General features: G+C 46.8%; 443 protein-coding genes and 4 pseudogenes (2 of these 447 running past the window's edge). 368 read left to right on the forward strand and 79 right to left on the reverse strand.

Features of this window, described 5'->3' with window-relative positions; genetic code table 11:
* The 6 genes from BN6539_RS11205 to BN6539_RS11230 form a co-directional block, all read left to right on the forward strand.
* Positions 1–429: the 3' portion of a glycyl radical protein gene (locus BN6539_RS11205; RefSeq protein ID WP_067538385.1), read on the forward strand. It extends 1,995 nt beyond the left edge of the window; the window shows 429 of its 2,424 coding nt (coding positions 1,996–2,424); its start codon lies beyond the left edge, outside the window; its stop codon occupies positions 427–429.
* Entirely contained in the window at positions 416–1,207 is a 792-nt protein-coding gene (locus BN6539_RS11210; RefSeq protein WP_067538386.1) for a glycyl-radical enzyme activating protein, read from the forward strand. The genes BN6539_RS11205 and BN6539_RS11210 overlap by 14 nt, the downstream gene beginning before the upstream one ends.
* A 15-nt stretch (positions 1,208–1,222) precedes the next feature.
* On the forward strand, positions 1,223–2,554 hold the full coding sequence (locus BN6539_RS11215) for an aminotransferase class III-fold pyridoxal phosphate-dependent enzyme (protein ID WP_067538388.1): 1,332 nt from the start codon (positions 1,223–1,225) through the stop codon (positions 2,552–2,554).
* Between the two features lie 82 nt (positions 2,555–2,636).
* Positions 2,637–2,936, forward strand: coding sequence for a 2-amino-4-oxopentanoate thiolase subunit OrtA (ortA, locus tag BN6539_RS11220; protein ID WP_276326622.1), 300 nt, complete (start codon positions 2,637–2,639; stop codon positions 2,934–2,936).
* Complete coding sequence (gene ortB / locus BN6539_RS11225) at positions 2,936–4,339, forward strand: 2-amino-4-oxopentanoate thiolase subunit OrtB (protein WP_067538392.1); 1,404 nt, start codon at positions 2,936–2,938, stop codon at positions 4,337–4,339. The genes ortA and ortB overlap by 1 nt, the downstream gene beginning before the upstream one ends.
* 19 nt (positions 4,340–4,358) lie before the next feature.
* Positions 4,359–5,828, forward strand: a complete 1,470-nt coding sequence (locus BN6539_RS11230) for an alanine/glycine:cation symporter family protein (protein WP_067538393.1) — start codon at positions 4,359–4,361, stop codon at positions 5,826–5,828.
* A 75-nt stretch (positions 5,829–5,903) separates the two neighbouring features.
* Here the strand turns inward: BN6539_RS11230 and BN6539_RS11235 are convergent, their stop codons facing one another.
* On the reverse strand, positions 5,904–6,455 hold the full coding sequence (locus BN6539_RS11235; RefSeq protein WP_067538394.1) for a metallophosphoesterase family protein: 552 nt from the start codon (positions 6,453–6,455) through the stop codon (positions 5,904–5,906).
* Between the two features lie 93 nt (positions 6,456–6,548).
* Between BN6539_RS11235 and BN6539_RS11240 the strand changes: the two genes are divergently transcribed.
* Complete coding sequence (locus BN6539_RS11240; protein ID WP_187375491.1) at positions 6,549–7,169, forward strand: Fic family protein; 621 nt, start codon at positions 6,549–6,551, stop codon at positions 7,167–7,169.
* 81 nt (positions 7,170–7,250) lie between these two features.
* On the opposite strand, the gene BN6539_RS11245 is transcribed toward BN6539_RS11240, so the two are convergent.
* Positions 7,251–7,490 carry a hypothetical protein gene (locus BN6539_RS11245; RefSeq protein ID WP_067538398.1) on the reverse strand — a complete coding sequence of 80 codons (240 nt, stop codon included), beginning with the start codon at positions 7,488–7,490 and terminating at the stop codon, positions 7,251–7,253.
* Positions 7,491–7,690: 200 nt separating this feature from the next.
* On the opposite strand from BN6539_RS11245, the gene BN6539_RS22355 reads away from it, so the two are divergent.
* From BN6539_RS22355 to BN6539_RS11285, 8 genes are all read left to right on the forward strand, one after another.
* Positions 7,691–8,926, forward strand: a complete 1,236-nt coding sequence (locus BN6539_RS22355; protein WP_067538399.1) for an AI-2E family transporter — start codon at positions 7,691–7,693, stop codon at positions 8,924–8,926.
* Positions 8,927–9,799: a UDP-N-acetylmuramate dehydrogenase gene (gene murB, locus BN6539_RS22360; RefSeq protein ID WP_067538400.1), complete on the forward strand. Its 873-nt coding sequence runs from the start codon at positions 8,927–8,929 to the stop codon at positions 9,797–9,799.
* Positions 9,783–10,523, forward strand: coding sequence for a PHP domain-containing protein (locus BN6539_RS11260; protein ID WP_082907480.1), 741 nt, complete (start codon positions 9,783–9,785; stop codon positions 10,521–10,523). The genes murB and BN6539_RS11260 overlap by 17 nt, the downstream gene beginning before the upstream one ends.
* Positions 10,524–10,528: 5 nt before the next feature.
* A complete protein-coding gene (rapZ, locus tag BN6539_RS11265; protein WP_227142518.1) occupies positions 10,529–11,389 on the forward strand; it encodes an RNase adapter RapZ in 861 nt (286 codons plus the stop codon).
* A gap of 268 nt (positions 11,390–11,657) precedes the next feature.
* The gene (kce, locus tag BN6539_RS11270) at positions 11,658–12,488 is read left to right on the forward strand and encodes a 3-keto-5-aminohexanoate cleavage enzyme (RefSeq protein ID WP_067538401.1); all 831 of its coding nucleotides are present in this window, start codon (positions 11,658–11,660) and stop codon (positions 12,486–12,488) included.
* 663 nt (positions 12,489–13,151) lie between these two features.
* On the forward strand, positions 13,152–14,333 hold the full coding sequence (locus tag BN6539_RS11275) for a M20 metallopeptidase family protein (protein WP_067538402.1): 1,182 nt from the start codon (positions 13,152–13,154) through the stop codon (positions 14,331–14,333).
* 234 nt (positions 14,334–14,567) lie between these two features.
* Positions 14,568–15,509, forward strand: a complete 942-nt coding sequence (whiA, locus tag BN6539_RS11280; protein WP_067538405.1) for a DNA-binding protein WhiA — start codon at positions 14,568–14,570, stop codon at positions 15,507–15,509.
* 41 nt (positions 15,510–15,550) lie between these two features.
* Entirely contained in the window at positions 15,551–16,921 is a 1,371-nt protein-coding gene (locus BN6539_RS11285; protein ID WP_082907482.1) for a Na+/H+ antiporter NhaC family protein, read from the forward strand.
* A gap of 70 nt (positions 16,922–16,991) precedes the next feature.
* On the opposite strand, the gene BN6539_RS11290 is transcribed toward BN6539_RS11285, so the two are convergent.
* A complete protein-coding gene (locus BN6539_RS11290; RefSeq protein ID WP_067538406.1) occupies positions 16,992–17,933 on the reverse strand; it encodes a LysR family transcriptional regulator in 942 nt (313 codons plus the stop codon).
* Between the two features lie 238 nt (positions 17,934–18,171).
* Between BN6539_RS11290 and BN6539_RS11295 the strand changes: the two genes are divergently transcribed.
* The 9 genes from BN6539_RS11295 (at position 18,172) to BN6539_RS11335 (ending at position 25,866) form a co-directional block, all read left to right on the forward strand.
* On the forward strand, positions 18,172–19,275 hold the full coding sequence (locus BN6539_RS11295; protein WP_067538407.1) for a VOC family protein: 1,104 nt from the start codon (positions 18,172–18,174) through the stop codon (positions 19,273–19,275).
* A 126-nt stretch (positions 19,276–19,401) separates the two neighbouring features.
* Positions 19,402–19,917: a VOC family protein gene (locus BN6539_RS11300; protein WP_067538409.1), complete on the forward strand. Its 516-nt coding sequence runs from the start codon at positions 19,402–19,404 to the stop codon at positions 19,915–19,917.
* Positions 19,918–19,919: 2 nt separating this feature from the next.
* On the forward strand, positions 19,920–20,711 hold the full coding sequence (locus BN6539_RS11305) for an SDR family NAD(P)-dependent oxidoreductase (RefSeq protein ID WP_067538411.1): 792 nt from the start codon (positions 19,920–19,922) through the stop codon (positions 20,709–20,711).
* A gap of 17 nt (positions 20,712–20,728) precedes the next feature.
* Entirely contained in the window at positions 20,729–21,580 is an 852-nt protein-coding gene (locus tag BN6539_RS11310) for a sugar phosphate isomerase/epimerase family protein (protein ID WP_067538412.1), read from the forward strand.
* A 72-nt stretch (positions 21,581–21,652) separates the two neighbouring features.
* Positions 21,653–22,741, forward strand: coding sequence for a zinc-binding dehydrogenase (locus BN6539_RS11315; RefSeq protein WP_082907484.1), 1,089 nt, complete (start codon positions 21,653–21,655; stop codon positions 22,739–22,741).
* A gap of 140 nt (positions 22,742–22,881) precedes the next feature.
* Positions 22,882–23,850, forward strand: coding sequence for a thiamine pyrophosphate-dependent dehydrogenase E1 component subunit alpha (locus BN6539_RS11320; RefSeq protein ID WP_067538413.1), 969 nt, complete (start codon positions 22,882–22,884; stop codon positions 23,848–23,850).
* 19 nt (positions 23,851–23,869) lie between these two features.
* Positions 23,870–24,859 (forward strand): alpha-ketoacid dehydrogenase subunit beta, encoded by a 990-nt coding sequence (locus tag BN6539_RS11325; protein ID WP_067538414.1) that lies wholly within the window; start codon positions 23,870–23,872, stop codon positions 24,857–24,859.
* 23 nt (positions 24,860–24,882) lie between these two features.
* Complete coding sequence (locus BN6539_RS11330; protein WP_067538417.1) at positions 24,883–25,146, forward strand: biotin/lipoyl-containing protein; 264 nt, start codon at positions 24,883–24,885, stop codon at positions 25,144–25,146.
* A gap of 24 nt (positions 25,147–25,170) precedes the next feature.
* A complete protein-coding gene (locus BN6539_RS11335; protein WP_067538418.1) occupies positions 25,171–25,866 on the forward strand; it encodes a 2-oxo acid dehydrogenase subunit E2 in 696 nt (231 codons plus the stop codon).
* Between the two features lie 46 nt (positions 25,867–25,912).
* Here the strand turns inward: BN6539_RS11335 and BN6539_RS11340 are convergent, their stop codons facing one another.
* Positions 25,913–26,785, reverse strand: a complete 873-nt coding sequence (locus tag BN6539_RS11340) for a LysR family transcriptional regulator (protein ID WP_067538419.1) — start codon at positions 26,783–26,785, stop codon at positions 25,913–25,915.
* Between the two features lie 165 nt (positions 26,786–26,950).
* Between BN6539_RS11340 and nifJ the strand changes: the two genes are divergently transcribed.
* Positions 26,951–30,481: a pyruvate:ferredoxin (flavodoxin) oxidoreductase gene (nifJ, locus tag BN6539_RS11345; RefSeq protein WP_067538420.1), complete on the forward strand. Its 3,531-nt coding sequence runs from the start codon at positions 26,951–26,953 to the stop codon at positions 30,479–30,481.
* A 14-nt stretch (positions 30,482–30,495) separates the two neighbouring features.
* On the forward strand, positions 30,496–31,164 hold the full coding sequence (locus BN6539_RS11350) for a hypothetical protein (protein WP_067538423.1): 669 nt from the start codon (positions 30,496–30,498) through the stop codon (positions 31,162–31,164).
* Between the two features lie 25 nt (positions 31,165–31,189).
* Here BN6539_RS11350 and BN6539_RS11355 read toward each other — a convergent pair whose 3' ends face one another.
* The gene (locus BN6539_RS11355) at positions 31,190–32,098 is read right to left on the reverse strand and encodes a LysR family transcriptional regulator (RefSeq protein ID WP_067538424.1); all 909 of its coding nucleotides are present in this window, start codon (positions 32,096–32,098) and stop codon (positions 31,190–31,192) included.
* Positions 32,099–32,298: 200 nt separating this feature from the next.
* Here BN6539_RS11355 and BN6539_RS11360 point away from each other — a divergent pair, with 200 nt between their 5' ends.
* From BN6539_RS11360 to BN6539_RS11635, 57 genes are all read left to right on the forward strand, one after another.
* A complete protein-coding gene (locus BN6539_RS11360; RefSeq protein WP_067538425.1) occupies positions 32,299–33,027 on the forward strand; it encodes an aspartate/glutamate racemase family protein in 729 nt (242 codons plus the stop codon).
* Between the two features lie 17 nt (positions 33,028–33,044).
* Entirely contained in the window at positions 33,045–34,253 is a 1,209-nt protein-coding gene (locus tag BN6539_RS11365) for a M20 family metallo-hydrolase (protein ID WP_067538428.1), read from the forward strand.
* Positions 34,250–35,653 (forward strand): dihydropyrimidinase, encoded by a 1,404-nt coding sequence (gene hydA, locus BN6539_RS11370; protein ID WP_067538429.1) that lies wholly within the window; start codon positions 34,250–34,252, stop codon positions 35,651–35,653. The genes BN6539_RS11365 and hydA overlap by 4 nt, the downstream gene beginning before the upstream one ends.
* Positions 35,654–35,673: 20 nt before the next feature.
* A complete protein-coding gene (locus BN6539_RS11375) occupies positions 35,674–36,132 on the forward strand; it encodes a RidA family protein (protein WP_067538434.1) in 459 nt (152 codons plus the stop codon).
* Between the two features lie 9 nt (positions 36,133–36,141).
* Positions 36,142–37,119 carry a threonine ammonia-lyase gene (locus BN6539_RS11380; protein WP_067538437.1) on the forward strand — a complete coding sequence of 326 codons (978 nt, stop codon included), beginning with the start codon at positions 36,142–36,144 and terminating at the stop codon, positions 37,117–37,119.
* A gap of 61 nt (positions 37,120–37,180) precedes the next feature.
* Positions 37,181–38,734 (forward strand): Na+/H+ antiporter NhaC family protein, encoded by a 1,554-nt coding sequence (locus BN6539_RS11385; RefSeq protein ID WP_067538440.1) that lies wholly within the window; start codon positions 37,181–37,183, stop codon positions 38,732–38,734.
* Between the two features lie 72 nt (positions 38,735–38,806).
* Positions 38,807–40,228, forward strand: a complete 1,422-nt coding sequence (locus BN6539_RS11390; protein ID WP_067538442.1) for an amidohydrolase family protein — start codon at positions 38,807–38,809, stop codon at positions 40,226–40,228.
* A 75-nt stretch (positions 40,229–40,303) separates the two neighbouring features.
* Entirely contained in the window at positions 40,304–41,149 is an 846-nt protein-coding gene (locus BN6539_RS11395; RefSeq protein WP_067538443.1) for a hypothetical protein, read from the forward strand.
* Between the two features lie 117 nt (positions 41,150–41,266).
* The gene (gene lpdA / locus BN6539_RS11400) at positions 41,267–42,661 is read left to right on the forward strand and encodes a dihydrolipoyl dehydrogenase (protein WP_067538444.1); all 1,395 of its coding nucleotides are present in this window, start codon (positions 41,267–41,269) and stop codon (positions 42,659–42,661) included.
* A 37-nt stretch (positions 42,662–42,698) separates the two neighbouring features.
* Entirely contained in the window at positions 42,699–44,174 is a 1,476-nt protein-coding gene (locus tag BN6539_RS11405; RefSeq protein WP_067538447.1) for a 4-hydroxyphenylacetate 3-hydroxylase family protein, read from the forward strand.
* Positions 44,175–44,187: 13 nt separating this feature from the next.
* A complete protein-coding gene (locus tag BN6539_RS11410) occupies positions 44,188–45,327 on the forward strand; it encodes an acyl-CoA dehydrogenase (protein WP_067538448.1) in 1,140 nt (379 codons plus the stop codon).
* A gap of 19 nt (positions 45,328–45,346) precedes the next feature.
* A complete protein-coding gene (gene etfB, locus BN6539_RS11415; RefSeq protein ID WP_067538449.1) occupies positions 45,347–46,135 on the forward strand; it encodes an electron transfer flavoprotein subunit beta in 789 nt (262 codons plus the stop codon).
* 13 nt (positions 46,136–46,148) lie between these two features.
* Positions 46,149–47,228, forward strand: coding sequence for an electron transfer flavoprotein subunit alpha/FixB family protein (locus tag BN6539_RS11420; protein ID WP_067538452.1), 1,080 nt, complete (start codon positions 46,149–46,151; stop codon positions 47,226–47,228).
* Positions 47,229–47,996 (forward strand): MBL fold metallo-hydrolase, encoded by a 768-nt coding sequence (locus BN6539_RS11425; protein WP_067538453.1) that lies wholly within the window; start codon positions 47,229–47,231, stop codon positions 47,994–47,996.
* Positions 47,983–48,966 (forward strand): lipoate--protein ligase, encoded by a 984-nt coding sequence (locus tag BN6539_RS11430; RefSeq protein ID WP_067538454.1) that lies wholly within the window; start codon positions 47,983–47,985, stop codon positions 48,964–48,966. The genes BN6539_RS11425 and BN6539_RS11430 overlap by 14 nt, the downstream gene beginning before the upstream one ends.
* Before the next feature lie 18 nt (positions 48,967–48,984).
* Positions 48,985–49,812: a sugar phosphate isomerase/epimerase family protein gene (locus BN6539_RS11435; protein ID WP_067538456.1), complete on the forward strand. Its 828-nt coding sequence runs from the start codon at positions 48,985–48,987 to the stop codon at positions 49,810–49,812.
* 376 nt (positions 49,813–50,188) lie between these two features.
* Complete coding sequence (locus tag BN6539_RS11440) at positions 50,189–51,238, forward strand: TRAP transporter substrate-binding protein (RefSeq protein WP_067538458.1); 1,050 nt, start codon at positions 50,189–50,191, stop codon at positions 51,236–51,238.
* A gap of 16 nt (positions 51,239–51,254) precedes the next feature.
* Positions 51,255–51,854, forward strand: coding sequence for a TRAP transporter small permease (locus tag BN6539_RS11445; protein WP_067538460.1), 600 nt, complete (start codon positions 51,255–51,257; stop codon positions 51,852–51,854).
* Positions 51,851–53,161, forward strand: coding sequence for a TRAP transporter large permease (locus BN6539_RS11450; protein WP_067538463.1), 1,311 nt, complete (start codon positions 51,851–51,853; stop codon positions 53,159–53,161). Before BN6539_RS11445 ends, BN6539_RS11450 begins: the two co-directional genes overlap by 4 nt.
* Positions 53,162–53,204: 43 nt before the next feature.
* Positions 53,205–54,239 carry a TRAP transporter substrate-binding protein gene (locus BN6539_RS11455; RefSeq protein WP_067538466.1) on the forward strand — a complete coding sequence of 345 codons (1,035 nt, stop codon included), beginning with the start codon at positions 53,205–53,207 and terminating at the stop codon, positions 54,237–54,239.
* Positions 54,240–54,346: 107 nt separating this feature from the next.
* Positions 54,347–55,309 (forward strand): phosphotriesterase family protein, encoded by a 963-nt coding sequence (locus tag BN6539_RS11460; RefSeq protein ID WP_067538469.1) that lies wholly within the window; start codon positions 54,347–54,349, stop codon positions 55,307–55,309.
* A 13-nt stretch (positions 55,310–55,322) separates the two neighbouring features.
* Positions 55,323–56,378 (forward strand): zinc-dependent alcohol dehydrogenase, encoded by a 1,056-nt coding sequence (locus BN6539_RS11465; RefSeq protein ID WP_067538472.1) that lies wholly within the window; start codon positions 55,323–55,325, stop codon positions 56,376–56,378.
* A 22-nt stretch (positions 56,379–56,400) separates the two neighbouring features.
* Positions 56,401–57,336, forward strand: coding sequence for a TIM barrel protein (locus BN6539_RS11470; protein WP_067538475.1), 936 nt, complete (start codon positions 56,401–56,403; stop codon positions 57,334–57,336).
* Entirely contained in the window at positions 57,323–58,165 is an 843-nt protein-coding gene (locus BN6539_RS11475; RefSeq protein WP_067538479.1) for a sugar phosphate isomerase/epimerase family protein, read from the forward strand. The genes BN6539_RS11470 and BN6539_RS11475 overlap by 14 nt, the downstream gene beginning before the upstream one ends.
* A 13-nt stretch (positions 58,166–58,178) precedes the next feature.
* Positions 58,179–58,658 carry a VOC family protein gene (locus BN6539_RS11480; RefSeq protein ID WP_067538482.1) on the forward strand — a complete coding sequence of 160 codons (480 nt, stop codon included), beginning with the start codon at positions 58,179–58,181 and terminating at the stop codon, positions 58,656–58,658.
* Positions 58,659–58,676: 18 nt separating this feature from the next.
* Entirely contained in the window at positions 58,677–59,222 is a 546-nt protein-coding gene (locus BN6539_RS11485; protein ID WP_067538484.1) for a VOC family protein, read from the forward strand.
* Positions 59,223–60,284, forward strand: coding sequence for an alcohol dehydrogenase catalytic domain-containing protein (locus BN6539_RS11490; RefSeq protein ID WP_067538488.1), 1,062 nt, complete (start codon positions 59,223–59,225; stop codon positions 60,282–60,284). It begins immediately after the preceding gene.
* Between the two features lie 3 nt (positions 60,285–60,287).
* The gene (locus BN6539_RS11495) at positions 60,288–61,073 is read left to right on the forward strand and encodes an N-acyl homoserine lactonase family protein (RefSeq protein ID WP_067538493.1); all 786 of its coding nucleotides are present in this window, start codon (positions 60,288–60,290) and stop codon (positions 61,071–61,073) included.
* Between the two features lie 157 nt (positions 61,074–61,230).
* Positions 61,231–62,286: a TRAP transporter substrate-binding protein gene (locus tag BN6539_RS11500; RefSeq protein WP_067538496.1), complete on the forward strand. Its 1,056-nt coding sequence runs from the start codon at positions 61,231–61,233 to the stop codon at positions 62,284–62,286.
* 170 nt (positions 62,287–62,456) lie between these two features.
* Positions 62,457–64,562 (forward strand): efflux RND transporter permease subunit, encoded by a 2,106-nt coding sequence (locus BN6539_RS11505; RefSeq protein ID WP_067538499.1) that lies wholly within the window; start codon positions 62,457–62,459, stop codon positions 64,560–64,562.
* Entirely contained in the window at positions 64,559–66,229 is a 1,671-nt protein-coding gene (locus tag BN6539_RS11510) for a YhgE/Pip domain-containing protein (RefSeq protein WP_067538501.1), read from the forward strand. Before BN6539_RS11505 ends, BN6539_RS11510 begins: the two co-directional genes overlap by 4 nt.
* Before the next feature lie 253 nt (positions 66,230–66,482).
* Positions 66,483–66,809, forward strand: a complete 327-nt coding sequence (locus BN6539_RS11515) for a hypothetical protein (protein ID WP_067538504.1) — start codon at positions 66,483–66,485, stop codon at positions 66,807–66,809.
* 1 nt (position 66,810) lies between these two features.
* The gene (locus tag BN6539_RS11520; RefSeq protein ID WP_082907489.1) at positions 66,811–68,790 is read left to right on the forward strand and encodes a V-type ATP synthase subunit I; all 1,980 of its coding nucleotides are present in this window, start codon (positions 66,811–66,813) and stop codon (positions 68,788–68,790) included.
* Positions 68,787–69,257: a V-type ATP synthase subunit K gene (locus BN6539_RS11525; RefSeq protein ID WP_067538510.1), complete on the forward strand. Its 471-nt coding sequence runs from the start codon at positions 68,787–68,789 to the stop codon at positions 69,255–69,257. The genes BN6539_RS11520 and BN6539_RS11525 overlap by 4 nt, the downstream gene beginning before the upstream one ends.
* Positions 69,258–69,272: 15 nt before the next feature.
* Positions 69,273–69,854, forward strand: coding sequence for a V-type ATP synthase subunit E (locus BN6539_RS11530; protein WP_067538513.1), 582 nt, complete (start codon positions 69,273–69,275; stop codon positions 69,852–69,854).
* Positions 69,855–69,867: 13 nt separating this feature from the next.
* A complete protein-coding gene (locus BN6539_RS11535) occupies positions 69,868–70,875 on the forward strand; it encodes a V-type ATPase subunit (protein ID WP_067538516.1) in 1,008 nt (335 codons plus the stop codon).
* The gene (locus tag BN6539_RS11540; RefSeq protein WP_067538519.1) at positions 70,868–71,191 is read left to right on the forward strand and encodes a V-type ATP synthase subunit F; all 324 of its coding nucleotides are present in this window, start codon (positions 70,868–70,870) and stop codon (positions 71,189–71,191) included. Before BN6539_RS11535 ends, BN6539_RS11540 begins: the two co-directional genes overlap by 8 nt.
* A complete protein-coding gene (locus BN6539_RS11545; protein WP_067538522.1) occupies positions 71,192–72,970 on the forward strand; it encodes a V-type ATP synthase subunit A in 1,779 nt (592 codons plus the stop codon).
* Positions 72,963–74,330 (forward strand): V-type ATP synthase subunit B, encoded by a 1,368-nt coding sequence (locus BN6539_RS11550; RefSeq protein ID WP_067538526.1) that lies wholly within the window; start codon positions 72,963–72,965, stop codon positions 74,328–74,330. The genes BN6539_RS11545 and BN6539_RS11550 overlap by 8 nt, the downstream gene beginning before the upstream one ends.
* Before the next feature lie 10 nt (positions 74,331–74,340).
* The gene (locus BN6539_RS11555) at positions 74,341–75,033 is read left to right on the forward strand and encodes a V-type ATP synthase subunit D (protein ID WP_067538529.1); all 693 of its coding nucleotides are present in this window, start codon (positions 74,341–74,343) and stop codon (positions 75,031–75,033) included.
* 253 nt (positions 75,034–75,286) lie between these two features.
* Positions 75,287–75,409, forward strand: a complete 123-nt coding sequence (locus tag BN6539_RS23225) for a hypothetical protein (protein WP_408606578.1) — start codon at positions 75,287–75,289, stop codon at positions 75,407–75,409.
* Between the two features lie 60 nt (positions 75,410–75,469).
* The gene (locus tag BN6539_RS23230) at positions 75,470–75,955 is read left to right on the forward strand and encodes an ATP-binding protein (RefSeq protein ID WP_330385082.1); all 486 of its coding nucleotides are present in this window, start codon (positions 75,470–75,472) and stop codon (positions 75,953–75,955) included.
* A 33-nt stretch (positions 75,956–75,988) separates the two neighbouring features.
* Positions 75,989–76,180: a hypothetical protein gene (locus BN6539_RS23235; protein WP_330385083.1), complete on the forward strand. Its 192-nt coding sequence runs from the start codon at positions 75,989–75,991 to the stop codon at positions 76,178–76,180.
* Positions 76,181–76,274: 94 nt separating this feature from the next.
* Entirely contained in the window at positions 76,275–76,952 is a 678-nt protein-coding gene (locus BN6539_RS11565; protein ID WP_067538532.1) for a DUF3990 domain-containing protein, read from the forward strand.
* Positions 76,933–77,577 (forward strand): helix-turn-helix domain-containing protein, encoded by a 645-nt coding sequence (locus BN6539_RS11570; protein ID WP_067538536.1) that lies wholly within the window; start codon positions 76,933–76,935, stop codon positions 77,575–77,577. The genes BN6539_RS11565 and BN6539_RS11570 overlap by 20 nt, the downstream gene beginning before the upstream one ends.
* Before the next feature lie 604 nt (positions 77,578–78,181).
* The gene (locus BN6539_RS11575; protein ID WP_242869405.1) at positions 78,182–79,747 is read left to right on the forward strand and encodes a sigma-54 interaction domain-containing protein; all 1,566 of its coding nucleotides are present in this window, start codon (positions 78,182–78,184) and stop codon (positions 79,745–79,747) included.
* Positions 79,748–80,357: 610 nt separating this feature from the next.
* A complete protein-coding gene (locus BN6539_RS11585; RefSeq protein WP_067538543.1) occupies positions 80,358–81,608 on the forward strand; it encodes an aconitase X in 1,251 nt (416 codons plus the stop codon).
* Positions 81,609–81,611: 3 nt separating this feature from the next.
* Positions 81,612–82,058 (forward strand): aconitase X swivel domain-containing protein, encoded by a 447-nt coding sequence (locus tag BN6539_RS11590; protein ID WP_067538546.1) that lies wholly within the window; start codon positions 81,612–81,614, stop codon positions 82,056–82,058.
* Complete coding sequence (locus tag BN6539_RS11595) at positions 82,045–83,316, forward strand: hydroxymethylglutaryl-CoA reductase, degradative (protein WP_067538548.1); 1,272 nt, start codon at positions 82,045–82,047, stop codon at positions 83,314–83,316. The genes BN6539_RS11590 and BN6539_RS11595 overlap by 14 nt, the downstream gene beginning before the upstream one ends.
* Before the next feature lie 20 nt (positions 83,317–83,336).
* The gene (locus BN6539_RS11600; protein ID WP_242869406.1) at positions 83,337–84,311 is read left to right on the forward strand and encodes a beta/alpha barrel domain-containing protein; all 975 of its coding nucleotides are present in this window, start codon (positions 83,337–83,339) and stop codon (positions 84,309–84,311) included.
* A gap of 50 nt (positions 84,312–84,361) precedes the next feature.
* Positions 84,362–86,023, forward strand: a complete 1,662-nt coding sequence (locus tag BN6539_RS11605; RefSeq protein ID WP_067538553.1) for an ABC transporter substrate-binding protein — start codon at positions 84,362–84,364, stop codon at positions 86,021–86,023.
* Positions 86,024–86,101: 78 nt separating this feature from the next.
* A complete protein-coding gene (locus BN6539_RS11610) occupies positions 86,102–87,109 on the forward strand; it encodes an ABC transporter permease (RefSeq protein WP_067538556.1) in 1,008 nt (335 codons plus the stop codon).
* A 23-nt stretch (positions 87,110–87,132) separates the two neighbouring features.
* A complete protein-coding gene (locus BN6539_RS11615) occupies positions 87,133–88,047 on the forward strand; it encodes an ABC transporter permease (RefSeq protein ID WP_082907492.1) in 915 nt (304 codons plus the stop codon).
* A 14-nt stretch (positions 88,048–88,061) separates the two neighbouring features.
* On the forward strand, positions 88,062–89,057 hold the full coding sequence (locus BN6539_RS11620; RefSeq protein ID WP_067538560.1) for an ABC transporter ATP-binding protein: 996 nt from the start codon (positions 88,062–88,064) through the stop codon (positions 89,055–89,057).
* Positions 89,058–90,050, forward strand: a complete 993-nt coding sequence (locus tag BN6539_RS11625) for an ABC transporter ATP-binding protein (protein ID WP_067538564.1) — start codon at positions 89,058–89,060, stop codon at positions 90,048–90,050. It begins immediately after the preceding gene.
* A 2-nt stretch (positions 90,051–90,052) separates the two neighbouring features.
* Positions 90,053–91,168, forward strand: coding sequence for a DUF917 domain-containing protein (locus BN6539_RS11630; RefSeq protein WP_067538567.1), 1,116 nt, complete (start codon positions 90,053–90,055; stop codon positions 91,166–91,168).
* A 274-nt stretch (positions 91,169–91,442) separates the two neighbouring features.
* The gene (locus tag BN6539_RS11635) at positions 91,443–91,769 is read left to right on the forward strand and encodes a hypothetical protein (protein WP_067538571.1); all 327 of its coding nucleotides are present in this window, start codon (positions 91,443–91,445) and stop codon (positions 91,767–91,769) included.
* A gap of 132 nt (positions 91,770–91,901) precedes the next feature.
* On the opposite strand, the gene BN6539_RS11640 is transcribed toward BN6539_RS11635, so the two are convergent.
* The gene (locus tag BN6539_RS11640) at positions 91,902–94,481 is read right to left on the reverse strand and encodes a right-handed parallel beta-helix repeat-containing protein (protein WP_082907493.1); all 2,580 of its coding nucleotides are present in this window, start codon (positions 94,479–94,481) and stop codon (positions 91,902–91,904) included.
* Between the two features lie 180 nt (positions 94,482–94,661).
* On the opposite strand from BN6539_RS11640, the gene BN6539_RS11645 reads away from it, so the two are divergent.
* The 40 genes from BN6539_RS11645 to BN6539_RS11835 all read left to right on the forward strand — a co-directional run bounded on the left by BN6539_RS11645 (position 94,662) and on the right by BN6539_RS11835 (position 142,664).
* A complete protein-coding gene (locus BN6539_RS11645; protein WP_067538577.1) occupies positions 94,662–95,114 on the forward strand; it encodes a PaaI family thioesterase in 453 nt (150 codons plus the stop codon).
* Positions 95,115–95,255: 141 nt separating this feature from the next.
* Positions 95,256–95,873, forward strand: a complete 618-nt coding sequence (locus BN6539_RS11650; protein ID WP_067538580.1) for a TetR/AcrR family transcriptional regulator — start codon at positions 95,256–95,258, stop codon at positions 95,871–95,873.
* Positions 95,870–96,760: an ABC transporter ATP-binding protein gene (locus tag BN6539_RS11655; RefSeq protein ID WP_067538583.1), complete on the forward strand. Its 891-nt coding sequence runs from the start codon at positions 95,870–95,872 to the stop codon at positions 96,758–96,760. Before BN6539_RS11650 ends, BN6539_RS11655 begins: the two co-directional genes overlap by 4 nt.
* Positions 96,757–97,557: an ABC transporter permease subunit gene (locus BN6539_RS11660; RefSeq protein WP_067538586.1), complete on the forward strand. Its 801-nt coding sequence runs from the start codon at positions 96,757–96,759 to the stop codon at positions 97,555–97,557. Before BN6539_RS11655 ends, BN6539_RS11660 begins: the two co-directional genes overlap by 4 nt.
* A gap of 151 nt (positions 97,558–97,708) precedes the next feature.
* Entirely contained in the window at positions 97,709–100,264 is a 2,556-nt protein-coding gene (locus BN6539_RS11665) for a bifunctional diguanylate cyclase/phosphodiesterase (RefSeq protein WP_067538589.1), read from the forward strand.
* Positions 100,265–100,308: 44 nt separating this feature from the next.
* A complete protein-coding gene (locus BN6539_RS11670) occupies positions 100,309–103,116 on the forward strand; it encodes an ATP-binding protein (RefSeq protein WP_067538592.1) in 2,808 nt (935 codons plus the stop codon).
* Between the two features lie 819 nt (positions 103,117–103,935).
* Entirely contained in the window at positions 103,936–105,447 is a 1,512-nt protein-coding gene (locus BN6539_RS11680) for a DEAD/DEAH box helicase (protein ID WP_067538599.1), read from the forward strand.
* Positions 105,374–107,650 (forward strand): class I SAM-dependent RNA methyltransferase, encoded by a 2,277-nt coding sequence (locus BN6539_RS22120; protein ID WP_082907496.1) that lies wholly within the window; start codon positions 105,374–105,376, stop codon positions 107,648–107,650. The genes BN6539_RS11680 and BN6539_RS22120 overlap by 74 nt, the downstream gene beginning before the upstream one ends.
* A 116-nt stretch (positions 107,651–107,766) precedes the next feature.
* On the forward strand, positions 107,767–107,961 hold the full coding sequence (locus BN6539_RS11690; RefSeq protein WP_003433173.1) for a hypothetical protein: 195 nt from the start codon (positions 107,767–107,769) through the stop codon (positions 107,959–107,961).
* On the forward strand, positions 107,954–108,292 hold the full coding sequence (locus tag BN6539_RS11695; RefSeq protein WP_003433178.1) for a hypothetical protein: 339 nt from the start codon (positions 107,954–107,956) through the stop codon (positions 108,290–108,292). The genes BN6539_RS11690 and BN6539_RS11695 overlap by 8 nt, the downstream gene beginning before the upstream one ends.
* Before the next feature lie 121 nt (positions 108,293–108,413).
* The gene (locus BN6539_RS11700; protein ID WP_032512168.1) at positions 108,414–109,241 is read left to right on the forward strand and encodes a ParA family protein; all 828 of its coding nucleotides are present in this window, start codon (positions 108,414–108,416) and stop codon (positions 109,239–109,241) included.
* Complete coding sequence (locus tag BN6539_RS11705) at positions 109,195–110,130, forward strand: ParB/RepB/Spo0J family partition protein (protein WP_002607890.1); 936 nt, start codon at positions 109,195–109,197, stop codon at positions 110,128–110,130. Before BN6539_RS11700 ends, BN6539_RS11705 begins: the two co-directional genes overlap by 47 nt.
* A gap of 181 nt (positions 110,131–110,311) precedes the next feature.
* Positions 110,312–114,457, forward strand: a complete 4,146-nt coding sequence (locus BN6539_RS11710; protein ID WP_055151461.1) for a SpaA isopeptide-forming pilin-related protein — start codon at positions 110,312–110,314, stop codon at positions 114,455–114,457.
* Positions 114,458–114,604: 147 nt separating this feature from the next.
* Complete coding sequence (locus BN6539_RS11715; RefSeq protein WP_002607887.1) at positions 114,605–114,910, forward strand: hypothetical protein; 306 nt, start codon at positions 114,605–114,607, stop codon at positions 114,908–114,910.
* A 9-nt stretch (positions 114,911–114,919) separates the two neighbouring features.
* Positions 114,920–115,195, forward strand: a complete 276-nt coding sequence (locus BN6539_RS11720) for a hypothetical protein (RefSeq protein ID WP_055151459.1) — start codon at positions 114,920–114,922, stop codon at positions 115,193–115,195.
* A gap of 131 nt (positions 115,196–115,326) precedes the next feature.
* Positions 115,327–115,923 carry a hypothetical protein gene (locus BN6539_RS11725; RefSeq protein WP_002607885.1) on the forward strand — a complete coding sequence of 199 codons (597 nt, stop codon included), beginning with the start codon at positions 115,327–115,329 and terminating at the stop codon, positions 115,921–115,923.
* Position 115,924: 1 nt separating this feature from the next.
* Positions 115,925–116,617, forward strand: coding sequence for a hypothetical protein (locus BN6539_RS11730; RefSeq protein WP_067538602.1), 693 nt, complete (start codon positions 115,925–115,927; stop codon positions 116,615–116,617).
* Between the two features lie 12 nt (positions 116,618–116,629).
* Positions 116,630–116,854: a hypothetical protein gene (locus tag BN6539_RS11735; protein ID WP_003433202.1), complete on the forward strand. Its 225-nt coding sequence runs from the start codon at positions 116,630–116,632 to the stop codon at positions 116,852–116,854.
* Between the two features lie 853 nt (positions 116,855–117,707).
* On the forward strand, positions 117,708–118,061 hold the full coding sequence (locus BN6539_RS23440) for a TnpV protein (protein ID WP_074038158.1): 354 nt from the start codon (positions 117,708–117,710) through the stop codon (positions 118,059–118,061).
* Between the two features lie 992 nt (positions 118,062–119,053).
* On the forward strand, positions 119,054–124,882 hold the full coding sequence (locus BN6539_RS22125; RefSeq protein WP_242857535.1) for an LPD25 domain-containing protein: 5,829 nt from the start codon (positions 119,054–119,056) through the stop codon (positions 124,880–124,882).
* Positions 124,883–124,914: 32 nt separating this feature from the next.
* Complete coding sequence (locus BN6539_RS11745) at positions 124,915–125,292, forward strand: DUF6664 family protein (protein ID WP_003433204.1); 378 nt, start codon at positions 124,915–124,917, stop codon at positions 125,290–125,292.
* 131 nt (positions 125,293–125,423) lie between these two features.
* Positions 125,424–126,779, forward strand: coding sequence for a YecA family protein (locus BN6539_RS23445; protein WP_003433205.1), 1,356 nt, complete (start codon positions 125,424–125,426; stop codon positions 126,777–126,779).
* A gap of 29 nt (positions 126,780–126,808) precedes the next feature.
* Positions 126,809–128,008 carry a hypothetical protein gene (locus BN6539_RS11755; protein ID WP_003433206.1) on the forward strand — a complete coding sequence of 400 codons (1,200 nt, stop codon included), beginning with the start codon at positions 126,809–126,811 and terminating at the stop codon, positions 128,006–128,008.
* Positions 128,009–128,087: 79 nt separating this feature from the next.
* Positions 128,088–129,071, forward strand: coding sequence for a DUF3991 and TOPRIM domain-containing protein (locus BN6539_RS11760; protein WP_003433207.1), 984 nt, complete (start codon positions 128,088–128,090; stop codon positions 129,069–129,071).
* 73 nt (positions 129,072–129,144) lie between these two features.
* Entirely contained in the window at positions 129,145–129,438 is a 294-nt protein-coding gene (locus BN6539_RS11765) for a hypothetical protein (RefSeq protein ID WP_002607879.1), read from the forward strand.
* 106 nt (positions 129,439–129,544) lie between these two features.
* On the forward strand, positions 129,545–129,685 hold the full coding sequence (locus BN6539_RS22365) for a DUF3789 domain-containing protein (RefSeq protein WP_148484482.1): 141 nt from the start codon (positions 129,545–129,547) through the stop codon (positions 129,683–129,685).
* A complete protein-coding gene (locus BN6539_RS11770; protein WP_032512172.1) occupies positions 129,645–129,977 on the forward strand; it encodes a plasmid mobilization protein in 333 nt (110 codons plus the stop codon). Before BN6539_RS22365 ends, BN6539_RS11770 begins: the two co-directional genes overlap by 41 nt.
* A complete protein-coding gene (locus tag BN6539_RS11775) occupies positions 129,977–131,386 on the forward strand; it encodes a relaxase/mobilization nuclease domain-containing protein (protein ID WP_055151452.1) in 1,410 nt (469 codons plus the stop codon). The genes BN6539_RS11770 and BN6539_RS11775 overlap by 1 nt, the downstream gene beginning before the upstream one ends.
* Positions 131,328–132,143 (forward strand): PcfB family protein, encoded by an 816-nt coding sequence (locus tag BN6539_RS11780; protein WP_055151450.1) that lies wholly within the window; start codon positions 131,328–131,330, stop codon positions 132,141–132,143. The genes BN6539_RS11775 and BN6539_RS11780 overlap by 59 nt, the downstream gene beginning before the upstream one ends.
* Positions 132,144–132,149: 6 nt before the next feature.
* The gene (locus tag BN6539_RS11785; protein WP_055151496.1) at positions 132,150–133,013 is read left to right on the forward strand and encodes a hypothetical protein; all 864 of its coding nucleotides are present in this window, start codon (positions 132,150–132,152) and stop codon (positions 133,011–133,013) included.
* A gap of 15 nt (positions 133,014–133,028) precedes the next feature.
* On the forward strand, positions 133,029–133,226 hold the full coding sequence (locus BN6539_RS11790) for a hypothetical protein (RefSeq protein ID WP_002607873.1): 198 nt from the start codon (positions 133,029–133,031) through the stop codon (positions 133,224–133,226).
* On the forward strand, positions 133,213–135,006 hold the full coding sequence (locus BN6539_RS11795; protein WP_055151449.1) for a VirD4-like conjugal transfer protein, CD1115 family: 1,794 nt from the start codon (positions 133,213–133,215) through the stop codon (positions 135,004–135,006). The genes BN6539_RS11790 and BN6539_RS11795 overlap by 14 nt, the downstream gene beginning before the upstream one ends.
* A gap of 14 nt (positions 135,007–135,020) precedes the next feature.
* Positions 135,021–135,374 carry a hypothetical protein gene (locus BN6539_RS11800; RefSeq protein WP_003433223.1) on the forward strand — a complete coding sequence of 118 codons (354 nt, stop codon included), beginning with the start codon at positions 135,021–135,023 and terminating at the stop codon, positions 135,372–135,374.
* Positions 135,375–135,441: 67 nt separating this feature from the next.
* The gene (locus BN6539_RS11805; protein WP_003433225.1) at positions 135,442–136,047 is read left to right on the forward strand and encodes an MT-A70 family methyltransferase; all 606 of its coding nucleotides are present in this window, start codon (positions 135,442–135,444) and stop codon (positions 136,045–136,047) included.
* The gene (locus tag BN6539_RS11810) at positions 136,013–136,876 is read left to right on the forward strand and encodes a hypothetical protein (protein WP_456318615.1); all 864 of its coding nucleotides are present in this window, start codon (positions 136,013–136,015) and stop codon (positions 136,874–136,876) included. Before BN6539_RS11805 ends, BN6539_RS11810 begins: the two co-directional genes overlap by 35 nt.
* Before the next feature lie 14 nt (positions 136,877–136,890).
* Complete coding sequence (locus BN6539_RS11815) at positions 136,891–137,331, forward strand: PrgI family protein (RefSeq protein ID WP_032512173.1); 441 nt, start codon at positions 136,891–136,893, stop codon at positions 137,329–137,331.
* Positions 137,328–139,661: a VirB4-like conjugal transfer ATPase, CD1110 family gene (locus tag BN6539_RS11820; protein ID WP_067538606.1), complete on the forward strand. Its 2,334-nt coding sequence runs from the start codon at positions 137,328–137,330 to the stop codon at positions 139,659–139,661. The genes BN6539_RS11815 and BN6539_RS11820 overlap by 4 nt, the downstream gene beginning before the upstream one ends.
* A gap of 13 nt (positions 139,662–139,674) precedes the next feature.
* Positions 139,675–140,079, forward strand: a complete 405-nt coding sequence (locus tag BN6539_RS11825) for a DUF6075 family protein (protein WP_003433231.1) — start codon at positions 139,675–139,677, stop codon at positions 140,077–140,079.
* A 14-nt stretch (positions 140,080–140,093) separates the two neighbouring features.
* Positions 140,094–140,867 (forward strand): class B sortase, encoded by a 774-nt coding sequence (gene srtB / locus BN6539_RS11830; protein WP_003433232.1) that lies wholly within the window; start codon positions 140,094–140,096, stop codon positions 140,865–140,867.
* Positions 140,868–140,900: 33 nt separating this feature from the next.
* Positions 140,901–142,664, forward strand: a complete 1,764-nt coding sequence (locus tag BN6539_RS11835) for a lysozyme family protein (RefSeq protein ID WP_003433233.1) — start codon at positions 140,901–140,903, stop codon at positions 142,662–142,664.
* A gap of 29 nt (positions 142,665–142,693) precedes the next feature.
* Here the strand turns inward: BN6539_RS11835 and BN6539_RS11840 are convergent, their stop codons facing one another.
* Entirely contained in the window at positions 142,694–143,053 is a 360-nt protein-coding gene (locus BN6539_RS11840; protein WP_032512174.1) for a helix-turn-helix transcriptional regulator, read from the reverse strand.
* 186 nt (positions 143,054–143,239) lie between these two features.
* Here BN6539_RS11840 and BN6539_RS11845 point away from each other — a divergent pair.
* The 26 genes and pseudogenes from BN6539_RS11845 to BN6539_RS11950 all read left to right on the forward strand — a co-directional run.
* A pseudogene (locus BN6539_RS11845) lies at positions 143,240–143,698 on the forward strand (ATP-binding cassette domain-containing protein); the annotation flags it as partial.
* Between the two features lie 14 nt (positions 143,699–143,712).
* Positions 143,713–145,449, forward strand: a complete 1,737-nt coding sequence (locus BN6539_RS11850) for an ABC transporter ATP-binding protein (RefSeq protein ID WP_067538609.1) — start codon at positions 143,713–143,715, stop codon at positions 145,447–145,449.
* 11 nt (positions 145,450–145,460) lie between these two features.
* On the forward strand, positions 145,461–145,631 hold the full coding sequence (locus BN6539_RS23555; protein WP_456318616.1) for a hypothetical protein: 171 nt from the start codon (positions 145,461–145,463) through the stop codon (positions 145,629–145,631).
* Positions 145,624–145,881: a metal-dependent transcriptional regulator gene (locus BN6539_RS23560; RefSeq protein WP_003433241.1), complete on the forward strand. Its 258-nt coding sequence runs from the start codon at positions 145,624–145,626 to the stop codon at positions 145,879–145,881. The genes BN6539_RS23555 and BN6539_RS23560 overlap by 8 nt, the downstream gene beginning before the upstream one ends.
* Before the next feature lie 400 nt (positions 145,882–146,281).
* A complete protein-coding gene (locus tag BN6539_RS11860; RefSeq protein ID WP_055151440.1) occupies positions 146,282–146,710 on the forward strand; it encodes an ECF-type sigma factor in 429 nt (142 codons plus the stop codon).
* 228 nt (positions 146,711–146,938) lie between these two features.
* Complete coding sequence (locus BN6539_RS11865; protein ID WP_055151437.1) at positions 146,939–147,562, forward strand: TetR/AcrR family transcriptional regulator; 624 nt, start codon at positions 146,939–146,941, stop codon at positions 147,560–147,562.
* Between the two features lie 111 nt (positions 147,563–147,673).
* The gene (locus tag BN6539_RS11870) at positions 147,674–149,446 is read left to right on the forward strand and encodes an ABC transporter ATP-binding protein (protein WP_055151434.1); all 1,773 of its coding nucleotides are present in this window, start codon (positions 147,674–147,676) and stop codon (positions 149,444–149,446) included.
* A gap of 1 nt (position 149,447) precedes the next feature.
* Entirely contained in the window at positions 149,448–151,181 is a 1,734-nt protein-coding gene (locus BN6539_RS11875; RefSeq protein WP_055151431.1) for an ABC transporter ATP-binding protein, read from the forward strand.
* A 23-nt stretch (positions 151,182–151,204) separates the two neighbouring features.
* The gene (locus BN6539_RS11880) at positions 151,205–152,011 is read left to right on the forward strand and encodes a class I SAM-dependent methyltransferase (RefSeq protein WP_044986622.1); all 807 of its coding nucleotides are present in this window, start codon (positions 151,205–151,207) and stop codon (positions 152,009–152,011) included.
* Positions 152,012–152,229: 218 nt separating this feature from the next.
* Positions 152,230–153,192, forward strand: coding sequence for a helix-turn-helix domain-containing protein (locus tag BN6539_RS11885; protein ID WP_216881867.1), 963 nt, complete (start codon positions 152,230–152,232; stop codon positions 153,190–153,192).
* Positions 153,193–153,318: 126 nt separating this feature from the next.
* On the forward strand, positions 153,319–153,930 hold the full coding sequence (locus BN6539_RS11890) for an MptD family putative ECF transporter S component (protein ID WP_055151428.1): 612 nt from the start codon (positions 153,319–153,321) through the stop codon (positions 153,928–153,930).
* Entirely contained in the window at positions 153,927–154,628 is a 702-nt protein-coding gene (locus tag BN6539_RS11895; protein ID WP_004611453.1) for an energy-coupling factor transporter transmembrane component T family protein, read from the forward strand. Before BN6539_RS11890 ends, BN6539_RS11895 begins: the two co-directional genes overlap by 4 nt.
* A gap of 10 nt (positions 154,629–154,638) precedes the next feature.
* A complete protein-coding gene (locus BN6539_RS11900; RefSeq protein WP_004611452.1) occupies positions 154,639–156,117 on the forward strand; it encodes an ABC transporter ATP-binding protein in 1,479 nt (492 codons plus the stop codon).
* Between the two features lie 2 nt (positions 156,118–156,119).
* A complete protein-coding gene (locus BN6539_RS11905) occupies positions 156,120–157,946 on the forward strand; it encodes an ABC transporter ATP-binding protein (RefSeq protein WP_055151425.1) in 1,827 nt (608 codons plus the stop codon).
* On the forward strand, positions 157,939–159,672 hold the full coding sequence (locus BN6539_RS11910; RefSeq protein ID WP_055151422.1) for an ABC transporter ATP-binding protein: 1,734 nt from the start codon (positions 157,939–157,941) through the stop codon (positions 159,670–159,672). The genes BN6539_RS11905 and BN6539_RS11910 overlap by 8 nt, the downstream gene beginning before the upstream one ends.
* Before the next feature lie 7 nt (positions 159,673–159,679).
* Positions 159,680–160,246, forward strand: a complete 567-nt coding sequence (locus BN6539_RS11915; RefSeq protein ID WP_004611449.1) for a metal-dependent transcriptional regulator — start codon at positions 159,680–159,682, stop codon at positions 160,244–160,246.
* Between the two features lie 401 nt (positions 160,247–160,647).
* Positions 160,648–161,088: an ECF-type sigma factor gene (locus BN6539_RS11920; RefSeq protein WP_003433242.1), complete on the forward strand. Its 441-nt coding sequence runs from the start codon at positions 160,648–160,650 to the stop codon at positions 161,086–161,088.
* Positions 161,089–161,672: 584 nt separating this feature from the next.
* On the forward strand, positions 161,673–162,059 hold the full coding sequence (locus tag BN6539_RS11925; RefSeq protein ID WP_055151420.1) for a type II toxin-antitoxin system PemK/MazF family toxin: 387 nt from the start codon (positions 161,673–161,675) through the stop codon (positions 162,057–162,059).
* An 83-nt stretch (positions 162,060–162,142) separates the two neighbouring features.
* A complete protein-coding gene (locus tag BN6539_RS22600; RefSeq protein ID WP_003433249.1) occupies positions 162,143–162,289 on the forward strand; it encodes a hypothetical protein in 147 nt (48 codons plus the stop codon).
* A gap of 51 nt (positions 162,290–162,340) precedes the next feature.
* A complete protein-coding gene (locus tag BN6539_RS11930; RefSeq protein WP_067538612.1) occupies positions 162,341–164,029 on the forward strand; it encodes a recombinase family protein in 1,689 nt (562 codons plus the stop codon).
* A gap of 56 nt (positions 164,030–164,085) precedes the next feature.
* A complete protein-coding gene (locus BN6539_RS22605) occupies positions 164,086–164,232 on the forward strand; it encodes a hypothetical protein (RefSeq protein ID WP_187375493.1) in 147 nt (48 codons plus the stop codon).
* Between the two features lie 81 nt (positions 164,233–164,313).
* Positions 164,314–165,783, forward strand: coding sequence for a deoxyguanosinetriphosphate triphosphohydrolase (locus BN6539_RS11935; protein WP_067538616.1), 1,470 nt, complete (start codon positions 164,314–164,316; stop codon positions 165,781–165,783).
* A gap of 373 nt (positions 165,784–166,156) precedes the next feature.
* On the forward strand, positions 166,157–166,348 hold the full coding sequence (locus tag BN6539_RS11940; RefSeq protein ID WP_067538620.1) for an ATP-binding protein: 192 nt from the start codon (positions 166,157–166,159) through the stop codon (positions 166,346–166,348).
* A gap of 177 nt (positions 166,349–166,525) precedes the next feature.
* Complete coding sequence (locus tag BN6539_RS23450; RefSeq protein ID WP_369907460.1) at positions 166,526–166,594, forward strand: hypothetical protein; 69 nt, start codon at positions 166,526–166,528, stop codon at positions 166,592–166,594.
* A 160-nt stretch (positions 166,595–166,754) separates the two neighbouring features.
* Entirely contained in the window at positions 166,755–167,189 is a 435-nt protein-coding gene (locus BN6539_RS11945) for an SWIM zinc finger family protein (protein WP_067538623.1), read from the forward strand.
* Positions 167,190–167,229: 40 nt separating this feature from the next.
* On the forward strand, positions 167,230–167,445 hold the full coding sequence (locus BN6539_RS11950; protein WP_067538627.1) for a DUF1653 domain-containing protein: 216 nt from the start codon (positions 167,230–167,232) through the stop codon (positions 167,443–167,445).
* Between the two features lie 220 nt (positions 167,446–167,665).
* On the opposite strand, the gene BN6539_RS11955 is transcribed toward BN6539_RS11950, so the two are convergent.
* Entirely contained in the window at positions 167,666–168,928 is a 1,263-nt protein-coding gene (locus BN6539_RS11955; protein ID WP_067538630.1) for an MFS transporter, read from the reverse strand.
* Between the two features lie 258 nt (positions 168,929–169,186).
* Between BN6539_RS11955 and BN6539_RS11960 the strand changes: the two genes are divergently transcribed.
* The 6 genes from BN6539_RS11960 (at position 169,187) to BN6539_RS11985 (ending at position 173,608) form a co-directional block, all read left to right on the forward strand.
* Positions 169,187–169,783, forward strand: coding sequence for a TetR/AcrR family transcriptional regulator (locus BN6539_RS11960; RefSeq protein ID WP_067538638.1), 597 nt, complete (start codon positions 169,187–169,189; stop codon positions 169,781–169,783).
* Positions 169,784–170,017: 234 nt separating this feature from the next.
* The gene (locus BN6539_RS11965; protein ID WP_067538648.1) at positions 170,018–170,215 is read left to right on the forward strand and encodes a helix-turn-helix transcriptional regulator; all 198 of its coding nucleotides are present in this window, start codon (positions 170,018–170,020) and stop codon (positions 170,213–170,215) included.
* 3 nt (positions 170,216–170,218) lie between these two features.
* Complete coding sequence (locus BN6539_RS11970; RefSeq protein ID WP_067538651.1) at positions 170,219–170,659, forward strand: hypothetical protein; 441 nt, start codon at positions 170,219–170,221, stop codon at positions 170,657–170,659.
* A gap of 15 nt (positions 170,660–170,674) precedes the next feature.
* A complete protein-coding gene (locus BN6539_RS11975) occupies positions 170,675–171,118 on the forward strand; it encodes a hypothetical protein (protein ID WP_067538654.1) in 444 nt (147 codons plus the stop codon).
* Between the two features lie 14 nt (positions 171,119–171,132).
* Complete coding sequence (locus BN6539_RS11980) at positions 171,133–172,230, forward strand: DNA alkylation repair protein (RefSeq protein WP_067538657.1); 1,098 nt, start codon at positions 171,133–171,135, stop codon at positions 172,228–172,230.
* A gap of 103 nt (positions 172,231–172,333) precedes the next feature.
* On the forward strand, positions 172,334–173,608 hold the full coding sequence (locus BN6539_RS11985) for a RidA family protein (RefSeq protein ID WP_067538659.1): 1,275 nt from the start codon (positions 172,334–172,336) through the stop codon (positions 173,606–173,608).
* Between the two features lie 96 nt (positions 173,609–173,704).
* On the opposite strand, the gene BN6539_RS11990 is transcribed toward BN6539_RS11985, so the two are convergent.
* Both BN6539_RS11990 and BN6539_RS11995 read right to left on the reverse strand, forming a co-directional pair.
* On the reverse strand, positions 173,705–174,700 hold the full coding sequence (locus tag BN6539_RS11990; RefSeq protein WP_067538663.1) for an SPL family radical SAM protein: 996 nt from the start codon (positions 174,698–174,700) through the stop codon (positions 173,705–173,707).
* A 137-nt stretch (positions 174,701–174,837) separates the two neighbouring features.
* On the reverse strand, positions 174,838–175,197 hold the full coding sequence (locus BN6539_RS11995) for an SH3 domain-containing protein (protein ID WP_067538666.1): 360 nt from the start codon (positions 175,195–175,197) through the stop codon (positions 174,838–174,840).
* A gap of 840 nt (positions 175,198–176,037) precedes the next feature.
* On the opposite strand from BN6539_RS11995, the gene BN6539_RS22610 reads away from it, so the two are divergent.
* Positions 176,038–176,508: a hypothetical protein gene (locus BN6539_RS22610; protein WP_067538673.1), complete on the forward strand. Its 471-nt coding sequence runs from the start codon at positions 176,038–176,040 to the stop codon at positions 176,506–176,508.
* A 95-nt stretch (positions 176,509–176,603) separates the two neighbouring features.
* On the opposite strand, the gene BN6539_RS22615 is transcribed toward BN6539_RS22610, so the two are convergent.
* From BN6539_RS22615 to BN6539_RS12030, 6 genes are all read right to left on the reverse strand, one after another.
* Positions 176,604–177,143 (reverse strand): methylated-DNA--[protein]-cysteine S-methyltransferase, encoded by a 540-nt coding sequence (locus BN6539_RS22615; protein ID WP_067538675.1) that lies wholly within the window; start codon positions 177,141–177,143, stop codon positions 176,604–176,606.
* A gap of 12 nt (positions 177,144–177,155) precedes the next feature.
* Positions 177,156–178,622: an AlkA N-terminal domain-containing protein gene (locus tag BN6539_RS12010; RefSeq protein ID WP_197492887.1), complete on the reverse strand. Its 1,467-nt coding sequence runs from the start codon at positions 178,620–178,622 to the stop codon at positions 177,156–177,158.
* A 1,099-nt stretch (positions 178,623–179,721) separates the two neighbouring features.
* Positions 179,722–180,453, reverse strand: a complete 732-nt coding sequence (locus BN6539_RS12015) for an ABC transporter permease (protein ID WP_067538681.1) — start codon at positions 180,451–180,453, stop codon at positions 179,722–179,724.
* A gap of 2 nt (positions 180,454–180,455) precedes the next feature.
* Entirely contained in the window at positions 180,456–181,385 is a 930-nt protein-coding gene (locus BN6539_RS12020) for an ABC transporter ATP-binding protein (protein WP_067538683.1), read from the reverse strand.
* Positions 181,382–182,008, reverse strand: coding sequence for a helix-turn-helix transcriptional regulator (locus BN6539_RS12025; protein ID WP_067538686.1), 627 nt, complete (start codon positions 182,006–182,008; stop codon positions 181,382–181,384). The genes BN6539_RS12020 and BN6539_RS12025 overlap by 4 nt, the downstream gene beginning before the upstream one ends.
* Before the next feature lie 95 nt (positions 182,009–182,103).
* Positions 182,104–182,652 (reverse strand): TetR/AcrR family transcriptional regulator, encoded by a 549-nt coding sequence (locus tag BN6539_RS12030; RefSeq protein WP_067538689.1) that lies wholly within the window; start codon positions 182,650–182,652, stop codon positions 182,104–182,106.
* Positions 182,653–182,788: 136 nt separating this feature from the next.
* Here BN6539_RS12030 and BN6539_RS22620 point away from each other — a divergent pair, with 136 nt between their 5' ends.
* From BN6539_RS22620 to BN6539_RS23455, 7 genes and pseudogenes are all read left to right on the forward strand, one after another.
* Complete coding sequence (locus BN6539_RS22620) at positions 182,789–183,286, forward strand: hypothetical protein (protein WP_082907498.1); 498 nt, start codon at positions 182,789–182,791, stop codon at positions 183,284–183,286.
* A gap of 208 nt (positions 183,287–183,494) precedes the next feature.
* A complete protein-coding gene (locus tag BN6539_RS23105; protein WP_276326624.1) occupies positions 183,495–183,623 on the forward strand; it encodes a hypothetical protein in 129 nt (42 codons plus the stop codon).
* A 29-nt stretch (positions 183,624–183,652) separates the two neighbouring features.
* Positions 183,653–184,189, forward strand: a complete 537-nt coding sequence (locus BN6539_RS12040; RefSeq protein WP_067538692.1) for a CD3072 family TudS-related putative desulfidase — start codon at positions 183,653–183,655, stop codon at positions 184,187–184,189.
* A gap of 27 nt (positions 184,190–184,216) precedes the next feature.
* Positions 184,217–184,795, forward strand: coding sequence for a DUF6144 family protein (locus BN6539_RS12045; RefSeq protein WP_067538694.1), 579 nt, complete (start codon positions 184,217–184,219; stop codon positions 184,793–184,795).
* Between the two features lie 103 nt (positions 184,796–184,898).
* A complete protein-coding gene (locus tag BN6539_RS12050; RefSeq protein WP_067538698.1) occupies positions 184,899–185,978 on the forward strand; it encodes a tetratricopeptide repeat-containing glycosyltransferase family 2 protein in 1,080 nt (359 codons plus the stop codon).
* A gap of 76 nt (positions 185,979–186,054) precedes the next feature.
* Positions 186,055–188,094, forward strand: a complete 2,040-nt coding sequence (locus BN6539_RS12055) for a BclA C-terminal domain-containing protein (protein ID WP_082907499.1) — start codon at positions 186,055–186,057, stop codon at positions 188,092–188,094.
* An 810-nt stretch (positions 188,095–188,904) separates the two neighbouring features.
* Positions 188,905–189,426, forward strand: a pseudogene (locus BN6539_RS23455) (thioester domain-containing protein); the annotation flags it as partial.
* Between the two features lie 613 nt (positions 189,427–190,039).
* Here the strand turns inward: BN6539_RS23455 and BN6539_RS22950 are convergent.
* Positions 190,040–190,603: a hypothetical protein gene (locus BN6539_RS22950; protein WP_242869459.1), complete on the reverse strand. Its 564-nt coding sequence runs from the start codon at positions 190,601–190,603 to the stop codon at positions 190,040–190,042.
* A 294-nt stretch (positions 190,604–190,897) separates the two neighbouring features.
* Here BN6539_RS22950 and BN6539_RS12065 point away from each other — a divergent pair, with 294 nt between their 5' ends.
* Positions 190,898–192,823 (forward strand): EAL domain-containing protein, encoded by a 1,926-nt coding sequence (locus tag BN6539_RS12065; protein ID WP_067538707.1) that lies wholly within the window; start codon positions 190,898–190,900, stop codon positions 192,821–192,823.
* A gap of 14 nt (positions 192,824–192,837) precedes the next feature.
* On the opposite strand, the gene BN6539_RS12070 is transcribed toward BN6539_RS12065, so the two are convergent.
* Positions 192,838–193,836: a linear amide C-N hydrolase gene (locus tag BN6539_RS12070; RefSeq protein ID WP_067538708.1), complete on the reverse strand. Its 999-nt coding sequence runs from the start codon at positions 193,834–193,836 to the stop codon at positions 192,838–192,840.
* A gap of 314 nt (positions 193,837–194,150) precedes the next feature.
* Here BN6539_RS12070 and BN6539_RS12075 point away from each other — a divergent pair, with 314 nt between their 5' ends.
* From BN6539_RS12075 to BN6539_RS12125, 12 genes are all read left to right on the forward strand, one after another.
* Positions 194,151–195,329, forward strand: coding sequence for a MalY/PatB family protein (locus BN6539_RS12075; protein ID WP_067538709.1), 1,179 nt, complete (start codon positions 194,151–194,153; stop codon positions 195,327–195,329).
* A 3-nt stretch (positions 195,330–195,332) separates the two neighbouring features.
* The gene (locus tag BN6539_RS12080; protein WP_067538712.1) at positions 195,333–195,983 is read left to right on the forward strand and encodes an HAD family hydrolase; all 651 of its coding nucleotides are present in this window, start codon (positions 195,333–195,335) and stop codon (positions 195,981–195,983) included.
* Positions 195,984–195,994: 11 nt separating this feature from the next.
* Entirely contained in the window at positions 195,995–196,858 is an 864-nt protein-coding gene (locus BN6539_RS12085) for an SPL family radical SAM protein (RefSeq protein ID WP_067538714.1), read from the forward strand.
* A gap of 174 nt (positions 196,859–197,032) precedes the next feature.
* Entirely contained in the window at positions 197,033–197,245 is a 213-nt protein-coding gene (locus BN6539_RS12090; protein WP_067538716.1) for a cold-shock protein, read from the forward strand.
* Between the two features lie 460 nt (positions 197,246–197,705).
* Positions 197,706–198,086, forward strand: a complete 381-nt coding sequence (locus BN6539_RS12095) for a hypothetical protein (protein WP_242869407.1) — start codon at positions 197,706–197,708, stop codon at positions 198,084–198,086.
* A 12-nt stretch (positions 198,087–198,098) separates the two neighbouring features.
* Positions 198,099–198,617, forward strand: coding sequence for an NADAR family protein (locus BN6539_RS12100; RefSeq protein WP_067538719.1), 519 nt, complete (start codon positions 198,099–198,101; stop codon positions 198,615–198,617).
* Positions 198,618–198,812: 195 nt separating this feature from the next.
* Entirely contained in the window at positions 198,813–199,025 is a 213-nt protein-coding gene (locus BN6539_RS12105; RefSeq protein WP_067538722.1) for a cold-shock protein, read from the forward strand.
* Between the two features lie 239 nt (positions 199,026–199,264).
* Positions 199,265–200,203, forward strand: a complete 939-nt coding sequence (locus tag BN6539_RS12110) for an L-lactate dehydrogenase (protein WP_067538736.1) — start codon at positions 199,265–199,267, stop codon at positions 200,201–200,203.
* A gap of 173 nt (positions 200,204–200,376) precedes the next feature.
* The gene (gene feoB / locus BN6539_RS12115) at positions 200,377–202,731 is read left to right on the forward strand and encodes a ferrous iron transport protein B (protein ID WP_067538739.1); all 2,355 of its coding nucleotides are present in this window, start codon (positions 200,377–200,379) and stop codon (positions 202,729–202,731) included.
* A 17-nt stretch (positions 202,732–202,748) separates the two neighbouring features.
* A complete protein-coding gene (locus tag BN6539_RS22630) occupies positions 202,749–202,919 on the forward strand; it encodes a FeoB-associated Cys-rich membrane protein (protein ID WP_187375495.1) in 171 nt (56 codons plus the stop codon).
* The gene (locus tag BN6539_RS12120; protein WP_148484487.1) at positions 202,903–203,544 is read left to right on the forward strand and encodes a DUF1847 domain-containing protein; all 642 of its coding nucleotides are present in this window, start codon (positions 202,903–202,905) and stop codon (positions 203,542–203,544) included. The genes BN6539_RS22630 and BN6539_RS12120 overlap by 17 nt, the downstream gene beginning before the upstream one ends.
* Positions 203,545–203,620: 76 nt before the next feature.
* Complete coding sequence (locus tag BN6539_RS12125; RefSeq protein ID WP_067538745.1) at positions 203,621–205,324, forward strand: InlB B-repeat-containing protein; 1,704 nt, start codon at positions 203,621–203,623, stop codon at positions 205,322–205,324.
* Between the two features lie 50 nt (positions 205,325–205,374).
* Here BN6539_RS12125 and BN6539_RS12130 read toward each other — a convergent pair whose 3' ends face one another.
* Both BN6539_RS12130 and BN6539_RS12135 read right to left on the reverse strand, forming a co-directional pair.
* Positions 205,375–205,770 carry a DUF2000 domain-containing protein gene (locus BN6539_RS12130; protein WP_330385084.1) on the reverse strand — a complete coding sequence of 132 codons (396 nt, stop codon included), beginning with the start codon at positions 205,768–205,770 and terminating at the stop codon, positions 205,375–205,377.
* 31 nt (positions 205,771–205,801) lie between these two features.
* Positions 205,802–206,620 carry a helix-turn-helix domain-containing protein gene (locus tag BN6539_RS12135; RefSeq protein WP_067538765.1) on the reverse strand — a complete coding sequence of 273 codons (819 nt, stop codon included), beginning with the start codon at positions 206,618–206,620 and terminating at the stop codon, positions 205,802–205,804.
* A 222-nt stretch (positions 206,621–206,842) separates the two neighbouring features.
* On the opposite strand from BN6539_RS12135, the gene BN6539_RS12140 reads away from it, so the two are divergent.
* From BN6539_RS12140 to BN6539_RS12150, 3 genes are all read left to right on the forward strand, one after another.
* The gene (locus BN6539_RS12140) at positions 206,843–207,631 is read left to right on the forward strand and encodes a zinc dependent phospholipase C family protein (RefSeq protein ID WP_067538773.1); all 789 of its coding nucleotides are present in this window, start codon (positions 206,843–206,845) and stop codon (positions 207,629–207,631) included.
* 11 nt (positions 207,632–207,642) lie between these two features.
* Positions 207,643–208,554: a helix-turn-helix transcriptional regulator gene (locus tag BN6539_RS12145; RefSeq protein ID WP_067538776.1), complete on the forward strand. Its 912-nt coding sequence runs from the start codon at positions 207,643–207,645 to the stop codon at positions 208,552–208,554.
* Between the two features lie 66 nt (positions 208,555–208,620).
* Positions 208,621–209,463, forward strand: a complete 843-nt coding sequence (locus BN6539_RS12150) for a prenyltransferase/squalene oxidase repeat-containing protein (RefSeq protein ID WP_067538779.1) — start codon at positions 208,621–208,623, stop codon at positions 209,461–209,463.
* 93 nt (positions 209,464–209,556) lie between these two features.
* Here the strand turns inward: BN6539_RS12150 and BN6539_RS12155 are convergent, their stop codons facing one another.
* Positions 209,557–211,470 (reverse strand): heavy metal translocating P-type ATPase, encoded by a 1,914-nt coding sequence (locus BN6539_RS12155; protein WP_067538782.1) that lies wholly within the window; start codon positions 211,468–211,470, stop codon positions 209,557–209,559.
* Positions 211,471–211,484: 14 nt separating this feature from the next.
* Positions 211,485–211,703 (reverse strand): heavy-metal-associated domain-containing protein, encoded by a 219-nt coding sequence (locus tag BN6539_RS12160; protein WP_067538785.1) that lies wholly within the window; start codon positions 211,701–211,703, stop codon positions 211,485–211,487.
* Between the two features lie 224 nt (positions 211,704–211,927).
* Between BN6539_RS12160 and BN6539_RS12165 the strand changes: the two genes are divergently transcribed.
* The gene (locus tag BN6539_RS12165) at positions 211,928–212,899 is read left to right on the forward strand and encodes a helix-turn-helix transcriptional regulator (RefSeq protein ID WP_067538797.1); all 972 of its coding nucleotides are present in this window, start codon (positions 211,928–211,930) and stop codon (positions 212,897–212,899) included.
* Between the two features lie 356 nt (positions 212,900–213,255).
* On the opposite strand, the gene BN6539_RS12170 is transcribed toward BN6539_RS12165, so the two are convergent.
* Entirely contained in the window at positions 213,256–213,948 is a 693-nt protein-coding gene (locus BN6539_RS12170; RefSeq protein WP_067538800.1) for a gamma-glutamyl-gamma-aminobutyrate hydrolase family protein, read from the reverse strand.
* Between the two features lie 301 nt (positions 213,949–214,249).
* Between BN6539_RS12170 and BN6539_RS12175 the strand changes: the two genes are divergently transcribed.
* The 29 genes from BN6539_RS12175 to BN6539_RS12310 all read left to right on the forward strand — a co-directional run bounded on the left by BN6539_RS12175 (position 214,250) and on the right by BN6539_RS12310 (position 238,369).
* The gene (locus BN6539_RS12175; RefSeq protein WP_082907500.1) at positions 214,250–214,537 is read left to right on the forward strand and encodes a Mor transcription activator family protein; all 288 of its coding nucleotides are present in this window, start codon (positions 214,250–214,252) and stop codon (positions 214,535–214,537) included.
* Positions 214,534–214,899, forward strand: a complete 366-nt coding sequence (locus BN6539_RS12180; RefSeq protein ID WP_067538807.1) for a hypothetical protein — start codon at positions 214,534–214,536, stop codon at positions 214,897–214,899. The genes BN6539_RS12175 and BN6539_RS12180 overlap by 4 nt, the downstream gene beginning before the upstream one ends.
* A 242-nt stretch (positions 214,900–215,141) precedes the next feature.
* On the forward strand, positions 215,142–215,555 hold the full coding sequence (locus BN6539_RS12185; RefSeq protein ID WP_067538811.1) for a helix-turn-helix domain-containing protein: 414 nt from the start codon (positions 215,142–215,144) through the stop codon (positions 215,553–215,555).
* Entirely contained in the window at positions 215,552–216,142 is a 591-nt protein-coding gene (locus BN6539_RS12190; protein ID WP_067538819.1) for an ATP-dependent Clp protease proteolytic subunit, read from the forward strand. Before BN6539_RS12185 ends, BN6539_RS12190 begins: the two co-directional genes overlap by 4 nt.
* A 143-nt stretch (positions 216,143–216,285) precedes the next feature.
* On the forward strand, positions 216,286–216,936 hold the full coding sequence (locus BN6539_RS12195) for a TetR/AcrR family transcriptional regulator (RefSeq protein WP_067538827.1): 651 nt from the start codon (positions 216,286–216,288) through the stop codon (positions 216,934–216,936).
* Between the two features lie 273 nt (positions 216,937–217,209).
* Positions 217,210–218,172 (forward strand): hypothetical protein, encoded by a 963-nt coding sequence (locus BN6539_RS12200; protein WP_067538838.1) that lies wholly within the window; start codon positions 217,210–217,212, stop codon positions 218,170–218,172.
* 274 nt (positions 218,173–218,446) lie between these two features.
* Positions 218,447–219,301, forward strand: a complete 855-nt coding sequence (locus BN6539_RS12205; protein WP_067538841.1) for an ABC transporter ATP-binding protein — start codon at positions 218,447–218,449, stop codon at positions 219,299–219,301.
* Positions 219,288–220,052: an ABC transporter permease gene (locus BN6539_RS12210; RefSeq protein WP_067538851.1), complete on the forward strand. Its 765-nt coding sequence runs from the start codon at positions 219,288–219,290 to the stop codon at positions 220,050–220,052. The genes BN6539_RS12205 and BN6539_RS12210 overlap by 14 nt, the downstream gene beginning before the upstream one ends.
* A 379-nt stretch (positions 220,053–220,431) precedes the next feature.
* A complete protein-coding gene (locus BN6539_RS12215) occupies positions 220,432–221,802 on the forward strand; it encodes a helix-turn-helix domain-containing protein (RefSeq protein WP_067538853.1) in 1,371 nt (456 codons plus the stop codon).
* A gap of 173 nt (positions 221,803–221,975) precedes the next feature.
* Positions 221,976–223,100, forward strand: a complete 1,125-nt coding sequence (locus BN6539_RS12220; RefSeq protein WP_067538858.1) for a YkvI family membrane protein — start codon at positions 221,976–221,978, stop codon at positions 223,098–223,100.
* Positions 223,101–223,112: 12 nt separating this feature from the next.
* Positions 223,113–223,907, forward strand: coding sequence for an SDR family oxidoreductase (locus BN6539_RS12225; RefSeq protein ID WP_067538862.1), 795 nt, complete (start codon positions 223,113–223,115; stop codon positions 223,905–223,907).
* An 18-nt stretch (positions 223,908–223,925) separates the two neighbouring features.
* Positions 223,926–225,170 carry an aminotransferase class I/II-fold pyridoxal phosphate-dependent enzyme gene (locus BN6539_RS12230; RefSeq protein ID WP_067538865.1) on the forward strand — a complete coding sequence of 415 codons (1,245 nt, stop codon included), beginning with the start codon at positions 223,926–223,928 and terminating at the stop codon, positions 225,168–225,170.
* A gap of 293 nt (positions 225,171–225,463) precedes the next feature.
* Positions 225,464–226,570: a pyridoxal phosphate-dependent aminotransferase gene (locus tag BN6539_RS12235; RefSeq protein ID WP_067538871.1), complete on the forward strand. Its 1,107-nt coding sequence runs from the start codon at positions 225,464–225,466 to the stop codon at positions 226,568–226,570.
* Positions 226,560–226,970, forward strand: a complete 411-nt coding sequence (locus BN6539_RS12240) for a hypothetical protein (protein WP_067538875.1) — start codon at positions 226,560–226,562, stop codon at positions 226,968–226,970. The genes BN6539_RS12235 and BN6539_RS12240 overlap by 11 nt, the downstream gene beginning before the upstream one ends.
* On the forward strand, positions 226,954–227,109 hold the full coding sequence (locus BN6539_RS22765) for a hypothetical protein (RefSeq protein WP_207645098.1): 156 nt from the start codon (positions 226,954–226,956) through the stop codon (positions 227,107–227,109). Before BN6539_RS12240 ends, BN6539_RS22765 begins: the two co-directional genes overlap by 17 nt.
* A 38-nt stretch (positions 227,110–227,147) precedes the next feature.
* The gene (locus BN6539_RS12245) at positions 227,148–227,486 is read left to right on the forward strand and encodes a cyclic-di-AMP receptor (protein ID WP_067538877.1); all 339 of its coding nucleotides are present in this window, start codon (positions 227,148–227,150) and stop codon (positions 227,484–227,486) included.
* Between the two features lie 35 nt (positions 227,487–227,521).
* Positions 227,522–227,821, forward strand: a complete 300-nt coding sequence (locus BN6539_RS12250) for an ATP-binding protein (RefSeq protein ID WP_067538880.1) — start codon at positions 227,522–227,524, stop codon at positions 227,819–227,821.
* A 174-nt stretch (positions 227,822–227,995) separates the two neighbouring features.
* The gene (locus BN6539_RS12255; protein WP_207645099.1) at positions 227,996–228,139 is read left to right on the forward strand and encodes a hypothetical protein; all 144 of its coding nucleotides are present in this window, start codon (positions 227,996–227,998) and stop codon (positions 228,137–228,139) included.
* Positions 228,140–228,154: 15 nt separating this feature from the next.
* Positions 228,155–228,487, forward strand: coding sequence for an HNH endonuclease family protein (locus tag BN6539_RS12260; protein ID WP_067538885.1), 333 nt, complete (start codon positions 228,155–228,157; stop codon positions 228,485–228,487).
* Between the two features lie 106 nt (positions 228,488–228,593).
* On the forward strand, positions 228,594–229,457 hold the full coding sequence (locus tag BN6539_RS12265) for a MerR family transcriptional regulator (RefSeq protein ID WP_067538887.1): 864 nt from the start codon (positions 228,594–228,596) through the stop codon (positions 229,455–229,457).
* 187 nt (positions 229,458–229,644) lie between these two features.
* Positions 229,645–230,241 carry a TetR/AcrR family transcriptional regulator gene (locus BN6539_RS12270; protein ID WP_067538897.1) on the forward strand — a complete coding sequence of 199 codons (597 nt, stop codon included), beginning with the start codon at positions 229,645–229,647 and terminating at the stop codon, positions 230,239–230,241.
* Positions 230,228–231,088, forward strand: coding sequence for an ABC transporter ATP-binding protein (locus BN6539_RS12275; RefSeq protein WP_067538900.1), 861 nt, complete (start codon positions 230,228–230,230; stop codon positions 231,086–231,088). Before BN6539_RS12270 ends, BN6539_RS12275 begins: the two co-directional genes overlap by 14 nt.
* Complete coding sequence (locus BN6539_RS12280; protein ID WP_067538903.1) at positions 231,085–231,786, forward strand: fluoroquinolone export ABC transporter permease subunit; 702 nt, start codon at positions 231,085–231,087, stop codon at positions 231,784–231,786. Before BN6539_RS12275 ends, BN6539_RS12280 begins: the two co-directional genes overlap by 4 nt.
* Positions 231,783–232,490 (forward strand): hypothetical protein, encoded by a 708-nt coding sequence (locus BN6539_RS12285; protein ID WP_067538907.1) that lies wholly within the window; start codon positions 231,783–231,785, stop codon positions 232,488–232,490. Before BN6539_RS12280 ends, BN6539_RS12285 begins: the two co-directional genes overlap by 4 nt.
* A 191-nt stretch (positions 232,491–232,681) precedes the next feature.
* A complete protein-coding gene (locus BN6539_RS12290) occupies positions 232,682–233,101 on the forward strand; it encodes an Hsp20/alpha crystallin family protein (protein WP_067538909.1) in 420 nt (139 codons plus the stop codon).
* A gap of 211 nt (positions 233,102–233,312) precedes the next feature.
* Positions 233,313–234,041, forward strand: coding sequence for a YczE/YyaS/YitT family protein (locus tag BN6539_RS12295; RefSeq protein ID WP_067538912.1), 729 nt, complete (start codon positions 233,313–233,315; stop codon positions 234,039–234,041).
* 101 nt (positions 234,042–234,142) lie between these two features.
* Positions 234,143–234,430, forward strand: a complete 288-nt coding sequence (locus tag BN6539_RS12300; RefSeq protein WP_067538916.1) for a YhdT family protein — start codon at positions 234,143–234,145, stop codon at positions 234,428–234,430.
* Positions 234,427–235,920, forward strand: a complete 1,494-nt coding sequence (panF, locus tag BN6539_RS12305; RefSeq protein WP_242869408.1) for a sodium/pantothenate symporter — start codon at positions 234,427–234,429, stop codon at positions 235,918–235,920. Before BN6539_RS12300 ends, panF begins: the two co-directional genes overlap by 4 nt.
* A gap of 304 nt (positions 235,921–236,224) precedes the next feature.
* On the forward strand, positions 236,225–238,369 hold the full coding sequence (locus BN6539_RS12310; RefSeq protein WP_067538921.1) for a hypothetical protein: 2,145 nt from the start codon (positions 236,225–236,227) through the stop codon (positions 238,367–238,369).
* A 77-nt stretch (positions 238,370–238,446) separates the two neighbouring features.
* Here the strand turns inward: BN6539_RS12310 and BN6539_RS12315 are convergent, their stop codons facing one another.
* Positions 238,447–239,289 (reverse strand): nitroreductase family protein, encoded by an 843-nt coding sequence (locus BN6539_RS12315; protein WP_067538925.1) that lies wholly within the window; start codon positions 239,287–239,289, stop codon positions 238,447–238,449.
* A 143-nt stretch (positions 239,290–239,432) separates the two neighbouring features.
* Here BN6539_RS12315 and BN6539_RS12320 point away from each other — a divergent pair, with 143 nt between their 5' ends.
* On the forward strand, positions 239,433–239,966 hold the full coding sequence (locus BN6539_RS12320) for a hypothetical protein (protein ID WP_067538928.1): 534 nt from the start codon (positions 239,433–239,435) through the stop codon (positions 239,964–239,966).
* Positions 239,967–240,004: 38 nt separating this feature from the next.
* On the opposite strand, the gene BN6539_RS12325 is transcribed toward BN6539_RS12320, so the two are convergent.
* Positions 240,005–241,381, reverse strand: coding sequence for an MATE family efflux transporter (locus BN6539_RS12325; protein WP_067538930.1), 1,377 nt, complete (start codon positions 241,379–241,381; stop codon positions 240,005–240,007).
* Positions 241,381–241,740, reverse strand: a complete 360-nt coding sequence (locus BN6539_RS12330; protein ID WP_242869447.1) for a MarR family winged helix-turn-helix transcriptional regulator — start codon at positions 241,738–241,740, stop codon at positions 241,381–241,383. Before BN6539_RS12330 ends, BN6539_RS12325 begins: the two co-directional genes overlap by 1 nt.
* 210 nt (positions 241,741–241,950) lie before the next feature.
* Here BN6539_RS12330 and BN6539_RS12335 point away from each other — a divergent pair, with 210 nt between their 5' ends.
* From BN6539_RS12335 to glsA, 10 genes are all read left to right on the forward strand, one after another.
* Positions 241,951–245,517, forward strand: coding sequence for an ATP-binding protein (locus tag BN6539_RS12335; RefSeq protein WP_082907504.1), 3,567 nt, complete (start codon positions 241,951–241,953; stop codon positions 245,515–245,517).
* A 22-nt stretch (positions 245,518–245,539) separates the two neighbouring features.
* Positions 245,540–246,241 (forward strand): B3/B4 domain-containing protein, encoded by a 702-nt coding sequence (locus BN6539_RS12340; RefSeq protein ID WP_067538937.1) that lies wholly within the window; start codon positions 245,540–245,542, stop codon positions 246,239–246,241.
* Positions 246,242–246,349: 108 nt separating this feature from the next.
* Entirely contained in the window at positions 246,350–246,793 is a 444-nt protein-coding gene (locus BN6539_RS12345; protein WP_067538940.1) for a GtrA family protein, read from the forward strand.
* Positions 246,786–247,352, forward strand: coding sequence for a TetR/AcrR family transcriptional regulator (locus BN6539_RS12350; protein WP_067538942.1), 567 nt, complete (start codon positions 246,786–246,788; stop codon positions 247,350–247,352). Before BN6539_RS12345 ends, BN6539_RS12350 begins: the two co-directional genes overlap by 8 nt.
* A complete protein-coding gene (locus BN6539_RS12355; RefSeq protein WP_067538943.1) occupies positions 247,349–248,842 on the forward strand; it encodes an aspartate aminotransferase family protein in 1,494 nt (497 codons plus the stop codon). Before BN6539_RS12350 ends, BN6539_RS12355 begins: the two co-directional genes overlap by 4 nt.
* A gap of 12 nt (positions 248,843–248,854) precedes the next feature.
* Positions 248,855–250,396: a xylulokinase gene (locus BN6539_RS12360; protein WP_067538946.1), complete on the forward strand. Its 1,542-nt coding sequence runs from the start codon at positions 248,855–248,857 to the stop codon at positions 250,394–250,396.
* On the forward strand, positions 250,386–251,009 hold the full coding sequence (locus BN6539_RS12365) for a class II aldolase/adducin family protein (RefSeq protein WP_187375499.1): 624 nt from the start codon (positions 250,386–250,388) through the stop codon (positions 251,007–251,009). The genes BN6539_RS12360 and BN6539_RS12365 overlap by 11 nt, the downstream gene beginning before the upstream one ends.
* A gap of 1 nt (position 251,010) precedes the next feature.
* Positions 251,011–252,960 (forward strand): aldehyde dehydrogenase family protein, encoded by a 1,950-nt coding sequence (locus BN6539_RS12370; protein WP_187375501.1) that lies wholly within the window; start codon positions 251,011–251,013, stop codon positions 252,958–252,960.
* A gap of 11 nt (positions 252,961–252,971) precedes the next feature.
* Positions 252,972–253,715: an NYN domain-containing protein gene (locus tag BN6539_RS12375; RefSeq protein ID WP_067538961.1), complete on the forward strand. Its 744-nt coding sequence runs from the start codon at positions 252,972–252,974 to the stop codon at positions 253,713–253,715.
* Between the two features lie 4 nt (positions 253,716–253,719).
* A complete protein-coding gene (gene glsA / locus BN6539_RS12380) occupies positions 253,720–254,631 on the forward strand; it encodes a glutaminase A (RefSeq protein WP_067538963.1) in 912 nt (303 codons plus the stop codon).
* A 76-nt stretch (positions 254,632–254,707) separates the two neighbouring features.
* Here the strand turns inward: glsA and BN6539_RS12385 are convergent, their stop codons facing one another.
* Positions 254,708–255,358 (reverse strand): Crp/Fnr family transcriptional regulator, encoded by a 651-nt coding sequence (locus tag BN6539_RS12385; protein WP_242869409.1) that lies wholly within the window; start codon positions 255,356–255,358, stop codon positions 254,708–254,710.
* 138 nt (positions 255,359–255,496) lie between these two features.
* Between BN6539_RS12385 and BN6539_RS23565 the strand changes: the two genes are divergently transcribed.
* The 5 genes from BN6539_RS23565 to BN6539_RS12405 all read left to right on the forward strand — a co-directional run bounded on the left by BN6539_RS23565 (position 255,497) and on the right by BN6539_RS12405 (position 260,867).
* Positions 255,497–257,422 (forward strand): acyl-CoA dehydrogenase family protein, encoded by a 1,926-nt coding sequence (locus BN6539_RS23565; protein WP_074038119.1) that lies wholly within the window; start codon positions 255,497–255,499, stop codon positions 257,420–257,422.
* A gap of 1 nt (position 257,423) precedes the next feature.
* A complete protein-coding gene (locus tag BN6539_RS12395) occupies positions 257,424–258,620 on the forward strand; it encodes an FprA family A-type flavoprotein (RefSeq protein WP_067538966.1) in 1,197 nt (398 codons plus the stop codon).
* A gap of 396 nt (positions 258,621–259,016) precedes the next feature.
* A complete protein-coding gene (locus BN6539_RS22390; RefSeq protein ID WP_156524179.1) occupies positions 259,017–259,184 on the forward strand; it encodes a hypothetical protein in 168 nt (55 codons plus the stop codon).
* 122 nt (positions 259,185–259,306) lie between these two features.
* Positions 259,307–259,921 carry a GNAT family N-acetyltransferase gene (locus BN6539_RS12400; RefSeq protein WP_067538967.1) on the forward strand — a complete coding sequence of 205 codons (615 nt, stop codon included), beginning with the start codon at positions 259,307–259,309 and terminating at the stop codon, positions 259,919–259,921.
* A gap of 94 nt (positions 259,922–260,015) precedes the next feature.
* Positions 260,016–260,867: a metallophosphoesterase gene (locus BN6539_RS12405; protein ID WP_067538970.1), complete on the forward strand. Its 852-nt coding sequence runs from the start codon at positions 260,016–260,018 to the stop codon at positions 260,865–260,867.
* A gap of 191 nt (positions 260,868–261,058) precedes the next feature.
* Here BN6539_RS12405 and BN6539_RS23110 read toward each other — a convergent pair whose 3' ends face one another.
* On the reverse strand, positions 261,059–261,190 hold the full coding sequence (locus BN6539_RS23110) for a hypothetical protein (protein WP_276326625.1): 132 nt from the start codon (positions 261,188–261,190) through the stop codon (positions 261,059–261,061).
* Positions 261,191–261,594: 404 nt separating this feature from the next.
* On the opposite strand from BN6539_RS23110, the gene BN6539_RS12410 reads away from it, so the two are divergent.
* The 8 genes from BN6539_RS12410 (at position 261,595) to BN6539_RS12445 (ending at position 272,894) form a co-directional block, all read left to right on the forward strand.
* Positions 261,595–262,068 (forward strand): complex I 24 kDa subunit family protein, encoded by a 474-nt coding sequence (locus BN6539_RS12410; RefSeq protein ID WP_067538972.1) that lies wholly within the window; start codon positions 261,595–261,597, stop codon positions 262,066–262,068.
* 2 nt (positions 262,069–262,070) lie between these two features.
* A complete protein-coding gene (nuoF, locus tag BN6539_RS12415; protein WP_067538975.1) occupies positions 262,071–263,957 on the forward strand; it encodes an NADH-quinone oxidoreductase subunit NuoF in 1,887 nt (628 codons plus the stop codon).
* A gap of 11 nt (positions 263,958–263,968) precedes the next feature.
* On the forward strand, positions 263,969–265,657 hold the full coding sequence (locus BN6539_RS12420; RefSeq protein ID WP_067538978.1) for a [FeFe] hydrogenase, group A: 1,689 nt from the start codon (positions 263,969–263,971) through the stop codon (positions 265,655–265,657).
* 171 nt (positions 265,658–265,828) lie between these two features.
* On the forward strand, positions 265,829–266,773 hold the full coding sequence (locus tag BN6539_RS12425; RefSeq protein ID WP_067538981.1) for a dimethylarginine dimethylaminohydrolase family protein: 945 nt from the start codon (positions 265,829–265,831) through the stop codon (positions 266,771–266,773).
* A 104-nt stretch (positions 266,774–266,877) separates the two neighbouring features.
* Positions 266,878–268,263, forward strand: coding sequence for a sigma-54 interaction domain-containing protein (locus tag BN6539_RS12430; RefSeq protein WP_067538985.1), 1,386 nt, complete (start codon positions 266,878–266,880; stop codon positions 268,261–268,263).
* A gap of 139 nt (positions 268,264–268,402) precedes the next feature.
* Positions 268,403–269,347, forward strand: coding sequence for a dimethylarginine dimethylaminohydrolase family protein (locus tag BN6539_RS12435; RefSeq protein ID WP_067538988.1), 945 nt, complete (start codon positions 268,403–268,405; stop codon positions 269,345–269,347).
* Positions 269,348–269,426: 79 nt separating this feature from the next.
* Positions 269,427–271,163: a M28 family peptidase gene (locus BN6539_RS12440; protein ID WP_067538991.1), complete on the forward strand. Its 1,737-nt coding sequence runs from the start codon at positions 269,427–269,429 to the stop codon at positions 271,161–271,163.
* A 21-nt stretch (positions 271,164–271,184) separates the two neighbouring features.
* Complete coding sequence (locus BN6539_RS12445) at positions 271,185–272,894, forward strand: Na+/H+ antiporter NhaC family protein (protein WP_242869410.1); 1,710 nt, start codon at positions 271,185–271,187, stop codon at positions 272,892–272,894.
* A 42-nt stretch (positions 272,895–272,936) separates the two neighbouring features.
* On the opposite strand, the gene BN6539_RS12450 is transcribed toward BN6539_RS12445, so the two are convergent.
* Entirely contained in the window at positions 272,937–273,524 is a 588-nt protein-coding gene (locus tag BN6539_RS12450; RefSeq protein ID WP_067538992.1) for a TetR/AcrR family transcriptional regulator, read from the reverse strand.
* A 132-nt stretch (positions 273,525–273,656) separates the two neighbouring features.
* On the opposite strand from BN6539_RS12450, the gene BN6539_RS12455 reads away from it, so the two are divergent.
* The 15 genes from BN6539_RS12455 (at position 273,657) to BN6539_RS12525 (ending at position 289,346) form a co-directional block, all read left to right on the forward strand.
* A complete protein-coding gene (locus tag BN6539_RS12455; RefSeq protein ID WP_067538993.1) occupies positions 273,657–274,553 on the forward strand; it encodes an ABC transporter ATP-binding protein in 897 nt (298 codons plus the stop codon).
* On the forward strand, positions 274,546–275,331 hold the full coding sequence (locus tag BN6539_RS12460; RefSeq protein WP_067538995.1) for an ABC transporter permease subunit: 786 nt from the start codon (positions 274,546–274,548) through the stop codon (positions 275,329–275,331). Before BN6539_RS12455 ends, BN6539_RS12460 begins: the two co-directional genes overlap by 8 nt.
* A gap of 49 nt (positions 275,332–275,380) precedes the next feature.
* On the forward strand, positions 275,381–275,584 hold the full coding sequence (locus BN6539_RS12465) for a hypothetical protein (RefSeq protein ID WP_067538997.1): 204 nt from the start codon (positions 275,381–275,383) through the stop codon (positions 275,582–275,584).
* A 649-nt stretch (positions 275,585–276,233) separates the two neighbouring features.
* Complete coding sequence (locus BN6539_RS12470) at positions 276,234–276,608, forward strand: hypothetical protein (protein ID WP_147363130.1); 375 nt, start codon at positions 276,234–276,236, stop codon at positions 276,606–276,608.
* Between the two features lie 375 nt (positions 276,609–276,983).
* Positions 276,984–277,403: a B3/B4 domain-containing protein gene (locus tag BN6539_RS12475; protein ID WP_118334260.1), complete on the forward strand. Its 420-nt coding sequence runs from the start codon at positions 276,984–276,986 to the stop codon at positions 277,401–277,403.
* 525 nt (positions 277,404–277,928) lie between these two features.
* Positions 277,929–278,411, forward strand: a complete 483-nt coding sequence (nuoE, locus tag BN6539_RS12480; protein WP_067539004.1) for an NADH-quinone oxidoreductase subunit NuoE — start codon at positions 277,929–277,931, stop codon at positions 278,409–278,411.
* Positions 278,412–278,427: 16 nt separating this feature from the next.
* Positions 278,428–280,263, forward strand: a complete 1,836-nt coding sequence (locus BN6539_RS12485) for an NADH-quinone oxidoreductase subunit NuoF (RefSeq protein WP_082907506.1) — start codon at positions 278,428–278,430, stop codon at positions 280,261–280,263.
* Positions 280,264–280,280: 17 nt separating this feature from the next.
* Entirely contained in the window at positions 280,281–282,041 is a 1,761-nt protein-coding gene (locus tag BN6539_RS12490) for an NADH-dependent [FeFe] hydrogenase, group A6 (protein ID WP_067539006.1), read from the forward strand.
* Positions 282,042–282,430: 389 nt separating this feature from the next.
* Positions 282,431–282,664, forward strand: coding sequence for a DUF6485 family protein (locus BN6539_RS12495; protein WP_067539014.1), 234 nt, complete (start codon positions 282,431–282,433; stop codon positions 282,662–282,664).
* Positions 282,654–283,574: a LysR family transcriptional regulator gene (locus BN6539_RS12500; protein WP_067539017.1), complete on the forward strand. Its 921-nt coding sequence runs from the start codon at positions 282,654–282,656 to the stop codon at positions 283,572–283,574. The genes BN6539_RS12495 and BN6539_RS12500 overlap by 11 nt, the downstream gene beginning before the upstream one ends.
* Before the next feature lie 233 nt (positions 283,575–283,807).
* Positions 283,808–284,893 (forward strand): YkvI family membrane protein, encoded by a 1,086-nt coding sequence (locus tag BN6539_RS12505; RefSeq protein WP_067539020.1) that lies wholly within the window; start codon positions 283,808–283,810, stop codon positions 284,891–284,893.
* A complete protein-coding gene (locus BN6539_RS12510; protein WP_067539023.1) occupies positions 284,890–286,017 on the forward strand; it encodes a pyridoxal phosphate-dependent aminotransferase in 1,128 nt (375 codons plus the stop codon). The genes BN6539_RS12505 and BN6539_RS12510 overlap by 4 nt, the downstream gene beginning before the upstream one ends.
* Positions 286,018–286,199: 182 nt before the next feature.
* Positions 286,200–287,594 carry an APC family permease gene (locus BN6539_RS12515; protein WP_067539026.1) on the forward strand — a complete coding sequence of 465 codons (1,395 nt, stop codon included), beginning with the start codon at positions 286,200–286,202 and terminating at the stop codon, positions 287,592–287,594.
* On the forward strand, positions 287,591–288,583 hold the full coding sequence (locus BN6539_RS12520) for an amidohydrolase family protein (RefSeq protein WP_067539028.1): 993 nt from the start codon (positions 287,591–287,593) through the stop codon (positions 288,581–288,583). Before BN6539_RS12515 ends, BN6539_RS12520 begins: the two co-directional genes overlap by 4 nt.
* A 106-nt stretch (positions 288,584–288,689) precedes the next feature.
* Positions 288,690–289,346, forward strand: coding sequence for a GntR family transcriptional regulator (locus tag BN6539_RS12525; RefSeq protein ID WP_067539029.1), 657 nt, complete (start codon positions 288,690–288,692; stop codon positions 289,344–289,346).
* Positions 289,347–289,398: 52 nt separating this feature from the next.
* Here the strand turns inward: BN6539_RS12525 and BN6539_RS12530 are convergent, their stop codons facing one another.
* Positions 289,399–290,040 carry a GntR family transcriptional regulator gene (locus BN6539_RS12530; protein WP_067539035.1) on the reverse strand — a complete coding sequence of 214 codons (642 nt, stop codon included), beginning with the start codon at positions 290,038–290,040 and terminating at the stop codon, positions 289,399–289,401.
* A gap of 443 nt (positions 290,041–290,483) precedes the next feature.
* Between BN6539_RS12530 and iorA the strand changes: the two genes are divergently transcribed.
* From iorA to BN6539_RS12550, 3 genes are read left to right on the forward strand one after another with little or no spacing between them, the layout of a single operon-like run.
* The gene (gene iorA, locus BN6539_RS12540; protein ID WP_067539038.1) at positions 290,484–292,259 is read left to right on the forward strand and encodes an indolepyruvate ferredoxin oxidoreductase subunit alpha; all 1,776 of its coding nucleotides are present in this window, start codon (positions 290,484–290,486) and stop codon (positions 292,257–292,259) included.
* A gap of 5 nt (positions 292,260–292,264) precedes the next feature.
* Positions 292,265–292,843 carry an indolepyruvate oxidoreductase subunit beta gene (locus tag BN6539_RS12545; protein ID WP_182435435.1) on the forward strand — a complete coding sequence of 193 codons (579 nt, stop codon included), beginning with the start codon at positions 292,265–292,267 and terminating at the stop codon, positions 292,841–292,843.
* Between the two features lie 41 nt (positions 292,844–292,884).
* Positions 292,885–294,072: a pyridoxal phosphate-dependent aminotransferase gene (locus BN6539_RS12550; protein ID WP_067539044.1), complete on the forward strand. Its 1,188-nt coding sequence runs from the start codon at positions 292,885–292,887 to the stop codon at positions 294,070–294,072.
* A gap of 172 nt (positions 294,073–294,244) precedes the next feature.
* Here the strand turns inward: BN6539_RS12550 and BN6539_RS12555 are convergent, their stop codons facing one another.
* From BN6539_RS12555 to BN6539_RS12565, 3 genes are all read right to left on the reverse strand, one after another.
* Positions 294,245–295,708 (reverse strand): carbon starvation CstA family protein, encoded by a 1,464-nt coding sequence (locus BN6539_RS12555; protein WP_067539047.1) that lies wholly within the window; start codon positions 295,706–295,708, stop codon positions 294,245–294,247.
* 168 nt (positions 295,709–295,876) lie between these two features.
* Positions 295,877–297,169, reverse strand: coding sequence for a Na+/H+ antiporter NhaC family protein (locus BN6539_RS12560; RefSeq protein WP_067539051.1), 1,293 nt, complete (start codon positions 297,167–297,169; stop codon positions 295,877–295,879).
* 95 nt (positions 297,170–297,264) lie between these two features.
* On the reverse strand, positions 297,265–298,044 hold the full coding sequence (locus BN6539_RS12565) for a PHP domain-containing protein (protein ID WP_067539053.1): 780 nt from the start codon (positions 298,042–298,044) through the stop codon (positions 297,265–297,267).
* 104 nt (positions 298,045–298,148) lie between these two features.
* Between BN6539_RS12565 and BN6539_RS12570 the strand changes: the two genes are divergently transcribed.
* The 4 genes from BN6539_RS12570 (at position 298,149) to BN6539_RS12585 (ending at position 302,261) form a co-directional block, all read left to right on the forward strand.
* On the forward strand, positions 298,149–299,300 hold the full coding sequence (locus BN6539_RS12570) for a PucR family transcriptional regulator (RefSeq protein WP_067539060.1): 1,152 nt from the start codon (positions 298,149–298,151) through the stop codon (positions 299,298–299,300).
* Between the two features lie 101 nt (positions 299,301–299,401).
* On the forward strand, positions 299,402–300,685 hold the full coding sequence (locus tag BN6539_RS12575; protein ID WP_082907507.1) for a cytosine permease: 1,284 nt from the start codon (positions 299,402–299,404) through the stop codon (positions 300,683–300,685).
* Between the two features lie 580 nt (positions 300,686–301,265).
* Complete coding sequence (locus BN6539_RS12580) at positions 301,266–301,814, forward strand: DUF3793 family protein (RefSeq protein ID WP_330385085.1); 549 nt, start codon at positions 301,266–301,268, stop codon at positions 301,812–301,814.
* 24 nt (positions 301,815–301,838) lie between these two features.
* The gene (locus BN6539_RS12585) at positions 301,839–302,261 is read left to right on the forward strand and encodes a flavodoxin (RefSeq protein ID WP_067539064.1); all 423 of its coding nucleotides are present in this window, start codon (positions 301,839–301,841) and stop codon (positions 302,259–302,261) included.
* A gap of 198 nt (positions 302,262–302,459) precedes the next feature.
* On the opposite strand, the gene BN6539_RS12590 is transcribed toward BN6539_RS12585, so the two are convergent.
* The 3 genes from BN6539_RS12590 to BN6539_RS12600 all read right to left on the reverse strand — a co-directional run bounded on the left by BN6539_RS12590 (position 302,460) and on the right by BN6539_RS12600 (position 306,031).
* Entirely contained in the window at positions 302,460–303,782 is a 1,323-nt protein-coding gene (locus BN6539_RS12590; protein WP_067539068.1) for an IS4 family transposase, read from the reverse strand.
* 243 nt (positions 303,783–304,025) lie between these two features.
* Positions 304,026–304,892: a prenyltransferase/squalene oxidase repeat-containing protein gene (locus tag BN6539_RS12595; protein WP_067539071.1), complete on the reverse strand. Its 867-nt coding sequence runs from the start codon at positions 304,890–304,892 to the stop codon at positions 304,026–304,028.
* A gap of 263 nt (positions 304,893–305,155) precedes the next feature.
* A complete protein-coding gene (locus BN6539_RS12600; protein WP_067539075.1) occupies positions 305,156–306,031 on the reverse strand; it encodes a LysR family transcriptional regulator in 876 nt (291 codons plus the stop codon).
* A 249-nt stretch (positions 306,032–306,280) separates the two neighbouring features.
* Between BN6539_RS12600 and BN6539_RS12605 the strand changes: the two genes are divergently transcribed.
* The 8 genes from BN6539_RS12605 to BN6539_RS12640 all read left to right on the forward strand — a co-directional run bounded on the left by BN6539_RS12605 (position 306,281) and on the right by BN6539_RS12640 (position 312,458).
* Positions 306,281–306,766: a cyclophilin-like fold protein gene (locus BN6539_RS12605; RefSeq protein WP_067539077.1), complete on the forward strand. Its 486-nt coding sequence runs from the start codon at positions 306,281–306,283 to the stop codon at positions 306,764–306,766.
* 79 nt (positions 306,767–306,845) lie between these two features.
* Positions 306,846–307,523: a flavodoxin gene (locus tag BN6539_RS12610; protein WP_067539081.1), complete on the forward strand. Its 678-nt coding sequence runs from the start codon at positions 306,846–306,848 to the stop codon at positions 307,521–307,523.
* 33 nt (positions 307,524–307,556) lie between these two features.
* Positions 307,557–308,243 (forward strand): DUF4405 domain-containing protein, encoded by a 687-nt coding sequence (locus BN6539_RS12615; RefSeq protein WP_067539084.1) that lies wholly within the window; start codon positions 307,557–307,559, stop codon positions 308,241–308,243.
* Positions 308,200–309,348 (forward strand): aldo/keto reductase, encoded by a 1,149-nt coding sequence (locus BN6539_RS12620; RefSeq protein WP_067539087.1) that lies wholly within the window; start codon positions 308,200–308,202, stop codon positions 309,346–309,348. The genes BN6539_RS12615 and BN6539_RS12620 overlap by 44 nt, the downstream gene beginning before the upstream one ends.
* A 9-nt stretch (positions 309,349–309,357) precedes the next feature.
* Positions 309,358–309,840, forward strand: coding sequence for a flavodoxin (locus BN6539_RS12625; protein ID WP_067539090.1), 483 nt, complete (start codon positions 309,358–309,360; stop codon positions 309,838–309,840).
* Entirely contained in the window at positions 309,830–310,969 is a 1,140-nt protein-coding gene (locus BN6539_RS12630) for an aldo/keto reductase (RefSeq protein WP_067539092.1), read from the forward strand. The genes BN6539_RS12625 and BN6539_RS12630 overlap by 11 nt, the downstream gene beginning before the upstream one ends.
* Positions 310,970–311,005: 36 nt before the next feature.
* Positions 311,006–311,569, forward strand: coding sequence for a sugar O-acetyltransferase (locus BN6539_RS12635; protein ID WP_067539096.1), 564 nt, complete (start codon positions 311,006–311,008; stop codon positions 311,567–311,569).
* Positions 311,570–311,657: 88 nt separating this feature from the next.
* Positions 311,658–312,458 (forward strand): MBL fold metallo-hydrolase, encoded by an 801-nt coding sequence (locus tag BN6539_RS12640; RefSeq protein ID WP_067539099.1) that lies wholly within the window; start codon positions 311,658–311,660, stop codon positions 312,456–312,458.
* Between the two features lie 98 nt (positions 312,459–312,556).
* Here BN6539_RS12640 and BN6539_RS12645 read toward each other — a convergent pair whose 3' ends face one another.
* Positions 312,557–313,588 carry a M29 family metallopeptidase gene (locus BN6539_RS12645; protein ID WP_067539102.1) on the reverse strand — a complete coding sequence of 344 codons (1,032 nt, stop codon included), beginning with the start codon at positions 313,586–313,588 and terminating at the stop codon, positions 312,557–312,559.
* Between the two features lie 167 nt (positions 313,589–313,755).
* On the opposite strand from BN6539_RS12645, the gene BN6539_RS12650 reads away from it, so the two are divergent.
* On the forward strand, positions 313,756–315,156 hold the full coding sequence (locus BN6539_RS12650; RefSeq protein WP_067539105.1) for a Sapep family Mn(2+)-dependent dipeptidase: 1,401 nt from the start codon (positions 313,756–313,758) through the stop codon (positions 315,154–315,156).
* 547 nt (positions 315,157–315,703) lie between these two features.
* Positions 315,704–316,243 carry a biotin transporter BioY gene (locus BN6539_RS12655; protein WP_242869412.1) on the forward strand — a complete coding sequence of 180 codons (540 nt, stop codon included), beginning with the start codon at positions 315,704–315,706 and terminating at the stop codon, positions 316,241–316,243.
* A 130-nt stretch (positions 316,244–316,373) separates the two neighbouring features.
* On the opposite strand, the gene BN6539_RS12660 is transcribed toward BN6539_RS12655, so the two are convergent.
* The gene (locus BN6539_RS12660; RefSeq protein ID WP_067539111.1) at positions 316,374–318,158 is read right to left on the reverse strand and encodes a sigma-54 interaction domain-containing protein; all 1,785 of its coding nucleotides are present in this window, start codon (positions 318,156–318,158) and stop codon (positions 316,374–316,376) included.
* A gap of 294 nt (positions 318,159–318,452) precedes the next feature.
* Here BN6539_RS12660 and mtbB point away from each other — a divergent pair.
* The 7 genes and pseudogenes from mtbB (at position 318,453) to BN6539_RS12705 (ending at position 326,643) form a co-directional block, all read left to right on the forward strand.
* A pseudogene (mtbB, locus tag BN6539_RS12665) lies at positions 318,453–319,865 on the forward strand ([dimethylamine--corrinoid protein] Co-methyltransferase).
* Positions 319,862–321,316, forward strand: a pseudogene (gene mttB, locus BN6539_RS12675) ([trimethylamine--corrinoid protein] Co-methyltransferase). The pseudogenes mtbB and mttB overlap by 4 nt, the downstream one beginning before the upstream one ends.
* Positions 321,307–322,689, forward strand: coding sequence for a trimethylamine methyltransferase family protein (locus BN6539_RS12685; protein ID WP_067539124.1), 1,383 nt, complete (start codon positions 321,307–321,309; stop codon positions 322,687–322,689). The pseudogene mttB and the gene BN6539_RS12685 overlap by 10 nt, the downstream one beginning before the upstream one ends.
* Positions 322,690–323,427: 738 nt before the next feature.
* Positions 323,428–325,233 carry an ABC-F family ATP-binding cassette domain-containing protein gene (locus BN6539_RS12690; protein WP_067539127.1) on the forward strand — a complete coding sequence of 602 codons (1,806 nt, stop codon included), beginning with the start codon at positions 323,428–323,430 and terminating at the stop codon, positions 325,231–325,233.
* A gap of 130 nt (positions 325,234–325,363) precedes the next feature.
* Entirely contained in the window at positions 325,364–325,582 is a 219-nt protein-coding gene (locus BN6539_RS12695; RefSeq protein ID WP_067539130.1) for a YdbC family protein, read from the forward strand.
* 17 nt (positions 325,583–325,599) lie between these two features.
* Positions 325,600–326,061: a GNAT family N-acetyltransferase gene (locus tag BN6539_RS12700; protein ID WP_067539134.1), complete on the forward strand. Its 462-nt coding sequence runs from the start codon at positions 325,600–325,602 to the stop codon at positions 326,059–326,061.
* A gap of 3 nt (positions 326,062–326,064) precedes the next feature.
* Positions 326,065–326,643, forward strand: coding sequence for an NAD(P)H-dependent oxidoreductase (locus tag BN6539_RS12705; protein WP_067539139.1), 579 nt, complete (start codon positions 326,065–326,067; stop codon positions 326,641–326,643).
* 100 nt (positions 326,644–326,743) lie between these two features.
* Here BN6539_RS12705 and BN6539_RS12710 read toward each other — a convergent pair whose 3' ends face one another.
* Together BN6539_RS12710 and BN6539_RS12715 are read right to left on the reverse strand one after the other, a co-directional pair.
* Positions 326,744–327,199, reverse strand: coding sequence for a DUF4624 family lipoprotein (locus BN6539_RS12710; RefSeq protein ID WP_082907509.1), 456 nt, complete (start codon positions 327,197–327,199; stop codon positions 326,744–326,746).
* 20 nt (positions 327,200–327,219) lie between these two features.
* Positions 327,220–327,780: a YdeI/OmpD-associated family protein gene (locus BN6539_RS12715; RefSeq protein WP_067539141.1), complete on the reverse strand. Its 561-nt coding sequence runs from the start codon at positions 327,778–327,780 to the stop codon at positions 327,220–327,222.
* A 187-nt stretch (positions 327,781–327,967) separates the two neighbouring features.
* Between BN6539_RS12715 and BN6539_RS12720 the strand changes: the two genes are divergently transcribed.
* The 9 genes from BN6539_RS12720 (at position 327,968) to BN6539_RS12760 (ending at position 338,180) form a co-directional block, all read left to right on the forward strand.
* Positions 327,968–329,650, forward strand: coding sequence for a Hint domain-containing protein (locus BN6539_RS12720; protein WP_067539143.1), 1,683 nt, complete (start codon positions 327,968–327,970; stop codon positions 329,648–329,650).
* Positions 329,619–332,612 (forward strand): LamG domain-containing protein, encoded by a 2,994-nt coding sequence (locus tag BN6539_RS12725; RefSeq protein ID WP_067539145.1) that lies wholly within the window; start codon positions 329,619–329,621, stop codon positions 332,610–332,612. Before BN6539_RS12720 ends, BN6539_RS12725 begins: the two co-directional genes overlap by 32 nt.
* Positions 332,613–333,184: 572 nt before the next feature.
* The gene (locus tag BN6539_RS12730) at positions 333,185–333,772 is read left to right on the forward strand and encodes a 2-oxoacid:acceptor oxidoreductase family protein (RefSeq protein ID WP_067539149.1); all 588 of its coding nucleotides are present in this window, start codon (positions 333,185–333,187) and stop codon (positions 333,770–333,772) included.
* A gap of 12 nt (positions 333,773–333,784) precedes the next feature.
* A complete protein-coding gene (locus BN6539_RS12735) occupies positions 333,785–334,087 on the forward strand; it encodes a 4Fe-4S binding protein (RefSeq protein WP_067539152.1) in 303 nt (100 codons plus the stop codon).
* A gap of 1 nt (position 334,088) precedes the next feature.
* Positions 334,089–335,282, forward strand: a complete 1,194-nt coding sequence (locus tag BN6539_RS12740) for a pyruvate ferredoxin oxidoreductase (RefSeq protein ID WP_067539155.1) — start codon at positions 334,089–334,091, stop codon at positions 335,280–335,282.
* Positions 335,279–336,208, forward strand: coding sequence for a thiamine pyrophosphate-dependent enzyme (locus BN6539_RS12745; RefSeq protein WP_067539158.1), 930 nt, complete (start codon positions 335,279–335,281; stop codon positions 336,206–336,208). The genes BN6539_RS12740 and BN6539_RS12745 overlap by 4 nt, the downstream gene beginning before the upstream one ends.
* 90 nt (positions 336,209–336,298) lie before the next feature.
* A complete protein-coding gene (locus BN6539_RS12750; RefSeq protein WP_067539162.1) occupies positions 336,299–337,165 on the forward strand; it encodes a fibronectin type III domain-containing protein in 867 nt (288 codons plus the stop codon).
* Between the two features lie 123 nt (positions 337,166–337,288).
* Positions 337,289–337,570: an autorepressor SdpR family transcription factor gene (locus BN6539_RS12755; protein WP_067539165.1), complete on the forward strand. Its 282-nt coding sequence runs from the start codon at positions 337,289–337,291 to the stop codon at positions 337,568–337,570.
* Positions 337,557–338,180 (forward strand): SdpI family protein, encoded by a 624-nt coding sequence (locus BN6539_RS12760; RefSeq protein ID WP_197492888.1) that lies wholly within the window; start codon positions 337,557–337,559, stop codon positions 338,178–338,180. The genes BN6539_RS12755 and BN6539_RS12760 overlap by 14 nt, the downstream gene beginning before the upstream one ends.
* 22 nt (positions 338,181–338,202) lie before the next feature.
* Here BN6539_RS12760 and BN6539_RS12765 read toward each other — a convergent pair whose 3' ends face one another.
* The 5 genes from BN6539_RS12765 to BN6539_RS12785 form a co-directional block, all read right to left on the reverse strand.
* Positions 338,203–339,087, reverse strand: coding sequence for a sensor histidine kinase (locus BN6539_RS12765; protein WP_067539168.1), 885 nt, complete (start codon positions 339,085–339,087; stop codon positions 338,203–338,205).
* 83 nt (positions 339,088–339,170) lie between these two features.
* The gene (locus BN6539_RS12770; protein ID WP_067539171.1) at positions 339,171–340,013 is read right to left on the reverse strand and encodes an ABC transporter permease subunit; all 843 of its coding nucleotides are present in this window, start codon (positions 340,011–340,013) and stop codon (positions 339,171–339,173) included.
* Positions 340,006–340,920: an ABC transporter ATP-binding protein gene (locus BN6539_RS12775; protein ID WP_067539174.1), complete on the reverse strand. Its 915-nt coding sequence runs from the start codon at positions 340,918–340,920 to the stop codon at positions 340,006–340,008. The genes BN6539_RS12770 and BN6539_RS12775 overlap by 8 nt, the downstream gene beginning before the upstream one ends.
* Before the next feature lie 92 nt (positions 340,921–341,012).
* On the reverse strand, positions 341,013–341,678 hold the full coding sequence (locus BN6539_RS12780) for a response regulator transcription factor (protein WP_067539177.1): 666 nt from the start codon (positions 341,676–341,678) through the stop codon (positions 341,013–341,015).
* On the reverse strand, positions 341,653–342,495 hold the full coding sequence (locus BN6539_RS12785) for a MerR family transcriptional regulator (protein ID WP_067539180.1): 843 nt from the start codon (positions 342,493–342,495) through the stop codon (positions 341,653–341,655). Before BN6539_RS12785 ends, BN6539_RS12780 begins: the two co-directional genes overlap by 26 nt.
* Positions 342,496–342,750: 255 nt before the next feature.
* Between BN6539_RS12785 and BN6539_RS12795 the strand changes: the two genes are divergently transcribed.
* A complete protein-coding gene (locus BN6539_RS12795; RefSeq protein ID WP_067539186.1) occupies positions 342,751–344,067 on the forward strand; it encodes an MATE family efflux transporter in 1,317 nt (438 codons plus the stop codon).
* A gap of 183 nt (positions 344,068–344,250) precedes the next feature.
* Positions 344,251–345,702 carry a basic amino acid/polyamine antiporter gene (locus tag BN6539_RS12800; protein WP_067539189.1) on the forward strand — a complete coding sequence of 484 codons (1,452 nt, stop codon included), beginning with the start codon at positions 344,251–344,253 and terminating at the stop codon, positions 345,700–345,702.
* Positions 345,703–345,888: 186 nt separating this feature from the next.
* On the opposite strand, the gene BN6539_RS12805 is transcribed toward BN6539_RS12800, so the two are convergent.
* A complete protein-coding gene (locus BN6539_RS12805) occupies positions 345,889–347,211 on the reverse strand; it encodes an IS4 family transposase (RefSeq protein ID WP_067539193.1) in 1,323 nt (440 codons plus the stop codon).
* 272 nt (positions 347,212–347,483) lie between these two features.
* Here BN6539_RS12805 and BN6539_RS12810 point away from each other — a divergent pair, with 272 nt between their 5' ends.
* On the forward strand, positions 347,484–348,011 hold the full coding sequence (locus tag BN6539_RS12810; RefSeq protein ID WP_067539196.1) for a zinc dependent phospholipase C family protein: 528 nt from the start codon (positions 347,484–347,486) through the stop codon (positions 348,009–348,011).
* A gap of 92 nt (positions 348,012–348,103) precedes the next feature.
* On the opposite strand, the gene BN6539_RS12815 is transcribed toward BN6539_RS12810, so the two are convergent.
* The 4 genes from BN6539_RS12815 to BN6539_RS12830 all read right to left on the reverse strand — a co-directional run bounded on the left by BN6539_RS12815 (position 348,104) and on the right by BN6539_RS12830 (position 351,954).
* Positions 348,104–350,644, reverse strand: a complete 2,541-nt coding sequence (locus BN6539_RS12815; protein ID WP_067539199.1) for a cation-translocating P-type ATPase — start codon at positions 350,642–350,644, stop codon at positions 348,104–348,106.
* 274 nt (positions 350,645–350,918) lie between these two features.
* Complete coding sequence (locus tag BN6539_RS12820; protein WP_067539201.1) at positions 350,919–351,182, reverse strand: hypothetical protein; 264 nt, start codon at positions 351,180–351,182, stop codon at positions 350,919–350,921.
* A gap of 9 nt (positions 351,183–351,191) precedes the next feature.
* Complete coding sequence (locus BN6539_RS12825) at positions 351,192–351,569, reverse strand: SHOCT-like domain-containing protein (RefSeq protein ID WP_067539203.1); 378 nt, start codon at positions 351,567–351,569, stop codon at positions 351,192–351,194.
* Positions 351,570–351,588: 19 nt separating this feature from the next.
* Entirely contained in the window at positions 351,589–351,954 is a 366-nt protein-coding gene (locus tag BN6539_RS12830) for a DUF2089 domain-containing protein (protein ID WP_067539207.1), read from the reverse strand.
* A 549-nt stretch (positions 351,955–352,503) separates the two neighbouring features.
* Between BN6539_RS12830 and BN6539_RS12840 the strand changes: the two genes are divergently transcribed.
* From BN6539_RS12840 to BN6539_RS12850, 3 genes are all read left to right on the forward strand, one after another.
* Positions 352,504–353,163, forward strand: a complete 660-nt coding sequence (locus tag BN6539_RS12840; protein WP_197492889.1) for a TetR/AcrR family transcriptional regulator — start codon at positions 352,504–352,506, stop codon at positions 353,161–353,163.
* A 94-nt stretch (positions 353,164–353,257) separates the two neighbouring features.
* Positions 353,258–354,169 (forward strand): DUF4097 family beta strand repeat-containing protein, encoded by a 912-nt coding sequence (locus tag BN6539_RS12845; RefSeq protein WP_187375504.1) that lies wholly within the window; start codon positions 353,258–353,260, stop codon positions 354,167–354,169.
* A 5-nt stretch (positions 354,170–354,174) separates the two neighbouring features.
* Positions 354,175–354,963: a YlmH family RNA-binding protein gene (locus BN6539_RS12850; protein WP_067539218.1), complete on the forward strand. Its 789-nt coding sequence runs from the start codon at positions 354,175–354,177 to the stop codon at positions 354,961–354,963.
* 67 nt (positions 354,964–355,030) lie between these two features.
* On the opposite strand, the gene BN6539_RS12855 is transcribed toward BN6539_RS12850, so the two are convergent.
* The gene (locus BN6539_RS12855) at positions 355,031–356,764 is read right to left on the reverse strand and encodes an AMP-binding protein (protein ID WP_187375506.1); all 1,734 of its coding nucleotides are present in this window, start codon (positions 356,762–356,764) and stop codon (positions 355,031–355,033) included.
* 138 nt (positions 356,765–356,902) lie between these two features.
* Here BN6539_RS12855 and BN6539_RS12860 point away from each other — a divergent pair, with 138 nt between their 5' ends.
* The 10 genes from BN6539_RS12860 to BN6539_RS12900 all read left to right on the forward strand — a co-directional run bounded on the left by BN6539_RS12860 (position 356,903) and on the right by BN6539_RS12900 (position 363,475).
* Complete coding sequence (locus tag BN6539_RS12860; protein WP_067539221.1) at positions 356,903–357,433, forward strand: DUF1836 domain-containing protein; 531 nt, start codon at positions 356,903–356,905, stop codon at positions 357,431–357,433.
* Positions 357,434–357,445: 12 nt separating this feature from the next.
* Positions 357,446–358,999 carry an ABC-F family ATP-binding cassette domain-containing protein gene (locus tag BN6539_RS12865; RefSeq protein ID WP_067539224.1) on the forward strand — a complete coding sequence of 518 codons (1,554 nt, stop codon included), beginning with the start codon at positions 357,446–357,448 and terminating at the stop codon, positions 358,997–358,999.
* A gap of 332 nt (positions 359,000–359,331) precedes the next feature.
* Positions 359,332–360,057: a hypothetical protein gene (locus tag BN6539_RS12870; protein ID WP_148484490.1), complete on the forward strand. Its 726-nt coding sequence runs from the start codon at positions 359,332–359,334 to the stop codon at positions 360,055–360,057.
* Positions 360,058–360,225: 168 nt separating this feature from the next.
* The gene (locus BN6539_RS12875) at positions 360,226–360,738 is read left to right on the forward strand and encodes a hypothetical protein (RefSeq protein ID WP_067539230.1); all 513 of its coding nucleotides are present in this window, start codon (positions 360,226–360,228) and stop codon (positions 360,736–360,738) included.
* A 19-nt stretch (positions 360,739–360,757) separates the two neighbouring features.
* Positions 360,758–361,228 (forward strand): hypothetical protein, encoded by a 471-nt coding sequence (locus BN6539_RS12880; RefSeq protein ID WP_067539233.1) that lies wholly within the window; start codon positions 360,758–360,760, stop codon positions 361,226–361,228.
* Positions 361,229–361,468: 240 nt separating this feature from the next.
* Complete coding sequence (locus BN6539_RS22395) at positions 361,469–361,765, forward strand: hypothetical protein (RefSeq protein ID WP_148484491.1); 297 nt, start codon at positions 361,469–361,471, stop codon at positions 361,763–361,765.
* A complete protein-coding gene (locus BN6539_RS22400; protein ID WP_156524180.1) occupies positions 361,740–361,898 on the forward strand; it encodes a hypothetical protein in 159 nt (52 codons plus the stop codon). The genes BN6539_RS22395 and BN6539_RS22400 overlap by 26 nt, the downstream gene beginning before the upstream one ends.
* Positions 361,899–361,911: 13 nt before the next feature.
* A complete protein-coding gene (locus BN6539_RS12890; RefSeq protein ID WP_067539239.1) occupies positions 361,912–362,394 on the forward strand; it encodes a hypothetical protein in 483 nt (160 codons plus the stop codon).
* A 35-nt stretch (positions 362,395–362,429) separates the two neighbouring features.
* Positions 362,430–362,903, forward strand: a complete 474-nt coding sequence (locus BN6539_RS12895) for a hypothetical protein (protein WP_067539242.1) — start codon at positions 362,430–362,432, stop codon at positions 362,901–362,903.
* Positions 362,904–362,944: 41 nt separating this feature from the next.
* Positions 362,945–363,475 carry a helix-turn-helix transcriptional regulator gene (locus BN6539_RS12900; RefSeq protein ID WP_067539245.1) on the forward strand — a complete coding sequence of 177 codons (531 nt, stop codon included), beginning with the start codon at positions 362,945–362,947 and terminating at the stop codon, positions 363,473–363,475.
* A gap of 191 nt (positions 363,476–363,666) precedes the next feature.
* Here the strand turns inward: BN6539_RS12900 and BN6539_RS12905 are convergent, their stop codons facing one another.
* From BN6539_RS12905 to BN6539_RS12915, 3 genes are read right to left on the reverse strand one after another with little or no spacing between them, the layout of a single operon-like run.
* Positions 363,667–364,131 (reverse strand): hypothetical protein, encoded by a 465-nt coding sequence (locus BN6539_RS12905; protein ID WP_067539249.1) that lies wholly within the window; start codon positions 364,129–364,131, stop codon positions 363,667–363,669.
* Positions 364,132–364,150: 19 nt separating this feature from the next.
* A complete protein-coding gene (locus tag BN6539_RS12910) occupies positions 364,151–364,516 on the reverse strand; it encodes a hypothetical protein (RefSeq protein WP_067539252.1) in 366 nt (121 codons plus the stop codon).
* On the reverse strand, positions 364,500–364,931 hold the full coding sequence (locus BN6539_RS12915) for a PadR family transcriptional regulator (protein WP_067539255.1): 432 nt from the start codon (positions 364,929–364,931) through the stop codon (positions 364,500–364,502). Before BN6539_RS12915 ends, BN6539_RS12910 begins: the two co-directional genes overlap by 17 nt.
* Before the next feature lie 197 nt (positions 364,932–365,128).
* Between BN6539_RS12915 and BN6539_RS12920 the strand changes: the two genes are divergently transcribed.
* From BN6539_RS12920 to BN6539_RS12985, 13 genes are all read left to right on the forward strand, one after another.
* Positions 365,129–365,416 carry a hypothetical protein gene (locus tag BN6539_RS12920; protein WP_067539257.1) on the forward strand — a complete coding sequence of 96 codons (288 nt, stop codon included), beginning with the start codon at positions 365,129–365,131 and terminating at the stop codon, positions 365,414–365,416.
* Between the two features lie 1,047 nt (positions 365,417–366,463).
* The gene (aroF, locus tag BN6539_RS12930) at positions 366,464–367,462 is read left to right on the forward strand and encodes a 3-deoxy-7-phosphoheptulonate synthase (protein ID WP_067539264.1); all 999 of its coding nucleotides are present in this window, start codon (positions 366,464–366,466) and stop codon (positions 367,460–367,462) included.
* A complete protein-coding gene (locus tag BN6539_RS12935; RefSeq protein WP_067539267.1) occupies positions 367,463–368,362 on the forward strand; it encodes a prephenate dehydrogenase in 900 nt (299 codons plus the stop codon).
* A complete protein-coding gene (gene aroB, locus BN6539_RS12940) occupies positions 368,299–369,297 on the forward strand; it encodes a 3-dehydroquinate synthase (RefSeq protein WP_067539270.1) in 999 nt (332 codons plus the stop codon). Before BN6539_RS12935 ends, aroB begins: the two co-directional genes overlap by 64 nt.
* Positions 369,285–370,469, forward strand: coding sequence for a 3-phosphoshikimate 1-carboxyvinyltransferase (gene aroA / locus BN6539_RS12945; RefSeq protein ID WP_067539273.1), 1,185 nt, complete (start codon positions 369,285–369,287; stop codon positions 370,467–370,469). Before aroB ends, aroA begins: the two co-directional genes overlap by 13 nt.
* A 3-nt stretch (positions 370,470–370,472) precedes the next feature.
* Positions 370,473–371,456 (forward strand): chorismate synthase, encoded by a 984-nt coding sequence (locus BN6539_RS12950; RefSeq protein WP_067539276.1) that lies wholly within the window; start codon positions 370,473–370,475, stop codon positions 371,454–371,456.
* An 18-nt stretch (positions 371,457–371,474) separates the two neighbouring features.
* A complete protein-coding gene (locus BN6539_RS12955; protein ID WP_067539279.1) occupies positions 371,475–372,617 on the forward strand; it encodes a bifunctional chorismate mutase/prephenate dehydratase in 1,143 nt (380 codons plus the stop codon).
* 1 nt (position 372,618) lies between these two features.
* Positions 372,619–373,809 carry a shikimate kinase gene (locus BN6539_RS12960; protein WP_067539283.1) on the forward strand — a complete coding sequence of 397 codons (1,191 nt, stop codon included), beginning with the start codon at positions 372,619–372,621 and terminating at the stop codon, positions 373,807–373,809.
* Positions 373,806–374,249 carry a type II 3-dehydroquinate dehydratase gene (gene aroQ, locus BN6539_RS12965; RefSeq protein ID WP_074038124.1) on the forward strand — a complete coding sequence of 148 codons (444 nt, stop codon included), beginning with the start codon at positions 373,806–373,808 and terminating at the stop codon, positions 374,247–374,249. The genes BN6539_RS12960 and aroQ overlap by 4 nt, the downstream gene beginning before the upstream one ends.
* Positions 374,224–375,303: a zinc metalloprotease gene (locus BN6539_RS12970; RefSeq protein ID WP_067539289.1), complete on the forward strand. Its 1,080-nt coding sequence runs from the start codon at positions 374,224–374,226 to the stop codon at positions 375,301–375,303. The genes aroQ and BN6539_RS12970 overlap by 26 nt, the downstream gene beginning before the upstream one ends.
* A gap of 1 nt (position 375,304) precedes the next feature.
* Complete coding sequence (locus BN6539_RS12975) at positions 375,305–375,655, forward strand: arsenate reductase family protein (protein ID WP_067539292.1); 351 nt, start codon at positions 375,305–375,307, stop codon at positions 375,653–375,655.
* On the forward strand, positions 375,656–376,090 hold the full coding sequence (locus BN6539_RS12980; protein ID WP_067539294.1) for a hypothetical protein: 435 nt from the start codon (positions 375,656–375,658) through the stop codon (positions 376,088–376,090). It abuts the gene before it with no gap.
* 2 nt (positions 376,091–376,092) lie between these two features.
* The gene (locus BN6539_RS12985) at positions 376,093–376,944 is read left to right on the forward strand and encodes an AAA family ATPase (protein WP_067539299.1); all 852 of its coding nucleotides are present in this window, start codon (positions 376,093–376,095) and stop codon (positions 376,942–376,944) included.
* Positions 376,945–377,249: 305 nt separating this feature from the next.
* On the opposite strand, the gene BN6539_RS22405 is transcribed toward BN6539_RS12985, so the two are convergent.
* Positions 377,250–377,669, reverse strand: a complete 420-nt coding sequence (locus tag BN6539_RS22405) for a hypothetical protein (protein WP_148484492.1) — start codon at positions 377,667–377,669, stop codon at positions 377,250–377,252.
* Between the two features lie 30 nt (positions 377,670–377,699).
* Positions 377,700–377,885, reverse strand: a complete 186-nt coding sequence (locus tag BN6539_RS12995) for a hypothetical protein (protein ID WP_067539307.1) — start codon at positions 377,883–377,885, stop codon at positions 377,700–377,702.
* 111 nt (positions 377,886–377,996) lie between these two features.
* Between BN6539_RS12995 and BN6539_RS13000 the strand changes: the two genes are divergently transcribed.
* The 3 genes from BN6539_RS13000 (at position 377,997) to BN6539_RS23470 (ending at position 379,486) form a co-directional block, all read left to right on the forward strand.
* A complete protein-coding gene (locus BN6539_RS13000) occupies positions 377,997–378,863 on the forward strand; it encodes an RpnC/YadD family protein (RefSeq protein ID WP_067539310.1) in 867 nt (288 codons plus the stop codon).
* 259 nt (positions 378,864–379,122) lie between these two features.
* Positions 379,123–379,338, forward strand: a complete 216-nt coding sequence (locus BN6539_RS22640; RefSeq protein WP_067539313.1) for a hypothetical protein — start codon at positions 379,123–379,125, stop codon at positions 379,336–379,338.
* Positions 379,244–379,486, forward strand: coding sequence for a type II toxin-antitoxin system RelE/ParE family toxin (locus BN6539_RS23470; protein WP_369907454.1), 243 nt, complete (start codon positions 379,244–379,246; stop codon positions 379,484–379,486). The genes BN6539_RS22640 and BN6539_RS23470 overlap by 95 nt, the downstream gene beginning before the upstream one ends.
* On the opposite strand, the gene BN6539_RS13010 is transcribed toward BN6539_RS23470, so the two are convergent.
* Positions 379,483–380,253 (reverse strand): YibE/F family protein, encoded by a 771-nt coding sequence (locus BN6539_RS13010; RefSeq protein WP_067539316.1) that lies wholly within the window; start codon positions 380,251–380,253, stop codon positions 379,483–379,485. The genes BN6539_RS23470 and BN6539_RS13010 overlap by 4 nt on opposite strands.
* Positions 380,247–381,386 carry a YibE/F family protein gene (locus BN6539_RS13015; protein ID WP_067539319.1) on the reverse strand — a complete coding sequence of 380 codons (1,140 nt, stop codon included), beginning with the start codon at positions 381,384–381,386 and terminating at the stop codon, positions 380,247–380,249. Before BN6539_RS13015 ends, BN6539_RS13010 begins: the two co-directional genes overlap by 7 nt.
* A 130-nt stretch (positions 381,387–381,516) precedes the next feature.
* Here BN6539_RS13015 and BN6539_RS13020 point away from each other — a divergent pair, with 130 nt between their 5' ends.
* Positions 381,517–382,116 carry a DUF2238 domain-containing protein gene (locus BN6539_RS13020; RefSeq protein ID WP_067539322.1) on the forward strand — a complete coding sequence of 200 codons (600 nt, stop codon included), beginning with the start codon at positions 381,517–381,519 and terminating at the stop codon, positions 382,114–382,116.
* Between the two features lie 15 nt (positions 382,117–382,131).
* Here BN6539_RS13020 and BN6539_RS13025 read toward each other — a convergent pair whose 3' ends face one another.
* Positions 382,132–382,716, reverse strand: a complete 585-nt coding sequence (locus BN6539_RS13025) for a TetR/AcrR family transcriptional regulator (RefSeq protein WP_067539325.1) — start codon at positions 382,714–382,716, stop codon at positions 382,132–382,134.
* 177 nt (positions 382,717–382,893) lie between these two features.
* On the opposite strand from BN6539_RS13025, the gene BN6539_RS13030 reads away from it, so the two are divergent.
* Entirely contained in the window at positions 382,894–384,915 is a 2,022-nt protein-coding gene (locus BN6539_RS13030) for an oxidoreductase (RefSeq protein WP_067539328.1), read from the forward strand.
* A 50-nt stretch (positions 384,916–384,965) separates the two neighbouring features.
* On the opposite strand, the gene BN6539_RS13035 is transcribed toward BN6539_RS13030, so the two are convergent.
* Together BN6539_RS13035 and BN6539_RS13040 are read right to left on the reverse strand one after the other, a co-directional pair.
* Positions 384,966–386,294 (reverse strand): GHKL domain-containing protein, encoded by a 1,329-nt coding sequence (locus BN6539_RS13035; protein WP_067539331.1) that lies wholly within the window; start codon positions 386,292–386,294, stop codon positions 384,966–384,968.
* Positions 386,288–387,052 carry a LytR/AlgR family response regulator transcription factor gene (locus tag BN6539_RS13040; protein ID WP_242869413.1) on the reverse strand — a complete coding sequence of 255 codons (765 nt, stop codon included), beginning with the start codon at positions 387,050–387,052 and terminating at the stop codon, positions 386,288–386,290. The genes BN6539_RS13035 and BN6539_RS13040 overlap by 7 nt, the downstream gene beginning before the upstream one ends.
* Before the next feature lie 163 nt (positions 387,053–387,215).
* On the opposite strand from BN6539_RS13040, the gene BN6539_RS13045 reads away from it, so the two are divergent.
* Together BN6539_RS13045 and BN6539_RS13050 are read left to right on the forward strand one after the other, a co-directional pair.
* Positions 387,216–387,560, forward strand: a complete 345-nt coding sequence (locus tag BN6539_RS13045) for a PadR family transcriptional regulator (RefSeq protein WP_330385086.1) — start codon at positions 387,216–387,218, stop codon at positions 387,558–387,560.
* Positions 387,560–388,549, forward strand: a complete 990-nt coding sequence (locus BN6539_RS13050; protein ID WP_067539340.1) for a permease prefix domain 1-containing protein — start codon at positions 387,560–387,562, stop codon at positions 388,547–388,549. Before BN6539_RS13045 ends, BN6539_RS13050 begins: the two co-directional genes overlap by 1 nt.
* Here the strand turns inward: BN6539_RS13050 and BN6539_RS13055 are convergent.
* Entirely contained in the window at positions 388,521–389,027 is a 507-nt protein-coding gene (locus BN6539_RS13055) for a DUF6512 family protein (RefSeq protein ID WP_067539343.1), read from the reverse strand. The two genes, BN6539_RS13050 and BN6539_RS13055, sit on opposite strands and share 29 nt — an antisense overlap.
* Positions 389,028–389,122: 95 nt before the next feature.
* Between BN6539_RS13055 and BN6539_RS13060 the strand changes: the two genes are divergently transcribed.
* Positions 389,123–390,406 (forward strand): O-acetylhomoserine aminocarboxypropyltransferase/cysteine synthase family protein, encoded by a 1,284-nt coding sequence (locus tag BN6539_RS13060; protein WP_067539346.1) that lies wholly within the window; start codon positions 389,123–389,125, stop codon positions 390,404–390,406.
* Between the two features lie 148 nt (positions 390,407–390,554).
* Here BN6539_RS13060 and BN6539_RS13065 read toward each other — a convergent pair whose 3' ends face one another.
* The 3 genes from BN6539_RS13065 to BN6539_RS13075 form a co-directional block, all read right to left on the reverse strand.
* Positions 390,555–392,834, reverse strand: coding sequence for an Ig-like domain-containing protein (locus BN6539_RS13065; protein WP_067539349.1), 2,280 nt, complete (start codon positions 392,832–392,834; stop codon positions 390,555–390,557).
* A 281-nt stretch (positions 392,835–393,115) separates the two neighbouring features.
* The gene (locus tag BN6539_RS13070; protein WP_067539351.1) at positions 393,116–393,625 is read right to left on the reverse strand and encodes a DUF6512 family protein; all 510 of its coding nucleotides are present in this window, start codon (positions 393,623–393,625) and stop codon (positions 393,116–393,118) included.
* A gap of 247 nt (positions 393,626–393,872) precedes the next feature.
* Entirely contained in the window at positions 393,873–395,174 is a 1,302-nt protein-coding gene (locus BN6539_RS13075) for an aspartate aminotransferase family protein (RefSeq protein WP_067539354.1), read from the reverse strand.
* A gap of 287 nt (positions 395,175–395,461) precedes the next feature.
* Between BN6539_RS13075 and BN6539_RS13080 the strand changes: the two genes are divergently transcribed.
* The 13 genes from BN6539_RS13080 (at position 395,462) to BN6539_RS13140 (ending at position 409,397) form a co-directional block, all read left to right on the forward strand.
* Positions 395,462–396,928: an APC family permease gene (locus BN6539_RS13080; protein ID WP_182435442.1), complete on the forward strand. Its 1,467-nt coding sequence runs from the start codon at positions 395,462–395,464 to the stop codon at positions 396,926–396,928.
* Between the two features lie 694 nt (positions 396,929–397,622).
* Positions 397,623–398,966, forward strand: coding sequence for a sigma-54 interaction domain-containing protein (locus BN6539_RS13085; protein ID WP_067539357.1), 1,344 nt, complete (start codon positions 397,623–397,625; stop codon positions 398,964–398,966).
* An 8-nt stretch (positions 398,967–398,974) separates the two neighbouring features.
* On the forward strand, positions 398,975–399,292 hold the full coding sequence (locus BN6539_RS13090; protein ID WP_148484493.1) for a hypothetical protein: 318 nt from the start codon (positions 398,975–398,977) through the stop codon (positions 399,290–399,292).
* Between the two features lies 1 nt (position 399,293).
* The gene (locus tag BN6539_RS13095; protein WP_067539363.1) at positions 399,294–400,058 is read left to right on the forward strand and encodes a glucose 1-dehydrogenase; all 765 of its coding nucleotides are present in this window, start codon (positions 399,294–399,296) and stop codon (positions 400,056–400,058) included.
* Between the two features lie 299 nt (positions 400,059–400,357).
* A complete protein-coding gene (locus BN6539_RS13100; protein WP_067539366.1) occupies positions 400,358–401,551 on the forward strand; it encodes a CaiB/BaiF CoA transferase family protein in 1,194 nt (397 codons plus the stop codon).
* 14 nt (positions 401,552–401,565) lie between these two features.
* A complete protein-coding gene (locus BN6539_RS13105) occupies positions 401,566–403,002 on the forward strand; it encodes a 4-hydroxyphenylacetate 3-hydroxylase family protein (protein WP_067539369.1) in 1,437 nt (478 codons plus the stop codon).
* A gap of 18 nt (positions 403,003–403,020) precedes the next feature.
* Positions 403,021–404,202 (forward strand): thiolase family protein, encoded by a 1,182-nt coding sequence (locus BN6539_RS13110; protein WP_067539372.1) that lies wholly within the window; start codon positions 403,021–403,023, stop codon positions 404,200–404,202.
* Between the two features lie 14 nt (positions 404,203–404,216).
* Positions 404,217–405,074 (forward strand): 3-hydroxybutyryl-CoA dehydrogenase, encoded by an 858-nt coding sequence (locus BN6539_RS13115; RefSeq protein ID WP_067539375.1) that lies wholly within the window; start codon positions 404,217–404,219, stop codon positions 405,072–405,074.
* 16 nt (positions 405,075–405,090) lie between these two features.
* On the forward strand, positions 405,091–405,870 hold the full coding sequence (locus tag BN6539_RS13120; protein WP_067539378.1) for an enoyl-CoA hydratase-related protein: 780 nt from the start codon (positions 405,091–405,093) through the stop codon (positions 405,868–405,870).
* A gap of 13 nt (positions 405,871–405,883) precedes the next feature.
* On the forward strand, positions 405,884–407,032 hold the full coding sequence (locus tag BN6539_RS13125; protein ID WP_067539381.1) for an acyl-CoA dehydrogenase family protein: 1,149 nt from the start codon (positions 405,884–405,886) through the stop codon (positions 407,030–407,032).
* A 24-nt stretch (positions 407,033–407,056) separates the two neighbouring features.
* On the forward strand, positions 407,057–407,842 hold the full coding sequence (locus tag BN6539_RS13130; RefSeq protein ID WP_067539384.1) for an electron transfer flavoprotein subunit beta/FixA family protein: 786 nt from the start codon (positions 407,057–407,059) through the stop codon (positions 407,840–407,842).
* 19 nt (positions 407,843–407,861) lie between these two features.
* Positions 407,862–408,860, forward strand: a complete 999-nt coding sequence (locus BN6539_RS13135; protein WP_067539387.1) for an electron transfer flavoprotein subunit alpha/FixB family protein — start codon at positions 407,862–407,864, stop codon at positions 408,858–408,860.
* 252 nt (positions 408,861–409,112) lie between these two features.
* Positions 409,113–409,397: a NifU family protein gene (locus BN6539_RS13140; protein ID WP_067539390.1), complete on the forward strand. Its 285-nt coding sequence runs from the start codon at positions 409,113–409,115 to the stop codon at positions 409,395–409,397.
* On the opposite strand, the gene BN6539_RS13145 is transcribed toward BN6539_RS13140, so the two are convergent.
* Positions 409,394–411,028 carry a sigma-54 interaction domain-containing protein gene (locus BN6539_RS13145; RefSeq protein ID WP_082907515.1) on the reverse strand — a complete coding sequence of 545 codons (1,635 nt, stop codon included), beginning with the start codon at positions 411,026–411,028 and terminating at the stop codon, positions 409,394–409,396. The two genes, BN6539_RS13140 and BN6539_RS13145, sit on opposite strands and share 4 nt — an antisense overlap.
* Positions 411,029–411,474: 446 nt before the next feature.
* Between BN6539_RS13145 and BN6539_RS13150 the strand changes: the two genes are divergently transcribed.
* Positions 411,475–411,936 (forward strand): hypothetical protein, encoded by a 462-nt coding sequence (locus tag BN6539_RS13150; protein WP_067539392.1) that lies wholly within the window; start codon positions 411,475–411,477, stop codon positions 411,934–411,936.
* Here BN6539_RS13150 and BN6539_RS13155 read toward each other — a convergent pair.
* Positions 411,889–412,794, reverse strand: a complete 906-nt coding sequence (locus BN6539_RS13155) for a nucleoside recognition domain-containing protein (RefSeq protein WP_067539394.1) — start codon at positions 412,792–412,794, stop codon at positions 411,889–411,891. The two genes, BN6539_RS13150 and BN6539_RS13155, sit on opposite strands and share 48 nt — an antisense overlap.
* An 84-nt stretch (positions 412,795–412,878) precedes the next feature.
* On the opposite strand from BN6539_RS13155, the gene BN6539_RS13160 reads away from it, so the two are divergent.
* The 5 genes from BN6539_RS13160 to BN6539_RS13180 are packed head-to-tail and all read left to right on the forward strand — an operon-like array spanning position 412,879 to position 418,573.
* Complete coding sequence (locus tag BN6539_RS13160) at positions 412,879–414,096, forward strand: DNA recombination protein RmuC (protein ID WP_227142639.1); 1,218 nt, start codon at positions 412,879–412,881, stop codon at positions 414,094–414,096.
* Positions 414,097–414,099: 3 nt separating this feature from the next.
* Positions 414,100–414,822: a metallophosphoesterase gene (locus BN6539_RS13165; RefSeq protein WP_067539397.1), complete on the forward strand. Its 723-nt coding sequence runs from the start codon at positions 414,100–414,102 to the stop codon at positions 414,820–414,822.
* Positions 414,823–414,827: 5 nt separating this feature from the next.
* Positions 414,828–415,997 (forward strand): phosphopentomutase, encoded by a 1,170-nt coding sequence (locus BN6539_RS13170; protein WP_067539400.1) that lies wholly within the window; start codon positions 414,828–414,830, stop codon positions 415,995–415,997.
* A 2-nt stretch (positions 415,998–415,999) separates the two neighbouring features.
* On the forward strand, positions 416,000–417,307 hold the full coding sequence (locus BN6539_RS13175) for a pyrimidine-nucleoside phosphorylase (protein WP_067539403.1): 1,308 nt from the start codon (positions 416,000–416,002) through the stop codon (positions 417,305–417,307).
* Between the two features lie 21 nt (positions 417,308–417,328).
* Positions 417,329–418,573: a two-component system response regulator gene (locus tag BN6539_RS13180; protein WP_067539406.1), complete on the forward strand. Its 1,245-nt coding sequence runs from the start codon at positions 417,329–417,331 to the stop codon at positions 418,571–418,573.
* Here BN6539_RS13180 and BN6539_RS13185 read toward each other — a convergent pair.
* A complete protein-coding gene (locus BN6539_RS13185) occupies positions 418,570–419,310 on the reverse strand; it encodes an ion transporter (protein ID WP_082907516.1) in 741 nt (246 codons plus the stop codon). The two genes, BN6539_RS13180 and BN6539_RS13185, sit on opposite strands and share 4 nt — an antisense overlap.
* 195 nt (positions 419,311–419,505) lie before the next feature.
* Here BN6539_RS13185 and BN6539_RS13190 point away from each other — a divergent pair, with 195 nt between their 5' ends.
* The 9 genes from BN6539_RS13190 to BN6539_RS13230 are packed head-to-tail and all read left to right on the forward strand — an operon-like array spanning position 419,506 to position 427,529.
* On the forward strand, positions 419,506–420,873 hold the full coding sequence (locus tag BN6539_RS13190; RefSeq protein WP_067539409.1) for a 2-isopropylmalate synthase: 1,368 nt from the start codon (positions 419,506–419,508) through the stop codon (positions 420,871–420,873).
* Between the two features lie 12 nt (positions 420,874–420,885).
* Positions 420,886–421,563: a GntR family transcriptional regulator gene (locus BN6539_RS13195; protein WP_067539412.1), complete on the forward strand. Its 678-nt coding sequence runs from the start codon at positions 420,886–420,888 to the stop codon at positions 421,561–421,563.
* Positions 421,532–423,463, forward strand: coding sequence for an aconitate hydratase (locus tag BN6539_RS13200; RefSeq protein WP_067539415.1), 1,932 nt, complete (start codon positions 421,532–421,534; stop codon positions 423,461–423,463). Before BN6539_RS13195 ends, BN6539_RS13200 begins: the two co-directional genes overlap by 32 nt.
* 1 nt (position 423,464) lies before the next feature.
* A complete protein-coding gene (locus BN6539_RS13205) occupies positions 423,465–424,610 on the forward strand; it encodes an isocitrate/isopropylmalate family dehydrogenase (RefSeq protein WP_067539418.1) in 1,146 nt (381 codons plus the stop codon).
* 53 nt (positions 424,611–424,663) lie between these two features.
* Positions 424,664–424,897: a hypothetical protein gene (locus tag BN6539_RS22770; RefSeq protein WP_067539421.1), complete on the forward strand. Its 234-nt coding sequence runs from the start codon at positions 424,664–424,666 to the stop codon at positions 424,895–424,897.
* A gap of 57 nt (positions 424,898–424,954) precedes the next feature.
* Positions 424,955–425,428, forward strand: a complete 474-nt coding sequence (locus tag BN6539_RS13215) for an LURP-one-related/scramblase family protein (RefSeq protein WP_330385087.1) — start codon at positions 424,955–424,957, stop codon at positions 425,426–425,428.
* A gap of 10 nt (positions 425,429–425,438) precedes the next feature.
* The gene (locus BN6539_RS13220; protein ID WP_067539427.1) at positions 425,439–426,074 is read left to right on the forward strand and encodes a hypothetical protein; all 636 of its coding nucleotides are present in this window, start codon (positions 425,439–425,441) and stop codon (positions 426,072–426,074) included.
* Entirely contained in the window at positions 426,074–426,937 is an 864-nt protein-coding gene (locus tag BN6539_RS13225; RefSeq protein WP_067539429.1) for an ABC transporter ATP-binding protein, read from the forward strand. The genes BN6539_RS13220 and BN6539_RS13225 overlap by 1 nt, the downstream gene beginning before the upstream one ends.
* Complete coding sequence (locus BN6539_RS13230; protein ID WP_067539432.1) at positions 426,930–427,529, forward strand: ABC-2 transporter permease; 600 nt, start codon at positions 426,930–426,932, stop codon at positions 427,527–427,529. Before BN6539_RS13225 ends, BN6539_RS13230 begins: the two co-directional genes overlap by 8 nt.
* Before the next feature lie 269 nt (positions 427,530–427,798).
* On the opposite strand, the gene BN6539_RS13235 is transcribed toward BN6539_RS13230, so the two are convergent.
* The gene (locus BN6539_RS13235) at positions 427,799–428,704 is read right to left on the reverse strand and encodes an AraC family transcriptional regulator (protein ID WP_067539435.1); all 906 of its coding nucleotides are present in this window, start codon (positions 428,702–428,704) and stop codon (positions 427,799–427,801) included.
* Between the two features lie 115 nt (positions 428,705–428,819).
* Between BN6539_RS13235 and BN6539_RS13240 the strand changes: the two genes are divergently transcribed.
* The 12 genes from BN6539_RS13240 (at position 428,820) to BN6539_RS13295 (ending at position 438,570) form a co-directional block, all read left to right on the forward strand.
* Positions 428,820–429,713 carry a DMT family transporter gene (locus tag BN6539_RS13240; RefSeq protein WP_067539439.1) on the forward strand — a complete coding sequence of 298 codons (894 nt, stop codon included), beginning with the start codon at positions 428,820–428,822 and terminating at the stop codon, positions 429,711–429,713.
* Positions 429,714–429,950: 237 nt separating this feature from the next.
* Entirely contained in the window at positions 429,951–431,159 is a 1,209-nt protein-coding gene (locus tag BN6539_RS13245; RefSeq protein ID WP_067539442.1) for a Fic family protein, read from the forward strand.
* A gap of 58 nt (positions 431,160–431,217) precedes the next feature.
* A complete protein-coding gene (locus BN6539_RS13250; protein ID WP_067539445.1) occupies positions 431,218–432,456 on the forward strand; it encodes a D-alanyl-D-alanine carboxypeptidase family protein in 1,239 nt (412 codons plus the stop codon).
* Between the two features lie 18 nt (positions 432,457–432,474).
* The gene (locus BN6539_RS13255) at positions 432,475–432,735 is read left to right on the forward strand and encodes a DUF3343 domain-containing protein (RefSeq protein WP_067539448.1); all 261 of its coding nucleotides are present in this window, start codon (positions 432,475–432,477) and stop codon (positions 432,733–432,735) included.
* A 132-nt stretch (positions 432,736–432,867) separates the two neighbouring features.
* The gene (locus BN6539_RS13260; protein WP_227142636.1) at positions 432,868–433,092 is read left to right on the forward strand and encodes a hypothetical protein; all 225 of its coding nucleotides are present in this window, start codon (positions 432,868–432,870) and stop codon (positions 433,090–433,092) included.
* A complete protein-coding gene (locus BN6539_RS22960) occupies positions 433,067–433,321 on the forward strand; it encodes a hypothetical protein (RefSeq protein WP_242869414.1) in 255 nt (84 codons plus the stop codon). Before BN6539_RS13260 ends, BN6539_RS22960 begins: the two co-directional genes overlap by 26 nt.
* A complete protein-coding gene (locus tag BN6539_RS13265) occupies positions 433,321–433,665 on the forward strand; it encodes a hypothetical protein (protein WP_242869415.1) in 345 nt (114 codons plus the stop codon). Before BN6539_RS22960 ends, BN6539_RS13265 begins: the two co-directional genes overlap by 1 nt.
* Before the next feature lie 99 nt (positions 433,666–433,764).
* Positions 433,765–434,874 (forward strand): metallophosphoesterase, encoded by a 1,110-nt coding sequence (locus BN6539_RS13270; RefSeq protein WP_067539451.1) that lies wholly within the window; start codon positions 433,765–433,767, stop codon positions 434,872–434,874.
* Between the two features lie 47 nt (positions 434,875–434,921).
* Entirely contained in the window at positions 434,922–436,097 is a 1,176-nt protein-coding gene (locus BN6539_RS13275; RefSeq protein ID WP_067539453.1) for a CynX/NimT family MFS transporter, read from the forward strand.
* Between the two features lie 4 nt (positions 436,098–436,101).
* The gene (locus BN6539_RS13280; RefSeq protein WP_067539456.1) at positions 436,102–436,626 is read left to right on the forward strand and encodes a nitroreductase family protein; all 525 of its coding nucleotides are present in this window, start codon (positions 436,102–436,104) and stop codon (positions 436,624–436,626) included.
* A gap of 676 nt (positions 436,627–437,302) precedes the next feature.
* A complete protein-coding gene (locus BN6539_RS13290) occupies positions 437,303–438,169 on the forward strand; it encodes a DUF362 domain-containing protein (protein WP_067539462.1) in 867 nt (288 codons plus the stop codon).
* Positions 438,170–438,189: 20 nt separating this feature from the next.
* Positions 438,190–438,570, forward strand: coding sequence for a MerR family transcriptional regulator (locus BN6539_RS13295; protein ID WP_067539465.1), 381 nt, complete (start codon positions 438,190–438,192; stop codon positions 438,568–438,570).
* Between the two features lie 61 nt (positions 438,571–438,631).
* Here BN6539_RS13295 and BN6539_RS13300 read toward each other — a convergent pair whose 3' ends face one another.
* The 7 genes from BN6539_RS13300 to BN6539_RS13330 form a co-directional block, all read right to left on the reverse strand.
* The gene (locus BN6539_RS13300) at positions 438,632–439,447 is read right to left on the reverse strand and encodes a carbon-nitrogen hydrolase family protein (protein ID WP_067539467.1); all 816 of its coding nucleotides are present in this window, start codon (positions 439,445–439,447) and stop codon (positions 438,632–438,634) included.
* A complete protein-coding gene (locus BN6539_RS13305) occupies positions 439,444–440,121 on the reverse strand; it encodes a GntR family transcriptional regulator (protein WP_067539470.1) in 678 nt (225 codons plus the stop codon). The genes BN6539_RS13300 and BN6539_RS13305 overlap by 4 nt, the downstream gene beginning before the upstream one ends.
* A 143-nt stretch (positions 440,122–440,264) precedes the next feature.
* Positions 440,265–441,374 (reverse strand): aminopeptidase, encoded by a 1,110-nt coding sequence (locus BN6539_RS13310; RefSeq protein ID WP_067539473.1) that lies wholly within the window; start codon positions 441,372–441,374, stop codon positions 440,265–440,267.
* A gap of 91 nt (positions 441,375–441,465) precedes the next feature.
* Complete coding sequence (locus tag BN6539_RS13315; RefSeq protein WP_067539476.1) at positions 441,466–442,983, reverse strand: ABC transporter substrate-binding protein; 1,518 nt, start codon at positions 442,981–442,983, stop codon at positions 441,466–441,468.
* A gap of 10 nt (positions 442,984–442,993) precedes the next feature.
* Complete coding sequence (locus BN6539_RS13320; RefSeq protein WP_067539479.1) at positions 442,994–444,004, reverse strand: M42 family metallopeptidase; 1,011 nt, start codon at positions 444,002–444,004, stop codon at positions 442,994–442,996.
* Entirely contained in the window at positions 444,005–444,295 is a 291-nt protein-coding gene (locus tag BN6539_RS13325) for a 4Fe-4S dicluster domain-containing protein (protein WP_067539484.1), read from the reverse strand.
* Complete coding sequence (locus BN6539_RS13330) at positions 444,295–446,247, reverse strand: FAD-dependent oxidoreductase (protein ID WP_067539487.1); 1,953 nt, start codon at positions 446,245–446,247, stop codon at positions 444,295–444,297. Before BN6539_RS13330 ends, BN6539_RS13325 begins: the two co-directional genes overlap by 1 nt.
* A gap of 198 nt (positions 446,248–446,445) precedes the next feature.
* Here BN6539_RS13330 and BN6539_RS13335 point away from each other — a divergent pair, with 198 nt between their 5' ends.
* The 8 genes from BN6539_RS13335 to BN6539_RS13365 all read left to right on the forward strand — a co-directional run bounded on the left by BN6539_RS13335 (position 446,446) and on the right by BN6539_RS13365 (position 454,632).
* The gene (locus tag BN6539_RS13335) at positions 446,446–447,378 is read left to right on the forward strand and encodes an ABC transporter permease (RefSeq protein ID WP_067539490.1); all 933 of its coding nucleotides are present in this window, start codon (positions 446,446–446,448) and stop codon (positions 447,376–447,378) included.
* A gap of 16 nt (positions 447,379–447,394) precedes the next feature.
* Positions 447,395–448,273, forward strand: a complete 879-nt coding sequence (locus BN6539_RS13340) for an ABC transporter permease (protein ID WP_067539493.1) — start codon at positions 447,395–447,397, stop codon at positions 448,271–448,273.
* Positions 448,274–448,289: 16 nt separating this feature from the next.
* The gene (locus BN6539_RS13345) at positions 448,290–449,276 is read left to right on the forward strand and encodes an ABC transporter ATP-binding protein (RefSeq protein WP_067539496.1); all 987 of its coding nucleotides are present in this window, start codon (positions 448,290–448,292) and stop codon (positions 449,274–449,276) included.
* On the forward strand, positions 449,277–450,236 hold the full coding sequence (locus tag BN6539_RS13350; protein WP_067539499.1) for an ABC transporter ATP-binding protein: 960 nt from the start codon (positions 449,277–449,279) through the stop codon (positions 450,234–450,236).
* A 12-nt stretch (positions 450,237–450,248) separates the two neighbouring features.
* A complete protein-coding gene (locus BN6539_RS22410; RefSeq protein ID WP_148484494.1) occupies positions 450,249–450,413 on the forward strand; it encodes a tetrahydromethanopterin S-methyltransferase subunit G in 165 nt (54 codons plus the stop codon).
* Positions 450,414–450,423: 10 nt separating this feature from the next.
* Entirely contained in the window at positions 450,424–451,926 is a 1,503-nt protein-coding gene (locus BN6539_RS13355) for a carboxypeptidase M32 (protein WP_067539502.1), read from the forward strand.
* A gap of 86 nt (positions 451,927–452,012) precedes the next feature.
* Positions 452,013–453,266 (forward strand): Sapep family Mn(2+)-dependent dipeptidase, encoded by a 1,254-nt coding sequence (locus BN6539_RS13360; protein WP_067539505.1) that lies wholly within the window; start codon positions 452,013–452,015, stop codon positions 453,264–453,266.
* A complete protein-coding gene (locus BN6539_RS13365) occupies positions 453,250–454,632 on the forward strand; it encodes an MATE family efflux transporter (protein WP_067539508.1) in 1,383 nt (460 codons plus the stop codon). The genes BN6539_RS13360 and BN6539_RS13365 overlap by 17 nt, the downstream gene beginning before the upstream one ends.
* A gap of 330 nt (positions 454,633–454,962) precedes the next feature.
* On the opposite strand, the gene BN6539_RS13370 is transcribed toward BN6539_RS13365, so the two are convergent.
* On the reverse strand, positions 454,963–455,907 hold the full coding sequence (locus tag BN6539_RS13370; protein ID WP_067539510.1) for a diacylglycerol/lipid kinase family protein: 945 nt from the start codon (positions 455,905–455,907) through the stop codon (positions 454,963–454,965).
* 389 nt (positions 455,908–456,296) lie between these two features.
* On the opposite strand from BN6539_RS13370, the gene BN6539_RS13375 reads away from it, so the two are divergent.
* A complete protein-coding gene (locus tag BN6539_RS13375) occupies positions 456,297–457,409 on the forward strand; it encodes an aminopeptidase (protein ID WP_067539513.1) in 1,113 nt (370 codons plus the stop codon).
* Between the two features lie 270 nt (positions 457,410–457,679).
* Here the strand turns inward: BN6539_RS13375 and BN6539_RS13380 are convergent, their stop codons facing one another.
* Positions 457,680–458,471 (reverse strand): hypothetical protein, encoded by a 792-nt coding sequence (locus BN6539_RS13380; protein ID WP_067539516.1) that lies wholly within the window; start codon positions 458,469–458,471, stop codon positions 457,680–457,682.
* 816 nt (positions 458,472–459,287) lie between these two features.
* Here BN6539_RS13380 and BN6539_RS13385 point away from each other — a divergent pair.
* Positions 459,288–461,192 (forward strand): endonuclease MutS2, encoded by a 1,905-nt coding sequence (locus BN6539_RS13385; protein ID WP_067539519.1) that lies wholly within the window; start codon positions 459,288–459,290, stop codon positions 461,190–461,192.
* Positions 461,193–461,236: 44 nt separating this feature from the next.
* Here BN6539_RS13385 and BN6539_RS13390 read toward each other — a convergent pair whose 3' ends face one another.
* A protein-coding gene (locus BN6539_RS13390) for a GntR family transcriptional regulator (protein ID WP_067539524.1) crosses the window boundary here: on the reverse strand, positions 461,237–461,373 show its 3' portion. It continues 1,321 nt past the right edge of the window; only the last 137 of its 1,458 coding nucleotides appear in the window; the start codon falls outside the window, past its right edge; its stop codon occupies positions 461,237–461,239.

Raw genomic sequence — 461,373 nt, forward strand, 5'->3', positions numbered from 1 at the left:
ATGGGATGGAAGACCGGGGCTACTGCAGACGGAAGAAAAGCGACGATGCCAATTTCTGATTCCTTTTCTCCTGCAAACGAAGGTGAAAATGGCGCGCCGACACAAGTCCTCCTTTCAGCGGGAAAAATTGATCAGAGTCACTTCAGCCAAGGGAACGTTTTGAATCTGAAATTTACGAAGACAGCGTTTCAAAGCGCAGAAGCAAAAAAGAAGCTGATGGATATGGTGACCGTCTATTTCAATACAATGGAGGGGCAGGAAATTCAGTTTAACGTTGTTGACGGCAGAACCCTCCGGCAGGCACAGAAAACGCCGGAGAAATATCAGGATCTGATTATAAGAGTTGCGGGATACAGCGCACGTTTTGTAGAGCTGGCGCAGGAACTACAGAACGATATTATCGCGAGGACTGAGCATGACAGAATTTAGGAAAAGACGAGGAATTGTCACTGATATCCAGCGATACAGCATACAGGATGGACCGGGGATCAGAACCACCGTGTTCTTAAAGGGATGTCCTCTGCGATGCGGATGGTGCTCTAATCCAGAGACACAAAAAATCGAACCGGAAGAGATGCTGGATGTCAGGACAGGAAAAGCAGTCACCGTTGGCAGGGAAATGACCGTGTGTGAGGTGCTGGATGTGGTGCGGCGAGATAAGCCCTTCTATGACGGTTCAAATGGCGGTCTGACTTTATCAGGAGGGGAGGCTCTGCTGCAGCCGGCGTTTTCTGAAGGAATTCTATGGGCAGCAAAAGAAGAAGGGATTCATACGACGCTGATGACCTGCGGATATGCAAAGTTCGATATCGTATGGCCGGTATTTGAACAGTGTGATCTGATTCTATTTGATATCAAGGGTATGGATGAGGAAAAGCATAGAGCACATACGGGGGTTTCACCACTGCCCATCCATGAAAACTTGGAGAAACTCCTGGCAAAAGGAAAGGCGGTGATCGTGAGGGTTCCTGTGATACCTGACCATAACGACAACAAAGATGCTCTTCAGGCGATTGTTAACTATGCGTCGTCAGCTGGGGTATCTTCAATAGAATTTCTGCCTTACCACCGTTTGGGAGAATCAAAGTATCAGAGGCTGCACCGCAAATACCCATGGAAGGGCATTAGTCAAGTGAATGCAGCAGATTTAAGTAAAATCGTAAATAGGCTGGATGCACCAAAGGGAATAAAACTCATTGTAAATTAGCAGGGAGAGAAGGAAATGACGGAAATTACTGAGAATACAAGAAGGATTATTGAAAAGGAAGATAGACTGCTTTCTTATACGACGAGGGTTCCATACTATCCGTTAGTAGTTGACCGGGCAAAAGGTTCACACGTCTGGGATGTGGAAGGGAACGAATTTATCGACTTGCTGGCAAGCGCGGCCGTCATTAACGTGGGCCATAATCATGAAAAGGTATTAGAAGCAGTTCACGAGCAAGCAGACAGGTTTATTCATTATACACCGGCGTACATGTATCATGTGCCACACACGAAATTGGCGGAGAAACTGGTGGAGATTACTCCGGGAGATTTTGAAAAACGTGTTGCCTTTGCACTTTCTGGATCGGCCTCGGTTGACGGAGCAATAAAAGCAGCAAGGTCCTATACTGGCAGAAATCATATCGTTTCGTTCTACCATTCCTATCATGGAACCACAATTGGTTCCCTTAGCGTATCAGGATATGGTTCTGACATGAGGAAGGGAATGGGCTCCTTGGTTCCTGATGTGCATTTTATTCCTTTTCCAGATAGCTATCGCGGCAAAAGAACGGAAGAATGCCTGGAGAGTTTCAGGGAATTGATTACCATGATTGTGCCGGCGGAGAGTATCGCAGCGGTCATCTATGAGCCGATACAGGGCGATGCCGGAATCCTGATTCCGGAACAGGCTTTTTACATAGAAGTAGAAAAGATCTGCAGAGAAAATGGAATTCTCCTCATTGCAGATGAAGTACATACGGGATTCGGGAGAACAGGAGCAATGTTTGCGTCAGAGCTTTTTCACATAGACCCGGATATCATTGTCTTGGGAAAGGCAATCGCAGCCGGAATGCCCCTCAGCGCCATTGTTGGACGAAAAGAAATCATGGAGGCATGGCATACCCCTGTACACTTTTTCAACACTGCGGGCAACCCGGTTTCCTGTGCGGCAGCAACCGCATCCATTGAGGTGATTGAAGAGGAACATCTGCTGGAGAATGCAGTGACAGTCGGCAATTATATGATGGAACGATTCAAAGATATGATGACACGTCATGAATGCATTGGCGATGTCAGGGGTTCCGGCCTGATGATCGGTGTGGACATTGTAAAGAATCGTGAATCAAAGGAACGAGATGTGCAGACGACAGCAAAAATTTGTTACAGATGCTGGGAAAAAGGCGTGATCCTTGCATTTTTCAGCGGGTGTGTATTGAGAGTAGAACCACCGTTGACGATGACGATGGAGGAAGCAAAAGATGCCTTGGATATTGTGGAAGCATCGATTACGGACGTAGAGAATGGTCTGGTCCCAGATTCGGCAGTGGACCAGGTAAGAGGGCTGTAAGGAAAGAAACAGGCAGTTTTTTTCTGAGTGTATATAAAACAGTAGTGAAAGTAATAGCAATTGTTAAATGAGAAAGGAGAGCATGATGGCAAAAAAAGGAGAATGGGTCAGAATTCACAGGGTAATTCTTCGGGCAGAAGAAAGAACTGCGAAGCTGCCGGAGGACACAAAGCATTGCGATCTTGAGATGTGGACGAAGGGAGAACTATTGGATGACGCAGAAATTGGCGACGATGTACGGATCCGGACGGCGGTGGGGAGAACGGAGCACGGCCGCCTCATCGAGGTTGAGCCGTACTATACTCACAGCTATGGAAAATTTGTGCCTGAGATCATTGAAATTGATAAAAAACTGAGAGAAGAGATGGGAGGGATTGCATAATGCGGTTGCCTAAAGATTATGATTCCGTTATGGCAAGATCTAACGAGATTCAAAAGAAAGCCCTTGGAATGGATTTTGATAAGTACGAATCGGGAAGCGTTGCCTTCGATTATGAGGGGCTGATGAAGGATACGGGATACACGATTCAAGAATGCATTGAAATCGAAGCGGAAACTGCGGTTGGAAATACCCCGCTGATCGAACTGAGAAATATCACAAAGCTTTCCAGAAAATATGCGGCGCCGGGGATGGGAGCGAGGATATTTGTGAAAGATGAGATGTGCAATGCTTCCGGGAGCTTCAAGGCGAGGAGAGCAGCTTTGGCGGTGCATCATGCGAAGAAGCTGGGATATGAGGGCGTTATGGCGGCAACTTCCGGAAATTACGGTGCAGCAGTTGCATCTCAGGCTGCGATGCAGGGAATGAAATGTATTGTCGTTCAGGAGTGCTATGATTCCAACGGCATTGGTCAACCTGAAATCATTGAAAAAGCGAGAAAGTGCGAGGCACTGGGCGCGGAAGTTGTACAGCTGACGGTAGGTCCGGAACTTTTCTATTCCTTCCTGGACATCCTCGAAGACACCGGATACTTCAATGCGTCTTTATACTCTCCTTTTGGCATCGGAGGCGTTGAAACTCTGGGATATGAAATTGCATTGCAGTGTCGTGAAAAATTGGGAAAAGACCCGGACATGGTGGTCTGCACGCAGGCAGGCGGAGGTATGGTCACCGGTACTGCGAGAGGACTGCTGAAGGCCGGTGCAAATGACACAGAGATTGTGGCGGCATCAATCGATCTGACAGGACTGCATATGGCATCAGACAAGGCATTTAACCGAAAGTCCTGTACAACAGGTCATACGGGATTCGGCGTGCCTCACGCGTCTAACCCTGATATCTCGGATACACCGAGAAGCGCGGCCCGCCCGCTGAGATATATGGACAGGTATGTGACGACAACACAGGGAGAAGTCATGTTTATAACCGAAATGCTGGCGCAGCTGGAAGGCCTTGAAAGAGGGCCCGCAGGAAATACATCGCTGGCAGCGGCATTTTCTTTGGCTCAGGAACTTCCGGAAGATGCAATTGTAGTGGTTTCTGAAACTGAGTATACGGGTGCAGGAAAGCATATCCAACCGCAGCTGACCTTTGCCAGAGAGAACGGCATCGACATCCGTTTCGGAAGTCCGAAAGAAGATATTCCGGGTACAAATCTGATTTTACCGGAAAACGCAGGTCTCGTGAGACATAAAGATGCAGATCTTGATCGTATGCGAAAGTCGCTCATTCAAAGAGCTGCAAAGAAAGTTTCCGCGGATAAGATGACAGCGGAGGATATGGCTTTTCTGGCAGCAGAAACGAAAACAGATATGGATTATGTAAGGGCTATGTTAAAACTATAGAGAATGAAAGGTGAGAAAAATGGATTTATTAAATATCTTAAATGGTTATATATGGTCGATGCCACAGATTGTACTCCTGTTAGGGACAGGTTTATTATTCACCCTTGCCATGAAATGCACACAGATCAGAATGATTCCGACGATGATTAAGCTCTTATTCAGCGGCAAAAAATCCGAGCATGGACTTTCTTCATTTCAGGCTTTCACCCTTGCGATTGCAGGACGAGTCGGCGTGGGCAATATTGCCGGAGTAGCGACTGCAGTATGCATGGGAGGTCCGGGATCTATCTTTTGGATGTGGGTCATCGCAATTATCGGATCCATTACAACCTTCGTAGAATGCAGCCTTTCGCAGCTTCATAAAAAAGTCATCAATGGTGAGTATCGCGGAGGATGGATGTACTATATTGGGGATCGGTTTAAGTTTCTCGGAGCATTTACAGCGGTGTTATTTGCGATAACAATGCCATTTACCCAATCCAGTCTGCATTCGAATAATATTGCCGTAGCTGTATCTAACGCCTTTGGCACGCCCAAGTTAGCAGTCGGTATCGCAATTGCAGTCATTTTAGCTGCGGTTATATTTGGCGGCGCAAAGAGGATCGGTCGAGTTGCAGAGTTGGTAGTTCCTGTTATGGCCGTCGGATACATTGGCGTTGCGCTGGTGATCATCTTTGCACATATAACGGAAGTTCCTGATGCTTTTGCAGCAATTGTAAAAGGAGCCTTTGGAAAGGATCAGATGATTGGCGCAGCCATGGGCAGCGCAATGATTTGGGGAACGAAAAGAGCACTTTTTTCGTCAGAGACAGGACTTACAACGGCAACGCCTTCCGCTGCGTCAGCAGAAGTGTCCCACCCAGCAAAGCAGGGGCTCGTACAGACATTTTCAATCTATATTGACACGCTGTTCGTATGTACTGCGACGGGGCTGATGCTGGTCGTTTCGGGATGCTACAATGTACAGGACGGAAGTGGAAATATGCTCTATATGGGACTGGGCGAAGCCATTGAAGCGGGACCGGTCTGGGTTGCCAGAGCCATGGAAACCGTCATGCCATGGGGTTCACAATTTATCGCCATTGCAATTTTCTTCTTCGGTTTTACGTCGATTATGAACCACAATTATAGTACGGTTTCTGCGGTGATGTACTTCTTTCAGAAGAAGAATTTTCCTAAATGGGCAGAATATCTGGTACACATGTGCTTTATCGGCGGCGTGATATTTGGCGCTACGATGTCGTTAGATGCTTCGTGGGCATTAGGCGACGTATTGCTGGGATCAGCAACGTGGATCAATTATATCTTCTTATTGGCAAGCGCAGGAGTGGCGATTAAGCTGCTAAAGGATTTTGAAGAGCAGAAAAGGCAGGGGCTTGATCCGGTCTTTGATCCTGACAAGTTTGAAGGCGTTAGGGGATTTGATTTCGATATGGGCATTTGGAGAACCATCCGTGACAAATATAAGAGCGGAGATTTGAAAAACTAATTGTTTATTTATAGAGATATACGAAAAACGAGGCTGAATGGACCTGCTAAGTCATAGCAGGTCCATGTTTCGTATTTAAAACCGGTCGCTGTAGTTGAGCAGCCCCCGGATGAAGCCTCCCTGGGGCTTTTTCTTTTTCTGACTGCCGCAGACGGTATCGTAGTAGACGATGTTGGCATAAAAATCCTCTTCGGTGCTGTGGAGAATCGCGTAGGAACCGTTGCTGCCGTCTCTCGGGTTTGTCAGACTGCCGGGATTGATCAGATAGATGCCGCCAAAGTCCTCGCACATGGGTACGTGGGTGTGTCCGAAACAGACGGCGATACAGTCCTTCTCTTCGGCAAGATAGAGCAGATTGTTGTAATCATAACCGGCACCCTCCAGATGGCCGTGGGTGATGAGCAGTTTCCCGGCGGGAGTCTCCACGATTTCTCTGTCAGGACGAGAGGCGCCGTCGCAGTTTCCTTTTACACTGACTATGGGGATTCCCAGGGTATCTTCGAGGGTATGCGCGTCTCGCTGGTAGTCCCCGCAGTGAATAATCAAATCGATATGATTCAGTTTTCCATAAATCTCATAGACCTTGTCCAAAAGTCCGTGAGTGTCGCTCAGTAATAAAATTTTCATCAGCAGCCTCCATAAATATTTTATTAATTATAGCACAAATTAGGGGTTTTGTGTTAGAATTCAAGTATGGATAAGGGTACACACAGAGAAAAAATGAAAATAGAATTGGTGACCATGAACATGCGGCTTTCAGGCAGTCCGATGAACGAAGAAAATGCGGCTAAGATTGCAGGAGGAGAATACATCTTAGATGCCACCTTGGAGGAGCATCTGATGGTGACTCACTTGATGGATGTGCTTCCCCTGATGGAAGGTTTATTAGACCTGCAGGAAGAACTTTCGACACAGACTCTGGCGAAGTTTTATCAGAAAGTGTCCGGCGGGGAGGCGGCGGAATACAGGAAGAGCACGCCTGTATTATTTCACCTGAGTTACAATCCCGTATTGCCGCCAGAAATCGAGGGCGAACTGCAAAGGCTGTTCGCACGCCTTCACGACGGCAGGCTCACAGATCCCCTGGCACGGGCTGTTCATGTTCACAATCATCTGATCAGGATTTACCCTTACGACCAATACAGCGAAATCGTTGCCAGAACTGCAATGGAATATGAATTGCTGTACAGCGGACAGGCCATGTATCCTCTGACCTTGACGGAGAGTGAGTACAACGGCGCATTGGCAGAATTCCTAAAAAAGGGCACGGAGAAGGTCATTTATGAGAATCTAAGGCTGAATAAGCTGATGGCAGACAGTCAAAACGATTGTCAGACATAGGAGAACGAAAAAGAGAATTGGGCGCACTTGCCAATTCTCTTTTTACGATTTAAAATTATCCATTACTAATTTCCATTTTTCTTAGAAAGTACTTACGGCACCGTTATAGAGTTTAAGCGTTACAGCACCCTCGTCTTTTCCGATTGATTTAACTTTTGTTAGAACATCGTCTGCCTTTACGTCTACTTCCTGACAAAGATAATCGATGACGTGCTTGACGCCTTCGTGATTTAACTCTTTTCCATTTACTGTGCTGACTTCACCGTTTTTCAGTCCTAATTCTAAATATGTCGGACAATCTACATGAATTGATTTTTGCATTTTCTGATCTCCCTTTGAATAAATATTTGAACGTTAAAATAATTATACGACTTTGTATGCAAAAGTCAAGAGGGAATTCATAAAAATTTGAAAAAATTTATGATTATACTAAAAACAAATAATATGGTAAAAACTGCGTCTTTGTGGTAGTATAACATTAGAAAAGAGTTGTTGTGCGGTTTGACGATAGAGGTGTTTAGGTGAGAGAACGTTTTAAAAATGGATATGTGAAATTGGGCGTGACTGTCTTTGTTACAGGGGCGGCACTGATTGTGCTGTACGAGATGATTACCCATTTTGATGGATTAAGGGAAGATCTTGATAGAGTCAACACTATTTTATCTCCTTTTATTTTCGGCCTGGTTATGGCTTACTTGCTCTGCCCAGTATATAATGCGACAGTACGCCGCGTATACAAATTGACCGCCGTTCGTTGGAAAACGAAAAGAGGCGCTCTGAAATTTTCTCGCGTCATTGCGACTGTCATTTCACTGGTGGTTTTGATCGGCGTCGTAGGCGGACTTTTTGCCATGGTCTTGCCGGAGACAATCCGCAGTATTCTGGGGTTGGTTCAGGTCATGCCGGACAGACTGAACGATTTGATCAACTGGGCTGAGAATACCTTTACAGCCGAGAAATATCCTGAAGTGGCGGAGGCTTTTGAGAGTCTGGTTGCGCAGGCACGTGACAGCTTTGTCGAGTGGACGCAGAATGAGTTTTTGCCGAGACTGGGCGTCTATATGACCCAGATTTCGCAAGGCGTCATCGTCACACTGAAAACGCTGCTGAATATTTTGATTGGCATCATCATCTGTGTGTATGTCCTCAATAGCAAAGAACTGTTCAAAGCGCAGACGAAAAAGATCATATCAGCTACGATGAATAAGGAACGGTCCGATGCCGTTTTTGAATTTGCATACTTTACCAATAAAACTTTTGGCGGTTTTATCAACGGCAAGCTGATCGATTCGGCCATTATCGGCGTGCTCTGTTTTATCCTCATGAGCATTCTTAATCTGCCGTATACAATATTGGTCAGCACCATCATCGGGGTAACGAATATCATCCCGTTTTTCGGACCTTTTATCGGTGCCATTCCGTCAGCGATTATCATCTGTCTGGTCAGCCCTCTGCAAGCGGTCTATTTTTTAATCATGGTTCTCGTCTTGCAGCAGTTTGACGGAAATATCCTCGGTCCCAAAATTTTGGGCGGCACTACCGGTCTGGCAAGTTTTTGGGTCATGTTCGCCATCATCGTAGGCGGCGGACTCTTTGGGTTCCTGGGAATGGTTTTGGGCGTGCCGGTCTTCGCAGTTTTCTACTATTATACGAGGAAATTTATCACGAAAAAGCTGGTTAAGAAGAATTTACCGACGTCGACAACTGCGTATGAGGACTTTAATAAATATGACATAAATAGGAAGGATGTATTGTAGATGGAGAGGTTGCAAAACGTAGATATGAGAGAGTTTACATCTTTTAAAGCCGGGGGAAAGGCGAGAGAGATGGTGATTTTAGAAAGTGTGGAAGAGCTGCGTGAAATCATGGGGGAGATCCACAGACTGAAGAAAAAATATATTGTCCTTGGCAACGGCTCCAATACGCTGATCAAGGATTCAGGATTTGACGGCATAGTGGTTAAATTGGGGGAAGCTTTCAACAAAGTCACCGTTGAAGGAGAGCGATTGATTTGCGGTACTGGTGCACTGATGTCCGTAGTAGCAAAGGCAGCTTTGGCTGCTGACTTGACTGGTTTTGAATTTGCCAGCGGTATTCCCGGCAGCATCGGCGGCGCGATTTTCATGAATGCAGGCGCTTATGGCGGTGAGATGAAAGATATTGTAGAAAGCGTAACGCTGGTTAAAAATGATGGTTCAGAAACAATCAGCATCAATGCCGCAGATTTGGATCTTTCCTATAGACACAGCATTTTGGAAGATACTAGAGACGTGGCAGTAACGGTTACCTTAAAACTAAAGAAAGGAAACCACGAGGAGATTGCTGGCAGAATGGCAGAACTGACCAAACGCCGTAATGAAAAACAGCCGGTTCAGTATCCAAGTGCAGGCAGCTTCTTCAAAAGACCTGCTGGATATTTTGCCGGCAAGCTGATTCAGGACGCTGGACTCAAAGGCGCGACCGTAGGCGGCGCACAGGTTTCTGATCTCCACAGCGGTTTTATCATCAACAAAGGCGGCGCTACTGCAACAGATATCATAGATTTGATGCATTTGGTGCAGAATACTGTATATGATAAATTTGGGGTAAGATTGGAACCGGAGGTAAGAATTATTGGCGACGAAAGATAAGTACAAGATGACCTTTGATTATCACACCCATACGACCTTTTCTCATGGCAAAGGATCTATTGAGGACAACGTGAAGGCGGCCATCGCGGCAGGGCTTACGGGTCTCGCTATTACAGACCATGGTCCTGGTCATCTGACCTATGGTGTGAAACGCAGCGATTTTCCTGTGATGAGGACGGAGATTGACAGGCTGAAACCGCTTTATCCGCAGCTTTCCATTTATTTGGGTGTGGAAGCGAATATCATTTCATCAGGAAATTATCTCGATGTGACAAAAGCGGAGTTCGGTGACTTTGACTTTGTATTGGGAGGATATCACTATGGAATTCCTCACGGCTACTGTGTTGGAAACTGGCTGGACGCCCATCATCTGGCACCTGGCTTTTACGGTAAGAAGCTGCTGATAAAGAATACCTACATGACCATCAAAGCTCTTTACGAGAACGATCTGAAGATTTTGACCCATCCCGGCGACAAGGGACGTTTTGATATTGCGGCCATTGCTAAGGCCTGTGCAGAAACGGGAACTCTGATGGAAATCAGCACCTGGCACGCTCATCTGACGACAGAAGAAATCAAAATATCTGCTAAAACCGAGGCGGAGTTTATCGTCAGCAGTGACGCCCATACGCCGGATCGTGTCGGCAGTTTTATGGGCGGCGTCGATAGAGCACTTGAAGCGGGACTGGATGTATCCCGCATTGTAAACATTGAGGAGATTTAGTATCTATGGAAAAGATGAAGGTAGTGATTGTTACAGGACTTTCCGGCGCAGGGAAAACCAATGCTGCGGACTGGTTTGAGGATCAGGGCTATTACTGTGTTGACAATATGCCGCCGGCGCTGATCAGAAACTTCATAGATCTGACAGTGTACTCTAATAAAAAAATTAACAAAGCGGCTTTTGTGGTCGACGTGCGGGGCGGCGAGTTTTTTACGGATCTCAGTGAGTGTTTAGACTATCTGGAGAAAAGTGAGGCTATCGAGTGCAAGGTATTATTTATCGAAGCCTCTGACGAGACTTTGATTAAACGATATAATGAAACCAGGCGGAATCATCCTCTGTCTGAAGGCTCCACCACCAGGGAGGTCATTGAAGAGGAAAGGGACAAGCTGGCAGAACTGCGAAAACGAGCTCACTTTATCATAGACACTACCAATATGAAGGTAGCTGGATTCAAATTGGAAATGGAGAAGCTCTTTGTGGGCATGGAACAGGAAAGCGCTTTTGCTATCAACGTGACTTCGTTCGGATATAAAAATGGAATTCCCATGGAAACGGATTTAATCTTTGACATGAGATTTATTCCCAATCCCTATTACGTGCCCAGCCTGAAAAAGTTAACTGGAAATAATAAGAAAGTGTTTCAATATGTGATGAAATATGAAATTTCCCAGACTTTCGCTTCTCAGCTGAGGGTGATGATTAACACTATCGTACCTTGCTATGTAAAAGAAGGCAAATACCATTTAAATATTGCTTTCGGCTGTACCGGCGGACAGCATCGTTCTGTGACTATGGCCAATAAGATGGCTGAAGTTTTTGAAGAAGACGGCTATAGAGTCACCCTTGAACACCGCGATCTTTGATGGTATAATGAACGTGACGATCCTACGGCGTTGCCTTTTTGCCCCAAGCTGTGCTTGGCTAGGCAAAACGGACAGCGGAGGGAGCAAGGCGACCAAAGGAGTATTGCGGATAGCAATACGTTGCCGCAAGGATACGTTCATTGAATCATGTGCTGCGATTCTATTTTCAGAGGAATGCACATGGCATAATGTTTTTTATAGAGGTAAACGCGTAGAGGTGCGCAAGAAAAGGTCATAATTAATTCAGTTAAATAAAAGGAGAAGACCAATGGACAAATTAATCATCAGTGCTTGTATTTGCGGAGCGGAGGTTACAAAGGAACAGAATCCGAACGTTCCTTATACGGTAGAAGAAATCGTCAGAGAAGCAAAGTCAGCTTACGATGCTGGCGCAGCTTTGATTCATCTTCACGTAAGATGGGATGACGGTACGCCTACGCAGAGCAAGGAGAGATTCCAGGAATGCGTCGACGCAATCAGAAAAGAGTGCCCGGACGTTATTATCCAGCCTTCCACTGGCGGAGCGGTTGGAATGACAGATTTGGAGAGATTAGAATCGACAGACATCGTGCCAACTCCAGAGATGGCTACCCTTGACTGCGGTACTTGTAACTTCGGCGGAGACGAGATTTTCACAAATACAGACACTACAATTGAGAACTTTGCCAGAATCATGAAAGAAAAGGGCATCAAGCCTGAGTTAGAAGTATTTGACAAGGGCATGATTGATACAGCTTTGAAAGTAGCCGACAGAAAGGGTCTTTTAGTGCATCCGATGCACTTCGACTTTGTGTTGGGCGTACAGATGACTGCAACCATCAGAGACCTGGTATTCATGGCTGAATCCATTCCTGCCGGTTCCACCTGGACTGCAACTGGTCTCGGAAAGAACGCTTGGCACATCGCTGCTGCGACGATCAGCTTAGGCGGACATGTCAGAGTCGGTTTTGAAGACAACCTTTATATGGAAAAGGGCGTTCTGGCAGAAAGCAACGGCCAGATGGTAGCGAAGGCAGTTGAAATTGCAAAATTGCTGGGAAGAGAAATCGCAACGCCAGACGAAGCGAGAGAAATCCTCAGCCTGCCGCCAAGAAAATAATCATATACATAACATTTTAACCATAGAGCCGCCTGTGCAGAAGATATTCTGCACAGGCGGCTTTTTTTTGGCTTGCATTGGCTTTTCCGTCTCGCCGCGGATCAGCCCATTCACTGCAGGGCATCGGAGCTTGTAAGGATGTGCCATTTTTGTGTAACGAAGCGTGTTTGTTGCCGCACAGTTACGCAGAATCGGGTGAATCCGGCAAAACGATTATGCAGGCGAACAGAACAAGGCGGCATTTGCGTAACGGAAGCCAGGCTACGGCAGGACAGTTACGCAGAATCGGCTGAATCCGGCAAAACGGTTACGCAGGCGAACAGAACAAGGCGGCATTTGCATAACGGAGGCCAGGCTACGGCAGGACAGTTACGCAGAATCGGGTAAATCCGGCAAAACGGTTATGCAGGCGAACAGAACAAGGCGGCATTTGCGTAACGGAGGCCAGGCTACGGCAGGACAGTTACGCAGAATCGGGTGAATCCGGCAAAACGGTTACGCAAGCGAACGGAACAAGGCGGCATTTGCGTAACAGGAGCCAGGCTGCAGAGGGAGCAGCTCTGATGCGTTTGTCACAGCTTTTTCCAGGCTGCAATATTGACTTTTCTTCGGCGGCTCATTAAAATGGAAGAAGTAATTAGTTTTACAGAAAGGAGCCGTCTTATGGACTTAACAAATATGATTGAAAATACCTATGCTGAGGTGGTAGAAATCTACAGGCACTTGCACAGGCATCCTGAATTATCAGAACAGGAAATAGAGACTGCAAATTACATCTGCAGGACTTTGGATGCGCACAACATCCCTTACCAGAGAGATATCGCAGGTCATGGCATCGCCGCACTGATAGAGGGAAACGGATCCGGCTGTATCGGCATCCGCGCCGACATCGATGCCCTGGCAATTACTGAGACAACAGGAGTCCCTTATGCTTCTGTGAATCCTGGCGTGATGCACGCCTGCGGTCACGACATGCATATAGCCATTCTGCTGGGAACGGGAATGGTCTTAAATGAGATAAAAGATCAACTGACCGGCAGTGTCAAATTGATTTTCCAGCCGGCAGAAGAGACCACTGGCGGTGCGCATCAAATGATTGAGGCTGGCGTTTTGCAGCAGCCTGCTGTATCTGCCATGATCGGACTTCACGTTGATCCTGCCTTTGAAACAGGTTCGATTGTGTTGCGCAGAGGGGTGATGAATGCAGCAGTAAACGATTTTACAATGGAGATAAAGGGAAAGCAATGTCACGGTGCGCAGCCAGAAAGAGGTATTGACCCTATCGTTGTGGCTGCTGATATGATTATGACGTTACAGACCATAGCAACTCGCTTTACGGCGGCTACGAATCCAGTAGTAGTATCTATCGGCAGTATTCAAGGTGGAACAGGATGCAACATTATTCCGGGAGAGGTTATCATGCAGGGCACCCTCCGCGCTGTCAGCAATGAAACTCTCGATTCGATAAAGAATCGTGTTGAACAAATCGCAGCTGGTACAACTGCTACATATGGCGCTTCTGCACAGTTTGAATGGATGGAAACACCGTTCCCTCCGCTGATCAACGATGACGGGGTGATAGATATCGTCGAAAAGGCTGCTGATGATATTGGATTTGCCGTTCACCACATGCCAGAGACCAGCATGGGCGCCGACGATTTCGCCTTCTTCACGGAAGCCGTGCCGGGCGCATACTTTAATCTTGGCTGTGCACCAAAAGGGGCAACGCTGTCTCCGTTACATAACGGCAATTTCATCGGTGACGAGAAAGCGCTCTGTGCTGGCATGGAGATAGAACTCCAGACGGTGCTGGCACTGATGGAGAAAAACAGCAAAAGGATATGAATTTATAAGAGATAACCAACAAAAAGAATATATCGTAAGGCTTCATCGTTCACTTTTCTCCTTCCTCCGGTTGCTAATAATCCTTTTGTCTGGCCCGCTAAAGCTGGGGCAAAATGCTAAAGAAACCGGTATGTCTGCACTGCAGGGCGTTTTTAGTATGATTGACTTTTGTCGCCGCTCTCATTATAATGTAGACAGATTTGCACGATACATTTACAGAGAGAGGAAAACAAGATGTCATTTGCGACAGAGACAAAAAACGAGCTGGCCAGAATCGAGCCGGAAAAAAAGTGCTGCCAGCTGGCGGAAATTGCAGGTTTCTTGCGGGTGTCAGGCAGCTTGAGATTGGCAGGAGGCGGCAAGTTTAAAATCGTCATTACGACAGAAAATCCTGCCGTAGCCAGACATTATAAAAAGCTGATCAAGGAGTATTTTCAGGTGGATACGGAGCTGGAGATTGGGGAGGCTGCCGGGCCGAAGAAGGGCAGAGCCTATCTTTTGACCATAGACCCTAACATGAGAAGTGAACAGATTCTCAGAGAGACGGGGATTCTCCTCGTCAGAGAGGGCAACAACTATATCTCTGACGGTATTTACAGTGATTTGATTAAGACCAAATGCTGCCGAAAATCTTACCTCAGAGGTATCTTCATGGGGTCCGGCACCATCAGCGATCCAGAAAAAAGCTATCATCTGGAGATCGTCTGCAGCAGCAAGAACCTTGCTAATGATTTGAAAAAGATGATTAATTCTTTTGTGGACTTATCAGCTAAGATTGTGGAGCGAAAAAATCACTATATTGTATATATGAAGAGTTCCGAATATATCTGTGACACACTTGCGATCATGGGCGCTCACTCGCAGATGTTAGAATTTGAAAACGTCAAGATAAAAAAAGAACTGGTCAACGAGACGGTGCGCATAACCAACTGCGACAACACCAACACGGACAGAACCCTGGACGCTTCACAGCGGCAGCTCAAGAACATCAAAAAGATTCAGAAGACGAAGGGACTGGGATGCCTGCCGGAAAAACTGCGGGCGGTAGCGGAGCTGCGGCTGGAATATCCTGAGGCCAGCTTAGTGCAGCTGGCGGAGATGATGGATCCGCCGATGAAAAAGTCGGGGATCAACAACCGCTTTCGAAAAATTGAAGAAATCGCAGGGAAACTGTAAAAGGCCAGGCGTATAGATACTGATGCAGTGAAGGTAATCGTATGGACGCAGAAAAGAATAAGATGCAAGTTTATAAACCCTTAATCACCGTAATTTTTATGGTAATCATGATGTTTACCGCTATGGTATATTATCAGGCTGACCCACAGATTCCGCTGATGTTTGGCTGCCTGGCAGCTGGTCTTGTGGCAGTTTGGATGGGCTTTTCGTGGGAAAAGATATTGGAAGGCGCTTTGAAAGGCATCAGCCAATCGCTGGAAGCCATTTTGATTCTGCTGCTCATCGGGGTCCTGGTCGGCGTATGGATCGCCTGCGGCACGGTGCCGGCTATGATTTATTATGGATTGAAGATGATATCTGCCAGGTATTTTCTGCCTACTGCCATGACAATCTGTGTCATCGTAGCCTTCGCCATAGGCTCATGGGGAACCATAGGCACGGTAGGTCTGGCCTTTATGGGCATGGGTGCGGCGCTGCATATCTCGGCCCCTGTGGTGGCAGGCTGCATTGTATCGGGCTCTTATATGGGCGAGGTGATTTCTCCCCTGTCCGATGCGACAAATCTGACCGCAGCGGTAGTGGGCGAGAACGTCTTTCAGATTGTACGCAGGATGGCAAAACCAGCCGCCATCGCTTTTTGCATAACGATGGCCTGCTATTTTGTCATAGGCAGACAGTATACAGGCGGAGCAGAAACGCAGCTGGACAGTGATATCGGATCGCTGCTTGACAGTATCAAGGGACAATTTTCTATTTCACTCCTTGAACTGCTGCCGATGGCCTTGATGGCGGCCTGTATTTTGCTGAAGTTTCCCGCCATACCCTCCATGTTTGCAGGTATCCTGTGCGGTCTGTTTGAAGCCCTCTTTCTGCAGCAAATAGATATTGGAGAGGTATTAAACGTCAGTTACAACGGATTCCTCTGCCAAAGCGGAAATCCCCTGGTGGATGACCTGCTTTCGGCAGGGGGCATGAACGAAATGCTCTATTCTATTTCGATTATCGTCATTGCCATGGGATTCGGCGGCATCATGCAGCACACCAAGCAGATTGAAACCCTGCTCACGCCACTGATCAACAGAATCAAATCAAAGGGAAGCCTGGGATTGGTGACAGTGCTGTCCTGTGTCTGTATGAATGTGATTTTGCCCGATCAATACCTGGGGATTTCGCTGCCGGGTCAGATGTATGAAAAGACATATGCAGACAGGAATATCGACCGATCCGATCTGGCGGTGACGCTGCTGGGCGGAGGGGCAGTGACTTCCCCCTTGATACCATGGAATACTTGCGGCATCTACGTGATGACGATTCTGAGTGTTCCGGCGGTTTCTTACGGACCCTTTGCTTTTTACAGCATCATTCTGCCTTTGACTGTGGTTGTTTTGGGCTATATCAAGAAGAGGCGCTAACATTTCGGAACTTTATAGGAACAAAAGCACGGTGCGGCAATTTGCTGCACCGTGTTTATCTTTTTTGATGTTATCTCTGTCCTTCTTTATAGGGGAATAGATTCTGAATTCCATCGTAAGAGGCGGGGTCTGTTGCATATTCAAGAAACTTCATACAGGCTCTGGTTCTGTAGTTTTCTTTTCTGACGATGATTCCGATTTCCCGTCTGCCCATTTTTTCGTCCAGTGGAATACAGCAGATCTTGGGGTTGTCGTATTTTTTATAGATGTAATAGGGGCAGAGGACAATCCCGATATCGTTGGCTACCATGTCCATGATGAAATCCCACTGTGTGCTGGAAAGCACGACGTTGGGTTTGACACCCATCAGCTTCATATCGTTTCTTACCTGTCCTGAATATTCGTGACCGTCATTGAACAAGATCAGATTTCGATTGTTAAGGGCACTGTACTGGAGTTCCTTTAGCTGGGCGACTTCGTTTTCCCTGCTGGCAACGATTACGATTTCGCTGGCCGCGATTTTGAAGATTTCGAAGTTGTCCGTATCCTCCGGGTTCTTAATATGGTATAGATCGATAAAAGCAAGATCCAGATTCTTCTTGAGGATCTCCTCTTTGAGCATATTCGTTTCTTTTTCCATGATCGAAACTGTGATCTGCGGGTATTTTTCTTTGAAGGTCGGCAGCAGATGCGAGAACAGAGCAGGACCGCCCATGATGGAAAGGCCGACATTGAGATGGCCCTTATCAACACCGGCGTCAAGATAAGTCGTATTGATCAAAACGTCGTAACTTTCCAGGAAGTTGACCGTTTTCTCGTAAAAGGACTGCCCGGCATCTGTGAGCTTTTGCTTTCTTTGATAGGTATAGAAAAACTTAAATCCCATTTCATCTTCGATGCTTTTGATCGCTTTACTTAGCGCCGGCTGTGAAACGAACAGCTGTTGTGATGCCAAAGAGTAGCTTCCGCAATCAGCAACTTGTACGAAATATTGTAATTGTCTGATGTCCATATTGTTTTCCCCTATTTTGCTCCAATGTTTGGTAAAGTAACTTGTATATCAATTATATTCTGCTTTCAGTGAAAAATCAATTTGCTAGGCACTGGTAAAATTGTGCAAAAAAATAATAGCAATCTATGAAAAAAAGTTATACGCAGATATTCGATTTGGTGATTTGATTGTCAAGGGAAATGCTGATAACTTTATAATAAGAGCAAAGTAATCATATGATCAGGGAGGTGCAATAGAGATGAACGGCTTAAAAAAACCAAAAATAGAGCTCATCTTTCAGGTGGCAGTTGTGACAGATGATCTGGAGAAACTGCTGGCAGGCTGGAAGGAGATTTTTGACTTCGACGAAGAAAGCATTGTAATCAAAACTACGGAGGAAGCCTACCAGTTTGATCAATGGGACGGGTTCAACTACAATGAAAAACATTGCCGCTTTTTCAACAAGTTCTGTAGATTCAGCTTGGGAGGGATAGATTTTGAAATCATTGAACCCATGGACAAAGAAGCGCGGTCTCCGTTTTCTGATTTTCTCTTTGAAAACGGCGGAAGCGGCATCCATCACATTGGGGTAAAGGTAGATGATATGCCTGCCCTTGAGCGAAAGATGAAAGCGATGGGCGTGCCTGTTCTCAATCACGCTGTGATGGGGCAGGTTTTGGCTGATGGAACCAGGAAAAGTTGCACTTTCTACGACTTGCGAAAGCAGCTAGGACTGATACTGGAATGCGGCAGCCTGGTGGTCGGACCTATGGCAGCTGCCCCTGGATTTAGAGATGAAGGGTTTAAAAGAAATGAGGAGAAACCTGCCATCGATCTGCTGTTCCAGGTCTGTGTATGCGTGGAGGATCTGAAGCAGACGCTGGCAAGCTGGAAGGACATCTTTGACTTTGACGAAAGTACCATCGTAATAAAATCGACGAAGAAAGCCTTTGAGGAGGACGGCTGGGACGGACTCAATTACAATGAAAAGAAATGCGGCTTTTTCCACCGGTATACGCGCTTTGCCATAGGGGGTCTCGACCTGGAGGTCATCGAACCGATGGATAAGGACGCGGGGAATCCCTATGCGGATTTTCTCCTGGCACACGGAAACGGCATTCATCATTTTGGCGTAAAGGTAGGAAATATGGCGGCGTTGAAGCAGAAGATGAAGGAGATGGGAATTCCAAGGCTGAATTATGCTGAAATGGAGCCGGTACTTGCGGACGGAAGCAGAAAAGGCTGCACGTTTTATGACCTCAGAGAGCAGCTTGGCGTCATTCTTGAATGTGGAAGCGTTGTCGTAGGACCGCTGGCGAGTGACCCCAGAGCCGGGAATCCGCCGGATTTTGCAGCGGATTAGCCGTACCGTATAGCTTAAAGTAATATTCCTCTAAAAACTTTCGTTATTTTACTTGCCCTTTTTTAAGTGGTAGTATGATGACAGAAGCAAGTTACAAGAGAATCCATAGCAAGGACGAGGTTTTACATGGAAAAAACAAAAGTAGAAATTGTATTTCAAGTCGGCTGTGTCGTAAACAGTGTGGATCAGGTGCTTGAAAATCTGAGGACTTATTTTGAACTTGAAGAGGAGACCATCGTCATCAAGTCATCAAAAGAGAGGGCAGAACAGGGCGTCCGTGTCGAAAACACATATAATGGCAGGCCTACAGACTTTCACATTAAAACAGCGCGCCTCAATTTTGGGGGCATCGACTTAGAATATGTGGAGCCGCTGAACAAAGATGGCGGAGACCCTTATTCAGATTGGCTGAAGGAGCATGGTCCCGGCATTCATCATATCAATATGAAGCTTGCAGATCGGAGTATCATCGACAGGATCATGGCAGAGAAGAACATTCCGATTCATATCCTCAGCAAAACAGGCGGCCTGGAATTGGAAACCTATGACTTCAGGCAGATGTTCGGATTTATTGCCGAACTGGGAGATATGGTAGTAGGTCCTATGAAAGATACTTATTACAATGGAGAGAAGGAGAAATGATTATGCAGAGATTAAAAGACATGGTAGCAATTATCACCGGAGGCGCTGGCGGAATGGGCCACGTTGCAGCCAAGACTTTTACAGAAGAGGGTGCATGTGTCGTCCTCGCAGATAGAGACGCGGACAAATTACAGGCTGTGGTCGAGGAGGTCAGCGCTGGCGGAGCCAAGGTGATCGGAGTGGCGGCTGACCTTACGAGCCAGGCGGACCGCGAAAAGATCTTTGAAGAAGCCGTAAAGGCGTTTGGGAAGGTGGATATTCTCATCAACAATGCCGGATGGGGATGCAAACTGCCTTTCCTGGAGACAGATGAAGCCTCCTTTGACAGATCCATCGAACTGAACGTCAAAGCAACGTACTATATGACCCAGCTTGCCTGCAAGCAGATGATCAAGCAGGGAACCGGCGGTAAAATCGTCAGCACCTCTTCAACTGCGGCGCTGCAAGGAGAAAGAAACGGTTCGATCTATGCAGGATCAAAGTCTGCAATCATCGCCATGTCAAAGGCAATCGCCCTTGAGGTTGGTGAATATGGCATCAATGTAAACGTCGTCTGCCCCGGGTTTACCCGTACAGACAATAACAGCCACATCCCATCAGCGATTGACGATAATTTCCTTGGAATCACGCCGACCAAAAGAATCAATGTGGCGCAGGACATCGTAAACGGATATTTGTTCCTGGTATCTGAGGAGGCAAGGCAGATAACTGCCCAGGTACTTCCGATTGACGGCGGTTTCTCGGGTACCCGTGCGATGCAGGCTGCGCAGAATGCTTCGATGATGGTCAAGTAGTCTGAGGAGGAGAGAACATGTCTAAAATAAAATTCGGCGTTTGTGAATTTGGATTCCCCTGCTGGGGTCCTTCTGCAATCAGGATGGCCTATGAAGCGGGCTTTGAAGGAATTCAGCTGGCAGATTGCGGTGGAACCGACAAATCCTATCCGCTGACAAATAAATGGATTCAAGAAGATTATCTCAACGCTTCGCAAAAATATGGGATCACCCTTCAGTCCATTCATCTTTACACTTTGGTGCGTCAGGGTTATATCAGAAGCAGCCTGCGCTCACAAGAAGGAAAGATTGCCATGGAAAGCATAAAGAAGGGGATTATCGCAGCCTCTGAAATGAACATTCCCACCGTGATGATTGAAGGAATGCGCATGTATGGAGCGGCGCAGCACCAGCATGTTTATGAGATGTATCAATATGCTGTCCAGGTGGCAGAAGAATATGGCGTGACGATTGCAATGGAGACGGATATCACGCTACAGCAGCAGATTGATTTTGCAGATCAATTTGACGGCAGATTGAAGTATTGTTTTGATACACACAATCCGGTCATGTATGGAACAGGCTATCCGCCGGATATGATTCGCGCACTGGGGAAAGAGAGAATCGATCATTTTCACATGAAGGAATCGTTAGCAGACGAAGAAGGGTTTATTACAAAAGAAACCGCGCCGATCGTCCTTTTGGGGGAAGGCAGCACCTATTTTGACGAATCGGTACAAGCCATAAAAGAGATCGGATATGAAGGATGGATTATTTCTGAGACCTTCTATGAACGCCCGCGCTTTAATGCAGATGGAGAGGACTATGTGTCTTCGGCAAGGAAAGATGTCGAAAAGCTGAGAGCGGCATTTGCAGAGTATAATAAGTAAATAGCAATGATGTGAGGAGCTGCTGTGCTGGTGAGCGCAGCAGTTCTTTTGAAATAACAGATGAGGTGAACTATGAAAGGTAAAATGGTATATTTTTCGGGAGAGAAGAAGTTTGGCATAACGGAGCACGAGCTTCCTGAGGCCAGCGAGGGCGCAGTGCTGGTTAAAATTATCTGCACCAATATTTGCGGTTCAGACGTTAAGAATTGGAAGGGCGCGTCCTCGGTTGGTCTAAGTGACAAGCCGACCTGCCAAGGTCATGAATTCATCGGTGAAATTTATCAGCTGGGAGAAGGCGTGACGACAGATAGTATGGGATCTTCCGTACATGTAGGAGACAGAGTCGTAGCGCCTTACTACATCACCTGCAAGAACTGCCCGATGTGCAAGATCGGACGCTACGATCTGTGTGAAAACGCCTATATCCACTTAGGGTCAAGCCCTGACCAGTGGCCGTATTTTGGCGGTACTTTTGCTTCACACTATTACATTTACCCGGAACAGGAGTTTTACAAAGTCCCCGACGACGTGCCGAATGAATTGGCAGTAGGCGCTAATTGTGCTTTTTCACAGGTTTATTACGGACTGGACAGGGCATCTCTTGTCAGCGGAGAGACCCTTCTGATTCAAGGGGCTGGCGGACTGGGACTTTATGCTTCAGCCATTGCCAAAGAAAAAGGAGCGAAAGTCATCATCATAGATACGGTGTCCGAGAGACTAGAAACTGCGAAAAAGTTCGGCGCTGACTATGTGATCAATGCATCTGAAACGACCCTTGAAGAACGTGAAGCTCTTGTCAAGGAATATACGGAAGGAAAAGGACCAGAGGCTGCCCTGGAGGTTACAGGCTTTGCAGGCGCCTTTGAGGAAGGAATTCATCATCTGGCGATCATGGGCAGGTACATCGTGATCGGAATTAACTCGACAGGCGTCAGCGCCGAAATCTCACCGGGATATATTACAAGAAAAGCCATTACGGTTTACGGTGTATGCAGATACCTTCCTGAATATCTATATAAATCCCTGCTGTTTCTCGACAAATATCAGGATAAATATCCATTTAAAGATTTCTCGGACAGAAGCTTCCGCCTGGAAGAAATCGGTGAAGCCCTTCAGCTTTCAGCGGACAGAAAGATTACGCGGGCGATCATCAGACCGTGATCGATAGAAGTGACGTATAATTCATGGGAATAAAACAGTATAAATTTTGTGTATTTGAAAAAGAAAGGTTTGGCGAGTAACATATTATTACGAGAGAGATCGTTCGTAATATAGTTAGATCGAGAAACGGAGGAATAAATATGGCAGATTTAGCTTTGCTGCTTGAATTTTATGAGAACTTAGTAAAGAGCCGCAGATTTGACGAGCTTTTGTGGGATGCCTATGTCAATGGCAAACCCTTAGGAATGACGCATCTGGGAATAGGAGAAGAGGCCGTGGGAACTGCAACCATGAAGGTGTTTCGTGAGACCGATATCGTGTGCCCCCATCACCGTTCCCACGCACATATCCTGATGCGCGGCTGTGATATCAAGGCGATGCTTTCGGAGACGTTGCTGAAAGCAACTGGAACCTGTAAGGGGAAAGCGGGAGAAGCCCACTTTGTTGATGCAGCAAAGAACCTGTACATCCTGGGAGGAACATTGGGACCTTGCTATACAGTTCCTGTAGGTTTTGCCTACGATTTCAAACAAGAAGGGAAGGGGAATATCGCCGTCGCTTATTCCGGGGACGGTTCCACCTGTGAAGGGGCATTCTACGAGGGCGTCAACATGGCAGCGGCATTCAAGCTGCCAGTACTATTCATCATTCAGAACAACTTCTTCGCCATTTCGGAAGACTTCAGAAAGATGACGGGACTCAACAGGCTGAGCACCCGCGCCCAGGGCTTTGGCATCCCAGGAGTTACAGTGGAAAATGGCAATGACGTGGAAGAAGTATATGAAGCCACGAAAAAAGCGGCGGAATATGTCAGGGCAGGCAATGGACCGATGATTTTAGAAATCATGACTTGGAGGAAGATGGGACACGGCCCCAATGAATCCGGTACGAAGTATAAAGATCCTGAAGAGCAGAAGGCATGGCTTGCGAATGATCCCATCAAGCTGTTAACTGCAAAATTAAAAGAACAGTATCATGTGACTGATGAACAGTTGAAAGCGATTGATGACAGAGTTGAAACGTTATTGCAGGATGCCTGGGAATATGCGGAGAATGCGCCATACAGTGAACCTGAAGTCGCAATGCAGCATATCTATGCCGGATGCTAGGATAAGGAGGGCTAGGAGAATGGAAACAAAGAAGATGACATATATGCAGGCAATCAGGCTTGCCTTGGATGAAGAGATGGCGCGGGATGAAAAGGTCATCATGATGGGGCAGGACATCGGCATCTTAGGAGGCGCCTATGGAGTTACCGGCGATCTGTATCATAAATACGGACCGGATCGTGTGATCGACGCGCCCTTATCTGAGAATGCCATCGTAGGCTTTGGCATCGGTGCGGCGATGAGAGGCTGGAGGCCGATCATCGATATTATGAAGATGGATTTCAGCATGTGCGCTCTCGACCCTATCGTAAACCACCTTGCAAAATACAGATACATGTCGGGCGGGCAGATCTCCTGTATGCCAGCCGTCGTCAGGACTGTTATCGGAGGAGGCACCAGGTCAGGCCCTCATCACAGCCAGTCGGTTTACAGCCTGTACGCAGGATTTCCGGGACTGAAAGTAGTCTGCGCCTCGACTCCGGAGGATGCAAAGGGACTGCTCAAGGCGGCGCTGCGCGACGACGATCCCGTATTCTTCTGCGAGGAAGCCGGGGCTTACCGAATGAAGGCAGAGGTGCCGCTGGATCCAGACTTTGTCGTTCCCATCGGAAAGAGCAAAGTGGTATGTGAGGGTGATGATCTCACCGTGGTCGGTTTTGGTACGGCAATTTTGAAAGCGACAAAAGCAGCAGAACAGCTCAGAGAAGAAGGCATCAACATGGAACTGATCGACCTCAGAAGCCTGAGACCCCTTGACCTGGGTCCGGTGGCGGCATCGGTTAGAAAGACCGGAAAACTCTTGCTTGTCGATGAATTCACAGAGACCTATGGCATCACCGGAGAGATCACATTCCAAGTATCAGAGACATGCTTTGAAGACTTAAAGATGCCTGTTCAGAGGTGCACGCTGCCAGATACGATTATCCCTGCCGCCCCGACCCTGGAAGATTGGGTGATGCTGTCGCCGGAGAAAATCGCCGTAAGGGTAAAAGAGATGATAAACGCATAATGAAAAATAAGGAGGAATAGAAAATGGCAAAAGTGATCAATATGCCGAAAATGGGTGAAGCCATGGAGGAAGGACAGATTGTCTCCTGGATGTACGAAGAAGGACAGACTGTAGAAAAGGGAGAACCGCTATTCGAGATTATGACGGACAAGTCGACCATGGAATTTCCGTGTCCGGAATCGGGGACGCTCTTAAAGATTTTGGCAGAATGCAATGAGGATTATGACTGCGGCACCCCAATCTGCATTATCGGCTCTGCAGGCGAAGATATTTCTAATTTGATATAGGTATCAAGCGGAGAGGAGCAGACCATGAAACAGATTGCAAATACAGTCAAATACAGCGGCATGCGAAAGGCCGTCGGCAAGAAAATGGAAGTCAGCGGCAACTACCCGATGTCTTACCAGGGGAGCTATGTAGATGTGACGGATCTCTTGGACTTCCGAAAAAAAGTGAACGCTGAAAAGAATGTAAATCTGACGGTGAACGATTACATCATCAAAGCGGTCAGTCTTTCTCTGCAGAGAGTTCCCATCATGAATTCAGCTTTCAGTGAAGACATGAAGCAGATTGAGATTTATGAGTCCTGCAACATCAGCGTTATGACGGCATCAGAGAAGGGACTTGTGGCTCCAGTCATTAAAGATTCTCAGAATAAGACAATCTTTGAAATTTCATCTGAAATGAAAGAATTGGTTTCCAAGGCGAATGCGGGTACGTTAACCCCCGACGATTATGCTGACGGTACTTTTGGCGTAACCAACATCGGAAAATTAAACTCTTTTGATTCCGTTCCACTTCCACTTCCGCCGGAACCTGCCATCATGACAGCATGTACGGCAAAGAAAATGCCTGTCGTCATGGACGACGACACCATCGCCGTACGTATGATGATGAAGCTGGTTATCGGAGGAGACCACCGTATTCTCGACGGTGTGCCCCTTGCACAGTTTATCAACAGTATGAAAGAATTGCTGGAAGCGCCGGAAGTATTGATAAAAGAATAGCTTAAATCAAATCCCAAAGAGCAAAGACGCTTTTTGGGATTTTGTGTTAGTTCTCTTTATATAATTCATAGGCCAGAGATACAAAGCTTTCAACAGCCGGGTTTTCTTTATTTTTCGGTGTTAAAATGTAGATGTTGAAGTGAAACCCTTGCTGCAGTTCAGGTATGACTTTCAGATGGCCTTTGGACAACTCGTCTTTGATCAATGGTGCGGGAAGGATGGCGATCCCGCTGCCGTTACACGCAAATTCTTTGATGATCATTAAATTTCCCACATTCTTAAGCGCAGAAAAAGATTCGTCGAAATGGATACCCATATTGCCCAGCATGGTCGTAACAAGAGAGATACTCATGGTGCAGAACAGAGTGTTTGAGGATAGAGTGCTTTTTAAGCCGCGTTTCAGAACCGGGTGTTCCGGCGAGGCAACAAACAGCAGCGGCAGTCTGCACAGAAAATTGCAATTGACTTCCGCAGAGTGAAATTCAGGTTCACAGATGAGGCACACATCGCAATTGCCCTGCGTGATCTTCTCTAGTGAAACATCTGTTGTCATCTTAGAATATTCGATATCTACATCAGGAAATTTTGCGATATAGTCCTTTATCAGCTCGTTAAAAACGATAAAATCGCTGGATTCACTTGCACCGATACGAAGGGTATCCTTGGGGCTTGAAAGCTTGTTCATCGCCTCATCATAGGTATGCAGCATTTTTGCAGCATATGCAAGAAAGTGCATCCCCTTATCGGTAAACGTGATACCGTGCTGCACGCGTTGATACAACTTGGTGCCAAGTTCACTCTCCAGGGATTTCAGCTGATCGTAGATTGTGGACTTTGAATAACCCAGAAGCACGGCAGTTTGAGAGATGTTGCCATTTTTTGCTAAGGTGACATAGGTGCGAAGATAGCTGATATTCATAGAAGCTCCTTTCCTGCGTATTAACGTGATTCAGCAAGTTCGGATTGCACGAAAACAGGCTAACATTTTCAAAAATCTGAACCTTTCATTTTTATTGTATACTAAATGATACATGAAAACAAGCGCGCTTTAGATATATGTTGTAAAACAGAAAGGTAGTATGATATGAAAAAGAAGTACACGGTTATGGACGGAAATACGGCGGCGGCCCATGTGGCATATGCGTTTACAGAGGTGGCGGCAATTTATCCGATTACACCTTCCTCCCCAATGGCCGAGAAGGTGGACGAATGGGCGGCAAAGGGAAGAGAAAACTTATTCGGCTCTCCAGTTGATGTCATCCAGATGCAATCGGAAGCGGGGGCGGCAGGCACCTGTCACGGTTCCTTACAGGCAGGGGCGTTGACCACAACCTTCACATCGTCACAGGGGCTGATGCTGATGATTCCGGCGATGTATGCCATGGGGGGACAGTTTCTTCCCAACGTCATGCATATCGCCTCTCGTGTGGTGACTTCCAATCACCACTCCATCTTTGGAGATCATACGGATTTTATGACCTGCAGAACGACTGGCTATGCAATGCTCATGTCGTCCTCGCCACAGGAAGCGATGGATCTTGGCGCGGTGGCACATTTGTCAGCAATCAGCTCCAAATACGCATTCATGCATTGTTTTGATGGATTCAGAACGTCACATGAGATGCAGCGGATAGAAGAACTGGATTATGAAGATCTGAGAAAGCTTGTGGACTATGAGGCTCTCAAGCAGTTTCGAAAAGCATCGTTGAATCCGGAGCACCCGACCAACCGCGGCAATAATGTGAACCCCGATATCTATTTTCAGTGTAAGGAAGGGGCAAATATAAAGAGCGAAGTGGTTCCCGAAAAGGTGCAGCTTTACATGGACGAAATGAACAAATTAACAGGGAAAGATTATAAGCTGTTTAATTACTATGGAGCAGATGATGCAGAAGAGGTCATCGTTGTGATGTGCTCTGCCTCCGAAACTGTGAAAGAAACTGTAAAATACCTTAATAGCATGGGAAGGAAAGTAGGGGTTGTTCAAATCCATCTCTATAGACCATTTTCGGTAAAGCATTTTGCAGAGGCAATTCCAAGAACCTGTAAGAATATTGCAGTTTTGGATCGCTCCAAGGAAACTGGTTCGGTAGGGGAGCCTGTCTACCTGGATGTTGTAACGGCGTTGAATCAGGTTGGAAGAAGTGATATTAAGGTTGTTGGCGGAAGATACGGACTTTCTTCAAAAGACACTACGCCGGGACAGATTGTTGCAGTATTCGATAACTTAAGAGAAAAGACACCTAAAAATAATTTTACCATCGGTATTTTGGACGATGTTACAAATACGTCCCTCAAATATAAGGAGATTGAATTTGCGCATAAAGGGCGGGTTTCCTGTAAACTATGGGGTCTGGGCGGCGACGGCACGGTGGGGGCAAATAAGAATGCGATCAGTATCATCGGGCTTGCGGCAGATAAATATGTACAGGCGTATTTTTCCTATGACACGATGAAATCCGGCGGATTGACACAGTCCCACCTGCGCTTTGGCGACGAAAAGATCGAATCGACTTACCTGGTCTCATCTACGGACTTTGTCGGCGTCCATGAGCCGACCTATATCCACAAGTATGACACGACTACGGATTTAAAGGAGAAGGGGATTTTCCTGTTAAACTGTCCTTGGTCTGCCGAGGAGCTGGACGCGCGTCTTCCAGGGAAAGTGAAGCGCGACCTGGCGAATAAAGAGGCGCAGGTTTATATCATCGATGCGGCAAAGGCAGCGTCAGACATTGGACTTGGAAAAAGAACCAACAATATTCTTCAGGCAGCGTTCTTTGCCCTGACAAAAATCATTCCGATGGAAGTTGCAATAGAAGAAATGAAAAAGAACAACTACGATTCCTACTTTAAGAAAGCGGGGCAGAAAATTGTAGATCTAAACGACCAGGCAGTTGATATAGGCGTTCATGCGGCGGTCAAGGTGGAAATCCCTGACAGCTGGAAAAATGCAAAAGATGAAGAAGCTTCTGAAATCACAGCAACGGACTTTGTAAGGGAGATCGTTTTTCCTATGGATCGCCAGCAAGGGGATAAGCTGCCAGTGTCTGTATTTAAAAAACATGGCGTACTTGACGGCACTTGGGAAAACGGGACGTCGGCATACGCAAAAAGGGGTGTGGCCAAGAGTGTTCCAAAGTGGAACGGCGAAGCATGCATCCAGTGCAACCGCTGTGCAGCAAGCTGTCCCCATGCAGCGATTCGTCCTGTCCTGTTGACAGAGGCGGAGAGAAAAAACGCTCCAGAAACCTTTGCAATGATACCTGCAAAAGGTCTTGGAGGTCACAGCAATGCGTATTTTTATCGTATGCAGGTATCCCCTTATGATTGCCTGGGCTGCGAAGTCTGCATTTCAGTATGTCCGGTAAAAGAAAAGGGAGCCCTGGTCATGACTTCTTTTGAGGAGATGAAACAGGAACAGAAAAATTTTGATAATATTGCCATGAACGACAATTATTTAAAAAAGGATGTAATCAGCGACAAAAATATGAAGCTGCTGCAATTTGCAAAACCATATTTTCAGTTCTCTGCTGCATGTGCGGGATGTGCAGAGACGACATATATCAAGCTGCTGAGTCAGCTATTTGGAGACCGCCTGTATGTTGGAAATGCGGCAGGCTGTTCCTCGGCAATCAGCGGCGGTGCGCCGATTTTGCCATACTGCCGTGACAACCATGGTTATGGACCTGCATGGGAACATTCCCTCTTTGAAGATAATGCGGAATTCGCTTATGGGTTCTTCCATGCCCAGGATGTGATTCGAAAGGAACTCCTGCTGCGTCTGACAAAGATGAAAGACGACGGAATTGCAGTGCAAGAAATCGACGACTATTTGAAAAATTGGAATGAAAGTGCAAAATCACGGCAGGTTTCAGATGCGCTGCTCGCTAAATTAGAGGGAAGTGAAAAAACGGAGGATGTCATAAACATCTTGGAGAATCGAGAATATCTAGCAAAAAAATCCGTCTGGGCAGTCGGCGGAGACGGCTGGGCATATGATATCGGCTTTGGCGGGATTGATCATGTCATGGCGCAGAACAGAGATGTAAATCTGATGGTCCTCGATACAGAAGTTTACTCAAACACAGGCGGACAGTCTTCGAAGGCAACGCCGATCTCCGCAATCGCCAAGTTTGCGGCGGGCGGAAAACAGGTAGCAAAGAAAGACCTCGGGGCGATTCTTATGAATTACGGCTATGTCTATGTGGCTCAGGTCGCATTGGGATATGATCAAAATCAGACATTAAAGGCGCTGCGAGAGGCGGAAAGCTATCCGGGACCATCCATTGTCATCTGCTATTGCCCTTGCCTAGAACAGCATATCAAAGCAGGGATGGGATGCACCCAGGAAGAGATGAAAAAGGCGGTGGAGTGCGGATATTGGCATTTATATAGATATGATCCACGCCTTATTGAGGAAAATAAGAATCCGTTTCAGTTGGATTCTCCTGCGCCTGATACGGGAAAATTGATCGACTTCTTAATGGGCGAAAACCGATTTGCCTCATTGAAAACAAACTTTCCAGAACGGGCAGATGCACTATATGAAAAAGAGCTTGAAGATGTAAAGGCTCGTTATAGAAGATATCAAAAAATGGCAGATGAACGATAGAAAGTTGAGGGAAAATGAAAAAACAAGATTATCTATATCTTGCGGGCTATATGACTCTGTTTGCAGTTCTCGGATATCTGGTCGCCTCCAATCGATTGATTGCGTGTAACGCAGAGCATCCTTATCTATCGGGGATCGTCCAGTTCGCCGTATTAGCTACGGCAGGAGAGATGCTGACGACAAGAGTGACTGACGGCCGCTGGGAATTTAACGGCTTTGTGGTGTACAAGATGTTTCTATGGGGTGCCAGCGGGCTGCTTTTTACCATCGTGTTCAGCGTTTTCAGCAACGGCGTTCTCTGCGCAATGGAAAATAAAATGCTTCCCCTTTACCAAAATCCATGGGCGACAGCACTGTTTACCAGCTTTTTCCTGAATCTGATCTTTTCACCGATTCACACGATTATGATGAGGCTCTTGAGCAATTATGGTGAAGCGCGCTTTGTCCATGGAAATAGAATGGGATTCTATGAAACGATCAACTCGGTGGGATGGAGTGAATTGCTGGACTTCTTGTTTAGAAAGACTTTACCTTTCTTCTGGTTTCCGGTAAATACGGTGGGCTTCATGCTGCCTGTGGTGCTCAGGATTCCGTTTGCTGCGATGCTGTCATTTGTCTTTGGAATCCTAATGATGATCCTTCGCCTGAGAGAACGGAAACAAATAGAAACCATCGCGTCATAAAGAAAAAAGCAAGAATGGCAAAAGGTCATTTCTTGCTTTTTTCTTTTTGGGTGATTTTCTTGGGATTAAGAAACTCGTAAGCAAGGTCGATAAAATTCCTGACCGGGGCGGAAATTGCAGTATGCGAAAGGGGCGTGAGGATGAATATTTTTGAGGCGAAATAATGATTCAGTTCGGGAATTTTTTTCAGTTTTCCCGAATCGAGATCCTCGCCAACTAAAGTCTCTGGCAGTATGGCAATGCCCTGCCCACTACACGCTAAATCTTTGATTGTGTATAGATCGCCGATGTTTCTGGTGGCAGAGAAAAAATCGCTATAGCACAGGCCTGCAGTTTTAAGAAGGTCATCGATGACAGGAAGGGCCATGGTGCTGAGCAGCGTGTTGAACGGACGTGCAGCCTTTAGGCCGTGTATCACAGATGGATGTTTAGGCGAGGCGACAAAGACCAGGGGCAAATCACATAAATAGCTGCATTTTGCTTTGGAAGTCGTAAAGCTCGGCTCACAGATCACACTGAGGTCGCAGCGTTCCAGGGTTAACTTTTCTATTGAGATATCCGTCGTCGATTTTGTATATTCCACATCAACATTAGGATATTTTTTGATGTATCTGTTGATTAACGATTTCATGATAAGAAAATCACCAGTTTCGCTGGCGCTCAATCTTAAAGACTGCTTTGTTACATCGAATTCTTCCATGGCTTCATCATAGGTATTTAAAATACTTTCTGCATACGGGAGAAACTGCCTGCCCTTTTCTGTGAGCAGTATTCCATAGGTGGTACGTTCGTATAACTTTACATTCAGTTCATTTTCAAGCGCTTTCAAATGGTCGTGCACTGCAGACAGGGAGTAGTTCGTCAGAGCGGCAGCTTTGGAGATGCTGCCATTCTTAGCAACTATTACAAAGGATTTTAGATGTTTAATGTTCATAGTTTCAGGTCCTCCTTCTAAGTAGTGCGATAAAATTCAAAAAATTCACGGCTTTCGGAATACACGAAAACTACTGCGTTCTTTTCGAAATCTTCAAACACATAAATATACTATACTAATTATTAAGAAAAATCAAATTGTATATAGTTCATGGAAAATATAACCTTTTATATGCTGTCAGCGGAATGGGAAGGACATCAATGAAAATTAAGATAATCAATCCAAATACGACGTGGTCGATGACCAGAGAAATAGAAGAGAGTGCAAAGCAGTCTGCACGTGAAGATACGGAAATCTATGCAGTGAGCCCTGTGACCGGACCGGATAGCGTAGAGAGTTTATATGATGAAGCATTGGCGGCGCCAGGCGTGATTTCTGAGGTGATCAAAGGCGACAGAGAAGAGGGGGCAGATGCATTTATCATCGCCTGTTTCGGAGATCCGGGTTTAGAGGCGGCGAAAGAGGTAACGGATAAACCCGTCATCGGCATCGCCCAGGCGGCAATCGCAGTCGGAAAACTCATGGCGCCGAATTTTTCAATCCTCTATGTTTTGGACAGATCACAGAAAATAATTGAAAACGTTTTGACATTACATCATGCAGAAGAAGACTGTTGTTCGATCAGAAGCGTGGGCCTGGGTGTTTTGGAATTTGAAGATAAAGAGGTACTATTGCAGGCACTTCTGAAACAGGGAAAACGTTGTGTAGAAGATGGTGCGGAATGTATTCTGCTGGGCTGTGCCGGTTATACAGCTTTTGCGAAAAAAATGGGGCAGGAGCTGGGGGTACTCGTCCTCGACGGCGTGGTGCCTGCCGTAAAACTTTGCGAAAGTCTTGTCGATATGGCATTGAAGACGCCGAAGAAAAAACTTTGGGCATATCCGGACGCGAAGGAAATATCCGGATTTTATGAACTGATAAAGTATTAAGATCGGAAGGTTTATAAATGTTAAAGATCAATATAGAAAGGCTGAAGAAAAATATTCTGGACCTTGGAGAAATTGGAAGAGATGAGCAGGGAGGAACGACAAGACTTGCCTATTCCGCTGAATATGATCGAGGCGTGGATTTCCTGAAAAAGCTGATGGAGGATGCCAACCTGCGCGTAGAAACAGATGCGGTGGGAAATGTCATTGGAACGAGAAAAGGGAAAAGCGATAAGGTCATTTTGATCGGCTCCCACACGGATACCGTGGTTCACGGCGGAATCTTCGATGGAACCCTTGGCGTATTGGGCGGAATTGAGGCGCTGAAAATCATAGACGAAGAAGGCATCCAGTTGGAACATACGATAAAGGTCGCAAATTGGGCTGAAGAAGAGGGAAATGTGATAAAGGGCCTGATCGGAAGCAAATCGTATCTCGGAGAGATGGAAGACACGCTTGCCGAAATAGAAGCGAAACTGAACCAGCACGGGATCAGCGCAGAGGATGTAAGAAATGCAAAAACAAAAGATCTGGAACGCATTGAGTCCTATTTGGAATTACATATTGAACAGGGCGGCATTTTATTTAACGAACAGAAAGATATCGGTGTTGTAACCGGCATTATCGGCGAACAGAGATATATGGCGACCATATATGGAGAAGAAAATCATGCAGGAACGACACCTATGCATTTGAGAGACGATGCGATGGTGAAGGCTGCAAAACTCATTTTAGAACTGAATCAGCTCTGCAGAGAAACCGATGAAACCATGGTCTGTACAACTGGATGGATCAAAGCGTTTCCAGGGGAACAAAACAGTATTCCGGGAATGGTGAAAATGAGCATAGAAATCAGAGCGATGAAAAAGGCGTCCATAGAGATCATGACCGATTACATGAAGCGACGCTTTAGCGCGGAGGAATGTGAATTCGAGTGTACGCTCACACAAGACCCTGTGTTCATGAGCGATGACTGCCAAAGTGTAATCGCAGAAGCATCTGATGAACTGGGTCTTTCCAGAATGTGTATGCACAGCGGCGCAGGCCATGATGCCATGGCCATAGCAAAAGTAATTAAGGATACGGGCATGATATTTGCGCCCAGTGTAAATGGGCGCAGTCATTGTCCCCAGGAATGGACCGAATGGCACGATGTAGAAAACAGTGTAAATGTTTTACTTAACACAATTATAAAAATGGACCAACAGAAAGCAGGAGGGAACAAATGAAAACATTAGTTAAAAATGGAACAATTATCACTTCCACGAATGAATTTAAGGCGGATATCTTAATAGAAAATGAAAAGATATCGATGATCGGGAGCGATCTGTCCGTTGCGTGTGACAAGGTCATTGACGCAGAGGGCAAGTATGTCCTGCCGGGGGGAGTCGACAATCATTCCCATTTTGAAGCATTGAACACGGACGGCGTAACGACAAACGCAGGATATGATACAACATGGGTCGCATTGAAGGGCGGAACAACGACAATTGTCGATTTCTGTACAAACGAGCCTGGAATGAATTTGATGGACTCTGTCGACTACAGATTGAACGTTCGCTCAAAGGGAAAACTGGCTCCCGATATGGCTATGCACGCATGCTGCACGGACTATACGGAAGAAACTCTTGATGAAATTCCAAAACTTGTCGAGTTTGGCATTCCAACCATGAAACTCTTCCTTGCGTATAAGCCGACACCGCTTTATATGGATGACTATAAGCTGCTCAAATGTCTGAAAAAAGCAGGAGAATGCGGTATGACTATGATGGTTCATGCAGAAAATCCGGATGTGCTGGATGTCGAACGGAATGCAATGGCGGAAAAAGGATGCCTTGCGCCGAAATACCACTATATGACAAGACCTCCTTATGGTGAAGCGGAAGCTGTCTCAAGAGCCATCAGATTTGCTGACGCAACGGATTGCCCTCTCTGTGTCGTTCACGTGAGCTGCATTGAAGCTGCACAGGTGATTCAAGAAGCGAGAGCAAAGGGCTCCCTGGTAATAGGTGAAACCTGTCCGCATTACCTTGTTTTGGACAAGCATAAAATGGATGACCCCGATTTTGATCAGGCATGCAGGTGGGTCTGCTCTCCGGCGCTGAGAGACAAAGAGGATCAGGAATACTTATGGAAGTGCCTGAACCACGATTGGATTTCCATCGTAGGCTCTGACAACTCCTCCATTCCTCTTTACCAGAAACACTGGGGAGAAGAGGACTTTAGGGCAATTCCCAACGGATGTCCGGGTGCAGGAGACAGATTGAATGCATTATGGACCTATGGCGTTGAAAAAGGAAAGATAACAAAGCAGAAGCTGGTGGATATCTACGCGACCCTTCCTGCAAAGCTGAATGGAATTTTCCCGCAGAAGGGGGCCATAGATATCGGTTCAGATGGAGATCTGGTCATCTTTGATCCGGAGTACAAGGGAACGATTACCGTGGAGTCAAATCCGACGGGGATTGAATACAACGTATTTGAAGGCATGGAGCAGATCGGCAGAGCGGATACGGTTTTGCTGAGGGGAGAAGTCGTCGTCGAAAACGGCGAGTATTTGGATAAGCCGGTATTTGGCAGATTCGTCCCTGGAAAACCTTACGGCCTTGCATATGAGTTAAAAAAATAATGAACGAGGAGGAAAGAGAGATGGATGTATATGAAAATCTGAAGAAACACAATTTGGAAGTGCCGCAGATGCTGGCGCCCAAGGGGCTCTATCTTCCTGTAAATCAGACAGGAAATTTGCTCTATCTGTCCGGACAGGGCAGCATAGAGAACGGAACCCCGCTCTGCGGCCGCGTCGGCATCGATGTGACGGTTGAAGAGGCACAGCATGCGGCAAAGGTATGTATGCTCAACACCCTTGGCGCCCTGGAGGCCTATCTGGGAGACTTGAACAGAATCAAAAAGGCAGTAAAAATCCTGGGTTTCGTAGCAGGCGCAGATGATTTTACAGAGCAGGCCCTTGTCATGAATGGGGCCTCGCAGGTTTTAATTGATGCTTTTGGTGAAAATGGAAGACATGCAAGATCGGCAATTGGCACGAACAATTTACCGCTTGGTCTGACGGTAGAGGTCGAATCCATTTTTGAGATCGAAGAGTGAGGAAGTCAGATGAGAGGACAAAATTTAGAGAAGGTGGCGGTTTCCGATTTAGTTGTTGCAGCAAACAGGCTGAAGACGAGGCTGACACCGACACCTTTAACTTCAAGCCAGCTGTTAAACATTGCACTGGGCGGGGAAGTATTCCTCAAGCTGGAAAGCCTTCAGCCTACAGGTTCCTATAAGATCAGAGGGGCATACAACAAATGCTGCCATCTGAAGGAATCCTTAGGGGCAGAGGTTTCCATTATCACGGCATCTTCCGGAAATCACGGACTTGCATGTGCCTATGCTGCGAAACTGCTGGGAATGGAGGCAAAAGTCTATGTTCCCGTTACAACTCCGCAGATCAAGAAGGACAATATCAAAGCGTTAGGTGCAGACCTGGTTGAGGTTGGAAATACATATGATGAATCGTTTATCTGCGCATGTGAAGAGGCAGAGAAATCCGACAACCTCTATTACGTTCACCCTGTATCGGATATAGATGTGGTCGCCGCACAGGGCACCATCGGTCTGGAAATCCTTGGTCAGCTTGATGATGTGCAGCAGGTCATCATACCCCTTGGCGGAGGAGGGCTGTCGTCCGGAATCGCCTTCGCTATCAAAAACCTGAAACCGGAGGTGAAGGTGATTTCTGTAATGCCGGAAGGGTCAGATGTATACCTGAAGAGCAGACAGGCTGGCAGATTGGTTACGATCGAAAACCCGCATTCCATTGCCGATGCGGTGGTTCGTAAATGTGGGGAGGAATATCTATTCCCCTATATTGAAGAGTATGTAGATGAAATTGTGACAGTAAAGGAAGAACGCATGAAAGAGGCAATCAAGGCAGCGGCCCTTTACGGAAAGGTCACGTTAGAAGGAGCGGGTGCTATGCCGCTTGCCGCAGTATTGGAGGATAAAACCTTGCTTGATCAAAAGACGGTACTGATCTGCAGCGGCGGAAATATAGACCTAGGACTATTGAAAGAATGCATTAGTAAATAAAAGGAAGGAGGACGGAATTTAAAAATCGCAGTTATTCGTATTATTTAAAAAGGAGGAAAAAATGGAAGCAGTCGATTATGGTATTTTATGCTTAATACCACCTATTGTCACAGTCGCATTAGCACTGATTACAAAACAGACCATCCTATCACTTTTGTTAGGCGTATGGGTTGGCTCAACAATTATCAATGGATGGAATCCGATTTCAGGATTTGTGAAGATCTTCCCGGATTTTATGATCCCATCACTGGGAAATGAATACAATGCCGGATTGGTATTGCTAGTAACCTTGGCGGGCGGAATGATTATCATGCTCCGAGAAACAGGGGGCGCCTATGCCTTCGCAAAGCTGATGTCAAGGAAGGTTGATACTCCGGCCAAGGGACAGGTATTGACCAGTGTATCAGCAGTGGCATTCTGTTATACGGAACCTTGCCTGATTCTGGGAACCATCATGAGACCTGTAACTGACGCAGTCAGAGTATCAAGAGCAAAACTGGCATATATTCTTGACTCTCTCGGATGTAATCTGGCGTCATTTTCGCCGATCAGCAGTTATGGTCCTTTTATTACAGGACTGATTGCAACAGAACTGACAGCAGCAGGGCTTTCCGGGGTCAGCGAATGGGGCGTTTGGGCAGGAATGCTCAAATACAACATGTACTCCTTATTCGCGATTTTAACCGTATTTATCGTGGCCATCGGCGACATCAATATTGGACCGATGTACAAAGAAGAAATGAGAGCGCGCAGAGAAGGAAAAGTTCTCGGTGATGGGGTACAGCCTTTAACGCCGGAAAAGAAAGCGGAATTTCCAGAAGGCTATGAGCCGACGCTGATCAGCTTCGTACTGCCTATGGCAGCGCTGTTCGTCTCGCTCTTCGCAGTTATCTTCTGGACGGGAGACTTGGCAGCCAATGGATTTGCCGGGTGCTTCAGAAATGCAAACATCACTGTAGCAATCATGGTTGCCTTTATCTGCACAGGCATTACTGCAGGTGTCGTCGGAGTGGTAAAGGGCTTGTGGAAACCGTTCAAATCATTCAATACGTTTGTTAACGGCATGATTGAACTCATAAACGTTCCATTCATCCTGGTATGTGCATGGTCACTGGGAAGTGTAGTTTCTACAATGGGAACAGGTGAATTCTTGGCTGGAATCGTTGCAGAGCATCTGACGCCGGGATTAGTTCCGGGCTTGATTTTCCTGTTTGGGGCATTGATTTCATTCTCAACAGGATCCTCATGGGGTACCTGGTCATTGCTGATGCCGATTGCATTCCCAATGGCAGTCCGCTTTGGAATTCCGCCTGCATACATCGTCGGCTGTGTTATTTCATCAGGCCTATTCGGAGACCAGTGCTCGCCGATTTCCGATACAACCGTATTATCTTCAACTGGCGGAAGCTGTAACCACATCGTCCACGTGATGACACAGATTCCTTATGGCGTAACAGTAGGCGTTTCGGCACTCATCGGATTCTTATTCGGAGGACTGACCGGACAGTTTGCTTTGAGTATTGCAGTGACAGCCGTCGTACTTCTGATCGCATTGTTTGTCCTTAAAACAATTGCTAGGAAGACAAGCAAGGCTGACACCGCTGCAGCAGCATAGAATGTACTTATTTGTAAGAAGCGGTGGAATTCCAATCCGCTGCTTCTTGCAGCATAACATGGAGAGTGAAATATGAAAAAAGTTGATATGATTGTAAAAGCCCCTTTCTTTTATACGATGCAGGGTGAGGGCGTTGGCTTTCAGTCTGGTGTGGCTATGGTCGTTGACGGAAGCAAGATTATGGACTTTGTTCCATTGGACAAGGTGGACCAGGAGTACGAGGCAGAAGAAGTTCTCGATATGTCCCACCATGCGATTTTTCCGGGCTTCATCGACGCGCACATGCATACTCCGGACAACATTTTCAGAGGACTGGCGCAGGACACGAATAGTTGGATGATGTATGGGCTTCAGCCGTTTTCCAATGCCGGCAGGAAAGAGGAGCGCGTGGCAGCGGGAAGGCTGGCCATTGTAGAAGCAATCAAAGCAGGTACGACCACCTTGGGCGATTATCACCAGGGGATGGACGAGACATGTGCGTTCATTGACAAGACTGGCGCCAGAGGAAACATCACCCAGCTCATTCGTGCGGCGAAACAGAGAGTTTATAAAACAGGCGAGCTATACGAGTTTGTCGATGAGGACGGAGAGAAGAGCCTGAATGAGAATATAGAGCTCTTTGAAAAGTGGCATAACAAAAACGGTAGAATGCGGATCCTCTTTGGACCACAGGGCGCAGACTTCGTATCGCCAGAGCTTCTTCTGAAAATACAGAAGGCGGCAAAGGAACGCAATACCAAAATCCATATGCACGTTCAGCAGGGTGACAGGGAGACCTATCAGATCGTAGAACGCTATGGCAAACGGCCAACCGAATTCTTAGATGACTTAGGCTATCTGGACAGCACTTTGATCGCGGTGCATCTCACTGACTGCAATGATGAAGAGGCAGCTTTGATTGCTAAACGCGGTGCTGGGATGATTGTAAATCCTGCATCAATAGGAATCATCGACGGCATTGTATGTCCAAGCATGGCCTTCCAGAATGCAGGCGGAAATGTTGCTCTCGGCTCAGACCAGGCACCGGGAAACAATTGCCACAATATCATTCATGAGATGAAAAATGTGTGCCTCTTCAACAAGATAAAGTATGGAAACCCGGAGGTTATGCCGGCATGGAGAGCATTACGCATGGCGACCATCGAAGGTGCAAAGGCAGTAGGAGTAGACGATATCGTCGGCTCACTGGAGCCTGGCAAGCAGGCCGACTTTATAGCAGTTGACCTTGATACGACGTCAATGATGCCTGTTTATACTTATCCGATGAGAAACATCGTTCCTAACCTCGTGTACAGTGCAAGGGGAAGAGAAGTCGTTCTATCGGTGGTAGCCGGTAAGGTGATTATGCGTGACCAGAAGCTTCTCAACGTAGACGAACAGCAGTTGATCGAAGAAGTAAAAAAATATCCTGCAGAAGTAGGAAAGAGAGCTGCAAAGGAATTCTTTGAAATTCACGGAACAAACGCACAGTTTATGGAAGAAGATAAGTTATAAGACAAGAAATTCATATTTGATGAAGGTATGCAGGTCGTGATAGACCTGCATACCTGTTATTAATAGGAGGAAAACGTGTTTTTTTTAATATTGACAATCGCCTCTCACACACTGGTCATGTTTGCAATGCGGTTTACAGAAAGCAACAGCGGCAACCGATTTGCAGCAACGGTGTTTACCTATATTACATGTGCAATACTTTCTTTTGCATTAATGGAAGATAAGACGATGTATTACCCGGGGTCAGAGTACTTATTCATGCTGGGCATGTCTGCATTTAATGGAATCTGCATGACTGCCGGAATGCTTCTCTGCAGGTTAAGTATGGGAGTGAATGGGACACCGATCTCTACCACCTTTAATCGATTGGGCGTTTTAATTCCGACGCTATCTTCGATCCTGTTTTTTCACGAGATTCCAAAAGCGGTGCAGGTTGTGGGGATTGCACTGGCCATTACAGCCATCGTGTACATCAACTCGGGAACAGAAGAGCGAAAGAACAACCATATAAAATCGGTGAAGCTGTTAATTCTGATCTTTGTCGTCGGAGGAATGATCGATCTGAACACGAAGATCTACGAAATATATGGCAATGTTGCTATGAAGGGCCAGTACATTTTTTTTACCTTTGTATTTTGCATTATCGTAAGTCTGATCGTAATGATGGCAAAAGAGAGAAGGTTTTCAAAGCAGGATATGTTGGTTGGAGCGGCAACAGGCGTACCGAATACATTTATTTTGTACTTCAGCCTGAGAGCAGTCAGCGTATTGCCAGCGTACATCGTATTCCCTGCATATAGCGCAGGTGTGATTTTGCTGGTTAATATATTCAATTATTTTGTGTTCAGAGAATCCCTCTCTAAGCAAGAAAAGGTTGCCACAGGGCTGGTTGCCATAGCGCTTATTCTGATAAACCTATAGAGCACTGGAACCGTGAAATTCCTTTCATTCATAGATAGAGATAACTATTGTGTATTTTTAGTTATCTTTCGAAAATGATAGAATGAATGTATAAAAGATATGCAGGGAGGAAAGGGTATGAAGCTTACAATCATAGGAGGGGGTCCAGGCGGATATGTAGCCGCAATCAGAGCGGCACAGCTTGGCGCAGAGGTGACGCTGATTGAGAAAAATGCCATGGGCGGAACCTGTCTGAACATAGGGTGTATTCCTACAAAGGCGCTGCTGCACGCGGCAGACTTATATCACCAGATAAAAAATGATGCAAAGAGAAACGGGATCGTAGCGGAGGATGTACATATTGACTTTGAAGTGATGCAGAAGAGAAAGGCCGCCGTGGTGAAGCAGCTGGTCAACGGGGTCACCGGTCTCATGAAAGCATATGGCGTCAAGGTAGTCAAAGGCGCTGCAAAGTTTAAGACCGCGGATACGGTCATAGTTATGGGAGAAGAAACCACGGAGATCACTTCTGATAAGGTAATCATCGCCAGCGGTTCTGTTCCATCAGTCGTCCCCATTCCGGGACACGACCTTGCAGGTGTCGTTGACAGCACAGGCGCACTTGAATTTGAGGAAATTCCAGAGAGCCTCTGCGTGATTGGAGGCGGTGTGATCGGAGTGGAAATGGCGCAGGTGTATCAGCGTTTGGGAACTAAGGTAACAATTGTGGAGATGCTTCCCGACATTCTTACAAACCTGGACGAAGACGTGACTGCGGTGATCAAAAAAGCAATGAAGAGGGCAAAGACCGAGATTCTGTTAGAAACAAAAGTAGAGTGCATAGAAAAGAACGAAAGCAGCTTAGTGGTTCATGTCACAGATAAAGAAGGAAAGGCTCGAGAGATCGAAGTTGAAAAGGTACTCCTGTGTGTCGGGAGACGGCCTGCGACGGAGGAACTGAGACTGGATATACTTGGAATTGCAACAGAAAAAAATAAAATTATGGTAGATGAAAATTACCAGACAAATATAGAAAATGTATATGCCATCGGCGACTGTATCGGAGGAATCATGCTGGCTCATGTCGCTTCGGCAGAAGGAATCAGCGCAGTGGAAAAAATCATGGGAGTGGAAAGTGATATCGACTTCGAGACGGTTCCGTCGTGTATCTACACTTATCCCGAGCTGAGCGGCGTAGGATTGACAGAAAAGCAAGCGCTGAATCAGGGGCTGGACTATGAAGTCGGAACGTTCCCACTGGCGGCAAATGGAAAATCTCTGATTGCCGGGGAAACCTCAGGTCTGGCCAAGATCATCGCAGATAAAGAGTCGGGAGCGATTCTCGGGGTCCACATGGCAGGACCTGGCGCCACAGAGCTGATCGCAGAAGGTGCATTGGCCATCCATAAAAAAGCAACTGTCCGCGATCTGATGTCAACGATCCACGCACATCCGTCGGTTGGAGAATCGCTGCAGGAAGCGGCACATGCGGTATTTGGAAATGCCCTCAACATGCCGCCGGTAAAAAAATAAATCGTATCAATTCACATAAAATCAAGGAGGACTTCTAATGGCGTTAATGACAGCAGCTCAATACATAGAGAGCTTGAGAAAATTAAATACAAAGGTTTACATGTTCGGCGAAAGGATTGAAAACTGGGTGGATCATCCGATGATCAGACCATCTGTCAACTGCGTTGCGATGACCTATGCCCTGGCACAGGACCCGCAGTATGCAGAACTCATGACCGTAAAATCACACCTTACAGGGAAGACCATAAACCGGTTTGCCAATATCCATCAAAGCGCTGAGGACTTAAAGAACAAGGTGAAGATGCAGAGGCTTTTAGGACAGAAAACGGCCAGTTGCTTTCAAAGGTGTGTCGGCATGGACGCATTCAATGCAGTATATTCAACTACCTTCGAAATAGATGAAAAATACGGAACGAAATACCACGAAAACTTCAAACAATTTTTAGAGATGGTGCAGGAGGAGGACTTGACCGTAGACGGCGCTATGACGGATCCGAAGGGAGACAGAAGCAAGGCGCCCCACGGACAAGAGGATCCTGATCTTTTTGTAAGGATCAAGGAAAGAAGAGCGGACGGCATCGTGGTCAGAGGCGCGAAATGTCATCAGACCGGTTCGGTTAACTCCCACTGGCATATCGTCATGCCGACCATGGCAATGGGACCTGACGATAAAGATTATGCGGTATCCTTTGCCTGTCCAAGCGACGCGGACGGTCTTTTCATGATCTACGGAAGACAGTCCTGTGATACGAGAAAGCTGGAAGATGGTGCGGACATCGATCTGGGAAACAGGAAATTCGGCGGACAAGAGGCGCTGGTCGTATTCGACGATGTCTTTATTCCGAATGAAAACATCTTCATGGAAGGAGAATATGATTTCGCCGGAATGCTTGTGGAACGCTTTGCCGGTTTTCACAGGCAGTCATATGGCGGCTGCAAGGTCGGAGTCGGCGATGTGGTCATCGGCGCGGCTGCTCTTGCTGCGGAATACAACGGTGTAGAGAAGGCTTCGGCTGTGAAGGACAAGCTCATAGAGATGACACATCTCAACGAAACCTTATATAGCTGTGGTATGGCGTGCTCCTGCGAAGGAAAGCCCACAAAATGCGGCAGCTATATGATCGATCTGCTCCTTGCCAACGTATGCAAACAAAATGTGACCAGGTTTCCTTATGAAATTGTCAGATTGGCAGAGGATGTGGCAGGGGGCCTGATGGTGACTATGCCGTCACAAAAGGACTTTGACGCGGAGACCGTAGTGGGGAAAAACGGAGAAACCATCGGCGATTTCTGCAATAAATTCTTTGTTGGAAACGGAAGTTGTTCGACCGAGGACAGAATGCGGGTGATGAGATTTTTAGAAAATATCTGCCTGGGAAGTGCCGCGGTAGGGTACAGGACAGAGTCCATGCACGGCGCGGGATCGCCGCAGGCGCAGAGAGTCATGATTGCAAGACAGGGAGATATGGAGGGCAAGAAGGAACTTGCCAAAAGAATTTCAGGTATAAAATAATGGAGGGAAAATAATGGAATTCAGTTATTCAAGAGAGCAGCAGATGGTAAAAAAGATGCTGAAAGGATTTGCAGAAAATGAAATTGCACCGATTTCGGCGGAAATCGATGAGAAGGCGGAGTACCCATACGAAACGATTGCAAAGCTTGCAGAGCTTGGGGTGATGGGTATGCCTTTTCCTGAAAGCTATGGCGGCGCAGGGACGGACTACCTCACTTACATCATGGCGGTGGAAGAGATTTCAAAGGTTGACGCAGCCCATGGCGTGATCGTGCAGACCCATAACGCACTTTGCTGCTGGCCGATTTTTACTTACGGGACAGAAGAACAGAAACAAAAATACCTGCCAAACTTGTTATCCGGAAAACACCTGGGCGCCTTTGGACTGACAGAGCCTAACGCCGGGACCGACGCGGCCGGAACGCAGACGAAAGCCCGCTTAGACGGAGACCAATGGGTGCTGGACGGAAGTAAAATTTTCATTTCTGGCGGCGGCATTGCAGACGTGTACATCATCATGGCGATGACAGATAAGTCAAAGGGGACCAAAGGCATCAGTGCATTTATCGTAGAGAAAGGCACGCCGGGATTCACAGCGCCGAAACACGAAAATAAGATGGGAATCAGAGGATCTATTGCAGCGGAGCTGGTATTTGAAGAATGCAGAATACCGAAAGAAAACCTTCTTGGACAGGAGGGCAAAGGCTTTAAGGTCGCCATGTCCTCCCTGGATGTGGGAAGGCTGGGTATTGCTGCACAGGCGCTTGGTATTGCCCAGGGGGCTTTTGATGAAACTGTAAAATACATGAAGCAGAGAAAGCAGTTTGGCAGATCTCTCGATAAATTCCAGGCGCTTTCCTTCGAAATGGCTTCCATGAAAGTGAAAATCGATGGAGCCAGATATCTGCTATATGATGCCTGTAACAGAAGAGACAGAGGTCTGCCTTCTTCGGTGGCAGCGGCAGAAGCAAAGCTTGCCTGTTCAGAGGCAGCTTCCTATGTTACAAACAAGGCTGTGCAGTTCCACGGCGGATATGGATACATCAAAGATTATCCTGTTGAGAGAATGTACAGAGATGCTAAAATCACAGAAATATACGAGGGCACATCTGAAGTCATGAAGATGGTCATGTCCGGTGAAATTTTTAAATAGATGATGGGAGAGTGTAACAATGAAAATAGTTGTATGCGTAAAACAAGTTCCAGACACCACGGAAATCAAGATAAATCCTGAAACAGGGACTTTGATCAGAGATGGGGTACCTGCAATTTTAAACCCGGATGATGCAAACGCCTTGGAACAGGCCCTTCAGATCAAGGACGAAAACCCGGGCTCTACGGTAACCGTTGTGACGATGGGACCCCCGCAGGCACAGGAAATGCTAGAGGAGTGCATGGCAATGGGAGCGGATGACGCTGTATTGCTTTCTGACAGAGCCCTTGGCGGTTCTGACACATGGGCTACATCAAATGCTATTGCCGCAGGGATCAAAAAAATTGGTGAATATGATATCATCTTTGCCGGCAGACAGGCCATCGACGGAGATACAGCACAGGTAGGACCGCAGATTGCTGAGAAGCTTGGAATTCCCCAGGTCACCTACGTAAAAAACTTTGAATTGCAGGATCAGAGCGCAATCGTAGAACGATCTCTTGAAGATGGATATGAGAAGTTAAAGGTGAAGCTTCCTTGCGTGCTGACAGCCATTAAAGAACTCAATGTGCCAAGATATATGTCTGTCAGGGGCATCTTGAGAGCAGCGAAAACAGAGGTGAAAGTCTGGAACGCAGCGGATATCGGTGTAGACGTTGAGACAGTAGGTCTCAAGGCTTCGCCGACGAACGTATTCAAATCCTTTACACCAAAACCAAAGGGGGTGGGCGTAAAGATTGAAGGTGACACACCGAAAGAAAAAGCTGCAAATCTGTTAATTGCACTGAAAGAAAAACACATCATCTAGGAGGAAAAGAGTAATGAAGGATTTTAGTGAATATAAGAATGTCTGGGTCTTTGCCGAGCAGAGACAGGGAAAACTGATGAACGTTGCTCTTGAACTGATCGGGGAAGGATATAAGCTGTCGAGAGAAATCAGCAAAGATACGAAGCTTTGCGCCGTACTTGCAGGACATGACGTGGATCATCTGGTCGAGGAGCTGTATGCTTATGGGGCAGACTGTGTATATGTTCTGCAGGACGAACTCCTTGCACAGTATACGACCGATGCATACACAAAGGTGATTACAGATGCCATTCATCAATATAAGCCGGAGATCGTCCTCTTTGGCGCGACACATATTGGAAGAGATCTCGCACCGAGAATTGCTGCAAGGCTGAACACCGGCCTTACGGCGGATTGTACGAGACTGGATATCAATACAGGGAACTACATGGACTATTTGGAAGAATACACGACGGCAAGCCTTACCGGACTTGACAGAAACGATCCAAGTACGAACATCAAACAGACGAGGCCGGCATTTGGCGGAAATCTGATGGCTACCATCGTGACGCCAAATACCAGGCCGCAGATGTCAACGGTCAGACCTGGCGTCATGGCGAAACGAGAGCCTGTAGAAGGAGCCGAGGGCGAAAGAGTAGACGTAGAAGTTCAAATCTCGAAGAAGGATATCAATGTAGAGGTTCTGGAAGTAGTCAAAGCGGCGAAAGAGTTGGTTTCCCTTACGGATGCGAAGATCATCTGTTCAGGTGGAAGAGGTCTGGGCGGCCCGGAGAACTTCAAGCTCATCGAAGAACTCGCTGAAAAAGTTGGAGGCGTTGTCGGCGCATCTCGTGCGGCAGTAGATGCGGGATGGATTGATCCCAGCCATCAGGTTGGACAGACAGGAACTACCGTAAAACCAGAGATCTATTTTGCATGCGGTATCTCCGGTGCGATTCAGCATCTTGCGGGCATGCAGACATCCAAGATCATCATTGCCATCAACAAAGATCCGGAGTGTCCGATGATGCAGCTTGCAGATTACGCAATTGAAGGAGATCTGAAGAAAGTGATCCCTGAGTTGATTGCGATGTGGGACAGCGAAGAACAATAGATGTATACCAAAGAGAACATAAGAATCAGATATCTTACTAACTGTGCCGTATTCATAGAATACGGTACAGTTAAAATAATAGTGGATGCAATTTTTTCTGGGAAGCAGCCTTTTAACATTATGGACAGAGAAACCGAAGAAGAGATTCTTAACGGAACTGGTGAATTTGAAAATATCAATTATGTCCTCGTGACCCACTGCCACAACGATCACTACAATGGCAGCAAGCTTTTGAAATTTTTAAAAAACAATCCCCAGGCAAAGCTGATCGTTCCCAGTAACGCGAGGCTGGATGCAGACCGGCTTGAGGAAGTCCGTGCGACACCGATTTTTCTGACAGGAGAAGCTGGAAAAATACAGAACCTTGATTTTGGGTCGCTTCACATCGAATATATGAAGACGAACCACCTCACCTATCGATATCCGGACCACTATATCTACAATATCATCCTGGGAGACGCAAATGTTTTGCTGACTGCAGATATGGACTATGCTGCCATGGAGTGGTTAGGTCAATTTACGAAGAAAAAATATTCTGTAGTATTTTTATGCCACATTTTCTTATGGCATAGGAAGTGGCGGGAACAGATTGAAGCGCTAAATTATACAGAAACTTTCTTTTACCATCTTCCAGATGAAGAACGTGATCGTAACAGTTATAGAAAAAAAGCGCTGATGTACTGGGATAAACACAGTCCGGACTTCACCAATGCGGACCTTCTCCAGTACAACCTGCCAATACTGCGAGGTAAATATGAAATATATTGAATCGAATAGTACGAATCCGTATTTTAACCTGGCTTTAGAAGAGTATCTCTTTGACTCTGTGCCGACAGACGAAAGCTGTTTTATGCTCTGGCAGAATACCAACACCATCGTCATCGGGAAATATCAGAATGCCATAGAAGAGATCAACCAGGCCTACGTCGATGAAAACAAGATTTCTGTAGTGCGGCGTCTCTCTGGAGGCGGTGCAGTTTATCATGATGCGGGGAATTTGAACTTGACCTTTATTGTAGATGCAAAAGAGGTTTCGGACTTCAATTTCAAGGTCTTTGTCATACCGATCATCCATGCTTTAAAGAAATTCGGTGTGCAGGCTGCCTTTAACGGGCGCAACGATATGACCATCGACGGGAAGAAATTCTCCGGAAATGCACAGTATGTGAAGAAAGGAAAGGTTTTGCATCACGGATGTATCATGTTAGACTCTAATTTGACCGATGTGTCTGATGCACTGAAGGTCAAAGCAGCGAAATTCATTTCTAAAAATGCAAAATCAGTCAGGAGCAGGGTTACCACCATCAATGCAGGTGCGCCGTATCCGATTACGATGGATGAATTTAAAGAAGCTTTAAAAGAAGAAATATTAGGAACGGATTCCGCCAAGCCATACGTTCTGACAGAGGAGGACTTAACGAAGATCAAAAGAATCCAAAGAGAAAAATATGAGACATGGAATTGGAACTATGGAAGAGCGGCAGCCTATTCCATGGTTCGTGAAGAAAAGTTTCCGGCTGGCCTTGTGACAGTACATATGAATGCAAAGGATGGATGTATAGGAGAAATTAAATTCTATGGAGATTTCTTTGGGAACGGCGAAATAGAGGAACTGGAAGAAGGTCTGAGAGGCGCCGCTTTGGACCAGAATTTGACGCGAAAGCTGGAAGCACTGCAATCGAGTTATTATATGAACGGCATCACAGCAGAGGAGCTGAGCCGTCTGATCAGAGGATAGATATCATTGGAGAAGCAGATGGAATATTTTTTTGGAATATGTGAATGGTCACTGCCTGTTTCTGGTCCATTGGCGATCAGGCTGGCAAAGGAGGCAGGCTTTGACGGCATGCAGATTGGCGAAGCAGGCGGAAGACAGATGGGTTATCCCCTCAATCACAAGAGCGTACAGGAAATTTACAGGGAGACAGCGCAGCAGTACGATCTTAAGCTGCATTCCTTAAATTTGGGAGCCCTGTTAAGTGAGGGAACTATGAACTATGCAGAAGGCACCACGAAAGGGGAATGGGCAAGAAAAAGTCTCGTCAAGGGTTTTGAAGCATGCAGGACTCTGGACATTCCTATCGTTGTCATTACTGCAGATCCAACGGAGGCGACTTTTGATCACGTTGTCTCCCACCTGGACTTTGCCTGCAGGCTTGCAAAGGACTCGGGCATCGAAATTGCAATTGAATCGGGAGGGACTTTGGAGATGACCGAGAGGCTTCTCGGCGGTCTGGACAGCGATGTAAAAACCTGCATGGATATCCTGAATCCCTTCCGATTTGGCACGGGGAATGCGCAGGAACAGATAGCAGGATTTGGCAAAGAAAAAATCAGTCATCTACATGTGAAAGACAGTAAAAGAGAATTGTTTCAAAGGGGACAGCGTGGCTGTGTGCTTCTGGGAGAGGGTGACGGCGGATTCGCAGAATCTGTAGAAGCTTTGAAGGCGATTGACTATGAGGGCTGGATCATGACAGAGAACTATTATTATCTTCCTCCTATGAATGACGGTGACGAGGATTTTATGGATTTGGCGATAAGGGATCTGATGACGATGAGGAAGGCGTTTCGCCAGGACTAAGATTTGGCTTTTTCAACATTTAAAAACAGGACATATCCAACGGTATGTCCTATTTAAGTTTCAGGATAATCATAGCGTCCCTCTTAACTTCAAACCAAAATACATCAAAAAGTACAAAAGGACCGTGGCGGCCGGCTGGTCAATGTGCATTTTATGCACTCCAGTCACTTGTGCAGCTTCATGCCATAATATAGTTTTTGGTTATGCGGATACATTCTTTTTAGTGATTGGATTATGGAAGGGAAACTTGTTATGATGTAAATATAATAGAAGAGAATGACTGGGTTTGACAAAGTTTTATCATTCTCTTGCCATTATTTTATCGGTATCATCAATCAAAAATCTGATCTGAAATCAAAGAAAAGAGGTCGTGAAAATGAAAAAAAGAATTTTGGCAGCATTCCTCGTGCTTGCAATGGCTTTTGCTCTCAGCGCATGTGGCGGCAAGTCTGCCGGCGGAGATGGCGAAGACACTTACAATTTGAAGTTCAGCTTCGAAGGCGGAGAATCGATGCGTACAGTAAGCGTATGGTTTGGCTGGGAAGATAAGATTACAGAGGCCACCGATGGCAAAGTAACCTTTACAAACTATTTCGACAGCACGCTGCTCGATGCCAACTCCGAAATGACACAGCTAAAATCAGGAATCGCTGATATAGGTGACGTACATAAGCTTGCATCAGACGGATTCACGATATTTGAAAAATGGAAAGGCATCACCATGGGTACGCCGGTAGACGGACAAGTTGAAATGACCCAGACCTTAATCGATGAATTTCCTGAACTGCAGGACGAACTTGCAGATTTCAAGGTGATGGCCAACGCCATGGATGGTGGAACCTACCAGCTCCTCACTACAGAAAAGAAGGTGTCCTCTGTGGAAGATATGAAGGGCATGGTAATCTGGTGCGAAGCCGATTTCAACGATTACATCAAGGCTCTGGGCGCAACGCCTGTTAACACGCCTTGGTCAGAAGTGTATTCTTCCCTTCAGAAAAATATGTATGATGGACTGCTGATTGCAGCGGAAACCCTTCAGAGCAACAATTTTGCGGAAGTCTGCAACTATATCACCATGGTCAATCTGAATTATCTGGCAGGGCCTGGACATCTAATGTGTTTAGACACGTGGAATTCGCTTCCTGAGTCTATCCGGGCAGTATTTGATGATGCTGAAATCAGAGGATATATTGAAAAGGAGCAGGCTGAAAGCGGTCACAAATCAGAAGCATCAAGCATCGAATGGGCGGAGAAAAACCATGGAACAGAAGTCATCGAGTTATCTGATGGCGAGCAGCAAAAATTCATCGACATATTGAATAAATCTAAGAAAAGCATTGCAAAGGAATGGGACAGCCAGGGGCTCCCGGGAACAAAACTTTTGGACAGAATTATTGAACTTAGTGCGGAGTACGAGAAAAAATAATTAGGCAGGTAAGACTATGAACAATTACGATCTACGAAAAATTAAAATCGAAGAGACAATCGGAGTTGTATTTGCACTTTTGGCGGGATTTTTCCTCTGTATTGCCAGCGTTACCATGTTTACGAACATGGTAACGCGTACAACTGCTGATATCAACATCAAGATGGTTTACGAACTTTGTCAGTTATGCGGCGCAGGAGTAGCGTCATTTACGATTCCTTATGCGACGATGAAAAGTGCGCATACGGAGATGGATATTATAACGAGTCATCTGAAACCAAGAATCACGGCAGCGTTAGAAGGGATTGCGGGCATCGTGACGGTCATCGTCATGCTGTACACCGTTTATATGCTGGCGGATTATGCATGGATCAGGACGCAGGCCTTGGAACTTACAACCACAAATCATTTGCCAATCTTCATCTTCCGCTGGGTCTATGCATTTGGCATGTTATGTACGCTTTTTGCAGCAGCAATTGAGATGATCGATGCATTTCGAATTGCGATGGGCAAAAAAGTGATTCGCAACAAACAACAATTGGAGACTTATCTCGCAGAGGAAACCGAAGAAATCAATCAGAAACTGGAGAACAAAGACGGAGGTGAACAGATATGACAACGGTAACCATAGGAGTTTTAAGTATCGTATTATTCTTCGTCCTTGCGCTCATAGGCGTTAAAATCTGCTACGCGATGCTGGCAAGTGGAATCGTAGGGCTGCTGTTTATCAGCGGGGCGAAGGGGACAATTTCTGTCGTATCCACTGCGCTGTTCTCGATGATATCCAGCTATGACTATTGTGTATTGCCTATGTTCATACTGATGGCGACCATCATTACGGAAACAGGCATGGGAACCTCACTTTACACTTCTTGCAGAAGCTGGCTGGGGCATTTTAAGGGCGGACTCTGTATCGCAACTATTATCGCGTGCGCCGTTTTCGCTGCAGTTACAGCATTTCCTTGGGCTTCTATCATGGCAGTCGGCGCAATTGCCCTTCCAGAGATGTCCAGGTATGGGTATGACAAAAAAATGGCCTTGGGCTCCATCGCAGCGGGCTCAGAATTAGGAGATTTGATTCCGCCATCCTCCATGTTCATCATCTATGGCATGATGACGAGCACTTCCATCGGGAGTCTGCTCATCGCTGGAATCGTTCCCGGTTTATTGATGGCAGGATTATACGTCATCGTCATAGCTCTTTGGTGCAAAGTAAAACCTGATGCCGGTCCCCGGGGTCCGAAGACGACAGCCAAGGAAAAATTAATTGCTTTGAAAGAGGTATGGCCGATTCTTGTAGTCGTAGCTTTCGTAATGGGCGGTATCTTGATCGGAATCTGTACGCCGACAGAGGCAGGCGCTCTCGGCGCGGTATTGGCCTTCTTTGTCGCTTGTGTGCAGAAGAGAATGAACTTTAAGATTTTCAAAAACATATTGATTGCAAGCGCCAACATGATCGGCATGATCTACATGGTCATTTCCTGTGCAATGCTCATGAAGCAGATGCTTGCGCTTTCAGGTCTGACCTTTGCGATGTCGGATGCAGTTCTGGGGCTGGCGTTGCCGAACGGCGTTCTGATGGTCATCATCCTCATCGTATACATCATCCTGGGAATGTTCTTTGACGCGACTTCCATGATTCTGCTGACAGTCGGCATCTTTCTGCCGATCGTACAGCAATGTGGATATTCAGCCCTTTGGTTCGGCGTCATCATGGTCCGGATGGGAGATATCGGAGGATTGACTCCGCCGATGGGCATGACTGCCTTCTTCTTAAAGGGACTTGCAAAGCGCCCTCTTGCGGAAGTATTCAAGGGCGTTACGCCGTTCCTGGCTGCCGATTTCGTGGGACTTGCCCTGTTGATGTTCTTCCCTGCAATCTGCGAATGGCTGCCTGGAGTGTTAGGATACACAGTGATATGATAGGTGCGATTCGTTCCTATTGAATTATGGAGGGAGTGAAGAAATGAAGAAGTTAACCGCACTTCTTTTCGCGCTGATAATGGTGTTAACCTTTGCAGCCTGCGAAAATGACAACAATAGCACGACAAAAGATACATATAACCTGAATGTCAATTGGGAAAATAATGCCGACAATTTCATGACGGCAAACTGGGACGAATGGCTGGACGCCATTCATGAAAAGTCAGGCGGGCGCATCAAATTCACAAAGTATTATGACTGCACTTTGCTCGATTCAAATGCTGAAATGCAGCAACTTACGGCCGGCGTCGCCGATATCGCAGATGCCAAGCGTTTGGCAAGTGATGGGTTCCATATCAGTGAGAACTGGAAGCTGCTTACGGCTGGGATCCCTTCAGAAGGGCAGGTATCTCTATCCTATGACTTCTGTGAACGGTATCCTGAGATTATGGATGAGTTTAAAGATGTCAAGGTATTAGCACAGTCTTATACGGGCGGAGGCGGCTATCAGCTTCTAACCGTAAATAAAGCGGTGAAAAATCCTGACGATATGAAAGGCATGACAATCTGGTGTGAGCCAGACTGGAATGAATTTGTAAAGGCCTGCGGAGCAACTCCTGTTAATACGCCATGGTCTGAGGTGTACTCTTCCTTACAGAAGAATATGTACGATGGATTGATGATTGCAGCAGAAACGCTGAAATCCTGCAACTTTGCAGAGGTATGTGGCTATGTCACTTACATTGACTTCTGGTATCTGAGCGGACCGGGGTACTACATGAATCTGGATACCTACAACGATCTTCCAAGCGATTTAAAAGCAGTCATAGATGATGAAGTTTTGAGAACAAAATTAGAGGAATCGAATTTTGAAGATGGAATTGCCATTGAGAAAACTTCATTGAAATGGGCAGAAGAAAAATATGGCACTGAAATTATATACCCATCAAAGGAAGCGGAGAAAGCATTTCTGAACAAGCTGACAGAATCCAAAGCCGTCCTCGCTAAGAAACTAGATGATTTAGAGCTGCCTGGCAGCAAAATGGTAGAAACGATTGCTCAATATGCGACACAGTAAAAAGGAGCAAAATGAGAAGGAAATAATGTAAATATCGTAAAACTCTTTGTTCGGAGCGTGTCTTAGCGCAATCTCCGGACAGTTTCTTATGATAGGAGGAGTGAAAAATGAAGACAGTACAGACGGTATTAGGAGAAATAAAGACGGAAGAGCTGGGTTCGGTTTTGATGCATGAGCACGTATGCACGTCCAGTATGGGCGTTGCGCTCAGTTATCCTCAGCTGTATGGCAAAAACTTTGAGCAGCAGATTCTAAGCGACCTGAAAGAAATGAAAGAAAACGGCATTTCAACAGTAGTGGATGCCTCTCCTGTAACGCTGGGAAGAGACGTGAAGGAACTGAAAAAAGTCAGCGAGATTTCGGGAGTCAACATCATTGCCACTACTGGATGGTGGGGCTGCGAGCCGCCGTATCTGGGACCATCTACAGCAGAACAGTGGGCGCAGTGCTTTGCTGACGATATCAACAAGGGGTGTGACGGCACGGATATCAAAGCAGGGATACTAAAGGCATCTATGGATAAGGAAGGCCCGACAGAATGGGTTACAAAGATGCACCATGCAGTGGGTATGGCGCAGAGAGAAACCGGCAAAAAAGTCATGCTTCATACCTACTGCCCGACGGAAACACCGAGGCATCAGCTGAAGTTCTTGAGGGAAGAGGGCGTGGATATGAACGACGTGGTAGTCGATCATATTCCTGAAACCACAGATATCGATTTTGTGAAGTGGATCTATGACCAGGGGGCGTGGATTGGCGTGGATCGAATGCCGATGATCTCTTTCCCGGGCGAATACGCTGTTGGAACAGAAACGAGAATCAAGTTTGTCAAAACCATGTTGGATGCCGGAATGGGGGATAGAATGCTATTCTCTCATGACATCATGTGCGCGTCTACTCTGTATGACAACCAGCCAGAGGAGATCTATAGAGAGGTCTGGAGCGTCTGCCCGGAGAGATTTTTATTCATCAAAAACCGTTTGTTTAAAGAACTGGCAGAAATGGGCTGCGACCCTGCATATCTCTGGAGTCTGACCATTGATAATCCGAGAAAGTTCTTCGAAGGCTAAAGGAGATAGAGAAATGAAAGCATTATTATATAAAAAAGGAGGACGTGCCAACGCCAGCATCTGCCAGGTTCCGGATCCGGTTGTAACTGAAAATCAAGTGTTGGTGCGTGTCATGGCGTGTGGAATCTGTACGCCGGCAGATTCTGGCCACGACAAGGGCACTTCCATGCTAGGAGAATATCCTGTGGTACCCGGGCACGAGTTTGCGGGAATTGTTGAAGCGGTAGGCAGCGAGGTAACACATTTTAAACCGGGAGACCGGGTTGCTGTCGATAACGGAGCGCCATGCGGAACCTGTTATTTCTGTCAGAGAGCGGCCTTTCCATTTTGCGAGAATTACAAAGCGCTAGGTCAGAGCATTGACGGCGGTTTTGCAGAACTGGTCGTATCACCTGAAACACACGTGTACCGGGTTCCCGAAAATGTCTCCATGAAAGCGGCAGCCCTTTCAGAACTGACAGGCTGCGCATTTCACTGTATTGAACGATGTGAAATTCCCTATTCGGGGGATGTGCTCATCATCGGCAGCGGCGCCAGCGGAATGCTCCTCGCCATGCTCGCAAAGAGCTCCCAGGCGGGGACCGTGACGGTCATCGATTCCAATCAGGGCAAGCTCGATAAGATAGCGGCAAAAGGTGTGAACACCGTCCTGGTCGACAGAGAGGATGATGCAAACCATGAAAAGATTTTGATGGAACAGTATCCTCACGGGTTTGACGTCATTATCGATGCGGCAGGAGATCCGGCGCTCAGTGAGCGAACCTTCGAGTTGTTGAAGCCACAGGGAAAGTTTGCAAATTATTCCTTTTCGAACACAGAGAAAAAGGATATTACGCTGAACATTTCTCTCATCGCCAGAAAAGAACTCAACTATATCGGCACGACTTTCCAGCATCATGATTTTGAAAAGGTTCTCAGAGCGATGAGCATGGGTAAGGTTGAACCAGAGCTGATTATTTCCAGAACCTATCCGCTGGAGGACTACTTTGAGGCCCTTGATGAAAACAACCGCAATGAGGATCTCATTAAAATTATCATTGAACCAAATGGCTGTTCCGATGGTAAATAGAAATGGGAATTTGGAGGAGACCATGGGAAAAATAAAATTTGCAGCCAGTGAGTACTGCTTTCCAATCTGGGGTTCGCTTGCCATGGAGATGGCAAAGGAAGCTGGATTTGACGGTATGGAAATTACTGATGGGGGCGGATATTTGCAGCCGCATCCGTTAAATAATGGATATGTGGAATATGAACGTTTGGGACTTGATCTCAGAAGAGAGGATTCCTTTCCGCTGACGGACGAATATGTCCAGAATGATTACATGGAAGCCGCTGCAAAAAACGGAATCGAGCTGATCGGGTTGAAACTGCATCTGCTGGAGACCCAGGGATTTATCAAAGCCCCCAAGGAGACGCTGGCAGGCAGAGAATGCATCGAAACCATCGATAAGGCAATTGCGGCGGCGAAGGCCATGCACATCCCGGCAGTGACCCTTTCTGCCAGAGGTTTATTTGGCGTATTTCAACAGGAGTACGCTTATGAAAAACTCCTATATGCAGCGGAAGCGGGAGAAGACAATGGCATCAAAATCTATGTGGCGACAGAGATAGCAGCGGAAAAACAGATTGCCGCAATCGACTCCCTTGGCAGAAGGGTCAAACTTGATTTTCATACGATCGATCCAGAGACCTGTAATACGGGAGATCCTTCTGAAATGATCAGACAAATCGGCAGAGATCGGATTGGCTGGTTCAGGATCAGGGACTTGAAAGCTGACAGAGAGGGTTTTCTCACAGAAGAAACCGCAGGCAATACGCTTCTGGGTCAGGGTGATTCTAAATTTAAGGAGTGCGCAGAAGCGATCAAAGAGATTGGTTTTGACGGGTGGGTTCTTTCCGATACGGCGTATTACAGCAGTGATCTGAATCCTGTAGGAGGCGATTATGAGACGCTCCTCGCAAAGGATGTAGAAACCTTACAGCATGTTTTTGATCGAAAAGGGAGGAACTCGTATGGCAAGATTTAAATTCGGCGCAGTGGAGTGGGCATTCCCCTGCTGGGGGGAATTAGCCATCAAAATGGCAAGTGAGGCGGGCTTTTCCGGCATGCAGCTAGGAGACGGCGGTGGATCCCTGCAAGGCTATCCATTGAGAAATAAAAGAGTACAAGAATATTATCTGAACGCTGGTGCAAAGTATAACATCGAGTTTCCTCACATTCATTTATATACACTGGGACACCAGGGGTATTTCAGAAGCAGCCTCGATTCCGAGGAAGGCAAAATCTGTCTTGAGAGCATCAGGCAGGGGGTCATCGCTGCATCGGAGATGGGTATTCCCACGGTCGTTATAGACGGAATGCGTATGAATAATGCTGCAAAGAAACAGCATGTCCTGGATGTTTGTGCTTATGCCGTAAAAATGGGGGCGGAATACGGTGTCAACATTGCAATGGAAACAGATATGGAATTAGAGGATCATATCACATTCTTGGATCAATTTGACGGAAAGCTTACGCTGTGCTTCGACACCCACAACCCCTGCATGTACGGAACGGGATATCCGCCAGAAATGATACGGGTGCTGGGAAAGGACCGAATCGACCACTTTCACATTAAAGATAACGGCGGCAACCAGGACGGCTATGTCAATGTAGAATCACCTCTGGTTCCATTTGGAACAGGGATTACCTATTTTGAAGAGGCAGCTCGTGCGGTGAAGGACATCGGCTTTGAAGGTTGGCTCATATCAGAAAATATGTATTATCACAAGTCCATGATGAAAGGCATGTCCAGCTATATCCAGTCTGCAAGGCGGGATGTGGCGGCACTTTACGCCGCATATGGCGAAGAATAGAGAGGAGGCAGAGATGCTACAGACAAAGGAATGGAATTCTCAGATTTTCCAGGTGGTCTGCGTTGTCAGAAATGTAGAAGAGACTATGGAAAATTGGAAACGAATGGTTCAATTTGATATCTCTTCCATAGAGACAGGGAGATCAGATGGTCATGTCAGATCCATTTATCAAGGTCTGCAGATAACGTGCGAGATCAAGTGGGCATGCTTTGATCTTGGCGGCGTGCAGATCAAACTCGTGGAGCCCCTGAACAAAAGCGGCGGAGACCCCTATTCTGATAAACTGAAAAAGAGTGGGCAGGGTTTTCACCATATCGGGTTTTATGCGGAGGACTATCCCGCATTGATTGCAATGTACGAGGCAAAGGGAATTTCTCCGCTGTATGAGGAAGTGACAGAGGGCAGAACTTATAAGCTCTATGACTTTGAAAGCAAAATCGGCATGCGCGCAGCGCCTTGGGATGCCATGGCGGGCCCCTGCGCCAGAGGATAGAAAGGAAGGGTAAGAATCGTGACGAAACTGAATATGGATCTGGTATGCCAGGTGGCGGTCATGGTCAATGACCTGGAAGAGGGACTCGCTGACTTCCGCGAACTGATGGGCATCGATGAAACCTCTGTATCTTATTCTGATTCCCGTGACGCCTATGCCGAAGGCAGGCTGACGGAGGTGAAATATAAAGGCATAGAGGGCGTTTATCACTATCACCAGTACAATTTTTATATGGGAGGTATGGACATCGAATTGTTTGCGCCCCTTCCGGGATATGAAGAAGAATCCAATGTGGTCACCGATTTTTTAAAGGAAAATGGCGGTCCGGGCATTCATCATCTCAATATCAGAATGGTTAACAGAGAAGAGGGCATCGATTATCTGAAGAATGACCTGGGAAAGGTTCCGCTGTACGACTTGTACCATCTGGGAAGACACTGTGCATATTATGATCTGCGAGAGGAACTGGGCATGATTATAGAATACGGCATGCGGGTAGTAGGCCCGAGAGCATCCATGACGGAAGACGAAATTGACAAATTGATCAGGTACCGGGAGGATTAAATGAAAGCGATATTATTCAAAAAAGGCGGCAGAGAAAATGCCTCATATACGGATGTGCCGGATCCGGTTTTAAAGAATACGGACGTACTGATCAGGGTTTACGCGTCGGATATATGTAAGCCTGCAGATGCCGCCCATTACGGGGGTTATTCGGTATTCGGAAGCTATCCGCTCATACCGGGACACGAATATGCTGGCATCGTTGAGGCTATCGGCAAAGATGTGAGGCGCTTTCAGGTCGGTGACAGAGTAACGGCTGATGCCAATAAGCCCTGTGGAAAGTGCTATTACTGCGAGCGCGGCGAAGTGCGGTTCTGTGATAATAATGAAGCCTATGGGCAGACTCTGAACGGCGGATTTGCCCAACTTGTCGCCGTGGATGAAGATCTGGTTTACAGAATTCCTGACAGTGTTTCAATGAAAGCCGCATCGATGACGGAGCTGGTGGGCTGCGCATACAACTGTATGGAAAGATGTAATTTCAAATATGGGTCTGAAGTTCTGATTCTCGGCTGCGGAGCCAGCGGTAATATCCTGGCGCAGATGGCAAAAAGTTCAGCTGCGGCAACAGTAGTTGCCGTTGACATGGTTGCAAGCAAATTAGAAAAAATCAGGACAAGAGGAATCGAAACCATTTTAGTGGACAGGGAGCACTACGAAAAACACGAAACCGTGCTAAAAAAACAATTTCCCCATGGATTTGACTACATCATCGACACGACCGCAGATGCAGACCTTATTACAAGGAGCATAGGGCTATTGAAAAAGGGCGGTACCTTTGTGAACTACGCTTTCCAAAATAACGTGAACATGGCGGAGAAGGTTGAGCTTGATATGAAACTGTTTGCAACAAGACAGCTGAGCTACATTGGTTCCACCTTCCAGCATTTTAAGTTTCCCCAGACACTCAAGGCGATCGAAGAAGGAAAGGTAGATCCGGAGCTTGCAATTACGGAGGTCCTGCCGTTAGATCAATTTTTTGCGGGAATGGAACACGTTCTCAATGATCCCCACACCATCAAAGTGGTGTTCGAGCCTAACGGTCCGTCAGAAGGGAGGTAACAGGTGAAATTACATTTATTAAATAACGGCGTGCTGATCTTAGGAAAGGAAAATCCGGTGCTGCTAGACAGGAACGAGGCTGAAACTAGTAACGACATTCCGGTCCATTCTTTTTTGTTAGATACATCCATTGGCTACATCTTATTCGACTGTGCCTGTGACGATGAAGGCATGAAGGTCTGGCCCGAATGGCTGAAACAGACACCCTATGAGCCGGGTGAGAATGGAACTGTTGTGGATTCGCTTAGAAAAATCGGAATTCAGCCGGAAGAGATCAAGTATGTCGTGCTCTCCCATATGCATGTGGATCACATGGGATGTCTGAAATACTTCCCCGCGGCCAGGACACTAGTCAGTGCAGAGGAATTCATCTCTGTGATGAAAAACTACGCGACGGATCAGCTTACGGATACCTTCCATGTAAAGACGGACATTGAAAACAGTCTTAAGGCAGGCATAAGGTGGCAGCTCACGTATGAAGAAAGCATGCAGCTCTGTGATGAGGTTACCGTGTATCATCTCGGTCCGGGCCACTCTTATGGCATGTTGGCGCTGCTTGTGAAGGGAGAGCAAAGCAATTATATATTGGCATCGGATGCGGTGTATTCGCATGTCCATTATGGGCCGCCTGCACAGATGGCAGGTGTATGTATCGATGAGGCGGGATATTACAGAACTATTGAAAAAATCAGAGCAATTTCTGAAGTGAACAACGCGGAAGTATTCTTTGGTCATGATATGAACCAATTCAAGGAACTGCAGAAGAGATATGCCAGTGGCACACTGTAGAAGGCATCTATTGAATGTCCGTATAAATAATAGTTATAACATAATATTCTGAAAATGAATTGGTTTCTTAGGAACAACCATGATAAAATTTTGTCATAGAAGATATTGCAGATGTTTGAAGAATCAACGAAGTGACATTAAGAGAGAGGAAAAATTGATGAAAAAGAAACTATTGACTGTAGCTCTAGTGATTGCAATGGTCTTTGCCATGGCAGCATGTGGAAGTTCCGGTGACGGAGACGCAGAGAAAACTTACAACCTCAAATTCAGCCTGGCGGTTTCGGAAAACAATTTCCAGGCTGAGAGCTGGCGCGCATGGGCAAAAGCAGTAGAAGAAGCAACCGATGGCAGGGTGAAGTGTACATTTTATTACGATGATACTTTGATCGATGCCAATGCTGAATATCAGCAGTTAGTGGGCGGCGTGGCAGATATTGCAGACGTTCACCGCTATGCAAACGATGGATTCGTCATTTCAGAAAACTGGAAGAGCATCACCTCTGGCGTTCCAGAAGATGCAGTAGTAGATTTCTCCTACAAATTGTTTGAAGAATTTCCTGAAATCGCAGACGAATATAAAGACGTCCATATCTTGGCACAGGGTTTCAACGGCGGCACGATGTATCAGTTATTGACCGTGAACAAAGAAGTAAAGACGCCGGCAGATATGAAGGGGCTGACCATCTGGTGTGAAGCGGACTGGAATGGATTTGTCAAGAATTGCGGCGCAACACCTGTCAACACGCCGTTTTCAGAAGTATACTCATCGCTTCAGAAGAACATGTACGACGGCATGTTAATCCCGACAGAAACACTAGAGTCATGCAACTTTGCAGAAGTATGCAACTACTGTGTCAAATTAAACCTTTGCTATACCAGCGGCGCTGGTCATTTGATGAACCTGGACACTTGGAATTCCCTGCCGGAAGATATTCAGAAGATCATTGACAGCGAGGAAATCCGCAAGGTCGTTGAAGATGCCAATGTCAACGGCTTCAAGGCATCGGAGGAAGGCGCAATGGAGTGGGCTGAAAAGGAATATGGCACGAAAGAAGTCGTATTGACGGACGATCAGCGCGCTGCGTTTATCGAATTGGTGCAGGCAGCAAACCTCGAAAAGGCGAAGGAGCTGGATAAAAAAGGCCTTCCTGGAACAAAGATCGTAGAGGCGTTGGCGAAATGGTCAGAGGAATGGGAAGCTTCTAAAAAATAAATGATAGAATATTAAAACACTTTATACACGTCTCGCAAATTGACAAAAAATTACACAATGTCAGCACGGTGCAACAAATTTATGCACCGTGCTTTTTTTGATTATTTAACTGTGCGGCCTGTCGCGTTACAATCTCTTACAGTAGTTAGTTAGAAGGGAGAGACGACAATATGGACAGATTTTCTGCGGCAGTAGTCAAGCATAGAAAAATCATTTTGATTGTCTGCGTCCTGCTGCTGATACCATCGGTATTCGGCATGCTGGGCACCAGGATCAATTACGATATGCTGACCTATCTGCCGAAAAACTTAGACACGGTGAAAGGGCAGGATATCCTGATGGACGATTACGGCAAAGGAGCCTTTTCGATTATCGTCGTACAGGATCAGACGCCGGCGGAGACGGCGGCAATCAAAAGCAAAATTGAAAAGGTAGATCATGTGGACTCAGTCATCTGGTACAACACCCTGCTGAGCACCGATGTACCGATGGAGATCATTCCTGACAAGTATTACGAAGCGTTTAATAAAGACGGAGGAACCTTGATGGCGGTGTTCTTCGATTCCTCCACTTCGGCCGATGAAACCATCGAGGCCATTGGCCAGGTGAGACAGGTCGCAGGCAGTAATTCCTATGTGACCGGCATGTCGGCTTTGGTCAAAGATCTGAAAGACCTCTGCGAGCAGGAGGAACCCCACTATGTAGGGCTGGCGGTCATCTGCGCGGTCGTAGCGATGATGATTCTGCTGGACTCCTGGATGATTCCGGTCATCTTTCTGGCCAGCATCGGTATGGCCATCATGTACAACCTGGGAACCAATATCTTCCTGGGTGAGATTTCATATATTACAAAGGCGCTGTCGGCGGTATTGCAGCTGGCGGTCACCATGGACTATTCCATCTTCTTGTGGCACAGCTTCGAAGAGGAGCAGTCGATACAGGGCGATAAGGAGCTGGCAATGGCAACGGCCATCAAGCATACCATCAGTTCCGTCATCGGAAGTTCCGTCACTACCATAGCAGGCTTTATCGCACTCTGCTTTATGAGCTTTACTTTGGGCAAGGATCTGGGCATCGTCATGGCAAAAGGCGTCGTCTTCGGCGTCATCGGATGTGTGACTACACTGCCGGCTTTGATTCTCGTTTTCGACAACATCATCGAAAAGACGAGACACCGGTCCATCATACCGGACATGAAGAAGCTTTCTAAATTTGTAGTGAAGAAAAGCCCGATCTTCCTCGCCATCTTCCTGTTGGTGCTGGGGCCTGCGGTTTACGGATATAACAACACGAATATCTATTACGACATGGCTGGGGCGCTGCCAAAGGATATGAATTATGTCATATCCAACAACAAGCTGATGGATCAGTTTGACGTCGGCAATGCGCACATGCTGCTGGTCGATAAGAATATGAACAAAGCCGATGTCCAGGAGATGATCGGCGAATTAGAAGACGTCAAAGGGGTCAAAGCGGCACTTGCCATGGATTCCCTGACAGGGACGCAGATTCCTGACGAAATTTTCCCAGACGAGGTAAGGTCAACTCTCAAGAGTGGCAAATACCAGTTGATGCTGGTGATGAGCGAATACAGGACGGCCAGCAAAGAAGTGAACCGGCAGATCACGGCTATGAACAAAATCGTCAAGTCCTACGACGACAAAGGCATGATCATCGGCGAAGCGGCCTGCACCAAGGATCTGATGAAGACGACCAATCGCGACTTCGCTATCGTAAGCGCGATATCCGTCGTACTGATCTTTATCATCATCGCCATCGTATTAAAGTCGGGCAGCCTTCCGGTCATTCTGGTTGCAACCATTTATTTTGCAATCTTCATCAACCTGGGACTGCCGTATTACACAGGCACCTGGCTGCCGTTTATCGCGCCGATCTGCCTGTCAACCATACAGTTAGGCGCTACAGTGGATTACGCCATTCTGATGACCACCAGATATAAGAGAGAACGACTCGGCGGCTGTGACAGAGATGAAGCGGTGATGACGGCGCTTTCCACTTCGATCCCATCCGTCGTTGTCAGTGCACTAGGATTTTTTGCAGCGACTTTCGGCGTGTCGGTCTACTCGGAGCTGGATATCATCAGCTCCATGTGCAGCCTGATGGCAAGAGGCGCATTCGTCAGCATGCTGGCAGTCATCTTCATTCTGCCGGCCTTCCTGAAGCTGTTTGACGGACTGATCATCAAAACCACTGGCGGCCTGCGGGGTGCGTTTCAATCAAAAAAAGTTAGGAGAGAAGAGGTAATAGAGGCATGAAAAAATATATGAAAGGTGATAAGAGATTAAAAGCGCTTGTGCTGACCTTGATTGTGGCTTTGATTGCACTGGGCGGCGTCAGCATCACATCCTTTGCCGATCAAGGCGCAAAGAAAGAAAACGTCAACGACGGCATTAAGACGACGGCGAGGACGCCGGCAAACGACGAGACCGTCTACCTGCTCACTGACGCAGACGGCAGAGAACATCAGAGAATTGTCAGTGAAAAAGGGACACTTCATTATGACGGCTATGAAAATGCAGAGCTGCCTGTCACGATGAAAATCAGCTATACACTGGACGGCAAAGCCATTACGCCGGAGAAGCTGGCCGGGAAGAGTGGTCACGTGGTCATGCATATCGATTATACAAACCACCAGAAATCCGGCGGCGTCTACGTTCCGTTTATGGCCGTGACAGGGATGATTCTGGATAATCAGTATTTTTCTAATATAAAGGTTACAAACGGAAAGACGGTGGACGACGGAAACAGAAACGTGGCCATCGGCTACAGCTTTCCTGGCATGCAGGAGAGCCTGGGACTTTCAAAGAGCCAGTTGGATGTGCCAGAGAGCATTACGGTTTCATCAGATGTAGAAAACTTTCAAATCGAAACCATCTATACATTTTTGACCAGCGATGTCTTCGCTGAGATGAACATCGACCAAAGCTCGGATTTGAGCGATCTCAGCGCCCAACTGGATAAGCTGAAGGACGGCGCCAGCGAGCTGATCAAAGGCACTGCGCAGCTTTATGAAGGAACCCAGAAGCTGCAGGCAGGAGCAAAAAAATTGACCGCAGGCACTGACACGCTGAAGGCAGGAACCGAAGATTTATATACGGGCACAAAAGATTTGAAAACAGGTGCGGAAAAATTGACTGCCGGTACGAATAATTTGAAGACAGGTGCAGATACTTTATATAACGGCTCTGCGCAGCTCAAAACAGGCGTTTCTGATCTGTCAAATGGCCTGACGCAGATCTCCGCAAGCAGCGCATCGATCAACAGCGGTGCAAAGCAGGTGGTGGAGAGCGTGCTGAAGACAGCCAGCAGCAGCCTGCAGGCGGCAGGAATGAATGTCACGCTGACAGCCGACAATTATGGGCAGGTGCTGGATCAGGCCATTGCTGCCAGCCAGGGGGATATGGCAACACAATTGGCTGGTGTAAAGGACGAGATTGACAACGTGATGACGTTTTATAAAGGGGTATTGACATATACAGCGGGCGTTGACTCCGCGGCACAGGGCGCAAAACAGCTTCCTGGCAGTGTAGATGCGCTGGCAGCAGGCGCCAAGCAGATTTCTGACGGCGCCAGCGCTTTAAAAACCGGGCAGACGCAGTTGTCTGCAGGCATTGACAAATTGAATGGCGGTGCAGAACAGTTATTCAAAGGCACCAGCCAGCTTCGTCTCAAAGAGGGTGAACTGGTTTCTGGCATCAGCCAATTAAATGCAGGAGCAAAGAAGCTCTCCGAAGGGGTAGATCAGATGGCAGAAGAAGGGTTAAAGAAGCTATCGAAGCTTTCTGACAGGGACCTGGCCGGCGTCTTTGACAAGATCAATGCGCTGGAAAATGCGGCGAAGAGCTACAAATCCTTTGGAGACAGAGGGAATTATGACACCGTGAAATTCATCTTTAAAACGGATGAAGTTTCTTCCAAATAATACTAACTAAGCAAAAGGAGGCGGGCGGCTAAACCTGCCTCCTTTTGCATATAATACAGGATATCATTGACTAGGAGAGGGACGTACATTAAACTTTTGTAAAACTAGGCTATTGTTGTCTAGGGTATAGAAAGTATACAGTATTAGTCTCGTTAACTTTGTAACTATGATTGTTTAGCAGATTAAATTGGGGTATAATTACCATGAGGAAAATTTTTATTTTTCTCAAAATTCGGACGGGAGGTGAAGAACAGTGTTTGTTGAAGAACTTACAAAGATAAAAGAAAGTGAAAACTACGCTGATGAGCTTCAGAAAAAGGCAAAAGCAGATTCAAAGCAAGCTTTGGCAGAAGCGAGAGCTAAAGCAGACCAAATTGCCCTGGATGCCGAGAACCGTGCAAAGGACACTTACGATTCTTTGATGAAAGAGGGGCAGGCGAAATCAGATGAGCAATACCATTCATTTTTAGAAAAAACGAAGAATGAATGTAACATTATGATTGAAAATGCCAGAAACAATGAGAGCAAGGCTATTGAATTAATTGCAGAAAGGATTGTGAGGTCAAGTGTCAATAATTAAAATGAAGAAAGTGGCTGTCATAGGCCTTGACACTGTGAAAGAGAAACTCATATCTGAATTGATGGAAGCTGGCGTGATGCAGATTACAGACCAGGGACAGCGGCTTACAGAGGAAGAAACATGGAAAGACCTGGGCGTAAAGGACGGAGATGACAACAAAGTGACCTCTCTGGACGCGCAGATCAATCGGGTATCCTTGGCCCTGGAGACACTGGAGAAGTACAGTACAGCAAAAAGTCCGCTGTTCAAGACGAGAAGAGCTATGAAAAAGGCTGAATTCACAAAGACGCTGGAAGGACGAGAGCAAATCTATGGCGACATCGATTATATCCTCGGTCTTAATGATCAGATTCACAAGCTGCGGGAACTGGTGAACAAGAAGAACGCAGATTTGAGCGCGATCAATCCATGGGTCATTTATGATCTGCCCTTAGAGATTGACGAGACCAGGTACACCAACATCAACCTGGGCGTCGTTCCATCGACAGTAGATGTGGAAAAACTTACGATGCGTGTCAGCGAAGGCCGGGAGGCAGTGGAACTGCGTGAGATCGATCGAGACAGGGATCTGATCTATCTGGTCGTCATCACCATGAAGGATGACCAGGAAGCGGTGATGACCATTCTCAAGCAGTACGGTTACACGCCGACGCCGTTCAAGGATTTTGTCGGAACCGCGGCCGTAAACCGGGAGCGGATCATCAAAGAAATTCAGGAAACGGAAAGCCGGTGCAGCCAGGTTGAGAAAGAAATCAGCACCTTGTACAAGATGAAATATGGTATCGAGTGTGTGTACGATCAGCTGGTCATCGAAAGAGACCGAGAGAAGGTCAAAGGCAGGCTGCTGAAGACCAAGCGTACCTTCAATCTGGAAGGGTGGGTACCTGAACCAGCCATGGAGGTCGTGGACAAGATGCTTACAGAATATCAGTGCTGTTTTGCTTACCGTGACCCGGAAGAAGGCGACGAGGTGCCGGTATTAACCCAGAACAACAGTGTGGTCTATCCGTTTGAATCTATAACGGAGATGTATTCTCTGCCGGATTACAAAGGGGTGGATCCGACCAAATATTTTGCATTCTTTTACGCCATGTTCTTCGGCATCATGCTCAGTGATGCGGGATATGGAATCGTCATCGCCCTGGCATGTTTCATCGTGCTGCGGAAGTTCGCCCTGGAAGGCATGACTTACAAGATGATCAAAATGTTTTTCTATTGTGGTTTATCCACCATATTATGGGGCGCTTTGTTCGGCGGCTGGTTCGGAGATTTCTTCCAAGTCGCGGCAAAAGTCATATTCGGCAAAGAGATTACCATACCGGCCTTGTGGTTCAACCCGATCGACGATCCGACCAGGCTTTTGATCTGGTCCCTGGTATTCGGCGTGATTCACATCTTCCTGGGCATGGCCATCAAAGCGGGCATGCTGATCAAAGAAGGCAAATGGCTGGATGCGGTCTTCGACGTCTTCTCCTGGTATTTAGTCATACTGGGTGCAGCCATGTGGCTGGGCGGAAGCTCCATATCAGAAGCTCTGGTAAAGCCGGGCATGTATATGGCCATCGCAGGAGCGGCAATCCTTCTGCTCACTGGCGGAAGGAACAAAAAAGGCTTTGGAAAAGTCATCGGAGGATTCAGTTCCCTATATGATATTACAAGTTATCTGTCGGATATCTTATCCTACGCCAGACTGCTGGCTCTGGGACTTGCGACCGGCGTTATCGCTCAGGTCGTCAACCTGATGGGTTCTCTGGCAGGAGGCGGCATCGCAGGCGCGCTGATACTGCTCTTTGCATTTATTATCGGCCATACCTTTAACCTGGCCATCAATGCATTGGGAGCGTTCGTGCATTCGAGCAGATTGCAATATATCGAATTCTTCGGCAAGTTCTATGAGGACGGCGGAGAAGAGTTTGATCCATTTAGAAAAAATACAAAATATGTCAGATTGACAAATGACACAGACGGAGGTAAAAAATGATTACTGGAAATGTTATGGCACTGATAGGTGCGGCAATTGCAGCTTTAGCTGGTATAGGAAGTGCGATGGGTGTCGGTATTGCAGGGCAGGCGGCTGCCGGTGTTTTGGCTGAAGATCCAAAGAAGTTCGGTAAAACTCTGATTTTGCAGGCGCTGCCGGGAACACAGGGCATCTACGGCCTGCTGATGGCCTTTCTGATCTTCGTAAAGATCGGCCTCTTCGGCGGCAATATGATTGATCTGACCTTGACTCAGGGTCTATATATCTTCGCATCAGGCCTTCCGATCGGACTTGTCGGCATCTGGTCCGCTATTTCACAGGGAAAAACTGCTGCTGCCGGCATCATGCTGTTGGGCAAGCGGCCGGATCAGATGGTAAAGGGAATTATTTATGCGGCAATGGTTGAGACTTACGCGATTTTCGCACTGCTGGTTTCCATTTTGATGCTGTTCAACCTTGGACTGTAATGAAGGAGCAAAATCATGAGCATAGAGAAGATTACATCAAAGATCGTCAGTGACGCAGAGAGCATAGCGCAGGTCACCTTGGACGAAGCGAAAGCTGAGTGTGATGCAATCCTTGCCAGAGCAGAATCCGAAGCAGAAAAAGTTCTCAGGGAGGCCCAAGAGCGCGGCCAGAAAGAGAAAGAAAAATTGATCAGCAGAAGAAAAGCAGTGGCTGACATCGATGGAAGGAAGATCATTCTGGAAGAAAAGCAGAAGCTGATTACGGAGTGTTTTGATAGAGCCATCGAACAGATCGCTTCCATGGAAAAAGAAGAATATATTGCTTTTCTTGCCGGCCTGGTGAAAAAGACCGGAGAAACCGAAGGAGAACTCATTCTAAATGAAAAGGATGCAGCCTCAGTGGGAACGGATTTGGTCAACGTGTTATCGAAGGAGCTTGCAGGCAGCAAGATTACATTATCAAAAGAGACGAAGAACATCAGAGGCGGGTTTTTACTGAAAAAAGGTTCCATTTATATCAACGGAACCGTCGAGGCTCTCGTTGAGGAGGCCAGGGAAGATCTGGTAGGAGAAGTCGCCGCCCAGTTGTTCCAGTAAGGAGATAGATTCTATGGCAAAGCGTAAAACAGAAGAATACACCTTTGCAGACGCATATATAGGAAGTTACACGAGGAATCTGATGAGCTGGCAGGATATGATGAGGCTGGCTTCATGCAAAGATCTGGACGCTGCAGAAGCAGTTCTGCAGGAGTTCGGATACGGCGAAGCCAAAGAACTTCACGAGGGCGATGTGGAAGCTTTTATCAGGAGGGAGCAGAACAAGCATTTCAACTTGATCTACGATACCCTTCCGGATAGAAAAGAGCTGGCGCTCTGTCTGTTTCCTTATGACTATCACAACGTCAAGGTCTGTCTGAAGTCAGAGTTTCTCGGAATTACCCCCGACGACACTTATCTGGTTTCCACAGGCGATATCGATTGGATGAAGGTGGTGGCCATGGTCAGGGACAGAAACTACATGTTCATGCCCGTCAACATGAAACACGCCATCATCGAGGCAACAGATCTCTTCAGTCGAGGCGGTGATCCTCAGGAAATCGATATCATCCTGGATAAGGCGTGTTACAAGGATATGCTGAAGGCCGCAGAAGAGACAGGTGAGGACTTTCTGATCGGAATTGTAAAACTTCAGATCGATATTCTGAATTTGAAGACATTTGTCAGGCTGAGACAGATTGAAAAGCCATGGTCCTTCTTCCAAAAAGTTTTTTTGGAGGGAGGCAATATCAGTGAGCAGTTCTTTATTGCAAGCTACGAGGAACCCTTTGCACAGATTGCAGATAAACTGGCTGTCTATGGGCTGAAAGAGGCTATGGCAGAGGGGGGCAAGGAAATCAAAGAGACAGGTGATTTCAACCTCTTTGAGAAGCTGTGCGATAACCAGATGATGGAATATAATAAGAAGGCAAAGTATGAAACCTTCGGTATCGTTCCTATCGCAGGTTACTGGTATGCAAAGGAGCTGGAAATCGACAATCTGAGGATCATCCTGACCGGGATTCTGATCGGTTCATCGGCTGAACAAATCAGTGAAAGATTGAGGGAGCCATATGTATAAAATAGGTGTAATAGGCGAGAGGGACTCGGTCCTAGGTTTTAAAGCCGTGGGGCTGGACGTACACCCTTGCAGCCAAAGTGACGAAGCAAAGAAAATCCTTCATCAGCTGGCTAAGGACGAATACGCGATTATCTATATTACGGAAGGTCTGGCTGCTGATATGGTGAAGGATATTGATAAATACAAGGACTCAAGACTTCCAGCGATTATTCCGATCCCCGGCAAAGAAGGGGCATCGGGTACGGGAATGGACAGTGTCAGAAAGTCCGTCGAGCGTGCTGTGGGCGCAGACATACTATTTGGAGGTGAAAAGTAGATGAGTCAGGGAAAAATCGTTAAGGTATCAGGACCACTGGTCGTCGCATCCGGCATGGAAGACGCCGACATGTTTGACGTCGTGCGCGTAGGTGATCTTGGACTGATTGGCGAAATAATAGAAATGAGAGGCGACATGGCCTCCATCCAGGTATACGAGGAAACTGCCGGTATTGGACCCGGCGCTCCAGTGGTATCGACTGGCGCGCAGCTTTCTGTAGAGCTGGGACCTGGACTGATAGAAACCATGTACGACGGTATTCAGAGGCCGCTGGAAGCCATGAGAGCGCAGGTCGGCTCTAATATCACCAGAGGTATCAATGTACCGGCTCTCGACAGAGAGAGAAAATGGAAGTTTGAGCCGGCTGTAAAGGCTGGAGACAGTGTGGAGGCCGGCGATATCATCGGTACGGTCCAGGAAACGGTCGTTGTAGAGCAGAAAATCATGGTGCCTTATGGAATCAAAGGAACTGTTGAAAACATCCAGGCCGGCGAATTCACCGTGGAAGAAGTGGTCTGCAGTGTAAAAAAAGAGGACGGATCTGTTGCAGATCTGACCATGATGCAGAAATGGCCTGTCAGACGCGGCCGCCCATACAAAGAGAAGTTAGTGCCAGAAATGCCGCTGATCACAGGACAGCGTGTCATCGACACCCTGTTTCCCATTGCAAAGGGCGGCGTGGCTGCGATTCCGGGACCATTCGGTTCAGGAAAGACGGTTACCCAGCATCAGCTGGCAAAATGGGCTGACGCGGACATCGTAGTTTACATCGGCTGCGGAGAGCGCGGCAATGAGATGACAGACGTATTGATGGAGTTCCCGGAACTGAAGGACCCTCGTTCCGGCGAGTCTCTGATGAAGAGGACTGTATTGATCGCCAATACCTCCGACATGCCAGTAGCTGCCCGTGAAGCTTCTATCTATACCGGTATCACCATCGCAGAATATTTCAGAGACATGGGTTATTCTGTAGCTCTGATGGCGGACTCCACCTCCAGATGGGCAGAAGCCCTGCGTGAGATGAGCGGCCGTCTCGAGGAGATGCCTGGTGAAGAAGGATATCCGGCATACCTGGGTTCCAGACTTGCCCAGTTCTACGAAAGAGCTGGCCGTGTGGTTTCGCTGGGTGCAAATGGAAGAGTCGGCGCACTGTCGGCCATCGGCGCCGTATCCCCTCCGGGAGGAGATATCTCCGAGCCAGTATCCCAGGCGACCCTTCGTATCGTAAAGGTATTCTGGTGTCTGGATTCCTCATTGGCGTATAAGAGACATTTTCCAGCTATCAACTGGCTGCAGAGTTACTCTCTCTATATCGACAGACTGACCCAGTGGTATGAAGAAAACGTCAGCAAAGAATTTCCGCAGCTCAGAAGCCAGGCTTTGGTCCTGCTGCAGGACGAAGCGGAACTAGACGAAATCGTACAGCTGGTCGGCGTGGATGCGCTGTCCTTCGAAGACAGAATCAAGCTGGAGGCGTGCAAATCCATTCGTGAGGACTATCTGCACCAGAACTCTTTCCACGAAATCGATACCTATTCCTCACTGAATAAGCAGTTCAAGATGCTGAAACTGATTATTGCCTACTACAATCTGGCAAAGGATGCCATCAGCAAGGGCGCGCCTTTCAATCAGGTGGCAGGCATGGCGGTGAGAGAGACCATCGGCAGATTTAAATACGTGGAAGAAGAGAAAATCGACGCTGCCTATGAAGAAACACTGGCAGAGATGAAGAAAGAAATCGCAGATTTGATCAGTAAGGAGGCTGAGGACGATGATTAAAGAATATAAGACAATATCGGAAGTTGCAGGTCCTCTGATGCTTGTCAAAAATGTGAATGATGTAACTTACGATGAACTTGGAGAGATTATTCTCCCCAGCGGAGAAAAACGACTCTGCAAGGTTCTTGAAATCAACGGAAGCGATGCCCTGGTACAGCTCTTTGAGAGTTCCGCCGGCATCAACCTGAAAGAAAGTTCCGTTAAATTCTTAGGCAAGGGTACCCAGCTGGGCGTATCGCCGGAAATGCTGGGCAGAGTCTTTGACGGTATGGGAAGACCGATGGACGGAGGACCTGACATCATTGCCGTCAAGAAGATGGATACCAACGGACTGCCGATGAACCCGGCGGCCAGAGACTATCCGGCTGAGTTCATTCAAACTGGCGTATCGGCCATCGACGGATTGAATACGCTGGTAAGAGGACAGAAGCTGCCAATTTTCTCGGGCTCCGGTCTGCCCCATGCGGAACTGGCGGCGCAGATCGCCCGTCAGGCCAAGGTTATCGGTGGCGAAAGCAACTTCGCCGTCGTCTTTGCAGCCATCGGTATCACCTACGAAGAAGCGGACTTCTTCGCATCGGACTTCCGGCGCACGGGCGCCATCGACAGAACTGTCATGTTCATGAACCTGGCCAACGACCCGGCGGTAGAGCGTATCGCAACGCCGCGTATGGCGCTGACCGCAGCGGAATACCTGGCTTTTGACCTGGGCATGCACGTGCTGGTCATTTTGACAGACATCACCAACTATGCAGAAGCGCTGCGTGAGGTGTCCGCCGCTCGTAAGGAAGTACCGGGACGCCGCGGCTATCCTGGCTACCTTTATACAGACCTCGCCACCATGTACGAGAGAGCTGGCAGAAAGAGGGACACGGACGGTTCTATCACGATGATTCCGATTCTGACTATGCCAGAAGACGATAAGACCCATCCGATTCCGGACCTGACCGGATATATCACAGAGGGACAGATCATCCTCTCTCGCGAACTGTTCAGAAAGGGCATCAAACCGCCGATTGACGTACTGCCGTCTCTGTCCCGTCTGAAGGACAAGGGAATCGGCAAGGGCAAGACGAGAGAAGACCATGCTGATACCATGAACCAGCTCTTCGCAGCCTATGCCCGCGGCAAAGAGTGTCTGGAACTGATGACCATTCTCGGTGAAGCCGCTTTGACGGACATCGACCTGATGTACGCCAAATTCAGCCAGCAGTTTGAAAAGCAGTATGTAAATCAAGGCTATGAGACGGATCGAAGCATTGAAGACACATTGAACTTAGGATGGGAGCTGCTGAAGCTGCTTCCGAAGAGTGAACTCAAGAGAATCAGAGACGAGTATATCGAGAAATATTTAGGGTAGGTGAGTTGCTATGGCAGAAAGAATGAATGTAAATCCTACCAGGATGATGCTCACTTCGCTGAAAAAACGTCTGAAGACGGCAACCCGCGGTCACAAGCTGATGAAGGATAAGCGCGACGAACTGATGAAGAACTTCCTGGAGCTGGCACGAGAAAACGGCAGGCTCCGCCAAGAAGTGGAAAAGAGCCTCGCCAAGGTCTACAAGAACTTCACTGTAGCCAGCGCCATCATGAGCCAGGAGGTCATGGAGGAATCTCTGATGTTCCCCAAACAGGGAGTCATCCTCGATGTCGGCAACAAGAACATCATGAGTGTAGACGTGCCGGTGTTCACCTTCAAGACGACGGCAGAAGACCCGACCAACATCTTTCCCTACGGTTTTGCCCGTACATCTGGAGAACTGGATAACGCTATCTCCGAACTGGCGGACCTGTTTCCGATGCTGCTGGATCTGGCCGCTAAGGAAAAAGAGACGGCGCTGCTGGCGGCGGAGCTGGAGAAGACCCGCCGCAGGGTCAACGCTTTGGAGTACGTCATGATTCCGCAGCTTGAGATGACCATCAAGTACATCACCATGAAACTTGATGAAAACGAGCGTGGAAACCAGACCAGACTGATGAAGGTCAAAGACATGATGCTGAAAGAAGCCATCGAAGAGAAGCGTGAGCACGACGAAGAAGCGATAGAACGCTTCGCAGAATAAAGTTACAAAATACCTTGAAAGATTGAGAAGAGCTGCTTCGGTTGAAGCAGCTCTTTTTGTTTAATAGGAGATATTGATTTCCTATTAAACAAAAAGGGGGTGTGCAGAGGGGATTCCCCTCGCCGCCTTCAGGAGGGTGCTCAGCTTGCGTAGCAAGCGCCGAAGGGAACCTAGGGTTCCCTAGCGGAGTGGCGAAGCCACTTTTTGCTCGCAATTCTAAAAACTCTCGGAGTTAGGGAAGTTTTTGCGGATTATGAGTAAAAACTTTCTTGGAAATGCTGACACCGATATTTATGTGGCGGGTTCCAATTCCAAATTGATGTCGAGCGAAATTTCCACCTATTTAACGGGACGATATATCTCCATTCCGGTCTAAACACTGTCTTTTGCCGAATATCTGGAATTTAAAAATTTCGATTCTCGTTCTCCAAAAGAATTGTTAAATGAATATCTGCGATTGAGCGGTTTTTCGATCGTGACACTCGGTAATTTTGATGAACGCGCGGCTTATCAAATTGTAGAGGGGATTTACAGTTCTGTAATTACCAATGATATTACGAGACGGCATAATATTATGAACTTTGATCTGTTCAACCGCGTTGTAAAGTATATTGTTGAAAATGTAGGCAAGACTTTTTCAGCTAACGCGATTGCAAAGTTTTTGAAGAGCGAGGGGCGTTCACTGTCTATTGAGGCGGTGTACAACTATTTGAGCTGGCTGGAGAAGGCATTTGTTATTTATCGCTGCCGGAGATATGATTTGCAGGGTAAATCTATATTGAAAACCCAGGAAAAATTCTATCTTGCTGATTCTTCTCTCAAATACTGTATCATGGGCTTCAATCCTAAGTCTGTTGCAGCAATGCTTGAAAACATCGTCTACTTTGAACTGCGCCGCAGAGGTTATGAGGTCTATGTCTGAAAAAACGAAACGAAAGAGATAGACCTTGTTGCGGTGCGGCGTGAGGAGCGTATTTATGTCCAGGCGTGTCGCAGGCTGCCAGAAGAAGCTGATCGGGAGGTTGCCAATCTTCTTGAAATCAGAGACCATTATCCGAAATATGTGGTAACGCTGGACGAATTGGCCGCAGGAAATATCAACAGCGTTAAAATTGTTCATTTAGCGGATTTTTTGTTAAGTGATTAATATTAAAAGTTAGCTGCTGATCGATGACCTATTTACGTTGCAATTATACTCCTGAAGGAGTATAATATAGGCGGAGAATGGAGATGATATGTCTATGATTAAGAAACTCTATCATGGTTCCTCGAGTATCATTGAGAAGCCTGTATTTGGATTTGGCAAGCCATATAATGACTACGGCCTGGGATTTTACTGTACCGACAGCCTTGCTATGGCAAAGGAATGGAGCGTTGGAAAAGATCAGGATGGCTATGCCAATTGCTACGAGATCGAATGCAGCAATCTGCGAATCCTCAACTTGAACTCGCAGGAATACTGCATTTTGCATTGGATTACGATTTTGATGCAAAACCGTGAGTTTGATGTACCCTCCGGGCTGGCTTTGGAGGCAAAGGACTATTTGCTTGCTAAATTCGCTATTAATTACGAAAACTACGATGCAATCATTGGTTATCGCGCAGATGACAGCTATTTTTCTTTTGCGCAGGATTTTATTAACGGCACGATTTCCTACCGGCAGCTTAACAACGCCATGCACCTCGGCAGGCTTGGATGGCAGTTTGTTCTCAAGAGTAAGAACGCATTTGACCAGATCAGATTTGTTGGCAGTGAAGCCGTTGAAAGTGACGAGTGGCACGCTAGGAAAATGCTGCGTGATCAGACTGCCCGAAGAGAGTATTTCAGTGTAGAACGGGGCGGACGCCAGCGCGATGATCTGTATATCACACAAATAATGGATGAGGAGATGATGCCTGATGATTTGCGCTTACGATAAGGTTTATCTTGATAAAGCTCGCACCGCTCTTGGTCGTATGCTGGACTTTGCAGTGTATGACCTTGCGTATGATATTGCTGTTTTTTTTGACCTTTTCATCAAATCAAAAGTTGCATCGCGGTTCGAAAGCGGGGATTTTACGTTGCTGGCAGGTATGTCCGGTATTGAGCTTGCATACGTAGTTCTGGAACAATCCAATATTGAATGCGAACGCATCAAACCAAATTATACTGTCGGCCGCAGTGTGGAATACTGGATTGGCTGGGCGCTTGCATATTATCAGTGGGCGACTGCGATGAGCTTCGCGGAGATTGTGAAGCACGTACCAATCAAAGATATCAGGGCACTCTATTGGCCCTATCATGAAATGGATATTCGACAGTTTGTTGACAAGGTAAATGCAATGTATAAAGCAGCAAAACCTGAAACCAATCTTAAGTTACTGCGTCAAAAAGCAGGGCTGAGCCAGCGTGAACTTGCGGAACTTGCTGGCGTTCCACTGCGTACCATTCAGCAGTATGAGCAGAGACAGAAGAGCATCAACAAAGCGATGGCAGAACGCCTTATCATGTTGGCGAAAGTCCTGTGTTGTGAGGTTGAGGATTTAATAGAAAAATGCGAATAAGTTACAAGTTGTAACGCTCTGCAAATGGACTTTTTAATTAAAGATTGTGCCTGCTCCAATAAGGTTAGGCTTTTTGGCTATATCCGAGTATTCCCTGCGTAACCAGATTACGATATTGGAGCATCGGCAGGGGGTATGTCTGGTTCCGGTTACTTTTTGTATCAATTCCAGTGTCTCAAATGCCGCCCACAATCCATAAAAGTAACCACATGCCGTATATTCACAGATTCAGTGAGCAATCAGGACTGTTTTCGAAGGAAATGACTTCTGATACTGTCATAGAGTTACGCGGGATTCGTTAGACAGCATCAAAAAACCTAACTTTATCGTACAAAATGCCCATCGTATACCCCTATCCCCTATATGCTCCCATTCAAATAGAATAGACATTTTCGAAAACGCATTACATTTCAACAGGTTCTTTGCTTATAACATAGGAAATAGAAATCTTGATTCCGTCATTTCTATGTTTTTTATCTCATGCGTACTTTTCTGAATCGGCGGTAGGGCCTTCTCTCAGTTTTTAAATTGGCATATAAATTGCTTTATTTGTTATCATAAGAGATAGAACCGATTGAAACTGCAAAGAAAGGCGGCTGTCATCATGTTAATCAGTAGGATCATGAGAACCAATGTGGACGAGAAACGATTAGAACACCATATCTACGCCAGTCAGCTGGTATCCGATATCAATCCTAAGGGCATCAGGGATACGCAGAAGCTGGAAGTCCGCGACGAAAACGAAAAGAAAGTCGGTGAGATGAGAACCGCAGATCTGCTGTATTTGATCGAGGCGTCACAGAGACTGCATCTGAGCGATATCCTGGACAAGCTGGACGACGGTGTCATCGCTGTGGACGCTGAAGGCCGCATCTGTTTCGAGAACGAGGCATACAGCCGCATCGTCGGCGTGTCGGAACGAAAGACCATTGGCCGGAACCTGCATGTCGTAGAACCAGATGCCATCCTCCTAAAGGTCTTGGAAACGGGGGAGCCGATTTACCGCAACAGGCAGTTGATTCACTCTGTAGGGAAGTTTGTCGCCATGCGGATTTATCCCATCGTAAAAAATGGAAAGATCAAGGGCGCTTATTCTATCTTTCAAGACGTCAGTGAGTTTGACAAGCTAAACCAGGAGTTTCACAGAATGGCGGGAATCGCTCGGGAGTACGGCAATCAGCTCAACGAAAAACAGTCCCTCAGCCATCTGAAAATCGTGCGCAGAAGCCCAGTCTATGATAAAGTGCTCGACAAAGCTCTGACCATTGCAAATACCGATGCTTCTGTACTGATCAGAGGGGAAAGCGGCGTCGGCAAGGAAGTCATCACCAGGCTGATTCACGAAAACAGTCATCGCAGCGGCAAACCGCTCATCACTGTAAACTGCGCAGCAATACCTGACAGCCTGATTGAGAGTGAACTTTTCGGCTACGAAGACGGCGCGTTTACGGGATCGCGAAAGGGCGGCAAGCTGGGCAAATTTGAGCTGGCTCATGAGGGGACGCTTTTTCTCGATGAAATCGGAGATATGCCCTATGCCATGCAGGCGAAACTGCTCAGGGCGTTGCAGGAGGGCGAGATAGAGAGAGTCGGCGGCAGTAAGAGTATCTCTGTAGATGTGCGAATTATCGCAGCGACCAATCAGAACCTGGAAGAAATGATCAAAGCAAAACAGTTCAGGCAGGATTTGTATTTCCGTCTCAATGTGGTCGGCATTACGGTGCCTCCGCTGCGGGAACGAAAAGAGGATATCATCCCGTTAATCAATCACTTTCTGCAGAAAAACAATGAAAAGTACAAGAAACATATTTCAATCTCACCGGAAGCTTACCATCAATTTGAAGCGTATGAATGGCCGGGCAACGTGAGGCAATTGCAGAATTACGTCGAGTCAATGGTCATCATGACGGATGAGGACGGCACTGTCAGGTCTGTACCGCTGGCGCTATATAAGAGTGAAAGCAGTCAGGATGTCTGCGAAGAGAGTCTGATCGATGACCTGCAAAACAGCTTTCTCCTTGAAGAGGTTTCCTTTGCAGAAGCAGTCAGACGTTATGAGCAGCGGTTGATCAGAGCCGCCGTCGAAAGCTGTGACGGGAATCGCGATCTGGCGATAAAGAAGCTGGGAATCAGCCGTAGAACTTTTTACAGAAAACTGCAGGATGAATAAAGGTGTCAGAGATTACACTGGTGTCAAATATGGCAATGAAAAGTGCCTTGTTTGACACCAGTGTCTTTTTTGGCACTATTTTTCTTGGGGAAAGTAGAATCTATGCAAGAAGCAGCAATCGGGGACAATAAAGTTAAACTTATATCTGCTGCCGTGTTGATGGTGACCCGGAAAACACATGAGATGAATTGACACGCCTTCATTCCACAAAAAGCGTGGCATGGTGGCACAAAACGCTGCCCATGTCCGCATTTCCGCCTTCATTCTTGTTTTTATTAAGTTTACTGGCGCTACTCCCTTTGCAAACACTGGATTTCCTCTACAAAGACTGCCATATAAGGAATTATATGGAATAATCTGATCAAAACCCGTTGGATAAAAGGGCGAATGTCTTTAAAATCGGTCGGATTTTTCTCCTGCGCGCAAGTACAAAGCCAGAACTCAAAAATGAAGGCGGATTGGTTTACCATAATCAAAAAAAGTGCAAGTAACGGTCAGAAAAATGAAAATGAAGGCGCAAATGTTTTTATGCGTTTGCCGTGGGAAGATCTCTTGGCACACTTGTTGCGTTTATAGTGAGTAGAGATCAGAGAAAGGAGTTGTGAATACGATGACGTTACAATTAACGCCGCAGCAACAGAACATACTGGACGGAAACGAAGGTCCGGCACGGAAACTGGCGATGGAAATCCTGGTAAAGGTTGGAGAGGGGTTTGGCGCGCAAAGGCTGATTCCAATCCAAAGTGTACATTTGGTATTGCACGCATACAAGAGCGCTTTTGATGCTGGCGTAGAAGCGGCAGAACGAATCGCCGATATGGGCGGCAGATTCTCCGTCCCGACTACCATAGATCCTTACGGAATGGATGCGGAGGACTGGGAAGGCGCAAAAACGCCAAAAGAATACGCGGTCATGCAGAAGAGATTAGAAGCGGCGGTAAACCGATTGGGGGTGATTCCCGTGTGGACCTGCACGCCGTATTATGGATTCAACATGCCGAAGTTCGGCGAAAACGTAGCCTGGTCAGAATCCAGTGCGGTTGCCTTTGCCAATACAGTCCTCGGCGCCAGAACGAATAGACAAGCAGCCATAGTTGACATCTGCTGCGGCATTCTGGGACTTGCTCCGGAAGTGGGGCTGCATCTTGCGGAGGAGCGGCGAGGACAGGTATTGATAGACCTCAGAATGGATAGACCGTTGCAGGCTTGGGAATATCCGGCTCTTGGATTCAGGCTGGGGCAACTCTTAGGAAATCGTATCGGAGTAGTAGTCGGTATGTTGGGAACCCCTGATACGGAAGAACTTAAGGCATTATGTGCGGCGGCAGCAGCTTCAGGGTCTGTAGCGCTTCTCCATATAGTGGGTATTACCCCAGAAGCGAGAACTCTGGAAGAAGCCTTTGGCGGCAACCGCCCGCAGGAGACGATTGCATTTACAGAAAAGGATTTACTGGAAACAAGAGAGAAGATGAATACACATAAGGGGAAAAATGTCGATATTGTAGCGCTTGGATGTCCCCATTACACCATCAATGAAATCATTACTGTGCAAAAACTGCTGCGCGGACGCAGGGTGAGCGACGGCGTTGCCATGTGGATTTATGCAAATTCTGCCGCTATCGCCCTGGCAGAGAAAATGGGCATTCGAGAGGAACTGGAAGGTCTGGGCATTACAATCAGAGCAGAAACCTGCATGATCATCTCGCCTATTGCGGAGTGGGGGTTCAAGGTGATGATGACGGATTCCGGCAAGTGCGTACATTATGGGCCGATGGAATGCGGAACGGAAATGGTCTTCGGCAGCGCAGAGGAGTGCGTGGAATCGGCAGTTTGCGGACATGTCTGGACAAAGGAGGCGTAAAAGATGAAAGTATATAAAGGCCGCACTGTCGTAGGCGGCGGCGCCGTGACGGGTAAAGCCCTGGTATCAAAGATGCCATTTGGGTTCTTCGGCGGCGTCAATCCGAAAACCGGAATTGTTATCGATCAATGGCATGATTTATACGGCGAGAGCATCAAAGATAAGATCCTCATATATCCAGAAGGGAGAGGATCGACGGTAGGCGCTGCCATTATCCTGGAACTGGCCAGATGCGGCTGCGCACCGAAGGCGATTCTCTTTAATGACAGCGAAATTATCACAGCGACTGGCGGCATTCTCTCCGAAAAATTCTACAGCAAAGAAATACCGATGATGGACCGATTTGCATGTGATGTCACAAAGAAGATCAAAACAGGAGATATCGTCAGGGTCAATCCGCCGGAAGACACCATAGAGGTAATGGAGGGAGCAATAGATGAAGACGAGTAAATACAGCGGTTTCTATAAATTGAGTGGTACAGATCGCTTAAATGAGGTGGCTGATTTTGCAGCGCTGACAGAGGGCGAGAAGGAGATGCTCCGCCGAGACGGTGCGCTGAGTCTGAAAGAAGCAGACCGGATGATTGAAAACGCCATCGGCATCATGCCGATTCCCTTGGGCGTCGCAGTGAATTTCTGTATCAATGGAAAAGACTACTTGATTCCCATGGCGACGGAGGAACCCTCTGTGATTGCCGCCGCCAGCAATATGGCGAGAATCTGCAGGGCTGATGGCGGCTTTCGGACTTCTAACACCGGAGCTGTGATGATTGCACAGATCCAGGCTGCCTATGTGAGCGACGTATACGCGGCGAGACTGAAGATTTTGGAAAAGAGAGAAGCCTTAATCAGGGCGGCCAACGAGAAAGATCCGCTTCTCGTTCAGATGGGTGGTGGCATGAAGGATCTGGATGTGAGAATTGTCGAATCGGGACTTGGGAAGATGGTGATTACACATATCCTGGTGGACACAAGAGATGCCATGGGAGCCAATACCGTCAATACGATGGCAGAAGCACTGGCGCCTATGATCGAGAACCTGACAGGAGGGAAAGTTTATCTGCGAATTTTGTCCAATCTGGCCGACCAAAGACTTGCCAGAGCGAGAGTGGAAATCGATCAGGAAAAGCTGGGTGGGGAAGCTGTGGTAGATGGAATCATCTCCGCCTACGCCTTTGCCGCGGCAGATCCCTACAGGGCGGCAACGCACAACAAGGGGATTATGAACGGCATCGATGCAGTGGTTTTGGCGACAGGTAACGATACCAGAGCCATCGAATCCGGTGCCCATGCTTATGCTGCGAGAACAGGGGCTTACACGACGCTGACCACTTGGGAAAAGACGGCAGGCGGCAATTTAGTGGGAACCATTGAACTGCCTATGGCTGTCGGTCTGGTGGGCGGTGCCACGAAGGTACATCCGGTGGCGAAGCTGGCCGTTAAAATTTTGGGCGTCCAATCCGCTTTGGAGCTGGGTGAGGTAATTGCCTGCGTCGGCCTGGCACAGAACCTGGGCGCGATGAAGGCACTGGCCACAGAAGGTATTCAGCGGGGACATATGTCGCTCCATGCAAAAAATGTAGCTGCCATGGCAGGTGTTCCACAGGATATGGCGGATGCAGTCATACAGCAGATGGTCGAAGAAAAAGCAGTCCGCATCGATCGGGCGAAAGAAATCATGGAAGAACTCGAAGGCAAGACGAAATAAAGACAGAAAGGATGTTGACCATGGAGAAAATAGATCATATTGATATCCTGGATGTGACTTTGCGAGACGGGCTGCAGCATGAGGAAATTTTTGTTCCCACAGAGGCCAAACTGTACATCGCGAACCAGCTTATCGGCGCAGGATTTAAACATATCGAGGTCGGAAGTTTTAGTCATGTGAAATACGTGCCCCAGTTCAGAGATATCGAGGATGTTTTGGAGAATTTGCCCAAACGGGACGACGTAGAATATACCGTTCTCGCTTTGAATACCAAAGCCTGCGAGCGTGTAGCAGCCGCTCTCGACAAGGGAGCGAAAATTGACCGCGTACTATGCGGACAGCTTGCGACCAGTGAAGCCTATGCGCGTAAGAATATGAATAGAACTCATGAAGAACTGTTCGCGGAAGCCAAGCGGAATGTGAAGCTTCTGCACAGCGTTGGCGTGAAGAAAGTCTTTGCCAACGTAGGCACCATATTCGGCTGCCCGGTACAGGGAGCAGTTCCTTTAAAAACCGCCTATGAATTCTGCGACAGAGTTTTTGATTTAGGCTTTGACGAAATTGAACACTCTGATACAGAAGGGACGGCGGCGCCGGATGCCGTTTATGAATACTTTACAAAGATATTTTCTTTCTATCCGGACAGCCGAATGCACAGCTTTCATGTACACGACGTAAGAGGCATGGGACTGGCTGCGTATTATGCGGCTATGGAGGCCGGTGTAACAGCCTTTGACTGCACTTTGGGCGGAATCGGCGGCCAGGTAGCCAACATCGTTGACAAAGTTCCTTGCAAAGGTACGGGAGACTATTATTATAACGACTGCCGCACAGGCCTGGTAGAAACCTGCGACTTCGCAGGAATGCTGGATATCATGAAAATTGACACTGGGATTGATACGGAAAAGACAATCAAAATATGCAACATGTTGGAGAAGATTTTGGGCAGAAGATTAGACTCGTACCTGGCGGCTTTGGCGAGACAGGTTATATAAAAGAAAGTAGAAATAGTTGTTGCAGAAATGATGATAACAAGGAGAGAATTATGAAAAAGAAGTTTAAGAAGTTACTGGCAGTAGTAACAGCGGCGGCAATGCTGGTTTCCTTATCTGCCTGCGGCGGAGGAGACAAGGACAGCGGCACAGAGACGAAAGGCAAGGACTCTGTAACCTTTAATATCGACTGGCCGGCGGCCATCGACCCTGGCGTGGGGAGCAAGTCGGCAGATACCATCGCCATGCTCAATCTCTACGATAGTCTGACCTATCCCAACACGGACGGTTCGGTAGAGCCGCTTTTGGCAGAGAAATGGGACGTCAATGACAGCAGTACAGAGTATACCTTCCATCTGAATAAAGACGCCAAGTTCCACAGCGGAAACCCGGTGAAGGCCAGCGATGTCAAGTTCAGTATGGACAGGCTGGTTACCATGGGCGAAGGTTACGCTTACCTGTTCACGGATCTGCTGAAATCTACGGAAGCAGTTGATGATCAGACTGTGAAATTCACTCTGCATTCGCCTTCGGGCACTTTTCCTAACATGCTGATCAGGCTTTATGTTCTGGAAGAGGATCTGGTCATGAAAAACCTGGATACCAGCAAAGACACGTATGGCGATAAGGGTGACTATGGGAAAAAGTGGCTGCAGACCAACGATGCCGGTTCTGGACCATATAAGGTGAAGGAGATGCGTACGGAGGACTCTCTGACCATGGAAAAGAACGAGGATTACTGGCAGGGCTGGGATGAATATGCCGGCGCACCGGCCACCGCAGTGATGATGGGAAATCTTGATGGCACCACAGTGCGCACCATGATTACGAGAAATGAGTTGGATCTGACTGACGATACCCAGACAAACGAATCCCTGGAGGCCATGACAAAGGCCGATGGCGTAGAGCTGGTGAGGACGCAGACCGGCAACAATTTCAATATCGCACTGAACACAAAATCGGCGCCGACCGACGATATCCACGTCAGAAAGGCCATGGCGTATGCCCTCGATTATGAGCAGGTATGTGAGAGCATCTATCCGGGAAGTACAAAAGCCACCGGACCGATTCTGGCTGGCATCGCGGGCTCACTGGACAGCAATCCATATGCTTATGATCTGGATAAAGCCAAAGCAGAACTGAAACAGTCCAAGTATTACGATGACTTAATCAGTGGAAAGAAGAAAATCACCCTGACCTATTGTTCAGAGGGTGGAGATAACCAGGAGAAGTTAGCGCTGCTGATGCAGTCGGGACTTGACAAGATCGGCGTCACTTGTGAAATCGCCGGAAAACCTTTTGCAACCATGATGACCGACGCGGCGACCGTAGAAACCACACCCAATGCAGCCTTCGTAGTATTTGCCGGTCCATACCTGGATGGCGGCGTGTTCCTAAAATCCCGATATCACTCATCCTCCTGCGGTTCCTGGGAGCAGATGGAATGGCTGCAGAGCGACAAAATCGACAAGGAAATTACCGATGCCATGGCTATTGCTGACGAAGAGGAAAGAACCGCAGCATATGAAAAGATTTCTGAAGAACTGATCGACCTGTGTCCTACCATCTGGGTAGGCGATATCGCCTCTAGTTTTGCTTACAGATCAGACAATATTGTCAAACTCCCAGTAGCAGAAAAATTCGCTTCAGGAGAGCCCTTCGTATACGCTGGCGGGTACTCTTACTATTTGAGAGAATTCGAAGTGAAAAAATAGCGGCTCTATATAAAAGCAGAACGTCTGCGGAGGGAATCGAACCTGTTGATTCCCTCCCCAAATTACAAAGGAGGGTCTATGGCTATTAAACTTATAAAACGGATATTTTCCTATATCCTGGTGCTGTTTGGCCTATCGGTCTTAATTTTTGTCATCGTCAGGGTGATGCCTGGGGATACTGCGCGGATGGCGCTGGGGGCCAGAGCGCCTGAATCGGCTGTTGCTGCTTTGAGCCAGGAGATGCGCCTGGACCAGCCCATCGTCGTGCAGTACGGTTACTGGCTAAAAGATATGGTAAGTGGAGATTTTGGTGAGTCCATCATTACCAAGCGGCCGGTATCGGAGGATATCATGAGCTATCTGCCTGCAACTGCGGAGCTGGCGATTATCGCAGCCCTGCTGCTCATCATTTTCGGACTGATACTCGGCGTCATTTCCACCAAGTATGCTGGAAAGTGGCAGGATGCGATCATCAGGGTATCTTCTTATTTTGGAATCGTGGCGCCAGCCTTCTTATGGGCGGTGTTTGCCATGCTGGTATTTGCCTATATCTTTCCGATATTGCCCATATCAGGACGCATCAGCGCAGGGTTCAGTCCGCCGCCAAACGTGACCGGCATGTATGTTTTGGACTACATATTGGCAGGGGATCTGGCGGGAGCCTGGGACGCGTTCAAGCATATCATCATGCCGTCTGTCGTCCTGTCTTTTGCCGGTATCAGCCAGGCTGCCAGAATCACTCGTTCCAGCATGATTGAAAATACGGAAAAGCCTTATGCCTTTGCAGAGAGAGCCTACGGCATTCCCGAAAATAAGATTTTGTTCAAATACCTGCTCAAGCCGTCGATGAATTCCACCATTACCACCATGTCACTGGATATTGCAGGCATTTTTGGCAGCGCTTATCTGGTAGAGCAGATCTTCGGTTTTCCGGGCCTCTCAAACTACGGCCTGCAGGCGATGATGAACAAAGACGTATTTGCCGTTTCGGCGGTCATCATGGTGGACGGCTTGATCATACTGGTCTTCAACATCATCTCTGATATGGTCATACGCTGGCTTGATCCGCGGGCGAGGTTGTCATAACGAACGGAAAGGAGAACAAAAAAATGAACAAGGAAAGTTACATCATCGATGTTTCCTCGGTAGATACGGACAGGCTTTCAAAGAAAAACCGCCTGGAAAACGCCAGGAAACTGTGGTACAAGTTCTCGCTCAACAAGGTTTCGGTTGCAGGCCTTGCCATCATACTGATGATCTTATTTATAGCAGTATTCTATGAATTCATAGCCCCGTATCCGGAAGATATCGGATCAGTAGTGAAATTCAATGAGGCAAACCAGGGACCATCGCTGTCACATTTGATGGGAACGGATACGACGGGCAGAGACATTTTCAGCCGTATCTGTTATGCCTTCCGCGGGGCATTTACGATGGGAATCGGCTGCCTGGCTGTCGTCGTGCCACTGGGAGGAATCCTGGGACTCATCGCCGGCTACTTTAACGGCAGATTTATATCGAATTTTATCATGCGCCTGGCAGACGTATTTCTCGCTCTGCCGGCATTGATTCTGGTCATGTGCGTGTCATCCATCATGAAACCGACTTTGATGAACGCCATGCTGGCCCTGTGCGTATCCTGGTGGCCTTGGTATACCAGGCTTGTAAACAACATCGTAGTTTCCTCGAGAAATGAGGTGTACATTCGGGCTGCAGAGGTGACTGGATCCAGCAACGCGCATATCCTGTTTCGCGAGATCCTGCCCAACGCCCTGGGACCTGTGCTGACGAAAGTCACCCTGGACATGGGTTGGGCAATCATGGCTGGAGCTACCTTGAGCTATCTCGGCATGGGAGAACAGCCGCCGACACCGTCCCTTGGCGCAATGGTATCTGACGGTGTAGCTTATCTGCCGGATCAGTGGTGGATGTCCATTTTCCCGGCCCTTGCCATCATGTTGATCGTACTGGGGTTCAACTTGGCAGGGGATGGAATCAAGGATATGCTTTCGGACAATGAATAAAGGAGGAAAGAGAAATGCGTACAAATCATAAGGAAGACTTGATTGTGGATTTGAAAGGTCTCTACGTCTCTTTCCGAACCTTCAAGGGTTATACAAAGGTTTTGAATGGGGTAAACCTCCATGTGAAGCGCCGTGAGAAAATCAGTATCGTGGGAGAGACTGGCTGCGGCAAGACGACGACAGTATATACCATCGCCCAGATTCTGGCGAGACAGGCGAGGGTGGATCAGGGAGAAGTGTACTTCCAGGGTGAAAATGTGCTGAAGATGGACAAAAGAGAACTGAAGAAACTGAGAGAGAAGGGGATTTCCATCATCTTTCAAGATCCCATCGCTTCGCTGAATCCGGTGTTTACTGTGGGAAATCAGATGAAAGAAATCGTCAGCTATTCCGGTATTGAAGGAGCAAAGGCTAAACGCGTGCAGACCGAAAGAACCATCGCCGCATTACGAGAGACTCAGCTTCCGGACCCTGAGCGGATTATGGACAGCTATCCCTTCCAGCTGTCGGGCGGTATGAGACAGAGAATCTGTATTGCCATGTCCCTTGCGACACCGAGAGACTTGGTCATCGCTGACGAGCCGACGACAAATTTGGACGTAACCATACAGGATCAGGTGCTGAAGACACTCAAACAGAGAGTGGAAGAAAAAGAGAGCTCCCTCATACTGATTACCCATTCTCTGGGAGTAGCCAGGATGATGGCGGATCGAATTTACGTGATGTATGCGGGCAACATGGTGGAGGTTGCAAAGTCGGAGGATCTGTTCCGCGAATATTTTCATCCTTATACCAAAGGACTGATGGGCTGTGTGCCAAAGCTCTCCGGAGGAGGCATTTCAACGGGCATACCGGGACATCTTCCTAACTATATGGATCCGCCAAAGGGCTGCCGGTTTGCACCGAGATGCCCTCACGCGGCAGAGCGGTGCAGGCAGTCACAGCCGCCGCTGTACGAAGTGAAGCCGGAGCATTTTGTCGCATGCTATCTGTATGAGGAGGTGAGATAGGTGGAGGAGAAACGTAACGAATATGTTCTGGAAGTGACGGATCTGAAAAAATACTTTCCCGTGCGCGGGCAGAAGGAACAGTTTGTAAAAGCCATCGATGGAATCAACTTCAAACTGAAAGCGGGCGAGACTTTGGGACTGGTAGGAGAATCGGGATCTGGCAAAAGCACGACTGCCTATAACGTCATCGGCATGGAGGCGATGACGGAAGGACAGGTATGCTTCAAAGGGCAGGATATCAGCATGCCTTTGGCAAAACGTCCCCTGGAACTGAAGAAGGAGATTCAAATCGTGTTCCAGGACCCGGGGACATCTTTGAACCCGCAGCGAAATATCTTTGATATCTTATCGCTGCCGCTAAAGGTGCACAAGGTCTGCGGAGCCGGTGAATATGTGAAGTATGTAGCGAGGCTGATGGATATCGTAGAACTGCCCTATGAATACATGTATAAGTATCCGTCCACGCTCAGCGGCGGAGAGCGTCAGATGGTGGCCATTGCAAGAGCCCTTGCGACAAATCCGTCCATGATCATTCTGGACGAGCCGACCAGCGCTTTAGATGTATCAGTGCAGGCAAAGATCATTAACACTCTGTTGAAGCTGCAGAAGGAATTGAATCTGACCTACCTGTTCATTACCCACGACCTCAGTCTGATGCGCAATGTATCCACCAGAGTCGCCATCATGTACTTAGGGAAGATTGCTGAAATCGCGCCGACGGAGAGCTTTTTCCAAAATCCGCAGCATCCGTACACGAAAATGCTGCTGTCGTCGATACCTGTGGTCACCGAAGCAGAGGAGGCTCTGAAACCCACACAGATTCACTCTGAAGGGGAAATCCCCAGTCCGGTCAATGTGCCAAAGGGATGCAGCTTCAATACCAGATGTCCTTTCGTTATGGAAATCTGCAGGCAGGTTGACCCGCAGATGGTGACCTATGCTGCAGATCATACGGTCAGATGCCATCTGTGTAAATCAAAAATGGAGGAATAGAGATGCAAGAACAATTTTGCTTGAAGAATGAACAAGATATCGAAGATCTTTTAAAGGGATGTGCGTTTTATGGAACGGGCGGCGGAGGGGAGGTCAGCGCCGGGAGGACGTCGCTTCTGGACTGTCTGTCAATGGGGCTGCCTATGACGTTGCTGGATCCTGACGACATCAAAGACGATGCTTTATACTGCTGTCCATTTTTCATGGGCAGTATTGCACCGAAAACGGCAGAAACTCTGGCGGAGATGGAGTCGCTGGGGTACCTGGATCGGAAGTATTATTTAGAAGAAATTTTGATGGGTGCGGTACGGACCTTAGAAGAAGTGAGCGGGAAGGCTGTTGAGGGACTGTACATTGCAGAACCCGGCGGTTCTAATGCAGGCTGCTGTATGGCCGCCGCATACAAAATGGGCATTCCTGTCATCGACGGTGACCCTGCAGGGAGAGCCGTTCCAGAGATGACCCAGGGGCTTGCGGCAATCCGCGGCATGGACTTTCTGCCTGCGGCTTACTTTGACGCCTGGGGAAACAGGAATGCAACCTTCCAGACTATGCATACCAAAGCGGCAGAGCGAATCGGCAAGTTCCTCAGCGAAGCGGCCTATGGAGAAATGGCGGAGGCTGCTTATCTGATGACAGGCAAAGAACTGAAAACCATCCTCGTGCCGCGGACGTTGTCCAAAGCTTACCAGGTAGGCAGAGCGATGAGGCAGGCCGAAGATGTGCTTGCAGCGGCGGTAGAGGCTGCCGGCGGGAAGGTGGTCGGCAGAGGAATTCTGCAAAATATGCAGACAAAGGATCAGGGCGGCTATTACTGGGGCACTTATGAGATTTTGGGCGATGACGGCAGACTCTATAAAATCTGGTTCAAAAACGAAAATCACATTCTCTGGATTGACGGACGTCCGGCAGTGACAAGCCCGGATCTGATTTCACTGATCGACCTGGAAGAAAAAGAACCGCTGCTCAACTCTCACCTGGAAAATGGAAAGTATGTGGGGATTGCTGTGACGTCAGCCTATGATTTCTATCACGAAGAGAAACCTATAGAGTCCTTCGGCCCCCGTTACTTCGGCTTTGACTTCGACTACATTCCTTTTGCAGAAGCAGAACTATGACATTCTGTTCAAAGAGCCCCAGGCGGCAGTCGAATTCGCCAAATCAGAGATTTGGGAATTCGCTGCATGAGACCTGCCACGGTTTGCCTGGACGAACCGGGCTGGGACTTCAATTTGCGTGACAACGCTTCTCTCCTCCGGGAACTGCTGTTCCCTGCGCTGTCCGTTTTGCCTAGCCAAGCAAGCTTGGGGCAAAAAGGCAGAATTTATGCTAAAACGCCCCAGCCTATGACTGGTTTGGCGTTTGTCGTATGAGAAAGGATAGGTTTACATCATGAAGATTGACGGAAACAAAAAAGAAAAGGCGGCGCTGGCAGCTTACGACCAGGGAGATCGTGTTCTTGCCGCCCGGTTGGAAGAGGAATTTACCGAAGAACTGCGCCTTGCCATCGCCAACGGCGAGGACTACTGCAGCTGTACCAGTTCTTGTGAAAAGCACGGTAATTGTGTAGAATGCGTGGCTGCTCATCGAGGGCACCAGGGTCATCTTCCTGCCTGCTTCAGGGAGATGGTCAATCAAAGACTGTGCGAACTGTCGGGGTTGACGGAGCATACCGTCATCGGCAAGATCAAAGAAGAACGGAGAAAAGACCGCCCTTGAAAGGGGCTGCTACGCAAAAGTTAACTGCTTCGGGTCTGAAATTTCCCCCTGCCGGCCAGATTTTGATAAAACCGTCTCACGAAGGTCTTCTCAGCCTTTCGTGGGACGGTTTTTCTGTCTGCGGTTTCACACTTAAAACCAACATCTTTTCCATATTGCGAAGAGTGTAAGATCCTCTCTGATATTGTCGATAACGCCGCCGGGCTGAAAGAAAATACCGCTGCCGTCTGAGGCCGTGTTCCAACCTATAAACCGGTGATTGCACCAAAGCGGTTTCCGCCTTGGAATGGTCACACTTGTACCTGACGTGACAGTCAGCGGCCGGGGAATATGACAGGCTTTTGGACAGCACCAGCCGTCATTGCCTTTGAAGGTGACGGTATAATCTGTGTGAAGAACAGGCGCCAGAAGAACCTGGGACTGATCGTCGCTGAGGCGAATCTCCCAATCCTCAAAGCCGGCAGGCGGCTTTTGAAATGCATCGGCATCCTGCTGCGTCAACGTCGTATAGGGAGGAGAGACGACACCGACTACAATGGGGATTCCCTCTGAATTGGCGGTGACGTAGTCGGAATTGTCCAGCTGAATGATTGAACCTGGTGCCAGCGGTCCCTCGATGCGAACGGCCGCCATCTGCTCGGTGAGATAAACGCCGTTAGAAAGATGGCGGTTCCCACTGACATAAAGCATACCTTCGTTGTAAATCCCAGGAGCATATTTATCGGCCGTGTTTGGTCCGGGACTGCCGATGAAAGCATTGCCTGTGATGCGGGCGGTGGATTCCACATCGTTATAGAGACCGCCGCCTATTTCGGCATGATTGCCATAAAGGGAGCCGCCGTTCATGGCAAAAACACTGCCTCCGCGGACCCAGACTCCGCCTCCCTGGCCTAAAGCGGTATTATCGTGAATCGTTCCGCTCTCCACGGTGACCAGAGCGCCTTCAGATGCGCTGATACCGCCGCCGCAATTTTGGGAAGTGTTATAGGCAATTTCTACAGCGCCGTCCATATGCAGACTGCCGGTAAAGGCACAGACCCCGCCTCCTCTACCGCTGGTTCGATTAGCGGTGATTTCGACCTGATCTGTCAGTACGAGAGTACCAGTCGTGCTGTTGAAGTAGATGCCGCCGCCATTCCTGCTTTCTGCCGTGTTTTCAGTGACAATGGTATTGCCCTGCAAAGTGAGGCGGTTCCCTGCGCCACCGGCCCAAATGCCGCCGCCGTTGCTGCTTAGGGCCATATTAGCCGAAATGGTGCAGTCTGTTAAAAGGGTTTCAACAGTGCCGAAGCTGGCAGTGAGCCTGATGCCGCCGCCTTCTGCTCCTGCCGTATTTTCTTGGAATCTGTCTCCGTTGATTTCCAGACGACTGCTGGCGGTGTCGGTGAGATTGGCAAAATAGAGACCGCCGCCGTTGCTATCGGCTGAATTCTGCGTGACGGTATTGCCTTCGAAGGTTAGCAAGGCAACACCAGCGCTGCTGAGAAGCAATCCGCCGCCATTGGTCTGTGCTGTGTTGCCGTGCACCTTATTATTGAGGGCGTCAAAACGGAATCCGCCGGAACCGCCCCACAGTGCAATGCCGCCGCCTTGAAGAGCTGCCGTGTTTCTTTCAATTGTCGAGTTTTCAAGGGAAAATGTTAAGAGACTGCCTTCTGCGCGGTTTTGGACCCAAATACCGCCGCCAGTGCCGGAGATGTCGTTGACTGCATGGTTGTCTGTGATGGTACTTTCTGCAATGTGAACCTCTGCCCCTGTGTCTGTCAACAGATAGAGACCGCCGCCAGTGCCGCCCCTATTATTCCGCAGATCCACCCCTTCAAGACTGAAATCCACCTGACCGACAGCGGCTGTAATCATGATGCCGCCGCCATTTTGAGAGGCGGTATTTTGGGAGATGGAAACCTGAGGCTGAATCTGCAGAATGTCGCCGTCGCTGGCGCTGAAAAAATAGAGACCGCCGCCATGAAGGGCTTGGTTTTCCGATATGACCACATCATCAGTTATGGTCAGGCTGGACAGAGGGCCATTGTTGCGAAAACCTGAGAAATAAATACCGCCGCCATTACCAGTGACAGTATTCTCAGTAATTTTAGCTCGGCCGTCAATCTCTACGTCGATACCGGTGTTTTGGTCATAGGAACGAAGGTAGAGACCGCCGCCATTGGGGGCGGAGTTGTTTTGAATCAAAGCGTCATCGGTGACTGTGATCCTGTCTTCTTTATGCCGGGCCGCAAACATGATGCCGCCGCCGTTCGATTCAGAGTGACAGCCGACGATGGCGGCGCTGCCGTTCATGACCATGGTATTGGTGTAATTGACCGCGCCTGACAGATAGACGCCGCCGCCTTCACGAAAAGCGTTATTGTTCTGCAGTACTGCGCCGTCGCCGAGTATGAAAGTGCCTCCCGTCACAAAGACCAGGGAGCGGTTTGTCTCATTGGTAATTGGATGATTTGTTTTGTCCCCATCGATGACGATGTTTTCCAGCGTCAGGACGCCGCCTGCTATTCTGATCAGATAACTGAAAAAGCTGCTGCCGCGGGTCAGGGTAAAAATACTGCCGGCAACAGACTTGACCGTGACATCATAGGTAATTTGGATCTGAGAAGAAAGAGAAAAGTCAGAAGTGATTTCGATAGGGGATTCCTGCCTGGATAAGGCCGCGCGAAAATCGGATTCGTTAGATACCTGTGTCATTTTAATCTCCATTCTGCCGTTGACGCTGACGGCTGAAAAGTTTTTAAACGGTGTGCGTCTTACACCAGATTGCTCGATATGTAGAATAAAATGACAGCGATATTACTTTATCATATTCATCTTTTAAATTTGCGGTTCCAATCCAAGTGTGATAAAATATATTGCAGTTTGAATAGAATGGAGATGACAGCAGTGAAAGACAAGGAATTGGCGAAGGAGATAGAAGAAATCCTGGAGGACAACAGGCAGCAATCAGAACGGCTGAACTGCAGGCTGAATTTACAGTTAGTAGACTGTAGCAGGGAAGAAGGATTTGTTGAATTCGCTTTTGATGTGAAAGAATGGTGCCTGAATCCTTATAACGGCGTTCATGGAGGCGCAATCTGCACGCTCTTTGACACAGGTTTAGGTATGGGGGCGGTAGCGATTACCCAGAAGATGGTATCGACCACAGACATCTCAGTCAGCTTTTTAAAGCCGATGAACGGAAAGCGCTATATCATCAGGGCCGAGTACACGCAGATCGGCAGAAGGATGGCTCGCAGCGTGGGCAAGGCAATCGATGCAGAAACCGGCGTGGTCTGTGCCACGTCCATGGCCAGTTTCGTTTTGACAGAATCGAGAGCCAAGGGTCTGCAAGTATAACAGCTGCTTGGAGTCCCAAATCAAAGGCGCGCCGCGCCTCTTTAAATTATTGAAATAAGGCCTTCACAAAAACGGTCAATGGGTTTACGATAGAGAAAACTCATTGACCGTTTCGGTATACGACAAAAAATGGAGGCAGATATGAATGAAAAGTTTTGGGCGCTGCCCAAAGACAAACAGGACCGTATCATCAATTCGGCGTTGGAAGTCTTCGCCAAGAACGAATACAAGAAGGCGCCGATGTCGGAGATCGCCAGTGCGGCAAATATCTCAAAGTCATTGCTTTTTCATTACTTTCACAATAAAAAAGAACTGTATCTTTTCCTGTACGATTATGCCATTAGTACCCAACTGCGGAAATTAAGGGAAGCAGACATCATGAAGGAAACGGACTTTATGGAGATGTTTCGGAAATCGGTCCGGGTAAAATGCCAGGTGGCGAGGGAGTACACCTATATGAACCAGTTTCTAATTCGGGCGTATTTTGAAGATGAACCGGAGCTGGCTGACAAATTGGGTCCTAAACTGACAGGGCTGATCGACGCTAGTTCCGAAAAACTTCTTTCGCTGATTGACAAATCCAAGTTCAAGGAAGAATCAGATGCGGCCATGCTGTTAAAGCTCAGTATCTGGATTGGCGAAGGCTATATGCTGCATCAACTGAGAGGGAAGGGATCGGATATCGATCAATGGGAAAAAGATTTTATAGAATTGATTGAGTTTTGGAAGAAGAACCACTATTTGGAGGAATATCAATGAGCGTAATTGAAGTAAGCCGCCTGACCAAGGATTATGGCGGCGGCAAAGGCATCTTCGATGTCAACCTCAGCGTGGAGCGGGGGGAAATCTTTGGCTTCCTGGGACCTAACGGGGCGGGGAAGACTACCACCATCAGAAACCTGCTGGGATTTGTCAAGCCGGATGCCGGGCAAGTGAAAATCGACGGACTGGACTGCTTTACAGGCGCTGCCAGGATTCATCAAAACCTGGGTTACCTGGCCGGGGAATTGGCTTTTCTCGACGACCTTTCGGGTAAGCAGATGATTCAGTTCATCGCCGAGTTAAAGGGTGTCAGCGATCAAAATCGTATTGATGAATTGATGGAGCGGTTTGGCCTCAACCCCCAGGGCAAAATCAAGAAGATGTCCAAGGGAATGAAACAGAAGATCGGCATCGTCTGCGCCTTTATGAACGACCCTGACGTTATCATTTTAGACGAGCCCACCAGCGGACTGGACCCTTTGATGCAGAATGAATTCGTCGAGCTTCTCTTAGAAGAGAAGCAAAAAGGAAAGACCATCTTCATGTCTTCCCACATCTTTGAAGAGGTGGAACGAACCTGCGACAGAACCGCCATCATTAAAGACGGAAAGATTGTTACCATTGAGGATATGGCCTCGTTGAAAGCCAAAAAACAGAAATCCTTTGTCATCACCTTTGACAGCGAAAAAGAACGGCAGCGGTTCTCATCGGAGCCTTTTGAAATCGCCAGAGCAGAGGGAAACACCGCCATCGTGGTTTTATCTGGCGATGTCGACGGGTTCTTGAAGGCGATAGCAGGCTACCAGGTGCGGGACCTGGACATAAAAGCCTCGTCCCTGGAAGAAATCTTTCTGCATTATTATGGAGAGGAGGCGGCAAAATGATTTCCACACCTTTATTAAAACGAAGCCTGTGGTCAGGCTTTAAACTGATGATTCCCTTTATTGCAATTTTGGCTATGTACAGTGTGATGATCATTTGGATGTACGATCCGGAACTGAGCAAATCCCTGGACCAGTTCCAGGACATCATGCCGGATTTAATGGCCGCTGTAGGGATGACAGGCAGTACCGGTACTTTGATCGAGTTTATCCACACGTACCTATATGGATTCATCATGCTGTTCATTCCGATCATCTATGTGATTATGCTGGCAAATAAATTCATCATGCGCTATGTGGACAACGGATCGATTGCATGTATACTGGCTACGGCTAACTCGAGAAAGAGAGTGATTTTCACGCAGATGTTATCAGTTACGATTCTGGTCGTCGTACTGATCGGGATTTCTACTGCAATCGGCTGCGTCAGCAGCGCCGTCATGTTTCCCGGAGATTTGGACGTCACAAGGTATCTAAAGCTCAATGGAGCAGTCGTTCTGTTTGACCTGGCAATCAGTGGAATCTGTGTGTTTGCCGCCTGTTTCTTTAATGAAAGCAGATGGTATCTGGCTTTGGGTGGGGGACTGCCTTTGGTCTTTTATGTCATTCAAATGATGGCCAACATGGGCGATAAGCTGGAAAATCTGAGGTATGTGACGATTTATACTCTGATGCCCGGCCAGGATATTTTAGCAGGTACGGGAAATGTGGCGCTTTGCTGCATCACGATGGTTCTGATTTGGCTGATATTCTATGCGGCGGGAGGCCTGATCTTCATAAAAAAGGATTTATCCGTATAACTGGCAGTATAAAAGAGAGTTTTCCAACCTTGGAAGCTCTCTTTTCTTTATTTTCCAACAGGTTTTTTTAGAAAAGAACTTGTTAATTAGATTACGAGATATTACAATAGAAGCCAAGGGATACGACTTGCAGTGTGAAGGAGAGTGTGAAATGTCCAACCATGACGAAAACTTATTTTCAGGAACTTTTTTGCTAGAAATCGTGAAAGAACTCAACGCAAACGTCTATATCACAGATATTGAGACGAATCACATCGTGTACATGAACGATACGATGAAGAAAGACTTCCGCCTGGACCATCCGGAAGGGAAAGTCTGCTGGCAGGTGTTACAAGAGAACATGTCAGAGCGCTGCCAATTTTGCAGAATCAGTGAATTACTGCAGAATGGGGGAAAAGGCTGTCTTTGGGTTGAGGAAAATACGAAGACGGGAAAGGTCTATCAAAATTATGATCGCCTGATTGAAAACGAAGGTAAAAAGTACTTTGTGCAGTGTTCGTCAGACGTGACGGAATTTACCAAAATGTCGAGGACTGCGCGTACTGACGAGCTGACCAGTATGCTGAACAGGCGCGCCGGCAAAGAAAAATTAATCGAATTGATCGACATGGCAAAAGACAAGGAAAAGATTATCACAGTCGTCCTGTGCGATGTCAATCAGCTGAAAAAAATCAACGACCTTTATGGACATATAGAAGGAGACCGCCTTTTACGATATTTCTCTTCTATCATTCGGCAGAACATCAGCAAAAGAGACTTAGTGTTCCGACTCAGCGGAGATGAATTCGTTCTGGCCTTTTATGACAAAGACGCCAAGGAGGCGGAGAAAAAGGTACAGTGGGTCAAGAAACAGCTGAAAGAAGAGAAGAACAGCTTTTCTGTTCAGTACGAAGTCTCTTTCAGCTATGGCCTTATGGAAATTTATCCGGAAGATCAATATATCCTTTCTGATATCATTTCCCGTGCAGATGAACGGATGTATCTGCAGAAGCGGGATTATCACATTAAGCAAGCCAAGATGGAACTGCAGCAAGTTACCGAAAATCAGGCAGTTACAGACTTTGAATACGACAAAGATCACCTTTACGACGCCCTGTCCGGCAGCGTAGACGACTATGTTTTTGTTGGCAATATGAAGACAGGGACCTTTCGTTATCCTCCTGCAATGGTAGAGGCTTTTGGGCTGCCCGGAGAAGTGGTGGAAAACGCCGCAGCCTTTTGGTCAGATTTGATTCATCCCCACGACGAAAAAGCGTTCCTGGAAAGCAACCAGGAAATTGCTGACGGCAGAACCAATTACCACGATATCGAATATCGCGCTAAGAATGTAAAAGGAGAGTGGATCTGGCTCAGGTGCAGGGGCAGGATGATTACCAACCAAGAAGGGGAACCCTATCTGTTTGCAGGCATGATAACGAATCAGGGCAAAAAGGATAAGACGGATCATATGACAGGTCTCTTTAATAAGTATGAGTTTGAAGGGGCAGTCAAAGAGTTTCTCGTCAACGAAAATGCAGAAAAAATGGGCATTATGATTCTGAATCTGGATTCGTTTAAGAACATCAACGACTTTTACGATCAGTCCTTCGGCGATGAGATTCTGCGCATCACCGCGCAGAAAATACAGTCCATGCTGCCGCCGGCCGCCCGGCTGTATCGTTTGGATGGCGACCAGTTCGGCATCTTTATGCCTGGCAGTGATGAAAACGAAGGACTAGCTGTCTTCGGCAGAATCCAGCGGACGTTCTATAAACAGCAGGAGCACAATGGAAGAAAATATTTCTGTACGTTATCGGCCGGCTATGTCTCCTATCCGAAGGATGGGGACAACTATCTGGATTTACTGAAGTACGCTCACTATTCGTTGGAGTATTCCAAGCTGATGGGTAAAAATCGGATTACGTTGTTTTCGGATGATATTTTATATAAAAAGGCCAGAACCCTGGAACTGAATCAGCTGCTCAGAGAAAGCATTGACAGAGGATTTATCGGATTTTCTGTCCACTACCAGCCGCAGATTGATTCATGCACTGGCGAGGTGTACGGCGCGGAGGCTTTGGCCAGATGGCATTGTACAGAGTACGGTGACGTGTCTCCGATAGAATTTATACCTCTTTTGGAGCAGAACGGCTTAATTGTGCAGTTGGGAAAGTGGGTCTTTGAGCAGGCGGCGCACCAGTGCAAAAAGTGGAGCCGTGTAAAAGACGATTTCCATATGAGCGTCAATCTGTCCTATCGGCAGCTTTTGGACGGAACGATTCTGGATTTTATGCAGGCAACTCTGCACGAAATTAATCTGGATCCGTCCAAAATTACCATGGAATTGACAGAGACTTATCTGATTGAGGAGAACAGCACTCTGCGAAAGATTGTCGACGGCATGCAGGACTTGGGAATCCAGATCGCTATGGATGACTTCGGCAAGGGGTACTCTTCCTTGTTTTCACTGAAAACCCTGCCGGTAGATATTGTGAAAATTGATCGAGGATTTGTAAAAAATATCAATACAGATTTGTTCAACGCCACCTTTGTGAGGACGATTACAGAGCTTTGCCACGACGTAGGTAAAAAAGTCTGCCTGGAGGGTGTTGAAACAGAAATCGAATACAATGCGATCAAAGATAAGGGCATCGAGTTGATACAGGGCTTTTTCTTTGGACGACCTGTACCGGCGGATGTATTTGAAAGCCTGTTTTTTCAAGATTAGACGAGGCTGATTAATTTTTGATTTTCCTAAAGGGAGACTGACTTATGAAAGAAGTACTGGCACGACATTTGAAATGCTATACCGTAATATTCCTAATAATGGTTCTGCTGTTTATGATCTGTTCACCTGCTTTGGCAGAGACGAAATCGTCTGGCAAGTCCACCTCGAGCCATAAGTCCCGCGTGCTTAAGGTGGCCTTTCCATCAGTGCCGGGTATGTCAGAGACAGATGAGAACGGCACCCATCACGGTCTGGTGGTAGACTATCTCAATGAAATTGCCAAGTATACGGGATGGGAATACGAGTATGTGCCCATCGATGATGTCTTACAGATGTTTGAAGATTTTAAAGCAGGCAAATATGATCTCCTGGGCGGGCAGTATTATGTTAACGGTCTGGAGAACCAGTACGGATATCCTGATTTTAATACTGGATACAGCCGCTCCTGTCTTTTGGCACGCAAAAATGACCGCAGCATCCGCAGCAACGATATAGAGAGCATGAATGGCAAGACCATCGGTGTCTACGAAAAAGCAGAAGAAAACATCCGGCGGCTCAAAGAATTTCTGACGTTTAACGGCATAAAGTGCACGATAAAAGAATACAGCTTTGAGGAATTGGGGAAAGACGGCACCCTCTATGCTTATCTGGAGAACGGTGATGTGGACCTATTGCTTGGAAATGCCCAAGACAGAGACAATGATTTACGCTTGGTCGTCTCCTATGATTCGCAGCCGTTTTACATTGTAACCACGCCGGATAATAAAGAAGTGCTGGACGGATTGAACATGGCCATGGAGCGGATTACTGACGCCAATCCCAATTTTGGCAAAGAGAGATATGAGGCTAATTTTCATAACACTGACGTTGATATTCAGCTGACCGATGAGGAAATCCAATATGTGAAGGGAAGGGACGCGGTAACGGTAGCCGTTCCAAAGACCTGGCACCCCTTGTTTTGCAATAACATAGATGATCTGCACAATGGCCTGGTGCCGGATATGTTGGAGGAAATCAATTCCTTTACTGGATTAAAATTTGAATATGTGTATGCAGATAGTTATGGCGATGCAATTAAGCTGGTACAACAGGGCAAGGCCGAGATGCTCGGCTTCTATCTGGGCACTGAAGATGAGGCAGTCCAGCATAAACTGATCCTATCGGCGTCTTATGCTTCGATGAATAATCTGGTGGTACGCAACAAATCGTCCAACTATCCAGATCAGAAACTGATAGGGGCGGTAATTGACGGACAGACTCTGCCTTCTGATATTAAGGCAGTAAAAGTGAAATCTTATACCAGCATAGGAAAGGCGCTTGCTGCAGTGAACAAAGGAGAGGCTGACTTTGTCTATGGACTGTCCTCCCGGTTGGAACAGGAGATTCAGCAGCATCATTTTACTAATCTAGTGCCAGTTACGCTGGCCGATGAAAGCAGTTATGCCTGTTTTGCTTATGCACAGCCCGCTGAGACGGACTTGCTTACAATCATCAACAAGGCAGTCAACAGCCTTTCTGGTGAGGAGAAAAGTTCGCTATTGAACCAGAACTTAGTTTCTCCTGGTGAGAGCCAATTGAACCTGGAAGAGTTGATTTACGCCGATCCTGTAGCATTCGTCGTTGTTTTGGCGGTCGTCTTAATTATGATAGCGGGGGCCATTCTGCTGGTTACACGTTCTCGCATGAAAGCTGCCGTCATTCAGAGCAACTTGGAAAGGGCAGAGGCGGAGAGCAGGGCAAAGGGTGAGTTTTTGTCCCGCATGAGTCATGAAATTCGTACACCGATGAATGCCATTGTCGGATTGGCTGATTTGACAGGCATGATGAATGACGTTCCTGTCGATGTGCGCGAAAATCTTTCCAAGATTCGTTCTTCTTCTCAATACCTGTTGGGACTGATTAACGATATTTTGGATATGAGCCGCATTGACAGCGGAATGCTTTCTATCGCTAAGGAGCCTTTCTCTCTGAACCAGATGTTGGACAGTCTGCAGAGTATGATGGAGTCAGAAGCACAGCGGCGTGGAATTTTGTTTATTGTTGAAAAATCAGTCAACGAAGGCGTTTTGCTGGGCGATGCCATTCGTCTGCGCCAGGTGCTGACAAATTTGCTTTCCAATGCCTTTAAGTTTACGCCGGAGGGCGGAAAGGTTCTGCTGCGCATCGCGGAAAATGAGAGGAATGATGAAGACGCCACTTACTGTTTTCAGGTCATAGACAACGGTGTGGGGATTGCCGCTGAAGATCAGGAGCGGATATTCAGTTCCTTTGAACAACTGGGGACCAGCTTTTCGCAGAGCCAGGGAACCGGACTGGGCCTGGCGATCAGCCGTAACATTGTAGAACTGATGGGCGGCGAGCTGCAGCTACAGAGCGAAGTCGGAAACGGCAGCGAATTCTATTTTAATGTCACTCTTCCTTTCGGAAAGCCGGAAGAAAACGGTGAACGGGCCGCACTGGACAGGAGCTTAGCGGGGATAAAGATCCTGCTAGCCGAGGACAATAATCTGAATGCCGAAATCGCCATGCGTCTATTGGAAATTAAGGGCGCTATCGTAATCCGCGGTGAAGATGGAAAGCGAGCATTAGATATCTTTGAGAAGAGTCAGACTGGCGAATACGATGTGATCTTGATGGACGTGCAGATGCCCAACTTGAACGGTCTGGACGCTGCGCGGGCAATTCGGGCATTGCCGCGTCCCGATGCGGCGACAATTCCGATTATCGCCATGACAGCCAGTTCTTTCCAAAAAGATGTGGACGCGGCCATGGAAGCCGGCATGACTGGCTTTATATCAAAACCCCTCGATGTCAATTATCTATATCAGACCTTGATGGATTCTCTAAAATAAAAGCTGATACCAGACAGCCGAAGCTTGCAGTATGCAGACTTCGGCTATTTTGATTCATAGGAAATCGCGCTTTGCTAATTTCCAATGACTCAAAAAGTGGTGTGCGCAGAGTGACGGCAGTCAATTTCTGACATGCTGCTTGTTTGCTTCTTTGCTGGCAGCAAGCCTGAGTTACGCAGAAGTGGGCGGGAAGAGGGAAATCGTTAAGCATGGGCGTGAGATGCCAGGCGGATTGCGTAACTCAATTGGTCCTGGTAACGCATGGTTACGCAGAAGTGGGCGGGAAGAGGGAAATCGTTAAGCAGGGGCGTGAGATGCCAGGCGGATTGCGTAACTCGATCGGTCTTGGTAACACCTGGTTACGCAGAAGTGAGCGGGAAGAGGGAAATCGTTAAGCAGGGGCGTGAGATGCCAGGCGGATTGCGTAACTCGATTGGTCTTGGTAACGCCTGGTTACGCAGGAGTGGGCGGGAAGAGGGAAGTCGTTAAGCATGGGCGCGCGATGCCAGGCGGATTGCGTAACTCGATCGGTCCTGGTAACGCCTGGTAACGCAGGAGTGAGCGGGAAGAGGGAAATCGTTAAGCAGGGGCGTGAGATGCAAGGCGGATTGCGTAACTCGATTGGTCTTGGTAAGGTAAGAAGGAGTGAAACGCAAATATTGATTATATCTTTTAGCGGAAATTTGTGTTATAACCCTTCTTCCTATCTTCCGGCGTTGCCGTAAGGTAAGAAGGGTTGAATCATAAATAATAATTGTATCTTTATAGGTGTATTTATGGTATAATTATATGTTACAGTTAACAGAAAGTGAGAATTAAATGAATTATAACGAATCAAAAATTAGTAAGATGATACTTAACGGCCTTGAGGAGATGGGTTTTGTAAAGATGACGCCGATCCAGGAGATGGCAATTCCAGAACTCATGGAGGGCAGAGATATCATAGGTCAGGCCCAGACCGGTACCGGTAAGACTGCAGCTTTTGGCATACCTATGATAGAAGGCATTGATCCTAAGGACAACGGCGTGCAGGGGCTGATTCTATGTCCTACCAGAGAACTTGCCATTCAGGCGTCAGAAGAACTGAAGAAGATGGCAAAGCATGTAGCTGGGGTCAAAGTCGTAGCTATCTATGGAGGCCAGGATATAGAGAGACAATTTAAAGCGCTGAAGGGCAGGGTATCTATCGTCGTCGGAACACCTGGCAGAGTGATGGACCACATGAGACGCAAAACGTTAAACTTTGATAATTTGAAGATGCTGGTTTTGGATGAGGCAGACGAGATGCTCAATATGGGTTTCCGTGAAGATATCGAAACTATCTGCCGTGCAATGCCAGAGGAACGTCAGACCGCTCTTTTCTCTGCCACCATGCCAAAGGAAATTTTAGAGATTACGGAGCAATATCAAAAAAATGCTAAGCTGGTCAAGGTGAAGCAGGAAGAACTGACCATACCGCTAGTAAAACAGGTTCATTATGTTGTAAAGGGCAGAGAAAAGGATACCTCCCTCTGCAGGCTTCTCGATTACATGTCCCCCCAGCGGGCTTTGATCTTCTGCAACACAAAGAGAAAAGTAGATCAACTGACTTTGCTGCTGAAATCAAAGGGTTATGCGGCTGAGGCGCTGCACGGCGACCTGTCCCAGCACCAGAGAGACAGAGTGATGAATTTGTTCAGAAACGGCAGCCTGGAGCTTTTGCTGGCTACTGACGTTGCGGCTCGCGGAATTGACGTAGATGATGTAGATATGGTGTTCAACTACGATATGCCACAGGATATGGAATATTATGTCCATCGAATCGGACGTACGGGAAGAGCTGGCAAAAACGGCAAAGCGGTGTCTTTGATCACCAGCCGCGAGAAATACAAGATTGACTCTCTGGAGAACTATTGCAACACGGAGATCAAACGAAAAGATATGCCGACGGCGACCAGCGCTATGACGGTAAAGGCCTATAAAAATGTAAAGGATGCCATGGACTATTGTCAGGATAAGGACCTGGTACCGTACATGAAGATCGTTTATAAGCAATGCGTGGAGGAAGAGATGGAACCGCTGATGGTGGCAGCAGCTTTCCTCAGACAGAGTTTGGGCGAAATCGAGGCGGAGCCGAAGCAGGAAAACAGGGCCAGCAGAGGCGATAGATCTGGCAAAGGCGGACGCTCGGGCAAATCCGGCAAGGACGGCCGTCACGGAAAGAAGCCGGAAGTGCCGGGCGGACGTGCAGGCCGAGACAAGAAGAAAGGTAACAAGGATGGAAAGAGGACAAAGAGTTCAAGTAAAGATAGAGGATATGACAGAAGCCGGCCAGGGCGTAGGAAGAAGTAACGGCCTCGCTGTCTTTGTCAAAAGCGCTGTAATCGGTGACGTGGTTACTGCAGAACTGACCAAAGTGAAGAAAAACTACGCTTTTGGCCGTTTGCTGGCTGTGGAGGAGCCTTCCACGGATCGAATCGAAGCTTTCTGCCCTTACTTTGGCCAGTGCGGCGGCTGCGCCTACGGTGAACTTTCCTACGACGCCCAGCTTGCCCTGAAGGAAAAACAGGTCAGAGATAAACTGATCCGCCTGGGCGGCGTTGCGGGGCTGGAGAAAAGCTTGGATGAGGGAGAATTGCTGCTTGGAGCGGATGGATCATCTGGAACAGCCGAGAAATTTGATGCAGATGGAACGCCAGGTGTGCAAGAGCCTTTTACTGGAACAGAAGCCGCTACAGGAATGCCTCTCGCGCAGACACCACGGTTACGTCCGATTATTGGCATGGAAGAGCCATTCCGCTATCGGAATAAGGCGACCATGCCTGTATGGACTGGCGGCGTCATCACTCGCAAGGGCGGGATCTTGGAGAATCTCGGCACGCCCGCAGTGGGATTTTATCAGGCGAAGAGCCACGCCGTGGTGGATTGCTATGACTGTTTCCTGCAGTCTGAACCCGCTATGGCAGCGGCAGAGGCACTACGCCAATTTATGATATCGGACAATATCACGGCCTACGACCCTAAGTGGGAAAAAGGTCTCCTGCGTCACCTGGTCGTCAAAACCGCCCGCGGTACCGGTGAAGTCATGGTGATTCTCGTCATCAACGGCAAAGGCATCCCCAACGCGGAGAAGCTGGTGGAGATGCTGGATGATGCGATCTACAATCTGCCACCGAGGGAAGACGGCGTGGAATACAACCTGGAGAGCGTCATCCTCAACGTGAACAAAGCCGAAGGCAAAGGCAGCAAAGGAAAGAAAGACCAAAAGGGCGGAAAGCCCGATAAAGGTCAGGCTGCCAGCCGAGGACAGAGAGGCGGCAGTATCTTTGGACAGGAGTGCATCACCTTGGCCGGAAAACCGACGATTCTTGAACAGGTCGGTAACTTAAAGTTCGAAATTTCTCCATTGTCTTTCTATCAGGTAAATCCTGTGCAGATGGAAGCTCTCTATAACAAGGCAATCGAGTATGCTGATCTGTCTGGCGATGAAACCGTCCTGGATCTGTATTGCGGCGTCGGAACCATTGGACTTTTTGCAGCACGGGAGATGGAACGAAAACAGCAGGAGAGAGCGGGATTGGATTCGGACGAGCATGGAGTAGTTTTGCAATCGAATGGCAACGATGAGTTTATGGAAGAAGAACTAGCAGCAGGAAAGACGGCTGCTGTTATGAGTGAGGACAGTCTTGTTGCAGAGACAGAAACTGATATAAATATTGAAAAATCCTTTGATTTTGTCGAAAATCGTCAAATGACGATGAACGCTGGCCGTGTAATCGGAATTGAATCAGTCAAAGAAGCTGTGCTGGATGCCAACCGAAACGCAGTCATTAACGGCATCGTCAATGCCCGATATGTCTGCGGTAAGGCAGAAGAAGTATTGCCGCTGATGGTGCAGAATGATTTGACTGATGATGTAAGTAAGGTTGGACGTGAAGGCGCAGAAAATGGTAAGGCTGAGACGAAACCTGCAGTAAAGATTGATGACTCGCTGAAAATCGACCACGCTGACGTGGTGTTCCTGGATCCACCGAGAGCAGGCTGCGATGAAAGACTGCTAGAAGCTGTGGTTTCTGTAGAACCAGAGCGAATTGTATATGTTTCCTGTGACCCCGCGACACTTGCCAGGGATGTGAAGTACCTGACCGGGAATGGGTATGCGTTTGTGGAAGGGACGCCGGTGGACATGTTTCCGTGGACCGGGAGTATTGAGACGGTAGTACTGCTTTCCCACAAAAAGCCAGACGGACATATCAACGTAAAAGTTGAGTTTGGTGAGGGTGAGGGAAAAGTACCGCTGGATAATATCGTAAAGAGAGCCGAAGCGTACAAGCCGAAAGAGCGAGTTACATACAAAAAGATAAAGGAATACATAGAAGCTAAATATGGTTTCAAGGTACATACTGCTTATATAGCAGAGGTAAAGAGAAGTCTGGGCTTGCCGATGTATGACGCTCCTAATGCGGTAGAAGAATTGAAACAACCGAGGAAACATCCGACAGCGGAGAAAGTGGAAGCTATCAAAGATGCATTGAAGTATTTTGAGGTTATCTAAAATCATAAGCGTATCATTAGAAATAGTGATGCGCTTATTTTTACAAACAAAATTCCACATTTGAGCTGTTTGTCACTTATACATATAATGAAGGTGAAGAAACGGAGGTGCATCGTATGAGAGAAAAAACATTTCATGTTTATGTGGATAGCCACGATAGAAGCCTTTTGCTTCAGAGTCTTGTAGAGTTAAAAAATCTGCTGCTCCAGCAAGGCCGATATACGGATTGTGTCGACGAACTGATTTTTAAGGTAATTAATGCTCCTCTTAAAAAAATAAAAACAGTTTATATGGGAGGGCAGGATGAATGAAATAGACCTAAAAGAATTATTCAAAGTAGCTGTTGAAACACTACGGGAGCAAACAATCCATTCACTATTGGAAGCAGATATGACTTATCAGAAAGACTCGGAAAACGAAGGCATTGCGGAAAGGGATTATCTCCAGCTGGATTTAACAACAGAACAACGGAAAGTCTGTAACCGCCTTTTGGAGTGCCGAGACAAAGAGGATTGTGAATATGCTACGCACTCTTATATTGCAGGACTCTACGATGCTTTTCGGATTATGGCGGTGCTGTTTCCAGATAAGTGGGATACAGATAACATACGGGAGCTGTTTGCTGCGAAGGTTAATAACTGAATATGGAGAACTATTACATAGCCGATTGGTATAAAAACCAGTCGGCTTTTTTGCGTTCTGGGGAACTTTACATAGCCGCCCTGACAAGACGGCTAAATCTAAAAGAAAGGAGGACGCACCTATGTCAAATTGCAAAGTGATTGCTCTGACCAATCAAAAAGGTGGCGTGGGAAAGACAACCACAGCAGTCAACCTGGGTGTCAGTCTGGCAAAGCAAGGAAAGAAAATCCTGCTGATTGATGCGGATGCACAGGCCAACTTAACCATGGCTCTGGGGTACAGCAGACCAGATGACATTCCCATAACTCTCTCCACGGTGATGCAAAGCATTATCGACGATAAAGCCTTTGATGTTTCACAAGGCATCCTGCATCACAATGAGGGCGTGGATCTGCTTCCGTCCAATATTGAGCTGTCTGGCTTTGAAGTCAGGCTGATCAATGCCATGAGCCGTGAGCGTGTTTTGAAAACCTATGTGAATGAGGTCAAAAAGAATTACGACTATGTATTGATTGATTGTATGCCCTCTCTTGGCATGATCACCATCAATGCTCTGGCGGCAGCTGACAGTGTGGTTATCCCAACACAGCCCCACTATCTTTCAGCGAAAGGTCTGGAGCTGTTGCTTCGCTCGGTTTCTATGGTCAAGCGGCAGATCAATCCCAAACTGCGGATAGACGGTATCCTGATGACAATGGTAATGCCCCGCACCAACATTTCAAAAGAAATTACCGCTTCGGTGAAAAGTGCATACGGGCAAAGGATCAAGGTTTTTGATACCGAAATCCCCCATTCTATCCGTGCGGTAGAAGCTACCGCAGAGGGAAAGAGCATTTTTGCTTATGACAAAAGCGGAAAGGTAGCCGCTGCCTATGAACAATTAGGAAAGGAGGTGGCAGAAATTGGCGAGAAGCAACGGACACAAAATCGAGCTGACCGCATACGATGACCTTTTCCAGACGGATGAAAGCCGTGCGGAAGCAAAACTGAGCAAGATACGGGACATTCCGATTGCGGAGATTGACGAGTTTCCAGATCATCCGTTCAAAGTTTTACTGGATGAGGATATGGAACAGCTTGTTGAGAGCATCAAGCGAAATGGAGTGATGACCCCGGCAACGGTTCGGCTGAAAGAGGATGGGCGGTATGAGCTTATCAGCGGCCACAGGCGCAAAAAGGCATGTGAAATTGCTGGTCTTGAAACTCTGAAATGCGAGGTGAAGGAGCTGACCCGTGACGAAGCCATTATTGTGATGGTCGAGTCCAATCTGCAAAGATCAACGATCTTACCAAGTGAGAAAGCCTTTGCCTATAAAATGCGTCTGGAAGCAATGAACAGACAGGGCCAAAGAAGGGATTTAACTTCGTCCCCAGTGGGGACAAAGTTACGCTCTGATGCAGAGTTAGCTGAAAAAGTTGGAGAAAGCCGCAATCAAATCCAAAGGTATATACGATTGACCGAGCTTGTTCCTGAAATCTTGCAGATGGTAGATGAACGGCAGATTGCTTTTCGCCCGGCGGTAGAAATCTCTTATCTGTCCGATGAACAGCAGTATTCCCTTCTGGAAGCCATGCAGTATAACGATGCGACTCCGTCACTTGCACAGGCTATCAAAATGAAAAAGTTCATGCAGGACGGAAAACTCACAGATGAGGTTATCCAGTCAATCATGCAGGAAGAAAAGCCAAACCAGAGGGAAAAACCTGCTTTCCGTGATGAACGGATCACCAAGCTCATTCCCAAGAGCGTTCCCAGAGGCAGGGAATCGGATTTTGTTGTCAAGGCGCTGGAATTTTACAACCGCTACCTGCAGCGAAACAAAGACCGGGAACGATAGCCACACATCGAGGGCGAGGTCTGCCTGTTGGTGTGGATAGCCATATTTTCGCTTTCCCCCTCTCCACACCTCACCCCCTAATTACTACCAAAACTATCCGAAAGAAAAAAATTGGCAGTCGTTATAGACTGCTTTTTTCGGTTAGTAAAGAAACTCACAAACAAAAAGTAGGAGGTAATGTATGAAATTCCCCAAATTATTCAAAAAGGCTGCGGCCCTTGTCATGGCTGCGGTCACAACCTTCTCTGTGCTGCCAGCGACAACAGCATTTGCTGCAGGAGATATTGGCACGATTTCCTTTGACTTCACTTATGACAGGAATGGAAATGCCATGCGCTATAACTCCAGTGCAGTGTTTGACGGTTATACCGCAGGCGGAACAGGCAGTTACAAGTACCGTATGTATGTAGACGGCGATGATGCGTTCTGTATTCAGCCGGGTGTACCGCTGAAAACAGGCAATACCCTCAAGAAAAATTCTTCCCAGACATGGAATGTCCTTTCTTCCAGCCAGAAAAAAGCAGTGGGGCTTGCCCTGCTCTATGGCTATCAGGGGAACCGCAGTCATCTTTCGGGAAGTGATGATGAGAAATGGCTTGCCACACAGACCCTTGTCTGGGAATTTGTGACGGGATGCCGTGAGTCCACAGGGGCTTACCAGCAGACAAGCCAGAAAGCGTACAGCCTGCACTTTGGTTCCAATTATCCAAACAGCGGTGCTGCCGAGGTGTATAACCAGATCGTTTCTCTGCTGTCCAAACACAATACCATTCCGAGTTTTATGTCGGGTGGTGCGGATGACATTACAAAAGAGCTTTCCTATCAGGATGGGAAATACACCATGACACTGACGGATAACAATGGTGTCCTTGCAGACTATTCCTTTGCCACATCCGACAGTAAAGTGAGTGTGTCCAAATCCGGCAACAAGCTGACGATCACATCCGAAACAGCCTTTGACGGTTCGGTAAGGATTACCGCCACAAGAAGCAATGTGCCAACGGTCAGCAGCAGCGCAAAACTGATCGCCTATGGTGATCCCAGCCTGCAGGATGTTGTGACCGGTGTGGAAAATGCAGATGCAGTAAAAGCATATCTGAATGTGGAGACACCTACCGGTACAATCGCACTGAAAAAGACCTCTGAGGACGGCGTCGTTGCAGGTATTTCCTTTACGATCAAGGGCGAGAACTTCAACAAAACCGTTACCACAGACGAAAACGGCAATCTGACTGTGGAGGGATTGTTCCCCGGCACTTACACCATTACGGAACAGTCCATTGATAAGTATGAGCCGCAGGAAACTCAGACCATTACGCTGATCGGCGGCAAGACCACCACGGTAAACTTCAATAATACGCTGAAAAGAGGCAGCCTTGAAGTTGTAAAAACTTCAGAGGACAGTCTGGTTGAGGGCGTGACGTTCCACCTTTACGGAACATCATTAAGCGGTTTACCGGTAGATGAGTATGCTGTGACCGATGCCGAGGGTGTGGCAAAGTTTGAAAATATCCTGATCAGCGGCAATACCCCGTATGTCCTTGAGGAAGTAGATACCGCCATCCGCTATGTGATTCCGGCAAGCCAGACTGCTCCGGTGGAATGGAATAAGGTCACAGAGCGCAGCTTTACCAACATCCTCAAAAAATTCAATGTAACTGTCACAAAGACAGATGCTGAAACCGGGACACCCCAGGGGGATGCTTCCCTTGCCGGTGCAGTTTATGGCATCTATAAGGGCGAAGAGCTGATTGACACTTACACCACAGACGGAAACGGACAGTTTACCACAGATTACTATGTGTGCGGCAATGACTGGAGTATCCGTGAAATCAGCCCATCGGAAGGCTATCTGCTTGATGAAACTATTCATCATGTAGGGGCAGAGCCGGAGCTTTATACCGTAGAGCTGAACAGTACCGCCAACGATGTAAATGAACAGGTAATCAAGGGAAATATTGCGATCATCAAACACACCGATGACGGAGAAACCCAGATTGAAACACCCGAAGAAGGCGCAGTTTTTGAAGTCTATTTGAAATCGGCAAACAGTTATGCCGACGCCAAAGACAGCGAGCGTGATCTTCTGACTTGTGACGAGAATGGTTTTGCCCAGACAAAGGACTTGCCTTATGGGATCTATACGGTCAAGCAGACATCCGGCTGGGAAGGCCGTGAGCTGATGAAACCGTTTGATGTGTTTATCAATTCGGATGGACAGACTTACCGTTATCTCATCAATAATGCCAACTTTGAAAGTTATATCAAGATCGTGAAGAAAGACGCTGAAACAGGCAACACCATCCCGTATGCCGGTGCCGGTTTCCAGATCTATGACCCGAATGGCGAGCTGGTAACGATGACTTTCACTTACCCGGAAGTCACAACCATTGACACGTTCTATACTACGGTAGACGGCGAACTGATTACTCCGCAGACACTGGAGTATGGAACCGGATATTCCCTGGTTGAAGTGCAGGCTCCATATGGCTATGTTCTGAATTCTGAACCTGTCTATTTCGATGTGGTACAGGAGGATTCTTCTGAGGAAAGCGGCATTACCGTCATTGAGGTGGTCAGGGAAAACGTAGCCCAGAAAGGAACCATTACCATTTCCAAATCCGGCGAAGTGTTCAGCTCTGTTACGGAAGCTGGAGGAATGTATCAGCCTGTTTTTGCCGTCGGCAGCCTGGAAGGTGCGGTATATGAGATCACCGCAGCCGAGGACATCTATACACTGGATGGAACCCTTCAGGCTTCTAAAGGCGAGGTTGTGGATACCATTACCACAGGTGCAGACGGGACGGCAACCAGCAAGGAACTGTATCTTGGCAGCTATGAAGTAAAGGAAATCACGGCCCCGTATGGCATGGTTCTCAATGACGAAATTCACTCGGTTGAGCTTATCTATGCCGGTCAGGAAGTAGCGGTGACCGAAACTTCCACCAGCTTCTACAACGAAAGGCAGAAAGTTGAAATTGACCTGACCAAGAGCCTTGAAGTCGATGAGGATTATGGCGTTGGAAACAACGGTGAGATCTTTGATGTTTCCTTTGGGCTTTATGCAGCCGAGGAACTGACCGCCGCTGATGGAACGACCATTCCGGCTGACGGTCTGATCGAGGTGATTACCCTTGATGAGAATGGACACGGAAAGGCAGTCAGCGACCTGCCGATGGGCAGCTATTATGTACAGGAAATCAATACCAATGCGGCCTATCTGAAAAATGAAACCAAATACCCGGTTGTCTTTGAGTACGCCGGTCAGGAAACCGCTGTCGTTTCCATTACTGCCAATGAGGGTGAAGCCATTGAAAATGATCTGATCTATGGAGCTGTCAGTGGAAAGAAATCCGATGAGGATGGAAATGCTTTAGGCGGTGCGCTTATCGGTATCTTTAAGATTGGTACCGAGGAATTTACAACCGAAACAGCGATTGCAACTACCACATCGGAAGATGACGGTAGTTTTTCTTTTGCTAAAGTGCCATATGGAAACTGGATCATCCGTGAGATTGAAAGCCCGACGGGTTATGTACTTTCCGATGAAGAAATTCCTGTAACCATCCGCAAGGTAGACGAGGTTGTGGAAATTGAACTGGTCAATGAGTTTATTACCGGCAGCATCGAGCTGGCAAAGGTGGATGAAGATTATCCTGACAATAAGCTGACCGGTGCTGTTTTTGAAGTCTATGCAGATAAAAACGGTGACGGAAAACTGGATGACGGCGATGAACTGCTGGGAGAAATGGGCGAACTGGGCGATGGTGTTTACCAGATGAGCGACCTTCGCTATGGAAAATATCTTGGCCGTGAAAAGACAGCGCCGGAAGGATTCCTGCTGGATGAGAATGTTTATCCGGTGTCCATTGAGGAAGATGGAAAGGTCTATACAGTTGAAAACGAAGCAGGTGTTGGATTTATCAATGCAGCGCAGAAAGGCTCTCTGAAGATCGTAAAAACTTCTTCTGACAAAAATGTAGAGGGCTTCTCCTTCCGTGTGACAGGAACAAACGGATATGACCAGACCTTTAAGACCGATAAAAACGGTGAGATCTTCATTGAAGGTCTGCGAATTGGCGAATACACGGTATCTGAGGTCAGCGACAGCGTTTCTTCTGGATATATCCTGCCTGCCGATAAGCAGGTAACCATCAAGGTAGATGAAACAGCTACCGTAGAAATGCACAACGAACTGAGAGAAACACCGAAAACAGGGGATGACTTCAATCCTGCTCTTTGGATCGGGCTGGCGGCGGTTTCCGTGCTTGGTGCCGGTGTCTTAGGTTTTGTTGGCTTCAAGAATAAAAAGAAAAAGGAGGATTAAAGCATGGAGGTAAAAACAATCCTTGTAATCGCACTTGTTGTGTTCATTGCAGGCGGAGCCATCTGGCTGAACATCCGCCACAGAAATAAGAAGTGATCGTGGAGGGGCGGCAAAACATGCCGCTCCTTTCCTTTATGGAGGTATCCAATGGAAAATCTGAAAACCATGGAGGGCAAGATCAAAGCCATCCTGAAAAAAGACGAGGAAACCAGGGATGATGATATGCTGCTCTACCTGAAGGTGTGCAATGCCTATCTGAAAGATGCCGGGGCGATGCCTCTGGCTGAGGTCATGACGCAGTACAAATATCTTGGCTTGCCGAGTTTTGAGAGCGTATGCAGGATACGGAGAAAACTTCAGGCAAAGCACCCGGAGCTTGCTGGGAGCAGCCATGTGCGCCGTGTCCGTGCCAAAGGAGAAAAAGATTATCGCAGCTATGCGAAAGAATCGTGAGGTCTGCCTATGAATGAAGAAAAGCGCATCAATGCCGGTTATGAGATCATGGAAAGCTGTACCATCGGGAGTACGGAATTGGTGATCGGCCATAACCCGAAAGCCTCGAATCCGTATGTCTGCTGGTATTGCAAAAACGGAACGGATTATTTCTGGGGCTGCTATGTCAATGAACTTTCTGCGGCGAGGGAGAAACTGAATGAGCGGTATCAGACGGAATGCCGTCTGCCTTACAACAACCCTTCTTCCCCAAAGCAGAAAAGCGGTGATGACCGTGAACGGTAAAAAGAAGAAATATGACTGTACGACCTGCCCCTATCCCCGATATAAGGACAGGTCAATGATTTTCTGCGATGTCTGTATCCGAAAAATCTTAGACGAGCAGAACAGGAAAAAACAAAGAAAGGATGATGCTGATGAATGACGAGAAAAGGATGATCGGCAACTATGCTGTGGAACAGAGTATCCACATCGGAAAGAAAGAAGTTGTTTTCTGTGTCGATAAACGGGCGGAACATCCCTATGTAGTCTGCTACTGCGATTACAATAATCCGTTTTCCGCACCATGGCCAACCGACGCCGTAGGCACAGAGGATTATCTGGAAGCTATGCAGATTTTTTGTGATCGTGTGCAGACACAGATCGAACAGACACGAGCCGAACAGGAAAAATTCAAGTTTAACCCTACCCCCTTTACAGTCGCTGACTGTATTCCTGACATGAGGAATAAAAGCATTGTGGGCAAGGTGGTTGTGATCAATGCAGAACCGAAGCGATACGAATATCAGCACGCTGCTTACCAGCTTGTACTTGCGGAAGGCGGAAACGGTGCCACCGGCGGCAGAGGTCAGGCAGTCTTTGGTACCTGCCTTGCTACCGGCGAGCATAGCCGCTGGGAACGGTATGATGTCCTTGGTGAGATCAAGCCGGAGCGTATGCCCCAATGGGCCAAGGATGCCTTGAAAACTATCCAGAAAGAGCAAAAAGCGAAACACAGCCGGGAGGAACGTTGATATGGAAATCAGACCATTAACTGCGGCTGAACAAAATTATGTGTATTCACAGAGTTCTCAAATCAGCGGACAGACCGGCAATATTGGCCATTTGCGGGGCGATTTTGCTGACTCTGGATATGGTTTCTATACCATATGGTTTGATACCAGACCGCAATGGAAATCAGAAGAATTTAAGAATGAGCTTGATGAAGTAGTGAATACCCTGCGGGAAAATCACGGATTATTGCATAACCGATATGATATGAAGGCTTTCGCAAAGAGCTATCCTTCAAGTGCTTTGCAGGGAAATTACTGCACAGAATATGGGTTTCGGATGGACACGGAGAAATATGCCTTTTTATTCCGGTGCAATCCGACAAAGGGTGACTATAACTTCTATTGGTACTGTTATGTGAAAGAATGGCTGGACAGACATATGGAGAAAGCAGCACAAGGGATTCGATTTATTGATCCGCATTACAAAGAATTGTTCCGTATTCCTGACGGAGGGAAAATTATTCTTCATTTATCATGGGGCGAAACTGCGGAACGTTCCTGCCGCTTTATTGATGAATACCATACAGAGATCGACGGAAATATCTATCACATTTGTGAATTTGCCGAGCGTATGGAAAGAAACGGCCACACTTATGAACCCAAACCCCAGGAACCACCACATAAAACCGTCAGGCATAAAGAATATGAACGATAAGGAGGATAGATAATGGCGATCAACCAGAAAGCGGTCAAAGTCATCAATAAGATTCTGGACGCTGGTTTTACCGATGAAAAAGCAATCTCCGCCATGACGATGGACGATATTCTCTCTATCCAGGGCATTACCGTGGCGGATATTGCGCTCATCAATGAATTGCAGAAAAGCATAAAAGCAAACAGGGTGATTTCCTTTTTGACGGAGAGGACAAGGAATAATCCTGAAAATCAATAAGGAGGTGGAAATGAAATGGCTGCAAAGTATCAGCTGATTACCGAGCTGTATCGGCGCACAGAAATTGCGGTAGCTAAGAACCCGCAGACATGGCAGAACTTTCTTGCCGCTGCCTGCCGGAATTACAAATGCCGCTTTGACGAACAGCTCTTAATCTTTGCCCAGCGCCCGGATGCGGTTGCCGTGGCACAGCTTGAAACCTGGAACAAACAGTTCCGGCGCTGGGTAAATAAAGACAGCAAAGGGATTGCGGTATTTGACCCCAAAGGCCGCAGGAATACCCTGAAATATTACTTTGATGTGTCAGACACACACGAAGGTTATTACGGCAGCCGTCCTGTTCCGATATGGCAGATGGAAACCCGATACGAGCAGCCTGTGATGGAACGGCTTTCTGACAGGTTTGGAGAACTGGAAAGTACCGATCTTGCCTCTGCCCTGATGGAAACAGCGAAAAATGCCGTGGAAGATCATCTGCAGGACTATCTTTCACAGCTCAAAGATGTGACAGCGGACAGTTTCTTAGAAGAACTGGACGATTTGAATATTGAGGTCATGTACCAGCGGCTGGCCGTAAACAGTGTGGCATTTATGCTGGTCAGCCGCTGTGGTCTGGATACGGGCGAATACTTTGAACGTGAGGATTTTCAGGACATTGTGAACTTTAATACCCCTGCCACTATTAACGCCCTTGGTATTGCAACAAGTGACATTGCGGAAATGGCACTCCGGGAAATCTCACAAACGATCCGGGATGTGCAGGTGGCAGAAAAAACACAATCCCGCACCTTTGCGCAGGAAACACAATCTTCGTATGATAGAAGCAGAAAACAACCCGAAAGGAGCAATAATCATGGAGAACATCACATATACCCGTCAGGGGGATTATCTTATTCCCGACCTGACATTACCGACAGAGCCAGAACTTCCGCTTGGCAGATACGCATTGATGCACCGGGATTATCTGGAGCAGCACAAGAGAGTGACCTATCTCAACCTTCTGACACAGGGCAGGCTGAACGAGCATCTGTACCAGACGGAACAGACAGCGCTCCAGAGGCTGGAGCTTCTGACGAAGCAGCTGTCAGCCGAGCAGGGCGTGACGGAGGAACTGAAAGAGAAAGCACCGATGCAGTGGGTGGGAATGATGAACAACATTCGCAGTCAGGCGGAGGAGCTGATCCTGAACGAGCTGATCTACCGCTAAGCACAGCCAATGAAGAAGAAGTCATAGCCAATCTTCCTACCGTAGAGGAACAAATCGAACAGATTGCAGAAGCAGAGGACGAAAAATCCTCTGCTTTTTCTGTTTCACAGGAAGATATTGACTCTGTCCTGGTAAGAGGAAGCGGCTTTGAAAATGGCAAGTACCGTATCTACCGTCAATTTCAGAAGCATGAGGATAAGAAAGCCAACATTGCCTTTCTTAAAAATGAGTACGGCACCGGCGGCGGTACGCACAGTTATCCCGATGGGACACAGGGCGGGACATGGCATGACAGTAAAGGGATCGGAATTGAAAAGCATGGTTCCTATACCAACCCCGACCTTGTACTTTCGTGGTCAAAAGTAGAAAAACGGATCAGGGAACTGATTCAAAATGACCGCTATTTCAATGCCAAGGAAAAAGACCACTATCCTGAATTCCTGGAAAGTGTGGAAGCTCCCCAGTATGAAATTGATGCACAGCGGAAAATGGCAAGGCAGCGTTTTATTGATGCTCACCGTGAGCTTCCGCCTGCGGATAAGAGAGATACCCTTTCTTTGCGGCTGTCTGATTTTATCCGTGATCTGGATCATTACGAAAAGGATCTGCTCAAAGAAGTGGATCGTGCCGATCTTGCCGATGTTCCTGCCGAACAGATGGAGCAGCTTCTTTCAGAGCCTGCCACTGTCCAGCAGCTGCTTGATTTTCTGACGAAAGTGCAGAGGCAGACTGTCAGCGTTTACAGCCGGAGCAATGCATGGCGCTTTTCCCAGGAACTTCTGGAACTTCACCCTGTCCGCTACCTCTATCACGAGGGAGATACGGTGTATCTGGGAGCAGATAAATATGAAGTATCTGCCTTTGATGAAACTGCTGTATCCCTTCAAAATCCTGAATTTCCCCTGTTCGGGAAAGAAATGAGCCGGACGGATTTTGAAGAAAAGCTCCGTGAAAATCCTGCCAATGACCACCTGAAGGTCATCATTACAGAAATGCAGGACAAGGAAACACCTGCCGAAACAAAGCCTGACCGTCTGGTATTTTCTATTGGCTTTTCAGAACACCCCGCCTTTTATGACCGGGAACTGAAGGATCGATACACCGACCTGAGCTTTGCCCTTGGCAATTATCTTCTGGGTGTTTTGGACGAGAAGCAGCACCGGGAAAGACAGGCGGAAGAAAATCATGTTGGATGGTATCACAAGACCGATTTTGAGATTACGGCCACTATCGGCGGCGAGGATTTTCACTATGAGGGACGCTTTGACATTGGAGATGGCGAGGGCGATCTGATTGCCCATATCAAAAACTTCTATGAATACTCCCTTTCCCCCAACTGTCCATTTATTCCCGAATGGAAGAAACAGGGCGAGGATTTCTATCGTGAGAAACTAGAGAGCCTGCAATGGGGACGAGATGTATTCCTTCCCTATCTGGAACAGCATAAGACGCTGACGCCAGAGGACGAGAAGCTCTTTGCGGAAATCATGTCAACCGAAAATGACTGGTTCCGTGTCCCGGAGGACAAGAATACAAGCCTTGCCGGGCGTTTGGTGGACTTCATTGAGGAAGTTGATCCATATGAGTATCAGGACACCTTGGAAGTTGGAGAAACCAAAGAGGATGCTATTCAGAAAATCGAGGCAGATTTAGCTGATCCGGCGCATGTGCAAAGTTATGTGGAACAGCTGACGCAGTGGCAGGAAGAATTGGAGGATGAAGAACAAAAAGAGATCTGCAGACAGCTTATTGCTGAATTGCAGCCCATTGCCAGACAGGAAGAAAAAGAACAAGATGGAGTTTCACAGGATTCTTCCGACCTGATCGGTAAGGAAATCGTGATCGACAACCGAAGATACCGGATTGAACGTGTAGGAGAAATCAGCGGTGATGTGTCTATGCGTGACATCACGTTCCAGAACCATGTTGGTTTCCCGATCAATCGTGTGGAAAAAATCAGTTATATCCGCAGGCTTTTGGAGCAGCCACAGCCAGAGCTTTCCTCGGAAGAACACACAGACAAATCCGCTGCGCCTTCTTCTGACCGGCACAATTATCGGATTACGGAAGATACTTTAGGTGTCGGCGGTGCAAAAGAAAAATTCAGAAACAACATGGCAGCCATCCATCTGCTCCATGAGCTGGAACTGGAAAATCGTCTTGCTACACCCGAAGAACAGGAAGTCCTTGCCCGTTATGTTGGCTGGGGCGGCCTATCCATGGCCTTTGACGAGAACAATGCTGCCTGGGCAGAAGAATTTAAGGAGCTGAACGCCAGCCTCTCCCCGGAAGAATACCGGGCAGCTATGGAGTCCACTCTGACAGCGTTCTATACCCCGCCGGTTGTCATCAAAGCCATGTACGAAGCACTTGACCATATGGGATTTTCCGGCGGTACGATTTTGGAACCGTCCTGCGGAACCGGCAATTTCTTTGGCCTGATCCCGGATGGTATGGCAGGCTCAACGCTTCACGGTGTAGAAATCGACTCTCTTACGGGAAGAATTGCAAAGCAGCTTTACCAGAAAGCCAGCATTGCCATTGAGGGATTTGAGCAGACGAGGCTTCCCGATGACCACTTTGATGTCGTTGTCGGCAATGTGCCGTTTGGCGATTTTAAGGTCAATGACAGCCGTTACAACGCCCAGAAATTCCTGATCCACGATTATTTCTTTGCGAAAGCATTGGATAAAGTCCGCAGCGGCGGCGTAGTGGCCTTTATCACTTCCAAGGGAACGATGGACAAAACAAGCCCGGAGGTGCGGAAATATATCGCACAAAGGGCGGAACTTTTAGGAGCCATCCGCCTGCCGAACAATACGTTCCGTGCCAATGCAGGGACAGAAGTCACCAGTGACATCCTCTTTTTGCAAAAGCGTGACCGCATTGCAGATGTGGAACCGGATTGGGTACACCTGGATACCGATGAGAACGGGATCACGATGAACCGCTATTTTGTACAGCACCCGGAAATGATCCTGGGCGAAATGAAAATGGAAAGTACCCGTTTTGGTTTTGACTCTGTCTGTAAGGCATACAAAGACATTCCACTTGCAGACCTGTTAAGCAAAGCTGTCCAGAACATTCAGGGAGAAATCCCGGAGTATGAAAAAGGGATTGATGAAATCTCGGATGAGCCGGACGCTTCTGTTCCTGCCGACACAAATGTGCGCAATTTTTCCTTTACCATGGTGGATGGAAAAGTCTACTTCCGGGAAAATGACCGCATGACCCCGGCCACAGTATCTATGACCGCAGAGAGCCGCATCAAGGGATTGATCCAGATCCGTGACTGTGTCAGAAAGCTCATCGAGTATCAGACGGAGGATTATCCAGAAGAAATGATACGCACCGAACAGGAAAACCTGAACCGGCTGTACGATGCGTTTTCCCAAAAATACGGGCTGATCAACAGCCGTGGCAACTATCTGGCCTTTGCATCAGACGAAAGCTACTTCCTGTTATGCTCTTTGGAAGTGCTGGATGATGAGGGCAATTTCAAACGAAAAGCAGATATGTTCACGAAGCGGACGATCAAGCCCCACCGGGAAGTTACTTCTGTGGAAACGGCCAGTGAAGCCCTTGCCCTTTCGATTGGGGAAAAAGCGCTTGTTGACCTGCCTTATATGGAGCAGCTTACAGGCAAACCCCAGGAGGAACTGGTACAGGATTTGCAGGGCGTGATCTTCCGTATCCCTGTTTCGGAACCGGCAAAATATGTGACTGCTGACGAATATCTGTCCGGCAATGTGCGGACAAAACTTTTAAGCGCACAGGCTGCGGCAAAGGAAGATCCAGCGTATGAAATCAATGTAGAAGCCTTAAAGCAGGTGATCCCCAAAGACCTGTCAGCGGCAGAAATCTCCGTCCGTCTGGGTACCACCTGGATACCGCAGGAGGATATTCAGCGGTTTGTTATGGAGCTTCTTACCCCTTCCAGCTATGCGGCAGGAAGAATCCGAGTGCGCTACACCCCAATGAATGGCGACTGGTTTATTGAAAATAAGAGCTCCGATTTCGGAAATGTCAAGGCGGACAGCACCTATGGTACAAAAAGGGCTTCCGCCTATCGTATTATTGAGGACACCTTAAACCTGCGTGATACCCGTATTTTTGATTATGTGTATGATGAAAACGGAAATAAAAAAGCCGTATTCAATGCCAAAGAAACCACGGCAGCGCAGGCAAAGCAGGAAGCAATCAAACAGGCATTTCAGGATTGGATCTGGAAAGACCCGGCACGCAGGAGCCGACTGGTGCGGTATTACAACGACACGTTCAATTCCGTCCGCCCCCGTGAGTATGACGGAAGCCATATCGTATTTGGCGGTATCAGCCCGGAGATCACACTCCGGCCCCATCAGGTCAATGCCATTGCCCATATCCTGTATGGCGGCAACACACTCCTTGCCCACAAGGTGGGCGCAGGAAAGACCTTTGAAATGGTTGCTGCGGCACAGGAAAGCAAACGCCTTGGATTATGCAATAAGTCGATGTTCGTTGTTCCCAATCATCTTGTGGGGCAATGGGCTTCCGAGTATCTCAGGCTGTACCCAAGTGCCAATATCCTTGTAACCCGCAGGCAGGATTTTGAGACGGGCAACCGGAAAAAGTTCTGTTCCCGCATTGCCACCGGCGATTACGATGCGGTCATTATCGGGCATAGTCAGTTTGAGAAAATCCCTATGAGTATTGAGCGGCAGAGAGAACAGCTTCAGCGCCAGCTCGATGACATTGAGCGTGGGATTGATGATGTGAAGGCAAGCAAAGGCGAACAGTTCACGGTCAAGCAGCTGATGAAAACCAGAAAGGCGATTCAGGCAAAACTGGATAAGCTCAATGACACCAAGCGAAAGGATACAGTTATTGATTTTGAACAGCTCGGCATCGACAGGCTCTTTATTGATGAGAGCCATTTTTATAAGAACCTGTATCTTTATACCAAGATGCGAAATGTAGGCGGGATCGCCCAGACGGAAGCCCAGAAATCCAGCGACCTTTTTATGAAGTGCCGCTATCTGGATGAAATCACAGGCAACCGGGGAACGATCTTTGCCACGGGAACCCCGATCAGCAACTCCATGGTCGAGCTGTATTCGGTACAGCGCTACTTGCAGTATGATGCGCTTTTACGGAATGGTTTGCAGCATTTTGACAGCTGGGCATCCACCTTTGGTGAGACAGTCACCGCTCTGGAGCTGGCTCCGGAGGGAACCAATTACCGGGCGAAAACCCGCTTTGCCAAGTTTTTCAACCTGCCGGAGCTGATGCTGATGTTCCGGGAGGTGGCGGATATTCAAACCGCCGATATGCTGAAGCTCCCTGTTCCGACGGTCAAGTACCACAACATCAAGACCAAGCCAAGTGAAATCCAGACGGAACTGGTCGCTTCTCTTGCCAAACGAGCAGAAAAAGTCCGTGCAAGGCTTGTGGAGCCGAATGTGGACAACATGCTCAAGATTACCAACGATGGTCGAAAACTTGCCCTTGACCAGAGGATGATCGACCCCATGTTGCCGGATGATCCCAACAGCAAGGTGAATGCCTGTGTGGACAACGTGTATCGTATTTGGGAAGAATATGCGGATACGAAAGCAACCCAGCTGGTGTTCTGCGACCTGTCTACCCCGAAAAATGACGGGACTTTTAATGTCTATGATGACATCCGGGAAAAGCTGATCGCCCGTGGCATCCCTGCCGAACAGATACGGTTTATCCATGAAGCTACCAGTGACGCACAGAAAAAGGAACTGTTTGCAAAGGTCAGAAGCGGCGAAGTCCGTGTGCTGCTGGGTTCAACCCCTAAGATGGGCGCAGGTACCAATGTACAGGACAGACTCATTGCCATTCATAATCTGGATTGCCCGTGGCGTCCATCCGATCTGGAACAGCGCCAGGGACGTATTGAGCGCCAGGGAAACATGTTCCCGGAAGTTCAGGTTTACCGTTATGTGACGGAGCAGACCTTTGATGCTTATCTCTATCAGCTGGTGGAATCGAAGCAGAAATTTATCTCCCAGATCATGACCAGCAAAAGTCCTGTCCGCTCTGCGGAAGATGTGGATGAGGTGGCCCTTTCCTTTGCGGAAGTCAAAATGCTTGCCACAGGGGACGAGCGTTTCAAGGAAAAAATGGACTTAGACATTCAGGTTTCCAAGCTCAAAGTGCTGAAACAAAGCTATCTATCCGAGCATTACGACCTTGAGGACAGGATACTGAAATATTTCCCGCAGACCATTAAGGAATGTGAACAGCGGATTGTCTGCTATGAAGCCGATGCTTCCCTTGCCCGGCAGCATCAGCCGCAGGGTGAAGAAAAGTTCTGTCCGATGACCGTAAAAGGAATCACTTATACGGAGAAAGCAGCCGCAGGAGAGATGCTTCTTGCGGTTTGTAAAGAATATCCGATGGCAGAGCCTGCGGAAATCGGCAGCTATCGTGGGTTCAAACTGGAAGTTTTCTATGATACCTTCAATGCCCATTACTGTTTATATCTTTGCGGAAAGGCAAAGCACAAAGTAGATTTAGGTACTGATCCACTGGGTAACCTGACCCGAATTGAAAATGAGCTTGCGAAAATTCCTGCAAAACTGGAAGCCGCAAAAATCAAAAAAGCAGAAACGATGGAACAGCTTGAAACCGCTAAAATTGAGGTGGAAAAGCCGTTTGGCTTTGAAGATGAACTGAAAGAGAAATCAGAACGGCTCAATGCCCTCAACATCGAGCTGAATTTAGATCAGAAAGATCCCGCTGTGCTTGATGCAGAGCCGGAGCAAAGTGAGGAACCGCCCGAAAGAAAATGCGCAAGCCGGGAGAGATAAATTCCCTTTTTGCACATTTGTATTGCATAAATATGGGCAGTATAATAAGTGTAGAATTGAAACTATCGGAGGTGAGAGCGGTGTCTGACGAGTTCAGATTTGAAACCTTTGTAGATACCCACAGCAATATCTTTCGTGAATATCTAAGCTCCGTGATTGCGAAACTGCCGGAAAGCAATGAGGACTACCGTGCCATTCAGGAACAGATGGAAGCGATATTTCAACAATATCCCAAAGTGCTGGAGGCTGTTGATACCGAAACCGCAGCGGAATTATCCCAGCAGGAATGTGCGGCTCTGATCAAGGTTATGGAGCTAAGAAACAATCTTACAGATATTGAAATGCAGACGGTTTACTTCCGTGGCTGCTACGATAGCGTTGGGTATCTGAAAAAAGCAGGAATTTTATAACAGTCTGATTGAAAAAGGCGATATTGGCAAGGAGCTGATATCGTCTTTTACATATAGGAGCATATAGATATAAGTTATAGAAAAAATATCAGAAAATTGCTATAATTATAAAAATGGGAAGGAGGTAAAATATGGTTAATAATGTGTTTATTCAGTGTAATGCTTGTAAAATGAGGATAAACCTTCGCATTCAGATGGGATTATTTGATATTCCCTTTCATGTTCATTGCCCTAAGTGTCATTCAACAATATCTGGAAAAGTTTTTGTAGAAGATAATAATATCAATGTAGAGAATGCTGATATTATAAAATGTGATGATAAGGAATTTTATTCAGTTGAATTATCAGCAGAATTCCCTACCAGAAAAGCAATTCACAAAAAAATAGATGAAATTGAATTATCTCCATATATGCGAAATTTTTTTCTTTATGGAGGCGAAGAAAAGGCAATAGAGGAAACGCAAAAAACCATGGATTTTGCTAATTTTGTTAAGTCTGGCTTGAGTGAGATGAAACAAAATTTTGAATTGTTTTGGAATGACCAAGATAGGATACTTTTTGAAAGGGTTACGAATACGATTAAACAGTACCCTTACATTCCCTTTTCAGAAGTAAAGAACAATTTTGATGCGGCAGTAGCTTTGCACCAGCTTTTACTAACCACAACAGGCATATCAATTATTATCGGAAAAGATACTTTAGGCGAATATACAAAAATAGGGAAATTAGTAATTGGGGATAGAAGTCGTTTTAACCAGATTAGTGCATTTATTGACAGTGGCAAGGTTGATTTAAATACTATTGAAAAAAAGGGCTTTAAACTAATTGAGTTATTTGCTAAAGTATACGAGCAATTGATTCCCGTAATAGCTCTTAAAAATGGAGATTGCCTTGGAAATGTTGATAAAAATCAGCTGGGTATCATGACCGCTAATTTCGATGAGCTGACAGATTTTTATGCCAAGAGTTATGAATGGATATTTGATAATCTTAAATTGATTTTAGGTCTGAATAACATTTTTGTTCGGAATGATTCAACAAAGTGTGTAAATGGTAAGTTATACCAAGATTTTATTAAGGAATCTAATGGGAATAAACTGAAAAATGGGTATATAGACGAAAAAGAACCATTTAGCAAACCTATTAATAGTTTGAATAATCGAGTTAGAAACGCTATTCAACATTTTGATAGTGATATTGACTATGAAACACAATTGATTACTTTTAATGACAGAAACAAGTCTGTTGATTTGTATTTAATAGACTTTGCGGATTTATGTATAGAAAATTTCCGCATAATGTTTTATGTGTTAGAGTTAGTATATAATTTAAGAAAAGTCGATTTTATACAAAGGGGGATTGCTCCAAGCTTTGTTGCAAGTAAAATAAGAATGGATGAGCAACAGCACAAAAAAAAGAAAATCGGAAGAAACGAACCTTGTCCTTGTGGTAGTGGAAAAAAATACAAACGCTGTTGTGGTAAATAATAGGATTTTATGTATTAGGAGATATAAGTGTGGATTATGATTTCAAATGGATTCGTCCCAATATGTCATTATATCATATAGATAAAAACTGCCCATTTCCAATAACATTATTAAACAGTGGCGATTTGGCAGATGATTTTAATAAATATGCAGAAGATTTTTTTTATGCGGCAGAGAGCGTAATTCATTATTTGGGTGAAGAAGCAGCTGAAAGAGGTGATATAGCAAAACTTGATTTGTGGTATTTTGCTATGGTTTATTTGTACAGGCAAAGCATAGAACTTCTTTTGAAAGCAAATATATTTAAGCTTGTTATATCTGACCAAGATAGAAAGCGAATCATTGGAGATGTTCGTCACGACCTCAAGCAAGGGTATGATAAACTATTGCAATTAAAAAATTTAGAAGAAACAAATAATGCCAATGCTAATTGGTTACGGAAATATTTAGCGGATATTTCTCGTATTGATAAAGAATCAGATATGTTTCGATACCCTTTCGGTAATAACTTAAATGTATTATTCGATAGGCAGACCCACATTTCTTTGGTAGCAACTCATGATAATATGAACAAAGCTTATAATGTTTTAAGTGAGATGTATAAAACAGGATGCTTTTCAGAACAAGAATACGAGGCATACTCCCCAAAACTAATTATTGAGGGAGGACATTATTATCAGCAAAGTGTTGTAGGCTATAAATTTGCCCAACATTCTTTTTATCCCTATTATTCGTCGTATGAAAAAGTAGGAAATTTTTTGAGAGAAAAGATCTTGAATGACAATAAAAAAGAATTATTCATGCCAATGTGCTATATGTATCGCAATGCAGTTGAGCTTGGGTTAAAAAGGATAATTATTGAAGACAGCCACATAGATAGGACAAGAGCATTAAAAATACTGCAACGGAAAAAGCATAGCATTCTGGGACTTTGGAATAGTATTGTTGATGAAGTTGACAAATATTCAAATGCACCAAACGATGATACAACATTAAATGATACAACAAAGTATATTCAGGCATTTCATGATTTTGATCAAAGTTCTGATTTGTTTAGGTATCCATGCAATAAAAAGTTACAGATATACTTTTCGAAAGAAAGGACATTAGATATAGAAAATGTATCATCCTGCTTTGTGGAATTATGTAATTTCCTGGATGCTGTTGACAGTATGTTAAGTGCAATTAAGGATTATGAAGCAGAAATGGCAAGTTACTACGATTATTAGATGAGATTTTTACATAGCCGAGAGGTTTTCATTACGAAAATCCCTCGGCTTTTTCTATTTCAGGAGGTGATTGTATTGAATGAAAAGTAACAGATCCTATGTACAGCTTGACCCTGCTGTGATTGAGCAGGCACGGCAGATGGACTTGCTTTCCTACTTGCAGAGGTATGAACCAGACAATCTGAAGCATGTGGCGAGGAATGTTTACTGTACCAGAGAACACGACAGTCTGAAGATTTCCAATGGCAAATGGTACTGGTGGTCAAGAGGTTTTGGCGGTGTTTCTGCCCTGGACTATCTGATCAAAGTCAAGGAATACAGCTTTGTAGAAGCCGTGGAAGCTCTGGCAGGTATTACCGCAAGTTGGAGTCCGCCGCCTGTTTCTGCACCCAAAGAGGAACCCAAGGTGCTTCTTCTGCCACCCAGGAATAAAAACTGTGACCGAGTGACCCAGTATCTTTTCGGACGTGGCATTGATTTTCAGATCATTCAGGAGTGCATTGCAGACGGTACGATTTATGAAAGTGCCAGGTATCACAATGTTGTTTTTATCGGCAAGGATGAAAGCGGAACCCCTAAGTATGCAGCCTATCGTGGTACGATGGCCAGCTCCTTTAAGGGCGATGCATCGGGAAGTGACAAGCGGTACTCTTTTCGCCTTCTGGCAAGAGAGCCTTGCCAGTCGGTGCATCTGTTTGAAGCAGCCATTGATTTACTCTCCTATGCGACCCTGCTCAAATGTGAAGGTAAGGACTACAAAAAAGAAAATCTGCTTTCTCTTTCGGGTGTATATCAGCCAAAGAAAGAGATAAAAGACAGCAAAATCCCCATTGCCCTCTCCACTTTTTTGAAGGTAAATCCACAAGTAAAGACCATTTTTCTGCATCTGGACAATGACAAAACAGGCAGGCTCTGTACTGCCGCCTTAAAAGAATTGTTGCAGAAAGACTACCAGATCGTTGATGATCCCCCGCCTGTTGGCAAGGATTTCAACGATTTTTTATTGTCCTATTTAGGAATTGCAAGGCCAAATCGGAGCCATGAAAGGAGGGATGCCCGTTGATTGTCCACTGATTTGCAGAAGGAAACACCACGGCATTGAAATTAAATTGAACAAAGAAAGCGAGGAAAATTCATTGAAAAAATTTAAGGTTACTCTGACTGGACACTATCAAAAGACCATTTCCGTTTATGCGGAAACCCCGGAACAGGTAAAAGAAAAGACAGAAACCATCCTGTTTGACACTGACCTGATCGACTTTTCGGATGAGGATTTCATTGGCGGTGAAGCTGTCGTCACCGTAGACCGGGAGGACGGTCTTGAAGAATCGGTCGAGGAAGAAACGGATGAGGACGACTGCTGTTCGGGCTGCCCGTACTTCTGTTCCGTTTGCGGAGAATGTGTGTACGAGGACGAGTGCGAAGAGTGATGTCTTACCAAGCACTGAATTTGGTTATCCAGAAATCTTCTGGATGCCAAATTCGCTTGTTAGGGGGGCAGCCCCTAATACCCCGGCAAAGGAAAGGAGTTTAAGAATGAGTGAATTTATTGCGTTTACCATGGGCGGAATTTTCGGCGTTGTACTGATGTGCTGCCTGCAGATCAACCGGCTCTATGCCAGAAAGGATGTGGAAAATGAGAAACCGAAGCGTACAGATCCTGTTTCGTCTGAATGAGGAAGAAGCACAGTATCTCTATGAGCTTGTAAAAAAATCCGGCCGCTCCAAAGAAGCGTTCCTGCGGGAAATGGTCAAGGGCTACCGACTTTGTGAAAAGCCTGATCCTGAATTTTATAAGATCATGCGGGAACTGTCTGCTATCGGCAACCGTATCAACCAGCTTGCCGCAAAAGCCAATGCCTTGGGATTTGTGGACGCCCCTATGCTTTCACAGGAAGCAAAGAAGTGGCATGAGTTTCAGGTGGATGTCCGAAAAAAATATCTGCTTCCCCAAAGGCAATCAGGATAATGGCAGTCTGTGAGATCTGGGATGTACGGGGCAGGCTTGACCATCCGATTGACTACGCTGAAAACCCGGAAAAGACTGCCAATCCCAATTATTCGGGAACAGACCTTCAGGCTTTGGTGGATGTGATGGAATATGCGACCAATCAGGATAAGACGGAGCAGCGTTTTTTTGTCACGGGTGTCAACTGTGACCCTGCCTCTGCCAGAGAGGAAATGATGATCGCCAAAGAACAGTGGAATGATGAAAGTGAGATCATCTGCTATCACGGGTTCCAGAGTTTTAAATCGGGAGAGGTCACGCCCAAACAGGCACACGAAATCGGTGTCAGACTTGCCCAGCGGATGTGGGGCGACAGATTTCAGGTAATCGTTGCTACTCATCTGAATACGGATTGCCTGCACAATCACTTTGTTGTGAACTCGGTTTCTTTTATGGACGGGAAACATTACCACGACAACAAAGCCAATCTTCGATTGCTTCGCCAGCGTTCCGATGAGCTGTGCCGGGAATATGCCCTTTCGGTCATAGAACATCCAAGCGGCAGAAAGAAACCCTATGCGCTTTATCAGGCGGAAAAGAATGGGATGCCCACACGGGACAACGTGGCAAGGCAGGCAGTGGATGAAGCGATCAGCAAGTCCTTTACCCTGAAAGACTTTGATCGTCAGATGGCGGAAATGGGATACCATGTCCGATTTGATCCGAACCGAAAATACTGGACGATCATAGGGAAAGGAGGGAAGCGCCCCAAGCGGCTTTACAAGCTGGGAGAAGATTATACCAACGAGAGGATTATGGAGCGCATCCGGGAAAATTCCTATGCCGTTAAGTTTTCCCGGTTTGCCGGGCCGCAAAAACCAATCCCGGTGTACCGCCTGAAAGGAACTCTGAATGGAGCAAAGAAAATCGGCGGGCTGCGGGGGCTGTATCTGCATTATTGCTACAAGCTCGGTATTCTTCCGAAAAACAGAAAACAGAATTATGCAAGGCTTCATTATCTTTTAAAGGATGACCTGATGAAGATGGAAGCTATATCGCAGGAAACAAGGCTGCTTTGCCGGAATCGCATTGATACGGTAGAGCAGCTTTGTTCTTATAAGGAATCTTTGGAAACGGAAATGGCTGCCCTGCTTCAAAAGCGCAAGGGACTTTATTCTCAATCCCGCAAGATGGGCGGTGAAGAAAAGGAAGCGATACGGTCACAGCTTTCCGATCTTTCCAAACGATTGCGAGAAATCCGAAAGGAGGTGAAACTGTGCGAGGGGATCGAGGCCCGTAACGATACCCTCAAGGAAAAGCTGAAAACCATACGGGCGGATGAAGAACAGCAAAGAAAGGAGCTGATGACGAATGAACACAAGCGGCGAAGCGGCAGAACAGATCGTCCGAATGAGCTTGGAGGGATTTGAAGTCGCCGCCAGGATTACCGGTGCTGGTGCGAAAAACATTGCGATCCTTTTGTATTCGATTCTCAAAGAAGAAAAGAAAACCAAAGGCAAGGCAAGACTCACCAACATGCTGCGCTCTGGAAAGGAACTGAAAGTCTTTACCGTCAAGAATGGTGATTTGAAGAAGTTCACACAGGAAGCCAAGAAATACGGTGTGCTCTACTGTGTGCTTGCTGACCGAAAAAACAAAGATCCAAATGCCGAGGTAGATGTGATCGCCCGTGCGGAGGATGCATCCAAGATCAGCCGTATTGCGGAGCGCTTCAAACTGGCATCGGAAAGCACGGCTTCTATTGTGACGGAAAAAGAAAAGTCCAAAGATACGAAGGACGGCCAGCCGGAGCCAGACATCGGAGTACAGGAAAAGGCAGAGAAAGATAAACTTCTTGACGCACTGATGGGTGCGCCGGTTCAGAAGGTGGAACATGCCCCGGAAAACCCCTCAGTGGCAAAGACCGAAAAATCCCCTCAGTCCGAGCCTATCTTAGAGCAGCCAAAGAAGTCCGCAGAGGGGGCTACTATGACTAAGGAAAAACCTTCTGTCAGAGAGGAACTGCGGAAAATCAAAGAGAGCCGTAAGGAGAAGGAAGCGGAGACTTCCCCTTCCCTGGACAAAAGCTCTGCTTCCGACAAAGCAAAGAAATCGCCAGCAGGAAAAACAGAGCATAAACAGCCGCCAAGGCGGAAAAAGAAACCCAAATCCAAAGAAACGAGGTAAATGATAATGAGTATTTATGATGTATTTAACGGCGGCAGTAAACCGTTTGATAAAGCGGAATGGGCTGCCCAGAAGCAGGCACAGCGAAAGGAAGCCTATGAGCTGATTGACAGTACCTGTGCGGAAATGATGACAAACGGCGACAGCTTCCGCCAGTACCTGGATGTGCAGAGCCGTTTTGACCGATACTCGGTTGCCAATGCCATTTTGGTATCTGCCCAGAAACCCGATGCAGTGCAGCTGAAAGATTACAGCACATGGAAGCAGAATCGGATCTATGTCAACAAGGATGCACACAAGATTGTGATTCTCGAACCGGGTAAGGAGTATACCCGTGAGGATGGTTCAAAGGCAGTCGGCTATAATGCAAAGATTGTTTATGACATTTCTGAAACCTCTGCGGCAGGAAAAGTACAGGCACCAGATGCGAAAACCATGCGGGAGCTTGTTTCTGCCCTGATTGATGCAAGCCCGGTTCCCTTTGTTCCGGTTGACGATCTGGAAATGCCTGCCTACTACGATAGTAAGCAGCAGACGATTTTTATTAAGACCGGTCTTTCCGAAGAACAGCTTTTTGTGAGCATGGCAAAGGAAGTTTCTGCAGCGGTCTTTGACTTCAAACACAATGAAAGCCGTGATGCTTCCGATTTCAAATCCTTCTGTGTCGCCTATATGGTCAGTGAACGCTATGGCGTAGATACCAGAGGGTTCAGTTTCGACCGGCTTCCGGGAGAATTTTCGGAAATGGATACGCAGGTGTTCAAAGGCGAACTTAACTCCATGCGTGATGTTCTGGGAGAAATCCAGAGCGACATGTTTAAGAGCCTGGAAAAGAACAGACCGCCTAAGAACAAGGAGCAGGAACGCTAATCGGAGGTAGAGCCTATGAAAGAAGAACGATACCATATCGCACTGGATAAGTACGACAGAAATATCGTGATCAATGCCTTAAATACCTTGCGGACACGGCAGATACAGGAGGAACGCCCCACCGAGCCTGTGGATGAACTGATCGACAAGGTAGCCAATGCCCCGACAAAGAAAGTCAGGGTGATTCCCTGTAAGTGTCATGAGGAACGATAACAGCCGGAAAACGAGCATCATCCTTTCTGTCTGCGGGATTGTTCCTGTCGTATGGTTTGCTCTGCTGACAGCACCCTATGTCAGTGGAGGCATGGTAGAGATCGTCAACGGATTACCCGTGGCAATGAGCCACCCTTTTGCAATCAGGATGTGTGAGGACAGCTTAAAAACTGTCCTTCTTTTTTTGCTTGCTTATGCAATGGGAATCGGCATTTATTTCTCTACCCGCAGGAACTACCGCAGACGGGAGGAGCATGGCTCGGCAAAATGGGGCAACACCGGGGCTTTGAATAAAAAGTACCGGGATAAAGATCCGTCCGCAAATAAGCTGCTGACACAGAATGTCCGTATTGGCCTGGATGGCAGAAAACACCGCAGAAACCTGAACATTTTAGTATGCGGCGGTTCCGGCGCAGGAAAAACAAGATTTTTCTGTAAGCCCAATGCCATGCAGTGCAATACCTCTTTCGTGATCCTCGATCCGAAAGGAGAAATTGTCCGTGACATTGGCGGCCTGTTCGAAAAGAAAGGCTATGAAGTGCGTGTCCTTGATCTGATCAATATGCACCGAAGCCATTGTTACAATCCTTTTGTTTATCTTAGGAATGACAACGATGTGCAAAGACTGGTGACTAATCTATTTAAAGCAACCACTCCCAAAGGCGCACAGTCACAAGATCCCTTCTGGGATACAGCGGCCAGTATGCTGCTTCTGGCACTGGTGTTCTATCTGAAATACGAAGCACCGCCCGAAGAGCAGAACTTCCCAATGGTCATGGAGCTTTTACGGGCTGGTGAAGTCCGGGAAGATGATGACAGTTATGTCAGTCCTCTGGATGAACTGTTTGACCGGCTGGAACTGGATAACCCGGAGCATATCGCCCTGAAGTATTACAGGGATTATCACTCCGGTTCGGCTAAGACCTTAAAGAGCATTCAGATCACCCTTGCCGCAAGGCTTGAAAAATTCAATCTGGAGAGCCTTGCCGGTTTGACAGCTACGGATGAGCTTGACCTGCCCTCTTTGGGCGAAAAGAAAGTTGCTTTGTTCGCTCTGATACCAGACAACGATACGAGCTTTAACTTCCTTGTCAGTATCCTTTATACGCAGCTTTTCCAGCAACTCTTCTATCTTGCCGACCACAAGTACGGCGGCAGCCTGCCTGTCCACTGCCATTTCATCATGGACGAGTTTGCCAACGTGAGCCTGCCGGATGATTTTGACAAGATCCTTTCTGTGATGCGCTCCCGTGGCGTATCCGTCAGCATCATTCTTCAGAATCTGGCACAGCTGAAAGCACTCTTTGAAAAGCAATGGGAAAGCATTGTGGGAAACTGCGATGAATTTTTGTATCTGGGCGGCAACGAACAAAGTACCCACAAATATGTGTCCGAGCTTTTAGGTAAGGAAACCATTGACACGAACACCTATGGAAAAAGCTCCGGGCGCAGCGGAAACTATTCGACCAACTATCAGATTTCAGGACGTGAACTGATGACCCCGGATGAGGTGCGTATGCTGGATAACCGTTATGCACTGCTGTTTATCCGTGGGGAGCGTCCGGTTATGGATCTGAAGTACGACATCCTGAAGCACCCGAATGTGAAGCTGACGGTGGATGGCGGCCAGCCGCCGTATATCCACGGAGAGCCGACCCAGGCTGTCGCTACGCTCGTGTTTGACAGTGAAATTCCAGAAAATGCCGTAAGCATTGCATCTGTCAACACAACTTATGAACTTCTGTCCGATGAGGATTTGGAAGAAATGTTTAACATCTAAAGGAGGATTTATCTATGAAATTTTTTAGCAAGAAGGATACCCAGAAGAAAGAAACCGTGAAGCTGCCGATGAGCAGAAAGACCAAAAGAGCGTTGATGGCGTATGCAGGTGCAGTGCTCTGTATGACCTGTTTTACCACAACGGCATTTGCCGCCAACGATCCCATTACCGTAGTCAACAACCTCTCCGACTTTATTTTCGGACTGGTCAGGGCTGTGGGTATGATCATGCTCGGCTTTGGTATCGTACAGATCGGCCTTTCTCTGAAATCTCATGATCCGTCCCAGAGAGCGAATGGATTCCTGACTCTTGCGGGCGGCGTAGTCATTACCTTTGCAAAGGAGATCCTTACCCTGATCACAGGCTAAGATAACGGACGAAACAAGACAATGGGAGCAGATCTGCTGCGGCAGAAATGCTCCCACTGTCTGTTTTATGACAAGAAAGGAGGTTGAATTTATCGAGAATATAAAAAAATATGGCATCATCTACGCCGATCCACCGTGGCGCTACAACCAGAAAAATCTTTCTGGAGCAGCAGAACATCATTACCGCACCATGAGCATCGAAGAAATCTGTAAGTTGAAAGTGGCAGAAGTGGCCGATCAACATTGTGTCCTGTTTTTATGGGCGACATTTCCTCAATTACCCGAAGCCTTAAAGGTAATAAAAGCATGGGGCTTTCAATATAAAACAGTTGCATTTGTTTGGCTAAAACAGAACAAAAGTGGAAAAGGATGGTTCTTCGGTCTTGGATTTTGGACAAGAGGAAATGCGGAAATCTGCCTGTTCGCCACAAAAGGAAAACCTCGCAGACAATCAAAACGTACTCATCAGTTTATCATCAGCCCTTTGCGTGATCATAGTCAGAAACCGGATGAAGTCCGAGAGAAAATCGTTGAGCTGATGGGCGACCTGCCGCGATTGGAATTGTTTGCCCGCCAAAAAACAGATGGTTGGGATGTGTGGGGCAACGAAGTTGTAAGTGATGTTGAAATCAGCAGTTATGCAGAGAAAACAGGAGGTGGTTTATGTGTCTGATAACTGGGTCGTACAAAATCTTGAAAATGCCCTGAATACATGGAATGAAAAGTTAGCCGAGATATGGCAGCTTATTACCCAGTCACCGGAGCAGTTCAAAGGCGGTACGATATGGTCTGTTATCCTGAATATCCACGGCGCACTACAGGCAATCGGGCTTGCCCTGCTGGTGCTGTTCTTTGTCGTTGGTGTCATGCGTACCTGCGGCAATTTTGCAGAAGTCAAAAAGCCGGAACATGCTTTAAAGCTGTTTATCCGTTTCGCCCTTGCAAAAGGAGTCGTCACCTATGGTTTAGAGTTGATGATGGCTCTCTTTAATATCATTCAGGGTGTGGTTTCCACGATCATGAATGCCGCTGGGTTTGGCTCTGCCACACAAACGGTACTGCCACAGGAAATCGTTACAGCCGTTGAGGACTGTGGCTTTTTTGAGAGTATCCCCCTCTGGGCAGTCACATTGATCGGCGGTCTGTTTATTACGATACTGTCGTTCATTATGATTATGTCTGTCTATGGCAGATTTTTTAAACTGTATCTCTATACGGCGATTGCTCCCATCCCTCTTTCCACTTTTGCAGGGGAACCGAGTCAGAGTGTTGGCAAGAGCTTCATCAAAAGTTATGCCGCTGTCTGCCTGGAAGGAGCGATCATTGTGCTTGCCTGCATCATCTTTTCCCTGTTTGCAGCGGCTCCACCGGCAGTCAACCCGGATGCGGCAGCGGTATCTATGGTATGGAGCTACATCGGGGAACTGGTATTCAATATGCTCGTCTTAGTCGGTGCGATCAAAATGGCTGACCGTGTTGTACGGGAAATGATGGGCTTATAAAGGAGGTATCCATTTTGGAAGTAAAGATCAATAAAGAAATCCGTAACTATACGGAAAGTATGTTTTTCGGACTGTCGTTAAGGCAGTTCATTTTTTCTGTCCTTGCCTGCGGCGTTGCGGTAGGCTTGTATTTTCTTCTCCGCCCATACTTTGGCATGGAAACCCTTAGCTGGGTATGTATTTTAGGGGCATTCCCCTTTGCGGCGATGGGCTTTATCAAATATAACGGTATGACCGCAGAACAGTTTGTCTGGGCATGGTTTAAATCCGAATTTCTGATGCCCAAGAAACTGATGTTCCGTCCAGACAATCTTTATTACGAAGCCATGAAGTCCAGCATCGAGGCCAGAGAAAAAGGACTTCCCGTTGTTCCCAAAAAACAGAGACGAAAAGAGCCAAAGGAGCAAAAACAGAATAAGAAGAAAGCGAAAAAGAATAAAGGAGGTGCAGCATGATCAAGACCCTGAGAACCCTGTTCAAGCAGGATAAGGAAAAATTCGTCGTGCCTAAGTCGGTACAGAATGTCATTCCCATTTATACCATCTGGGAAGATGGCATTTTCCTTGTCGGCAGGAACAAATATGCAAAGACCTTTAAATTTGAGGACATCAATTATGCCGTGGCCAGCCGTGAGGACAAGGAAGCCATGTTTTTGGAATACTCCGAACTGCTCAATGCTTTTGACAGCGGCGCTACCACAAAGCTCACCATCAATAACCGCCGTCTGAACCGGGTGGATTTTGAGCAGACCATCCTGATCCCCATGGCAGAGGACGGTCTGGATAAGTACCGTAAGGAGTACAACAAGATGCTGCTGGATAAGGCAACCGGAGCAAACTCTATCGTGCAGGACAAATATGTGACTATTTCTGTGTGCAAAAAGAATATCGAAGAAGCACGGAACTATTTTGCCCGTGTGGGTGCCGACCTTGTCACTCATTTTTCCCGCCTGGGCGCACGATGCGTGGAACTGGAAGCGGAAGAAAAACTCCGTATCTTCCACGACTTCTACCGTACCGGCGAAGAAACCGCTTTTACCTTCGATATGGTACAGAGTATGCGCAAAGGCCATGATTTCAAAGACTTTATCTGCCCGGACACCTTTGAGTTTGAAAAGGACTGCTTCCGTATGGGAGATCGATACGGGCGTGTGATCTTCCTTAGAGAATACGCTGCTTATATCAAAGACAGCATGGTAGCGGAGCTTTGTGAGCTGAATCGAAATATGATGCTGTCGATTGACGTTGTCCCGGTTCCCACGGATGAAGCTGTGCGGGAAGTGGAAAACCGACTGCTCGGTGTTGAAACCAATATTACGAACTGGCAGAGAAAACAGAATCAGAATAATAACTTCTCCGCAGTTGTCCCGTATGACCTTGAGCAGCAGCGCAAGGAAAGTAAGGAATTTCTGGACGACCTGACAACCCGTGACCAGCGGATGATGTTTGCGGTGCTGACAATGGTGCATACCGCTGAAACCAAAGAGCAGCTGGACAGCGATACGGAAGCCCTGCTGACCGCTGCCAGAAAGCATTTGTGTCAGTTTGCGGTGCTGAAATATCAGCAGATGGACGGACTGAACACGGCGCTGCCGTTTGGTGTGCGTAAGATCGATGCCCTGCGCACGCTGACAACGGAGAGCCTTGCCGTATTTATCCCGTTCAGGGTGCAGGAGATCTACCACAAGGACGGTGTATATTACGGGCAGAATGTGATCAGCAAGAACATGATTATTGCCAACCGCCGCCACCTGCTCAACGGAAACTCCTTTATTCTCGGTGTGTCTGGTGCAGGTAAATCCTTTACGGCAAAAGAAGAAATGACCAATATCATCCTCACAGATCCCAATGCGGATGTTATTATTATCGACCCTGAGCGAGAATATTCTCCACTGGTAAAAGCCATGCAGGGCGAAGTAATCCACATTTCTGCGACCAGTGAAAACCACATCAATGCAATGGATATGAACTCCGATTACGGTGACGGCGCAAACCCGGTCATTCTGAAATCGGAGTTTATTTTGTCTCTCTGTGAACAGCTCATTGGCGGTGCAAGTCTGGGGGCAAAACAGAAATCCATTATCGACCGCTGTACGGCCAGTGTTTACCGCCACTATCAGCAGGGAAATTATCAGGGTGTCCCGCCTACTTTACAGGACTTCCGTGAAGAACTGCTCAAACAGAATGAGCCGGAGGCGCAGGAAATCGCTCTTGCCATTGAGCTGTTTACCGATGGCAGCCTGAACACCTTTGCCAAGAACACCAATGTGGATACCCACAGCCGTCTGATCTGCTATGACATTCTGGATCTGGGCAAACAGTTGCAGCCGATCGGTATGCTGGTTGTCCTGGACAGTATTCTAAACCGCATTACGCAGAACAGAGCCAAGGGCAGGAACACGTTCATTTTCATTGATGAAATCTATCTGCTGTTCCAGCATGAATACTCGGCAAACTTCCTCTTTACCCTCTGGAAGCGTGTGCGTAAATATGGTGCATACTGTACCGGTATCACACAGAATGTGGACGATCTTTTGCAGAGCCATACCGCAAGGACAATGCTTGCCAACTCTGAATTTATCATCATGCTCAATCAGGCGTCTACGGACAGGATTGAGCTTGCCAAGCTTTTGAACATCTCTGACCTTCAGATGGGCTATATCACCAATGTAGGCGCAGGCCAGGGACTTTTAAAGGTAGGCAGTTCCCTTGTACCGTTTGTCAACAAATTCCCGCATAATACGGAACTGTATAAACTGATGACGACCAAGTTTGGAGAGGTTTAAGAAAGGAGAAGTTATGTCAGAGATACGCTTTAACGGAACAGCCCACAGAGATTTTTTCCTTGAAAACATGAACAAGTGCAGAGTCAACGACTGCTATCACCGGGCATTTTTCTATGTCATGGGGATTGCTTCAGAAACCAGGGCAAATATCAACCAGATGTTTGACTTTAAAAATGACTGTATTAACCCGGATGGGATGCATGGCGGATGGCAGACCAGCGGAACTGTTAGGGTCTGCCGCCTTGCCTTTAACCTCTGGAACGGTTACACCGATATGGACAGCCCCCAGTCTTTTACACCGGAAGATCTGTTCTGCTGTGAATTTGCCCCCTACTTCATGGAGGGCATCAAGGTCAGGTATCCCGAATATTGCAGGGATCTTCCTGCACCCAGAAAACAAAATGAACGGTTACGATAAGAAAGGAGAAGCCCATGAAAAAGTATCAATCTATAATCTGCCTGGTTGCCGCCGTGTGCCTTTTAGGTACGGCGGCTTTTTCTATTTATCACATCTATGATCACTATGAACAGCTGGACGAACAGACGGAAGTATTTGACGAGATTGCGGAAGTGGTGGCACAGGCTCCCGATGAAGAACCTGTTCCTGATGATGTCCCCGTCAGCGAAGGCCAAGATGTCCTGTCCAAGTACAAGGAGCTGTATTTGCAGAATGAAGATATGGTAGGCTGGATTTCCATTTCCGGCACGTCTATTAACTACCCTGTTATGCAGACGAAGGATGAACCGAATTACTATCTCAAACACAACTTTGAAAAGCAGTACAGTGATTTAGGTACTCCGTATATTCAGGAAAACTGTGATCTGCTTACCAGTGATAATCTCATCATTTACGGGCATCACATCAGTGGAAACCGCATGTTTGGAGCTTTGGAGGATTATAAATCCAAGAGCTTTTATGAGGAACACAAAACCATTCAGTTTGATACCCTGACAGAGCAGGCAGAGTATGAGATCGTTGCTGTATTTAAGACGGTCGCTTACAGCTCCAGCGGTTATCGCTATTATGATTTTGTGAATGCGGAGAATGAGGAAGAATTTAATGCCTATATCGAAACGTGTAAAGAGCTTGCCCTGTATGATACGGGTGTCACTGCTGACTATGGTGACAGGCTGATTACCCTTTCTACCTGTGAGTATTCGGCTACAAATGGAAGGCTTGTCGTGGTAGCAAAAAAGACTGCATGAGGAAAGTACAGCTTCTAAGAAAGGAGGGCTTCTATGGCAGATATTAAAACCAGAGATGCAGTCAAAGGCACGATTAAGACCATAGATAAAGCCGCCGTTGCTTCAGAGCGTATGAAAGCTGCCTATGCAAAGACAAAGGAGAAAGCGGAAGAAGGATATTACGCCAATGAAGGCTCTGCTACGGAATATGCTGCGGATAAGATCTCCTATGCTTCTGACCGGGTAAAGGATGAAGGTATCCACCAGTTCAATAAGCAAGGGCAAAAAGGCGTTAAGACCACCAAAGAAACTGTCGTTAAGGCAAAGGACAAAATGGCTGATTTTAAGCAGAAGCGGGCTGTCAAAGCTGCTGAGCAGAGGTCAGCAAGGAATGTGTCTGGACAGAACGGCTTGCAGATCCATCGTGGAACTGCAGGCCGTTCTCCTGTTTCGGATGCTTCTGTCCAGACCATAAAAACAGCAACAGATACCAAAAGAACGATTAAGCAGTCTGCCAGAAGCGCAGGAAAAACTGTTAAGACAGTGGCAAAAGGCTCTGTAAAAACAACCGAAAGAAGCGTAAAAACAGCACAGGTGACTTCCAAAGCGGCCATTAAGACCACACAGCAGGCTACCAAAACCGCACAGGCAGCGGCAAAGGCTTCTGCCAAAACCGCACAGAAAGCAGCGCAGGCGGCAAGAGCATCCGCAAAGGCATCTGCAGCGGCGGCTAAAACAACCGTCAAAGCCACCATAGCGGCTGTCAAAGCGATCATTGCAGGAACAAAAGCATTGATAGCAGCGATTGTTGCAGGCGGCTGGATCGCAATAGTGATTATTTTGATCGTGGTATTGCTTGGTTGTGCGATCTCCCTGTTTGGCGGCGGCAGTGAAAGCACTTCTTATACTCCGGTCAGTGCCGAGGTAGAAGCTTATGAACCGCTGATCCAGAAATATGCAAAGCAGCATGGGATTCCTGAATATGTGGAGCTTATCAAGGCGGTCATGATGCAGGAGTCTGGAGGACAGGGAAACGATCCCATGCAGGCATCGGAATGTGGGTATAACACACAGTACCCAAATACACCGAATGGCATTACAGACCCGGAATATTCCATCAATGTCGGTATCCAGAATTTAGCTGCTTGTCTGAATGCCGCACAAGTGGAAAATCCCGTGGACATGGATCGGATCAAACTGGCCCTGCAGGGATATAACTTCGGAAATGGCTATATCACATGGGCGCAGACCAATTACGGCGGCTACACTTATGCCAATGCGGTTGAGTTTTCCACAATGCAGGCAGAGCGATTGGGATGGGACAGCTATGGTGATACCCAGTATGTTTCTCATGTACTGCGCTATTATCCTTTCGGGCGGGCATTTACCAGTGGCGGTAATCAGGCAATCGTGGAAGTTGCCCTGACGCAGCTTGGCAATGAGGGCGGACAGCCCTACTGGTCATGGTATGGTTTCAGCAGCCGGGAAGAATGGTGTGCCTGCTTTGTTTCATGGTGTGCAGAGCAGTGCGGTTATATCGAAGGTGGCTTTATCCCGAAGTTTGCAGGATGCGTCAGCGGTGCAAACTGGTTCAAAGAACGGAACCAATGGCAGGACAGAAACTATGAGCCTACTGCGGGGGACATTATTTTCTTCGATTGGGAAGGCGATGGTTCAACCGACCATGTAGGTATTGTAGAGAAATGCGAAAACGGAGTTGTCTACACCGTAGAAGGAAATTCCGGCGATGCGGTAAAACAAAGACAATATACGGTTGGAAGCAGCTCCATCTATGGATATGGTGTTCCAGCCTACTAAAAATCAGCAAAAGAAAACCAGAGGATTTTTTATTCCTCTGGCTCTTTTGCCATACATAACCCGTTCACAGTTGCTTCTATGACGGACAGTTCTCTATCGTTGAGTTTGTCGAGCTGTGCGTCTAAACGTCTGCGGACGGAACTTTTCTTCACTTCTTTTTTAGGAAATACGTATTCATCAACAGACACATCGAACATGGTAATCAGCTGAATAAACAGCTCAATACTTGGGTGTTGTCCCTCGTTCTCAATGGACTGAATGTGTCGTGGAGCATATCCAATAATCCCGGCAAGTTGCTCCCTGGTCATTCCTCTGGCTTCACGGGCTTTTTTGATTGCCTGTCCAATGGGCATAAAATCAAAGTCAAAATCGTTGTTTCTTTCGTCCATAAGCTCACCACCTTGTAGCAATATAATGTTACTTTTCTATTGTACAGAGGTCATAGTTCTTATGAAACGATGTGAAATTTCCTGTAATAAGAGATTTTATATCTTATATATAGAGATATAATTTCAGATTTCCTATTTGCATTATTTTTTGGAAAACAATATGACTCGTGATTCAAACAGCATAAACGTGAGAATATCCGCATGGGAAGACCCAGCGCCACAGACGCGGAGGTGGAACAGGCCGCCGAACAAAGTGGTTGCGACGCCTTTATCCGCAGGCTGGACAATGGCTATGATACGGTTGTCGGCAGCGCCGGTTCCCACCTTTCCGGCGGGGAGCGCCAGCGTATTGCCATCGCCCGTGCCATGCTGAAAAATGCACCGGTTGTCATTTTGGACGAGGCAACTGCCTACATCGACCCCGAAAATGAGGCACTGGTACAGAAAGCCATTTCCGCTTTGACTGTCGGCAAGACCCTGATTGTGATTGCACACCGGCTGTCTACCATTGTTGGAGCGGACAACATCGTTGTGGTGAAGGATGGAACCGTCCACGCACAGGGTACGCATAAGAAACTGCTGGAAACCTGCCCCCTCTACCGGGATATGTGGCAGGCGCATATTGGTGCGAAAGATCAGATGTAAGGGGGTGTTGTCAGATGTACGGAACATTGAAAAAAATTTTTGCTTTTGCAGGTAGCAAAAAGGGGCTACTGAAAAAGTCTCTGTTGTTTGCGTTCCTGTCCGGGCTGTTTTCAGCCATGCAGTTTGCTGCCCTCTTTGTGGTAATTGGCGCGCTGGTATCTGACAACCGGGACGGAAAGTTTATCTGGATTTCGCTGGGGATTATGGCTGTTTCCCTCATTGGGCATATCATCACGCTCTATTTCTCCACGATGGAGCAAACGGAAACCGGCTATTGCATGGTGGTGGAAAAGCGTATCCACATCGGGGATCGGCTGCGCTATATCCCGATGGGCTACTTCAACAAGAATAGCATCGGGAATATTACCGCTATTGTTACAACAACTTTGGGCGATGTAGAGAACTCGGCAGCCCGTGTCCTGGTGTCAGTGCTGGGCGGATTTTTCAACTCAGTGGCTCTTGTCATCGTCCTACTGATATTCGACTGGCGGATTGGTCTTATGGCCGCTGCCGGTGTCCTGATTTACCTTGCGGCGGCGGAACTGGCACTTCGCAAATCTGTCACGCTCAGCGGGGTACGCCAGCACACACAGGAGTCCCTTGTGGAGTCCGTGTTGGAGTACATTCAAGGAATGGGGATTGTCAAAGCATTTGGGCTGGAACAGGATAGCACGCAGTCTATCGGCAGTGCAATCCATGCAAGCTGCCGGGACAATCTGAAATTAACAAAAGCCAGTGTCCCCTATGACGCTATCAAACAGGCCGTTGTCCGAGTGTTCAGCGTCTTGCTGCTTTTGTCCTCGGTCTGGTTCTGGTTGGACGGCTCCCTGCCGTTGGCCTACGGTCCGATTTTGGTGATTGCTTCTTTCATGGTGTTCAACGACTTGGAGAATGCCGGGAACATGGCTTCTCTGCTCCAAATGCTGGCGGCCTCAATGGATACGGCAAATTCCATTGACGATACGCCGGTGATGGACGAGAAGGGCACGGACATTACGCCGAAGTCCAGCGAGATCGTGTTTGACAAGGTGGATTTTTCGTATGCAGACCGCAAGATACTGGATCAGGTCAGCTTTACCATTCCCGAAAAAACGACTACGGCTATTATTGGCCCTTCCGGGGCAGGTAAGACAACGATGTGCAACTTGATTGCCCGTTTTTGGGATGTGAACGCCGGAAAGATTACCATAGGCGGCACAGATGTACGGGATTTCAAACTGGACGGTCTGATGAAGAATATCTCGATGGTGTTCCAGAGCGTGTACCTGTTTGCAGATACGATTGAAAATAATATCAAGTTTGGCTGCCCGGACGCCACCCATGAGCAGGTGGTTGAAGCGGCAAAAAAGGCTTGCTGCCATGACTTTATTTCTGCTCTGCCGGAGGGTTATGATACTGTGATCGGCGAGGGCGGCGGCACTTTGTCTGGTGGTGAAAAGCAGCGCATCTCCATCGCCCGCGCCATGCTGAAAAATGCGCCTATCATTATTTTGGACGAGGCAACTAGCAGCGTTGACCCGGAGAATGAGGACGAATTGCAGCGGGCTATCGAGGCACTGACTCATGACAAGACCATTATTATGATTGCCCATCGCCTGAAAACCGTTCGCAGCGCTGATCAAATCCTCGTGTTAAACAATGCTCACATTGTCCAGAGCGGCACTCATGCGGAGCTGATCCAGCAGAAGGGCTTGTATGCCGACTTTGTGACGGCCAGACAGGAGGCCATCGGCTGGAAACTGGTGCAGTAAAGGAGGTAGCGATGAAACTTCATGCGTCCGGGGAGGACTATCTGGAAACCATCCTTGTTCTCCATAAGAAACTTGGCATGGTGCGCTCCGTAGATGTTGCCCGGCACATGGGAGTGTCAAAACCGAGTATTTGTGTGGCGGTCAACACTCTGAAAGACGGCGGCTTTGCTCACAATGGATGAAGATCACTTTCTCCATTTGACCGATGTAGGCCGCAAGGTTGCTGAAAAGATTTATGAACGTCATTGCTTTTTTACGGAACAGCTTATCGCGGCAGGTGTTGATCCTGAAACTGCAGAAGTTGATGCCTGCCGGATAGAACATGTGATCAGTAATGAAAGTTTTGAACGTTTGAAAGAGGCCGCCTTTAGAAATCAGGAAAACGAGATTTCTGCCCTGTCAAAAGAGATAAAGGATAAGCCCACCGAATAAAAAAAACGGTGTTTCGGTGGGCGGATTCATCATGCCTGATTACACATCTTCCCTCTGAACCCGTTTTGGGTTTGGAGGGATTTTTTATGTGCTGGTCTGCTTCAGCCGCCCCGCTGCTTATCCAAAGCAGCAACTACCTACATAATTTCATACAGGAATGAGGATAGCCTCTCAAAAAAATCTTCTGCTGTTGGTGGCACTCTCACGCCCCTAATGTAGAAGTTTTAGCTCTACAACGTAGTTCTCATTTTTCTCACTGCCGCAAAGGTTTAACAGCCTTTGCGGTTTTTTGTTTGTCGATATTTGTCGGGAAAAAGGACAAGCCTTCTTCCGGTATCGGCTGTCGTTCTCCGCCCTTTCCAATCTGAGTGTTCAAACAAATCAGATTGGAGGTAAGAAAATGGCATATAACCATGGAAAAGCAGAGCGCAAATGGAAGCTCTGGAAAGAGAAAGAAGAAAAGATTTTAAGAGACAGCGGTGTTTCTGAAGATATAATTGAAGCAATCCGTTTCTATGACCGTCAGGCATTTAATTCAGATAGACGCTATTATGAGCGTGTGCAGGAAACAGGTACATATCTGGATACCGTAGCAGCATCCACAGATCAGCCGGAACCGAAAACAGTACAGGACTTCTTAGATTATATTGAGAATCAGGAATTGTATCATATACTGATCACAGTGGACAGGCTTACCCTGCAGATCGTTCTGATGAAGATCCAGGGGTATAGCACCCATGAAATCGCCAGGCATCTAAAGATTACCGAAAAGGCGGTTTACAGACGTATGGACAGGCTGAAAGAAAAAGTGAAGAAGATCTTTGAATAATTCATTATAATCACAAAGCAGGGTGTGAGAACAAACTCCGCCCTGCTTATCATTTATTAGAAAAAATAAAACTGTTATCAAAACCAGTATTTAAAAATTTTATCAGTAATAAAGTGCAGAATGATGTTTGGATTGCTATTTTTATGCAACTATTTCTTGTTGCTCTTGACAAAACCTTTTTTAGAGATTAAAATTATAACAGTGTTATATAGCACTGTTATATAGGAGGTGTGCAAAATAAACGGAAATGGAACGACTTTAGAAAATATCCATCGGGCAGCGAAAGCAGAATTTTTAGAAAAAGGATATAAAGACGCTTCCCTGCGGAATATTGTGAAATCCGTGGGAATGACTACCGGAGCCTTTTACGGATATTACAAAAGCAAAGAAGAACTTTTTGAAGCCATCGTTGGTGAACATTATGAATATATTCGTAACCGTTTTATAAAGGCACAGCAGGAGTTCGCCGAACTACCAGCTGCCCAGCAGCCGGAAGTCATGAGTGATATTTCGGGAATCTGCATGTACGATATTCTCTATTATGCGTACGAACATTTAGAGGAATGTAAACTGATCCTCTGCTGTTCGGAAGGGACAAAATTTGCCGGGCTAATTGATGAAATGGTGGAGATTGAGGTAGATGGGACGCATGCCTATCAGGATGTCTTAAGGCAGCTTGGACGGCCCTCTCCGCATATCGATCCTTCGCTGGAGCATATTCTGATCACCGGAATGTTTCATACTTTTTTTGAATTGATCATCCACGAAATGCCGCTAAAAGATGCCGAAAACTACGTTAGAGAAATGCGCGCCTTTTATACAGCAGGATGGATGAAAATTATGGGGCAGTAATGCCTTATAATTTTTGTTCGACAGTTAGCTACAGCTAACCTAAATTCGGATATTGTAAGAACATAGACGTGTTCTCTTTATCATAAACACAAAGAAAAGGAGGAATTTTTTTTGAAAAAACAATCCAATTTATCACGCCTGCTGGAAATTGCAGGCAGCCATAAGTACCTGACCTATGCTTCCTGGGTGCTTTCTGCAATCAGTGCCCTGATTGCTCTGGTACCCTTCTATTACATCTGGAAAATGATCAAGGAAGTATTGGAGGTGGCACCGAATTTTGGCCAGGCACAGAACCTGACCGGTAATGGCTGGATGGCAGTATTGTTTGCGGTTATAGCGGTGCTTGTCTACATAGCAGGGCTGATGTGTTCCCATTTAGGGGCATTTCGTATCGCCACAAACCTGCGTATCCAGACCATGAAACATATTGTCAGACTTCCCTTAGGTTTTGCCGAAAGTTTTGGCAGCGGAAAACTGCGCAAGATCGTCAACGAATCCAGCGCAGCCACTGAAACCTATCTCGCTCATCAGCTTCCCGACAGAGCCAATGCCATTGCAACCCCCTGTGGTCTTTTGGTGCTGTTGTTTGCATTTGACTGGAGACTGGGACTGTTGAGCCTTGTTCCGGTTGTGCTGGGATTTCTGATCATGATGACAATGACCGGAAAGCAGATGCAGGAAAAGATGAAAGAATACCAGAATGCGCTGGATGATATGTCCAACGAAGCGGTAGAGTATGTCCGTGGGATTCCGGTGGTAAAAACCTTTGGCCAGACGATCTTTTCCTTTAAGAAGTTTAAAGACTCCATTGACCGGTATAAAGTATGGGTGATTGCTTATACCAAGCAGCTTCGGACACCGATGATGTTCTATACAGCTGCGATCAACGGAGTTTTTGCCACACTGATCGCCGGAGGACTGTTGCTTACACAAGACGGTGTGACTTCCGGTTTCTTACTGGATCTCATTTTCTATATCATTATTACGCCGGTTATTTCTGTCACACTGACACGCATTATGTTCCAAAGTGAAAACGCCATGATCGTAGACGACGCTTTACAGAGAATTGACAGCGTTTTGAATTTGAAGCCTCTGGAGGAAACGAAACATCCAAAGCATCCTCAAAACGCTTCCGTGGAACTGAAATCGGTTCATTTCAGCTATGATGGAGAAAAAGAAGTATTAAAAGATATTTCACTGACCATTCCTGCAGGGCAGACGGTAGCTTTTGTAGGCCCGTCCGGCGGTGGTAAGACAACCCTTGCCAACCTGATTTCCCGATTCTTTGATCCCCAGAGCGGAATGGTAAAAATCGGTGGTGTTAATGTGAAAGACATCCCAAAAGAGGAACTCATGAATACGGTGTCTTTCGTATTTCAGAACAGCCGTCTCATCAAGGCGTCCATTCTGGAAAATGTGCGTATGGGAAAACCGGAAGCTACCCGTGAGGAAGTTCTGACTGCCCTTCATCACGCGCAATGCGATGATATTCTGGAAAAACTCCCACAGGGTGTGGATACGGTCATCGGTACAAAGGGGGTCTATCTTTCCGGTGGAGAGCAGCAACGAATTGCCATTGCCCGTGTGATGCTGAAAAATGCGCCGATTATTATTCTGGATGAAGCCACTGCCTTTGCTGACCCGGATAACGAAAGCCGTGTACAGGCTGCTTTCTCAAAACTTTCCGAGGGAAAGACAGTGATTATGATTGCCCACAGGCTTTCTACCGTAACAAATGTGGATCAGATTTTTGTCATTCAGGACGGACAGGTTGCCGAGTGCGGGAACAGTCGTGAATTGCTTGCAAAAGACGGCATTTTCAGCCGTATGTGGAAAAATTACCAGACTTCCGTGCAATGGAAGGTAACAAAGGAGGTGCAGTGATATGATCAAAAAACTGCAGAAAAAATATGCCCTGTCTGAACAGGGAGCAAAAGACCTGATCAAAGGCTGCCTGGCCTGTGTCCTTCAGAATCTGTCTTTTATGTTTCCGGTGGGACTTTTATATTACCTGGTTAGCGATCTGATGAACGGGGGTGTTCCCGGTGGGAAAATTCCATTTTATGTGGCAGGCTGCGTGGTGTGTATCGGCTTGATTCTGCTGACCACTTTCTTTCAATACAATGCGACCTATTTTGCCACTTACAAAGAAAGCGGTATCCGCCGCATTACCCTGGCAGAGCATCTGCGCAAAATCCCCCTTTCCTTTTTCGGGAAAAAGGATTTAGCCGATCTTACCAGTACCATTATGGCGGATTGCACCTTCCTGGAGCAGAGTTTTTCGCATTTTATCCCTGAGCTTGCGGGTTCGATCATTTCTACAGTTCTGATTTCTGTCGGTCTGCTCTTTACGGACTGGAGAATGGCACTGGCTGCCTTATGGGTTCTGCCGGTTGCCTTTGCGATTGTGGGATTTTCCGCAAAGATTCAGGAAAATCTGAATCAGAAAGCCATGGATGTAAAGATGGCCTGCGCAGACGGAATACAGGAGTGTATTGAAACGGTACGTGACCTGAAAGCAAATAATGCGGAGCAGGCATATTTAAAAGGGCTGGAAAAGAAGATCCGTGCTGTGGAGCATCGTTCCATCCTCAATGAATTTGGTCTTGCTGCTTTTGTGGTTTCCGCGTCACTGGTGCTGAAGCTTGGTATTGCAACGGTTGCGCTGGTGGGAGCTGTTCTACTCATGCAAGGAAGCCTCTCCGTGCTTACATTCTTTATGTTCCTTCTGGTAGTATCCCGTTTATATGACCCTCTGCAGGGCGCGCTCCAGAATCTTGCGGCAGTCATCAGTACACGAACCAACATTGCCCGAATGAATGAGATTCTCGATCATCCAATCCAGCAAGGCAGTGACAGGCTTTCCAATCAGGGGTATGATATTGTCTTTGACCATGTTGGGTTTGCCTACAATACCGGAGAAACGGTATTGAAAGATGTTTCCTTTACGGCAAAACAGGGAGAGGTTACGGCTTTGGTCGGCCCATCTGGCGGCGGGAAAACAACCGTATCCCGGCTGGCTGCAAGATTCTGGGATATTAACAGAGGAAAGATTACCGTGGGAGGTATGGATGTATCCCGAATAGACCCGGAAACACTGCTTTCTCTGTATTCCATCGTATTCCAGGATGTCACACTGTTTGACAATACGATTCTGGAGAATATCCGAATCGGAAACAAAGACGCCACAGATGAACAGGTCATTGCGGCTGCGAAACTTGCCAATGTGGATGAATTTGCCAAAAAACTGCCGGATGGATGGCATACCAATATCGGAGAAAATGGCTGTGAACTATCCGGCGGAGAGCGTCAGCGTATCTCTATTGCCCGTGCATTTCTGAAAAATGCGCCGATCATTCTTTTGGATGAAGCGACTGCTTCCCTGGATGTGGAAAATGAAACTCTGATACAGACAGCCCTTTCCCGTCTGATCGCAGATAAAACCGTTCTGGTTATCGCCCACAGAATGCGTACCGTAGCCGGAGCGGATAAGATCGTTGTCCTTTCTGATGGCACCGTGGCAGAAGAAGGATCACCAAAGGATCTGGAAGAAAAGAATGGTGTATATGCCCATATGGTAAAACTGCAGACAGAAAGTCAGAACTGGAAACTTTCGTAAAGAGGCAAAAAGGAGGACTGGTTATGCAAAAATTAGGCGTTTTGGAGGATACCTTGTTTATCCCTATGCTGGGCAGAATCTATGCCAGTGAGCATTGCCCGCAAATTTTATATGATAAAAAAGCATTGGAATTGAAAAAGAAGCTGCCTTCAGGCTTGATCGAACAGAATATGCAGAACCAGTATACCCTCTTGGCCTCTGCTTCCCGGTCTGCCAATATGGATCGGATTATTCGGTCTTTTCTGGAACGCAGACCGGACGGTGTGATTGTTCAGCTGGGCTGTGGTCTGGAAACAACCTATCACCGATGTGATAACGGAAAGGCACACTGGTATGCCGTGGATCTGCCTCATGTGATCGAATACCGGCGAGATCTTCTTCCCGAACCGAAGCGGGAATTTTATATTTCCGGGGATGCCTTTGTGAAGGACTGGATCAAAAAAGTTCGCAATGATGTACTTGATGCTCCTATTCTCGTTACTGCAAGCGGGTTATTTCATTATTTTGAGGAACATAAGGTCATTGCCCTTCTGCGTATGATTGGGCAATTTGGAAATATGGAAGTTGTTTTTGATACGGTGAACAAAAGAGGCATGACCATGATGAAGAAAAAATATATGAAACAGGTCGGCCATGCCGATGCACAGATGTTCTTTTATGTGGATTCAGCGGAAGAACTGGCAGCAAAGATCGGGGGTAATGTGAAGGTGATTGCGGAGGAACCATACTATCGTTATATTCCTAAAAACGACTTAAAGCTATCCACAAAGGTCAGTATGGCAGTTTCTGATCAATTCAAGATGGTGAAGATGATACAGTTGAAATTATAGATACTTTTGCGCGGAAAAGAAAAGAGGTGAAATCTTGTTATGACATATAATAATTGTTACCTCAATCAACTCTACAGTGATTTGCTTTTCAATGAATTAGAGCGAGGATGTATTACTCAAATAAAAATTAAGCACGGGGTGATTTTTTCTAATTGGTAATGAAACTACCAAAAAAACTATTATATAATTAGTTTATATCAACTGATAGGGAGGTGGAAATGAGCATGAGTGAACTCCACAAACCAGAATGGTATGGGGAATATGCTGTAATTAAAAATAAGTATAATGATTATGTTCAAGTGGAGTATAAATGCAATGGAACAGGAAGCCTATATGACTATGATCTTTTCCCTGGTATTGACTTGATTTTTATGGATTTTAATTGTTCAGATATTTTCCATGAGCCTATTCCTAATAAGAATATCATTGAAATCCGGCATTACCAAAAAGGACGTGTTGAGTTTGAGCTAAGAAATAACAAAGTGTTCCACATGAAAGAAGGAGAATTTTGCATTAATGCTCTTGCAAATATTCCTGCGGCGTATTCCTTCCCCTTTGGATATAGTGTGGGGCTAAGCTGTGTGATCGATAAAGATTCTGTCGATGTGCAAACGCAACAAATTTTTTCTTACTACAACATTGATGTTCTAAATCTTGGGCGAGAATTGGAATTAGAAAAAAATTGGTTTTTATGTCGAACACCACAGCGATTGTTGCATATCTTCGATGAATTGTACGCCGCAAAAGGTATTGAAGGGAGAGATTACTTCCGTATTAAATTATTGGAACTCTTTTATCATATCAAACAACTGCGGATTGAAGATCAGTATGAAGCAACATATTATGCCAAGGAACAAATTGAAATTATCAAGCGAATCCGGCAACAGCTTATAGAAAACCTCGACAAAAAAATACCTATAGAAGAACTCTTACAAAGAGAGCCAATGAGCAAAGTCACATTTCAGGCTATTTTCAAACAGATTTATGGCGACACCCCCTATGCGCATATCAAAAATTACAAAATGAATCTTGCAGCTGTTTATTTGCAGGAAACAGATCAATCTATCACGCAAATAGCTGGTGAACTTGGATATTCAAATATTAGTAAGTTTGCGAGGGCTTTTCAAGAAGTGTTTGGAATGCTTCCAAAGGATTATCGTAAAGTAAAAAAATCAAATTAACTTTTGGGCTGTTTTGGGCGACTGTCTTTTCATTTGGAGTAGTTAGCGGATGCGAACTACTGTATAATAGCGTCGTGGTTAGTTTTAGCTAACCACGACGCTATTATATTTAAGGAGGGTTCTGGAATGGAACAAACGGTAAAGAAAAAAATAGGTGTTCGCGATGTTATGACGATTGCCGCAATGATGGTCATCAATTTCGCGATTGCAATGGTGATTGGTATGGTTACATTGCCTTTCCCGGTAGTATATTTGTACGGTTCCGCTGGAATTGATGCATTTGTCGGAGCAACTTTTTATTTGGTTGCGGCAAATCGCATTAACAAACACGGATTGTTGTTTGCTTGGGCTGCAGTTTATGGACTAATCCAAGGTGTTATGGGTTATATGTTCTTGGTTCCCTATTTCTTGATTGTAGCCCTCATTGCCGAGTTATGCATGGTTGGCAAGAATACATACCGAAGCGCAGTTCGCAACCGAATTGGCTGGATGGTCAACTCAATCGGAAATTTTGTAGGCTGTGCCGTACCGCTGTGGTGGTCTTGGGACAGCTATCAGGAAATGGCAGCAAGCAGCGGTTTTGATGCAAATACCTTGAATATGCAGCTCTCTATGGTGACTTCTCCGGCGCTGATGCTTCTGGGTGTTGTCATTACTGCGGTTCTTGCAATTCTTGGTACATTGTTCGGCCAGCGGTTGCTCAGAAAGCATTTCCAAAAAGCAGGTATTGTAGGATGATGGTCGGAGAAAAAAAGCAAAAACGCATTGACCAGATCGATGGGCGCACAGTTCTTTTCCTTACGCTGTGCGCCTGCATCGTGACCTTTCTTACAACAAGTTTTTTAGGGCATGGTTGTTTTAGCTTTTTGATCTTTTTAATCCTCTGCTGGTTCGGCTTATATAAACAGGCTCTGGGATGCTTTGCGGTCTATTTAGTGGCGATTGTATGGCTGATGATCGAGACAAAATATCAGATCAGCATCCCCTCTCCGCTACTACTCAGCATGATTTACAAGCTGTTGCTTCCCGCTATGCCAGCTTATCTTCTGGCTAAAATCCCGTCCGGGAAACTGACAGCCAGCCTGCGAAAAATGCCGATTCCTACCCGTATCATGCTTGTATTGATTGTCATGCTCCGGTTTGCTCCTACTGTGCTACATGAATTTGGAGAAGTCAGGGAGGCCATGAAAATTCGTGGTTTCTTAAAATCGGTTGGCAATGTTTTGAAACACCCAATGGACACATTGGAATATGCCATTGTCCCGATGGTATTTCGCTCCTTAAAGATCGCGGACGAGTTAGCCGCTTCTGCCATAGTCAGGGGAATTGAAAGCCCCTACAAGAAAGAAAGTTACTATGTCAGCCGGATTGCTGCGCTGGATTGCTTTTTGATTGTTGTCAGCGTGGGAGCTACTATGTGCTGCTGTCTTTTATAGGAGGAATGGAATGGGAAAAGAAATAATGATCCGTGACCTGACCTTTTCCTATGGCGGGAACGGAAATCAACTGGAACATATATCGTTAGACATTGCTGCCGGAGAAGTCATTGTTATGACCGGCCCATCAGGAAGTGGAAAAAGCTCTTTGACAAGAGTGATTAACGGACTGATCCCCTATTTTTACGAGGGGGAATTAAGCGGGGATGTTTTTGTGGACGGGAAACCGCTGAAAGAAATTCCGTCCTGGGAGCGCGGCAAAATCGTAGGGAATGTATTCCAAGACCCCAGGAGCCAGTTTTTTGCCAATGAGGTTGCCGGTGAGGTTGCTTTCGGCTGTGAAAACTACGGTTATTCCCATGAGGAAATTCGGAACCATGTTCACCGGGCGGCGGCGGACATTAAGATTCAAAACATTCTGGATCATAGCCTGCACAGCCTGTCCTATGGAATGCGCCAGAAGGTTGCGATTGCATCGGCAGAGGCGATAGACCCGGAAATCTATGTAATGGATGAACCGTCTGCCAATCTGGATATTGCATCTACTTATCGCTTTGCGGACATTATCTGCGATTTGAAACAGCAGGGAAAAACCATTATCATAGCAGAACACCGGCTTTATTATCTGATGGATCTGGCAGACCGCTTCCTGTGTGTGCAGAAAGGAAAAATTGTGCGTGAATTTACCGCACAACAAATGAAAGCTCTGACTAATAAGGAAATCCAGGCATTGGGACTTCGCACTCCTGACCTGCATCAGATTGAGCAGACGGAAATCCCGTCTGCGGCAACCGGCGAGGTTGTCCTGAAAGTGAAAAAACTGAACCACTCTTTTGGTGAAACAATTGTAGCTAAGGATATTGACTTTCAATGCCGTAAGGGAGAAGTGATTGCCCTGATCGGCCCCAACGGAACGGGCAAAAGCACCATAGGGCGAATCTTGGCAGGGCTTTTGAAAGAGAAATCCGGCGAAGTCGTTTTATTCGGAAAGCATTGCAGACCCAAAGACCGCTTGGGAAAGGTCTGGTACATTCCCCAGGATTTAGACAGCCAGCTATTCGGTGAGGATTTGCTGGACGAACTGACTACTGGCTCAGAGGCCAGCCCGGAGCGGAAGCAAGCGGCAGAAGAAATTCTGGAAGCCCTGGAACTGACGCCGTTCATCAAACAGCATCCCTCTACGCTGTCAGGAGGGCAAAAGCAGAGGCTGGCTCTTGGCGTAGCTCTGATACACGAAGCACCTATTATCATACTTGACGAACCTACAAGTGGGCTGGACGGCACGAATATGCGGAATGTCAGCCGGATGATCCGCAAACTGGCGAAGATGGGGCGCACCATTATCGTCATTACCCATGACGCAGAGTGTGCGCTTGCCTGTTGCGAGCGGGCAATGCGCCTTGAAAACGGATATATTACTGATGATTTTCAAATCAGAGGAGCAGAGCTTCTTTTGAAAAAAATTGGGTATGACCAAAAGGAGGGTTAGGAATGACACAGCAAAATGAGAAACAGCCGAAGGCAAAGACTGGACTGGCGCGTTGCCTGGAATTAGCTTCGGGTCATAAATGGCTTTTGTTTCTATCAGGGTTTCTGGCTGCGCTGGCAGCAATTTGTTCTTTTGCACCTTATTTATCAATTTATTACATCGTTCGGGAAATCCTGTTTGTTTACCCGGATATGTCGCTCTTGAATGTTTCTGCAATCTCAACCTGGGGCTGGCTTGCCCTGGCTGGTATTTTGGGGAACATCGTATTTTACTTTTTTGCCTTACTGTGTTCCCACATTGCAGCGTTTGGAACGCTTTATGAATTGAAGGTGGCCTTTGCCGACCACATTATGCATATTCCGCTTGGGTATCATCTGACCTTGGGCAGCGGCAAACTGAGAAAAATCATGGACGAAAACATTGAAAGCGTTGAGAAATTTATTGCTCACCAGCTCCCGGATTTTGTCGCCTCTTTGGTCGCACCGCTTGTTCTGGTCATTATTCTTCTTGGGATTGACTGGCGGTATGGTGTGGTTTGTCTGGTTGGTATTGTTCTGGCCTTCATCGTTCAGTTTGCAGGATTCAACGGTGAAGCAAAGGAAAAAATGCACCGTTTTCAGACCGCCCAGGAGAACATGAACAGCGCCTCTGTGGAATATGTGCGCGGTATGCCGGAGATCAAAGCATTTAATCAGACCGCAGATTCTTTTAAGCGGTTGAGCAAATCTATTAAGGACTATACCTCTTTCGTGCTGGAGTACGCATTGGGCTGGCAAAACTGTATGCCTGCATTTACCACAATCATCAACAATATTTATCTGTTTTTAATTCCGGTAGGTGTTCTGATCGGGATGCATACTACGGATTTCAGAGAGTATTCGTTGACATTCATTTTCTACCTGATTATTGTACATGCGATTTCCGGTATCCTGAATAAGATCATGTTTATCTCGGAGTCCTTTACGCAGATTGACGGCAATGTAGAGCGCATGGATGAAATCTTGCGTATCCCGGTTCTGCCGGAAAAGAATACAAAGGCTGTTATACAAAACTATGACATTGCTTTTCAGGATGTCAGCTTTTCCTATGAAACTGATTCCCAAGTCAAGGCCCTGGCTCATGTCTCTTTCCTTGCGCCTCATGGCAAGGTAACAGCCGTTGTCGGCCCTTCCGGTGGCGGTAAAAGTACCATAGCCAACCTAATCTCCCGATTTTATGATGTGACGGACGGAAGTATTCAAATCGGTGGTGTTGACATTCGGGATATTCCGCTGGATGCGCTGATGGATAAGGTCAGCTTTGTATTTCAGGATACATTCCTCTTTAAGCAGAGCATCCTGGATAACATCCGCATGGGAAATCCAGATGCTACGGAGGAACAGGTGATTGCGGCGGCAAAGGCGGCAAGATGCCACGAATTTATCGAGCAACTTCCAAACGGTTATCAGACTGTGATTGGAAGCACCGGCGTTCATCTCTCAGGTGGTGAACGCCAACGGATTGCCATTGCAAGGGCTATCGTAAAGGATGCCCCTATCATCGTACTGGACGAGGCAACCGCATTCAGCGACCCGGAAAATGAGTACCTGATTCAAAAAGCCTTTGAAAAGCTAATCCAGAATAAAACGGTTGTAATGATTGCCCATCGTCTGTCTACGATTCGCAACGCTGACCAGATCCTTGTCATGGAAAAAGGACACCTGATTGAATCTGGCACCCATGACGAGTTGCTGAAGAAGGGTGGAAAATACGCGCAGATGTGGAGCAGCTATACGGAGTCGATCAACTGGAAAATCAGTACAAGGAAAGGCGGTGTGATCTATGAGTAAGCTGAAAGAAAAGTTAATGCTATCGGAGAAAGGCTACTCCGACTTAAAAAAAGCAATTACAGCCTGCACAATAACCAATATTGCACTGCTACTTCCTTCAATGGTAGCCTGCCTACTTTTTTGGGAACTGCTGAAACCGTTCACCGGAGAAGCAATTTCATGGGACGCACTGTGGAAGCTGCTGGGACTGGGAGTGGTTGCGGCTATTCTGGTATTCCTGGCTGCAAAAAATGATTATAGAAAAACCTACATTGCTTCTTATAAAGAGGCCAGCACGACCAGACTTCGGATCGCAGAACATCTTCGCAAGCTCCCCATGAGCTTCTTTAACACAAAAGATTTATCTGATATTACCACAAACATGATGGCGGATTGCAGCAGCATGGAATCCATGCTCAGCAGTACCATTCCGCCGCTGATCGCAAATATTATCTCTGTCACCCTGACCTGCATTTGTCTGGCATTTTTTGACTGGAGAATGGCCCTTGCGATTTTCTGTACGATGCCGGTCACATTTCTTATCATCTGGTGCAGACGCAAGCTGCAACTCCGTCTGTTTGATAAACAGGTGGATGTGAAGTTGGAGGCGTCCAGCCAGATTCAGGAATACCTGGAAGGTATCAAAATTATTAAATCCTGCGGCCTTAGCGGTTCCCGTTTCTCCACGCTGGACAAAGCACTCCAAGCCATGAGAAAAATCGCCATCAGGGTGGAACTGGCCTCTGGTATTCTGGTTCAGGGAGCCAGCCTGGTTCTGCAAGCAGGTCTTGGTATCACCATTTTTATTGGAACGGTACTGATAACTGGCGGTCAAATTGAACTGCTTCCTTTGCTGGTGCTGTTCATGTTCTCCACGCAGATTTACGGCCCAATCCTTGCCATCCTTTCGCAGTTAACCTCTCTGTTTCATTTGGGGACTGTTACCAACCGTATGCGTACCCTGCTGACCACCCCTGTTATGGAGGGCGAAGATAAGGATATGGCTAACTATGACATTGAATTGAAAAATGTCACTTTCGGATATAACCGGGACGATGTTATCAAGGATGTATCTTTTTCTATTCCAACTGGCAGCGTAACAGCCCTAGTAGGGCCTTCCGGTAGCGGCAAAAGCACAATTTCCAAACTCATTGCCCGCTTTTGGGATGTAAGAAAAGGTCAGATTTCCATTGGTGGTATGGATGTCCGCACCATTGAACCGGAACACCTGATGCGCTGTATGTCCTTTGTATTTCAGGATGTGACCTTGTTCAACGACACTGTTTTTAATAACATCCGCGTAGGCAACATGAACGCTACCGAAGAGCAGGTCATGGCGGCGGCAAAGGCAGCGTACTGTAACGAATTTATCCAGCGATTGCCGGATGGTTATCAGACTATCTTGGGGGAGAACGGCAGCACTCTTTCTGGAGGAGAACGTCAGCGAATCTCCATTGCCCGCGCTCTGCTGAAAGATGCCCCGATTATTCTTCTTGATGAAGCAACAGCATCTCTTGACCCGGAGAACGAGGTTTTAATCCAGCGGGCCATTGCAAAGCTGGTGGAGGGTAAGACGGTCATTATGATTGCTCACCGGCTCCGTACTGTGGTGGATGCCGACCAGATCATCGTTTTGAAAGATGGTAAACTGGTCGAGCAAGGAACGCATGGAGAATTGATGAAAAAGAAAGGGCTGTATGAAAAGTTGTATCATATTCAGCAGGAAAGCCTTGGATGGACTGTGTAATTGGTATATGCAGGAGCATAACACTGGGAGTATTTGGAAATCATCTGCTAGCAAGAAGAAAGGGGGGCGCACATGGATGTTTTCATTGGTTATTCGTGAAGCATGGGAAGAATTGCAAAAAAAACAGACGAAGGAAAGCAAAGAGTTTATGAAGCCCGTAATAACTCCGTCCGGGGAGGACTATCTGGAAACCATCCTTGTTCTCCATAAGAAAATGGGTATGGTGCGCTCCGTAGATGTTGCCCGGCACATGGGAGTGTCAAAACCGAGTGTTTGTGTGGCGGTCAACACCCTGAAAGACGGCGGCTTTCTCATAATGGATGAAGATCACCTTCTCCATTTGACCGATGTGGGCCGGGAGGTTGCCGAAAAGATTTATGAGCGCCATTGCTTCTTTACGGAACAGCTTATCGCAGCAGGTGTTGATCCTGAAACCGCAGAAGTCGATGCCTGCCGGATAGAACATGTAATCAGTAATGAAAGCTTTGAACGGTTGAAAAAGGCTGCCTTTAGAAATCAGGAAAACGAGATTTCTGCCCTGTCAAAAGAGATAAAGGATAAGCCCACCGAATAAAAAAAACGGTGTTTCGGTGGGCGGCTTCATCATGCCTTATTACACATCTTCCCTCTGAACCCGTTTTGGGTTTGGAGGGATTTTTTATGTGCTGGTCTGCTTCAGACGCCCCGCTGCTTATTCAAAGCAGCAACTACCTACATAATTTCATATAGGAATGAGGATAGCCTCTCAAAAAAATCTTCTTCTGTTGGTGGCACGCTCACGCCCCTAATATAGAAGTTTTAGTTCTACAACATAGCTCTTATTTTTCTTACTGCCGCAAAGGTTTAACAGCCTTTGCGGTTTTTTGTTTGTCGATATTTGTCGGGAAAAGGGATAAGCCTTCTTCCGGTATCGGCTGCCGTTCTCCGCCCTTTCCAATCTGAGATTTCAAACAAATCAGATTGGAGGTAAGGAAAATGGCATATAACCATGGAAAAGCAGAGCGCAAATGGAAGCTCTGGAAAGAGAAAGAAGAAAAGATTTTAAGAGACAGCGGTGTTTCTGAAGATATGATTGAAGCAATCCGTCTCTATGACCGTCAGGCATTTAATTCAGACAGACGCTATTATGAGCGTGTGCAGGAAACAGGTACATATCTGGATACCGTAGCAGCATCCAACGATCAGGCAGAACCGAAAACAGTACAAGATTTTTTGGATCATATTGAAAATCAGGAATTGTATCATGTACTGATCACTGTGGACAGGCTTACCCTGCAGATCGTTCTGATGAAGATCCAGGGGTATAGCACCCATGAAATCGCCAGGTATCTGAAGATTACCGAAAAGGCGGTTTACAGACGCATGGACAGGTTAAAAGAAAAAATCAAAAAATATTTTAACGTGAGGGGAAATTGATAGGTTCCCATTGGCGACAGGGTGAGAGGACGAAATCCTCCACCCTGTTTTCCTTTGTGTGGCAAAAACAGGATTGTTCCTTGACAACCGAATAGTCATTCGCCAAATACTTCCTCTTTGTGATTGTGATGAGCATAAGCGTGCGGAGCAGTACGCCAAGACCTGCCGACAAGCAAATAGCGATGAAAGGTGGTGAGCGAGCCTATACTGACTCCAAATATCGGGTAGCCCCCGGTTTCGCCATAACCCACAAAGAGCATAATGGTACTCCCGTCCAGTCACAGTCCGAGCGGTATCCAATCCGCCGCAGGCAATGAGGGCGGCTCTGGCAGACCGTCAGTTGGGGTGAAACTCCCGTGGAGTCAGTTCGCTGCTGACCGTTTGGCGACTTCCCTGCGCTTTTTCGTATTTGCATTTCGGGGTGTCGAGGACAAATAGAAATGCCATGATCATAAAGCCAGACACAAGGTTATCAATGAGAACAGAGCTTTGTTTTATATGCTCCAGACCTCAAAAAGCCTTTTGCCTGGCTTATTACATAGACAGAATTATTATTTGTCGAATATAGATTGGAGGTTATAAAGATGGAAAAAACATATAGACGTGGTCAAATATATTACGCCGACTTAAATCCTGTGATTGGTTCAGAACAGGGCGGGATAAGACCTGTACTTATTATCTCTAATGATATAGGCAACAGATATAGTCCTACTGTAATCGTTGCAGCAATCACAAGTCGGGCAAGAGGAAAGACAAAATTACCCACACACATTCCTACTGAAAATTTCGATGGTCTGGAAAAAAATTCAATCATCCTTCTTGAACAAATACGAACGATTGATAAGCAAAGATTAAAAAGTTATTTGGGAATTATCCCGGAAAATATAATGGCAAGAGTTGATACAGCTCTTGCCATTAGTATTTCGCTTCGCATTTGTTCGGATAGAAAATGTACAATCAGAAAGAAATAACGGTAATCGCACATTGGTAATATCAAGATTGTATTTTTATAATTTGAGCATACAGTCGCTTTGGATATAGCGGAGGTATTTGAATGGAAGATGTAAAACAAAATGCGGAACAATTATTTTCTAATTCAGAAAATGAACAAGAAGCGTTTGAGGTTTTTATTAAAGCAATGACACAGATCATTGAAAAATATGGAAAGATTGTTTTGCATGAGTTAGATTATGCTGCGTAAATTTGCGCAGCTTTACATATCACATTTTCCTGAATTTTCGGAGGTGGAAAGATGAATAGAGAAGGAAAAAAATGTGTTTTGTATCCAAGAGTAAGTACTGAGATGCAGGTTGATGGATATAGTCTTGAAGGACAGAAAAACAGTTTAAAGCGGTTTGCGGATCGTGAAGAAATGGAGATTGTGGGTATTTATGAGGATGCAGGGAAATCTGGAAAATCTATCGAAGGACGGCCAGCATTTAAGAAAATGCTTTCCGATATAAAGTATGGATTGGAAATTGATTATATTCTGGTATATAAACTTTCTCGTTTTGGTAGAAATGCAGCGGATATTCTAAACTCTTTGGAATTTGTACAATCTTATGGGATAAACCTTATCTGCATAGAAGAAGGAATCGACTCATCACAAACCAGTGGCAAACTTTTGATTTCTGTCCTTTCGGCTGTGGCTGAAATAGAGAGAGAAAATATTATAGAGCAGACGATGAACGGACGAAGAGAAAAGGCAAGACAAGGCGGTTGGAATGGAGGATTCGCTCCGTATGGATATTATCTGAAAGATAATAAGCTCCTAATTCAAGAAACTGAGGCAGAAGCCATAAGAATTATATATGATAAATTTGGTAATTCAGATATTGGACTTGGTGGGATTGCAAAATACCTGAATCTTCAAGGAATCAAAAAGATACCTCGTCAAAATGGTAAATTAGAAACATGGAGCAGTCATTTTATACGTTTAATATTAGATAATCCTGTTTACTGCGGTAAAATTGCTTATGGAAGAAGGACACGAGAAAAGGTTAAAGGAACGAAGAATGAATATAAACAAGTTCATACAGATGATTATATTTTAGAGGATGGGCAACACGAAGCTATTATCAGTGAAGAACTTTGGCAAAAAGTTCATGCGAAACGATTGGCAACAGGAGTTAAGCAACCATCAAAAATCGGAAAAGATAGAGCGCACCTTTTAACCGGCCTATTAAAATGTCCGATTTGTGGAAGCTCAATGTATACCAATAAACATGCATGGACAAACAAAGATGGCACATATAAAGAAGTTTACTATTATATATGTGGAAGAAATAAGCAGGAGAGGGGCCATCATTGTGATTACAAAGCTTCATTGAGAAAAACAGAAATAGAGCCTTTGGTAATTGAAGCAGTGAAAGAATTGGTCAGCGACAAATACTTTGCCCAGGAAATTGAAAAACGAATTGGTGCACAGACAGATACTTCTATGATTGATAAAGAGCTTGCTAATTATGAGAGAAAGTTAAAAGAAGTTGACCTAAACAAGGCACGGTTGGAGCGAGAGATTGATAATTTACCAATTGATGCTCGTTATAGAGAAAGAAAACTTCACGATATGATATTACGTCTTGATGGACTGTATGATACGATTGTGGAGCTGGAAGAACGAATCGAGGATGCAAAACTTAGGAGAAATTCCATTGAGATGGAGGCAATCACTCTGGACAACATTTACAAAATCATGCTTAATTTCGGAAAACTCTATGATATAATAAGTGATGAAGAAAAGAAGAGTATAATTACTTATCTTATAAAGGAAGTTCAAATTTATCCGCATGGTGAATCGGAAATGCCGTTAAAGTCTATTGAGTTTAACTTTCCGATATATCGTGATGGTAAAGAAGTAAGGAAGATTTTGTGGGAATCTGGTAATACCGTTGAGACGGTAATTCTTTTGTCCCATACAAGTCACCAGACAGTATTATAAATGTCAAAGCTGAATTTGGAAAAGGCAGTTGGTGATGTGAGAATAGGAGAATTTGTATGGCGACCGTGAAAAAAACTATTTCTGCTAAAGGTATTGTTATTGGCATCTATACAACAAATTTTGAAAATGAGCTTATCTCGACATTGGAAGTGGTAAGTTTAAATGATTTACCAAAATTAGAAGCTAGCCCACAGAAGAATTGAATCAGCGCAAGATATGAGAAAAGCATAAATTGTATTTGAACAAAATATAGAACGTAAGAGAACTATGGGAGGACAATATTTATGGAATGGAAAAAACTATTAACACAAACTCGGTTAATTAATGAAGAGAAGGATCCAAAAGCATTTGATGATTATTATATAAGCCCATTTGAAAGGGATTATGAGCGGATTGTTTCTAGTGCGGCATTTAGAAGGCTGCAGGATAAGACTCAGGTTTTTCCATTGTCTAAGAGTGATTTTGTCAGAACCAGATTAACACATTCTATAGAAGTATCGACAATCGCAAAACAGTTAGGAATTATGTGTTTTCAAAATACATCGTTATATCAGCATTTGCCAATTGACTGTAACGAGCAGAACAATGAAAAATTAAAGTCCCAAAGAGTTGGTGATATTGAAGCAGTTTTATCTTGTGCTGGATTATTGCATGATCTTGGGAATCCACCATTTGGGCATGTCGGTGAAGAAATAATAAGGGAATGGTTTAAGGGTAATCTTAAAGATATTTATCTTTTAAGGTGCAATGATGAAAAGCCTGCTTCAGATTTGTTGAGTAAGAAGCAAATTACAGATTTAGAGAATTTTGAAGGTAATGCTCAGGCTTTGAGAATTCTATCGAAGGCGCGGCACCAATCAGAGATTAATTTGCCATTTTCGATTATTAGCGCGTTGATTAAATATCCCACAAGATGCGACGAAATAGGAGAAGCTCATATTAGACACAAAATGGGGTGCTACCAGGCTGAAGAAAGCACTTTTTTACAAATTGCTGAAAAAGTGGGCACTGTGAACGCAGATGGGGAAGTGATTCGCAATCCTTTGGCATATTTAGTTGAGGCAGCAGACGATATCGCATATATGACTGCCGATTTGGAGGATGCAGTAAAGTCGGGAATAGTCAGCGTTGATGAGTTGTTGCATTTTTTCGAAAATACATATGAGGCATTGGGAGAAAAAAACAGGGAATCTCAACAGCATATGGATAGAACAAAAGAAATCATTGACAAATTGAATTCTCTTAATGAAACAGAAAAAGATAAGGCCAAAGTAATGAGCCAATGGGGAACATACCTTAGAAAATGGTTGATGTATGTTGTGTGCTGGAGATTTTCAAAAAGTTATGAGGATATTTTGCAAGGAAAATTTAACTATGATTTATTCTATGATAATAATCATAGCTTAACAGAAAAATTATTAAAAAAGGCAATGAGTGAATTTGTTTTTGATTCGCGCGTGATTGTGGAGCCGGAAATATCTGCGCAGATTATTCTTAATTTTTTGTTAGATAAGTTTGTTCCGGCTGTTGTCCGATTTGATAATTATGGAGTGATGACAATGCAAGACAAAAAAGTAATTACTCTTATTTCCTCTAATTACATTAATGATTACTTTAAAGCAAAGGAAACGGATGCTATTACAGATGAGATAGAACTCTTGTATCGTAGAATATTAATTGCGACGGATTTTATAAGCGGAATGACGGATGGATATGCAAAAACATTGTATAAAAAAATGTCGGGGCTAGAATGAAAATATAATAATCTATGTATGACAACATGATTTTATGGAAATTTGGTAATACCGTTAAAATGGCATGTCTCTTGAGCGACAGGAAACAGTATGAGAAAGTCAAACTCGAGGTTGATCTGGAAGGCTAATTAAAGAAAAAAAGATATTGAGGTAAAATACCGAACTTAAAGCGATTAGCTGCTGATGCGAACAAAGCATTGGCAGCTATTTTAATAACTCCTTGCAACTGATTTGACGGAAGTGTAAAATAATAAATAAAGTTACTATTATGTTTCGCTAATCTGCTTGTTATGCAAATGGATAGTAAGGTTAAAATGGGCGGGGCTTAATTAAATATATGTGCTGTGGATAGTAGCAGAAAGGAAGCCCTAGCATGCTTCCGGGAATTGTTTACTTAAACAATATGAGAGAAATTCACTTTTCAAAAAACCTCAAAATTGCCGAATTACTGCACGAATATGAATATGTACGTGAGTTTGGGGAAGGTGTTGATCGTATGTACTATGAAATGGAGCAGGCAGGATTGCCCGACCCGGAATACCGGACAGAGGCTTTCATGGTGTAACGGGCAATTAAAAATAAATAGTTTCTGGAACAGCAGATTTCTAACATCCCCTAAGATACCCCCCAAAAAAAAATAAATAAAATCAAATATGGGAGTATTGTAGAGAGCCTAGAAGTAAGCATGAAATTATGGAGTTTTTTTTGATATAAGGATGCGAAGAATTTCACTTAAAATTATCTGAATCCTCTTATTCAAGTTGGGAAGTTAGCGATGACAATCCCAGATAAACCGAATAGTAAAAACTAAAAGTATGTAGCAAAATATGAGGAATAAAGAGTGATGTTTAAATACGGATAAAAATTAACAATGGAAAGTCTAGCGAGTAAGAACTGCCGTTTTGATTGAACAAAAGCTTTTGTGGTAGATCATAACAATATTTACATGTTACAAAGAAAGGAAACCTCACATGGGTCTGATAGAAATGGCCAGCGGTAACTCCGTCTGGCGTGGAATGGATTATTACGAGAACAAAAAGGTTGTCTCATGGGAACAGACGAGGACGGATACTTATGATGGAATTGTCTCTGGCAGTGGGGTCAATCGTTACACTGTACATATAGATAAAGCGCATCCGAGGAAATCTACCTGCAATTGCCCATTTGCTGAAGGACGAAGCGTCATCTGCAAGCATATGATCGCTCTCTACTTCACCGCCGAACCGAAGGTTGCAAAGGACTTCTTAAAAGAAGTAGAGGAATGGGAGGCTGAGGAAGAAGAACGAAATCAGCAGCACTATGAGGATTTAAAGAAGTATGTGAAGAGCCTTTCGAAGGCGGAGCTGCAAGAACGATTGTTGGCGGCAATGGTTGAACTTGAGGAACGAGAAACCTATTATCGGTAACTAAGTCAGAAATGAATCGTACTTATTTTGGAGGAACAACATGGACAAAATCATCCCGGGGCGTTATCGCCATTTCAAAGGCAACGAATACGAAGTGCTATATATTGCAAAGCACAGCGAGACGCTGGAACCCATGGTAGTCTACCGCGCGCTTTACGGCGAGAGGGGGATCTGGGTCCGCCCGGCGTCCATGTGGAATGAGACGGTGAGCCGCGATGGCAAAACATACAAACGGTTTACCTATATCGGGGAGTAACTTTCGAAAAGTAAATCGCAGGGCAATATCCCCCTTAACTAGCTTACATCAATCAAAAACACGAGCCGCTTATGATAGCGGCTCGTGTTTCTATCCAAGCCAATTTCTTATCGAGGCTAATTGTACTTTCATCTAAGATGATGGATCCAAGCCAATTTCTTATCCAGGCTTTTTCTATCTAATCAAGTCAGCCTATCCAATCAGTTTTCAACTCAACCTATCACTGTGCAATCTTCTCTTCTTGTTTCGCTTTCTCTAGCTTAATCTCTTTTGCAAAGAACATGAGCACGATATAGAAGACGGTGACGGCGATCATGGCCACCATCAGCATGCGGTGATTTGTTCCGAAGAGGCTCGCGGCGCCCAGGAAGATAACGCCGGCGACATTGCCCATGAACATGAGCAGGCCTTCGGAGGTTCCTTCTGAGGTCGGATAGCAGGATTCTGCGGCAAAGGTCAGGGTCAGCGGTGCGCCGCCGACGATAAAGAATCCGTAAATTGCTGCGGCGATGGCCAGGCCGCCAAAGCCTTTCATGGCGAGGAAAAGTGCAAAGCCGACGCAGCCGATGATGTTGACGACAATCATATATGGCAGCCGCTTATGTTGTTTATCCTTATCGGAAATCAAGGATATGATCAAGCTGCCGATGATGCCGATTCCCAGGATGATAACGCCGATAATGCCGACCTGTGTGGCGTCGACGCCTTCATTTGTCAGGTTGCGCAGGATTGGCTCGATCATGGTAAAGAAGGTGTTAAATACGCCGAATACACAGAAAAACATTAATAATGCCAGGATGAAATTTTTCTTTTTTAGAGCGAATTTAATGCCCTCTTTGAAATCGGAGCGTCCAGCTAATTCTTCCGGGCAAGGTGGTGTCGGCGGTTTTTCTTTTACGAAAATCAAAAATAAGATTGCCGAAACAACGCCTACCGCACCGTAAGTAAGCAGCATGCTTTTGATGGTCATTCCCGATTCCAGCAGCACCGGTGTGAGCAGCAGCCCTACGCACATGCCGAAATAGCTGCAGAGGAGCCCTACGCTGTTGGCCGTGGCGCGCTCTCTTTCTGGGAACCATTTGCCGGCCACCAGTCCAGGTGAGTTTAAGAGGAATGGCTGTGCAATGGCGAAGCCGACGGTCATGACTAAGACCAGCGTATAACTATCTCCGAAAAGACCACGCAGTAAAGCGCATATTCCGGTAAGGACGACTCCGAATCCGACTGCCTTCTTGAAGCCAAAGCGTTCAAAGGCGGCAAGGGATGGAATGGAAACGATAATCATACCTGCCATAAAGATAATTGAAAGAAGGCTGATCGCGCTTTCTCCTTTTGTCGCGTCGGTAAATCCATAGTACTTCCACGCATCTGTGGTGATTGAGAAGAACGTAGTCCACATGAGCTGAATCACGCCCGTACACAATCCGTAAATCCCAAGTACAACCCAGCGGTATCCGTAGACTTGATAATTTTGTTCCTTCATTGGTTATTCACCATCCTTTCCGACGGTGCTCCGGTCTGTATTTACTTGTTAGCCGTTCCACTGATGATACAAATCTTTCAGCACGTCATAAGAATCTTTCGGCGCATAGGTTACCGCAGCCTGCGCCTATAATTTATTTAAATATTCAGTTTAATTATACGTCGGTATAAAATTAGTGTCAAGTCTGAAAATTCTAATTGCCTCTTTTTTTGTTCTAGTGTAGAATATATGCAAAGAAGGAAAGGAGAGTGGTCCACCATGGTAAGACATTCCCGCAGAGAATTAAACAAACGCAAATGCCGCGCCAGAATCTTGAAGTCATCGCGTAAATTGTTCAGCACAAAAGGGTATGAAAATACGACCATTGAGGACGTGGCCCAACGCTCTGAGGTTTCTAAAGCCACCCTCTATAACTACTTTCCCAATAAAGAAAGCCTTTTAATCGGAATTGCAGAAGAAGAGCTGGACCAGATTCGTCATTTTATCGCCCATGATTTGAAAAACGAGGCCGATGCGGCAGAAAAAATTCGCCGTGTCCTGGAAGTGTTCATTTTGGATTCCATACAGTATATCAATCTCTCAAGAAAGATTACCTACTTGAATTCCTGCGAGACCAGTCCCCTCTATGCCACGCGCATGGATATGATGGCGATTTTTTTAGAACTGGTTTTAGAGGCACAGAAGCAAGAGAGCTTTCGCAGTGACCTAAACCCTGACGACATCGTAGACATCATCATGAGCGTCTATTTGATGGCGCAGTTCGAATGGAATGATATTGACCGTTACACGCCGGAATTTTGCTGTCAAAAGCTCAATCGGATTTTGGACATTGTTCTATTTAATAAAATTTGCTAACCTTAACGACCCTCTGAGGATTGATTTCCCCGGCGGGATTTTTTTTTATGAGTTAAACAGGTACGTCGAACTGCACATGTGCTCACCATATAATTGGGAATGCAAAATGCTTCACATCGAAATGATGTAAGCGTTTTTTTAATTTATGTCAAAGTTAATTGACTTTTTGCCTTCCTCCATGCTAAACTCAAGGCAGAGAAAAAAGAAGGCTTATGAAAGCAGGGATACAACATTATGGCTAAGAATCTCAGGCTCAAGGCTGCACGGGCGGCACTAGACATGACGCAGAAAGATTTAGCAGAAGCAATCGGTATCAGCCGGCAAACGATGAATGCGATTGAAAAAGGCGACTATTACCCGTCGCTAAAACTCTGCATTGAAATCTGCAAGGTAGTGGGAAAGACTTTAGATGAATTATTTTGGGAGGATTAGATTATGAAAAAGAGGGGAAATTTAGACGAACTCCAATTATTGAGAAGAGGAGATGTCTTCAAGCACGGTTTCTTATCTCTGACAGGGCTATTATTGGTCAATGCACTGCTGTACTCGTATGGAATAGAATGGACTTCAGGAAAGTGGGCAGAACTGACGATCATTCTCTTTGTGATTGTGCTGTGCAGTGTTGAGTTCATCTATTACGACATCTACCCTTTGACAGAAAAGCGGCAAAAGGGAGGCATCTATTTTCTTGGACTGTTTGGACTGATATCCATAGCAGCCTGCGGATACGATTTGGCAGTGGAAAAAGTCGGGATCATTGCCGATGGAAAAATCACAGCCAGCGCCTTGGGCATCCTGTATGGCATCATGTTCCTCTCAGTCTTTTTCGCTTATAAGCTGAAAACGAAGTATAACCTTAAATATGAATCTGACTAATAGGGGGGAAGGAAAATGGCAAAAAAGACAAAGTCGAGATGGGAAGTCATAAAGCCAATTCTTGTAATTTTCATCCTCACTGCTTGTGCAATTATGTTATTCTATGGCTTTAAAGAACCGGGTGTCCAACTGACTGATACGCAGATACAGGTTAAAGGCATGTATGGCCTGGAAATCGATTTTACCGATATAAAAGACGTGACATTGATTGAAAAAAGCATGCGAGAGATCGGAATTGGCACAAGAACCAACGGATTTGGCGGCATGGGAAGCACCCTAAAAGGGAATTTTAAATCCGCGGACTTAGGAAAACACATGCTCTTTGTCAATGCGGACGCATCGCCAACGATACGAATCGCGCGAAAGAGTGATGCTGACATCTATATCAGCTTCAAGGACAGCAAAAAAACCGAGACTTTATTTTCTGAGTTGAGCAGGGAATCACTTTATTCCCAATAAAGGAGAGACAGCACATGGCAGAATTATTAAAAGATATGTACAACTACGAATCACTTCATGAAATCGCAAAGAGGATACAGTCGGTTTATCACCCCTTTCAGGTTGACGAATTTTTGAAATCCACAATGGATCAGTCGTGGGATGATTTAGAATTAAAAGCCAGAGTTCGAAAAATCAGTTCAAATTTAGGCAGATATCTGCCGGCAGATTATGGAGATGCGCTGGCAATACTCGATCAAGTAGTGTCAACCTGTTCTTCCAACTTTTTTGGCATTCTATTCCCCGATTTTGTTGAAGTCTATGGGCAAGACGAAAAGAACTGGAACTTATCGATAAAAGCCCTGGAACGATATACTCCTTACTCCTCTTCGGAGTTTGCCGTGCGGCCGTTTATCATAAATCAGGAAGAACGTATGATGGCACAGATGTATGCCTGGTCCAAACACGAGAATGAACACGTAAGAAGGCTTGCAAGCGAAGGCTGCCGCCCGCAGCTTCCGTGGGCACAGGCTCTGACAAAATTTAAAAAAGACCCTGCGCCGATTCTGCCCATATTGGAGCAGTTAAAGGCCGATCCTTCCCCCTATGTGCGGAAGAGCGTCGCCAATAATCTGAACGATATTTCTAAAACCCATCCAGAACGAATCGCAAAACTGGCAAAGGATTGGTACGGCAAAAACAAAGACACAGATTGGATTGTAAAGCATGGCTGCAGAACATTACTGAAAAAGGGCGATCGCGAGGTGCTGGCAATTTTCGGATATCAAAATGCTGACTGCATTGCAGTCAATGACTTTTTATTAGATAAAACCACCGTCGCTATGGGGGAAGACCTTTGCTTTTCCTTTTATATTTTAACAGATGAGGCGACAAAAGTGAGACTGGAATATGCAGTCGATTATGTGAAAGCCAGTGGCAAAAGAAGCAGAAAAATATTCCAGATCTCTGAACTTTCTTTGAACAAAAACGAAAAGAAATTCTACAGCAAAAAGCTTTCTTTTGCTGATTTAACCACAAGGAAGCACTACCCAGGAATGCATGCGATTACACTGATTGTCAATGGTGCGGAGCGATGTAACGCGGATTTTGAGTTGACTGAAAATAACATGTAAGATGAAAGTTGTCAAGTTGGAATACGAAGACGCCGCATATGAATCCGTATTTCAGTGCAGAATAAAAGTATCTCGATAATCTAATATAAAGGAGTATACTATTATGAGCATGTACAACGCAGTATTAGCCAGAAATACAGAAAATGCCCCAAGTGACGGCGGTCGTTCTTCGCAGACTGTTGCCTTCTCTCACTACAACAACCTCTCGGCCCAGCTGCCCATTGAGCCCCAATCAGGCAAGCTGGCGGCAGGCGGCGTCAAAGAACAGGCAAAACAATGTTTTGAAAATATCAAAGCGATTGTTGAAAGCATCGACCATTGTCTGAGTGATGTAGTTAAAATTACGATCTTCGTCAAAAATATCAAAGATATAGAAGTCATAGACGAGGTTTACAAAACATTTTTTCCCGTCTATGTGCCTGCACGGACAGTAGCGGCTGTGGCCGCTTTGCCCATGGATGCTTTGGTACAGGTAGAAGCCCTTCTCTCTAACGGCGAAGGTACCATTCCAAATGCACCGCAGGCAGGCGACCTGATAAAGCTGACAAATAACACGGAAAATGCGCCGACTTGTCCGCTGTCAACGCAGACTGTTGCATTTTCTCATTACAATCATCTTTCGGCACAGCTGCCTATTGAAGCGAAATCAGGCAAATTGGTCACTGGCGGTGTGAAAGAACAGGCGGCACAATGCTTCAAAAATATCAAGGCTATTTTGGAAAGCATTGACGTTCCTTTTGACGACATCGTCAAACTGAATATTTTTCTTAAGAACCTATCAGACACTGACACGATGAATGAAGTATACCGAACATTCTTTCCGGATTCTGCTATTGCAAGGACTGCTGCTTACGTTCCTGCCCGCACAGTCATTGCAGCGTCAGCGTTGCCGATGAACGCATGTATTCAAGTGGAAGCAGTCGTATCCCATGGGGACGGAACGCCTCCGCAAGCTGTAGAAGACAGACACGGACTGATCGTAGAAGCAAACAATACGGACAAAGCGCCGAAATGCCCTCTGTCAACGCAGACGGTAGCCTTTTCCCATTACAACCATCTCTCGGCGCAACTGCCTTTAGACCCGCATACCGGCGCTGTGGTAACAGGAGGCGTAAAAGAGCAGACAAAGCAGTGCTTAACCAACATCAAAGCAATCGTAGAAAGCATCGGCCATGTGATGGACGATGTGGTGAAGGTAAACATTTTTTTGAAAAATATTGCAGATATCAATGCTATGGACGAAGTGTACAAAGAGTTCTTCCCAGGCGGGATTCCTGCCAGAAGAATTGTCGGCGTAGCAGACTTGCCTGAACAAGCCTGTATCCAAATTGACGCAGTCGTATCTAATGCGGAGGGAACACCGCCAACGACAAAATAACCTTATCATACAGAAAAGCAACAGGAGTTCATTCCTTCAGGAAATCCTGTTGCTTTTTTAATTCTTTCCTTTGATTAGAATCTGTGTTAAGTCACATTAACTGACGTACAAAATCTTCACATCGCCTAAAATCCGTTTGATTTCTGAACGCAGAAATTCTTCTGCCTTTTTTCTTTCTTCCGGCTTATAGCAATATTTACCTCTGCCGCGTCCTGTCATCAGCTCTTTGTCATATAGATCCGGTGCGTTGGGAAAAGCGTCGCCGTTGATGGCGCGATGGATATAGGAATAGGTCATCAAGATGATCTCCAAAAACATTTCCTTTTTCACCTTTTCTGATAAACCGTCCCGCAGCTGCTCTAAAAGTTCTGTGTACAGTTCTTTCCAGCCATCTACCAACATGACCGGCGCAATTAAAAGTCCGCAGGGGTAACCAGCTTCGCACATTTTGTTTACGGCTTCTATTCGCTTTTGTAAATCAGATGTGCCCAGTTCAATACGATTGATGAGAGGCTGGGGATTGACACTCATGCGAAAAATAACCTTCCCTTTGTGAGGCAGATCGAGAAGGCTGTCCACCATGTGAAATTTTGTTGGAAAGGTCAAACTGCCAACACCTTCCTCAGCAAAGCGAGGTATGGTGTAGAGGAGATTGCTCGTTATGGTATTTTCAAGAACCAGGTCACTGTTGCTGCCGATTTCAAAAGTCAAGGGTTTTTCACTGCCGCGGCTTTTCTTGATTAAACGGTCCAGCATCTGTTCTCTGTTGACAAACAGGCGCAGATAAGCACACTTGTTATAGTTGCATACCAGATAACAATACAGGCACATGGCGGTACAGCCAGACGAGGTGTAGGGGACTAAATAGTCTGACACCTTTTGATTCTCCACATATTTGTGAGTTTTTCTAGTGCCTATAATTAAATTTCGCTTCATTTTTCCAAACTCGGCGTTTTCTTTTTCACGCATTTCTTTTATGGAATTGTGACTATCGATCGGTATCCACGGCAAATCGGTAAATTGATCTTTTAATTGTTTACCCAATTCATAGGAAAGACTATTCGGCTCATAATATACTGCATCAAATTTCATAACTCACCCTCTATTCTAACTATTAGTCAGACATATTTCTTTTTATCGTAGTATGTGCATGTGGGCGCATATTTATGATATCCAACACGGATCTGAAACGAATGGCAGTTCCTTGGTCATGGAAGTGGACAAAATGCTTATTCTATTAATTTGAGACAGTTTTTTGGAACCCATCCATTTTGTTTATCCGATGCGCGGACACACCAAAGCCAGCCGTTTAATTCGTGATGGCCGGTTACCACGTCTCCTACGGTTACAGTCATTTCCTTTGCTGTGTAATTGGTTGTTGCAACAGCTGTTTCACCGTTGATTTGCAAGATCTGCAGGGGAGTCCACCCGCTCTTTCCGGTCTTCTTGGAAATACAGCGAATCCAATTTGGCCATGCGGCGTCTTCCTTGTATTCCTCACCGAGTTGCACCACATCACCTGTGTTCAATATAATAGGATCAGGATTGCTATCTTCGTATTGTTGTATGACAGTATAAAAATTTTGCATCTATTCCACCTCTTTCATTAGCAACTTAACAGTATGCATAATTCATTAAAAACACCTGGTTTACTGATTATAGCATACACTCTTGTGAAAATCAGTTTATTTGTTTCCCAGTAGTTAAGAAACCTGGAGATACTCGTTGAGACTGTTCAATTGGCATAAGGCTGAAAAGCCGCTTGCGAAAACAGGCAAGTCCTAAAGAACTTTTATGGGACGGTATTTCGCATGAGAGTAGTTTATGATATAAATTTATTTAGAATATAATCGCACCTCTTTAATAATCGCATATTATGTGTAATAGCAGTCATAACTGCTAATTGAAAAGGGTGTGATTTCATGAATTATTTTAATAGAGAGTATGGAAGAGGAGAAATAGATTACTATTTTGCGCCACCATCGAAGTTCCATAATATGTATTGTACAGGATATCCTTATTGTTGCAGGTATCCGAGACCAATGTGCCTGAGATGCCCGACGGGCCCAACCGGTCCGACAGGCCCAACGGGTCCAACGAGTTCAACAGGTCCAACAGGCCCAACGGGTCCAACGGGTCCAACAGGTCCGACAGGTCCAACGGGTCCGACAGGCCCAACCGGTCCGACAGGCCTAACGGGTCCAACAGGCCTAACGGGTCCAACTGGTCCAACTGGTCCAACCGGTCCGACAGGCCCAACCGGTCCGACAGGTCCAACGGGTCCAACTGGTCCAACGGGTCCGACAGGCCCAACCGGTCCAACGGGTTCAACGGGTCCAACAGGCCCAACCGGTCCAACGGGTTCGACAGGTCCAACGGGCCCAACGGGTCCGACAGGCAATGGAGTTGATTGTTTCTGTGTTCAGCAGATGAGGAATGTTCTTCAGCAGATTATCTCTCTCTATCCAAATGACAATATTATTGTTGCAATGGAGAGCGGAGACAATGTTAGCGGCCGTCCAGGATCATTATTGCCTGCACCGAATACCAATCCAAATTCTGGATTATTTCAAATTGTAAACAATCAAGGAGTTCCTCAAGAGGCGGTATCCATTTGCCGCATTGTATCGGTTAGAATAACCAGCGCCACCTATGATGAAACAATCACTTATCTTCCGGCGCCAGTTCCGGCTCCAGAGGGCTGTGGTGCGGATTGTCAAAATGCTGTACGACAGTATTTGCCGGCAGGCACTAGTGGCGTCAGTATCAAGGCTGGCGGCCAGACTGTTGCCCAGGGCACGGTACTGATAAATGAATTTGGGATGCTGGTTCTTGTGGGTGCAAACGAAAGTGACCCAACCTTCGTTTCAACCTGCAAGGCGGAGATTTTGAATAAATAAAGACTTTACTCTATACGACAGCAAAACACGAAAGGCGGGAATCGAATTTTCGATTCCCGCCTCTTTAATTATTAGACTCCAGAATACATAACTGTTTACAGGGCTGTCCCTTTTTTCGGTATGCTCATGCTGCTCATATCCACTCCTTCGAGTGCCAGCAATTGGATCTTCTTTTCAATTCCTCCAGCATATCCCGTTAAGCTGCCAGCTGATCCCACGACCCGGTGGCAGGGGATAATGATAGAAATTGGATTATGCCCGACGGCGCCTCCTATGGCTTGCGCAGACATGCCGGGTTTGTTCCGTTTTTTTGCAATTTCTTTGGCCAACTGGCCGTAAGTGGTAATCTCTCCATAAGGTATCTCACAGAGCAGTTGCCACACTTCCTGACGGAACGCACTGCCCGCAGGAGCAAGGGGCAAATCTGAAGGAACCGGTTTCCCGCCTGCAAAATATTTGTCCAGCCAGCTTTTGGCGTCGTTAAAGACTGGGAGATCATCATTTTCTGCCATTTCCTCTTGTACAGTGGCGGCAAAGTACTTCTGTCCTTCCATCCATAGGCCAATCAAAGCGTTTCCGTCGCTTGCCATCGTCAGAGGTCCCAAAGGGGACATATATTCCATCTTAAAGTACATTTAACTTTCCTCCTATAGTGAATTCCATATATTAATTGCAGCATAGCTTCGCCAGGGACGCCATTTATCGGCCAGCTCAAGAATCTCTTGTTCAGTACGTGGAGCCAGCGCCTTTTTGATGCCATAGTCGGTATAAAGAAAGGCATCCGTCCAGCCTAAGCACCGCATGGCAAGATACTGTGCTGTCCATGGACCGATGCCGGATATATCGAGCAGTTTAGCTGTCACCACATGAGGCTCGCTGTTAAAATGAAAACTTAGCTCGCCTTCTTTCAGCGCTTTTGCCAAGGTCAGTATGGTCTTTGACTTTGAAGCCGAAATGCCAAGGGGACCTAACGTATCCTCAATGGGGCAATCCAATGCAAGGAGGTCTTGTGGCGTTGGAAATGCGTGGGTTAATCCTTCGATGCCTGTTTCGATAACAAGTCCAAAGGTTTGTGCTAACCGTCCTGCCAGCGTGCCTGCGGCTTTTACTGAAATTTGCTGGCCGAGTACAGCGTAAACGGCCATTTCGAAAGGGTCGAAACAGCCTGGCAGCCGTGTACCGCATACGCATAAATTTGGCTGCAGCGCATTCATAACGGAGAGACTTTTATAAATGACGTCCGGATCACAGTACAGATCGAAGAGATGGCGTATCCGTGATAAGACCTGGGGCACCACAGGCAGAAGGGAGACGGATACCGTCACCTGCAGAACATTTTTCCGCGGGCGATTTTCTATGCGAATCCAGCCGTAGAAGGTTTTTTTCTGTCTCACAGTCAGACGAACCGTTCTAAAATAAGCGTCATTCTTTACGACTTCGACGCCGGGAATTGTTCGCAAAGCGAGGAATGAAAGCAACTGTTTCCAGCCGTAAGGCGGCCGATACCCAAGTGTAAGAGTGATATTATCCTGTCTTTGGATTTCCTCTCCATTGCCGGACTGCTTACGCAGGGCGGTGGGGGTGAGCTGGTACTGGTTTTTGAAGACATCATTAAAACGACGTAGACTGTGAAAGCCAGATGTCATTGCAACATCAAGAACAGAAAGCCTCGTATCTGTTAGCAGATTTTTCGCTAGTAACAGGCGGCAGGTCTGCAAGTACTGAATGGGAGAAACGTGATATACGGCGGAAAAGACACGACGCAAATGCCGATCACTGCAGCCCATGGAAAAAGCAAGATCCTCCAAGTTCTCAATGCTGCCGCAATTCTCTTCTAAAACTCTTGCGGCCTGATGCGCGAGTGACACCGTCGCATCCACCGGTGCAGATCCTGGGGCAAGTTCCGGGCGGCAGAGCAGGCAGGGGCGAAAGCCTTCTTGTTCTGCTTCCGCTGCTGTAGAAAAATAGGTGCAGTTTTCCGGCTTTGGCAGTTTGGCTCTGCAGATTGGGCGACAGTAGATGCCTGTGGAGCGGACGCCGACAAAAAAATGACCGTCAAAGCGTGGATCTTTCGTTTTAAAAGCAGCATACAAAGCCGTTTCCTTACTCTCCATGATTTCATCCTTCCCTGCGGCGGGTGCCTTAAGATTATGGAATCATTATACCATGTGCATTCCTTTGAATATAGAATCGCAGCACATGATTCAATGAACACTTCCTTGCGGTAACACCGTGAGATTATTGTGTTCATTATACCATGACGATTCCTTTAAAAATAGAATCGAATGTCATGATTCAATGAACACTTCCTTGCGGTAACACCGTGAAATTATTGTGTTCATTATACCATGACGATTCCTTTAAAAATAGAATCGAATGTCATGATTCAATGAACACTTCCTTGCGGTAACACCGTGAAATTATTGTGTTCATTATACCACATCTTGACGAAGAATCTCGCCATTTTCGGACCTGTATTCACAAAAAGTATCCGAGGCTCTAGCAAAGCGTTTTGCTGCTAATGCTGCCGTGTTTCTTCACATCTTCGCTGTTACGGAGAACGGCCAATTTACCAGCAAGCTGCGTAACCGTTCAGGGATTAGGCCCAGATACTGCGTAACTGATGCGTCTGCCTGCCCCCGCTGTTACGGAGAACGGCCAATTTACCAGCAAGCTGCGTAACCGTTCAGGGATTTGGCCCGGATACTGCGTAACTGATGCGTCTGCCTGCCCCCGCTGTTACGGAGAACGGCCAATTTACCAGCAAGCTGCGTAACCGTTCAGGGATTAGGCCCAGATACTGCGTAACTGATGCGTCTGTCTGCCCCCGCCGTTACGGAGAACGGCCAATTTACCAGCAAGCTGCGTAACCGTTCAGGGATTAGGCCCTGATACTGCATAACTGATGCGTCTGCCTGCCCCCGCCGTTACGGAGAACAGCTATTTTATCAGCAAACAGCGTAACCGTTCAGGGATTAGGCCCTGATACTGCGTAACTGATGCGTCTGCCTGACCCCGCTGTTACGGAGAACGGCCAATTTACCAGCAAGCTGCCTAACCGTTCAAGGATTTGGCCCTGATACTGCGTAACTGATGCGTCTGTCTGACCCCGCCGTTACGGAGAACAGCTATTTTATCAGCAAAGAGCGTAACCGTTCAGGGATTTGGCCCTGATACTGCGTAACTGGCGTGCCTTATACACTGGAAAGGAACTTATTTCTTATTTATCATGATAGCGACTACGCCATAGCCAGCAACACACCATAAGCTTAATTTGATGTAATGAACGAAATCGACTGAGAACATGGTTCCAGCAAACGTAGACCTGATAATCTGCGCCATGGAGTCAATGGGCAGTATATTGTGGACAACCTGCATCCAGGCGGGCAGCCGATCCATTGGAAAGTTTATGGGAGAAAACATCAGAGCGCCAAACACACACAGCATGCAGACTACCAAGGTGGTCTCTGGTTTCAGCACATAGGAAAAGCCGTAGCCGATTGCAATACAAGTGAGGGCGGCTAATAGGCATGACGGAATGACTAGCCAGCTGAAAGAGTATCCTGGCCGGAAGATAAAGTGGGCTGAAAGGGTAGAAATAATGATTCCGGGCAATGAAACGGCTAACCAGATGACAGTATCCGCGATGACGATGGAAAGCCTGTTGACTGGCAGGGTTTTTAAAAAATTTAAATGCCCTTCCGTCTTTGCGGTGGAGTTCTGCATGGGCAGGCATGCCAACCCGCAGGTGACGAAAATCATGGTCGGGGCACCGGTTGCAAGATACAAAATGGTGGATTTGTCTATATCAGCATAGAGAAAAGTGAAGCCGATGGTGATTCCCAGAGATATGATGATCTGCTGCAGTGCATAGAAGATTAGGGTTCCGCCCAGTCTGTTGGCCTGCAGGCTGATAATGCTTGAAACTTGATTTGTAAATGTCATTTCTAGGCTCCTTTCTTGATTAAATCGATATAAACGTCTTCAAGGGTGGTATCTGATATAGAATAACTGACGATAGATTTTTCTGTGACGAGAGTTCGGCCCCATTCCAAGGCACTGTCTATTTTTTCGGGAGCAAGAGTTATTATCATCATGCCATCGCCGTGGCTTGACGATATGCCCCATTCTGGAATGCGGAGCTTTTCTGCTGTGCCCTCATCGTCGTAGTGTAAATTCAGTTTCAAGTGATTGGAGAGGCGGCTTTTGATATCGGTAATCGTACCTGTAGAGATCAGCTTGCCGTCGTCGATGATAGTAACGATATCAGCTACACTTTCTAATTCAAGAATATTATGGGTTACTACGATGACACCGCAGCCTTTGGCAGTCATCCGCTTGATCTCCTGCCAAAGGCGCTTTCTTCTGACAGGGTCTACGTCATTGGTCGGTTCGTCCAGGATAATAAAGTCTTTGGCACAGATAACAGCCATACAAAAGGCGGTCAGCCTCTTGATTCCGCCTGATAAAAGATTGCCTGGCGTGTTAACCCACTCCAAAATATCCAGGGCAGAGAACAAGTAATCAATTTGTTCGTCGATTTCTTCCGGCTTACCGCCCCGCAGTTCGCCCATAAGTCTGACTGCCTTTTTTGGAGTCAGCTCACCAAAAGCCAGCTGCCCTTGTGTCTGTACTGAGCAGAGAGTTCTGGCCGCTTTAGGATCTTCTTTGACAGAATTTCCAGAGATGAAGATTTCGCCGTCTTCAATCTTGTAAAGTCCGATAATCTGATTGATCAAAGTGGTTTTTCCAGAACCGTTCTGTCCTAGTATGCCATAGACTTTACCTTTTGGTATCGAAAGAGAGATGTTTTCGTTTGCAACTACTTCCCCCTTCTTATTACGGAATTTCTTTGTCAGATTTATGATTTCGATCATTGAGGCACCTCCTTATTGTTGTGCAGCGATTCTCTGAATTCCTCAAACCAGGAAATTTCAAATTTTATCTTTGCTAAACCCAGATGCAGGGTAGCAAGTTGGTATTGGGCAATCTGCTCGATCATCTCTAAAGGGGTCTTGCCGTTATCTGGATTCAATATTTCTGGCTCAGCCCCGCACTGCTGCAGCATAACCAGATATTCTTCGTCGAATTGGGTGCTGTCTCCGACGCTCTCTTGTATTTTCTGCAACATGGCAAGTTCCTGATATAGTTCTTTGATGTAAGAATCCAGTGATGTTATCTGAGCCTCTTTTTCTAAAAAACCCAAAAAGAAAAACTTGTTCAATTCCATATTCTTCTCTTTGTACTTCATCGGTGCAGAGATGTTAGAAAAGAATTTCCTTTTCCCTGCTGTTGTAATCGAATAGACCTTTTTGTTAACGCCGTTTTCTACGTGCTCGGAAAAGGTAATGCATTCCATCTCCAACAACTTCTTTATGGCAGTCTGCATGCTTCCCAAACTGCTGCTGCTGATTGAAGTGAAATTTGTTTCAATCATTTTACGCATTTCGTAGATTGTCCAGTTGCCGATCATTAACAAGCCTAGAATATTTGTGTCCATTTCTCATAACCTCCTCGTATTACTAATAGTAACATTGCTTATAGATGGTGTCAAGGGCAAGAGACTGAAACTTGCCCGGTAAAATCTGTTAATCCTTATTTTAAGATAGCACTGATGATTTTGCTCATTTCTTCTGGTCTTTTTCTCGGACTTTCGGAACACCAGAGAATTGTAACTTTCCAGAATCCCGCCAGCTTAAAGGCAAATTCATACTGATACTGTTCGTATTGTTTTTCCAGTATTTCTTTGCTGATCTCGGCAGAGACATGTCCTGACTTCAGAGCTGCTTCGTAGATGAGAGATAGCAGATGATCCTCTACGAAGTAGAGCAGGTGTGCCTTATTGAGCAGAAGAAGTATATCAATGTAACCTTCCCAAAATTCAAAATAAGATCTTGCGACGGTCTCCAAGGTGTCTGCGCTGTTGGCGATGATTTTAGCTGCAAAGTCATTCATCAGAAGTTTGGTCGTATACTCCATAACCTCATCCTTTGATTTGAAATAACGATAAAAGGTTCTTCTGCCAAGACCCGCCTGATTGACAATTTGATTGATTGTTATATCTCGATAATCTCGTCGTTTGAGTAAGGCAAAGAGCGCGTCTATGATCCACTTCCTCGTCTTGTTTTCTTCCTTGATTTCCATAATTTCCTCCCGCGGCACAAAATGAAATATTTGTATCACTTTTTCTTCACTTATTGCTCTCAGTAACTGATAGTATTATACTAGGTTTAAAATAAGTGCACAAGTGTGCCGCCACAGTTGATAAAAGGAGCAAAATATGTTATTAGCAATTGAATGCATAATCGCCTGTATCGCACTAACGCTGATTATCCTTCCTGCACTATATCAAAACCCTGTCAAACAGATCATGTCCTATCCGCCGTCCATCAGAGAGAGGGTGGAAAGTCTGCCTCAATATGCGGGTGTAATCCAAAAAATAGAGCGGCGACATATTGCCGTTAAAATTAGCGCTGTATTTCTATTTGCAATTGTTCTGGGTCTAACCGCCTATTTCTCAGGCGCAAAGACTTTCAATAGTGCCTATGTCCATGTGTTTATGCTGTTTTTAGCAGTCAATGTTTACGATGTCGTCGTATTGGATATTGGTTTGTTCTGCCACAGTAAGAAACTGAGAATTCCGGGAACAGAAGACATGGAGCAAGTCTACCGTGATCCTTGGTTTCATGTAATTGGAGGACTCAAGGGGATTTTGATTGGCGCTGTGACCGCCTTGCTGTCAGCCTGTATTGTTCAAATCCTTTCCATAGTGCAGTGAAAATAAAAATGACAGGATGCCGTAAGAATGATATAATGGCGTTGTGCTGCAGTTTCTATGAGAAATCCGTGACAGCAGAAACCGAAAGATAGCATATTACCTAAAAGAGACGCCACGATAGTTCTGGGCTTTTTGAACCTTTTTCAAATATCTGCAGAAAAAAAATGCTGGTCCACCTTGTAGAAATACCACTCAACTGTTACGGCTGATGGAGGGCGAGGTAAAGTGGAATATCGCCTTTCAGCAAGGAGAGGATATGGAATATCCTACAGCCAAGTGCTGGGGAAGATGGGGATACAAGCCGGTGAAATCGGCTTTATACTTTGGAATCGCTTAAGATAGAATTTTAATCAGGAGGAAAATCATATGTTTACAGATGCGAGGAGTAAGCGGGTCATATTTGTCGCACACTGCCTGCTCAATCAAAATTCAATTTCTGACGGTACAGCAGATTACCCGGGCGCCAATGAGGAAATTCTGCAAATCTTACTGAAGGCAAAAGTGGGTATCGTGCAGATGCCTTGTCCGGAGCTCTGCTGCCTTGGATTAGACAGAGGAAATGTTTTGGGCGCTGAAAGTCCAGTCGTAGTTGAGAATACACGTATTCGCAAAGCGATGCAAGAACCGTCTGTGTCCGCACAGCTTTCGGTGCTGACGGAGTTTGTCATGAGACAGATTTTTGAGTACCACAAGCACGGATTTGAGGTTATCGGCATTGTCGGCATCAATCGTTCTCCTTGCTGCGGCGTCAATACCACTTCCGACGATAATCGGGAGCTAGAAGGGCAGGGCGTCTTTATTACAAAGTTAAAGGCGGCGCTGACAGACATCAATTTAGAAATTCCCGTCATAGGTGTAAAAGCAGACGCGGATGCAGCAATGCGGGTAGAAGCGCTTCTGTGACCGATTAAAACATAGGAGGAATTGAAGATGAAGAATTTTAATATGCCGGACTTTGTCAGTCCCACTTTAGAACAAGAGGAGATGGAACGGCTGAAAAAAAGTCTGACAAAACATATATCAAAGAAGGATGCTGAGGAATTTCTTGCTTTAATTCCGCTAGATGTTAACGCAGGAGCGGATCAACGTGGATTGTGGGTTGAAAACATGTGCAGAGCTCTGGAAGATCACTTTGATAAAGAGGAAATTATCGAGATACGCAAAGACTGTTACTGCGATGAAAATGGCAGACTCCAGGAGGCAGCAAAATCTTTAAGAGAAGTTTACGAGTCTGTCGGCTGTGATTTGGCAAACATGGTAGCGGTCCTTAACGAGAGTGGCGCAGGCTGGTATATGGAAGGAAAAGTGCTGTATACCAAAATGTTCGTTTGTGAATGTCCCATGTTAGAACAAGGACGTATTCACCAGTCTCTGACCTGGTGTCACTGCACGGCAGGATACAGCAAAGCTTTGTTCGAACATATATTTGAACGTCCAGTGGAAGTGGAGGTTCTGCAGAGTATCAAGCAGGGTTTTGACTACTGTTTAATGCGGGTTGAGATCGTCTGATCGAAGAATCAGGCGGTCTTTTTTTTCACACTATGATGGGACCTTCATATGATATCAAGATAGCCTTTATATAAGCCTATACAGCATATGAAGGAGGATATGAATGATAACAATCAGCTTATGCATGATACTCAAAGATGAAGAGGACGTTTTGGATCGCTGTCTTTCCAGCGTCAAAGGATTGGTAGATGAAATAATCATCGTAGATACAGGCTCAACAGATGCGACAAAGCAGATTGCTTTACAATATACAGACCAGGTTTTTGATTTTGCCTGGATTGACGACTTTGCCGCTGCTAGAAATTATGCTTTTTCTAAAGCAAATAAGGAATATTGTATGTGGCTGGATGCGGACGATGTGATAGAAGAGAAGGATCGATTGGATTTCTTAACTCTCAAAAATACACTTACCTTGGACACAGATATTGTTATGATGCGTTATAATACTGCCTTTGATGACGACGGAAATCCATCGTTCTGGTACTATCGGGAGAGAATTATCCGCAATGATCAAAGCCATCCATGGCAGGGAGCTGTCCATGAAGTCATTACACCGAATGGCAATCTCCTATATTCTGATGTTGCGATTTGCCACAGGAAACTTGGTGCAGGTGATCCCGACCGCAATCTCAATATTTATAGAAAACTGCTGGCAGAAGGCAGAATTCTTTCTGCGCGCGAACAGTATTACTATTCTCGCGAGTTGTACTATCACCAGTTGTATGACGATGCGATTGAAGCCTTTGGCGTTTTTTTGTCACTGCCTGACGGATGGATGGAGGATAAAATCGAGGCCTGCATCATGTCGTCAAAGTGTTATATGCTGACTGGCAAAAGTGACGAAGCGCTGCTGATGCTTTTTCGAAGTTTGCTCTACGATATTCCCAGGGCGGAAGTCTGCTGTGAAATTGGAGACTGCTTTATGAAAACAGGGCGGTTTGAAACGGCAGCCTTTTGGTTTGAAACGGCGCTGGACTGCCAGATGGATTATCGCAAGGGCGGATTTATCCTGCCTGACTGTTACGACTACATTCCGGCGATTCAGCTCTGTGTCTGTTATGATAAACTGGGTGAAGTAGAAAAGGCAAAAGCGTATAATGACAAAGCTGGCGAGTACAAACCAAATGCATCGGCATTTTTGCACAACAAAAAATATTTTGATAAAAAATTAAAATCTCATTGATTTCATGGACCCCCTTTCGCGTAATGTCATATTATAAAAGTGCGGCATAGCCGCGAATTGAAAGGGATGTGAATATATGAATTATAATATAAATGGAAGATGTCGATATATGGATTATGGCATGTGCTATCCAGTATACCACTGTACAGGGACTCCAGGCCCAACCGGCCCAACCGGCCCAACCGGTCCAACCGGTCCGACGGGTCCAACTGGACCAACGGGTCCGACTGGTACTGCAGGCATAGCCGGCGCAACGGGAGCGACTGGCGCAGCAGGTCAAGATGGAACAACACCTATAATTAAGGTTGTCGGGACTATTACAGGCGACCCTGGAACAGATGCCAATGTAGATGAAACTCTTTCGCGTGATGGCGTAGATCTGATATTTACAATTCCAGCTGGCCCAACGGGAGCTAGTGGATCACCAGGAGTAACTGGTGCAGATGGAAGAGACGGAGTTGATGGTGTAACCGGAGCAACTGGCGCAGACGGAAGAGACGGAAGAGATGGCGCTACCGGAGCAACTGGCGCACCGGGAGAAGACGGCGTAGATGGAATAGATGGCCCAACTGGTCCGACGGGTCCAACAGGAGCCACTGGTCCGACTGGCCCAACAGGCCCGACAGGAAACACTGGTGTAGGTGTAACGGGTCCAACTGGGGCAACAGGCCCGACCGGCCCTGGATCTGGCGCTACAGGAGCAACAGGCCCGACGGGTCCGACAGGAGCAACGGGAAACACTGGAGCAGACGGAGCAACCGGTCCGACAGGAGCAACGGGAAATACTGGTCCAGATGGAGCAGATGGCCCGACCGGCCCGACAGGAGCAACAGGAAACACTGGAGCAGACGGTGTGGCGGGAGCCACGGGAGCAACAGGAAACACCGGAGCAGATGGAGCAACAGGCCCAACGGGAGCAACAGGAAATACCGGAGCAGACGGAGCAGATGGCCCGACCGGTCCGACAGGAGCAACCGGAAACACAGGAGCAGCCGGAGCCACTGGTCCAGCGGGAGCAACGGGCCCAACCGGAGCAGATGGAGCAACAGGCCCAACGGGAGCAACAGGAAATACCGGAGCAGACGGAGCAGATGGCCCGACGGGTCCGACAGGAGCAACGGGAAGCACTGGAGCAGACGGAGCAACAGGCCCAACGGGAGCAACAGGAAATACCGGAGCAGACGGAGCCATTGGTCCAGCGGGAACAACAGGCCCAACGGGTCCGACAGGAGCAGCCGGTACAGCAGGAGTGACTGGCCCAACGGGTCCAACAGGAGCAGCCGGTACAGCAGGCGCGACCGGTCCAACAGGAGCAGCAGGAGTAACAGGCCCAACGGGTCCGACAGGAGCAGCAGGTACAGCAGGAGTGACTGGTCCAACCGGTCCAACAGGAGCAGCGGGAGCAACAGGCCCAACGGGTCCGACAGGAGCAGCAGGTACAGCAGGCGCGACGGGTCCAACTGGAGCAGCAGGAGCAACGGGAGCGAATGGAGCAACCGGTCCAACCGGTCCAACAGGAGCGGCAGGTACAGCAGGAGCAACGGGAGCGACGGGTCCAACAGGCGCAGCAGGGGCAACTGGAGCAAATGGAGCGACTGGTCCAACGGGAGCAACAGGAGCAACAGGTCCAACGGGTGCAACGGGAGCAACAGGTCCAACGGGAGCAGCAGGTACAGCAGGAGCAACGGGAGCGACCGGTCCAACCGGAACTACTGCGACAGTCAATAGTATGAATGCACTCAATACCAATGGAGCTACCATTGCTGTTCTTTTAGGAGGAACGACTGTTCCTCTTCCAAATGATCAGGTTTTAGACGGCTTCACAGTAGATGCTGGGAATACCACCTTTACTGTACCAGCTACGGGAACCTATATGGTGACCTATCGTGTATCGACTACTGCAGGGCTATTAATGTCGTCTCGTGTTATGCGTAACGGTACTGCATTGGCCGGATCCACTTTCTCACCGGCCGTATCGGTCAGCTCGTATTCGGCAACAACCTTTGCAACCTTGACTGCAGGAGATACTCTTCAACTTCAGCTCTTTGGCCTGGCAGGAGCAGCAGTTCTTCAGGGCGGCAACGGCGCATCACTGACCGTGGTTAGACTTTCCTAATGAATTAAACATCGTTAGCTATAAAACGTGATAAAATGAGTATAAACAAATCCAAAAAGGCAGGGCATGATTTCACATGCCCTGCCTTTTCTATTGTCCAGAAATTATATAGAAGCAAATGGCTGTATGCATCAAAGCGCAGATGTTTTGCAAGGACTGATTAAGTGACGAGGCTTGGAATGTAATTAATAGGTTTTTGCTCTAGCCCATGGCAGTGTGAAAGACCTCTTTTTCTTATGCATGTAATCCGACCGAATTATACTTTTCAAGTTGGAAGGTCTTCAAGAGAATAAAGCCGCTTTTGAACTGTACAAATTAAAGGGACTTTCCATAACAAGGCATTATTCGTGTATTCCACATATTGCCGTTCACAAGGATTACAGGTGCAGAGTCATCGCCGCAGATATAATTACAGCACTATTTGAAAGTACAGAGGCTGACAGTCTTCAGATACTTCACGTTGATAGATCCAGGCAGCAATAGAACTAAGTACATTGAGATTGGTGAATGTTTATTTTGCCTGCATGTCAACAAAATGGCTATTGAAAAATACGATGGAATTTTCGTTATCCTGTTGTTCCGACTGCAAAATGGGGCAGGAAGACTGTGATGCGCTGTGTCAAATATTGCAAGATCCAAAATGATATACGCACGCTTATGAACACGTCTCATTTAGTGATTTGCGTAAAGCGGTCAATTAAGGTTTAATACAGAGGAATAATATCCTGACAACGTACCGTTATCCCTCTGCCTTGCATATATTAATCATGGAGAACTTTCTTCTAAATTCATATATAGGGAGGAATTACTGTGCTTGAAACAAAAGCTTCAAATATATCAAGGCCGTTTATCATCTATTCCGGCAATGATATCAGCGGAACCGTAGGTGGTAATCCCAGCGTAGAAAGTTACTGCGCCTTGGATTATACCGCAGCGTCAAGATATCGTTTAAAAAGAGATGACCACAATCAGATATTTCAATTCTTTGGAAACCTTTTAGGCAGTCAAAATAAATTAGTATACTGTCTGGACAAATTTGCCGATGGACCATACAATGATGTTCCATATGAAAGCAGACCATTTGAAACCCTCTTTCCTGGAGCCACTGAACGTCAGAAGGAAATGTTTGGCTGGATTATGGCTAACGCTTTCCCTTCTGTCAGTGCTAATGATACCTTTGCTCTGGCAGGAGTAGATCCGACGGCAAGTCCTGTACTGGATGACAATGATGCTTATGCAGCGGTACAAATCGCGCTTTGGGTATTGCTGGGACAGATTTCTTTAGATGAAGTATATTTCCTCGATTGTACGACGGGAGATCCTCATCCCAAATCTGATAGAATGAGAGCAACTGTACTTGCGCTTCTCGATCTTGCAGGTCAGTACGTAGACGCAGAATCGAATCCACCAGAAGGATTGACCGCTTCTATCGCAAGCTGCTGTGGCGGCAGTACTTTTTTAAACTGCTGTAATCAGAGTACTTTACCGACAGATGGAAGCGAGTCATATTTTGTCTTCCAGGGATGTCCCAACGAAGTCCGCACAATATGCGGAAGACTATTAATCGGCCCTTTCCGTATTCAATCTAGTTTTGCAGGCCAGCCGCAAATTACACTGACCCCGTTCTGTGATTGTGATGGAGCCTATTCTTGGTCTTACATGGACTTCTGTGGAAACCCAATAGGAGATCCTGCTATTGGGCAGGAATTCTATATCGCTCTGCGAATTCCAGGAAAGTTTGCATGTTTTACTCTTTCCGCATCGTTTTCAGGGACGATTACTCGGGTTATCGGGTTGGAGGCACAGAGTACGGCATTGAATTATCAGCCAATTGGTACGGCTTTTGATGATGAACCGATTACTCTGACTGCCAGTCTTTGCATCTGTGTCGAGTATCCTGCGTGCACGAATGTAGAAGTCGAAGGCGGACAGTTTGGCATCAGTATCAACAATAATAACAATAATAATAACGACAATAATAACAACAATAACAATAACAATAACAACGACTCGCCTGACTATATGGGTGGAGGTTTAGCTCCATGCCCGTGTATGGGACCTTGTTGTCCGCCATACCCGCCGGAACCACCATATCCACCGTATCCGCCATACCCGCCGGAACCACCATACCCGCCGGAACCACCATATCCGCCGGAACCACCATATCCGCCATATCCACCATGTCCGCCGGAACCACCGTATCCGCCATATCCACCGTATCCGCCATATCCACCATGTCCGCCGGAACCACCGTATCCGCCGGAGCCACCATGTCCGCCGGAACCACCATATCCGCCATATCCACCGTGTCCGCCGGAACCGCCATATCCACCGTGTCCGCCGGAACCGCCATATCCACCGTGTCCACCGGAACCGCCATGTAGACCAAAACCATGCGATGTTTGTTGCAAGCCGGAACCGCCATGTAGACCAAAACCATGTGATATTTGTTGCAAGCCGGAGCCGCCATGCAAGCCGGAGCCGCCATGCAAGCAGAAGCCGCTGCCATGCCGCTGTGCACCGGAACCGCCTAAAATAAGGCTGATATAAACGATAAGCTGTTCGAATAGAGTGATAACAAAGGGGCAGAACATGCCAAAGGTGTATTCTGCCCTTTCTATTATAACGCACGATAAAATTGCGGAACTATCTATGATTCAATAGTTTTAACAGAACGATTGAAAGGGTTGGTTATCTGACTATTTTACTTGTGGAAATATTATACATATGATAAAATAAAAGGTAGAATAAACGCAGCAGCTACCGTACCCTTTGCTGCGAGCGGATTGGCAGGTGTGTGAAGTTGGAATGGAATATTGCTGCGGAATCTATTTCTTTAGTAATGCTGGGGATTATCTGGGTCTATGCCCGCAAGGGCAGCCGTCTTCCATCTTTAAAGAATAGAATATTTCAATGGTGTGTAATGGTGACTTTTAGTGCAATTTTCACTAATATTTTGTCTACCATCATGATTTATAACTATGCTCAGATTCCCATGTGGATGACCTGGACTGTTACGATGGTCTACTTTGTATTAACGCCTCTTATGGGGCTGGCATATTTTCTCTATACGCTTTCTGTTATCTATGCGGACAGCGGCCAAATCAAGAAGCTTGCTGCTGTTGGAGTTATCCCTGGAGCGATTTATATTTTGATGATTTTGAGTAATCCCTTCAGCCAATGGATTTTTGGCCTCAACATGAGTGATGGTTACACCAGAGGTCCTTTCATATCTGTTACATATCTCATATTTTATGCTTACTGCCTCGCTAGTATTGTTGTTACACTGGTCAACCATAAACGGATCGACCGAGAGATTTATAGAATTTTGGCAGCGTTTCCAGTTCTCGCTGTAGCCGTTATTATCGTGCAGCAGGCTTATCCCAACGTGATTCTTTCTGGTTCAGCGGCAACCTGTGCGCTGTTGATTATCTATCTGCACTTGCAGAATAGACAAATTTCTATGGATTATTTGACTAATGTGCCCAATCGTCAGGAACTATTGGACATGTTGGGCTTGATGTTGAAAAAAGTGCCAAAAAAGAAGTTTGTTTTAGCAGTCGCATCGCTCCGTGACTTTAGACAGATCAATAATGCATGTGGGCAGCAAAAAGGAGACGAACTTTTAAAAATAATATGCCAGTTCCTAAAGAAAATCGGCCGCCGAGAAAATGTGTATCGCTTTAGCGGCGATGAATTTGCACTGCTCTTTACCCATGAGGACGAGGCCCAGATCAGGCAATGCATGAATGATATACAAGCACGCATGGAACAACCGTGGCAAGTTGATGAATATCACTTCATGTTGAACATGGTCATAGGCGTTGTTCAGTATTCTGGTGAAGGGGAGTCACTTGAGCGCTTGGTTAACTCCATCGAATATGCCGTCTCACAGGCGAAATCAGGGAAATATGGCCAGATCTGTTACTGTGACAAAGAGATGCTGGAGAAGCTGGAGCGCAGACGCAAGGTCATTCAAGTTTTAAAAGAAAAGTTGGACGATGAGAGTTTTCAAATGTATTACCAGCCGATTTATTCAGTTAAAAGTGGACGCTTTTTTTATGCGGAGTCTTTGATGAGAATTCCAGATTCGCCGATCGGCCCGATTTACCCATCTGAGTTTATCCCTGTTGCCGAGGAGACCGGGCTGATTGTAAATATAACCTATATCATTTTAGATAAAGTCTGCAAGTTTATCAATCATTTGATGAGCAAAGGCATCTATGTAGGGTCTATCCATGTGAATTTTTCCGCTTTACAGTTTTCCCAGCCCAATCTGTCAGAGCGTGTTTTGGAAATCATTCGCTCCAACGGTACGCCTATGTCGGCGATTAAAATAGAATTTACAGAAAGCACTTTAGCCGAGAGTCCGCAGGTAGTTACTGATTTTACGATGAAAATGAAAGAACATGGCATTAAAATGGGACTGGATGACTTCGGGACAGGCTATTCCAACATTGCTACGGTAATTAACATTCCATTCGGCACAGTAAAGCTGGACAAGAGTTTAGTATGGGTGTCCATGAAAAATGAGAATTCTGCACTGGCTGTAAAAAATTTGACACGTACGTTCAAGGAATTAGGCATGAAAGTGATAGCGGAAGGGGTAGAAACTGAAGCGCAGAGAAAGCTGGTAGTAGACTTCGGCGTGGATCAGATTCAAGGTTTTTATTATGCGAAACCGATGCCGGAAGCAGAGATGGAAGAATTCATGCTGGCGCAAAGCTAGTCGGAACGGCTATATTAGCTGTTCCAACTGTCAAAGGTAATCGGCCTTACCAATTTGCCAAAAGTGAGGATTTCCTTTGTGGAGTCAAGGGTTTCTGGCAGCTTTGCCGATACGATTTGATTATTGTAATAGGTCTTGAAAAAGTACTCCTGCGCGTTTAGATCGATAAATGCTGTGTATTGTGTGTAATCGGCAGTATCGCGATTGGTAATGACAGTACCCTTTGGAATGCTCACATTTTCCATAATATGAAAGCAAGTGACAATCGCCTCTTCTCGGTTTGACGGAAGGGGCGTATGACTTTTTTGAAAGGCCGTTCTGACAAATCTGGCTGGAGGTGCAAAATCACCAGGCAGGCCTGCCGTCCCGGCGCCCTGTCCAAAGGGGGTGAGCTTAACAGAATCCCATTCCGCCTCTTGCTGCTGGGTGACTGCGGTACCGATGTAATTACGCAGATTTGTCATCTGCCACTTGAAGTCGGGACTATTGGCTAGAACGCCGATTGGATTATCCATGATATGTAAGCCGTCTGCCATCTTTTCCACCACCATGCACTTTCCGCTCCTATCTGCCATGATCCAGTGCAGAGGCGCTATAGAACTAGTCACGGCGTCTTTTACTCCAACAATCTGAATTGACGGCAGCATGGCGGCAGCCTCCTCAACGGAAGCACACTCGCTCAATAAGAAGTTGACTAACTCCAAAGCCGCCATTGTCACCTTTGACGGATCTCGTGAGTCAGCATCATCGTAATGGGCGTAGCCGGGGAAATAAAGCGTAGCGGCAGCAAAGCCCATTTCATTGACGCCGTCGGCAAAGATAATAGGGGAAATATCCTGGCCGATGCCCATAAAGCTGTACTGGGTGCGAATTGTATGGGTTTCTAGGAGATTATTCCATTCAAATCCCTTTGGCACGACGAACAGCTCCGGATCAAGCGGGTAGGAAAAATCCATTGTCCGTCCAAAATAAATATCTCCGTGCAGTGACTGCATGTTGATTGCGGTGCACATATTAGAATCCTCCTTTTTAATAGGTAATATTATCGTATGATATCTAAGTATATTCCGACATTTAGCAGAATATTTTATAACTTTGTCTTATTCATCTAAAAACAAAGAAAGTTCTTTTTATCTGGAGATGCCGCCCAGTTTGCAGAAACAAAAAGAAGAACTGCAGATGATATTGGAGAGGATCGTATAATTTACGTTTCAGACTCTGCTGAGTATTGGGCAATAAAGTGCTCCGGGATTAGACATCTGGTGGCTGAAATAAGGATTTTGTGGTACAATTTAAAAAATGTATGATTTGAGAAGGAGTGGAACGGATGAAATACGATTTTGAAACGTTGATCGATAGAAGAGGAACCAACTCGCTGAAATGGGATGTAAAAGAAAATGAATTGCCGATGTGGGTTGCTGACATGGACTTTCAGACTGCGCCAGAGATTATAGACGCGCTGAAAGAAAGGGTTTGCCACGGAATTTTTGGATATACTATCATACCGAACCCATGGCACGAAGCGATAATTGGCTGGTGGAAAACTCGCCATGGATTCAAGATAAAAAAGGAGTGGCTGCGCTTCTGTACAGGCGTCATTCCTGCCATCGACTGCGCCATCAGAGCGCTGACCAACCCTGAAGACAAGATTTTGATGCTGACGCCAATTTATAATCACTTCTTTATTTCCATTGAAGAAAATAAGCGAATTCCTGTTGAAAGCAGGTTGGAGTACGACGGCAGCAAATATTGGATTAATTACGAGGATTTAGAAGAAAAGTTGGCAGATCAGAGGACACCGCTGATGATTCTCAGCAATCCCCATAATCCGACAGGGAATATCTGGGACAAAGAGACGCTGGAGAAAATCGGAGAACTTTGCCGTAAGCATCAGGTGACGGTCATCTCTGATGAGATTCACTGTGATCTCACTGATCCGGGATACGACTATACGCCCTTTGCTTCTGTATCTGAGGTCTGTGCCAAGAACAGCATCACCTGCATTGCACCGACGAAAGCCTTTAATATCGCTGGTCTGCAAACGGCGGCTGTAGTTATTCCAAACGAAGGATTGAGAGAAAAGGTCAAAGCGGCACTGGAAGTCGGCAACTCTGCAGAACCGGGGGCTTTTGCCATTGACGCCGCGGTGGCGGCCTTTACCAAAGGTGGCCCTTGGCTAGAAGAACTTCGCGGACATATTTTGCAGAACAAACAGTTGGTCAGCCAATTTATTGCCGACCACATACCAGAAGTCGGTGTAATCTCATCTCATGCGACTTATTTGATGTGGCTGGACTTCAGCAGAATTACAAAAAATTCTACCGAACTTTGTGCATGGATTCGCAGAGAGACGGGATTATATATGAACGTAGGCGAGATTTACGGCGGCAACGGAAAGAAGTTTGCGCGACTCAACGTAGCTTGCCAGAAAGAGCGCCTGGAAGACGGTCTTGAAAGACTGGCAAAGGGCATCGCTTCTTATACCAAAGGAGCAGAAAGGATATAATGTATGATAAAAGGTATTATCTTTGATATGGACGGGCTGATCTTCGATTCTGAGAGAGTGGTGCAAAGAGCCTGGAGCGAAATAGGTGAACAGGCCGGTTATCCTGACATGGGAGACCAGATTTACCACACCGTAGGATTTAATCGCCGCCGCAGAGAAGAATATTTTAAAAGCGTCTATGGACAGGATTTCCCCCACGACCTTTTTGTAGATAAAACGAGAGAAATTTTTACGAGAATTGTAGATTCTGAGGGACTTCCTATGAAAGCCGGCGCGAAAGAAGTACTGTCCTTAGCCAGGGAAAAAAGACTCCGCATCGGACTTGCCACTTCCTCTTCCAGTGATTACGCGAAGGAAGAACTGACTAGGGCGGGCATCTACGAGTATTTTGACGGTTTTGTCTTTGGCAATATGGTGACAAAGAGTAAGCCTGACCCGGAAATTTATTTAAAAGCCTGCCAAGTAGTGGGAATCAAGACGGAAGAGGCTCTGGCCCTTGAAGATGCCCCTTCAGGGGTGGAATCGGCATCACGTGCCGGACTTCGTGTGATCATGGTACCAGATCTCGTTCAGCCTGACGAGGAAACCAGAGCGAAGGCCTGGAAAGTGACAGACAGTTTGGAGAACGTCATTCCTCTGCTGAAGGAACAATAAGGAGAAGCAAGATGCACAAAGTGAAGGCGAAAGGGATTCTGTCCGCCAACAACGGAATGAACATCTATCGAGGCTGTACGCACGGCTGTATTTACTGCGACTCCAGAAGCAAGTGCTATCAGATGGACCACGATTTTACGGACATTGAAGTGAAGGAAAACGCACCGGAACTGCTTGCAGATGCACTGAGCCGTAAACGGAAGAAGTGTATGATTGGCACTGGGTCCATGACCGACCCCTATCTTCACCTGGAACAGGAACTGAAGCTGACTCGCAGATGCATTGAAATCATCGCACAGATGGGCTTTGGCCTCAGTATTCTGACGAAATCCGCCCATATTCTGCGAGATTTGGATCTGTTGAAGCAGATCAATGGACGATCAAAGTGTGTGGTCCAGATGACGTTGACCACTTACGATGAAGATTTGTGCAGGATTTTAGAGCCTGGCGTATCGACGACGCGGCAGCGGTTTGAGGCATTGAAAGTTTTTCGCGACAATGGAATTCCCACTGTTGTCTGGATCAGCCCGCTGCTTCCTTACATTAACGATACGGAAGAAAACATCCGCGGCCTGCTGGACTATTGCCTTGAAGCAAAAGTAAAAGGCATCATCTGCTATGGTATTGGCCTGACGCTGCGTGACGGCAGTCGAGAATTTTTTTATGAAAAGTTGGATCGTCATTTTCCTGGTCTGAAGGAAAAGTATATGGCGACCTATAAAAACGCCTATGAAATTACAAGTCCTCATCACAGACCATTGATGAAGGTAATCAGAGATGCCTGCAGAAAGAACGATATCATCTTCGGCATGGAAGAAGTATTTGCATATTTGCGCGAATTTGATCAGACTTCGGAACAAATTTCTTTTTTCTGATACTTTGAAAGAATAAATCGCTTTACATACAGCAAAATTTGTGATAGAATAATAGCGTAATCAATAGAGAATCTGAACCTGACCTAACATGTAAGTCGTTTTTCTGGATTTACGTTGAGGTCAGTTTTTTATTTCTGAAGCATTGATACGAATATTAAAATGGAGGTACTGGATATGAACACAGGTACAGTAAAATGGTTTAACGCAGAGAAGGGCTTCGGCTTTATCAAGAACGACAATGGCGGAGACGATGTATTCGTGCATTTTTCTGCAATTCAGACAGAAGGCTTTAAGAGCTTAGAAGAAGGCCAGAAGGTAACTTTCGATATCGAAAGCGATCCAAGAAACAGCAGCAAATTAAGAGCAGCAAACGTGCAGGCTTGCTAATTTCTGCAAAATAGGTAGTTTGTTATTAAAAATATAGTTTTCAGTACGAGGTTCTAAACATCCATTTGAATAATTTGTATTTGTAATAAGCACCATCTATGCGGCATCTGTGATAACGGATGCCGCATTTTTTTGTATAAGGGCAGGCTATCTCATCTGCGATTTGGTACAATAATTAAGAAAGCAGTACAGCCATGGTGAAAGGAGTGGTCTGTGTGCAATCCAAATGAAAAAAATGGTTGGATACATGAATATATATTGGACTGTTCTGATCTCAAAATTTTGGATTTGCAGGAGGTTTCCTATCAAAGGATTAATCCTGAGTATTCGAGGCGTGACAGTAGGGCAAGAGAAGCCATGTACCAGCTTATTAATTCTGAAAGAAATAAAGTGGAGAAGGTATTTAGTACATTATTATAGAGAAGGTGTAAAAGTGGAAACATATAGTAGAAGTTACCTGATGGAAGTTGTGGAAACGCAAGGAATACTTTTCGAGAAAGTAAAAGACTATATTCCGGGAATCGATGTACGACATTTTATTACACATTATATGAATAGCAAAGTGAGGAAGCTTATTGACGAAGGACAGGCATATTTGTGCACGATGGATTCTGAAGAACTCTTTCATTATTTTCTGGAGTTCGACAAATACCAGATCAAACAAGGGGAAGAGATAGGCGGATTTCTGCCAAACTGGATTGGGCAGTTCTACGCATACTTCCAATGGTTTTATAAAATACCAAGTAGAGAAGTGGCACGCCAGATTCCGCTAGACTTTTTAATTGCCGGTTTTGCCGGTCTTCATGATTTAGATTTAGAGGTAGCAGTAAAAAAAAAATAGGAGCACAATTAGATGAGTTGTACAGAAAAACCGAATGAAAAAAGAAGAATTATCTGCTTCCATAATCCAGATGAACCAAACGGCTATCTCAGCAATTGGTATCCGGCATACTTTCATGCTGATGGGATAAATTACTCGTCGGTAGAGCAGTACATGATGTATCAGAAGGCAATCCTGTTTGATGACTTGGCAACTGCCGAAAAAATTGTGAAGACGAATAGCGCCGCAGCAATGAAAGCCTATGGGCGCGTCGTCACTCCTTTTGATGACGAAAAATGGGGAGAGCATAGGTATCGGGTAGTATACAGGGGTGTCTTTGAAAAGTTCAGACAGAACGAGGGGTTAGCATGTCAGCTTGTGAATACGGGCGATGCGATACTGGCTGAGTGCGCCGTGAAAGATATTATCTGGGGAATCGGACTTTCGATGAAAGACCAGAGACGCTTTTCTGTTACAGAGTGGAGCGGACAAAATCTACTAGGAAGAATCCTTATGGAAATACGAGGCGAGCTCACCGCTCTGCAGTATTGATTTAGAAAAACTAATTATTATTTATAAATATTTTTAAAATTATGCTTTACATTTGCTTAGAGATGTGCTATTATAAGAAAGTAATCAATAGAGAATCTGAACCTGACCTTAGTTGTGCGAGTTATTTTTCTTAATTTGCATGTGGGTCAGTTTTTTTATGAAGTTGATACAAATAATAAAAATGGAGGTACTGATATGAATAACGGTACAGTAAAATGGTTTAACTCTGATAAAGGATTTGGTTTCATCAAGAATGATAATGGCGGAGAAGATGTATTTGTACATTTCTCATCCATCGTATCTGACGGATTCAAAAGTCTTGACGAAGGACAGAAGGTTTCTTTCGACATCGAAAGCGATCCAAGAAACAGCAGCAAATTGAGAGCGGTCAACGTACAGGCTTGCTAATTTGTGCAAAACAGGTAGTTTGTTATTTTAAATATAGTTTTCAGTACGAGATCTAACCATCCATTTGAATAATTTGTATTTGTAATAAGCACCATCTAAGGCAGCAGCTATAACAGTTGCTGCCTTTTTTTCTATGCTTTTGTTCGTATTACCAAAAAAACATAAAATAATTGTGGCGTACACTTGAAAAGTAGCAGCGCCATGGTACAATATTTTTATTATTAAAGGAGGCTATTGTAATGAATATGAGAAAAGTAGGTATCATCGGAGTGGGACATGTAGGCGCACATGTGGCGCTGAGTCTCGCCATGCAGGGAATCTGCGATGAAATTCAATTATGTGATATAGATGAAGAAAAAATCATCAGCGAACAACAGGATTTACTAGATGCGGTATGCTATTTACCTCATAGAGTGCGAGTGACTTTGGGTAAATATGAAGAATTGGCAGACTGTGACATCATTGTCAGCAGTGTGGGAAAGATCGATGTAGTGACAAAGAACAGGCTTTCGGAGCTGCAGCAGAGTGTCGATATGATCAGAACTTTTGTGCCAAGACTTCGAAAAGCCGGGTTCCAAGGGATCTATCTGAATATCACAAATCCTTGCGATATCATTTCTAATCAGATTCAAAAAGAATCGGGGCTGCCCGCTGCCCGCGTGATTGGAACAGGCACAGGCTTAGACACCTCCAGGTTAAAAGCTGTTCTTGCCAGAGAAACCGGCTTTGACCATAAATCCATCACCACATATATGTTGGGAGAACACGGGGACAGTCAGATGGCGGCCTGGTCTGTAACGGCTTTCGGCGGAAAACCGCTTGCACAGCTGGAAGAAGAGGAGCCAGAACGCTTTGTCTTTGACAAAGAGGTACTGGCAGAAGAAGTCAGAAAGGCAGGCTGGAAAACACTCAATGGAAAAGGCGCTACAGAATTCGGCATTGCCTCGACAGCTGCCAGAATGATTAGCTGCATCTTCCATGATGAGAAACAGATTTTCCCGGCATCCACCTATCTAAACGGAGAATACGGAGAAGCAGGTCTCTATGCCAGCGTGCCTGTAGTCTTGGGAAAGGATGGCGTTGATGAAATCATCAAGTTAAATCTGGATGACAAGGAAATGGGAGAATTTCAGAAGACCTGCAGTGTAATGAAGGAACATATCGCTTTGATAAAATAAACCAGAAGCCTTTGCCATAGTATTGGGAAAGGCTTAATTATTATCATTTCTGCCCTTTTAATCTGCCAAAGCAGAAGCGAGGGTACTTATAAAGGGGTGTTAGTTGACACTAACACCTCGCTGGTATATAATATTTCCAGTTAGATGAAATAGTCTCTGGAAAGGAGAAAAAAATGATACTGTCAGAGCTGAAGAGGGGAGAAAGTGCCAGGATTGTTTCTGTCGGCGGGAGTGGTTCTCTGCGGCAGCACTTCCTCGATATGGGACTGATCCCTGGAAAAACGATCAAGTTTATGAAAGCGGCGCCTATGGGCGATCCGATTGAATATAGAATCCGGGGTTATGAGCTGACCTTGAGATTGGAAGACGCAGCAAAAATAGAAGTACAGCCGGTTTTAGAAGAAGGAAAAGAACACCTGGCTGAATCGAAGGAAAAGAAGATAGAGCATCCGGGTCTGGGAGAAATGGGCAAATACCATGTCAAACAGAAAGGCAGCGCTGCCCCCGACGACCAGCTGCTGACCTTTGGTCTGGCGGGAAATCAAAACTGCGGCAAGACCACTTTGTTTAACCAGCTTACCGGTTCCAACCAGCATGTAGGCAATTTTCCCGGCGTGACGGTGGACCGCAAAGACGGTCAGATCCGCAAGTTCTGCAACACTTTGGTAACGGACTTGCCAGGGATTTATTCCATGTCTCCCTATACCAACGAAGAAATTGTGACGAGAGAGTTCTTTCTGCAGGATAAGCCAAAGGGCATCATCAATATTCTCGATGCGACCAACATCGAGAGAAACCTCTATCTGACCCTGCAGCTCATTGAATTGGATATTCCCATGGTGCTGGCGCTTAACATGATGGACGAGGTTCGTGAAAACGGCGGTACGATCAGAATTAACGAAATGGAAGAAGCGCTGGGCGTGCCGGTCATTCCGATTTCCGCCTCCAGAAACGAGGGGATTGAAGAACTGATCGACCACGCCATGCACGTGGCTCAGTTCCACGAGTGTCCTGGCCGCATGGATTTCTGTGAACCGGAGGGAGAGGACGGCGGCGCAGTGCATCGCTGTCTGCATTCCATCATGCATCTGATTGAAGACCATGCCCAGAAAAGCGGCATTCCGGCCAGATTCGCGGCCAGCAAACTGATTGAAGGCGACGATATCATTCTGGAAAAGCTCAAGTTAGATCAAAACGAGAGAGAACTTCTGGAGCACATTATTCTGCAGCTTGAAAAAGAGAGCGGTATGGACAGGAATGCGGCTCTTGCCAATATGAGATTTGCCTTTATCGACAAGGTCTGCAATGCTACGGTCGTCCGCCCGAAAGAAAGCAAGGAGCATATTCGCAGCCAGTCCATGGATCAGATTCTGACTGGAAAATATACGGCCATCCCCAGCTTCGCGGCGATTATGGCGCTGATTTTCTGGCTGACCTTCGGTGTCATCGGCTCCTTCTTGTCAGATCTGATGGAGCAGGGCATCGGCTGGCTTACGGCAGCCTGTGACAGTGGACTTACTGCGGTAAACGTCAACCCGGTCATCCATTCGCTGATTATCGACGGGGTCTTTGCCGGCGTGGGCAGCGTCCTCAGCTTCCTGCCCATCATCGTGACATTGTTTTTCTTCCTGTCGTTTCTGGAAGACAGCGGCTATATGGCCAGGGTGGCCTTTGTCATGGACAAAATGCTCCGCAAAATCGGCCTTTCGGGGAGGAGTTTTGTGCCGATGATCATCGGCTTTGGCTGCTCGGTGCCTGCCATCATGGCCACGAGGACGCTGCCTTCGGAGCGGGACCGCAAGATGACCATCATGCTGACACCATTCATGAGCTGTTCAGCAAAACTGCCGATCTATGCGTTGCTGACGGCCGCCTTTTTCCCGAAAAACGGGGCGCTGGTGATGACGATCATGTATTTTACCGGCATCGTGGTGGCGATCCTGTATGCGGTATTTCTGGATAAGACGAAATTCAAGGGCGAGCCGGTGCCTTTTGTCATGGAACTGCCCAATTACAGATTTCCGGGGATGAAGAGCGTAGGTCGGTTAATCTGGGATAAGGCAAAGGACTTCATCACCAGAGCGTTTACGGTCATCTTTGTGGCGACCATCATCATCTGGTTCTTACAGACCTTTGACATCCATCTCAACGTAGTGGCTGATTCCAAAGACAGCATGCTGGCTCTGGTGGGCGGCTGGATCGCTCCGATTTTCGAACCGCTGGGATTTGGCGACTGGAGGCTTTCGACGGCGCTGATCACCGGCTTTACAGCGAAGGAAAGCGTGGTCAGCACCATGACGGTTCTGATGGGCGGCAGTACGGCCCTTCTGAAGACACTGTTCACACCGTTCACAGCCATCGTGTTCCTGGTGTTCACACTGCTGTATACTCCTTGTGTAGCGGCTGTATCGGCAGTCAAGCGGGAGCTGGGCGGAAAATGGGCGCTGATTATCGTCATCGCTCAGTGCTTAATCGCCTGGATCGTGGCCTTTGTCGTACATATGGGAGGAAGCCTGATGGGCTTTTAAATGAAAGGGAATGGAATATGGGACTGATCGATATTTTGATTGTTGCAGCAGTTGCGGCTGCGCTGTTCTTTGCTGTCCGGTTCATACGGCGCAGCAAAGGCGGCTGCAGTGGTTGTAATGGCTGCAGCGGAAACTGCGCAAGCTGTGCGTATAGAGAAGAGAAAGGAACCGATGATGAAAAAAGATAAGAATTTGTCCTGTGTGGACTGCGGGGTTCTGCACTGTGATTACCAGAATGCCAGCTATCCGGAATTTTGCCAGACGGAGAAGATGACAGAAGCCAAGCGCGCGGAAATCATGGCGCTCTATGAGGACGAGGAGAACAACAAGGTTATGAAAACCGCCGCTGAAGTCGAATTCGAGGGTTACTGCAAATGGACCAGGGTGCAGGAAATCGTGGAGTTTGCGAAGCGGATGGGATTTCAGAAGATTGGCATCGCAACCTGTGCCGGTCTGATCAGGGAGAGCAGGATTCTTGCTAAAATTCTGCGCAGCCACGATTTTGACGTCTACAGCGCAGTCTGCAAAGTGGGTGCAGTGCCGAAGACCGATGTAGGCATCGACGAAAAGTGCAGCGCCGTGGGGAAGAACATGTGCAATCCGATCACCCAGGCGACGCTGCTCAACGAGGCGGGCACCCAGTTCAACATCGTCATGGGCCTGTGCGTAGGCCATGACAGTCTGTTCTACAAATATTCGGAAGCCTTTGTGACCACCCTGGTAGCCAAGGACAGAGTGACGGGCCACAATCCGGCGGCAGCCCTGTACACGGCAGAGTCCTACTACCAAAAATTATTTGCGGAGAAAGAATAGAGGGGAGACGAACACAAATCCGTCTTTCACAGAATATGATAATACTGAAACCAATTTGATAGGGGAGTAGGTAAATATGATAAGCGTAGCAAATCTGAACGACTTGTTACAAGGGATAACAGATAGAGAGGAACTCATAGAGGTGACTGCATCTTTTGCAGTAGACAGACAGATCTATCTTTCTTATCCTGTTACGATTCGAGGAGCGGAGGGAGCTTTGATAACACTGCAGAGACAGCAGGGCTATACAGGTTCTCTCTTTTATATTGACAGCAATGGGGATTTAACCCTTCAAAATATAACCGTCAACGGCAACAAAGCGGCTGTGACCGCTGGCGTCGACGAATTGATTTCCGTAAGCGGCGGTAAACTGACTTTGAATCAGGCCGTTTTGGAAGAGAACAGAGCCATCTCTGGCGGAGGGGGGCTCTATCTCTCTGACACGGGAGCGGCTTGTCTGATGGAGAACAATGCTGCTATCAGAAACTGCGAGGCAGACGGAGGGGGCGGCGGTGCTTTCATTTCCAACGGCTGTTCACTGACCGCGACAAACTCCGCCATTACGGGCAATATAGGCGTTGGCGGCGGTGGAATCTATGCCATTGGCACCGTGTCTATTGACACGAGCCTCATTTCTGGGAACAGCGCCGGCAGGCAGCCGGGCGGCGGTATTTATGCGGCAGGCAGCTACTGCAAAGTAAGAGTGGAAGCCAGCACCGTCAGCGAAAACACGTCTGCGGATTCTGGCGGCGGCATCTACGGTTACAATGGAGCTGAGATCACCTTAGATTCTAGCACCTTCTTTGGAAATAAAGGAGGCAGCAATGGCGGAGGCATTGGAGTCGCCTCTAGTAATGCGGAAACCAGGCTGACAGCGACGGACTGCAAGATTGACAACAATCAGGCGGTCAGCGGAGGGGGCCTCTATGGTGTCGGCACGCTGACGAATTTATCGCTTGCGGCTTGTACCCTTCACTCGAATCGTGCGACGCTGGGTGGCGGCATCGCTCTTAATCTGGGGGCAGAAGTGACTGTCAGCCAGGGCACCAAAATCGAGGGGAATACAGCGAACAATTTTGGAGGCGGTATCTATATCGACAACGCTTCCACTGCCCATGTGACGGACAGTACGATTTCTGCCAACATCGCCTCTCGCGGAGGCAGCGGCGTTTATAACGGCGGGCGTTTGGGCGTCAAAGGCGCTGTGATGATTACAGACGGCGTCAACATTCCTTCTGCAAGACATCTGGTACAGGTGGAGGGCGCTTTGACATCCGCCCAGATTCAGATTGAAGCGTCTGATTATGTCGCACCTGGCTCCGGCGCACCGATACCGCTGGCACAATCGCAGCCGGAATACCCGACGCTGTCTGCCGCCGACGTAGCGTCTTTTCTGAAGCCTGCAGTGGGATTTCGAAACTGGAAAGTGGAAGCAAATGCTGACGGAACGCAGGTGCTGCTGATTCCATCGGTCGCACCGATACAATACGAGATTTCTTTTCACGGTAATGCGACTTGCTGTACGCCGGCCAGCAATGTACCGGATCCTGTCTATACGGAGGCTGGAGGCAGCGTGATGCTGCCCGATATGAAGCCAAAGAGAAAATGCTACAGTTTTACAGAGTGGAATACGAAGCGCAGCGGCAGTGGGTTTGCTTATTTACCAGGACAGACGATTACTGAAGTCAATGGTAATATCACCCTATATGCCATTTGGCAGCAAAAATTCCTCTGTTCTTCTTGCTGTAAGTGCATGTGCAGGAAAACATTGAGAGGTTAGCACAATAAAAGGGCTTCGTACGCTGTGTACGAAGCCCTTTTTGCATTTATCTATCTCAATAAAGGAAGACTGCCAGTCAGTTTGTTAACCTTTTTCTTTGGCCCGCACATGGCGATGCCGAAGTAGCTGAGATCGCTTTCCGCATTCTTTGCCATCTTTTCTGTAAACTCGTCATAATCGTTGCAGCTCTGGGCAAGGTCGGAAAAATCGACGACGGTTACGTCTTCAAATCCAGGCTCGTAGAGTTTCTGACGAATTTCTTTAATTAACTGCGGATTACCTCTCAGAATCGGAATTGGGATGGCGATAATTCCCATATGAATATTGCCGTCTGCGTCTATGACATCGTCGCCTACAACCTCAGGCATGACTTTGCCAAGTGTTACGCCGAAGATGGCGGCAGTGTTAACAATATTACCCAGTGGAAGGTTTTCATCTATTATCATTACGCATTTTTCATTTTGCAGGTTCATTTTCTTATCCTCTTTTCTCAAATATATCTCGATATACACCAGGGGTTACGCCGATGAACAAACGGAAAAACCGGTTGAAGTGACTTTGATCGGAGAAACCTGTCTGTATTGCGGTATCAATAGGGCTTACGCCTTGTTCCAGCAGTTCCTTTGCCCGGTTGATTCGAATGGTTTCTAGGTATCGGTAAGGGGTGATGCCTTTGGTGCGGGTAAAAGCACGCAGTAACGTGGACTTGCTCAGTGCCGCCGCTTTACAGATGTCGTCCAGGGTCATGTGGGCCGCATAGTTTTCTTCGATAAATCGACAGGCGCTTTCAATTTCGTCCAGGCATTCCGTCTCTTCTTCGGAAAAAGGCTGACTGTACTTCTCTATCAAAAGCGAAATCAGACAGAGCAAAAGTTCTTCTTTTTCAAATTCCTCTGATCCTTCCATAATCATTTCGTTGATGTGATAGATGTGACAGTGAAGCTCTGTGTCAGACACCAGCGGCTGCGTAAAAGAGGGCAGATATGCCGTGCCCGTAATCTCTTCGACCAGCTTTTCCATGACTAACGGACTGATATTCAGGCCATAATAGTTCATAGTGAGATCGCTGATGGGAAGACAGGCGTGGTTCTGTCCTGGATTAAACAGGGTGATATCCCCTGGCTCCAGCTCATATTCCTTGTTTCCACAAGACATTTTTCTCTTTCCTTCCCTGATAAATCCGACGACATAGTGATCGTGGAAGTGATTGGGGAAAGGATGCAGAATTTTTTCAAAGCGATATGCTTCAATTTGCAGTTCTTCATCAAAACAAAAAGTGCGCACTTCTTTTTTCATCAATGTACCTCCGTTATGGAATTGTTCCAATTCACAAGGTGAACTGGAGAGAACTCCTCTGCAGCCACCCTCCAAGAGAACGAGCCGTGCGGTCAAGTTCGATTGGCAAAAGGCCGACTGCTTGATTGTATTGTACCACTACTCAATCCTTTTGGCTTGTACGATATCTTCAATTTTGGTATGATAGATGTAGTAAATTTTAGAAATTAGGGAGATGATACTATGCCTTCAACTTACGCTCACCGCTATTTTGGTGAAGAGGTGAGGTCGCAGCTCACAGGCAGGGCTGCAGAAATAATAGATTACAAGCGGGAACTATTCGATATCGGTCTGCACGGACCGGATATTTTATTTTACCACAAGCCGCTCTTATATAATCAGGTAAATCAACTGGGCCGCGACATGCACAGGGAAAAAGGCAGTCGCTTTTTTACAGATGTTAAGCCTCTGATAGAGACAAATGACGATCCCGATGGCGCGTTATCATATATCCTGGGATTTATCTGTCATTTCGCCTTGGACAGCGTATGCCATCCTTACGTGGATGATGCCATAAGGCAAACCGGCGTACCTCATATGGAAATCGAGGCGGAGTTTGACAAGATGCTGATTCGCCGGGACGGCTTTGACCCTTGGGCCTTGGACAGCGCCAGCCACCTTCACAGCAGTGCGCAGTCGTCAAAGGTCATAGCGCCGCTCTTGGGTGTATCGGAAAGAGACGCCGATATCGCAGTGAAGGATATGAAAAAATATGCCGTCTTTTTTACGACGACAAATCCTGTAACCCGCGGCGTCGTGTTTTTCTTTCTCAAGATCAGTGGATTGTCAAAGAACATCCGCGGTTTGTTCCTCAATAAGACAGATCATCCTAAATGCAAAAAGTGCAGCCTGGTTTTAGGGCAAAAGCTAGAGGAGGCAGTTCCGATTGCAGTGGCTCTAATCGCTAACTATTTGGATTTTTATGAGAATGGCGTCAAGCTGTCTGACCGGTTTGAGCTGACATATGACTGAGGGGATAACAAATGAAAAGTAATCGAATGTTTGGCATCCTGGCGGTCCTCTTAGAAAAGGAAAAGGTGACGGCGAAGGAATTAGCCGCCTATTTTGAAGTTTCTACCCGCACGATACATCGCGATCTGCTGGATTTGGCCAGCGCAGGTTTCCCTGTAGCTTCCAGTCAGGGTGTTGGCGGCGGGATTTCACTTCTTCCGGAATTCAGGTATAATAAAACAGCCCTGAATCATGATGATCGGAGCTTAATTTTAGCAGCAATACAGAGTTTTGCCAGTCTGGACGACAGCGCAAAGGTTAAGACGCTTTTGGCTAAGCTGCGTTTGAGCCAGGACGATCAGATGCTGCTGGAGAATGACATCATTATCGATTTTACCTCCTGGAATCATAACAGCACGATTATAGAGAAAATCAAAACAATTCGGCTGGCCATCGCAGGCCGCTTTTTGTTAGAAATGGAATATTACAGCGGCAGCGGATACCGTCACAGAACGGCGGAACCCTATAAACTGATTTTTAAAGAAGAGAATTGGTATTTACTGGCTTATTGCAGATACAAAGATGCCTTCCGTTTATTCAAGCTGAATCGAATGACAGATCTCAAGGTGACAAGAGAACATTTCGTGGAACGGGAAGATTATGAAATCCCGGCTTTGCGAAGTGATTTTGCCAATGAAGACGGTTGCCTCGTCAAAGTCAGAATGGACAAATCTCTGGAATTTCTGGCAGTTGATTTCTTCGATTCAGAAAACATCACGAGGGATGGAGATGATCTGCTCGTTACCTTTCAAACGGAACGAACAGAATGGGTCATCAGCACTTTTGCCAGCTTTGGCGATAAGGCGGAGATTCTGTCCCCAGACTCTTTGCGGCAGGAGATGAAGCTGTTCTTGTCACAGGCAAAAAAACGCTACGAAATATGACAAGCTGTTGTCTTATTTATGGCTTATACTGGAGATACATATCTGGTTTTATGAAGGAGGGGAAGTATGAGCGTAGAACAACAATACCTTGCAGACGTGGACGCGATTTTGGCTCATCGACACGACAATGGAGCGGATCTTTGGGCAACGGAAGATAAGCGGCTGCTGAAAGGATCGCCTTTTTCCACTTTTGACAGTGTTCTCTATTTGCTGGAGTTAGGAATGGAGCCTGACGAACCGATTCTCAAAGAGGCGGCGAATCTAATTTTCAGCACTTGGCAGGAGGACGGACGGTTCCGGATTTACCCTAAGGGCGGCATCTATCCCTGCCAGACGGCCATTGCGGCCAACGTGCTGTGTCATATGGGATATGTGAATGATGAGAGAATCCAGAAGACGTTGCGCTATTTTTTGGATACGCCCTATCACGATGGCGGCTGGCGATGTAATAAGTTTTCCTTTGGACGTGGGGAAGAGACCGAACACTCCAATCCGCAGCCCACGCTGAATGCCTTGGACGCTTTTCGTTTCAGTCAACACTTGAACAGAGAGCCGGCGCTTGATCGAGCGGTAGAATTTCTTCTGCAGCACTGGGTGACCCGCAAACCCATCGGCCCTTGCCACTACGGCATCGGCACCTTGTTTATGCAGGTGGAGTACCCTTTCCGCAACTACAATCTGTTTGAATATGTCTACGTCTTATCTTTTTATGAGTACGCCAAGAAAGACAGCCGCTTTTTAGAAGCTTTTGAAACGTTGACTTCTAAGACCGTCGATGGACAGATCGTAGTGGAACGGGTGGTTCCCAAGCTGGCGAAGCTCTCTTTTTGCCGGAAGGGCCAGCCCAGCGCCTTGGCGACAAAACGCTACGGCGAGATATTGGAGAACTTGGGGAAGAAGGATATCTGAAAAAGAATCGTTACTGCATCAAAAAATGCCCGAAAAGCATTTGAATTAACATGCTTCGGGCATTTTTTTATTTATGATGAGAGCATTGAGCGCCTAGGCAACCTTGATAAGATGATTCGGGTCGGAAGTTTCGCTGGAATCCTCTGCTGCGACGATTTCTGCTTTCGGTACGCGCAGCGCGCGGATTGCGTTCAGAATTGCGATTACCGCTACGCCCACATCGGCAAAGACTGCCGCCCACATGGAGGCGATTCCCAGCGCGCCGAGGATCAGGACCAAAGCTTTGACGCCGAGGGCAAATACGATATTCTGATGGACGATGCGTAAAGTCTTGCGGGAAATGCGCATTGCCGTTGCAATCTTTGACGGTTCATCGGTCATGATGACCACGTCGGCTGCTTCGATGGCGGCGTCGGAACCAAGTCCGCCCATGGCGATGCCGATATCAGCGCGGGCTAAAACAGGCGCGTCGTTGATACCATCGCCCACAAAGGTCAGCTTGCCTTTGTCGCTGGTTTCGCCGAGCAGCTGTTCCATATGATCCACTTTGCCTGCAGGGAGCAGTTCAGTATAAGCCGCATCCAGTTTCAGTTTTGCTGCCACCTTTTTGCCCACTGCGTCTGCGTCCCCTGTCAGCATGACAGTCTTCTTGACGCCAGAGGCCTTCAAATCTTTGATTGCTGCCGCAGCGTCGGCTTTCACTTCGTCTTCTATCAAAATGGCGCCGGCGTATCTGCCGTCCTCTGCAACGTAGACGAGGGTGCCGGATTCTTCTAATAGCTTAAATGCGATGTTTTGTTCTCTCATCAGCTTTGCATTGCCAGCCAGGATCACTTTGCCGTCCAATTCCGCCTGCACACCAAAGCCGGCGATTTCTTTTACATTTTTGATGCGTCTGCCGTCAATGGCCTTGCCATAGAAGTCTCGAATAGATCTGGAAATAGGATGGGTGGAATCCTTTTCTGCATAAGCCGCCAGTTCAATCAATTTCTCTTTTGTAATATCCTGAGGATAAAGACCACTGACTGCAAAGGATCCCTTTGTCAATGTGCCAGTCTTGTCAAAGACGACAGTTTCTGTCTTTGCCAAGGCTTCCAGATAGTTGCTGCCTTTAATCAATACGCCGCATTTGGACGCGCCGCCGATGCCGCCAAAGAAGCTGAGGGGCACGGAAATGACCAGGGCACAAGGACAGGAAATGACCAGGAACGTCAAGGCTCGTTCAATCCAGATGGCAAAGCTCTGACCGCTGATCAGCGGAGGCAGCACAGCCAGAATCACTGCGGCGATAACGACTAGGGGCGTGTAGTATCTTGCAAAGCGAGTGATGAAAGCTTCTGACTTGGACTTTTTGCTGCTGGCGTTTTCCACCAGGTCGAGGATCTTGGCTACTGTAGATTCACCGTAGATTTTGGAAACTCTCACCTGCAGCGTGCCGGACTGATTGATGCAGCCGCTGATGACGTCTTCTCCAGCGGCGACTTCGCGAGGCAGAGATTCGCCGGTCAGGGCGGATGTGTCTAAAGAAGAAGTTCCCTCGATGATGGTGCCGTCGAGAGGAATCCGTTCACCGGCTCTGACTACGATGGTTTCGCCAATCTGCACTTCTTCAGGGTCCACTTGTTCTATGCCGCCGCTGCGGATTACGTTGGCGGAATCCGGCCTGATATCCATCAGGCTGCTGATGGAACGGCGGGACTTATTGACCGCATAGCTCTGGAACCATTCGCCGACCTGATAGAACAGCATGACGGCGACGCCTTCCGAGTATTCGTTTAAGCAGAGCGCACCGACGGTGGCGACTGTCATTAGAAAGTTTTCGTCAAAGACCTGGCCGTGAAGAATGTTGGTCACTGCTTTCCACACGATGTCCCAGCCGATGAGGGCATAACATAGAAGGAATGCTGCCATTTCCACAGCCGGACTGAGGGGCAGCGCGGCTGCCAGCAGGAAAAGCACGGCAGCAGATACGATGCGGGCAAGTTGTTTTTTCTGTTTCTTCGTCATAATATTTCCTCCTTTTAGAGTTTGACTGTAACATCTGGTTCGATTTTTTTGACGATTTTGACTGCTTCCGTCAGCACCTGGTCAAAATATTCATCGTCAGCTTCCAGTATCATCTTCTGACTCATGAAGTTTATACTGGCATCATCGACACCGTCTAACTTTTTAACTGCATTTTCAATTTTTGCTGCGCAGTGTGCGCAGTCCAGATCGATTAATTTGATCGTCTTTTTCATGATATATATCTCCCTTCGAAATAGAAAATTTGCATTAAATTCGATTAAATAATTGCTTAATCGTTTGTATGATGCTACTATAAATCATATGGGCGAAAAGGTCAATGGGATTTTCCGATTTGTGTCCGAATGGAGCGGGAACCGGTCTAAATGGAGTGTATATTGATTGGAGGCCTTGTCAGATGGGTAGAATAAACGTAGGAATGGAATAGGAGGAGGTTTATATGAATGCTATGACAGCTCCGAAATATCGTGTAATTTCAGGGGGAAAGGCTGCAGCGCCGGAGGTTTTGGCCGATTATAAACGAAGATATCGCTTTGGCACAGGCGCGGAGTCTGGCATTATGGAAGTCTTTTCCGTTCTGCCTGGAGTAGAACTGATTTACGACGATTTCTCCATGAAGGAACAGCCCCATGCCGTGGAGGTGGAAGGTCATCTTCTAAAAATCAATTATTGTCACCAGGGACGGCAGGAGTGCCGATGGGTCTGTAACGATTATCTCTATTTGGGGCCAGGGGACCTCTGCATTACCCGAATGGAAAATGACGAACCGCCGCTGACCTTCCCAACGGAGCGATATCGAGGCATTGCTGTCGTATTGGATTTAGACGTGCTGCAGGAAGAGCCGCTGCCTATTTTGGGCAATCATATGACAGGGCTGGCCGATAAATTTTGTCCGGGTCATCATTTTTTCACTATGAGAGCAAATGCGCATATCAGCCATATTTTCAGTGAACTCTACGACATTCCCGAAGAGGTGAGGGCGGAATATTTTCAGATTAAAGTCTTGGAGCTGCTGATGTTCCTGTGGCTGGTGAATCCAGATGCAGAGCGTCGGATTGACAAGATCACCAGGGGACAGATCGAGGTGATAAAGGCAGTGAAGGACAGAATTTGTGAGGATCTGACCCGGGAAGTCACCATCGAAGCGCTCTCCAGAGAGTTCTGTATCAGTCCTACTGCTCTGAAAAACAACTTCAAGATCGTCTATAATACTTCGGTGAAGAAATATCTGCGCAAAGTCCGCATGGAGCGGGGTGCGCAGCTTTTACGCATTGGGAATACGCCGGTGGCTGAAATTGCCGCCCAGGTTGGATATGCAAACCAAAGTAAATTTGCCTCTGCTTTTAAAGAACAGTTCGGACTTTCGCCGGTAGAGTATCGAAAAAAATGCGCTCATGAAGGGACGGAATAAAACTTGTGTTACGATGTAGTTGTACTTTTTGGGGCAGTTGAAGCAATCTTGCGTAACTGCCTGAACGAAAAATGAGAAAAACAGGGGGGTATCTGATGATTCTGGTTATTTTTTAGCGCAAAATAACGCCTTCGGAAACTGAAAAACTAGTTTGAAAGTAACCAGAGGATTTAGATTCTGTTATTTTTAGTCAATCTGAAAATACTTGATCGTGTATGACTGCTTTTAATCGTCTAATTTTACGGCAGAGTTACGCGAGAAGTCCCAAAAACGGTCAAAAAGTACAACTCTATTGTAAAACTTCGAGGGCATATACCCCTATACCGTATATTTGCCGAGGCTGTTGTTCTTCGTTTCTATATGATGCAGCTTTGTACAAAGGCGGCAATCAAATTTTGCTGGGTTTTGTCTTGCGGCATGTGCTCAGGGTGCCACTGTACGGCAATGCCGAAGCCGTAATCGGCAATTTCCAGTGCTTCTACAAAACCATCCTCGCTCCTTGCGACTGCACGCAAGCCTGCTCCAACGCGGTCCACTGCCTGATGGTGAAGACTGTTGACAGAGGCAACGTCGCGGTCCAAGACAGCGGCTAACTGCGAGTGAGAATCCAATTTGACAAGGTGACTTCCGTAATTCTTGCGCAAAATATCAAAATGTTTCTCCTGCTGCATCTTGCGAATATCCTGTGTCAGTGTTCCGCCAAAGCAGACGTTGACCATCTGCATGCCTCGGCAAATTCCTAAAATCGGTTTGCCTGTATTAAAAAACGCCTTTAATATCATCGGTTCAGCCAGATCCCGCACCGGATCTGGTTTTCCGCATTTTTGAGTCCTTTGCCTGCCATATAAGGCAGGATCGATGTCTGCACCGCCTGCAAGCAATAAGCCGTCTGAGTCCAGAGCTTCTTTGACCGCAGATTCCGGATCTGTCAAATCAATCCATCTTGCCGCAGCGTCAGCACGCTGCAGACTCCGCACATACTTTCTTTTTAAATATTTCTGATAGGGACTGTTTCCCGTCTCCGGTATGGCAATTACGACTGGCTTCATATGATACTCCTTATTTTATATTTTCATCATTCTATCACTTTTTTTAGCAAATGCAAATCTTTAAAAATGAAAATACCTCAAAATCATGTCTCGTTACAATGACGTTAACTCTATCGCTCAAGACCCTTACTGCATACCCTCATCCCCCTATATATTCCAAATCCATCCGCAATATATGAGCTGATAGATATTTTCAAAACTCCAGCACAAGGAAAGTGAATTTTTCAAGGAATACTTCCTTGATTTATTCGAATTGAAGATTCATTGTAGAAAGGTGTATGATTTTGTCGAAAGAGGTGAGATGATGAACAATATGAAGCTAAACACAAATATGGAAAATCTAAGGGATATCTACAAAGAGATTGCTGAGAAAACAGATATTGACACTGCCCACAAGATTTATTGCGCCTTTGCCGGTGTTCAAGTCTGTTTTCCAAAAAAGTTCTACACTTTGGAATATGTGAAATCACAAATCCGAACCCAATATGCTGCAGGAACCAGCATTAAAGAGTTGACGAGGCGGTACAACTATTCTGAACGGTGGATCAGGAAAATTCTGAGTGAAGGCAGATTGGAGGATGCAAAATGAAAAAAGACGTAGCTTTGATCCTAGTCGTTATGTTGGTCGTATTTTCCATATGTGCTTGTTCAGTTCCAGCAAAGGGGACTGCTGAAGAAAAGCTGGACGTGCAGGAAAGACCGGAGGGAAATTACATAAAAACTGCCAAAAAATTTACAAAAGATCTTGGATGCCAGGCGTTGATCCTCGTTAGGAAAGCTTTAGGGGTACGGGTTTTTCAATCGGACAATGCCGTTGAAAACGATGAGAGCTATTTAGCAGATCTGGCCGACTCCATTTCTGATAAAGGACGTGCATTTGCCTGCGACACGGGCTTACTTTCTCTGTATCGCAGCTTTTGTTTATACAGTCCGTTTTCCCTGCTTCTGTAGGGCGGAACAATTAATTCGCTGCTTTATGCTGGTTTGCAGCATAGTTTTAATACAATAAAGGGGTTTTATCGTGATAATATAAAAGCAGCGAATTATGCTTATGGCTCGCATTTACCATGAAATAAAAAGAAAGGGTAGCTTTGCCAGGGTGGTGCTCTTCAATAGAAAATAGCAATTTATATTAAGACTGCCTTGAAAAAGCGTGTTATAATGATACAACATTGTGAACGGAGAGTGTGACGATGGAAAACAAAAAAACGATTGAAAAAGTAATTGAATATATAGAAGACAATTTAGACAACCAATTAAACTTGGATGATATTGCTAAAGAGGCCGCGTATTCTAAATTTCACCTGAACAGAGTGTTCTTAGAGTGTGTTGGCTGCACTATTTATCAATATATTCAAAGGCGCAGACTCACTGTAGCAGCCGAAAAACTTGTTTATACAAAAAAGCCCATCATAGAAATTGCATATGAGGCAAATTATAGCTCACAGGAATCATTTACTTATGCATTTCGTCAATTATATGGGTGTCCCCCGCAAGAATATAGAAATCAGAAAGTCTATATTCCCAAACTCAATAAAGCTGAGCTGAACTGTAAACTGGTTATGCGTTATCATCCTACTATGAAATGTGAGGTCATTGCTGCATGAGTACAGTACCGTATACTATCGAAGAAACGAGCAGGGGAGAAAGAAGTTACGACATCTATTCCAGACTGCTATCTGATAGAATTATCTTTTTGGGGGAGGATGTGAACGATGCAACTGCCAGTTTGCTAACTGCGCAATTGTTGTTTTTGGAGGAACAAGATCCTGATAAGGATATAAAACTTTACATTAACAGTCCGGGCGGCTCTGTGACGGCGGGTTTTGCGATATTCGATACAATGAATTATATTAAATGTGACGTATCTACAATCTGTATTGGACTTGCAGCAAGCTTCGGGGCTTTTTTGTTGGCGGCTGGTACGAAGGGTAAACGATTTGCGCTGCCAAATGCTGAAATTATGATCCATCAGCCCGCCGTTTCCGGAAGCATCAAAGGTTCTGCCAGCGACATTAAGATCATGTCGGACCATATGCAAAAGAATAAGCAGCGATTAAATCAATTCCTTTCAAAAAACACTGGAAGGACAATCGAAGAAATAGAGCGTGATACAGAGCGGGATCATTTTATGACAGCAGAGGAAGCAAAAGCATATGGCTTAATTGATACGGTTATTTCTAAACGTCGGTAAGGGAATACGGCAAACAGAAAAGGATATCAGGCTTTATATCAGAATCCTTTACGCGTCTATTGACAAAAACTTTAATTGACAAAAGTATAGGGGAAGGCTATAATCAGAGTAACATACATGCGTATGTACAGGAGGTGATTGATATGCCAAGACACGATCCCGATCAAAAAACAAAGCAGAATATATTGGAAGCGGCGATGCGCCTTTTTGCTGAAAAAGGACTGGAAAATGTGAACGTCGAAGATGTTGTAAAGGAAGTTGGTGTAACACGGGGCGCATTTTACCATTATTTCAAATCCCGAGAAGAATTGATCGGTAGTGTTATGTATAAATCTTTTGAAGAAGATAACCCGTACCTGCTCGCTGATAAACAAGAGGGACTGAATGCCCTCGAAAAACTGCGATTTGCAGCGAAGCTCAGTTTACGTGATCATATGAATATCAGCGACAGCATGAGGGCACAGATGGAGAAGTTAGCAAACAACCCTGTTGTTTTCAAAAACGAGATGATTTTCCAAATAAATGTCATGGCGCCATATATGGAGAAACTATTGAAGGAGGGAAACAAAGACGGCTCCATGAATGTGGTTTTTCCCAAGCAGGCATCACAGACGATTGCGTGGCTCACTGCCTCGTGGCTTACCCCTTACGCATTTGAAGTGTCTTATGAGGAATATGTCGACAAAGTTTTGTTCTTTGAACAACTCTCTGCATCACTTGGTGTTCCCGTAATGGATGAGGAAATGAAAGAGATTTATTTCACAATCGGTAGGCATGAGTTTTATAAAAAATAGAAAATATTTGGTAACGATAAAATCCTTTTTCCAGCCGGAAAGGCCCATGAAATCAGCATTTTTGCTGTGTGCAATACAACATGGCAGGGCTACAATGGTGCCCGAATGGTGCCCAAGTGAACAAACTGGGTTATGAACAGTAGTAAGAAGAAATGAGCCGTTTGACATTTCCACGTGCAAATATTAGAATGAAAGACGCTAGTTATATGTTTGTATGTCTTAGGCGGATAAGGCGAAATACAGATTGTTTATATTAGGTTTGGGAGGGTAGCTATGAATTATTTAGATTTCATTCTTGAAAATGGTGAAGCTTGGTTGCAATATGCTGTGAAACTGAATGTTTTAGGCGAAAGTAAAGATAGTTTGAAAGAGCTAAGAGAGCAAGCATTGTCCGACCCGAAAATCAAGACATATCTTTCCGACGTTTCAGATTTTCATAATTGCCTTGTGACCAATCATAAAAATCCCGATTTACCTATGCACAAATTATTGTTTTTACTTGAGCTTGGCTTTGATATTGACATTCCGGAGATACAATCCGGCGTGGATAAAATTTTAGAACACGTTGATGAATATGGTGTTTATCAATCGTCGACAAATATTCCAAAACACTACGGCGGTCTTGGCGAGGACACCTTTGGTTGGTGCCTATGTGATGCCCCATTGTTGCTACTTTTATTGCTTAAGGCAAACGTTGACTATGATAAACATATCAAGCGTGGTGTAGAGTACCTTTTAAGTTTTTATAAAGAGGGCGGATTTCCTTGCACCGTTTCTAAGGAGCATGGAAAGTTCAGAGGTCCGGGGCGCAAGGACGATTGTTGCCCTTATGCAACACTGATAATGCTAAAGCTACTTTCCCATATAGAAAAGTACAAAGAAAGTGAGATTGCACAAAAAATTGCACAGAACTTGCTTTCTCTGTGGGAGGACAGCTTGGACAAGCACCCATACATGTTCTATATGGGAACTGACTTTAGAAAACTGAAAGCTCCTGCAATGTGGTACGATATTGTGGGTGTTGTTGATGTTTTAAGCCATTTGGATTGTATTAAAGATGACGAGCGTTTTACTCAAATGGTTATGATTATAAAATCCAAACAAGATGAGAATGGTTTGTTTACATCCGAAGCTACATATCAAAAGTTTAAGGGCTGGGATTTCGGGCAAAAGAAACAGCCATCACCGTATCTGACCTATCTCTGCAACCAAATTTTACTGCGGATAGGATTATGAGCATTTTACGCAGTGCGCTTTATAGGTATAAGATGTATTGCCCATTTTATTGTTTTGAGTGGGATTGGGATTCCCGCCGCGTATGGAAACAGACCCGGCATGAGACGGGGTTCAGCCGCTTGCGCCGTCTGCCTATGAAACGATTTGTCGCCTTATGATAGCTGATTTAGCTATATAGGCAATAAAAAATAAATTATAAATCTACTGCCTTTCAATAGGCAGTAAAATTTTCAGCATTAACATACATACGTATGTATATTAAAGGAGGATAACTATGTCTGAAAAAATTATTGAAGTATCTGGTCTGCAAAAATCCTATAAGGGAAACCATGTTTTACAAGATGTCAGTTTTACCGTAGATAAAGGTAGTATTTTTTCCCTGCTCGGCTCAAATGGTGCTGGAAAAACGACAGTAATCAAAATTCTCTCCACATTACTGAAATCTGACGGTGGCAGCGCTGCTATCCATGGATTTGACGTCGCGGCAAATGGTGCTGATGTGCGTGAGTGCATCAGTCTGACCGGGCAATTTGTGGCAGTAGATGAAGTTTTGACTGGCAGAGAAAATCTAACGCTGATCGGACAACTGAAACGTTTGCCGAACCTCAAAAGCACCGTAAACCAGTGGCTGGCTTTTTCGAGATTAGAAGATGCTGCGGATAGAAGAGTGTCTACCTATTCGGGAGGTATGCGGCGCCGCCTTGATATTGCAATGAGCCTTATGGGAAATCCCGATGTGCTTTTCCTTGACGAACCGACAACCGGCCTTGACCCACAAAACCGTATTGCCATGTGGGATTTGGTAAAGAATCTGGCAAAGACAGGGACAACTGTATTCCTCACAACACAATATTTAGAAGAAGCAGAATATCTTGCGGATACGATTGCTATTTTACATGATGGTAAAATCATTGCAGAGGGCACGCCTAAGTATCTGAAGGAAATAATGCCCGAGAGAGGCGTGCGGCTTAATTTTGACAGCGAGATAAAAGCCAATACTGCGATAAAGCTCTTGACCGAAAATGGAATTTCGGCCGACAGTATAGAACAAAACTTACCCTCATTAGAAGACGTATTTTTAACACTCATTGATGAAAAAAAGGAGAGAAAACAACATGAAAAAATCTAAAAAAAATATATTTCTTGATACATGGGTCATGTTCAAACGCTGCTTAACGATTTCTCTGCGAAATCCTGAAACACTCCTGACGGCAACGCTAATACCTTTTTGCTTAATTCTCTTATTTGGGACGGTATTTGGCAGCATATCCGATGTAGGGGATTATGATTACATTGATTTTATCGTGCCGGGAATTATTCTGCAAAGTATCGCTCAAGCGTCTCAATACTCGGCAATGAATGTTACGGCTGACATGACAAAGGGAATTATTGACCGTTTTCGCTGTATGTCAGTTTCAAAATCTGCTGTGCTGATTGGACATACAGGTGCAGGAGTGATACGAGGGATCATTTCAAGTGCCATCATTGTGGCAACGGCTCCTATTCTTGGCTTCAGACCACATGCGGGGCTTGCAGATTGGCTTTTGTTTATAGCGCTCCTTGTGCTGATAAATATTACATTTACACTAATTGCTGTACTTTGCGGCACGATTTCAAAGACGGTAGAAGGAGCCACTGGATTGCTGTTCCCCCTCTTTATCCTGCCCTTTATGAGTTCCGGATTTGCTCCCGTCGACACTCTGCCGAGCGGTATCGGCTGGTTTGCCGCGATACAGCCCATGACACCGATGATTGATAGTTTGAGGGCCTTGACATTTGATCTGCCTTTGGGGAATCGTTTATGGCTGACACTCGCCTGGTGCATGGCTTTAGGTATTGTAAGTTTTGCCGTTTCAATGCGGACATACAACCGCAAATAAGCATAAAGGTAAATGGAAGCTAATTTTGTGAAGACGGATTTTTTTATGTCAGAGAGAGCGATTTATGGTATAATGGTTCCACAATCTTACGGCTTCGCCGAGTAGTAGGAACCATTGAATCACGTGCTGCGATACTATTTTTGGTGGAATGCACGTGGTATAATGAACGCACAATCTTACAGCGTTGCTGCAAGGAAGCGTACATTGAATCATGGCCCTCTATTCTGTTTCAAGTGGAATGGCCATGGTATAATGGTTCCACAATCTTACGGCTTCGCCGAGTAGTAGGAACCATTGAATCACGTGCCGCGATTCTATTTTTAGTGGAATGCACGTGGTACAGTTATATCGGAAATTATTGTTTTAAATGAGGTGTTTCATGAATAATCTGTTCGGAAAATCGCTGCGATCTCAAATGGAAAAGGCGGGAATCAAGGAGAGTGAATTGGCTGATGCGCTCAGTTATGATACGACCTATATCAGCAAGTGGATTAACGGGAGCAAGCTGCCGTCGGTCAGAAATGCAGAGCGGATTCTGGGGCAGATGGCGGATTTTTTTGCTGACCATCCGGGTAAAGGCGATACTGCGGACAGAGAGCGTCGGTGGCAGAACAGTTTTAAAGAATTAAAAAAGGCCTATGACAGTGATAGCAGCTATCTGACTTTTCAATCCCACAGCAATAACCAGATGTCTTTCTTAGACAGCCCGAAGATGCTCATCGACCTGACTCGTGATGCCTTCATGCAGGCTCTGGAAAATTCCGACGGCAGTATTTCGGTCATGGCCACCTTTGATCTTTTCCGGCTATATAGCGGTGAGTTCAAACGCCTGATGCAGGAATTGCACGAAGCCGGTGTAAAGCGGGTGGAACTGAAATTGGCTCTTTTTCCAGAAGACCTGGCGGAAGACTATCATTTTTATGCGGCAAACATTCTGAACATCATCGGCTATCTCGATTACATAGAGATGTCCATCGTCTGCCAAAAACCGGAACAGCCTCATATTCTGGTCATTGACAAGCTGCTCTGCGTGCAGGTCCTTTGGAATATGCAAGGAGAGCTGGCGGCAGTCTTTTCCATGGAAGAAAAGATTATCGAGCGGTTCTCAGAGAGGTGCAGGCAGATTCTCGAGACGTCAGAGAAACTTCTCGATCCTGCCGAACCAGAGAGCCTTAAGCGAACCAATGTGCAGTTGGACTCTTATTCGGACAAACGACAGTGGTTGTTCTTCAACGAGCCGCCTGCCATGCTGTTTCCAGAAGACATCATGGATCAATTCATCAAAGAGGCAGAAGATGAAGCCTATGCCAGCTACCTGATTAAGCTTAAAAATATTTTTATGAAACGCACTTGTAAATCGGAAATTGATCTTGTTCTCTATTCCTCCATGATTAACAAATACCTTTCAGACGGAAATGTCAGCGTGGGCAATGTCAGTCATCAATTGAGTGAGGAGCAGACTCGCAGCCACCTGGCGTATCTCAGCGAAGTCATGAAAACAAACCCTGATTTTGCCATCTATCTGATTCGCGATACCGTCGTGCTCAGCGAAGAACTGCGGAACTGTCCTTCTATATTTATCGACTCCTATTCGCTGTATATAGAAAATTCGCAGAAGGGATCCAACGATAATTTCCACATCTCTATGGACCCGCGAATGCGCAGTGCATTCCAGCAGTTCTTCGAAAGGATGCTGGGGCAGCCTTATTGTACCAGATTGACCGCAGAGGATCTGCTGAGATATCTGTGATTTTGTGCGAAGATCACCATAGAGCACCTGCTTTCTACAGACTTGAATTTCTTGAATTCAAGTCTGTTTTTATTTTAACAAATGCATTCAAAGGGGTTCAATTGAAAAGAAAGGGTCCGGCATATATACTTTAATTAGAAAATTAAGAAATTTAAGAAAGAGGAGGATATGACATGGAAGACAAGAAAGTAAGTATTAGCCAAGTGATTGCTATCGGCGGAGCCTTTATGGGTTTTGTCATCGGCTCCAGCTTTGCATCAGGCCAGGAATGCATGCAGTATTTCACGGGTTTTGGTCTGCTGAAGAGCGTGGGCGCAGGAATTATCGCACTTATTCTTTATGCATGGTTTGTCAGCGTCATTGTTGAAGATGGAAGATATCTCAAATTAAACAACTCAGGGAAGATGTTCAACTTCTACCTGGGAAAGTATCTCGGATTTGTATTGGAGTGGTTTACACCGATTATGCTGTTCTTCGTCTATTCGATGATGATTTCGGGAGCAGGTTCCACCTTTGAAGAGTATTACGGCGTAGACGGCAACATCGGCCGCGCCATCATGATTATCGCTTCATTGGGCACCGTTCTGCTGGGGCTCGACAAGCTGGTCAAAATCGTCGGCTATATTGCACCGGTTCTGCTGGTCGTAACCATGGTCATCGGCGTACTGTCTATCGTTAACAATCCAGAGGGTATCGCACAGGCGGACCAAAATCTGACGGAAGTAACAGTGAACACCAACTTCAACTTCTGGGCATTGTCAGGACTCATGTACGCAGCTTACACCGTTACGGGCGTTGTACCGTATTTGGCTGACATCGGAAAATCCACCGCGACGAACAAGAAGAACTCCCTTCTGGGCGGACTCTTTGGCGGCGGCGCATTCCTAATTGCAGTCATGATTCTGAACTTCGGACTTTTGGCTAACATCAAAGACGTCTACAACCTGGAGATTCCATCTCTGTTCGTAGCAGCCACTATCAGTCCGGTATTCGGCAACATTTTCTCCATTTTGCTGCTTTTGGGAATCTACACGACGGCAGTTCCAATGCTGTACACTGTCTGCAACAAGATTTCATCTAATTCCAAAAGCATGGCGTACAGAATTACGGCTGTTGTCACAGCAATCGTCAGCATTTTCGGCGGACAGCTGTCCTTCTCCACGATGATTAGCATCATCTATCCGATTTCAGGATATGCGGGCATTGTCATCTTCGCCGGAATGATCTATACAAAGTACATCAAAAAGAGAAAATATGAGGACTTTGACGAAAACGACGTTCTCATCAAAAACATTTAACAGGAGGGTATTATGAACAAAGTATTAGTAACTGGCGGCACCCAGGGTGTGGGTCTGGAAACTGTAAAACTATTATTAGAGCAGGGATACGAGGTACATATCACTTACCGCAAATCTGCAGGGAAAGCAGAAGAGCTGATGCAGGAGAATCCGGGCAGAGTATTTGCGCACAAACTGGACCAGGGAAATTTAGAAGAAATTGAAAAGGCTGATTTCCTCACAGAACATGAATGGTATGGCGTCATCTTCAACGCAGCGCTGGGTTCCGGCACTGTCAAAGAGTATGCAGAACAGGGCGATCCGCTGAAGGCTGCAAATGATATCGCCATGATGACGGTAAACGCTCTCGGACCTCTATGGATTTACAAGAAAATCCAGCCGGTCATTGAGGCAAAGACAGATAAGACAAAATTGGTCTTCATCTCCTCTGTCGGCGGCGGCATCGCATGCTTCCCGAAATTTACCTTGAGCGACGGCATGAGCAAATGTGCAGTGGCTTATCTGGCAAAACAGATTGCTGCTGAAAACACTCATACGCCGATCGACGTATTCTGTGTCAGCCCGGGCGCTATCGAGACACCGATGTTCTACTCCAGCACACTGAAGGGCATGTCACCGGAAGAGAGAAAGGCCTTTGACGAGGCGCAGTCAAAGAAGAGACTGATTCAGCCAGAGGAAATTGCAAATCTGCTCACTTACCTTCTCAGAGACGAGTCCACGATCCTTCACGGCGGAAACATCGACGCCACCATGGGCCTTGGCACACGTCCTGGCATCCAGACAGAAGCAGGACTGGAACACAATTAAGATAGGAAGAGGTGCAACATGTTAGAATATTTATCAGAACGCGGAAGAAAGTGGGTCAGAACACTGCCTCCACTCGTAAAAGCGCACTTTGACAACTTTTACAATATGTACGACAAAGAGAAGAATCCCAAGGGCCTGATCAACATGGGAACGGCTGAAAGCCATCTGGTCAACAATGAGATCTGTGATCTTCTCAGAAAGTCGGCGGAGCGGATGGATCTGACAGGATACAACATCCACTATAACAAGTTCGAGGGCAGCGACGAATTCCGTACAGCTATCGCAGAGCACTGGCAGAACATCATCTTTGGCGAGGATGCAGACGTCACGCTGACGAAGGACAATGTGGCTACCTGTGCGGGCTGCACGGTGGCGCTGGAGACGCTGGCTATGCTTTTGGCGGAGCCGGGAGATGTTTTCCTGATTCCTGCTCCGTACTATTCCAGCTTTGTAGACGACATCAACGAGCGTGCGGGCGTCATTCCTGTAGGCGTGTGGTGCGACGAAAAACTGGACCGCAACGCCTTTGAAGAGGCTTATGAGAAGGTCACAAAAGAGGGAAAAAGAGTAAGAGCCGTTCTCTTCTCTTCCCCTAACAACCCGATTGGTACGGTATATAAGAAGGAAGCTGTGCAGAACGTGATTGACTTTGCCATGGCGCACGATATCGATGTGATTTCTGACGAAATCTATGCGCAGACCGTCTTTGATCCGGAAGCTGAATTTATCAGCACCATGAAACTGGTTCCGGCATCCTACCGTCACAGAGTCCATGTGACCAGCAGCTTTGCCAAGGACTTCCTGTTATCCGGATTCAGAACAGGCATGTGCTTCTCCTTCAATGAGTGCATCATACAAGGATTTGCCTCCATCACCTATTATTCGTGTGTTTCTTCTCATACGCAATCCCTGCTGACTGCGATGCTGAAGTCACCGGAACTTTCCGGCATCATGGATCTTTCCAGACAGCGTCTGGCCAAGGCATACCACATCTTTGCTGATGGTCTTGCAGCTATCGGTGTGCCGACCATGAAAGCACAGGCAGGAATCTTCGTTATGGCCGATTTCTCCGCCTACATGGAAAAGGATGAATTCGAAGTGGAACACGTACTGTGGGAAAAGATCTACAATGATCTCATGATTAACGTTTCCCCGGGACAATTATTCGGATATAACGAGCCTGGCTGGTTCCGCGCCTGCTACGCCTTTGACGAGGATACGGTGCATGAAGCGTGCCGCAGACTGGCGACCTTAAAGAAATAGAAAAAGATAGAATTTATGAAAAGCTCTCTAGGGGAATGACTCAGGAGAGCTTTTCTTTTTGATTATGCAGGAAATATCGATGGAATCGATATTGACGGAACATCAAAGAACGTACCTTGAGAAGAGTCGCCCCCTGTGGGCGACATAGGGAAATAGGAATCTTGAAGCCCTAGCCTGATTTACTTTTAGTAAATCGTTGGCAGGTCTCATGCGAAAAGTCCCCAAATCTCGATTTGGCGGACTTGACCGCTCGATTCCGTCATTTCCAAGTTTTTTTAAAAGGAGAGAGAACCATGCATGTAAAGATGAACGACTATGTAGCAATAGAAAACAAGCAGACCTACATTACGGAAAATCCACTGGCGGAGGTACAGCTGCCTATCGACTGCGGTGAGGGGATCAATATCCTGCAGATTCCAACGCGCTGGATGGAGACGATTACAGATTTGGACCTGGAGCGCGTCAGGACTTATCCGCACACGCCCGAACTGAAGGAGAAGATTGCAGCGTATTGGCAGGGCTGTGCAGACGTCAGCCGAGATTGTGTTTTCATCACGGAAGGTTCCATGGATGGCATTCGCATTGCCTGTCGCCTCTTTGTGGAAAGAGGGGATCGGGTTCTCGGCAACATGCCCACTTTTAATGCGGCGGAGAGCGAAATCAAACTGAGCGGCGCGGCCTATGACGGCGTGCAGCTGGCGCCGGAGAATAACTATGCCTTTGATTGCGATGTTTTTTTGCAGAGACTGGACAGTCGGCATAAGATGGTATTCGTCGACAATCCCAATAATCCGACGGGGCAGGTCATCCCCTTAGCAGAAATCAGGCGAATCGCCTCTGCGGCGGCGCATCTCGGCATCGGGGTGGTCGTCGATGAAGCCTATGGGGACTACATGGTAAAGGAAAATTCTGCTATCAACCTGCTGGACGATTTTGATAACGTAGTGGTCCTCCGCACTTTCTCGAAGGGCTTCGGTCTTGCGGGCATGCGGATCGGCTACTGCCTAGCAAGCGACGGTGAACTGGCCAGGGCGCTGTCAAAGGTGACTGACGCTTACAGCGTATGCGTTTTTTCCCGTTTGATGGCGCTGGCGGCGCTGGGAGACTTGGATTTTTTGCAGCAGGTAAATGAGAAAGCAAAGGAATTGAAAGACAGATTGCGAGCGGAACCTTGGCGGAATTTGACTGTTTCTGCTACAGGTGAGCAGGTGCCCATCATGCTGCTGAGCCACAGGGATTCTGAAATGGATCTGGCGGCGACACTGGCGGAGCGCGGAATCAAGGCCATCTCCGGTCTGGAGTTCAGCGGACTTTCGAAGAACAGCGTCAGATTCCGCATCCCGCAGGAGAAGGATTTGGCTGAAGTGATGGGTGCACTGCGGGAGGTTGATGGAGAGTAGAATTTTTATTGTGGGATATTGTGAATGCCCACGTTTCATCGTAAAAAGCGATGGCAGTACATCAGGGCAAACCCATGAAAAGCCTCGCGCCTTCATTTTCATTTTACTGATCTTTTCTTGCACTTTTTTTGATTATTGTAAACCAATGTGCCTTCATTTTTATATTTCGGCTTTATACTTGCGCACGGATGAAAAATCTGTTTGCTTTTCAAACCATCTGCCCTTTTATTTAACATGTTCTGCGCGATTTATTCCATATAATGAGTTATATGGAAGTATTTGTAAAGAAAAATCGAGTATTTGCAAAGGGAGGTGTGCAAGTAAATATGAAAAAAACAAAAATGAAGGCGGAAATGAAGGCGTAGGCAGCGTTTTATGCCATCATGCCCTTCTTTTTTAGAAATGAAGGCGCGGTACTCACGGTCATTTACGAAGATGTCAGAGATGGGAGGACGCAAGCAATGAAAGGATTTGCTGTAGAAGAGAGATATATTCGCTCTGAACAGAAAAATCAGATTTCATTCTACAGCGATAAGTAGTATAATAACCTTATACATACGTAAGGAGGCATTAGAGAATGAAACTACTATTTGTCATTATATCCAAAGAGGATGTGGACCAGGTGATTTCTGGATTAAATAAAGAAGGATTCAGAGCGACGAAGATTGCTTCTTCCGGCGGCTTTCTCAAGAAAAAAAATGTGACTTTGATGATCGGTGTGCAGGACGATCAGATGAACGCGGTCATCGACATCGTCAAGGGCATCTGCCACGAACGACAGACGGTGGAAGTCAACATGCCAATCTTTTTCCCGAATGGAATGAACGAAGCCAGCTTTTCCGGCTACCCAGAGACAGTAGAAGTGGGCGGTGCCATCATCTTTGCCGTCGATGTGTCGCATTATGAGAAGATTTGAATGAGTAGAACGATTTAGAGGAGCGGACATTTTTTATGATGCCCGCTTTTTGTTTAGTCGGTATCAATGGCGCTGGAAAATCCAGCCTGCTTGACGCATTGGTGGTTGCATTAGGGAGCTATATAGCAGGCTTTGATGGACTACCATCTAATGGCATACACGCAGACGATGCACATCGCAAAATGTTTGAGCTTGGCAGCAGAATAGATGCTGAACCGCAGCTTCCGGTGGAACTTGATACCCTGGCTCATATTGATGAAGTTGATATGCACCTTCATCCAGAATGGCAGAAACGAATCATGGATGACTTACATTATATTTTTCCAAAGGTGTAATTCATCGTCACGACACATGCGCCGAGTGTTTTAGCGAATGTCAAAGATGAACACATATTACTGCTGGATAATTATAAAGTTTATATACCAAATAATACCACATATGGAAGAGACATTGAGGCTATTTTAAGAGAAATCATGCAAGTGGAGATCTGCCCCCAAAAGATACTAGGTTTGAAAGAAGCTTTTTATGATGCCCTGACGAAGGAGGATTATGGAAAAGCAGAAAATTACCTTGATCAATTGGCCGATATTCTTGGGGAGAAAGATGCTGATGTTGTTCAGGCGAGAATTTCCTATGATTTAGAACAGATTTAGTTAAGGTAGCAGAAAATGATTTCAATTAAAAAAGGAGTTGAACCTGATAGCTTGCGTTATTATCGCAGAACACCTGGCGCTAATTTTGACGGTCTGGACAAAACGGAGTTAAGAGAAAGACTACTAGAAGAGCAGGGGCATTTATGCGCATATTGTATACAGCGGATTACAGGAAAAGGTGCGGTGAAAATTGAACACTATGAAAAAAGAACAACTGAAAACCAATTGGAATACAAAAATCTGCTAGCAGTGTGTTCTGGAAACGAAACATTGAAATCGCAGAATGGCAGAGTTGTAGTCATATTCTTCAAAGCAGTTAGTTCAGATTGGCTAACTGCTTTTTGTTAACTACAAGACGGACATCGGATAAAAAAATTAAAAATACCCTATTGACCCTCACGGTGCGTGATAGATTAGAGTGTTCTTATCAGGAATAAGGAGGAAAGAGACTGCGATGAAGACGGTGAAGGAGATATCAGAGATGACAGGAATCAGCGTGCGCACGCTTCATTATTACGACGAGATCGGGCTGCTGCGGCCCACAGCAAAGAGCGAGGCAGGATACCGGCTTTATGACGATAAAGCACTGGAGATGCTGCAGCAGATATTGTTTTTCCGTGAATTCGATATACCCCTGAAAGAAATCAAAGCAGTCATGGAGAATCCTGCTCTTGAGAAAAATCAGATTCTGCTGATGCAGAGAAAAATGCTGGCTTCAAAAAAGGAGCGTCTGGAACGTCTGATTGCCAGCATTGACGAGATTCTGAAGGGAGAGAAGAAGATGGATTTCGAGGTATTTGGAAAAAGCGATATAGAAACTCTTTTTGAGCACACCCTTGAACATTTGCCGGAAAGCGCCAAAGAGGCTGCCATCAAAGAGTTCGGCAGTGTGGAGCAGTGGAAAGCACATTATATGGAGAGGGCTTCACAGGAAACCATGCAGAGGGGGTATCAGAAACTGGTAGAATGGTATGGGAGCAAAGAGGCGGCTCTCGATGCCGCTATGGCGCCGCCAAACCAGGAATTGGTTCAGGCTTGCCAGAAGCGTCTGGACGCGGTTTTAGAAAAACTCAACGAAAAGCGAAAGAGGGGCTGCCCCTTAGATTCCTTTGAAGTGAGGGAATCGGTCGGAGAGTACGAATTTGTCATGAAGCGCCTTTACCAGATGGAGGCAAAAGAAGGACTGGAACAGCTCATGCTGTCTGTGGCAGATAGCTATAGACATGAGATGGTAAGGCCCAAAACAGATGCCCAGTACGGGGAGGGTGCAGCGGAGTTTTTCGCCCAGGCGATTGCGTCATTCTATAAGAGAGCCTAATTTGAAGGTCAAAAAGGGAAATAGAAAGAGAAAGGAAAAGGAGCAAGTCGATTACGATTTGCTCCTTTTTTCGTGCTGCAAGCGGTTTCTCTTCAATCTGGTTACATGTATTGACAAAGGTAAATTTCATGCTATAATCTATATGACTAAAAGAATATAATTAGTCATATAGATTGGAGGGCTCACTATGCCAAGATTTAGTAACATGGAAAGAGAAAAGATCAGGGAAAAGCTGATGCAGGAAGGCGAGCGTCTATTCACCTCATTTGGGCTAAAGAAAGTGTCCATTGATGAAATTGTTCAGGCTGCCGGGATTGCAAAAGGCTCATTTTACTCATTTTACACGAATAAAGAACACCTTTATATGGATATCTCTGGAAACCTGCAGCAGAAGATGTGGCGCGAAATGGATGAATTTCTAAACGAACACCGCACATTGCCGCCCAGAGAACTCTGCAAGCAATGTTTCCTCTGGATGTTTCATCAACTGGAACGTTATCCCATGCTGAAACAAGTAGATAACGAAACAGCAGAACACCTCTATCGCAAGCTTCCACCGGAAGTGCTTGCGGCACATACCCGGGACGACAGTCACGAACTGATTAAATTAGAGGAATATGGCATTCACTTTACATGTGGGATCGACATCGCAACAAAAACTCTGCAGACTCTTGCTGTCAGTCTGCTGAACCTGCAGCAGGATCAGACCGGGGATCGGCAGATTATCATGGAAATTATTTTGGATGGCGTGCTAAAGGAGATTGTAAGTGATGAAAGTAATTGATGTGCAGAATGTATATCTGAAATACAGGACAGCAAAGGAAGATACTATTCGGGGAATCAGTTTTGACGTCAAGCAAGGTGAAATCTTTGGTTTTCTGGGACCCTCTGGGGCTGGTAAAAGTACCATGCAAAAAATATTGACAGGAACCCTCCGTGATTATCGCGGCAGTGTCCGCATTTTTGACACTGAAATGAAGCACAGGACCAGAGACTATTATGAAAATATCGGTGTGGATTTTGAATTCCCTAACTTTTATGAGAAGTTTACCGCTTTAGAAAATCTGCAGTATTTTGCTTCTCTTTATTCGGGCAGGACAGTGAATCCGTTAACTCTTTTGGAAAAAGTGGGCCTTCACCTTGACGCCGGCAAAAAGGTTTCCAGCTATTCAAAGGGCATGAAAATGCGGCTTGGATTTGTACGTTCTTTGCTGCATAATCCTAAGCTGCTTTTTCTCGACGAGCCGACCAGTGGCCTGGACCCTGCCAATGCAAGAATCGTAAAGGACATGATATTGGAACAAAAAGATTTGGGGAAAACCATCATATTAACCACCCATAACATGCATGATGCGGAGGAACTTTGTGATCGTGTTGCATTTATCGTCGGCGGTACAGTGAAGGCGGTCGACACGCCACATGCTTTGCGTAAGAGCAACGCTGATACACAGGTGGAATACAGCTATCTGTCTAATGGAAAAGAGCAGCAAAATGTCTGCCCTCTGTCCAAGCTGGCCAACGCAGAGGATTTTCAAGCTGCACTGGAAAAGGGTATTCTGACAAGTATTCATTCAAAAGAGCAGACCCTTGAGGATGTGTTCATATCGCTTACAGGAAGGGGATTGCAATGAGGTTTTTAAACGCTTTAAAGAATGACTTCCGTTTTCAAATAAAATACGGCTTCTATTTCCTGTATGCATTTTTCACTGTAGTCTATATCGCCGCACTGTTGATAACCCTATCAGAATATAAGACATTAGCAGCTTCTTTCATTATATTGACTGATCCTGCTATGCTGGGTATTTTCTTTATAGGAGGAATCTGGCTGCTGGAAAAGGGAGAGGGGCTGCATGGGTTTTGGTGCATTTCACCCCTTCGTCCCATTGAGTACATATTGGCCAAGGCCATATCACTGGCTGTTTTGTCAACTATTTCCGCTGATCTTATTGTCTTGATCGGTATGGGAGGCGCGGTTCACTTGGTACGGTTATCATTCAGCGTCTTCCTGGGTGCAGTTGTTTTTAATCTCATCGGCCTGATGATTGCATCCTATGCCCGTTCCGTAAACCACTATATGCTCATCGTCTGCCTCCCCACGGCCTTCCTATCAATGCCTCCGGTGCTGACGGCATTTGGAATAACCCATCCGCTATTGGAACTTTTTCCCGGGACGGCATTGTGGCATATGATTGCAGGCGCTATCGACGTGACGAGAAGTGTCAATAGCCTGGCGGCAATCGTGCTTATTCTCTGGCTTGGGCTGCTGTCTTATTTTGCAAATAAACGCATCGGCACGGCACTGCAATCAGAAGGAGGGCAGGGCGCATGAAACATACAGTGAAACTCTTTACAATTGGAATGAAACAAATCGCAAAAGACGGGATGCTGGCCGTCATGGTTCCGGCGCCATTTTTGATCGGACTGTTTTTTAAGTTTGCAATCCCGTTCATCAACTCGATATTGGTCAGGGAATTCTCTTTTTCCTTGATTCCTTGGTACGGTCTTGTAGATGGTATGCTAATCTGTCTGGCACCCATGTTTGCCGCCATGATTTCCGCATTTTTACTCTTAGAAGAAAGAGATGAAGGCATACACGCTTACTATCAAATCACCCCGGCAGAAGGGTATTCCTATCTATTTGCCCGCATCGGCTTGCCAATGATCGGGGCGTTTCTAATCACGATGGTCGTTGCGGCTTTTTTCAATATTTCTTCTTTATCTGCCGCAGTGATTCTTGCAAGCGCCCTTGTCAGCAGCTTTACGGGTATTTTCCTTGCCATGATGGTGGTTTCCCTTGCGGGAAACCGGGTGGAGGGCCTTGCAGCTTCCAAGCTGATGGGGATCAGCTTTGCTGGACTGATCTTGATCTGGTTTCTCCCAGCGCCATATTATTATGTGGTGTCATTCCTGCCTTCTTTCTGGGTTGGAAAGCTGATGACTGACGGGGCAGAGATCAGTTCTCTGTTATTCGGTCTGTTTACCTGTCTCCTGTGGATCACTTTTTTTACAAGAAAATTTTTGAAAAAGGTGTGATAATCACGTAGTGGACATTGTGTAAACCTTGGAATTTCAACAGATACAAAAAATATAAAAAAATTAGCACTCATCACTTGACAGTGCTAACAAAAGTGGTATAATAACAATTGTCAAAGGGATATAGAGTGAATAACAAACAGGCTGGTGCCTTTGGGGGTGCCCGCCAGAATATAAAGGAGGTATATGTTATGTTATTACCAAGCATTTTTGGAGAGAGATTATTTGACGACTTTATGGATTTTCCGTTCAGAGGAAAGATGGAAAACCAGATGATGAAAACCGACATCAAGGACGCAGGCGACCATTTTGAACTGATGATGGATATGCCGGGATTCAAGAAAGAAGATGTGAAGGCACAGCTGAAGGACGGTATGCTTACGATCGAAGCGAACACCAGCACAGCCAATGACGAAAAGGATGAAAACGGCAGATACATCCGTCGTGAGAGATTCACAGGTTCCTGCAGCAGAAGCTTCTATGTGGGAGAGAATGTAACACAGGAAGACATCAAAGCCAAATTTGAAGACGGCATTCTGAAAATCTGCGTGCCAAAAGTGGAGAACAAACCGCAGATTGAGGAAAACAAATATATTGCCATAGAAGGCTAATCGCCAGGGGCAAGAGATTAGAGATTTAAATATAGGGAACCATAGTAAATAGTACGGACCATCGCTCATCAACAAAGAGGAAGGATGGTCCGTTTTCTGTTTCTTCGAACCAAAACCAGGACGAACATGTCCTCTGTAACAAGGCGGCAGCCCCATTGAATAGAATGAATAGGTGTGATAGAATAAATGACAGAAAGCAGGTGATAAATTAATGAAAAAAGCCATCGTTTACAGGGTCTTCTTTTATGTTCTCGGCCTTCTGGTCATGGCCCTGGGGATTACCTTGAACACCAAATCTGGCCTTGGCGTATCGCCGATTATCTCGGTATCCTATTCTGTATCAGACATTTGCAATTTTAACTTCGGCAACGCCACCTTTGTTCTATATGGAACCTTTATCATCACAGAGATGGTCGTCCACCTACTTCATCATAAAAAGGTGGTGGCCTTGGAAGAGAATCCTTCCTCTCGCCTGAAGTTGGTCTTGCTGTTGGATTTGCTGCAGTTCCCTTTGAGCCTGGTGTTCACCAGGTTTATGAACTTATTTGCGGCCGTGATTCCTGATTTTCAGACCGCATACCCTGACAGTTTTGCCGGCAGCTTCTGGGCAAGGCTGATCGTACTGCTCATAGCCATTGTCTTTACAGGCATCGGCGCGGCGATGTCCCTGGATATGCGCCTGATCCCAAATCCGGCAGATGGACTTGTACAGGCGATAGCAGATCTGAGCGGCAAGACGCTGGGATTCATCAAAAACTGTTTTGATGGATTCAACATCCTTTTGACTGCTGTAATCAGTCTGCTCTTTGCCGGACATCTGATCGGCATCGGCCTGGGAACGATTTTGACCGTTATCGGCGTGGGACGTGTCATCGCACTGTTTAACCGCCTATTGGAGTCAAAGGTGACCGGAATGGCACAAGTCAATAAGATAGAGTGAATTTCCCCTGTCCAAACTCGTAAAAACATGTTACAATAGTTCCGACAAAATTTTAGAGTGTACGCCCCCAAGGGGTGACGCTACTGAAGGAGGAATGAAATATGGCTCCGAAACTGACGGAGAAAGAGAAGAACCAGCAGATCAAGAAGGAGGCGCTGATTTCAGCAGGCCTTTACATTGCCTTTTTTATCTGGTGGTATTTTACTGGGTACGGTATTGCAGAAAAGGGGGCGCCGGAGACTTACACCTATGTCCTGGGACTTCCCATGTGGTTTTTCTTAAGCTGCATCGTGGGATACGTGCTTTTTTCCATCGCTACGATCTTTGTCGTAAAGAAGTTCTTCAAGAATTTTGACCTTGGAGAAGAAGAGAAAGAGCAGGTGGAATGATGTCGTATACAGCAATTTTGATCACCGTCCTGGTGGTATATCTGATTTTTAATCTGGTGGCAGGGCTTTGGGTCAGCAACAGGCAGGCCAAGGCAGACGCCGGAAAAGGATTTATCAATAATTATTTTATCGGCGGCAGATCCATGGGCGGTCTGGTCCTGGCCATGACCCTGGTCGCCACCTTCACCAGCGCCAGCAGCTTTATCGGTGGGCCCGGCGTGGCATACGAGAAGGGACTTGTATGGGTTTATCTCTCCATGATCCAGGTGCCGACAGCATTCATCATTCTGGGCATCCTGGGCAAGAAGTTCGCTTTGATCTCTCGAAAGACAGGAGCCGTCACGGTGACTGATTATCTCAGGGCGAGATACAAGTCCAAGGTTGTGGTCTGGATTTCTTCCATCTGCCTGGTGCTGTTTTTCGTAGCGCAGATGATGAGCCAGTTTATCGGCGGCGCGGTACTGTTTCAGTCCATCACAGGCCTGCCATACATATATGGACTTGTGCTGTTTGGCGCTGTGGTCATCATCTATACTACGATTGGCGGATTCAAAGCGGTGACTACGACGGATACCATTCAGGGCATCATCATGGTCATCGGCGGTTTTATCATTCTCGCCACCATCGTGACCACTGCTGGCGGATTTGACTCCCTGATCGGGAAACTCAACGTGGCAAATCCAGATTGGGCGGACATCACCAGCGGCGGTTCTACGGCAAAGGCCTACGTCATGTCCTTCTGGGTTCTCGTGGGTGTCGGCGTGCTGGGACTTCCCCAGACGGCGGTGCGGGGCATGGGCTTCAAAGACACCAAAGCGCTGCACAACGCCATCATCTATGGAACCATCGTAGTCGGCTTCTTGATGCTGGTCATGCATATTTCCGGCGTCTTTGCTCCAGCGGTGCTGGCTCCAGGGGAGTTTGAAACTACAGATTACGTCGTGCCGGCCCTGGTGCTGAAATACATGAACCCTGTGGTAGCGGGGCTGTTCATCGCAGCGCCTTTGGCAGCGGTCATGTCCACGGTGTCTTCGCTGCTGATTCTGGCTTCGGCGGCCATCGTCAAAGACCTGTACATGAACTACATCGCAAAACCGGAGGCAAAGAAAGAACCGAAGTTCAACGGCAAAATCAAATGGATGTCCATCGGAACTACCTTTCTGATCGGTGTTATCGTGTTCATCTTTACTGTCTATCCGCCGGATCTGATCGTGTGGATCAATCTCTTCGCCATGGGAGGGCTGGAATGTGCCTTCTTCTGCCCGATCCTCTTCGGTCTGTACTGGAAAAGAGCCAACGGAACGGCGTGCATCTTGTCTGCGATCTGCGGCGTCGCAGCCTTTATCCTGATGAATACGTATGGTGTGTCCGTTTTAGGAACGTCGCCCATCGTGCCGTCCATCATCATTTCTGTGGCGTCCTTTGTCATCGGCGCTTTCATCGGCAAACCGGCAGATCAAAAGACTCTGGATCTGTTCTTTGCAGAATAGACAAAACATGCGGAATCCCTATCCAAAGATTAATTTAGCGGAACTGTCTTACTAACCAGTGGGACAGTTCCTTTTTGATATGTACCAGCAATCAGCCGAAGAAAGCCTGCAGCGGAACCGAAATATTTTCTTCGTGGATCTTTGGACAGAATGTCATACATTTTTTGATATGATAGCTATGCGCATTTAGGAATTGGATTTTCCTGATTATTCGTGCTAATATTCAGAATATAAGTAATATTACTCCGTTATTTAGCAGACAGGTTTGCGAATATTTTATTATAATGTAGAGGAGAACTTCCATATGAATAAGAGCATGAAAAAGACTTTTAAGAAGTCCCTTGTGATTCTTCTCGCCGTAGTTACCATGGTTGGCTTTGGAATGCCCGGATTATCATATTTTGATGCTTCGGGTAGCATGGGAATCTACTCTTTTGCGGCCGTAAAGACGGGCGGAGAGTACATCAAATCCATCAAAGGCAATACCATTACGACGAAAGACGGTCAGAAAGAAAAGTATAACACAGGTATGACCTTTGTATCCGGCGGCAGCGAAATTACCTATGCAAGTGCAAAGACCAAGGTCAAGGCTGGTAAATCAGTAAAAGTTTACAAACAGTATTTCAAACCGTATAAGAATATGATCTCCAGTTCAGATGACGGCGGAGCTGACGGCGCTCCTGGCGGCGGCACCGATACAGGCAACAAGTTCGGAAGCAGCACCAGCAAAATAGGAACGGCGAAGTTCCGCATCGGCTATTATATCACAAACGGCGGCATAGACGGCGATCTTTCCCTAGTAAAAGCAAAGAACAAGAGCGGAATATCCAGCCTCGTCGGAAAGACTTTGTCCCTGGGCAAAGGCGTTGTAGGCGGTACTGTGAAGACTTCCAAGAGCGGCAGAACGACCACCGTAAACAATCTCAAGGTCAATTCCTACAGCGATAACTTGAATCCGATTGTCGTACAGGGAACCAATTCCTCAAAGAAAACCTACGCTAAAATCAACAACGCAAAGATTAATCTGCTCGGTAAGAGCGACGGCAGCGGTACGGTGTGTGATTTCAGTGCTTGGGGCGCTGCAATTTCTACCTTTGACAACGCAAGTACCATTATAGACAAGGCGAACATACACACTACAGGCGTTGCCAGATGCGCGGTAGAGGGCGACGACGGTTCCGATACGTTGATTAAGAATTCAAAGATTAAAGTAGACGGCGGCATGCTATATGACGGATATATCAATTCGGCAGACACGGAGACTATGGTAGCGCCTCCTTGGGTACTGGGCATCGTTGGAAACGCAAGAGCAACTAATCTGCTGGGCGACAACTCCACCATGACCGTATACAATTCAAATGTATACGCAGCGAAATGGGGCGTATTGTCCACAGACGGCTGCAGCAACGTTGTGCTCAACGCCATCAACAGCAAAATCAACATGGATCTCAGCGGAGACGATCTGACAGAGGACAGCGGCTACGGCGCATACGCAATCGGAAGTGCAACAGAGAACTTCTACGGCTCAACCTTTAATGTACCGACCTATGCAGTTATTTGTGCCAATGGAGATAATGTTGTCAACTTCTTATCATCAAAAGGCAACATCCAGACCATGAAGTACAGCGATGCGAAAAAGGCATACGTCAAAGGACAGTATTCTTTCAAGGATTCACAGGTAAAAGATCAGAAGACTACAGTCAACTCAGAAAACTTTGGCGTCAGCGTGTGGGGCGGCGGAACCGTTAATGTAAAAGACGGCACTACCTTCAACACCGGCTCTGCGGCATTCCTGTTTAAGACAGGCGGCCAGCATACGGGAGCTGCGGTAAACATCGACAACGCGAAGATCAATACGGAAAACAACACACTGCTTCAGGTACTCGACAACGAGGATTCAGCGGCTACCGACCCGAATAACGAAGGCATGGTATTTGAAAACAAATACTATGAAGAAAAAGAAGGCTGGTTAGGACTTGAGAACGATACGCTGTACAAAGCAGGAAAAAATGATAAGGCGACAACAGAAGCAATCAATGTCACTAACGCAACACTCAGCGGCGACATCTACAATGGTTCTGGCTACAAGCAGATGGCTGCTGAACTGAATGTAACCTTAGGAAAAGGTGCGAACCTGACTGGAGCCATCAGCGCTTCTACAATCAAGCACACGACAGACGGCGGGAAGACACAGAATACGAATATTCCGATGTCAAAATACTATCAGTTCGGTCACGTAATCAATAAGGCATACTACAATGGTGCAAACGATGTCAATCTGACATTGACAGACGATGCGGTTTGGAACGTAAAGGACGAATCCATCGTTACGTCTTTGACAGTAGGCGCAAATGCAAAAATCAACGGTACTGTCTATGTAAATGGAACAAAGACGACGGTTGAGGCTGGCAAGACTTATACTGGCACAATCACAGTTAAACCTTTATAATCACAAAACGACAGACGGAGAAGCCCTCTGCTGGCGGATAGAGAATCCGGCAGCAGAGGGCTCTTTGCCGCAGTTTTTTATTTTTTCTTGTATCCGGTCATCTCCTGCTCTTCCAGGAATTTTATGTGATCCTCTGGGGTCATAAGTCCTTCATGATTGGGATAATAGTAACCGTACCAGAAGGAGAAGGGATCAACCCAGTTCTTTTCACGGATGAACCTGGCGCCTTCGGCGGCGTAGTCTTCTCCAAAGTATTCTTTCGTGATTTCTCCGATGCGGGACATCAGCTTTTCGTTCGGTTTGATGCTCCAGTCGGCATACTTTTCCTTCCAGGCTGCCTGCAGTTCAGTGATATCCCGTTCTTGATAAGTTTCTTCGTGAACCATGATTGACGGCGAATATTTTCCGGACACTGTACCCTTGTTTTTTCGATGGCCCAAAGATACCATGATGACAGGCAGCACCTGCTTGGGCAGGTTCAGCAATTCCGCAACCTGTTTTTGATTCGTAACGATGTTGCCGATGAGAACGGACCCCAACCCCTCCGCTTCTGCAGCCATGCACAGTGTTTGTGCGGCGATGGCTGCGTCCATGACGAACATGATAAAGCTTTCGTAGTCATACTGAATGTTTGGCAAAACGGAGCAGGACTGGGCAATACGGCGCTCACGGTGCAGGTCTACGCAGAAAACCAGATTGACAGGCGCTTTGCCGATAAATCCCTGCTTCCTGCACAGCTTGGCTAAGGTCTGTTTTTTCTCGGAATCTGTAACCTTGATGATAGAATAATTTTGGAATCCGCCTGACGATGGAGCGCAGACAGAAGCTTCCAGAAGCCGCTGGAGAACCTCTTCGTCAATTGGTTGATCGCTGAAATCTCTGCAGCTGTTTCGATTTTTCATCATATTTAAATAATTCATTTCTACCTCCGATATCATTCTTGTTTTACTTATCATAATTCTATTTTGCAAAAATGTCACTATGTAAATGACAAAAGAGAACGACAAAAACATATCATATCGATGGGCCTTGTGAATAGGATAGAATAGCAGGGGGAGATAGGATGAAAAAATCGATTTTGTTGATGATGATGATTGGAGTGATATTTCTTGGCACGGCCTGCGGCGCAGGCGCCAAATATGCCGATTACGGTATGAAAACCTTAATGGAGGCATCTACGGCGGATTGGGTAAAGACAATTGAAAAAGACTGTAAGATAACGGGATTTGGACGACCTTACGGTACAGTCAAGGAAACTTTGGACAAAGATGAAAAGAAAATGGTCTGGAGAGTGACCTTTGAAATTGATGAAGAAATTACCCAGGAGATGGTGGACGGATATGCGAAGTCCGTATGGGATGCCTGCGTAGAAGCAGACGGAGGCAGGATGCACAGCTGCAACGGTTATCTGTATGACGAGGCCTGGGATGCGGAGCGCAGCCAGATACCGCTGAACTATTACATTTGGTATTATACAGTAAACCATAAGGAGTTTCGTGTCGGCATCTATCCGACCAATCTGGAAGACGGTATACCAGGGGGGATTGTACTGAAGATAGAGCGATGGAATTACATAGAAAAAAAGGCTGGGAGCTGAAGAAAGCACCCGGCCTTTTTACTGCAGATAAAAGATTTTTATTCTAGTACTTTTAGATACTTTGACATTTTCAGTTCTCTTACTGCCATGACAATGGCGGTCAGTCCTGCCATAAAGTCGGCGATGGGACCGGCATAGAGAATCCCGTCGATACCGATCAGCATCGGCAGAACTACGATCAACGGCAAAAGGAAGATGATCTGCCTGGTCAGAGAGAGGAACATACCCTTTGTCGGTTTGCCGATGGCCGTGAAGAAATTAGAGGTAATCGGCTGCATGAAGTTCAGGAAGGTGAACAACAAGAAAATCCGGAAGTAGCTGACTGCAAATTGATAGTACTCCGCCGAGCCGTCTCCGAAAATGGAGATGATCTGTCTCGGCAGCAGTTGAAACATCAAGAAGGCGAAGACGGCGATGGCAAAACCGTAAGTAATCGCTTTTAAGTATGCTTTTTTCACCCGTGTGTAATTCTCCGCGCCGTAGTTAAAGCTGACAATAGGCTGCAGCCCCTGGGAAATTCCAATGGGGAAGGAGAAAAAGACCTGATTTACCTTCATGATGATGCCGGCACAGGCCAGGGGAATAGCTTCTCCATAGATGGACAAGGCGCCGTAATAAGTCAGGGATTTATTGAGCACGATTTGAACGACCATCATGGCAATTTGATTGGTGCAAGGTGCGGCTCCCAACGAGAGGATTCTCTTTACATACTGCCACTTGATCTTCAGGTGTTCTTTTGTCAGTTCTACGGTTCTGCAATGGCGAAGGTAGTGAATGGCCATAAGGCCAGAGAGCATCTGCCCGATGATGGTAGCTGCGGCAGCGCCGGCCATACCCCAGTGAAAACCGAAGACGAATACGGCGTCAAGTACGGTGTTGACTACCGCGCCTGCCAGATTACAGACCATGGCGAAACGAGGATTGCCGTCCGCGCGGATCAAGTGACCGCCGCCGGCAGCCAGGATTAAAAAGGGAAAACCCAGTGAGGTAATGCGCGTGTAAGTTTTGGCATATCCCAGGACATTGTCCGGTGAACCGAAGAAACGCAGCATTGGTTCCAGGAAAAGCTGTGTGATGAGACAGAGCGCCGTACCGCATATTACGATCATCATGATAGAATTGCCAATGTAATGAGCGGCTTCTTCTTTTTCCCTTCTTCCCATAGCCAAATTAAAAGCGGAAGCGCCGCCGATACCAAACATCAAGGCAATGGCGATGCAGGAGATGGACAGGGGAAAGGCGATATTGGTCGCCGCATTTCCCAGTTCTCCTACGCTGCGGCCGATAAAGAACTGATCGACGATGTTATATAAAGCGCTGACCAGCATGGCGATGATGCTGGGTACTGCAAATTTCTTCAGCAATGAATCAATGGGTTCAGCGCCCAAAGGATTTTTTACGACTGTTTCTTTCATTAACTCATCTCCTTTTTTATGTTATCTGTCATGCGGATGAGAATTTGATATGCCATATCCCGTTCTTCCTCATTCATTCCAGACATCAGAATTTCATTCCACTGGTCCAGAGCCTTCATGATACAGGGCTCCGCTGCCAGACTTTTGGGTGTCAAAGAAATCCTGTTGCAGCGTTGATCCGTCTGATCCTTTTCTTTGTGGATAAACCCCTTCTCTTCAAGAGAACGGATTGCCCTTGCGACAGCGGATTTATCTAAGAAGAGCCGGCTTGTCAGGTCATCCTGGGTGAGGGCGTCGTCATCATAGAGGATCAACAGAATCGAATACTCTGATGTAGAAATGTCCAGTGGTTTCAGCACAGAACTCAAAAAAATCTGATTTTTCCTATATAAGATCGATATGAATCGACCGATTCGCGTTTGCATAAACAGTACACACTCCTAAATAAAAATTAGTTGACCATGCAACTAATCCAGTATACTATCTTTCTTTTTAAAATACAACCGTTATTTTTCAGACCGTATAATGAGCGATTGTTTTTATGATATTAGTGTGATAAAATATGGAAAATGAACGAATTAGGAGTAAGTGGTGAAAGCAGTCATCATGGTGTGTTTATGACAACGAATCTTGCAGCAAATATAGAAAATACCAGCAAATTAGTCCTGACCGCTGAAGAATTATACAAGACGATTCCCTGTGGAATTATCTGGTGTTCTGTGGAAACAGAGCCGAAAATCCTGTTTTGCAACGAAAAAGCCGCATCTTATATGGATTATGCCGACAAGGAGGAGATTGAAGAAGGAACCGGCCTTCTTCCTTTTATACAGGCAGATGACAGAGCGCTGTTTCTACAGAGGATTCAGGAGAAAACCCAATCGGGAAGTCTGGAAATCAAGATGAAGGGAGCCAGGGGCAGCTGCAGATGGCTGTCACTGACCTTTCAGTTTTTTACCATATCATCAGAAAAAAGTGCGGCGCAGATTTGTCTGACTGACATTTCGGAAAGAAGGTTATATCAGGATATCGCCAATGAAGTGGCCGACGGTATCTATATCATTGACAGCAAAACCTATGATCTCTTGTATGCCAACGAAGCTGCGGGCCTATTTCTGCAGGAGTCAGAGATGCCGATGGGCAGAAAATGCTACAAAGTTCTGCAGAATATGGATGGTCCCTGTCCGTTCTGCACATTGCATGCAGGAGTTGCGGAAGGAGAAAGCCATGAGATGTACGCGCCGCATACGGGTAAAACCTACGCTACAAAAATCAGAAATATAGAGTGGCACGGCACGCCGGCTTTTGTCAAATACGTTACTGACATCACAGAGGAAAAAGAAAAACAGAAAGAGAAAGATCGTCTGGAGGTTTACTATCAGACCTTGATTAAACACCTGCCGGGCGGGTTAGTAATGACCACGTACAGAGACGGCAACTTTTATCCTGAATTTTTCTCGGAGAAATTTGCTTCGATGATGGAGATGACCGTCCAAGAGGCCTTTGATTTCTATCAATTGGGCATTGAATCGAGAATTCATGTGGAAGAGAAAGAGGAAACGCTGAAAACGATCCGCTACCACATGGAAAAGAAGACGGATTCTTGGGAATGTGTATATCGGCTGCAAAAAGCAGACGGCAGTTATATATGGCTGAGAAATATTTCCAGCCTGATTATAGAAGATGGCAAAATCAAAATTTATGCTGTCTGCAGCGATGTAACTCAAGATATGAAGAGTCAGCAGGAGCTGAGACAGAAATACAACGATATGTTGTTTAATCACTACAAGTCTATTGCGCCGAACGAAATCATTTCCGGACACTGTAACGTGACGAAGGACGTGATTATCGATATCACAGATACCACGAAAAATGATTTGCTCGACCACTTTGGATATAATCGAGACGACTTTTTCACTGGTGTTGCAGGCTTTATCGTCGATGAGGGAGAACGACAGCAGTTCTTGGACAAGTTTCTGACAAAACCTATGGCCAAGGCATATGAGAGGGAAGAGACTAAGCATGAATTGGAATGTTTTGTCCAATTGCCCAATGAGAGCAGAGGCAGATACGTCCATGTCAACGTCATCCTGATCAGCTCGCCGGAGACGGGGGATGTCATGGGGTTTTTGTCTGTGCTCGATACGACAGAGAGGAAGATTTCCAGCGAACTTTTCCTGCGTCTTGCAAAAGTCAGCTACGACTTCATCGCAGATGTGGATTTAAGAGAAGACCGGTATAAAATGGTCTCTGTCAATGAAAGGTCCAGTTCTATTCCTTTTGAGGAGGGAAGTTTTATAGAGGAGGCCAGAGCGTCGCTGTACAAAGAGGTGCTGCCAAAAGATCTGCAGCTCTGCCAGGCCTTTTTGGACTACGGATATATTACCAGTCGGCTGCAGAAAGAGGATTCCTATTCTTTCCATTATTCACTGACAGATGAGGAGGGAAACGTCAGAACGAAGAACATGCTGGTCTTTTCCACAGACAAGAAATTAGACAGAATCTGTCTGGCTCGTGTGGATGTGACGGAATCTGTCCGCGAGCAGCAGGGGCTTCTCAACATGTTGGCATACACCTTTGAGCTGGCAGGTTTTCTCGATGTGACCACGGATCACTTTGTCATGTACACCAGAAAAAGCGTGCTGCAGAATCTGGCGCCGTCCAGTTTTGACAGCTTTCGCGAGCTGATTGACGACGTGATCGAGAAGTACTGCGAGGAAGCAGAGCGAGAGGAAATGCACAGGCAGCTATCAAAAGAAGTGATGCTGCATCGTCTGCAGGAAACCGCGGAAGGTTACGACCTGACCTTTCGTCTGAACTATCGCGACAGAGTCACCCATAAGCAGTTTAACATATTGTGGGGCGACGAAAGTCACAAGACGATCTGCCTGGTCCGTGCTGACGTAACCGATGTGGTGACGAGGGAGCAGCAGTCGCAAGAAGATCTAAAAAGCGCTCTCGCCCTGGCCCAGGAGGCCAATCAGGCGAAGAGTGATTTCCTATCTTCCATGAGCCATGACATTCGAACACCGATGAATGCTATTATCGGCATGACTGATTTAGCTGTGGCAAATAGAGATAATCCAGAGCAGATTGACGAGAGCCTCTCTATTATCAAAAACTCTTCTGAACATCTGCTGAGGTTGATTAACGATATTTTGGATATGAGCAGAATTGAAAGCGGCAGGATGGTTTTGGCCAAAGAAGTTTTTAATGTGAAAAACGAGATGGACAAACTGGCTGTCCGCTTCCGGGCCTTGGCCGAAAAGAAAGGGTTGGTCTTTACATATGGTTTGGATCTCCGTCACGAAGACTGTATCGGAGATTTGCTTCGTTTGACCAAGATTCTGGAAAATCTTCTGGGCAATGCCATTAAGTTTACTGCGCCTGGAGGCAGAGTATCCCTCGGTATTACAGAGCTCCCCGCCAGAGACGGCAAGCGGATCGGATGGTACCGCTACGTGATTGCGGATACTGGTATCGGGATAGAAAAAGAAAATCTGGCCCATATCTTTGAGCCTTTTTACCGCACAGAGAGTTCAACCATCAGCCGCACGGAGGGTTCCGGACTGGGGCTTTCTATCGTGAAAAACATCGTCGACTATAAAGGCGGCACCATCGACGTAAAAAGCGCGCCGGCGAAAGGCACCACTTTTTATGTAGAACTGCCGCTTCATTTTGCTGACGACCTTGCTGAATCGCAGACTTCCAAGCGACCAAAGGAGATAACCTCCGTCGATCTTTCCGGCATTCGAATTCTTTTGGTGGAGGACAACGAAATCAATCAGCTGATAGCGACCAGGATTTTGGAAAACGCAGGCGTATCAGTGGCCGTTGCTTCTAATGGAAAAGAGGGAGCAGAGATTTTTATGACCAGCGAAGAGGGCCGATTTGACATCATCATGATGGACATTCAAATGCCCGTCATGAACGGGTACGACGCGGCGAAGCGGATACGGACCAGCACCCATCCGCAGGCACAGACCATACCGATCATCGCCATGACAGCCAACGTCTTCGCAGATGATGTGAAAAAATGCCTGGATGCAGGCATGGACGCCCATATTGCAAAACCGGTGGATACCAAAAAACTCTATGGCGTAATCAACGAGTACTGGGAAAATAGAAAACGTAAATAATAATGAAAAGGAGATAGATATTATGAAATTTGAGATTGCAAAGGAAGTCTTTGACTTGCTTCCGAACGCTTACTTCGGCGTCGTAGCTGTTAGGGGAATGGATAATCGAAAAGAGATTCCAGACCTGGAAGAGATGCTGCAGAAAAACATCGAGATCTGTGAAAAGGACTTTGAAGGCATCAAAGTGAAAAACGCAGAGGCCATCGCACCGTATAGAGATGCATTTAAGGCTATCGGCATCAACCCTAACCGTTATATGTGCTCTATTGAAGCGCTCCTGGACCGGATTGCAAAAGGCAAGGGATTTCCTCATATCAACGCTATAGTTGATTTGGGCAATGCGGTATCCATCAAATATCGGCTGCCAATCGGCGCTCACGACATGGCAACCATTGAAGAGGCGTTGGAAGTGCGTTATGCAAGCAGCGAGGATACCTTTATTCCCTTTGGTAATGGAGAGATGGAAAAGCCGGAGGAAAAGGAAGTGGTCTATGTATCTGGAAATCAGGTGAGAACTCGCCGTTGGACTTGGAGACAGAGCGAGATTGGAAAAATCACGGAAGAGACGTCCGACGTTTTATTCCCGATTGATGGATTTGCAGGCTTCAACAAAGAGAAAGTCGTCGCAGCGGCAGAAGAATTGGCCGCCCTGGCAGAGAAATATTTCGGCGTTAAGGCTTCCGTCGGTTATATTGATAAAGAACACCGTCTATTTGAAGTATAGTATTGACAATTTACGAAATTATGAGATAATTGTACTGTAGTACAGAAATGTATTGCAGTACAATTTTTGTTTGAACTTATTTACTGCGAAAACACGAGGAGGCAGCCTATGGCAGAAAAAAATATAAAACTGAGCAAAAAAGAAAACAGGATACAGGTATTGAAGTTCGCGCTTTTTTCTGTATCGGCGGGGGTCATACAGACGATTTCCTTTACACTGCTCAACGAATCTTTAGATTGGCCCTATTGGCCTTGTTATTTGATTGCCTTGACTCTTTCGGTTCTATGGAATTTTACACTGAACAGAGAATTCACCTTTCAGTCGGCTAACAACGTTCCGCTGGCTATGGCAAAGGTTTTCGGCTTTTACTGCGTGTTCACGCCTCTTTCTGTATGGTGGGGAAGCGCGCTGACTGGAGCGGGCTGGAATGAGTACTTGGTTCTCTTTGGGACCATGGCAGTCAATTTGACCACAGAATTTTTGTACGATCGTTTCTTCGTATTCAGAGACAGCATCAACACCAACAAGAGGGCACGGAAGAAAAATGGATAAGAGAACAATAACGGGAAAGAAAGCGAAGAGCAGAATGAAGATCATGCATGCGGCTAAGTATCTCTGTGAAAAAAACGGCATCGAAAACGTCACTTTTCACGACATAGCAAAAGAGGCCGACGTCTGCCGGACAACGGTATTCAACCACTTTTCTACTACAGACCAGTTGATGATCGCGTTATTCTGCCAGGAGATTGAAGATATAGACCAGTACTGCAGTGAAATAAACTGCAGCGGCATGGCTTTGATTGAAGCGGTCTTTGACAAACTCATCGAGGACACGGCTTATTACCCTGTGCTGACGTATAAAATCGCTTCCAGCACCATCCTGCGAGGGGGAGTAGAGGATAATTCGCTTATTTATATTGAGAAGATGATCGCCGAAAATCTCCCTGCCCCGTACAGACAACAGGCGGCTCTTTATACGGTTGCCACGATGGGCGCCTATTATGGACTGGTAAATCATTATCACTCATTAAATAAAACGTTTGATGCAGACCAGATGAAAGAGGAGTTTCATCAGCTGCTCGAATTGATCTTTGGAGGTAGAGAACAATGAACAATTGCGGAATCAGCAGATGGGACGATCCGGATCTCATCAATAAACAGCTGGAAAATTTGACGGAACAGCCGATCTGGGAGGTTTCAGACGACTACTATGAAAACGAGATTCAGAGGTTTTACGACGAGAAATGTAAAGGTTCTAAAGCCATCTTTGAAGAGGCGAAAGAATATATTCCAGGAGGCGTGCAGCACAATCTAGCTTTCAACAAGCCGTTTCCTCTCTGTTTCGATAAGGCGGAAGGAGCCTATCTTTACGATAGAGATGGGAATGCGTACATCGACTTTCTGCAGGCTGGCGGACCGACCATCTTAGGCAGCAATTACGGGCCTGTGAGGGAAGCGGCCATTGAACTTCTGCGAGACTGCGGTCCCGTCACCGGCCTGCTCCACGAGGCGGAGCTTTTGATTGCCAAGGAGATTCACAAGCACATGCCAAATGTGGAGATGTTCCGCATGCTGGGCAGCGGCACGGAGTCCGTCATGGCTGCCATGCGTATCGCCCGTATCGCCAGCAAGAAGAAGCACATCATCAAAATCGGCGGCGCTTATCACGGCTGGAGTGACCAGGTGGTCTATGGCCTGAAGATTCCAGGCAGCAGAGCGCTTTTGGAATCCCACGGCATTCCAGGCAAAATGTTTTCTCTGGTAGACGAGGTGAAACCAAACGACCTGACGATGCTGGAAGACATGCTGAAGAAGAATAAGGCAAGGGGCGGTACGGCCGGCGTCATCGTAGAACCGGTAGGGCCGGAAAGCGGGACCAGGCCAGTCGCCAGAGATTACAACAGAGGCGTCAGAGAACTCTGCGACAAGTACGGCGCGCTGATGATCTTTGATGAAGTGGTGACTGGCTTCAGAGTGGCATTAGGCGGTGCGCAGGCCTACTTTGATGTGGCGCCGGATTTGACCATATTCGGCAAAATCGTGGCCGGCGGATATCCGGCGGCCGGCGGCGTCGGCGGTAAACGCCAGTATGCCAGCATCATGGCGGCTGGCCTGGGTAACGCAGGCCATCGAGCTTATGTGGGAGGAACTCTGGCGGCAAATCCGCTGTCAGCTTTGGCCGGGTATACGGCTATCAAGGAAATTGAAAGAACCAACGCCTGTGAAATTGCAGGAAGAGCAGGGGACCGCCTGGCTGACGGTTTAAAAATGCTGCTGGACAAATACGGACTACCTTACGTAGCCTACAACCAGGGCAGCATCGTTCACCTGGAATGCACAGGAGCCATGAGCTTTGATTTTTCCTCCTTCTCTTTCGTCAAATCGGCAGTGGGACTTTTGGCCCACAAGAAGATGATGTACGAAAGAAAGGATTCCATGGAGAGAATGGGAGCCGCTTATATGGCAAACGGCATCGTGACCCTGGCAGGAAGCAGGCTCTACACATCTCTGGCAGATACAGACGAAGTTATCGACGAGGCACTGAACAGATTTGAAAACGTATTCAAACACGTTGTGAAGACGGAGAAGTGCAAGCTGTAAGGGAGGCGCCTTATGGGAAAATATATCTTATCACATGACATTGGAACCAGTTCAGACAAAGCGGTACTAGTAGATTTTAAAGGCGACGTGATCGCCACCAGCAGCAAAGCTTATCCCACCCTCTATCCGAACCCGGCCTGGGTGGAACAGAATCCGGAAGAATACTGGCATGCCGTCACGGCTTCCAGCCGCGCGATTGTGGAGAAGACGGCAATCGATCCGGCAGAAATCAAAGGCATCGTCTTCTCCACCCAGGCCCAGGGTGTGATTCCTGTGGATAAAGATGGCAATGTGCTGTATAATAATATTACGTGGGTGGACGGCCGCGCCCAAAAGCAGGCGGAATCTATCATGAAGCACTTGGGCGGCAAGAAGGTCTTTTCCCTGGTGGCAGGAACGCCCATCATGGGTAAGGACTGCATTGCAAAGATTATCTGGCTGAAAGAGGAACGACCGGAGATTTATCAGAATACCCATTTGATATTGGATGTAAATGGGTATCTCAAATATAAGTGTACGAAAAAGATGGTGACGGAGCTGTCCGGCGCATCTTCCTACGGTCTGGATCTGAAGTCAAAGCAGTGGCTGTCTGTCATCAAGCTGACAGGCATCGACATGGAGAAGCTGCCTCCTCTTGTCTGCAGTACGGATCTGGTGGGAGGTCTCACCGATGAGGCTGCAGCCGAAATGGGACTTTTGGCGGGCACGCCGGTCTTCGGCGGCTGCGACGATGTGCAGGCGGCAGCCGTAGGCGCAGGAATGTGCGGTGACGGCGATATTCATATCTATTTAGGCACTTCAGCCTGGGTGGCCGCTACCAGCAAAACTGCTGACAAGTTCCGACACGGTGCGGCAGCCATTCAGAGCGCCGACAGAGAGATGAACCTGATCGCCGGAATTACCGAATCCGCCGGCGCCAATATTCAGTGGATCTGTGACCAGTTCTTCGCCAGTGAAAAAGAAAAATACGGAGAAAACATCTACAAGTATATGGACGATGTGGTGCAGAGCATACCGCCTGGCAGCGATCATCTGATCTGTACGCCGTGGATGCTGGGCGAACGATGTCCCGTTTCCACCACGACGACCAGAGCGACTTTGTTCAACATGACTATGGTACATACGAGAGAACATCTGATGCGCTCCGTCTATGAAGGCATCGGCTATAATCTGAGATGGATTTTAGAAAACTATCAAGCAGATTACGGCTTCGCCTGTGATAATTTCAGGATTATCGGCGGAGGCGCTTTGGATAACGGCTGGATGCAGATTATCGCAGATATCACTGGCAAAAGCTTTTCTATCGTCAAAGATCCGCGCAACGCTGGTGCCGTAGGGGCGGCTGTGGTGGCTCTAATCGGACTGGGAGAGTTATCGGGTTTCGGTCACGCCAAGGAATTCGTGCAGATAGACAAGGTGTATCAGCCTGATCGAAATAATAAGGCGGTCTATGATCAGCTTTTTCTTACCTACAAGGAGGTGTACAAATCTCTGGAGCAGGCCTACAAATTTGCCAATGGAGAAAGGTTCAGACATGAGGAAAATGGACAATAATATATTTGAAATGATTAACAAGTATGCTGAAGAATTGTCATTAATGGATGGCTATCGCAGAGATGTGAACAAAATCATGCTCAATCTGGCCGGCAATTGTTATGAGACAGCTGACGATGCAGATTTTGCCGCCCTGTCCCAAGATGACATAGAAATTGTCAGTCCGGAAGATACCAGCCATTTTATTGAATACAAGCTTCTGCAGGGGAATCATGATATCAATGCTTTGGTGCTCTCAGCAACACCATACTGCCGGCAGGCGGCAAAACAGGGCCGGCCTCTGATTGCAGCGCTCGACGATATGGCGCAGATCGTGGGGTATCGGGTAGAGACTGTCTCCTATGATGAGCAGGCCGTCAAAAACGCGTTAAAAAAAGCGGAAGGATGTTTTGTCAGGGATAAGGGAGTCACCATCACCTGCGGCCGTAATCTCTATGAGGCTGTAGTAGCGCTGACGATCCTGGAGAAATCCGCAGAAGTCAATCTGAAAGCAGAAGCGTTGGGCGGCGCAAAACCACTGCCGAAAATCGAAGCGGATTTCATGAGGATGATTTACAAGAAAAAATATTCCAAAGCGGAGCAGGAAGTGAAGTCCAAGGAGGGCGATGCATAAAATGAACGAAATGGAAATGAGAGAAAAACTGGTGGACTATGGAAAACGGCTGGTTGCAGCAGGCCTGGTACAGGGAACCTGGGGAAACCTTTCTATGCGTCTTTCTGAGGAAACTATGCTGGTTACGCCTTCGGGCCTAGACTATAACAGGCTGTCGCCGGCGGATATGGTAAAGGTAGACGTCAGGTCGTTAGAACACGAAGGAGAGCACAAACCGACTTCCGAAAAGGGGCTTCACGCTGGAATTTATCAGCGCAGGCCGGAAATCGGCGCGGTCATCCATACCCATTCCAAATATGCCTCCGTCTTTGCCGCTGCGGGACGGTCCGTACCTGTAGTACAGCCAGAGCTGAAACGAATCTTTGGCAGTCAGGTGCCTCTTGCCAAGTACGGTCTTCCCGGCACAAAAACTTTGAAAAAGCATACCATTGAAGCCCTCGGGGACAATAATGGATGTATCATGACTGCCCACGGCATGATTTGCTGCGGCAGGACCATGGAAGAAGCCTTTGACCACTGCCTGAAGCTGGAAGACTGCTGCAGACAGTATATTGAAGAAGGCTATGAAAGGGATGAAAAGATAATGGATATAAAAGAGATTTTAGAGAGACAGCGCTCCTTCTTTGCAGAGGGTGTGACCAAAGATCTCTCTTACCGCAGAAGTGCCCTCTTGAAGCTCCGGAATGCAGTAAAGCGCCATGAAAATGAGATTTTTGACGCATTATACAAAGACCTGGGAAAATCGGCCTATGAGGCCTATGAGACGGAAATCGGTTTAGTATACAGCGAGATCACCTATATGCTGAAGCACCTGGACCGGCTGGCAAGACCGAAACGAGTGGCCACGCCTCTTTCCAATTTTCCGTCAAAGAGTTTGATTTACAGAGAACCATACGGTTCGGTACTGATCATGTCGCCGTGGAATTATCCGTTCCAGCTGACTTTGGTTCCTTTGGCCGGCGCCCTGGCGGCAGGCAACTGCGCGGTGGTCAAACCTTCAGCTTATTCGCCGGCCGTTTCCCACATCATCGCTAAAATCATCAGTGAGACATTCAGCGAGTGTTATGTGCATACGGTGACTGGCGGACGAGAGGCCAATCAGAATCTGCTCTCGCAGAAGTTCGATTACATCTTCTTTACGGGCGGAAAAGCAGTAGGCAGACAGGTGATGGAGGCAGCGGCAAAGCATCTGAGCCCGGTAACCTTGGAGCTGGGCGGCAAGAGTCCCTGCATCGTCGACGAAAGTGCAAATATCCCTCTTGCGGCCAGAAGAATCGTTTGGGGAAAATTTCTCAATTGCGGCCAGACCTGTGTAGCGCCGGATTACATCTTGGTACACGAGTCTGTGAAGAGTAAGCTGCTGGCGGCGTTAGTTAAGAATATTGAGGCGCTGTACGGGGAAGACCCTGTCAACAGTAAAGACTATTCAAAGATTGTCAATGAAAAACATTTTGACCGGCTCACCGCTTTGATTGAAGGAGAAGACCTCTATTACAGCGGCGGAATCGACAGAGACCGTCTGAAGATGGGGCCGGTTATTATAGACGAAGCATCTTGGGACAGTAAAGCGATGGGAGAAGAAATCTTCGGGCCGATTCTGCCGATGATCGAGTTCGACGATTTGCGCAGAGTAAAAAAGGAGCTGGAAGGAAGGCCGAAGCCGCTGGCCCTTTATCTCTTCACAAGGTCGAAGGCTTCCATGAAATACGTCACCAAGAATATTTCTTTTGGCGGAGGCTGCATCAACGACACCATCATGCACCTGGCCACGTCCAACATGCCCTTCGGCGGCGTAGGCGACAGCGGCATGGGAAATTATCACGGCAGTTACAGCTTCAGAACGTTTACCCACGAAAAGAGTGTGTTGAACAAGAGCAATCTGATCGACGTCCCTCTGCGGTATCCGCCTTATGGCAGAGATACTAAGTGGCTGAGACTATTTTTAAAATAAGGCGGAGGATTATGACAGACGACAAAAATATAGATATGAGATACGCGGTGCTTATCGATGCTGATAACATCGCCGGAAAATACATCAAAACCATCATGGATGAGGTTTCAAATTACGGGACGGCTACTTACAGGAGGATTTACGGAGACTGGACGAACCCTAACTTGGAGGGGTGGAAGAAATACTTGCTGGAGAATTCCATCATTCCCGTTCAGCAATATGGCTATACGACGGGGAAGAACTCTACTGATGCGGCCATGATTATCGACGCTATGGATATTCTCTATTCCGGCAATATTGACGGTCTGTGCCTGGTCACCAGCGACAGCGATTTTACCAGACTGGCGGCAAGACTCAGGGAATCGGGCATGGACGTGATCGGAATGGGGGAGCAGAAAACGCCGAGAGCCTTTATCGCTGCCTGCAACAAATTTAAGTATCTGGATTTGATTTACTCTGAGAGGAGAGAAGTTGCGGCGGCTGCCGAGAAGAGGGAAAAAGAGGCCAGTGTTCTCAGCAGTTTAGAAGAGCTGAAGGAGACGATCGTGGACCTGGTGGAAGAGAATTCTGACGAGGATGGCTGGATGTTTACCGGCAACCTGGGCAACATTCTTTCCAAACGTTATCCGGATTTCGACGTGAGAAACTTCGGCTATACCAAGCTGACACCGTTTATCAAATCGTTGGATTTATTCGAGGTAAAAGCGCACAGAGTCGGAAATAATAATAAATTAATCTATATCAGGAAAAAATAAACTTATGAATAAAACGTTAGAACAGATTTTAGAGAGCAGCAGAACATATACGTCAGAAGGCCGTGTGGCAGATTATATACCGGAGCTGGCAAAAGCCAACAGAGAAGAAATCGGCATCTTTGTCGCTACAGCAGAGGGCGATTATTATGCAGGGGACTGGGATAAACCGTTCACGATTCAGAGCATCGTAAAACCGATTTTCCTGATGCTGACAGCCATTGATAACGGCATCGACTTTGTGAAAGCCCACGTCGGTGTGGAGGCTACCGGGAAACCATTTAACGCCATCGACTATGCAGAGCCGCTTTTGCTGAAAGAACATATCAATCCCATGGTCAACATCGGCGCTATCGCAGTCTGCGGCCTGGTTAAGGCTGCTAGTAATGAGGAGCGTTTTCAGCGTCTGCTGCATTTTACAAAAAAGATTACGGGCAACCCGCAACTGGAAATAGACAGGGAAGTCTATGAGTCGGAAAAGAAGACGGGCAATAAGAACAGAGCACTGGCTTATTTGCTGAAGAACTCCGGCATGATCTACGGCAGTGTAGAGGAGCTGCTGGACGTCTATTTTGCCATGTGTTCAGTTAAAGTGACCTGCAAGGATCTGGCAAATATGGGATATTTGTTGGCCAACCGAGGCGTGGATCGCAGCGGAGAGCGAATCATTCCCCGGGAAGATACGATATTTCTCAACGCCGTGCTGACGACCAGCGGTATGTACGACGGATCGGGAGAATTTGCGACCACTGTAGGCATTCCGGCCAAAAGCGGCGTGGGTGGCGGTATTATGGCTGATTGTCCGGGCAGGATGGGTATCGGTATCTACTCTCCGGGCCTGGACAAGAAAGGCAACAGTGTTGCCGGTGTAAAGATGCTGGAAAGGCTGAGCAGGGAACTTCAGCTCAGTATCTTCTAGCAAAGAAATAGAACGCAGGAGCGTCGAAACAACTTTCGGCGCTCCTGCGTTTTTACTTTAAACACTCAGTAAACACTCAGTCGATCAGCATAAAACGCCGCCGCTGGGAATCAATGTATCCGTCTTCTTTCAGCAGACGGATTTCCCGCATCATAGCCGATCTGTCCACAGCCAGATATTCGCTCAAATCTCCCAGAGTAAAGGGAATTTCGAAATATTCACCCTCCTTGGCGCCGCAAGAGGATTGGGCATATCTTAAATAGGCCAGCAGCTTTTTTCTGGTGGTGTGCTGATTGAGGATGGTGATATGCAGTGACAGCGCTTGGGATTTCTGCGCTGTCATGAGAAAGAGGTTGCTGATCAGCTGGGAATGGTGCTGACAGGACTTTTCACAAGGGGTAACGATGTGCTGATAGCTGATAAAGACGACATTGCAGTCGGTTTCCGCTGTGACGATGTATTCGTAATCCTCCAAAGGCAGGGAAAAGACCTCTCCAAAGAGATCCTCTTTAGCGTAATTTTCCAAGAGGCTGGAATCGCCGTTTTCGTCGATATAATAAAGTCGTGCTCGTCCTGCTAAGAGGATTCCAACTTTTTCTAACTGATCGGAATACGCTAAAATGGTTTCGCCAGCCGCGTATGATTTAAACTGAGGCTCAAAACAGAGTATCATTTTTTCGATGGATTCCGGGGATATGTTATCTGTAAAATATCTTTTTTTCATCATTGCCTCCTGTATATTTTTCTTTATGATAATTTTATCACAACATTGTTGCATTTACCACAACTTCATAATTTTCAGAGAAGTATAATACACATATAGATAAACGTGAATAAGCAGTCGTTATAAACAGGAGGTATAGGTATGTTATATAAACTGACGGATCATTATGAGGAACTGAGAGCAAAGATCAGAGCATTTGCGGAAGAAGAAGTCAAGCCAATCGCATTCATGCTCGACAAGAACAACGAATTCCCTCATGATATGGTAAAGAAACTGGCAGAGATGGGATTGATGGGAATTCCTTATGAGAAAAAGTACGGCGGCGCCGGTTCTGACGTTTTGAGTTACGCCATCGCCGTAGAAGAGCTGGCAAGAGTAGACGGCGGCGCCGGTGTTATCCTGTCGGCCCACGTATCTCTGGGTTCTTACCCGATTATGGCGTTTGGAACAGAAGAACAAAAGCAGAAATATCTGGTGCCTCTGGCAAAGGGAGAGAAGCTGGGCGCCTTTGGTCTGACAGAGCCAAATGCAGGCAGCGACGCCGGTGGTACAGAGACGACAGCCGTATTGGAAGGCGACCATTATGTGCTCAACGGCGGTAAGATTTTCATCACCAACGCGCCGATAGCAGATACATATATCGTATTTGCTGTGACGACGCCGAATATCGGCACGCGCGGCATCAGCGCTTTTATTGTAGAAAAAGGATGGGAAGGCTTTGACTTTGGCGACCATTATGATAAAATGGGTATCAGATCTTCATCGACGGCAGAACTGATCTTTAACGACGTTAAAGTACCGAAAGAAAATTTGCTGGGCAAAGAAGGTGAAGGTTTTAAGATTGCAATGGCAACTCTGGACGGCGGACGAATCGGCATCGCTTCACAGGCGCTGGGTATCGCTCAGGGAGCTTTTGAACACGCTGTGGAATACGCGAAGGAAAGAGTGCAGTTCGGTATTCCGATCGCCCATCAGCAGGTCAACTCCTTCAAAATCGCCGACATGGCGACCAAAATCAGATGTGCAAGATTCTTAATCTACAGCGCTGCTGAATTGAAAGAACACCACGAACCATATGGCATGGAATCGGCCATGGCAAAACAGTATGCATCGGACATCTGTCTGGAGGTTGTCAACGATGCACTGCAGATCTTTGGCGGAACTGGCTATCTGAAGGGCATGGAAGTAGAACGTGCATATAGAGACGCTAAGATTACGACGATCTATGAAGGCACAAACGAGATTCAGCGGGTGGTTATCGCTTCTCATATCATCGGCAAGGCGCCAAAACGTGACGCGGCACCGATGGCGCAAAAAGGACCGATTACCGGTCACCGGAAGAAGATGATTTTTGCCAAAGGAACCGCACAGGAAAAAGTAGACGCTTTAGTGGAAGCGCTCAAGGGTGATGGTTTTGACTTTACTGTGGGCATCGATCCAATGACACCGATTACGCTGGCGGACCGCGTAGTCAGCGCAGGCAAAGGAATCGGCAGCAAAGACAACATGAAGCTGATTGAAGCTTTGGCATACCAGGCCGGTGCTGCTGTGGGTTCATCGAGACCAGTGGCGGAAACGCTCAAGTATCTGCCTCTTGACAGATATGTGGGGATGAGCGGACAGAAGTTCACTGGAAACCTCTATATCGCATGCGGCATTTCCGGAGCAGGCCAGCACCTGAAAGGAATCAAGGATGCTACGACCATTGTTGCAATCAATAAGAATAAAAATGCACCAATATTTAAAAATGCTGACTACGGCATCGTGGGAGATCTGATGGAAATCCTGCCGCTGCTGACTGCCGCCCTGGACAATGGAGAAGCTAAGAAACAGGCGCCTCCAAAGGTAAAGATGAGAAAGCCGACTTTGAAGAAGGAAGCATCACCGTGGACAACGTACGTATGTAACGGCTGCGGTTACGAATATGATCCGGCAGTAGGCGATCCAGAGAACGGCGTAAGTCCTGGAACGGTATTTGAAGCGCTTCCGGAAGAGTGGATCTGTCCGCTGTGCGGAGAAGAGCAAGAAAGCTTTGTCGTAGTTGAAAAGGATAAGGAGGAAGAATAATATGCAGTGTGTTAGAAAAGTCACAGAAGATTTGTATTGGGTAGGTGCAAACGACAAGAGACTCGCTCTCTTTGAAAACATCCATCCTATACCAAGAGGTACTTCCTATAATTCATATGTGCTGTTGGACGAAAAAAACGTATTATTCGATACGGCAGATTGGTCCGTATGCAGACAATTTATTGAGAATGTGGAATATGTCTTAGCTGGCAGAACGCTCGATTACATGGTAATCAATCACATGGAGCCGGACCACGGCGCTTCTATTGAAGAAATTCTGCTCAGGTATCCGAAAGTAAAGATTATCTGCACGGCAAAGGCAACGATGATGATGAACCAGTTTGGCTTCCCTGTAAAAAACATTCAGGAAGTCAAAGAAGGAGATACCATGTCTTTTGGAAAACACGAAGTGACCTTTGTGGCTGCTCCAATGGTTCACTGGCCTGAGGCCATGGTGACCTTTGATACAACTGCAGGCGTTCTGTTCTCCGCAGACGCATTCGGTTCCTTCGGATCTCTTGACGGAAAGTTGTTCGCCGACGAAGTCAACTTTGACAGAGACTGGATTGACGACGCCAGAAGATATTATACTAACATCGTAGGAAAATACGGTCCGCAGGTACAGAAGCTTTTGAAGAAGGCCGGCGGCCTCGATATCAAATACATCTGTCCGCTTCACGGTCCGGTTTGGAGAAAAGACATCGGGTACTTCCTGGAGAAGTATGATAAATGGTCAAAGTATGAGCCGGAAGAACAGGGTGTGCTCATCGCCTATGCTTCCATGTACGGTAATACAGAGAGCGCTGCCCACATTCTGGCGACGAAACTCTGTGAGAAGGGTATGACTAACATCGCTCTTTACGACGTGTCCTGTACCCATGTATCCTACTTGATTTCAGAGGCTTTCAAATACAGCCACATGGCTCTGCTGTCCGTAACTTATAACCTGAAGATATTCCCGGTTATGCAGAACTTTATTGAAGACATGGCTGCCCTGAACCTGCAGAAGAGAGTGGTCGGCGTCGTTGAAAACGGTTCGTGGGCTCCACAGGCAGGATCACTGATTGCAGAAGAACTCGACAAGATGAAGGAAATGACGGTGCTGAACGAACAGATGACAATCCTGTCATCATTAAATGATGCAACTTACGATCAGCTTGACGATTTGGCTGAGAGCATTATCGAATCCATGAAATAGAATATATATCCATAAAACGAGTGCCCGCGGGCACTCGTTTTGTCGCTCCCTGGCGGAGCGGGGTCAGGCCAACGCAGTGCTAAGGCCGGCTGCGGTTACGCAGAAAAGGCGAAAATGCCGGAAAACGTTAAGCAGATTGGGGCAGCCTGGTCTCAAATGCGTAACGGACCTGGGTCAGGGAGGCTGCGGTTACGCAGGAAAGGCGAAAATGCCGGAAAACGTTAAGCAGATTGGGATGTCCTGGTCTCAAATGCGTAACAGACCTGGGTCGGGGATGCTGCGGTTACGCAGGAAAGGTGAAAATGCCGGAAAACGTTAAGCAGATTGGGACGTCCTGGCCTCAAATGCGTAACAGACCTGAGTCAGGGAGGCTGCGGTTACGCAGGAAAGGCGAAAATGCCGGAAAACGTTAAGCAGATTGGGAAAATCGATGTCGAATGCGTAACGGACCTGGGTCAAGGAGGCTGCGGTTACGCAGGAAAGGCGAAAATGCCGGAAAACGTTAAGCAGATTGGGGCAGACCGATATCAAATGCGTAACAGCGCAGTGTCAGGCCGGCACTAGCTTTGTCAGACCGGCACTAGTCCTGCGCCAGATCAGCCACTCCTGTGCCAAGCGGCAACGTAGACAGAGTTTTGCACATATGGTACAATCATTTTACGAAAGGAAATAGAGAGGGGATCCCTATGGAAATTGAAATCCGTGAACTGAGAAAAAGAGATTACGGCAAAGCGATACAATTTGCCATTACAGGAATGCACTTTAATCTTTACTTGGATCACAAGTTTCTGCTGCATTTGTATGGCAGGTATTTTTGGTACAGCGAATTGCAATGTGCTACTCAAGTGATAGCGGCATATCTTGGAGACGAACTGGCAGGTGTACTTTTAGCTGATATGCGTGGTGAAAAGAAAAGGCATCGGACAATTGGACAGACGATATATGTTAAAATCTTTGCGTTTTTGCAGAACACTTTCTACAAAGGCGGCACCTCCATATATGATGCGGCAAACAGAGAGATGTTGGGCGAATATTTAGAGAAGAATCAGCCTGACGGTCAGGTTGTATTCCTGGCCGCTGATCCAGATTCGAAGGAAAAAGGCATCGGAACGAAGCTGTTAGAAGAACTGGAAAGAAGAGAACGGGGAAAAGACATCTATTTATACACCGATGATGCCTGCACCTATGAGTTTTATGAACACAGGGGATTTGTGCGTTCGAGTGAAAGAGAAGTAGTGCTTGATTTTGGAAACAAAAAAGTACCGCTGAAATGTTTTCTGTACAGCAAACTAATGAAATAAAAAATTTGTTAATAACATAAAAACTCTTAACATGATTATCACAATTTTTTAGTATACTAAGCTGTATCTGCAAAAAGGAGCGTTAAGCATTTAAATGAAAATACTGAAGAGAATATTAATCGTTTTTACACTATTGATTTTAGTTATCGGCGGGTGTATTTATTATGCTTTTAAAATAGAACCATATCGCGTTACCCTGAATGAGTTTGCCCTCAATGAAGAAAAGCCGGACAGAGAGCATTTAAAAATCGTACAAATATCAGATTTGCATATCAAAGCTGACTTCACATACAAAAATTTGGACAAGGTCATCAAAAAGGTCAATGAACAAAATCCGGATATTGTTATTTTTACGGGGGATCTGTACGATAACTACGCGATATATCGTGATGATGAAAATATCGTAACGGCATTGCAAAAGATTGAAGCCAGTTATGGTAAAATAGCCATTTGGGGAAACAGGGATTACGGCGGCGGAGCGGAAAGGACCTATGCTGCGGTCATGGAAGACGCCGGCTTTACCTTACTGAAAAATGAAAACTGGTATATCACATTGAATAACGGCAAGAGGGTATTGTTCACTGGACTTGATGATGCCTTATTAGGTCATCCCGTTATGCCTGACGGGACGAAAATTTATGATTCCGACTATGAACTGCTTTTGTCCCATGAGCCAGATAATGTGGAACCGTATATGAACTATGACTATGACATTGCTTTGAGCGGCCATAGTCACGGAGGACAGATTAACATTCCGTTTCTGCCCTTCGTCAATGAAATGGCTCTGACTGTCACTGCGCTGTCTTCTAAATACAGCGGCGGCATGTACACCTTCGATGACAATGCCATTAAGCAGCTTTACGTCAACACCGGCATTGGAACCACTCACATCTCTGCTCGTTTTGGGGTGGTGCCGGAGGTCACTTTATTTCATATTTATGTGTAATGCGGAATACCTTATAAAGTTTTGATATAATGTACGACGAGTTCTCTACCGGTTAAAGCGGGGGAACTCCAGTACAAATTCTGCTTTGCAAATCACCTGTGGCTCTTTGGGCAGAATATCAAGTTTTTGGTATCAAAGATATCCCGATTTGAAAACATGATTAGAAGGAAGATTTCCTCAATCAGGCTGAACTATGTTTTTTGCTGATTCATCTGCCCTGATTTCTCTGTAAAAGTACTGACGATGGACTTGCCGCAACCTTTGTTCAGATAATCCTCGTTGCCGATTAAGTTAATCGATACTATAAGTATCGGCAGGTTCATTGGCCGTATACCAATCTTCTAACCCGCAAGCGTCATAGCAATCATACTATTGACAAAAGCCGCTGGGAATCCTCTCTCTCATAACGATACAATGATGGAGCCATTTATATTCTTTATTGAGCCGTGATGTTAATAAGGTAACATCTTGATCGGTGAACCTTCTCAAACTTATTTCTTTCATATTATAATTACCTCTTTTCTGATTAGAGTAAAAGCGATTGTATTCATTATGGCATGAAACCAGTCGAAGTTACAGGCAAATGAAAATGCGAATATTTCGATAACGGAAATAGTGTCACAATCATATTGACAGGATTATAACAATCCGATAGAATGAGATTGAATACATTATACAGAAAGGAGCGCATTGGCGTGCCCATCAGGGCGCTGATGCAAGATGTAATATGCTGGAACGAGAATATTATGATAAAACCGACGAAATTATTGCATCTCATGGATCGGGACAGGCGGCACTGATACCTATTATTCAGGACATTCAGGAAGAATACCGCTATTTACCTCCTGAGTTATTGACCTACGTTGCTGAGAAGCTGAAGATTAGTGAATCACAGGCTTACAGTGTAGCGACCTTCTACGAGAATTTTTCTTTTGAACCGAAGGGGAAATATATTATCAAGGTCTGTGACGGAACTGCTTGTCATGTGCGCAAGTCTATTCCGATCCTGGAAGCTCTTTATGGAGAATTGGGTCTTTCGAAGGAAAAACAGACCACGGAAGATATGCTGTTCACCCTGGAAACCGTGTCCTGTCTTGGCGCCTGCGGTCTGGCTCCTGTTTTGACAGTCAACGATAAGGTTTATCCGAAGATGACGCCAGAAAACGCCGTTGCATTAGTTCACGAATTGAGAGGAGTTTAGAGATGAGCAAAATAACAAGCAGAGAGTCTCTCGAACAGCTTCGTGAGCTTTCTAAGAAAGAAATCGACAATAACAAATGCAGAATTTTGATCTGTGCCGGTACAGGTTGTATCGCGGGCGGATCAGGTGCTATTTATGATAAGATGTGCGACTTAGTGGCCTCTAACCCGAATATCGAAGTCTGTTTTGAGCCGGAAGTGGCCCATGGAGACGGTGATATCGCTGTAAAAAAGAGCGGCTGTCATGGATTCTGCGAGATGGGTCCTCTGATGAAAATAGAACCGCAGGACATCTTATATACCAAAGTACAATTGGAAGACTGCGAAGACATCTTCTATAGAACCATAGAAAAAGGGGAGTTGATTCCGCACCTGCTCTTTAAGCAGAACGGCACAGAATGTAAAAAGCAGGAAGACATTGCATTCTATAAGAAGCAGAACCGTAACGTATTGAAAAACTGCGGCCGAATTGATGCGGAAAATATTGAAGAATTTCTTGCTATCGGGGGATATCGCGGTCTTGCCCGTGCACTGTTCGATATGACAAAGGAAGAAGTCATCGAAGAAATTTCGGAATCAGGTTTGCGCGGCCGAGGCGGCGCAGGTTTCCCTACCGGGAAGAAATGGTCCCAGGTGGCAAGGCAGAAGGAAGAAAAACGTTATGTAGTCTGTAACGGTGACGAAGGAGACCCGGGCGCATTCATGGACAGAAGTGTCATGGAGGGAGATCCGCATAAAATGATCGAAGGCATGATTATTGCGGCTTATGCAGTCTCTGCTGACGAAGGTTACATCTACGTTCGTGCAGAATATCCTCTTGCCATTGAGAGGCTGAAAAACGCCATCGCAGAGGCAGAAGAATACGGATTGCTGGGTGACAACATTTTGGGCACAGACTTCAGCTTCCACTTACATATTAACCGCGGCGCAGGTGCTTTTGTCTGCGGAGAAGGCAGCGCCTTGACCGCATCCATCGAGGGCAACCGAGGCATGCCAAGAGTGAAACCGCCTAGAACCGTAGAACAGGGACTCTTTGATAAACCGACGGTATTGAACAATGTAGAGACTTATGCCAATGTTCCAATGATCATCGCCAGGGGTGCTGATTGGTTCAAAGGTATCGGTACGGAAAACAATGCAGGAACAAAAGCCTTTGCCCTGACTGGCAGCGTAAAAAATACGGGTTTGATCGAAGTTCCAATGGGAACGACCCTGCGGGAAGTCATCTATGATATCGGCGGCGGCATCAAAGACGACCGAGAGTTCAAAGCAGTGCAGATCGGAGGTCCTTCCGGCGGCTGTCTGACGAAAGAGCATCTGGATATGAAGCTGGACTTCGACTCTCTGAAAAAAATCGGCGCTATGATCGGTTCTGGCGGCATGGTTGTCATGGACGATCACACCTGTATGGTAGAGGTCGCCAGATTCTTCATGAACTTTACCCAGAATGAAAGCTGCGGCAAGTGCGTACCATGTCGTGAGGGTACGAAGAGAATGCTGGAAATCCTCGAACGTATCGTCGCAGGTAAGGGAACACTGCAGGATCTGGATCTTTTGGAAGAACTGTCCGAGACCATTACAGATACAGCCCTCTGCGGACTGGGAAAATGCGCGGCACAGCCTGTCATGAGTACGCTGAAATTCTTCAGAGAAGAATATGAACAGCATGTAATAGAGAAGAAATGTATTGCTAAGAACTGTGAGGCACTGCGTAAGTTCATTATTAACCCTGACAAGTGCAAGGGCTGCTCCAAGTGTGCACGTAACTGCCCTGCAGGCGCTATCGCCGGACAGATCAGAAAATCATATCATATTGACAATGAAGCCTGCATCAAGTGCGGAGCCTGTCTGTCAGACTGTGCTTTTGATGCGATACATATTGAGTGGTAGGAGGAATAACTATGGGATTCATGACAATCAACAAAAAGAAAGTCGAATTTACAGATGAGAAAGACGTACTCTCTGTGATTCGCAAAGCAGGTATCGATATTCCGACCTTCTGTTACCACTCTGAACTTTCCACACACGGCGCATGCCGTCTTTGTGTGGTAGAGGACGACAAGGGAAAAGTCTTTGCTTCCTGTTCGGAGAGGCCAAGAGACGGAATGGTGATATTCACAAATACGCGCAGGCTGCAGCATCACCGCAAGACGATTATTGAACTGCTCTTAGCAGCGCACAACCGTGAATGTACGACCTGTATGCCGAACGGAATTTGCGACCTTCAGGTACTTTCAAAACGCCTGGGCGTTGAGGAAGTCCGATTTGAAAACTATAAAGACCAGCTGCCGCTGGATACCAGTTCTCATTCCGTAGTTCGTGATTTGAACAAGTGTATCCTCTGCGGTGACTGTGTGAGAATGTGCACAGAAGTGCAGGGCGTAGGTGTTCTGGGCTTTGCACAGAGAGGCTCCAAAATGATGATTACGACGCCGTTCAAGAAAGATCTCTCTGAGACGCAGTGCGTCGGCTGCGGACAGTGCCGCGTGGTATGTCCGACAGGCGCCATCGTCATTAAAAGAGACGTCAATCCTGTATGGGATGTTTTGGAAGACAGCAACACAAAGGTAGTCGCGCAGATCGCGCCTGCCGTCCGTGTAGCAATCGGCGAGTATTTTGGCCTTGAAGAGGGTGCAAACTCTCTGGGACATCTGGCGTCAGCCCTTCGTTTCCTTGGATTTGACGAGGTCTATGATACCGACTTCGGCGCCGACTTGACAGTTATCGAAGAGGCTGCGGAGCTGGTAGAGAGACTGAAAGCTGGTGACAATCTGCCCCTGTTTACTTCGTGCTGTCCGGCATGGGTGAAATTCTGTGAGAACGTTTATCCCCAGTATAGAGATCATATCTCTACTTGCCGTTCACCGCAGCAGATGTTCGGCGCTGTGCTGAAAGAAGAAGCCAGAATGAAGAAGGACGAAGACAGCAGAAAGACTGTGGTCGTCTCCATCATGCCTTGTACCGCAAAGAAAGAAGAAATCCACAGACCGGAACACTTCACTGACGGTGAGCAGGATGTGGACTTCGTCCTGACTACTGCTGAAATCGCAGAAATGATCAAAGCAGCAGGTATCGACCTGACAAATCTCACGCCGGAAGCGCTGGATATGCCGTTCGGTATGGCATCTGGTGCAGGAGCGATCTTTGGCGCTACAGGCGGTGTTACAGAGGCGGTTCTCCGCTATCTGACAGGAAGCACCAAGGCAGAAGACATTGAGGCCATTCACTTTACCGGCATAAGCGGAAGGGAAGGCATCAAAGAGGCGACAGTAAATCTGGACGGCAGGGACGTAAGGATCGCCGTTGTCAACGGTTTGATCAATGCATCAAAGCTGATCGACGATTTGGAAGCAGGAAACGTCAACTACGACTTCGTCGAGGTTATGACCTGCAAGAACGGCTGCGTCAATGGAGGCGGACAGCCAGCCCCAGAGAAGCCGGAGACCAAGTTCAACAGACAGAACGGATTATACCGTTTTGACAGCAGAGCGCAGATTAAGACGTCTGGACAGAATCCAGTTGCTGCAGACGCATATGAAGGAATCCTCAAAGGAAAAGAACACAAACTGTTACATAACGAGAAAATATAGAAAAATAACAGACACAAACGAGTGCATAAGGTCGTATCGACCCTATGCACTCATTTTCTTTTTTTGACAAATCAGCGTAACGGAAAGACGGCTCCCAGGAGTCTGTCATGCAGATAGATTGGCATATTTTTTGCAATCTTATCTTCTAACATTATTAGAGGAGGTAAGAAGATGAACGACAAAAAATATGATATTGAGGCGATTCCGGGTGAAAGATGGTTCCCTAAAGAGACATCCTTTGAAGAAGACATGGGTCTATATTGGGGAGACTGGGGCGTCAATTCAGAAGTGGACAAATTAAAGGCGGTTCTTATGCGGCGCCCAGGCAAAGAAATCGAAAATTTCGATGCCAAAGAAGTCAGATTCTCAGAAGAAGCCATAGACATAGAACTGATGCGAAAACAGCACGATGGAGTAGCTAAAATATATGAAGATTTTGGTACAAAGGTCTATTACGTGGAAGAACAGAGAGATGACCGGCCCAATGCGGTATTCTGCCGTGACTTGATGTTTATGACGCCAGAGGGGGCGATTTTGACCAGGCCGGGAATGGCGGCCAGGCGGGGAGAAGAGCGCTATATCGCACAGGCTCTGGCTAAGCTGGGCGTGCCCATTCTCAGGACTATTGCAGGAGACGGCATATTTGAGGGCGCCAACGCTATGTGGGTAGACCGTCATACCTGTGTCGTATCCACTGGCAGCAGGTGTAATCAAAGGGGCTATGAACAGGTAAAACACCAGCTGGCGCACATGGGTGTGGAAGTGTGGCATATGCAGCAGCCTTACAGCAATATTCACATCGATGGGCTGATGAATCCAATCAGCGAGGACAAAATCCTGGTTCACGCTTCTCAAGTGCCTTATGATATTTTAGATATGCTGAAGAAAAAAGGCTACGAGATTTTGGAGGCGCCTTCCAGGACGGAAGTAAGGGAAACCTTTGGCTGCAATTTTGTCGCTCTGGAGCCTGGACACATTGTCTTGCCGGAGGGTAATCCGAGAACACAGGAACTGTTAGAAAAAAATGGCGTCAAGGTGCAGACTGTGGATATCTCTGAGATTATGAAGGGCAAAGGCGCCCTTCACTGCATCACGGCCTACCTGAAGAGAGGATAGCAGCATGGGAACGATGCAGCCTCATGCACGCGTTCTTTATTTTTCATTGCGGGGCAGGTTTGTTTCAAATAAAATGAAAAATAAACTTTAAAGAGGAGGCGCACATGCTAAGAAGATATGTTGAACAGATTTTGAGTATTTACAATTATTTAGACGGAATCATGGTGACCGATAAATACGGATATGTGGAATACTATGTGACCTTTCGTCCAGATGTGAATAACCTGAAAGAAAAGGACATTCTCAGGAAGCATATTACGGAGGTCTATCCCACTTTGAACGAAGAAACCAGCAGCATTCTGCGGGTTTTAAAGACAGGAAAGCCCATATCTAATGAGTTTCAGACCTTGATTACCTATAAAGGACAGAGTATCAGGGCGATTAACACGACGATGCCCATCAAAGATCACGATGAGATCATCGGCGCTGTCGATGTGTCCCGCTATATCGACAGTCCCTACCAGCGGCAGGATATTTCCCTATCGTTAAAAGAAAGTGTGGAAAAGAAGAACTTATACGCCGTAGATGATATTGTTACCAACTCCCGAAGTATGGAACTGATTAAGGAACGCATCCCCATGATTGCAGACACGGATTCGTCTGTATTGATTTATGGCGAGACTGGCACCGGCAAAGAACTGGTAGCACAGTCTATTCACACCGCCAGCAAGCGCAGAAATAAGAAGTTCGTCTCCCAAAACTGCGCCGCCATTCCGGGAAATCTTTTGGAGAGCATTCTCTTCGGCACAACAAAGGGCAGTTATACTGGCGCTGAAAACAAGCCGGGGCTTTTCGAAATCGCCAGCGGCGGCACCCTCTTTCTGGACGAGATCAATTCTATGGAAATCAGCGTTCAGCCAAAGATTCTCAAGGCCATCGAGGAAAAGCAGGTGGTCAGATTAGGCGGTTACGAGCCGATCAAAACAGATATTAAAATCGTCTCTGCCGTTAATGAAAATCCCCTGCAGTGTATTGCTGAAAATAAATTGAGGGAAGATCTTTTCTACCGCCTCAGCGTGGTACAGTTAAATATACCGCCGCTGAGAGAGCGGATTAACGATCTGTTTTACCTGGTTTCTCACTTTATCAATATTTATAATACATCTATGCATTGCAATTTAATTGGTATTGATGAAGAAGTAGAGACGATTTTTCGTGGTTACAATTGGCCGGGAAACGTGCGGGAACTGAAAAACGTCATTGAAGGGGCCTTCAACGTGGCATCTGCCAGATTTATTCAGAAGAAAGATTTGCCGGAATATCTGACCAGACCATTTGTTTTAGAGGAAATCGGTCAAAATGCTTTGATGACGGTACCGGCCATTCCGCTAAAAGGCATCTCTTTAGAAGAAGCGTTAGAGACCTACGAGCGGGAACTGATTGAGCATGCTGTCGCCATCTCGAAGAATTACGTAGAGGCCGCTAAACTTCTTGGCATTACGAAACAAGCGCTGAATTACAAATTGAGAAAATACAGACTGAGAGAATAGAGTAAAAACGCCTTTACCTTAAGGTAAAGGCGTTTTTACCGGGTAACGTTTTTTTTACTGAAATAGCCGCGGCAGCGTGGATTTCCTTGGCATCAAAATTGCATTTGTATAGAGGAAAGAGAAACAGGAGGTTTTATTTATGATAGACGAGAAAAAAGACATCGACGCCCTTCCAGGTGAAAGGTGGTATGCAAAGGAGACGACTATAGAAGAGGATATGGCAGATCTTTGGGGACAGTGGGGTGTCAGTTCAGAGGTAGATCCCCTTCGTGCCGTACTGATGAGAAGGCCGGGCAAAGAAATCGATGATTTTGATTGGCAGGCAGCTCGCTTCAAAGGGCCTATTTCTCCCGAGAGGTTCAGAGCACAGCACGATGCACTTACTGAGATTTACAGGAAACACGGCGTAGTTGTTCATTACATTGAAGAACAAAGGGAAGACCGACCTAATGCATTGTTCTGCAGAGACTTGGTTTTCATGACGCCAGAGGGCGCCATCGTGACTAGGCCAGCGATGGAAGCGAGGCGGGGAGAAGAACGATATGCGGCGAAAAAACTGGCGGATCTAGGTGTGCCTATTATCAGAACGGTCTGCGGGAGCGCAACCTTTGAGGGGGCGATGGGACTTTGGATTGACCGCCATACAGTCGTTTTAGCTTCGGGTGTCAGAACCAATCGTGAGGGTTATGAGATGGTAGAGAGTGAACTGCGGCGTATGGGTGTTACAGAGGTTCTTCACATGCAGATTCCCTATGGGCATGCCCATATCGACGGCCTGCTCAACATGGCCAGCCATGATGTAGCCATGATTCATGCTTCTCAAGTGCCTTACGACGTATGTGACGCGCTGAAGAAAAAAGGAATCAAGCTGTTGGAATGTCCTTCACAAATAGAAGCAAAGGAGGGGCTGGCCATCAACTACGTGGCCATCGAACCGGGATTGATCGTCATGCCGGCTGGTAATCCCAGGTCACAGGATTTGCTAGAGCAAAACGGTATTAAAGTCATCCCGCTGGACTTTGACGAAATTCTAAAAGGTTATGGCGCCGTTCACTGCTGCACGGCATTTCTTAAACGCGGCTGATGTGCGGGGCGCTAAAGCATAAGGACTTCCCGGCAATTTGCCTCGCAAATTGGGGCAAGTCCATTAAGGAGACGGAGATATGAATTTGTATGAAAAGTTGGTAAAGGAGCTTTCTCTGGATAATATCTATGAAAACATGGAATATTTGGTCGAGGAAGTAGGGGAGCGGCTTTCGGGCACAAAAGAGATGAAGAAAGCGACGGATTACCTTTGTTCCATACTGCAGGAGTATGGAATAGACGCCTGCATCGATCACTTCCCAATGTATCAGAGTTATCCTGGTGATGCATCCCTGAAAGTCACTGTACCAGAAAAAAGAGAAATCAAAACCAGGCCGGTGTGTCACATTGAATCAACGCCGGACAGCGGCATGGAAGGAGAACTGATTTATCTGGGATCGGGAACCTATGAAGATTACCAGGGACAGGACGTACGTGGAAAAATTGTGTTAACTGATATGAACTGGAGCCCCGGCAGGCCGGAAAAAGCGAGAATCGCCTGGGAAATGGGTGCTAAGGCTTTGATTATCATGAACTGGGGCAAGGCAGAAGACGACTTGATTCAGATGGGCGCCGTCAAGGCCCAATGGGGTAATCCGACACCGGATACAGAAAAGGAAATTGTCAGACTGACGGTGATGAGCATCTCTCGGAGAGACGGTGAATACTTGGCCGGTCTGTGTAAATTGGGAGAAGTCAAGGTATGGCTGAAAGCGTCGGCCAGCAGGCAGTGGATTACGGCGGATCAACCCATGGGCAGAGTCTGCGGCGGAAAAAGCAACGGACAGTACATTCTGGTAGGCAGTCATGTAGACGCATGGGGAAAATCAGCAATCTGTAACGCTTCAGGCAATGCTTTGAATCTGGAGCTGGCGCGGATTTGTCAGAAATATAGGGAGGAGTTGCATAGAGATGTGGTCTTTGCTTTCTGGGATGGTCACGAGATTGCAGAGGGGGGCGGTTCCACTTGGTACTGCGATCATTACTGGAAAGAAATGAACGAAAATTGTATCGCTTATATCAACATCGACAACCTGGCCATCAAAGGCACGACCATTCCTGGTGTGGAAGGGCAGCCGGAGCTGAAGCAGTTTCTGATGGACGCCATCGAAAAGGTGTGGGGCGTGAAGGGACAGTGGAACCACGCTTATAAAGGCGGAGGTGATTCCTCTTTCTTCGGCATCGGTGTGCCATATGTCTCTTTTGCTACAGAATATACAGAAGCAAAGCTGAAGGAACTGAACTATGCTTTCTACAGCCCGTGGCTGCACAGTGATTCCGATACCATTGACAAGATCGACAGAGAGTTGCTGGCAGGTCATGGACGCTATTTCCTCTATCTCCTGGAGCAGCTAGTCAGCTCGCCCCTGGTGCCGTACGATCTGCCGGCGTTGGCGGAGGACATAGAGGGACAATGGAAGGCAATCTGCGCAAGGGCCGGCAGGGCAAAAACGCTGATTGAGGACTTAGAGGAGGTTTTTCGAAAGTATACGGCTGCTTTAGTCTCGCTGACGACATTGGCGTCAAGACAGGAGTGCCAGGAACTTTATAATAAGCTGGCTATACTGTGTGAACGGCAGACCGTGATGTTTCGCAGTGAGTCAGGTCGTTACGGTCAGGATTCCTGCTGCGCGCTGCAGACGGAGAACCCGATTCCGGCTCTTGATCGAGCGATAAAAAAGTACAACCAAAGTGAAGTTGGCTCCCACGAGTTCTATCTTTGGGAAACGCAGATTTTAAAAGTTAAAAACATGGTCTACGATGGGCTGAATAATAGCCTCGAGTACATCGGCTTAGGACTTTCAGCTATTAAGTAGTTATGGAAAGGAGAAAGGGACGTGAAAAACAGAAAGATATCCAGCAAAAGATGGCTGCTGGCAGGAGCCTTCCTGCTGAGCATGCTGCTTCTAACCCAATTTGCTTTTGCCGATGAGGGGGAAGAGGCGACAAAGTATTATGGTGTCTTGTCTCTGGTGACACCTTTTATCGCAATTGTACTATCCTTTATTACAAAACAAGTGGTCCTGTCTCTGGCTACGGCAGTCTTTGTCGGAGCAACGATTATCAACGGAGGGAATCTGTTCCATGGCTTCCTGCGCACCTGTGATACTTACATCGTAGGCACGGCCACAGATACCTGGAACGCCACACTTTTGATCTTTATCCTCTCAGTGGGAGGGTTGATTGCAGTGATGAGCAAAATGGGCGGAACCCAGGCAATGGCTCTTACCCTGGCGAAGAAGGCAAAAAACGCCAGGAACTCACTGATTATCACTTGGATCATGGGTATTATTATCTTCTTTGAGGATATGGCCAACTCCTTGATCGTCGGTCCTACCATGAGACCGGTAACGGATCAACAGAAGGTATCCCGCGAAAAATTATCTTATGTTATCGATTCAACGGCCGGGCCGGTGACAGATATGGCTTTGATTTCTTCCTGGGTTGCCTATGAAATCGGTATGATTTCTATCGCGTTTACAACAGTCGGCATCAAAGACGGCAATGCCTACGGCATGTTTCTGCAGACGATCCCTTACCGCTTTTATAACATTTTTGCAGTGGCCATGGTCATCATCATTATTTTGATGCAGAGGGACTACGGTCCTATGTATCAGGCGGAGAAGAGAGCAAGGCTGACGGGAAAATTGTATGAGGATACTGCAAGGCCCATGATGAGCAAAGAACTTGACGCCATGAATGTGGCGGAAGGCGCGCCGCTTAGGATGTGCAACGCTATCGTTCCGATTCTGACCTTTATCATCGTAACTTTGCTGGCAATTTGGTACACTGGCGGCGGCCTCAAAGAGCCGCTCAGCATAGCGGGGATACAGAATGCTTTCGGTAATTCTGATTCAGCATCCAGCATTCTATATGCAGTCCTTTTTACTTCCGTTGTCAGCATCGGTATGGCGGCGGCGCAGAGAATTATGAGTCTGAAAGAATGTATTGAAGTCTGGCTGGGCGGATGCAAAGAGCTTTTGCTGACTGTTACGATTCTGATCCTGGCCTGGTCTTCAGGTTCCGTCATGAGCGATCTGGGAACCGGAGATTTCATCTCTGGTATGGTGGGAAATTCCATACCTGGTCTCATCTTGCCGGCAGTGCTGTTCCTGGTATCCTGCTGCGTCGCTTTTTCCACAGGTACTTCTTATGGAACGACAGCAATTATGATTCCGATTGCCTTTCCTCTTGCCATGGGCGTCACTGGGGGAGCAGTGGACTCCCTGGCTGTTACAACCATTGCGGCAGTTACTTGTGGGGCGATATTCGGAGATCACTGCTCGCCGATTTCTGATACCACGATTATGTCTTCTATGGGTTCGGCCTCAGATCTGATGGATCACGTGAGGACGCAGATTCCTTATGCGGTTACCGCCGCTATTGTGGCAGCCGCTGTCGGCTTTTTACCGGCGGCAGCAGGTTTATCACCACTGATTATCATACCAATAGGTATTGCAGTGCTGGCTGTCATCGTCAGAATTTTGGGGAAGAGCACGAGGCTTGAAGATCTGCAGAAAGAAGAAGAAAATACAAAAGTCTGCTAGACGCAAGGCGCTGCATCTGATGATGCAGCGTCTTTGTTGCCGTCAGTTAGTTGCTATCTTCGGTTTTTCGATCAGCGCTGCTCGGATGGAAGGCAGAGCGCCTCTGATAGAAATGCTATAGATGAGTGACGCCAGATCGCTTTCCGGCAGCTTTTTTCCTGTCGTAAACCAATACTTTATAACGCCGAATAAGGCGGAAAGCTGATATTCAAAGATATATTCCACAGATTCCATGCTGCCCGCCTCATTTTTCAATTCTTTCCTTATCAAAGCTAAAAATTCCTGTTTTAATTTCTCTGCTAAGATCAGGTAATGCTGGTGCAGAAATAGAAGTTCAATTTGTTTTTCATTTCTTGTAAGGATATTAGAAAAAAGCTGTTTAACGATATCGTTCTCCAATACATTTGTAATATCCAGTGAGCTGAAGATTTCCTCTTTGATGGGCATAAAGATACTCTCCACCGCCTTGTTTAGCAGATCGTAGATGTCTTTGTAATACACGTAAAAAGTAGTACGGTTATATCCTGCCAGACGGCACAGTTCTCCGATAGAAATCTTATTGATGTCTTTTTTCTCATAGAGTTGCCAGAAAGCAGTGAGGAAATCTGCTTTTGTATTGCGCTTTTCCATAAAACACCTCATAATAAACATTTCTATCATGGTATCACAAAAACCAACAATTTGCACATAATTGTTGCTTGAAGTTTTGCCTGAGAGTCCTTATACTCTTGTCATGGAAGTGAATAAAGGAGTGTGGATGATTTGAACAGCATTGAAATAGAACATCTTACGAAAGATTACGGAAACGGAAAAGGCGTCTTTGACGTTTCCCTTGCGATAAAACAAGGCGAAGTTTACGGTTATCTGGGTCCCAACGGGGCGGGAAAATCCACGACTATGCGCCACCTGATGGGTTTCAGCAAACCCCAATCCGGAACAGTGAATATTTTGGGCTTGGAGTGCTTAAGCAATCAGAAGGAAATTCAAGGCAAGCTGGGTTATCTGCCGGGAGAGATCGCCTTTCAGGAGGACATGACGGGCATCGCATATCTGAAGCTGATTGCGAAAATGCGCCATATGAAGGACTTCAGCTATGGGGAAAAGCTGATTGACTTTTTTGAGCTGGACCCCAGCGGCGGCATCAAGCGAATGTCAAAGGGCATGAAGCAGAAAATCGGCATCGTGGCCGCCTTTATGCACGATCCGCAGATTCTGCTGCTGGATGAACCTACCAGCGGATTGGATCCGCTGATGCAGAACCGCTTTGTGGAGCTGATAGAAAAAGAGAAAAAAAGAGGGAAAACCATTCTTCTGTCGTCTCACATCTTTGAAGAGGTGGAAAAAACCTGCGACCGAATCGGCATGATTCGCAAGGGAAAACTGGTCAAGGAGTTTACCGTCGATGAATTGCGCCATTCCCAATTGAAGACGTACAAGATAGAATTTGCCGTTTCCTCCGACATGGAGAAAATGAAAGAGGTTTACCCTGATGCCGTGTTTAAAGAAGACAGACGGCAGATGATCGTCTCTATCAACGATGGACAGATCAATGCGCTGATTCGTCAACTGGCAAAATGCGACGTGCATTTTCTAAAAGAGGAGAAGCACACCCTGGAAGAATACTTTATGCAGTTTTACGGAGGTAGTCAAAATGTTTAGTTTTCCATATTTCAGACAAATTGTAAAATCCAACATCAAATTCCTGGCTGCATTTACTTTCGTCTTATGCCTCTTTCTGATCGTCATGACCAACGTTTTCACGCCAGAGACCGTCAGCGGTCTGCAGTCTGCCACGAAGGGAACCCTTGCGGCGCATATTCTTACTGGGAATGGAACCTTGATTGGCTTCATGGCCAATTCTTTTTATGCCCTGATGGCCATCATCTTCCCCATGGTCTATTCCATCATGGTGGGAAATCGAATGATTGCAGAGAAAATCGACAAGGGCAGTATGGCGGGATTTCTGTCTACACCTACTACCAGGCTGCAGCTGACACTGACAAGCGCCGTGTACTTTATTCTGTCACTGGTCGTTATGTGGGGCGTGGCTTCTGTAGTGGGCATCGCTGCGGCAAATATTTCACAGCCCGATGCGCTGGATACAGATACTTTTTTACTGATGAACCTGGGGGCATTTTTATATCACCTGGCGATCAGCAGTATCTGCTTTTGTTCCTCCTGCATTTTCAATAGTTCAAAGAACTCTCTGACCTTCGGCGCAGGCATTCCCCTGCTTTTCTTTGTGGTCAGCCTGTTCATCAAGCTATCGGAGGACTTGGATTTTCTAAAATATTTTACGTTGAACACCCTCTTTGATACGACGGCAATATTGGAGGGCAACGGCTATGGAGCCAGCTTTGCCGCCATGGCAGGACTGTCCGCCGTGCTCTATGTAACGGGCATGGTCTGGTTCCAGAAAAAGGATCTGCCGCTTTGATAGGCGAAAAAAAGACTACAATCAGTGGGAAAACGAGGAGGAAAAAACGATGAAAAAATTTATGATTGAAGACGGCGTATTCGATATCTTTCCCCGCTTGGAAATTGGAATTGTCGCACTGCACGGTGTTGACAATAGAGGACCGGGGAAGGCAGAGCTGCTGAAGGCGATTTGTGAGGACATTGCCGCAGCGGGCGTGATTTCGCCTTATGTCACTGAGTACAAAGAGGCCTGCCTTGTTTTTGTGTCATAAATTAATTAAAGGTACCGGTAATGAAAAAATAACACACTCCGATTGGGATTACCGGCAGGCATAAGATGTTACTTTAAAAATCCGTTACCGGTAACAGTATATAGAGAAAATATAGGGCAGTTTACTGGTAATGGAGGGAAACATGATGGAGCAAAAATGTAAGCTGCTTTTTTGTAAAAACGGTACACACCGTAACCGTTTAAATTTGAACGAGACCATATATTCGGCACGCGTGCCGTTGCACAGTCCGAATTATGGTGATATCATTTTCCAGAGCGGTTCTATAGAGTTTCTATAAGATTTTATTGTTGAAAATCTATGTGCTATGCAAATAGTTTTCCTAATGCCCTTCGTTTCAAAAAAGCATTTAATTGGACAATTTACCAGAATCAATAAAAAGATGCTTAAAAACGAATTTTAAGTGCTATAGAGGGATATTAAAGACTACATGTCCTTACTGATTATATCAATTAAAAAAATGGCAGCGATTACTCAATGTTATTAAGGTAAAATGATGCGGGGGTATTTTTTAATTTATAAAAGAGCCTTTCTGCTTGTCAATTATTTATGCCTCTTCTCACAGATGAGCTATTTCAATTTTAATGTAATTATCAAAAAAATTAATATTTACATTTTTCTGAATTATGATATGATTAACATAGCAAAATGTATTTTATTAAAGTTAAGAAGGAACATCATAAAGAAAAAGGTAATAACCGTAACGCTGCTATTAAGTGTACTTATGACCGTTAGCATTACGCCCACATTCGCATCAGAGGATATTGACAAAACACAAAATTTACCTAATAAGGCAATCGTCTTTTTCAATACTCAAGACGTTAGTTTTGATAAGAATATTACAGATTTACAACGAGCAGGTTGGCAGACCGTTAATAAAGATCAATTTAAAGTCACCTGGAAAAGAGGTGTAACAACGGGTGTAGTTTGTACGGCTATAGCTGGTGTTCTTGCTTTAAAACCCGAGACAGTACTTTTTTATATCAGTCAATTGGAGTACCGCTAAGAAGATATAGTGTAAAAATTAAAGATAGTGCAGGTAAGACGCACGGACCTTTTTACATAAATATGCCAAGGCCTAGATCTGCTGAAAATGAAATGGTGGAAAATTAAAATGAAAATCCCGTTAAAAAAAATAACATGGATATACACATTAACAATTATTTTAATTTCAATAGTTATACTAGCTTTAATTTATTTTGTCCCTACGACAGCACCATTAAAATACTTAATAATAAAGCTGGTCAAGCTGTTTGTATGGTTTAATATTACTATTTTAATAATATTAGTCGCCTTGCGGATTAAATGCTACTTTACAAAACATTAAAGAAAGGCCGTGAAAAAATATTTCATTTTTTCACGGCCTTTTTTCGTTAACAAAATGCTCTATGCATTTGAAGCTTTTTATGAAAATGGGCGCACTCCATTAAAGCCTGGAAATACAATCGGTTCCATCAATAAAGCTGTCGATATTTATAATTATGTTTCTCTAAAACACGACTTCACCTGCGGCGGCGAGAACCTGGATCAGATTCAGGGAGACATGGTTTTGGGTTTCGCCCGCGGTGATGAGCCTTTTGTTCCTTTAGGGGAAGAAGAGAACGCACCGCCCCGTGAGGGAGAGCTGATCTATTACGACGAGGAAGGAGCCATCGTCAGAAGCTGTCTGTGGAGAGAGGCGGATCGAAGCAAGATCACTGAAACAGCTGACAACATCCTGCTCTACATGGAGTGCATCAACCCCGAACGCCGCGATGCCTTTTCGCAGGCTGTCCGGGTATTGGCTGAAAGAAAAATTTGAAATAGTCATTCACCGCCCCTGGTTATTTTTCTAAGGATTCCGCCTGACTCATAATTTCGTCTTCGGTTTTCATTATACTGCTCTTGCCATCTGAATATAATATCATGAGAGCAAAATAAGGTGTACGACATTTGTGGTCATATGATGCGCACTGCCTATATTTGTTCAAAAGGTGTTTTTGTTAAATTGGAAAAAATGATTCAAGCGTGTATTTGTGAGGGTTATAGACGATCATTTTTATTGATTTCTGCAAAAATCAGCGTGGGATTCTAGTGGGATGTATCGAGAGCATTTCAATGGGAATCCCTGTACATGATAAGCGTCAAAATTTGTATACTGGATAATGCACAAAGTATTATGGAATAGACACTGCATTTTTGTGTTCAAAAACAAGAAGTGCTGGCAACTGCTAAAGTCTTTTATTTTTTCAGCACAAATTATTGACAATTCAAATTTTTAGTAATAAAATTAGTTAAACTATTAACAAAAGTCACTATTTTCTGATTTATTTTGAAGGAGAGCAAAATGTGTAACTGCAACGAAATGACGAAAAAGTTTGAACAGCTTGACGAAATCATTGCCAAGCACAAGGAAGAGCGAGGCGCTCTGATTCCAATCCTTCATGAGGCGCAGGAGGTCTTTGGATACCTGCCTTATGAAGTACAGGAACGGATTGCTGACGGACTGGGAATTTCAATGGCAAAGGTCTATGGAGTTGTGACCTTCTATTCACAATTCTCATTGAAGAAGAAGGGGAAATACAAGATTAATGTCTGTATGGGTACCGCCTGCTACGTAAAAGGCGCTAACGATATTATGGGGAAATTCCTGGAGCGGCTTTCGATCGAAGTCGGAGAGTGCACGGCTGACGGCAAGTTCTCATTGGATTCTTGCAGATGCATTGGCGCATGTGGTCTTGCACCTGTAGTAACCATCAACGACGAGGTTTACGGAAGACTGACACCGGAACAGGTGGAAGAAATCTTAGATGAATATGAGCGTATGTAAATAGCAGGAGGAGAGAATGAGTAAGACAATAAAAGATATCCAAAAGATTAAAGAGAAAACACTCGCATCATTTGGAAACAGAATTGGAAACGATGACAATAAACTTTACATAATGACCTGCTGCGGTACAGGCTGTACTTCATCGGGAGCAATCAAAAACAGAGAGAAATTAGACGAGCTGATGGAGAGAGACGGGCTTCAGGACAGAGTGCAGTTTGTAAAGACGGGCTGCTTTGGTCTTTGTGCAGAGGGACCGATTTTGATGGTTTACCCAGAAAACGTAATGTACACCAACGTAACGCCGGACGACATCAATGAAATCTGGGAAGCCCATATCAAAAATGGCAGAGTCGTTGAAAGACTGAAGTCAGAAAACGAACTGAATTTCTTCTCAAAGCAGATGAGAATCTCTCTGAGAAATTGCGGCAGAATCGATCCTGAAAATATTGACGAATATATCGCCTATGGCGGTTATGAAGCACTTGGCAAAGTGCTGACAGAGATGGAACCGGAAGATGTCATCAAGACGATCAAAGACTCCGGTCTCAGAGGCAGAGGCGGCGGCGGATTTCCTGCCGGTGTCAAGTGGCAGTTCGCAGCCGAGCAGCAGGTGAAAGAAAAATATGTCTGCTGTAATGCTGACGAAGGAGACCCGGGTGCCTTTATGGACAGATCTGTACTGGAAGGCGATCCCCATGCTGTCATCGAAGCTATGGCAATCGCAGGTTATGCCATCGGATCTGACCAGGGCTTTGTCTATGTCAGAGCGGAATATCCCATTGCAGTACAGAGATTGACCATCGCCATTGAGCAGGCCAGAGAATACGGCTTGCTGGGTGACAATGTACTGGGTACCGGCTTTAAATTCGACCTGGATATCAGGCTGGGCGCAGGCGCTTTTGTCTGCGGTGAAGAAACAGCCCTGATGACCTCCATCGAAGGCAACCGCGGAGAACCGAGATTGAAACCGCCGTTCCCGGCAGTAGAAGGTCTCTTTGGCAAACCGACCATCTTGAACAACGTAGAAACCCTGTCCAACATTCCGCAGATCATCACTAAAGGGCCGGAATGGTTCAGCGAAATCGGAACAGAAAAATCCCATGGAACCAAGGTTTTCGCGCTGGGCGGGAAGATCAACAATACCGGACTGGTAGAGGTTCCTATGGGAACCACTTTGCGGGAAATCGTCTACGAAATCGGCGGCGGCATCCCGAAGGGCAAAACCTTCAAGGCGGCACAGACAGGAGGCCCTTCCGGCGGATGTATTTCGGCAGAGTTCCTCGACACGCCGATTGACTACGACTCCCTGACCTCGCTGGGCTCCATGATGGGTTCCGGCGGATTGATTGTCATGGACGAAGATACCTGTATGGTGGATATTGCTAAATTCTTCTTGGAGTTTACTGTGGACGAATCCTGCGGAAAATGTCCTCCGTGCAGAATCGGTACCAAGAGAATGCTGGAAATCCTCACCAAGATTACAGATGGAAAAGGCTCGCTGGACGATCTGGATGAGCTGGAATATCTGGCCATGAATATCAAGAAGGGCGCCCTTTGCGGCCTGGGGCAGACGGCTCCAAACCCGGTACTTTCTACGATGAAATATTTTAAAGATGAATATATCGCCCACGTAGTAGACAAGAAATGTCCTGCAGGCGTTTGTGTTTCGATGCTCCGATACGTTATCATGGAAGATGCATGTAAACACTGCGGGCTTTGCGCGAGAAATTGTCCTGCGCAGTGTATCTCCGGCGACAAGAATACACCTTACGTTATCGACAACGACAAGTGTCTCAAGTGTGGAGTCTGCATGGAAAAATGTCCATTCAAGGCTATCATGAAGAACGCATAAGAAAGTGAGGGCGAAACATGAAAAATAAGAAAAGAGTACAATTAACCATAGATGGCATGGACGTCAACGTGCCAGAGGATTACACCATCCTCAAAGCAGCTAAAGAAGTAAATATCAAGATCCCTACTTTATGCTTCCTCAAGGACGTGTGTGAAATCGGATGCTGCCGTATGTGCCTGGTAGAAGTAGAAGGCATGAAAAACTGGCAGGCCTCCTGCGTGCAGAAGGTTGCAGACGGCATGGTGGTCAAAACTCATACGCCTGACATTCTCAACTTTAGAAAAAAGAATCTGGAATTGATTCTTTCCAATCACCCGGCAATGTGTCAGAGCTGCAACAGAGGTTCTACGGGCTGTGAACTGAAGACCTTGGCCAACACCATGGACACTGAATTTGCAAACTATGCGATCAACCAGGAAGTCATCACCGCAAACCAGGTTATGGAAGTGGATGACGGCATCTCCATTATGCGTGACCCCAACAGATGTATCCTCTGCAGAAGATGTATCAGCATCTGCCACAACGTGCAGACAGTAGGCGCCATCGACGTCATCAACAGAGGTTTCAGTACGGTAGTGGGAACCACTTTTAATCGGCCAATTGATGAATCCAGATGCGTAAACTGCGGTCAATGTATCAATGTATGTCCGACCGGTGCCCTGCAGGAGCACTCCAACATGGATGACTTCTGGGAGATTCTCAAAGATCCTGACAGATTTGTCATCGTACAGACCGCACCTGCGGTAAGAGCGGCTTTGGGCGAAGAATTTGACATGCCAATCGGCACAGACGTCACAGGCAAAATGGTCACGGCGTTGCGTATGCTGGGCTTTGACAAAGTCTTTGACACCGATACTGCCGCTGACCTGACGATTATGGAGGAAGGCACTGAGCTGATCAAGAGGATTCAGAACGGAGGCAAACTGCCTTTGATCACATCCTGCTCACCGGGCTGGATCAAGTTCTGTGAACACAACTTCCCGGATATGCTCGACAATCTGTCATCCTGCAAATCACCTCACGAGATGCTGGGCGCAGTGATCAAATCCTACTATGCTGAGAAGATAGGGAAAGATCCTTCACAAATTGCGGTCATCTCCATCATGCCTTGCACTGCGAAAAAATATGAAGCGCAGAGAGAAGAGCTGAACGTAGATGGGCAGCAGGATGTGGATCTTGTTCTGACTACGAGGGAGGTAGCCAGAATGATTCAGGCCTTTGGCATCGACTTTCCAGCACTGCCTGACGGCGAATTTGACAATCCGCTGGGCATTTCAACAGGCGCAGGAACCATCTTTGGCGCTTCTGGCGGAGTCATGGAAGCCGCCCTGAGAACAGTCGCGGACGTATTAACAGGGATGAGCTCCGACTCCATCGACTACATGCAGGTCCGCGGCCAGGAAGAGGGGTTGAAGGAAGCGGAAATTACCATCGGCGATATCACCCTGAAAGCCGCGGCGGCCCACGGTCTTGGCAATGCCAGAGCATTGATGGAAAGAGTGCGCAGCGGCGAGCACTTTGACTTTATCGAGGTCATGGCCTGCCCTGGCGGCTGCGTCAACGGCGGCGGCCAGCCACAGCAGCCGTCCTCTGTCCGCAACTGGGTCAATGTCGGCGAGGAGAGAGCGAAAGCTCTATACAGAAGCGATCACGAGAATTTCATCAGAAAGTCTCATAAAAATCCGGTCATCAAAGAGTTATACAAAGAATATCTGGGTGAACCGGGCAGTGAAAAGGCACATAAGCTGCTGCACACTCATTACCATCCGAGAGGCTGATAATTTCAAATAGTGACAAATCAAGCAGGAATGCGGCAGGCCGGCGAACGGCAGGTCGCATTTTTGCTTGCGGCAGGATAAACCGGTCATCCATCTCCACCATCGGCAGGGTGCAGTTACGCAGAATGGCCATAAAACGAGGAAAGAGTTAAGCAGGAGCAAGAGGAAACAGGGAGTATGCGTAACTGGACATCTGTCAGCAGGGGGCGGTTATGCAGAATGGCCAAAAAAAGAGAAAAAGTTAATCAGAGGCGGGTGAAAGGAGAAGAAATGCGTAACTGAGCATCTGTCAGCAGCGGGCAGGGGCTGCTAGGCAATCTTGACTTGACGCGGAGGGATTAGTATAATGTGAATAAAGTAAACCTTGCGGCTATATGGGAGGAGACATCATGTCTGAAGAAAAAATAAAGAAAGTGCAGTTCTGCACCTGCAATGATTACGACTGTCCTTTTAATCCTGTCAATCACGATCAGGGCTGTACGCCATGCATTGCTAAGAATCTAAAAGCGGGAGAGACTCCAAGCTGTTTCTTTAATAAGCTGGATCCGGGGAAGAAGGAGGATCGTGGCGAGTATTTACATAAGGACTTTGCCAGAATCGTCATGAAGCTGTATGAAGATTGAGCAGCTGCAGCAGCTTTTAAAAATCGTTGAAGAAGGAAGCATCAACGAGGCGGCAAAGGAACTGTATATAGCCCGTTCTTCACTGAGCACCTCTATGAAAAATTTAGAGAGAGAGCTGGGCGCGCAGATTTTCAGCCGCAACAGCAAAGGGGTATGCCTGACAGATTTTGGGGCAGATGTCTATAGCCAGGCCAAAGATATCTGCTCTAAAATAGATTTTATACAGAGCGTACCCTATGAAGAGGATCGGATGAATCTTTCGATATCCAGCATGTACTGCTCCCTGGCAAATGACGCCTTTGTAGAACTTTACCAGCGGCATTTTCGGGACAACTTTACCGGAAGCATCGAAGAGTGCACGCTGAACGAGGTCATCCGCCAGGTCAATTCGGGCCTCAGTGAGATTGGTATGGTGACGCTGTTTTCTGACAGCGAGTCGGTGGCGCTGAAAAAGATTGCTGATAATCATTTGGAATTTCACAAGCTGATTGACCGAAAGCTCCATGCCATTATCGGACCGAAAAACCCTCTGTATGCGGAAGAGCGAAGTTCCGTTGGTTTGGACGAATTGAAAGACTTCCCTTATATCGTCAATTATGCGTCGCCGTCGGACTATTCTTGGGAACGGACTCTGGACGGGCGCAAACGAAAGCGGGCGGAGATCCATGTCAGTGATTTAGGCTGTGCGCTGCGGCTCATAAACGCAACAGAAGCCATTATGATCGACACTTATGACAAAGATACCTACGCGCAGTTTTATGCGCCCAACGGCTGTAAATTTATACCCCTTGCCGATTCACCTCTTGCCTGTAAGCTGGGCTGGGTCAAGTCTGAAAATAAGACCATTTCAAAAGCGGCAGAAGAGTTTATCGCAATCATCAATGTCAAAGCGGGCTATGGAAATTTTTAAATAACGGATAGAAAACTGCTGTACCGATACTAGATTGGGCAGCAGTTTTTTGTGTGCTAGAAACTAGAACGCGTCTTGTGCACATTACGGCATGAACGCGAAAAAGGAATTTAAGGCGAATGAATAATGTGTCCCATTGCCGATGTCAAAAATACAGACTCATTTTGTACGGAATACTGTATGACCAGGCCACATAAAATTATGGTAGCATATAGATAAGGGATGGGATTATTTTGAAAGAAAAAGTAAATATTTTGAGTGTTATCAAGTACGCAGGCGCTTACATCGCCTTTGAAATAGGGTCAGGCTTTGCGACAGGACAGGAGATTCTGCAGTTTTACACGTCTTACGGCGTCTGGAGCATTGGAGCCGCCATCATCAGCATGATACTCTTTGCCTGGGCCGGCGGCAGCGTGATGAAGATCGGTTATGAGACGAAAGATGTAGAGAATTTGAAGCCATATCAACTTCTCTGCGGCAAGGCTATGGGAGTATTCTATGAATACTTTGTTTTATTTTATCTCTTTGCTGTTTTAGCAGTGATGATTTCAGGCGCAGGCGCATCACTGCAGGAATACTGCGGTGTCAGCTATTATGTAGGCGGACTGTTTATGGCTCTGCTGGTGTTCGTCGCCTTTGCCTTTGGACTAGAAAAACTGATCGACATCGTCGGTCTCATGGGACCGTTGATTATCGGCTTTTCTATCTTCATAGCCATTTGTACCATTACGGCCAACTTCGGAGACCTAATGGTAGGCAATATTGACGTCAGCAGGTTGGTGACATCAAAACCGACCGACAGTTGGTGGATGAGCGGAATCCTATATGTGGCGTACAACGTGGTCAGTTCCATCGCCTTCCTGATGGCCCTTGGACGAGATGCAAAATCTGCCCGCGAGGCGGCGGCAGGCGGTATCACGGGCGGGGTACTGCTGATGGTCACTGTTATATTTATGAACTTTGCGCTGCTTTCCCGTTTGGATTTAATTGAAGGCAGCATTGTTCCGTCACTGAAACTGGCCAACGAAGTTTCTTCTCTGGCAGGAACCGTTTTCGTAGTCGTCATGATTTGCGGTATCTTTTCCACAGCGGCTCCGGTCCTTTGGACCATATGCAATAATCTGGCAAAACCGGGCAGCAGGATTTCCCTGGTGATTGCCCTGCTGGTCAGTCTGGACGCTTTTATTCTGGGACAGATGCCATTTGATAAATTAGTCAGTTTCATCTATCCTTATACCGGATATTTGGGTATCATCTTGCTGGTATGTATTTGGAGATATAAGTTAAAACACAGGACGTTGAAAGGCAGATACAAATGATGAAGATTAGAGAAGAATTGCTGGCGATGAAGAAAAACAGCTACGCAAACGGAGATTTTGATATTCCAGAGGGCAGCATGGACTGCACTGAGGGGGTAAACCCCTACGGCTGCCCTGAAGAGGTCTTAGCGGTCTTTAGGCAGATCAGATTAGAGGAAATTATCAACTATCCTCACGATGTGAAAGTGTACGAGGCGGTCTGTGATTATTGGTCGGATTTGGCATCTTTAGAAAAGGATAATATCATGCTGACCGACGGCAGCATCGCCGCCATCTATATCGTCAATAACCTCTTTGCCCAGAAAGGCGCGAAAGTTCTCGGCGTGGCGCCCCAGTTTTCAGACTACGTGTCCAATGCCAGACTCCTTGGTATGAACTATCGCTATGTGGCACTGGACCGGGCGGATCGTTATAAATTTGACGTCAATGCACTTCTCACGCAGATTACGGACGATTTGGCCGCAGTCTACCTGGACAACCCCAACAACCCGACGGGACAGATGATTACGGCAGGGGAGATTGAAATGGTGATGCGCAGAGCGAAAGCAAAGGGTGTCTGTGTCATTTTGGACGAGGCCTATGGGGATTTTGTATCAAAACGGGAGTCCGCTATGCAGCTGATGGACGAGTACGAAAACCTCATCGTACTGCGAACCCTGTCAAAGGGTTTCGGCATGGCTGGCATTCGTGCAGGCTATATCGCCGCATCAAAGGAGCTGATCGGTTTTATGAGCCAGATTACCAACCCTTATGCCGTCGGGCAGATGTCGCGCAGGATGATGGCGGCGGCGCTTGACAACGCCTACAGACTGGAGAGAGATACCCAGGAATTCGCTTCGGCAAAGGTGAAGGTGAGGCGGATGATCGGAGAGAACATCAAAATGGCGGCCACCGACGACAGGGTGCCGATTTTCCTTCTGTATCACAAGGACCCGACTGTGGATCTATACCGCCTCCTTGTGGTGAACGGCATCGTCGCAGTGCCGGGCAGCGCGTTTGATGCCATCGACAACAACTGCGTCAGAGTGAGACTGTCTTCAGAAGAGGATTTTCCGCAGTACCTGAAACTGCTGGCGAGAGCGGAGGTAGCGGCAGGGCAGATTATTGATGAGAAAATGGCTTAAAATCGTTCTGATTAAAAATACGGAGAAACGGTGATATCGAACTCCGTATTTTTTATGCATTATATTTCGAAATAATTTGACAAATCTGAAAATAGAGGTATAATTGATATATTATTAAATGCATTTAATGATTCGCATTTAATTAAAAATAATTTTACCCATGAAAGAAAGGAAGGTTTGCCATGAAAGAAAAGAAAATTGGCTTTTTCTCCGTAACTTGCTTAGCCATAGGAACCATTGTTGGAGCAGGGGTATTTGGAACAATACCGGCTGCTGCCGGTATTGTAGGGACTGGAATAGAATGGGCCTACTTCATCGCATTTATTTCAATCCTGATCTGCTATATCCCGCAGATGGTGACCATATCTGTACTCCCGGCGCCATTCACGTTTTATATGCACACCACCCGTCTCGTTCACCCGACAGCTGGCTATATGCTGGTGATATTTGGTTTTAACTATGTTTTCATCCTATCTGCTCTGGCAGGCGTTTTTGCAGAGTATGCGTCTGTTTACATACCTGTTGACCATCGTACTTTAGGCGTGGGCGCTTTGCTTTTTTTCGCCTTTATTACAAGCCTGGGAGTTCAGGCCAATGCCATTGCCCAGAATATCATGGTAGTATCTCTGTTTTCTGCTCTGTTCCTCTATGTCTTTGTGGGGATGCCTGAAATCCGTCAAGAGTTCTTGTCCTTTGGTGATATCATTAAACCAGAGAATCTGACGATCGTGACCCTTGGATCTGCTGTGGCATTACTCAGCGCCAGTCTGCAGGGTGGTGTAAGCATTGCCTTTTACCCTGAGAAAATCAAGAACCCGGGAAAAACCATCCCGCGTGCGTTTGTGTGGGCGACGGCTATCTGTTGTTTTGTTTTCATGCTGGTAAGTGCTGTGACAATTGGAGTGCTGCCTATGGAGCAGGTGTCCTCACTTCTGGACGTAGCGAAGATCGTCTTTTCACCTGGTATGTATCATTTCTTTATTTTGGCTGGGGCAATCTTCTCTGTATTGACCTCCTTGAACGGGATCTTTATCGCAGGTGGAAATGTGGGCAGTGCGACCGCAGAGGATAAGGTCATGCCTATGTGGTTTGGCAGGCTGAACAAACACGAAGTCCCAAAAAACACTGTATGGCTCTTGGCAGGTGTTTCTTCTGTATTTGTAGCCTTCGGCTTTCCTATCGGTACGCTGCTGACAGCTTACTCACTGCTGAACCTGTTTTGTCTTCTGCTTTTGTTTATTCCGGCACTCAAGGTGCACAAACTTTATCCTAATTCTTTCCGGGCAGCGTCCTTTAAGATTCCGCCACAAGTGACAGCGATACTCAGCCTGCTTGGTGTAGGCATCTGCATTTGGCAGCTGGTTTCTACATTGATTACTCTGGACATGAAGATGATCGTCACCATTGTCATATGGTATGCGATTTGGTACGCCTTTTATTTTGGCAGACGTCGTTGGCTGAAAAATCAAGGGTTTGATCTGGACCGGCAGATGAGGTTGCCTTATCCAGAATGGGTAGAGCGCGAGAAAGAATTATCTAAGATCGCTGAAAAAAAGAAGGAGTGTGAGACAAAATGAAGAAACGGAAAATAATCGACTCTCATTCGCATCTGGCCTGCAAAATGTTTGGCAATCCAGAAGAGGGGGCGGGACATCTGTTCCGTTATAGACCGGCGCCTGACGTGCCGATTCCGGAGACAGAGTTCTTTGGGAACGTAAATTATTATGAACTTTATACAAAGGGGCAGTTCCAGGGAGAACGCATGTGGCCCGACGATCTTTGGCTGAAGGCGGAGCGGGACTCTGAACTGAAAGCGGCTATGACCGCAGCTGATACGAAATGGATGGGCAATCGTTGCCTGAAGAACACTTTCTGGAATCTGCAAAAGATCCTCGACGATAATGAAGTTGATTATATCTGTACGCTGCCCATATGGCCCGCTAACAGTTTTGAAGACTATCGAGTTGCGGCAGAGCTAGATCAGAGAATCCTGCCTTTTACCTGTATCTATAACACGGAAATGAGCGCAGAGGAAGCTGTGGATAAGCTGATGGATGATGTGAGGCAAGGGGCGCGGGGACTAAAGATTCATCCTATCATTCAGGATTTGGACTTAAAATCTGATTACATAAAAAAGATTTTGGAAGCCTGGGCGAAAACGGGATTGCCGGTTATCAGCCATTGCGGTAATGTGGAATATGGCGTAGAGAATCAAGGAGCGCCTAATTATGGTAATCCGGAATTTTTGGCAGATTTGATCGAAGAGATGCCGGAAGTGAATTTTGTCGGCGCCCATTGTGGAGGCTGTCGCTCCTGGGAAGCGGAATATTTTGCCGAGAGGGTAGGTGGTCTGAAAAACGTCTGGGTGGACACCAGTTTCCGTACTCCGAAGGAAATCGCCTGGATGGTTAGCGCATTTGGTGAAGACAAAGTGTTGTTTGGCGTCGATGTTCCTTTTTCTGACATGGATGTAAGCATCGCATGTGTGGAAGCGGCGCCGTTAAGTGATAGGGAAAAGGAAAAAATCTTCTGGCACAATGCCGCTGAATTATTGAAAATTGAATAAAATGATCGGCTGATTTCTTGACAAATCGAGGATTGCCATTTACTATTAAATAAGGTGCCTGAAATGGCGGACGCAATGAAATTCTAACGAAGACAAGGTGGTAATCATGGCAACGATTTTATCGGTGAAGGAACAGACTTATCAAATCATCAAGGAAAAAATTCTCAATCAGGAATATCCTGCCGGTGCCCGGATCAATATCAATGAATTGGCAGAGGAGCTTGGCATTAGCAATTCTCCCATCAGAGAAGCACTCAGTCTGCTGGAGCAACAGGGCCTGGTCATATCGAATCGCAGCAGCGGGGCGACGGTGACGACCTTTACCCACAGAGACCAGTATGAACTTTCGCAGATGTATTTGTTTTGGATTGTCGAAAGCTATCGATTTTGTTGTGAAACCAACAAGCTGGAAAAGCTGATAAAAAGGGCGGAAGAAGTTCTGGAAACGCAGAAAATTTATTTTAAGAGTAAGGACTACAAAGAGTGCGCCTATTATGCCAACTTGTTTGAACGATGTATCATAGAGACGACAGGCAATAAGAGAATGCTCGCACAGTATGACAGCATCTTTCCTGTATTTTTTCTCGGTTCCATTTACTTTCTCGAGGGCAAAGAGGAGGAACGGAGGCTGGGGCTTGCGCAGCACGAAGAAATTCTCGCGGCTATGAAGGCCGGCCGGCACTCTGATGTAATAGAAATTTTTAAAAAGCATTATTACAAACCGATGTGGGATTTGAGATTCCAAGATGACGAAACAGAATAGAACAGAAAAAGTGCCAGGTGAAAAGTCATCTGGCACTTGTGTTTTTTTGGCACTACTCTTTGTCCTGAAACCGATTGTAATGCTTGGATAGCAGTGTCCTGGCTGTGTCGAATTTGCCATTCATGATGGCGCCGAGAATCTTTTGGTGCTCCACAATGGCCTCCATTCGGTTGGTATCGATGTACCATTGGTCATATAAAACCGTCAGATAAAACAAGCCTTCGATTTCGGCGTATTGCTTTGAGATATAAGGATTATTGCAGCAGGCTACGAAAGCCGCTTCGAAAGCGATGGAGTATTTCGCGTACTCCGGCTGGCTCTCCAAATTCATGTGGCTCATCTGCTCCTTCAGCGCTCTCTGAAGCAGTTCAATCAAGTTGTCTATCTGTTGATTCTGCAGGCAGATTTCAAAGGAACCGAGCAGCATGCTGAGTATCGCCTGGGCGATGTGCCCCAGCCGCTTGTTGGAAAAAGTAATCACACTGGGACCGGCGTTAGGATAGATTTCTACCAGCCCGTCCCGTTCCAGCATGGAAATCGCCTCCCTAACCGGGGAGTTACTCACATTCAGCTCTTTGGAAATGGACATGATAGAAAGCCTTTCGCCTGGCTGATATTTCAGCTCGATGATGTTTTTCCTGATAATGTTGTAGATCTGCTCCCTGATGGGGGTTCTGTTCAGTCGTCTATCCATAGTCGTTCCTCACCTTCGTCATATCTATATTTTAGCCCTTTAAAGTAAAACTGTCAAGAAAACGTCAAATAATTAACAGAATATAATGAATAATGGGCAATGCGTGATTTATTTACAGCTATATCCGATTCAGAGGCAGTTATACATAAATTGGAAGCAAGGAAAAGCCTTAAACTTCAATTCTCTTGTCCCAATTTTACGTTAAAATTGTATCATGTATGCACTTGTTTGTTTATACAAAAAATATTTATAAAAATTGATAAAATAAACATGTTTTGCTGTAAATTCGTAAAATCCTTCCCATTTAATCCCAAAAAATTTGACAAAGCGTTTTCGGAATTTTACAATAAAAGAAGAAACAGATATATTAGTCCAGCTGTGGAGATGCCGGTGCTCATCTGCGGCGTGATGATTGATAAAATTTAAAGGAGGACGAGAGACCTATGAAAAAATTAATGACAGGCGATGAAGCCATCGCTAGAGGTGCTTATGAGGCAGGGGTTAGACACGCATCCGCATACCCGGGTACTCCGAGTACAGAAATCATGGAAAACGTTTCTACATATGAGGAGATTTACGCAGAGTGGGCTCCAAATGAAAAAGTAGCTATGGAATCAGCCGTAGGCGCATCTATGGCTGGTGCGAGAAGCATGGCCTCCATGAAACACGTAGGTGTAAACGTTGCCGCTGACCCTCTGATGACATTTGCTTACATGAAAGTAAACGGAGGATCTGTATTGGTCACAGCTGATGAACCGGGCATGTTCTCCTCGCAGAATGAACAGGATAACAGAAACTACGCCAAGATGGGCAAGATGCCGATGTTTGAACCGGCAGACAGCCAGGAATGCGTAGATATGATGAAAGAAGCTTATGAAGTATCTGAGAAATACGGCGCTGTCGTCATCATGAGAATGGTTACCCGTGTTTGTCACTCTAAATCACTGGTAGAAATCGGCGAAAGAAAAGAAGTCGGCGTAAAGGATTGGAAAAAAGATCCGCAGAGATATGTCTGTCTTCCAGCACATGCGAGAGTCATGAGAGTCGCTCTGGAAGAGAGAACAAAGCAGCTTGCTGAATACAGCGAAACGACCAAGTTCAACTATGCCGAAATGGGCGGCACCAAAGTCGGCGTCATCGCTTCCGGTCCTTCCTATTACTATGCGAAGGAAGTTTGGGGAGAAGACGCTTCTTACCTGAAGCTTGGCTTCACCAATCCGCTACCGGCAGAAATGATTAAAGACTTCTGCAGCAAGGTTGACGAAGTTTACATCGTAGAGGAAGACGATCCATATATCGAAGAATTCGTACAGAGATTAGGCATCAAATGCCACGGAAAAGACACCTTCCCATCCTATGGAGAGATGACACCGAACGTGCTGAGAAAGGCTCTCTATGGAGAGGAACTTCCTCAGGTAGAATACAACAAAGAAAAAGTCATCAAACGTCCGCCTACTTTCTGCGCAGGATGTCCGCACAGAGGTCTGTTCTACAGATTAGGCAAGAGAAAAGACGTCATGATCAGCGGCGATATCGGATGCTACACTTTGGCTACTGGCGCGCCGTATAACGCAATGGACGCATGTATCTGCATGGGCGGTTCCATTTCCATGGGCCACGGTGCACAGCAGGTATTCAACAGAGCTGGTGTAAAGAAAAAGGTCATCACCGTATTGGGAGATTCCACCTTCTTCCATACAGGCGTCAACTCGCTGATTAACACGGTATATAACAACAGCAATACCATCAACATCATCCTCGACAACAGAATCACAGGCATGACGGGACATCAGCAGAATCCGGGCACTGGATTTAACGTAAAGGGCGAAGCTGCACCGATGATTAACATCGAAGAATTGGTGAAGGCCATCGGTATCAAGCACGTCAAAGTCATTGACCCTAACAATCTGAAAGAAGTCGATGATGCCTTTGACGCATTCATGGAACTGGATGAACCTTCCGTCATCATCACCAGATGGCCTTGCGTCCTGAAAAAATTCTCTGATGCCGATTTGGAAGAATGGCCGAACCTGTTCAAGACGAAGAACGTGGTTGATGCCGAGAAGTGTATCGGATGTAAGCAGTGCCAGAAGACGGGGTGTCCGGCTCTGATCTTTGACAAAGAGGCAAAGAAAGTACATATCAGCAGAGTGGACTGCGTAGGCTGTGACGTATGTGCCCAGGTTTGCCCAGTAGAAGCGATTGTGAAGGAGGATTAATTAAAATGACGAAGAATATTTTATTATCCGGCGTAGGTGGTCAGGGAACCATCACCGCTGCAAAGATGCTGACTTTTGGTTTGATGGAAGCAGGATATGACGTAAAGATGAGTGAAATTCACGGTATGAGCCAGCGAGGCGGAGACGTGGTTTCACAGGTAAGATACAGCAAAGAAAAGGTGTTTTCACCAGTCATCGAGAAGGGAACGGCAGACATCGTCGTATCCTTTGAAAAGATGGAAGCCCTCAGAACCTTGGATTATCTCAAACCAGATGGTGCAGTTGTCGTCAATACCCAGGAGATTCCTTCCATGACCGTGCTGACAGGCGCAGAAGAATATGCAGACGACGTTCTCGACGAAATTGAGAAGTCCGCTAAGAAAGTCATCACTCTGGATGCTACGAAGCTGGCTGAGGATCTCGGCAACGTAAAGGCTGCCAACGTGATACTCCTCGGTACATTGGTCAAATCCATGGGTCTTGACGACATCGACTGGGCAGACATTATCAAAAAGAACGTCAAAGAAAAATTTGTCGACTTGAACTTAAAAGCTTTCCAAGTTGGAATGGATGCTGTAAAATAACATAAACAGTAATAAATTCAAATAAAGGTAGGTATAGTAAGATGATTTCAAAGAGAATGGAGCCTTTGGTAAACAACAACTCTGTGATCAGAGCCATGTTTGAAGAAGGTAAACAGATGGCCGACAAATATGGCGCAGAGAATGTGTTCGATTTCAGCATCGGCAATCCTAATGTCCCTGCTCCTAAGGAAGTTCAGGAGGCGATTATCGACATCGTAACCAACGAAGATCCGGTCAAGGTTCATGGATATATGAACAATGCAGGATTTCCTGAGACAAGAGCGGCAGTTGCCGGAAATCTGAACAGACGTTTCGGCACCAAATTTACAGAGAAGAATATCATCATGACCGTCGGAGCCGGCAGTGCACTCAACGTATTGCTGAAGACCATGTTAGAGCCGGGAGAGGAAGTCATCGCCTTCGCGCCATACTTCGTTGAATACGGCAACTACGTAGCTAACTATGACGGCAAACTGGTCGTCATTTCCCCGAATCCAGAAGGCGGCTTCATGCCGAAGCTGGACGAATTTGAAGGGGCGATTACACCGAAGACGAAGGCTGTCATCATCAACAACCCGAACAATCCGACAGGTGTCATCTACCCGGAATCCGTCATCAAAGAGATGGCGGCAATTATGGAAAAGAAACAGAAGGAATACGGAAGTGTAATCTATCTGATTTCTGACGAGCCATACAGAGAACTGGCTTATGACGGAGCAGAAGTGCCATACCTGACCAAGTATTATGACAACACGCTGGTAGGATATTCCTACAGCAAGTCTCTGTCACTGCCTGGCGAACGAATCGGTTATGTGGTCATTCCAGATGAGTCTGACAACGCGGAAGAGTTTATCGACGCAGCCACTATCGCCAATCGTGTGGGCGGATTCGTCAATGCGCCTTCACTGATCCAGCTGGTCATCGCAAGATGCGTAGATGCTAAATGTGACGTAGCCTATTACGAGCGGAACGGTAAGACCCTGTACGACGGGCTGACCGAAGCAGGCTTTACCTGCACAAAACCGCAGGGTGCTTTCTACATGTGGATGAAGTCGCCGATTCCAGACGAAAAAGCATTCGTCGCAGCGGGCAAAAAATACAATCTGCTGATGGTACCGGGAAGTTCCTTTGCCTGCCCAGGTTATGTGAGAATTTCCTATTGCGTATCTTATGATCAAATTGAGAGATCACTCCCGAAGTTCAAAGAACTTGCCAAGGAGTATTTCTAAATAATAAGGAAGGCTGAGCTGCATGCGGTAAGCCTATCCTGCAAAATGATATTTGTTTATCCGGAAGCGTCGCTTCTCGCGGTAAGGACCTGGTCCGACCGCAGAGCGGCGTTTCTTTTTACATAAAAAAGGGGCTGTCCGCGTTAACGGGCAGCCCCTAGGGAATTTGCTCTCAAGCTGTATGATGATCCAGCCTTCTGTCATTTTTACCAGCCGGTATATAGACGCGGACGATGTAGATCGATGCCAGTATCAGTGCGAATATCAGGCCGATGACATAGGTCAGGATGGTATAACCGCTGGCACCCAGATTGAGCCCTTCCGGTGCGTAGAGGATGTAGGTCATGCTGACTGCAGACATGAAGGCTGCGGGAATTGCCGCCATGAGGCTGGCATTTTTGCTGACATACCTGCACAGATAAACTGCGCCTGTCCAGAGAACGATCATCGCTAAAGTCTGGTTTGCCCAGGAGAAGTATCTCCAGACCACTTGGTAATCCAGCATGGAGATAAAGTAACCGGCAACCAGCAGCGGCGCGGATAAAGCCAGCCGCTTCTTCATGTCTTTCTGGTCGATTTTAAACCAGTCGGAGATGGTCAGCCGTGCGCTTCTGAAGGCAGTGTCACCCGAAGTGATAGGGCATGCGATGACGCCGATCATTGCCAGTGCGCCGCCGATAGGGCCGAGGAGATTCATGGACATCTCGTATACGACTGTGGAGTTGCCGCCGCCAAGGTCCAGCAGGGCACCCATGCCGTGAGCCGGGTTGTAATAGAAGGCAATGCCGGCAGAAGCCCAGATCAGAGCGATGATGCCCTCCGTAACCATTGCGCCGTAAAAGATGTTCCGACCCTGCTTTTCACTGGTCATGCATCTTGCAATCATCGGCGACTGCGTTGCATGAAATCCTGAAATCGCACCGCAGGCTACAGTGATGAACATCAGAGGCCAGATTGGCGCGCCGTCGGGACGCAGGTTTTCGAAGGTCAGCTCCATCATTGGCCTGGTGGTATCATGGAGCACTGTGGCGCCGCCGATGCCGAGGGCCATGACGATCAGGCAGATGCCGAAGAGGGGGTACAGCTTGCCGATGATCTTGTCGATGGGGAGCATGGTTGCCAGGAAGTAGTAGACCAGAACGACGATGGTCCAGAATCTGACGCTGAGGGTGCTTGGCGTCAGCAGGGCCAGAAGGCCGGCAGGCCCTACCATGAAGACGACGCCGACACCCAGCAGCAGAATGACGGAAAAGACGCGCATCAAGGTTTTCATGAACGGTCCCAGATAAATTCCGACGATTTCGGAAATGCTGGCGCCATTGTTGCGCTCCGAAAGCATGCCGCACAGATAATCGTGGACTGCCCCGGCGAAGATGGTGCCAAGTACGATCCAAAGATATACGACAGGACCCCAAATCGCTCCGGAAAGGGCGCCGAAGATAGGCCCCAGTCCTGCGATATTGAGGAGTTGGATCAGGAAAGCTCGCCATGGCTTCATGGGAACGTAATCTACGCCGTCAGGATGGGCTGTGCAGGGTGTCAGCCTCTCGTCAGGCCGAAAGACGCTTTCGACGATTTTTCCATAGGTGAAAAAACCGATTATCAGTAGTGCGAGACATGCGAAAAAAGTCACCATAATGATTCCTCCTAATTTGATATCTACAAAGTATGTCTTTTCTTTTCAAATTCAATTGTATCACGAATTTAGAACAAATGCTGACGTTATATTTGCTCGTTGAGAAAAAATCTGCTTACACAAAAAAACTCCGGCAAATCAGTGCCGGAGTTTTTGCTGTAGATTGATTTATTTGCTGCGTTTCTTCTGCGGCAGCAGGATGCTGACGATGCCGCAGACTGCCATCAGATACGGATAGAACAAATACGGAATGATGGCGAAAGGCGTCAGTCCGCTGAGGGCGGCAGCTGTCAGCAGTTGTGCTCCGTATGGGATGATGCCTTGGAAGACCGAGGCAAACATGTCCAAAAGGGATGCGCTTCTGGACGGTTCAATGTCGTAGTCTTCGCTGATTTCCTTGGCGATCGGGCCTGCGATGACGATAGCGACCGTGTTGTTTGCTGTTGCAGCGTCTACTAGAGAAATCAGCGCTGCTACGCCGAATTCCGCGCCTTTGTAGGTGTGTACGTGGTTATGTATCTTCTCCAAGATAAAGGCGAAGCCTCCGTTCTGCTTGACCAAAGCGCTGATTGACGCTACCAGGATGGAAATGACCGTGATGTCGTACATGTTGGTAACACCTGTGCCGATGGAAGTAAAGACTGCGGAAGGAGCCATGGCGCCAGTGGCAATTCCCACAATAACCGAAAGCACTGTGCCGCTGATCAAAACGATGAATACGTTGACGCCGATGATTGCAGTAATCAATACCAATAGATACGGAATGACCTGCAAAATGTTATAGTCTAAATCGTCTTCCATTTTGAATTTAGATCCGCGGGTGAGGAAAAAAAGGACGACGATGGTCACGATGGCCGCCGGCAGGACGATGAGGAAGTTCCGCTTGAACTTGTCCTTCATTTCACAGCCCTGAGTTCTGACTGCCGCGATGGTAGTATCAGAAATCATGGATAGGTTGTCTCCGAACATGGCGCCGGAAACCACTGCGCCGACACAAATGGCCATGGCGAAACCGGTCTTTTCGCTGATGCCTACGGCGATAGGAACAAGTGCGGTGATGGTTCCAACCGAAGTTCCCATGGAGATGGAGATGAAGCAGCCGATGACGAAGAGTCCGATGACGGCGATACTCGGCGGCAGCAGGGACAGGCCCAGGTTGACAGTGCTGTCTACGCCGCCGGCAGCAGAGACAGAGCCGGAAAAAGCGCCAGCAGCCAGGAAAATCAGACACATGGTGATGATGTTCTCATCTCCTACGCCTCTGGCGACGATTGAAAATTTTTCGTTAAATGATTTGCCGCGTGTTTGCATAAAGGCTACAATCAGTGCGATGAGAAACCCTACTACCGCTGGCATGGTGTAGAAGTCTTTCAGTATAATTCCCGTTCCTAAAAAGAGAATCAGAAAGACTAAAATTGGAAGCAGGGCTAGTCCGTTAGGCTTGATGTTTGATTCGTTCATTTGACTTTCTCCTTAATTTACTAAAAAAGCTCGGCCTTTGTGAACAAAGGTCGAGCCAAATACTATCGCTTTGCAAGTCATATTTTATCAAAATATTAACTGTGGTGCAAGGCTAATTTCTTGATTCTGTGCTGTCTATAAGGGGAATAGATGAATCCCAGACCGCGATTATAGGCTTTGAATCCCCAAGTGGCAGCGAAAGAGTTTCTCTTTTTGTGTTTACGCAGAAATGTTCTTTCTATTCCGCCAAAGGCCGCGATGCCTTCTTCCTGCACACACTCGATCAAATCGTTGTTACAGGTGATATCGCGGTCAAACTCGGTAAAGGCCATTCCTACATATTCTTCTTTGTGAGAATCAGAGCCGCCGAAACACTGCTTGCCGTATTTTTTTGCCAGCAGCTGGGCAACCTGATTTGCATGGACGGTTTCACAAGTATTGAAGCCTTCCAAAAAATCAAACTTTCTGACTAACTGCGGGTTCTTGCGCATTTTGTTAAAAAACATGGCGCTGGAACTGCGGGCGCCAAATGGATGGGCCGGACCGAGAATTCCGCCAAAGTGATGTACAATTCGCTCCAGCATCTCTACGGACATGCCGCGGATCTGCAGGACTCTGAGACAGAGCTCGTCGGGCATGATGACGAGAAAATGTCCGGCGTCTTTCGTATCGTACTCAACACCCATCAGTACGACAAAATCATCAGGCATCTCGGCCTTGTTCTGCTGCCAATACCTATATCCTTTATATGAATCATGGTCTGTGACCAGCATGCCATCAAAGCCTTTTTCCTGCAGCAGCTCAATATACCTTTCGATGGAAATTTTCGAATCGATTGAGCCAGCCTTTGTATGGCAGTGCATATCAAATTTCATATTTATATCACTTCCTTCTTGAATATAGTTTACACCTGTATTAGACTTTATACAAGTTAAGAATTAATGAAAATTATAGTAATTATTTGTGAATGAGGTAAAAAATGTTTGTATCTTTAAAAGAAATTTTGAAAAATGCAATGTTTGACGAATCGAAAGTTTTGGCAGGCAGCAGAGGTCTGAACAAAAAGATTAAAAGAATCTCTGTCTTCGACTGTCCCTGCAACAAAAACCTTGTCGACAGAGATATCATAGCAGAAGGGGATGTGTTTATTACCTGTCTCGACCAGTTTAAGTACGAGACGGAGAATATTTACGAGTATTTAGATACTTTGATTAAAACGGAGTGTTCTGGTCTCTTTGTGGTAACGGACGATATGCTTTACGTTTTGTCAGACGATATTCTACAATCCTGCGATCAGAATAATTTTCCGATTGTTTTGATTCCAGAAGATATTCCCTATGCGGCAATCATAGACACCGTTAATAAGTATATTTCTATCGATAATTTAAATGCCATTAACACCTTGAAAATTGAAAAAATAATGTATGGAAATGTCCTTGCCAGCGAGAAGATGGAGATTCTCTACAGTATTAATCCCAACATGAAAAAATTTCTGCGCGTCATCGAGGTGGAAGGAGACTTCAACTCAGATATTGCTCAAGTTGAACTTCATTTTTATTATCTCAAACAGAAGAACGACATCTATGTGCGGAGCAATAATCAGCAAATTTTTATTTTAAGTGATGAAGACGAGAAGTCATTGCGCCGGCGTTCGGATGTTGCCTCTATCCGCATCAAAGAATTTGTCAGTAAACCTGTCATGGGCTACAGCCGGATCTACAACCGAAAAGATATCGGCAAAGCTTTAGAAGAAGCCAAGAGAGCTTTGGAGACGGCGAAAACTATGAACATGTCATCGCAGAACTACGATCCCCTTTCTGTATTGCAGCTGCTTTTGACTGTCAAGGATACACAGGAAGCCCACGACTTTTACAGAGCCTATGTGGATGCCATCAGACAAAAGGCTTCCGTGGAAAATTTAAAAGAGATATTGATGACCATGGAGTCTTATGTGGCCCATTCAGGCAACTTTCAGGCAGCCGCTCGTGAAATGAATCAGCATGAAAACACGATTCGCTATCGAGTGAACAAAGTAAAGTCCGCCCTCGGCATGGAGAACGATAACGTTAAATTTCATGAAACCGTGGCAGTAGCAGTAAAACTGCGGACGCTGATTAACGAAAAACTGTGATTGAAATAATTTTAAAAAAACTATTGTTATTTTAAAATTATAATAAAGTGGTTTCCTTCGAAAATTTGTATAATTTAGAAAAATCACATTGGAGGAGACCTATGGACGAGAAGAAAAAAAAAGGCAGCAATATAGAGACGACGACTCTTGAGAAAGTGCCTATGGAAGAGCGAAAAAATTGGATCGACGTCGCACTGATTCAGGCCGGCATCATGATTTGTGTACCAAGCCTGCTGCTTGGAGGCATTCTGGCAGAAAGCATGTCACTGACAAATGCCATTCTTTCTGGTGTTGTTGGCTACTTAATTGTCATCGTGCTGTTCTGTCTGATGGGCATCATGGGAAGCGATCTGGGTGTGCCTACCTGCGTAACGGCTATCGGCGGCTTTGGCAAAAAAGGAGCAAGGTTCATCATCAGTACACTGATCTTTATCTCTATGATCGGCTGGTTCGCTGTGCAGACCAGCGTCTGCGGAGATGCGTTTTCTAACTTGATTGATCAGTTTTTCCATATCAGTGTATCCCCGGTTATATCCATGGTTATTTGGGGGCTGATTATGCTGGTTACGGCAGTTTACGGCATTAATGCACTGGACAAGCTGAACAAAGTAGCAGTACCGGCGCTGTTCATCGTAACCATCGTAGGCTGCATCATGGCGCTCAATAAATATGGAACGCAGCAGTTATCCGTCAATCCGGCGGTTCCATCCATGTCTTTCATTGATGGAATCGTATTAACCGTCAGCTTTATGGCGGCTGGATGCCTTGCGGCTTCTGATATCACCAGATATCAGAGAACGAGAAAAGACACGATCATCTCAAGTTCGCTGGGCGTAGCGCCTGCAGGTGTTTTGATGGTTGTTCTGGGTGCAATCATGACTAGAGTCGCACAGCAGTACGATATCACTTTGGTGTTCTGCGAAATTGGAATTCCAATTCTCGGTATGCTGGTACTGATTTCGGCAACCTGGACCACCAATACGACCAATGCCTATTCTGGCGGCATCAATGCCGTTCTGATGTTTAACCTGGCTGAGAATAAGAGAGCGGCAGCGACTATGGTCGCTGGACTCATCGGCACTGTCTGCGCGGTGTTCGGCCTGGCAGATCATTTTGAGGACTTTTTATACATATTAGGCGATGCGCTGCTGCCGACCATGGGCGTTATCCTGGCCGATTATTGGATTATCGGCAGGGGTAAGCCGGAAAACTACAGGATGCCCGACGGTTTCAACTGGATTGGCATCATATCGTGGCTCTGTGGTTATGCGGTCATCAAATTAATTCCTTACGGCGTACCTTTCGCACAAGGCATCATCACAGCTGCGGCATTATATGTTATCTTAGCGAAGATGATTAAAAGACCGCAGGATAAACTGAATTGATTCTGGAATTTTACTTTAGAAGCGGGGGCTGCTAGCTCCCGCTTTTTGTGTACGCCTGAGGAGGGACATCAGTTACGCAAAAATGGTACAAATGCATGAAAAAGTTAATCAGGAATGATGCGGAGGAGAAGAAATGCGTAACAGGGCACCCGCAGGAGGACATCAGTTACGCAAAAATGGCGCAAATGCATGAAAAAGTTAATCAGGAATGATGCGGAGGAGAAGAAATGCGTAACAGGGCACCCGCAGGAGGATGTCAGTTACGCAAAAATGGCGCAAATGCATGAAAAAGTTAATCAGGAATGATGCGGAGGAGAAGAAATGCGTAACAGGGTACCCGCAGGAAGATGTCGGTTACGCAAAAATGGCCTGGCAGTCCTTCTTTTACCAAAAAAGACATTGACAAAAGAGGGTGATGATAGTATAGTTAGTTTAAGCTAACTAAGTGTGGCGGATTATAGATTCTCCTTAAGTGATTTTAATTAACAAATGTGTAGTCTTTGGGCGGGCATACCGTATGCCCGCCTCCTATGGACTACGAAGTTAGCATCGACTAACTAAGGGAGAGAAAGGCGGAATTGTGGAAAACTATTTGATTGAGCATTGCGCTCCGACTTTGGCGTCATTGAAAACGGCCAATTTATTTAACTATATGTATGATTCAGATGCACAATTGTATGCGTACATCGATGAGCTGAACCAAAACCTGCGGGAAAAAGGAGTTTCTGTTGCAGTATTGAGAAAATACGACCATAGTGCGCTGATTTACGTCTATCGGGAAAAAAAGCTGCGGGCAGATCTAGCGCAGAAGGGGGTCCACACTTTTCTCAGATACTTTGGTTACGAAGGATTCTCAGCTGACGAGGCGATTGCCGTGCTGCAGACCCGCTTTGGAAAAGAAGGAGAGTTTCCCCACGAGATTGGTATTTTCTTAGGTTATCCTTTAGGCGATGTGATTGGATTTATCGAAAATGCAGGCAGAAACAGCAAGTGCAGCGGTTGTTGGAAAGTGTACTGCAATGAATGTGAAGCGGTTCGATTATTTGCTAAATTTGATAAGTGTAAAGAAGTTTATAAACGTCTTTTTTATCAGGGAAAGACGATTGGGCAGCTTACAGTTGCTATATAGAATGAAAGAAAAGAGGTATGAATCATGAGTAAAATTGCAGTTGTATATTGGAGTGGGACTGGTAATACAGAACAGATGGCGCAGCAGGTCGCGGCGGGGGCGAAAGGCGGCGGAGGAGATGTCACCAGCTTTCAAGCGGCAGAGTTTTCTGCAGATCTGATGGATCAATACGATGCAGTTGCTTTTGGCTGCCCGTCCATGGGTGCGGAGGAACTGGAAGAAGATGAATTTGCGCCGATGTTCGAACAGTGCGAAAAAAAGCTCAAGGGTAAGAAAATAGGGTTGTTTGGCTCCTACGGCTGGGGAGACGGCGAATGGATGCGCTGCTGGGAAGACCGCTGTATCGATGACGAAGCTGTCATCGCCCATGAATGTGTCATCTGCAACGAAGCGCCTGACGACGAGGCACAGCAGGCCTGCAAAGATCTGGGAAAGTCACTCATATAAACATATTTGCGCGTAGGCATGATAAAGCCACCAGTTCAACTGTAATGTCATTAAGTTAAATATCTTTAAAGAAAGAAGCGAACACAAATATAGGGGGGAGACAGGATTTTACACTACCCTCTATGTTTTATCTGTTTTTTTGTATGGCAAACAGGCAGAAGCTTAATCTGCCTCATTTCCTGTACCATAATACAGATTTTATGATATCCTATAGACGAATTGTATCCGGGCCTTAGTTCTCGGCTTGCGTGAATAGCTCCTGTTTGGCCGAACAGGTGTTATCATCCTACGCAGTAATGTTTCAGCATCTGGCGGTGAGACATCCTTGAGCAAAAGGCTCCGTGCTATGTTTACGGCAGCTGAAAACCGAACCTTGTATTCATATTTTCTCTTCTTTGACGGGACCTGCACACAGCCGGCAATGATCTGCGTCAGGTTATACATGATAAGGTTCGCATATATTTCCTGTGTCACAAAATCACTTTTCCTTGAATGGAATTTCAGCATGCCCACTATGTATTTCAAATCCCTAAAGGAAGTCTCTATCCCCCACCTCAAAGCATAAAGCTTTCTCAATTCTTCTGCGGGAAAATCTGATGCAGGAAGGTTTGTAACCAGTAATTCATACAGCCCGTCACCGGTTTGTATCCTGACGACCCTGAAGTCCAAAGTAAAAAAACATACAGGATCGCCATGTTTATTTTTTGATGGAAGATAATCAAAACCCACACTGCCCGGAATATAGCGATAACGATTCCTGTCCTTAAGCAGTTCTTTGGTTTCCCTGTTCTTTCTTCTCGTAAGGGATAGATGGATCGGGAGGTCATATTCGTCACAATCTGGCAGTTGAAGCCCACTGGCGATACCATAACGGCCCGGTTCTTTTATCCGCATGATATATTTCCAGCCACAAATTTGCAGATGTGCCATATTGTTGTAAGATTCATATCCCCGGTCGCAGATTGCAATGGAATCTGCGTTTTGTGAGCGCTCAGCCATTTCGATCAGTGCCCTGTCCTCATTCTGGGTACGGTACTTCTGGATGACTGCATCGGTATAAATCCCCTGCAGGATATCCATCATTGCGTTCAGATGGAACTCGTTATGCGGCCGTTCGTTCTCGGTGCATTTCACATAGGAGTCCGGATCATCGGGATTGTTCGGGACCTGGACATGGCTTCCGTCAACAGCCATGAGGCGGTATCCTTTGTAGCGCAGATCCTGATCAAATGCGAGATTGCCCATGTGGAACAGTTTAGTAAAGGCGGTATGGGATATCTTGCTTCTTTGCTGGATGAAAGCAGAGGGCGAGGGGGAATCAGGCGAGTATTTCCCCATTCTGAGAAGTTCATTTGTAAGCGTGCTTCCGCCAAATGATAAAATTGAGCGTACAATGAATCCAAAGGAAATCTTCCTGTTTCGTGAAAAGTCCTTTTCAGGATGGATGCTGAACTTTTCTTTTGACTGCTCCAGACGGTTTATCAGGGAGTCAAATTTTGAAACTACATCTTTCGTGTTCATGGGCTCCTCCTTGTAAATAGGTTTGATGTGTCCTACTTACAAGGGCCACTTTTATCCGCTAAAAAGGGAATACCTGATAAAAGTGGCCGCACAATTCCTTAATGATGTCAAGAAAAAACTTCGCATCATTAAAGATTGATACGAAGTTTTTGTTTAGGTTGTCTTAACTTAATGACATTACAGTTCAACTGGTGGTTTTAATTATGTAGGAAATATCGTCTGCAGAACGAATTTCCGTATGTTTCAAAGACCTTCCTGCTGAAATATGTAGCTGATCCAGTCGGACGTTTTTCTTCTAGTATCAAAGGCCTTGTAGCCTTTGTGACTGTAAATGTAGTCGATTTTCCAGCCGCCTTCCTCACAAGATTTACTGCGCAGCAGCTCCTTCAGTTCCTGTGTGCGGGAATCTGTCCACAAATCGGCCTCCCCCGCAATGTAAACCAGATCCACAGCAGAGAGCATGTAGGCCTGAGGATACATGATGTCGGTGATGTGGGCACTGATTGGCGCACCGTTTGACAGACGCTGATACATGTGGTGCCGAAGCATGTACTCTGTGCCCTTAGAGATCATCTCTTCCACAATCCTGTCAGAGTGATCGGTGGAGGCAGCATAGGTGAGCAAAGCGCGCACGGTTTTGCCGATACCGATATAACAAGGCGTAGCTTTCATGCAGCCGCCGTGCTTGCAGATTCCGTCGTACTTCCATCCTGTCTGTTGATTGCGATCAAAGACCTGGTATTCCTTAATCCAGCCCAGGGCGTTCTGCACGTCTTGCGAATCTGCTTTCCCCAGACGTGTGAATGCCTCCAGCAGCATAGCGTTATAGCAGGGTACGATGTAGTTCACGTCGCCCGTATAGGAAAAGCCTTCTTGCAGGGCAAGATGATCAGAAACAAAAGCAAGAACTTTCTGTGTATAGGGCAGCCTTTGCGCATAGGGAATCTCAGAAAGTGCCATGAGACGGAAAAGGCAGAAGAACCTATCCTCCTGGTAATCCTTAGTCAGCTTTTCAACGAGTTTTGATTCGGTCAGCAGTGTCTGTATTTCTGCATCTGAAAGGCTGTCACCGCGGTCGAACTTGATTCTTAAAAGCAAGGCACTGTCCATGTCTAACACCTCTATTCTTTCATATTTCTATCATCATAACACAAAGGGGGCAGCCGCCGCAATACACCAAAAGGCCTCATCGTCAGATGAGGCCTTTTAGCTGCGATATTTTATTTAATTAAGAAAGAACGTTCAAAAGAAATTATCTCGTAACCCTGTATCCTTTTGACACTCTTAGTATAGCAATCTTTTGTGATAAATATGCGAAGAACATTTAACGTTTTTGTGGCGCTTTTGTTAAGGGAAAGTGGCAATACCAGTCTTTATGTCGTTTCTTTTACTTTCTGCAAAAAAGCCTGTGCCGCTTTGGAAAAAACCTGGTATTTTTTCCAGATCAATGACATACCTACTTGAGATTCTGGCACCAAGGGTCTGAAGCACAACTGGCTGTTGCCGGTGGTATTGATCAGCTGGTCAAAGCACAGGGCGTAACCCATGCCTTCTTCTACCATTAGTGAACCATTATATAAGAGATTATAAGTGGCGACTACGTTAATAGACCTGCCGCCGTTTTTTAATGATTCCTGGAAGTCCGGGCTCTGATAAATCTGTCTGGAAAGAATCATGGGCTGACCGTATAAGTCTTCTTCTGTAACAGCTTCTTTCTCTGCCAGAGGCGAATCCTTGCGCATGAGAATACCCCAGATGTGCTGAAAAGGTACGGGACGAGATTCAAATTGAGCAGAATCGACGTCGCCGTGAAGGAGCGCGAAGTCTATAAGCCCCTTACTAAGATGTTCCATCACTGCAGTACGGTCACCGCTGATGACGTGAAGCCGAATGAGAGGATATTGGCTTTGCAGCGTCCGGGCAATCTGCACTAGAAAGCGCACCGGCCTTGCTTCCGCTGCACCGATGGTAATGTCGCCGGCGATGGTGTCCTCTGACTGCGCGATTTCGCTTTCTGTTTTTCGCATCAGTTCTGTAATTTCTTCTGCCCGCTTGCGGAGAAGCATGCCTTCTTCTGTCAAAGTAATCTTGCGGTTCCCTCTGATAAAGAGCTGCTTTCCAAGCTCTTCTTCTAAATCTTTGAGCTGCCTGGAAAGGGTGGGCTGAGAGAGATGCAGGACTTCCGCTGCGCCGGAAATACTCTGCTCCCTTGCTACTGCTAAAAAATATTGTAGTACTCGAAACTCCATCTGATGAATCTCCTTTCAAAATTTGTTTGTGAAGTGAACGTCTGAATAGCGTTTCGTCAATTTTCGATTAACGAATCTATTGCCACGGGTCCATCGCAGTCATTTTTTTCATGCGTTTTCTGTGAGTATAGCATAGTTAAATATGCCTGTAAAGCATGGAAGGGTATTTAATATGAGTATTTGCTAAGTGGAAAGTCTGATGCTAAAATGAAACTACTAACATGAGGATATAAGAGGAGGACAAAACTCATGAAAAAAATAATATCCCTTCTCCTGTGTGGCACGTTGCTGCTTTTGCTTTTCTCCTGCAGCGGCAATTCCAAACAGGATTCTGATGATACCAGTGCAAATCAGACTTGGCAATCAGAAGAAACCGTCACTGATGCGCTACAGATTCGAGTAGAGGGAACAGCAGGAGAGAACATCGTATTTCAGCTCAATGACAGTACTGCCGCAAAGGCACTGTATGAACAGCTGCCCCTTTCAATTCAGGTAGAAAATTACAGCAATAATGAAAAAATTTTCTACTCGCCAAACGAACTGGATACCAGTGATGCACCCCTTGCTGAAGGTCCCGCCGGAGTCCTGGCATATTATGCCCCTTGGGGTAATGTGGTGCTTTTTTATGGGAAATGCGGGGGCGCAAGCGGCCTGTATGCACTTGGAGAAGCGGTGTCGGGGGCCGATCAGATTGAGACGTTATCTGGTGAGATACAGGTAAGCCGCGTAAAATAAACTTTTAAAAATTTGCAAATAACCCTTGACTTGGAGTCCACTTCAAGTGATAAGGTCTATGCATGAAAGGAAGATAATCATGAAAAAAATACTATTCAGCATATTGATTGCTGCGATGGCTATTGGATTTGCAGGCTGCGTCCAGCAGGCGGAGCCTTCGGGAAACGATAACCAACAGGAGCAGACACAGAAACAAAGCCCAAAGAAAGATGGGAAGGTTCTCATCGCCTACTTCTCCAGGGTCGGCAATTTTCAGGAGGAGGATAACGTAGATGCCGTAGCCTCAGCCAGTGTCCAGGTCGTAGACGGTCAGCACGAGGGAAACACCAAGATCATTGCCGATATGATCGAGGAAGAGACAGGCGGCGATTTGTTCTTTATCGAGATGGAAGACAAATATCAGACTGACGACTATGATGGATTTGTCGATTCTGCACAGAGTGAAGGCAGCCAAGGCGTCCGGCCAACATTAGCTTCTCACGTGGAAGACATGGAAAGCTATGACACCATCTATCTGGGATTTCCAAACTGGTGGTTTGATATGCCGATGGCGGTGTACAGCTTTCTGGAGGAATACGATTTATCCGGCAAAACCATCGTCCCTTTCTGCACCAGCGGCGGCAGCGGCTTTTCGGATACGCTCGCGGCTATCAAAGAGGCGCAGCCGCAGGCCAATGTGACAGAGGGCCTGCATATCTATCAGGACGATGTGCCTTCCGCTGGCGATGAAGTGAGGGAATGGCTGAACCGCTTATGATTTTGGGCATCCAGCGGAAAGGAGATCAGATAGATGAATAAGAAAAGAATCAAAGTATGTATTGACCTGTCCATGGTTGCTTTATTTCTGGCCTTGATGGCATTTCACATTACGGGAAACCGTGTCCATGAGTGGCTGGGTGTCGCACTCTTTGCGCTTTTCGCAGTGCATAACGGGCTGAACCTCAGGTGGTACAAAAATTTGTTCAAGGGAAAGTACAAGTCGGTGCGGATTTTTTACACCGTTATCAATCTTTTGCTGCTCCTGGCCATGTCCGGCATGATGGTAAGCGGAATCCTGCTGTCAACGGAGGTCTTTGCCTTCCTGGATCTGCCCGCGTCGATGTTTGCGAGGAAACTCCATATGTTTTCTACTGCTTGGGGATATGCACTGATGGCGGTACATCTGGGATATCACTTCGGCATGTCAGCTAGCCGCATCCAAGATAAAATCAGCCGCGTTTCCGTCGGCATGGGGCTTGCCATCGTTTCGGCACTCGGCATCTTTGCCGCTGATTCGCAGCAGCTGTGGCAGAAAATGTTTCTGCGCATCGAGTATGTGTTCTTTGATTTTAACAGGCCGCAGGTGTTCTTGATCTTTGATTACATCGCTGTCATGGTGCTCTTTGCCAGTATCGGTTATATCGGCAATCGTTTTTTGAAGAAAAGGAGAAAAGATGAAATACAGAAATTTAGGGAAAACGGACTTACAAGTCAGTGAGATCAGTTTGGGCTGCGAAGGTTTTGTCGACCACGACGGCACTTTGACGCCGCTGCTTTTAGATAAGGCGGAAGACCTTCAGATCAACTATCTGGATTTCTATACGCCAGATCCCAACCTGCGAAACCGCCTGGGGAAAGCGCTGGCGGGCCGCAGGGATAAGTTCATTCTGCAGGCACACCTGTGCACCACATGGAAAACCGATCAGTATCAGCGGACGAGAAAGATTGAAGAGGTAAAAGCCAGTTTCGAAGATCTGCTGGCGCGCCTTGAAACTGACTACATAGACGTGGGCATGATTCACTATGTGGATTCCATGGAGGACTGGCAGGAAGTCTCTCAAGGTTCGGTAATGGAATACGCCAAAGAACTTAAAGCAGCGGGAAAGATCAGACATATCGGTATGAGCAGTCATAATCCTTTGGTATCAAAGGCCGCTGTAGAAAGTGGATTGATCGAGGTGCTCATGTTCAGCATCAACCCGTGCTATGACCTGCAGCCAGCTAGCGAAGACTGCAACGACTTGTGGGATGACAAAAATTATCAGTCACAGCATATCAATATCGACCAGGACAGAGAAAGTCTGTATGAGCTGTGTGAGCAAAAGGGCGTCGGCATTACGGTGATGAAAGCCTTTGGCGGCGGAGATCTGCTGGATGCTTCCATGTCCCCTGCAGGCGTTGCCCTGACAGTAAATCAGTGCATTCACTACGCATTGACCAGGCCAGCTGTGGCTACCGTCCTTTCAGGCGCACACACTTTGAAAGAACTGGAGATCAGCGCAGCCTATGAGACTGCGGCGGAAAAGGAAAAGGATTATGCAGCAGCCTTTGCACTGATGCCGAACATCAGCTGGGAAGGACATTGTATGTATTGCGGTCATTGTGCGCCGTGCACAGTGGGCATCGATGTGGCTTCTGTGACCAAATTTCTAAATTTGACAAAGGCACAGGGCATGGTCCCAGAAACGGTAAGGGAGCACTACAGCACTCTGGAACACAGTGCGTCAGAATGCGCAGGCTGCGGAGCCTGTGAGAAGCGGTGTCCCTTCGGTGTCAAAATTATTGATAATATGAAAGAGGCAGTGACAGTCTTTGGAAAATAGGAGGTACTTATGAAACGAAATAGCTTGGTGGTGTATTACACCCACTCCGCAAACACGCGGAAAATCGCAGAAATAATCTGCGAAAAGACGAAAGGGACGCTCTTTGAAATTTTGCCGGCAGAGGCTTATCCCGCAGATTATGATGCGGTGGTCAAACAGGCAAAGAAAGAAATTGGGGCGGGTTATCGTCCTGATCTGGCGACAGATATCGACGTTACGCCCTATGACGTGATTTATGTTGGAACGCCTAACTGGTGGAGTACGATTGCGCCGCCAGTGGCGACTTTCCTGGAAGGCCATGACTTTGCAGGAAAAACTGTCGTGCCGTTCTGCACTCATGGAGGAGGCGGAATGGCGCACATCCAGCGAGATATGGAGAAACTGGCTGGCGGAGCGAAGATTCTCGCTGGCCTTGATCTTTGCGGAAACGGCGGAAGCCGTGCAGAGGAGGCAGTAGAAGGCTGGCTTAAGGAGGTAGAAAATGATTTATAAAGAATTTCAGGAGATAGAGCTATCGGCGTTAGGTTTTGGAGCCATGCGTCTGCCGACGACAGCGGGGGAGCCGAATGGACCGATAGACGAGAAGCAGACTGCTGAGATGGTCGCCTATGCCATAGAACACGGTATCAACTACTTTGACACGGCTTACGGTTATCACGACGGCCAGTCAGAAGTGGTCATGGGCAACGTCCTAAGTCAGTATCCAAGAGAAAGCTATTATCTGGCCGACAAGTTCCCAGGCTATGATCTTTCCAATATGGATAAGGTAGAGGCAATCTTTGAAGAGCAGCTGGCAAAGTGCGGTGTGGATTATTTTGACTTTTACCTGCTCCATAATATCTATGAGAAAAACGTCGATCCTTATATGGACGAAAAATACGGCATCATGGATTATCTTCTCGCACAAAAGAAGGCGAGAGGAATCCGTCACCTGGGTTTTTCTGCTCACGGTCGCTACGATACCATGGAGAAGTTCCTGAAGGTCTACGGCAAGGAGATGGAGTTCTGCCAAATCCAGCTCAACTATCTGGATTGGAAGCTGCAGGATGCAAAGGCAAAGGTGGAACTGCTGGAACAGTACCGCATCCCGGTGTGGGTCATGGAGCCTCTCCGCGGCGGCGCTCTTGCAAAGCTCTCTGATGAGAATACAGCAAAGCTTGCCGCTCTGCGTCCAGAGGAAAGCGTACCGGCCTGGGCCTTCCGTTTCCTCCAGTCCGTGACCAGCGTCAAAATGGTGCTTTCCGGCATGTCCAATTTGGAACAGATGAAGGAGAACATCAAGACCTTTGAAGCGAAAAAACCCCTTACAGAGCAGGAGATGACGGCTTTGACGGAAGTGGCTGACAGCATGCTGGATATTCTGCCATGCACCGCCTGCCGCTACTGTACGGCGCACTGTCCGCAGCAGCTGGATATTCCGGTTTTACTGTCACTGTACAATGAGACCCGCTTTGCCAACGGCTTGATTACCCATATGGCCGTAGACGCGCTGCCAGAAGAAAGGCGGCCAAATGCATGTATCGGCTGCAAAAGCTGTGAGGCGGTATGTCCGCAGCAGCTGGCCATCGCAGACGCAATGGGTGATTTCGTAGAGAAACTGAACCAGCCGGCAGGGCTGTAAAACCTCAGGCGCAAGTCTGATTTTAGGAGAGCATAAATGGAATTAAATCATTTTTTGGATTATGTAAATAGTGGGAATAGAATTACATCGCCCTCTGAGGAGCTGGCGTATTGCAGCTATTTGTCACAGGAGGCATTGAAAATCACAGCGCAGATAAACAGCGGATATCATGGACCGAATGAGCTGCGGCAGTTATTTGCTCAGCTTTGCGGTCAGCCAGTCAATGAGACATTAAGGTTGATCCCTCCCTTTTATACCGACTGTGGTAAAAACATTCATCTGGGAGAGAATGTTTTCCTCAACGCAGGCTGTACGTTTCAGGATCAAGGGGGAATCACCATTGGAGACAGAGTTTTAATTGGTCACCATGGAACGATTGTTACACTGAATCACGATTTTGATCCGGATAAAAGACAGGATCTGCACCCTTCGCCGGTATTCATCGGTAATGATGTCTGGCTTGGATCTAATGTCACCATACTTCCAGGCGTGACCATTGGAGATGGCGCGATTATAGCCGCTGGCGCAGTTGTAAATAGAAATATTCCAGCAAGAACCATTGCTGCAGGCGTACCAGCCAAGGTCATAAAGGAGATATAATAGAAATCCAGAAGAGCTTTGCCCCGCTTTAAATGGCAGAGGAACTGTGGTAAAATGGAGTCAAAACAAAATGGAAAGGCGGCTATATATGAAACTTACCATGCTCGGAACCGGAAATGCCATGGTCACAGAATGCTATAACACCTGTTTCGTTCTAAGCGAAGGACAGCGTCACTTTTTGGTAGACGGCGGCGGAGGCAATACGATTCTGCGACAGCTGGCGAGGGCGGACATAGATTGGAAGGACATCAAAGATATTTTCATCACCCATAAACATATCGATCATCTGATGGGGATCATCTGGCTGCTGCGCTTTATTTGCCAGAATATGAACGGAAATAAGTATCCAGGAGAAGTGAACCTCTACGCCCATGACGAACTGATTGGGCTGATTGATCAGATGGCCCACATGCTGCTGCCAGAAAAGCAGACTAGGTTTATCGGTCAAAGGGTCCATCTGATTCCCGTATCTGACGGGGAAACACACAACATTCTGGGGTGTAAGACTGTATTCTTTGATATTCGCTCGACCAAAGCAAAGCAGTACGGTTTCACCATGTATTACGATGATGTTGAAAAATTAACCTGTTGTGGAGACGAACCGTATAACCCTTATAACCGTCAATATGCGGAAAATAGCACTTGGCTGCTCCACGAAGCCTTCTGCCTTTCCAGCCAGTCGGAAATCTTTCATCCATACGAAAAACACCATTCTACAGTCAAAGATGCCTGTCAGCTGGCAGAGAAATTGCAGGTGAAGAACTTGATTCTTTACCATACGGAAGACCAGAACATTTTGAAACGAAAGGAGCTGTACAGCAAAGAGGGGGCGGCCTATTTCGGCGGCGCGTTATATGTGCCGGACGATTTGCAAGTGATACAGCTGTAGTTATGACTGATAAACGCTTCCTTCAAAGGAAGAAAAACGGCGCAAGGGAGGTTAAAAAAACTTTGCGCCGTTTTGTCTTACAGAAACAAATGCAAACCTTATTTCACTGGTGAAAGTGCGGCCAGCTCCGCATCAACGACTACGCCTTCTTCCATAATCAGCTTGCCGTCCAGCCATACTGTTGAGTTTAAACAGATACCGTCGGTGTGGGACTTTGCATCCTGGCCGACAGGCGGCGCGTCGATCGGGCTGACATAACCGATGCCCCATTCTGTGCATCCCCAGACTCTTTCGTCTTCTACTACGTTTCCGGTCAGTTTAGCGCCCGGATTGAAACCGTAGGCGATATGCGCCATCTTAAACATGCCTTCATCATCAAAGGATTTTAAGTATTTTTCATACTCTGCCGCTTCCGGGCCGCCTTCAAACTTGACAATTTTGCTGTTCTCTACGGTCAATACCACTGGCTGTGACGGTACTTTGCCGAATGGCGGCGTGATTGTTCCGTCGAAAACAATCTTTCCGTTGATGGTGCCAAAGCGGGGAACGATGTTCAGCTGGCCTGTCAGCATGTGCATGCCAGGTACCGTAGCATTTCCGCAGTCGTTGCAGACTAGATGATTAGGGTCCAGTTCAAAGCTGACGTCTGTTCCGGCAGGAGTAGTAACTCTCATTTCTTTGGCATCGATATGTCTCTGGGCAAAGGCTGCCATAAAAATCTGCAGCTGCGGTGTTTCTACATTTCCCACGGTTCTGATTAAAAGTTCCTGTGAGAAGTCCACAAGACACATGTACCGCAGCTTTGGATTTTTTTCCATTGCGATTTCAAATGGTGTCGAATAAAGCATCCACTGATGGTTGAACTCAACCCAGACGTCGGCGCCGAGGAGGGCGCCGGTCAGCGCGTCTACCGGGATATCGGGATCAGCCGCTTTTCCCACTCCGCCTGGAGTAGCGATGGTAATCACCATCGGGAATCCGCCTACACTGTAGACACTGGCAGCAACAGCGTCTACCAGACCTTCGTCTGACATGGTGTCAGCCGTGATAACCACCGTTTCACCTTTCTTTACTGCAAAGATCTCGTTGATCAGCTTATCAGCCGCCTTCTGTAATTCAAATTTTAACATTTTTCCACCTCGCGTAATTTCGAATTTTGTAGCTTCATTATAGCGAAAGCGAGGAATCAATGCATTGTAATAATTTTAAATACAGAAGTTCGAATTTATAATTAATACAAGGAAAGGAAGCCGCAGGAACCTTATAATGACAAGAAAGTGGAAGAGGAGGATTTCATATGACAATTCATGAATTTATAGAAGAAAATAGAGCGGCGATGGTATCTGACATCATCGATTTGGTAAATATCCCAACCGTTTTTTCTGAAGATGCTGACAGCGGACAACCATTTGGCAAAGAAGTGGATCGGGGTTTAAAATGGATTTTGGACAGAGCGGAAGTCATGGGAATGGAGACCAAAGATTTTGACGGTTATGCAGGTGAGATTACTGCTGGAGACGGGCCGTTTATGATCGGGGTTCTGGCTCACGAAGACGTGGTACCAGCTGGCGAGGGCTGGGAGACAGACCCTTTTGACGCGGTGGTGAAAGACGGCGCTATTTACGGCAGAGGAACAGGTGATGACAAAGGACCTCTGATCAGCAGTCTTTACGCTATGAAATATTTGATGGACGAAGGAAAGATTCCTGCCGGGACTTGCCTGCGGATGATTGTAGGCACCAATGAGGAAGAGGGATGGGGCGGCATCAACTATTACAAGTCCCAGGCGGAAAAACTGCCGGATTATTCCATCGTTCCCGACGGTTATTTTCCGCTCATTTACTGTGAAAAGGGTCTTGTCGATTTTGATCTAAAAATATCGTTATTGGACGATAAGTCGGCGGAAGTAAAGGTGGACGGTCTTTATGGCGGCAGCGGAAGAAATGTAGTGGCGGGAAAGGCAGGCTGCGACCTGATTTGTCCGCCGAATCGAGCGGAAGAAATCGCAGCGGCGTTAAACACTTTTGAAGGTGTTACGACAACGCGGAACGGCAGCGTAATCGAAGTGACAGCACAGGGGAAAAGTACCCACGCCATGTCGCCAGAAAAGGGACTGAATGCCATCAGCGTGCTGATGAAGAGCCTCGCAAGCCTAGAGTGTACATTGTCGTTGGGCGATTTGGTTGATAAATATAATAGATACATCGGCATGGATTACAACGCAGAAAAATTTGGCTGCGGATTTGAGGACCAGCTTTCAGGAAAAACCACATTTAATATCGGTGTTCTTCGGTATGAGGAAAATACTGCCGTTTTAGAAGCAAATTTGCGTTATCCTGCTTCCCTGCCGAAAGAGACCATCAAACAGGCTGTCGAAAAGACTTGCAATGAGGCGGGGTTTGGTTATGCAGAAAAGGACTATCTTCCGCCCGTCTATACGGAACCGGATTCCGACTTTGTCGGGAAGCTGATGGAGGTGTATCGCAGGGTGACGGGGGATGAGGAGAATGAAGCCTTTACCATCGGCGGAGCGACTTACGCCAGAGCGATTCCGAACGCAGTGGCTTTTGGACCGCTGTTCCCTTATGAGGAGGAACTGGCTCATGAAGCCAATGAATTCCTTTCCATCGATAGTCTGGAAAAGATGACCTGGATCTTTGCAGAAGGACTGGAAGCATTGCTGGGGATGAAAAAATAAAGTAATCGCCAGGAGCTTTACAATTAGTCGATGGGATTTGTGAAGACACCCCTGGGACATTTTCTACGGCAAAGGCATGAAACCATCTTCCGCCTGCATTTTCATTTTTCTGCTTGTTATCGGCACATTTTTTGATTATTGTAAACCAATCCGCCTTCATTTTCGAATTCCGTGGTCCTTCTTGCGCAAAGGTGACGAATCTGGCTGATTCAAGGGAATTTGCAAAGGGAGTCGCGCAGATATACTTAAAAAAATCAAAAATGTAGGCGGAAATCCAGGCCTAGGTAGCATTTTGTGCCATTATGCCCTGCTTTTTTGAAAAATGAAGGCGAGCTATTTTATTTTCATGCATCCATGCACTGGTCATTGTAACGGGACGTCGTCTCGGGACATTTTCCTTTTCGCTTACTTAAGACATTATCATTTTAGAATCAGGAGTTGTCACCTTTATATAAAAAATAGGTTGACGAATGAGAGCGCCTGTTGTATACTTCCATTAACAATAGAAAAGCGAGGAAGATATATGACAACGATGACAAGCAACAAAATGAAAACTTATGATATGGTATGCATTGCAATCTTTGCAGTTTTGATGGCAGTCTGCTCCTGGATTGCTATACCTACGGCAGTGCCTTTTACCTTGCAGACCTTTGGCCTGTTTCTGACCGTAGGCGTGCTGGGTGGCAAACGGGGGACCTTTGCAATCCTGATCTTTATTCTCCTTGGAGCGGTAGGGATTCCCGTTTTCTCTGGCTTCACAGGGGGTCTTGGAATTCTCTTTGGAACTACAGGAGGTTACATCATCGGCTTCCTTTTTTCCGGCCTTGCCATGTGGGGCATGGAGAAGCTGATCGGTAGAAAGACATGGGTCCTGGTCTTGTCTATGATTCTGGCTATGACGGTTTACTTTGCCTTTGGTACGGCTTGGTTCATGGTCGTCTATGCGAGGACTGTCGGCCCGATTGGGCTCAGCGCGGTGCTGGGCTGGTGCGTGGTTCCCTTTATCATTCCAGATCTGCTGAAAATGGCTCTGGCGCTGATGCTCAGCGGCCGGCTGCGCAGGATCATTGAAAGACAGTCGCAATGACATTTAAGAAAATAAAATACCTTTACTGGTAGTACAATGACCTGAAGCTGACATCGCCACCAGCGCAAAGGGATGACTGTCAGACCATGTATCCCTTTGTCAACTGAAGGTAATTAGACACCATAACACCTTAAAGGTCATACTTTTTGATTTTTCGATACAGAGTAGCCAAGCTGACGCCCAGAATTTCTGCAATCTGCTTTTTGGCCTCCAAGGAAGTGCCGGAGGTGATCAAGAGGCTTTTGATTTTTTCTCTTTCAGACATCTTCTCGATGGACAGGGGAGATGACGGATTGGTTTGCTGTGAAAGCCAGGCCGGCAAACTGCCGGCTGTGATAACCTCGCCGTCAAAGGTGTAGTTGATGGCATATTCGATGGCGTTTTCCAGCTCTCTGACGTTGCCCGGCCACTGATATTCACAGAGGATTCTGAGCGCCTCTTCTGAAATACCTGTAATCCTTCGGTTTAAGATGGGCGCATACTTATCACACAGAAAGGCGGCTAGAGCCGGAATGTCCTGACTGCGTTCTCGCAGAGATGGAATCACAAGGGGAATGACGTTAAGACGGTAAAAAAGGTCTTTGCGGAATTCTCCTTTTTCTATTTTGGCTATTAGATTTTGATTTGTAGCGGCAATAACCCGCACGTCTATGTCGATGTTTTTGGTGCCGCCTACATGCTGAACTGCCTTTTCTTGTAAAACCCGCAGCAGCTTGACCTGCAGGTTTAAGGGCATGTCTCCGATTTCATCCAGGAAGATGGTGCCCTTCTCTGCCATTTCAAAAATACCCGGTTTGCCGGAGGCTTTGGCGCCAGTAAAAGCGCCACCGTCATAACCGAACAGTTCGCTTTCTAACAAAGGGTCTGGAATCGCACTGCAGTTGACAGGAATAAAGGGGTTTTCACTGCGCAGGCTGGAGTTATGGATGGCGCGAGCAAACAACTCCTTTCCTGTACCGCTTTCCCCGGTAATCAATACGGTAGATGGGCTCTTCGCAATAGCGCTGGCTCGTCCCTTGGCTTCTCTCATCACGAGACTGTCTCCGATGATTTTTTGAAAGGAGGCGGAGGTGTCTGTGTTCAGCAGTCTGTGGGCGATGCGGAACAAGCTTTCATCGGTATTAAAGGATTCTACCGCACCCAAAAGCCGGCCTTCTTTCTTAACCAGCGTAATGTTAGAGACCAGGTGTACCGCCGTGCCTTCTGCATTATGGTATTCCACGCTGTTCTCATAGATCGACCTTTGACTCTTCAAAGCAGCTGACAAAAGTGATTCCGGCACGATTTCTGAAATCTGCCGTCCCAGGGCGGCGCCGCTTTCAATCCCCAGCTTTTCTTCAGCTGTCACGTTAAAGCAAGTGATGATTCCTTCGGGATTACAGGCGATGATTCCTTCGTGAACAGAGGAAATGATGGTCTTCAGGTATTCATTGGTGCTGCTCAGTTCTTCCCTCACAATCAGTTCCTGTACTTTAGACGCGAGAATTTCTGCCATTTTTCTGGTGAACTTCATAAAAGAAAAGCTGTTTTTCATGATGTTTTCCCGCTGCTGCTCGTTAAAAGCTACCAGGCTGATGACGCCGTAACAAGTGCCTTTTAGCAGAATCGGATAGTAGAGGCCGGCCTTATAATAACATTGATTCCTTTCGGTGCAGTCACGGCAAAGGGGATTTATGCCTGGGTCTGCCAGAACCAAGGGTCTTTTGGTCTCAAACAAATGCTTGGAAATCTGGGCGTTGGAATTGCTCCACTCCGTAGGATAGGACTGTCTGGCTTCGTAGTCTAAAGCATTGTAACTGGTACTGCCTACCACGGCCATGTTCTCATCTATGATTTCTGTTTCCACGCTAAGGGCCTCGGAAATGACCTCAGCAAAATGCTGTACCTCTGTCTGAATTTCGTATAAATAACCCATTCTATACCCCTTTCTTGAATGCAGATGAAACTTTTCGCAAGTTTGCTCTGTCTAAAACGCCGGCACCTCTGTCATCCGACAGAAAGCACTTGAGAAAATGAGAATGATTCGCAAATGGTGAGAAAGCCTATTTTCTAAGAGTATACAGCGATTTCCTTTCATCAGCTATAAAAATATTTCGCAAAATTGAGAATAATTCCAGAACCATTGACTGCAAACTGTGGATTTACGGTGGCTGCCCATGTTGGCACAGGATTTGCGATAATATATGAATCATCGACAGGAGGTTATAATATGGAACAAAACACCAGCTATTTTACACGGATGGGTGACGGCAGCGGCATCTACATGTCCGCGGAAGAAATTCGCCGTGATATAGAAGAGGGCGTCAGCGACGCAATGAAACGAGGAAAGATTGACGGTCTCAGTCAGGAGGAAAAAGCACGCCTCTTTGAGATTATCACCATGGAAGGCAACGTGGTAGGCGTCAAAAGAGGGATGGAGGTGGTTTCCACTTCGGATTCCGGCTGCTTTAAGCTGAATTATCAGGCTCACGTGCCTATGGATCGGACCGCAGCTGCTTTGGTCAATGAGAGAATTTTAGGACTGGATTCGGTGGACATCGGCAATATCGATTACAGTTATAAGACGGTGAAACCAATTCTGCACGACGAGGCCAAGGTGATGGAAATCGCCCAGGCGCAGAACGTCATTCCCGTTCTCTACGGCGGCATGCCAGACCTGGGCAGATACACAAAGCCTGATGGTCCGGTAGACAACTGGTCGGAATTGCTGCCTTTAGGAAAGGTAGAAGAAGCGCAGGCCGCCCAGGAAGAAGCCGTGAACCATGCTGTGAAAGATCTGCTGTATATTGCGGAGGGCATGATTGCAGCCGGCGCAGACGGCATGAACTTCGATACCAGCGGCGCATCGGGAGATGCGGATTTTCTGGCGGCGCTCAAGGCTATAGAGAAGATCAAAGAAAAACATCCTGACTTTGGCATCGAAATCGGTATGGCAGGAGAGTTCGTCATGGGCATGCACGGCGGCCTCAAGTACGACGGTGTTCGGCTGGCAGGGCTTTATCCCCATAAGCAGGTGAAGCTGGCGGAAAAAGCGGGCGCTAATATCTTCGGTCCGGTAGTCAACACCAACTCTAACAAGTCCTTTGCCTGGAACATCGCCAGAGCGGTAACCTTCGTCAAAGCCTGTTCTGCGGTCGCGCAGATTCCGGTTCACGTCAATGTGGGCATGGGTGTAGGCGGCACACCGATGGCCTATGTACCGCCCACGGATGTGGTATCAAAGGCAGCCAAGGCCATGGTAGAGATCGCCAGGATAGACGGATTGTAGATAGGCTCGGGTGATCCATTTGCCAATGACGCCACACAGGAAATCGCCGTATGCATGGGCGGCATTCGCAGCGCCGGAGATCTGGTGCTTCGTATGCAGCTGACAAAAGGGATGCGGCTGCCCGAGGCTAAGAAATATGTTGCAGAAAAATTAGGTGTAGAGACAACGGACCTTGCCGACTGTTCTGTGATGAGAGATATCAGAGAGGATCTTAATATCGCTTATCCAATGCCGGCTGACAAGAGCGCCAAAGGGATTGAAGCCAAGTTTAGAATCAGCAGACTGCTGGGAATTAAAATTAACTCGGTAGAAAGATTTAAAGAGAAGGCAGGCCTTCAGGAGGTGAAAAAATGAGCTTTCAATTCAGTAAAGAGACCCGCGGCTACCGCCTGCTGACAGACCAGGGCATCGTGACCATTCACAACGCTACTATGGATCTGATGGGACAGTACGGCGTTCGCATCTTTGGAACAGAGGCGAAAAAAATCTATGAAGAAGCAGGCTGTGATGTAGATTGGGAAAGCAACATGGTCAAGTTTCCGAGAGAACTGGTCGAGTGGGCTATCGAGGTGACGCCGGGGACCTTCACCATGTGCGGCCGTCACCCTAAGGACGATTTTGTTCTCGGTGACGGAACCGTTTCCTTTACCAGTTTTGGCACGGGGCTGCAGATGTTCGATCTCGAAACGGGAGAAGTCCGCGATACAGACACAGAGGACTTAGAGAATTTTGCCCGCTTCTGCGATGCAATTCCGGAAATCAACGCCTTTACCACGGCGGTAGCTGCTCAGGACGCGCCTGGTCCATTGAAGGACTTTTACGAGGCGGAAGCTATTTTTAAAAATACGACGAAACACGCCATTCTCGATGCAGAGAACGGTCACAACGCCAAGGCGATTATCGATATGGGCATTGCCATTGCAGGCAGCCTGCAGAAGCTGCAGGAACGCCCTTTCTTTACTCTGTGCATGTGCCCCAATAGTCCCTTGGAAATTCACGACGGCGCTTCCCAGGTCATTATTGAGACAGCAAAGGCAGGCCTGCCCATCAGCATTCTGTCCATGGGCTTGGCAGGCGGAACGACACCTGCCACACTGACAGGCACTTTTGTAGTGACAAATGCGGAAATCTTGGCGGGCATTGTATTGACCCAGTTGATTCACGAAGGCAACCCGGTGATTTACGGCAGTTCGACAACTGTCATGGACATGAGGAAAGCGACGTCGCCAGTGGGCGCGCCGGAACACGGCATGTTCGGGGCCATGGTAGCGCAGATGGGCAAATACTACGATATAGTGACGAAAGTGGGAGGCACATAGGCGGACAGTAAAGTGATGGATGTGCAGATCGGCCACGAAAAGACTCTGACAGGACTGATGCCGGTGCTGGCCGGTGTGGATCTGGTTTACGGCCTGGGCATGATCGACATGGGTATGGCCATCAGCTATGAACAGTTCCTCATGGATGCAGAATTTGTGCGCATGTTCAAGAGAACGGAAAAAGAAGTTATGGTAGACGAAGATGCTCTGGCGCTCTCCGTAATTAAAGCCGTAGGACCGGCAGGCAATTACCTGAGTCAGAGACATACACTGGCCCACATGCGCGATGAGATATCGACTACTGCTTTGATCGACAGGCAGATGCGCGAGAAATGGCAAAAGGACGGCGCCAAGGATATGCCGCAGCGGGCCAGGGAGCTTGCCAAGGAGATTCTAGCCAAACATCGGCCAGAGCCTTTGCCAGCGGACGTGCAGGCTGAACTTGCGGCGATTATAAAGCGTGAAGGAGACTTGCTATGCAGATAGAAATCAAGGTATTTACAGAGGAAGAAAAACATCTGGTTCACCAGAGAACCATGGAGCTTTTATCACAGACAGGCGTCTGGATCAAAAGTGACAAAGCCTTCTTTGCCTTAAAAGAGGCGGGGGCTTCCATCGATGAGAAACGCAGAATCGTCTATTTTACGGAAGAGATGGTGCAGAGGGCTCTTGCTGCCGCGCCAAAGCAATTTGTTCTGGGCGGGCGAAACCCGCATTACGACTACCCACTGCCGTCAAAGGAAAGCCGCCATCTGATGAGCGGTATCACTACCAACATCTACGATCCCTATACCGGGCAGCGGCGGGAATCTACGAAAGCGGACGTGGTCAACGTGGGCAGGATTTTTCAGCATGCGGAGACCGGCGCCGCCTGCTGGACTGGCTGCAGCGCTGGCGACGTACCAGAAAAAACCCATTGTCTCCATGAGATGGCAGCCATTATAGAGGGAACATCAAAACACGTACAGTTTGAACTCGCAAGTCCCTATGAGTCAAAGTTTGCCATTGAGATCTTACGGGCGATTCTCGGCAGCGATGAGAAAATCAGAGCGCGTAAAATTGCTTCCGTGCTCTACTGCCCTGTATCACCGCTGACCCAGGACAAGAACATGTTGGACGCTTATCTGGAGCTGGTGGATTACGATGTTCCGATTAACATCTATCCTATGCCGATGATTGGCATGACTTCGCCAGCCTCTATCTTCTCAACCATCTGTCAGATCAATGCAGAAGTGCTGTCTGCCGTCGTACTTTTCGAAACCATCAAGCCGGGCTGGCCGCTGATCTACGGGGTGGCATCCGGGGCGGCAGATCCGATCACCGGCGAGTACGTCAAAAGCGGAGAAGCGGCACTGGTCAGCCTAGGCGGTACAGAGATGGCCAGGTTCTACGGCCTGCCTTGTGCAGTCACCGGCGGAGGCAGCTTTGAGACCATGCCCGCTTATCTGGGCAGAGCCGATTTGATCGACGGGATCGGTACGACGGATAATGGCATGGCAGTCAGCTTAGAAATGATTCTGACTGAGGATGAAATCGCCAAGCGATGCCTGCGGATTTCTAAAGGCATTCGTATCGGCGAGGATACAGATTTGACTGAGGATATCAAAGCAGAGGGTCCGGGCGGAACTTTCCTGGCACACAAGTCTTCCATAAAGAATTTCCGCAATCCCGATGAACTCTATTACTCGAAGATGTTTCCACCAAAACTGCGGGCGACAACTTATGAGAAGCGGGACAGCATCGAGATTGCAAACCGGCGGGTGCGGCAGATCCTCGAAGGCCCCCTGGTCGATGCCCTGCCTGAAGCGGTGCAGGCGAAGATTGATGAAATCTGCCAGAGGGCAGATGGCGGGATATGAGATAGCGCTAAAGGAAGTCCAGCAGAGAACCTTTACAATGAGGTTGTACTTTTTGATCGGTTTTTCATGATCTTGCGTAACAGAATCGATGCTAAGACAGTTTACCAGGGGGTATCCTGACATGAAAGTTATTTTTTGAAAGAATTCTAAAAGAAATGCGACTGTCAACTCAAGAAAAAATAACCGGAGACGTATTCTGCCGGTTATTTTTATGCGGAAAGAGGGCATTTTTGGTCGTCAAAGGTGATTGTCTTAAAAAACTGTTACGCTAAACTTGTTAAGATGGCACAAAAAGCATAACCTTATTGTAAAAGGAGACGACATATACCCCCCTCCCCTAGCAATAAATATCATTCTTCTTGCAGAGTCTGCCAGCCAGTAAATTTATGACCTTTATGGACTGACACACTTAGAACGTGATCGGCGAATGGAAGGGAAAGCGCAATACCTATTCGGCGGCCTCATTTTGCGGTAACTGAGGGAATCTTTCACTTTCTGCCCAGAAGCGTCGGTCTTGAAATCTGGAACGGTATTTCCACGATCATATTCTCTGTACCTGGCCGAAAGGAAACATTGAAAAAGAACGCAGGTTTTGGTATACTTATAAACTGCAGTGATAGAATTGACCTTTATAACTGTGCTTAAAGACAGCGTAGAACCTGTAATCCGTAAATTAGTACCGTTTTAACGGATCAAGAGAAACAGACAAGTATTCTAAACAAGGAGATAAATCAATTTATGATTTTACTGACAGCTGAAAAAATAAAGAAAAGTTATACCGAAAAACCGCTGCTCACCAGCATCGACCTGACCATTAACGATGATGACAAGATCGGGCTGATTGGCGTCAACGGCAGCGGAAAATCCACCCTGCTGAAAATCATCGCTGGAGCGATAGAGCCGGAAGGCGGTGTCATAACTAAGGGAAAGGAACTGCGCAGCGCTTATCTGCCGCAAAACCCGGATTTTGACGAGAACTTGAGCGTCATGGATCAGGCTGTCAGATATCTGGAAACCATCAGCCCTCATTTTGAATTCTATCAGTGCCAGTCAATGCTGACAAAACTGGGCATCGCTGATTTTGACCAGAAGATGGGAGAACTTTCTGGCGGGCAGAGAAAGCGGGTCGCTATGGCAGCCGTACTGACGGCAGAAAGCAACCTTCTAATCTTGGACGAGCCGACCAACCATATGGATAACGATATCATAATTTGGCTAGAAGAATTTTTGATCGGCTACCGCGGGGCTATTTTTATGATTACTCACGACCGCTATTTCCTGGACAGAGTAACAGGCCGTATCGCCGAAATAGACGGCGGCAAATTGTACAGCTATGACGGTAACTACGACTATTATTTGGAGACCAAAGGGGCTCGTAAAGAAATGCAGCTGGCCAGCGAAAGAAAGCGGCAGGCTATCTACAAAAAAGAGCTGGCCTGGATCAGGCGCGGCGCGCAGGCCAGGACAACCAAGGCAAAGGGAAGGATACAGCGATTTCAGGAGCTTGAAGATAACAAACTGGTAGTTGATGAGACTTCTCTGGAACTGAATACCATATCCAGTCGTCTTGGGAAGAAGATCATAGAAATCGATTCCCTCAGCAAGGCCTATGGCGAGAAGGTTTTGTTCTCTGATTTCAGCTATACGTTGCTGCGAAACGATCGGATCGGCATCATCGGTCCTAATGGCTGCGGTAAGTCCACTTTATTAAATACGATTATGGGACGGATAAAACCTGACAGCGGGCAGGTTGTAATAGGCGATACTGTGAATATCGGATACTTCTCACAGGAAAATCAGGCTCTTGATGAAACCTCAAGGGTCATTAAATACATTGCGGATATCTCTGACAATATCAAGACATCGGAGGGCAGTTTTTCTGCCTCACAGATGTTGGAACGTTTTTTATTTCCGCCGCAAATGCATTCGGTGGAAATCGGCAGATTGTCGGGAGGTGAAAAGCGGAGACTATACCTTCTCAGTATCCTTATGACGGCGCCAAATGTGTTGATTTTGGACGAGCCGACCAACGATTTGGACATCGAAACCCTGACCATTTTGGAAGACTATTTGGACGATTTCAGCGGGGCGGTCATTGTCTGCTCCCACGATCGGTATTTCTTGGATAGAGTGACGAGAAAAACCTTTGCCTTTCAAGGCCAGGGGCATATGAAAGAATATAACGGCGGCTACAGCGACTATGAAATCAAACGGCGGGAAGAGCAGGCGCAGGAAAAGCAGGCGCAGCGGCTCAAAGGAAAGTCTGCTGGCGCAGAGCGAACGAGAACCCAGCAGCGACCACAAAAGCCGAAGTTCTCTTACAAGGAGCAGAGAGAATACGAGACCATCGACGAGGACATCGCGGCTTTGGAGAACCGTATCTCTGAGACAGAAACAGAGATGCTGCAGAATGCCACCGACTTTCCGAGGTTAGCCAAGCTGACAGAGGAGAAGGAAGAACTCGAAGGACGGCTGATGGAGAAGATGGATCGCTGGGAATATTTGTCCGAGCTGGCGGAGAAAATTGCCAGTTATAAGAAATAAAGAGTGCTATAATATCATGGACTTGTCGGACGGTTTATAGGCAGGGGAGAAACTAGTTTACAACTGACCATAAAAGTGTACAATATAAATACAGAATTTTTATCATAGTGATATTTGGAGGTAATGACAGATGGCAGATATTAAATACGAGATTGTAGAGGAATTGGGCGTTTTATCGGAGAATGCCAGAGGCTGGCGCAAGGAACTGAACCTGGTCAGCTGGAACGGAGCGCAGCCCAAGTATGACCTACGAGACTGGGCACCGGAACACGAGAAAATGGGAAAGGGCATTACCCTGACCGCTGCAGAAGTGAAAGAATTAAAAGCGCTACTGGGCGCTATAGAATAGAGCGCGGGGGCAGTACCATGAATACAGGCGAAGTAAGAGTCATAGAAACGGGCAGATATATGGAGCTGGCACCGCTGTTTCAAGAAGCAGGATTTGAGATTCATATCGAAGGCGACGCGCCGCCGGCCATGATCACCTGCTGGCGGGCAGAAGATGAAGCGGGCCATCTCCTGGGCGGCATCTCTATCGAACACAAAGGCGGCGAGTTTGTCATCGGAGATATCGCCGTGAGAGAAGATCTCAGAGGATGCGACATCGGAACTCTGCTGATGCAGACTGCGCTGAAACGAATTTCTGAAATGGGCGGAGAACGCATTTATCTGGTGGCAAAGGCGCCGAAGTTCTTCGAGAAATTCGGATTTACTTATTTAACCCCGGAGGAAGCGCCGGACATTTTTAACTGCAAAACCTGTGATCAGCTGAACGTCAGCTGTCATCCGGAATTTATGACATATCATTATGAAAAGAGGAGAATTTGAAAAATGGAAAAGCTTTTATTTATCGATGCATGTATCAGTACCCATGCGTCAAGAACAAAGAGACTGTGCACGACATACATAGACCAGTTCTTGAAGAAGAACCCGGAAGTGACACTGGAAACCGTGGTGCTGCGAAAGGGAAAAGTGGAACCGCTGACCAAGGAACGGATTATTGAGCGTGACAAATATGTAGAACGCAAAGACTGGAATCATCCGATGTTCGATTTTGCCAAGCAGTTCCAAGAGGCGGATTACATCGTAGTGGGGACGCCGTATTGGGATCTGTCCTTTGCGTCCATCTTGAAAGTGTACGTGGAGAACATCATGGTGGCGGATCTGACCTTCAAAGCGACGAACACTGGCTTTGTCGGACTCTGCGAGGGCAAGTCCCTGGTGTACATCACCACGGCCGGCGGTTTTATCGGTGATAAGAATTTCGGCTACGACTATATGTGCGGTGTGGCAGATATGTTCGGTATTCCGGAGACGGAGCTGATCAAAGCAGAAGCTTTAGATATCGAAGGCTTTGATGCAGAGAAGATCATGGAAAAAGCCATCGAAGAGGTAAAACAGAGATTTTAAAAAAGGGCTATTGCACCAAGACAGGTGACTGGCCAAAACGGCGCAAAGCGGTGAGAATACACTGCTTTGCGCCGTTCTATTTTATTTTGGGAAATCGAATTTATTGTAAAGGCTTCTCTCTTTCCTGTACCAAGTTACTGTCAAAAGTAATTTCTACCGCAGCATGGTTTATTTTTTTCCCTGTGAGACATACGACATATTCCTCATCGCTTTTTACCTTCTTCAGTGAAATGGAAAAGGTGTCTGACTGCACCTCTTTGTCCCATGTGCTGCTCCATAAGATTGTCTTTGTCTTGTTGTTTTTTACTTCCAAAATCACGCTTTCGCCGTTCAAATTCAACGTTCCTTCAGCGATTAAAGTCTCCATATCTTCGGATACAGTAAACAATTTTTCATTTACAAAGGGGGCTGCATCATCATAGTTTTTATCAAATTCCATTTTTAGGGTTAATTTATCTTCATCTGCTATGTCAGGTGCAGGATTGTCAGCATTTGCGCAGGCTGTCAAACTCGCCATGATGATAAGCGAGATAAATAGAACTGTTATCTTTTTCAAAAAGTTACCTCCATATATCTTTACATCGGCTTCAGGTTCTGATTGAGGCGGTCGACCATCCAGGCCAGGCGTTTTTGCCTGCCGGCATCTGTCTTTGCGTCAAAGTATGCCCGCGTGTAGGTCTTTTTTACTGACGGAGACATCCCTTGGAAGTTGGTATAAGCAGGCTCAAAATCTTTTAAGATAGCAGCCAGAGAGGCAATTTGTTCCTCTGTAATCGTCGGAACCTTGGGTGCATCCCACTGACCGTTTTTCTTGGCTTCTTCTATCTTGCTTCTGCCGTAGTCCGTCATAATTCCCTGCTGCTCCAACTGCTTGACGATTCCTTTATTTTTCTCTGACCACTTGCTGTTTTCTCTGCGCTGAGAAAAATATTTCTTGTAGGTCTTATCGTCGAGGCTTTGCATCTGGCCGTCAATCCAACCAAAACAGAGGGCTTCTTCCAGAGCCTCTTTTGCCTTGATGGTTTTCGGCCCGCCTGCTTTGCCAAATAGAAGCCAGACGCCAGCGTCGGATTGACAATTTTCGCTCAGCCATTTCCTAAAGTCTCCTCTATTTGTAAACTCTAATATTTCGTTCATAGAAACCTCCGTTTCGATTACTCAGCATGTTAACTTGTCCAAGCCGTCTCACTCTTTCTTTTGCTTTCATTTTAATGGCTGGCTGCAGGTTTGTCAAACCCTCTTGCCAACTAGAAATATAGAAAAGATAGTGATATAATGAAAGAAAATTAATAATTATCTGTAAATTATGGTGAGGAGGGATACCGTGGAGCAGTATTATCAAATGGCGCAGAAGATTACTTCTGCGAATCAGAAGAGGTCTGGAACCATCAGGCACAATTTAGCCAGCAGTCTGGATTACGATTACGTGACCTGGCGTCTGGGAGGAGAGGGGTTACTGAAGAAAAAGTATCATCAGATCTACCAGATGCTGCAGGAAACGCGCTGCCAGGATCTGAAAATGGCAGAAAAAGGCGGATGCCCAGACGGAGGCTGCGGATCGAAAGGCTCTGAAACTGATGGCACAGGGCTGACCGACGCAATGAATATCCGTACACTGAACTTTCATCCGCGAACGACGCTGGAGAGCACCTCCTGTATGGATCTGACGCGGGAAAATCCGTCCATCGTCATCATCGGCGACGTCTCAGACGTGGCCAGCAAAAAAAGCGTGGACGGTTTTGCTGTCAATGATAACGATTCATCCTATCTGGCCGGAGGCATCAAAGTGCCGGCGGCATGCCTGATCAAAGAACAGGAGCGCCGCTTTCTCGCTGCGTCTACCTTTTACTGGACGGAACAGGACGAAGAGGGGAGGATTTTGCTGAGGAGCAAAACCGACGTGTCTGATGTCCTCAAAGTCATCGGCGCCAGCACTCTGGTTGAGTCCATGACCGTGGAGGCGCCTGTGCCGGTTCGCCATACAGGAGGGCAGAAGACCACTATCTACTATAACCGGAAGGGTGTCCTGGACGATTCACTTTGGGACTACTACTACGAAAACGTGGCGACGACATCGGAGAAGATCAATATCCATATGCCTTTTAAGGGCAGCGTCACCTTTAGTAAAGGATTTGCGCCTAAAACGCCGCCGTTTATCGACCGCAACAAGGAATTTTACTTCTATATAGAAAATGAGAAAAATGGAGTTGCAAACTTTAATCTGTCTCAGATGAGCGCCGTCAGCCTGAGTGTCAGCGGGCGGACGTTATCATGGGAGTTTCCGACAGACTGGAAAACCACCATCGCAAAGAAAGCACTGACCGGCGCATCGCAGCTGACGTTTTACTGTCGCATGCACATCATGACAGACAGTGGAATCAGCGTGCCTCTGACCATCCAGAGCAATAATCTTGATCACGAGGATCCGTCCTATGCAAAGATTCCAAAGATCGATATCCTGTGGGGCTGTTTCGCAAAGGATACGTACATCACCATGGCAGGCGGCAGCAGAAAAATGGTCTGTGAGGTCAGGCCGGGCGAGCAGGTCAGAACGCGTGGCGGGAGCTGTAAAGTAGAAGATCTCATTCAGGGGCCTGAGGAGAGGCTGTTTTTGATCAGGACCGCCAGGGGAAATGAAATCCGTCTGACAGAAAATCACCCCCTGCTGACCACAGAGGGGATGAAAATGGCGAAGGATCTCACATGGGGCAGCATCCTGGAAATGGAATACGGCAGGGACACCATTGAAGAACTTCATCTGGTGGAATATCACGATACGGTCTACAGCCTGCTGCTTGCGGATGAAGCACTTTTGATCGCAGACGGCTTCTTTGCCGGCGACTTCAAGGCGCAGAACAGAGCGATGAAAGAGGCTGAGGCGGCAGCCAAGGAAGAGAAGAACAGGAAACTCGCACCGTTCCAGGAGGAACTGAACGAGCTGGTCGCATCCCTTGCGGAAGAGAAAGGAGAACGCCATGAAAGAGAATATGGTGAAAGAAGCCTGTAATGCGCTGAGCATCAGCAACAAAGAGTCCTTAGGCAACTATGTGAGTGTAGACATTGCCAGCCTGGCTGCGGGCCAATATACTTTGGATGTGTGGATTTACATAGTAGGGGGCAGCAGTGATATCATCAGCCAGGAGAACGGGATTCGCATCGGCATCGAGAACGAAATGTTCTATTTCTATCATCCTGCGGCGGGGCAGAAGGCGGTGCGGCCGCTGGGGCCTTTGCCGAGGAAGAAGCAATGGATCAATCTGCTGTTAAGCTATAACGGCAGCAAGGTCTCCTTTGCGCTGAATGGGTTTCCGGCGGGTGAAATTGCCTGCAGCGGTGCGACGCTGATACAGAACTGCCCGATCAGGCTGGGTTATGGTTTCCACGGATATATGCGCAGCTTCCGCTGTTACAACGCGGCTCTCACGGCGGAGCAATACAAGAATTACGTATTTGAAACGGTTTATGACAGTGCGTCTATGAACAGCCTGCTGGCCTTTATCGACTTTTCAAAGGAAGACATGCCTGATATCAGTAATCACGGCGCCACGGCGTCTCCCCACGGTTCCTGCGGGGTCATGAACCTGGTTCCCGTCTATCTGCCGTCAAAGGGAAAGTTCGCATCGGTCAACCCTGGAGGCGATATCAATCCGGGAGGATTTGAGAGCGGTGAATTTTCTGTCTATGTCAAAATGTATCTCAGACCTTCGCAGAAACAGAACCAGGTGATCTTTTCCAACGGTGATTTAGAAGATGCAGATTCTGTAATTCTCTTTTTGCGGGAGGATGGAAATAAGGTGCAGTTCAACCTACAGCTGGGTTCAGTCAGTATGTGCCTGGGATCGGCTCACGACGTCTTTCAGTGGGTAGACGTTTTGATCACCTATGGCGCAGGCCAGGTAACGGCATTCTTTAACGGCACGCAGGTGACGTCGTCGCATTCCTTTGCGAAGAGACAGCAAAGAGGAGGATTCCGTTTGGGGAACGGGTTTGACTCGGCGCACCCTGAAATGGACTTCACCTGTGAACAATATCTGTTTACGGCAGCTGTATTCGACAAGAAGCTGGGACAGGCCGATGCGGAAAGCTTTCTGGAAAATCATCCTTATATCTTTGAGGACGGTTTGATTGCGTTATTTTCCTTTGCACCGGAGCCTGCCGAGCTGACGACCTGCCGCCAGATTCATCTGGACGAGGATGACGTGGTGCTGGCACAGCGGACCCTGGACAGCCTGCCGCAGACAGGGTACGACTACCGCAGTAATCGGACGCAGCCGACGGTATCGGATATGAGAAAATGGAAGGCGGAGTCCATCTGGGATGGACTGGTCAGCTACTACGAAGCCTCTGCAAATCTGACACCGACACTTACAGAAAATCAGAAGCAGGCGGTCATCTGCTCCATTGCTGAAGACAGCGAACTGCTGCAGAGCTTTGCCCCAGCGTTTACCGCACTTACCTTGTCGGAACAGATTTTTGCCAAGTGTCTTGCAGACGCCCCGCAGCGTAAGATGATCAATGTGATCAAAATGGGAAGGTTTGTTGGCAAAAAGACCGGTGCTGCAGGCGGCGCTGCTGCTGGAGCAGGTATGGCGCTGACTGGCGCTGCGGCTGGCGGCCTGACAGAGGCAGGGAAAGACGTCCTGACGCTTTTGTCACTGATTACCTTATTCACCTGGATTTTAAGTAAAGCCGCGGAGAAGATGAAGGACAGGCGAAAGGACAAACCGGACCACGACGACGATGACAGCGAGATCACCCTATCTATTACCAGCATGTCCTTCCAGCACAGTCCTGATGATTTCACGGCCAGCGCAGTTCGCTGCCGTACTTGTGATGGCAGCGTATCCCCGCCGGAGTGGACCAATGCCAGGAGAGATGGGGCAGAAGCCGTTTACATCGCAGACAAGATACAGAACGTAAAAGTAAAGGTGAAATTCATCCTTACGGATAAGTCCAAGAAGCCGACTCCGCCGTATCATGTTTCTATCTGGGCCTTTGCCACAGACAGCAGCGCAGTTTTCCAAAAGCTGGAGTATTCGGCAAAGGGGCTTTCAGCCGGGGTTGAATATGAGGGTGAGTTCACCGTGACAAAGGGCAGCTGTGCGTGCAGTGACCTATCCTATCAGGATCTGGAACTGTGGTGGAATTATACGATTAACGGCAGCACCAACACCCTGGCCAACACCAAGGCCTGCATCTACTTCCTTCCGACTACGCCGACAGATCCGGTTTATCTGGATCAGGAACACAAAGACAACAGCGTGCCGCTGGAATTGCTGCGGATGTTCTCTGAAAAACTGACTACGCTGCAGCCTCGTGAATATGCGGAACTGGAACAGGTCACTGCAGCGGACATGAAGACCTATACGGACCAGGTCTACAACTGCGCAGCGTTTAAGTATAATCCCAACGCACATCCTTTTGTGACGGTTTGTGATGTAAAGGAAAATGCAGCGCCCTACACGTTACGAGGTTATCTGAATCTTTTCGATCAAAATGCCATGCTACGGGACATTAGCCTGTATCAAAAAAATCCATTCAGAGGTAAGACAGAAGCCAATTGCAATGTTTATGCCTGCATGCTCAGCTACAATTTCTCGCTCCACGGTGTTTTTTCTACCGTCTGCATCATCACCTCAGGAAATCCGGCGGCAGCGCTGCAGACCAACGCCATCAAAGGAGCCGGTGCGGTTGCGGCACAGGCTTTTCAGTTTCGTTACCATGCCATCGTAAAAGTGCCGCCGCAGGTCAGCGTGACAGGCCTTTTACACAACGCATATTATGATGCCTGCTGCCGGACGGCGGGTGGAGAAACTCTGGCAAATCTGGCATTTCGAAGCAACTTTGCGACGCCTCTGGTGCAGGCTGGAGAAACGGACACCTACCGCGGCAAAGTCTTCCGGCAGGGCACTGCCGCCGTAGAGCAGCGAAACATGCTCTGCGTGCCGTATGGCATCATAGCGCCGTAGGATGCAATTAGAAATGAAAACAAATAAATGAAAAAATATTTGTAATTTGAAACAAAAAAATATTGACAACCACTTCTGCTGGTAGTAAGATACTTGCATAAGCAAAGTTGAATAGAAACCAAAGACTTTGACGGAGACAGTAGATTCACGCCGAAAAGGCAGGAGCGAACCGGGGATGGTGAGAGCCCGGCGCCGAAGGTAGACGTTTATTGAAGATCACTCCCGAGTTGCAGGGCCGAAAAGCCGCAATTGGCTGAGTAAGCGCTGACGGGCCTTCCCCGTAATCGGAAGAACATATGATGGTATGTTTTGTAGCAGGTGGTTTAGCGCAGATATTTTATCTCCGTCCTGATACAGGACGGAGTTTTATTATAACATAGGAAATATCGTCCAAAGGACGTATTTCCGTATGTTTCAAAGAACGTACCTTACGAAGCGTCGCCCCTTGCGGGCGACATGTGGAAATAGGAATCTTTGATTCCATCATTTCCACGTTTTTTATGGTTCTCGCCCCGCTAGCGGCAGCGTGCGGAACGGCAAGACTTCGTAGCAGATCCAAAGGAGGAAACAAGATGTGTAAGGACAGCAACACAGTAGAAATCAGATGGCACGGCAGAGGGGGCCAGGGCGCAAAGACAGCATGTCTGCTGCTGGCTGACGTATGCTTCAGCTCGGGCAAACAGGTGCAGGGCTTTCCGGAGTATGGCCCGGAGAGAATGGGTGCACCGATTACGGCGTACAACAGAATTTCTGACGGACAGAACAGGGTCCACTCTAATATCTACAACCCCGACTACGTCGTCGTGGTGGATGAGACGCTGCTTCACTCCGTCGATGTGACGGCGGGGCTTTCGGAAGAGGGCGCCATCATCATCAACAGCAGCAAAGAACCGGCAGAGCTGAGAAAACATCTCGGCGGCTACAAGGGAAGAGTCTGCACTGTTGATGCGGAGAAAATATCCATTGCAACCCTGGGGAAGAACTTCCCGAATACGCCGATGCTGGCGGCAGCGGTCAAAGTCAGCAAGGTCGTAGAGAACGATAAGTTTTTGCAAGATATGGAAAGCTCTTTCAGACACAAGTTTGCGTCAAAACCAAACGTGATTCAGGGCAATATGGAAGCTTTGAAAATGTCCATGGAAGAAGTAAAAGTTGGTTAAGGAGATATCCCGATGATAGAGGCAAAGAACATAAATGAACAGAGTGCATGGCAGGAGCTGACTCCGGGAGCGGAGATTTATGAGCCGGGCACGTCAAAATTAGTAAATACCGGTGAATGGCGGGTTCTGACGCCAGTCTTTGACGAGGCAAAGTGCAAGCACTGCATGCTGTGCGTCCCATTCTGCCCTGACATTTCCATACCTGTCGTAAACGGCAAGCGCCTGGAGACAGATTTTTTCCACTGCAAAGGATGCGGCATCTGCGCCAAAGTATGTCCGTTTGACGCGATCACCATGGAAAAGGAGGAGAAGTAAAATGGCAATCAAAGACAGAATGAGCGGCAACGAAGCGGTCGCTTACGCGATGAAGCAGATCAATCCGGATGTCATGGGGGCTTTTCCCATCACGCCTTCCACGGAGATTCCGCAGTATTTTTCGAAGTATATCGCTGACGGAGAGGTGGAGACAGAGTTTGTCGCGGTGGAATCGGAGCACTCTGCCATGTCCACCTGTATCGGCGCATCGGCCGCGGGAGCTCGCGCCATCACAGCGACTTCCTCAGCAGGACTGGCTCTGATGTGGGAGCTTCTCTATGTAGCGGCATCCAGCAGACTGCCTGTCACCATGGCGGTAGTCAACAGAGCTTTGACTGGACCGATCAACATCAACAACGACCATTCTGACTCCATGGGCTGCAGAGACAGCGGCTGGATCCAGATCTACGCAGAGAACAATCAGGAAGTATATGATAATTACATACAGGCGATGCCCATCGCAGAGCACTGCAGGCTGCCCATCATGATCTGCCAGGACGGCTTTATCACCAGCCATGCTGTGGAGAACATCGAACTGATGGAAGACGAAAAGGTGAAGGATTTCGTCGGGGAGTATGCACCGGAAAACTATCTTTTGAAGAAAGAAAACCCTCTGGCCGTCGGTCCTTACGGCATTTCCCCTTATTACATGGAGGTCAAAAAGGCCCAGGCCGAAGCCATGAAAGCGGCAAAAGCGAGAGTCCTGGAGGTTGCAGCAGAATACGAGAAGGTTTCCGGCAGAAAGTACGGACTCTTTGAGGAATACCGGATGGACGACGCGGAGGCTGCGGTGGTGGTCATCGGCTCATCCGCAGGTACCGGCAAAGACGCAGTGGACGCCTTGCGCGAAGAAGGAAAGAAAGTGGGGCTGATTAAACTGCGCGTCTTCCGGCCATTCCCGATGGAAGAATTGGCTGTGGCGCTGTCAAAGGTCAAAGCCGTGGCTGTCATGGACAAGAGCGAGGGCTTTTCCGCTTCTGGCGGTCCTGTCTTTGCGGAAACCAGATCAGCGCTGTACGATGCTGATGAGCGGCCCATGATGGTGAATTACGTCTACGGCCTCGGTGGCAGAGACGTGACAGTGGATACCTTTGGCGAAATCTACAGTGAACTGTTCAAGATGATAGAAACCGGCAAGACCGGTGAAGTTTACAGGCATATCGGAGTCAGAGATTTGGAGGAGCAGAAGTCATGAGCTACAGTTTGAAAACAGAATTAGAAAAGAAGGAGAGACTGGCGCCGGGTCACAGACTCTGTGCAGGCTGTGGAGCAGGCATTGCAGTAAGCGGCGTGCTCCGCGCTTTGGACGAGGGCGACAAGGCTGTGGTTTCCAATGCCACCAGTTGTCTGGAGGTTTCGACTTTTATTTATCCATATACAGCCTATGAGGACAGCTACATCCACAGCGCCTTTGAAAATGCGGCGGCCATGACTGGCGGCGTGGAGACAGCCTATAAAGTATTGAAGAAGAAGGGCAAGATCGACGAGACTTACAAGTTCATCTGCTTCGGGGGAGACGGCGGCACCTACGATATCGGATTCCAGTCCCTGTCAGGCGCCATGGAGCGGGGTCACGACATGGTCTACGTCTGCTACGACAATGAGGCATACATGAACACAGGTATCCAGCGTTCTTCCGCGACGCCCAGGTTTGCCGATGCGACGACGACGCCTGTGGGCAGAGAATCTTACGGCAAAGTGCAGAACAAAAAGAATCTGACGGAAATCATGGCGGCACACAATATCCCTTATGCTGCCCAGACCACCTTTTTAGGTGATTTCCGGGATTTACATACCAAATCTCACAAGGCGATTTATACAGAAGGACCTTGCTTCCTCAACGTGCTCTCACCATGCCCCCGCGGCTGGCGTTACGAGATGGAGGATCTGGCTGAAATCTGCAAATTGGCGGTGGATACCTGCGTATGGCCGCTCTACGAGATCGAAGACGGCGTTTGGAGACTCAACTATGAGCCGGCAAAGAAGCTGCCTGTGGAGCGTTTCCTGGAAAAGCAGGGCAGATTCAAGCACATGTTTGCAAAGGGCAACGAATGGATGATCGAAGATGCCCAGAAGTATGTCGATGATCAGTGGGAGAAACTAAAAAACAGATGTGAATAGCCTTCTTTCTTAAGAATTCTTAAGTAGTGTTTTTTCGCCATATCCGCTATAATAGAAGAAACATATCGAGATAGAAGGAAGGGAAAGAACATGACGAAATATAGAAATCGTTCCATCGCCGTGATTGCAGCGCTGGCCTTGGTCATCAGCATGATACCGGCAATGGCTTTTGGCGCATCCAAGACGGTCAAAGCGGTGACGGGGCTGGAAGTATATCAGATGTCCAATACCAGCGCAGAACTTGACTGGAATTATGTCAACGGATCAGAAGGGTATAAAGTCTATAAAGCGACTAGCAAGACAGGTAAATATACCCTTGTAAAAACGATCAAGAGAGGGAAAAAGACGTCTTATACCGCCAAGAATCTGAAACTGGGAAACACTTACTATTTCAAAATTAAAGCGGTGGACACCGTATATGGCAAGAAGGTTCTCAGCAGCAAGTTCAGCAACATCGCTTCCGTAAAGATGAAACAGTGTGTACCGCAGTACACTATTGATTTCCCTGAGAAATTAAACGCTGACGGCAGTCTGACCGTCACCGTCACCAACAAGAGCAAAAAGGAAATCCAGCTTGCGGCGGCTCCGCTCATTTTTAACGACCTGAACGATTGGAGCAAGGACGGGATTCTTTTGAAGGCTGTCAAATATGAGAATCTCAACACAGGGGGCGTCGATACCGAGTATCTGAATTATCCTTACCCTCTTTTAAAGGGCGAAGCTGTGAAGATCACCTATGAACTGAACAAAGAACTGCAAGGTACGATTTCCGGCATCAAGGGAGAGGAAGCGCCGACTGTCATCAATTACAAAGATGGCGGAGAAGGCTTTGCCATTGGACTGACCTATAGAGGTCAATTCTTCTACATGGCTATACAATATCCTGATGGACAGAAACTGATGACCTTGGACGAGTATTTGCAGAAGGCCTTGGATTCTGTGGATTTGGACAATTAAATAGGAAGCAATGGGCAACACTTATTTAGAAAAAAATCTAAATAGGTGTTGCTTTTTGTGTGCCGCCGTGCTATTATCTATTTAGAAAATTTTCTAAATAGATTTTTGAGGGGGGTGGTCTTCGTGGGACTTCCGGAAACGTTTAAGGCGTTGTCGAATCCAGTACGGCGGGATATTTTGATGATGCTGAAGAACGGCAGGATGCCTGCGGGCGAGATAGCTGAGAATTTTGATATGACGGGTGCCACAATATCCCATCATTTGAGCCAGCTAAAGAATGCGGGCCTGATATTTGAGACAAAAGAAAAGAATTACATTTATTATGAACTGAATACGACAGTGTTTGAAGAACTGATGCTGTGGTTTTCACAGTTCAAGGGAGGCGACGATAATGAAGGACTATAAAAAAACACTGATCATCTCATCCTTGATATGCCTGCTGCCGCTGGTCATCTCTTTCGCGGTATACAGCAAGCTGCCGGATCAAATCGCGATCCACTGGGATGACGCAGGAAACCCCGATAACTATGCGGCCAAGTGGGTTGCAGCTTTCGGGATGCCCCTGCTTTTGCTGGCGATTCACCTGATTGGGATGGTTACCATTCTTCACGATCCGAAAAAAAGCAACCAGTCAGCTGCAATGCGTCTGCTCAGCTTCTGGCTGGTACCAGTGCTCAGCGTGATCGTTGTGCCGGTTACTCTTTTGATTGGCATGGGAAAGGACATTCCGATTTCGACGGTTGTCACCATGATTGTCGGCATTGTGTTCGTAGTCAGCGGGAACTATCTTCCAAAGAGCAGGCAGAATTATACGATTGGTATCAAGCTTCCGTGGACTCTGGCTGATGTGGATAACTGGAACAAGACGCACCGCCTGGCAGGGGCGCTGTGGATTGCAGCGGGGATTTTCGTTCTGGTAAGACCGTTCCTGCGATCCGGACAGGGCTTTGGTTTTTCCTTGTTCTGGCGGTCATGGTCTGCCTGCCGGCGCTCTACTCGTTCCTGTTGTATCTGAAAAAGGGGAAATCATAAACACATCAAAAGCGGAGTTTGATGGTCAGCTTTTGATTGTGATATTCAGCATCGATGGAACCACCCATTTCTTCCGTCAGGACTTTTGCGATTGCAAGACCAAGGCCGGTGCTTTTCCGACCAGTTTCAACGGTAAAAAAGCGGTCAAAGAGGCGGGCGGCAGTCACAGGCGAGAGATTCGCGGCTGTATTTGTAAAGGCGATTTCACAGGTGTCACTCATGGTGACTGTGAGATCGCCTTCGCTGTATTTTACAGCATTACTGATCAGGTTGGCGAAGATACGCGAAAGAGCGCTGGCATCTAAGTGTCGCAGCACCTTTTTTTCAGGCAGTGTAATGACAGGGGTAATGCCCCTGTCTGTCAGTGCATTGTAGCTGGCGGCAATGCTGTCGGCCAGAATAGCGTCAACTGCCACTGTTTCCGGCTTGAGATCTTCTTTGGTAGAGACTACGACAGAATAGCGAAAAAGTTCCTCTGTCAGCTGCTTCAAAACCTCCGTGCGGTTTTGAATCTGGGCCAGATAACGACAGGCATTCTCGGATTTTTCTTCCTCTTCCAGCATATCCAGATAACCGCAGATTGCGGTCAACGGCGTGCGCAGATCATGAGAGATATTGGTAACCGCTTCCTTCAACTCTCTGTCGCCGTGCAGATACCGGCGGCGTTCCTTTCGAAGCAAGCGAAGCTCCTGATTGATTTCTGCTGCCAGCCGCTTCATGGAAGGGTCGCTGCTGGAGATACAGATTAATGTATTCGTTTCCTCTGCTAAAACAAAGCCAAGCTGCCTGCAGATTTCTTTCGCAGACTTCTTCATCAGGTAGATTTTGACTGTCAGAGTCAGAGTTGTGATGCCGAGCGCCAAACTCAGCAGAATGAGAACAGATACCATGGAAACTCCTTATATATATTATAATCAAAAACGAAGTAGTCCTATTTCGGACTAGTTCGTTTTTGATGAATAGGTACATGTATTTATCGGATGTCTTTTCGTCCGAATAAAAACATCCCAAAGGCATTTGTGACAAGAATGATGACAGCGGAGTACAGAGGCATCAGCTTTAAGTGGATAGCTGACTGACCAGAAAGCTGTAGAGATTGCCCTGAAGGCAGAAAATCAATGATAAATTGAAATATCTTTCTCATGCTGCCTGCAACGTACTGCTTGTTAGGTACAGTTTCTGTAGTCGTCTGTCCATTAACCATCTGATACACTTCTACCATGGGAGGACCTTCCAGTCGTTTCATCAGGTAGAAACAGAGAAACATGGAGGCCATGACGGTGATGAGCGCGAGACATACGCATATGGTTTTGTTCTGCAGTATCATAGTCAGCATATTAAAAATTGCGGCATAGGCAATGATCGCCAGCATACCGTCTGTCATTAGGAGCAGCAACGTGCCAGTTTCCAACTGGAATCCACCGAAAAGCGGGATTCCGATGAGAGAAACCAGAGCCAGATACACCAGATTAAAAAAGATACCGCTGAGGGCGCAGGTCAGGAAATTAGTGAAGTAGATTTCTCTCCGCCTGTGACCGACGATCAGCTTGTTGCGCATGGTGCCGTCGCTGAATTCTGTGCCGATGAACATCGAACAAAAAGCGGCCATGACGATGCCGGGTAACGCTACGAAACCAGATACGCCGAAACTATTGAGGAAAAGCGAATCTATGGGGATCTGCACATCGTTTATCTCCATGCTGCGCCAGCCAGCTACGATAGTCAATATCGCATATAAAACAGTAAAAAGCAGTGAAATCTTGCATACCATATCCTTTTTCATCCGGCTGATATTTGCTATCAACAACTTATTCACAGCGTCCACCTCCGATCAAAGCCACATAGTAGCTTTCCAGACTTTCATCTCTTTCGTGAACCGCGTTGATTTTGCAGCCTTCTTTTGCGAGAGCCAAAGTCAGTTCTGTAATATTGGCTTCACCAAAGACGTTGGCCTGCTCATCAGAAAGAATGGTGTATTGAAGCTGCAGCCGATCGAGAACGCGGGCCAGGATTTTGGTGTCTGTCACCGTCAGTAACATACATTTTCTGCAGGCTTTTTCTAAATCCTCAGCGCTGATTTCTTTGATCATGCGGCCGCTGTCGACAAATCCGTAATGAGTGGCTAGCTTTGAAAGTTCGTCGAGAATGTGACTGGACATCAAAACAGTGATTTGGTATTGACGATTCAGTTTCAAAATCAACTCTCGTATTTCGATGATGCCTTGGGGATCGAGACCGTTTGCTGGCTCGTCGAGAATCAAAAAATCCGGATCGCCAGCCAGAGCGATAGCTATACCCAGGCGCTGCCGCATGCCGAGAGAGAAGTTTTTGGCTTTCTTCTTGCCTGCACTTTCCAGTCCCACCAGGGAAAGCAATTCATTGACGCCATCAAAGGATGGCATGCCCAGAACGCGGTACTGCATCCTGATGTTGTCTTCTGCGCTGAGTTCTTGATAGATAGACGGAGACTCTACCACTGCGCCCATGCGTTTACGAACTTCGATGATTCCAGGTGAAGTGTTTTCCCGGCCATAAAGGGTATAAGTGCCATTGGTGGGATTCTGCAGTCCGCAAAGCAGGCGGATCAGCGTCGTCTTGCCGGCGCCGTTTCTGCCGACAAGGCCATAAATCGCCCCTTTTTTGATCTGCATCTGCAGGTTGTCAACTGCTTTGAAATCCCGGTACTGCTTTGTCAAATTGTTTGTCTGTAAAACATAGTCCATATTTTCATACCTCACTTTTGATTTAATACCGAGATTCTAACAAGCAAAAGTTAAGAAAGCGGTTAAGGCCTTGGTTAAGAAATTGTAAAGATTTATTTATCCTGTAACTGAAAACCGATACCCCATACTGCTTCGATATAGTTTTTACCAGTACACTGGCGGAGTTTTCTGCGTAAATTGCTGATGTGGACTTTTAGAGAGCTTTCCACACAATCTGGTGTATCTTCACTGATGCGGTCCAGCATTTGATTTTTCGTGATGACTTGCGTTGGATTCTGCATGAGGAGCTTCAAGATAGCATACTCTGTCTTCGTCAGACGGACAACCTGTTCTCCGGCGGTGACTTGGCGGCGATTCAGATCCAGAGACAGCTGACCGTATTGCAGGATTGCAGAAGCGATGGGATTCCCACTATTCCGCAGCTGAACAGTGATGCGGGCCAGCAGTTCTTTGGTGTCAAAGGGTTTGGTGATATAATCGGCGGCGCCGCCCAGCAGAAGATTCACCTTGTCCTCGGTGTCCACCTTGGCGCTGATAACGATGACGGGAATATCGTTAATCTTTTGAAGCACCTCCTCTCCGCTGAGACCAGGCAGCATCAGATCGAGCAAAATCAAATCAGGCTTTGTATCTGATAGAAGCAGCAGAGCTTCTGTGCCAGAGTAGGCGCGCTGCACTTGATATCCTTCTCGAATTAAGAGTTCTGAAAGCATGTCGCCGATATGTTGGTCGTCATCGATGATCGCTATTTTCTTCATTAGAAACACCTGTCCTTATTTTAATCTGCAGTTGAGTGATGTATTCGGATTCATCACTGGTATCATGATTGTCAATGATGTAAAGCTCCATCGGATCGCTGTCAGCAGTCAGACCGCGGGTGGATAGCTCGGTAAATAAAGCGTTCCAGGCTGACGGCATGTGAGTATAGCTGCCTTTGATGGTAGAGCATAAGTAACTGCCGGCCGGAATCACCGCGTCAAAATCTTCCTTATCATCCACGATACAGAAGACAGAATTGAAATTGCCGTAGCCGCCGTTTTTTACATAATCTAAGGGGATCGTAGCGCCGATATCCCCATTGCCGATGATGTATAACTGGTCCTCGTTTTCCTTCTGCAGTTTTTTGATGATAAAGTCCAAATCTGCGTCGCGGTAAACATTCTCTGAAAGTTTTAGAACTTTCCGTTGCTGCAGATGCTGTATCTGCGGCTGATTAAAGTCGTGTATTGCCTGTACGTGGCTTTCCACTTCTTCAATTCTGCCAGAGAGCTGCGCTTTTAACGATTGTAGTTCTTTTAACTTTTGATCGATTGCATCAATTTCCTTTTGGAACATAGCAAGGGTTTTTTTGAGGTTAAAATCAGCTAAATGCTCTTTGATCTCCGCCATGGAAAACCCAATCGACCGTAATTCCCGCAAAATATTTAAAGTTCTGATATCGTTGATGCTGTACATTCTGTAACCGTTGTCGTCTCGCTTTGGCTTTAAAATGCCAATTTCCTCATAGTATCTGAGAGAGTCTGTCCCAATACTGTATAATTTGGATATTTCTCCGATTTTATAATATTCTTTCATAATTTTTCAAAAAACTCCTTTACATTAGTATTATACCAAGGTTTATACTGGTAGTAAAGAAGATACGACTGACGCCAAGCCTTACTTTGTTTGCGAGGCGTAGCCGTTTCGTGTGCCGCGCGCCAAAGCGCTGCACTTTTGATAGGGGACCTGACAGCGATTCCACTTTGCAGAATCTGATGAGATCTCCCAAAACATAAGGCTTCCATCTGTTTGCTTTGCTAACTGTGGCAAGCCCATTAAGGAGTTGTTAGTATGACGAAGGATGCAAAAAAAGATATAAAAAATAGATTTATGAAGTATGTCGTTCCATCGGTGGCAGCCATGTGGGTGTACACGATCTATACCATGGTTGACGGCATGTTCGTAGCCAGAGGAGTGGGCACGACAGCCTTGGCAGCGGTAAATATCTCCATGCCTTTTATCAACACTGCCTTTGCTCTTGGAATTCTGTTTGCGGTGGGCGCCAGTACCAAGGCCTCTATCTATAAAGGACAGGGCGATATGGAGAAGGCCAACAAAGTGTTCACCGTCAGTACAGTTACCGTCTTCAGTTTAGCACTGATTGTTGCTATCGCGGCGCTTCTGAATTTGGAACGTCTGGCTATGATGCTGGGCGCTGACGAAACGACGCTGCCTTATGTGAAAGACTACCTGGGGATTATCATACCTTTTGTCGTATGCTATATGACAAGCTACAATTTGGAAGTATTGATCAAAGCTGACGGTTATCCGCAGAAAGCCATCGTCACGACCCTTGCCGGTGCGGCCACTAATATCGTTTTGGATTATGTTTTCGTCATGGTTTTTCATTGGGGCATCAAGGGCGCAGCCATCGCGACAGGGATTTCCCAGCTGATGACGCTGTCCATCTTCCTTGCGCACTTCCTTTCTAAGAAGTCCGGCTTCAGTTTCGTTAAGATTCAGTGGAAGTTCAAGGAAGTGGTTTCCATGGCGAAGATCGGCGTAGCCGATTCTGTAACAGAGTTTTCTGTCGGCGCGATTATCTTTTTGTTTAACAATACTCTGATTAGAGTTTCCGGCAATGACGGCGTAGTCATCTATACTGTCATCGCCTATGTATCCCAGTTGATCCTGATGACTATGATGGGCATCAACCAGGGTATGCAGCCTCTGGTCAGTTATTATCACGGCAGGGAGGAGCACAAGATCCACAAATATATACTGCGAATTGCTTTGATTGTGGCGGGAACGGCATCTTTGGCAGCATTTGTCTGGGGTGTACTCTACCCGAACCCGGTAGTAGCGGTGTTTATCGACAGAGGCGCAGACGCACTGCTTTACGAAAATGCGGTTAACGCGTTCAAACTGTTTTCTTTCTCTTTTTTACCGCTGGGTATCGTAGTTATTTTAGCAGGCTACTTCACCGCGCTGGAGAGACCGAAGTCAGCGATGACGATTTCAATTTGCAGAGGTCTCGTTCTGGTAGTCATTTCATTGATTATCATGACTATGCTCTTCGGCGAAATCGGCATCTGGCTGTCCATGGGCGTGTCTGAGACCATTGCTCTGATCTTGGCAGTCACCATGTATAAGCGAAAACTACAATAAAAATAGAAAAATAAAATCCAGAAAAATGACGGCATCCGCCGTTATTTTTCTTTTTTGACAATTGGCACAATCTAGTATGTTTGCAGCAATCATCAGGTGGTAAAAGTGCACTATAGAATATGTAGTTTATGGTTATACTAAGAGATATAGCAGAAAAACTTAAAATATAGGAGGATTTGAAAAATGAATGAAGAGAATCATATCTCGTCTGATAATTCACTGAACCTTAGCAAGCTGGTAGCCATGATTATCGGCTCGACTATAGGAAGCGGCATCTTTACGACCACGGCAGATATGGCCAGCGGCGGCGCGCATACCGGCGCAGTATTGGTCGGCTGGGCAATCTGCGGCGTTGGTATGACAGGGCTGACCATGTGTTTCTTTGGTCTGAATAAATTGAGGCCAGATTTGACCAATGGCGTTTACAGCTATGCCAGAGAAGGATTCGGCGAGTTTGTAGGCTTTAATTCTGCCTGGGGATATTGGGTCAGCGCTCTGCTGTGCAACGTGTCTTATACGACATTACTGTTCGGCGCATTGGGCTACTTTTTCCCTGTGTTCGGGGAAGGAAATAATTTGATTTCTATTATCTGTGCATCGGCAGTTATTTGGGCTATCAACCTTTTGGTACTTCGCGGCATCAAAGAAGCGGCGGCGCTCAATGTGATTGCCACCATCAGTAAGATGGTTCCGCTATTAGTTTTTGTCATCGCAGTCATTTTTGTCGGTGCCTTCGACTGGGATACTTTTACAAGCAACTTCTGGGGAGATGGAAGCATGCCGGTGATAGATCAGGTGAAGGCGACGACGGCTGCGACGGTCTGGTCCTTTATCGGAATTGAAGGAGCCGTGGTTCTGTCCGCTCGCGCCAAAAAGTCCAGTGATGTGGGAAAAGCCTCTATGACTGGTTTCCTGGGCATCTTTATCATCTATGTATTGGTTGCGGTAATGAGCTTAGGCGTTATGACGCCAGAAGAAATGTCTACTTTGAAGAACCCGCAGATGGCCGGAATCTTGGAGGCAGCTGTCGGTCCGTGGGGCGCAACGCTGATTAACATCGGTGTCATCTTATCATTAGCCGGTGCGCTGCTGGGCTGGACGATTATCGCTGCTGACTGTCCTTATTCGGCGGCAAAGCAGGGCGTGTTCATGAGAGCCTTTGCCCGTGCAAACAAAAACGACTCACCGTCCTTTTCTCTATACATGACCAATGGTATCATTCAGCTATTCTTGATTGTGATCTTCTTTAACGATTCCACGTATCAGGCATTCTATGGTTTGAGTACGCTGATGATTATGGTTCCGTATTTATTCAGCGGATTGTATTATGCCAAGGTTGCGTTTAGAAAGGAAGGGCTGGAGCAAAGCTCCGCCAGTCAGGTGGCCTGGGCTAGATTCTTTGGTATCCTCGGCTCAGTGTACGGGTTCTGGATGTTGTATTCCTCTGGACTGTACATGCTTCTGGTCACAACCGTCCTCTATGCGCCGGGCATCATCGTCTATGCCCTGGGCAAAAGAGAAAATGGCAAGAAGGTCTTTGAAAAAAAATACGAGGTCGTCATCGCCATTGCCTTAGTCGCACTGGCAATCCTCTCTCTGGTTTTGATTGTGAGAGGTACGATAAATCCGTTCTAAGGTATGTCAAAAAACAGCGGTTCACACGCCCAATGTCATTAAGTTAGTGGAAAGTAAAAAAAGACTTCATACTAAAAAAAGTATGGGGTCTTTTTACTTTAGCAAAATCAAATCCGCATACTCGTTTTACGGCATGCCAAAAAAGCCACACAGATGGCAGAAAAACCAGTATGCAGATGCCCGGATTTATGATATCCTGTAAATGAAGTTGATTGCTATTCTTGAATGTGATTTTCTCTCAAAGCTGCGGTCTTTCCGTATTGGTATTACGGATTCTAACAATAACCGATAAGCGGAATGTGGGGAAATCTGATTTAGGAATAGCTTTCTGCATATTAGGACCGCTTTTGCCGCATTGACCTTATATGGATATTTCCTGCTTGAGTGCGTGCTGCAAAGTCCTTCTGATACAACCGCCACAATATTGAAAAAAGCCAATCTTGAAAAAAGTTCCTGCAGCACCAGGTCTTTTCTGACAGAATGGAAGTAAATCATCCCCACATTGTATTTCAATGTTCTGAATGAGGTTTCAATTCCCCAGCGCATAGCATAAAGCTTTTTCAGTTCCAATGCTGGAAATTCACTTGCCGAGAGGTTTGTTACTACGGTTTCGTATTGGCCATGTGTAATTTTAAATCTCACCACCCTAAAAGGAATCCGGTAAAAAGCGGCATCCTGGGTATATTCTGAGCGTAGGGGAAGATAATCCAGTCTTGAATTAGGCGGTATATACCGATAATGATTTCTATCCTCAAAAAGTTCTTTCGTCTTCTTCGAGGCTTTCCTTGTCATCTGCAGATCGATATCGAGATCAAATTCTTCATCGCCAGGAAGATCAAGTCTGCTGATGATTCCGCCTTTATCGATGTCCCGCACCCGTATCAGGTAGAGCCAGCGCTTTTCCTGCAGATGTGCCATTATATTGCAGGACTCATATCCACGGTCTGCAGTTAAAATGGCCCGCGTTATCCGAGAGCGGTCCACCATTTGATTCAACGCTTCATGTTCGGCAAATTTGAGTCTGTCCTGTACCACGGCGTCCTGATAAGTATTGGATAAAATATCGTAAAGGGCATTAAGATGGACAAGGTTATATGGTTTCTGCCCATTGGTGCCGGGGAAAAATGTGTCCGTATCATTAGGATTTGTAGGGATTTGCACATCACTTCCGTCAGCGGCTAAAAGCCTGTACCCCCGATAAGATTTTGCCTCCTGATGCAGGGTTATGGTGGCGTTAAACAGTTCCCCGAAAGCACTTTGTTTAATCTTTGCCCGTTGCTGCAAATATGCAGACACAGTGGGCACATCCATATTACGGGGAAAATATTCCAAAATCTCAGAGAAGAGGGTTCCGCCGTGCATACAGACAACGGACATCATACAGTCAGAAAAAGAAATTTTTCTGCTGCGGGTAAAGTCCTTTGCAGGACAATGCACATGGTTTTCTTTGCTTGCGTCAATTTGTTTGATGCAAGACCCGATTTTCTGGTAAATACTATCGATTTTCATAATGTAACCTCCTTGTAATTTTGTTTGATTTGAATGATCTACTAATTACAAGGGCCGCTTTTACCATCGTTTCTTTGCTGGTAAAAGCGGCCGCACATTTTGCGAGGTTTGTCAATAGCCTAAAGAAAAAAAGACCCCATACTTTTTTTAGTATGAAGTCTTTTTTTACTTTCCACTAACTTAATGACATTGTTCATACGCCGCTGTTTTTTTATCCGGTTTTGTTTAAACTTGATGGTATTTTTTCCGTGCTCCCTGCAAATAGTAAAGCTATGGAAACAAAAGATCACTTATTATTGGCTAAGACCCTGGCTGCGGCACTGCAGTTAAGTTATGGCAGAAAGATGGCCTTTATACTCGGCAGCTTAATACCGGACATCAATCCGCTGTCCTATTTATCGCCATCCTGCGAGAAAAAATTTGACGGACATTCCTACGAATACAGAAGGCGCTTTATTGAAGAATCTTTAAAGGTATCCAGCTGTAATCGCTGTACGGATTGGTATCGAGCAGGGGTTGCCGTTCACTATCTGGCAGACTCTTTTACCCGGCCCCATAATGAAAGCTTTGCTTACAGGTGGAAGGAGCATGTGGCTTATGAGCACAGTCTCCATCAGAAGTTTCAGGGGCAAATGAAAGAGCTAAAAAAGCTTAACTTTGAGATTGGAGATTTGACGGCGCCAGGCTGGTATGAAGAACAGCATGGACGTTATCTGAAGGAGAGCAGGGGATGCGGTGAAGACTGTCAGTACATTATACGAACTACGGCCGAATTCTGTAATCATCTTATCAGATTGTAAAATGGACTGCAGATGTACAAAACAAAAGACCGCAGGACTCTTATTTGTAAGAGTCCCGCGGTCTTTTTGTATGAAAAAGATAAACTTCTAAATTAGTTTTTACTTCTCTGATCGTTGATCACTTTGACGATCTGGATTACCAGAGTCGGCGCAAAGGCCAGACCGCAGATCCAACCGATCTGAGCGCCAGATAGAGAAGCGATAAGGAAGGCTTTTGCGAAAAATGGTACAAGCAGGATTGCAAATAACAGAAGCGTACCGACAACAAATGCCCCGATGGTGTATATATTAGTAGTAATTCCAAGGCGGAAGATGGATTGTTTTCCCCTGGAGTTAAACCCATGCCAGAGCCTTGCAAGACATAGGGTTGCAAATGCCATGGTCGATGCGGTTACCGTACTGGTTTCCAGCCCGATATAAAAGGCGGCAATGGTTGCCAGGCCGATGACCAGTCCTTGAAGCCCAACCTGGAGCAATGTTTCTCTCGTCAAAACCGATTCGCCTCGCGGACGCGGTTTGTCGTGTATCAAGGCTGGGTTAGATGGCTCCATGCTGATGGCAAGTGCTGGCAGACTGTCTGTAATCAGGTTGATAAACAAGAGTTGTACTGCGGTGAATGGGGATGGCAGTGCCATGATGGAAGCGAATAGCACTACCAGGATCCCGGCCGCATTGCCTGATAACAGGAATTTTATTGCATTCTTGATGTTTGCGTAAATATTTCGCCCGTTGAGCACGGATTTGATGATGGTGGCAAAGTTATCATCGGTTAAAATCATAGATGCTGAGTCCTTGGCAACTTCCGTACCTGTGATACCCATAGCCACACCCACATCGGCGCTCTTCAGCGCCGGTGCATCGTTGACACCGTCGCCAGTCATGGCTACGATGTGCGCTTGATCCTGCCAGGCCTGCACGATGCGGATTTTGTTATCCGGACTGACCCTGGCATAGACGCTGATATGAGGAAGTTTTTCAATTAACTCGTCATCGCTCATGGCATCCAGTTCTGTACCGGTGACAGCAATGTCTTCCTCCCGCAGGATGCCGATTCTTTTAGCAATGGCCGAGGCTGTGATCTTGTGGTCGCCTGTAATCATGATCGGTTTGATGCCTGCTTCGATGCAGTCGGTAACCGCCTGTGCAGATTCTTCTCTTGGAGGGTCCATTTCAGCAACCAGACCGAGGAATTCAAAATCGGATTCATCGCTGAAGTCCAGATCTTTTTGGACGTTCAAGACCTTGCGGGCGAAAGCCAGCACGCGGAGCCCCTGATTTGAGAGATCAAAGTTGGCATCGCGTATTTCTTGCTTCTGCTCCTCAGTCAGAGACGGTGCACGGTCCAAGATTACATCCAAAGCGCCTTTGGTATACATGATATACTGACCGTCGATTTGATGGAGAGTGCTCATCAGCTTTCGATCTGAGTCGAAGGGCAGTTCTGACAGTCGCGGCAGACTGGCCTTGAGCTGCTCGTAATCATCGTGTTTTGACATATAATAGTCGACCAAAGCAGTTTCTGTAGGATCGCCGGCTGTGACGCCGTCAACGATGGCCGTATCGTTGCAGAGTATAGAAGCCTGCAGCAGGGCGCTCTCCTTTTCTTGATCCACTAATACTTGCTCTACTGTCATTTTGTTCTGGGTCAGCGTACCGGTTTTGTCGGAACAGATGATGGAGACGCAGCCCAGACCTTCTACAGCATTGAGCTGCTTGATGATCGCGTTTTGGTCTGCCATTCTCGAAGTACCGATGGCAAGGGATATGGTGATGATGGAGGACAGCGCTTCAGGAATTGCGGCTACCGCCAGGGCTACAGCGAAAAGCAGAGAATCTGCGATAGCCATGCCTCTATAGACGTTCAGTGCGAATACCACAGCACAGATTAACATGATGCCGATGGACAGTTTTTTACTGAAATTGTCCATCGTAATCTGCAGCGGTGTTTTCCTATCAGCCGTGTTGTTCATCAGATCGGCGATTTTTCCAAGCTCCGTATGGACGCCGACTCCTGTGATGACAGCTAATCCTCTGCCATAAGTAACTAAAGAGCCGGAGAAGACCATGTTGATTTGGTCCCCTAGAGCGACCGCATCACCGTCGATGACTTCTGTTCTCTTGTCAACTCCTTCGGATTCGCCGGTAAGAGAGCTTTCGTTTACTTTCAGAGAATAGCTTTCTATCATACGTCCGTCTCCCGGAACGACGTCGCCGGCTTCCAGTCTGACGATATCTCCGCAGACAAGGTCGCTGGCGTCGATTTCTTGGGGCTGACCGTTTCTGATGACCTTTGCTACTGGTGACGACAGGCTCTTTAAGCTCTCCAGAGATTTTTCCGCTTTTACATATTGAACGGTACCTAAAATGGCGTTGAGTATCAAAACGGCGATGATGACGGCGGTGCTCTCCACATTCCCAGTAGTCATGGAAATGATGGCGGCGATGATTAGAATGATGACTAGTAAATCCTTAAACTGTTCAAGGAAAATCATAAAAACACTCTTTTTCTTCTTTTCGTAGAGCTTGTTTTCCCCATATTTATCTCGGCTCGCAGTCACCGCGTTTTCGTCGAGACCGTTTTTGGTGGTCTGAAACTCTTCTAGGATTTCTTGAATTTGTTTGTTGTAATACATGATAAACTTCCTCCTCTAAACTCATTATGCCCAAGTCTCTCAGATATTAAAAAAGAGACTTCTGAGACAGCCTAAAAAAGCTATCTTAAAAGTCTCGCTATTTCAAGTAAACGCGGATTACCGAGGTAATCGTACTGACGCATTTTACTGCAGCTTGTGCTGCCAGCTACTCCCCTTTAAACATAATATGGCAGGGTATTAATTTGTGTGATTATGAATATATCACTTTTTGGCCTGCCGCGCAAGTGGTTTTTTGAAAAAAATGGATTTAAGCCTAAAGTACGATGGATACAAAGGTTCCATCTGCAGCCTCTACGTGGACGATTTCCAACCCCTTGTTTTCTATAAAAATCTCCCGGCACGTTTCGTATATGAGCAGGAAAGTCTCCTTGCAAATAAGCTGATCGTAAGGCGGGGGGATGTCTTTGCTCATGGCACGAAACGCTTCCTGCGGCATGACTTTGATGGCGGCGCCGGCAAGGGCTGTAGGCACCGGCAGAAAGAATTTAAAATTCCCTGACCGAATTCTGATTTTCATGTGATACTCCTAGTCTACAAATACGCGGACGGTCGTACCGTCAGCAGCGGATACGTTGACAAAATCACCCTGAATTTCTTCGTCCAGACATTCCACGATTGCATCCATCATAGAAGCCAGGTCTACGCCCTGCAGACTTTCTTCTGGAATCGGCAGTTTGCCTGTAACCTGCAGTATCTTTTTGATAGCGCCTACTGGAAACTGTACGTTGACTTTATCACCCTGCACGCTGTCCACAATGATGCGGAACATCTTTTTGTCGTAGGTCTGCTTCTGCGGCAGACCAGATGCTTCTTCAACGCCCATGGCGCTCATCAGCTCGGCAGCTTCTGCTGCAGTAATCGTTCCATCCTCGACCATTTTTAAAATTCTCATCTTCTCTTCCATTATGATTTCCTCCAATTTTCTATTTCAGTCTTGCAATCGCTTCTTCTGCGGTGATTTCACCTCGCTCCAGCAGCTTTAGAACTTCTTCTCTCTTCAGTGATTCTTCGTCTTGGCGAGCTTCTTTTTCGTAACCCAGTTTTTTGATTACGCCGTCCAGTTTGGAGCGCACGGTGGGATAGGAGATCCCCAGTTCTTTTTCAACTTCTTTGATGTTGCCGCGGCATTTAATAAATGTCTCTGTAAAAAACAACTCTTCGTCAGACAAATAGTCGAATTTGCTGAGTGCAAAGTCATTTTCAATCACGGTCTGGCATTCGCTGCACTGTAAGCGTGTTACCTTGAGCTCGTGATTACATACAGGGCAGCGGCTGATAATCTTCTTCATAGCGTCACATCCCTTCTGTAATTAATAATATAGACCTGTTGATTCAAAAAGTCAATATATAAATTAATATTTTTAATTTTATTATTAAATATATTAATATCACGATTGTGATATAAGATTTCAAAGAAACGATATGCCCTGTCAGCGGGCAGCAGTTACGCAGAAGGAGCAGAAACAAGCAAAAAAGTTAAGAAAGAGTGACCTGCCGGGGAGGAAATGCGTAACAGAGTTGCTTTCAGCGGGCAGCAGTTACGCAGAAGGAGCAGAAACAGCAAAAAAGTTAAGAAAGAGTGACCTGCCGGGGAGGAAATGCGTAACAGAGTTGCTGTCAGCGGGCAGCAGTTACGCAGAAGGAGCAGAAACAGCAAAAAAGTTAAGAAAGAGTGACCTGCGAAGTCGGAAATGCGTAACAGGTGGAGCATAGAAAGCGAACTGATAAAGATTTTAGAGACAATGGACTCGATCCCCTTGACAATATTTGATAAATAACATAGAATATTGAATGAATGATTCGTTCACAAATTATAAAGTAATAGAAAAGAGGTCGGAATGATGGAAAGAAGAATCGATATCATTAGAAGGGAAGCGACGAAACTTTTTTTGCGGCAGGGTTATGCAAAGACACAGATCAGCCATATTGCCAAAGCAGCTGCAGTCTCAGTGGGTACCATTTACCACGATTTTGTTGGCAAAAAGGAAATCATGCACTACATTCTGAAGTGTACCATAGAGCCCGAATTTGCAGAGCAGGAAATAAAGCGGCCCATTACCGATGAACTGTTTGCCAATCTTGACAATGAAATAATTGCAACCCTCAGCGCTTCGCAGGAAGCCTTTTCTGCCCGTCTGCAGGACGACGACTATCATTTTGAAGAAATGATATCCGATGCCTTCGATCTTCTTCTAAAATATGCTGCCGGCTGCCTTTTTATCGAGAAGAATCAGTATGAGTTTAAAGTATTGGCTGGACATTACAATCAAAGACGTGAGCAGTTTTTTCACACGATGGAAAGTTATATCAAGGGCTTTATTGAAAAGGGTGAAGTGCGCCAGGTTGAAGATGTGGCTTTGACGACGACTTTGATTGTAGAGTTGCTGACTTGGTGGACCATGGACAGGAAATATATACCTTATACAGAAAATGACGTTTCCGATCAGATGGCGAAGGCGGTCTGCCTGGACAACATCATTGCTGCCTACAAACGATAAACCGCGCAGTTCATAATATGGAAGGCCTTTGCCTTCCTAATTTATTCGCCACGATATGAATGAATCGTTCATTACTAAAAGAAACGGAGGCAATATGATGAATAAAAGAATGGTACTATATCCGATACTGTGCGTCAGCCTGTTCTTTTTAACGGGTTGCGGCGGGAACAATGCCGCTTTGATGGTCAATGAAATGCAGTTTTCATTGACCAATATTTCCAAGTTAAAGATAGCTTACGATGAGGAAAAGATCACTTTCAAACAAGGTACTGGCAGCCAACTGATTGTAAAAGAATATATGAGTGAGGACAGGAAACGCTATCGGGCAAAGGTTAAGAAAAAGGGCCGTGCAATTGAAATTGCTGAAGGGCGCAAGCCACTCTTTGCGGGAGATTTTGTCCGTTACATAGAAGTCTGTCTGCCCCAGTCCTATGATCAAGATCTGTTGGTGACGACGACTGACGGCGATATTGACTTGAGGGATATCGATCAAAAACTGGAATATCTGTGCATCGACAGCACTGAGGGCACTGTGAAGCTGGGAAACATAGAGGCTGCGCAACTCAAGCTGACTTCCACCAGGGGAACCCTGGATTTTAATCGTGTGCAGGCAAGGCACGTCAATCTGGAAACGACAGAAGGGATTGTACGAGGTGACGAGATCATTGGGAATATTCAATATACAACGACACACGGAGATTTTGATGTGAAAACCATCAAGGGCAGCGGCAAATTTACAGTAAATAATGAGGGATCACTGCAGGTCAATTTCGCCCAAGTCACTGGAGACGTTTGGCTGTATAACAAAAATGACAACATCCGCTTGACCCTGCCGAAAACGCTTTCCTTCTATTTTGAAGCGGCGACGAGGAATGGCAGCCTTACGACCAGCTTTGAGGAAAAGTTGAAGAAAGGTCAACGAAGCCTGCGGGGTACGGTAGGGAACAAGGCCGAAGTGACCATCAGGGTAGAGACTAGAAATGGCAGCATAGATGTGGTACAATAGACCTCATGAAAGAAGATAATTTTTTACTGGGACAGATCGAAGATAAGATCACCCAATGCGAAAACAAATATATCGTAACACATACTGGATTTTTGGACAGTCATCAGCAATCGCTGGCCAGGGTTTACTGCCGCAAGTCGCACATCCCGGTTTTTGACGAGGAACCTGCACATGAGAACTTTCCGCCGACCCGCTCGATTTTTTACGGCGGTTATGAGGATGCGGAGCGGGTGGTTTTGATCAGCCTGCCGGACTATGCAACGCTGGAGGATTACGATCCGCTGACCGTGATCAGGGCCGTCAAAGCTGACGGCAGCCGGGAACTGACACACCGCGACTACCTGGGATCTTTAGTGGGCCTGGGTATCAAGAGGGAACTGCTGGGTGATATTCTGGTGCGGGAAGACGGAGCGGACATCATCGCTCTGGCAGATATCGCAGAGTTTATTTTGATGAACTATTACAAGGCGGGACGGACCAATCTCTCCCTGTCGCAGCACCCCATCAGTGAATTGATCGTGCCGCAGCAAAAGCGCACCACGATCACCGATACCGTCGCATCTCTGCGTCTCGACAGTGTCATCGCATCGGCCTTTGGCTTGTCGCGCGGCAAAGCTGCTGAAGCCATCGGCAGGGGAATCGTCTTTGTCAACCATGTGGAAGTGATCAAGCCCGATTTTCAGGTGAGCGAGGGAGACAAGCTGACCCTGCGCGGCAAGGGAAAGGCCTGCCTGACAGAAGTCGGCGGCAGATCCAGAAAAGACAGACAGTACATTACCATAGAAAAATATTAAAAACGCGGAACTCTCTACATAAAAGAACCTGCCCCGGCTTTACGCCGGCGCAGGTTTTATCATACAATTACATCTTCTTTTCTTCTTCGTATCTCTTAACTTTACCAGTGGTCGTTTTGATCATTTCTTCATCGGTTACGATAATTCTCAGCATCTGCTTGTAAATTGGAAGCTCCTCATTGATCGCATCGATATCTTTTTTGACGATTGCTTCAATTTCCGCCGGATTTTCAGTTCCATATGCCTCTTTCATATAGTCAGGTTTGTAGACGATCTTAACGCAGATGGCTAGATCTTTGTGGTCGCCGTCCTTGTGACGAGGCTGCCCGAAGACCATGTTTTCTTCGACGTAAGGAAGATTGCTGACCAGGATTTCTAATTCTTCCGGATAGACGTTCTTGCCATTTTTCAGAACGATGACGTTCTTTTTTCTGCCGCGAATGAAAATATAGCCGTCTTCATCGACAGAGGCCAGGTCGCCGGTGTGGAGCCAGCCGTCCTGCAGGACTTTTGCCGTCTCTTCTTCATTTTCATAGTAACCGGCCATGACGTTGGGTCCGCGGGCAATCAATTCACCAATCCCTTCTTCGTTTGGCTCGTCAATCTGCACTTCCACACCTGGCAGCGGCTTACCGATAGAACCTGTCTTTCTCTCCCAAGTGTTTTCGGCTGAGATGACTGGAGCCGCTTCTGTCATGCCGTAGCCCTGTACCGCAGTGATACCAAAGTCATTAAACCCTTCCAGCGCGATTGGGTCGATGGCGGAGGCGCCGCTGATGACGTAACGAAGTTCGCCGCCCAACTGGTCGAGAATTTGCTTGAACAGTTTACGGCGCATGTCGATGCCAAACCGCAGCAGGAGCTTGGAAACCTTGAGACCAAAATTCACTTTCTTTTCTAAACCTTCTTTTTTTACGGTCTGCATAATCTTTTTATAGATAGACTCGATGAGAAGAGGAACGCAGACAAAGATGGAAACCTTGTATTCTACGATGTTCTTCTGCAGATATTTGAGGCCGTCGCAAAAGGTGGTGGTGATGCCAGAGGCCAGCATGACAATCTGTCCGGTGGAACCAAATGTGTGATGGTAAGGCAAAAAAGCCATGTTGACGTCACCCCGCCGGAAATCCTGTGTTCGCAGCATGGCGTATACATTAGATGTGATGTTGTGCTGCGAAAGCTGCACTGCCTTTGATAGGGAAGTGGTTCCTGACGTAAAGAGGATAATGGTGGTCCCCTCAGCATCGATTGGCAGTGTCAGATACTCGTCAAAGCCGCCTTCCAGGGCGTCTCGTCCCTCCAGCATCATGTGATTGATACTGTCATAACCTTCAATCTCATCCATGCAGATATATTCGGATACCTTGGTGTTTTTCTTTTCTTTCAGCTCTTCTACGACGTCCAAGTGGGCCTTGTCAAAGATGAGGACGTCGGCATAGCTTCTGGCCAGGGAGGATTCCAATTCATCGTAGGGAAGTCCTTTGTCCAGAGGCACGCAGATGCCGATTCCGCAGAGAGCAGCAAAATAACCGAGCATCCATTCGTAGCGGTTCTTTCCGATGATGGCGATTCGCTTGCCCAGGTATCCTTTCTTTAGCATGGCGGTTCCCAGATAGTTGACGTGGTCGCGGAAGTTTTCGAATTTTATATGCTCATAGGATATATCTTTCTTGTTTAATTTGTGTTTTACGATAAAAGCGTCGTCGCCGCGGTAGGCGTCGGCGCCATAGTTGATCAAATCTCGGAAGTCCTTGTGAAAGGCTGCTTCAAAGACCGGTTTCGTATGTTTGATCTCTTTCAATTTTATATCTCCTTATTATTTACACGTAGTTATTAAAACTATATTACCTTATTATAAACACTTTGTCAACGGTTGACAATGACTTTCTTATGTGGTATTCTTCACTTGTATGGCTTTTCCATACAGAAAGGATGAAGAATGGGTAGAACCAAAGGATTAGAACAATTTAAACTGCCGAGGTGGGAGGAACTGCCGTCTATCGATCTCTATCTGGATCAGGTACTTTCGCTGCTTGACGAATGGCTCGGCGACTATCTGACGTTTGACGGCAAAAAAATCATGACCAAGACGATGGTTAACAATTACGTCAAACAGAAGTTCATCGCGCCGCCAGTCAATAAAAAATACGACAGGGTTGCAGTGGCATCTCTATTTGTCATTGCCATTTTGAAGCCTGTTTATACAATAAATGAGATATCTCGCTTAATAAAAATGGCTCTGAGAGCTTCGGATAAGGAAACTTCCTATAATGAGTTCTGCAAACTGATCGAGGAAGCAGTGGAGCACGCTTTCCATGGAACCTCCATGCCCAAAGAAACGAACCCAAACGATCCCCATGATCTGTTCTGGAACGTCTGCAACGCCTTTGCTTGTCAGCTTTACGTGAGAAATATTTACTTGCAGTCCCACAAGAAAGATGATAAACTCAAAGAGAATGTTACATTATAGCAGGAGGAAATCATGAGCGTATTGACAGTTGAGAAGGTGTCCCACGGTTTTGGCGGAAGACAAATACTGGAGGATGCCTCTTTTAGATTAAACAAAGGAGAGCATGTCGGACTTGTCGGCGCCAATGGCGAAGGAAAGACGACGTTTTTAAATATTATTACAGGAAAATTGATGCCCGATGCAGGGACGGTCAGCTGGTGCAATCACATCACTACAGGATACCTGGACCAGCGCAGCACTTTGACGCCGGGCAAAACCATCCGGGAGGTGCTGCAGGAGGCTTTCGGCCATTATTTTGATCTGGAGGCGGAGATGCTGGCCTGCTACGACAAGATGGGATCGGCATCGGACGAGGAGATGAGCAAGCTGATGGAAGATGCGGCGGAGATTCAGGATATCTTGGAACACAGTGGTTTCTATACCATCGACGCTAGAATCGAAGAATTTGCCAACGGACTTGGTCTGGGTGACATCGGCCTCGACAAGGACGTCAGCGAACTTTCCGGCGGACAGCGATCAAAGGTCCTTCTGACTAAGCTGCTGTTGGAAAACCCGATGATCCTGATTTTGGACGAGCCGACCAACTATCTGGACGAGAACCATATCGTGTGGCTGACCCGTTTCCTGCAGAATTACGAGAACGCTTTTATTCTGGTATCCCACGACATTCCGTTCTTAAACGATGTAGTCAACGTCATCTATCACGTGGAGGAAGCGGTGCTGACCAGATATACGGGTAATTACGACGATTTTATGCACATGTACGATATCAAAAGAGCGCAGCTGGAACAGGCGTACAAGAAGCAGCAAAAAGAAATCGCTGATTTGGAGGACTTTATCGCCAGGAATAAAGCGCGTATCGCTACTTCTAATATGGCGAAATCCAGACAGAAGAAACTGGACAAGATGGACAAAATTGAACTGTCCAAGGAGAAGCCGAAGCCGGTATTCCACTTCGACTATTCCAGAGCGCCGGGCAAGTATGTCATCGAGGCGGAGAACCTGGTGCTGGGTTACGACGAGGCCCTGACAAATCCGCTGACGTTCCACGTGGAGAGAGGCCAGAAGATTGCTATCAAAGGGGTCAACGGCCTGGGAAAATCCACGCTGCTGAAAACCATGCTGGGTTTCATTCCGGCTTTTGACGGCGAAGTAAAGCTGGACTATTACGCGGAGCCGGCCTATTTTGAGCAGGAGCACGATGGCAGCAGCAAAACCGCTCTGCAGGACTTTTGGGACGACTTCCCATCCCTGGACAATGGAGAGGCGCGTCGCGCTTTGGCGAAATGCGGCCTGACCAACGAACACATCGAGAGCCAGGTCAGGGTTCTGTCCGGCGGCGAAAATGCCAAGTTCCGGCTCTGCAAGCTGATGCAGAAACCGATGAATCTGCTGGTATTGGACGAGCCGACCAACCATCTGGACCCTGTAGCCAAGGACGTGCTGAAAGAAGCGATTCGGGATTTTAAAGGCACGGTAATTCTGGTCAGCCACGAACCGGAATTCTATGAAGGGATTGTCACTGACGTTTGGAATATCGAGGACTGGACCAATAAGGTGGTATAGAAGCAGAAATCTTGGACCTTGTTAGAACTTGATATTATTGAGAGGATTTAAAACGTGAAATTGAAAGAGATGAACCGGTAAATAAGATTTTGAATCGGTATCTTACCGCATTTGAAGAACCGCAGGAAGGTGTACGCGCCATTATCATGTGAGACAAGAGTATATATTTCTCAAAAAGCAATTAGTCTGAATTCGGACTAATTGCTTTTTTGGTTGGAGTTGCTGCAACAATCGTCGAAAAAGGTGGTGTATTATAGTAGAAGGGTTATTTATGAGGGTTCATACAGGGGAAGACGTGTGGAACGTGATGCAGTCACGAGAGAATGAAGGGAATGATGGAGTTGAAACGGATTTTAGGGAGAAAAATCGGCATCGTTGTATTGGTCCTTGTGACCGTTGCAGCGCTGCTTGGCTGCGCAAAAGAAGGCATTGCAGACATCGACAATGGGGAACTTCGTTTTGAGGAAATTACCACAATAGAGGTAACGCGGATGTTACCGATAGATGATGAGGTTATCCGTCTTAACGATGAGGAAATCAAGGACTTCGTCAGCCTGGTGAACAGTTTTGAACTGAAAAGAGATGACGAGGCCCAGTCAGATAAGATCGGCACACCTTTTGTCTTTACACTGGCGCAGCCTGACGGCAGTGAAACAATGTTGCAGTATTTTGACAATATCCTGACAGTGAACAGCAAAGATCGTTACAGGATCAGTGAGGGCGACGGCACCATGCTGATGGATTATTGTGACCGCGTCTACCAGTACGAGCCTGAGCTGGTGAAGATCTGCAGACAGTATATCAATGAAAAGAAGACATTTTCCGCGAAAGCTGTAAACATCGACTATTCGATCTACCGGATCGAAGAGATGACCCTCGATGGTTACAAATCTGCGGCCTTTATTACTGACGAGAAAGTCACAGAGAAAAACATCGGCGATTATCGCATGATAACTGTGGGTGATACCCAGCCGGACGAGATCGGCATGCACAACTACGCGGTGCTGCTGGTAGATGTGAAGAACAAAGTGGTCAAAGGCTATGCGCCGACAAAATAATAAGTGATTGCCAAAACGCAGGTTGGTCTGAATTTTTCAGATCAGCCTGCGTTTTCTGTTTCTTAATAATTCTTAATTTTACCTAGGTTATATTGACTTTAAGAAAATAACAGAATAAACTGAAAATATTAATAGCTGTTTAAATTCGAAAAGAGGAGGGGATAACGCATGGATGAGAAGCTGCGAAGCGGCAAGAGATATTTCTTTTTCACTACCATAGCCGGATGTTTTTTGCTTGGGTACATACTGTTCCTCACTTTTCGTTTTGAAGATGCCATCCTTTATCTCGGCGAAAAGCCGTATCAGTGGTCGGAAAATCCTTCCACCTGGTTCAATGACGAACTGAGCTGGTTTCGGATCGCCAGCACAGCTGCTGTGGCAGTAGGTCTGGGCAGGCTGATAAGCAGGAGGATCAGGTCGTGGTCCCTCTCTGACAGCAAGCAGGCTGCCTGGATATTTTTCATCATGGGCGTGGTTCTGATGGCTAACGGGATTTACGAACTGAATGTATACCATGGCAGGGAACTGTACACCTTTGACGGTCCCTACGTCAGCAGCGCGGGAGAGACCTACGTCTTCGATACCTTTATGTACCTGCCGATGGCTTTTGCCGCGGTTGAAACTGCAGGGGGCCTGTGGGCGCTGTATAAAATGTACTTGAAGAAGTCAGTGGAGGACTGATGTAAAGGGAGGGATTCAAATGCAAAAAGACAGAATAAAAAAGTGGCTGATGATCGGCGTGATCATAGAGACGGTCGTCATATTAGCCCTTGTTGGACATACTTATCGCTTGAATAAGAATTTGTTAAACAGCAGACTGACGCTGTTAACTGCAGTATATCGTGATCTGCAGTGCGATATCGCAAGAGCAGAGCAAAATGATTTTGCGGAGTGGCCGTATGATACTGATGCAACTGGTCGTATCTATTTTGACAGTGGTGGCTATGCTGACGAGGAGGATGACCAAAGGTTGATAGCTTCTGTCACTGATTATGCGTATTCTTCCGGTAGACTGAAAAAAGAGGAACGCCGTTTTCTCAGCGAACTGAAGGATATGGAGGCCGCGATGCAAAACGATGGCAAGCGCTTTTCAAAGAGCAGAGTTATATTTTTCGAAGATGAGGACAGAGAAAAGGTAAAAGCGTTTCTGGAGGAAAAGGGGCGTTTTTGATGGAGGAAATCGCGGGGGTTCTCGCCGCTTTAAAGCAGAACTTTTTCGTTGCGTATACGGGATGGGGGTATGCATCGGGTATTTTTTACAATAAGGTTAGGTTTTTTGATGCTTTTCAAGAGATTTCGCGTAATACCGCGGCGGTGTCTGGTGTGATACACTTTGAGAAAAGCCCCAGCTCCTCACAAAATCTATAGATACGCTGCACCTGGTTACTTTTTTGAATTGTAAACTGCCTTTATGACAGAGAAATTGATACGAAAAGTAACCGAAATCAAATATACCCCTCTGTTGACGTCTTCTGACAGCAATCGGATTACGCGAGAATGCGCAGAAATGCCCAAAAAGCGTAAGACTATCGTAGAAGGAACAGCAGAGAATGGAAAGAAACAATCGATGAAAACGATGAAGATAAACAAAAAGCTGATCACGGCAGTTTTGATATCTGTCGTGGTAATAGTGGGGCTGTTCGCTGCATTATACCATCGAACGCAGACTGATGGGAAAAGATGTGATCAGATTAAGTCTGCCGCCTGATGCTGTATCGGATACGCAGGACTTTGATGGGACTGAGTTTGAAATACTGCCCGATGGCGAGTTGCGGGCTGCAGAAAAGTATGCAATCATAGATAAAGACGAGGTTTACGAGTTGAAGGAGCTTATTTTGTGAAGGTGGTGTTGTTATGAGAAAAGATAGGAGATTGGGACTGAGTCGAAGGACTTGGATTATTATACTCATCATGGTATTAGCGGCAGGATTTTTGATTTACTCGACCATACTCTTGCTACTGAATCGCTTTATGCATCCAGCAGATTTTGCAGGGTTGCCAAATTATATGGAATTGATTGAGCGGCGCTTGGAGATACGATTGTTTGCAGAAAAGGTACACGGATTTTGCGCAGCGATAGCCTTATTGGGCGGCTGCATGGTGGCCTATGATTTTATCAAAGCCGGTTCGGCGGTGCCATTTCGAAAACTGTTCGCTTTGTTTGGCGGAATTGCAGTTGGACTGTTGGCTTGTGCCGGCATTTTCTCGCTGCTGGATCAAAGCGCCTATGGGGACTACTTTTTTCAAATATACGCGACCGGTATTTATCTGATCATCGCATTTGTAGTAGTAATGATTTGCAACTTTGGTAAACAAAGGCGGTTGAGACAGAAATAAATGAAGTCATCTGGGATATAGGGAGGATAAACGATATGAATGGAACTCGCAAAAGAGTATTACTGGTAGTTCTAGGGGTTGTCGTCGTGTTAGCTGTATTGGTTACAATCTATCACGTATCGCAAAGAGAAACCTACTTGTCGGACGATCCGCTGTTCGGCTCCTTTACGATCGGCAATAGGGAACTGGTGGACAATATCTATCCGGCGGACTTTTTGCTCTCAATTGATATTGCGGAAGATAATGAAACGCTGGTTGAATGTGCGGAAAAAAACAATGTCGATATTTCAAAAGGCTGCTGGGTCTACAGTTTTGGTGAGAACAAAGTTTTCAGGGCCGAGAAAGAGGGAAACAAGCTGAATGCCTATGAAAATGGCAAGGTGATCGGCGTGTTTACGTACACTTCTGACAAAATCTTGTGGATGGAGGATAACGAGAAATACACAGCAAACTGGAGAGGACGGAATTTTGATCTGACAAAGATTTTGCAGGGTTTTATTTATCCTTAAAAATGTTCATGCGATTCGTTCTATAGGGGAGGATGATTGTTATGAAAGAGAATTTCATCTTTAGGCTGCGACAGGAAAAGGGATGGACACAAAGTGAACTGGCCAGGATTTTGTCCGTCTCAGAAAAAAAGCTGGCAAAATGGGAGAATGGCGTCGGCTTTCCGAATGTAAAGACCTTTGAGCTTTTGATCCGCGTATCCGGCAAAACCGTGACGGAATTATTGGGACAGGAAGGGCAGGATGAGGTGCTTTTAGAGGCAATTGCAATATATAAAGGCGAAATCAAAATGAGGAACCGCATCATTGTCACGCTTGTGGCGGCAGGGATCTTTATTATGATTTTTCTGTTGGACGCAATGGACTTGACCGGATTCGTTTTTCTGTGCCTGCCGTTTCTCATCTCGCTCATAGGAATCACGTTCCTTTTCACTGGACAGCAGCAAAAACGAAAGAAAAGCAAATCGCTTTGGCTCTTCGTCCTGGGCGGCTGCTTTTTAGCTTATCCTCTTGTGTTTTATGTAGTTTTTCTTGTGATTGTGCCATTTGCTTATGGCGGACCGGTTCCAACATAAGAGGATTATCTTTTAGGAGAAATTTGGAGATGTTTAAAATACATCATATGTCGGATGTCTCAAAGATGAAACAAAGGGACTCATGAGCAGCTAAAGCGCTCTGTGAGTCCCTTTGATAATATCACACAGGAAATACCATCCCCCTCAAGCGGCATTTCCGTATGTAACTCAAAAATGATAGAAACCTATATTTATGCTGCAGTAATCGTACCGCTTGCCGAACACTTCAATCCAAGCTCGACGTTTTTGGTAAGTGTCAGATACTTGAATGTGCCTTTTCCTTTTGCCGTAGCGCCAGTCGTCGAACTGTCTTTTGAAGCACATTTCCAGCCACTCACATAAATCTTATAGCTGGTGGATGCTGCCGTTGCTTTAGCAGTTTTCTGGTCGTAGCTAAAGGTTGCTGTCAGGGTGAAGTCCCATGCAGTTTTACCTGCATTGTTATAATATGTATAGGTTCGGTGAGCGGTCTTGGTAGAAGATGCCGCAAAAAGAGACACCTGACTTTCTATGACCGTTTCTATAACCGCGTATGAACCATCGGCAAAGTGCTGAACCTCTGTTTCTATAACGGAGTCAGAAGATGCAAAAGTTGGGACTGCTGTTGCAATTAACAATGCAATAACTGCTAGTAAAGAAATTAGTTTGCGTTTCATTTTGTAAATCCTCCTTTATTTATTCCTCAATAATAATGACATCTGTTGCTTTTGTTTGGTTCTGGTTGTGTATTACATACAGATAGCCGAGAGATGCAATCAATAAAACAACGAGTGCGACAATAATAATATTGCGTTTCTTCTTGGACTTGGCTATCTTTTTTGGCTGAAACTCTTCTGTTTCTTCCAAAAATTCTTTTGCAAGCGTCTCTGGATTTCCAAATTGTGATATCAGTTCCTCTAATGTACAGTCTCCAGAGGATTTTAGGGCATCCTGCAATTCTTGCCGAAGACCTTCAATGAAAGTTTCACAAGGAACTATATTATGAATTGCGTTACGGATTTCCTGTAAATATAATTCAATTACTTCATCTGTTTTGTTCATTGTTACCTCCATCATATAATGCTGCCATTACTGATTCACTTAAATCTTTGTTATATACAACAGACCAGATAACCTGATCCAGTTCCGCATATAATAATTTGAGTCTTTCTAAGTGAATGAGACCGTCATCGGTAATTCTGTAATAAATTCTTACGCGGTTATCTTCCGAAATAACCTTATTGCTTTCTATGACAAAACCTTGCTCTTGAAGTTTATTTATAGTGGTGTAAAGCAAAGGCATCTTATATCTGCCGTTGCTCCGTTGTAAAGCGACCTGTCCAATTTCGTAAGCATACATTTCTCTCTCTGATAATATTGTGAGTACCATCAACGTAAGAGTAGCTTTTTTAAACTGCGCTTCGAAGTTCTCAGAAACATCTCGCTTTTGATTGTTCTTAAAGTCTTCTTTTTTCATTGCATTCTCGCTTTCCCCTTCTAATGATGATTATAACAGAAAAAATGTAAAAATCAATAAGATATGCCGAAAAGAAAACTACGAATATAAAAAATAGATGTATTCTATTGACGTATATAAAAATCAGCAGTATAATATGAAATAAATATTGAAAATTCGGAATATTAAGTTTGTAGTGCATAAGGGTGTAGAACTAGATGGAGAAAAGGAGGTACGATAATACCACTAATTTTGGAGAGCTGCTTTTATCAGTACTATCATTTTTGCCAGGAACCACCTTGATTGGATTGGCAGCTACTGCAAATGTAGCTTTGACTGCCTCTGCTAAAAAAGAAATTAAAGCTGCGGGTTACTATAGCAAATTGGTTACTATTTCTTGGGGAGGAGGAGCAGAACAAGGAACTTATGCATATGGATGGAAGACACATCCAAAATGCACAGTAACTGGAGCAACAAAAATTAAGAGTGTTAAGTACGGAGTATAGGTGTATTGAAATGTTAGGTAATTATGTATTGGCTGCTATCATATCGTTTTCCATATTTTGCTTTAGATTATATGACTTTATTGTGTTCGAAGAATTTTATGGAGAAAGATATGGAAGAGAGTGGGTGTTTGCAATTCTGATTCTTGCTTTGTTTCTTTGCGGCGCGATATATTCTTCAATAAAATCTTGGAAAATTTATAGAAAGAATAGAAAATGCAAGAAAGAACAGGACAGATAGTCATAACTTGAAATTAATAAGCTGATTCTCAACTGAACATAATTCGTTGTGAATCAGCTTATTTTCTATAATAAAAGCAATGTTTTATACAGCAAAAATCTTAGCCCTAAATTTTTTGTAAAGCATTCTTTTCTAATAATGTCAAGCTCAATCAGAGCCAAATGGGCAAAATAGTTAAATCAAGATATAGCATATAATGCATCCTCATAGGCCGCTTTGTATGCTGCAAATCCTCTTTTTAGCTTTAAAGGTGAACTTTCAGTGACAGAGGAACCGCGTCCCAACATCCTTCATCCTATCCGTTGATATACTATATAGAGGCGAAGTTCTTTAAAGGGTCATCGCCCTCCCTGCTGACTAATGCGGACTGCAATTTTTACTTGAATTTATCATATTTTCTGTTTGCTAATCAATAATTTTGTTCCAAGTTCACAAAAAAGAACAATAAATTTTGTGAAAAACCCTTGATTCCCACAAAAGGATATGTTAAAGTAGTAACATCAAATCCAAGAAGGGAATCCACAGTCATGAGAAACTTATATTTCGCAGCAGAATATTACTTTTATTACTTTTTCTTTAGCGCAAGGGAAAAGTCGGTTTTGCTGCACAAAAAAGTTTTGAGTGATTGTCTATAATTAAAATCCTAAAATAATGACAAATTACTTGAAAAACTCCTGTAGCTTACCGGCCACAGGAGTTTTTTCATTTTTCCCCGAAGAGAATGGCAGAAGCCATGACATTAGAAGACAGGCCGGAGGCGATTCGCCCGAGGCAGATTTTGAAGGCAAGAGAAAGAGAGAGGTAAAGACATGATCACTACTTTAAAACCAGAAACAACAGAGGAACAGAGAATCCAATTGATTCAATGGTTCGAGGCGCAGGGCGTGCAGGTACACGAGTTTATCGGCGCATACCAGACAGTTCTGGGACTCATCGGAGATACCAGCGGCATCGACGTAGAGATGCTGGAGCTTTTAGACATCGTAGAAAAGGTAACACTGATTTCTGATCCATTCAAGAGCGCCAACAGGAAGTTCCATCCGGAAGACTCCGTCATCGACGTGTTGGGCGCAAAATGCGGCGGCGGACATTTCGCAGTCATCGCGGGACCGTGTTCCGTAGAGACCCCAGAGCAGATCAGAGAAGTGGCAGAAGGCGTCAAGGCTGCCGGAGCCACCATGCTCAGAGGCGGCGCCTTCAAACCGAGAACTTCCCCCTACGACTTCCAGGGTATGAAGGCAGAGGGCATCGAGCTGCTGCTGGAGGCGAAAAAAGCCACCGGCCTTCCCATCGTCACAGAGATCATGAACGCCAACCACCTTCCGCTTTTCGAAGACGTAGACGTCATCCAGGTCGGCGCAAGAAACATGCAGAACTTCGAAATGCTCAAGGAACTAGGCAGAACCAAGAAGACCATCCTCCTCAAGAGGGGTCTTGCCAACACCCTCAAGGAGCTTTTGATGAGTGCCGAATACATCATGGCAGGCGGCAACGAGAACATCATCCTCTGCGAGAGAGGCATCAGAACCTTTGAGACTTACACCAGAAATACTTTGGACCTTTCGGCAGTGCCGGTGCTTCATAGCCTGACCCATCTGCCGGTGGTCATCGACCCGAGCCACGCGACGGGTCATGCAAACCTTGTAAAACCTATGGCCTTGGCGGCGACCGCATGCGGCGCAGACGGCCTGATGATAGAAGTCCATAATAACCCGGCAAAGGCGCTCTGCGACGGACCGCAGTCACTGACTCCGGCACAGTTCAAAGACGTTATGGACCAGGTAAGAAAGATAAGAGAGGTGATCTAAATGAATATCGGAATTGTAGGACTAGGGCTGATCGGAGGATCTCTGGCAAAAGCCTATAAAAAAGCCGGTGCTACAGTTCTGGGGAGCGACCAAAACAATCTGACTACTGAATTTGCCAAGATGGCGGAGGCCATCGATGGAGAACTGGATGAAGCACACTTTAGCAAGTGTGACGTCATCTTTATCGCAATCACTCCGGTGGAAGCAATCAAGTGGATGGAACAGAATGCACCCAGACTGTCAAGAGAAACAATCATCATCGACTGCTGCGGAACAAAGCGCAACGTATGCAAGGCAGGCTATGACATGGCCCGCAGGTACGGAATCAATTATCTGGGCGGGCATCCCATGGCAGGAAAAGAAAAGGGCGGATTCAAGCACAGCAGCGCGGATCTCTTTGACGACGCGCCCTTCATCCTGGTGCCGGACGATCACAACAATCTGAACCTGATGTGCAAAGTGAAGAAGATCCTGCAGATGGCGGGATTCGGAAGAATTTCCTTCTCCACTGCGGAAGAACACGACAAAGTCATCGCCTTCACATCACAGATGCCCCACATTGTTTCCAACGGATTTATCAAAAGCAAAACTGCAATTTTGCACAATAAGAATATGGTCTCAGCCGGAAGCTACAAGGATTTTACCAGAGTAGCCTATCTGGACGAGAAGATGTGGACGGAACTTTTCATCGAGAATAGAGATAACCTGGGCGTGGAGCTGGCGGCTTTGATCGCGGAACTGCAGAAATACCAGCAGGCTCTGGAAGACAACGACCCCGAAGAACTGATCCGTCTGCTGAAAGAAGGAAAGGAATGCAAGAGCAAGGTAGATAAATTATGCGACTTGAACAGCTTGGAAGTGAAGCAAGAAAAATCATCAAAGGCGACAGCCTCGTCGTAGTAACGGACAAAAACGTAGAAAAACTATATTTGGACAGATGCATGGAAAGCCTCCGAAACGCAGGCTTCGAAGTGAAAAGCTATGTAGTACCGCCGGGAGAGGAGTCCAAAAGCGGCCAGACCTATCTGGAACTTTTGAACTTCCTGGCTGAGATTCCCCTGACCCGGTCTGACGCTCTGGTCGCCCTGGGCGGCGGCGTCGTAGGCGACCTGACCGGTTTTGCAGCGGCCACTTATCTCAGAGGTATCAAAGTGATCCAGGTGCCGACCACATTGCTGGCGGCGGTGGACTCCTCCGTAGGCGGGAAGACGGCCATCAATCTGCCGGCAGGAAAAAACCTGGCGGGCGCCTTCCATCAGCCGGCCCTGGTCTGCCAGGACGCGAGACTTCTCGACAGTTTGCCGGAAGATGTCTGGCAGGACGGCATGGCAGAAGTGATCAAATACGGCTGCATTGCCGACGCAGCCCTCTTTGAACTGCTGCAGGACAGAGAGGCTGCCGAAAACCGCATGGAAGGCATCATCCAGCGCTGTGTTGCCATTAAGAAAAAGTTTGTAGAAGAGGACGAACCGGATACCGGTGTCAGACAGTTGCTGAACTTCGGTCACACCATCGGCCACGCCATCGAAAAGGCGACGGATTTTGCGGTCAGCCACGGGCGGGCAGTGGCCAAGGGAATGGCGATGATGTCAGACCTGTCAGCAGAACAGGGATGGTGCAGCCGGGAAACGGCAGAGCAGATCACCAGCCTGCTTCGTATGTACGATTTTGATCTGAACGTTGCACAACCGGGCAAAATATTATATGATATCTGTATGGCTGACAAAAAGAGAAAAGGAAATTATATCGACATCGTGGTGCCTGAAGGAATTGGAAAATGCAGACTTCAGCGCCTGACGACAGAAGAACTGGGAGAACTGTTATGCGAAAGATAGACATCATACCGTCAAAATCGGACGCCCACAGAGCGCTGATCTGCGCTGCCCTTTCGACAAAGCCCTGCCAGGTGATCTGCCAGGCAGAGTCCAAGGACATCGCTGCCACGAGAAAATGCCTTGAGGCGGTGAAGGACGGCAGGGAAGAGATGTACTGCGGCGAAAGCGGATCGACCTTGCGATTCCTGCTTCCCGTCATGGGCGCGCTGGGACATAAGGCATCCTTTTATCCGGAAGGACGGCTGCCTGAGCGTCCCTTAAGTCCACTTTACGAGGAACTGATGGCTCACGGCTGCAGGCTGAGTCCCCAGGGGTCCGTGCCTTTTACCATAGAAGGACAGTTGGTCAGCGGTACCTATCATATTCCAGGCGACGTCTCCAGCCAGTACATCAGCGGACTACTCTTTGCACTGCCCGTTCTGGCGGGGGACAGCAGGATCGTGGTCAAAGGGGTTCTGCAGTCGAAGTCTTACGTGGATATGACGGTCAAAGTTCTGATGGACTTCGGCATAGAAATCATTGAGACGGCGGAAGGTTATCTGGTTCCAGGGGGGCAAGCCTATCAGGGACCGGAAAACTACCAGGTGGAAGGCGACTGGTCCAACGGCTGTTTCTGGCTGGCGGCGGGGGCACTTCTTCCTGAGGGCATACGCGTCAAAGGTCTCAATCCCCACTCCCTGCAGGGAGATAAACAGATTTTGGAAATTCTTGCGCAGTTTGGCGCAGTTGTAAATATAGAAGAAGAGGGGATCACCGTCAAAAAAGGGGAGCTGAACGGCATCCGCATCGATGCGAGGCAGATTCCCGACATGGTGCCGGCTTTGGCAGTGGTCGCGGCGGCCGCCACAGGAAAGACAGAAATTGTCAACGCCGAGAGGCTCAGAATCAAAGAGAGCGACCGGCTTAAGACCGTGGCAGAGAATCTGAAAGCTCTGGGCGCGGACATTGAGGAACTCGCTGCTGGACTGGTGATTCGGGGGAGCGGCGCGCTGTCAGGCGGCCAGGCGGATTCCTACAACGATCATCGCATCGCCATGATGGCGGGCATCGCATCGATCCTCTGCACAGAGACCGTCACGCTGAAAGGAGCTGACGCGGTAAACAAATCTTATCCCGGCTTCTGGGCTGATTTAGAAGCGCTTGAGCTGGCGGACAAGATAGAAAGGGTATAAAGCATGTCTTCGACTTATGGAACAAAAGTAAAGATTTCAATATTCGGCCAGTCTCATTCAGAGGCGATCGGCGTGACCCTGGACGGTCTGCCGGCAGGTTTCAGAATCGATATGGAAGAATTGCAGATGTTTATGGATCGGCGGGCGCCGGGGAAAAGCAAGTATTCCACGCCGAGGAAAGAAGCAGACCGGCCCGATTTTTTAAGCGGACTGGTGGGTGATGTGACCTGCGGTGCGCCTCTTACGGCGATCATCCGCAACACCAACACCCGCAGCGGCGACTACGACAATATCCGAGATATCCCAAGGCCGGGTCATGCGGACTTTACGGCCCACGTCAAATATGGCGGCCACGAGGATGTCAGCGGCGGCGGACATTTTTCCGGCAGGCTGACAGCGCCCCTCTGCATCGCGGGGGGCATCTGCAAGCAGATTTTGGCGGCGGCGGGAATCACTGTCGAGGCGGTCATCAAGGACATCGGCGGCAACAGCGAAGATCCCTACAGCGCCATCGACGAGGCGAGAGCCGCGGGAGATTCTGTAGGCGGCATTATCGAATGCACCGTCACCGGCATGCCGATAGGCATCGGGGAGCCCATGTTCGACGGCCTTGAGAACAAAGTGGCTCAGGCAGTCTTTAGCATCCCTGCCGTCAAAGGAATCGAGTTCGGCAGGGGTTTTGACGCCGCAAGAATCCGCGGCAGCGAAAATAACGACGAGTTTTATTTTGATGGGGGTGAGGTAAAAACCCGCACCAACAACCACGGCGGCATTTTGGGCGGTATCAGCTCTGGCATGCCGGTGGTCTTCCGCGTGGCAATCAAACCGACGCCGTCAATTTCTATAGAGCAGAACAGCATCAGCTACGCCAAAGGAGAAGATGCGAAGCTGGCTGTCAGGGGCAGGCACGACCCCTGCATCGTGCCGAGGGCGCTGCCTTGCGTAGAAGCGGCAGCCGCCATCGCAATTTATGATTTAATCAGATAAATAAGAGAGGTAAAGAAAATGAGCAACATAGAAGACTATAGAAAGAACATCGATAACATCGACAAAGAAATCGTAGAAAAACTGGAAGAGAGAATGAGAGTGGCGGAAAACATCGCCAAATTCAAGCAGGACAACAACCTTCCAGTCATCGATATCATCAGAGAACGAGAAAAACTTGAGGAAATTACAGAAATGGCTTCAGATGATATGGCATCTTACGCCAGAATATTATATAATACTATTATGGAGATGAGCAAAGACCACCAGAGGAAGATCACCAATCAGGACACCCCTCTGGTAAAGTCCATCAAAGCCGCACTGGAAGAAACGCCGAAAGTATTCCCGACAAAGGCCACCGTTGCCTGCCAGGGAGTGGAAGGCGCGTATTCTCAGCAGGCTTGCGACAAACTTTTCAGAATGCCGAAAATCATGTACATGAAGAATTTCAACGGCGTCTTTGCCGCCATCGATCAGGGGCTTTGTCAGTACGGAATTCTGCCGGTTGAAAACAGCACGGCTGGTTCTGTCAACCAGATTTACGATTTGATGTTGAAGTATAATTTCTATGTTGTAAAAAGCGTCAAGCTGAAGATTGACCACAGTCTTCTCGCAAAGAAGGAAACCAGAAAAGAAGATATCAAAGAGATTGTCTCTCACGAGCAGGCAATCATGCAGTGCGACGATTATCTCAAGGCATTTCCAAATGCCAAGATAACCATCTGTGAGAACACGGCGGAAGCTGCCAAAATGGTAGCCGAATCCGAAAGAAATGATATTGCAGCGCTGGCATCCTATTCCTGCGGCAAATTATACGGACTGTCCTGCCTGCAGGAAGCCGTACAGGACAACGGAAACAATTATACCAGATTCATCTGTATCAGCAAAAAGCTGGAAATCTATCCTGGCGCTGACAAGACAAGTTTAATGTTAGTAGTATCCCATACACCGGGATCACTTTATAACGTATTGGCCAGATTCAACGCGCTGGGCATCAATATCTTCAAACTGGAGAGCCGTCCGCTTCCACAGAGAGACTTCGACTACATGTTCTATTTCGACATCGACTCCGAAGTACACTCTGAGGAATTTGTAAGGCTGATCAACCAGCTAGAGGAACTGAGCCATGAGTTCAAGTATTTAGGAAGTTATATGGAGATTTAAGATGAAAAAATTTGGATTAATTGGTGAGAAGCTGGGACATAGTTATTCACCACTAATTCATAGCAAATTTGGCGACTATGAATATGAATTATGCGAGGCGAAGGAAGAGGAGCTGGAAGCTTTGCTCAAGAAAGAGGAGTACGGCGGCTTCAATATTACGATCCCTTATAAGAAAACGGTGCTGAAATTATGCGACGAAATTTCTGATACCGCCAGGGCCATCGGCAGCGTCAACACCATAATTCGCAGTGAAGATGGAAAGCTGAAAGGCTACAACACCGATTATGATGGGTTTATCTACCTGCTGAAGGCGGCGAAAATCGATGTCAAAGGCATGAAGTGTATGGTCCTGGGAAGCGGGGGTGCTTCCCTGACGGTACAGACGGTGCTCGCTGATATGGGGGCGTCTGAGATCGTAATCATCTCTCGCAAAGGCGAAAATAATTACGAGAACATCAACCGCCACTTTGACAGTGAGATAATCGTCAATACAACGCCTGTGGGCATGTATCCAGGCAACGGCAGAACGCCTGTTAATCTTGACGACTTCAAAAACTGCCGTGGCGTGGTGGATCTCATCTACAATCCAAATAAGACAAAGCTGGTTTTGGATGCTATGGCAAAATCTCTGCCTGCAACTGGCGGATTAGCAATGCTGGTTGCGCAGGCCAAGGAGTCCAGTGAGTTTTTTCAAAACAAGAAAATAGAAGACGAAGAAATTGAAAATGCCATCGATGAGGTCAGGAGCGAGACACTCAACGCCATTTTGATCGGCATGCCGGGAGCGGGCAAAACCCTGCTGGGCAAAGAAATCGCTGATCGGATGGGGAGAGAATTCGTCGACATTGACGACATGATCGTAGAACACGAGGGGATGTCAATTCCGGAAATCTTTGAGAAAAAGGGCGAATCCTACTTTAGAAAAGTTGAGACAGAAATGCTGGAGCAGGCTTGTGTGAAAACGGGACTGGTCATCGCCACTGGCGGCGGTATCGTCAAAAAAAAGCTCAATTATAATATTATCAAACAAAACGGCGTCGTCATCTGGATCAAAAGAGATCTGGACAAATTGGAGACGGACGGAAGACCGCTGTCTCAGTCGATGCCTCTCGATCAGATGTACGAGGAGCGGAAAGACGCTTATTCCTATTGGAGCGATTTCTTTATCAATAATAATGAGGAGAGAGAATGATGAAAGTTCTGGTGATCAACGGGCCCAACATCAACATGCTGGGCATCAGAGAGCCGGAAATATACGGAAAAGGTACATATGACGATTTAGTCGGCATGATCAAAAGCGCGGCTTCCCGCCTTGGTGTGGAAGCCGCTTTTTTTCAATCTAACCATGAAGGCGCAATCGTAGACGTTATTCAGGAAGCCTATGGAATGTATGATGGAATCGTCATCAACCCGGCAGCCTATACCCACACCAGCGTGGCAATCCTGGACGCCCTGAAGTCAGTGGGCATTCCCACTGTGGAAGTACATATTTCCGATGTTTCTGCGCGAGAAGATTTCAGGCAGGTTTCCTATGTAAGGTCTGCCTGCATCAAGACGATTGTGGGCGAAGGCTTTGAAGGTTACATCCATGCCATGGAGGTGCTCTGTGAAAAAAGAGAAAAAGAAGACTAACGTCCCTTGGCTGCAGCTTATTGTAGGGGCGGTGCTGGGCGTGTTTTTTGCGGAAATCATCTTTTCCACTACGCGAAGCCTGGAATGGTTTGCTGTGGGATTTTTCTCTTTGATCCTATCCTTCTACCTGCATATCATCCTTCATGAAGGGGGTCATCTGGTCGCAGGACTTGCCAGCGGCTATAAATTCGTTTCCTTCCGGATCGGCAGCGTCCTGTGGATTAAAATTCAGGGCAAAATCCGCAGGAAGAGGCTGAGTCTTCCGGGCACAGGTGGGCAGTGTCTGCTGGACCCGCCTGCCATGGATGGCGGTAGGTTTCCAGCGGTTCTCTATAACCTGGGCGGCGGCTTGGCGAACTTGATTTTTGCTGCTGTTGCCTGCGTCATTGCTTTTGCCATAGGCACGGTAGCGGCCAAGGTGATACTGCTGCCCTTTGCCCTTGTCGGCATCTATTTGGGAATCATGAACCTGCTGCCGATGAAAATGGGCGGCATTGCCAACGACGGTTACAACATCAAAATCTTTCGCAAAGATGCAGACAGCGCTAGAGCTTTTTGGATTCAGATGAAGGTCAATAAGCTGCAGAGTGACGGCGGCAGGCTGCGGGACATGCCAGAGGAATACTTTGATCTGGCAGATTCTGAAGAGAAGGGAAATCCTCTGATAGACGGGCTCAAGGTCTTTCGCTTCCAGAGACAGATTGACGAGAAGGATTTTGACGGAGCCAGGGAAACAGGGCAGAGGCTCCTTGAGGATACGGCGCTGCTGGGCCTCTATAAGAATGTTCTTCGGCTGGAGCTGCTGTATCTGGAGTTGATCGGCCCGTGCAGGATGGAGGAGGTCGAGAGCCTTTACACCGAGGAGACGAAAAAGTATCTCAAGATGGCAAAGGGGAATCCCAGCTCTCATAGGATAAGATACGCCTATGCCGTGCGTTATGCCCACGACGAGGCTGACGCTGCAAAAGCAAAGAAGAAGTTTGAGAAGACGCTGAAAGACTATCCCATGCTGGGTGAAATTCAGCTTGAGAGAGAATTGATGGAGGAGATTTGAGATGAGAGTTTATTGTTATTCCAAGTGTTCAACCTGCAAGAAAGCCCTTGCCTGGCTGGACGAAAATGATGTGAGCTATGAGCTTTTGGACATCAAAACGAATCACCCGGGGCTTGCGGAACTAGCGGCAGCTTACGAAAAGAGCGGACTGCCTCTGAAGCGGTTCTTCAACACCAGCGGAAATCTTTACAAAGAAATGGCGCTGAAAGATAAACTGCCCGAGATGAGCGAGGAAGAGCAGTTGGCCCTCCTTGCTACAGATGGCATGCTTGTAAAACGGCCGCTAGTCATCGGGGACGATTTTGTTTTAACGGGCTTCAAAGAAGCGGAATGGAAGGAAAAGGTACTCTAAATGGATAGGGAACAGGAATTACGAGAAATCAGGGAAGCCATCAATGCAGGGAATCTGACGCTGCAGTATCTGAACCGGGCGCGGGAGGAACTGAACGCAGCTTCTAACTTCGGCATCGCCGATATGCTGGGCTTTGACTTCATCGGCGGCATCGGCAAGCACATGAAACTGAGCAACGCGCAGAAGGAGATGGAAGCGGCAAAGAGACAGGTCATGTGTTTCCAGAAGGAGCTGAGAGATGTGAGTGACATCTTGAATTTTCAGGTGGACATCGGCGGATTTTTGACCTTTGCTGACTTTTTCTTTGACGGCATCCTGGCAGATGTTTTTGTCCAGTCCAAAATCAATGATGCAAAAAAACAGGTGGACAACGCGGTCTATCACATTCATCAGATTATGACTGATCTATATAGGATGGAAGCCAACGTGAGGTAAAAATGGTATATTTGGAAGAATTCGAGCTGCCCAGTTATGAATTTGAATGTAGATTTTTTGGGGGTCAGAAGAGAACTTGCTATGATACATTCTATCCGTTTGACATTTTTCCGGAGAAAGATTTAGAAGAGCTTTCTTTTGAGCCGATTACGATTTTCTATGGCAGCAACGGCTCCGGCAAGACGACTTTGATCAATGTCATTGCTGAACACCTTTCTGCCAGCAGGGATGCAGCTTATAACAAGAGTAATTTTTTTGACCTCTATGTGACCGGATGTCGGGCGCGATGGCAGTACGGCTACCAAGACAGCACGGTCATCACCAGTGACGATGTCTTCGACTATATTTTTAATGTCAGAAATATCAACGATGGAGTGGATGTCAAAAGGGACGAATTGCTGGAGGAATATTTGGACTTGAAGCATACCCGCTTTCAGATGCGTTCTCTTGATGATTACGAACAATTGAAAAAAGTTAATCAAGCCCGCCGCCAATCGGGTTCACAATTCGTGCGTAAAAATCTGATGAAGAATATTCCGGAAAAATCCAACGGGGAAAGCGCGCTGATGTATTTCACCAACAAAATCCAGGAGAATCAGATATACCTTTTGGACGAGCCGGAAAACAGTCTGTCAGCGGAATACCAGCAGGAACTCTTGCAGTTCATCGAGGATTCCGCGCGCTTCTTCAACTGCCAGTTTATCATCGCCACCCATTCTCCGTTTCTTCTGGCGGCAAAGCATGCGAAGATTTACGATCTGGACGCTAAGCCTGTCGTCGTGAAGAGATGGACGGAGCTGGAAAACGTGCGCCGCTATTTTGACTTCTTCATGGCCCATGCAGAGGAGTTCTGAGCAATCGGACTTAGTGATAAAAACTGGTGGAATCAGCCGAAACGGCGCAAACGTCTATTTTTAGGAACCGTTACGCCGTTTTTTTGTTAGAAAAAAGATTTAGAATGAAGAAATGATTGATGAATATCCTATATCTGGCAAAATGTGGATGCTTAATTTGAACAATCGCCCATTTGCAAAGAAAAATACTGTCTGCAGTGCCTGTTTTGCATTAAAAATGGTGAATTTATCTCTCGAATCTGCTTAAAAACGGCGCTAGGTATTGAAGAAAGCATACTTTGCGCCGTTTTGCGTTGACAGCCGCATTATGTCCGGCGGCGCCTTTTGACCAACCCGGCGGCAAAGAGCAGTGCTGCTGCAAGAGAGGAGAAGAACGTCAGATAAAACCCATAGTGGGCGGTGCTGAAGCTGACGGCAAGATCCAGCCGTCCGGTAATCCCCCTGATATGCCAGGTCAGAAACTGGAAAGCACAGGAAGCTGGAATCAGCAGCAGGGCGATCAGATTGACGATGTCGACCATCTGGGAACGATCCCTGAGCAGACTGAGGATGATGGAACCGACCAGACCGGAGAAGAACAGCGGCGCAACGAGGAAGTCAAGACCTGTGGTGTAGTCTACACTTCGATTGAAGTACAGCCACGGCAGAAATATGCCGACGACGCTGCAAAGCAGCAGAAGCAGGATTAATTTGTTAAAGGGATAATTTGATTTCTTAACGCTCATCCTAAATAACCTCCTTTTGAATCATAAAACTTATGCAAAGGCGTGCGCATATAAAGGCATCAAAGTCATGATCAGGCCGAATACGGCAATAATCAACGGTATATAGTAATGTTCGTTACCACTGATTTTTCTTGTGATGCCTGATGCCAGGCCGAATACGAACATGCAGGGCCAAAGGATGAATCCATAAATTGATATTGCGACAAGTATTTGCATGATGATTGCTCCCTTTCTTTATTTATAAACAGCATAGTATAATATGTATTAGGTGTCAACAGTAGAGTGGAAAATTAAGAATTATTAAGGATTTGACGCAGGATCGCTGTCATGAACACAGAAAAAAATGAAGATACTTTAGTACGCAATTATAAGGACAGCGTATTTCGTATGTTATTCAACGAGAAGAAAAATTTGATTGAGCTTTATAATGCGCTTTTCGATGCAGACTATGATGAAGACACGCCGTTGGAATTTGAGACGATTGAAGAGGTGCTGTTCAAAACCATCAAGAATGATATCGCATTTACGATTGAAGATCGTTACATCGTTCTAGTAGAACATCAATCTACTATTAACGAAAACATGGCTGTCCGAGATCTGGTTTACTTTTCGACCATCATACAGAACATGTTTTCCAACAAAGATTTTTATAGAAGAAAAGCTTTGATTCTTCCCAATCCATTTTTTATCGTGCTGTATAACGGCACAGAAGAGTTACCGGATTTTGAGACGATTCGTCTGTCAGACCAATATAGACTAGAAGAAGAGAATCCTGCTTTACAGCTGACCGTAAAGGTGTATAATGTAAATGAAGGAAGCGCAACGGAGTTACTGAACAAATGCAAGATATTGTGGGAGTACAGCAGATTCGTTGCCATTGTTCGAAAATATGCGGAGGAAGGCACGATGAATAACGAAGTCGTACAGAAGATATTGAAGGAATGCAGAGAGGAAGGCATTCTGACTGAATTTCTCGATAAACATGGAGAAGAGGCCGTTAACATGTTGTTTTTGGAGATGACAGAGGAAGAAGCCAGGGAGCTTTCCAAGGAAGACGGATTTAGTGAAGGGTTTGATGAAGGAATACAAGAAGGTATGCGTTTAACCGCGCAGAAAATGAAACAAAAGGGCATCGATCTTGCGGTTATCGCAGAATGTACAGGCCTTTCAGAGCAAGAAATCGAAACCCTATAATATAGAATGTAAAGTAAAGCTGCCCCGCAGGCCATCGCTGCTGAGAAGGGGCAGTTTTTTTCTGAAAAGAAACGTAGATTTAGTAATGCATGGGATGATTCGAAAAATATCATAACCTTGCTATTTTAAAGAGAGTTGGAAATTAACAATGAAAATCAAATCATCCAGTTATATCAGAAATGATTATGCAGATTTATCGTCTTATTGCAGGGAAACCGGAGAACCAGTCTATTTAACCTAGAATGGAGAGGCCGATATTGTGGCATTGAGCGTAGAAACTTATGAGCAACTGCAGAACAGAATCAAGAATTTGGAAGCCAAGTTATTTTTGATGATAGAATTTAAGAATGCAGAGGAGTATAACCACCTTCATCAAAGACATGAGGGAACTGTTGAATTACTTATCAGAACGCAGTCTCTCGCCTGCCAGACAAACAAGAAGCCGTATTTTTCAAGGAATTTCCTTGCTCACTGAATTCCCTCTACCTGGTAAAAGCGTGGATGAGGTTTTGATGCCTGGGCGAAGATACCTGATTATTGAAGAATATATCGTCTTGTATGTGATTTCTGAAGAAGTAATTCACATACAGAGGCTGGTCAGTGAGAAGCAAGACCTATTTTAGATATCTCTGACTGTCTGCGCCCTTTTCCGCTCCAGCACCCAAGTCATCAGTAGTGCGGATACAGGTACCACCAGACAGCAGCCGATACCGCTGATAGAAATAGAGATGAATTCCTGGCAGAAGGATTTGCTGTTGATTAGTTTGACGAAGGAATACTCGCCGGCATACTGAATCATCAAGGTCATGTACTCGGCAATATAGATGTAGAAGATCGTATGAATCGAAGTGCTGAGCACCGCTTTGCTGACAGAGAAGGCAGAGGTCAGAAGCTGCGCTTTGGAGATGTTTTCATTGGAACTGCGTATTTCGTAAATAGACGATGTGATTGCAACTGCAATATCGGTAACCGCTCCAATCAAAGCGATGATCATGACGGAAATTTGTAAGGAAAGCATATCGATACCGATATTCCTGGTGTAGCCGTTAGAATCGGTAATTTCATACTGCTCGCTGGTAAATCCCTGAATAGAGGCGCGGCCTGCAATAGAATAGACAAAAGGCACCACGACGAGGATGACAAGGATTACGGAGAGCAGGGCGGTCTTAGATTTGATGTTGGCCTCTTCCGGGATAAAGAGGGTGATGCAGGCGATGAGGATGCAGGCGGCAACGGTGATCAAAATTGGATCTAAGCCTCTATAAATTAGAAAAACTGCAAGCAGTAGAAGGCCGGCATTCATCGCGGTGGAAAGAATAGATTTGGAGCCTTTGTCACCGCAGATCAGTAAGATTAATGTAATTAAAATAGCAGTAAGTACAATTAACATTTTTTCGCCTTTCGTTGCTGTTTATAATAGTAGGCAGCCAGAAATCCCGATATTGGAATGGACAGAACCACTCCGATGCTCCCGACCAGGAACCTGGCCAGCTCAAAGAACACGTGATATTTGAGTATAGTCAGCACCGCGATGCCGTTGCGCATGGACAGGATGAAAAATGGCAGGCTTGCTGCGATATTGGTAAAAAACATGATATTGATCATGGTTCCGACCACGTCATCACCTACATTGCGACAGGATTTGATCAAGGTTTTGCTGTTTAAATCCGGCGTATGGGATATCATTTGATTAACAGTCATAATGACGGTGACGACGACATCCATAATTGCGCCGAGGCACCCGATCAGCAGCTCCGACAAGAAAATATAGCCGGCGTCCACGGGATCAAATGGCTGCTGCAGGTAATCCATAAATGTGTAGTCAATTTCACTGAACTTCATGACAATTGCTGCAATGGCCGTGGTTACTGCGACTGTAATCATAGTTGCGACAAAAGAAAGCAGTGTTTTTTCACTGATACCGTGCATAAAAAACAGCAGCATGGCAGTGAAGAATATGACCATAGGGATGGACAGCGCTAGAATGTTCGTCCCATGATTATAGAGAACCAGCATGTAGTAAAATACAATCATATTGAGAACCAAACTAAAAATAGTTAACGTGCCTTTCTTTCCGTCAATCAAAAGGAAGAGACCGAATAGAAGGGTCAGCACCAACACCACGTAATGGTCGCGCTTGATGCCGGCGACTTTGCCAATCAGGGGGCCATCATTAGACGAACTTTCCAAAGATTCGACGAAGACATCATCTCCTGCCTTGTATTTGGTATCGTAAACCGTGGATTCAGCATAGGTATTGGTCAGCCTCACAGTCTTTCCCTTGTGGATTCCGTTCATCAGCTTGGCCGTAATCGTCTGCTCGTAATACTTTTCCTCATATTCATGGGTTCCGTCAAAGCCTGTTCGCGTTTTTACATGAGTATCTTCTACCGCAGTGACCTTTCCTATGGTCGCCTGATAAAGACCGTAGTCGTTCTTGACCAAAAAAAATATGACAGCTGTAATCACGATGAACAGCAGTAGGCTGCAAAGCCATTTTTTCTTTTTTTCATCTATATGCAAGAGACACCTCCATAAAAATCCAAAAACAATCATATCACGAAACTGTGAAGATATGATAAATTTTTGCATTTTCTTTCCTTTTGATGTATGTTATACTGCATAATAGATTAATTTTGGAGATGATATAGAAATGAAAAAAAGGGTATTGGCGCTAATCGCCTTAGTCGCTGCAACGACAGGAGCAGCCATAACGGCTTTTGCTCTGGAGATCAATCCGCCGATGACCAATGTCATCGGCTCTTACGGATCAATTTTGGCCGCTTTGATTGCGGCAAAGATTTTTAAAGTTTCTGACGGCCTTTATTACGCCGGTCTGGCTTTCGTATTTTTTGCTTCGCCGATGGGATCAGTTATGGATTTGTATAGATCTTTCGGCCCTTATGACAAAATTGTCCACTTTTTTAGCGGCATTCTGCTGGCTACCTTGGGCATGATGATTATTACATATCTGCTCAAGCGTTTTGGTCTTACAGACGAAAAGCAATTGGAAAAACTGATGATTCCAGCTGTCTGCTTCGCGTTTTTCTTTTCCAGCGCTGGGGCTGGAATTTGGGAAATCTTTGAGTTTACGGCAGACAAGCTGGCCGGAGGCGGCATGCAGAGAGGCATGGTGGATACTGTTACTGATATGATTGCAGGAAATGTAGGCGCTTTGGTCTATGCTGCCTTTTCGTTGGCAAAGCAACGCGGAAGAAAAGGAAAGAGTGAGAAAAGAGAAGCCATATCGTAGATTAGGAATTTAATCTTACAAACGAAGCAGTGTAAGAATGCACTTTCGGAAGGCATCCCGCTCAAAGTGAAAAGCTTGAAAAGCGTCGGCGTTGCGCATGGAATAGGTGTTCATCAGGCAGTGCATTGCGTTGGCAGTGGTAATCGCCTCTTCTTCCGTAAATTCGGCACAGTATTTCTTAATCAGTTGATACAGCATCTGCCGATATTTCTTTGATGACTGGTTGATATGGGGAAAAGAATCTAGTTTTTGGGAGACTGCAAGAGACGCATAGATGGCGTACAACTTGTTGGTCGTCTCATTTTTCGAGAAGTTTTCGTTTTCCGCAAGCAGATAGTCCATGGCAGAGAGCAGGGAGGTGGTCTTTTCCACCTCTTTTAAAGTGCGTTCAATGTTGGCACCGGCGTAATCGTCCCAGATTTCAGCAAAGATGGCTTCTTTTGATGCAAAATGACGGTAAAAAGCGCCTACGGAGAGGCCGGTTTTGTGTGTGATTTCTTGTATTGACGACGCTTCATATCCTTTACTTAAAAACAGGTCGAGAGCCTGTTTTTTTAATTCTTCGTGGGTTCTTTGGTACTTTGGTGATGTTCCGTTCATTGTATTCTCCTCTGTTTCTTCATTGTTTTTCAGTATAGCACTGAAAAAGCAGTACTGTCAATCGCCAGAAATGTATTAGTGAATTAAATTCACAAAATAATTGCAATGCATGATATGCCGTGCTATAATGAAAATATAAAAGCGAATCATGTTCACAAATGAGAGGAGGAACCTGTTATGAGTCAAACAGAGTTTTCAAAGCTATTGTCACCTGGAAAAATTGGCACGATGGAGCTGAAAAATAGAATCGTGCTGCCGCCGATGGGTACGGATGCTGGAGAGGAGGGGTTTGTTACCGAACCGATTATCAATCGCTATGCTGCCAATGCGAAAGGCGGCACCGGCCTGCTTATCACAGAAGTAACTTGTGTGGATCCACCCTTGGGTATCAACACGGTACACTATATTGCCCTCAGCGATGACAAATACATACCGGGATTTCAAAAGCTGACGGACACCATTCACAAATATGGAGCCAAATGTGCCATCCAGCTGAGCCACGCGGGAAGAGGCGCCAATCTTTCCGTCCTCCATGCACTGGGGCAGCCGGCGACGGCTCCTTCAGAGGTGGCGATGCCTTACAGCTTTGTCACCGGACTGACGGGAGAAACGCCGCGGGCTTTCACCCACGACGAAATTGTGGCACTGGAAGATAAGTATGCGGATGCAGCTGTCCGTGCAAAAAAAGCAGGCTATGATGCTGTGGAGATTCACGGAGCAGGTTACTATCTGGTAGCCCAGTTTTTCTCCTCTACGGCCAATCAGCGAACCGACGAGTATGGCGGGAACGCATATAACCGGGCAAGATTTGCCTGCAACATTATACGCAAGATCAAAAAACGCTGCGGCAAAGATTTTCCTGTCATGATCAAGATGAACGTCATTGACGGCGGCCGCAACGGCGGTGTCACGCCGATAGACGGACTTTACAACTGCTATCTGGTGCAGCAGGCTGGAGCCGATGCTATCGAAGTCATCGCCTGTAATTGGAGCGATGTTGCAACACTTGAAGACATACCGGCCGGTGGTCAGCCAAAGGGAATGGCACTGCCTCTGGCTGGCATGGTCAGAAAAGCCATGATTGCCGAAGGTGAGGAGCGCCCCAATATGGAAGGCAGAGGCTTACCTGCCATCACGATTCCACTGATCGCCGGAGGCAGAACCTATGATCCTGTCATGGCGGAAGGTGCATTGACTTCCGGCATAGCCGATTTCATTCATATGGGCCGTGGCATGATTACTGAACCAGAGCGGCCGAACATGATTGCAGGCGGCACCTATCCATATGCGCGACCTTGCATTGGATGTCAGAAATGTATGGATAATCAGCTGATGAATGACGGTGAGCTGATTTGCTCTGTCAATGCGGTTTTAGGTCACGACAACAACGACGATTCTCTGCCTCCTGCGGAAACAAAGAAGACGGTCATGGTCATTGGCGGCGGCCCTGCTGGCATAGAGGCAGCAAGAGTAGCCGCCATGAGAGGTCACGATGTGACGGTATATGAGGCGGAAGATCGCCTGGGCGGCCAGCTGATTCCGGCTGTCGTACCGCCGTATAAAGAAAATTTGGCGGACTATATCCCCTATATGGAAAAGCAGAGTGAGTACAGAGGATTCCACGTAGTAACTGGCAAAAAGATCACCAGAGAGGATGTAGAAGCCCTAAAGCCTGACGCAGTGATCGCTGCCACAGGGGTCATTCCTGCATCCTTACCGATATCTGGCTTTGAGAAGGCACACGTATATAACGCAAAGGAGATTCTCCTGGGCGCGCCTGCAGCAGACGATGTGGTCATCATCGGCGGCGGAACTGTAGGCTGTGAGACTGCAGAATATCTGCTAAAGGCAGGAAAACATGTTACAGTGGTGGAAATGACAGATCATTTGATGACGAATATGGTGGAAACGACCAGATTTGTACTGAAGTCACACATCAAAGAACTGGGCTGCGCGATTCTGCTGAAAACGAAATGTAAAGAAATCAGAAATCAGGAAGTCGTGGTCGAAGGTCCAGCAGGAGAAAAGATCATACCTGCAGGCACTGTGGTCATCGCCACAAAAGACAGACCGAACCATCAGCTTGCTGATGAGATCAGAGATCTTTGTGCTGAGGTCTATGTTGTCGGCGACGCCAGCGAAGTGGGCAGCGTCATGGAAGCGGTGCGCACGGGTTATGTGGCCGGAAAACAAGTTTAAGTAAATCATTATACATAGAAAAAACTGCCGGTCAGGCAGTTTTTCTTTGTTTATGTATAATTGGGGTAAAGGAGGATGGAAGAAGTAAAAACATCTTCGTTATGGGAAAATTCAGCAATGCCGCCGTACTTTGCCGCGGCGGCTTTGATGCTGGACAGCCCTATGCCTTCAGCGTAATTTCTGCCCGCCTTGGTTGAAAGATATCTGCCATCATCTCGAAGCACGATATTTCCAAAGTTGTTTTCCATGCGGATGAATATCTTTTCGTGCTTCTCCACGACTTTGAGTCGAATGAACTGCTCTGAACTGGCGTCGAGGGCAGCAGCAATTGCATTTTCCCAGAGATTTCCTAAGATTACGGCAAGATCACTGCCGGATACGCCGGGATTCTTAGACAGAGACAGGGAGAGGATTGTCTTGATTCCTGACTGTTTTGCCAGGGCCTGATAGCGGCTGCAGATCGTATCTGCGGCAAAGTTGCAGCACAAAGGCGGCTGTATATTCTTGCTGATGGAATCCTCGTAGTCCTGCAGATATTCCCGCGCCTTTGCCACATTACCTTCTGCCAGGAGACCTTTCAACACTTCTACATGCTGACGCCGGTCGTGACGAATTCTTCTCATTTCCTCTGCGTGAGCTTCCAGATCCTCCATACGGGTCTTCTGCAGATCAAACTGATGAGCCAGGAACTTTCTGCGTTCCTGTTCTCCGATAGCCTTCTCTGCATTATTCAATGCGCTGGACATCTGAGAATAGGTCAGGAAAGAACAGAAAACGATAAAGCCCTTCAGGATACAGCTGACAGCAACGCCAACCATATCTCCTGGAAGAATTACGCTTTGCAGCCATAACAGAAAAGAAAACATCACTGGAAGAATACAGAGCCTCCACATATGTGGGATAAACAGCCTCCTGACCTTCAGATAGAGCTTTCGCATGTAACAGTAAAAAGGATACCAGAATAGAATGAGGGGCGAGCCAAAAAATAGAACATCTTTATAAATATAGAGACCAGAGGACGCCGCTGGCATCCAGATGGCATAGAACAGGTAGGAGACAGACGCGCAGAAAAAGAGAAAGCTGAAGGTCATGCAGATGAGGAAAAAGAGCCAGATGCGGTTTTCCTTTGTAACTTTGTACAAATACTGCCAGCCACACAGGATGCACACGCCATACATGAAAATGTAATAATCCTCTCCCCAAAGTGCAACACAGGCAGAAAAAACACATCCATTAAGGCTCGCGAATATCAGGCTCTGGATCAGAATTATGGACCATTTTTTTATTAATGCATCTCTTACGACACAAAAACACAGCAGAGCAGCGCTGCCGCTAATGATAAAGGTAACTAAAAATGCAGACAGATAAGATTCTAGCACGTCTCGTCCTCCATTTTGCTGAATAGGTAGTCCAGATAAATATTTTTGATCTGGGAACGTTTATCTCTGGAAATTGGAATTTCGCGATTATCCTTCATAAGAAAGACCTCCCCTTCAATGCGCTGTACGTAATTCATATTAATTAAAAAACAGCGATAGCATTTGAGAAAAGTGTCGCTGGGCAAAGTCTGTTCCAATGCTGTCAGCGATTGGGTAACGTTAATCTCTCCTCGTATGGTGCTGATGATGGTCTTGTGACCGTAGACTTCGATATAGCGGATGCCATCAACATCTACGTTCAGTTCAGAACGTCCGATATTGACCCTTATGTATTTTTTCTCTAACTCTCCAATTTTATTGCAGCGGCCAACTGCCTCACAGAAGGATTCCCAGGTTATCGGTTTGATTAGGTAATGAGCAGCCGCAAGATCAAAACCTTCTGCATAGTGTTCACGGCTGGTAGTCGTGAAAATGAGGGTGCCGTTATATCCTTTGCCTCTGAGGATGTTTGCAGCGTCAATACCTGAGGCGCCCTCCATATAAATATCCAGGAACAAAATGTCTGCATGCATCACTTCTTTGCTCTGCAGTAAAGCGCCGGCATTTTCATACTGTAAGGTCTGTAATTTTAATTTCTTTTCTTTCCCGTAGCGAGCGCAGTATTCTGTAAGTACTCTGCGATCCTCTGCAAGATCGTCACAAATCAAAGCCAGCATTAGAACACTTCCCTTCAATAATCGTTTTTTACAGTATACCATGATTTACGTCGCTTTTGCGGTATTTTCCATACGGTTTAAGGTGTTATTCAACGGCTTAAGTAATTTGTTTCTCTAACTACTTGACCTGTCGTAGTAGTTGTGTTATGATGAGACTATAAATTACTACGACAGTCGTACTACTATAGTCGTAATAGAGCTTGAGGTGAGAATATTGATTAGCAGTGACGTTATCAGAGGGTACAACGATACCATCATCCTGTTTCTGCTCATGGATCAGCCTTCTTACGGTTACCAGGTTTCCAAGATGATCAGAGAGCTTTCCGAAGAAAAATATATCATCAAAGAGACGACGCTGTATTCTGCTTTTACCAGACTGGAAAAGAATGGGTATGTGGAATCCTTTGCAGGAAGAGGTGAATCCGGCGGCAAACAGAGGACCTATTACAGGATAACCGAAGAGGGAAGACGATACTATGAAGAGAAATGCTTGGAATGGCAAGTGACAAAAGAAGTAGTAGAGAGATTTATCAGAAAGAAGGAGCTATAATGGAGATTATTTTAAATTACTTAGACAGCATGTTTACACAGCTTCCGGACACGGAAGAAGTCAGAAAAGCAAAAGGGGAAATGGCTTCAATGATGGAAGACAAATATGTAGAACTGAAAGCGGAAGGCAAAAGCGAGAACGAAGCCATCGGTATCGTCATTTCGGAATTCGGAAATATGGAGGAATTAATCAGAGAACTGGGAATCAGGGAGAAATCCGCGCCTTCCATTACAATTAACGAAGATAAGAGAAAGCCATCGATGAAAATCAACTTGAGTCGGGGCAAGGAGTATCTGGACGACATGAGGCAGTATGCCAGAAAGATTGGAATCGGCGTAGTGCTCTGCACCTGCTCTCCCATTCTTCTCATCAACAGTGGCGTACGAACTGATGCTGCCGCGCCGACAGCCATGGGACTAATCGTGCTTTTCGGCATGGTTGCTGCAGCGGTCGTTCTTTTCATCGTCAATGGGGTTTCTATGTCGAAATACGAATACCTGCAGCAAGAAGTCTTTGAACTGGAACCGGGCGCTAAAACTATATTTGGGAAAATGCAGGAGGAAGCAAGATCAACTTTCGGACGGAAAATGGCAATAGGTGTCAGCCTTATCATTATCGGCGTGATTCCAGCAATTGTCGCAGGGATTATCTTTGACGAGTCACAAGCCGCAAAGATTGGCGCTGCCGTTTCACTGCTGCTATTATTCGTAGCGGCAGGCGTCTACATTCTAATTACAGCCGGCATGCCCTATGGGTGTTACGACGTGCTCCTGCAAAAAGGCGACTATACAGTTGAAAGGAAGAAAAACAAACTGATCGACAAGGTTGCGGCAATTTACTGGCCCTTGATTGTTGCTATTTACTTAGCTTACAGCTTCCTGACGGAGGACTGGGGCAGGAGCTGGATCATCTGGCCGGTGGCAGGCGTGCTCTTCGGCGCCATCGCCGGAATCTGCAGTATCAGTTCGAAGAACGAAAATGATCGCTGAACAAGGGATGGTCAGGCGGATAAAAGGTAAAAAACGACATGGCCAGTGCGATGAGAAAGAGCAGCAGACTGCCGGACAGATTTGCTGCTGGCAGAACGCGAAGATTGCTGGCAGTCAAATAGTAATCCAGACCAAAAGCAGTCAATGTGGCAATTACGAAAGCAGCCATACCTATTCGGCAGACATTCCTTCGCAAGGCCTTTACGGATAAATTTAATAGCAACACGATGATAAACATCCCGGCGAAGAGGGAAACCGCTTTGATCGGGATGAAATTTTTTTCATACTGTCCATAATGTTCATATTCTACCAGTACCCAGAGCATGTACGGTGTAAAGAGCAGCTTCAGATGTTGAAAGACACTGCTGTTGACAGGAGCCAGGACTGCGATAAATGGATTTTTATCAGACCACTCATATGTATGCTGCAGTATGATACCGATTATCATGGTAAAAAACACGCCGTAGATTTTTATCAAATAAATCACCTCATCATATTGTATGTCGTGCTTGCTAATCTGTGCCAAATGTTATACAATATTAGGCAAAGATTTTATCGTAAGGAAGTGAAATAATGACGGATTATAAATTCAATACCAACTGTATCCAGGCAGGATACAAGGCAGAAAGCGGGCAGCCACAGGTACTGCCTATCGTTCAGAATACTACATACAGATATTATAACGCTGAGGATGTAGCAAAGCTCTTTGATCTGGAAAGTGCAGATTTCATGTACACAAGGCTGGGCAGCCCTACGGTCAACGCATTAGAAGCAAAGATGGCGGCATTAGAAGGCGGTACTGCGGCAATTGCAGCTAGCGCAGGCCAGGCGGCAAACCTGATTACCATGCTGAATATCTGCGAAGCGGGAGATCACATTATCGCCTGCGCCAACATCTATGGGGGAACGCACAATCTCTTTGGCGTGACCATGAAGAAGATGGGCATTGAGACAACCTTTATCGACCAGGATATTACCAAGGACGAGATCGTCGCTTTGGCAAAGGAGAATACCAAGGCGCTCTTTGGCGAATCTTTGGGCAACCCTGCTCTGACTGTTCTCGACATTGAGAAGTTCAGTGCTGCAGCGAAGGAAATCGGCGTCCCTCTTGTAGTGGACAACACCTTGGCATCTCCGTATCTCTGCCAGCCGCTGAAATACGGAGCAGATATTGTCACTCATTCGACAACCAAATGGGCTGACGGCCATGCCACTTCCGTAGGGGGCATGGTTGTGGAAGGCGGCAGTTTTGATTGGAACAAATATGCCGACAAGTTTCCAGGCATGGTAGAACCAGACGAGAGCTATCACGGCATCAAATATTACGAGAAGTTTGGTAAGCAGGCCTTCTGCCTGAAGCTGAGAGCCCAGATGCTGCGCGATTTGGGATGCACCATGTCTCCGATGAACGCTTTTCTCACCTTCCAGGGTCTTGATACCCTGCATCTGCGCATGGAAAGACATAGTGAAAATGCCATGGCGTTAGCTGAGTTCCTGCAGAAGCATTCGAAGGTAGATTGGGTCAAATATCCCGGACTTCCCGGCGACGATGACTACGAAAGAGCACAGAAGTACCTTCCTAAGGGAGCCAGCGGCGTCCTCAGCTTTGGTGTCAAAGGCGGTAAGGCGGCAGGCGAAGAATTCCTTAAGAATTTGAAGCTGGCCAGCATCGTAGTGCATGTGGGAGATATCCGCACCAGCGTGCTTCACCCAGCATCCACTACCCACAGACAGCTCAGCGAAGAAGATCAGCTTGCAGGAGGCATCAAGCCAGAGCTGATTAGAGTGTCCGTCGGTTGCGAAGACATCGAAGATATCCTGTCAGACTTTGACCAGGCTTTATATCAAGTAAAATAAGAATTGTATAATAAAGAAGTGCTATTGAAATCCATTAAGCTGAAATGAAAAACACCCCAGACTTAAAAAAGTTTGGGGTGTTGTACTTCGCAAATTGTCAAGTGCTAAACAATTAGAGAATGATGCGATCTAAAAATGTTCTTTTGATTTAGTTTGGAGTAACAAATGCAGATACATGCCCTGGATATGAAAATTCTTTCTCTAATTCCGGACAAACAACGTTTCCCATATAGTGATTGCGTCCAAACACAAGTCCGTCATCTTTTACCCATTCAAAGGTTACGTCGTATCGTGTTCCGTTAAATTCAATTTGAACTCCTGTATACCATTCTTTTGCAGCCTCCAAGGTGTCAAAATAAAAGGTACTTGCCGATTTGCCATCAATGCGTTCGCCATCTTTATATACCTTGAATTCTTCCGTTTCTATTCCGATCCAAACACCACTGGCTGGCATAATAAACTCATAATACGTAGCTAATGTAGGAAAATCAGTATGACCGTTCAATTCTACGCCATTCATTTTAACGTATTTTACAGCAACATAGTCCCTTATATATGGAATGAAATAGACCTTTTGGCCGGGCTTCGCATCTTCAATCTTAGTACTTTGGTCCAATTCAGTAGCAGCAAAGGCAGTGATATTTTGATGGAAGTTTATATCTATTGGATACAGTCCTTCACTAGCTGGAATATGATTACTAAAAACAGCATCATACCATTGACTGCTATCGCAATTAAATATTAAATTGCTCGGCACTGGATTAGCATAGATGTTTCCACTGCTGGAACTCTGCAGCATCAGCCCTGGATAAAAATGGTTCACTGTAACTGTTCCAAAACACATACTATTAATCCAACTATTTCCTTTATAAAACAATACTCGATTGTCGTCTGAATAATGACCATTACTTACATTGAATACACTATCTGAGTCAGATGGACTTACAATTTTATCTCCTCCCACAAAGAGACTGCCATTACTGATTACTAATTGGGTCTTTGTGGATAAGGCATTTAATGTAGGCATAGATATTTCAGGTGAAATAGTTACATCCTCCTCCTTTATATGAGTGAATATTGAGTAGTCACCTAAAACATTCTCCTGAGACGTAAAAATATCTAATCTACCATAAACTGACAGTGCTAACTGGCCTTCACCATTATAAGTCCAATACGCCGCAAGACCTTCTTCGTTTACCGGCTGTGACAGTCCCATGAGTGATCCACTTTCCTTACTCCCTATAATAGGCTGCCCTCCAACAATTACAGTGCATCCATCCTTTAATGTCAATTGACCTGACTGCACTAAATCAGAATAGGTTGCCACTTCTACATAGGACTCACACTCCATAACAATTTGATTTTCTTCATCTGCCACCAATTCGCCTTCTTCCTCTGACGGATTAAGCTCTTTGGTTTCTTCTAAAGCTTCGTCTGTAGGTACTTCTGGTTCTGTTACATCAACTGGAGGCTCCTCTGGATTTTCTGGATTTTCTGGATTTTCTGGCCCTGGTTCATCCGGATTAACTATTGGCGGATTCTCTATATCTGGATTCTCTGGAGTTGTAATAGGAGGCTCTGGATCAGCAGGAGGAGTTTCAGGATCGGTATTCGTTTCTTCCTCCATCTTTGTATAACCTGCACGCTTTATATATACTTTTTTCACTACGTTAGAAATTCTGCCTTCATTGATGAGTTGACCGTCTTTCCCAATCTTTAAATCGGCACCTTTTCCCAAAATAATCTCAGAACCTTTTAAAACATGTATGGGGGTATTTACGGTTAAATTCTTTGAAATAAGTATTTTCTTAGTATTTTTTCGTACAGCTAAGGTGAGTGCAGCAACTGTAGACACCTTTTTTGCTCCTTTAATGGTAAAGGTCTCTTTGCCGCCTGTAAGTTTCTTCGATTTTGCAGAAATGGTTGCAGATCCGTTTCCAACAACTTTGACAATCCCGTTTTTATAAACTTTTGCCACTTTTTTATTTGACGATGTCCACTTTACCTGACTGTTCTTAACCTTTTTATTAGTCAGTTTCATTTTAGCGGCTGTACCAGTTTCCATTGCAATGACATTGGTCTTTCTCTTGACGACTGTAACACTTACTTTTTTTATAACGCTAGGTTTTGCTATTGATTTGATTGTAATGGTAGCATGACCAAGATTTTTAGCAGTAATTTTTCCTTTTGATGAGACTATCGCAACTTTCTGCTTCGATGACCGATATTGATAACCCTTTTTAGAAATGCTCTTGCTGCTAGCTGTTGGCTTTAGTTGATAGCTCTTGTTCAGTTCTAAAGTGATTTTTACTTTAGAAACCTTGATTTTTCCTTTTGAGACAGCACCAAAACTAACCGCGGTGAAACTGGTAAACACCAGCACAAAACATAATAAAACGGATATAATTTTATGAGATTTAATTTTCATTCGCTCTCCTCCTTTTTAAATATCACAATTTATTGAGATAAAAACATGGTTGCCGAATCCCAAAATAGTAACTCGTTTAGAATAGAAATCCTAAAACCTTTATTTTTTGTTCCCTTTCTATTCTACATGATTTCTTTAAGTAACGCAATTTCTTATACATAAAAAAAGAAGTAAAACCTGACTTTGCCAAGCTCTACTTCTTAATTCTTTGTAAACCAGATAGCCAGTATATTATTTGGACTTAATAACATAGCCATCAATATGACACTTCTTTTATGTTTTTAAAGTGTAGGATCACGGAACAATTCTAAGTCTGGCGGATAGAAGGTAAAGGCGACAAAGGATACGGTCATGAGTAAGAGCACACAGCCTCCGACCATTGATGCAGCCTTGGATGAAAACATCCGCTTATTCATGACGATCATGTAACTGACTAGATACGCTGCCCCAGTCGAAATGAGGAAGACCGCGATATCCAGTACCAGAGTATTAGTTCCCAGAATAGCCGTGTAACCGTAGAACAAGACCACGATCAAAATCGTACCGCAGAGCGCGCCGATGGCCTTGGCAGGCAGAAGGTTTTTGGCAATAGAGCCAAATTTCCGCTGTTCAACAAAAATCCAAAGCAGGTAAGGGAAGAAAAACAGCTTTAGATGTTGAAACGTGCTTTCGTCTGTGGCGCTGAAAATGGCGGCAATGATATTTTCGCCTGTCCACTCGTAGACGAAGTGGAGCAGACAGCCCAAAATGGATGTAAAGAAGAATCCAACTAGTTCATATTTTTTAAACATAAATTTCACCTCGTTATAGTATATCCGATTCAAATGAATTCCTTGCATAAAAAATGAATCGTTCCTGAATATGATTCAAAGATGCATAGAATTTTGAATCAAGTTTGAATTGAAAGAAAAGTGAAAAAACGATAAAAATAAAATATAGAGTACAAATTAAAAATAAAATGGATTGAGAAAGGGATTGCCTGCTTACGAAAACGCTTCGTAAATCGGCAATCCCTTTCCTGGTTTTGAGGATTTATAATTATTTTATCTCAGATAAAATCTGTTCAAATACTGCAATTGTTTGATCGATATCGGCCTCAGTGTGTGCTGTCGACAGATATAGACGGCCTCTGGCAGAGGTAATGCGAATGCCGTATTCTGTCATCCTTAAGAACAACTGGTTATACAGGCTGTAGTCTACGTTAGCAAGGCAGTCTCTGAAATCTTTGACGGGGTAATCGATGCCGGTTTGAAGCTGACAGATGGAACGGTTCGCAGTAGCATAAATTTTAACGCCGAACTTTTTACCCGTTTCCGTCAATCCGTTGGCCAAGCGGTCGCCCAGTGCTTGAAACTTTTCATATGTACCCGGTGTTTCCAGCTGCCTGATCGTTTCCAGCGCGGCTGCTACAGCAACTGGCGTTGCGTTAAATGTTCCGGAAGGATGGCCGACTTTCATGATCTCTTTTTTTCCGCAGACCATGGAGAGAGAAAAACCGCCGGCGATGGCTTTGCCAAAGACGGAGAGGTCCGGTGTCACGCCAAAGTATTCCTGCGCGCCGCCTAGAGCGAGCCTGAAGCCTGTGATTACTTCGTCAAAGATGAGAAGCACGCCGTATTCTTCGGTCAGCTTGCGCAGGCCTTCCAGGTAACCGGGCTGAGGCATGATGGGACCCTCGTCGCACATATAAGGTTCTGTAATGACAGCGGCGATTTCATGAGCGTTCTTTTCTAATAATTCTCTCATGGTCTCTAAGTTATTCCACGGTGTGATGATAATATCGTCGCAGGTTTCTTGTCTTTGACCGGCTGTACCGAAGAGACGGCTCGGTGAAGAAAGATCTCCCAAATCTTCCAGCTTGGATGCGGAAATTGTAATCTTCTGTTCATCTGCCCAGCCGTGATACTGCCCTTCGAATTTAACAATTTTCTGTTTGCCTGTAAAGGCTCTGGCTACGCGGAAAACATGCATATTGGCTTCGGTTCCCGAGCTTTGAAAGCTGACCATTTCAGCACAGGGGATGATGTCGCACAGCTTTTTAGACAGTTGCGCCAGAGAAGGCGTCAAAGTGGAAAAGTGAGAACCTCTTTCTAATTGATCCTTTACCGCACGGTTTAGAGAGTCGTTGGCATAGCCGAGAATCATAGGGCCAAAACCGCCTACATAATCGATGTATTCGTTTCCATCCACATCATACATTTTGGAACCTTTTGCATAGTTCATACAGATTGGATACTCTTCGACAGCCGCTTTGTGAAAAGAGCTGCTCACACCGTCCACCAGATAGCTGCAGGTATCCTCATATAGTTTCTTAGATCCGCTGGTATTGTACTTTTGCATTTTCTTAATCCTTTCATTGTTCTGTAATAGTTTGGTTAAGGTCATGTTGACTTGAGAAACAAATGCTGTAAATAGAAGAATGCAAAATATGTGCCAAATTGTTAAACTTTAAACGAATCCATCAGCCCATCGATGGAGTGGATAAAAATGGCACAAATTTTGCGGTATTGGTGGTCAGGTAGTTAAGATGATTTAGAAGCAAATGCAGTTTATCATAGCTGAGAACAGTTATGAAGATATCTAAAGAATCAAAATATGAAATTATAACAAGAAAAGGAGTTTATTTTATGGACGCTATGAAAAAACAGAGCGTGGAAAACGCCAACATCGAACGAGCATCTCTTGCCAAGACTCTGGGCAGAGGTGATGTATGGGCTTTAGCCTTTGGTTCCATTGTCGGTTGGGGATGGGTCATGCTGGCCGGTTCCTGGGTTACATTGGCTGGAACCGTCGGCGCGATTATCGCATTTATCGTCGCAATTGTATTCTGCAGTATCATCGGTATGGCTTATGCGGAGCTGACACCTGCGATTCCATTGGCAGGCGGTTCTCTGGTCTTTGCTTACAGAGCAGGAGGCTATACCTTTGGCTGGATCTCCGCCTGGGCGATGTGCTTTGCTTATGTCGCTGTCGCTTCTTGGGAAGGACCTGCTTTCGGCAGCGCCATTGACTATCTGGTAGGACTTCCCCAGATCGGGCATCTTTGGACGATCGAGGGTTATGACGTGTACGCGCCTTGGCTTCTTGTCAGCATCGCAGGAACCATTTTTACCATTGCCTGCCACTGGTTTGGCATGAACATCGTTGCCAAGTTTAACACCATTGCTGCCATCGCACTTGTAATCGGTGGCATCGTATTCTTTGTCGGCGGCGTAACCTTGGGAGACATGGCCAATGCGGCGCCAGCCTTTCACGGAGGCAGCGAAGGCCTGATCGCCGTGCTGCTTATGGCACCGGCTATGTTTGTCGGATTCGATGTAATCCCACAATCTGTGGAAGAGATGAATCTGCCGCTGAAGCAGATCGGTAAGCTGGTCATCTTTGCTATCTGTCTCGGCGGGTTATGGTACATCCTGATGATTCTCGGCGTGGCCTTTGGTGCGCCTGCAGAGGTGACAGCAGCCGCTTCTATTCCAGTAGCAGATGTTGCAACCTACGTATTTAATTCTAAGATCTTTGGTTCGCTGATTATCGTCGCAGGAATCGGCGGCATTTTGACCAGTTGGAACGCGATGTATCTGGGCGCTACGAGAATTCTCTTCGCCATGAGCAGAGCAAAGATGCTGCCGGCTGCCTTTGGAAAATTACATCCAAAACATAATTCACCGACGAACGCTCTTCTGCTGACAGGCGGCGTCGGCATCCTGGGCGCCCTGCTCGGAAAAAACGCCTTGAGCTGGTTTGTAGACGCAAGCTCCTTTGGCGTCGTGGTAGGCTATCTCTGTGTATCTATTGCCTTCTATGTTCTAAAATTTAAAGAACCGAATCTGGAAAGACCGTTCCGTTCACCTGGCGGCAAGTTCATGGGCATTCTGGCAATTATCGCATCCTGCGCATTTATTGTCCTCTATCTGCCGTTCGGACCTGGCGCAGGCCTGGGCATGCATGAGTGGATGATGGTCGCCCTTTGGACTGTAATCGGCATCATCCTGTACATCATAACAAAAGGGAAGTTTAAAAACGTACCAGAGGGAGAACGGGAAATGCTGATTTTCGGAGAAGATTATGCGAGAGAGGAATATCTGGACCGTTAAGTGAAATAGTATTGATCTGTCGCAGCCTGGTTATCAGGTTGCGGCAGGTACGCTTGATGGTATAATGAACGCACGATCTTACAGCTTCGCTGCAAGGAAGCGTTCATTGAATCATGACGTTCGATTGTGTTTTCAAAGGAATCGTCATGGTATAATGATTCCGCAATCTTACGGCGTTGCCGCAAGGTAGGAATCATTGAATCAAGTGCTGCGATTCTATTTTCGGTGGAATGCACATGGTATAATGATTCCACAATCTTACGGCGTTGCCGCAAGGCAGGAATCATTGAATCATGTGCTGCGATTGTATATTCAAAGGAATGCACATGTTATAATGATTCCGCAATCTTACGGTGTTGCCGCAAGGCAGGAATCATTGAATCATGTGCTGCGATTCTATTTTCAGCGGAATGCACATGATATAATAATTCTTATGAAAGGGACAGACTATGTGGTTGTTTTTAGTTATCGTTGGTTGCGTATTCATTTTTCTACTGAAACGAGGTGTCAATTGTAAGCTCCTGGTTTACTCGATGGTCCTCGGCGCAGCAGTTTTTGCCTTCAGTTACTTTTATCTGCAGCTTGCCTTAAAGGCCTGTCTGTATATGGGCGTGGTCACTATTTTTATCTGGTATCTGATGTTTAACATTTTCTATAAGATTGTCAAAAGGCAATAGATGAAAGGACGGTATATATGAATCGATTACAGCTATTAGAAAAAGCAATTGAAAACAGTTTTGACGGCGTGTTTATTGTGGACAACAAAGGCAAGGTGCTGTATGTCAACAAAGCCTATGAGAAGTTGGCTCAAAGAGGCCGAGAATGCTTTGTAGGACGGTATATGGACCAGCTGATCGATGAAGGATTGATGAAACTGTATATTTCTAAAGAGGTAATCGAGAGCGGAAAATCCATCACGCGGGCAGAAAATCTTTTATCCGGCACGGAGGTGATTGTGACCAGCACGCCGGTTTTCGACGAAGAGGAAAAGGTCATCGCCGCAGTGACCAATGTGCGCGACATTTCAGAGATTATCCGCCTGCAGGAAGAAAATATCTGCTATCGCGAAAGCTTACGCTATAATACAGTAGAAGACAAGGTGGTGGCCGTAAGCCCTGTGACAAAGGAACTGCTGCGCACGGCGAAGAAAATTGCGCAGAAGCATTCTACCGTGCTGATTACTGGCGAGACAGGCACAGGCAAAGAAGTCTTTGCAGACTATATTTTTTCCAGCAGCCAGAGAAATGAAAAACCCTTCGTTCGCATCAACTGCGGCGCCATTTCTCCAACGCTGATCGAGTCGGAGCTCTTTGGTTATGTAAAAGGGGCTTTTACTGGCGCCAGTGAAAAAGGAAAAAAGGGCGCTTTCGAAATTGCCGACGGCGGAACGATTTTTCTCGATGAGATCGGAGAACTGCCGCTGGATATGCAGGTCAAGTTTCTGCGGGTCTTGCAGGAAGGAGAGCTGACAAGAATTGGGGCGGAAAGAAGTCAAACGGTCGATGTCAGAGTGATTGCGGCTACCAACAGAAATCTGAAACAAATGGTAAAAGAAAAGACCTTTCGTGAAGACTTATATTATCGAATCAGCGTGTTGACCTTGGAATTGGCGCCGCTGCGGGAGAGAACAGAGGATATACCTGACTTGACGCGACTGTTCATCAATCAGCTCAATGAAAAATACGGCGGCCAGAAAGAGGCCACGCCGCATTTTTTGGAAGGGCTGATGGAAAGGCCATGGCCGGGCAATATACGGGAGCTGTCGAATTTTGTGGAACAACAGTACGTGATTAATGATTCCGGTGTACTGCACAGTTTCGCTACCCTGAGAAAACGTACGGCAGCAGCGCCAGCGGCGAAAAATGCAGATCAGACCGATGCGGCAGAACTGCCTTCCTTATATGCGGCGGTGGAGGAACTGGAAAAAGACTTAGTTCTGAAGGCCATGAAACGGGGCAAAACCACCCACGAGGCGGCAAAACTATTGGGCATCAGTCAGCCGACCTTTTCGAGAAAATATAATAAGTATAAAGAGTGATATCGATTATGACAGAAGGACAAATGTTAAAAAAGGTCGGTCTCATTTTTTGCGGGGGATGTAATTGTTATTATGATAGAGAGAAGGTCTGGAATCGGCTGCTTCAAAGCAGCGCAGGCCTGTATCGGGTTTCCCTTTGGGAGGAAGCGTTTGATAAAGAGGGCAGTTATGATCTGGTCGTAGTGATTAACGGCTGCTCTTCTGAATGTATGGTGAATGAAAAGTACAGGGCCACCCTGCTGGTCATTCATAATTTGAATTATGAGAATGCGGCAGAGTTGGTCGAAGAGGCGCTCCGGCGAGAGCGCGGCAGTGAAAGGAGTTAAGATGGAAAAGTTTCATTTAAAAGGAAAGACGGCGATCGTCATCGGCGGCAGCAAAGGGCTGGGTTTTGGAATGGCTACGGGTCTGGCGGAAGCCGGTGCAGACGTGGTCTTATCCAGCCGAAATCAGGCTGACCTGGACAGGGCGGCCAAAGAAATCGGAGAAAAGACGGGTGCCGATGTAATGGGGATTGCAGCAGACATCACTTCTATAGACGGAATTGAAGCCTTGGTAGAGAAAGTAGTGCAGCGTTTTGACCACATCGATATTTTACTGAACGGCGCAGGACTCAATATCAGAAAATCAGTCCTAGAATTTGAAGAAGCCGACTGGGACAAGGTGCAGGACGTGCAGTTGAAATACGTATTCTTCATGTGTCAGGCAGTTGCCAGACATATGGTAGAAAAAAAGATCAAAGGCAAGATCATCAACATCGCTTCTCTGACCAGCCAGCTGGGCCTGCCGAACATGGTGGCCTACTGCGCGGCCAAGGGTGCAATTGTCCAGCTGACAAAAGCTTTGGCTAACGAATTGGCGCCTTACGGAATCAACGCCAATGCTATCGGTCCCGGATATTACGAGACGGCTATGACGAAGCCAATCTTTGAAGACACGGCCTATGCGCAGAAGCTGCTGTCGAGAATCCCTGTAAACCGCTTCGGACTGCCGCAGGATCTGGCAGGGACGGCAGTATTCCTGGCATCAGAGGCCTCAGATTACGTGACAGGACAGGTCCTATATGTGGACGGCGGCTTTTTGGCCTGCTGAAGAACAAATTGATCATTGTAAACAATAACTGGATGACGGGCTTGCAGCAATTGCAGCCCATTATTTTTTTGCGATTCAACTTTGAATTGCACATTCAAGTTGAAAAGGTTTTGATTTAAAAATGAATTAAGTCTTCGGTGGGGCCGCGGCGGTCATGTCGAGGGGAAACCTGTTGAATTTAGAGGAATGCAGAGAATAAATCACCTGCCTGCCAGTGGCCTTATTGCGTTGGCACGCCCCTTGCGATATATAGTGATGTAAAAGTAACGCAGGAGAAATCATACGGAGGTGATGAAGGAGTGAAAGCAAAAGCGCCGCTGACTGGCATAAAGGTTCTGGATTTTACGAGGGTATATTCAGGACCCTATTGTACCATGATGCTGGCGGATCTCGGAGCAGAAGTTGTCAAAGTAGAACGAAAGGGTATCGGAGACGACACCCATCACTTTGCACCGGTCAAAGATGGTGAAAGCGCCTACTTTACTTATCTGAACCGCAATAAAAAGAGTATCGGCCTCAATCTGAAGTCAGAGGAGGGCGTAAAAATTGTAAAAGAGATGGCTGGCTGGGCGGACATCGTGGTGGAGAACTTTTCGCCAGGGGTGGTGGATAAGCTGGGAATCGGCTATAAAGATCTGAAGGAAGTGAATCCGCGGATTATTTACGGTTCAATTTCCGGTTTTGGCCAGACAGGACCATATCGAAAGAAACCAGCTTATGATGTGGTCTGCCAGGCGATGGGCGGATTTATGAATTTAACGGGTGAAAAGGACGGAAAGCCGTATAAACTGGGTCCTTCTATTGTGGATGCCTCTGCGGGTATTCATATGGCTTACGCTCTGATGGTGGCCCTCTATTACAGAGAACGAAACGGCGTCGGTCAGTTTATCGATATCGGCATGATGGATACGGCCTTCTCCACGTTAGAAAACTTCGTAGTGACCAAGACGCTGACTGGAGTGGCGCCGTCCAGAAATGGAAACGCCAATCTGGGTTCAGCGCCGTTCAACTCGTACAGGACAAAGGACGGTTATGTGACCATTGCTGTGGCCAACAACAGCCTCTTTCAGAAGCTGACAGGTGCCATGGGCAGAGAAGATCTGCTGGAAAATCCGCTGTACAAAGAGAACTATCAGCGAAAAGCAAACGAAGATCAGTTGAATCTGGAAGTTGAAAAGTGGACGATAGAACGTACTACCCACGAAATCTGTGAAATCCTCGACAAGGCAGGCGTGCCGGTAGGACCGATTTTGACCATCGACGATCTGATTGCAGATCCTCATCTGAAAGAACGAGAAATGCTGGTCGATATCGACCATCCGATTCTGGGCAGCATCACTTATCCCGGAAATCCCATCAAGATGTCAGAGTCTTCGGCTGTCGCCTTTGAGAGAGCGCCTCTCCTTGGCGAACACCAGGAGTATGTGCTAAAGGATATTTTGAAAAAAAGCAATTCGGAAATCCAGTTGTTAAAAGAGCAAAATGTAGTTTAAGGAGAATTTGAAAAATGATGAACGGACAACAGTACAAAGAGAGCTTAAAGAAGTTAAAGCCGATAATTTATTACATGGGCGAGAAGATCGACAGCGTCGTAGACCATCCCATGACAAAACCTCATGTGAATTCTGCGGCCATGACCTATGAACTGGCGCAGGACCCTCTCTACCAGAATCTGATGACGGCAGACTCCCATCTGACCGGCACCAAAGTAAACCGTTTTACCCACGTTCACCAGAGCAAAGAAGATCTGGTCAACAAGGTGAAGATGATGAGAATGATTGCCCAGAAAACAGGCACTTGTTTCCAGCGCTGCGTGGGACTGGACGCCATGAACGCCACCTTTATCACTACATATAATGTAGATAAAAAATATGGTACGGATTATCATAAAAAATTCACTGCCTGGCTGAAATATGTGCAGGAAAACGATCTGATGATAGCCGGTGCGATGACCGACGTCAAGGGCAACAGAAATAAAAAACCTTCCGGCCAGAGCGATCCGGATCTATTTACGCACATTGTAGAAAAGCGGGAAGACGGCATCGTAATCAAAGGCGCAAAAGCACACATGACTGGAATGGCCAATTCCCACGAAATGCTGATTTTGCCGACGACCAATCTGCTTGAAGGAGATGAGGCTTATGCCGTTGCCTGCGCAGTGCCTGTAGACGCAAAGGGCGTGACCCATGTATTCGGACGTCAGACCAATGATCAGAGAAGGCTGCAGGGAGATTTGGATACAGGAAACGCAGAGTACGCCATTGTCGGAGGAGAAACACTGACCGTTCTCGACAATGTGTTCGTTCCATGGGACAGAGTCTTCATGTGCGGAGAAATCGAGTTTGCCCAGGACTATGTAACCAGATTTGCAGCTTATCACAGACAGAACTACGGCGGCTGCAAAGTAGGCAACTCTGACGTATTGATCGGCGCCACTTCTCTAATTGCGAAGATGAACGGCGCGAATAAAGCCAGCCATATCAAAGATAAACTCATCGAGATGACCCACTTGGCAGAGACCATGTACTGCTGCTCATTGGCATGTTCCTATGAGGGAGTAAAAGAAGAAGCCGGCAGCTACTATGTAAATACCCTTCTGGCCAACGAAGTGAAGCTCAACTGCACGAAAAACATGTATGAGATTTCACGTCTGGCCCACGATATTGCCGGCGGCTTTATTGCCACCCTGCCGCACGAGTGGGATTTCAACTCTCCGGTCACTGGACCGCTGATTAAAAAGTACTTTGTCGGAAACGAAGAATACTCTGCCGAAGATCGCATCAAGATTGCCAGACTCTTAGAAAATATGTCCGGCGGAACGGCACTGGCAGAGTCCATGCACGGCGCAGGGTCACCCCAGGCCATGAGAATCATGATTCTCAGGGAATCCAATATGGAACAGAAAGAGGAGCTGGCGGCAAATCTAGCCCACGTCAAACTGTAATAGAAACGGAGAAAAGAGATGAGAGATGTAGTAATTGTTGAAGGCGTACGGACCGCTACTGGTTCCTTTGGCGGAAGTTTAAGCAAAATTCCCGCAGCAGTACACGGCGGAGAATGCGTCAGGGCGCTGATGGAGAGGAGCAAAATCGACCCTTCGGAAATCGATGAGGTCATCATCGGCACCCATTTTCAAGCAGGAACAAAGGCAAACCCTGCCAGACAGTGCTCCATTTATGGAGGACTTCCGGTAACTGTACCGGCCTTTACTCCGAACAAGAACTGTGCGACTGCCATGAAAGCCATGCAGTTAGCTGCGCAGTCGATCCAGGTTGGAGATAATGACGTGGTCATCGCCGGCGGCTGCGAGACCATGAGCGCCATTCCATATATTCTTCCGAAAGCCAGATTCGGCTACAGAATGGGGCAGGGAAAGATTGAAGACAGCATGCTGCACGATGGGCTGGTGGATCCTTTTATGAATTATCATATGGGCGTTACGGCGGAAAACGTAGCGGAGATGTGCAATATCACCAGAGAGATGCAGGATGAATTTGCAGTGCAGAGTCACAACAAGGCCGAAAGAGCCTGGGCTGAAGGCAAGTATGACCAGGATATCGTACCGATCAAGACCAAAGTAAAGGGTAAAGAAGTCATCTTTGATCACGACGAGACCTACAGAAAAGGCGCAACCCTGGAGAGCTTTGCGAAGTTGAAGCCGATCTTTCAAGAAAGCGGCAGCGTAACGGCAGCCAATGCTTCACCGATCAACGATGGTTCCTGCGTCATGCTGATGATGTCGGCTGAAAAAGCGGAGGAACTGGGATACCAGCCCCTTGTGAAATACGTCGGAGCCGCTTCAACTGCCCTGGATCCGTCAATTATGGGTTATGCACCAGTAAGCGCGGTGGAAAAACTGGAGAAGAAAACAGGGATCAGCCGTTACGACGTAGGCCTTTACGAACTGAATGAAGCCTTTGCGGCACAGGCGGCAGCCTGCGTGCAGGACTTAAAATTAGATCCTGAAATTGTCAACGTAAACGGCGGCGCCGTAGCCTTAGGCCATGCAGTAGGATGCACCGGCGCCAGAATCAGCCTGACTTTGATTCGCGAAATGAAAAGAAGAGGCGTGAAATACGGCGTGGCTTCCCTTTGCATCGGCGGAGGCCAGGCGATGGCGATGATGTTTGAACTTTGTGAGTAAATGGAGGCGTAGAGATGAAAATCAATCAATTATATGTAGTGGGCTCCGGAGCCATGGGTTCCGGAATCGCGCAGACTGCAATAACCCACGGCATAGAAGTAATGATGAATGATATCAGTCCTGAACTGATTGAAAAAGGCTACTTCAAGATCAAGAAAAACTTGGAAAAGGCTGTCGCTAAGAATCGGATGACTGAAGATGAAATGAGAGACGCTTTAGGAAGACTGTGCATCACGGTAGAATTAGAGGACGCAAAAACAGCGGATTTCGTCATCGAGGCGGCTACAGAAAACCGTCAGATCAAGCTGGATATCTTTAAAAAGCTTGATGAAATCTGCAAGCCGGAGGCGATTTTGGCTTCCAATACTTCTTCCATTCCGATTACAGAAATTGCTTCCGTCACAAACCGTCCGCAACAGGTGGTGGGAACCCACTTCTTCAATCCGGTGCCGTCCATGAAGCTGTTGGAACTGATTGTCGGACACGTGACCAGTGACCAAACCTTTGCGATAGCAGAAGCGCTGGGCAAAACCCTGGATAAAGTGACAATTAAATCCATTGATAAAGGCGGATTTGTCGTTAACCGACTGGTAGATCCCTTTATCAATGAAGCCGTTTTCATGTTGGAAGAAGGCGTCGGAACGGCAGAGGATATTGACAACGGCTGCAAATTCGGTCTCAATCACCCGATGGGACCTCTGGCCTTGGGCGATATGATCGGCTGGGATGTGATGCTGGCAGTGATGGAGGTTCTCTATGCAGAATATGGAGACACCAAATACAGGCCGGCGCCGCTGATGCGCAGAATGGTCAGAGCGGGACATCTGGGCGTGAAAACGGGAAAAGGCGTTTACGATTATACAAAGAAGTAGTATAGAGAGGTAAAAGATGGAATATAAGAACATCCTATTAGAGGAAAAAGAAGGCATTGCCTATGTGACCCTCAACCGGCCAAAGGCCCTCAACGCACTGAACACCGAGGTGCTCAGTGAACTGGATTCTGCCTTCAGATATATCGACAAAACGGAAGACATTCGCACAGTTATCGTAACGGGCAGCGGCAGAGCTTTCATAGCAGGCGCTGACATCGCACAGATGAGTGCCCTTGACGGCACCGAAGGACGAGATATGACCATCCAGGGACAGAAGGTCATGGAACTCATAGAGAACATCAACAAGCCGGTCATTGCGGCGGTAAACGGCTTCGCTCTGGGCGGCGGCTGTGAACTTGCCATGGCCTGCGACGTAAGATTCGCTTCTGAAAAGGCAAAATTTGGCCAGCCGGAAGTGAATCTGGGCATCATCCCCGGATATGGAGGGACACAACGCTTACCGAGACTGGTCGGAAAGGGTATGGCAAAATATCTGATTTACAGCGCTGAGCTGATCAGCGCACAAGAAGCGAAAGAAATCGGACTCGTACAGAAAGTAGTGCCTGCTGAAGAACTGATGGCCGAGGCGGAGAAATTCGCCAGGACAATCATGGCCAAGGCACCTGTCGCAATTAAAATGGCCAAGGTGGCCATCAATAACGGAATGAATTTAGATTTGAACTCAGGAGTCGCTTATGAAGCGGAGGCCTATACCAGCACCTTCGTGTCCAGCGACAGAGTGGAAGGCATGAGAGCGTTTGTTGAAAAACGCGAAGCACAGTTCAAAGGAAAATAAATGGAGGTATCATATGGATTTCAAATTGTCAAAAACACATCTGCTCCAACAGGAAATGTTCCGCAGATTTGCTGAAAACGAAGTAAAACCCCTTGCCGAGGAAATGGACGAGACTGAAGTCTTCAACAGAGATCTTTTGGCAAAGCTGCAGAAATACGGCTTGATGGGAATCCCATATTCAAAGGAATACGGCGGTGTGGGCGGAGATTATCTGGCATACACCCTCTGCATGGAGGAGATTTCTAAGGTGGATGCCAGCACCGGCGTTACCATTTCTGTACATACATCTTTGGCCTGTTCCTGTATCGATTCTTTTGGAACAGAAGAACAGAAGCAGAACTTCTTAAGACCCCTGGTAGACGGATCAAAGGTCGGCTGCTTTGGTTTGACAGAACCAAATGCCGGCTCGGATGCTGCTGGACAGCAGACAAAGGCTGTTTACGATGAGGCCTCTGACGAATACATCATCAACGGCGGCAAAATCTTTACCACAAACTCGGGTTTTGCTGACACGTTTATCGTCTTTGCCATGACTGATAAGTCTCAGGGAACCAAAGGCATTTCCGCTTTTGTCGTCGAAAAAGAGATGCCGGGAGTCACAGTGGGTGAGAACATCAGAAGAATGGGTATCCGTGCAGCGTCTAACTGCGAAGTATCCTATGAAAACGTGAGAGTACCGGCCGCCAACAGATTAGGCAGAGAAGGCCAGGGCTTCAAGATTGCCATGAAGGCCCTTGACGGCGGCCGCATCGGTATTGCCGCCCAGGCGGTGGGAATCGCACAGGGCGCTTTGAACGAGGCGGTTAAATATGTGAAAGAAAGAAAACAGTTTGGAAGAAGTATCTCCAAATTTCAGACGACACAGTTCAAGGCAGCCGACATGCAGACCAAGATCGATGCAGCGAGACTGCTGACGTGGAGAGCTGCAAAAGCCAAGGATGACGGGGAAAATTATGGTCCTTATGCGGCTATGGCAAAGCTTATGGCGTCAGACGTGGCAAATGAGGTTTGCCGTGAAGCTGTCCAGCTCATGGGCGGATATGGTTACTGCAGAGAGTACCCGGTTGAAAGAGCGCTGAGAGATGCTAAGATTACGGAGATCTACGAAGGTACCTCCGAGGTCATGAAGATGGTCATCTCAGGTGCGATGAAAGTTGTCTAAAGGAAGAAAGGAGACTAGAAAAGTATGAAAATTATCGTTTGCATTAAACAGGTTCCAGATACCAATGAAGTGAAGCTGGATCCCAAGACAAACACTTTGATCCGTGACGGCGTACCCAGCATCATCAATCATGACGACAAGGCAGGTCTGGAAGCTGCCTTACAGATAAAGGAGCAGACAGGCGCCACGGTTACAGCCGTATGCATGGGACCTCCCCAGGCAGACGTGGCTCTTCGTGAAGCGCTGGCTATGGGCTGTGACGAAGCGTATCTGATTTCGGGCAGAGAATTCGGCGGTTCAGACACTTGTGCGACCGCCATCATCATTTCGGCAGCGCTGAAGAAAATTGGTTATGACCTGATTATCACGGGAAGACAGGCCATCGACGGCGATACGGCGCAGGTAGGCCCGCAGATTGCAGAGAACCTGGGAATCCCACAGATTTCTTATGCGGAAGACGTGCAGATCGATGGAGATGTGTTAACTGTAAAGAGGCAGTATGAAGACCGCTATCACATCATTGAAGTCAAACTGCCTTGCCTGCTGACGGCCCTGCAGGAATTGGCAGAACCCAGATATATGCACGCTGGCGGCATCGTCGACGCATATGAAAAGGATATCCCGGTCATCACCTTTGACGATATTAAAGACTCCATCAATCCTGCACACATCGGGCTCAAGGGATCGCCGACCAATGTGGTCAAATCCTTTACAAAACAGGCTAAGGGAGCAGGCGCAATCCTCAATGTCGAGCCGGATGAAGCCGTAGAGGAAATCATGAAATGCCTCGCAGAGAAACACATTATTTAATTGAAAGGAGCCTTAAATTATGAGTAGAGATATTTACGTTGTAGCGGAACAGAGGGACGGCAGCATTGCCAAGGTGTCCTTTGAATTAATCGGAGAAGCGACGAAGCTGGCGGCAGACTTGGATCAGAAGGTCTACGCTGTTCTGATGGGAGCAGACATCAAAGGACAGTGCCAGCCGTTGATTGAAGCCGGCGCAGACGGCGTCGTCTATGTAGAAGACGAGCTGCTGAAAGAATATGTGACAGAACCTTATGCCAAGGCATTGACGGCGGTGATAAAGCAGTGTGAACCGGAAATCGTGCTCTACGGCGCAACTTCCATAGGAAGAGATCTGGCGCCTCGTGTAGCTGCCAGAATTCATACAGGCTTGACGGCAGACTGCACAAAGCTGGACATCGATCCGGAGACAAAGCTTTTGATGATGACGAGACCTGCCTTTGGCGGTAATATTATGGCAACCATCGTATGCAGAGAATACAGACCGCAGATGGCAACGGTCAGACCGGGCGTCATGCAGAGAATAGAGGCTGTTCCGGGAAAGACCGGTGAAGTAAAAGAACTGAAGGTTGCCTTCACAGATGCTGACATGAATGTGACGATCAAAGAAGTCATCAAACAGAGCCACAAGACGACGGACATCACAGAGGCAAAGGTGCTGGTTTCAGGGGGACGCGGCATCGGCAGCGCAGAGTACTACAAAACGCTGCAGGAGCTGGCTGATCTTCTCGACGGGGATATTTCTTCATCGAGGGCCAATGTAGACGCGGGCTGGATTGCCAAAGACCGCCAGGTGGGACAGACAGGAAAGACCGTAAGGCCAAATCTCTACCTGGCCTGTGGAATTTCCGGAGCCATCCAGCATATTGCAGGCATGGAGGACGCCGAGTGCGTCATTTCTATCAACAAGAATGATACAGCGGCGATTTTCGACGTTTCCGATCTGGGTATCGTAGGCGATCTGAAAGTCATCGTACCAAAGCTGATTGACGCCCTTAAGAAGTATAAAGCGGCAAATTAACCTGTGAATGACACTGCAGAGATGGTTTAGAGGTTCTGCGGCAGAAGATGTGGAGAAAGGCCGCGGCCTCTCGAGCACCAAATCTAAAATCATATGTTTAAAGTGTAAATGTCGCCTTCCAGATGGTGTGTCAGCCTTTGCATGCAGTGTGTTCAAATAAATCGCAGAAGTGATAAGAATTATCCATGCGTTTATATCCTGGACGAGGAGGGAAACCGCCGCGTCCAGGAGTTTTTGTAGGGAGGAAGAGGAATGAATTCTGTAGAAGAGAGAATCATAGAAATTTTAGATGAGGCCATCAATCCTGTTTTGGATCAGCACCTGGGGGGAGCAGAGCTGAGTTCGTTCAGCGAGGGAATTGCCTGGATTCGTTTTACGGGCAGCTGTAAAAACTGCCTCAGTGCGGAAGATACGCTGAACGGCATCGTCAAAGGCACCCTTATGACGATGATTCCAGAAATTGAAGACGTAATGATCGACGACGGCGTCAGCAAAGAACTATTGGATTTTGCCCGCAGCCTATTGGGAAAATCTTAATCCGGAAATAACTGTTTGTAACGTCGATAGAAGGTTGGCTGGCTCATCTTGAGCAGGGCAGCCGCTTTATGCGTGGAGCCGCCTTCCTCCATGGCCCTTGCAATCAAAATAGACTCCAGCTCTAATTTTGCCTCATGCATGGAGGGCAGACCTTTTACACTGATATTGCCTCCAGTGTTTGATCCAGAAACTGTATTGTCGGGATTGTCGAGTATCGTTTCATCACTGAGGACAAATTGACGTTCTATGTAGTTATTGAGTTCTCTGATATTGCCTGGCCATTCCTTGTCGAGCAAGCTGTTTAGAAACCCTTCCGTCATCACTTTATTCTCACCATATTTTTTGTTCAATGTGGACAACATTTTCTCCGCCAGAAGGGGAATATCTGACCGGCGTTCTCGCAGAGGGGGAATCTGTAAGTTAATGACGTTGAGCCGGAAGTAGAGATCCTGTCTGAATTCACCTGAGGCCGTCATGGCTTCCAAGTCTCTGTTTGTAGCGGCAATGATTCTCACATTCACTTTTCTGACCACTGTGTCGCCTACACGGGTCAGTTCCCCATCTTGCAGCACGCGCAACAGAGCGGTCTGCAATTCTAAAGGAAGTTCGCCGACCTCGTCCAGAAAAAGGGTGCCGTTATCAGCCAGTTCGAACAAACCCATTTTCCCTTTAGGACTGGCGCCGGTAAAAGCGCCAGGCGCATAACCGAAGAGTTCGGATTCTAACAGATATTTTGAGATGGCGCCGCAATTGGTTTTGACAAAAGGAGAAGCGTCATTTTGGCTGTGCCTGTGAATGTATTGCGCCACTACTTCTTTCCCCGTACCGGTTTCTCCCAGGATGAGCACGTTAGATCGCAGGCGAGAAACTTTTTTGGCCAAAGCCAGAACCTCTTTAAACTCTTCACTATTACAGATCACATTGTCACCTGCTGATTCCTCTAAGAGAGAGTTTTGCAGGAGCGCTCTTCTTTTCTTTTCAAAATGCAGTTCTTTCTGCAGGTTCACCAGCTCCGTAATATCTCTCACATTGGTAATCACTTTTACAACTTTTCCATCTTTATCGAATACGGGACTGCCCGTGATGACCACGTTTTTGTTGTTCTGGTTGGTCTGATTCAGGGTAATCGGTTTGCGGCTTCTAACCACGTCTTTTGTCAAAGTGACAGAAAGAACCCCGTCCCGCACTAAATCGTCCATATAGCTGTTCAGAAGAATGTTTCTGCTGATACCTGAAATTCGCTCATAAGCATCATTGAGGAAGATGGTCTTGCCCTTGGCGTCGGTAACGTAAATCCCATCATAGGCCGAATCCAGCAGTCCTTTGAACATAGCGTCACTATTTTGATCAGAAATATGCATATAGAGATAGCCGACCACATGATTGTCCGGCATCAACGCTTTTTTCTGCCAGTGTAAAGCGTTTTGCGGCAGGGGGCTGCTATAGATTTGTTTCGGTTCTTGATCTTCTGCCTGGGAAAGCACCTGGGAACCGCAGTGATTAGCAAAGAGCACCTTGTTTTCGCAGTCTGTAATTACTACGGCCAGGGGGAGGCAGTTCAGTATTTTTTTGATAAAGTCAATGGGGGCAGATGCTCCAGTCGATCCGATTAGCTGCTCTAAATTTTTCATCGATGCAGAATCCTTTACTTTGTCAGATTGGGAAATAAATTAACTTTATTATAGTAAACCGACGAAGAAATGTCAACTTGCCCATGGTTCTTAAACCATGTTGACTGAAGCGCCAGATGTATGGAAGGAAGCATATCATAGTGAGGCAGCTTTACTCGTCATTTTACAAAAATAGCCGAAAGCACCTAACAATGTGCCCACCGCAAAGGGAGTTCAGCCTGTGACAATGGCTGTAAACGTTGAAACTTCGTCACGACTTTTGTTCTTCCCACTATGCGAGCCAGTTTTGTTAGGCGCTTTTGAACGTTTTTGGTCCAATAGAGGGTAACGCGTTGGCGATAGCAAATAAAAAATCTTGATTGACCTCTTTGTAAAAAATATGATCAAACCACTGGTTTTTGGCTGCAAAACGTAGTACAATGGTTTTAGCACAAGGAGGAACAAACATGGACTATAGAATCGCTTTGAAACAACTCATTGAGGAATATCGGGACGGAATCATGGAAATATATCAGGTGACGACGACTGCCGCCATGAAGGACGCAAAAAAGCTGGGGTTATTTAAGAAGAGAAAATTCGGCGATTATATCGAAAACTTTCGAAGCCATATGGAAGCTGCCCGAGCGCTGAACGTCGATGCCATCGAAATACCTGAGACGGACGAAGAATCCAGGACATTGGCCGACCTATTAAAAAAGAGCATTCAATCCTTCTGTCTGCTGTGTGATCTCAGCGTAGAGTTTTATGAAATGGCAGAGAAAAAACAATATAAAGACAGTGGCATCAGCGTAGAGCAGTATACCAAAGCCCTAGGGCAGATGCAGAGGGTTCTCATGCGCTCTCTCGAGGATCTGAATACCTTAGGACAAGCATATGGAGAGTATCATACTGACGATCTTGCCGATTAATATGGAGATGATTAAGCTTCCCAGCCAAATCAAACAGGCCTTGGGGAGCTTTTGTTGTTTGATCAAGAGAATACTGGAATTGAAGCAGGGAACGGAGAATGTCATAATCATAAGCATGACGATCAGCTGCACCGCGTCGAAGGTTCCTTTGCCGGCAAGGGATAATAGTGTTGCAGAACCGAAGTCACGTTTGAGAATGTTGAGCACGAAGAGGCTGGCCGCTTCTTTTGGCAGATGGAGAAACCCTTCCATAAAAGGGCCAAAGGCCTCTGATATGAAATCCAGAATACCGAAATGGGCGGCTATGCTGATGATGATGCTGCCGCCGCAAAAGGGCAATGCGGTTTCCGCCACAGATAAAAACGCTTCTTTGACAATACGAAACAGATTAAAAGAAGACGTATCATTGGATATTTTGACTAATCCCTCATTTAACGGATATATCCGGGAAATGAGAAAATAGATGGCGGCCATAAAAGCAAAACAAAAAAACAGATAGACTAGAAAGACGCGCAGGGTAACCATGGCGGCAAAGGTTGCGATGATGGCCAACTGGGAGGAACAGGGAATGACTAGGATTAACAGCCAGATCATACGCGTCCTCATGGGAGGACTTTTCACGTAATCTAAAGATGCCAGGGCCACAGTGGTGCAGCCCAGACCGATGAAGCCGTAAAAAAACTGATTGATCAGAGGACTCGTTTTTTGTAAAAATGGAATTTTAGGTAATATTTGTCCAAAAACTCCTAAGAATACCATAATAGGAAAAAGTACCAGAAACAGATACCTGGGAGTCAGGGTCAGGAGACCGAAGTCACCGAATAAGATTACGTGCAAAAGAGTTGTAATATTGTTCATTTCTCCTTTTTAATCCTTTCAAAGAATGGTATACTATATGTGTATGTTTAAAAATAGATTTCATGAAAGAAAGAGGTACATCGGGTGGGAGCAATTGAAATCATCATGGTAATACTATCTGGTCTGACTCTAGTGATGCTGTTTTTCGTCTACAGCAGATTTTCTGCCGTACAGAGGGAGATGAAAGAATCCAGAGTGGAGACAATTCAATACATAAATAGTTCCTTTAAAAACTTCGGAGATATGGTCTCGGGCAATCAAAAAGAAATTACCCAGATGCAGGACAGGCGGCTTTATGAGCTGAACGAAAAATTTAACCATATGTCTTTGGAGAATGAACAGAAATTGGAGAATATCCGCTTCACCATGTCTAAGAAAATTGGAGAACTGACGGAGGACAATAACCGGCAGCTAGAACAAATGCGGCAGACGGTTGATGAAAAGCTGCAGAAGACTTTGGAAGACCGCATCGGACAATCCTTTCAGATGGTCAGCGAAAGACTGGAACAGGTATACAAAGGCCTGGGCGAAATGCAGACCCTTGCGGCAGGGGTAGGAGATTTAAAAAAGGTCCTTTCCAACGTAAAAACCAGAGGAATTCTAGGCGAAATTCAGTTGGGAGCCATACTGGAGCAGATTTTATCCCCCGATCAATACGAAGAAAACGTCACTACCAAGAGTACGGGCGCAGAGCGGGTCGAATATGCCGTCAAGCTGCCGGGAGAGGACGATAAGTTTGTGTATCTGCCCATTGACGCTAAATTTCCAGCAGATGCCTATTCTAAATTGGAGGACGCTTACGATACAGGAGATACAGCAGCAATCGAGGCAGCGGGCAAAAACCTGGAGCGTGTAATCAAGTCTGAAGCAAAAGATATCAAAGAGAAATATATTGAACCGCCAAGTACGACAGATTTTGGCATCATGTTCCTGCCCTTCGAAGGTCTGTACGCAGAGGTGGTCAGGCGAGGGCTGGTAGAAGTACTGCAGCGTGACTATAAAGTCAACATCGCAGGTCCTACGACCATGGCTGCCTTGCTGAACAGCTTACAGATGGGTTTTAAAACCCTGGCCATACAGAAACATTCCAGCGAGGTCTGGGATATTCTGGGCGCTGTAAAAAATGAATTCGGCAAATTTGAAGACGTTTTAACGGCGGCACAGAAAAAACTCAACCAGGCTAATGACGACCTGGATAAGCTGGTGGGAACCAGATCGAGAATGATTAGAAGCAAGCTTCGCAAAGTAACGACACTTACAGATGAAGACTCATCTGCATTACTTGAGTTAGAGGAGAAATAAACCTTGAGAATTTATGCAATAGGCGATTTGCATCTGTCCTTCGATGAAAGGATAGAAAAACCCATGGACATCTTTGGTCCCAGATGGGTCAATCACCACGAAAGAGTAAAAGAAAAATGGGAGAGCCTTGTGGGACCAGAAGACGTGGTCATCATACCTGGCGATGTTTCCTGGGGCCTGCGTCAGGAAGAGGCCATCGCAGATTTGGATTGGATTCACAATCTGCCGGGCAGAAAAGTAATCACCAAAGGCAATCACGACCTATGGTGGACTTCGGTCACGAAGCTGAATCGGTTATACGATGACATGAACTTTCTGCAGAACCACTGCTATCTGGTAGACGAAAACATTGCCATCTGCGGAACCAGAGGCTGGATTTGCCCTGGTATGGAAGGCTTTGACGAACACGACCAGAAGATCTACAACAGAGAGCTGCTGCGGCTTGAGTTTTCACTGAAAGAAGCGAAGAGCAGCGGCGCCAAGACCATCATAGCGGCGCTTCATTATCCGCCGACCAACGACAAGATGCAGGGGTCGGGTTTTACTGAGATGCTGACAGAATACGGTGTAAAACTGTGTGTATACGGACATTTGCACGGCAAAGATGCTTTTAAAAATGGAATTAAAGGCATCCTGAACCGCGTAGAATATAAATTGGTTTCCCTCGATTACCTCGAAGGGCAGCCGGAACTAATATTTGATCGAAACGAAAATAAAGGTGGGTGAGCAAAATGAAAAGGGTAGTATTGATCGTAATGGACAGTATGGGGGTTGGAGCGCTGCCTGACGCCGAGAAGTATGGAGACAAGGGTGCGGACACCTTTGGTCACATTGTTTTAGAGAACAGTAATTTTGAGATTCCTAATTTGCGGGAACTGGGTCTGGGAAATATTCCAGGCGTAGCGGATGGGAAACTGAAAATAGACGAGCCAGTGGGAGACTTTGGAAAGATCAAAGAGCTTTCAATTGGAAAAGATACCATAACTGGCCATTGGGAAATCACAGGACTGGAGACGAAGACGCCGTTTAAAACCTATCCCGACGGTTTTCCAAAGGAATTCATGGAAGCTTTTGAAAAGAAAATTGGCGTAGGCTGCCTGGGCAATTATCCTGCCTCTGGCACCGAAATTATTGAAGAACTGGGGCCAGAACACGAGAAGACCGGTAAACCCATCGTCTATACTTCTGCCGACAGCGTCTTCCAGATTGCAGCCAATACCGACGTGATCCCTCTGGGAAGACTGTACGAAATCTGCGAGGCGGCCAGAAAACTTTTGGTGGGCGACTGGGCCTGCGGCAGAGTTATCGCCAGACCCTATATCATGGAGAATGGCAAGAGGGTCAGAACCTCTGACCGGAAAGATTACGCTGTGTCACCGAGTGGAGAAACCCTTTTGGACAAGGTGAAGAAAACGGGGAAGACCGTATATGCGATTGGCAAGATCAGCGATATTTTCAACGGACAGGGCGTAACCCAGGCGGTGCACACAGATAACAACATGGACGGTGTGAACAAGACTATCACAGCCTTAAAACAGCGGTTTGAAGGTTTTATTTTTACGAATCTGGTGGATTTCGATTCTAAATTCGGCCACAGAAGAGATCCCATCGGATACGGTCAGGCAATTATGGAATTCGACCACAAACTGCCAGAAATTATCATGGCCATGGAGGATGACGACCTGCTGATGATCTGTGCAGACCACGGCAATGACCCCGTCCACAGCGGCTGGGACCATACCAGAGAGTACGTGCCGATTTTGGTATGGGGAAAGAAGATCAAAGCGGGTATGGATTTAGGCGTTCGCAGTTCCTTTGCCGATATCGGGGCCACCATTGCAGAGTATCTGGACGCAGAGCCTACGCACATCGGGGAGAGCTTTTTAAAGGAGATTTTTTAGAAATGAATATGAATGATATCATTTTAAAAAAGAGGGATGGCGGTAAGCTGACACAGGCAGAAATTCAGTACTTTGTCAAAGGATATGTAGCGGAGGAGATTCCGGACTATCAGGCATCCGCCCTTCTGATGGCAATCTATTTTCAGAAGATGGATAAAGAAGAAACCTTCGAGCTGACTAACGCGATGAGATATTCTGGAGATAATATCGATTTATCCGGCATCAAAGGGATCAAAGTAGATAAACATTCTACGGGCGGCGTAGGGGATAAGACCACTTTGATCGTGGCGCCCCTGGCGGCCGCCTGCGGTGTTCCTATCGCAAAGATGAGCGGCCGCGGTCTCGGCTTTACTGGCGGGACGGGAGATAAGCTGGAAGCCATACCCGGCTTCCAGACAGCACTGGAGGCTGGGCAATTTCTCTCTCAGGTCAATGAAATCGGCATTTCTGTCATCGGACAGACAGCCCATATCACGCCGGCCGATAAAAAACTCTACGCTCTGCGTGATGTGACGGGAACTGTAGAGAATCTCAGCTTAATTGCCGCCAGCATCATGAGTAAAAAGCTGGCAGCCGGCAGTGACGCCATCGTCTTAGACGTAAAATGCGGCAACGGAGCCTTCATGGACAATCTGGCGGACGCAGCGGCCTTAGGCAGGATGATGTGCGAAATCGGCGTTGCGGCCGGCAGGCGGACTGTGGCGGCGATTACAGATATGAGTCAGCCTCTGGGCCAGGCGGTGGGCAACAGCCTGGAGGTCATCGAGGCCATCGAGACCCTGAAAGGGAACGGACCAGAGGATATTACGGAACTATCTTTACGCCTTGCCGGAATCATGATCTACCTGGGAGGAAGGGTGAAAACCCATGCAGAAGGACAGATCATGGCTCAGCAGGCGCTGGTCAGCGGCGCGGGGCTTGAAAAACTGAAGAGTTTTATTGCAAAGCAGGGCGGCGATACGGCAGTGGTTGATGATTACAGCCGTTTCCCACGTGCATCAGTAAAAAAAGATATCGTAGCCTGGGAAAGCGGTTTTGTTCACGGTATCAGCGCAAAGTCCATCGGTCTGGCGTCACAGCATACTGGCGCAGGCAGAGCGACGAAGGAAGACGCCGTCGATTTAGCAGCGGGTATCTATATACATAAGAAAGTAGGCGACCGTGTCTATAAAGGAGAATCCCTTGCAACTGTCTACGGCAACAATAAGAATAAAGTAGCCAATGCAGAAAAAGAAGCGGCCAAGGCCTTCTCAATCAACAGAGAAAAACCAGATCGACCAGAAATGATGAAAGAAATATTAGGACTATAACAGGTGAAATCAGGTGTGTGAATGAATTACGATGAAGTGAAAGAAAAGGTACTAGTTGTAGATGACAATGGCATCAATCGGGCAATCTTGTCAAAGATTCTCTCTGGGCAGTATGAAATTGTTGAGGCCGAAAATGGAAAAGACGCATTAAAGAAGATGGAAGCGCATCATGATATCATGGCGGTTCTGCTGGACCTGCGCATGCCAGTGATGGACGGATATGAGTTTCTGCGCGTGGTGCGGATGGAGTGTCACAACGATACCTTGCCCATCATCGCCATCACTGCGATGGAGGGAGATTCTTCCGAAATACAGGCCTTGAATCTGGGCGCCGATGATTACCTGGTGAAACCGGTGGTGCCGAGTGTTGTGCGCAAAAGACTAGAAAATGCAATCCGACTGCAAAAGGCGCTGAAACAGGCAAGCCACGATCTGATGACCAATCTTTTAAACCGCAGTGCATTCATGGACAAAGTAGAAAGCATGCTGTACAAAGCAGAACGAGATGTTAAGTGTGCATTTTTTGTCATAGACCTGGACAATTTCAAAAAAGCTAACGATACCCTTGGGCATACATACGGCGATCATATTTTAATCGATTTCAGCCGTGAACTCATAGAGATGGGCAGCAAAAATTTGATTGCAGGCAGACTGGGCGGAGACGAGTTTGCTTTATTTCTATACGATTATCAAGAGGAGGAAGAGGTGAGCCGTACTGCCAAGGCTTGTCTTGACAGCATGGCGTCACTTCACGCCTCTAAATTAAACGCCGCTCCGACCTGCTCGGTGGGAATTTCCCTGTTCCCGCAGGACGGACACGATATGAACAAATTATATTACATGGCGGACCAGGCTTTATATGAATCCAAGGGGCTGGGGAAAAATCGCTATACCTTCTACGGATCGGGCAAAACGGTGGAAGAAAAGTCTTCCAGAGACAGCAGGGAATGGATATTGGATGAGATGGATTCCTACATCTATATATGCGATGCTATAACCCACGAAGTGTATTATGCCAATGCAAAGGCTTTGAACCTGCTGACGGCAGCGAAGCCGGAAGATCCGCGATGCTTCTGTTATTTGTTGGGACTGAGCGAGAAGGGGTTCTTTTTCTGCAGCGAGATGGATTTAAAACCGAAGACTTCCACTGATATCATTGTCAACAGCAGGAAACTGGGCAGAGATATGTTTTATAGGGGTAAGTTAATCAATTGGGACGGCCGTCTGGCTAGGATGGCTATCGTCAGTGAAATAAAGGATGCCTAATGGTCATCCTTTTCTTTTTGCGCCGACAATTCTTCCATATAACCAGCGGTAATGACGCCTGCGGGAAGGGCGATAATGGCGATGCCTACGATGGCAGATAAGATGGTAATCACCCTGCCCATGGTCGTGACGGGATAGATATCCCCGTACCCTACAGTAGACAGAGAAATCACGGCCCAGTAGACCGCTTCAAAGAAATTGTGGAAGGTCTCAGGCTCTACATTAAATATGATTAGAGCGCAGATAAACACGTAGGACATGGCCAGTCCGAAAACAAAAACCAAAGCGTCTTTTTGATTGCGGAACACGTTGAGCAGGATGGTGACATTTTTTGAATAGCGGAACAGCTTGACCACCCGAAAGACCTGCATGGTGCGGAAGAGACGGAAAAGGCGGAAAATCTTCAGTCCGTTGTGCATGAAAATAACCAGTGACGGCAGGATGGAAATCAAATCCACAATGGCCATGGGCGTAAAAGGATAGAGAAAAAAAGCCTTTTTACCGTGCTTTCCCAATAAAAAATCTGCTACGAGAAATCGTAACACATAGTCGATGATGAAGATTGCGGCACAGATTTTGTCAACGTAGTAGAGAAAAAGAGTATCATTTTTAACCAGCAGCGGCATTAAACTGGCAAAAATCGTAAAGACCATACATATATCGTAACCTTTGGCATATACTGAAGCATCGCCCCCTGCACTGACCAAATCATAAATTTTAACTCTCAAATTTTTCATATCTCACGCTCCGCTTTGATTCTAACATAATTATTTAATTATGAAAAGCTTTCTATACACCATCACAGAAATACAATTTTGGTACAATTATACAAAAAATATTGACAAACAAACTGTAAACAATTATACTTGTATACAAGAGATTATAGTACGTTATTGCGCTAAAGAACAGTAGTGGAATTGGGAGGTAATAATATGCTGGAAATATCTAAGAAGTCGAACTTGCTGGAGCAAGGTACATATAAGTACAGCCTGCAGGATATCAAGGAACCGAATCTTTACAGGGACATGTACAACTACGACGAAGTGCCGAAGGTCGTATTCAACCAGAGACGCGTGCCGATGAACATGCCGGAAGATATCTGGATTACGGATACTTCGTTCAGAGACGGCCAGCAGTCCATGGCGCCTTACACGGTGAAACAGATCGTGGATTTATATAAACTGCTATCCAAATTAGGAGGGCCTTATGGACTGATCAGACAGTCTGAATTTTTTATTTACACGAAAAAAGACAGAGAGGCTGTTGAGAAGTGTATGGAACTGGGACTCAGGTTCCCCGAAATCACTACTTGGATCAGAGCAAAGAAGGAAGACTTTCTGCTGGTCAAGGAACTGGGCATCAAAGAGACTGGAGTCCTGGTATCCTGCAGCGACTACCATATTTTTAAGAAGATGCAGATGACGAGAAGACAGGCTGTCGACTATTACTTAGAGACTATCAAAGATGCCTTTGATGCTGGAGTCGTACCTAGATGCCACCTGGAGGACATTACGAGAGCCGATTTCTACGGTTTCGTCGTGCCTTTCGTCAACGAAATCATGCAGTTATCAAAAGAGGCTGGCATTCCGATTAAAATCAGAGCCTGCGACACCATGGGCTACGGCGTGCCGTATACAGAGGCAGCCCTGCCGCGCAGCGTATCGGGCATCATCTACGGCCTGCAGCAGTATTCCAACGTGCCGAGCGAAATGCTGGAATGGCACGGCCACAACGATTTCTACAAAGCAGTGGCCAATGCTTCTACCGCCTGGCTGTACGGTGCATGTGCAGTAAACTGCTCCCTGCTTGGTATCGGGGAGAGGACCGGCAACGTGCCTCTGGAAGCCATGGTATTTGAATATGCTTCCTTGCGGGGTTCCATGGATGGTATGGACCCGACAGTCATCACGGAGATTGCCAGATATTTCAGAGACGAGATGGGTTACGACATCCCTCCGCAGACACCGTTTGTGGGCGAAAACTTCAACGTCACAAGAGCTGGTATCCACGCTGACGGCTTGATGAAGGATGAGGAAATCTACAACATCTTCAACACGAAAAAGCTTTTGGGCAGAACGCCAGGTGTGGCGGTCAGCAAGACCAGCGGCCTTGCAGGCATCGCTTACTGGCTCAACGAGCATTATGGTCTGACAGACGAGAAGAAGGTGACCAAGGACAGTCCTCTGGTCGTTAAGTTAAAGGAGTGGGTGGACGAGATGTACGCCGACGATCGTACCACCAGCTTGTCCAATAAGGAGCTTGAGGATAAAATCAAGGAGTTAACCAAAAGTGAGGAGTAAAGGAGTAGAGAGATGATAGAATACAAGTCAGTATCCCTGGCAAACCAGGTTTATGATACGTTAGAATACAATATTTTGAGCGGAAAATACGCTTATGGGGAGATCATCAGCGAGACCAGGCTTTCTGAGGAACTGGGCGTCAGCCGTACGCCGATCAGAGAAGCCATGTCCAGACTTGCTCACGAAAAACTGATCAAAGATTCGCCTAACGGCACTGTCGTAGTAGGCGTAACAGAAAATGACGTCCGCGACCTCTTTGAGGTAAAGCGGAGAATCGAAGTCATCGCCACGAGAAGAGCGGCAGAAAATATCAGTGAAGAAGGATTGCAGCAGCTGAAAGAGAACATTGACCAGCAGGAGTTCTTTGCGCAGAAGGACGATGCCGTAAAGGTGCGGGACTTGGATACGGAGTTTCACGATATCATCTACAGAGAATGCGGAAGCATCATCTTAGAAGGCATCCTCTCGCCGATTCATCACAAGATGATGAAATACAGACGGGTATCTTTGGAGAGGGCGCACAGAATCATGGACTCCGTAGCGGAGCACAGAGCCATTTACGACGCCATCGCTGCAAAGGATGGCGATAAAGTAGATACCTTGGTACTGGTACATATCGACCACGCATACAACAATATCATGGAGGTAAACAATCAATATGGGACTAACAATAGCACAAAAGATAATTAAGGAACACTTGATCAGCGGAGAGATGACAGTGGGCAGCGAAATCGCCCTGCGCATCGACCAGACCCTGACGCAGGACGCTACAGGCACCATGGCATATCTGGAATTTGAAACCATGGGTATTCCAAGGGTCAGGACGGAACTCTCTGTTGCATACATAGATCACAACACGCTGCAGTCAGGATTTGAAAATGCCGATGACCATCGGTTCATCCAGTCTATGGCGAAGAAATATGGCCTGTATTTTTCAAGACCGGGAAACGGCATCTGTCACCAGGTCCACCTGGAACGCTTCGGCAAGCCGGGCAAGACTTTGATCGGCTCCGACAGCCATACGCCGACAGGCGGCGGCATCGGCATGCTGGCCATGGGTGCAGGCGGCCTTGATGTCGCGGTTGCCATGGGCGGCGGCGCTTACTATATCACCATGCCGAAGATGTACAAGGTGAACTTGACCGGAAAGCTCCGCGATTTTGTGACGGCAAAGGACGTCAGTCTGGAAATCCTGCGGATTCTCTCTGTCAAAGGCGGTGTGGGCGCCATCATCGAATGGGGCGGTCCGGGCGTTGCAACCCTTTCCGTGCCTGAGAGGGCGACCATCACCAATATGGGAACGGAGCTGGGTGCAACCACCTCCATCTTCCCGTCTGACGAAGTGACCCGCGCCTTCCTGGAAGCGGAGGGAAGAGGCGAGGATTACAGAGAGCTTGCAAGTGACGACGACGCGGTTTACGACAAGGTCATCGACATCGACCTGTCTTCTCTGAAGCCGATGATCGCGTGCCCCCACAGTCCGGACAATGTAGTAGAGGTGGAATCGCTCAAAGGAACCAAGGTGGACCAGGTCTGCATCGGCTCCTGCACCAACTCATCCCTGTTCGATATGCTGAAAGTGGCGGCTCTGCTCAAAGGAAAGACCATCAAGCCGGAGGTCAGCCTGTCCATTTCGCCGGGCTCCAAGCAGGTTCTGTCTATGCTGGCGGACTGCGGCGCCCTGTCGGATATTCTGGCAAGCGGCGCAAGAGTTTTGGAATGTGCCTGCGGCCCTTGCATCGGCATGGGCTTCTCACCCAACTCAGGCGGCGTATCCCTTCGTACCTTTAACAGAAACTTTGAAGGCAGAAGCGGTACCGCTGACGGACAGGTTTACCTGGTGTCTCCGGAGACTGCTGTCGCTGCTGCGCTGACCGGCGAAATCACAGATCCGTGTCTGCTTGGAACCATGCCGGAGGTCACCGTGCCGGAAGCCTTCAAGATCGACGACAGCGCCCTGATACCACCTGCTTCTCCGGAAGAGGCTGAAAAACTTGCGATCTTACGCGGACCGAACATCAAAGCCTTCCCGGACAGCAAACCGCAGGAAGACGTTCTGGAAGCGCCGCTGGTGCTCAAGGTCGGCGATAACATCACCACAGACCATATCATGCCGGCAGGCTCCAAGATTCTGCCGTACAGATCCAATATTCCGCACCTGTCACAGTTCTGCTTCGCCGTCTGTGACGAGACCTTCCCGGAGAGAGCAAAGGCTGCCGGAACGAGTATCATCGTAGGAGGCAACAACTACGGACAGGGGTCTTCCAGAGAACATGCAGCGCTGGTACCGCTGTATCTGGGTGTGAGAGCCGTAGTGACCAAGAGCTTTGCCAGGATTCACGTTGCCAACCTGATCAATGCAGGCATCATGCCGCTGACCTTCAAAAATCCAGACGATTACGACAAGGTGAACCAGGGCGACCAGTTGAAGCTGACGGACATCTATGCAGGTATGGACAGCGGCGAGATGACCCTGACCGACGTGACCACAGGCGAAAGCTTTGCGCTGGTGTGCAGCTTTACGGACAGACAGAAAGAAATACTCAAGGCGGGAAGCCTTTTGAAATACGTAGCAAAAGAGGGAAAGTAAGATGACGAACAAGGATTACATAGAAAAAGCCTGCCAGCAGTTCAAGTCTTTGATGGAAGAACAGCTTGAACGGCAGGAAAGAATGGAAACGGGCAGCGCGCCTAAGGACTTTGCCGCCATGGAAAAGATCACCATCGGCATCGTGGGCGGCGACGGCATCGGTCCGATTATCATGGAGCAGGCGGAGCGCCTGCTGCGTGTGAGCCTGGCGGAGGAAATCTCGGCTGGCCGCATTGTACTAAAGCAAATTGAGGGACTGACCATCGAAAACCGGACGGCGCTGGGCAAAGCGGTGCCGGACGACGTGCTGGCAGCCATTAAGGAATGCGACGTCCTGCTCAAGGGACCGACGACCACACCAAAAGGCGGCACCCTGGAGAGCGCCAACGTGACCCTTCGCAGGGAACTGGATCTCTATGCCAATGTGCGGCCGGTGCAGGTTCCGGAAGAGGGAATCGACTGGATCTTCTACAGAGAGAACACCGAAGGCGAATACGTCCTGGGCAGCCGGGGCGTGGAGATTCCTGGTAAACTTTCCATGGATTTCAAGGTGACAACGGAAGCTGGAACCCGGAGGATTGCAAAGGCCGCCTTCGATTATGCTGCGGCTAACGGCAAGGACAATGTTGCCATCGTGACCAAGGCCAACATCATGAAGAAGACCGATGGCAACTTCACCCGCATCTGTCACGAGGTGGCAGCGGATTACCCCGGCATCAAAGCCGACGACTGGTATATCGACATCATGACGGCCAATCTGGTCAACAAGGATATCCGCAGCAGTTTCCAGGTATTCGTACTGCCAAATCTCTATGGTGACATCATCACCGATGAAGCGGCGGAGATCCAGGGCGGTGTGGGAACTGCCGGCAGCGCCAACATGGGCGATCAGTACGCCATGTTCGAAGCTATCCACGGCAGCGCGCCCCGCATGATGGAAGACGGACTGGGCGATTATGCCAACCCGTCCAGTATCTTCAAGGCGGCAGAGATGATGATCCGCCACATCGGCTTTACGGCAAAGGCTGACAAGCTGGCGGCCGTGCTGGAAGAGTGCTGTGAAAAGGAAAAGAAGGTCGTCGTGACAGGATTTGCTGACGGCGCGACCTGTAAAGCGTTTGCCGATTATGTGATCGGGAAGTTATAAGCATTGAACGATTGAGGCGTAGAAGCATTAAAGAGACGCGACCATGGGAGACTGTGGCGCGTCTTTTTGTCTTTGCTGACCGACCGGCTGCTGCCGCCACGGTCATTTTGTACTTTTGGGGTAAAAATGCCTTGCCTTGCACAAGATTCCCTTCGCAGATGCCCGTTGACCTGAGCTGGATCTATGCTGCAGAGTTATCTTTGTGCAGAGAAATCAAAAACATGGCAAAAGCACAAAATAATCGTGAAGATCACATGCCGTCATATGGTTTGACGGAGATACGATAGAAGTGTATAATATAGTTACATATAAGTATGATTGCAATGGTGGATTTTAAGAGGTAAATGATGAGATTATATTTTAAGCAGAGGTTTTTTTCCTGGCTGGACAGCTACGACATCTTTGACGGGAACGGCAATACGGTCTTTACGGTAGAGGGGCAGCTGTCGTGGGGGCACAAGCTGGCGATTTACAATGCAGGCGGCGAGGAAGTCGGGATGGTGAAGGAGGTCGTCTTGACTTTTCTGCCAAGGTTCGAACTGTATATCAATGGAGAACTGGCGGGGACGCTGTCCAAGGAGCTGAGTTTTTTCAGACCTAGGTATAACATCGACTTCAATGGCTGGCATGTAGAGGGCGATTTCTTTGAATGGGACTACCAGATCGAGGATGAGCAGGGAAATCAGGTTGCTTCTATATCAAAGGATCTGTGGCACATGACAGACCATTATGCCATTGAAGTAAACCAGTCAGGGGATGCCTTGGACGCTCTGATGGTGGTGCTTGCCATCGACGCGGAGAAGTGCTCCAGACAGTGAGGAAAGAATAATGATGAGCAGAATTCTGGCGCTGATAAAAAAGGATATTCGCTTTAACTGGAAAATCATAATAGGAGTGCTTATAGGTGTGACCATCTTCGTACCACTGAACTGGGCTGACTATAAAATTGAAGGTGTCTGGGATTTGGATTATAAATGGCTCTGGTGCTGGTTTATCTGCGCTGCTGGCGTTTTGGCGGTCAACCCCGGCCTTCGCACTGAGCAGGGCGCATCGACAAATGTATTTCTGGCAGCCCTTCCCTTCACGATGAAAGAACTGTTTCTGTCGAAGATCATTGAAAATGTGGTCTACACAGTATTGGTTGCAGGTATTTTGACAGCGGGTATTTTACTCTTTGGCTATCCTATTGAACTTCAGTACCTTCTGCTGGGGGTACCGGTTTCTATTTTTTGCAATACGATCTACGTCAGCATTCATTATCTGGCGGGTTTCAACAAAGCACAGTTATTCCTTCTTTCGGCGCTGCTGATTCCTGAACTCGTCGGCGGGTGGATGGGAGTCGATTTGGCCGTGATGACGTTCTTTACGAAGCCTGTTGTATCAGCCTGCGCAAGTATCGTCATGCTGATTCTTTCGCTGACCATGGTTCTTTTGATGTGCATGAAGAAAAGGAGGCTTTTATAATGGATATGGTCTTATCTGTCAAAAAGTTAAAAGTGGAATATCCATCTTTTGTCCTGGGGGAACTGGATTTTGATCTGCACCGGGGAGAAATCGTCGGACTGATTGGGGAGAACGGCGCTGGCAAGACGACGACGATCAAAGCCATCATGGGCATGATCGTACCATCAGCCGGGGCTGTCTTCTACAACGGGAAACAGGTCGGAGAAAAAGAGATTCCGGCATTCCGGCAGGCTGTCGGCTACGTTGGGGATGCAGAGCTGTATTACGCCAGGATCAAAGTCAAACAGATTCTGCAGTTTCTCTCTGAATTATACGTGGATTGGGATCTGGAGTTGATGGAGCGATATATTAAAACCTTCAAGCTGGACGTGGAGAAGAAGATCATCGAGCTGTCGGCGGGGATGAGGGTCAAGTTGGAGTTGGTCATGGCCCTTTCCCACCATGCGGAAATCTATCTTCTCGATGAACCGACCTCTGGTCTTGATCCCATCGCGCGGAGCGAGATTTTGAAGGTGCTGCGCAAACTGAAAAATGAAGAACAGAAGACGATTCTCTTTTCGTCCCACATCACCAGTGACATTGACAAAATCGGGGATCGGGTGATGTACATGGTGGGCGGGAAGCTGGTCCTCGATAAGCGGATTGAAGAAATACGGGAGGATTTTGTCAAAATCAGGCCCAACGCAGACGCAACTCTGGCTGAAGTTCACGAAAACGGCGGCATCATGGTGGAAGACGGCATCGTTTTTTACGGTATGAATATGGAGGAAGATTTTCGCACGCGCATCGAAGGCGATATCGTCAGCGTAACCGTGGAGGACGTGTTGTTTTATTACAACAGGGGAGCGGGCGCATATGAATAACTTACAGAAGACACTGATAAAAAAGGACCTGCTGTTTAGCTGCAAGCTGGCGCCGATATTTCTGATTTGTGCAGCGGCTATATCTGTTTACGGCAGTGCCTTTGCCTGCGGCGTGTTTGCGAGGCCGCAGGTCACGCTTTCCACAGCGGTCATCGTCGCAGTTCTAGTCTATCTTTCTGCAATCTGCTATCTTGAAGACAATCCGGAGACAGAAGGATTTCTCGACGCTCTGCCTATCGTGAAGTGCTCCAGAGTTTTTTCCCGGTATGCCGTCATGCTGCTACAGGTCATCGCAGCACTTGCGATTGCGGCGGCAGCCTTTGTTATCGCGGGCGGCGGGCTGGCATTTGGTGATGTGATGTGGGTTTGCGCTATCACATTGGCGCTTTACAGCATGTTTCTGTACGTGTTTTTTCAGGCGGATCTGCAGACTGCGCAGTACGTGCCTGCAACAGTTCTTCTTGCGGGAGCGGTTGCTATGAAGGCCAGGATCTTCGCCGTCTTTGCGCTGCCTGCCGGATATGGGTACGCCGCATTGCCTGCGGCTGTCATCGTCTTTGCCGTTTGTGCCAAACGCAGTGCGAAAGTGTAGCGCTTCAGCACTTTATTGCATAGATGTGGAAAACTTGTTCTTTTCGCGCTCTCTGCAAACTTTGCAAAAATATGTGGATAACTGACCTATTGACAAATAGTAGTAACTGTGGGAGCCTTGTAGTTACATGAGTACAGGGATTTTAGTTATCCACAGTCTGATGTGAACAGAATTGTATACAATATTGAAGAAGATGTGAATAAACTCTGGAACCCTCTAAAAACAGAGATGTTCTCTATGTGGAAAATATAGCCGCTTTTCCATCCGGCTTAAATAGAATTCAAATACTGCGTCGGGCTGCTGCGATATTGATTGGGCGTGCAGCCCTTGATTTTTTTGAAGCAGGAAGTATAGTAGCTCTGTGTGGAAAATCCGCAGCGCTGTGCTACTTCGGCAATGGTAAGTTCGGTATTGGACAGAAGATCCAGGCTCTTTTTGATACGGTATTGGCTGATAAACGCAAAGAGGGACGTGCCGATGATTTTTTTGAAATACCGGCTGCACTCTTCTGGTGAGAGGAAAATCTGAGCAGCGATAGAACGAAGGGTGATTTTTTCTGCGTAATGTCCTTCGATATAGGTGACAATCTTTTTGATTCGTTCATTTCCAAGAGCGCTGACGGGGCTGCCCGCATTCTGCGCTCTTTTTAGAATGGACGGCCACAACCTCAGTATTTCACTTTGAATGAAGAGCTCGCGGCCCAGAAGTCCATCCTGGTTAAATAGAGTGAAAATCCTCTTGAGAGAAGAGAGCACCGCGATTCCCTCTGGCGTATCGTCCGAAAAAATGAAGACGGGAGAACTCGTGCTTTGGACAAAGGGTTCCACCATCTGTTTGTACACAACACTTTCTGCATCAGGACAGATCAGGTCGGGATGCGTATCTACACAGTAATATGCAGCATCGGGCGATAAAGGCTCTGCGGTATGGGCCAGGCGGCAGTTGATAAAAATTCCGCTGTCCTTAGGCAGGGTGTAGCTTTGGTCTACGACCTGAAAGTGCACGGTACCACGATATACCCAGCAGAATTGAAAATCTTCGTGCCAGTGCCAGATGACAGATTTATATGGTTTTGCGGAAAAATCGGTCTGGTAGACGGATACCGGAAAGCCGGGGGTGATGCGCTGCATGATTTCGCGCTGATCCTCTGCCAGCTGCAGTTGGTTTACGATCATAAAATCCTCCAAATCTCAATATAATGATAAAATAAGCCATTTTTTTGATATACACTTCATGTTAACATCTATATAATGATAACGTCAAGATGATTAATGTTTGTGAGGTATGTCAATGAAAGAGAAAGATCGAAAAAAAATAGGAACTTTATGTTGTGTTGTCGGAGCTGTATGCTGGGGAGTTTCAGGAACCTGCAGTGAGGCTTTGTTTCGCAGCTATGAGATAGACACATCCTGGGTTACGGCAATCCGCATGAGCGTCACGGGGATTTTGCTTCTCGGGTGGACGGCCGCGCGAAAAAAAGGCACCTTGACGGCTATGGTGAAAGACAAGAAAACGGCCGTGCAGCTACTGCTCTTTGCATTGGCGGGATTGCTGCTCTGCCAGTACACCTATCTTGCGGCAATCAAGTCGAGCAATTCGGGAACGGCGACAGTGCTGCAGAATCTGTCCATCGTATTAATTGCGATTTTTATCTGTATCACCACGCGGTCTCTGCCAAAAAAGAAGCAGACCGTTTCGATCCTGCTGGCATTGATCGGCGTATGGCTCATTGCCACGAAGGGCAGTTTTACCAGTTTGGAACTCAGCGGTGCAGGTCTTTTCTGGGGTTTCGGCGCTGCTGCCGGAGCCGCCAGTTATTCTCTGCTTTCACGTAATCCGGTGTCAAAATGGGGAAGCCTGCCGGTGACTGGCTTTGGCATGCTCATTGGCGGATTGGTGTTTTTCCTTATTACCAGGTCATGGTATCTACCGACGGGTTTGGACGGTTATGCTTCTCTCCTGCTTGCAATCATTGTTTTCGTTGGCACTTTGGGCGCGTTTACCCTGTTCGTTCAGGGCGTCAGCATGGTAGGACCGGTGACAGCCGCCTTGCTTGCCTGCCTGGAGCCTTTGACCGCGGCGCTTCTGTCTGCCGCCTGGCTCGGCTCCGTCTTTACGGCGGCTGAATTGATCGGATTTGCCTGCATCTTGTCAACGGTATTTCTGCTGAGCAGGGAGGTTTGATTTGCAGAGATGATGAGGATAAAAGAAATTTGAATAAATGCTATTTTTATAAAACTATACTGTTTCCGTTGAATGGTAAATAAAAATGCTTATACTGCCCTTTTAAATACTTCCACAAAAAATTCGAAGTAGGAAAAAACTTTATAAAAATACATAAAAATTATCAAATTAACTGCATATAATTATTGTAATTTGATAAAAATAGTGATATAATCCGATAAAAGTGAGGACAGTTTTATGGAATATCATGATTTAGTCAAATTATATTACAAAGATAAGCTGGAATACAAAGAAACATACGAAAAGCGCTACCACGGAGAAGAGACGAAACGCTTTGATTTTGACGTGTCGGGAAATCCTGCTTTTTTGGTATTGACGCAGGAGATAGCAAAATTAAACGAAAACATATTGAAGGAAAATAATTTTCTGGTATATTATGCGTCAAAGCTTCCTGGCGAGGCGCTATTGCAGTTTGAACTGAAATGCCTGGTCGAGGAAATCAAAATGACCAACGATATTGAAGGCGTAGCATCTACTCGCAAGGAAATAGAAGATGCCCTCGAGGCTGTAAGGAGTCATCAAGAAGGGAAAAGTCGATTTATGGGAATCGCTAACAAATACCTGATGTTGTCTTCTAAGGGAATGACGCAGCCATTATCTACCTGTCAGGATATTCGAGATATTTATGATGAACTGGTCTATGAAGAAGTTGCCCATGATGATCCAGGCAGCCTGCCCGATGGCGTGCTTTTTCGAAAAGAACCGGTATTTGTGCAGAAGAATTACGAGCGCATCCATACAGGCCTTATGCCGGAATCAAAAATCATCCAGTACCTTGATATAGGGCTGAAGATCATTGTCGACCCGCAGATGCTGGGACTGGTCTCCATCGCCGTATTTCATTACCTTTTTGGCTATGTACACCCTTTTTATGATGGTAACGGCAGAATGGCACGCTATCTCAGCAGTATTTTGCTCAGAAAAGAAGTCTTGTTTCTAGCTGCATTTAATTTGTCTGCGGTAATCAAGCGGGAGGTACGGCGTTATTACAAAGCCTTTGCACTGACCAATGATCCTAAGAATAAAGGAGATCTTACACCTTTTGTAACAATCTTCCTTGAATTCATTTTGGAAGCGATAGAGCAGCTCTCTGAGGAACTGAAGACGCTCATGGAGAAGTATGATCACTTTAAGCTCATTATAGAGCAGAACGAGTCATTTATGAACAGCAGCAAAACGTATAAGGTACTTGTCGAAAAAATGTTGATCAATACGCTGTTTGGAAGCCAAGGCATGGATGTGAAGAAACTGGCTGATGCTTGTGAAACGACAGTTAACACGATCAGATACCTTTTGAACAAAATGGACAAGGCTATGCTCAGAACAGAGAGAGACGGCCACAGATTGCTATACGACCTGGATCTGGATTTTCTCGAAAAACTATAATTTAATCATATTTCCCCCTCCTGTTAATATATTACTTATTAATGAGAGGGGTGTTTTTGTGAGAAAGAATATCAAAAAACTGATTTGCTTTGCCTGTATTTTATCTTTATGTGGAATTATGGGAGTGAAATATTTTTCAAACCCTCAGGAACCTGTGACTTTGGAAACGGTTTCTGCCAGCCTTGAGGATCAGGGGGCACCGTCAGAGGAACAGAAAAATGCGAATTTGAAATTGAATGTCAAGGCGGCGGTCTTGATTGATGCGGATACCGGGAAGGTTTTGTTCGAGCAGGACGCACACAAAGAATTGCCGCCGGCATCGGTAACAAAGGTCATGACCATGCTGCTGGCACTGGAAGCAGTGGAGGACGGCAAAGTGAAGCTGTCAGACAAGGTGACTGTATCGGAGCGGGCAGCGTCCATGGGCGGCAGCCAGATGTACATGGAAATCGGCGAGGTACATACTTTGGAGGAAATGCTGGAGGGCATCGCCATCGTTTCGGCCAACGATGCCTGTGTTGCTGTCTCTGAATACATTGCTGGCAGTGAAGAGGTCTTTGTGGAGAAGATGAACCAGAGGGCGAAGGAACTGGGAATGAGAGACACACATTTTGTCAATACCAACGGATTACCTGTAGCAGAACACTACACTAGTGCATATGATATAGGGTTGATGTCGCGTCTCCTTCTGAAACACAAACATACACAAAAGTGGTTCAATACGTGGCAGACCACCATCAAAGTGGGCCTGCCGGGCAAGGAGAAGGACTTCGGTCTCACCAATACGAATAAACTGATCAAGCAGTATCCAGGCGCAAACGGCATCAAAACCGGATTCACCCAGGATGCGGGTTTCTGCCTGTCAGCATCGGCAACAAAGGAAGACACGACTTTGATTGCTGTCGTATTAGGTGCGCAGACATCAAAGATACGTTTTGAAGAAGTATCGAAACTTCTCAATTATGGCTTTGCAAATTATTCATCGGTAACCCTGGCCGATCAAGGACAGAAAATAAAAAAGGTCACACTGGATAAAGGTGAACCTTATACCATCAACGCAGTTGCAAAGGAAAAAGCCACCGCTTTTGTAAAGAAAGGCGAAGAAAAAAAGGCGAAGTTCAAGGCCTCTATTGATAAGAATATCAAACTGCCTCTTAAGAAAGGCGCGAAGGTCGGAACGCTCAATGTGTACTGCGGCAAGGAGAAGGTCGGTTCCTGCGAACTGGTCTCTGACAGAAAGGTAGAAAAGGTCTCCTTTGTAACCTACTACATACGAAAGATAAAAAATCTGTTCTAACAGTTAGGGGGAAGAAGTGTGGATAAAGAGTTTATCATGTCTTTTTCATCGTTCTACAAAGCGGCGTATGCTAGAGACGTATTGGAGGAAAATGGGTATCACTCCACTTTACGCAAGCTGCCGCCACAGGTCGCCCATTCCTGCAGCACCGGACTATATCTGAGAATCGACTCCATAGAAAGGGTGCGGAGTGTTCTCGATGAAAGACAAATCGTTGCAAAGGGCGCTTATCTAATTTCAAAAAATGAAAAAGGCGTAAAAACGTATAACAGAGTGTAAAATAAGGGTCTTTGCCTGGCCGGGCTGAATCAGCCTGGCCGTGAGGCCTTTTTTTTGGTTCGGAATAAATTTGATAGATTATCAAGAGATGTTGGTATATAATAAGTATAGCAAATAAAAGGATGGTGCTTGATGATGAGGGAAAAGAGAATGATATCAGATGATCAAGTGGTAAAAAGAGCAAATGCTGCCGTAAGACTGGAACTGGAAAAGAGAAAGGCCAGAAATCAGCCGATTGCTGTATTTGATAGAAAAGCGCAGAAGGTATATATGCAGGATAGCGACGGAACGATCATAGAATCGAGTGAGAGGCTGCGGAGGGGGCGGTACAGTGAAAGAAAAAGAAACCGCACCTGAGATTATCGTGTTTGCAGGTCCCAATGAATCTGGGAAAAGCACTTTTATGGAATATCTGAAGCCGGAACACATGGACTATATTAATGCCGATGAAATCAAGAAAGTGCTGAAATGCAGCGATATAGAAGCAGCGCAGTTAGCGGAAAACAGCGTATCAGCCATATTGACAAGATGGAAGAGTTTTGCTTCGAAACAGTATTGTCCACTGACAGGAATCTTCATTTGCTGATGAGAGCAAAGGAAAGAGGCTATTTTATCAGATGTTATTACATTCTGACCGCAGATCCTTTAATTAATGTCTACCGTGTGAAATCGAGAGTTGCTGCTGGCGGGCATGACGTTCCTAAAGATAAAATCATATCCAGATATGATAAAGCTCTGGATTTAGTGAAAGAGCTTTTGAAGATTTGTGATATCTGCCATATTTATGATAATTCCGCAGAAGTTCCCCATCGTATCTTCAAGAAGCGAAAGAATCAATTTTACTTCGACGAATGTGAGGATTGGTATTTAGAAGACATAGCCGCTCTGACAGGCATTGAACAGATGGAAGTTAAGGAACTGAATGGATAGAAGAAAGAGACGGCAACGTCTCTTTTTTGTAATGCATCTTGACTTAGAGTGCACTCCAGGTATTATAGTAATAGAAAAGACATACAAAAGGAGAAGCGGATGGCAATTATTTTTTACTTATTAGCAGCGAGTTTTGTGATACCGGCGGGAATTTATTTTTACTTCTTTTTTCGCCGCTTTCTTACGCTGTTCGGAATTGAAAAGAAGACGAAGAAGAGCAGGGCTTTGGCAGCACTGCTGGCGGCAGCCGTGGCGGCCCTTGGAATCAGGATGTTTGACTTCAGTTTCATGATTATGCTGCACCTTCTGCTGGCGTGTTTCTTCATGGAACTTGCCAATTTCCTGCTGAAAAGAATCCCGCAGAAGAAATTCCAGAAGGTCTGGACCTTTCTTTACAAAAGCGGCATTGTCTGTATCGCATTGACGGTGGTGGTTTTGACCTATGGTTATTTCAATATGCATGACGTACAGCGCACGGAATACACCATAGAGACGGCAAAGGCGGTCGGTGGTGATCTGAAGGTGGTGCAGATTTCCGACCTTCACGTTGGAACTTCTCTGGACGAGCAGGAGATGAGAGACTGCTTTGCACGAGTACAGGCAGAAAAAGCGGATCTTCTGGTTCTGACCGGGGATATCTTTGACGAGACGACTACACGGAGCCAGATGAAAGAGACCGTAAAGATGCTGTCGAGGATAAAGACGACCTACGGCGCTTATTACATCTTCGGCAATCACGATGTCAATCAGTATACAGCAAGTCCCGCCTATACATCTGCACAGCTGAAAGAGGAACTGATAGGGGCTGGCATCAAAGTTTTAGAAGATGAGGTTATGGAACTGCCTGGCGGATACACCTTGATTGGCAGGCAGGATGCATCGGTGGACGGAAGGGCGGACGTCGGCACCCTGCTATCACAAGTACCAGATAAGGATTTCCGGCTGCTACTGGATCATCAGCCGGTGGACCTTCAGGAAAATGCCGAGGCCGGCATCGACTTGCAGTTGTCCGGACACACCCATGCGGGACAGATTTGGCCCATGGGATTCCTAAGTAAGCTGGTCGGTGTCAACGAAGAGTATTATGGACTGCATGACATCAAAGATTTTAAAGTCATCGTCAGCTCAGGCATGGCAGGATGGGGGTATCCGATCCGGACAGAGGGGCCGTCAGAGTATGTCGTCATAAATGTCATAGCGTCTGCTTGAGGGAATCCCTTGCCTATTGCTAGTCCCATGTGATACAATATGATGTTATGAAAGAGAAAAATCAAAAAGTATTATTTGTACTGGCAATCATGTTTATCGGGTTCAACCTGAGAGCGGCTCTGACAGGTGTCGGACCTCTGGTAAGCATGATTCAAAGTGACCTGCACCTGTCTTCGGGTGCCACAGGTTTTATTACGACCATTCCACTGCTGGCTTTTGCAGCAATGTCGCTTCTGGTGAGCAAAATCTCCGCAAAGCTGGGAGAGGGGAAGACGATCCTGCTTTCTTTTCTAATCATGGCTGCAGGACTTCTGGTTCGTTCCTATCTGGGGACAGCGGGCCTGTTCCTGGGCACGGTTCTGGCGGGCATCGGCATCGCCTTCGGCAACGTGCTTCTGCCTGTCATCATTAAAGGAAAATTCCCAGAGAAAGCGGCGGCGCTGACCAGCGTCTATACGGCGTCTATGGGGCTCTTTGCCAGCATTTCAGCGGCAATCAGCGCGCCTTTGGCTCTCCATGTAGGATGGAGAAACTCCATGGCAGTGTGGGCGATTTTGGTAGTGATCGGCATTCTGTTCTGGCTGCCTTTTGTACCGATGAAGATGAAACAAGAACAGGGTGATGCGGTCAAGGGACTGTTTAAAAACCCGATAGCCATTTGGTTATCGGTCTTCATGGGGCTGCAGTCTCTGCTTTTCTATTGCTTCGTAGCTTGGCTGCCGACGATTCTGGCCGTCAAAGGCTTTGATGCAGAGGCGGCAGGGTATCTGTTCAGCATCTACCAGGTTTTGGGCATACCGGCTTCCTTTATCACCCCACTTCTGGCAGGCCGCAAGAATGACCAGAGATGGGTGGTCTGTCTGATTGCAGGTGCTTACGTGCTGGGGCTTCTGATGATTACGGCCTTCCAGGTCAAAGCAGTCATCGGGATCGGAGTGGCCATCTGCGGCTTCTGTTCCGGCTGCTGCCTGAGTATCGCTATGCTGATGATCAATACCAGAGCCAGCAATGCGGCCGTTTCCGGCCAGCTTTCCGGCATGAGCCAGGCGGCCGGTTATATCCTCGCTGCCGTGGGTCCTTCTGCTATGGGGGTTGTCTTTGATATGACGCAGAACTGGACCATTACGCTGACGATTCTGATCGTCATCATGATTCCACTGTTTATGGCAGGGTGGAACGCGGCCAAAGACCGCAAAGTGCAGAATCCTATTGAGAAAGGATGAGAAAATGGAACTAATCGAGATGATGAGAAGACGCCGCAGTGTCAGAAAATATACTGGCGAAAGGGTTTCCGAGGAACAACTGGAGTTGATCTTGCAGGCCGGACTGCTTTCGGCATCGAGCAAGGCGTCAAGACCATGGGAATTCATCGTGGTGCGGGAAAAAAAGATGCTGACAGAGATGTCTGACTGCAGAGTGGGCGCTGCCAAGATGCTGGCGGGTGCAGACTGCGCCATCGTCGTAGTAGGGGACGAACAAAAGGGCGATGTCTGGATTGAGGACTGCGCTATCACTATGGCGAATATGCATCTGATGGCAGACAGTTTGGGACTGGGCAGCTGCTGGATACAGGGACGCCTCAGAGAGGCGGCGGACGGCAGCAGTACCGAAGACTATTTGAGAAAACTGCTGGGATTTCCTGAAAACTATAGATTGGAAGCGATCCTTTCTGTGGGCGTGCCGGAAAACCACGGCGCTCCGTACGAACTTGAAACGCTTTCCATGGGCAAGGTGCACAGGGAGACATTTTAAGCAGCACGCACCTCTATACCAGATCATCTTGACAACAAAAATTCCTTCGCGGCAAGTCAGCGAAGGAATTTTTATTTCTGTACATGTGATGCATTTTCGAAAATGTCCATAATCCTTCGACTATGGTGCAATTGTTTGGAGTGATGCATACGGGATGGGGGTATATACCGGGAATTCTTTACAATAAGGTTACGCTTTTTTATACTGTCCAAAAGATTTCGCATAACGCTGCAGTGGTATCAGACGCCATATCCCGCCATACGCCATAAGATAAGACATAATTCCCTGCAGAATCTATGAATATGCTGCTCTCGGTTACATTTGTAGAGTGTAAACGGCCTTTGTGGCTGAGACATTGATAGAAAAAGTAACTGATATCAGTTATACCCTTCTGTTGAAGTCTTTTGACAATGATACGGTTATGTGAGAATGTGCAGATGTGCCCAAAAAGCGTAACGTTATCGTAACAGGATGTCTTTTCGTGATATTTTCGCTTCGTGTCCTTACGAGAGGATCCTGTTGTGAAAATCGTCGTAAGACCGTAGGTGTCATATGGTTTTTTAGGAAAATATAAAAAAATTTCCACAACCCTCTTGACTTGGAGTATACTCCAGGTAGTAAAGTATATTCAGAACAGGGACTGCAGGGAAAACTGATGAAACAAGAGGAGACGAAAATGAAGGCAAAAGTATATTTTACAAAAGAAATTACACCGGAGAAGGTGCTGGATCTTTACAAAGCCGTCGGCAAAGAGCTGCCTGGCAAGGCTGCCGTCAAAGTCCATTCAGGCGAAGCAGGCAACCAGAACTTTCTGAAACCGGAATTCTGGAAGCCGGTCATCGACCATGTGAAGGGCACCGTGGTGGAATGCAATACAGCTTATGATGGTGAGCGGGACACCACCGAAAAACACCTGAAGCTGATGGAAAATCACGGTTGGGACCAGCATTTTGACGTGGATCTTCTGGACGCGGAAGGACCTGACCTGGAGCTTGCCGTTCCGGGTGGAAAGGTGATTCAAAAGAACTACGTCGGCAAGAACCTGGCAGATTACGATTCTATGTTGGTGCTGTCTCACTTCAAAGGACATCCCATGGGCGGATATGGAGGCGCCATCAAGCAGCTTTCTATCGGCATCGCATCTTCTTATGGCAAGGCGTATATCCACGGAGCGGGTAAGCCGGAGGATATCTGGACGGCTGATCACGACCTCTTTCTGGAGTCCATGGCGGATGCGGCAAAATCTGTCATAGAGTATTTTGACGGCAACATCGTCTATATCAATGTGATGAAGAACATGTCTGTCGACTGCGACTGCTGTGCCGTGGCGGAAGACCCGTGCATGAAGGATATCGGCATTCTGGCATCGACAGATCCCATTGCCATCGACCAGGCTTGCATCGACCTGGTCTATGCGTCAGAAGATCCGGGCAGAGATCATCTGCTGGAGCGGATCGAATCACGCAACGGCGTACACACCATTGAAGCGGCGGCAGCGCTAGGATATGGAACGAGAGAATATGAACTGATAACAGTGGAGTAAGAAGATAGGAGGTGGATGTGATGACTATAGCAGAAGTGAGCAGAAAGATGGATATCTCGGCAGATACCCTGAGATATTATGAGCGGATCGGGCTGATTCCGCCTGTAAAGAGATCGAAGAGCGGGATCAGGGACTACAGCGAAAAAGATCTGGGCTGGATCAGCTTTGCAAAATGCATGCGAAGCGCAGGCATATCCATCGAAGCGCTGATTGAATATGTCGCCCTGTTCCAGCAGGGGGACGACACGATCACCACCAGAAAGCAGATTCTCATAGACCAGAGAGACGAACTGGAGAAGAAGATTAAAGAAATGCAGGGGACCCTTGCATATCTCAATACGAAGCTGGAGCATTACGAAGACATGCTGGTGCCAAAAGAAAGGAAACTGGCAGAGGAATAGTAAGAGAATTGAAAAGACGGAGAGAATGGATGGGTTTCATCTTTCTCTCCGTCCTTTTTATTTAGATGGTCTTTAACTCGTAGACGTCTGTTCGTCTCGCAGAAAGCAAAGGCAGCTCCTGGCGGATTTTGTCCGCATCGGTCAGATCAATTTCTGTGACGAGAGAGCCAGGCGTTTCGTCCATTTCTGCCAGCACGTCGCCCCACGGAGACACGAGGAGGGAGTGGCCCCAGGCAACATAGGAAAACGCAGTATCACGCGCCGGCGATGTTCCCGCCACAAAGCACTGGTTGTTCAAGGCCTGGCTGCGGAACATGATTTCCCAGTGGGCGGGACCTGTGGTCATATTGAAGGCAGCCGGTACCAGAATCAGCTTTGCCCCAGCAAGAGCCATCAGCCTTCCCAGCTCAGGGAAACGGAAGTCGAAACAGATGCAGAGGCCGATTTTGCCGAACTCTGTATCAAAGACAGTCACCTGATTGCCAGGTGTCAGTGTATCGGACTCCTTGAAGGATTGTCCTCCTTTGACGTCGATATCAAAGAGATGCATCTTCCTGTGCTTTGCAATCTGGCGGCCGCTGCGGTCGAAGACATAGGCAGTGTTGTAAATGTGCCCATCTTCTAATTCTGGTACGGAGCCAGCCGAAAGGTATATACCGTACTCGGCAGCAAGAGCGCTGAGTTTCTGCCATGTGTGACCGCCTTCTTCCTCCGCGAAGAGGGGGAAGTTCTCTGTGACGTAAGGACAGTTGAACATTTCCCCAATGGTGATCAGGTCAGGGTTCTCCGGCATGACCGCTGCTATGGATGTCTCAAGCTGCGCCATGTTATCAGCTTTATCGGCAAAGACGTGAGTCTGCAGTTGTGCGATTTTCATTGCTCAGACACCTCTTTTGCTCGTTCCTGGTAATCCTTGTAGGCGTTCAGCGCATAGACCATGTCGTATTGCAGATGGTAGCGCATGATTTCCGATGCGCGGTCAAAGTCGTGCTCCTGTACAGCCTTATAGATTTCCATATGGCCCTCGTTGATCTTCTCCACGTTGGGTTTCTGGTAGTACATACAGGAAAGCACTTCAACCTTGGCGCGGATTCTGGTGGCGGCTTCGTCCAGATAGTGATTCTGTGCATGGCGGTAAAATGCCACGTGGAATTCCTCGGAATATTCCTTCCACTCTGTAATGTTTCCCTCTTCCAGCAGTTTGTTGCCTTTTTTGATGATCTCACCCAGTTCGATGAGCAAAGGGGCCTGCGTAAAGGAATTTTTGCAAAATTGTATTGCAAGAGCATCTAATTCTCCGATAAACTGGAAGATTTCGCGGATATCTGTTTCAGTGAACTCGGTTACGGTGACGCCGCAGTTGGAGTAATAGGTAACGAGACCGTTTTCTGAGAGCCTGGTCAGAGCCTCCCGAATCGGCGTGTGGCTGACATTGAATCGGTCCTTGAGGACCTTTAAGGTCAATTTTTGACCACATACCAACCTCTGATCCGTGATATCATGATACAGTTCATCATAAATCTGCTCAGATAGTGTGATTTTGTTTGACATAATTATTTCTCTCCTAAACCAATAGACTACTTCCATTCTATCAAAGTTTTCTTAAAAATCAATATCTTCGAGTAAAAAATACAAATATTTTGCAAAATAGCATAGAATGTTCCAAAATATTGCGTGAAGATGCGGGAAAACAGCTATTTTAATCGGTCAGGATTCAAACCTTCCAGCTCAGGGAGAACGAAAAGGCCGTCTTTACGCACCAGCTTGCCGTCAAACCAGATTTCTCCGCCGCCGTACTCTGGACGCTGAATTAAGACAAGGTCCCAGTGAAGAGCCGATTTGTTGCCGTTGAAGGCGTCATCGTAGGCCATGCCCGGTGTCAGGTGGAGACTGCCGGCGATTTTTTCATCAAAGAGAGTGTCTTTCATCGGCTCCAGGATATGGGGGTGTACGCCCAGGGCAAATTCACCAAAATAGCGGGCACCCTCATCCGTATCGAGAAGGTTGTTGATGCGTTTCGAATCGTTAGCAGAGGCTTCTACAATTTTCCCATTTTTTACTTCGAATCGTACATTTTCGTAAGTGAAACCCTGCTCATTGGAAGGCGTGTTATAGGTAATGCAGCCACTCATGGAATCCTTTACCGGGGCGGTGTAGACTTCTCCGTCAGGGATGTTCATTCTGCCGTCGCACTTGATGGCGCCGATACCTTTGATGGAGAAGGTGAGATCTGTTCCAGGCCCCAGGATCTGGACCTGGTCCGTCCGGTTCATCAGTTCCACCAGAGGGTCCATAGCACTGCTCATCTTCCCATAGTCGATGGTGGAGACGTCATAATAGAAGTCTCTGAAGGCGTCTTCACTCATACCGGCAAGCTGTGCCATGGAGGCATTGGGGTATTTGAGCACTGCCCACTTGGTATGGTCGATCAAGTAGCTGCTGGCGCGGCGCATGGTCCGCTGATAGAGATTCATCTGTTCCGTGGGAACGTCGGAAAGCTCAGAAATGTTGTCAAAGGCGCGGATGCCGATGTAAGCGTCCATACCTCGGTTTTGCTGCAATGTGTATTCCGCCTGATATTCCAGCTGTTCTTCGCTGCAGTGCATAGCCAGTTCCCTGATGACCCTAGAGTCCCTGATAGACACATAAGGCCAGCCGCCGGCCGCATAAGTATCCCGGATCAAAGCTTTGACCAGGGGTAGGCAGCAGACGCCCTCATATTCGATCAAAACCTTTTCACCCGGTTTGATCTCGGTGCTGTAGCTGATGAGAAGATTGGATAGTTTTGTATCTCTGATATCCATTCCATGCTCCTTTCTTTTTCACCTGTAGATATGCGAAAACCCCTGAGCCAGGGGTTTCGCGTGGATAGATTTTATGATTTTATTTCGGGACTTACCATGAGAAGTCGTAGATATAGTAAACACCTTCTACTGGCAGAGAATGAATCTTTAAACCAGCGTTGCGTGCATAAAGCATGGTAGGATTGTAGAGAACTGCATAAACGGCTTCGTCCTGTACCTTCTGGAAGATTTCATCGTAGACCTTAGCGCGGTCTTCTTCTTTAATCGTGGTAACCGCTTTCTCGAAGAGCTGGTCAATTTCAGGGTTGCTGTAACGGGCGTTGTTTGCCTGTCCTACGTACTGGGTGCAAAGTGCCATGGCAACCTGCTGGGTGTCACCTTCCAATGACATCTGCAGTGCAGTGATGCCGAAGTCTCCCTGTCTCAGCTTATTGAGATAAGCGTTGAACTCCAGAATTTCGATTTTGCATGTGAGGCCGACTTTCTCAAGATTGTTTTGTACGACTTCTGCCAGGGTCTTGTACTGTTCTGCCACATACATCTTGCCTAAATCATACTTGCCTTTGATGCCGGCTTCCTTGAGCAGTGCTTTTGCCTTATCTACATCATATGTATAGGATTTCTGATCTTCTGACCAGCCAAGTCTGTCCGGAGTCAGCAGGTTGGAGTTCTCTGTAGCGTAACCTTCCTGCACGCTCTTGATGATGCCCTGACGGTCGATGGCGTAGTTAATCGCCTGACGGAATTTTACGTTGTTGTATGGCGCCTTTTCTGTATTCATCGCTACGAACCCAAAGGTGGTCTCTGTGGCTTCTTCCAGTGCAACGTTCTCGTCGTCTTTGATCGTGCTGACAACGGATGGATCTACTTCTGCGAAATCCACTTCGCCTGTCTGGATGCCGACACCCATGGAAGCGACATCGGAGATGATTTTAAATGTCACGTTCTTGATCTGAGGTGCGCCTCTGTAATAGTCTTCATATGCCTCAAAGTCTGCCTTGTTGCCGTCTTCGTGGCTGACCCATTTATAAGGTCCGCAGCCCACAGGCTCCTGTGCGAACTTATCTTTGCCGGCTTTTTCGAAATAAGCTTTGCTGGCGATGAACATCTGATCCATGCTGTCCAGGAATGGGGCATAGACGCTCTTGGTGTAAACTTTGATCGTCGTATCGTCGACGATATCGTAGTGGTCAAAGCCTTCTACAACAGCGCCCTGGTATTCGGACTTGGCATAGAGGTCGAGGGTGAAACCGATGTCTTCGGCTGTGAGCTTGGTTCCGTTGTGGAAGGTGACGTCGTCACGTAGATGGAAGGTATAGCATTTTCCGTCTTTGCTGACTTCCCACTTTTCGGCTACGCGCGGTTCCAGCTTGGTCTGGTCTTCATAGTTCTTTCTGAGCAAAGTGTCGTAGATCTGGCTGTTCATGCGCTGTTCTACTGTGGTGCTCCAGTTACATGGATGAAGGGTTGCATAGTCGTTGTCTACTGCTACGACCAGTGAAGTCTTGCCTTCCGTGTCGCCACCGCCACCGCCGCAGCTTGCAAATAAACTCATAACCAGGGTCAGGGACAGAAGAAGCACTGCCGCCTTTGAGATTTTCTTTTTCATTGTTTTTCTCCTATTCTTCAAAATGAAAGACTCGTTTTGTATATTTGTCAGCAAGTTCAATGGCGCCTCGCACGTCTTCCTTGCTGATGATGGAACTCTGACTGTGCGGAAAGCGATCCACGATGGAAATGCCGCACACCTTGACGCCGCAGCCGGATAGATTGATACTGCTGGCATCGGTGCCGCCCCGGTCCATGACGTCTCTCTGATATTTGATGTGATTTTCTTCGCAGCAGGCCAGCATTTCGTCTACCAGGTATTCGTCCAGCATGGCTGACGGATCGCCCAATTTGACGCCGACACCTTCTCCAACAGCGTTGCTGCCCTCCAGATCGGAAGGGTAGAAGTGGTCTGGAGTCACGTCGACAGAGATGCCGATGTCAGGCTTGATCCTCTCGCTGGCGACGGCGGCGCCGCGGCAGCCAATTTCTTCCTGTACAGAGAACACGTAGTAAACGTCATTGGGGCCGTCTCCTTTGTTTTTCTTCAGGGCTTCGATTAAAACGTAACAGCCCACTCTGTTGTCAAAGGACTTCGCAGTGATCTTCTCGTTCTGCAGTTCGTAGTAACTGCCGATGAAGCCGCAGTAATCGCCGACTTTTACATACTTTTCCGCATCTTCTTTTGTGGTGCAGCCGATGTCGATGTACAGCTTTCCGGCGCTGTTCTTCGCTTCCTCGATTGGTCCCTGGCAGCCGACGACGCCGATGGTGCCGTTCTGGAAGATGACCTTGTCGTTGTAGATGGCACTGGTCCAGATGAAACCCACGTTGCAGACGCGGATTCTGCCGTCTGATTCCACTTTTGTGACCTGAAAGCCGATTTCATCCATATGGGCGGACAACATGATCTTTTTCTTATCCTGTGAGTCTGCGCCCTTCTTCAAAGCGATCAGGTTTCCGACGGGGTCCGTGAAGATCTCATCCGCCAAGCCTTCGATTTCTCTTTTGATAATCGTTCTGATTGATTTCTCGCGGCCCGCGATACCCCAGGCCTGGGTCAGCTCCTTTAATAATTCCATTTATTTACCTCCATTCAGCAGACTTTCCTTGGTTACCCAGCGGGTCTGATTCATCAGCGGGTGGTGCAGCTTGATGGCGTCCGTCGGACATTCCATGACACAGCATCCGCAGTACCAGCACTCGTCAGGGTAGACGACAAGGGGATGTGTCCCTTTTTCTTCTCCAGGAATCATCAGATCCATCTGGCAGGCTTCCAGGCATCGGTTACAGCCGATGCACTTCTGGCTGTCGAAGGTGAGCGGTACGGAGGCAGGTGTCTGCCTGATTTCAAAGTTCTTTGTCTCTGCCATTACACTTCAGCTCCTTTCCCCAGTTCTGCGATGTAATCCTGGTTGTATATCTCATAATTTTCCTTGATTTTGCCGGCATAGTCAAGAGGTACTTCTCTGGTAACGACTTTTTCACCGTCCTGTCTGACGACGATAAATGGAGCCATTTCTTTTCCGTCATCGTCAGAACGATAGAACTCCAGCTTCTCGCAGGATTGATGGCGTGCCAGACAGGAATGCAGGATGATCTGTGATACGGTGAGAATGTCGAAGACTTCCAGCAGCCTTACCAGCTCATGTGGGTTGGCGGCATAAGTATTCGGTACGATTTCTCTTTCATACCGCTCAAGGAGTTCTACACCTGACTGAAGCAGCTCATCTCGCTTGATTTCGCCGCAGTAGTTCTGCATCGCTTTGGCAATGGCTTCATTGAGTTCTTTCCAGCTGGTACCCTGTACCGGATCGCCTGACAGCGGAGCGTAGACTCTTTCCATCTCCCGGTCGACCTGCGGCTGGTGGGGCGGGATCAAAACCGGTTCCTTGGCAGCGTAATCTGCTGCCTTTCGTCCTGCATAGTAGCCTGTGGCGGCAGCGTGTCCGAAACAGTTGGAGGCATAGAGGGAGTCGCCGCCGACAAAGAGGCCTTCTATATTTGTCATCAGGTTCCAGTCGTTCATGAATCCGCCGGGGAGGCCGAAAAGCTGTCTCTCCTGAGGGAGAAACTCTGCCGAGGTCCAGCCCACGCCGTAACACTGCAGTACATGTTTTTCCGGGTCAAAGCCGGCTTCCGTAAAGTTCTTATAGACTGGGACGTTGGTCTTGCCTTCCTGACCGACCATCATGCCCCAGATGACTTTCCGCTCCATCTCCGGCATCAGAGAGAGATCCGCATAGAACGGAAGCTTGTAGCCCATATCCTTTAATTTGTCATAAGGGAGGGTTTCCGGACCTTCATATTCGTATTTCGCCTGTTCGATGTTGCCGCCCTTCATAAAATAGTGCTGGCCGTCGGCAGGCATGAAGCGCGACTTGACATCCTTCAAGATATTGCCGTCCCGGTCAGCGTAAGGAATCTCTTTGCCCTCTGCATCAACCAGGGAGGCAGGGAACCAGGTGTTGTGGTTATTCCCGGCGCTGTATGGAGGGAAGGATCTGCCTGCAGAGGAGAACTCGGCTCTGACGGATTTTTCCATCATATTGAACTCAGCTCCGGCTCTCCAGCCCATGGCGTGACCGTCTCCGATGGTAGTCATCGGCCTGAATTCACAGAGACCCGGATGTGCCGAAGAGAAGAGCCAGATTCTCGCCGGTCTCGACATAGTGATGATGCTGGACTTGCCCGAGAACACGTAAAATTCTCCAGTCCTCGTATGGATGCCAGTAGCGCCGATGCATTTTGCACCGTTTTTGCCGACTTCCGTCAGAAGGGAAGTGACCATGCAGCGATCGACGATCTTGACACCTAATCGCTTCAGCTCTTTTTCCATCGCTGGTTTGAAGGTGGTTCCCCAGATACGGATGGTGAATTTGTTCTTATAATCGTAGGCAAACATCAGCTTCGTCTTCTCGTCGCGGAAATCCGCACCCTTGAACTCATCTTCTGTATCACGGATCTTGCCCCCCATCTTTTCGATATCCAGAAGGCGGTCCCAACCTTCTCTGCATTCTATGTAATGAGAAATGGCGTTGTTGTAGCCGTCATTATCATCCAGCATGGCGTCTACCAGGTCTTCCGGCGTAACACCGGAACACGGGTTGGTCGCGGCGGATTCCCAGTGGTCGCAGCCGGAGCCGCCTGCGCCGCTTCGTTTTGTCGCCCCTTTCTCTACGAGAATGACACTCTGGCCCTTTCTTGCAGCGGCAATCGCTGCCATGCAGCCGGCGATGCCGCCGCCCAGTACCAGTACGTCGGCTTCCATATGGGTGGTCTTGCCGATATCTGATTGATAGGGCCACGAATTATTATTAGCCATAGCGTTCCTCCTTTTATTTTGATAAAATTGCATTTGATTTTGCAAAATTATTATCTTGTTGATGATATATTATCAAATAATAGAAAATTTTGCAATATATTTTTACAGAAAATTTTGCAAAATTCTTGACTTATTTTACAAAATGCGGTAAAGTTATGACAACAAAACGGTATTTTAGAAAAAAACGGAGGAATGATTATGTATAAGTACGTGATAAAAAGGCTATTATTCACCATCCCCGTTCTGTTTGGAGCAATCTTCCTCGTATTCACCATCATGAATATGACTCCGGGAGATCCGGCGACGCTGATTCTGGGAATCACTGCCAAACAAGCAGATATCGATGCGCTGAACCACCAGCTGGGTGTAGACCAGCCCTTCTTTGTACAATTTTTCAATTATATAAAGGATATGGTCACACAGTTTGACTTCGGTACATCTTATCGTACGGGCAAACCGGTATTTGATGAGATTCTTTCCAGGTTCCCGACGACCTTCTGGCTGGCGCTTTTGTCGATGATCATCAGTTCCATCGTAGGCATCGTCCTCGGCATCATCTCGGCAGTCAAGCAGTATTCTGTACTGGACAATACGTTTACGACCCTTGCCATGCTGCTTTCTGCAATTCCGGGCTTCTGGCTGGGACTGATGCTGATGCTGCTGTTTGCCCTGCAGTTGAGAATATTGCCGTCCAGCGGTATCGATACCTGGGCCGGTTATGTGCTTCCTGTCATCACCTTATCCTTAGGCGGCGCGGCCAGCCAGATGCGCTTGACCAGGTCCACCATGCTGGAAACCATTCGGTCAGATTACATAAGGACAGCCAGATCCAAAGGCGCCCCGGAAAACGTGGTCATCTGGAAACACGCGTTAAAGAACGCTTTGCTTCCTGTCATCACTTCCATGGGCATGAACTTCGGAGCCGGCCTGGGCGGTGCTGTCATCATTGAGACGGTATTCGGTATGCCTGGACTGGGCATGCTGATCGTCAACTCCATCAGACAAAAGGACACGCCGACAGTCATGGCGGCGACACTGTTCCTGGCATTCCTGTTCTGTCTGGTCATGCTCGTAGTTGACATCTTGTACGCTTATATTGATCCGAGGATCAAAGCGAAGTATCAGAATTAGGGAATGGGGTGTAGAAATGAGCGAAGTAAAATTGAAACCGGCAAAATCAAAGAAAAACAACCAGATGAAAGAAATATGGCGCAGGTTCAGAAAGAGCAAGACAGCCATGTTGGGACTGATTCTTCTGGCATTCGTAATATTGATCGCAATCTTTGCGGATTTGATCGTACCTTATTCAGAGGCTGTCACGCAGAGTTCTATGAGACTGCAGGGACCTAGTGCGGAGCACTGGTTCGGTACAGATAACTTGGGCAGAGACGTCTTTGCCCGTGTCGTCCACGGTTCCCGCTATTCCCTGTGGATCGGCGTATCGACTAGCGTGCTGTCACTGATTATCGGAGGACTCCTCGGAGCAGCCGCAGGTTACTACGGCAAGGCCATTGACAACGTCATCATGCGTCTGACCGACGTGGTGATGACCGTGCCTCCTATCTTATTGTCCCTTGCCGTAGTTGCCGCCCTGGGCGCCAACCTGCGAAATCTGCTGATTGCCATCACCATTTCCTGCGTACCGAGCATGGTCAGAATGGTGCGCTCCGTGGTACTGACCGTTGTCGACCAGGATTACATAGAAGCGGCTAAATCCTATGGTTCTTCCGATATCAGGGTTATTCTGAAATATGTCATCCCCAATGCCCTGGGGCCGATCATCGTAACGACCACCATGAACGTTGCTGCAATGATTCTTTCTGCGGCAGGACTTTCTTTCCTGGGCATGGGTGTACAGCCGCCATCACCAGAGTGGGGCGCGCTGCTTTCCGATGCAAGACAGTTCATGTTCAGCGCACCGTATCTGCTGTACTTCCCGGGCGTCTTCATCGTCATCGCCGCTCTCAGCTTCAACCTGGCAGGCGACGGTCTGAGAGATGCACTGGATCCGAAATTGAAGAATTAAAAGAAAGGATATACAAATGAAAGAAACTTTCTTAAAGGTAAAAGACCTAGAAGTCATATATAAGACAGATCTGGAAACAGTATATGCTGTCAACAAAATTTCTTTTGATCTGCATAAAGGAGAAACGCTGGGATTGGTGGGAGAAACAGGCGCTGGCAAAACCACCACGGCCCTTTCCATACTCCGCCTTCTTCCAGAAAGAACTGCACAGATTACAGGCGGGGAAATCGAGTTCGAAGGCCGCAGCCTTCTGGAAATACCGGAAAAAGAAATGCAGCGGATCCGCGGAGAAAAGATCTCCATGATTTTCCAAGACCCAATGACAGCGCTGAATCCTGTTTTGACCATTGGAGAACAGATTGCAGAGTCTTTGATTCTCCACGACGATCAAGGAAGGGAAAAGAGCGTGATCGAGGCTCGTGTAGAAGAAGTATTGGAAATGGTAGGCATCCCGGCTTCCCGAAAAAAAGATTATCCCCATCAGTTTTCCGGCGGCATGAAGCAGCGTGTGGTCATCGCCATCGCCCTGGCCTGCAATCCGATGCTGCTCATCGCAGATGAACCGACCACGGCGCTGGATGTGACCATCCAGGCGCAGGTGCTGGCTATGATGACAGAGCTGAAAGAGAAGTTAGAAACGGCCATGATCATGATCACTCACGACCTGGGTATTGTGGCGCAGACCTGTGATAAAGTAGCTGTCATGTATGCAGGAGAGATCATCGAATACGGCAGCGTGGAAGACCTGTTCACAGGCGAGAACCATCATCCATATACCGAAGGGCTTTTCGGTTCCATCCCTAATTTGGAATTAGAAGAAGACCGGCTGCATCCCATCGAAGGGATGATGCCGGACCCTACCGACTTGCCGTCTGGCTGTGCTTTTTCACCGAGATGTCCAAAATGTATGGAGAAATGTAAACAGATACATCCCGATCAGTATGGAGAGGGACATAAAATCAGATGCCTTCTGTATGAAGGAAAGCAGCAGGAGGTGAAATAGATGAGCCAGCCATTAATAGAACTACAAAACCTGACGAAGTATTTTGACGTCGGTAAAGATGCGAAATTACATGCGGTAGACGGGGTCAGCCTGACCATCAATCAGGGTGAGACACTGGGTGTGGTTGGAGAGTCCGGCTGTGGAAAGTCCACACTGGGAAGAACCGTTCTCAAACTCCATGAGCCAACTTCCGGAAAAATCTTCTTTGAAGGAAAAGATATCACAGGCTACAAAAAGAAACAGGTACATACCATCCGCCAGGATATGCAGATGATCTTCCAGGATCCATACTCCAGCCTTAACCCGAGAATGAGCGTGCAGGATCTGATTGCAGAACCGCTTCTCATTAACAAGGTCTGCCAGAACAAGACGGAAGTATTTGACAAAGTAGCAGAACTGATGGAAACCGTAGGTCTGGCAGAGCGTCTCTCCAGCGCTTATCCCCACGAGCTGGACGGCGGCAGGAGACAGAGAATCGGCGTGGCAAGAGCCCTGGCACTGAATCCGAAGTTCATCGTCTGTGATGAGCCGGTATCGGCTTTGGACGTGTCCATTCAGGCACAGATTCTCAATCTCTTGATGGATCTGCAGGACGAGAGAAATCTGACCTATATGTTTATCACCCACGACCTCAGCGTCGTCAGACATATATCCGATCAGATTGCGGTCATGTACCTGGGGAAATGTGTGGAACTCTGCTCTTCAAAAGAATTGTTCAAGAATCCGCTCCATCCGTACACCAAAGCGCTGCTTTCAGCAATTCCAGTACCGAGTATAGAAATGCGCGGTAAGAAACCGCATATCATCAAAGGCGAGGTCACGAGTCCGGTCAATCCGAAACCGGGATGCAGATTTGCCGCCAGATGTCCTCTGGCAAGCGATGAATGCAGAGGATGCGATATCCCATTTGAAGAAATAGAGCCAGGACATTTCGTCTCCTGCTGTAAGGTAAAAAAATAGGGAAAATTTACAATGAATTATAATCAGTTCTATCGGAGAAAAGATAAGTATAAGAGGAAAATCACCCAGTCAGAGAAAAAGAATGCCCAGAGACTGGGTATTTCCTTTGGAAAAAGTATTTTAGCGGGAATGGTTTGCGGACTGGTCATCCTGGTCCTATATAAGCTATTCATGTAAAGGTGGTAAAATGGAGTTAAACAAGACAATACAAAATTTTAAAGAACAGCAGAAGAAGATGCATGCTTTTGACCATGTGATGAATCTGCTGACTTATGATGCAGCAACGGGCATGCCGCCCGGCGCATCGGATACCCTCAGCGATACGCTGGCTGTGATGAGCGGCGAATCTTACAGGCTGACGGTGAGTGAAGAGTACAAAGCCATGCTGAAAGTCCTCAACGAACACAAAGAAGAACTGGATTTTCAGACCCGCAGGGAAGCGGAGGAGTTATTAGAGGAACAGGAAAAGCTGGCAAAGGTTCCGGAAGAAGAGGTGGTCGCAGCGGCGAAAGCACAGAACGAAGCCAACCATTATTGGGAAATTGCCAAGAATAAAAACGACTACGAACTCTTCAAGCCTTATCTCGCAAAGCTCATAGAGATTCAGAAACGTTATGCCGGTTATATCAATCCTGACGGGGACGTCTACGATACACTGCTCAACGAATTTGAAAAGGGCATGACGCAGAAACAGATGGACCCCTTCTTTGACGACATCAAAGAAAAACTGGTTCCGCTGATCGCAGCGGTACAGAAGTCTTCTGACAAGCCGGACACGTCTTTTCTCTCGGGGACCTTTCCCATTGAGAAACAAAAGGAACTGTCCGCTTACGTGATGGACCTGATGGGTATCGACAAGGAACGCTGCATCCTGCGGGAGACGGAACATCCCTTTACGACGGAGTTTTCCAAAAACGATGTCCGCATCACCACGAAGTACAAGGAAGATGATCTGACCAGCAACCTCTACAGTGTGATACACGAGAGCGGTCACGCCATGTACGAACTATGCGTATCCGACGATTTGCTGCACTCTGCGCTGGGTCACGGAGCCACTACGGCCATTCACGAATCCCAGTCCAGGCTTTGGGAGAACTATATCGGCAGGAGCAAGGCCTTCTGCCAGCTGATCTTCCCGAAGGTGAAAGAGCTGTTCCCAGAGCAGATGGAGGGTGTAACAGCTGAGGACTTTTACCGTGCAGTCAATGTGGCTCGCCCCAGCCTGATCAGGACGGAGGCAGACGAATTGACCTATTCTCTCCATGTCCTGATTCGCTATGAGATGGAGAAAAAGATTTTTAACGAGGGTCTTTCCGTGGACGATCTTCCGGCAGAGTGGAACAGGCTGTACAAGGAATACCTGAGAGTGGATGTGCCCGATGATACCCAAGGTATTTTGCAGGACGCACATTGGGCAGGAGGCTCTTTCGGTTACTTCCCGAGTTATGCCCTGGGTACCGCTTACTCTGCACAGATCATGAAATATTTGAAAGAAGTCGTCGATTTGGAGAAATGCTGTTTTGAGGGAGACTTTATGCCTGTAAGAGAGTGGCTGACAGATCGGATTTATAAGCATGGCATGCTGCTGACGGCAGAAGAATTGATAGAAAACACTTGCCATGAGAAGTTCGATCCCAATTATTATACGAAGTATCTGACGGATAAATTTACGAGGTTATATAGATTATGATATTCGATCCAGCGAGTTGCAGACGAGCTGCAAGAGAGAATTTATGCTGGCGTTCCCCAGCCTATGGCTGGTGTGGAACGCGTCGTATGATTGAAGAGCTGAAAAAACTGGTTTCCATCGAAAGCGTGGCGAGACCGGGAGAGGGAGGCCTGCCTTACGGGGCAGGGCCTGCCGCCGCTTTGGAATATGTGCTGCAGCTCTGCGCGTCTTTTGGCTTTCGCACAAAAAATGCCGACGGACTTTACGGTTATGCTGAGATCGGGTCTGGCGAGGAACTGATCGGCATCCTCTGTCACCTGGACGTGGTGCCGGCAGGGGAAGGCTGGGATTATCCGCCTTTTGCAGGCACCTTGGCCGGTGACCGCCTCTATGGGCGGGGCGTCATCGATGACAAGGGACCGGCCATCGCCAGCATCTTTGCCATGAAAGAGCTGCTTGCCAGTGGCCAGCCGCTTTCCAAGCGCATCAGGATCATCTTTGGCCAGACAGAAGAAAACGGCGAGTGGACCGACATGGAAAGCTACAAGCAGCAGGAGGAACTGCCTTCTTACGGGTTTACCCCCGATGGTGATTTCCCGGCGATCTATGGGGAAAAGGGTATCATGCTGGTGACTGTCTCTATGGACAAAACGGCCAGCGGATTCTCTGCCATCAAAGGCGGCAGCGCTCCCAACATGGTGCCGGACAGCTGCGCGGCCTCTGTGGATAGTCAAGGTTTTGAGACAAAGGGGAAATCTAGTCACGGCAGCGCGCCATGGACGGGTGACAATGCGATTACGAAGATGATGGAGCGCCTTTGCAATGACGGCTTTGACGTGCCTTTTGGCCGCATGTACATGGACAAGATCGGCAGACGTTTTCACGGTGAGAAGATGCACTGTTCCTTTGAAGATGAAGAGAGCGGAAAGTTATCCATGAACGCCGGTATGATCAAAGAGCAGGACGATCAAGTGATCCTGTACCTGGATATCCGCTATCCTGTGACTTATCAGTGGGAGGAAATCATGGCAGTCATTGAAGAGGAATTTTCCCCTTATGGAGTGGAGACGCGGCTGATCCATCGACAGGACCCTGTCTATATGGATAAGGACGGACCTGTCATGGGGCGTCTTCTGGAAGCTTATAGATCGGTGACAGGCGATTTATCAGAACCCCTTGTCATCGGCGGCGGAACCTACGCCCGTTCCATGGACAATATCATCGCCTTTGGTCCTAACATCCCGGGACATCCCAATACGGAGCATGAAAAGAACGAGTACATATTGATTGATGATTTGAAAACCATTGAAGAGGTATATAAGAGGGCGCTGGAGGCTCTTGCTTATGAACAAATCTTATGATTTTACTGAAGGGGCGCTTTTGCGCCCCTTGCTGTTTTTCTCCCTGCCGATTATGGGTGCAGTATTGCTGCAGTCTCTGTATGGTGCGGTGGATACCTTGATCGTGGGCCGTTTTGGCGATGCATCTTCTGTATCGGCAGTGGCAACTGGCAGCCAGATCATGCAGACGATCAATGGCATCGTGACAGGCATGACCATGGGAACGACGGTTGCGATAGGGCAGAAAATCGGCGAAAAGGATGATGATGGCGCTGGCAGAACTGTGGGCGCAACGCTATGGATCTTTGTCTTTATTGCCATTGCAATAACCGTTTTGCTGTTTGGATTTGCCCGCCCATTGGCGGCACTGCTCCACACACCGGCAGAGTCCTTCGACAAGACGGTTTCTTATGTAAAAATCTGTGCACTGGGGGCCGTGTTTACGACAGCGTATAATGTCATCAGTGGGATTATGCGCGGCATCGGCAACGCGGTACTGCCTTTGATTTTTGTCTCCATTGCATGTATCACAAATATTCTGGGGGATCTGCTGCTGGTGGGACTGCTGGGCATGGATGCTTCCGGCGCTGCCATCGCGACAGTTTCGGCGCAGGGACTCAGCGCTCTTTTATCGTTGTTGATTATTGGAAAGCAGGGTCTGCCCTTTGCTTTTTCCCTTCGCAGCCTCCATTTTGATCGCCATGCCGCGGGACAGATTCTGTGTCTGGGCACGCCTATTGCTGCCCAGGATGCTTTGAGCAATCTGTCTTTTCTAATCATTACAGCCATTATCAACAGTCTGGGTGTGGTGTATTCAGCCAGCATCGGCGTGGGAGAGCGAATTACCTTTTTTGCGAATCTGCTGCCCATGACTTTTATATCTTCCATGTCAGCTGTCACTGCACAGAATATAGGTGCGGGAAAACATGATCGGGCGGTAAAAGCATTGTGCAGCGCTGCCCTGGTATCCCTTAGCGTCAGCTTGCTGATGTCCTGCACATTGCTGTTTTTTGGAGATGTCTTGTCAAGGCTATTCACAAGTGATGAGGCGGTCATTTCCGGCAGCGCTCTCTATCTGAAAGCCTATGCCCTCGATTGTCCCATCGTTGCCGTGCTGTTCTGTTTCATCGGCTATTTTAACGGCTGCGGCAAAACTTTCTTTGTCATGGTGCAGGGACTGACATCGGCCTTTCTGGTTCGAATCCCCGTATCCTATCTGGTCAGCCAGCTGCCGGAGATGAACATGTTTCAGATCGGTTTGGCACCGCCGGCTGCAGCTTTGGTGTCACTGGTGATTTCGGTGGGGTATTATTGGAAGACCCGCTCGCAAAGGAAAAGGCGGAAGCTTATGTGGCAAAATTTTGGAAATAGGGCGCGTGACGATTAGCCATCAAAAAAGGGGTTGTGCACTAAGACCGAATAATCCATGAATCAGATCAAACGGCGCAAATGTCTGTTTTAGATGCATCATGCGCCGTTTTTCCGTTGGCAGAAATGATTTGCAGCAAAAATTATTACAATATAATACAGGATAGGGAATTAATTAATGGTAAATTAAAGAAATTGACATAATAAAAGGAAAAAGAGTGCCTGAAAGATCTTGTTTCCTATGAAACGCAGCGAATCTGCCTGCTAAATCTGCTCCCAAACGGCGTAACGTATCCAGAAAACAATGCTTTACGCCGTTTCTTCGTTAATGCCCCTTTTTAATGAGGAATTATTCTTCTTTGATCGCCATCGGTACGACAAAGTCCAGCGCTTTTGGCACGATTTCAAAGTGAATCGCTTCTGCGGTGCTGATTTCTCCATCGGCGCAGAGAAAGAAGTGATCTCTCTTTGGCTCCAGGGTCAGGCTTCTGCATTTTTTGATGGTCAGGATATCTTCAATACCTGGAACCTGTAGATGGGTCCCTTTTTTGTATTTGGGGAAGAGACGAAGGAAGGTCAGGCGCGGCACATCTTTGATGATGTTGAGATCAAAGATGCCGTCGCTGATTAAAGCCTGTGGGGAGGTGTACATGCCGCCGCCGCAGTAGGAACCATTGGAAATGGCACATAATAATACTTCGCCGTCAATCAGTGTTTTGCCATCCTCGACCAGCTTCAGTTCAATGCCTTTTTTCTGCACGAACATGCCCATGACGGCTAGCAGATAGGCCATAGAACCGGCGATGAGAGGCTTCTTCTTGAGACGGCTCGTCAGTTCCACTACATTGCAGTCAAAACCGATGTTGAACATGTTTACACAAAATCTCTCCTGATAAATTCCGTCGAGGACGCCGCTGTATCTGATCAGGTCGATTTTCTGCGTCGTGCCGAGGAGCTGTGCTTTGATATCCAGGAAGTCCCCTGGGAAATTTCTAACGGTGTCGTTGCCGGTACCTATGGGGATACAGCCGACGGCGATTTGATCAAAACCTATTGTCCCGTTGATGATCTCGTTGTTGGTTCCATCGCCGCCGCAGGCGTAAAATCTGGCAGGCTGGCCATCCAGGGATTGGGCTGTCTCGTGGGCCTTCCGTTCACCGTCGCCCACGCCTTTGGTGATATAGATTTTGGCAGTCATGCCGAGGGCTGCTGCGGCTGCTTCGATATTGGCAGCCAATTTGTCAATTCCCTTGCCCTGGCCGGCCTTGGGGTTGATAAAAAAATAGTTTTCCATCTGTATATGCCTCGTCTTCTCAATATAGATATATTTTAAGGCACATTTATTTTAAATACAAGGGTTTTGGTGTATAATAGTTTCATAAATCTAACGGCGTTGCCGAAAGGAAGGAACTATTGAATTGCGGACTACGATTATATTTTCAAAGGATTGTCCGCAGTATAATAGTTTCATAAATCTTACGACTTCGTCGCAAGGAGGAAACTATTGAATCATGACGTTCGATTGTATTTTCAAGGGTATCGTCATGGTATAATAGTTCCATAAATCTAACGGCGTTGCCGAAAGGAAGGAACTATTGAATCATGTGCTTCGACAGTGTTTTCAAAGGAATGCACATGGTATAATCGTTTCATAAATCTAACAGCAAAAAACTAAGGAGGACGATGATGGATCCAAGAGATAAGAAGCTGGCGAAGCTTCTGGTAAACTATTCCTGTGACATCCAGAAGGACGAAAAAATATTGATCGACTACGAGGGGGCGGAATGTAAACCGCTGATCAAGCAGATTATCAGAGACGTGTATGATGCGGGCGGGAAGCCTTTTGTCAATATCAGAGACAGTGAAGTAAATCGTGAGGTGCTGCTGCACTGCGACGAAGAGCAGGTCAAGTTCATGAATGAGTACCAGCTGGCACAGATGAAGGGCATGGACGCTTACATCGCCGTCAGAGCAGGGGACAACGCTTCGGAGCTGGCCGATGTGCCTTCGGAGAAGCTCAACCTCTACAGCAAGCTGCTGCGCCCGGTACTGGATTACAGGGTCAACGATACCAAGTGGTGCATTTTGCGTTATCCGAACCCGTCTATGGCGCAGTTAGCCGGAACCAGCCAGGAGGCCTTTGCCGACTTCTTCTACGATGTCTGCACCCTTGACTACGAAAAGATGAGCAAAGCCATGGACCCGCTCAAAGAACTTCTGGACAAAACCGACAAGGTCAACATCAAAGGCCCGGGAACAGATTTGGAGTTCTCCATCAAAGGCATCGGCGCGGTCAAATGCGACGGCAAGATGAACATTCCTGACGGAGAGGTTTATACGGCGCCTGTAAAGAATTCCATGAACGGCTATATCACCTATAACACAGTCTCCCAGGAGCAGGGTTTCACCTATGAGAATATCCGCTTTGAAATTAAGAACGGCAAAATTGAAAAGGCGACAGCCAATGATACGAAAAGAATCAACGAGCTGCTGGATACCGACGAAGGCGCCAGATACTTCGGTGAGTTTGCCTTCGGCGTGAATCCGTATGTCCTCCACCCGATGAAGGATACCCTCTTTGATGAGAAGATTGCAGGCAGCTTCCACCTGACACCGGGCATGTGCTACGAGGATGCGCCCAACGGCAATCAGTCAGCGGTCCACTGGGATTTGGTCATGATTCAGCGTCCTGAGTACGGCGGCGGTGAAATCTGGCTGGACGACAAACTGATCAGAAAAGACGGCATCTTTACCATACCGGAATTGGAGGGGCTGAATCCGGAGAATTTGAAATAACGACAGAGCTGTTATACTAGAACGAAAGTCTTCTAGTGTGACAGCTCTGTTTCTTGTCAAATACCGAGATTTTTTGTTATAATTGAATAAAATAATCGTTTTGGAGAAACCTCTGAAACGATTGCAAATTAGACATTTCTTCTTAACTAATGTTGCAGATGCTTTGATTTGTGCCCTATAACTATTAAAAACACTAGTACAAAACAGTTTCTCAAAAATCTGTAAAACCGGTCGATTGAGCAAAAAATAAAGAAGATAATGAGCCTTCCTTTAAGGAGATACCACTTCCACTTCCATCACTTCACTGAGAGAGACTGTGCCTTCGATATAGACCGCCTTGACCTCGCCTTGCACTTTATCCACAGTTGCCGTAATCGTTCCTGCTGGCTGCGGCAAGGTAAAGCGATAAGAGCCATCTGGCTCGTCTGCGGAAAAGGCGGCGGCGACAGCAGTGGTGCCGGAACCACAGCTGCCTTCAAAGTATGTAGTATTGACCTCTTTGACGTAGACCACAGGCGTAAGGGTGCCAGCGGTGGTGTTAAAGAACATGACCCCCATAGCCGGAGGGTCGAACTTTTTATCGACCAGATCTTTGATCTCATTGAAATGCTCCAGGGTCGGCGCCATATCTCTGACGACGATGTGCATGATGCCGTCCATGTCCACTAGATAAGAGCCTCTTGGCAAACCGCCTTCTTCCCATTTTTCTATGCGCAGAGGGGGCGGCATCCCGATTCTGGTAAACTGATTTTCTGTATTTACTTCTACCGACAGTGGCTGATCACAGCCGCTGACGTTGATCTCCACCTGGCCGTATCCGGCAATGCCCTGTTTTTGCGCGGTCATCAGAGCGAAGGCTCTGGAAGCGTTTCCGCAGAATTCCATGCCACACATATGCATGGTGTTTTCATCGGCGACAAAAGCGACCTGCTCTCCCTTCAGTTCTGTCATTGCTAAAAGCTGCGAGGCAATAGACTGGTACTGGCTGGGCTCAAAGTGATCTAAGACAAATATGGTGATATTGCCAGCAGGGTTTGCAATCAAAATCCGAATTTTGTTCATAACGAATACCTCACTTGTTATAGTAAATATACCATATTTACAGAATTTTGTGAAGGTTATTCTGACTCATGACTACGGAAAGTTATGAACGCATTTGGCGCCTTCATTTCTATTTTTTTGCGTGTTACTTGCACTTTTTTTGATTATTGTAAACCAATCCGCCTTCATTTTTGAATTATGGCGTCCTACTTGCGCAAAGAAGACGAATCTGGCTGGTATTAAGTGTGGTTGACCTCTTATTTGGCTGCACTCAGCTTGATTTATGTAATATATTTTATAATATGGGAATTAATGTATTACAAACTCGAAATTTGGAGAGGTTTGCAAAGGGGGGCGTGCAAGTAAAGTGAAAAAAATCTGAAATGAAGGCGGAATTGTAGGCGTAGACGGCATTTTGTGCCATCATGTCTTGCTTTTTTGCAAAATGAAGGCGCTTCAATTGACTTCGTGTCGATGCCGTGGAGGGAAGATTTTAACATGTTGACAGCAAAAAAGTCATGTGGTATCATATCCGTATATCAGAAACAAATATTGAAATTTTGAGGGGGTAGTTTTTTGTCCATTGTAGTACTGTAAGGAACATGAATCAGCATAAGAACAGAACGGTTATGAAAACCGTTTCCTTTGCTATGCGAAAGTTTCTTTATACAGGACTATGGCGGATGACACCTCTCTTTGGTAAGAGCACATCAGCATGGTTTTGACTGTGCTTTTTTTGTTGTATAAACATCATGTTCCTTGCGCATTCTCATTTGTGACGGCAGGAGGCCGTTGTGTCAGCCGCAATCCAATAGAAAGCGAAGAGGAGAAATCAAAATGTCAAAAAATCCACATTATGAAGCATTGGGATTTTATCATATTATAGAAAAATTGAAAGAGTTAGCACTGTCGGAACAGGCGAAAGCAGTGTTGGATCGACTTGAGCCGTTCATGAAAGAAGAGCAGTGCATCCGCAAGATGAAGGAGACGACTGCAGCGCGCAAGGTCCTCGATACCTGCGGCACGCCGCCTCTGGTCTCCATGAACGGCATGGAAGAAGCCCTGAAACAGGCAGAAATCGGAGCAATGCTGACGACTGGCCAGTTGGTGAGCGTATCTAAATTTGCGGCTTCCTGCGGGCGCATGGCGAAATACCTGCAGCGGGGAGAGAGCCTGGATCAGGCAATGGGCGCTTATGGACGCAGCATCGGAGACCTTTCCGAACTCCAGTCCGAAATCGACCATAGCGTCCAGGAAGAGCGGGTCTATGATGACGCCAGCCCAGCCTTACGAAATCTGCGCCGGAAGCAGGAGCATGTCGAAGGACAGATTAAGGAAAAGCTGAATCACGTCCTCAAGAGCCGCAGCAAGTATCTGGCGGAGCAGTGTATCGTCAGCCGCAACGGCCGGTTTGTGCTGCCGGTACAGAGGCGCTATCAAAGCCAGTTTGGCGGGACCGTCATAGAAGTATCCGGCAAGGGAAGCACTGTTTTCATGGAGCCGTCATCGGTGTCAAAGCTGCAGAGCGAACTTGCGGAGCTGTCCATTGAAGAGGACAATGAAGTGCGCCGGATTCTCTATACGCTGACTGCCATGGTTTCTGAGCAGGAACCTGTCATCAGGCGCAACATGGAGGCGATGGAAATCCTAGACGTGCTCTTTGCCAAGGGAGCGCTCAGTGCGGCTATGGGTGCGCGGCCTGTAGAAATCGGCTGCGAACGGAGGCTGGATATTAGGCAGGGGCGGCACCCGCTGCTGGATCCCGCAACCTGCGTGCCACTGGATCTTAAGATGGAAGAATCATTGACCGGAATCATTATTACGGGTCCCAACACCGGCGGAAAGACGGTGGCGATCAAAACCGCAGGCCTTCTGTCTCTGATGGCACAATGCGGTCTGCACATTCCTTGTGAAGAAGGGAGTTATATCGCCATGCAGGATGGTTATTGGTGTGACATCGGCGACAGCCAGAATATCTCACAGAACCTTTCCACCTTTTCTGGACATATCACCAACGTGATACGGATTTTGGAGAGCGCAAGCCCCGACAGCCTTGTCATCCTCGATGAACTTGGCAGCGGAACAGATCCGGCAGAAGGCATGGGCATCGCTGTGGCAGTCCTCGATGAGCTGCGTCTGCGTAAGTGCATGTTCCTGGTAACGACACACTACCCCCAGGTGAAATCCTATGCCAGACAGAAAGAAAATGTGATCGGCGCCAGGATGGCTTTTGATCGGGACAGTCTGCAGCCGCTATATCGTCTGGAGCTTGGGAAATCGGGAGAAAGCTGTGCTCTGGACATCGCCAAAAGGCTGGGGCTTGCATCACATCTTCTGGATAGAGCCTATTACGAGGTGTATGGGCATCGCAGCGAGGACTTTGCATCTGAATGCGGGTCTATGGCGGCTCCAAAGAGCCGATTAGTCCGCAAGAGTGATCCAAAGAAGGCGACAGATGTCAGGAGTAAGTTCAAGATGGGAGACAGTGTCCTGGTGCTGCCGGAGAAAGAAATTGGAATTGTCTATAAACCGGCAGACGAGAACGGCGATGTGACAGTTCAGGTAAAAGGGAAAAAGCGCAAAGTGAAGCACAACCGCCTGCAATTGAAAGTTGCGGCGGAAGCCCTTTACCCGCCAGGTTATGACTTTTCTATCATCTTTGACAGCGTAGAGAATCGAAAAGCCCGGCATCAACTGGACAGAGGATCAAGAGACGAAGCAGTCATCGAATACGAAGAGTAGTCTCAATAAAAAGAGATACAGCCGTCTGTATCTCTTTTTTGTATCTAAATAGGGAGCCTGATTGCTGGCGGGCACCTCAGTTCTTCTGGTTTCAATCCCCGTCGATACAAATAGGCCTCTGCAATGGGATATTGCTGTGCATAGAGATCTCCCAGCAGCTTTGCGCAGCCATTAAAATCCT

Origin of the sequence: Emergencia timonensis, from assembly GCF_900086585.1 — a bacterium.
GTDB lineage: Bacteria > Bacillota > Clostridia > Peptostreptococcales > Anaerovoracaceae > Senimuribacter > Senimuribacter timonensis.

What these genes read in the sequence shown, in the direction of transcription:
- BN6539_RS11210 (WP_067538386.1), top strand. Translation starts at nt 416, where the DNA reads ATGACAGAATTTAGGAAAAGACGAGGAATTGTCACTGATATCCAGCGA.
- BN6539_RS11215 (WP_067538388.1), top strand. Translation starts at nt 1,223, where the DNA reads ATGACGGAAATTACTGAGAATACAAGAAGGATTATTGAAAAGGAAGAT.
- ortA (WP_276326622.1), top strand. Translation starts at nt 2,637, where the DNA reads ATGATGGCAAAAAAAGGAGAATGGGTCAGAATTCACAGGGTAATTCTT.
- ortB (WP_067538392.1), top strand. Translation starts at nt 2,936, where the DNA reads ATGCGGTTGCCTAAAGATTATGATTCCGTTATGGCAAGATCTAACGAG.
- BN6539_RS11230 (WP_067538393.1), top strand. Translation starts at nt 4,359, where the DNA reads ATGGATTTATTAAATATCTTAAATGGTTATATATGGTCGATGCCACAG.
- BN6539_RS11235 (WP_067538394.1), bottom strand. Translation starts at nt 6,455, where the DNA reads ATGAAAATTTTATTACTGAGCGACACTCACGGACTTTTGGACAAGGTC.
- BN6539_RS11240 (WP_187375491.1), top strand. Translation starts at nt 6,549, where the DNA reads ATGAAAATAGAATTGGTGACCATGAACATGCGGCTTTCAGGCAGTCCG.
- BN6539_RS11245 (WP_067538398.1), bottom strand. Translation starts at nt 7,490, where the DNA reads ATGCAAAAATCAATTCATGTAGATTGTCCGACATATTTAGAATTAGGA.
- murB (WP_067538400.1), top strand. Translation starts at nt 8,927, where the DNA reads ATGGAGAGGTTGCAAAACGTAGATATGAGAGAGTTTACATCTTTTAAA.
- rapZ (WP_227142518.1), top strand. Translation starts at nt 10,529, where the DNA reads ATGGAAAAGATGAAGGTAGTGATTGTTACAGGACTTTCCGGCGCAGGG.
- kce (WP_067538401.1), top strand. Translation starts at nt 11,658, where the DNA reads ATGGACAAATTAATCATCAGTGCTTGTATTTGCGGAGCGGAGGTTACA.
- BN6539_RS11275 (WP_067538402.1), top strand. Translation starts at nt 13,152, where the DNA reads ATGGACTTAACAAATATGATTGAAAATACCTATGCTGAGGTGGTAGAA.
- whiA (WP_067538405.1), top strand. Translation starts at nt 14,568, where the DNA reads ATGTCATTTGCGACAGAGACAAAAAACGAGCTGGCCAGAATCGAGCCG.
- BN6539_RS11285 (WP_082907482.1), top strand. Translation starts at nt 15,551, where the DNA reads ATGGACGCAGAAAAGAATAAGATGCAAGTTTATAAACCCTTAATCACC.
- BN6539_RS11290 (WP_067538406.1), bottom strand. Translation starts at nt 17,933, where the DNA reads ATGGACATCAGACAATTACAATATTTCGTACAAGTTGCTGATTGCGGA.
- BN6539_RS11295 (WP_067538407.1), top strand. Translation starts at nt 18,172, where the DNA reads ATGAACGGCTTAAAAAAACCAAAAATAGAGCTCATCTTTCAGGTGGCA.
- BN6539_RS11300 (WP_067538409.1), top strand. Translation starts at nt 19,402, where the DNA reads ATGGAAAAAACAAAAGTAGAAATTGTATTTCAAGTCGGCTGTGTCGTA.
- BN6539_RS11305 (WP_067538411.1), top strand. Translation starts at nt 19,920, where the DNA reads ATGCAGAGATTAAAAGACATGGTAGCAATTATCACCGGAGGCGCTGGC.
- BN6539_RS11310 (WP_067538412.1), top strand. Translation starts at nt 20,729, where the DNA reads ATGTCTAAAATAAAATTCGGCGTTTGTGAATTTGGATTCCCCTGCTGG.
- BN6539_RS11315 (WP_082907484.1), top strand. Translation starts at nt 21,653, where the DNA reads ATGAAAGGTAAAATGGTATATTTTTCGGGAGAGAAGAAGTTTGGCATA.
- BN6539_RS11320 (WP_067538413.1), top strand. Translation starts at nt 22,882, where the DNA reads ATGGCAGATTTAGCTTTGCTGCTTGAATTTTATGAGAACTTAGTAAAG.
- BN6539_RS11325 (WP_067538414.1), top strand. Translation starts at nt 23,870, where the DNA reads ATGGAAACAAAGAAGATGACATATATGCAGGCAATCAGGCTTGCCTTG.
- BN6539_RS11330 (WP_067538417.1), top strand. Translation starts at nt 24,883, where the DNA reads ATGGCAAAAGTGATCAATATGCCGAAAATGGGTGAAGCCATGGAGGAA.
- BN6539_RS11335 (WP_067538418.1), top strand. Translation starts at nt 25,171, where the DNA reads ATGAAACAGATTGCAAATACAGTCAAATACAGCGGCATGCGAAAGGCC.
- BN6539_RS11340 (WP_067538419.1), bottom strand. Translation starts at nt 26,785, where the DNA reads ATGAATATCAGCTATCTTCGCACCTATGTCACCTTAGCAAAAAATGGC.
- nifJ (WP_067538420.1), top strand. Translation starts at nt 26,951, where the DNA reads ATGAAAAAGAAGTACACGGTTATGGACGGAAATACGGCGGCGGCCCAT.
- BN6539_RS11350 (WP_067538423.1), top strand. Translation starts at nt 30,496, where the DNA reads ATGAAAAAACAAGATTATCTATATCTTGCGGGCTATATGACTCTGTTT.
- BN6539_RS11355 (WP_067538424.1), bottom strand. Translation starts at nt 32,098, where the DNA reads ATGAACATTAAACATCTAAAATCCTTTGTAATAGTTGCTAAGAATGGC.
- BN6539_RS11360 (WP_067538425.1), top strand. Translation starts at nt 32,299, where the DNA reads ATGAAAATTAAGATAATCAATCCAAATACGACGTGGTCGATGACCAGA.
- BN6539_RS11365 (WP_067538428.1), top strand. Translation starts at nt 33,045, where the DNA reads ATGTTAAAGATCAATATAGAAAGGCTGAAGAAAAATATTCTGGACCTT.
- hydA (WP_067538429.1), top strand. Translation starts at nt 34,250, where the DNA reads ATGAAAACATTAGTTAAAAATGGAACAATTATCACTTCCACGAATGAA.
- BN6539_RS11375 (WP_067538434.1), top strand. Translation starts at nt 35,674, where the DNA reads ATGGATGTATATGAAAATCTGAAGAAACACAATTTGGAAGTGCCGCAG.
- BN6539_RS11380 (WP_067538437.1), top strand. Translation starts at nt 36,142, where the DNA reads ATGAGAGGACAAAATTTAGAGAAGGTGGCGGTTTCCGATTTAGTTGTT.
- BN6539_RS11385 (WP_067538440.1), top strand. Translation starts at nt 37,181, where the DNA reads ATGGAAGCAGTCGATTATGGTATTTTATGCTTAATACCACCTATTGTC.
- BN6539_RS11390 (WP_067538442.1), top strand. Translation starts at nt 38,807, where the DNA reads ATGAAAAAAGTTGATATGATTGTAAAAGCCCCTTTCTTTTATACGATG.
- lpdA (WP_067538444.1), top strand. Translation starts at nt 41,267, where the DNA reads ATGAAGCTTACAATCATAGGAGGGGGTCCAGGCGGATATGTAGCCGCA.
- BN6539_RS11405 (WP_067538447.1), top strand. Translation starts at nt 42,699, where the DNA reads ATGGCGTTAATGACAGCAGCTCAATACATAGAGAGCTTGAGAAAATTA.
- BN6539_RS11410 (WP_067538448.1), top strand. Translation starts at nt 44,188, where the DNA reads ATGGAATTCAGTTATTCAAGAGAGCAGCAGATGGTAAAAAAGATGCTG.
- etfB (WP_067538449.1), top strand. Translation starts at nt 45,347, where the DNA reads ATGAAAATAGTTGTATGCGTAAAACAAGTTCCAGACACCACGGAAATC.
- BN6539_RS11420 (WP_067538452.1), top strand. Translation starts at nt 46,149, where the DNA reads ATGAAGGATTTTAGTGAATATAAGAATGTCTGGGTCTTTGCCGAGCAG.
- BN6539_RS11425 (WP_067538453.1), top strand. Translation starts at nt 47,229, where the DNA reads ATGTATACCAAAGAGAACATAAGAATCAGATATCTTACTAACTGTGCC.
- BN6539_RS11430 (WP_067538454.1), top strand. Translation starts at nt 47,983, where the DNA reads ATGAAATATATTGAATCGAATAGTACGAATCCGTATTTTAACCTGGCT.
- BN6539_RS11435 (WP_067538456.1), top strand. Translation starts at nt 48,985, where the DNA reads ATGGAATATTTTTTTGGAATATGTGAATGGTCACTGCCTGTTTCTGGT.
- BN6539_RS11440 (WP_067538458.1), top strand. Translation starts at nt 50,189, where the DNA reads ATGAAAAAAAGAATTTTGGCAGCATTCCTCGTGCTTGCAATGGCTTTT.
- BN6539_RS11445 (WP_067538460.1), top strand. Translation starts at nt 51,255, where the DNA reads ATGAACAATTACGATCTACGAAAAATTAAAATCGAAGAGACAATCGGA.
- BN6539_RS11450 (WP_067538463.1), top strand. Translation starts at nt 51,851, where the DNA reads ATGACAACGGTAACCATAGGAGTTTTAAGTATCGTATTATTCTTCGTC.
- BN6539_RS11455 (WP_067538466.1), top strand. Translation starts at nt 53,205, where the DNA reads ATGAAGAAGTTAACCGCACTTCTTTTCGCGCTGATAATGGTGTTAACC.
- BN6539_RS11460 (WP_067538469.1), top strand. Translation starts at nt 54,347, where the DNA reads ATGAAGACAGTACAGACGGTATTAGGAGAAATAAAGACGGAAGAGCTG.
- BN6539_RS11465 (WP_067538472.1), top strand. Translation starts at nt 55,323, where the DNA reads ATGAAAGCATTATTATATAAAAAAGGAGGACGTGCCAACGCCAGCATC.
- BN6539_RS11470 (WP_067538475.1), top strand. Translation starts at nt 56,401, where the DNA reads ATGGGAAAAATAAAATTTGCAGCCAGTGAGTACTGCTTTCCAATCTGG.
- BN6539_RS11475 (WP_067538479.1), top strand. Translation starts at nt 57,323, where the DNA reads ATGGCAAGATTTAAATTCGGCGCAGTGGAGTGGGCATTCCCCTGCTGG.
- BN6539_RS11480 (WP_067538482.1), top strand. Translation starts at nt 58,179, where the DNA reads ATGCTACAGACAAAGGAATGGAATTCTCAGATTTTCCAGGTGGTCTGC.
- BN6539_RS11490 (WP_067538488.1), top strand. Translation starts at nt 59,223, where the DNA reads ATGAAAGCGATATTATTCAAAAAAGGCGGCAGAGAAAATGCCTCATAT.
- BN6539_RS11500 (WP_067538496.1), top strand. Translation starts at nt 61,231, where the DNA reads ATGAAAAAGAAACTATTGACTGTAGCTCTAGTGATTGCAATGGTCTTT.
- BN6539_RS11505 (WP_067538499.1), top strand. Translation starts at nt 62,457, where the DNA reads ATGGACAGATTTTCTGCGGCAGTAGTCAAGCATAGAAAAATCATTTTG.
- BN6539_RS11510 (WP_067538501.1), top strand. Translation starts at nt 64,559, where the DNA reads ATGAAAAAATATATGAAAGGTGATAAGAGATTAAAAGCGCTTGTGCTG.
- BN6539_RS11520 (WP_082907489.1), top strand. Translation starts at nt 66,811, where the DNA reads ATGAAGAAAGTGGCTGTCATAGGCCTTGACACTGTGAAAGAGAAACTC.
- BN6539_RS11525 (WP_067538510.1), top strand. Translation starts at nt 68,787, where the DNA reads ATGATTACTGGAAATGTTATGGCACTGATAGGTGCGGCAATTGCAGCT.
- BN6539_RS11530 (WP_067538513.1), top strand. Translation starts at nt 69,273, where the DNA reads ATGAGCATAGAGAAGATTACATCAAAGATCGTCAGTGACGCAGAGAGC.
- BN6539_RS11535 (WP_067538516.1), top strand. Translation starts at nt 69,868, where the DNA reads ATGGCAAAGCGTAAAACAGAAGAATACACCTTTGCAGACGCATATATA.
- BN6539_RS11540 (WP_067538519.1), top strand. Translation starts at nt 70,868, where the DNA reads ATGTATAAAATAGGTGTAATAGGCGAGAGGGACTCGGTCCTAGGTTTT.
- BN6539_RS11545 (WP_067538522.1), top strand. Translation starts at nt 71,192, where the DNA reads ATGAGTCAGGGAAAAATCGTTAAGGTATCAGGACCACTGGTCGTCGCA.
- BN6539_RS11550 (WP_067538526.1), top strand. Translation starts at nt 72,963, where the DNA reads ATGATTAAAGAATATAAGACAATATCGGAAGTTGCAGGTCCTCTGATG.
- BN6539_RS11555 (WP_067538529.1), top strand. Translation starts at nt 74,341, where the DNA reads ATGGCAGAAAGAATGAATGTAAATCCTACCAGGATGATGCTCACTTCG.
- BN6539_RS23225 (WP_408606578.1), top strand. Translation starts at nt 75,287, where the DNA reads ATGAGTAAAAACTTTCTTGGAAATGCTGACACCGATATTTATGTGGCG.
- BN6539_RS11565 (WP_067538532.1), top strand. Translation starts at nt 76,275, where the DNA reads ATGATTAAGAAACTCTATCATGGTTCCTCGAGTATCATTGAGAAGCCT.
- BN6539_RS11570 (WP_067538536.1), top strand. Translation starts at nt 76,933, where the DNA reads ATGATTTGCGCTTACGATAAGGTTTATCTTGATAAAGCTCGCACCGCT.
- BN6539_RS11575 (WP_242869405.1), top strand. Translation starts at nt 78,182, where the DNA reads ATGTTAATCAGTAGGATCATGAGAACCAATGTGGACGAGAAACGATTA.
- BN6539_RS11585 (WP_067538543.1), top strand. Translation starts at nt 80,358, where the DNA reads ATGACGTTACAATTAACGCCGCAGCAACAGAACATACTGGACGGAAAC.
- BN6539_RS11590 (WP_067538546.1), top strand. Translation starts at nt 81,612, where the DNA reads ATGAAAGTATATAAAGGCCGCACTGTCGTAGGCGGCGGCGCCGTGACG.
- BN6539_RS11595 (WP_067538548.1), top strand. Translation starts at nt 82,045, where the DNA reads ATGAAGACGAGTAAATACAGCGGTTTCTATAAATTGAGTGGTACAGAT.
- BN6539_RS11600 (WP_242869406.1), top strand. Translation starts at nt 83,337, where the DNA reads ATGGAGAAAATAGATCATATTGATATCCTGGATGTGACTTTGCGAGAC.
- BN6539_RS11605 (WP_067538553.1), top strand. Translation starts at nt 84,362, where the DNA reads ATGAAAAAGAAGTTTAAGAAGTTACTGGCAGTAGTAACAGCGGCGGCA.
- BN6539_RS11610 (WP_067538556.1), top strand. Translation starts at nt 86,102, where the DNA reads ATGGCTATTAAACTTATAAAACGGATATTTTCCTATATCCTGGTGCTG.
- BN6539_RS11615 (WP_082907492.1), top strand. Translation starts at nt 87,133, where the DNA reads ATGAACAAGGAAAGTTACATCATCGATGTTTCCTCGGTAGATACGGAC.
- BN6539_RS11620 (WP_067538560.1), top strand. Translation starts at nt 88,062, where the DNA reads ATGCGTACAAATCATAAGGAAGACTTGATTGTGGATTTGAAAGGTCTC.
- BN6539_RS11630 (WP_067538567.1), top strand. Translation starts at nt 90,053, where the DNA reads ATGCAAGAACAATTTTGCTTGAAGAATGAACAAGATATCGAAGATCTT.
- BN6539_RS11635 (WP_067538571.1), top strand. Translation starts at nt 91,443, where the DNA reads ATGAAGATTGACGGAAACAAAAAAGAAAAGGCGGCGCTGGCAGCTTAC.
- BN6539_RS11640 (WP_082907493.1), bottom strand. Translation starts at nt 94,481, where the DNA reads ATGGAGATTAAAATGACACAGGTATCTAACGAATCCGATTTTCGCGCG.
- BN6539_RS11650 (WP_067538580.1), top strand. Translation starts at nt 95,256, where the DNA reads ATGAATGAAAAGTTTTGGGCGCTGCCCAAAGACAAACAGGACCGTATC.
- BN6539_RS11655 (WP_067538583.1), top strand. Translation starts at nt 95,870, where the DNA reads ATGAGCGTAATTGAAGTAAGCCGCCTGACCAAGGATTATGGCGGCGGC.
- BN6539_RS11660 (WP_067538586.1), top strand. Translation starts at nt 96,757, where the DNA reads ATGATTTCCACACCTTTATTAAAACGAAGCCTGTGGTCAGGCTTTAAA.
- BN6539_RS11665 (WP_067538589.1), top strand. Translation starts at nt 97,709, where the DNA reads ATGTCCAACCATGACGAAAACTTATTTTCAGGAACTTTTTTGCTAGAA.
- BN6539_RS11670 (WP_067538592.1), top strand. Translation starts at nt 100,309, where the DNA reads ATGAAAGAAGTACTGGCACGACATTTGAAATGCTATACCGTAATATTC.
- BN6539_RS11680 (WP_067538599.1), top strand. Translation starts at nt 103,936, where the DNA reads ATGAATTATAACGAATCAAAAATTAGTAAGATGATACTTAACGGCCTT.
- BN6539_RS22120 (WP_082907496.1), top strand. Translation starts at nt 105,374, where the DNA reads ATGGAAAGAGGACAAAGAGTTCAAGTAAAGATAGAGGATATGACAGAA.
- BN6539_RS11690 (WP_003433173.1), top strand. Translation starts at nt 107,767, where the DNA reads ATGAGAGAAAAAACATTTCATGTTTATGTGGATAGCCACGATAGAAGC.
- BN6539_RS11695 (WP_003433178.1), top strand. Translation starts at nt 107,954, where the DNA reads ATGAATGAAATAGACCTAAAAGAATTATTCAAAGTAGCTGTTGAAACA.
- BN6539_RS11700 (WP_032512168.1), top strand. Translation starts at nt 108,414, where the DNA reads ATGTCAAATTGCAAAGTGATTGCTCTGACCAATCAAAAAGGTGGCGTG.
- BN6539_RS11710 (WP_055151461.1), top strand. Translation starts at nt 110,312, where the DNA reads ATGAAATTCCCCAAATTATTCAAAAAGGCTGCGGCCCTTGTCATGGCT.
- BN6539_RS11715 (WP_002607887.1), top strand. Translation starts at nt 114,605, where the DNA reads ATGGAAAATCTGAAAACCATGGAGGGCAAGATCAAAGCCATCCTGAAA.
- BN6539_RS11720 (WP_055151459.1), top strand. Translation starts at nt 114,920, where the DNA reads ATGAATGAAGAAAAGCGCATCAATGCCGGTTATGAGATCATGGAAAGC.
- BN6539_RS11725 (WP_002607885.1), top strand. Translation starts at nt 115,327, where the DNA reads ATGAATGACGAGAAAAGGATGATCGGCAACTATGCTGTGGAACAGAGT.
- BN6539_RS11730 (WP_067538602.1), top strand. Translation starts at nt 115,925, where the DNA reads ATGGAAATCAGACCATTAACTGCGGCTGAACAAAATTATGTGTATTCA.
- BN6539_RS11735 (WP_003433202.1), top strand. Translation starts at nt 116,630, where the DNA reads ATGGCGATCAACCAGAAAGCGGTCAAAGTCATCAATAAGATTCTGGAC.
- BN6539_RS23440 (WP_074038158.1), top strand. Translation starts at nt 117,708, where the DNA reads ATGGAGAACATCACATATACCCGTCAGGGGGATTATCTTATTCCCGAC.
- BN6539_RS22125 (WP_242857535.1), top strand. Translation starts at nt 119,054, where the DNA reads ATGCAGGACAAGGAAACACCTGCCGAAACAAAGCCTGACCGTCTGGTA.
- BN6539_RS11745 (WP_003433204.1), top strand. Translation starts at nt 124,915, where the DNA reads ATGGGCAGTATAATAAGTGTAGAATTGAAACTATCGGAGGTGAGAGCG.
- BN6539_RS23445 (WP_003433205.1), top strand. Translation starts at nt 125,424, where the DNA reads ATGGTTAATAATGTGTTTATTCAGTGTAATGCTTGTAAAATGAGGATA.
- BN6539_RS11760 (WP_003433207.1), top strand. Translation starts at nt 128,088, where the DNA reads ATGAAAAGTAACAGATCCTATGTACAGCTTGACCCTGCTGTGATTGAG.
- BN6539_RS22365 (WP_148484482.1), top strand. Translation starts at nt 129,545, where the DNA reads ATGAGTGAATTTATTGCGTTTACCATGGGCGGAATTTTCGGCGTTGTA.
- BN6539_RS11770 (WP_032512172.1), top strand. Translation starts at nt 129,645, where the DNA reads ATGAGAAACCGAAGCGTACAGATCCTGTTTCGTCTGAATGAGGAAGAA.
- BN6539_RS11775 (WP_055151452.1), top strand. Translation starts at nt 129,977, where the DNA reads ATGGCAGTCTGTGAGATCTGGGATGTACGGGGCAGGCTTGACCATCCG.
- BN6539_RS11780 (WP_055151450.1), top strand. Translation starts at nt 131,328, where the DNA reads ATGAACACAAGCGGCGAAGCGGCAGAACAGATCGTCCGAATGAGCTTG.
- BN6539_RS11785 (WP_055151496.1), top strand. Translation starts at nt 132,150, where the DNA reads ATGAGTATTTATGATGTATTTAACGGCGGCAGTAAACCGTTTGATAAA.
- BN6539_RS11790 (WP_002607873.1), top strand. Translation starts at nt 133,029, where the DNA reads ATGAAAGAAGAACGATACCATATCGCACTGGATAAGTACGACAGAAAT.
- BN6539_RS11795 (WP_055151449.1), top strand. Translation starts at nt 133,213, where the DNA reads ATGAGGAACGATAACAGCCGGAAAACGAGCATCATCCTTTCTGTCTGC.
- BN6539_RS11800 (WP_003433223.1), top strand. Translation starts at nt 135,021, where the DNA reads ATGAAATTTTTTAGCAAGAAGGATACCCAGAAGAAAGAAACCGTGAAG.
- BN6539_RS11805 (WP_003433225.1), top strand. Translation starts at nt 135,442, where the DNA reads ATGACAAGAAAGGAGGTTGAATTTATCGAGAATATAAAAAAATATGGC.
- BN6539_RS11810 (WP_456318615.1), top strand. Translation starts at nt 136,013, where the DNA reads ATGCAGAGAAAACAGGAGGTGGTTTATGTGTCTGATAACTGGGTCGTA.
- BN6539_RS11820 (WP_067538606.1), top strand. Translation starts at nt 137,328, where the DNA reads ATGATCAAGACCCTGAGAACCCTGTTCAAGCAGGATAAGGAAAAATTC.
- BN6539_RS11825 (WP_003433231.1), top strand. Translation starts at nt 139,675, where the DNA reads ATGTCAGAGATACGCTTTAACGGAACAGCCCACAGAGATTTTTTCCTT.
- srtB (WP_003433232.1), top strand. Translation starts at nt 140,094, where the DNA reads ATGAAAAAGTATCAATCTATAATCTGCCTGGTTGCCGCCGTGTGCCTT.
- BN6539_RS11835 (WP_003433233.1), top strand. Translation starts at nt 140,901, where the DNA reads ATGGCAGATATTAAAACCAGAGATGCAGTCAAAGGCACGATTAAGACC.
- BN6539_RS11840 (WP_032512174.1), bottom strand. Translation starts at nt 143,053, where the DNA reads ATGGACGAAAGAAACAACGATTTTGACTTTGATTTTATGCCCATTGGA.
- BN6539_RS11850 (WP_067538609.1), top strand. Translation starts at nt 143,713, where the DNA reads ATGTACGGAACATTGAAAAAAATTTTTGCTTTTGCAGGTAGCAAAAAG.
- BN6539_RS23555 (WP_456318616.1), top strand. Translation starts at nt 145,461, where the DNA reads ATGAAACTTCATGCGTCCGGGGAGGACTATCTGGAAACCATCCTTGTT.
- BN6539_RS23560 (WP_003433241.1), top strand. Translation starts at nt 145,624, where the DNA reads ATGGATGAAGATCACTTTCTCCATTTGACCGATGTAGGCCGCAAGGTT.
- BN6539_RS11860 (WP_055151440.1), top strand. Translation starts at nt 146,282, where the DNA reads ATGGCATATAACCATGGAAAAGCAGAGCGCAAATGGAAGCTCTGGAAA.
- BN6539_RS11875 (WP_055151431.1), top strand. Translation starts at nt 149,448, where the DNA reads ATGATCAAAAAACTGCAGAAAAAATATGCCCTGTCTGAACAGGGAGCA.
- BN6539_RS11880 (WP_044986622.1), top strand. Translation starts at nt 151,205, where the DNA reads ATGCAAAAATTAGGCGTTTTGGAGGATACCTTGTTTATCCCTATGCTG.
- BN6539_RS11885 (WP_216881867.1), top strand. Translation starts at nt 152,230, where the DNA reads ATGAGCATGAGTGAACTCCACAAACCAGAATGGTATGGGGAATATGCT.
- BN6539_RS11890 (WP_055151428.1), top strand. Translation starts at nt 153,319, where the DNA reads ATGGAACAAACGGTAAAGAAAAAAATAGGTGTTCGCGATGTTATGACG.
- BN6539_RS11895 (WP_004611453.1), top strand. Translation starts at nt 153,927, where the DNA reads ATGATGGTCGGAGAAAAAAAGCAAAAACGCATTGACCAGATCGATGGG.
- BN6539_RS11900 (WP_004611452.1), top strand. Translation starts at nt 154,639, where the DNA reads ATGGGAAAAGAAATAATGATCCGTGACCTGACCTTTTCCTATGGCGGG.
- BN6539_RS11905 (WP_055151425.1), top strand. Translation starts at nt 156,120, where the DNA reads ATGACACAGCAAAATGAGAAACAGCCGAAGGCAAAGACTGGACTGGCG.
- BN6539_RS11910 (WP_055151422.1), top strand. Translation starts at nt 157,939, where the DNA reads ATGAGTAAGCTGAAAGAAAAGTTAATGCTATCGGAGAAAGGCTACTCC.
- BN6539_RS11915 (WP_004611449.1), top strand. Translation starts at nt 159,680, where the DNA reads ATGCAGGAGCATAACACTGGGAGTATTTGGAAATCATCTGCTAGCAAG.
- BN6539_RS11920 (WP_003433242.1), top strand. Translation starts at nt 160,648, where the DNA reads ATGGCATATAACCATGGAAAAGCAGAGCGCAAATGGAAGCTCTGGAAA.
- BN6539_RS11925 (WP_055151420.1), top strand. Translation starts at nt 161,673, where the DNA reads ATGGAAAAAACATATAGACGTGGTCAAATATATTACGCCGACTTAAAT.
- BN6539_RS22600 (WP_003433249.1), top strand. Translation starts at nt 162,143, where the DNA reads ATGGAAGATGTAAAACAAAATGCGGAACAATTATTTTCTAATTCAGAA.
- BN6539_RS11930 (WP_067538612.1), top strand. Translation starts at nt 162,341, where the DNA reads ATGAATAGAGAAGGAAAAAAATGTGTTTTGTATCCAAGAGTAAGTACT.
- BN6539_RS22605 (WP_187375493.1), top strand. Translation starts at nt 164,086, where the DNA reads ATGGCGACCGTGAAAAAAACTATTTCTGCTAAAGGTATTGTTATTGGC.
- BN6539_RS11935 (WP_067538616.1), top strand. Translation starts at nt 164,314, where the DNA reads ATGGAATGGAAAAAACTATTAACACAAACTCGGTTAATTAATGAAGAG.
- BN6539_RS11940 (WP_067538620.1), top strand. Translation starts at nt 166,157, where the DNA reads ATGCTTCCGGGAATTGTTTACTTAAACAATATGAGAGAAATTCACTTT.
- BN6539_RS11945 (WP_067538623.1), top strand. Translation starts at nt 166,755, where the DNA reads ATGGGTCTGATAGAAATGGCCAGCGGTAACTCCGTCTGGCGTGGAATG.
- BN6539_RS11950 (WP_067538627.1), top strand. Translation starts at nt 167,230, where the DNA reads ATGGACAAAATCATCCCGGGGCGTTATCGCCATTTCAAAGGCAACGAA.
- BN6539_RS11955 (WP_067538630.1), bottom strand. Translation starts at nt 168,928, where the DNA reads ATGAAGGAACAAAATTATCAAGTCTACGGATACCGCTGGGTTGTACTT.
- BN6539_RS11960 (WP_067538638.1), top strand. Translation starts at nt 169,187, where the DNA reads ATGGTAAGACATTCCCGCAGAGAATTAAACAAACGCAAATGCCGCGCC.
- BN6539_RS11965 (WP_067538648.1), top strand. Translation starts at nt 170,018, where the DNA reads ATGGCTAAGAATCTCAGGCTCAAGGCTGCACGGGCGGCACTAGACATG.
- BN6539_RS11970 (WP_067538651.1), top strand. Translation starts at nt 170,219, where the DNA reads ATGAAAAAGAGGGGAAATTTAGACGAACTCCAATTATTGAGAAGAGGA.
- BN6539_RS11975 (WP_067538654.1), top strand. Translation starts at nt 170,675, where the DNA reads ATGGCAAAAAAGACAAAGTCGAGATGGGAAGTCATAAAGCCAATTCTT.
- BN6539_RS11980 (WP_067538657.1), top strand. Translation starts at nt 171,133, where the DNA reads ATGGCAGAATTATTAAAAGATATGTACAACTACGAATCACTTCATGAA.
- BN6539_RS11985 (WP_067538659.1), top strand. Translation starts at nt 172,334, where the DNA reads ATGAGCATGTACAACGCAGTATTAGCCAGAAATACAGAAAATGCCCCA.
- BN6539_RS11990 (WP_067538663.1), bottom strand. Translation starts at nt 174,700, where the DNA reads ATGAAATTTGATGCAGTATATTATGAGCCGAATAGTCTTTCCTATGAA.
- BN6539_RS11995 (WP_067538666.1), bottom strand. Translation starts at nt 175,197, where the DNA reads ATGCAAAATTTTTATACTGTCATACAACAATACGAAGATAGCAATCCT.
- BN6539_RS22610 (WP_067538673.1), top strand. Translation starts at nt 176,038, where the DNA reads ATGAGGAATGTTCTTCAGCAGATTATCTCTCTCTATCCAAATGACAAT.
- BN6539_RS22615 (WP_067538675.1), bottom strand. Translation starts at nt 177,143, where the DNA reads ATGTACTTTAAGATGGAATATATGTCCCCTTTGGGACCTCTGACGATG.
- BN6539_RS12010 (WP_197492887.1), bottom strand. Translation starts at nt 178,622, where the DNA reads ATGGAGAGTAAGGAAACGGCTTTGTATGCTGCTTTTAAAACGAAAGAT.
- BN6539_RS12015 (WP_067538681.1), bottom strand. Translation starts at nt 180,453, where the DNA reads ATGACATTTACAAATCAAGTTTCAAGCATTATCAGCCTGCAGGCCAAC.
- BN6539_RS12020 (WP_067538683.1), bottom strand. Translation starts at nt 181,385, where the DNA reads ATGATCGAAATCATAAATCTGACAAAGAAATTCCGTAATAAGAAGGGG.
- BN6539_RS12025 (WP_067538686.1), bottom strand. Translation starts at nt 182,008, where the DNA reads ATGGACACAAATATTCTAGGCTTGTTAATGATCGGCAACTGGACAATC.
- BN6539_RS12030 (WP_067538689.1), bottom strand. Translation starts at nt 182,652, where the DNA reads ATGGAAATCAAGGAAGAAAACAAGACGAGGAAGTGGATCATAGACGCG.
- BN6539_RS22620 (WP_082907498.1), top strand. Translation starts at nt 182,789, where the DNA reads ATGTTATTAGCAATTGAATGCATAATCGCCTGTATCGCACTAACGCTG.
- BN6539_RS23105 (WP_276326624.1), top strand. Translation starts at nt 183,495, where the DNA reads ATGGAGGGCGAGGTAAAGTGGAATATCGCCTTTCAGCAAGGAGAGGAT.
- BN6539_RS12040 (WP_067538692.1), top strand. Translation starts at nt 183,653, where the DNA reads ATGTTTACAGATGCGAGGAGTAAGCGGGTCATATTTGTCGCACACTGC.
- BN6539_RS12045 (WP_067538694.1), top strand. Translation starts at nt 184,217, where the DNA reads ATGAAGAATTTTAATATGCCGGACTTTGTCAGTCCCACTTTAGAACAA.
- BN6539_RS12050 (WP_067538698.1), top strand. Translation starts at nt 184,899, where the DNA reads ATGATAACAATCAGCTTATGCATGATACTCAAAGATGAAGAGGACGTT.
- BN6539_RS12055 (WP_082907499.1), top strand. Translation starts at nt 186,055, where the DNA reads ATGAATTATAATATAAATGGAAGATGTCGATATATGGATTATGGCATG.
- BN6539_RS22950 (WP_242869459.1), bottom strand. Translation starts at nt 190,603, where the DNA reads ATGGCAGCGGCTTCTGCTTGCATGGCGGCTCCGGCTTGCATGGCGGCT.
- BN6539_RS12070 (WP_067538708.1), bottom strand. Translation starts at nt 193,836, where the DNA reads ATGTGCACCGCAATCAACATGCAGTCACTGCACGGAGATATTTATTTT.
- BN6539_RS12075 (WP_067538709.1), top strand. Translation starts at nt 194,151, where the DNA reads ATGAAATACGATTTTGAAACGTTGATCGATAGAAGAGGAACCAACTCG.
- BN6539_RS12080 (WP_067538712.1), top strand. Translation starts at nt 195,333, where the DNA reads ATGATAAAAGGTATTATCTTTGATATGGACGGGCTGATCTTCGATTCT.
- BN6539_RS12085 (WP_067538714.1), top strand. Translation starts at nt 195,995, where the DNA reads ATGCACAAAGTGAAGGCGAAAGGGATTCTGTCCGCCAACAACGGAATG.
- BN6539_RS12090 (WP_067538716.1), top strand. Translation starts at nt 197,033, where the DNA reads ATGAACACAGGTACAGTAAAATGGTTTAACGCAGAGAAGGGCTTCGGC.
- BN6539_RS12095 (WP_242869407.1), top strand. Translation starts at nt 197,706, where the DNA reads ATGGAAGTTGTGGAAACGCAAGGAATACTTTTCGAGAAAGTAAAAGAC.
- BN6539_RS12100 (WP_067538719.1), top strand. Translation starts at nt 198,099, where the DNA reads ATGAGTTGTACAGAAAAACCGAATGAAAAAAGAAGAATTATCTGCTTC.
- BN6539_RS12105 (WP_067538722.1), top strand. Translation starts at nt 198,813, where the DNA reads ATGAATAACGGTACAGTAAAATGGTTTAACTCTGATAAAGGATTTGGT.
- BN6539_RS12110 (WP_067538736.1), top strand. Translation starts at nt 199,265, where the DNA reads ATGAATATGAGAAAAGTAGGTATCATCGGAGTGGGACATGTAGGCGCA.
- feoB (WP_067538739.1), top strand. Translation starts at nt 200,377, where the DNA reads ATGATACTGTCAGAGCTGAAGAGGGGAGAAAGTGCCAGGATTGTTTCT.
- BN6539_RS22630 (WP_187375495.1), top strand. Translation starts at nt 202,749, where the DNA reads ATGGGACTGATCGATATTTTGATTGTTGCAGCAGTTGCGGCTGCGCTG.
- BN6539_RS12120 (WP_148484487.1), top strand. Translation starts at nt 202,903, where the DNA reads ATGATGAAAAAAGATAAGAATTTGTCCTGTGTGGACTGCGGGGTTCTG.
- BN6539_RS12125 (WP_067538745.1), top strand. Translation starts at nt 203,621, where the DNA reads ATGATAAGCGTAGCAAATCTGAACGACTTGTTACAAGGGATAACAGAT.
- BN6539_RS12130 (WP_330385084.1), bottom strand. Translation starts at nt 205,770, where the DNA reads ATGATAATAGATGAAAACCTTCCACTGGGTAATATTGTTAACACTGCC.
- BN6539_RS12135 (WP_067538765.1), bottom strand. Translation starts at nt 206,620, where the DNA reads ATGAAAAAAGAAGTGCGCACTTTTTGTTTTGATGAAGAACTGCAAATT.
- BN6539_RS12140 (WP_067538773.1), top strand. Translation starts at nt 206,843, where the DNA reads ATGCCTTCAACTTACGCTCACCGCTATTTTGGTGAAGAGGTGAGGTCG.
- BN6539_RS12145 (WP_067538776.1), top strand. Translation starts at nt 207,643, where the DNA reads ATGAAAAGTAATCGAATGTTTGGCATCCTGGCGGTCCTCTTAGAAAAG.
- BN6539_RS12150 (WP_067538779.1), top strand. Translation starts at nt 208,621, where the DNA reads ATGAGCGTAGAACAACAATACCTTGCAGACGTGGACGCGATTTTGGCT.
- BN6539_RS12155 (WP_067538782.1), bottom strand. Translation starts at nt 211,470, where the DNA reads ATGACGAAGAAACAGAAAAAACAACTTGCCCGCATCGTATCTGCTGCC.
- BN6539_RS12160 (WP_067538785.1), bottom strand. Translation starts at nt 211,703, where the DNA reads ATGAAAAAGACGATCAAATTAATCGATCTGGACTGCGCACACTGCGCA.
- BN6539_RS12165 (WP_067538797.1), top strand. Translation starts at nt 211,928, where the DNA reads ATGAATGCTATGACAGCTCCGAAATATCGTGTAATTTCAGGGGGAAAG.
- BN6539_RS12170 (WP_067538800.1), bottom strand. Translation starts at nt 213,948, where the DNA reads ATGAAGCCAGTCGTAATTGCCATACCGGAGACGGGAAACAGTCCCTAT.
- BN6539_RS12175 (WP_082907500.1), top strand. Translation starts at nt 214,250, where the DNA reads ATGATGAACAATATGAAGCTAAACACAAATATGGAAAATCTAAGGGAT.
- BN6539_RS12180 (WP_067538807.1), top strand. Translation starts at nt 214,534, where the DNA reads ATGAAAAAAGACGTAGCTTTGATCCTAGTCGTTATGTTGGTCGTATTT.
- BN6539_RS12185 (WP_067538811.1), top strand. Translation starts at nt 215,142, where the DNA reads ATGGAAAACAAAAAAACGATTGAAAAAGTAATTGAATATATAGAAGAC.
- BN6539_RS12190 (WP_067538819.1), top strand. Translation starts at nt 215,552, where the DNA reads ATGAGTACAGTACCGTATACTATCGAAGAAACGAGCAGGGGAGAAAGA.
- BN6539_RS12195 (WP_067538827.1), top strand. Translation starts at nt 216,286, where the DNA reads ATGCCAAGACACGATCCCGATCAAAAAACAAAGCAGAATATATTGGAA.
- BN6539_RS12200 (WP_067538838.1), top strand. Translation starts at nt 217,210, where the DNA reads ATGAATTATTTAGATTTCATTCTTGAAAATGGTGAAGCTTGGTTGCAA.
- BN6539_RS12205 (WP_067538841.1), top strand. Translation starts at nt 218,447, where the DNA reads ATGTCTGAAAAAATTATTGAAGTATCTGGTCTGCAAAAATCCTATAAG.
- BN6539_RS12210 (WP_067538851.1), top strand. Translation starts at nt 219,288, where the DNA reads ATGAAAAAATCTAAAAAAAATATATTTCTTGATACATGGGTCATGTTC.
- BN6539_RS12215 (WP_067538853.1), top strand. Translation starts at nt 220,432, where the DNA reads ATGAATAATCTGTTCGGAAAATCGCTGCGATCTCAAATGGAAAAGGCG.
- BN6539_RS12220 (WP_067538858.1), top strand. Translation starts at nt 221,976, where the DNA reads ATGGAAGACAAGAAAGTAAGTATTAGCCAAGTGATTGCTATCGGCGGA.
- BN6539_RS12225 (WP_067538862.1), top strand. Translation starts at nt 223,113, where the DNA reads ATGAACAAAGTATTAGTAACTGGCGGCACCCAGGGTGTGGGTCTGGAA.
- BN6539_RS12230 (WP_067538865.1), top strand. Translation starts at nt 223,926, where the DNA reads ATGTTAGAATATTTATCAGAACGCGGAAGAAAGTGGGTCAGAACACTG.
- BN6539_RS12235 (WP_067538871.1), top strand. Translation starts at nt 225,464, where the DNA reads ATGCATGTAAAGATGAACGACTATGTAGCAATAGAAAACAAGCAGACC.
- BN6539_RS12240 (WP_067538875.1), top strand. Translation starts at nt 226,560, where the DNA reads ATGGAGAGTAGAATTTTTATTGTGGGATATTGTGAATGCCCACGTTTC.
- BN6539_RS22765 (WP_207645098.1), top strand. Translation starts at nt 226,954, where the DNA reads ATGCCCTTCTTTTTTAGAAATGAAGGCGCGGTACTCACGGTCATTTAC.
- BN6539_RS12245 (WP_067538877.1), top strand. Translation starts at nt 227,148, where the DNA reads ATGAAACTACTATTTGTCATTATATCCAAAGAGGATGTGGACCAGGTG.
- BN6539_RS12250 (WP_067538880.1), top strand. Translation starts at nt 227,522, where the DNA reads ATGATGCCCGCTTTTTGTTTAGTCGGTATCAATGGCGCTGGAAAATCC.
- BN6539_RS12260 (WP_067538885.1), top strand. Translation starts at nt 228,155, where the DNA reads ATGATTTCAATTAAAAAAGGAGTTGAACCTGATAGCTTGCGTTATTAT.
- BN6539_RS12265 (WP_067538887.1), top strand. Translation starts at nt 228,594, where the DNA reads ATGAAGACGGTGAAGGAGATATCAGAGATGACAGGAATCAGCGTGCGC.
- BN6539_RS12270 (WP_067538897.1), top strand. Translation starts at nt 229,645, where the DNA reads ATGCCAAGATTTAGTAACATGGAAAGAGAAAAGATCAGGGAAAAGCTG.
- BN6539_RS12275 (WP_067538900.1), top strand. Translation starts at nt 230,228, where the DNA reads ATGAAAGTAATTGATGTGCAGAATGTATATCTGAAATACAGGACAGCA.
- BN6539_RS12280 (WP_067538903.1), top strand. Translation starts at nt 231,085, where the DNA reads ATGAGGTTTTTAAACGCTTTAAAGAATGACTTCCGTTTTCAAATAAAA.
- BN6539_RS12285 (WP_067538907.1), top strand. Translation starts at nt 231,783, where the DNA reads ATGAAACATACAGTGAAACTCTTTACAATTGGAATGAAACAAATCGCA.
- BN6539_RS12290 (WP_067538909.1), top strand. Translation starts at nt 232,682, where the DNA reads ATGTTATTACCAAGCATTTTTGGAGAGAGATTATTTGACGACTTTATG.
- BN6539_RS12295 (WP_067538912.1), top strand. Translation starts at nt 233,313, where the DNA reads ATGAAAAAAGCCATCGTTTACAGGGTCTTCTTTTATGTTCTCGGCCTT.
- BN6539_RS12300 (WP_067538916.1), top strand. Translation starts at nt 234,143, where the DNA reads ATGGCTCCGAAACTGACGGAGAAAGAGAAGAACCAGCAGATCAAGAAG.
- panF (WP_242869408.1), top strand. Translation starts at nt 234,427, where the DNA reads ATGATGTCGTATACAGCAATTTTGATCACCGTCCTGGTGGTATATCTG.
- BN6539_RS12310 (WP_067538921.1), top strand. Translation starts at nt 236,225, where the DNA reads ATGAATAAGAGCATGAAAAAGACTTTTAAGAAGTCCCTTGTGATTCTT.
- BN6539_RS12315 (WP_067538925.1), bottom strand. Translation starts at nt 239,289, where the DNA reads ATGAATTATTTAAATATGATGAAAAATCGAAACAGCTGCAGAGATTTC.
- BN6539_RS12320 (WP_067538928.1), top strand. Translation starts at nt 239,433, where the DNA reads ATGAAAAAATCGATTTTGTTGATGATGATGATTGGAGTGATATTTCTT.
- BN6539_RS12325 (WP_067538930.1), bottom strand. Translation starts at nt 241,381, where the DNA reads ATGAAAGAAACAGTCGTAAAAAATCCTTTGGGCGCTGAACCCATTGAT.
- BN6539_RS12335 (WP_082907504.1), top strand. Translation starts at nt 241,951, where the DNA reads ATGAACGAATTAGGAGTAAGTGGTGAAAGCAGTCATCATGGTGTGTTT.
- BN6539_RS12340 (WP_067538937.1), top strand. Translation starts at nt 245,540, where the DNA reads ATGAAATTTGAGATTGCAAAGGAAGTCTTTGACTTGCTTCCGAACGCT.
- BN6539_RS12345 (WP_067538940.1), top strand. Translation starts at nt 246,350, where the DNA reads ATGGCAGAAAAAAATATAAAACTGAGCAAAAAAGAAAACAGGATACAG.
- BN6539_RS12350 (WP_067538942.1), top strand. Translation starts at nt 246,786, where the DNA reads ATGGATAAGAGAACAATAACGGGAAAGAAAGCGAAGAGCAGAATGAAG.
- BN6539_RS12355 (WP_067538943.1), top strand. Translation starts at nt 247,349, where the DNA reads ATGAACAATTGCGGAATCAGCAGATGGGACGATCCGGATCTCATCAAT.
- BN6539_RS12360 (WP_067538946.1), top strand. Translation starts at nt 248,855, where the DNA reads ATGGGAAAATATATCTTATCACATGACATTGGAACCAGTTCAGACAAA.
- BN6539_RS12365 (WP_187375499.1), top strand. Translation starts at nt 250,386, where the DNA reads ATGGACAATAATATATTTGAAATGATTAACAAGTATGCTGAAGAATTG.
- BN6539_RS12370 (WP_187375501.1), top strand. Translation starts at nt 251,011, where the DNA reads ATGAACGAAATGGAAATGAGAGAAAAACTGGTGGACTATGGAAAACGG.
- BN6539_RS12375 (WP_067538961.1), top strand. Translation starts at nt 252,972, where the DNA reads ATGACAGACGACAAAAATATAGATATGAGATACGCGGTGCTTATCGAT.
- glsA (WP_067538963.1), top strand. Translation starts at nt 253,720, where the DNA reads ATGAATAAAACGTTAGAACAGATTTTAGAGAGCAGCAGAACATATACG.
- BN6539_RS12385 (WP_242869409.1), bottom strand. Translation starts at nt 255,358, where the DNA reads ATGATGAAAAAAAGATATTTTACAGATAACATATCCCCGGAATCCATC.
- BN6539_RS23565 (WP_074038119.1), top strand. Translation starts at nt 255,497, where the DNA reads ATGTTATATAAACTGACGGATCATTATGAGGAACTGAGAGCAAAGATC.
- BN6539_RS12395 (WP_067538966.1), top strand. Translation starts at nt 257,424, where the DNA reads ATGCAGTGTGTTAGAAAAGTCACAGAAGATTTGTATTGGGTAGGTGCA.
- BN6539_RS22390 (WP_156524179.1), top strand. Translation starts at nt 259,017, where the DNA reads ATGCCGGAAAACGTTAAGCAGATTGGGAAAATCGATGTCGAATGCGTA.
- BN6539_RS12400 (WP_067538967.1), top strand. Translation starts at nt 259,307, where the DNA reads ATGGAAATTGAAATCCGTGAACTGAGAAAAAGAGATTACGGCAAAGCG.
- BN6539_RS12405 (WP_067538970.1), top strand. Translation starts at nt 260,016, where the DNA reads ATGAAAATACTGAAGAGAATATTAATCGTTTTTACACTATTGATTTTA.
- BN6539_RS23110 (WP_276326625.1), bottom strand. Translation starts at nt 261,190, where the DNA reads ATGAACCTGCCGATACTTATAGTATCGATTAACTTAATCGGCAACGAG.
- BN6539_RS12410 (WP_067538972.1), top strand. Translation starts at nt 261,595, where the DNA reads ATGCTGGAACGAGAATATTATGATAAAACCGACGAAATTATTGCATCT.
- nuoF (WP_067538975.1), top strand. Translation starts at nt 262,071, where the DNA reads ATGAGCAAAATAACAAGCAGAGAGTCTCTCGAACAGCTTCGTGAGCTT.
- BN6539_RS12420 (WP_067538978.1), top strand. Translation starts at nt 263,969, where the DNA reads ATGGGATTCATGACAATCAACAAAAAGAAAGTCGAATTTACAGATGAG.
- BN6539_RS12425 (WP_067538981.1), top strand. Translation starts at nt 265,829, where the DNA reads ATGAACGACAAAAAATATGATATTGAGGCGATTCCGGGTGAAAGATGG.
- BN6539_RS12430 (WP_067538985.1), top strand. Translation starts at nt 266,878, where the DNA reads ATGCTAAGAAGATATGTTGAACAGATTTTGAGTATTTACAATTATTTA.
- BN6539_RS12435 (WP_067538988.1), top strand. Translation starts at nt 268,403, where the DNA reads ATGATAGACGAGAAAAAAGACATCGACGCCCTTCCAGGTGAAAGGTGG.
- BN6539_RS12440 (WP_067538991.1), top strand. Translation starts at nt 269,427, where the DNA reads ATGAATTTGTATGAAAAGTTGGTAAAGGAGCTTTCTCTGGATAATATC.
- BN6539_RS12450 (WP_067538992.1), bottom strand. Translation starts at nt 273,524, where the DNA reads ATGGAAAAGCGCAATACAAAAGCAGATTTCCTCACTGCTTTCTGGCAA.
- BN6539_RS12460 (WP_067538995.1), top strand. Translation starts at nt 274,546, where the DNA reads ATGTTTAGTTTTCCATATTTCAGACAAATTGTAAAATCCAACATCAAA.
- BN6539_RS12465 (WP_067538997.1), top strand. Translation starts at nt 275,381, where the DNA reads ATGAAAAAATTTATGATTGAAGACGGCGTATTCGATATCTTTCCCCGC.
- BN6539_RS12470 (WP_147363130.1), top strand. Translation starts at nt 276,234, where the DNA reads ATGATTAACATAGCAAAATGTATTTTATTAAAGTTAAGAAGGAACATC.
- BN6539_RS12475 (WP_118334260.1), top strand. Translation starts at nt 276,984, where the DNA reads ATGCTCTATGCATTTGAAGCTTTTTATGAAAATGGGCGCACTCCATTA.
- nuoE (WP_067539004.1), top strand. Translation starts at nt 277,929, where the DNA reads ATGTGTAACTGCAACGAAATGACGAAAAAGTTTGAACAGCTTGACGAA.
- BN6539_RS12485 (WP_082907506.1), top strand. Translation starts at nt 278,428, where the DNA reads ATGAGTAAGACAATAAAAGATATCCAAAAGATTAAAGAGAAAACACTC.
- BN6539_RS12490 (WP_067539006.1), top strand. Translation starts at nt 280,281, where the DNA reads ATGAAAAATAAGAAAAGAGTACAATTAACCATAGATGGCATGGACGTC.
- BN6539_RS12495 (WP_067539014.1), top strand. Translation starts at nt 282,431, where the DNA reads ATGTCTGAAGAAAAAATAAAGAAAGTGCAGTTCTGCACCTGCAATGAT.
- BN6539_RS12500 (WP_067539017.1), top strand. Translation starts at nt 282,654, where the DNA reads ATGAAGATTGAGCAGCTGCAGCAGCTTTTAAAAATCGTTGAAGAAGGA.
- BN6539_RS12510 (WP_067539023.1), top strand. Translation starts at nt 284,890, where the DNA reads ATGATGAAGATTAGAGAAGAATTGCTGGCGATGAAGAAAAACAGCTAC.
- BN6539_RS12515 (WP_067539026.1), top strand. Translation starts at nt 286,200, where the DNA reads ATGAAAGAAAAGAAAATTGGCTTTTTCTCCGTAACTTGCTTAGCCATA.
- BN6539_RS12520 (WP_067539028.1), top strand. Translation starts at nt 287,591, where the DNA reads ATGAAGAAACGGAAAATAATCGACTCTCATTCGCATCTGGCCTGCAAA.
- BN6539_RS12525 (WP_067539029.1), top strand. Translation starts at nt 288,690, where the DNA reads ATGGCAACGATTTTATCGGTGAAGGAACAGACTTATCAAATCATCAAG.
- BN6539_RS12530 (WP_067539035.1), bottom strand. Translation starts at nt 290,040, where the DNA reads ATGGATAGACGACTGAACAGAACCCCCATCAGGGAGCAGATCTACAAC.
- iorA (WP_067539038.1), top strand. Translation starts at nt 290,484, where the DNA reads ATGAAAAAATTAATGACAGGCGATGAAGCCATCGCTAGAGGTGCTTAT.
- BN6539_RS12545 (WP_182435435.1), top strand. Translation starts at nt 292,265, where the DNA reads ATGACGAAGAATATTTTATTATCCGGCGTAGGTGGTCAGGGAACCATC.
- BN6539_RS12550 (WP_067539044.1), top strand. Translation starts at nt 292,885, where the DNA reads ATGATTTCAAAGAGAATGGAGCCTTTGGTAAACAACAACTCTGTGATC.
- BN6539_RS12555 (WP_067539047.1), bottom strand. Translation starts at nt 295,708, where the DNA reads ATGGTGACTTTTTTCGCATGTCTCGCACTACTGATAATCGGTTTTTTC.
- BN6539_RS12560 (WP_067539051.1), bottom strand. Translation starts at nt 297,169, where the DNA reads ATGAACGAATCAAACATCAAGCCTAACGGACTAGCCCTGCTTCCAATT.
- BN6539_RS12565 (WP_067539053.1), bottom strand. Translation starts at nt 298,044, where the DNA reads ATGAAATTTGATATGCACTGCCATACAAAGGCTGGCTCAATCGATTCG.
- BN6539_RS12570 (WP_067539060.1), top strand. Translation starts at nt 298,149, where the DNA reads ATGTTTGTATCTTTAAAAGAAATTTTGAAAAATGCAATGTTTGACGAA.
- BN6539_RS12575 (WP_082907507.1), top strand. Translation starts at nt 299,402, where the DNA reads ATGGACGAGAAGAAAAAAAAAGGCAGCAATATAGAGACGACGACTCTT.
- BN6539_RS12585 (WP_067539064.1), top strand. Translation starts at nt 301,839, where the DNA reads ATGAGTAAAATTGCAGTTGTATATTGGAGTGGGACTGGTAATACAGAA.
- BN6539_RS12590 (WP_067539068.1), bottom strand. Translation starts at nt 303,782, where the DNA reads ATGAACACGAAAGATGTAGTTTCAAAATTTGACTCCCTGATAAACCGT.
- BN6539_RS12595 (WP_067539071.1), bottom strand. Translation starts at nt 304,892, where the DNA reads ATGGACAGTGCCTTGCTTTTAAGAATCAAGTTCGACCGCGGTGACAGC.
- BN6539_RS12600 (WP_067539075.1), bottom strand. Translation starts at nt 306,031, where the DNA reads ATGGAGTTTCGAGTACTACAATATTTTTTAGCAGTAGCAAGGGAGCAG.
- BN6539_RS12605 (WP_067539077.1), top strand. Translation starts at nt 306,281, where the DNA reads ATGAAAAAAATAATATCCCTTCTCCTGTGTGGCACGTTGCTGCTTTTG.
- BN6539_RS12610 (WP_067539081.1), top strand. Translation starts at nt 306,846, where the DNA reads ATGAAAAAAATACTATTCAGCATATTGATTGCTGCGATGGCTATTGGA.
- BN6539_RS12615 (WP_067539084.1), top strand. Translation starts at nt 307,557, where the DNA reads ATGAATAAGAAAAGAATCAAAGTATGTATTGACCTGTCCATGGTTGCT.
- BN6539_RS12620 (WP_067539087.1), top strand. Translation starts at nt 308,200, where the DNA reads ATGAAATACAGAAATTTAGGGAAAACGGACTTACAAGTCAGTGAGATC.
- BN6539_RS12625 (WP_067539090.1), top strand. Translation starts at nt 309,358, where the DNA reads ATGAAACGAAATAGCTTGGTGGTGTATTACACCCACTCCGCAAACACG.
- BN6539_RS12630 (WP_067539092.1), top strand. Translation starts at nt 309,830, where the DNA reads ATGATTTATAAAGAATTTCAGGAGATAGAGCTATCGGCGTTAGGTTTT.
- BN6539_RS12635 (WP_067539096.1), top strand. Translation starts at nt 311,006, where the DNA reads ATGGAATTAAATCATTTTTTGGATTATGTAAATAGTGGGAATAGAATT.
- BN6539_RS12640 (WP_067539099.1), top strand. Translation starts at nt 311,658, where the DNA reads ATGAAACTTACCATGCTCGGAACCGGAAATGCCATGGTCACAGAATGC.
- BN6539_RS12645 (WP_067539102.1), bottom strand. Translation starts at nt 313,588, where the DNA reads ATGTTAAAATTTGAATTACAGAAGGCGGCTGATAAGCTGATCAACGAG.
- BN6539_RS12650 (WP_067539105.1), top strand. Translation starts at nt 313,756, where the DNA reads ATGACAATTCATGAATTTATAGAAGAAAATAGAGCGGCGATGGTATCT.
- BN6539_RS12655 (WP_242869412.1), top strand. Translation starts at nt 315,704, where the DNA reads ATGAAAACTTATGATATGGTATGCATTGCAATCTTTGCAGTTTTGATG.
- BN6539_RS12660 (WP_067539111.1), bottom strand. Translation starts at nt 318,158, where the DNA reads ATGGGTTATTTATACGAAATTCAGACAGAGGTACAGCATTTTGCTGAG.
- BN6539_RS12685 (WP_067539124.1), top strand. Translation starts at nt 321,307, where the DNA reads ATGCAGATAGAAATCAAGGTATTTACAGAGGAAGAAAAACATCTGGTT.
- BN6539_RS12690 (WP_067539127.1), top strand. Translation starts at nt 323,428, where the DNA reads ATGATTTTACTGACAGCTGAAAAAATAAAGAAAAGTTATACCGAAAAA.
- BN6539_RS12695 (WP_067539130.1), top strand. Translation starts at nt 325,364, where the DNA reads ATGGCAGATATTAAATACGAGATTGTAGAGGAATTGGGCGTTTTATCG.
- BN6539_RS12700 (WP_067539134.1), top strand. Translation starts at nt 325,600, where the DNA reads ATGAATACAGGCGAAGTAAGAGTCATAGAAACGGGCAGATATATGGAG.
- BN6539_RS12705 (WP_067539139.1), top strand. Translation starts at nt 326,065, where the DNA reads ATGGAAAAGCTTTTATTTATCGATGCATGTATCAGTACCCATGCGTCA.
- BN6539_RS12715 (WP_067539141.1), bottom strand. Translation starts at nt 327,780, where the DNA reads ATGAACGAAATATTAGAGTTTACAAATAGAGGAGACTTTAGGAAATGG.
- BN6539_RS12725 (WP_067539145.1), top strand. Translation starts at nt 329,619, where the DNA reads ATGAAAGAGAATATGGTGAAAGAAGCCTGTAATGCGCTGAGCATCAGC.
- BN6539_RS12730 (WP_067539149.1), top strand. Translation starts at nt 333,185, where the DNA reads ATGTGTAAGGACAGCAACACAGTAGAAATCAGATGGCACGGCAGAGGG.
- BN6539_RS12735 (WP_067539152.1), top strand. Translation starts at nt 333,785, where the DNA reads ATGATAGAGGCAAAGAACATAAATGAACAGAGTGCATGGCAGGAGCTG.
- BN6539_RS12740 (WP_067539155.1), top strand. Translation starts at nt 334,089, where the DNA reads ATGGCAATCAAAGACAGAATGAGCGGCAACGAAGCGGTCGCTTACGCG.
- BN6539_RS12745 (WP_067539158.1), top strand. Translation starts at nt 335,279, where the DNA reads ATGAGCTACAGTTTGAAAACAGAATTAGAAAAGAAGGAGAGACTGGCG.
- BN6539_RS12750 (WP_067539162.1), top strand. Translation starts at nt 336,299, where the DNA reads ATGACGAAATATAGAAATCGTTCCATCGCCGTGATTGCAGCGCTGGCC.
- BN6539_RS12760 (WP_197492888.1), top strand. Translation starts at nt 337,557, where the DNA reads ATGAAGGACTATAAAAAAACACTGATCATCTCATCCTTGATATGCCTG.
- BN6539_RS12765 (WP_067539168.1), bottom strand. Translation starts at nt 339,087, where the DNA reads ATGGTATCTGTTCTCATTCTGCTGAGTTTGGCGCTCGGCATCACAACT.
- BN6539_RS12775 (WP_067539174.1), bottom strand. Translation starts at nt 340,920, where the DNA reads ATGGACTATGTTTTACAGACAAACAATTTGACAAAGCAGTACCGGGAT.
- BN6539_RS12780 (WP_067539177.1), bottom strand. Translation starts at nt 341,678, where the DNA reads ATGAAGAAAATAGCGATCATCGATGACGACCAACATATCGGCGACATG.
- BN6539_RS12785 (WP_067539180.1), bottom strand. Translation starts at nt 342,495, where the DNA reads ATGAAAGAATATTATAAAATCGGAGAAATATCCAAATTATACAGTATT.
- BN6539_RS12795 (WP_067539186.1), top strand. Translation starts at nt 342,751, where the DNA reads ATGACGAAGGATGCAAAAAAAGATATAAAAAATAGATTTATGAAGTAT.
- BN6539_RS12800 (WP_067539189.1), top strand. Translation starts at nt 344,251, where the DNA reads ATGAATGAAGAGAATCATATCTCGTCTGATAATTCACTGAACCTTAGC.
- BN6539_RS12805 (WP_067539193.1), bottom strand. Translation starts at nt 347,211, where the DNA reads ATGAAAATCGATAGTATTTACCAGAAAATCGGGTCTTGCATCAAACAA.
- BN6539_RS12810 (WP_067539196.1), top strand. Translation starts at nt 347,484, where the DNA reads ATGGAAACAAAAGATCACTTATTATTGGCTAAGACCCTGGCTGCGGCA.
- BN6539_RS12815 (WP_067539199.1), bottom strand. Translation starts at nt 350,644, where the DNA reads ATGTATTACAACAAACAAATTCAAGAAATCCTAGAAGAGTTTCAGACC.
- BN6539_RS12820 (WP_067539201.1), bottom strand. Translation starts at nt 351,182, where the DNA reads ATGAAAATCAGAATTCGGTCAGGGAATTTTAAATTCTTTCTGCCGGTG.
- BN6539_RS12825 (WP_067539203.1), bottom strand. Translation starts at nt 351,569, where the DNA reads ATGGAAGAGAAGATGAGAATTTTAAAAATGGTCGAGGATGGAACGATT.
- BN6539_RS12830 (WP_067539207.1), bottom strand. Translation starts at nt 351,954, where the DNA reads ATGAAGAAGATTATCAGCCGCTGCCCTGTATGTAATCACGAGCTCAAG.
- BN6539_RS12840 (WP_197492889.1), top strand. Translation starts at nt 352,504, where the DNA reads ATGATGGAAAGAAGAATCGATATCATTAGAAGGGAAGCGACGAAACTT.
- BN6539_RS12845 (WP_187375504.1), top strand. Translation starts at nt 353,258, where the DNA reads ATGATGAATAAAAGAATGGTACTATATCCGATACTGTGCGTCAGCCTG.
- BN6539_RS12850 (WP_067539218.1), top strand. Translation starts at nt 354,175, where the DNA reads ATGAAAGAAGATAATTTTTTACTGGGACAGATCGAAGATAAGATCACC.
- BN6539_RS12860 (WP_067539221.1), top strand. Translation starts at nt 356,903, where the DNA reads ATGGGTAGAACCAAAGGATTAGAACAATTTAAACTGCCGAGGTGGGAG.
- BN6539_RS12865 (WP_067539224.1), top strand. Translation starts at nt 357,446, where the DNA reads ATGAGCGTATTGACAGTTGAGAAGGTGTCCCACGGTTTTGGCGGAAGA.
- BN6539_RS12870 (WP_148484490.1), top strand. Translation starts at nt 359,332, where the DNA reads ATGATGGAGTTGAAACGGATTTTAGGGAGAAAAATCGGCATCGTTGTA.
- BN6539_RS12875 (WP_067539230.1), top strand. Translation starts at nt 360,226, where the DNA reads ATGGATGAGAAGCTGCGAAGCGGCAAGAGATATTTCTTTTTCACTACC.
- BN6539_RS12880 (WP_067539233.1), top strand. Translation starts at nt 360,758, where the DNA reads ATGCAAAAAGACAGAATAAAAAAGTGGCTGATGATCGGCGTGATCATA.
- BN6539_RS22395 (WP_148484491.1), top strand. Translation starts at nt 361,469, where the DNA reads ATGACAGAGAAATTGATACGAAAAGTAACCGAAATCAAATATACCCCT.
- BN6539_RS12890 (WP_067539239.1), top strand. Translation starts at nt 361,912, where the DNA reads ATGAGAAAAGATAGGAGATTGGGACTGAGTCGAAGGACTTGGATTATT.
- BN6539_RS12895 (WP_067539242.1), top strand. Translation starts at nt 362,430, where the DNA reads ATGAATGGAACTCGCAAAAGAGTATTACTGGTAGTTCTAGGGGTTGTC.
- BN6539_RS12900 (WP_067539245.1), top strand. Translation starts at nt 362,945, where the DNA reads ATGAAAGAGAATTTCATCTTTAGGCTGCGACAGGAAAAGGGATGGACA.
- BN6539_RS12905 (WP_067539249.1), bottom strand. Translation starts at nt 364,131, where the DNA reads ATGAAACGCAAACTAATTTCTTTACTAGCAGTTATTGCATTGTTAATT.
- BN6539_RS12910 (WP_067539252.1), bottom strand. Translation starts at nt 364,516, where the DNA reads ATGAACAAAACAGATGAAGTAATTGAATTATATTTACAGGAAATCCGT.
- BN6539_RS12915 (WP_067539255.1), bottom strand. Translation starts at nt 364,931, where the DNA reads ATGAAAAAAGAAGACTTTAAGAACAATCAAAAGCGAGATGTTTCTGAG.
- BN6539_RS12920 (WP_067539257.1), top strand. Translation starts at nt 365,129, where the DNA reads ATGGAGAAAAGGAGGTACGATAATACCACTAATTTTGGAGAGCTGCTT.
- aroF (WP_067539264.1), top strand. Translation starts at nt 366,464, where the DNA reads ATGATCACTACTTTAAAACCAGAAACAACAGAGGAACAGAGAATCCAA.
- BN6539_RS12935 (WP_067539267.1), top strand. Translation starts at nt 367,463, where the DNA reads ATGAATATCGGAATTGTAGGACTAGGGCTGATCGGAGGATCTCTGGCA.
- aroB (WP_067539270.1), top strand. Translation starts at nt 368,299, where the DNA reads ATGCGACTTGAACAGCTTGGAAGTGAAGCAAGAAAAATCATCAAAGGC.
- aroA (WP_067539273.1), top strand. Translation starts at nt 369,285, where the DNA reads ATGCGAAAGATAGACATCATACCGTCAAAATCGGACGCCCACAGAGCG.
- BN6539_RS12950 (WP_067539276.1), top strand. Translation starts at nt 370,473, where the DNA reads ATGTCTTCGACTTATGGAACAAAAGTAAAGATTTCAATATTCGGCCAG.
- BN6539_RS12955 (WP_067539279.1), top strand. Translation starts at nt 371,475, where the DNA reads ATGAGCAACATAGAAGACTATAGAAAGAACATCGATAACATCGACAAA.
- BN6539_RS12960 (WP_067539283.1), top strand. Translation starts at nt 372,619, where the DNA reads ATGAAAAAATTTGGATTAATTGGTGAGAAGCTGGGACATAGTTATTCA.
- aroQ (WP_074038124.1), top strand. Translation starts at nt 373,806, where the DNA reads ATGATGAAAGTTCTGGTGATCAACGGGCCCAACATCAACATGCTGGGC.
- BN6539_RS12975 (WP_067539292.1), top strand. Translation starts at nt 375,305, where the DNA reads ATGAGAGTTTATTGTTATTCCAAGTGTTCAACCTGCAAGAAAGCCCTT.
- BN6539_RS12980 (WP_067539294.1), top strand. Translation starts at nt 375,656, where the DNA reads ATGGATAGGGAACAGGAATTACGAGAAATCAGGGAAGCCATCAATGCA.
- BN6539_RS12985 (WP_067539299.1), top strand. Translation starts at nt 376,093, where the DNA reads ATGGTATATTTGGAAGAATTCGAGCTGCCCAGTTATGAATTTGAATGT.
- BN6539_RS22405 (WP_148484492.1), bottom strand. Translation starts at nt 377,669, where the DNA reads ATGAGCGTTAAGAAATCAAATTATCCCTTTAACAAATTAATCCTGCTT.
- BN6539_RS12995 (WP_067539307.1), bottom strand. Translation starts at nt 377,885, where the DNA reads ATGCAAATACTTGTCGCAATATCAATTTATGGATTCATCCTTTGGCCC.
- BN6539_RS13000 (WP_067539310.1), top strand. Translation starts at nt 377,997, where the DNA reads ATGAACACAGAAAAAAATGAAGATACTTTAGTACGCAATTATAAGGAC.
- BN6539_RS23470 (WP_369907454.1), top strand. Translation starts at nt 379,244, where the DNA reads ATGAGGGAACTGTTGAATTACTTATCAGAACGCAGTCTCTCGCCTGCC.
- BN6539_RS13010 (WP_067539316.1), bottom strand. Translation starts at nt 380,253, where the DNA reads ATGTTAATTGTACTTACTGCTATTTTAATTACATTAATCTTACTGATC.
- BN6539_RS13020 (WP_067539322.1), top strand. Translation starts at nt 381,517, where the DNA reads ATGAAAAAAAGGGTATTGGCGCTAATCGCCTTAGTCGCTGCAACGACA.
- BN6539_RS13025 (WP_067539325.1), bottom strand. Translation starts at nt 382,716, where the DNA reads ATGAACGGAACATCACCAAAGTACCAAAGAACCCACGAAGAATTAAAA.
- BN6539_RS13030 (WP_067539328.1), top strand. Translation starts at nt 382,894, where the DNA reads ATGAGTCAAACAGAGTTTTCAAAGCTATTGTCACCTGGAAAAATTGGC.
- BN6539_RS13040 (WP_242869413.1), bottom strand. Translation starts at nt 387,052, where the DNA reads ATGGTATACTGTAAAAAACGATTATTGAAGGGAAGTGTTCTAATGCTG.
- BN6539_RS13050 (WP_067539340.1), top strand. Translation starts at nt 387,560, where the DNA reads ATGGAGATTATTTTAAATTACTTAGACAGCATGTTTACACAGCTTCCG.
- BN6539_RS13060 (WP_067539346.1), top strand. Translation starts at nt 389,123, where the DNA reads ATGACGGATTATAAATTCAATACCAACTGTATCCAGGCAGGATACAAG.
- BN6539_RS13065 (WP_067539349.1), bottom strand. Translation starts at nt 392,834, where the DNA reads ATGAAAATTAAATCTCATAAAATTATATCCGTTTTATTATGTTTTGTG.
- BN6539_RS13070 (WP_067539351.1), bottom strand. Translation starts at nt 393,625, where the DNA reads ATGTTTAAAAAATATGAACTAGTTGGATTCTTCTTTACATCCATTTTG.
- BN6539_RS13075 (WP_067539354.1), bottom strand. Translation starts at nt 395,174, where the DNA reads ATGCAAAAGTACAATACCAGCGGATCTAAGAAACTATATGAGGATACC.
- BN6539_RS13080 (WP_182435442.1), top strand. Translation starts at nt 395,462, where the DNA reads ATGGACGCTATGAAAAAACAGAGCGTGGAAAACGCCAACATCGAACGA.
- BN6539_RS13085 (WP_067539357.1), top strand. Translation starts at nt 397,623, where the DNA reads ATGAATCGATTACAGCTATTAGAAAAAGCAATTGAAAACAGTTTTGAC.
- BN6539_RS13090 (WP_148484493.1), top strand. Translation starts at nt 398,975, where the DNA reads ATGACAGAAGGACAAATGTTAAAAAAGGTCGGTCTCATTTTTTGCGGG.
- BN6539_RS13095 (WP_067539363.1), top strand. Translation starts at nt 399,294, where the DNA reads ATGGAAAAGTTTCATTTAAAAGGAAAGACGGCGATCGTCATCGGCGGC.
- BN6539_RS13105 (WP_067539369.1), top strand. Translation starts at nt 401,566, where the DNA reads ATGATGAACGGACAACAGTACAAAGAGAGCTTAAAGAAGTTAAAGCCG.
- BN6539_RS13110 (WP_067539372.1), top strand. Translation starts at nt 403,021, where the DNA reads ATGAGAGATGTAGTAATTGTTGAAGGCGTACGGACCGCTACTGGTTCC.
- BN6539_RS13115 (WP_067539375.1), top strand. Translation starts at nt 404,217, where the DNA reads ATGAAAATCAATCAATTATATGTAGTGGGCTCCGGAGCCATGGGTTCC.
- BN6539_RS13120 (WP_067539378.1), top strand. Translation starts at nt 405,091, where the DNA reads ATGGAATATAAGAACATCCTATTAGAGGAAAAAGAAGGCATTGCCTAT.
- BN6539_RS13125 (WP_067539381.1), top strand. Translation starts at nt 405,884, where the DNA reads ATGGATTTCAAATTGTCAAAAACACATCTGCTCCAACAGGAAATGTTC.
- BN6539_RS13130 (WP_067539384.1), top strand. Translation starts at nt 407,057, where the DNA reads ATGAAAATTATCGTTTGCATTAAACAGGTTCCAGATACCAATGAAGTG.
- BN6539_RS13135 (WP_067539387.1), top strand. Translation starts at nt 407,862, where the DNA reads ATGAGTAGAGATATTTACGTTGTAGCGGAACAGAGGGACGGCAGCATT.
- BN6539_RS13140 (WP_067539390.1), top strand. Translation starts at nt 409,113, where the DNA reads ATGAATTCTGTAGAAGAGAGAATCATAGAAATTTTAGATGAGGCCATC.
- BN6539_RS13145 (WP_082907515.1), bottom strand. Translation starts at nt 411,028, where the DNA reads ATGAAAAATTTAGAGCAGCTAATCGGATCGACTGGAGCATCTGCCCCC.
- BN6539_RS13150 (WP_067539392.1), top strand. Translation starts at nt 411,475, where the DNA reads ATGGACTATAGAATCGCTTTGAAACAACTCATTGAGGAATATCGGGAC.
- BN6539_RS13155 (WP_067539394.1), bottom strand. Translation starts at nt 412,794, where the DNA reads ATGAACAATATTACAACTCTTTTGCACGTAATCTTATTCGGTGACTTC.
- BN6539_RS13170 (WP_067539400.1), top strand. Translation starts at nt 414,828, where the DNA reads ATGAAAAGGGTAGTATTGATCGTAATGGACAGTATGGGGGTTGGAGCG.
- BN6539_RS13175 (WP_067539403.1), top strand. Translation starts at nt 416,000, where the DNA reads ATGAATATGAATGATATCATTTTAAAAAAGAGGGATGGCGGTAAGCTG.
- BN6539_RS13180 (WP_067539406.1), top strand. Translation starts at nt 417,329, where the DNA reads ATGAATTACGATGAAGTGAAAGAAAAGGTACTAGTTGTAGATGACAAT.
- BN6539_RS13185 (WP_082907516.1), bottom strand. Translation starts at nt 419,310, where the DNA reads ATGAAAAATTTGAGAGTTAAAATTTATGATTTGGTCAGTGCAGGGGGC.
- BN6539_RS13190 (WP_067539409.1), top strand. Translation starts at nt 419,506, where the DNA reads ATGCTGGAAATATCTAAGAAGTCGAACTTGCTGGAGCAAGGTACATAT.
- BN6539_RS13195 (WP_067539412.1), top strand. Translation starts at nt 420,886, where the DNA reads ATGATAGAATACAAGTCAGTATCCCTGGCAAACCAGGTTTATGATACG.
- BN6539_RS13200 (WP_067539415.1), top strand. Translation starts at nt 421,532, where the DNA reads ATGGGACTAACAATAGCACAAAAGATAATTAAGGAACACTTGATCAGC.
- BN6539_RS13205 (WP_067539418.1), top strand. Translation starts at nt 423,465, where the DNA reads ATGACGAACAAGGATTACATAGAAAAAGCCTGCCAGCAGTTCAAGTCT.
- BN6539_RS13215 (WP_330385087.1), top strand. Translation starts at nt 424,955, where the DNA reads ATGATGAGATTATATTTTAAGCAGAGGTTTTTTTCCTGGCTGGACAGC.
- BN6539_RS13220 (WP_067539427.1), top strand. Translation starts at nt 425,439, where the DNA reads ATGATGAGCAGAATTCTGGCGCTGATAAAAAAGGATATTCGCTTTAAC.
- BN6539_RS13225 (WP_067539429.1), top strand. Translation starts at nt 426,074, where the DNA reads ATGGATATGGTCTTATCTGTCAAAAAGTTAAAAGTGGAATATCCATCT.
- BN6539_RS13230 (WP_067539432.1), top strand. Translation starts at nt 426,930, where the DNA reads ATGAATAACTTACAGAAGACACTGATAAAAAAGGACCTGCTGTTTAGC.
- BN6539_RS13235 (WP_067539435.1), bottom strand. Translation starts at nt 428,704, where the DNA reads ATGATCGTAAACCAACTGCAGCTGGCAGAGGATCAGCGCGAAATCATG.
- BN6539_RS13240 (WP_067539439.1), top strand. Translation starts at nt 428,820, where the DNA reads ATGAAAGAGAAAGATCGAAAAAAAATAGGAACTTTATGTTGTGTTGTC.
- BN6539_RS13245 (WP_067539442.1), top strand. Translation starts at nt 429,951, where the DNA reads ATGGAATATCATGATTTAGTCAAATTATATTACAAAGATAAGCTGGAA.
- BN6539_RS13260 (WP_227142636.1), top strand. Translation starts at nt 432,868, where the DNA reads ATGATGAGGGAAAAGAGAATGATATCAGATGATCAAGTGGTAAAAAGA.
- BN6539_RS13265 (WP_242869415.1), top strand. Translation starts at nt 433,321, where the DNA reads ATGAGAGCAAAGGAAAGAGGCTATTTTATCAGATGTTATTACATTCTG.
- BN6539_RS13270 (WP_067539451.1), top strand. Translation starts at nt 433,765, where the DNA reads ATGGCAATTATTTTTTACTTATTAGCAGCGAGTTTTGTGATACCGGCG.
- BN6539_RS13275 (WP_067539453.1), top strand. Translation starts at nt 434,922, where the DNA reads ATGAAAGAGAAAAATCAAAAAGTATTATTTGTACTGGCAATCATGTTT.
- BN6539_RS13280 (WP_067539456.1), top strand. Translation starts at nt 436,102, where the DNA reads ATGGAACTAATCGAGATGATGAGAAGACGCCGCAGTGTCAGAAAATAT.
- BN6539_RS13290 (WP_067539462.1), top strand. Translation starts at nt 437,303, where the DNA reads ATGAAGGCAAAAGTATATTTTACAAAAGAAATTACACCGGAGAAGGTG.
- BN6539_RS13295 (WP_067539465.1), top strand. Translation starts at nt 438,190, where the DNA reads ATGACTATAGCAGAAGTGAGCAGAAAGATGGATATCTCGGCAGATACC.
- BN6539_RS13300 (WP_067539467.1), bottom strand. Translation starts at nt 439,447, where the DNA reads ATGAAAATCGCACAACTGCAGACTCACGTCTTTGCCGATAAAGCTGAT.
- BN6539_RS13305 (WP_067539470.1), bottom strand. Translation starts at nt 440,121, where the DNA reads ATGTCAAACAAAATCACACTATCTGAGCAGATTTATGATGAACTGTAT.
- BN6539_RS13310 (WP_067539473.1), bottom strand. Translation starts at nt 441,374, where the DNA reads ATGGATATCAGAGATACAAAACTATCCAATCTTCTCATCAGCTACAGC.
- BN6539_RS13315 (WP_067539476.1), bottom strand. Translation starts at nt 442,983, where the DNA reads ATGAAAAAGAAAATCTCAAAGGCGGCAGTGCTTCTTCTGTCCCTGACC.
- BN6539_RS13320 (WP_067539479.1), bottom strand. Translation starts at nt 444,004, where the DNA reads ATGGAATTATTAAAGGAGCTGACCCAGGCCTGGGGTATCGCGGGCCGC.
- BN6539_RS13325 (WP_067539484.1), bottom strand. Translation starts at nt 444,295, where the DNA reads ATGGCAGAGACAAAGAACTTTGAAATCAGGCAGACACCTGCCTCCGTA.
- BN6539_RS13330 (WP_067539487.1), bottom strand. Translation starts at nt 446,247, where the DNA reads ATGGCTAATAATAATTCGTGGCCCTATCAATCAGATATCGGCAAGACC.
- BN6539_RS13335 (WP_067539490.1), top strand. Translation starts at nt 446,446, where the DNA reads ATGTATAAGTACGTGATAAAAAGGCTATTATTCACCATCCCCGTTCTG.
- BN6539_RS13340 (WP_067539493.1), top strand. Translation starts at nt 447,395, where the DNA reads ATGAGCGAAGTAAAATTGAAACCGGCAAAATCAAAGAAAAACAACCAG.
- BN6539_RS13345 (WP_067539496.1), top strand. Translation starts at nt 448,290, where the DNA reads ATGAAAGAAACTTTCTTAAAGGTAAAAGACCTAGAAGTCATATATAAG.
- BN6539_RS13350 (WP_067539499.1), top strand. Translation starts at nt 449,277, where the DNA reads ATGAGCCAGCCATTAATAGAACTACAAAACCTGACGAAGTATTTTGAC.
- BN6539_RS22410 (WP_148484494.1), top strand. Translation starts at nt 450,249, where the DNA reads ATGAATTATAATCAGTTCTATCGGAGAAAAGATAAGTATAAGAGGAAA.
- BN6539_RS13355 (WP_067539502.1), top strand. Translation starts at nt 450,424, where the DNA reads ATGGAGTTAAACAAGACAATACAAAATTTTAAAGAACAGCAGAAGAAG.
- BN6539_RS13360 (WP_067539505.1), top strand. Translation starts at nt 452,013, where the DNA reads ATGATTGAAGAGCTGAAAAAACTGGTTTCCATCGAAAGCGTGGCGAGA.
- BN6539_RS13365 (WP_067539508.1), top strand. Translation starts at nt 453,250, where the DNA reads ATGAACAAATCTTATGATTTTACTGAAGGGGCGCTTTTGCGCCCCTTG.
- BN6539_RS13370 (WP_067539510.1), bottom strand. Translation starts at nt 455,907, where the DNA reads ATGGAAAACTATTTTTTTATCAACCCCAAGGCCGGCCAGGGCAAGGGA.
- BN6539_RS13375 (WP_067539513.1), top strand. Translation starts at nt 456,297, where the DNA reads ATGATGGATCCAAGAGATAAGAAGCTGGCGAAGCTTCTGGTAAACTAT.
- BN6539_RS13380 (WP_067539516.1), bottom strand. Translation starts at nt 458,471, where the DNA reads ATGAACAAAATTCGGATTTTGATTGCAAACCCTGCTGGCAATATCACC.
- BN6539_RS13385 (WP_067539519.1), top strand. Translation starts at nt 459,288, where the DNA reads ATGTCAAAAAATCCACATTATGAAGCATTGGGATTTTATCATATTATA.